Annotated in this window: 278 protein-coding genes, 11 tRNA genes, 1 other RNA gene, 3 pseudogenes and 1 riboswitch (1 of these 294 running past the window's edge); of the genes and pseudogenes, 186 read left to right on the forward strand and 107 right to left on the reverse strand. The window is 44.6% G+C overall.

Going from position 1 to position 336,285, the window contains the following annotated elements:
- A protein-coding gene (gene purL / locus MHN09_RS00550; protein ID WP_239238537.1) for a phosphoribosylformylglycinamidine synthase crosses the window boundary here: on the forward strand, window positions 1-3,480 show its 3' portion. The gene continues 408 nt to the left of window position 1, outside the view; 3,480 of the gene's 3,888 nt are visible here — the last part of the coding sequence; its start codon lies off the left edge, out of view; it ends in the stop codon at window positions 3,478-3,480.
- Between the two features lie 259 nt (window positions 3,481-3,739).
- On the forward strand, window positions 3,740-3,880 hold the full coding sequence (locus MHN09_RS00555; RefSeq protein ID WP_162889815.1) for a hypothetical protein: 141 nt from the start codon (window positions 3,740-3,742) through the stop codon (window positions 3,878-3,880).
- A 169-nt stretch (window positions 3,881-4,049) separates the two neighbouring features.
- Here MHN09_RS00555 and smrA read toward each other — a convergent pair whose 3' ends face one another.
- The 4 genes from smrA to MHN09_RS00570 form a co-directional block, all read right to left on the reverse strand.
- Complete coding sequence (gene smrA, locus MHN09_RS00560) at window positions 4,050-4,637, reverse strand: DNA endonuclease SmrA (protein ID WP_239238540.1); 588 nt, start codon at window positions 4,635-4,637, stop codon at window positions 4,050-4,052.
- A 161-nt stretch (window positions 4,638-4,798) separates the two neighbouring features.
- Window positions 4,799-4,924, reverse strand: coding sequence for a hypothetical protein (locus MHN09_RS21345; RefSeq protein ID WP_014948577.1), 126 nt, complete (start codon window positions 4,922-4,924; stop codon window positions 4,799-4,801).
- Between the two features lie 132 nt (window positions 4,925-5,056).
- Window positions 5,057-5,131: transfer RNA gene (locus tag MHN09_RS00565), tRNA-Arg, on the reverse strand.
- A 484-nt stretch (window positions 5,132-5,615) separates the two neighbouring features.
- Window positions 5,616-6,797, reverse strand: coding sequence for a flagellar assembly protein T N-terminal domain-containing protein (locus MHN09_RS00570; RefSeq protein ID WP_239238543.1), 1,182 nt, complete (start codon window positions 6,795-6,797; stop codon window positions 5,616-5,618).
- 300 nt (window positions 6,798-7,097) lie between these two features.
- Between MHN09_RS00570 and MHN09_RS00575 the strand changes: the two genes are divergently transcribed.
- Window positions 7,098-7,583: an LPP20 family lipoprotein gene (locus MHN09_RS00575; protein WP_014948587.1), complete on the forward strand. Its 486-nt coding sequence runs from the start codon at window positions 7,098-7,100 to the stop codon at window positions 7,581-7,583.
- Window positions 7,584-7,729: 146 nt separating this feature from the next.
- Here MHN09_RS00575 and flgN read toward each other — a convergent pair whose 3' ends face one another.
- The 3 genes from flgN to flgA form a co-directional block, all read right to left on the reverse strand.
- Window positions 7,730-8,161, reverse strand: a complete 432-nt coding sequence (flgN, locus tag MHN09_RS00580) for a flagellar export chaperone FlgN (protein ID WP_039234146.1) — start codon at window positions 8,159-8,161, stop codon at window positions 7,730-7,732.
- A 39-nt stretch (window positions 8,162-8,200) separates the two neighbouring features.
- A complete protein-coding gene (flgM, locus tag MHN09_RS00585; RefSeq protein WP_014948589.1) occupies window positions 8,201-8,530 on the reverse strand; it encodes a flagellar biosynthesis anti-sigma factor FlgM in 330 nt (109 codons plus the stop codon).
- Window positions 8,531-8,632: 102 nt separating this feature from the next.
- Window positions 8,633-9,349 (reverse strand): flagellar basal body P-ring formation chaperone FlgA, encoded by a 717-nt coding sequence (gene flgA / locus MHN09_RS00590; RefSeq protein WP_014948590.1) that lies wholly within the window; start codon window positions 9,347-9,349, stop codon window positions 8,633-8,635.
- Window positions 9,350-9,627: 278 nt separating this feature from the next.
- Here flgA and MHN09_RS00595 point away from each other — a divergent pair, with 278 nt between their 5' ends.
- The 13 genes from MHN09_RS00595 to flgL all read left to right on the forward strand — a co-directional run bounded on the left by MHN09_RS00595 (window position 9,628) and on the right by flgL (window position 22,526).
- Window positions 9,628-10,557 (forward strand): chemotaxis protein CheV, encoded by a 930-nt coding sequence (locus tag MHN09_RS00595; protein ID WP_239238546.1) that lies wholly within the window; start codon window positions 9,628-9,630, stop codon window positions 10,555-10,557.
- A 15-nt stretch (window positions 10,558-10,572) separates the two neighbouring features.
- Window positions 10,573-11,403 (forward strand): protein-glutamate O-methyltransferase CheR, encoded by an 831-nt coding sequence (locus MHN09_RS00600; RefSeq protein WP_239238549.1) that lies wholly within the window; start codon window positions 10,573-10,575, stop codon window positions 11,401-11,403.
- A gap of 202 nt (window positions 11,404-11,605) precedes the next feature.
- Entirely contained in the window at window positions 11,606-12,040 is a 435-nt protein-coding gene (flgB, locus tag MHN09_RS00605; protein ID WP_014948594.1) for a flagellar basal body rod protein FlgB, read from the forward strand.
- A 2-nt stretch (window positions 12,041-12,042) separates the two neighbouring features.
- Window positions 12,043-12,465, forward strand: a complete 423-nt coding sequence (gene flgC, locus MHN09_RS00610; RefSeq protein ID WP_012517627.1) for a flagellar basal body rod protein FlgC — start codon at window positions 12,043-12,045, stop codon at window positions 12,463-12,465.
- A gap of 31 nt (window positions 12,466-12,496) precedes the next feature.
- A complete protein-coding gene (flgD, locus tag MHN09_RS00615) occupies window positions 12,497-13,183 on the forward strand; it encodes a flagellar hook assembly protein FlgD (RefSeq protein ID WP_239238552.1) in 687 nt (228 codons plus the stop codon).
- A 14-nt stretch (window positions 13,184-13,197) separates the two neighbouring features.
- Complete coding sequence (flgE, locus tag MHN09_RS00620) at window positions 13,198-14,583, forward strand: flagellar hook protein FlgE (RefSeq protein ID WP_101563668.1); 1,386 nt, start codon at window positions 13,198-13,200, stop codon at window positions 14,581-14,583.
- A gap of 224 nt (window positions 14,584-14,807) precedes the next feature.
- The gene (locus tag MHN09_RS00625) at window positions 14,808-15,551 is read left to right on the forward strand and encodes a flagellar basal body rod protein FlgF (protein ID WP_014948597.1); all 744 of its coding nucleotides are present in this window, start codon (window positions 14,808-14,810) and stop codon (window positions 15,549-15,551) included.
- A 46-nt stretch (window positions 15,552-15,597) separates the two neighbouring features.
- Window positions 15,598-16,386 carry a flagellar basal-body rod protein FlgG gene (flgG, locus tag MHN09_RS00630; protein ID WP_014948598.1) on the forward strand — a complete coding sequence of 263 codons (789 nt, stop codon included), beginning with the start codon at window positions 15,598-15,600 and terminating at the stop codon, window positions 16,384-16,386.
- An 11-nt stretch (window positions 16,387-16,397) separates the two neighbouring features.
- A complete protein-coding gene (flgH, locus tag MHN09_RS00635) occupies window positions 16,398-17,078 on the forward strand; it encodes a flagellar basal body L-ring protein FlgH (RefSeq protein ID WP_014948599.1) in 681 nt (226 codons plus the stop codon).
- 22 nt (window positions 17,079-17,100) lie between these two features.
- Complete coding sequence (locus tag MHN09_RS00640) at window positions 17,101-18,213, forward strand: flagellar basal body P-ring protein FlgI (RefSeq protein ID WP_110287677.1); 1,113 nt, start codon at window positions 17,101-17,103, stop codon at window positions 18,211-18,213.
- A gap of 60 nt (window positions 18,214-18,273) precedes the next feature.
- Complete coding sequence (gene flgJ / locus MHN09_RS00645; protein ID WP_239238555.1) at window positions 18,274-19,224, forward strand: flagellar assembly peptidoglycan hydrolase FlgJ; 951 nt, start codon at window positions 18,274-18,276, stop codon at window positions 19,222-19,224.
- 28 nt (window positions 19,225-19,252) lie between these two features.
- Window positions 19,253-21,295 (forward strand): flagellar hook-associated protein FlgK, encoded by a 2,043-nt coding sequence (flgK, locus tag MHN09_RS00650; RefSeq protein WP_239238557.1) that lies wholly within the window; start codon window positions 19,253-19,255, stop codon window positions 21,293-21,295.
- A 7-nt stretch (window positions 21,296-21,302) separates the two neighbouring features.
- Complete coding sequence (flgL, locus tag MHN09_RS00655) at window positions 21,303-22,526, forward strand: flagellar hook-associated protein FlgL (protein WP_239238559.1); 1,224 nt, start codon at window positions 21,303-21,305, stop codon at window positions 22,524-22,526.
- A 125-nt stretch (window positions 22,527-22,651) separates the two neighbouring features.
- Here the strand turns inward: flgL and MHN09_RS00660 are convergent.
- A pseudogene (locus MHN09_RS00660) lies at window positions 22,652-23,429 on the reverse strand (IS5 family transposase).
- A gap of 792 nt (window positions 23,430-24,221) precedes the next feature.
- On the opposite strand from MHN09_RS00660, the gene MHN09_RS00665 reads away from it, so the two are divergent.
- The 8 genes from MHN09_RS00665 to MHN09_RS00700 all read left to right on the forward strand — a co-directional run bounded on the left by MHN09_RS00665 (window position 24,222) and on the right by MHN09_RS00700 (window position 35,053).
- On the forward strand, window positions 24,222-25,043 hold the full coding sequence (locus tag MHN09_RS00665) for a flagellin (RefSeq protein ID WP_239238561.1): 822 nt from the start codon (window positions 24,222-24,224) through the stop codon (window positions 25,041-25,043).
- Window positions 25,044-25,742: 699 nt separating this feature from the next.
- Window positions 25,743-26,567, forward strand: a complete 825-nt coding sequence (locus tag MHN09_RS00670) for a flagellin (RefSeq protein ID WP_239238563.1) — start codon at window positions 25,743-25,745, stop codon at window positions 26,565-26,567.
- A 686-nt stretch (window positions 26,568-27,253) separates the two neighbouring features.
- Entirely contained in the window at window positions 27,254-28,075 is an 822-nt protein-coding gene (locus tag MHN09_RS00675) for a flagellin (protein WP_239238565.1), read from the forward strand.
- 94 nt (window positions 28,076-28,169) lie between these two features.
- A complete protein-coding gene (locus MHN09_RS00680) occupies window positions 28,170-28,637 on the forward strand; it encodes a flagellar protein FlaG (protein WP_239238567.1) in 468 nt (155 codons plus the stop codon).
- 13 nt (window positions 28,638-28,650) lie between these two features.
- The gene (fliD, locus tag MHN09_RS00685; RefSeq protein ID WP_239238569.1) at window positions 28,651-30,084 is read left to right on the forward strand and encodes a flagellar filament capping protein FliD; all 1,434 of its coding nucleotides are present in this window, start codon (window positions 28,651-28,653) and stop codon (window positions 30,082-30,084) included.
- 14 nt (window positions 30,085-30,098) lie between these two features.
- Complete coding sequence (gene fliS / locus MHN09_RS00690) at window positions 30,099-30,530, forward strand: flagellar export chaperone FliS (protein WP_239238571.1); 432 nt, start codon at window positions 30,099-30,101, stop codon at window positions 30,528-30,530.
- A 309-nt stretch (window positions 30,531-30,839) separates the two neighbouring features.
- Complete coding sequence (locus tag MHN09_RS00695; RefSeq protein ID WP_239238574.1) at window positions 30,840-34,202, forward strand: 6-hydroxymethylpterin diphosphokinase MptE-like protein; 3,363 nt, start codon at window positions 30,840-30,842, stop codon at window positions 34,200-34,202.
- Window positions 34,203-34,678: 476 nt separating this feature from the next.
- Window positions 34,679-35,053: a hypothetical protein gene (locus MHN09_RS00700; protein WP_239238577.1), complete on the forward strand. Its 375-nt coding sequence runs from the start codon at window positions 34,679-34,681 to the stop codon at window positions 35,051-35,053.
- A 1,737-nt stretch (window positions 35,054-36,790) separates the two neighbouring features.
- Here MHN09_RS00700 and MHN09_RS00705 read toward each other — a convergent pair.
- The 9 genes from MHN09_RS00705 to pseB form a co-directional block, all read right to left on the reverse strand.
- Window positions 36,791-37,843, reverse strand: coding sequence for a putative sugar O-methyltransferase (locus MHN09_RS00705; RefSeq protein WP_239238580.1), 1,053 nt, complete (start codon window positions 37,841-37,843; stop codon window positions 36,791-36,793).
- A gap of 49 nt (window positions 37,844-37,892) precedes the next feature.
- On the reverse strand, window positions 37,893-39,413 hold the full coding sequence (locus tag MHN09_RS00710; protein ID WP_239238583.1) for a class I adenylate-forming enzyme family protein: 1,521 nt from the start codon (window positions 39,411-39,413) through the stop codon (window positions 37,893-37,895).
- Complete coding sequence (locus MHN09_RS00715) at window positions 39,413-39,667, reverse strand: acyl carrier protein (protein WP_239238586.1); 255 nt, start codon at window positions 39,665-39,667, stop codon at window positions 39,413-39,415. The genes MHN09_RS00710 and MHN09_RS00715 overlap by 1 nt, the downstream gene beginning before the upstream one ends.
- A 9-nt stretch (window positions 39,668-39,676) precedes the next feature.
- On the reverse strand, window positions 39,677-40,729 hold the full coding sequence (gene pseI, locus MHN09_RS00720) for a pseudaminic acid synthase (RefSeq protein ID WP_239238589.1): 1,053 nt from the start codon (window positions 40,727-40,729) through the stop codon (window positions 39,677-39,679).
- 1 nt (window position 40,730) lies between these two features.
- Window positions 40,731-41,870: a Gfo/Idh/MocA family oxidoreductase gene (locus MHN09_RS00725; RefSeq protein ID WP_239238592.1), complete on the reverse strand. Its 1,140-nt coding sequence runs from the start codon at window positions 41,868-41,870 to the stop codon at window positions 40,731-40,733.
- Window positions 41,867-43,429 carry a hypothetical protein gene (locus MHN09_RS00730; RefSeq protein ID WP_239238595.1) on the reverse strand — a complete coding sequence of 521 codons (1,563 nt, stop codon included), beginning with the start codon at window positions 43,427-43,429 and terminating at the stop codon, window positions 41,867-41,869. Before MHN09_RS00730 ends, MHN09_RS00725 begins: the two co-directional genes overlap by 4 nt.
- Before the next feature lies 1 nt (window position 43,430).
- Window positions 43,431-44,135 carry a pseudaminic acid cytidylyltransferase gene (gene pseF / locus MHN09_RS00735; RefSeq protein WP_239238825.1) on the reverse strand — a complete coding sequence of 235 codons (705 nt, stop codon included), beginning with the start codon at window positions 44,133-44,135 and terminating at the stop codon, window positions 43,431-43,433.
- Window positions 44,136-44,314: 179 nt separating this feature from the next.
- On the reverse strand, window positions 44,315-45,478 hold the full coding sequence (gene pseC, locus MHN09_RS00740; RefSeq protein WP_239238598.1) for a UDP-4-amino-4,6-dideoxy-N-acetyl-beta-L-altrosamine transaminase: 1,164 nt from the start codon (window positions 45,476-45,478) through the stop codon (window positions 44,315-44,317).
- Entirely contained in the window at window positions 45,475-46,476 is a 1,002-nt protein-coding gene (gene pseB, locus MHN09_RS00745) for a UDP-N-acetylglucosamine 4,6-dehydratase (inverting) (RefSeq protein ID WP_239238601.1), read from the reverse strand. Before pseB ends, pseC begins: the two co-directional genes overlap by 4 nt.
- 232 nt (window positions 46,477-46,708) lie before the next feature.
- On the opposite strand from pseB, the gene MHN09_RS00750 reads away from it, so the two are divergent.
- The 37 genes from MHN09_RS00750 (at window position 46,709) to MHN09_RS00930 (ending at window position 87,201) form a co-directional block, all read left to right on the forward strand.
- Complete coding sequence (locus tag MHN09_RS00750) at window positions 46,709-47,509, forward strand: flagellin (protein WP_239238604.1); 801 nt, start codon at window positions 46,709-46,711, stop codon at window positions 47,507-47,509.
- 163 nt (window positions 47,510-47,672) lie between these two features.
- Complete coding sequence (locus tag MHN09_RS00755) at window positions 47,673-49,136, forward strand: sigma-54 dependent transcriptional regulator (RefSeq protein WP_239238607.1); 1,464 nt, start codon at window positions 47,673-47,675, stop codon at window positions 49,134-49,136.
- Window positions 49,137-49,272: 136 nt separating this feature from the next.
- Entirely contained in the window at window positions 49,273-50,415 is a 1,143-nt protein-coding gene (locus MHN09_RS00760) for an ATP-binding protein (protein WP_239238609.1), read from the forward strand.
- Window positions 50,416-50,431: 16 nt separating this feature from the next.
- Complete coding sequence (locus MHN09_RS00765) at window positions 50,432-51,769, forward strand: sigma-54 dependent transcriptional regulator (RefSeq protein WP_039224852.1); 1,338 nt, start codon at window positions 50,432-50,434, stop codon at window positions 51,767-51,769.
- A gap of 241 nt (window positions 51,770-52,010) precedes the next feature.
- Window positions 52,011-52,346 (forward strand): flagellar hook-basal body complex protein FliE, encoded by a 336-nt coding sequence (gene fliE / locus MHN09_RS00770; RefSeq protein ID WP_014997639.1) that lies wholly within the window; start codon window positions 52,011-52,013, stop codon window positions 52,344-52,346.
- Between the two features lie 12 nt (window positions 52,347-52,358).
- On the forward strand, window positions 52,359-54,053 hold the full coding sequence (fliF, locus tag MHN09_RS00775) for a flagellar basal-body MS-ring/collar protein FliF (protein ID WP_014948631.1): 1,695 nt from the start codon (window positions 52,359-52,361) through the stop codon (window positions 54,051-54,053).
- A gap of 12 nt (window positions 54,054-54,065) precedes the next feature.
- Window positions 54,066-55,106, forward strand: coding sequence for a flagellar motor switch protein FliG (fliG, locus tag MHN09_RS00780; RefSeq protein ID WP_014975903.1), 1,041 nt, complete (start codon window positions 54,066-54,068; stop codon window positions 55,104-55,106).
- 39 nt (window positions 55,107-55,145) lie between these two features.
- A complete protein-coding gene (gene fliH / locus MHN09_RS00785; protein ID WP_239238611.1) occupies window positions 55,146-55,928 on the forward strand; it encodes a flagellar assembly protein FliH in 783 nt (260 codons plus the stop codon).
- Window positions 55,921-57,255, forward strand: coding sequence for a flagellar protein export ATPase FliI (fliI, locus tag MHN09_RS00790; protein ID WP_239238613.1), 1,335 nt, complete (start codon window positions 55,921-55,923; stop codon window positions 57,253-57,255). Before fliH ends, fliI begins: the two co-directional genes overlap by 8 nt.
- Before the next feature lie 72 nt (window positions 57,256-57,327).
- Window positions 57,328-57,774, forward strand: coding sequence for a flagellar export protein FliJ (gene fliJ / locus MHN09_RS00795; RefSeq protein WP_014948635.1), 447 nt, complete (start codon window positions 57,328-57,330; stop codon window positions 57,772-57,774).
- A 351-nt stretch (window positions 57,775-58,125) separates the two neighbouring features.
- Complete coding sequence (locus MHN09_RS00800; RefSeq protein WP_239238615.1) at window positions 58,126-60,444, forward strand: flagellar hook-length control protein FliK; 2,319 nt, start codon at window positions 58,126-58,128, stop codon at window positions 60,442-60,444.
- 227 nt (window positions 60,445-60,671) lie between these two features.
- Window positions 60,672-61,211 carry a flagellar basal body-associated protein FliL gene (gene fliL / locus MHN09_RS00805; RefSeq protein WP_014948637.1) on the forward strand — a complete coding sequence of 180 codons (540 nt, stop codon included), beginning with the start codon at window positions 60,672-60,674 and terminating at the stop codon, window positions 61,209-61,211.
- 27 nt (window positions 61,212-61,238) lie between these two features.
- Window positions 61,239-62,297 (forward strand): flagellar motor switch protein FliM, encoded by a 1,059-nt coding sequence (fliM, locus tag MHN09_RS00810; protein ID WP_014948638.1) that lies wholly within the window; start codon window positions 61,239-61,241, stop codon window positions 62,295-62,297.
- A gap of 17 nt (window positions 62,298-62,314) precedes the next feature.
- Window positions 62,315-62,722, forward strand: coding sequence for a flagellar motor switch protein FliN (gene fliN / locus MHN09_RS00815; protein ID WP_014948639.1), 408 nt, complete (start codon window positions 62,315-62,317; stop codon window positions 62,720-62,722).
- 28 nt (window positions 62,723-62,750) lie between these two features.
- A complete protein-coding gene (fliO, locus tag MHN09_RS00820) occupies window positions 62,751-63,203 on the forward strand; it encodes a flagellar biosynthetic protein FliO (RefSeq protein WP_014948640.1) in 453 nt (150 codons plus the stop codon).
- On the forward strand, window positions 63,196-63,951 hold the full coding sequence (fliP, locus tag MHN09_RS00825; RefSeq protein WP_014948641.1) for a flagellar type III secretion system pore protein FliP: 756 nt from the start codon (window positions 63,196-63,198) through the stop codon (window positions 63,949-63,951). The genes fliO and fliP overlap by 8 nt, the downstream gene beginning before the upstream one ends.
- 8 nt (window positions 63,952-63,959) lie before the next feature.
- Window positions 63,960-64,229 carry a flagellar biosynthesis protein FliQ gene (gene fliQ / locus MHN09_RS00830; protein ID WP_012517675.1) on the forward strand — a complete coding sequence of 90 codons (270 nt, stop codon included), beginning with the start codon at window positions 63,960-63,962 and terminating at the stop codon, window positions 64,227-64,229.
- A gap of 12 nt (window positions 64,230-64,241) precedes the next feature.
- Window positions 64,242-65,021, forward strand: a complete 780-nt coding sequence (gene fliR, locus MHN09_RS00835; RefSeq protein WP_239238617.1) for a flagellar biosynthetic protein FliR — start codon at window positions 64,242-64,244, stop codon at window positions 65,019-65,021.
- Between the two features lie 6 nt (window positions 65,022-65,027).
- Entirely contained in the window at window positions 65,028-66,152 is a 1,125-nt protein-coding gene (gene flhB, locus MHN09_RS00840) for a flagellar biosynthesis protein FlhB (protein WP_239238619.1), read from the forward strand.
- Window positions 66,153-66,586: 434 nt separating this feature from the next.
- A complete protein-coding gene (gene flhA, locus MHN09_RS00845) occupies window positions 66,587-68,686 on the forward strand; it encodes a flagellar biosynthesis protein FlhA (protein WP_039224872.1) in 2,100 nt (699 codons plus the stop codon).
- A 29-nt stretch (window positions 68,687-68,715) separates the two neighbouring features.
- Entirely contained in the window at window positions 68,716-70,125 is a 1,410-nt protein-coding gene (flhF, locus tag MHN09_RS00850; protein WP_014948647.1) for a flagellar biosynthesis protein FlhF, read from the forward strand.
- Between the two features lie 5 nt (window positions 70,126-70,130).
- Window positions 70,131-70,997, forward strand: a complete 867-nt coding sequence (locus MHN09_RS00855; RefSeq protein ID WP_014948648.1) for a MinD/ParA family protein — start codon at window positions 70,131-70,133, stop codon at window positions 70,995-70,997.
- Window positions 70,994-71,725, forward strand: coding sequence for an RNA polymerase sigma factor FliA (locus MHN09_RS00860; protein WP_014948649.1), 732 nt, complete (start codon window positions 70,994-70,996; stop codon window positions 71,723-71,725). Before MHN09_RS00855 ends, MHN09_RS00860 begins: the two co-directional genes overlap by 4 nt.
- Before the next feature lie 36 nt (window positions 71,726-71,761).
- The gene (gene cheY / locus MHN09_RS00865; RefSeq protein WP_012517682.1) at window positions 71,762-72,145 is read left to right on the forward strand and encodes a chemotaxis response regulator CheY; all 384 of its coding nucleotides are present in this window, start codon (window positions 71,762-71,764) and stop codon (window positions 72,143-72,145) included.
- 34 nt (window positions 72,146-72,179) lie between these two features.
- Window positions 72,180-72,935, forward strand: a complete 756-nt coding sequence (locus tag MHN09_RS00870; RefSeq protein WP_014948650.1) for a protein phosphatase CheZ — start codon at window positions 72,180-72,182, stop codon at window positions 72,933-72,935.
- A 12-nt stretch (window positions 72,936-72,947) separates the two neighbouring features.
- Window positions 72,948-75,188: a chemotaxis protein CheA gene (locus MHN09_RS00875; RefSeq protein WP_239238621.1), complete on the forward strand. Its 2,241-nt coding sequence runs from the start codon at window positions 72,948-72,950 to the stop codon at window positions 75,186-75,188.
- A 28-nt stretch (window positions 75,189-75,216) separates the two neighbouring features.
- Complete coding sequence (locus tag MHN09_RS00880; protein ID WP_014948651.1) at window positions 75,217-76,347, forward strand: chemotaxis response regulator protein-glutamate methylesterase; 1,131 nt, start codon at window positions 75,217-75,219, stop codon at window positions 76,345-76,347.
- A 28-nt stretch (window positions 76,348-76,375) separates the two neighbouring features.
- Entirely contained in the window at window positions 76,376-77,140 is a 765-nt protein-coding gene (locus MHN09_RS00885) for a ParA family protein (RefSeq protein WP_014948652.1), read from the forward strand.
- A 7-nt stretch (window positions 77,141-77,147) separates the two neighbouring features.
- Window positions 77,148-77,954 carry a chemotaxis protein CheW gene (locus tag MHN09_RS00890; RefSeq protein WP_039234257.1) on the forward strand — a complete coding sequence of 269 codons (807 nt, stop codon included), beginning with the start codon at window positions 77,148-77,150 and terminating at the stop codon, window positions 77,952-77,954.
- A gap of 17 nt (window positions 77,955-77,971) precedes the next feature.
- On the forward strand, window positions 77,972-78,463 hold the full coding sequence (locus tag MHN09_RS00895; RefSeq protein WP_014948654.1) for a chemotaxis protein CheW: 492 nt from the start codon (window positions 77,972-77,974) through the stop codon (window positions 78,461-78,463).
- Window positions 78,464-78,522: 59 nt separating this feature from the next.
- Window positions 78,523-78,957: a DUF2802 domain-containing protein gene (locus MHN09_RS00900; RefSeq protein WP_014948655.1), complete on the forward strand. Its 435-nt coding sequence runs from the start codon at window positions 78,523-78,525 to the stop codon at window positions 78,955-78,957.
- A gap of 112 nt (window positions 78,958-79,069) precedes the next feature.
- Window positions 79,070-80,008 carry a homoserine O-succinyltransferase gene (metA, locus tag MHN09_RS00905; protein ID WP_039224879.1) on the forward strand — a complete coding sequence of 313 codons (939 nt, stop codon included), beginning with the start codon at window positions 79,070-79,072 and terminating at the stop codon, window positions 80,006-80,008.
- 3 nt (window positions 80,009-80,011) lie between these two features.
- Complete coding sequence (locus MHN09_RS00910) at window positions 80,012-81,079, forward strand: homocysteine S-methyltransferase family protein (protein WP_061094485.1); 1,068 nt, start codon at window positions 80,012-80,014, stop codon at window positions 81,077-81,079.
- A gap of 9 nt (window positions 81,080-81,088) precedes the next feature.
- Complete coding sequence (gene metH / locus MHN09_RS00915) at window positions 81,089-83,713, forward strand: methionine synthase (protein WP_239238623.1); 2,625 nt, start codon at window positions 81,089-81,091, stop codon at window positions 83,711-83,713.
- Window positions 83,714-83,736: 23 nt separating this feature from the next.
- Window positions 83,737-84,327 carry a DUF938 domain-containing protein gene (locus tag MHN09_RS00920; RefSeq protein ID WP_239238626.1) on the forward strand — a complete coding sequence of 197 codons (591 nt, stop codon included), beginning with the start codon at window positions 83,737-83,739 and terminating at the stop codon, window positions 84,325-84,327.
- A 79-nt stretch (window positions 84,328-84,406) separates the two neighbouring features.
- Window positions 84,407-84,691 (forward strand): pyrimidine/purine nucleoside phosphorylase, encoded by a 285-nt coding sequence (locus MHN09_RS00925; protein ID WP_039224887.1) that lies wholly within the window; start codon window positions 84,407-84,409, stop codon window positions 84,689-84,691.
- Between the two features lie 488 nt (window positions 84,692-85,179).
- Complete coding sequence (locus tag MHN09_RS00930) at window positions 85,180-87,201, forward strand: methyl-accepting chemotaxis protein (protein WP_168463525.1); 2,022 nt, start codon at window positions 85,180-85,182, stop codon at window positions 87,199-87,201.
- A 135-nt stretch (window positions 87,202-87,336) separates the two neighbouring features.
- Here MHN09_RS00930 and MHN09_RS00935 read toward each other — a convergent pair whose 3' ends face one another.
- Window positions 87,337-88,224, reverse strand: coding sequence for a LysR family transcriptional regulator (locus tag MHN09_RS00935; protein WP_039223024.1), 888 nt, complete (start codon window positions 88,222-88,224; stop codon window positions 87,337-87,339).
- 17 nt (window positions 88,225-88,241) lie between these two features.
- Complete coding sequence (locus tag MHN09_RS00940) at window positions 88,242-89,210, reverse strand: hydrogen peroxide-inducible genes activator (RefSeq protein WP_168463526.1); 969 nt, start codon at window positions 89,208-89,210, stop codon at window positions 88,242-88,244.
- Between the two features lie 158 nt (window positions 89,211-89,368).
- Between MHN09_RS00940 and MHN09_RS00945 the strand changes: the two genes are divergently transcribed.
- From MHN09_RS00945 to betI, 4 genes are all read left to right on the forward strand, one after another.
- Window positions 89,369-90,022, forward strand: a complete 654-nt coding sequence (locus MHN09_RS00945) for a carbonic anhydrase (RefSeq protein WP_014948664.1) — start codon at window positions 89,369-89,371, stop codon at window positions 90,020-90,022.
- An 11-nt stretch (window positions 90,023-90,033) separates the two neighbouring features.
- Window positions 90,034-91,671, forward strand: coding sequence for a SulP family inorganic anion transporter (locus MHN09_RS00950; protein WP_049587661.1), 1,638 nt, complete (start codon window positions 90,034-90,036; stop codon window positions 91,669-91,671).
- A 253-nt stretch (window positions 91,672-91,924) separates the two neighbouring features.
- A complete protein-coding gene (locus tag MHN09_RS00955; RefSeq protein ID WP_168463527.1) occupies window positions 91,925-94,348 on the forward strand; it encodes a TonB-dependent receptor in 2,424 nt (807 codons plus the stop codon).
- Window positions 94,349-94,421: 73 nt separating this feature from the next.
- Window positions 94,422-94,997 carry a transcriptional regulator BetI gene (gene betI, locus MHN09_RS00960; RefSeq protein WP_269719572.1) on the forward strand — a complete coding sequence of 192 codons (576 nt, stop codon included), beginning with the start codon at window positions 94,422-94,424 and terminating at the stop codon, window positions 94,995-94,997.
- 228 nt (window positions 94,998-95,225) lie between these two features.
- Here betI and MHN09_RS00965 read toward each other — a convergent pair whose 3' ends face one another.
- Both MHN09_RS00965 and MHN09_RS00970 read right to left on the reverse strand, forming a co-directional pair.
- Window positions 95,226-97,301 (reverse strand): M13 family metallopeptidase, encoded by a 2,076-nt coding sequence (locus MHN09_RS00965; protein ID WP_049587665.1) that lies wholly within the window; start codon window positions 97,299-97,301, stop codon window positions 95,226-95,228.
- Window positions 97,291-98,616 carry a GNAT family N-acetyltransferase gene (locus tag MHN09_RS00970; protein WP_168463529.1) on the reverse strand — a complete coding sequence of 442 codons (1,326 nt, stop codon included), beginning with the start codon at window positions 98,614-98,616 and terminating at the stop codon, window positions 97,291-97,293. The genes MHN09_RS00965 and MHN09_RS00970 overlap by 11 nt, the downstream gene beginning before the upstream one ends.
- Window positions 98,617-98,734: 118 nt before the next feature.
- Here MHN09_RS00970 and MHN09_RS00975 point away from each other — a divergent pair, with 118 nt between their 5' ends.
- The 10 genes and pseudogenes from MHN09_RS00975 to MHN09_RS01020 all read left to right on the forward strand — a co-directional run bounded on the left by MHN09_RS00975 (window position 98,735) and on the right by MHN09_RS01020 (window position 107,694).
- A complete protein-coding gene (locus MHN09_RS00975; protein ID WP_101563718.1) occupies window positions 98,735-99,193 on the forward strand; it encodes a regulatory protein RecX in 459 nt (152 codons plus the stop codon).
- Between the two features lie 297 nt (window positions 99,194-99,490).
- Window positions 99,491-102,088: an alanine--tRNA ligase gene (gene alaS, locus MHN09_RS00980; protein WP_014948671.1), complete on the forward strand. Its 2,598-nt coding sequence runs from the start codon at window positions 99,491-99,493 to the stop codon at window positions 102,086-102,088.
- A gap of 134 nt (window positions 102,089-102,222) precedes the next feature.
- A complete protein-coding gene (gene csrA, locus MHN09_RS00985; RefSeq protein ID WP_012517705.1) occupies window positions 102,223-102,414 on the forward strand; it encodes a carbon storage regulator CsrA in 192 nt (63 codons plus the stop codon).
- Between the two features lie 565 nt (window positions 102,415-102,979).
- Window positions 102,980-103,071, forward strand: a tRNA-Ser gene (locus tag MHN09_RS00990).
- A gap of 37 nt (window positions 103,072-103,108) precedes the next feature.
- Window positions 103,109-103,185 (forward strand) — tRNA-Arg (locus tag MHN09_RS00995).
- 53 nt (window positions 103,186-103,238) lie between these two features.
- Window positions 103,239-103,315 (forward strand) — tRNA-Arg (locus MHN09_RS01000).
- Between the two features lie 140 nt (window positions 103,316-103,455).
- A pseudogene (locus MHN09_RS01005) lies at window positions 103,456-103,889 on the forward strand (acyl-CoA thioesterase).
- A gap of 543 nt (window positions 103,890-104,432) precedes the next feature.
- Window positions 104,433-104,720, forward strand: a complete 288-nt coding sequence (locus MHN09_RS01010) for an OadG family transporter subunit (RefSeq protein ID WP_239238629.1) — start codon at window positions 104,433-104,435, stop codon at window positions 104,718-104,720.
- 19 nt (window positions 104,721-104,739) lie between these two features.
- The gene (gene oadA / locus MHN09_RS01015; protein ID WP_239238632.1) at window positions 104,740-106,560 is read left to right on the forward strand and encodes a sodium-extruding oxaloacetate decarboxylase subunit alpha; all 1,821 of its coding nucleotides are present in this window, start codon (window positions 104,740-104,742) and stop codon (window positions 106,558-106,560) included.
- Window positions 106,561-106,563: 3 nt separating this feature from the next.
- Window positions 106,564-107,694: a sodium ion-translocating decarboxylase subunit beta gene (locus MHN09_RS01020; protein WP_014948675.1), complete on the forward strand. Its 1,131-nt coding sequence runs from the start codon at window positions 106,564-106,566 to the stop codon at window positions 107,692-107,694.
- A 171-nt stretch (window positions 107,695-107,865) separates the two neighbouring features.
- Here MHN09_RS01020 and MHN09_RS01025 read toward each other — a convergent pair whose 3' ends face one another.
- Genes MHN09_RS01025 through pspF form a run of 6 tightly spaced genes read right to left on the reverse strand, consistent with a single transcriptional unit; the run spans window position 107,866 to window position 114,462 of the window.
- Window positions 107,866-108,672 carry an ATP-binding cassette domain-containing protein gene (locus tag MHN09_RS01025; RefSeq protein ID WP_014948676.1) on the reverse strand — a complete coding sequence of 269 codons (807 nt, stop codon included), beginning with the start codon at window positions 108,670-108,672 and terminating at the stop codon, window positions 107,866-107,868.
- Window positions 108,672-109,667, reverse strand: a complete 996-nt coding sequence (locus MHN09_RS01030; protein ID WP_014978627.1) for an oligopeptide/dipeptide ABC transporter ATP-binding protein — start codon at window positions 109,665-109,667, stop codon at window positions 108,672-108,674. Before MHN09_RS01030 ends, MHN09_RS01025 begins: the two co-directional genes overlap by 1 nt.
- 1 nt (window position 109,668) lies before the next feature.
- On the reverse strand, window positions 109,669-110,562 hold the full coding sequence (locus MHN09_RS01035; protein WP_168463664.1) for an ABC transporter permease subunit: 894 nt from the start codon (window positions 110,560-110,562) through the stop codon (window positions 109,669-109,671).
- The gene (locus tag MHN09_RS01040; RefSeq protein ID WP_239238635.1) at window positions 110,549-111,517 is read right to left on the reverse strand and encodes an ABC transporter permease; all 969 of its coding nucleotides are present in this window, start codon (window positions 111,515-111,517) and stop codon (window positions 110,549-110,551) included. The genes MHN09_RS01035 and MHN09_RS01040 overlap by 14 nt, the downstream gene beginning before the upstream one ends.
- Window positions 111,518-111,576: 59 nt before the next feature.
- Window positions 111,577-113,337 (reverse strand): ABC transporter substrate-binding protein, encoded by a 1,761-nt coding sequence (locus tag MHN09_RS01045; RefSeq protein WP_239238638.1) that lies wholly within the window; start codon window positions 113,335-113,337, stop codon window positions 111,577-111,579.
- A gap of 3 nt (window positions 113,338-113,340) precedes the next feature.
- Entirely contained in the window at window positions 113,341-114,462 is a 1,122-nt protein-coding gene (gene pspF, locus MHN09_RS01050; RefSeq protein ID WP_239238641.1) for a phage shock protein operon transcriptional activator, read from the reverse strand.
- Window positions 114,463-114,684: 222 nt separating this feature from the next.
- Here pspF and pspA point away from each other — a divergent pair, with 222 nt between their 5' ends.
- The 7 genes from pspA to maiA all read left to right on the forward strand — a co-directional run bounded on the left by pspA (window position 114,685) and on the right by maiA (window position 121,139).
- On the forward strand, window positions 114,685-115,368 hold the full coding sequence (gene pspA / locus MHN09_RS01055) for a phage shock protein PspA (RefSeq protein WP_014948682.1): 684 nt from the start codon (window positions 114,685-114,687) through the stop codon (window positions 115,366-115,368).
- Window positions 115,369-115,443: 75 nt separating this feature from the next.
- The gene (gene pspB, locus MHN09_RS01060; RefSeq protein ID WP_014948683.1) at window positions 115,444-115,683 is read left to right on the forward strand and encodes an envelope stress response membrane protein PspB; all 240 of its coding nucleotides are present in this window, start codon (window positions 115,444-115,446) and stop codon (window positions 115,681-115,683) included.
- Window positions 115,680-116,126, forward strand: a complete 447-nt coding sequence (gene pspC / locus MHN09_RS01065; RefSeq protein ID WP_014948684.1) for an envelope stress response membrane protein PspC — start codon at window positions 115,680-115,682, stop codon at window positions 116,124-116,126. The genes pspB and pspC overlap by 4 nt, the downstream gene beginning before the upstream one ends.
- Before the next feature lie 202 nt (window positions 116,127-116,328).
- Window positions 116,329-117,129, forward strand: a complete 801-nt coding sequence (gene phhA / locus MHN09_RS01070) for a phenylalanine 4-monooxygenase (RefSeq protein WP_239238644.1) — start codon at window positions 116,329-116,331, stop codon at window positions 117,127-117,129.
- A gap of 216 nt (window positions 117,130-117,345) precedes the next feature.
- On the forward strand, window positions 117,346-118,902 hold the full coding sequence (gene tyrR / locus MHN09_RS01075) for a transcriptional regulator TyrR (RefSeq protein WP_239238647.1): 1,557 nt from the start codon (window positions 117,346-117,348) through the stop codon (window positions 118,900-118,902).
- Window positions 118,903-119,319: 417 nt separating this feature from the next.
- Window positions 119,320-120,330, forward strand: coding sequence for a fumarylacetoacetate hydrolase family protein (locus MHN09_RS01080; RefSeq protein WP_014948687.1), 1,011 nt, complete (start codon window positions 119,320-119,322; stop codon window positions 120,328-120,330).
- Window positions 120,331-120,485: 155 nt separating this feature from the next.
- Window positions 120,486-121,139: a maleylacetoacetate isomerase gene (gene maiA, locus MHN09_RS01085; RefSeq protein ID WP_014975930.1), complete on the forward strand. Its 654-nt coding sequence runs from the start codon at window positions 120,486-120,488 to the stop codon at window positions 121,137-121,139.
- Window positions 121,140-121,184: 45 nt separating this feature from the next.
- Here the strand turns inward: maiA and MHN09_RS01090 are convergent, their stop codons facing one another.
- On the reverse strand, window positions 121,185-121,652 hold the full coding sequence (locus tag MHN09_RS01090) for an Lrp/AsnC family transcriptional regulator (protein ID WP_014948689.1): 468 nt from the start codon (window positions 121,650-121,652) through the stop codon (window positions 121,185-121,187).
- 308 nt (window positions 121,653-121,960) lie between these two features.
- Here MHN09_RS01090 and MHN09_RS01095 point away from each other — a divergent pair, with 308 nt between their 5' ends.
- Window positions 121,961-123,019 (forward strand): Glu/Leu/Phe/Val dehydrogenase dimerization domain-containing protein, encoded by a 1,059-nt coding sequence (locus tag MHN09_RS01095; protein WP_239238650.1) that lies wholly within the window; start codon window positions 121,961-121,963, stop codon window positions 123,017-123,019.
- 86 nt (window positions 123,020-123,105) lie between these two features.
- Window positions 123,106-123,202: signal recognition particle sRNA small type (gene ffs, locus MHN09_RS01100), an RNA gene on the forward strand.
- A 15-nt stretch (window positions 123,203-123,217) separates the two neighbouring features.
- Here ffs and MHN09_RS01105 read toward each other — a convergent pair.
- Window positions 123,218-123,499: a late competence development ComFB family protein gene (locus tag MHN09_RS01105; protein WP_014948691.1), complete on the reverse strand. Its 282-nt coding sequence runs from the start codon at window positions 123,497-123,499 to the stop codon at window positions 123,218-123,220.
- A gap of 235 nt (window positions 123,500-123,734) precedes the next feature.
- Here MHN09_RS01105 and MHN09_RS01110 point away from each other — a divergent pair, with 235 nt between their 5' ends.
- The 10 genes from MHN09_RS01110 to MHN09_RS01155 all read left to right on the forward strand — a co-directional run bounded on the left by MHN09_RS01110 (window position 123,735) and on the right by MHN09_RS01155 (window position 136,398).
- Entirely contained in the window at window positions 123,735-124,823 is a 1,089-nt protein-coding gene (locus MHN09_RS01110) for a tryptophan 2,3-dioxygenase family protein (RefSeq protein ID WP_239238653.1), read from the forward strand.
- Between the two features lie 230 nt (window positions 124,824-125,053).
- Window positions 125,054-126,904 (forward strand): TonB-dependent receptor, encoded by a 1,851-nt coding sequence (locus MHN09_RS01115; RefSeq protein WP_239238828.1) that lies wholly within the window; start codon window positions 125,054-125,056, stop codon window positions 126,902-126,904.
- Between the two features lie 324 nt (window positions 126,905-127,228).
- Window positions 127,229-130,045, forward strand: a complete 2,817-nt coding sequence (locus MHN09_RS01120; RefSeq protein ID WP_239238656.1) for a TonB-dependent receptor — start codon at window positions 127,229-127,231, stop codon at window positions 130,043-130,045.
- 851 nt (window positions 130,046-130,896) lie between these two features.
- A complete protein-coding gene (locus tag MHN09_RS01125; RefSeq protein WP_239238659.1) occupies window positions 130,897-131,133 on the forward strand; it encodes a hypothetical protein in 237 nt (78 codons plus the stop codon).
- A gap of 321 nt (window positions 131,134-131,454) precedes the next feature.
- On the forward strand, window positions 131,455-132,216 hold the full coding sequence (locus tag MHN09_RS01130) for a DUF3450 domain-containing protein (RefSeq protein WP_014948702.1): 762 nt from the start codon (window positions 131,455-131,457) through the stop codon (window positions 132,214-132,216).
- Between the two features lie 6 nt (window positions 132,217-132,222).
- Window positions 132,223-133,581 carry a MotA/TolQ/ExbB proton channel family protein gene (locus MHN09_RS01135; protein ID WP_014975938.1) on the forward strand — a complete coding sequence of 453 codons (1,359 nt, stop codon included), beginning with the start codon at window positions 132,223-132,225 and terminating at the stop codon, window positions 133,579-133,581.
- Window position 133,582: 1 nt separating this feature from the next.
- The gene (locus tag MHN09_RS01140) at window positions 133,583-134,107 is read left to right on the forward strand and encodes a MotA/TolQ/ExbB proton channel family protein (protein WP_012517736.1); all 525 of its coding nucleotides are present in this window, start codon (window positions 133,583-133,585) and stop codon (window positions 134,105-134,107) included.
- 11 nt (window positions 134,108-134,118) lie between these two features.
- The gene (locus tag MHN09_RS01145) at window positions 134,119-134,517 is read left to right on the forward strand and encodes a biopolymer transporter ExbD (RefSeq protein ID WP_012517737.1); all 399 of its coding nucleotides are present in this window, start codon (window positions 134,119-134,121) and stop codon (window positions 134,515-134,517) included.
- A gap of 1 nt (window position 134,518) precedes the next feature.
- The gene (locus MHN09_RS01150) at window positions 134,519-135,130 is read left to right on the forward strand and encodes an energy transducer TonB (protein WP_014948704.1); all 612 of its coding nucleotides are present in this window, start codon (window positions 134,519-134,521) and stop codon (window positions 135,128-135,130) included.
- Window positions 135,131-135,132: 2 nt separating this feature from the next.
- The gene (locus MHN09_RS01155; protein ID WP_014975939.1) at window positions 135,133-136,398 is read left to right on the forward strand and encodes a tetratricopeptide repeat protein; all 1,266 of its coding nucleotides are present in this window, start codon (window positions 135,133-135,135) and stop codon (window positions 136,396-136,398) included.
- Between the two features lie 229 nt (window positions 136,399-136,627).
- Here the strand turns inward: MHN09_RS01155 and MHN09_RS01160 are convergent, their stop codons facing one another.
- Complete coding sequence (locus MHN09_RS01160; protein WP_239238662.1) at window positions 136,628-138,889, reverse strand: GNAT family N-acetyltransferase; 2,262 nt, start codon at window positions 138,887-138,889, stop codon at window positions 136,628-136,630.
- 59 nt (window positions 138,890-138,948) lie between these two features.
- Between MHN09_RS01160 and MHN09_RS01165 the strand changes: the two genes are divergently transcribed.
- From MHN09_RS01165 to MHN09_RS01210, 10 genes are all read left to right on the forward strand, one after another.
- Entirely contained in the window at window positions 138,949-139,374 is a 426-nt protein-coding gene (locus tag MHN09_RS01165) for a hotdog domain-containing protein (protein ID WP_187447332.1), read from the forward strand.
- A gap of 130 nt (window positions 139,375-139,504) precedes the next feature.
- A riboswitch (TPP riboswitch) is annotated at window positions 139,505-139,608 on the forward strand.
- Between the two features lie 55 nt (window positions 139,609-139,663).
- Window positions 139,664-141,754, forward strand: coding sequence for a TonB-dependent receptor (locus MHN09_RS01170; RefSeq protein ID WP_187447333.1), 2,091 nt, complete (start codon window positions 139,664-139,666; stop codon window positions 141,752-141,754).
- A gap of 17 nt (window positions 141,755-141,771) precedes the next feature.
- Window positions 141,772-142,035, forward strand: coding sequence for a hypothetical protein (locus tag MHN09_RS01175; RefSeq protein ID WP_014948708.1), 264 nt, complete (start codon window positions 141,772-141,774; stop codon window positions 142,033-142,035).
- Window positions 142,035-142,679: a nicotinamide riboside transporter PnuC gene (pnuC, locus tag MHN09_RS01180; protein WP_014975944.1), complete on the forward strand. Its 645-nt coding sequence runs from the start codon at window positions 142,035-142,037 to the stop codon at window positions 142,677-142,679. Before MHN09_RS01175 ends, pnuC begins: the two co-directional genes overlap by 1 nt.
- A complete protein-coding gene (locus MHN09_RS01185; protein ID WP_239238665.1) occupies window positions 142,636-143,487 on the forward strand; it encodes a phosphotransferase in 852 nt (283 codons plus the stop codon). Before pnuC ends, MHN09_RS01185 begins: the two co-directional genes overlap by 44 nt.
- 211 nt (window positions 143,488-143,698) lie before the next feature.
- Window positions 143,699-143,775: transfer RNA gene (locus tag MHN09_RS01190), tRNA-Trp, on the forward strand.
- Between the two features lie 293 nt (window positions 143,776-144,068).
- Entirely contained in the window at window positions 144,069-144,797 is a 729-nt protein-coding gene (locus tag MHN09_RS01195) for an alanine acetyltransferase (protein WP_187447335.1), read from the forward strand.
- 8 nt (window positions 144,798-144,805) lie between these two features.
- Window positions 144,806-145,306 carry a ribosomal protein S18-alanine N-acetyltransferase gene (rimI, locus tag MHN09_RS01200; protein WP_168532368.1) on the forward strand — a complete coding sequence of 167 codons (501 nt, stop codon included), beginning with the start codon at window positions 144,806-144,808 and terminating at the stop codon, window positions 145,304-145,306.
- 128 nt (window positions 145,307-145,434) lie between these two features.
- Complete coding sequence (locus MHN09_RS01205; RefSeq protein ID WP_014975948.1) at window positions 145,435-145,731, forward strand: hypothetical protein; 297 nt, start codon at window positions 145,435-145,437, stop codon at window positions 145,729-145,731.
- A 228-nt stretch (window positions 145,732-145,959) separates the two neighbouring features.
- Complete coding sequence (locus tag MHN09_RS01210) at window positions 145,960-146,889, forward strand: DMT family transporter (RefSeq protein ID WP_014948714.1); 930 nt, start codon at window positions 145,960-145,962, stop codon at window positions 146,887-146,889.
- 7 nt (window positions 146,890-146,896) lie between these two features.
- On the opposite strand, the gene MHN09_RS01215 is transcribed toward MHN09_RS01210, so the two are convergent.
- Window positions 146,897-147,793 (reverse strand): LysR family transcriptional regulator, encoded by an 897-nt coding sequence (locus MHN09_RS01215; RefSeq protein ID WP_014948715.1) that lies wholly within the window; start codon window positions 147,791-147,793, stop codon window positions 146,897-146,899.
- Between the two features lie 241 nt (window positions 147,794-148,034).
- Between MHN09_RS01215 and MHN09_RS01220 the strand changes: the two genes are divergently transcribed.
- On the forward strand, window positions 148,035-148,304 hold the full coding sequence (locus tag MHN09_RS01220) for a hypothetical protein (protein WP_239238668.1): 270 nt from the start codon (window positions 148,035-148,037) through the stop codon (window positions 148,302-148,304).
- 177 nt (window positions 148,305-148,481) lie between these two features.
- Here the strand turns inward: MHN09_RS01220 and MHN09_RS01225 are convergent, their stop codons facing one another.
- The 6 genes from MHN09_RS01225 to MHN09_RS01250 form a co-directional block, all read right to left on the reverse strand.
- Window positions 148,482-149,513 carry a DUF2955 domain-containing protein gene (locus MHN09_RS01225; protein ID WP_187447336.1) on the reverse strand — a complete coding sequence of 344 codons (1,032 nt, stop codon included), beginning with the start codon at window positions 149,511-149,513 and terminating at the stop codon, window positions 148,482-148,484.
- A 9-nt stretch (window positions 149,514-149,522) separates the two neighbouring features.
- Window positions 149,523-150,596 (reverse strand): HlyD family secretion protein, encoded by a 1,074-nt coding sequence (locus MHN09_RS01230; RefSeq protein ID WP_239238671.1) that lies wholly within the window; start codon window positions 150,594-150,596, stop codon window positions 149,523-149,525.
- Window positions 150,593-151,048 (reverse strand): MarR family transcriptional regulator, encoded by a 456-nt coding sequence (locus MHN09_RS01235; protein ID WP_014948722.1) that lies wholly within the window; start codon window positions 151,046-151,048, stop codon window positions 150,593-150,595. Before MHN09_RS01235 ends, MHN09_RS01230 begins: the two co-directional genes overlap by 4 nt.
- Window positions 151,049-151,268: 220 nt before the next feature.
- Complete coding sequence (gene btsR, locus MHN09_RS01240; protein ID WP_156086087.1) at window positions 151,269-151,997, reverse strand: two-component system response regulator BtsR; 729 nt, start codon at window positions 151,995-151,997, stop codon at window positions 151,269-151,271.
- A 2-nt stretch (window positions 151,998-151,999) separates the two neighbouring features.
- The gene (locus MHN09_RS01245; protein WP_014975957.1) at window positions 152,000-153,691 is read right to left on the reverse strand and encodes a sensor histidine kinase; all 1,692 of its coding nucleotides are present in this window, start codon (window positions 153,689-153,691) and stop codon (window positions 152,000-152,002) included.
- A 122-nt stretch (window positions 153,692-153,813) separates the two neighbouring features.
- Window positions 153,814-155,307, reverse strand: coding sequence for a carbon starvation protein A (locus MHN09_RS01250; RefSeq protein WP_014948725.1), 1,494 nt, complete (start codon window positions 155,305-155,307; stop codon window positions 153,814-153,816).
- Window positions 155,308-155,653: 346 nt separating this feature from the next.
- Here MHN09_RS01250 and prfC point away from each other — a divergent pair, with 346 nt between their 5' ends.
- The 4 genes from prfC to MHN09_RS01270 all read left to right on the forward strand — a co-directional run bounded on the left by prfC (window position 155,654) and on the right by MHN09_RS01270 (window position 162,040).
- Window positions 155,654-157,243 carry a peptide chain release factor 3 gene (gene prfC, locus MHN09_RS01255; RefSeq protein WP_014948726.1) on the forward strand — a complete coding sequence of 530 codons (1,590 nt, stop codon included), beginning with the start codon at window positions 155,654-155,656 and terminating at the stop codon, window positions 157,241-157,243.
- A gap of 33 nt (window positions 157,244-157,276) precedes the next feature.
- A complete protein-coding gene (gene argS / locus MHN09_RS01260; RefSeq protein ID WP_014948727.1) occupies window positions 157,277-159,007 on the forward strand; it encodes an arginine--tRNA ligase in 1,731 nt (576 codons plus the stop codon).
- Between the two features lie 288 nt (window positions 159,008-159,295).
- Window positions 159,296-159,862, forward strand: a complete 567-nt coding sequence (locus MHN09_RS01265) for an NAD(P)H-dependent oxidoreductase (RefSeq protein WP_049585779.1) — start codon at window positions 159,296-159,298, stop codon at window positions 159,860-159,862.
- A gap of 219 nt (window positions 159,863-160,081) precedes the next feature.
- Window positions 160,082-162,040, forward strand: coding sequence for a tetratricopeptide repeat-containing sulfotransferase family protein (locus MHN09_RS01270; RefSeq protein ID WP_049585781.1), 1,959 nt, complete (start codon window positions 160,082-160,084; stop codon window positions 162,038-162,040).
- A gap of 86 nt (window positions 162,041-162,126) precedes the next feature.
- On the opposite strand, the gene MHN09_RS01275 is transcribed toward MHN09_RS01270, so the two are convergent.
- From MHN09_RS01275 to MHN09_RS01285, 3 genes are all read right to left on the reverse strand, one after another.
- Window positions 162,127-162,795: a pentapeptide repeat-containing protein gene (locus MHN09_RS01275; RefSeq protein WP_014948730.1), complete on the reverse strand. Its 669-nt coding sequence runs from the start codon at window positions 162,793-162,795 to the stop codon at window positions 162,127-162,129.
- Window positions 162,796-162,860: 65 nt separating this feature from the next.
- Window positions 162,861-164,711 carry a methanol/ethanol family PQQ-dependent dehydrogenase gene (locus MHN09_RS01280; RefSeq protein WP_014948731.1) on the reverse strand — a complete coding sequence of 617 codons (1,851 nt, stop codon included), beginning with the start codon at window positions 164,709-164,711 and terminating at the stop codon, window positions 162,861-162,863.
- A gap of 243 nt (window positions 164,712-164,954) precedes the next feature.
- The gene (locus MHN09_RS01285) at window positions 164,955-165,590 is read right to left on the reverse strand and encodes a response regulator transcription factor (protein WP_049585783.1); all 636 of its coding nucleotides are present in this window, start codon (window positions 165,588-165,590) and stop codon (window positions 164,955-164,957) included.
- 414 nt (window positions 165,591-166,004) lie between these two features.
- Here MHN09_RS01285 and MHN09_RS01290 point away from each other — a divergent pair, with 414 nt between their 5' ends.
- Complete coding sequence (locus tag MHN09_RS01290) at window positions 166,005-170,540, forward strand: EAL domain-containing protein (protein ID WP_239238674.1); 4,536 nt, start codon at window positions 166,005-166,007, stop codon at window positions 170,538-170,540.
- A 42-nt stretch (window positions 170,541-170,582) separates the two neighbouring features.
- On the opposite strand, the gene MHN09_RS01295 is transcribed toward MHN09_RS01290, so the two are convergent.
- Window positions 170,583-171,839, reverse strand: coding sequence for a DUF2891 domain-containing protein (locus MHN09_RS01295; RefSeq protein ID WP_239238677.1), 1,257 nt, complete (start codon window positions 171,837-171,839; stop codon window positions 170,583-170,585).
- A 36-nt stretch (window positions 171,840-171,875) separates the two neighbouring features.
- Window positions 171,876-172,925, reverse strand: coding sequence for a PLP-dependent cysteine synthase family protein (locus MHN09_RS01300; protein WP_239238680.1), 1,050 nt, complete (start codon window positions 172,923-172,925; stop codon window positions 171,876-171,878).
- A gap of 302 nt (window positions 172,926-173,227) precedes the next feature.
- Here MHN09_RS01300 and MHN09_RS01305 point away from each other — a divergent pair, with 302 nt between their 5' ends.
- Window positions 173,228-174,442 (forward strand): endonuclease/exonuclease/phosphatase family protein, encoded by a 1,215-nt coding sequence (locus tag MHN09_RS01305; RefSeq protein ID WP_049585789.1) that lies wholly within the window; start codon window positions 173,228-173,230, stop codon window positions 174,440-174,442.
- A 102-nt stretch (window positions 174,443-174,544) separates the two neighbouring features.
- On the forward strand, window positions 174,545-177,403 hold the full coding sequence (locus tag MHN09_RS01310) for a diguanylate cyclase (RefSeq protein ID WP_342339547.1): 2,859 nt from the start codon (window positions 174,545-174,547) through the stop codon (window positions 177,401-177,403).
- Between the two features lie 61 nt (window positions 177,404-177,464).
- Here the strand turns inward: MHN09_RS01310 and MHN09_RS01315 are convergent, their stop codons facing one another.
- On the reverse strand, window positions 177,465-178,343 hold the full coding sequence (locus MHN09_RS01315) for a DUF417 family protein (protein WP_239238732.1): 879 nt from the start codon (window positions 178,341-178,343) through the stop codon (window positions 177,465-177,467).
- Window positions 178,344-178,590: 247 nt separating this feature from the next.
- Here MHN09_RS01315 and MHN09_RS01320 point away from each other — a divergent pair, with 247 nt between their 5' ends.
- The gene (locus MHN09_RS01320) at window positions 178,591-179,049 is read left to right on the forward strand and encodes a hypothetical protein (RefSeq protein ID WP_239238735.1); all 459 of its coding nucleotides are present in this window, start codon (window positions 178,591-178,593) and stop codon (window positions 179,047-179,049) included.
- A gap of 70 nt (window positions 179,050-179,119) precedes the next feature.
- Here MHN09_RS01320 and MHN09_RS01325 read toward each other — a convergent pair whose 3' ends face one another.
- Window positions 179,120-179,566, reverse strand: coding sequence for a hypothetical protein (locus MHN09_RS01325; protein WP_239238739.1), 447 nt, complete (start codon window positions 179,564-179,566; stop codon window positions 179,120-179,122).
- 202 nt (window positions 179,567-179,768) lie between these two features.
- Here MHN09_RS01325 and MHN09_RS01330 point away from each other — a divergent pair, with 202 nt between their 5' ends.
- Window positions 179,769-180,206: a DUF2177 family protein gene (locus tag MHN09_RS01330; RefSeq protein ID WP_014948742.1), complete on the forward strand. Its 438-nt coding sequence runs from the start codon at window positions 179,769-179,771 to the stop codon at window positions 180,204-180,206.
- Here MHN09_RS01330 and MHN09_RS01335 read toward each other — a convergent pair.
- Window positions 180,184-181,338, reverse strand: coding sequence for an acyl-CoA desaturase (locus tag MHN09_RS01335; RefSeq protein ID WP_239238742.1), 1,155 nt, complete (start codon window positions 181,336-181,338; stop codon window positions 180,184-180,186). The two genes, MHN09_RS01330 and MHN09_RS01335, sit on opposite strands and share 23 nt — an antisense overlap.
- The gene (locus MHN09_RS01340; protein ID WP_239238745.1) at window positions 181,335-182,393 is read right to left on the reverse strand and encodes an FAD-binding oxidoreductase; all 1,059 of its coding nucleotides are present in this window, start codon (window positions 182,391-182,393) and stop codon (window positions 181,335-181,337) included. The genes MHN09_RS01335 and MHN09_RS01340 overlap by 4 nt, the downstream gene beginning before the upstream one ends.
- 289 nt (window positions 182,394-182,682) lie before the next feature.
- Between MHN09_RS01340 and MHN09_RS01345 the strand changes: the two genes are divergently transcribed.
- On the forward strand, window positions 182,683-183,768 hold the full coding sequence (locus tag MHN09_RS01345) for an alkene reductase (RefSeq protein WP_239238748.1): 1,086 nt from the start codon (window positions 182,683-182,685) through the stop codon (window positions 183,766-183,768).
- A 226-nt stretch (window positions 183,769-183,994) separates the two neighbouring features.
- Here MHN09_RS01345 and MHN09_RS01350 read toward each other — a convergent pair whose 3' ends face one another.
- Window positions 183,995-184,312, reverse strand: a complete 318-nt coding sequence (locus MHN09_RS01350; RefSeq protein WP_239238750.1) for a hypothetical protein — start codon at window positions 184,310-184,312, stop codon at window positions 183,995-183,997.
- 212 nt (window positions 184,313-184,524) lie between these two features.
- Here MHN09_RS01350 and prfB point away from each other — a divergent pair.
- Both prfB and lysS read left to right on the forward strand, forming a co-directional pair.
- Window positions 184,525-185,623 (forward strand): peptide chain release factor 2 gene (prfB, locus tag MHN09_RS01355; RefSeq protein ID WP_101563798.1). Its coding sequence is split into 2 segments (ribosomal slippage): window positions 184,525-184,599 and window positions 184,601-185,623, totalling 1,098 coding nucleotides; the frame shifts between segments, so codons are not numbered across the junction.
- 23 nt (window positions 185,624-185,646) lie between these two features.
- Window positions 185,647-187,215, forward strand: coding sequence for a lysine--tRNA ligase (gene lysS, locus MHN09_RS01360; protein ID WP_239238752.1), 1,569 nt, complete (start codon window positions 185,647-185,649; stop codon window positions 187,213-187,215).
- Between the two features lie 40 nt (window positions 187,216-187,255).
- Here the strand turns inward: lysS and MHN09_RS01365 are convergent, their stop codons facing one another.
- From MHN09_RS01365 to MHN09_RS01375, 3 genes are all read right to left on the reverse strand, one after another.
- Window positions 187,256-188,197, reverse strand: a complete 942-nt coding sequence (locus tag MHN09_RS01365; RefSeq protein WP_239238754.1) for a 2-dehydropantoate 2-reductase — start codon at window positions 188,195-188,197, stop codon at window positions 187,256-187,258.
- Between the two features lie 92 nt (window positions 188,198-188,289).
- On the reverse strand, window positions 188,290-189,042 hold the full coding sequence (locus MHN09_RS01370) for a pseudouridine synthase (protein ID WP_239238756.1): 753 nt from the start codon (window positions 189,040-189,042) through the stop codon (window positions 188,290-188,292).
- Window positions 189,042-189,608, reverse strand: coding sequence for an Hpt domain-containing protein (locus MHN09_RS01375; protein ID WP_014948751.1), 567 nt, complete (start codon window positions 189,606-189,608; stop codon window positions 189,042-189,044). The genes MHN09_RS01370 and MHN09_RS01375 overlap by 1 nt, the downstream gene beginning before the upstream one ends.
- Window positions 189,609-189,945: 337 nt before the next feature.
- On the opposite strand from MHN09_RS01375, the gene MHN09_RS01380 reads away from it, so the two are divergent.
- From MHN09_RS01380 to MHN09_RS21350, 6 genes are all read left to right on the forward strand, one after another.
- A complete protein-coding gene (locus MHN09_RS01380; protein ID WP_239238758.1) occupies window positions 189,946-192,831 on the forward strand; it encodes a pitrilysin family protein in 2,886 nt (961 codons plus the stop codon).
- Between the two features lie 75 nt (window positions 192,832-192,906).
- Window positions 192,907-194,505: a glutamate--cysteine ligase gene (gene gshA, locus MHN09_RS01385; RefSeq protein ID WP_080986367.1), complete on the forward strand. Its 1,599-nt coding sequence runs from the start codon at window positions 192,907-192,909 to the stop codon at window positions 194,503-194,505.
- A 67-nt stretch (window positions 194,506-194,572) separates the two neighbouring features.
- A complete protein-coding gene (locus tag MHN09_RS01390; RefSeq protein ID WP_014948754.1) occupies window positions 194,573-195,211 on the forward strand; it encodes a hypothetical protein in 639 nt (212 codons plus the stop codon).
- 281 nt (window positions 195,212-195,492) lie between these two features.
- Complete coding sequence (locus MHN09_RS01395; RefSeq protein WP_150141608.1) at window positions 195,493-195,951, forward strand: hypothetical protein; 459 nt, start codon at window positions 195,493-195,495, stop codon at window positions 195,949-195,951.
- Between the two features lie 98 nt (window positions 195,952-196,049).
- Complete coding sequence (locus tag MHN09_RS01400) at window positions 196,050-196,463, forward strand: hypothetical protein (RefSeq protein WP_156078075.1); 414 nt, start codon at window positions 196,050-196,052, stop codon at window positions 196,461-196,463.
- 178 nt (window positions 196,464-196,641) lie between these two features.
- Entirely contained in the window at window positions 196,642-196,767 is a 126-nt protein-coding gene (locus MHN09_RS21350) for a hypothetical protein (protein ID WP_012517787.1), read from the forward strand.
- A 29-nt stretch (window positions 196,768-196,796) separates the two neighbouring features.
- Here MHN09_RS21350 and smrB read toward each other — a convergent pair whose 3' ends face one another.
- Window positions 196,797-197,447: an endonuclease SmrB gene (smrB, locus tag MHN09_RS01405; protein WP_014948757.1), complete on the reverse strand. Its 651-nt coding sequence runs from the start codon at window positions 197,445-197,447 to the stop codon at window positions 196,797-196,799.
- A gap of 152 nt (window positions 197,448-197,599) precedes the next feature.
- Between smrB and prmB the strand changes: the two genes are divergently transcribed.
- The 3 genes from prmB to MHN09_RS01420 all read left to right on the forward strand — a co-directional run bounded on the left by prmB (window position 197,600) and on the right by MHN09_RS01420 (window position 201,013).
- A complete protein-coding gene (gene prmB / locus MHN09_RS01410; protein ID WP_061094557.1) occupies window positions 197,600-198,535 on the forward strand; it encodes a 50S ribosomal protein L3 N(5)-glutamine methyltransferase in 936 nt (311 codons plus the stop codon).
- A gap of 9 nt (window positions 198,536-198,544) precedes the next feature.
- Window positions 198,545-199,642, forward strand: a complete 1,098-nt coding sequence (gene aroC / locus MHN09_RS01415) for a chorismate synthase (protein ID WP_156078076.1) — start codon at window positions 198,545-198,547, stop codon at window positions 199,640-199,642.
- A gap of 153 nt (window positions 199,643-199,795) precedes the next feature.
- Complete coding sequence (locus tag MHN09_RS01420) at window positions 199,796-201,013, forward strand: MFS transporter (RefSeq protein ID WP_039226533.1); 1,218 nt, start codon at window positions 199,796-199,798, stop codon at window positions 201,011-201,013.
- A 28-nt stretch (window positions 201,014-201,041) separates the two neighbouring features.
- Here the strand turns inward: MHN09_RS01420 and MHN09_RS01425 are convergent, their stop codons facing one another.
- The 4 genes from MHN09_RS01425 to sodB all read right to left on the reverse strand — a co-directional run bounded on the left by MHN09_RS01425 (window position 201,042) and on the right by sodB (window position 206,708).
- Entirely contained in the window at window positions 201,042-202,589 is a 1,548-nt protein-coding gene (locus MHN09_RS01425; RefSeq protein WP_239238759.1) for a SpoVR family protein, read from the reverse strand.
- A 1-nt stretch (window position 202,590) separates the two neighbouring features.
- On the reverse strand, window positions 202,591-203,877 hold the full coding sequence (locus MHN09_RS01430) for a YeaH/YhbH family protein (protein ID WP_014948762.1): 1,287 nt from the start codon (window positions 203,875-203,877) through the stop codon (window positions 202,591-202,593).
- 85 nt (window positions 203,878-203,962) lie between these two features.
- The gene (locus MHN09_RS01435) at window positions 203,963-205,885 is read right to left on the reverse strand and encodes a PrkA family serine protein kinase (protein ID WP_014975982.1); all 1,923 of its coding nucleotides are present in this window, start codon (window positions 205,883-205,885) and stop codon (window positions 203,963-203,965) included.
- Between the two features lie 241 nt (window positions 205,886-206,126).
- Entirely contained in the window at window positions 206,127-206,708 is a 582-nt protein-coding gene (sodB, locus tag MHN09_RS01440) for a superoxide dismutase [Fe] (RefSeq protein ID WP_014948764.1), read from the reverse strand.
- Between the two features lie 349 nt (window positions 206,709-207,057).
- Here sodB and MHN09_RS01445 point away from each other — a divergent pair, with 349 nt between their 5' ends.
- The 5 genes from MHN09_RS01445 (at window position 207,058) to MHN09_RS01465 (ending at window position 215,257) form a co-directional block, all read left to right on the forward strand.
- Window positions 207,058-207,408 carry a Grx4 family monothiol glutaredoxin gene (locus MHN09_RS01445; protein WP_014948765.1) on the forward strand — a complete coding sequence of 117 codons (351 nt, stop codon included), beginning with the start codon at window positions 207,058-207,060 and terminating at the stop codon, window positions 207,406-207,408.
- 335 nt (window positions 207,409-207,743) lie between these two features.
- Window positions 207,744-210,332: a TonB-dependent receptor gene (locus MHN09_RS01450; RefSeq protein ID WP_039226539.1), complete on the forward strand. Its 2,589-nt coding sequence runs from the start codon at window positions 207,744-207,746 to the stop codon at window positions 210,330-210,332.
- An 82-nt stretch (window positions 210,333-210,414) separates the two neighbouring features.
- On the forward strand, window positions 210,415-211,047 hold the full coding sequence (locus MHN09_RS01455; RefSeq protein WP_014948766.1) for an RNA polymerase sigma factor: 633 nt from the start codon (window positions 210,415-210,417) through the stop codon (window positions 211,045-211,047).
- Window position 211,048: 1 nt separating this feature from the next.
- Window positions 211,049-212,104 (forward strand): FecR domain-containing protein, encoded by a 1,056-nt coding sequence (locus MHN09_RS01460; protein WP_049585828.1) that lies wholly within the window; start codon window positions 211,049-211,051, stop codon window positions 212,102-212,104.
- A gap of 219 nt (window positions 212,105-212,323) precedes the next feature.
- Window positions 212,324-215,257, forward strand: coding sequence for a TonB-dependent receptor (locus MHN09_RS01465; protein ID WP_049585829.1), 2,934 nt, complete (start codon window positions 212,324-212,326; stop codon window positions 215,255-215,257).
- A 261-nt stretch (window positions 215,258-215,518) separates the two neighbouring features.
- Here the strand turns inward: MHN09_RS01465 and MHN09_RS01470 are convergent, their stop codons facing one another.
- Complete coding sequence (locus MHN09_RS01470; protein WP_014948769.1) at window positions 215,519-215,713, reverse strand: bacterioferritin-associated ferredoxin; 195 nt, start codon at window positions 215,711-215,713, stop codon at window positions 215,519-215,521.
- Window positions 215,714-215,988: 275 nt separating this feature from the next.
- On the opposite strand from MHN09_RS01470, the gene MHN09_RS01475 reads away from it, so the two are divergent.
- Entirely contained in the window at window positions 215,989-216,594 is a 606-nt protein-coding gene (locus MHN09_RS01475) for a peroxiredoxin C (protein ID WP_014948770.1), read from the forward strand.
- A 73-nt stretch (window positions 216,595-216,667) separates the two neighbouring features.
- On the opposite strand, the gene rnt is transcribed toward MHN09_RS01475, so the two are convergent.
- A complete protein-coding gene (rnt, locus tag MHN09_RS01480; protein ID WP_239238760.1) occupies window positions 216,668-217,303 on the reverse strand; it encodes a ribonuclease T in 636 nt (211 codons plus the stop codon).
- 341 nt (window positions 217,304-217,644) lie between these two features.
- Between rnt and MHN09_RS01485 the strand changes: the two genes are divergently transcribed.
- Window positions 217,645-218,517, forward strand: a complete 873-nt coding sequence (locus MHN09_RS01485; RefSeq protein ID WP_014975986.1) for an OmpA family protein — start codon at window positions 217,645-217,647, stop codon at window positions 218,515-218,517.
- Between the two features lie 37 nt (window positions 218,518-218,554).
- Here the strand turns inward: MHN09_RS01485 and glpQ are convergent, their stop codons facing one another.
- The 3 genes from glpQ to MHN09_RS01500 form a co-directional block, all read right to left on the reverse strand.
- Entirely contained in the window at window positions 218,555-219,751 is a 1,197-nt protein-coding gene (gene glpQ / locus MHN09_RS01490; protein ID WP_239238761.1) for a glycerophosphodiester phosphodiesterase, read from the reverse strand.
- Between the two features lie 132 nt (window positions 219,752-219,883).
- Window positions 219,884-220,279, reverse strand: coding sequence for a lactoylglutathione lyase (gene gloA, locus MHN09_RS01495; protein WP_014948774.1), 396 nt, complete (start codon window positions 220,277-220,279; stop codon window positions 219,884-219,886).
- A 266-nt stretch (window positions 220,280-220,545) separates the two neighbouring features.
- Window positions 220,546-221,256: an SDR family oxidoreductase gene (locus MHN09_RS01500; RefSeq protein WP_239238762.1), complete on the reverse strand. Its 711-nt coding sequence runs from the start codon at window positions 221,254-221,256 to the stop codon at window positions 220,546-220,548.
- 333 nt (window positions 221,257-221,589) lie between these two features.
- On the opposite strand from MHN09_RS01500, the gene MHN09_RS01505 reads away from it, so the two are divergent.
- Window positions 221,590-221,802: a cold-shock protein gene (locus tag MHN09_RS01505; protein ID WP_014948776.1), complete on the forward strand. Its 213-nt coding sequence runs from the start codon at window positions 221,590-221,592 to the stop codon at window positions 221,800-221,802.
- Window positions 221,803-221,970: 168 nt separating this feature from the next.
- On the forward strand, window positions 221,971-222,150 hold the full coding sequence (locus MHN09_RS01510; RefSeq protein ID WP_039233139.1) for a hypothetical protein: 180 nt from the start codon (window positions 221,971-221,973) through the stop codon (window positions 222,148-222,150).
- 195 nt (window positions 222,151-222,345) lie between these two features.
- On the opposite strand, the gene MHN09_RS01515 is transcribed toward MHN09_RS01510, so the two are convergent.
- The 10 genes from MHN09_RS01515 to MHN09_RS01560 all read right to left on the reverse strand — a co-directional run bounded on the left by MHN09_RS01515 (window position 222,346) and on the right by MHN09_RS01560 (window position 231,811).
- Entirely contained in the window at window positions 222,346-223,764 is a 1,419-nt protein-coding gene (locus MHN09_RS01515; protein ID WP_239238764.1) for a M20/M25/M40 family metallo-hydrolase, read from the reverse strand.
- A gap of 196 nt (window positions 223,765-223,960) precedes the next feature.
- Window positions 223,961-224,683 (reverse strand): endonuclease III, encoded by a 723-nt coding sequence (gene nth, locus MHN09_RS01520; RefSeq protein ID WP_049585832.1) that lies wholly within the window; start codon window positions 224,681-224,683, stop codon window positions 223,961-223,963.
- A 34-nt stretch (window positions 224,684-224,717) separates the two neighbouring features.
- The gene (locus MHN09_RS01525) at window positions 224,718-225,410 is read right to left on the reverse strand and encodes an electron transport complex subunit E (protein WP_039233136.1); all 693 of its coding nucleotides are present in this window, start codon (window positions 225,408-225,410) and stop codon (window positions 224,718-224,720) included.
- Window position 225,411: 1 nt separating this feature from the next.
- Window positions 225,412-226,296: an RnfABCDGE type electron transport complex subunit G gene (locus MHN09_RS01530; protein WP_049585834.1), complete on the reverse strand. Its 885-nt coding sequence runs from the start codon at window positions 226,294-226,296 to the stop codon at window positions 225,412-225,414.
- Window positions 226,296-227,378, reverse strand: coding sequence for an electron transport complex subunit RsxD (gene rsxD, locus MHN09_RS01535; protein ID WP_168462729.1), 1,083 nt, complete (start codon window positions 227,376-227,378; stop codon window positions 226,296-226,298). Before rsxD ends, MHN09_RS01530 begins: the two co-directional genes overlap by 1 nt.
- Entirely contained in the window at window positions 227,378-230,269 is a 2,892-nt protein-coding gene (gene rsxC, locus MHN09_RS01540; RefSeq protein WP_239238831.1) for an electron transport complex subunit RsxC, read from the reverse strand. Before rsxC ends, rsxD begins: the two co-directional genes overlap by 1 nt.
- A 5-nt stretch (window positions 230,270-230,274) precedes the next feature.
- Complete coding sequence (rsxB, locus tag MHN09_RS01545; protein ID WP_014975992.1) at window positions 230,275-230,856, reverse strand: electron transport complex subunit RsxB; 582 nt, start codon at window positions 230,854-230,856, stop codon at window positions 230,275-230,277.
- Entirely contained in the window at window positions 230,856-231,437 is a 582-nt protein-coding gene (rsxA, locus tag MHN09_RS01550; RefSeq protein WP_014975993.1) for an electron transport complex subunit RsxA, read from the reverse strand. Before rsxA ends, rsxB begins: the two co-directional genes overlap by 1 nt.
- Window positions 231,438-231,630: 193 nt before the next feature.
- Window positions 231,631-231,707 (reverse strand) — tRNA-Asn (locus tag MHN09_RS01555).
- Window positions 231,708-231,734: 27 nt separating this feature from the next.
- Window positions 231,735-231,811: transfer RNA gene (locus tag MHN09_RS01560), tRNA-Asn, on the reverse strand.
- A gap of 1,082 nt (window positions 231,812-232,893) precedes the next feature.
- Here MHN09_RS01560 and MHN09_RS01565 point away from each other — a divergent pair.
- From MHN09_RS01565 to MHN09_RS01575, 3 genes are all read left to right on the forward strand, one after another.
- The gene (locus MHN09_RS01565) at window positions 232,894-234,192 is read left to right on the forward strand and encodes an MATE family efflux transporter (protein WP_222936407.1); all 1,299 of its coding nucleotides are present in this window, start codon (window positions 232,894-232,896) and stop codon (window positions 234,190-234,192) included.
- A 96-nt stretch (window positions 234,193-234,288) separates the two neighbouring features.
- Window positions 234,289-236,304, forward strand: a complete 2,016-nt coding sequence (uvrB, locus tag MHN09_RS01570) for an excinuclease ABC subunit UvrB (RefSeq protein WP_239238767.1) — start codon at window positions 234,289-234,291, stop codon at window positions 236,302-236,304.
- 273 nt (window positions 236,305-236,577) lie between these two features.
- Window positions 236,578-237,504, forward strand: a complete 927-nt coding sequence (locus tag MHN09_RS01575) for a LysR family transcriptional regulator (protein ID WP_014948786.1) — start codon at window positions 236,578-236,580, stop codon at window positions 237,502-237,504.
- Window positions 237,505-237,600: 96 nt separating this feature from the next.
- Here the strand turns inward: MHN09_RS01575 and queC are convergent, their stop codons facing one another.
- The gene (queC, locus tag MHN09_RS01580; protein WP_014975995.1) at window positions 237,601-238,257 is read right to left on the reverse strand and encodes a 7-cyano-7-deazaguanine synthase QueC; all 657 of its coding nucleotides are present in this window, start codon (window positions 238,255-238,257) and stop codon (window positions 237,601-237,603) included.
- Between the two features lie 95 nt (window positions 238,258-238,352).
- Between queC and queE the strand changes: the two genes are divergently transcribed.
- Both queE and MHN09_RS01590 read left to right on the forward strand, forming a co-directional pair.
- Window positions 238,353-239,027 carry a 7-carboxy-7-deazaguanine synthase QueE gene (gene queE, locus MHN09_RS01585; RefSeq protein ID WP_239238834.1) on the forward strand — a complete coding sequence of 225 codons (675 nt, stop codon included), beginning with the start codon at window positions 238,353-238,355 and terminating at the stop codon, window positions 239,025-239,027.
- A 76-nt stretch (window positions 239,028-239,103) separates the two neighbouring features.
- Window positions 239,104-240,000, forward strand: coding sequence for an amino acid ABC transporter substrate-binding protein (locus MHN09_RS01590; RefSeq protein WP_014948789.1), 897 nt, complete (start codon window positions 239,104-239,106; stop codon window positions 239,998-240,000).
- A 67-nt stretch (window positions 240,001-240,067) separates the two neighbouring features.
- Here MHN09_RS01590 and asnB read toward each other — a convergent pair whose 3' ends face one another.
- Complete coding sequence (asnB, locus tag MHN09_RS01595) at window positions 240,068-241,738, reverse strand: asparagine synthase B (RefSeq protein WP_014948790.1); 1,671 nt, start codon at window positions 241,736-241,738, stop codon at window positions 240,068-240,070.
- A gap of 391 nt (window positions 241,739-242,129) precedes the next feature.
- On the reverse strand, window positions 242,130-243,797 hold the full coding sequence (locus tag MHN09_RS01600; RefSeq protein ID WP_239238770.1) for a M28 family metallopeptidase: 1,668 nt from the start codon (window positions 243,795-243,797) through the stop codon (window positions 242,130-242,132).
- Window positions 243,798-243,867: 70 nt separating this feature from the next.
- Between MHN09_RS01600 and MHN09_RS01605 the strand changes: the two genes are divergently transcribed.
- On the forward strand, window positions 243,868-244,737 hold the full coding sequence (locus tag MHN09_RS01605) for a DUF3025 domain-containing protein (RefSeq protein WP_239238773.1): 870 nt from the start codon (window positions 243,868-243,870) through the stop codon (window positions 244,735-244,737).
- Window positions 244,738-244,966: 229 nt separating this feature from the next.
- On the opposite strand, the gene MHN09_RS01610 is transcribed toward MHN09_RS01605, so the two are convergent.
- From MHN09_RS01610 to MHN09_RS01690, 17 genes are all read right to left on the reverse strand, one after another.
- Entirely contained in the window at window positions 244,967-245,671 is a 705-nt protein-coding gene (locus MHN09_RS01610) for a YIP1 family protein (protein ID WP_014948793.1), read from the reverse strand.
- A gap of 277 nt (window positions 245,672-245,948) precedes the next feature.
- Complete coding sequence (locus MHN09_RS01615) at window positions 245,949-247,673, reverse strand: SLC13 family permease (protein WP_014948794.1); 1,725 nt, start codon at window positions 247,671-247,673, stop codon at window positions 245,949-245,951.
- Window positions 247,674-247,689: 16 nt separating this feature from the next.
- Window positions 247,690-249,105, reverse strand: a complete 1,416-nt coding sequence (cysN, locus tag MHN09_RS01620; RefSeq protein WP_014948795.1) for a sulfate adenylyltransferase subunit CysN — start codon at window positions 249,103-249,105, stop codon at window positions 247,690-247,692.
- A 1-nt stretch (window position 249,106) separates the two neighbouring features.
- The gene (gene cysQ / locus MHN09_RS01625; protein WP_049585840.1) at window positions 249,107-249,898 is read right to left on the reverse strand and encodes a 3'(2'),5'-bisphosphate nucleotidase CysQ; all 792 of its coding nucleotides are present in this window, start codon (window positions 249,896-249,898) and stop codon (window positions 249,107-249,109) included.
- Complete coding sequence (gene cysC / locus MHN09_RS01630) at window positions 249,898-250,494, reverse strand: adenylyl-sulfate kinase (RefSeq protein ID WP_049585841.1); 597 nt, start codon at window positions 250,492-250,494, stop codon at window positions 249,898-249,900. The genes cysQ and cysC overlap by 1 nt, the downstream gene beginning before the upstream one ends.
- Window positions 250,494-251,408 (reverse strand): sulfate adenylyltransferase subunit CysD, encoded by a 915-nt coding sequence (gene cysD / locus MHN09_RS01635; protein ID WP_014948797.1) that lies wholly within the window; start codon window positions 251,406-251,408, stop codon window positions 250,494-250,496. The genes cysC and cysD overlap by 1 nt, the downstream gene beginning before the upstream one ends.
- 265 nt (window positions 251,409-251,673) lie before the next feature.
- Window positions 251,674-253,179: a sodium/proline symporter PutP gene (putP, locus tag MHN09_RS01640; RefSeq protein ID WP_039227233.1), complete on the reverse strand. Its 1,506-nt coding sequence runs from the start codon at window positions 253,177-253,179 to the stop codon at window positions 251,674-251,676.
- Window positions 253,180-253,295: 116 nt separating this feature from the next.
- Window positions 253,296-255,044 carry a GGDEF domain-containing protein gene (locus tag MHN09_RS01645; RefSeq protein ID WP_231515013.1) on the reverse strand — a complete coding sequence of 583 codons (1,749 nt, stop codon included), beginning with the start codon at window positions 255,042-255,044 and terminating at the stop codon, window positions 253,296-253,298.
- A gap of 429 nt (window positions 255,045-255,473) precedes the next feature.
- Window positions 255,474-256,178, reverse strand: a complete 705-nt coding sequence (locus tag MHN09_RS01650) for a DUF3379 family protein (RefSeq protein ID WP_014948800.1) — start codon at window positions 256,176-256,178, stop codon at window positions 255,474-255,476.
- A complete protein-coding gene (locus tag MHN09_RS01655; RefSeq protein ID WP_039233340.1) occupies window positions 256,171-256,728 on the reverse strand; it encodes a sigma-70 family RNA polymerase sigma factor in 558 nt (185 codons plus the stop codon). Before MHN09_RS01655 ends, MHN09_RS01650 begins: the two co-directional genes overlap by 8 nt.
- Window positions 256,729-256,844: 116 nt before the next feature.
- Window positions 256,845-258,698 (reverse strand): DUF885 domain-containing protein, encoded by a 1,854-nt coding sequence (locus MHN09_RS01660; protein WP_239238776.1) that lies wholly within the window; start codon window positions 258,696-258,698, stop codon window positions 256,845-256,847.
- A 205-nt stretch (window positions 258,699-258,903) separates the two neighbouring features.
- Window positions 258,904-260,724, reverse strand: coding sequence for a BatD family protein (locus MHN09_RS01665; RefSeq protein ID WP_239238779.1), 1,821 nt, complete (start codon window positions 260,722-260,724; stop codon window positions 258,904-258,906).
- A complete protein-coding gene (locus MHN09_RS01670) occupies window positions 260,725-262,770 on the reverse strand; it encodes a VWA domain-containing protein (RefSeq protein WP_239238782.1) in 2,046 nt (681 codons plus the stop codon). It lies immediately after the preceding gene.
- Entirely contained in the window at window positions 262,770-263,846 is a 1,077-nt protein-coding gene (locus tag MHN09_RS01675) for a VWA domain-containing protein (protein ID WP_168532696.1), read from the reverse strand. The genes MHN09_RS01670 and MHN09_RS01675 overlap by 1 nt, the downstream gene beginning before the upstream one ends.
- A complete protein-coding gene (locus MHN09_RS01680) occupies window positions 263,839-264,501 on the reverse strand; it encodes a DUF4381 domain-containing protein (protein WP_239238785.1) in 663 nt (220 codons plus the stop codon). Before MHN09_RS01680 ends, MHN09_RS01675 begins: the two co-directional genes overlap by 8 nt.
- Window positions 264,501-265,475, reverse strand: a complete 975-nt coding sequence (locus MHN09_RS01685; RefSeq protein WP_049585850.1) for a DUF58 domain-containing protein — start codon at window positions 265,473-265,475, stop codon at window positions 264,501-264,503. The genes MHN09_RS01680 and MHN09_RS01685 overlap by 1 nt, the downstream gene beginning before the upstream one ends.
- A gap of 3 nt (window positions 265,476-265,478) precedes the next feature.
- Window positions 265,479-266,435 (reverse strand): MoxR family ATPase, encoded by a 957-nt coding sequence (locus MHN09_RS01690; RefSeq protein ID WP_014948808.1) that lies wholly within the window; start codon window positions 266,433-266,435, stop codon window positions 265,479-265,481.
- Window positions 266,436-266,864: 429 nt separating this feature from the next.
- Here MHN09_RS01690 and fadI point away from each other — a divergent pair, with 429 nt between their 5' ends.
- The 3 genes from fadI (at window position 266,865) to MHN09_RS01705 (ending at window position 270,741) form a co-directional block, all read left to right on the forward strand.
- Entirely contained in the window at window positions 266,865-268,175 is a 1,311-nt protein-coding gene (gene fadI, locus MHN09_RS01695) for an acetyl-CoA C-acyltransferase FadI (protein WP_014948809.1), read from the forward strand.
- Window positions 268,176-268,194: 19 nt separating this feature from the next.
- A complete protein-coding gene (fadJ, locus tag MHN09_RS01700; protein ID WP_239238788.1) occupies window positions 268,195-270,336 on the forward strand; it encodes a fatty acid oxidation complex subunit alpha FadJ in 2,142 nt (713 codons plus the stop codon).
- A gap of 207 nt (window positions 270,337-270,543) precedes the next feature.
- Window positions 270,544-270,741, forward strand: coding sequence for a hypothetical protein (locus MHN09_RS01705; protein WP_014948811.1), 198 nt, complete (start codon window positions 270,544-270,546; stop codon window positions 270,739-270,741).
- Between the two features lie 100 nt (window positions 270,742-270,841).
- On the opposite strand, the gene MHN09_RS01710 is transcribed toward MHN09_RS01705, so the two are convergent.
- The 3 genes from MHN09_RS01710 to MHN09_RS01720 form a co-directional block, all read right to left on the reverse strand.
- Window positions 270,842-271,009: a hypothetical protein gene (locus MHN09_RS01710; protein WP_168532690.1), complete on the reverse strand. Its 168-nt coding sequence runs from the start codon at window positions 271,007-271,009 to the stop codon at window positions 270,842-270,844.
- A gap of 300 nt (window positions 271,010-271,309) precedes the next feature.
- Window positions 271,310-275,863 carry an EAL domain-containing protein gene (locus MHN09_RS01715; RefSeq protein WP_168532686.1) on the reverse strand — a complete coding sequence of 1,518 codons (4,554 nt, stop codon included), beginning with the start codon at window positions 275,861-275,863 and terminating at the stop codon, window positions 271,310-271,312.
- Between the two features lie 225 nt (window positions 275,864-276,088).
- A complete protein-coding gene (locus MHN09_RS01720; protein WP_239238791.1) occupies window positions 276,089-278,836 on the reverse strand; it encodes an insulinase family protein in 2,748 nt (915 codons plus the stop codon).
- A 171-nt stretch (window positions 278,837-279,007) separates the two neighbouring features.
- On the opposite strand from MHN09_RS01720, the gene sixA reads away from it, so the two are divergent.
- Window positions 279,008-279,523, forward strand: coding sequence for a phosphohistidine phosphatase SixA (gene sixA, locus MHN09_RS01725; RefSeq protein WP_239238793.1), 516 nt, complete (start codon window positions 279,008-279,010; stop codon window positions 279,521-279,523).
- 121 nt (window positions 279,524-279,644) lie between these two features.
- On the forward strand, window positions 279,645-279,839 hold the full coding sequence (locus MHN09_RS01730; RefSeq protein WP_239238796.1) for a hypothetical protein: 195 nt from the start codon (window positions 279,645-279,647) through the stop codon (window positions 279,837-279,839).
- A 37-nt stretch (window positions 279,840-279,876) separates the two neighbouring features.
- On the opposite strand, the gene MHN09_RS01735 is transcribed toward MHN09_RS01730, so the two are convergent.
- Both MHN09_RS01735 and ccsA read right to left on the reverse strand, forming a co-directional pair.
- Window positions 279,877-281,172, reverse strand: coding sequence for an HlyC/CorC family transporter (locus MHN09_RS01735; RefSeq protein ID WP_014948817.1), 1,296 nt, complete (start codon window positions 281,170-281,172; stop codon window positions 279,877-279,879).
- Between the two features lie 175 nt (window positions 281,173-281,347).
- Window positions 281,348-282,139 (reverse strand): cytochrome c biogenesis protein CcsA, encoded by a 792-nt coding sequence (ccsA, locus tag MHN09_RS01740; protein WP_014948818.1) that lies wholly within the window; start codon window positions 282,137-282,139, stop codon window positions 281,348-281,350.
- A gap of 298 nt (window positions 282,140-282,437) precedes the next feature.
- On the opposite strand from ccsA, the gene ffh reads away from it, so the two are divergent.
- The 7 genes from ffh to MHN09_RS01775 all read left to right on the forward strand — a co-directional run bounded on the left by ffh (window position 282,438) and on the right by MHN09_RS01775 (window position 294,206).
- Window positions 282,438-283,877 carry a signal recognition particle protein gene (gene ffh / locus MHN09_RS01745; RefSeq protein WP_014948819.1) on the forward strand — a complete coding sequence of 480 codons (1,440 nt, stop codon included), beginning with the start codon at window positions 282,438-282,440 and terminating at the stop codon, window positions 283,875-283,877.
- 188 nt (window positions 283,878-284,065) lie between these two features.
- Window positions 284,066-286,132 carry a hypothetical protein gene (locus MHN09_RS01750; protein WP_239238799.1) on the forward strand — a complete coding sequence of 689 codons (2,067 nt, stop codon included), beginning with the start codon at window positions 284,066-284,068 and terminating at the stop codon, window positions 286,130-286,132.
- A gap of 352 nt (window positions 286,133-286,484) precedes the next feature.
- Complete coding sequence (locus MHN09_RS01755; RefSeq protein ID WP_101563862.1) at window positions 286,485-290,207, forward strand: ATP-binding protein; 3,723 nt, start codon at window positions 286,485-286,487, stop codon at window positions 290,205-290,207.
- Entirely contained in the window at window positions 290,204-290,839 is a 636-nt protein-coding gene (locus tag MHN09_RS01760; protein WP_014976014.1) for a hypothetical protein, read from the forward strand. The genes MHN09_RS01755 and MHN09_RS01760 overlap by 4 nt, the downstream gene beginning before the upstream one ends.
- Window positions 290,836-292,053 carry a hypothetical protein gene (locus MHN09_RS01765; RefSeq protein ID WP_049585857.1) on the forward strand — a complete coding sequence of 406 codons (1,218 nt, stop codon included), beginning with the start codon at window positions 290,836-290,838 and terminating at the stop codon, window positions 292,051-292,053. The genes MHN09_RS01760 and MHN09_RS01765 overlap by 4 nt, the downstream gene beginning before the upstream one ends.
- A 469-nt stretch (window positions 292,054-292,522) precedes the next feature.
- Window positions 292,523-292,915, forward strand: coding sequence for a TerB family tellurite resistance protein (locus tag MHN09_RS01770; RefSeq protein ID WP_039227263.1), 393 nt, complete (start codon window positions 292,523-292,525; stop codon window positions 292,913-292,915).
- 34 nt (window positions 292,916-292,949) lie between these two features.
- The gene (locus MHN09_RS01775; protein WP_061094604.1) at window positions 292,950-294,206 is read left to right on the forward strand and encodes an alpha/beta fold hydrolase; all 1,257 of its coding nucleotides are present in this window, start codon (window positions 292,950-292,952) and stop codon (window positions 294,204-294,206) included.
- Between the two features lie 206 nt (window positions 294,207-294,412).
- Here the strand turns inward: MHN09_RS01775 and MHN09_RS01780 are convergent, their stop codons facing one another.
- The 3 genes from MHN09_RS01780 to MHN09_RS01790 form a co-directional block, all read right to left on the reverse strand.
- Window positions 294,413-297,529, reverse strand: a complete 3,117-nt coding sequence (locus MHN09_RS01780) for an efflux RND transporter permease subunit (RefSeq protein WP_239238802.1) — start codon at window positions 297,527-297,529, stop codon at window positions 294,413-294,415.
- Window positions 297,522-298,580, reverse strand: coding sequence for an efflux RND transporter periplasmic adaptor subunit (locus MHN09_RS01785; protein WP_101563870.1), 1,059 nt, complete (start codon window positions 298,578-298,580; stop codon window positions 297,522-297,524). Before MHN09_RS01785 ends, MHN09_RS01780 begins: the two co-directional genes overlap by 8 nt.
- Before the next feature lie 131 nt (window positions 298,581-298,711).
- On the reverse strand, window positions 298,712-300,520 hold the full coding sequence (locus MHN09_RS01790) for an ABC transporter transmembrane domain-containing protein (RefSeq protein ID WP_156078096.1): 1,809 nt from the start codon (window positions 300,518-300,520) through the stop codon (window positions 298,712-298,714).
- Between the two features lie 191 nt (window positions 300,521-300,711).
- On the opposite strand from MHN09_RS01790, the gene MHN09_RS01795 reads away from it, so the two are divergent.
- Window positions 300,712-301,386, forward strand: a complete 675-nt coding sequence (locus MHN09_RS01795; protein WP_239238805.1) for a DsbA family protein — start codon at window positions 300,712-300,714, stop codon at window positions 301,384-301,386.
- A gap of 25 nt (window positions 301,387-301,411) precedes the next feature.
- On the opposite strand, the gene MHN09_RS01800 is transcribed toward MHN09_RS01795, so the two are convergent.
- On the reverse strand, window positions 301,412-301,906 hold the full coding sequence (locus MHN09_RS01800; RefSeq protein ID WP_014948831.1) for a hypothetical protein: 495 nt from the start codon (window positions 301,904-301,906) through the stop codon (window positions 301,412-301,414).
- Between the two features lie 388 nt (window positions 301,907-302,294).
- Between MHN09_RS01800 and rpsP the strand changes: the two genes are divergently transcribed.
- The 5 genes from rpsP (at window position 302,295) to MHN09_RS01825 (ending at window position 304,990) form a co-directional block, all read left to right on the forward strand.
- The gene (gene rpsP / locus MHN09_RS01805; RefSeq protein ID WP_014948832.1) at window positions 302,295-302,546 is read left to right on the forward strand and encodes a 30S ribosomal protein S16; all 252 of its coding nucleotides are present in this window, start codon (window positions 302,295-302,297) and stop codon (window positions 302,544-302,546) included.
- Between the two features lie 23 nt (window positions 302,547-302,569).
- Window positions 302,570-303,091 carry a ribosome maturation factor RimM gene (gene rimM / locus MHN09_RS01810; protein ID WP_156086127.1) on the forward strand — a complete coding sequence of 174 codons (522 nt, stop codon included), beginning with the start codon at window positions 302,570-302,572 and terminating at the stop codon, window positions 303,089-303,091.
- Complete coding sequence (gene trmD / locus MHN09_RS01815; RefSeq protein ID WP_014948834.1) at window positions 303,092-303,853, forward strand: tRNA (guanosine(37)-N1)-methyltransferase TrmD; 762 nt, start codon at window positions 303,092-303,094, stop codon at window positions 303,851-303,853.
- An 18-nt stretch (window positions 303,854-303,871) separates the two neighbouring features.
- A complete protein-coding gene (gene rplS / locus MHN09_RS01820) occupies window positions 303,872-304,231 on the forward strand; it encodes a 50S ribosomal protein L19 (RefSeq protein ID WP_024015986.1) in 360 nt (119 codons plus the stop codon).
- Window positions 304,232-304,360: 129 nt separating this feature from the next.
- On the forward strand, window positions 304,361-304,990 hold the full coding sequence (locus tag MHN09_RS01825) for a trimeric intracellular cation channel family protein (RefSeq protein WP_014948836.1): 630 nt from the start codon (window positions 304,361-304,363) through the stop codon (window positions 304,988-304,990).
- Between the two features lie 97 nt (window positions 304,991-305,087).
- Here the strand turns inward: MHN09_RS01825 and MHN09_RS01830 are convergent, their stop codons facing one another.
- Window positions 305,088-305,804, reverse strand: coding sequence for an enoyl-CoA hydratase/isomerase family protein (locus MHN09_RS01830; protein WP_168532676.1), 717 nt, complete (start codon window positions 305,802-305,804; stop codon window positions 305,088-305,090).
- A gap of 429 nt (window positions 305,805-306,233) precedes the next feature.
- Here MHN09_RS01830 and MHN09_RS01835 point away from each other — a divergent pair, with 429 nt between their 5' ends.
- Together MHN09_RS01835 and tyrA are read left to right on the forward strand one after the other, a co-directional pair.
- Complete coding sequence (locus tag MHN09_RS01835) at window positions 306,234-307,322, forward strand: 3-deoxy-7-phosphoheptulonate synthase (RefSeq protein ID WP_061094609.1); 1,089 nt, start codon at window positions 306,234-306,236, stop codon at window positions 307,320-307,322.
- 75 nt (window positions 307,323-307,397) lie between these two features.
- Complete coding sequence (gene tyrA, locus MHN09_RS01840) at window positions 307,398-308,552, forward strand: bifunctional chorismate mutase/prephenate dehydrogenase (protein ID WP_014976023.1); 1,155 nt, start codon at window positions 307,398-307,400, stop codon at window positions 308,550-308,552.
- Between the two features lie 57 nt (window positions 308,553-308,609).
- Here the strand turns inward: tyrA and pheA are convergent, their stop codons facing one another.
- The 3 genes from pheA to yciH all read right to left on the reverse strand — a co-directional run bounded on the left by pheA (window position 308,610) and on the right by yciH (window position 311,343).
- On the reverse strand, window positions 308,610-309,791 hold the full coding sequence (gene pheA / locus MHN09_RS01845) for a prephenate dehydratase (protein ID WP_039227282.1): 1,182 nt from the start codon (window positions 309,789-309,791) through the stop codon (window positions 308,610-308,612).
- Between the two features lie 355 nt (window positions 309,792-310,146).
- Window positions 310,147-310,947, reverse strand: coding sequence for a response regulator (locus MHN09_RS01850; protein ID WP_014948846.1), 801 nt, complete (start codon window positions 310,945-310,947; stop codon window positions 310,147-310,149).
- 63 nt (window positions 310,948-311,010) lie between these two features.
- On the reverse strand, window positions 311,011-311,343 hold the full coding sequence (gene yciH / locus MHN09_RS01855; protein WP_014948847.1) for a stress response translation initiation inhibitor YciH: 333 nt from the start codon (window positions 311,341-311,343) through the stop codon (window positions 311,011-311,013).
- 171 nt (window positions 311,344-311,514) lie between these two features.
- Here yciH and MHN09_RS01860 point away from each other — a divergent pair, with 171 nt between their 5' ends.
- The 8 genes from MHN09_RS01860 to MHN09_RS01895 all read left to right on the forward strand — a co-directional run bounded on the left by MHN09_RS01860 (window position 311,515) and on the right by MHN09_RS01895 (window position 320,447).
- Window positions 311,515-311,820 (forward strand): STAS domain-containing protein, encoded by a 306-nt coding sequence (locus tag MHN09_RS01860; RefSeq protein ID WP_014948848.1) that lies wholly within the window; start codon window positions 311,515-311,517, stop codon window positions 311,818-311,820.
- A 43-nt stretch (window positions 311,821-311,863) separates the two neighbouring features.
- The gene (locus tag MHN09_RS01865; protein ID WP_049585867.1) at window positions 311,864-313,540 is read left to right on the forward strand and encodes a fused response regulator/phosphatase; all 1,677 of its coding nucleotides are present in this window, start codon (window positions 311,864-311,866) and stop codon (window positions 313,538-313,540) included.
- A gap of 251 nt (window positions 313,541-313,791) precedes the next feature.
- Window positions 313,792-314,232 carry a TerB family tellurite resistance protein gene (locus MHN09_RS01870; RefSeq protein WP_014948851.1) on the forward strand — a complete coding sequence of 147 codons (441 nt, stop codon included), beginning with the start codon at window positions 313,792-313,794 and terminating at the stop codon, window positions 314,230-314,232.
- A gap of 181 nt (window positions 314,233-314,413) precedes the next feature.
- A complete protein-coding gene (locus tag MHN09_RS01875) occupies window positions 314,414-316,486 on the forward strand; it encodes an EAL domain-containing protein (RefSeq protein ID WP_049585868.1) in 2,073 nt (690 codons plus the stop codon).
- A gap of 298 nt (window positions 316,487-316,784) precedes the next feature.
- Window positions 316,785-317,066, forward strand: a complete 282-nt coding sequence (locus MHN09_RS01880; RefSeq protein WP_223866688.1) for a calcium-binding protein — start codon at window positions 316,785-316,787, stop codon at window positions 317,064-317,066.
- Window positions 317,067-317,126: 60 nt separating this feature from the next.
- Complete coding sequence (locus MHN09_RS01885) at window positions 317,127-318,524, forward strand: HAMP domain-containing sensor histidine kinase (protein WP_049585869.1); 1,398 nt, start codon at window positions 317,127-317,129, stop codon at window positions 318,522-318,524.
- A 1-nt stretch (window position 318,525) separates the two neighbouring features.
- Window positions 318,526-319,110: a hypothetical protein gene (locus MHN09_RS01890; RefSeq protein ID WP_014948856.1), complete on the forward strand. Its 585-nt coding sequence runs from the start codon at window positions 318,526-318,528 to the stop codon at window positions 319,108-319,110.
- The gene (locus MHN09_RS01895; RefSeq protein ID WP_168462747.1) at window positions 319,107-320,447 is read left to right on the forward strand and encodes a sigma 54-interacting transcriptional regulator; all 1,341 of its coding nucleotides are present in this window, start codon (window positions 319,107-319,109) and stop codon (window positions 320,445-320,447) included. Before MHN09_RS01890 ends, MHN09_RS01895 begins: the two co-directional genes overlap by 4 nt.
- A gap of 86 nt (window positions 320,448-320,533) precedes the next feature.
- On the opposite strand, the gene MHN09_RS01900 is transcribed toward MHN09_RS01895, so the two are convergent.
- Window positions 320,534-321,019 (reverse strand): GAF domain-containing protein, encoded by a 486-nt coding sequence (locus MHN09_RS01900; protein WP_239238808.1) that lies wholly within the window; start codon window positions 321,017-321,019, stop codon window positions 320,534-320,536.
- Between the two features lie 129 nt (window positions 321,020-321,148).
- Window positions 321,149-322,000, reverse strand: coding sequence for a DUF72 domain-containing protein (locus MHN09_RS01905; RefSeq protein WP_239238811.1), 852 nt, complete (start codon window positions 321,998-322,000; stop codon window positions 321,149-321,151).
- A gap of 247 nt (window positions 322,001-322,247) precedes the next feature.
- Here MHN09_RS01905 and aspS point away from each other — a divergent pair, with 247 nt between their 5' ends.
- The 17 genes from aspS to MHN09_RS01990 all read left to right on the forward strand — a co-directional run bounded on the left by aspS (window position 322,248) and on the right by MHN09_RS01990 (window position 334,570).
- Window positions 322,248-324,008 (forward strand): aspartate--tRNA ligase, encoded by a 1,761-nt coding sequence (gene aspS / locus MHN09_RS01910; RefSeq protein WP_239238814.1) that lies wholly within the window; start codon window positions 322,248-322,250, stop codon window positions 324,006-324,008.
- A gap of 3 nt (window positions 324,009-324,011) precedes the next feature.
- Entirely contained in the window at window positions 324,012-324,452 is a 441-nt protein-coding gene (nudB, locus tag MHN09_RS01915) for a dihydroneopterin triphosphate diphosphatase (RefSeq protein ID WP_049585873.1), read from the forward strand.
- The gene (gene ruvC, locus MHN09_RS01920) at window positions 324,452-324,970 is read left to right on the forward strand and encodes a crossover junction endodeoxyribonuclease RuvC (RefSeq protein WP_039216777.1); all 519 of its coding nucleotides are present in this window, start codon (window positions 324,452-324,454) and stop codon (window positions 324,968-324,970) included. Before nudB ends, ruvC begins: the two co-directional genes overlap by 1 nt.
- Before the next feature lie 36 nt (window positions 324,971-325,006).
- Entirely contained in the window at window positions 325,007-325,627 is a 621-nt protein-coding gene (gene ruvA, locus MHN09_RS01925; protein WP_014948863.1) for a Holliday junction branch migration protein RuvA, read from the forward strand.
- A gap of 68 nt (window positions 325,628-325,695) precedes the next feature.
- Window positions 325,696-326,700 carry a Holliday junction branch migration DNA helicase RuvB gene (gene ruvB, locus MHN09_RS01930; RefSeq protein WP_014976035.1) on the forward strand — a complete coding sequence of 335 codons (1,005 nt, stop codon included), beginning with the start codon at window positions 325,696-325,698 and terminating at the stop codon, window positions 326,698-326,700.
- Window positions 326,701-327,286: 586 nt separating this feature from the next.
- Window positions 327,287-327,685 (forward strand): tol-pal system-associated acyl-CoA thioesterase, encoded by a 399-nt coding sequence (gene ybgC / locus MHN09_RS01935; RefSeq protein WP_049585874.1) that lies wholly within the window; start codon window positions 327,287-327,289, stop codon window positions 327,683-327,685.
- Window positions 327,675-328,364, forward strand: a complete 690-nt coding sequence (gene tolQ, locus MHN09_RS01940; protein ID WP_014948866.1) for a protein TolQ — start codon at window positions 327,675-327,677, stop codon at window positions 328,362-328,364. The genes ybgC and tolQ overlap by 11 nt, the downstream gene beginning before the upstream one ends.
- Window positions 328,365-328,393: 29 nt before the next feature.
- On the forward strand, window positions 328,394-328,813 hold the full coding sequence (gene tolR, locus MHN09_RS01945; protein WP_014948867.1) for a protein TolR: 420 nt from the start codon (window positions 328,394-328,396) through the stop codon (window positions 328,811-328,813).
- 7 nt (window positions 328,814-328,820) lie between these two features.
- Window positions 328,821-329,714, forward strand: a complete 894-nt coding sequence (gene tolA / locus MHN09_RS01950) for a cell envelope integrity protein TolA (RefSeq protein WP_049585921.1) — start codon at window positions 328,821-328,823, stop codon at window positions 329,712-329,714.
- 4 nt (window positions 329,715-329,718) lie between these two features.
- Window positions 329,719-331,074 carry a Tol-Pal system beta propeller repeat protein TolB gene (gene tolB / locus MHN09_RS01955; RefSeq protein WP_014948869.1) on the forward strand — a complete coding sequence of 452 codons (1,356 nt, stop codon included), beginning with the start codon at window positions 329,719-329,721 and terminating at the stop codon, window positions 331,072-331,074.
- A gap of 40 nt (window positions 331,075-331,114) precedes the next feature.
- On the forward strand, window positions 331,115-331,681 hold the full coding sequence (pal, locus tag MHN09_RS01960) for a peptidoglycan-associated lipoprotein Pal (RefSeq protein WP_014948870.1): 567 nt from the start codon (window positions 331,115-331,117) through the stop codon (window positions 331,679-331,681).
- Window positions 331,681-332,475, forward strand: a complete 795-nt coding sequence (ybgF, locus tag MHN09_RS01965; RefSeq protein ID WP_080986370.1) for a tol-pal system protein YbgF — start codon at window positions 331,681-331,683, stop codon at window positions 332,473-332,475. The genes pal and ybgF overlap by 1 nt, the downstream gene beginning before the upstream one ends.
- A gap of 292 nt (window positions 332,476-332,767) precedes the next feature.
- A tRNA-Lys gene (locus MHN09_RS01970) sits at window positions 332,768-332,843 on the forward strand.
- A 24-nt stretch (window positions 332,844-332,867) separates the two neighbouring features.
- Window positions 332,868-332,943 (forward strand) — tRNA-Lys (locus MHN09_RS01975).
- Between the two features lie 38 nt (window positions 332,944-332,981).
- Window positions 332,982-333,057, forward strand: a tRNA-Lys gene (locus MHN09_RS01980).
- A 244-nt stretch (window positions 333,058-333,301) separates the two neighbouring features.
- Entirely contained in the window at window positions 333,302-334,357 is a 1,056-nt protein-coding gene (gene nadA / locus MHN09_RS01985) for a quinolinate synthase NadA (RefSeq protein WP_239238817.1), read from the forward strand.
- Window positions 334,358-334,479: 122 nt separating this feature from the next.
- Window positions 334,480-334,570 (forward strand) — tRNA-Ser (locus MHN09_RS01990).
- 187 nt (window positions 334,571-334,757) lie between these two features.
- On the opposite strand, the gene MHN09_RS01995 is transcribed toward MHN09_RS01990, so the two are convergent.
- Window positions 334,758-335,192, reverse strand: coding sequence for a hypothetical protein (locus MHN09_RS01995; RefSeq protein WP_039233464.1), 435 nt, complete (start codon window positions 335,190-335,192; stop codon window positions 334,758-334,760).
- A 236-nt stretch (window positions 335,193-335,428) separates the two neighbouring features.
- Window positions 335,429-336,184: pseudogene (locus MHN09_RS02000) on the reverse strand (DUF6363 domain-containing protein); the annotation flags it as partial.
- Window positions 336,185-336,285: the final 101 nt, after the last annotated feature.

Here is a 336,285-nt window from a genome sequence, read left to right on the forward strand (position 1 = left end):
GAATCAGTGTTCACCAATACTGATGAAGCTGCGGTACTCTTTTCACATACCGAAGCCAATACTTTTACCAGTGTAGATGTATTAGGCGAAGGCAAAGACGCGCTAGTTAATGCAAATGTGTCGTTAGGCCTTGCTTTAGCTGATGATGAGATTGACTACCTGTTTGATAGCTTTACTAAGCTAGGCAGAAACCCGACTGACGTTGAACTTTATATGTTTGCGCAAGCAAACTCTGAACACTGTCGTCACAAAATTTTTAACGCTAGCTGGACCATTGACGGCGAGGACCAAGAAAAGTCGCTGTTTAAAATGATCAAAAACACCTACGAGTTGTTACCTGATCATGTGTATTCAGCTTACAAAGATAACGCAGCGGTAATGGAAGGGTGGCAAGCAGGTCGTTTCTTCCCGAACCCGCAGTCACACCAATACGAATACCATCATGAAAATATTGATATTTTGATGAAGGTAGAAACCCATAATCACCCAACGGCAATTTCACCTTTCCCAGGTGCGGCAACAGGCTCTGGTGGTGAAATCCGTGATGAAGGTGCTACTGGTCGTGGTTCAAAACCTAAAGCGGGTTTGGTTGGTTTTACCGTATCTAACTTACGTATTCCTGGTGCTGAACAGCCGTGGGAATTCGAATACGGCAAGCCACAGCGCATTGTAAGCGCCCTTGATATTATGCTTGAAGGCCCACTAGGTGGCGCAGCGTTTAACAACGAATTTGGTCGTCCTGCGCTACTGGGTTATTTCCGTACCTTTGAACAAGAAGTCAATAGCTTCAACGGTGTTGAAGTGCGCGGCTATCACAAACCTATTATGTTAGCTGGTGGTTTAGGTAATATTCGTCGCGAGCATATTGAAAAAGGCGAAATTACGGTAGGCGCTAAGCTTATTGTGCTTGGCGGCCCTGCAATGAACATTGGTCTTGGCGGCGGTGCAGCCTCATCAATGGCATCTGGCCAGTCAAACGAAGATTTAGACTTCGCTTCAGTACAGCGAGACAACCCTGAAATGGAGCGTCGCTGTCAGGAAGTGATTGATGCATGTTGGCAGCTAGGGGATAACAACCCTATTCAGTTTATCCACGATGTGGGCGCAGGTGGTCTTTCAAATGCACTGCCTGAGCTGGTTAATGACGGTGGCCGCGGCGGTAACTTTGAACTTAGAAAAGTATTGTCAGATGAGCCAGGTATGACACCTCTGGAGCTATGGTGTAACGAATCTCAAGAGCGCTATGTTTTATCTGTCGCGCCTGAAAATATGCCAGTGTTCGAAGCAATTTGTGCCCGCGAACGCGCGCCGTTTGCTGTGGTTGGTGAAGCCACTGTCGAGCAGCACCTCAACCTGAACGACAGCCAGTTTGACAACAAACCTATCGATATGCCTCTTGATGTACTTTTAGGCAAGCCGCCTAAAATGCACCGCGACGTAAGCTCGACCAAGGTTAGCTCGCCAGCGCTAAACGAGGCAGGCATTACCTTAAGTGATGCAGCAAATCGCATTTTATCTTTGCCTACCGTGGCAGAGAAAACCTTCCTTATCACCATTGGCGACCGTTCGGTTACCGGCCTTGTAAGTCGCGATCAAATGGTAGGCCCATGGCAGGTGCCAGTGGCAGATATGGCGGTTACTGCAACAGCGTTTGACACCTACCACGGTGAAGCGATGTCGATGGGTGAGCGTACGCCTGTCGCGTTACTATCGCACGGCGCGTCTGCACGTCTTGCTGTGGGTGAAGCGTTAACCAATATTGCCGCAGCAAACATCGGCGATATTAAGCGCATTAAACTGTCAGCAAACTGGATGGCAGCAGCTGGACACCCAGGTGAAGATGCGGGTCTTTATGAAGCGGTTAAAGCAGTGGGTGAGGAGCTTTGCCCAGAGCTAGGCCTAACCATTCCTGTGGGTAAAGACTCTATGTCTATGAAAACGGCATGGAATGACAACGGTGAAGATAAAGCGGTGACTTCTCCGCTGTCACTGGTTATTTCAGCGTTTGGTGCAGTAAAAGATATTCGCAAAACCCTAACGCCTCAGCTACGTACAGACAAAGGCGCAAGTCGCTTGCTGCTACTCGATTTGGGCGAAGGGAAAAATCGCTTGGGCGCGAGCTGCCTGGCACAAGTCTATACTCAGCTTGGTGATAGCCCAGCAGATGTGGTCTCTGCAACTCGCCTTAAAGCCTTCTTTGACGCAATGCAGACGTTAATTGAAAAAGGTTTGGTGTGTGCATATCACGACCGTTCAGACGGTGGCCTGTTTACCACCGTTGCTGAAATGGCCTTTGCTGGTAAAACAGGTGTAAGCATTAACCTTGATAGCCTAGTTGGAAACGACATTGCCGTATTGTTCAATGAAGAACTAGGTGGCGTAATCCAAGTGCTTGAAAGCGATATGGATGCCGTTAACGCAGTACTGACTGAATTCGGTTTAACTGAATTGACTCACGATATCGGTACGCTTAATAGCACCGACATGATTGAGTTTAGTCGCGGTGGCGTTGCTGTACTTGCAGATAGCCGCGTATCAATGCGTACAACGTGGGCACAAACCACGTTTGAAATGCAGAAACTGCGTGATAACCCTGAGTGTGCTGAACAAGAACACGCGGCAAAGCAAGATGCTGCCGACCCAGGTTTGCATGCTGCGTTGTCTTATGATGTAAACGAAGACGTAGCAGCGCCCTATATTGCCAAAGGCGTTAAGCCAAAAGTGGCGATATTAAGAGAGCAGGGCGTAAACTCGCATCTAGAAATGGCGGCTGCATTTACCCGTGCAGGCTTTGATGCTATCGATGTGCACATGAGTGACGTGTTGGCTGGTCGCATTACCCTTGAACAGTTTGCGGGCCTTGCGGCTTGTGGCGGTTTCTCTTACGGCGATGTATTAGGTGCAGGTGAAGGTTGGGCGAAATCTATATTGTTCAACAGCATGGCTCGCGACCAGTTTGAAGGCTTCTTCAACCGTAACGATACGTTCAGCTTAGGTGTGTGTAACGGCTGTCAGATGCTATCGAACCTTAAATCACTGATTCCAGGTACTGAGCATTGGCCACATTTCGTGACCAACCAGTCGGCGCGATTTGAAGCTCGTGTTGCAATGGTCGAAGTGATGGAGTCTAAGTCTGTGCTGCTTGATGGCATGGCAGGTTCGCGTATGCCTATTGCTGTGTCGCACGGTGAAGGCCAAGCTGAATTTGCCAATGACAACGCGCTGTCACAAGTAGGCGCGCAGGTGGCGATGCGTTACGTAGACAACTACGGCAAGCCAACCATGCAATATCCGGCAAACCCGAATGGTTCACCGCAGGGGATCACAGGCTTAACTTCACAGGACGGGCGAAGCACAATTATGATGCCGCACCCTGAACGTGTATTCAGAGCCGTGGCAAACTCGTGGCGTCCAGACGATTGGCAAGAAGATGGTGCGTGGATGCGTATCTTCAGAAATGCCCGTAAATTTGTTGGGTAACAAAGCACTGTTAGTTCGATAAAAACAGGGGGAAACCCCTGTTTATCTTTCGAAAAAATACTGTTTAATAAACGTTCATACCATAAATAGGTGTCAAAGCTTTGGCAAAGTGTCAAAAATCTGATTTTTGCCCTTGTCATCAGTTTGTCACTGATCTATTGTAGTGCAAGCAAGGAATGCAATTAGGTTACAGGAGTTGAGTTAGGGTTGTACCAGTGAAAGGCATGTGCCGGCTGGTTTAAATAATAAGAGACGACCGATGAATCGTTCTTCTAAAGGGTTTGGCTTAACCGGAGTGGCTGTAGCTGTAGTGCTGATGTTCGTAACTGCTGTTTTTAGCACATCTGCGAAGTCTGCCGAAGCTCCAACAACGCTAAGTGTGCAGTCTTCAGTTAAGTAGTCTGAAAGAAAAATTCTAACGCCCGTATCAAGTTGCTTGATACGGGCGTTAATCATTAGGGGACAATAAAAACCTTCAGCATATAGCGCTTCATGAGAAAGCCTAAAAGTTACACCTAAAGACAAGTCCAAAAAGGTAAAGCTGACTCAACGAGTTCTTGCCTCTCATTTTATCCTTTCTTATTTTTTTCTCTGTTAATTAATTTCTGCTGCGGATGCTTTTTCAAAAGCACATATGTAGCACCAAAGCCTCCGTGCATGGGTTGAGCCGTATGGTAGGCAATGACTTCGTCTAGTTCTCTTAGCCAATGGTTAACATAACTTTTTTTCAAAGCGGGAAAGGGTTTGCTATTTTCACCTGTTCCATGTTTTATGAGCAGTGCACGAACCCCGCGTTCGTGACTAGATTTAATGGTGCTATAAATCAGGTCTCGGCTTTGTTCTAAGGTTTTCCCTGAAAGTGTTACGTTGGCCTCTAGAGGGTATTTACCAAGGCGAAGTTTTTTAAAAACGCCGTCTTGAATACCTGGCTGCTGGAAGTGTATGAAATTATCAGGAGGTACCGGCTTTACACCTTCCATACTCAGTGGATTAGCGAGTTTTTCGCGGACGCTTAACTGCCTAGCCGCTCGTTTTTGTTTTTCAGCGAGCGCCTTTTCAGGATCGTGTAATAAAGCCTTATCATCTGAAGCGATTGGTTTTACATCTTGCATTTCTGCAAAAAACGAATCGATATCGTCGTTTTCAAATTGGCTCATATTAATCCCCGTATAAGCTACTTCTCTATCTTTTATACGCTATTTCTGCCCCGTTGGTCTATGGAGCATAACCGCTCGATATATCACCGGGCGCAACGAACAGCAGCACCGTCGATTGCAGTGTAATTATAAAGTGGGGATTAAATTCTAAAAATCATCGTTTAGTAAATGGCACCGGGTTCCGCTAAAGCTTCAATAGCATCCCACTCTTCTTCAGAAAATGGGCACTGCTCAGCTGTTTCGGCACAACTATCAGCATTATCAGGTGGGGGGAAATCGAAAGTCATAATGCTCTCCTGTTTTGAAGAGTATTACTTAAATTGGCTAAATTACAACCAAAGTATAATAAATTCTTCAATATTACAGGCGACGGTGTGTATAAGCATCTTTACTAAAAAGCAGAAACGTTGCGCAATTAATGGCGTCCCCAGCTGGAATCGAACCAACATCTAAGCCTTAGGAGGGCCTTGTTTTATCCATTAAACTATGGGGACCTAATGCGTAGGGAGTTTTATTATACGTAGTTCGGGAAAATACGAAACCCTTTGTCAACAAGGTGCAGCGCTATGAGAAGAATGTCTCTGTCATTGACGTGAAAGTAATGAGCCCGTGGCCTGGTTTTCTAATGCATATAAAAAGCCCTCGTAGATACGAGGGCTTTGGCTATGGTCAGCGTATTTTTAAATATCAAAGTGTACCGCTAGTCTCGTAAATCTAAAGAGCAGTGTATGGGGATTGTTCAATTTGATAATTTTATATGCCGCTGTTGGACAAAACAGCATGTTTTGTTGAACAAAATCCCTACGATAGTTTGGATTCTAACAAAAACGAATTGAAGTAAAAGATTATAGTTACACTTTATTCAATGCTTGAAGTAATTGATGTTCGATACATTTCCAAAGGCAATTATTTCACTTAGATGACGAAAGTACTATATAAACTGGGAACTCTAAACTGTTTAAGGCAGATCGAGAAAGACTATTTTTTTACTACAAAATCGTGTTCTTGAATGTTTGCGATAATTCCTGCACCTTCGTTTACTACCAGAGACGAATTACCGTAGGCACTACTCACTACAAATTTGCCAGGATATAGCGAGTACTGTAAGTATTTACGGCCACGGTTATCGACAATCTCTTTAGCTTGATAAAGGTATAGTTCATCTTTTTCAGAAATGCCATTGTCTCTGCCTAACGATACAGAAATTTTATCGCCGGCAACATTAATCACTCTACCTGTCATTGGCTGGCATGCAGTGGCTTCTTTTATGTCTTCAATCGCTTCTGCTATTGCCGCGTTGACGGTTTGCCCATAAAGCGACTGCCAAAATTTTGTCGAAAATTCATCTACATCTTCGAATCTGTCGAATGTCCATTCTCCTTGATTCTGATAAGACTTAGTCAACAACAGGCCTCCATTAATGCCGTCATAGACCTGAATGGTCATAGCAAAGGAGCGTCGAGAAGTACCCTCACGCCACGGTGTAAAAACCGAAGCCTCTTCCCGTGTCACGCTTAAATCATCTATCATGCCCACCAGCACAAATTGAGTATTACTTTGCGCTGAAAGCGTGCGTACATTTTGGTCAGTATATCGACTGTCAAATTTTGCAGTATGTGGCGCGATATAGATAATATCTAGGTTTTCAGTTTTATTTCGCATGGCCTGCGCTAACTGCTGGGTGAATGAAGCATCGAAATTGGGAATATTACCCTGTGTAAGCTGCGCTCTGTTACGTACCCTGAAGTGTGTAGTAGCGAAATGTTTTTGGTCATTTTGTGCGGCACACATTTTTCCTCTTGGAAAAATGTCAGCGCGAATACTTACCGTAATAACATCGCCGCTATAAACTTCATCAACCAGTTCCAGTTGTTCAACTTCGCCGGTAGAGCGAATGGTCATCTCTTCATTTTTAAGAAGACCATTTGTAAGCTTCGCGACACTATGAACTGACGCGCCTGCAAAAAGCATGGCTTGCTTAAGTGCCTCTTGGGTAGCCGCATGTCTGGCAGTTTCCTTATCACCATTTCGCACCACAGCCTGTCCTGTAGCCTCGTACCACACGGCATTTGCTTGCCCAACGAAAAATGCAAACAGGCAAATTACCGCCACGACAGCATTTAAAATAGTTACCAGCGTTGTTTTGCTAATATGTCGCACCGCACACCTCTGGAGGTTTTTGTCTAACTGCGCTATGCAAAGCGCCCGCTTTCTAAAGCGAAGTATGCGAAAAGAGTGCCAGTTGATGTGGTTTCGTCGCCATTAAATCAATCGGGCGCATATCTTGCACATATCTTGCAATGCGTATCTTGCTAAAGGTTTGTAAAAAGCGTCAGTTTAGATATGTCAAAATCTGCTACCGCGGGTATGGCGGTATCTCGTAGTTACAAGGCTGCCACCGACGAGAGCAGCGTAACTACACATTTGATTTTATTAATAATGCAATTTGGAAATGAAACTATGTGCTTGAAAAAAATACATAAATCAAAATCGCTGCTGCTGTCTTGCTTTCTTGGTTTAGCAATAAGCACTGGTGGATGCGGCATTATTGATAAACACGTTGAGTGGGAAACAATAGAACCAGAAAGCTATCCCGTGCTCAAGGCGGTGGGCTATGCGCCAATTTCTTCTCAGCATGGCGAAAGCGACAGCATGAAGCTTATAATGGCGATGAAAGCGTCAAAATTAGATGCATACCGAGAGCTCACTGAACAAGTCTATGGTCAAAAAATTGAAGGCAATCAGTCTCTGTCTCACTTGGTTATAGATAGCGAAACATTGCGAGCATCTGTAGAGGGGGTCATTAGAGGCGCTGAAGTCGTAAAAGCCTATCCGGTAGGTGAAGATACATACGTCACCGAACTCGCTTTAGATATGCAGCAGGTTTACGATATATACCTGTCGACCGCAAAACCGCGCCGAGTAAAGGATGTTAAGTATTATTAAACGTTAGCGAAAGGGGTGATTGCGCAAGCGGCTGTATCGTGAAGTCTTAAAACATGCGCAAATTCACAGAGATATAATTTACTTTTACCGGTTAAGGCTTAATGGTTAAAGCTCGCTGAGTGGGGTTTACTGAAATCGCAAAAAAATTAAGCGCTCACTCCCGACCCTAAAGTCCCGCCTTTCGGCTTTCCTTTTTTGTCATAGGTGAGCGATTCTTTGGCACGAACTTCCATCATCAAGTTACGTAAGTGTGTGAGGCGTAGCTGTCCTTGCTCTACGGCTTTTTGATTGACTTGTGTGCGGTATTTGCAATCGTCCAGAAGTTTCTTTGCATTAGCCATTAATGCTTCATCTTCTTCTGACATTGAGCCTTGATCGCTAATTGTGCGCTCAATGCTTCCATCGAGAGCCTGAATAGACGTTAACAGTGCTGTCTTTTCGTCTAATAAGTTCATTAAAGATTCTGCGTCTCGCGAACTGATAAGTTGCAATTCTTTTTCAAGCAATACGGCAAGTGAAGACAGTTGCTCCACTTGCTTTATTAGTGCTTGTGTCAATTGGCTTGCTTGTTCAGTCACGTTAGCTCTCTTCTGGTTAGTTACGATTTTTGTCGCTCACTATTTAGCGCCAAAAATCTCACCTTCTAGTTTTGCAATCTTGTTGGCAAGCACTTCAGGATTAACTTTATACTCGCCACTTTGAATCGCTCGCTTAAGGCGATCGACTTTATCTTGGTTCACAGGCGCTTCCGAACCTTTCTTCTGAACCTGGTTGAGCTGCTGAGCAGATTGCGTCAACGATACAGAATCCTGACGCGGAACTGATGCGGTTTGCGCAGCCTGTGTTGATGCCTGCTGTGGAGATTGCTGCGTTTGGTTTTGCTGCGCAACCTTTCCATTATCAACGGGTGTTTTCGGTAACCCATTGTTTATATTGTTAATTGCCATAATTAGTCCTCACTACTTTTTCGCCTCTGTAAAGTGTATCGGCCTTTTGGCTAATTTCTTTAGCTAAATTGTGAACAAAAAAGTAGATATTCGCTGCCTCGTTTATAAGTGTATCACGACTTCTTCAGGGCTTGCGACTCTTGCTATCACCGCCTTTTGGCTACTGGCATTAATTACCTTAATATTGTCACCAACAACACCGTCTTGCTGAGCGATTCCGGCTGTTTTCACTTCCATACCTGCTACCTCAGCAGTTATGGTAATTCTGTCGCCTTTGCACACAAAGCATAGCATATTTGACTGTATAGCTTGTCCGTCAGTCACTCGGCGTTTTATTCTAGCCCCAATAAGTGCTTCTAGCTCAGTAAATGCGGTATGGCGTAATCGTCTTACATCAACTTTTGCCAGAGAGAGATTCGATGATGTCAGTACGGTTCCTGGACTTATTGCGCCTTGAGTGACAACAATTTCTTTGGTACGCGTTACTTGCCCGCTGGTAAAAAGGTACCATTCATTATTTCTACAGCTCACTCTAACTGATATATACGATTGGCTCAGCGCTTCTTGCGACGCATTGTATTCGAACCCAGTTGGGCAGTCAGGAATATTTATCCTATCGTCTATCTTCACAATAGACACATCAATGCTAGTATCCTGCGTATTATCAGCAAGTTGAGTTATTAGGTATTGTTTTGCGCCTTCTTCAACCTGTTTGTGATTGGTTTGTGTCGCCAAGCAGTTCATAGAAAGCACACTGAAAACGGTCAATGACAGTAATCGTGTGAATGTAAGGCGCGTTTTGGCGTTCATATTTTTCATCATGACTTTTCGTGTTCAGTTTACAAGTTATTGACTATGCTTAATACGGCCGGTTTGCTTAGAGCAAATAAATAACAGCCAAAGTAAATCCATAAGGTTTACAAGCACGAGCGTCAACGCAGGATCATTGATTAAGTTAAGGTATAACCCCTTACTAAAGACTGAAAAATGCTATTTAGTGTCATTTTTCTGTCGTTTGACCTGCAAAAATTTAGTGATATTGTCTATCTTTATCATAAGAGGCAATGATCATGCCCAGTATTACTTAGAGGTGACCTATGTCGGGGATTTTAGATTCAGTAAACCAGCGCACGCAGCTTGTTGGGCAGAATCGCTTAGAGTTGCTGCTGTTTAGACTGAACGGCCGCCAGCGCTTTGGAATTAACGTTTTCAAAGTGCGGGAAGTGCTTCAGTGTCCTCCGCTAACAGCAATGCCGAAACTAAACCCGTTGGTTCGTGGTGTGGCGCACATCCGTGGTCAAACCATATCGGTCATTGATTTAAGTATGGCAACAGGCGGCCGTAAAATTGAAGATCTCTCTAATGCCTTTATTGTCATTGCGGAATATAACCGTTCAGTTCAGGGCTTTTTGGTGGGTGCCGTAGAGCGTATCATCAACACCAATTGGGATGCGATCATGCCGCCACCTCAAGGTACTGGCAGAGCAAGCTATTTAACGGCGGTGACTGAAGTTGAAAATGAACTTATTGAAATTCTAGACGTTGAGAAAATTTTAAATGAAATTTCTCCTTTGAATGCCGAAGTAAGTTCAGAGGTGGCAGAAGGTCTGACAACCGAAGGCCAAGAGAACAAAATTATCTTTATTGCAGATGACTCTGCGGTAGCGAGAAACCAAGTTAAAAAGGCCCTAACTTCACTAGGCTTAGAAATTGAGCTAGCTAAAAACGGTCTTGAAGCATTAAACAGGCTCAAAGAAATTGCGGAAGAGTATGGCGATGTAACGAACCGTGTAGGCGTGCTGGTCTCAGATATCGAGATGCCAGAAATGGACGGCTATACACTAACCGCCGAAATTAAGAATACGCCTGAACTTCAAAGGCTTCATGTTGTATTGCATACGTCGCTCAGTGGTGTCTTCAACCAAGCTATGGTGCAAAAAGTAGGGGCTGATGAGTTTATCGCGAAATTCCACCCCGATGAACTTGCTACCGCGGTACAAAAGTGGCTAATGGCTGAGTGCGAATAACGGAGCAAGATAGGATTGGCTAATAAAGACGTTTCGCCAGCAAGTTACCTCAAGTTTAGAGAGTTTTTGGAAAAGCAATGCGGCATAGTATTAGGTGATAATAAACAATACCTGGTGCGCAGCCGTTTAGCTTCATTACTCTATAAGCATAAATATGAGTCTGCTGACGAACTGATTGACGTAGTTGTGAAAGGATTCGACAGAACCTTACTACAGAACGTTATTGACGCAATGACCACAAACGAAACGTTGTGGTTTCGAGACAACTATCCCTTCGATCTACTTGTAAAAGAGTTGCTACCAACACTATCGGCTAAAAATCAGAAGATCCGCATTTGGAGCGCCGCATGTTCATCAGGACAAGAGCCTTATTCTATTGCGATGTCTGTACTTGAATATCAGCGCCAAAAGCCAAGTGCATTAAGAGCGGGTGTTGAGATTGTTGCTACAGATTTATCGTCAGAAATGCTGCAAAAGTGTGAGTTAGGTATTTATGACGAACTGTCCCTTGCAAGGGGATTGTCCCCTCAAAGGAGACAGGCCTTTTTCCAGCAAAATGATAGCGGGCTTATGCAGGTAAAACCCGACGTTCGCCGGATGGTAAGCTTTAGAAGTCTAAATTTACTTTCGAGCTATGCAGCACTTGGCCGCTTTGATATCGTTTTTTGCCGTAATGTTTTGATTTATTTCTCGGCCGAAGTAAAACAACGCATCCTGCAACAAATTGCCGGACAGCTGCAGCCTCAGGGTGTGCTTTTCCTTGGCGCCTCTGAATCAATCAGCGCTGCAAGTGATACCTACAGCATGGTTAAGTGCCACCCTGGCCTTTACTATCAAAAAAAATGATCTAACTTATCGGCCTGATAACTAATACTTTTTTTATGATCAGGCCGAGACTTTTGACTTACACCCTCCGTCAAAATCTCATTATGGCATTTGCCTTGCTAACTATTTCTACAAATGACAGTAAAACGGCAAGATTCGATATTTAATTGTCCGCTTACATTGTCACCACGAAACAAATTTTTAGTATGTCAGAGGTCATGTTATGGCTATTAATCTAGATAAGCTGGTTGGCTTTCATGAGTCAGCACTCACTATACGCACAGAGCGTATGGAAGTGATTTCTGGAAATCTAGCGAACGCAAACACGCCTGGTTATAAAGCGCGGGACATTGATTTTAATAAAGCAATGCAGTCGGCTATGCGAGAAGCATCTGGTGGTACAGCCAATCACGCTTCTTCAGGAATGGTGCGGACAAATGATCGCCACTTAAGCGGCAATTCTACGTCAGTAGCGGCAAACTTTGACATGCAATACCGCATCCCAACACAACCAGACACTGGCGACGGGAATACGGTTGAAGTTCAAGCGGAAAGAAATCGGTTTTTAGACAATGGATTGCGCTACCAAGCCAGCCTAGAATTTTTGAATGGAAAAATTAAAGGCATGAAAAAAGCGCTTAGCTCAGGAGGTCAGTAGTCATGAGTTTATTTAATGTAATGCAAATTTCGAGTACGGGTATGGAGGCGGAGAATGTACGTCTTAATACTACGGCAAGTAATATTGCCAACGCTAACTCGGTTAGCAGCAGCTATGACGAAACATACCGAGCTCGCCATCCAGTTTTCGCTACAGCGTTGCAAGATGCAATGCGCGACCAGTCGAAAGGTGCAGGTGTTCAAGTAAAGGGAATTGTAGAAAGTGATGCTCCTTTGCAAGTGGAGTATTCACCTAATAACCCGATGGCAGATGAAAACGGCTACATCTATAAACCTAACGTGAACATTGTGGAAGAGATGGCGAATATGATGTCAGCGTCTAAAGCGTATGAAACAAACGTGCAGGTTGCGGACACCACAAAGCGTATCTTCCGTCGCGTACTGCAGCTAGGTCAAGGGCAGTAACTTGCCGCTTGAATAATGTGAGGATTACTCAGTGAATACCATAAACAATACTGGCTTAAATACTGATCTGTATTGGCAAGAGGAAACCGTCAAAATAGCTGACGGCACCGAGCAGCAGTTAACCCAGGAAGACTTCTTCTCAATGTTAACTGAGCAGTTAGCCAACCAGGATCCCACTGCACCCGTTGATAACGATCAAATGGTAGCGCAGATGACATCATTTACGATGGCCGACGGTATTTCCCAGCTTAACGAAAAGTTTGAGTCGTTTGCAGCTTCAATGACATCGAATCAAGCGTTACAAGCCTCTAGTCTTATCGGGCAAAACGTGCTGGTTCAAGGTAACGTGGGTTATATGGCCAATGAAGGCGATGGCATTTCGGGTGTCATCGTGAATGAAAAAACAGTTCAGAATATGACGATCACTATTGAGAACCAGTTTGGTGAAGTCATAAAAACCATTGATGCAGGCACACAAAGCGCTGGCAACATTGAGTTTGAATGGGACGGCAAAGATAAGCATGGCAACCAGATGGCAGCGGGTGAATATGTTATCAGTGCCACTGGCGAATTAAATGGAGAAGGTGTTCAGCTGAATACCGCCGTTAATCGCCATGTTGGAAGTGTAAGCTTGGCTGGTAGTGGTCAAGGCGTAATTTTGAATTTGGATGGTGATGTCAGTATCAATCTTGATGACGTCATTCAAATCGGCAGTTAGTAGGAGAATCAATAATGTCTTTTAATATTGCACTGAGTGGCGTATCAGCCGCACAAAAAGATTTGGATGTAACCGCCAACAACATCGCAAACGTAAATACAGTTGGCTTTAAAGAATCTCGCGCTGAATTTGGCGATGTTTATGCGGCATCACTGCTTTCAGGTGGTAAAACTAAAGTAGGTGACGGTGTACTCACTCAAGAAGTTGCTCAGCAATTTTCTCAAGGTAGCCTTCAGTTTACCAATACCTCGCTTGATTTGGCGATCACGGGTAATGGTTTCTTTGCGACAGTACCTGAAATTACGTCTCGCGACTTCTCGTTCACACGTGCGGGTCAGTTCAAGTTAGATAGCGACAATTTCGTGGTTAACAGTAATGGTGACAACTTATTGGGTTTCCCCGTTAACTCTGATGGTACAAGTGCCTCGGTAGCACTTAGTACTACTGAGCCAGTGCGTATTCCAGACTCTTCGGGTTCTCCCGCACAAACCACAGAAGTTGACATTCGAATGAACTTGCCTGCTGGTGATGCAGCCCTAGATCCACAAGATTTTGACCCTGAAGATCCGCTTACCTACAACGCCGCAACATCGGTAACCGTTTACGATTCGTTAGGTGATAGTCACGTAATGACCTATTACTTCATAAAGGATGCGACACCGGGTGTTGATAATGAGTGGTATGTTGCTACTGCAATCGATGACACGCTAGTTGATATGACAGATTCAGCGGGTAATGACACAGACCCAGCAACAGCAGTAAATAGTGTCGGTGGTAACACTGGTAACGCCGTAACAGCATCTAAACTCATCTTCTCTCAAGGCGGTGATTTCGCTGGTATGGAAACGCCTGATGGCCTACCTACACTTGATTTCAAAATGGAAACAGAAGCGCTAGGCGCAGGTATTCTTGCTAATGGCTCAGATCCTACGCAGCAAATAAGTATAGATTTCAACCTCGATGTTAATAGCGCTACGCCTAATGAGCCGACTCAGTTCGCCTCTGCGTTCGAGGTTACATCATTAGAACAGGATGGTTTGCCTGTAGGTCGATTGACGGGTATCGATATCGGTCCTGACGGCCTGGTTCGTGCAACGTTCTCTAATGGTACGTCTGAACCTATTGTTCGTGTCGCTTTGGTTCGCTTTTCTAATGAACAAGGCCTAACTCAGGAGAGCAGTACTCAGTGGAAGGAAAGTATTCTTTCAGGTGAGGCACTAGCGGGTGAAGCAACAACCGGTACTTTCGGCGAAATTAACTCTTCGGCGCTAGAACAAGCTAACGTTAACCTTACCACTGAGCTCATCGACATGATTATCGCTCAGCGTAACTTCCAGGCAAACTCGCGTGCGCTTGAAGTGAACAACTCGCTAAACCAGACTATCCTTAACATTCGATAGTTTGCAGTAAGCTACATTAGCAGATTGCTAAGCGGCAAATTTTAGGCGCGGAAAACCGTACCTATTTGACCCGATTTAGAAAGGTCGCAACAATGCGACCTTTTTATTTTTCTATATATATCAATTTAATACCGCCCTTATTTTTCAATTGCACTAAATATCCACAGATTGGCACTGCCTTTGCAAAATCTTGTTTAAGGTTTAATCAGAGTCAAAAGTCAGTCATGGACAAACTTCTCTATATTTCAGCAAGTGGTGCCTCCCAAGACCTACTAGGAACAGGGATTAGGGCCAATAACTTGGCTAATGCACAGACAACGGGATTCAGAGCGCAGTTAGAGCAGGCAAGGTCAATGCCGGCCTACGGCGAAGGTTTGCCGACTCGCGTGTTTTCCATGACAGAGAGCCCGTCGAATAATTACGAGTCGGGTCCGATGATTAAAACAGACCGCGATTTAGACGTAGCCATTCAAGGTGATGGTTGGTTCGCTGTACAAGATCAAAATGGTCAAGAAGCTTACTCGCGTGATGGAAATTTCAAGTTAGGCGATGACGGAATTTTGACAGATATCCACGATCGCGTCGTGCTTGGTGACAATGGGCCAATATTCCTTCCTGTTCCTTTAGATAACCTCAATATCGCCGCCGATGGCACGTTGTCGATGAGACAGTTAGGTGCCCCTGCCAATGTTATTGAAGAAGTGGGGCGACTTAAATTAGTTAGTCCAAACTATGCAGACATGGAACGTGGCAATGACGGCTTATTTAGAATGGAAGATGGCTCAATAGCGCCAGCCAATGCCAACGTAAAAGTAATGTCGGGCATGCTTGAAGGTTCCAACGTTAATGCTGTTGACGAAATGGTGGACATGATAAGTCTGCAGCGTCACTACGAGCTTCAAGTCAAAATGATGAAGCAAGCAGAAGAGCTTGATACTCGCGGTAATCAGCTACTACGCATCCTGTAAAAGAATTTTTATCACCGTTGCCTTATGAGCAACGTCGGAGGTTAACATGCATCCAGCACTATGGATAAGTAAAACCGGACTAGACGCCGCACAGACCGATGTGGCAGTGGTGTCTAACAATCTAGCAAACGCATCAACAGTGGGCTTTAAAAAAGACCGCGCGGTGTTTGAAGATTTGCTGTATCAGAATATCAATCAGCCAGGCGGTCGTTCGTCTGCTGACACGGAACTACCTTCTGGGCTTATGCTTGGTTCAGGCTCGAAGGTCGTTGCTACTCAAAAAGCACACACGCAAGGTAACCTGTTAACCACTGAAAATGCTCTTGATATGTCAATTCAAGGCCGTGGTTACTTTGAAATATTGCAGCCCGACGGCACCATAGCATATTCGAGAAATGGTCAGTTTTCACTGAACGACCAAGGCCAAATTGTTACATCTGGCGCGGGCTTTTTGCTTCAGCCTGAAGTGGCTATTCCCGAAGATGCACAACAAATCACAATTTCTCAAGATGGTGAAATTAGCGTGAGCATACGGGGCCAAGCTGAACCGCAGGTACTCGGTCAGCTTAATATTTCTGACTTTGTTAACCCAACCGGATTACAACCAACCGGACAAAACCTTTATGTAGAGACAGCGTCAAGCGGTGCACCTATTCAGGGGATCCCTGGTCTGCAAGGATTGGGTTATATCTCACAAGGCACGTTGGAAACCTCTAACGTAAACGTGACCGAAGAGTTAGTAAACCTTATCGAAAGCCAGCGCTTGTATGAGATGAACTCAAAGGTTATCTCATCGGTCGACCAAATGCTTGGTCAGGTTATTCAGCAACTTTAGTAGGTAGCATCATGCGTATTTTAGGTTTATCTGCTGCACTTCTGATACTTGGCGGTTGCGCCAGTACGAACGAGCCTCCCGTTCAGGCAAACGACCCGTCGTTTGCACCGGTAGTGCCAGATTACCCGCGTGAAACGGTAGTAGAAGATGGCTCGCTTTTTCGTTCGCAGCTTGCTAACAACTTATATTCTGACGTTACCGCAAGAAGAGTCGGTGACATCATCACTGTAACGTTAAGCGAGAATACCCAAGCGAGCAAATCAGCCGACACTAGCACAGCGAAAGATTCAAACGTCAATCTAAACCCTATTACCGGGCTAGCTGGGCAAGCGATAAATATTGGCGGAGAGTCCGTACAATTGGGAATAAGTTCATCCCGAGATTTCTCCGGTGATGCCACAGCTAACCAAAGCAACAGCTTAAACGGCGCTATCTCCGTTACTGTGGTCGACGTACTTCCTAACAGCAACCTTGTTATTCGTGGCGAAAAGTGGCTAACCCTGAATCAGGGCGATGAATATATCCGTCTTACCGGCATCATTCGTCCGGCAGACATTAGTCCCGAGAATGAAATCGTGTCCACTAAGGTTGCAAATGCGCGTATCCAATATTCGGGTACGGGAAGTTTTGCGCGAGCACAAGAAAAGGGTTGGTTAACCAAGTTCTTTGATTCTGCTTGGTGGCCTCTTTAGGTTTTAGGATAGGAGAGTGAACATGCGTTTGTTTTCAGTAGTATTAGCCGTTTTCACAATGCTTTTATCTTCACAGGCAGGTGCGCAGCGCATTAAAGATGTAGCGAGTATTCAAGGCGTACGTAGTAACCAGTTAGTGGGATATGGTCTTGTTGTAGGTTTGCCTGGAACGGGTGAACAAAGCCCGTTTACCGAACAAAGTTTCAGAACCATGCTGCGTAACTTTGGTATCAGTCTTGACGCTAACACCAAGCCAAAAATAAGAAACGTGGCCGCAGTGGCGGTACACGCCGACCTGCCTGCTTTTGCAAAACCCGGACAAACCATTGATATTACGGTTTCTTCAGTTGGCGAGGCGGCCAGTCTTCAAGGCGGAACGCTGCTCCAAACGTTTCTTCGCGGTGTTGACGGTAAAGTCTACGCTGTAGCGCAAGGCAGCTTAGTCGTGAGCGGGTTTGGCGCACAAGGCGGTGATGGCTCACGCATTGTCGTTAATACGCCAACTGTAGGTAGAATTCCAAACGGTGCGATGGTAGAGCAATCTGTACCAACAGGCTTTGCCAATGGCGACACGTTAACGCTTAACCTCCATTATCCAGATTTCTCAACAGCCAAGTCGCTTGCAGATACGATCAACGAGCGCTTAGGTGCACAGCCGGAAAATGGCTATGTTATTGCTAAGCCCATTGATGCAGCGTCTGTTCGCGTGTCGGCCCCGCGAGATGTCGGTCAGCGCGTGGGCTTTTTGGCTACCTTAGAAAACTTCGAATTTACACCAGCTGATGCGCCAGCGCGTGTGGTAATAAACAGCCGCACAGGCACCATTGTCATTGGCAGTGACGTTCGCTTGTTACCAGCAGCAATTACTCACGGCGGGCTAACGGTGACCATCTCTGAAAATCAGCAAGTTTCTCAACCTAACGCGTTTGGTGAAGGGCAGACTGCTGTTACCACTCAGTCGATTGTTGATGTAGATTTGGCAGATAGCCGCATGTTTAAGTTTGAGCCAGGCGTTACCCTCGACCAGCTGGTGCGTGCGGTCAATGAAGTCGGTGCGGCGCCGGGTGATTTAATGGCAATTTTAGAAGCACTTCGTCAAGCAGGCGCTTTACGCGGTGAGCTCGTTATCATTTAAAAAAAATAAGAGCGTTTGTCAGATGTTAGCAAGAAATAAGGTCACAGCGGAATAAGCACGATGGAATCACTTGGCACGAAAAATCAGCTTGATATGGCACGTAATGTCCATGATATGGGCAGTATTAATAAAATGCGTGAAGCCATTGCGTCAGGCGATGAAACGGTATTGCAAGAGGCTGCCCAGCAGTTTGAGGCAATATTTGTGCAGATGATGCTGAAGTCTATGCGCAAAGCGCAAGACGCCCTTGCTGATGAAAATAGTCCATTTAATTCGCAACAAGTAAAATTTTATCGTGATATGCACGACCAGCAGCTTGCCACTGACTTAACCTCCGGAGGTGGTTTGGGTTTGGCTGATGTTATTGTTAAACAGTTAGGTCAAACTGAGGATAGCTATACGCCTGCCAGTGTAATCAGAAGTGACGGCGACATTTCTTCGCTTAATCGAAACCGTGAATACAAAGTCGCTGAGGCACAAAATATTGCACTTTCCTCTAACTCAATTAAAACACAATTGGCACAAAAAGATGCCATGTTTGAAAGCCCAGAACAGTTTATTGAGAGCCTTATGCCTATTGCCGAAAAAGTTGCGGCAAAGTATGGCATGGATCCAAAAGCAATAGTTTCGCAAGCGGCTGTAGAAACGGGGTGGGGAAAATTTGTTATCCACAAATCCGACGGCACTAGCTCGCACAATTTATTTGGCATAAAAGCCAACAAAGGCTGGCAAGGTGAGCAGGCAGTAGTGGATACATTAGAATTTAACAATGGGCTACCTCAAAAACAAAAAGCAGCGTTTAGGTCTTACTCGTCGGTAGAAGATGCGATGGAAGATTACGGACGTTTTATTACCACACAGCCTCGCTATAGCCATGCAGTGGAAAATGCTTCTGACGCTGCGCGTTACACAAATGCGCTTCAAGAGGCGGGCTACGCTACCGACCCTGAATATGCCAGTAAGATAATGGCTGTTTATAACAGCGAACGTCTTAGCGCGTTAATTCCGTAGTCTAGGGGCCATAGGTGAGGAGAATGCAGTGAGTTCTGTTGATTTATATTCATTAGCTACAAGTGGCGTAAATGCCAGCAGTAAACTACTGCAGACCACCAGTAACAATATCGCCAACGTCAACACGCCAGGCTACGTTCGCGAGCGCACCGAGCTTCAAAACAGTCAGGTTTTTGGTGTGGAGATTGGCAACACCGAGCGGGTAATCAACGTATTTGCACAGAACCAGTTACGTCGCGATATCACTGCAGTAGGGGAACTCGAAGCCTTTTCTAGTAAAACTACAGCAATTGATAACCTGCTAGCCAGTGAAGCGAACTCAATTTCAAAAGGGGTGAGTGAGTATTTTTCTGCGTTACAAACGGCCGCCGATGACCCAACTAATTTAGCGTCTCGTGAGCAAGTACTGAGTAAATCTGAGTCCCTGTACAACCGAATGAGGACCTTATCGGATTACATGCTAGAAAAAGAAGAAGAACTCAATTTAGAGTTCACTTCAATGGTGAACAGAGCGAATACCTTGATTGGCAATATTGGCGACTTGAACCGCAACATAGTTATCGCCAACGGCAACAATACGAGCGATCAACCAAGCGCTCTGCTCAACGAAAGAGACCAGGCCATTGACGAGCTTGCTTCTATCATGGGTATTACGGTTAAAGAAAGCACTACACAAAATGGTGCTGTAACCATTAATCTTACGTCAGGTGAGTCACTCGTTCTTGAAAACGGTGCATTTAACCTTTTTGAGTTAAGCTCTAGTGCCGATTTAACTACTAAAGAAATTAAGTTAGAAACTGACTTTGGCTCACAAACAAAGAACAATGCATCGTTACGAATTCTGGAAAGTGACCTCGGCGGCGCATTGGGTGGGTTGTTTGAGTATCGCAATGAAGTGTTAGGGCCAACAATGCGTGACGTCGGTCAACTTTCTATTGCGTTTGCAGATGCGATGAACACGCAGAATAAACTGGGTATGGATTTAGATGGTCAAATTGGTGGCAATATTTTCGATATCCCTTCGTTTAGAGGTTTAGCTTATGAAGATACCATTGGCGACTATGTTGTCACTGCGCAGCTTACCGAGGGTAAAGGTGCTGAGTTAACTGACGCCGACTACCGAATTGAGGTCATGGCAGTATCTGCAGGCGTACCAACCCAAATCAAAGTAACGCTATTAAACCCAGATGGTACGCCTAAAAAAGATGGGATGGGGCAGAATATTGTTGACCCTAGTGTTGCAGTAACAGCGGGCTTTGCAGAATTAGATGGCGGTATAGAAGTCGACTTCTCTGGAACAGATGCATATACCGTTGGTAATGAGTTCTTGATTCAGCCGACGAAAAATGTAGCGTCCAACATTGAAATGGCGACTAATCGCCCTGAAGATTTAGCCTTCGCCAATCCGGTAAGAGCCGGTGCCGATAACGCAAACTTAGGCAGCGCTAACGTAATAGATGTAACTGTTTCAAATACGGAAGTGGGGACTTCTGCTTTTGATGGAGCGGGTGGCCTTTTAAATTCAGCGCCAGCTCAAATTAACTTTACGGCCGCAGATACATACGACGTTGTAGATGGAAGCGGTAATGTTTTAGCTACAGTGACGGGCACAACTGATTTAACTAACCTCATCAGTCAAGCGGGAATAAGCCCAGATCCAGGCTTTGATTTGAGCTTGGATGGCGTGCCAAAAGCTGGGGATAGCTTTTCAATTGGCTATAATACAGATGGCTTTAACGACAATAGCAATGCGCTTAATTTAGCTGCTCTTCAAAATGAAAACAAAGTACAGGTGAGCAGCGAAGCAACCAATAGTCCAAGAACGTTTCAAGATGCCTATGCGTCTATGGTAGGGCGTATTGGTGAAGATGCATCAATGGCTAATGTCTCATTGGCTTCAGCTGAAGCGATGAAAGTTCAATCGCAAAACTGGTTTGAGTCTGTGTCTGGCGTAAGCTTAGACGAAGAAGCAGCAAACTTGATTAAGTATCAACAAAGCTATGCCGCCGCAGCGCGAATTTTGTCTACGGCGCAAGAATTATTTAATACCATTTTGCAGTCAGCAAGGTAGGTGAGTTATGCGCATATCAACGAATCAAATTTATGATCAAAACATGCGCTCGATTATGCAAAATCAGGGCGATTTGGCGAAGACTCAAGAGCAGTTAGCAACTGGTAAACGCATAATCACGCCTAGCGATGACCCTGTTGGCGCTGCGAAAGTACTGCGCTTAACCGAGGAAATTGATGAGCTAACCCAATTTCAGCGCAACAATGATCTAGTAACAGGTTCGCTCGAACAGCAGGAAGCTGTATTGACGAATATTACCAATTCAATTAACCGTGCGCGTACGCTAGTAATACAGGCAGGTAGTGGTGCTCTAGATTCTCCTGACAGAAAGGCTATTGGGGCTGAATTAGAACAGATCAAACTTGAAATATTTGATCTTATGAACACCCAAGATGCAGACGGCAATTATCTGTATGCCGGCTTTCAATCGAGTAATCAGGCGTTTGAATATAACCCAGCTGCGGGTGGGAATGCCATTACCTTTGCAGGCGATGCTGGTGTGAGCTTTGTTCAACTCTCAAATAGCTCTGAAATTCAGTCAACAAGCAATGGGTACGAAGTATTTGAAAATGTGCTTTCGCGTTTTAAATTTTCCGTCGACCCTAGTACTACAGCAACGGTTAATAATGCATCTGTAAAGCAACAGGGAACGTTTGATACCTTTTTCGACAAAAATTACGACCCCGTAAATGCGGGCAACAATGACTACCGTATAAACTTCCTAGCAACAGGTCAGGCTGAGTTAGTTAACCAAGGTACGGGGGCTATTGTCGAGTCTGTTGCTTACATTTCGGGTCAGCCATTTACGATTAAGGGAATGGAGTTTGAAGTTACGGCCGTACCTGGAGATAGCATCGATTTGTCTTTAGATGCACCCGAGAAGAAGAGCATGGCTCAGACACTGCACGAAATACAAGTAGTATTAAATGACTCATCGATTGACAGTTTTGAACTACAGGAATCAATTTCAGATGCTTTGGTTGGTTTAGATAATAGCTTAGAAAAATTGTCGCTAGAACACGCTTCAATAGGAAGCCGTTTAAACATAGCTGAAAGTATTTATGAAAGTAACTTAGATATGGAAATTGCCGCGAAAGCACAGCGTTCATCAATTCAGGATGTGGATTATGCAGAAGCATCTACTGAATTTGCGAAGCAAGAAACAGCTTTAAGTGCTGCATTAGCGACATTCCCTCAGGTAAGTAATTTATCGCTATTCAACTATATTTAAAATCGTTAATCGGTTGATGCATCAACGCCTGTAAGTGGACTTTGTTCTGCTGTGTTAACTTTGGCTCGTTGTCTATATTGCATCAGTAGGAGGCATAAAGATTGCTGTTTTCTTCTAGAGCGTGTTCATCTTTGCTGTACATATTCAACCCACATTGGTAGCCACATAATCGCAAAAGCCAGTGCCACCACGCTACGGTAGTTTCTGGCTAACTTATCATATCGAGTCGCCACGGCTCGAAACCTCTTAATTTTCAAAAAGGCATTTTCGACTAAATGGCGATAGCGATACATCGCCCAATCAATATCATCATTACCCGTTTCATTGTTGCTTTTTCTTGGGACGACATGCTTAGAGTTAGGGCTGCTGACTAAGTCTCGAAAAGTCTGATTGTCGTAGCCTTTGTCTGCAACAACTACTTCAGAATCAGGTGAAGACTCAACCAGAGATTGACCGTGACTGACATCATGGGACTGCCCCCCCTGAGAGCTCGAAGTAGACAGGTAAGCCGCCGCTATCAACAGCTAAATGTATTTTTGTTGATTCACCTCCGCGACTTTTCCCAATGGCTTATTGTGTCTGAGCTCTGACATTAGTTCCGTCTTGATAAGCCTTAACAATACTGCCATCAATAAATAACCACTGTGGGTCACTGAGCCGATCTAAAAATTTGAAAATCTCAGTCAGACCGCCCTTCTTAGACCATAAATTAAAACGCCTGAATACTGCGCTCCAATCGCCAAACTCCTTATGTAAATCTCGCCACGGAATACCTGTGCGCATACGGTACAAAATACCTTCAAGTGTCATTCGGTGTTCAGGCTTGTTGTAAATTCGACCTGTTAAATACATGATTCTCGATAGCAGTTTCCAGCTATCATCTGTTAGCATAAGTCTCGGCATTAGCGTTAGTTAGATTGTTTTTTGGCGGAATCATTATAACCGGCCCTATTGCTGTTTACTTTTCATACCACAAAGATCAACACGCTCTAGTATCCCTATTACTTGGAAATTTATATAACGCAATCAGCTTTTTCGTTTCACTGTTGAATAGTCACATTTGGGTGGAAAATTCACGAGATTCCCGGTTAATACTTCCTCTAAAAAGCTTTGAGGCACTGCCTTAACTACCAAGCAACGTTTTTCAATAGCCTAAGTAGGTCATTTTCGTTACTCCCAAGCGTTAATCTATTGTCATCACAAATAATTTATGAATCCTTAAATGCTTTGTCTTCTTGAATACACACTTTGGCTGAAACCCGGAATTATTTCTTTCCGGTAATTAAATCATCAAAAGAACATTTTTGAGCTAAAGTGAACGGTTGCTTATTGGCCATGACACAGTGGCGCCTTTCTACTTTCGTCGTGTATATTTTGGGTAAGACTCATTAAAAGTACTATGTTCAGTTGGCTTAGATTGGAACTTTTTTCTAAAAGCCTCAAGCTATTCTTTATGCTAATTCTCCCTTAAAAATCCATTAGTTATGCGGCGTTTTATCTTTACCTTACGGCAACACTTTACCGCCTATCGGCAAAATATCGTAATTTATCCTAAAGGGAATCTGTTTGATGTCGATACAAATTCTGAGAGAGCCAGTTCATCAATTACCCCTCAGGTTTTGATGACTACGTATACTAAAATTTCGGTTAGCCCGATTGCCAGCCGTCGCTGGATAAAAATGTAGGAGAGACAACATGTCTTTATTTGTCAACACCAACGTATCTTCATTGAATGCCCAGCGTCAGCTTTTTGATGTTGGAAATTCACTAAGTACTTCTTTTGAACGCCTATCTTCAGGCTTCCGCATCAACAGTGCTGCCGATGATGCTGCAGGCCTGCAAATTTCAGATCGTTTAACCTCACAAATTCAAGGGTTAGATCAGGCGAGACGAAATGCTAACGATGGTATTTCAGTTGCACAAACTGCGGAAGGTGCCTTACAAGAGACCACGAATGCACTTCAGCGTATCCGTACTCTTGCCGTTCAGGCACAAAATGGGATCAATAGCACTGCTGACAGAGTTGCCTTGAATGAAGAAGTCACCGCACTCAAAGATGAAATCACACGGATCAGCACAGATACTGAGTTTGGTGGTTTAACGATACTGAGCGGAAGTTTCAACGCTAGTTTCTTAGTTGGAGCTAATGAAAATCAAACAATTGATGTGGCAATCGGAGGAGGTACTGGTTTTAGTGCCGCTAACCTATCGTTGACAGACAATGTAACAACATCCGCTGGTGCTACTGCACTTATGACGCAGGTGGATAACGCTATCTCCAGAATAGGTTCAACAAGGGCCGAGCTTGGTGCTACTCAAAATAGATTTCAGTCTACAATCCGAAATCTTAGCAATATATCAGAGAATGTGTCTGCAGCACGTGCACAAATTAGAGATACTGATTTTGCTGTTGAGACCGCTAATTTAACCAGAAACCAGATCATTCAGCAAGCGAGCACAACCGTACTATCTCAGGCTAACCAGAGACCTCAAGCGGCGCTATCACTTCTAGGTTAATAAACCCCGTAAGTCATGCTGAGAGGTAGCGCTCTAGCAAGAAAAGGTCAGTAGTATGTACTGGCCTTTTTTCTATACATTGTAGATTATACTGATAGCCCGACATAGTCAGCCATATTAATAAGGTGTGGGTATTCGTCGCTTCTCCCCCCCCAAAAAACCACATCGACTTTAGATCCCATCCCTGTCTGAGTAATAAAGTGTATTTTTTTATAAAAAAAGTTCAAGCAATCTCACTTGTCGGACGATAACTATTACAAAGGGGAGATAAAGTTACATATTTCTTATCAAGGTTTAAAAGATAAGGTTAATGTTTATTTTTCTACTCCTTTCTATTACTTTTTTGATTTTTTAATTTTTTAAAAAAAACAAATATTTAAGGTTTTATGCTTTTCAATATAAAAACTTTTAAAGTAATTTTTTGAAAAGCCGATAAATAAAAAGAGTTGGTGATTCGCATAAAGTCTGCTAACTGGCGAGAGTGAAGCCAGGAGGTAGTGAGAGGTTTGATGTCTGAGTACACAAACTCACCAGCTAGCAAAGAGAATAATATTCTCTGTTTAGCAAGCTCTATTGGTAGTGTGCCAATAGAACGTCAGAATACTCTGACATTAACTTTTAAGCACGAATCATACCAAAAAGATTGCGCAAAATAATAATAACAATAGCGTTAATATTTTAAATAGTTAGGAGAAGAAAATGAGTTTGTTCGTAAATACTAATGTTTCGTCATTAAACGCTCAGCGTCAATTGTTTACATCAGGGAATAACTTAAGTACGGCGTTTGAAAGACTGTCATCAGGTTTTCGTATTAATAGTGCAGCAGACGATGCCGCTGGGTTACAAATTTCTGATAGACTTACTTCGCAAATACAGGGGCTGGATCAGGCACAGCGTAATGCTAATGATGGCATATCCCTCGCACAAACGGCTGAGGGCGCATTACAAGAAACTACTAACGCACTTCAACGCATTCGTACTTTGGCTATTCAAGCACAAAATGGCATTAATAATACTGCTGATAGAGTTGCTTTGAATCAGGAAGTAACTGCACTCAAAGATGAGATTACGCGGATTAGCACAGATACCGAGTTTGGTGGTTTAACGATACTAAGTGGAAGTTTCAATGCTACTTTCTTAGTCGGTGCCAATGAAAATCAGACAATTGACGTTGGTATTGGGGGAGGAAGTGGTTTTAGTGCAGCTAATCTATCGTTGACAGACGATGTTACAACATCTGCTGGTGCTAGTGCCCTTATGACGCAGGTAGATAATGCTATATCTAGAATAGGTTCAACGAGAGCTGAATTAGGCGCGGTACAAAATAGGTTTCAATCTACAATAAGAAATTTGGCTAATATTTCGGAAAACGTTTCATCTGCAAGAGCGCGTATTAGAGACACTGACTTTGCCGCAGAAACGGCAGAATTGACCCGTAATCAGATATTGCAACAAGCTACGACGACAATATTGTCTCAGGCTAATCAGCGTCCCCAAGCTGCATTATCTCTATTAGGCGGTTAATAAGGTAGACATCTAAAATAATGGAAAGAAGTTGAGAGGTCATTCCTAATTGAAAATGACGGCCATAAAGGCCGTCATCATACAAAATAGCCTACTAACATAAATCAGAAGTTTTGGTTGAGAGGCCAGTTCATCCTAATAAATATTTGTTTGTAGACTTAAACAGAATTTGCTCAATCTCCTAACTAGAGCAATTTGGCCGGGACATCATGTCTCGGTTTTTTTTATTGTTACCGAAACACCCTGCCAAAAGCAAATTTAGTTGAGCATCAACCGCTTCAAATAGAGTTTAGCAAAATACGCACCACTTCGACTTAAAATCGGTGGCGCAATATTATCTGCCCGTTCAAAAAAGCAAGTACCGATAATAGTGTAGGTATCTATAGTTGCTCTCTATAAAAAACATACGCTAGCGTAAAGCCACACCTATCAAATCTTGGATATGTTATTCGATTCATTATGAACATTCATCGCTCGTAAAAACCTTTAAAAACCAGTGAAGTAAGAGTTGATTAAAAAAATAACAAAAAAATGCTAAAGAAGTAGAGAACGGTGTCGATAACATTGTTGAGGGGTAATTCGCTTTACTTTTAAACGGGAGTTGAGACGGAGTAGTGACCGAGTCAACTCAAACTGAAAGGATTTGACAACGCGAAGTCGTATGTCAGGTCGCCAGGAGGTAATTTATGTCTTTATTTGTAAATACTAATGCGTCGTCATTGAATGCACAGCGTCAGTTATTTGACGTGAGCAACTCGTTAAGTACATCGTTCGAGCGTCTTTCGTCAGGTTTCCGTATCAACAGTGCCGCAGATGATGCAGCGGGCTTGCAGATTTCGGATAGGCTTACATCGCAAATTCAAGGTTTAGATCAAGCTCGTCGTAATGCGAATGACGGAGTTTCTGTTGTGCAAACTGCGGAAGGTGCGTTACAAGAAACCACGAATGCACTTCAGCGCATTCGTACTTTGGCTGTTCAGGCACAAAATGGAATAAATAGCACCGCTGACAGAGCAGCTTTGAACGAGGAGGTGACTGCACTTAAAGACGAAATTACGCGCATTAGCACTGATACTGATTTTGGTGGCCGCACTTTATTGAGTGGGAGCTTCAGCTCTAGCTTCTTAGTTGGTGCCAATGAAAATCAGACAATTGATGTGGCAATCGGAGGAGGTACAGGTTTTAGTGCCGCTAACCTATCGTTGACAGACGATGTAACAACATCCGCTGGTGCTACTGCACTTATGACGCAGGTGGATAATGCCATCTCTAGGATAGGTTCAACTAGGGCTGAGCTTGGTGCTACTCAAAATAGATTTCAGTCTACAATTCGAAATTTAGGAAATATTTCCGAAAATATCTCATCTGCAAGAGCGCAAATTAGAGACACCGATTTTGCATCAGAGACCGCCAACCTGACAAGAAATCAAATCATTCAGCAGGCGTCTCTTTCTGTATTAAGCCAGGCAAATCAGCGCCCGCAAGCCGCGTTATCTTTACTTGGTTAAGTTTACTTTGAGATAGTATACTTAAATATAAATGCAACGGGTGTTTACTACTATGTGGGCGCCCGTTTTGTTGTTTGAGTGAGGAGGTTAGTCGATGGATATTAAAAATATTCAAGGTGGTCAGACTACTGCTGTAGCTTTGTCGACTAGAGTTGAAGCTTCAGCTCAATTGCCACAAGTTCAGCAAAATGAAACAAGCTACAGCAATGAGCGCAGTTCAAAATCGGTTTCTGAAAGTACTGATAATCAAGGAAACGTAATACAAAATTTGTCTCAAGTTCTTCAAGATACGTCCGATATAGAGAACAGAGCAGGAAACGAAATGCAGTTGGGTGATGCAATATCGCGCGTAGAATCATTTCTACAGGGGCAAAATCGCAACTTAACGTTTTCTATAGACGAAAATACTGAACGTTCGGTGGTTACTGTATTAGACTCTGATTCTGGTGATGTAATAAGGCAAATTCCTTCAGAGGAACTGCTTGTGCTTGCAGAACGTATCCAAGAGTTACAGCAAGATGTCGGAAGCCGTGTCGGAGTATTGATAAATAATCAGGTTTAATAAGAGGTGAGTGATGTCGATAAGTTCTTTAGGTGTAGGCTCGGGCCTAGCGCTCGATGATTTAGTACGACAACTCATTTCAGCTGAGAGGCAGCCTCGAGAAAATCGTCTTAATGCGAGAGAGCAAGCTGTTGACGCGGAAATTTCGGCACTGGGGCAGATTAAGTCTAAAGTGTCTGACTTTCAAAATGCTGTTGATGAGCTTCGCAGTGGCAGCAGTTTAAATAGTCGTGAGCCAACCATAACTAATCCCTCTGACGATGATGATGTTTTGTCCGCTGATGCGTCTAACTCTGCATTACGCGGGTCGTATGAAATCGTCGTTCAGCAACTAGCCTCTGGCAGTAGAATTACAACTGATGCTGGCGCTTTTACATCAAGTTCAGATGCGCTGCTATCTTCAGGAACCGGGTCTCTTACGTTTAGTATAGGTGCTGACGATAGCTTCACAATTAACGTGGATGACACAACCACTCTTACCGAGTTTCGAGAACTGATTAACAATTCAGAGGATAATTTTGGCGTAACGGCAAACATCATTGAGACAGGTACTGGTGATGGGCCGCGTTTAGTCATATTGTCCGATAAAGTGGGTGATGGTAATAACTTGGTCATAACCAATGACAGTGGAAATGCCGAGTTAGATCGCTTATCTACCACTGGCGGAACAAACAATATCGACGTCAATAATATCCAATCTGCACAAAATGCGATTGCATTTGTTGATGGTATTGAAGTGCAAAGTGCCAGCAATGAATTTGAGAATACAATTCAAAGTGTTTCTTTTACTGTTAACGAAATCTCGCGATCGAATAGTAACGGAGATCAGCTGGCGACCAACTTGACGATTGGCTTCAATAAAGAGGGCGTTGAAGAGGATATCAAGAGTTTTATTAGCAGTTATAACTCGCTTGTTGATGAAATAGAGCGCCTGACACGTTATGGCGCTACATCTGAGGATAGTGATGGTCCACTTGCTGGTGATTCTTTATTACGAGGGTTACAGTTGAATATTAGTACGATTGTTGGTGAAGAGGTCTCTGGCTCTGAGCTAAGTAGCCTCTTTCAGTTAGGGATAGAGCTTAACGAAGATGGTAGACTTGAAATAGGAACTGAGGACTTTGGTCTTGGTTCTGGTCAAAAACGCTTAGATGAAGCCCTTGAAGACAACTTCGACGATATATCAACACTATTCAACAATGAAAACAATGGTATTGCTGTAAGGCTATACGACTTGGTAGAGCAATACTCTTCGTCTAGCGGTCTTATAAATCTCAGAGAGCGTAGTGCGCGAGATGAAAAAGACAATGTTGAAACAGCGCGAGAAGCATTAGAACTCAGAATGACAAACTTTGAACAAACCGTGCGTTCAAGGTATGTGAACCTGGATAGAACTATTTCCCAGTTGAACCAAACAGGTTCGGCGTTATTTGCAGCACTTATTTAAAGACTGGAGTTATTATGTCGTTACGTGGAATAAATGCTTATCAAAAGAATAATGTTAAGCAAGCTGTCTCAACAGCTGACCCGCATAAGTTAACACTATTACTGTTGCAAGGTGCCATGGACCGTATTGCCTATGCTAAAGGGGCTATGGAACGAAAAGACTTTGTTAATAAATCAAAATTTGTGACCAAAGCCACATCAATTGTTATCTATCTAAGAGACACCTTAGACATGGACGTTGGTGGGGAAATAGCGGAAAACCTTTTTGCGTTGTACAACTATATTGTCGAAATTGTTAATGAAGGTCATTTTAATGACGATAAAGCGAAGCTTGATGAAGCATATAGTCTATTAGAACCAATAAGGGACGCATGGATTTCTATACCTGAGAGTGCCAAACTAGAGGCATATCAACAAAAGGAATTGGCTGCATCAAATGAACGATGATCATTCGATCTGCCTCAATCACTCACTAACACCTGTTTTTCTTCGTGTAATAAACAATAGAATCGAATCGACATTAGTGTCTGAGGGTGACCAGTCTGCTTTGTTACTGAAACTAGTTGTGTTAAGACACAAGCTAGTGATTAGAGAATTGAATAAAATAACTGCTGAATTTAAACAGCAATTTGTTACCTTTGAACTAAAGAGAAATAAAAGACTTGAAGAAATAAGTTCAAGTTTGCGTAATGATGCAAAAAATGAGGTAATAAAGCTCAAAAGAGCGAAGCAAGCGGTCGAGAGATACAAATAATAATGCGTAAAGCCATCCAGCTATTCATTGAAGACGAAGAATCACAGTTAGAAAAGGAAGAGGCGCTCCTCCCGGTAGTAACAAAAAACTACACTAAAAGTTTGAAGTGCTTTCAACGTATTGTTCCATCTGTTTATCAATTGCTTGAAAATTATACATTTCAGCATAGTTCTATTTTTGCCAACAAAGATGGTGAATTAGACATCGTTGAGTCTAGCTCAGGTTCGGTATTTTATGGCAAAGATCCCAAAAAGTCGGTAGCGCAACATGTTGAACAGTTTCTGGCCGCTCCACAATCACTTGTGCTTACGCAGCCTGATGGCTCTGCAATAAGTAGCACAACCCCTTCTCACGAACAAGCCATTATTATATTTGGTATCGGGCTAGGCCAGCACATTCTAGCGCTTATGCAGTCGGCAGATATAAAACACATCATCATTTATGAGCCCAACTTAGACTTATTATTTTGCTCACTTTACACTGAGTTTTGGCCTATCATTTTTGACCTTGCAAGGAGTCAAAATGTTTCGCTTTATTTTCAAGTTCCTAACAATGGAAAGTCGCTGTTTGCAGACTTAAGTGAACTTCATAACGCATTTGGTATTAATTCGCTATGGGTTTATTTTCATTATCACAGCAGTGAATTTGATGATATTAAAGATGAACTATCTTCAAATGATTGGCGCATAGGACGAGATTTAAGACACCATATAAACGAGAAGACGTTTGAAGACTATTTACCAAAGTGGCCGCCAGTTGTAACTGACACATCATGGAGCGGTGAAAATTTAAATTATGAAGTATTCACCAATAATTTATCTGCGTTTAAAAAGTACTTCCCAGATATAGCGGAAGAGTTTGCAAATTATACCCCTATAAACTGGGAAGTTGTTGCTAATTCATCTGGCGAAGTAAATTTATTCAACCTTAAATATAAAACTTACTTGTTAGGCGACAAAAGTAAAGAAGAGTCCGAAAACATCTACACAATGTTTAAAGGCAATCCGAGTCGAGATGAATTGGTATTAAACTACTCTGGAGGAAAACTTTATCCTCATTTTCATTACCGAACAGCGGTAAGAATTCAAGACAAATTTAAGAAGGTCACTAAAGAAAGCACGATATTGCACCGTGACATTAAATCACTTCTCCTTTTCGGTGTTGGTAATGGCTACCAATTACAGCGCTTGTTAGATTCTCATGAAGTAGGCAAGTTGTTTATTTATGAGCCAAATCGAGATTTTTTTTATTCTTCATTATTTTCAATAGATTGGGCAGCTTTGCTTGAAAAAATGGATGCCAACGAGAGTAGTATTTATCTTAATGTTGGCGACGATGGCTCAAATTTAGTGGAGGACTTTCTCACCCAATTTGATAGGGCCGGTAGTTATAATTTGGCAAACATGTTTTTGTTCAAAAGTTATGATAATGATGTGCTTGAACCCACGCTGAATAACTTACGAGAAGAAATAAGACTGGTAATAGGGTTAAGTGATAACTTCGAGAATTCTCGATATATAATTTCGCACAGCAAGTGGGCAGTTGAAAACAATTTCAAGTATTTGTTAAAGAAAGAGACTGCACCTAGCGTCTTGAATGAAGTACCTGTTTTTGTTGTTGGAAACGGCCCTTCCTTGGATAATCTTATCCCTATTTTGAAAGAAGAGCATGCTAATGCGATAGTCATTAGTTGTGGCACAGCATTACAAGTACTGTATAAAAACGATATTGTGCCTGATTATCATGTTGATTTGGAGATAAATAGGTCACCTTATGATTGGTTGATAAGATTAGGTGATAACGAGTACTTAAAAAAAATTAACTTAATTAGTGGAAATGGCGTTCATCCAGACGTGATAAAATCGTATAAAAATGCCTTTTTGACCCTAAAAGAAGGAGAAGCAGCAACGCTTATTATTGAGTCCCTGTTTAGCGAACATAAATTTTCCTCGTTAAAATACTCTTATCCTACAGTATCTAACTTTGCGATTGACTGCGCGCTAGAGCTTGGTTTTAAACAAATTTATCTTTTTGGTGTCGATCTTGGGTTTGTCGACCAAAAACACCATCATTCACAACAGTCCGGTTATTACCTCGAAGATGGGAAAGAATTAATTGAATATACAAAGGTCTACAATACATCTTTAACCGTCGAAGGCAATTTTAGGCCATTAGTTAACACCAAACACGAATTTAAAATGTCCAAAACAATTATGGAGCTGGCATTAGAAAATGCCACTCATGATGTCGATGTATACAATTTAAATGACGGTGCCAAAATAAAAGGTACTATTCCGTTGGTACCTGAAAACATGTTGATTTTATCCGACAATCGAAAGAAAAAAAGAGTAATCGACTGGATAGAAAATACGGCACATCAAGTGCTGGACAACGAAGTTTTTTCTAAGCGTTTTCATCAAGAAATAAAAAACAGCGACTTACTTTACGGTTTTAGTTTGCTTGAAGAGGTTATGAGTGTACCTTTCGAGAGCAGAAATGACGCAGAGAAAGCGGTAATACAAAACAGAGAGACTATTATTGAGCTATTTGTAGATGGTAAACCAATTGTTATGTATTACTTACACGGTTCGGTAAACTACGTCAATACTATGTTAAGCAAAGCGTTGAATATGTCAAACGATGCGGAATGTCTGGAGCTGCTCAACCTAATAAGAGAGCAGTGGATGTTGTTTTTGGCTGACACTAGCGCGAGCATGGCAATTGCCCCTTACGAACTCGACTTCATATCGTGCAGCCCACTGGAGCGTGCTCAGATAAGAGTGCCTGAATACTATGTTGGGCAGAACTTAACGGCATATAGTGAGTACGCTACAACAGCATTAGAGAGCGCTGCAAAATTACTTCGCGTACAGTTCAACAAGCCTTCGCTAACCAGTAAAAAGCTTCGCGTTGAATTTTATCAAGACGACCCTGCGCTTACCCCGCGAAGTGGAGAAAAGCTGTGCTTGATTGTAACGAATCAAGGAGATTTAGATAGGTTGCTACGAGAAGACGTTGACGCCTTATTCGTTTACTTTCCTCAGTACTTCAGCCACAAGAACTACCTTTTCGAGGGCTTTGGCACTAAAGAAAACTACGCGTTTTTTATTGCATTAAATGCCGCGACATGTACCCCGTCAATCAAAGTGGTGGTGCCTAAACTCACTGAAAGAGAGTCACTTGATGTCTTGTCTGAGTACCTAGCGGAGTTTACTTGCTTGTCGTCCTTTATTTGTTATGAGTCTTATTATTATACAGCTTTTACGCGTGAGTATTTAAGTGAAGAAGAGATGGTGAGTGGTGCAGACGAACGTTTTAGGTTTCTACCTTTTGTTAGGGAAGAGAATCTGTTTTTGGTGCTTTGACTTCTGTCTTGTGCTTTACTTACGTTCACACAGAAAGCGAGCCGTGTAAGTAAGTCATTACATGTGTGATTCATAGACATAATTTCACTTTTAGTATTTGTAGATCACGCTGATAATACGATAGCTGAATGCGTTCATTTTCAGTTTCGTAATTATCGTGAACGTCTTTCTAAAGCGTTGTTTTTTCAAGGCGTTCACATACTATATCCATTGGATTTTTACTTTTGAATGAGCCGAGAGAATGTTGCCAATTGTAGTGATGTTGCCACTCGGTTAACGTTCAATTTTTGAGATCTCAAATGTCTCCAGTTTATGACCAGCCCCCAATAAAGAGATCCACAGCCTCGATAAATTTGGACATGATAAATACCATAAGAGGCGCTTATCATGAAATCAAAACGCTTTTCAGTTGAACAGATTGTATCTACTATCAAGCAACAAGAAGCAGGGGTGAGCATCGCGGAGGTATCTCAAAAATGGTGGTTGCCGAGGGCACATTTTACGCATGGAGGAAGTATGCAGGCCTTAAATCTGATCAGGTGCTTGAATTTAAGAAACTTCGAGAGGAAAACGAAAAGCTCAAACGCATTGTTTCTGATTTGACGCTCGACAAGATCAACGCAACAGGATCTAAATACGCGAAAGTGGTAGGCGTGTCGCAGCGCCATAAGGCGACACGCCATTTAATGGGATTGTATCAGACAAGCGAGCGCCGAGCCTGCCTCTTGAAAGGGTTAAGTCGAACTGTTTGTCGTTATAAGCCGCGCCGTGAGTTGAAGGGGGCGCTCAGACAGCGAGTTGTTGAAATAGCACAGTTCGAGTACGCTATTTTTACAAACGTATCCATGTGATGCTGAAACGAGAAGGCTTTCACGTTAACTAGAATCGAGTAAATCGCTTGTACTGCTTGGCAGGACTTCAGCTAAGCCCAAACGCCCCAAGCGTAACGTTAGCGAAGTGCGACGTAAACGAGACTATATAGCCAGCAGTTGCTCAAATGAAGTCTGGACAATGGACTTTGTTTCAGACCAACTGACCACGGGGAACACGCTTCGTAATCTCACTGTTGTAGCCACATTCACCAGAAATGCTTGGCAGCAAATATTGACTCTCGGCTGCGTTCTGAAAACCTCAAAGAGCGTGTATACCGCTCAGCTACAAAAAACGAAACTCTGCTTGAACTAGAACTGTTTTCTGAAACATGCGACAACAAGTATCCACAAACCGCTGAGTCATGGCAGACATATTGGCAATATCAAGACCTCGTGAAATTCACAGAGTAACTAGTGCCGTTGAGTACCTTAATAGCAACTCCTTTGATAATCTCTATTTATAAAAAGCAACTAGCTAAGGTTTCCGTACCAGCTTAATCAAATCTATTCCGGCAATGTATTTCTGGAGAAAAGGAAGAGATGTTAATTTCACTTATTAACTTTTTCCTAGACTGATCTTCGGAATATGAACTAAAGTCCTTAGCAGTGCAATAGGAGCATATACCTGTTTTTTCACTGAAGTCATACAGCGAGCGTCTCATTAGATTTAATTTTTTTGACGTATAAAGATCAAAAACACTCTGTTTTGAAATATTTCCCACACTTTCAAGATTAAGTTTATTATCGTGAAATGATTCGCAGCATGGTTGAACATTACCATCGTAAAAAATCGTGAATTCACGAAATGGTCTAGCACAAGGCGAGGTCCTCTTGCTCTTCTGAGTATTCTTCTCACCAAGTGTACCGCCTCTATTCGTGCCTTCTCTTCTCCAGTCTGGCCATTGGATTAATATTCTGACACCTTCTACCTAGAGTGAAAATGATCGGTTAGATTCAATGAAGGCGATGTCTAATTCATCATTATAGTTACTAAAGTTAAGTCTATCCAAAAGCTTAAGTAAGCGACGCTGAATCATTTTACTGTCTTGATGAACATTCGGTGAGGGGGCAATGTAATGCAAATATGATTTAAACCGCTGTGAGAAAGTTTTTTAACTAAAGGTAGTCGTAAAAAGTCACCATTTGAGTTGAATCCAATATGAGCTGCGGGTAAATAACTACGAATAATACTCATCTTATCGCCAAATTCTCGTCTAACAGCGGCTCATTGTAGAGGTTCAGTGATATTCTGTTATCATAACGAATCTCGGATAATTCTATACAGATTTTCTCGATAAGGTCCTTATCCATGTAAGACTGAGTATTTTGTCTATCAGAAAAGCTGACAGGGCAGTAATCACACTTTCGTTTACACACGTAAGATAGCTCAAGGTTTATAACCTCGACATGTCTCTTGAATAACACTTTTTTATCTATCATTCTTAAGCTACCAAAACTAATATCTCCCATTAGTTGCTTTAAGTTTTTTTCCCATTAAATCCTACCATTTGAAAATAATTCATATCTTTCCTTTATATAGTTTATTCGAGATGTTCTTTGTCTTTCAGTGAAAGAGAATAAAGACGATATTTTTCACAGAATACCGGCCTTAACACGCAAAAGGAATTTCCATTATTCTACCAATTTGAAAGTTACTAATATCAGTAGACCTTAAGGGTTCGTAGCTTGAGAAAGGAGTGAAAAGGACCATTGACCCTAACGCTTTCTCTCAAATAAAAGCAATTCAGAATGAAAACCATCTAAGGTTTTTAATCCAAAGGGCCTGACATTGCTTGAAATGGGTTCATAATTGGGCAACATTTTTTTGTAGTCTTCAGTGTAAATTGGTTCGTTAACGCCAAACCCGTGCTCTTTGATGGTTTGTTTACCCTCGCGTATATTGCGCAGCAGTACCCATTTTGTTTTGACTCTATCTACATGATTTAGATAGTTTTGTACGACTTCTGGCTCCATTTCTTGAAATGATATGAAGTTGACGAATAAGTCGATGGGTTCGTCGAGCGCCTCTATCTGCCACGCGCCAAAGACATTCAGTGGGCGATTACTTTCACCTGCATCCACAGGTGTTTCCTGTTGAAAGTAGCCACCGACATTGTCTCGGCCAAATACGTTCGATAAATAGTAGTCTGCGACGTTGAGCGTTGGCGCGATATCGAAGTCCATGTATTTCACGTTGTTATTCGTTTTCGCCAAGATCTCCCCAAGCGTGCCAAACCCACCGCCAATTTCTACAACGGTACGAAGGTTTTTAAGCGGGGTAAACTGATTTAAAAAAGCGAGTCCAAGCAGGTAGTTCAGCGCTGAGCGGCTGAACTTTTTTCCATCAAATTCGAAATGCTCTAGGGGATTTCCCACTTCACTTTCGGAAAAGTTAAGTAGGCTTTTGTCAGCTTGTGGCGAATGACTGGCAAGTAAAACGCGATAATCAGCTTCTGCTTGCTGCCTACCAATGAACATAGCGTTCAGCGTTTGCTTTTGTTTTTCAGATAGATTGATATGGTCTGCCAGTGCCTGTATTAACGCTTCGCTGGTTTGACCTAAACCATTACCAGGTTGGCCATAGGTGGGAACGAAAAAAGAAAGCGGCAGTGAAGCACGGCGAAAGTTAGCGATGCCTTCGCTGGCTAAATTTTCAAAAATTTTTTCTGAAGCTTTTGCCCAAAATTCTGTGGGTTGGTATAAAGTCGATTGTGCCTTCATATCTTCAAAGGCTTTTGCGCATGTTTTTTCGAAAATATCTCGTTCCATAATTTCCTTCTTTTAACTACTTTTAGGTAATGGTCTGCGTTACAAGCGACTATTTGCTCTCTGCGTAAAGCAAAGCTCTTAGAGGGAGGGTCCAGTCTGTATTCAGCGGCGCGTATTCTTCTCGAAGCACGTTTTTCTGTATTTTCCCGGTGGGCCCAAGCGGCAGAGAGGAAACAAAGAAGTACTTCAACGGCCTTTGAAATGGTGCAAGCTGACTATTGGCTATTTGTCTTAATGCACGTTCAGCAGTATTATTTGCTACACAAACCGCTACGACGACTTCACCTAAAAAGTCATCTGGAACACCAATTACGCTGACTTCGTCAATAACATCACAGGTGACCAATACGTCTTCAATGTCCTTTGGGTAAATATTAATACCACCCGAAATGATGATATCCTTCTTCCTCGATACGTAACTTAAAAAGCCTTCATCATCCACTTTTCCAACGTCGCCGGTTCGAAAGAAACCGTCTACAAGACTTCGCGAATAAACATCGTCTTTGCCATAGTATCCGTTAAATAAAAGTGGTGATTTGACGACGATTTCGCCAATCTCCCCTTGAACGCAATCGCTTAAGTCATCGCGAAGGATTTTTACCTCGATATCTTCACAAACAGTGCCCACGGTTGCATATTTTTTATCAGCATCTGAAGGGGAGAGGTTCGATACTATAGCAACTTCCGTTGTGCCGTAAATCTCATGAAAGTTGCAGCCCAAATGTTTAAACAAATCGCTTTTCAACTCATTGGAAATGGGCGCTGAAGACGAAACAATGGTGTTAAGAGACTGCAGTCTATTTGAATTCGAAACCAAATCATCTTTAAGCGCTTGTAGGTGAGAAGACACGGCTATCACGAAACTGACTTTGTATTTGTGCACGTCTGCGACCCAGTCTGCGGGTGTAAAGCGTCGCATATAAACGAGCGTTGCGCCCGCCGCCAATGCAACAAAAACGTGTCGTTGTCCTAATGAGTGGAAGAAAGGCGATGCACACAAAACAACATCGTCTGCCGTTAACCCGTAAAGCTGTATCGTCTGCTGTGCGCGTGCGAGTTTTGTGGCTTGATCCACCATGATGGGTTTCGGGTCACCCGTAGATCCAGATGAAAACGTGATTAAAAAATCATCGATATCAGTGTTGCCCATGTCGACACAGGCGTCTGTGGTAGTTAAGCGCACAGTGTCAACTTCATTGCTCGTCAACAGCACTTTTGCATCTATCGTACGGCAAGTTTTGACGAACTTTTCATCGCAAAAAACAGCATTCGCGTCGGCAGCGTTTACCACGGTTTTCAGCTGTTCGCGCGTTAGCTGGCAGTTGACCGGTATGAGGGTACTGTTGGTCTTGGCAAGGCAAAGAGCCCACGCGATAAGGTACGGGGCACTCTCTGACATCACCACCATACGAATGGGGTGTGAAATATCGGTTTGTAGGAGTAATGATTCACATTTTAAAGTCAGTTCAAAAAGCTCGTGATAGGTGTAACTTCGTTCATCAAAATAAAGCGCTACCTTATCTGGTTGGAGGTTTTTAATTGCCTGAATATGTGAATATAACGCCCTCATTAGCTGTCACCTCGTTTCGCATAGACTAACCTCGCTAATGGCCCGACAGTGCGAATAGACTCATCTGAAAGCTCATCGATAGAAAACTTGATTTCAAACTCACTTTCTAACGTGATAACGAGGTTTAATATAGAGAAAGAATCTAAAATGCCGCTCGCTGCGAACTCAGTGGCAGCGTCAATTGATGGCGCAGCCTCGCTCGTGTTCTCTTCTATGTATTCAACAATAAACTGGGTAATGTGACTTTGTGACATGTGCGTTCCTTAATCAATGACGTCCCAGTGAAGGCGGTCGCCAACTGTGAGCTTTGTCTTTGCTCTTCTTCCTAAAATTTGATTTTTGAACTTAGGGTCAAGGCCAAAGCCGGGTCGCACTGATTTGATGTTGTTTTCTGTAAACACCTCACCTTTTTCCATGTCGCCGGAGACGTAGAGAGAGCGTTTACCGTTTTTGTTTTTGAGTGCTTCAGGGGTCAAATCGTAGTTAACGGTTCCGATAGCTTTCTCTGCGGCTCTTATTTCACTGATCATTTGTTGAAACTCAGAAATAGTCAACGAAAAGAAACTGTCTACGGTTTCTTCTGAATTGTCGAGTTTGATGTGTTTTTCGATAACACACGCCCCTAACGCAACGCCAGCAATGCTTACACCAATGCCTACTGTATGATCAGAAAGTCCAGCCAGGCAATTAAAGGTGTCCTTTAAATTAGGTATGGTTTTTAAATTCACTTCCTCTGGAGGGGTAGGGTAAGCGGTTGTACACTTGAGTAAAACAATATCGTTACAACCGTGCAGTCTTAAATGGCTTACCGCGTTGGCGACCTCACTTAAATTGGCCAGCCCAGTCGAGACAATGACGGGCTTACCGGTTTTCGCAACCTTTTCGAGAAGGGCAAGATCGACGATTTCAGGCGATGCAATTTTATAAACCTTACAGGGGTACTGCTCAAGTTCATCGACTGAACTTTCATCGAAAACTGAACCGAATAATTCCACACCCAATTTTTGCGCTTCTTCAAACAGCGTGGGAAGCCATTCCCACGGCGTATGGGCGTACTCATAAAGTTCGTACAACGAATTGTACTTCTCCCACGCATTGGCACGAGGAATAAGAAAGTCCTCTTTTGACGACTTAAGCGTTATTGTATCCGGCCGGTAAACTTGAATTTTTATCGCGTCGGCGCCAGCGCTGTGCGCTGCTTTTAATAGTTCGATGGCGTTGTTAATATCGCCACCATGATTTCCTGAGAGTTCAGCGATGATATAGGCCTGTTGCCCTTCACCAATGTGTCTGTCTCCAATAGCTATATGTTGCATGTTATCGTTCTGCCTCTAGTGATACCCATTGCTTGCTCTCATTAGCCTTACTTGCTGCATCTAATACTGTCAGCCCTTCGTGGGCATGTGCCCAGCCAAAAACATAGGGTGATGAAAATGATTTAGTTTCTTTGAATTGCGTTAAACAATCAGCAAGGTCATTGTACAAGTTGGCAAATGCTTCGATAAAGCCAGAAGGGTGCCCCGGTTTAAACCGCTCTCTAATCTCTTCTTTGTGCTCGCAATTTCCTCTGTCGACAATGACGCGACGGCTATCAGAGTGCGCAATATGAAGGTGTTCGGGATCTTCCTGTACCCAGGTTGCACTTGCTTTGTCACCGTACAAGGTAAACTTTAAACCATTGCGATGCCCCAGCGCCGTCTTACTTACCCAAAAGTCTGCTTTTAGCCCTTCTTTATATTCCACCCAAAAATGGGCGTCATCGACGATGTTGTCAAAGATAGAGAAGTTATTGAAATCGCCCAAAACTGAAGCGGGGGTTTGCCCGGTAAGAAAGCCGCAAAGGTGATGGACGTGGACACCGAGATCGAGTAAAAGCGTTGGGATTTCACCATCTTGCAGACGCCAAGGCTGTGGATGCATTTTTTCAGGTGGTTGAATAAAGCCATCCGACGGCATTTCGATGCGCATTTTTATTAGCTTTCCAAGATCACCATCGTCGATCATTTTCTTCAGCACTCGAACCATGGGATAACCACTGTAATTAAACGTGACCCCTAAGAAGCCACCGTGTTTCTCTAAAGCCTGTTTTATTTTTAGTGACTGAGACAGGCTGGCAGCCATGGCTTTTTCGCAAATTACCGGGATATTATTCTCAAGCAGGCGGCAAACGATATCCACATGGTCTGGTGTAGGCGTCAGTACGCACATGGCATCGACTTCGCGTTTTTTTTCATCGATGTAGCGTTGCCAGTCACTGTAACACGCGTTTTGTTCTAATCCCCAAACACCTCCTGTTTCTACGGAACGGTTGAGATCTCGGCTGAAACAACCCGATGTAACCTGCCAGCGATTATCGAGTTGGCTGGCGCACCAGTGTGTGTAGCCCACCGCTGAACGGTGTGCGCCGCCAATAAAACCTAGTTTCAACGGTTTGTAATTCATACTTTTCGTTGTCATGACGATTGAACCTCTTTCGTGCAAGGCACTTTCATTACGCGCTGAAATTCATCACTGTTCGCGTGGGGGAATAAGCTTTGACAAACACTATCATAAGCATGCGTCGCGGGTATTTCTTCAAACCCAAGATACTTGTTGAGCAATTGTACAAATTTATTGTCTTTGTGAATGACTGCAATCCACGGGGTGTTGGGAAAGTTTTCTTCACAGTGTTTTAACTGCCACTGCAGTGCGACCAACGCACTTTGGAAGTTGGTTTCTTTTTCTACGACAAACCACCCCCCAATAAGAAACGTTTTGTCGTCAACCACTACGCTCTCATGCCAGATGTAAAGCTGTGGTACTTTGTTTTCGTAAAGTAAATACGAGTGGCGCTTCGTGTTAAACCACCATGTATAGTGGTCAAGCTTTGAAATTTCGCTGTGGTCAATCATGCGAATTTGATTTTTGGGGTGGTTTCTCGCCGCCAAATAGCGGTTGATGTGAGTGTCGTCAATCGTTTCGAGTTCATACCCATTGCACAATGGAATAAAGATTTTACTTATGACGTTGGTGGTAGTTTTGTCAATCTTATTATTATAAATAGCATTGTAAATTCTTTCACAGCCTAACGTATCGACGTTCACCACGGCAGTGTCGCCAAGCGCTTTAACTCTTTTATGCTGTTGGAGAAATACGCGTAAGCAGGCGGCTAATTTTGGCAGCACCCCTTCATCAAAGCTCGACATATGAAAATAGTGACCAATATCCTCAAGATCGGGTATGTCTGAGTTTTGGTTGTCTGCTATAGAAAAGGACAACATGGGTATGTTGAGTGCGCGAAGTTGATAAAGAATGCCGCCGGCGGCACCTATGTATAGATCTATGTTCTTTAGTTGTGAGAAAAGCTCGGTTTTCCCTTGAAGCACTTCTACATTGGTGCACGACTGAAGTTTCGCAATCGATATATTGTCGTGGGGCCCTACTACCAGCATGAGTATTACGTTGCTCGGCAGCATTGCAGCTAAAGTCATGACCTGAGCGGTGTTTAGAAAGTTATGACCGACCATGATACGACTATGTTGCTGTGAGGAAGGTGTGAGTTCGGCTCGCGCAGGAGCTTGTCCTGGTAAAGCAGGCACTAACGCATAAGACGGCCCTAACAAATGGACGGCATCTGGGTTGGTGAGTCCTTCGTAAGCCGAAGCGGTATTGCTACCCCGCCATTTAAAATCAATTAAAACATCGCAGTAATGCCTGCGTTTCACATCATCGAAAACCACAAGCTTTGTCAAATGCGGTGCTACTTGCTTCTCCCACGCTTCATCTATGCTGTAGTGATCAACGATAAGTGTCGCGATGTTTTCCGATTGAATAAGACTAATGACTTCATCAGCCGCTCTCGTTGTAACGATACACTGAAAATCGTCTAAGAAAGAAGCAATGTCTTGTGAGTACCAGTCAACCGCGAATAAGCAGTCAATGTTTTTATCAGCCAGAAAGCGCGCTAGATCTCTGCATCGCACAAGATGGCCTAGCCCTTTTTCTGGTAACGTTGAAACGACAAAAAGACATCGCATATCAAGCCGTTCCTTTGATGCTGTTATTGGCTCTAAACATTGCTTCTGCTCTAGCCCAGTCGTCTAACGTATCGATGTCTTGCACCAAATGTTGCGGCAAGACAATAGGCAAACTGTGATTTTCAAACATATTGAGGCCCTTTAAGAAGGCATCAGCTTTACCCCAATAAAACTGCCCTGCATCGAAAAACGCCTCTTCCAAATCTTGAGAGCGAGTATTGAAATACTCCGGGTTAAACATTTTGACGCCTTGGTTTGTTGTTTTCCTAAACGCTCGTTGAATTGGCGACGGGAAAGGGCAAATACCAAACGCATACTCTTTCTGAGGTTGTTCGATAAGTTGTTGATATGCAGCAGTAAGGACATGTGAAGACACAAAAGGCGCGGTGGCGTAAAGCGTACATACATAGTCCAGACTGCCCCAATTTGATTGAGCCCAAGTGATAGCGTGTTGAATTACTGGCAAGGTGGCGCAGTGATCATCTGACAAAGCAGCGGGCCGCATAAAAGGCGTTTGTGCGCCCATAGACCGTGCTACTTCTGCAATTTGGTCATCATCGGTGGAAACCAGCACGTGTTCAAACAAATGACTTTCTAACGCCGCTTTTATAGAATACCCAATGATAGGGGTGCCGCAAAAAGCTCTGATATTCTTTTGGGGTATACGTTTGCTGCCACCACGCGCCGGTATAATACAAATGTTAATAGGGTCACCTCAACGAGTTAGTTTCAATCTCTTCTAGCTGGAGTTTTTGCATAAAATGTCAGTTTTCGTTTCTTATCATACCGCTATATTGAAACACTTGATTCTATATCGGTATGTTCTCGCAAAACTTAACAGACGAACAAAATTGGAAGAATAAAAATGTACAATAATATATACACTTACACGCCGCTAAGCACCTCTTTTACGGTGTGAATGATGAATTGTACTTCGTTATCAGTGAGTGATGGAAACAAGGGCAGCGTAATCACTTGGCGATAATAGTCTTCTGCCTGTGGAAAGTCGCCTTTTTTGAATCCTAGGTCGGTATAAAAGGGTTGAAGATGGATCGGAATATAATGAACATGTGCAAAAACACCACGCGCGCGTAAATTCTCTATAACCTGTCGATGCGTACTTTCAGTCAGGCGTGTCGCTAATATGCAAAATAAGTGGTAACTGCTATAGCGATATTCGCTGACAGCAAGTGGTTGAATGAAATCTTCGTTTGCAAACCCCGCAGCGTATTGCTTTGCTATTGCATTTCGACGGGCAACATAGTCGTCTAATTTTTTTAACTGGCTAAGGCCAAGTGCTGCCTCGACATCATTCATGCGGTAGTTGTAACCCAGCGTTACTTGTTGGTAATACCAAGGGCCATGCGGCGACTCAGTCATTTTATCCGGATCAGATGTCACGCCGTGACTACGCGCCAAACGCATCTTTTCAGCGAATGCTTCACTGTTAGTAAGCGCCGCTCCCCCTTCAATGGTGGTGACTATTTTAACGGGATGAAAACTGAATACACAGATGTCCGAATAGGCACAGCAACCAACGGGTTTGTCTCTATAGGACGCGCCTACAGCGTGAGACGCATCTTCAATGACATAAAAATTATATTGCTTGGCTAACCTTGATATGGCTTCCATATCACAGGACTGACCTGCAAAATGAACAGGAATAAGCGCCTTAGGTAAACAGCGTTGTTTTTTAGCAAGAGATAGTTTTTCTTCCAGCTTTTTAGTGCACATGTTGCCAGTAGAGGGATCGATATCTACGAAATCTATGCTAGCACCGCAGTAAATTACGCAGTTAGCAGAAGCAACAAAGGAGTTAGGTGATGTCCATATTGTGTCGCCTTTTTTAATATCTAAGGCTAAACATGCTAAATGGAGGGCAGATGTGGCGCTGTTGACAGCCACCGCATGAGCGGCATGCGTGTAGTCAGTCAGTGCTTTTTCAAATCGCGGAACCGCAGGCCCTTGAGTCAACCAATCCGACTTCAATGTGGAGACTACCGCTTCTATGTCACTTTCATCTATGTGCTGTTTACCGTAAGGGATCATTTAATACCTTCGTTGTTGAATGAGGCTATCTCGTCTATATTTAAAAAATGGCTATTAGTATCTGAGACGTATTCAAAACCTGATTCTACATGCGTGCCGCTTTCATTGAGCGCATTTTTCGTGAAATCGTTGCTTCGGTGGAAAAATTTAATCGCGGGCGCAATGACGTAGTGATCTTCATATTCGAAGGTATGAAACGCCATGTCACCAGGGCACATCATTTCGTGGAGCTTTTCACCCGGCCTAATGCCCACGATTTTTATAGGCACACCTGGTGCCATAGCTTCGGCCAAATCGGTGATTCTAATTGATGGTATTTTAGGGACGAATATTTCGCCGCCAAGCATCCGCTCGAAATTCTTTAAAACAAAGTCTACGCCCTGTTGAAGGGTTATCCAAAAGCGGGTCATATCTGCATGTGTAACAGGAATATGGTCTGTACCTTCTGCAATGAGCTTTTTGAAAAAAGGAACAACCGAGCCACGAGAGCCTACTACATTTCCATATCTCACTACCGAAAATCGAGGCTTTCTTGAGCCCACCATATTATTAGCCGCTACAAATAGTTTGTCGGAGGCAAGTTTAGTAGCGCCGTATAGGTTTACGGGGTTAGCCGCTTTATCTGTCGACAAGGCAATAACTTTACTTACCGAGTTGTCAATAGCTGCGTTGATAACATTCTCGGCACCATCGATATTAGTTCGGATACATTCAGTGGGATTATATTCAGCAGCAGGGACTTGTTTCATAGCGGCTGCATGAATAACGTAGTCCACGCCCTGCATTGCTCGGGTAAGGCGGTCTTTGTCTCGCACATCGCCGATAAAAAAACGCATGCAAGGCGCATTGAATTTTTGCTGCATTTCAAATTGCTTCAATTCATCGCGAGAATAAATGATTAAGCGCTTTGGTTTATAGCGTGATAACAATGTTTCAGTGTACTTATGACCAAATGACCCAGTACCACCCGTTATCAAAATAGATTTGCCGTCGAACATGCTCCGCTCGCTTTTTAATGGTTGTAAATTAAATATACCATGTGTCGGCAGTATTGCCATAAACCATTAGTTTTTAAAGAGTCTCTGGTGTTAACGCTGACCAATATTAGCTCTTGATATTTGATGTTTTTCAATGAGTATATTAAACGATACGTCCGATACAAACGCTCACTCGCCTTTTGGTTGCCTATTTACTATACTGTTACAAAAGTAATTTGAGAGGATGTTGGTAATGATCAAAGTTGGTTCTGATTCTGGTAGTTTGCCACTTGGCCAGGTTCAAGAAAAGCAGAATAATCTTTTTGAGAAGTTGGCATCAGGGAAAAAAGTAAACAATGCGATGGATGATGCAGCAGCCCAGCAAATCATCGACCGATTAACTTCAGAAGTCGAAGGTAACCGCCAATCATTAAACAACGTTTACGACGGTATTTCGGTGGCGCAGGTTGCAGAGGGCGGCTTAGGCAGCATCAATGACGATGTCAACCGCATTCGTGAACTTACCTTACAGTCTGGTAATGGTGTTTTGAGCAGTGGCGATCGCCGTGCTATCCAATCTGAAATTACGCAATTACAAGAGAATATCTCCCAAACCATTGAGCAAACGAATTTTGCCGGCAAGCCGTTATTATCTGAAAATGGTTCACTCGAATTCCAATCAGGCTCAAGCGCGGGACAATCAATAAGTGTAAACACGCAAGATGTTGCTGCACAGTTGAATGATATTTTATCTATCGACGTTACGTCAGGCACTAGCATTGATGACGCCTTAAACGCGGCAGACTCTGCCATTGAAATACTAGGTAGTGCCAGGGGCGATTTAGGCGCTACGCAAAATCGTTTCGAAAGTGCAGCGCGTTCACTCACGCAAGCTAACGTAAATACCGCAGAAGCACGAAGCCGTATTCAAGATTTAGACTACGCCCAAGCGGTATCACAACAGGCATCAAATGATGTTTTAGGCCAAGCATCACTCACCGTTCAAGCGCAAGCGAATCAGCAACAAAGCCAAGTACTTTCATTATTGAGTTAGGCTATTTTCTACAGGTTTGGTTAAATTTAATCGAAAGAAGCAGGGTAACCTGCTTTTTTTATTGATATATTTCCCAAAACAGCGGTTGCGCTCCGATCTTTTGTCGTTACAATTTAGAAATGCGCTAAACTGGACATAATAACAAAGCGTTCTCGGGGAATTGATGAAGAACATTTTGCTGATTAGTGATAATCAGGAACTTATTCAAAACTTGGAAACTATCGTTACCTTCATGGGAGAATCGTGTCAGTCACGAGGCTTCAGTGAATGCGAGGGATACCTCCATGAAAGTGGCGCTGATGCCGTGCTTATCGAGCACCGTTCGTCCACTGTTGTAAGTAATCTGGTAGAGAAGTTTCCACACATACCATTTGTTGCATTGGTTGAAAGTAATACGCAAGCGTCAGCCAGCTGCAATCTAGTTAGTGTTATTGCTACACCGTTAACCTACCCTGTATTAACGCAGGCTATACATCGTTGCCAAGAATACTCAAGGCGCAAACCCGGTTTATCTCGTGCTACAGGCACAAAAACTCGATTGTTTAGAAGCCTTATTGGTAAGAGTGAGCAAATTCAAATTGTTAGGCGTTTGGTAGAGCAAGTAGCGCCGACCGACGCCACCGTATTGATATTAGGTGAGTCCGGTACGGGTAAAGAGGTAGTAGCGCGTAACGTTCACTTTTTATCTGAACGTAAAGACGGGCCATTTATTCCGGTAAACTGCGGTGCCATTCCTGGCGAACTGCTGGAAAGCGAGCTGTTTGGTCACGAAAAAGGCGCGTTTACTGGCGCAATCAGCGCGCGTAAAGGCCGTTTTGAGTTAGCGGAAGGCGGTACGTTGTTTCTGGATGAAATCGGTGATATGCCGCTTCAGATGCAGGTTAAATTATTGCGCGTGTTACAAGAGCGTACCTTCGAGCGCGTAGGCGGCAACAAGCCCCTTCAGTGTAACGTACGCATCATCGCCGCGACGCACCGCAATTTGGAAACCATGATCAGTGAAGACAAGTTCCGTGAGGACTTGTATTACCGACTCAACGTGTTCCCAATTGATAGCCCTGCACTTAGACAAAGAAAAGACGATATCCCCTTACTGCTCCAAGAGCTAAATAGTCGTATCCAAGGTGATGGGGTGGAAGGTGTGCGCTTTACCGAGCAAGCGATCGCCTCGTTAATGGAGCACGAATGGGCGGGCAACGTTCGTGAGCTGTCTAACTTGGTTGAACGCTTAACTATTCTTTATCCTGGTCAAATCGTTGATATCGCCGATTTACCTGAGAAATATCAATACGGTGATGTACAGGCTTACGAGCCTGATTATCCAGAAGAAATTCTTGAGCGTGAAGCATTCAATGCACTCTTTGCTGAAGCGGCCGCGCAAGAGCCAGAAGAAGACCTTAACGAGCAAAGCCATGAGGGTCTGAACGGAATGGTTTCTTCATCTTTACCTGAAGAAGGGGTTAATCTCAAAGAGTACCTTTCCGAGTTGGAAGTAAACCTCATTAGACAGGCGTTAGACAATCAAGATTGGGTGGTGGCTCGAGCTGCCGACAAACTTGGTATGCGCAGAACAACGCTTGTCGAGAAAATGCGGAAGTACGATATTCAACGTACTGAAGAAGCGTAATGTCAGGTAATTGACGTTGCGCTTTCCTCTATAATTTCATCCTATCTAACTGAAAAATAAGCCAATGATGAATTGGCACATCTTCTGCTTTATCTAAGTCATAGTTTAACAGCGTCTGCAATTTGACGAGGGCAATATGGCTTTTGACAGCACACCACAATCAACTGAGTACTCAACATCAAGCTATGCGTTAGATAGTATTGATAATGCGATATCTCGTGATGAATACGACCCCTCAAGCAGTGACGATATTTCGTCTTTACGGTTGCAGGCGAGTCGGCTTGAGCACTTACTTCAGGTAATGCCTGCTGGCGTTATCGTTATAGACGGTAAAGGGATCGTGCGCCAAGCCAATGAACAAGCGAAAGCACTGTTAGGTGAACCGCTGGAAGAGGAAGTGTGGCGAAGTATTATCACGCGCTCATTCAAGCCTCGCGCTGATGACGGCCATGAAGTCTCACTTGTTGACGGTCGCCGAGTGAAGCTTTCTATCACGCCATTAGAAAATGAGCCTGGGCAATTAATTGTTATTACCGACTTAACCGAAACGCGGCAGCTGCAAGCACGCGTGAGTCATATGCAGCGCCTGTCTTCTCTTGGAAAAATGGTGGCATCCCTTGCTCACCAAATTCGTACGCCTCTTTCTGCGGCCATGCTCTATGCGTCTAATTTAATGCGCAAAGGCTTGGGACAAGAAGCACAAACTCAATTTGCAAACAAGCTAACTGACAGGCTTAAAGAGCTAGAGAGTCAGGTTAACGACATGCTGCTTTTCGCTAAGTCAGGGGAAGAACAAGTGGTCAGCCAAATTAGCTTGGGAGAGTTGTTTACTTCAATTGAAGGCAGTGCCCAAACCATGACGGCTCAAGCACAGCAAACGCTAACTTTTAGCGGCTTCGATAAAAACGTATCTATTACCGGTAATCTTACAGCGCTTCAAGGCGCGTTATTAAACCTTGTTCACAACGCGAGCCAAGTTACTCCGAAAGGGGAGTGCGTGCACGTAGAAACTGCAGTGTCTGATGAACGTTTGCATGTGGCTATTATAGATAAAGGTCCTGGCGTACCGGATAAACTCAAAAACAAAATTTTTGAACCGTTTTTCACAACTAAAACTCATGGCACGGGCCTTGGTCTTGCGGTGGTTAAATCCGTCGTACACGCCCACAACGGTTTGCTTAGCGTATCAAATATGCCAGAAGGTGGGGCGTGCTTTAGTGTGTCTTTGCCGTGTGTGGTGAACGCTCAATCTTCACAAACATTGACTCATGTTGCGTAGGTCATAGGAGAGAATAATGTCTAAAACTACCATTTTAATTGTTGAAGATGACGCCGGTTTACGCGAAGCACTCCTAGACACCCTTCTGTTAGGTAACTATGAGGTTGTTGCTGCTGACTGCGCTGAAGAAGCGTTAATGGTGCTATCTTCGCGCTCCGTCGATTTAGTGGTAAGCGATATTCAAATGGGCGAAATGAGCGGCTTAACGCTACTTAAAAGTATCAAAACTAAGTACCCCAATATGCCGGTGCTATTGATGACAGCCTATGCCACTATTGATGATGCCGTGCAGGCAATGCGCGATGGCGCAACAGATTATCTATCCAAACCGTTTGCCCCAGAAGTACTGCTTAATTTAGTGGGACGCTACGCGCCGGCTCAAAAAATAGAGTCACGCACGCCTATTGTTGCTGACCCTTCAAGCTTGAAGTTACTTGAGCTTTCTCGCAAAGTCGCGAAGTCGGACGCCACTGTGATGGTAATGGGACCAAGCGGTTCTGGTAAAGAAGTGCTGTCTCGCTATATTCACGATCAGTCGCCGCGAAGTGATGCGCCATTTGTCGCCATCAACTGTGCAGCCATACCAGAGAACATGCTAGAAGCGACCTTGTTTGGTTACGAAAAAGGTGCGTTCACCGGCGCAATCCAAGCGTGCCCGGGTAAATTTGAACAAGCCCAAGACGGTACGCTGTTACTTGATGAAATAACCGAGATGGATTTGGCGCTTCAAGCTAAACTGCTACGCGTGTTACAAGAGCGCGAAGTAGAGCGTCTTGGCGGACGTAAAACCGTTAAGCTCAACGTCCGTGTAATTGCTACAAGTAACCGAGATTTGAGAAAAGCAGTGGATGCGGGAGAGTTCAGAGAAGATTTGTACTACCGCTTAAATGTATTCCCTATTGAGTGGCGCCCGCTATCGGAACGTCCGGGTGATATTGTCCCTCTCGCAGAGCATCTAGTTCAGCGTCACGCTAGTTCTCAAGGGCTGGGTACTATCAGGTTAAGCGCAGCAGCACGCAATAAGCTGTCACAATACAGCTGGCCAGGGAACGTTCGCGAACTAGAAAACGTGGTTCAACGGGCGCTTATTTTATGTGAACACAATGAAATCGACGCCAGCGATTTAATGATTGACGAAGACATGACGGCACCTGTTGAAACACTGCAAGAGCATGTTGAAGAAAATAGGTTAGGGTCTGAGCTTCGTTACCAAGAACACCAAATTATCCTCGATACATTGGTGTCGTGTAACGGCAAGCGTAAAGATGTGGCAGAAAAGCTCGGCATTAGTCCAAGAACCCTTCGTTACAAATTAGCGCGCATGCGCGAAGACGGTATTGAAGTGCCCGCATAAGGTCGCTTTCTACACTTTCGGTTTCCTCGTCCTTATCCGTCGCCTCTGTAGTAAAGAAGGCGGCGGTTTTTTGTTGCTCACACTAAGTCAAACGCCATAAATTTGGCTAACCCTCTCTCTTTTGATGTATCCTGTTGATATATATAGTTTTTTAAAGTTGGCAAGCCCTTTGCTAAATCCCCTCTATACATAAGTTATACGCCGATGTTCAGGCGGTCTCGAAAAAGCACTAGGAGTGGTTATGGACGTTAAAGCCAATAGTTTGTATCAAGAAATGCAGAACATGATTGGGCAAACTCGTCTTCAAGTTAATGAGCCTCAACAGCAGCCGCTTAGTGAAGTTAATAGCTCGGCCAGTGATTTCTCGACCATGCTTAAGAATGCGGTAGATGGTGTAAACGGCATGCAGCTTGAGTCAAAAGATGCACAGCAACGTTTTGAAATGGGCGACCCAAGTTTAAGTTTAGCGCAAGTTATGCTGACGAAAGAAAAAGCGGGCATTGCTTTTGAAGCCACTGTTCAAGTGCGTAACAAAGTACTCGAAGCCTATAAAACAATAATGAATATGCCGGTATAGGTGGAGTAGGTTATGGCTGAAGCTACAGGTACAAACCTTACGGTTCCTGATCAGAATCAAGCAGTGGACAATGAGCCAGAAAACAAATCTGGTTTTATGGACACCTTAGGCAGCGCTGACATGATGCGCCAAATGGCCCTTGTGGTCGTTTTGGTAATCTGCGTCGCCATCGCTATTTTTATTCTTATTTGGTCGCAAGAACCTGATTACCGCCCCCTTGCGAAAATGGAAACCCAAGAGCTTATTGAAACCCTCGATTATATGGATGCGAACCAAATCGACTATAAGCTTGAAGGCAATATTGTTTACGTAAGAAGTGACGAATTCCAAAACATCCGTTTAGGCATGACCCGCCAAGGGCTAACAAAGGCCTCTGATGCCGGTACCGATATCATTATGCAGGATATGGGTTTTGGTGTAAGCCAGCGTGTTGAGATGGAACGTTTAAAACACGCCCGCGAGCAACAAATCGCGGCTACCATCGAAGATATCGCAAGTATTCAAAAAGCCCGTGTCTTGCTAGCTATGCCTAAAGAGAACGTATTTGCGCGAAGAGAGAAGAAAGCGTCGGCAACCGTTGTACTAACGGCTAAGCGCGGTGCCGTTATTGCAGGTGAAGAGGTTGATGCTGTTGTCGATATCGTTGCGTCTGCAGTGCAAAACATGGAGCCGTCTAAGGTAACCGTAACAGACAGCAATGGTCGTCTGCTTAACTCAGGCTCTCAAGATTCTATGAGTGCTCGTGCCAGAAAAGAATACGAGATTGAGCGCCAGCGTGAGCAAGAGTACTTAGAAAAAATTGACGCGATATTGATTCCTGTATTGGGCATAGGTAACTACACAGCACAAGCTGACGTTACCATGGACTTTACAGCTATGGAACAAACACAGCGTAGCTACAATCCTGATTTACCTGCGGTTCGCAGTGAAATGATAATGGAAGAAAACAGCGTAGGTGGCGGTGTTGGCGGTATTCCTGGTGCACTGTCTAATCAGCCTCCGTTAGATTCTAATATTCCAGAAAATGCTGTGGGCGGCAGTCAACAAACTATGCCGGGGCGCACAGCGAAAGAATCAACACGCAACTACGAACTTGATACCACTATCAGTCATACCAAGAAACAGACCGGGGTTATTCGCAGATTAAGTGTATCTGTGGCGGTGGACTATACCCAAGTTGCGGGTGAAGACGGTGCGATGACGCCAACACCGCGTAAACAAGAAGAGATTCTCAACATACGTAGGCTTTTACAGGGCGGCATTGGCTTTGACGTTACCCGTGGTGATTCGTTAGAAGTTGTAAGCGTGCCCTTTACTCGGATGGACGCAGGGGAAATTGAAGACGCGCCTATTTGGGAGCAGCCCGGATTTCTACCAATTCTTAAGCTAGTTGTTGGTGGCTTGGTTATAATAGTGCTTATCATCTTCGTGATTCGTCCTATGCTACGTCGTCTTATTAATCCTGATGAGTCGAACGACGCCGATGAATTTGATGCAGACGAAGGCTTAGATTTAGGCGACGACACCATTAGCATGTTAACGTCTGACTTTGACGAAGGACAGGTAGGTTTTGCGCCAGATGGTTCACTCATGCTGCCTGACCTGCACAAAGATGAAGATGTACTTAAAGCCGTACGTGCCCTTGTGGCCAATGAACCTGAGTTATCAGCCCAAGTAGTGAAGGGCTGGTTAATGCAAGACGAGTAGTGAGATAAGATTATGGCTGAAGAACTTGCCAATGTTGACGAGCCGTCATACGACGTCAGTAAATTAGAAGGCGTAGAAAAAGCGGCCATCTTGCTGCTGAGTCTTTCTGAAGAAGACGCCGCCCAGATATTGAAACACTTAGAGCCCAAGCAAGTACAAAAGCTCGGTACTGAAATGGCAAAAGTGGACGATATGACGCAAACCAAAATTACGGCGGTTCATAAGCACTTTATCGAAGAAATTCAGAATTACAGTACCATTGGCTTCCAAAGCCAAGACTTTGTTAAACGTGCGCTCACAGCCGCGTTAGGTGAAGATAAGGCCGCAAACCTAATTGATCAAATCCTGATGGGAAGCGGAGCAAAAGGCCTAGACTCATTGAAGTGGATGGATTCTAAGCAAGTAGCCAGCATTATTCGCAATGAGCACCCGCAGATTCAAACTATCGTATTGTCTTATTTAGAGCCTGAACAAAGTGCTGAAATATTGGCGCAGTTCCCTGAAAAAGTGCGACTCGACTTGCTAATGCGTATAGCAAATCTAGAGGAAGTTCAGCCGGCTGCACTACAAGAGCTGAACGAAATCATGGAGAAACAGTTTGCAGGTCAAGCGGGTACACAAGCAGCCAAAATGGGCGGCTTGAAGTCTGCAGCGAACATTATGAACTACCTAGATACCGCGATAGAAGGTCAGTTGATGGATGCTATTCGCGAGCAAGACGAAGAGATGAGCCAGCAAATTCAAGACCTGATGTTTGTATTCGACAATTTAGTCGATGTAGACGACAAGGGTATTCAGGCCATACTGCGCGAAGTACAGCAAGACGCGCTGCTTAAAGCCATTAAAGGTGCTGACGAAGAGCTTAAAGACAAAATTATGCGCAATATGTCTAAGCGTGCTGCTGAAATGCTTAACGACGATTTGGAAGCGCTTGGTCCTGTGCGTATTAGTGAAGTGGAAACAGCGCAGAAAGAGATCCTTTCTGTTGCCCGTCGACTTTCTGACTCTGGCGAAATTATGCTTGGTGGTGGCGGTGGCGAAGAGTTCCTGTAGGAACGTTAACTCCGTCACTCATTGAGTCTAGGTAAAAATATGACGACCAAAAGAAGTTTCAGCGAAAACGAAGTAAACGAAGCTAAGAAATGGGATTTACCGTTCGTTGACGACCCTACTGCACCGCGAGATAACGAACCCACCAACGCGTTAAACAAACGTTCAGACTGGAAGTATGAACCACCTGAAGTTGAAGAAGAGGTTAAGCCCCCGACCGCTGAAGAAATAGAAGCTATCCGTCAGGCTGCGTATGATGAAGGCTACCAGGAAGGCAAAGAAAAAGGCTTTGAAGAAGGGAAAGCGCAAGGCCTTGAAGCAGGTTTAGCGGAAGGTAAAGAGCAAGGTCACACCGAAGGGCTTGAACAAGGGCTTGAAGAAGGCCGCCAGCAAATGACGGCACAAGCCGAAGTGTGGCAAATGCTTGCTGAAAAATTTCACGACCCACTCTCGCAAGCCAACGATGAAACCCGAGATCAATTGGTAAAACTCGCCGTTACTCTTGCAAAAGCAGTTATTAAAACAGAGGTAAGTACTAACCAACAGGTTATAATGCAGGCGTTAAGCGAAGGTATTAAAGCGCTACCAATTAATCAAGCTGACTATCAAATTCATATGAATCCTGAAGATATTGAATTGGTAAAAGCGCATTTTGGTGAAGAGGAAATGACCAAAAAAGGCTGGAATTTGGTTGAAGCACCAGCAATGGAACGCGGTGGCTGTGACATTACCACTGCGCAAAATGCCGTAGATGTGTCGATTGAACGTCGATGCCGAGACGTTATCGATAAGTTCTTATTGAACCAAGGTTTGTCTGATGACTAGCCCTTGGCATGCCCATTTTGAATCACTTACTAAACAAGTGACATCGCCACCCGTTGTTGCGGCGGGGAAATTAGTCCGGGGCATAGGGCTTACCCTTGAAGCTGTAGGTTGCCAGCTGCCGGTGGGCAGTCAATGTTTAGTGCAAACCATCGAAGGCGAAATAGAAGCTGAAGTAGTTGGCTTTGGTGATGATATTACCTATTTGATGCCCACTGAAGCGGTTCGCGGTATTGTGCCAGGGAGTCGCGTTATGCCGTTAAACCGGCAAAGCGGTTTGCCGGTAGGTATGGGACTGTTGGGTCGTGTGGTCGATGGCAACGGTCAGCCCCTTGACGGACTGGGTGAAATCAATGCCGAAGCGCGAGCTCCCACTACGCGTCCTCCTATGAACCCGCTCATTCGCCGTCCAATCAACACCCCTATGGATGTTGGCGTACGTGCCATCAATGCGTTAAATACGGTTGGCGTTGGTCAGCGTATGGGGCTTTTTGCAGGAAGTGGCGTGGGTAAAAGTGTGCTACTTGGCATGATGACCCGAGGCTGTGAAGCCGATGTGGTCGTGGTTGGGCTTGTAGGTGAGCGTGGCCGAGAAGTAAAAGAGTTTATCCACGAAATACTGACAGAAGAAGAACGCCAACGGGCGGTTGTAGTGGCAGCGCCAGCCGATACTTCGCCGCTTATGCGATTGAAAGGATGTGAAACTGCGGTAACGATTGCTGAGTACTTCCGCGACAAAGGTATGAAGGTGCTGTTGCTGATTGACTCGTTAACTCGCTATGCCATGGCGCAGCGTGAGATTGCATTAGCTGTGGGTGAGCCACCAGCCACAAAAGGTTATCCGCCTTCGGTGTTTGCTCGGCTGCCCGCACTAGTAGAACGTGCAGGTAACGGCAGCGAGCGACAGGGCTCTATAACGGCTTTTTATACGGTGCTAACCGAAGGTGACGATTTGCAAGACCCCATTGCCGACGCCGCTCGCGCTATTTTAGATGGTCACGTGGTCTTGTCGCGTGCACTTGCTGACAGCGGTCATTACCCCGCTATCGATATTGAGGCGTCAATAAGCCGTGTAATGCCCATGGTAGTGAGTGACGAGCATCAACTGATGGCGCGCCGTATTCGTCAGGTTTATTCAAACTACAAACAAAACCAAGACCTCATTTCTATTGGCGCTTATGCGAAAGGATCAGACCCGCGTATTGATCTGGCAATTCGCGCAGAGCCTGCAATCAACGCTTTATTGCAGCAAGGGATGAAACAAGTCATACCGTATGATGAGAGCTTAGAAGGCATGGCTGCACTGGCTAAAGGGCTGGGGCAAGGCTAATGTATAGCGCTGCAATGCAAGTTAGCTTGGCTATGATCCAGAAGTCATCAACTTTCCAAAAGGTATCGCATAATGTCTAAACAACTAGAACGTTTAGCTGAATTCGAGCGCGAAAAAGAGCAGCGAGAAGCCCGATACTACAAACAGGCCCAACAGAACGTTAATCAGCAAAAGCAAAAGCTAACCAGTCTTGAGCAGTACCGCATTGACTACATAAAAGGTATTCAACAAACCGGTCAAGCAGGTGTTACCGCCACCTATTATCAGCAGCATTTATCCTTCGTTGGAAAACTGGATAAAGCATGCGAACAACAGATGCAAGTGATTGCTCGTGCACAAATGGCTGCGGATCAGCGAAAGCAACTGTGGTTAAAGCAACAACAAAAAGTGAAAGCTGTTACCTTGTTGCTAGATAAGAAAAAGTTGGCAGAGCAGAAAAAAGAAGCCAGAGCTGAGCAAGCCATGATGGATGAGTTTGCTACCCAACGATTTTTCAGAGCTAAGCGCTCGCCTTTCTGATAATTAGTCGAGCCTCTGCCACTTTGGCTCAACCCTTGCAAAAACCATTTCATAATGTACTAGCGCGACGTAATTACTTTGCAATCGCTACTACGGTAAATCATCGTTTCTTTGAGTTTCATCACACAGTATCGCGTTTGAAGTTCAGCGGGGGCGACTTAAGGCCGTAGCGAAAAATCATAGCGATGCATGCTAACTAAGCAATGCTAAGTGATTGTAATTAAAGTAAGCGTTGGTGGGTTTGCGATGAAATGGCATCAAGTTTTTTGTAATAAAACGCCACTTGAATCATTCGCATCTCAATACGTCTTCTTGGTGAAAGACGATTTAAATGTAGGACGGTAGGACAATATGCAACAAGTTGCCGCACATAAAACAGACATTGCCGCATTACCATTCTCTGCTTCTGGTACGGCGAAAGCCGTTGGAACGGGTATCGGAACTCAGCAACAAGCGAACAATGAAAATAACCAAGCATTTAACCGACTTTATCAAGACGCGAAAACGACCAAGTCAGATTTTGTTTTAAACGAAAAAGAAGATCAGGTTGCTCAATCTCGAACAGCAAACCGTTCGGACAGAGCGGCTCCCCAATCTTCAGTCTCCAGTGACACGATCAAAAATGGTAAAGACCGCGATGCGGGACATACAGATTTACCTGTTCGTGACGAAGTGACAGATATTCCAGCTGAGTCTGAAGCTGCCAATCATAATGCGAATCTAGAAGAAAACGAAACGCAGGGAACACAAGAGTTTGCACAAGACTCAGCAACAACAACGCAGCCCACGACTGACGGTGAAGAAAATACCAATTTGGCCATTGATGATGCTGAAGGTGCCGTGGAGCAAAAAGGCGTAACCGACACTCAGTTTGTGATTGGCGAAGGTGGCAAAAAAGATACCGAAGCTGGCGTTATCACCTCACCTGGCACGCCAGACGGAAAGCCAAGCAAAGACGATGGCGAGCCAGACTGGATTGCCTACGTTGAGACGGTAGCCAATCGTTTTGGAAAAAGTGATGAATCTTCAGGTGAATCAGGTACCACAGAAGATAAGGGTCTCTCTGAAGCTGCAGGCGAGGCAGTTAACGTCGTATCTATAAAAGAAAGCGGAAAACTATGGAAGCTTCCGGAGGATGTGGATGCGAGCGATATGCCATCGGTCATGGCTCATCTTTTGTCGCAACTTAATAGTAACAATGATGGTGAATTAGCCATCGAATCCCTGTCGTCTGAAGCACAACAAACACTCACTGCACTAACTTCACTTCTTATTGGTGGCAACGCTAACAATCAACAGAGTGGAAGTGATAGTGAAGCAAACAATGCGTCTTCAAATGCGCAAACCGATATCAATACTAATTCAGATAAAAAAGTAAAAAATGACAATGAGCTTTCAGCATTAATTGCCAAGCTCATGCAGACTGAGCACACAGAAAATCCCGAACAAGGTCTAGCGTCAGACACTGAAGCCGCAAATGCATTAAGCGGTATGTTAGAAACGTTAAATGGGCTATCTGAAAGCGGCAAAAAATCGGCCGATGAATCGCTCGTACTAAGTCTACTAGCAGATGAACTTAACAATATTCAGGCAAAATCTCTTGATGACAATCTCGCCGAGGCTCAAGAGTTATTGGCCGAGTTAACTTCAGAGGCAGCTGTTGTCGGCAGCGTGGCGGTAAATACAGCAGCATCAAGCGACGCTAAATCAGTATCGTCTGAGGGGCTGTCAAACGTTGATAACAGCGGCGAGCAAACCAAGGTAGTTGATTCTTTTGGTGCTACAGAAATTTCAAGCGACCTGCTTTCAGCGATAAGTGAGCTATCGCCACAAAGCGCGCAAAAGGCAACAGAAGCGTTTGCAGAGCGTGTAGTCGCGGCTCTGCCTGGTGGTGCACAGCAACAAGCGGTGAAGGCTAACATTATCGCTGGCATTAACGAGTTTCAGCAACAAGTCCAGCAAGGTAGAGAGCCTGGCATTGATTTATCAACTATTGTAGCCGATGCCGCAAAAGATGCTGCGGTAAGTGCTGATGTGGTTGCTTCAATGACAGCGCGTGTAGACGGTCAAGCCAGTCAATTCTTAAATTTGATGACGCAAACTCAAGCAAGTGCTCAACACGCAATTGCTGGATTGGTCAATCCAACTGAATCGGTTATGCAGGAAAACTCTCAGCTTCGCGCTGAAGCGTCAAAAACTCAGCAGCAGTTTGAAGGTTTTGATAAAGCGGTCAATATTCATAAGAGCGACGGCCAGCAGCAGCTTAGTGAGAAAATTCGCTGGATGGTTAATGCGCGAAATACCATGGCTGAAATTCGCTTAGATCCTCCCGAGCTTGGCAGTATGCAGGTGAGAGTAAATGTGGCGGGTGACGCTGCAAGCGTGAGCTTTGTTGTGCAATCACAGCAAGCTAAAGATGCGTTGGCCGATGCTATGCCTAAGCTAAGGGATATGCTCTCAGAACAAGGTATTGAGTTAGGCGACGCCCAAGTTAGGAAAGATAATTCTTCTGGTCAAGAAAATGGCCAGCAACTTGCAGGAAACAGTCACCAAGGTCAGGGAGCTGGGGATCGTGGAGAAAATGACGGTGTAGACGACACGGATGGCATGCGGGTTATTGAGCAGTCGATTTCGCGCGCGGACAAGGGCGGCATAGACTTTTACGCTTAACCACATCCCGTATGAATTATTACCAATAGGTCGCATAGAGAGAATACGTAAACGCTGCTATGTTTTGAATGAAAGGAGTGAGCAGTAGGTGATATTAGAGGGTAATAGGAAGCGTGAAGACGCAAAAAATTACCCGTACACATATTGTTTTCCTCAAATAATGGCATTGCCATTTTTGACGGAACCTTGATAATACGTTTTTTCCGAGCATTACTGACGAGTTACACATGGCTGAAGAAGAATTACAAGTAGAAGAAGGCGGTAAAAAGAAAGGCAAAATGATGTTGATCATCATTATCGCTGTGGTTCTTTTAGGAGGCGGTGCAGCTGCCTATTTCTTATTGTTTGCAGGCGGTGATGAGCCAGCAGCCGAACAGCTTGCAGAGACTGATGCCGCCGCAGCGGCTGCGAGCGCACCAGCATCAGCAGCAGGGAAAGCTGAAATGGGCACTGCGCTTTACGTAGCGATGCCGCGACCATTTGTTTTTAACGTGCCGGGCGCAGGAAGAGACAGGTTGGTTCAGATAAAAGTGCAGTTGCTTGTGCGCGGTTCTGACAATGAAGAGCTGGCGAAGACGCATATACCGCTAATTGAAGGGACATTACTACAGGCTTTTAGTACTTCAAACGCAGACGATCTGGTTACCGAAGCCGGTAAAATTGAGCTTCGCGAGCAGGCAGTAACTGAAGTACAAAAAGCATTAAAGGACATTACGGGCAGCGATGTAGTTGAGCGCGTATTGTTCACTGGGTTTGTCATGCAGTAATGCATTGACTAAGTAAGGTAGAAGACGGTGAGTGATTTATTATCTCAAGATGAAATCGATGCCCTATTACACGGGGTAGATGATGTAGAAGAAGAAGAGGTCGGCGGCAGCGACTCTGATGCTTCTACGCTCGAGTACGACTTCTCCTCGCAAGACAGAATTGTGCGTGGGCGTATGCCTACGCTTGAAATAGTTAATGAACGTTTCGCACGTCACATGCGTGTGAGTTTGTTCAACATGATGCGACGTTCAGCTGAAGTATCGATTAACGGTATTCAGATGATCAAGTTTGGCGAATATATTCATACGTTATTTGTTCCAACGAGTTTGAACATGGTGCGTTTCCGTCCGCTTAAAGGCACGGGACTTATCACCATGGAAGCCCGCTTGGTATTTATTCTGGTAGACAACTTCTTTGGCGGTGATGGACGTTATCATGCGAAGATTGAAGGCCGGGAGTTTACGCCAACGGAGCGCCGTATTATCCAGATGCTGCTTAAAATAATCTTTGAAGATTATAAAGAAGCCTGGGCACCGGTCATGGATGTGTCGTTTGAATATTTGGACTCAGAAGTAAACCCTGCGATGGCGAACATTGTGAGCCCGACCGAGGTGGTGGTCATCAGCTCGTTCCATATCGAACTAGATGGCGGCGGTGGCGACTTCCACGTGTCCTTGCCATACTCAATGTTAGAGCCCATTCGCGAATTGCTTGATGCAGGTGTTCAAAGCGATAAAGAAGATACAGACTTACGTTGGAGTAAGGCCCTTCGCGATGAAATCATGGACGTTAAGGTGGCGTTAACTACGCATATGCTAGACGTTGATGTACCGCTTCGCGATGTGATGGAGTTTAAACCTGGCGATATCATCCCTGTGGAGATGCCAGAAACCATCACAGTATTAATTGAAGATTTACCCACATTCAGGGCTAAATTAGGTCGCAGTCGCGACAATTTGGCACTGAAAATTGTAGAGAAGATTGCAAGACCGACTTCAGTGAAGTCTGAGCTACAGTTATTAACCCGCGGTGGGCGCATTATTGATAATGACGCAGAACTGCAAGTACTCGAAGAAGACCTGTAAGGTAGAGGGGAGTTCCCATGAGTGAAGACGGTATGGACGATTGGGCAGCGGCAATGGCCGAACAAGCCGAATCTGAAGCGGAACAAGAGGCTGGCGATAACGAAGACGTACAAGTTGCTGAACTTGACGAATTAACTGACGACGCGCCGATTACGCAAGAAGAAAAGAAAAAGCTAGATACCATTCTAGATATACCTGTGACTATTTCGATGGAAGTCGGTCGTAGTCAAATAAGTATCCGAAATCTGCTACAGTTGAACCAGGGTTCTGTGGTGGAGCTGGATCGTGTTGCCGGTGAGCCACTAGATGTATTAGTTAATGGCACGTTGATTGCTCATGGAGAAGTAGTAGTGGTCAACGACAAATTCGGTATTCGATTAACGGATGTTATTAGTCAAATTGAGAGAATCAAGAAGCTCAGATAAAACTTCTTATAAAGTAAGGGGTTGCGCAATGCTGCCCCTGTTATTTAGCCAGATAGCCGTCGCGCAGTCGACCCAGTCAATCACCAATCCCACGTCGGTACTGTCAATTTTCCTTTCTTTACTTGTCGTTGTTGGCGTCATTTTCGCTCTCGCTTATGTGATGCGTCGATTTAATGTCACTGCGATGGGTGGAAATCAAATGAAAGTCGCGGCCAGCATGGTTGTTGGCACAAAAGAAAAAATTATGGTGATTCAGGTAGGTGAAGAGCAGCACCTCATTGGTGTAACCAGTCACAACATCTCTCATTTAAGCAAATTGGATAAGAATCTCGATGTGCCTGTGAAAGGTGTGAACAAAACCACAGGCGAGCAGCAAAATGGCGCCGATGCGTTTAAACAAAAGCTCGTTGCTGCCATGGCGGGAAAGCTCAATCCCAACATAGAAAAGAATAAAACAAAGGAAGAGTCGAGAGATGCGTAAGTTTGCCTGGCTACTTTTAATACTGCCCTTATTACTTCTTGTTGAGCCCGCCTATGCTCAACAGGGGATTTCTGCAGTCACGGTGACAACCAATCAAGATGGTTCTCAAGACTACACGATGACGCTTCAAGCGCTGTTTATCATGACAGCGCTAAGCCTTATTCCTGCGTTTATCATGATGATGACCTCTTTCACGCGTATTATTGTGGTGTTGTCTATTCTGCGTCAGGCGATTGGCTTACAGCAATCACCGTCAAACCAGATACTCATTGGCGTTAGTTTGTTTCTATCCATGTTTATTATGGCGCCGGTGTTTGAAGAGGTGAATGAGCGGGCTCTGCAGCCCTATCTTAACGAGCAACTCACCAGTTTAGACGCTCTTGAACAAGCCAAAGGCCCCATGCGCGCGTTTATGCTTTCGCAAACACGGGTTAAAGACTTAGAAACGTTTGTACGGATAGCCGGAGACGAAGGAAAATACGCTGACACCAATGAAGTACCGCTGACCATCCTTATTCCCGCATTTGTAACCAGTGAACTTAAAACCGCGTTTCAAATTGGTTTTATGCTATTTATTCCCTTTCTCATCATTGACTTGGTGGTAGCGTCTATATTGATGGCCATGGGTATGATGATGCTTTCACCTATGATTGTATCCTTGCCGTTTAAACTCATGCTGTTCGTGTTAGTTGATGGTTGGAACCTGATATTCGGTACGTTGGCGACCAGTTTCGGTATGGGCGTCTAGGAGGGCTTATGTCACCAGAAGTCTTTGTAGAAATACTCCGGGAAGCCATGTTCATGGTTATCGTGTTGGTATCTGCGGTTATTGTTCCAAGCTTGATCGTGGGCTTAGTCGTCGCTGTATTTCAGGCCGCTACCAGTATCAACGAACAAACCATGAGCTTCTTACCGCGCTTACTTGTTACGCTTCTCGCGTTGAGTTGGGGCGGAAACTGGTTGGTGCAACAGCTTATGGACTTTACTTTCAGAATGGTTGATATGATCCCGCAGGTTGTGGGATAGAAGGCTAAAGCTGTGGAAGTCGAACTCGCGACCATTAATCAATTTCTTGCGGACATGCTGCTGCCGTTTATGCGCATTAGCGGCTTGTTTGTGGCCATGATTGGACTTAGTGCCAAGTCAATACCACCGCAGGTGAGAGCGCTGTTAGGCGTAATGCTGACACTGATTATCATGCCGGTGGTTCCCCCGTCACCCATAGAAAATTTAGTCGATGTGGGCACATTCTTAATTGTTATTCAGCAGTTGCTAATAGGCATTGCTATTGGTTTTATATCAATGATGGTGCTCAATACCTTTGTGCTTGCTGGCCAAGTTATAGCAATGCAAACCGGTTTGGGCTTTGCGTCTATTGTTGACCCAGTCAATGGTATTAACGTGCCGGCGGTAGGCCAGTTTTATCTGATATTGGCGACTTTGTTGTTTTGGACTTTGGATGGGCATTTGTCCATGATCCAAATGATAGTCATGAGCTTTGAGGCGTTTCCCATAGGCGAAGCATGGTGGACCGGTGAACAGTTTCGCGATATTGCCCATTGGGCCGGCTGGATGTTCATATCGGCAGTGACCCTTTCCCTTGCGCCAATCGTCTCGCTGCTTATCGTGAACTTGGCGTTTGGCGTAATGACCAAAGCTGCACCACAGCTAAACATTTTTAGTATTGGTTTTTCCATTGCTCAGGTAATGGGACTACTGATTATTTGGATAACACTAGATAACTTTACTGTACACTTCGAAACCCAATGGTTTAGAGCCGAACAGTTTATGTGTGAACTATTGAATATTTGTTCGTAGGAAAAAATGGCAGATTCAAGCGAAAAAACAGAAGACCCCACGGGGAAAAAACTCGAAGATGCCCGAAAAAAAGGGCAGCTAGCCCGATCCCGTGAACTCTCTACGACCCTAGTACTTATCGTCAGTGCTTTTATGTTCTTGTTTGTGGGCGGGTGGATTGCTGAATCTTTTTTTAAACTTACTCAGAGAATGTTCATTCTCTCTCGTGACGAAACCTATGATATCACCCACATGTTTGGCGCATGGGGTGAAGCCTTTTCGGCAGTAGGTCCTGCCGTGCTGCTATACATGGTTGTGGCAATGATAGCGGGCATTTACGGCTCTATCGCCCTTGGCGGTTTTAACTTTACCTGGGAAGGTGCAAAACCTAAGGGTTCAAAAATGAGCCCTATCCAAGGCTTCAAACGCATGTTTGGCATGAACGGCTTGGTAGAGTTACTTAAGTCTATTGCGAAAGTTGTAGCCATTATCGGCATGGCAATTGGGGCGTTACTGTTCTTTGAAGATGAAGCGCTCCACCTTGATATGGAGCTTTATCCGGGAAACATCTTTCACGCACTCGACATGCTTAAGTGGGCGTTTCTTATTCTGGTGTGCGGCATGATCCCTATCGCGCTCATTGATGTGCCTTATCAAATGTATAAGCACAACAAAGAAATGAAGATGACCAAGCAAGAGGTTAAAGACGAACGGAAAAATGCGGAAGGCGACCCTATGGTTAAAGGCCGAATTCGCCGTCTGCAATATCAGGCTGCAACCAAGCGCATGATGCAGGAAGTACCACAAGCAGACGTTGTCGTGACCAACCCTACTCACTTTTCTGTTGCTATTAAATATGACGAGAAGGGGGTAAGGGCGCCGGTTGTGGTCGCGAAAGGTGCTGATGAGCTAGCGATGCACATCAGAAAAATTGCTACCGCCAACGATGTGCCGTTGATCCCTTCACCCATGTTAGCGCGAGCCATTTTCTACTCCACTGAAGTGGACGATGAAATTCCTAACGCTTTATTTATGGCGGTAGCGCAGGTGCTCGCACATGTTTATCAGTTAAAAGCGCATAGAGCAGGTAAGGGCAAACGTCCTAAGCCACTTAAACGGGATTTGCCTATCCCACCAGAGTACCGACACTAACCCAACCGCTAAATGGGTTAAAATTGACTTTGAAGGTGGGACATAGGTATGTGCCCCCAACCAGCTAGCAAATTCTCCACACGCTGTCCGTAAGTTAGGTTGTTTAGATGCATGAGCTACATGACTAAAAGTCAGCATGATGACAAGGCTGACCCAACAAAACGTTGCAACACGGTTTTGTAGTACTACCATGAATAATCCTTTTAAAACGAAGAGTAGGCCCTAGGAATAGTGACGTAATTATAAACTGTTCGTATGTCCCTCGGATACAAAATCTTAATCGCTCTATACAAGTCACTGTAGACAGTAATCACGCATGATTACAGCTCAGATTTGGATAACTTTTGCGTAAAACACAAAGCTGGCACGTTAGTTGAAAACTCACTAGAAGATTCACATAAAGCGTCAATTTTCTGATAGAGAGACACCAAGCCATGCAGTTATCCGGTTATCTTCAGCGATTCGATAAAAATCAGCTGCAAAATTTTACCAGTGGTTTAGGCGCACCCATCGTCCTTTTGGCAATTATGGGCATGGTTATATTGCCTATGCCGCCATTCTTACTGGACGTGCTGTTTAGCTTTAATATTGCGTTGTCGCTAGTCATTATCTTGGTGGCTGTACTTACCCAGCGTCCAGTAGATTTCGGCATTTTCCCCTTGGTGTTACTTATCGCTACCGTATTGAGACTAGCGCTTAACGTGGCTTCTACTCGCGTTGTCTTACTTTACGGACATGAAGGCGGCGATGCAGCAGGTAAAGTTATCGAAGCCTTCGGTGAGGTCGTGATTGGTGGTAACTACGCCGTAGGTATTGTTGTTTTCGCCATTCTTCTTATTATCAACTTCAAAGTTGTAACCGCAGGCGCAGGACGTATTTCAGAAGTAAGCGCTCGCTTTACGTTAGATGCTATGCCCGGTAAGCAAATGGCCATAGATGCTGATTTAAATGCAGGGTATATAGATCAAGATCAAGCACGTAAACGCCGTGAAGAGATTACCGCAGAAGCGGATTTCTACGGGTCGATGGACGGTGCGTCAAAATTTGTAAAGGGTGATGCGGTCGCAGGCCTTTTCATCATGCTAATTAATATTGTTGGTGGTCTTTTTATCGGCATGATTCAGCACGGGCTTTCATTCGGTAACGCTATAGAAATCTACACCATATTGACCATCGGTGATGGTTTGGTGGCGCAAATTCCTTCATTGTTACTTTCGGTCGCTACAGCCATTATCGTTACTCGTGAAAACGAGACTCAGGAAATGGGCAAAGAAATCCGCGGTCAGCTTGGTAATAATCAAGCTCTTTATATAGCCTCGGGCGTTCTATTTGTGATGGGTATCATTCCTGGGATGCCTCATATCGCATTCTTAGGGTTCTCATTCTTGATTGCAGGCTTTGCTTACTGGCAGTCGGTCCAAGAAAAGAGAAAGGCCGCAGAGCCCAAAGTGCCAGACAATGTGGTAAAAGATGAATCGGTTGCGCCTGAAGTGAAAGAGCTTGGCTGGGATGATGTTCAGCAGGTAGATACCATCGGATTGGAAGTGGGCTATCGTTTAATTCCTCTTGTCGATAAATCCCAAGGTGGCGAGTTGTTGACGCGCATTAAAGGCGTACGTAAGAAACTATCGCAAGAGCTGGGTTTCCTTATTCCGCCTGTCCACATTCGCGATAACTTGGATTTAGAGCCCAACACTTACACCATCGCTATGCTAGGCGTAACGATTGGGGATTCCATCATCAGTCACGATGAAGAACTTGCTATTAATCCAGGGCAAGTGTTCGGTAAATTAGAAGGGCGTGCCACTAAAGACCCCGCGTTTGGCTTAGACGCAGTATGGATTAAGCCCAACAAACGGGAGCATGCACAAACCCTTGGGTACACAGTTGTAGACGCTGCGACCGTTGTAGCGACCCATTTAAGCCAATTACTTTCTAACAATGCATATCAATTATTAGGGCACGAGGAAGCGCAACAACTTCTTGATATGCTTGCCAAACAGCATCCGAAACTGGTTGAAGGGTTAGTACCAGACATCCTTCCGTTAAGCACCGTCGTGAAGGTACTGCAAACCTTATTGTTTGAAGGTGTGCCTATTCGCGATATGCGTACAATCGTTCAAACACTCAGTGAGTACGGCACGCGCAGCCAAGACCCCGATGTTTTAGTGTCTGCAGTGCGTATTGCCCTTAAACGTTTAATTGTCCAAGAAATTACTCAAGGTGCAAAAGAGATACCTGTCATAACCTTGGCGCCAGAGTTGGAACAGATGTTGCACCAGTCACTTCAAGCAGGTGGCGAAGATGGCGCTGGCATAGAACCAGGTCTGGCAGACAAGCTGCAAAAATCATTGCAGCAAGCCAGTCAGCAGCAAGAGTTAGAAGGAGAGCCTGCAGTACTCCTTACCTCAGGCATGCTACGACCCGTTCTGTCTCGCTTCTTAAAATATTCGGTTGTTGGGCTTCATGTTCTGTCTTACCAAGAAGTGCCTGACGACAAACAAATAAAAATAGTCAGTTCGGTCGGTCAATAATCTGACACTGGGTGATTGGAGAGGTTGCAATGAAAATTAGACGTTTCTTCGGCAAAGATATGCGTGAGGCATTAAGCCAAGTTAAAGCTGAATTGGGCAGTGACGCTGTGATCATGTCAAATCGCAAAGTCGCTGACGGTATTGAGCTTGTCGCAGCCTACGACAAAGAACCTGAAGCGAAGTTGTTTACGCCGAAAGCGTCTCCACAAGCAGCTGCAAAAACACCTGGCCAAAAGGCAGTGCCTAGCTTGAGCGAAATCATTGGTGACGACGGTCCTGATAGCCTTAAAGCACTGCTAGAAAAGCAGCACGGTGGAAATAATGGCGTGGCGAGTCCCGCGCAACCTAACCAACCAATGACAGCGAATGCTAAGCACGCCAATGAAATTGCTTCGCACTTAGACTTCTCAGAAGCCTTTATTGACGACGTAGAAGCCCAGCAGTCTTCTCATGAACCAGTTCGTCAGAACGCTTTCCCAGAGCATCAAGCGTCAAGTATGGATGATACCTCTGTGACGCAGTCAGCGGAGCTTGCGCAAATCAAGGAAGAGTTAGCGTCTCTTCGCGATGTATTGCAATATCAAGTGGCCGACTTGATGGAAGCTAAAAACAAACGTCAAAAACCTGTTCATCAATATCTAATCACCCGTTTAACCGATATGGGGTTAAGCAACGCGTTAGCGAAACAGCTTATTAGCTATACGCCGTCACATTACAACGAACGAGATGCATGGGTATATCTTCTTAACCTATTGGCTAATCGCATAAATGTGACAGGAAACGATATACTTAGCGCACAAGGTGCTGTTGCATTAGTAGGACCAACAGGTACCGGTAAAACAACTACCGTTGCGAAACTTGCTGCCCGCTATGCGCAAAAATACGGTGCAGAGTCGGTTGCGATGATTACCATCGATACGTATAGAATTGCCGCCTATGAGCAGCTAGCGACATACGGAAAGATTATTGGCTGCACGGTGAGAAAAGCGCAGACTAGTGAAGAACTTGCGGATTTATTATTCCAACTTCGTCATAAGCGACTAGTATTGATTGATACGGCTGGATTTAGTCAAAGAGACAGTCGATTAATTAAACAAATTAAGCAGTTTGATAACGGACAAATGCCAAATGTTAAAAAATATTTGGTAGCGCAAGCAAATACGCAATATCCTGCTTTGCAGAGAATCATTCAAGCGTATGATGATATTGAACTAAGTGGCTGTATTTTCACAAAGTTAGATGAGTGCTACTCTTTAGGAGAGGTGCTTAGTGCAGCGGTTGAATACCAATTACCGGTTAGTTATGTCACCGATGGTCAAAAAGTACCTGAAGACATTAAGATTGCAGAAGCGAAATCTTTGGTTTCCGCTGCTGCAAAGCTTTATAAAAAGTACGGTTTGAATCATACTAGTGGTAACAACGCAATTAAAACAGCATAAGCAGTATGATTGACGACCAAGCGAGTAGCTTAAGAAAAATGAAGCAATCACGGTTAATCAAAGTAATCGCCGTCACCGGTGGCAAAGGTGGCGTAGGTAAAACAAACATTACATTGAACACCGCTATCGCCATGGCGAAGCAAGGTAAACGTGTAATGGTTCTCGATGCGGACCTCGGTCTTGCTAACGTAGACGTTATGTTAGGTTTGCGTGTTGAGAAAAACTTATCCCACGTGCTTTCCGGCGAATGTACACTTGATGAAGTACTAGTGACCGGTCCGCACGGAATAAAGATTGCCCCTGCCACATCAGGCACGCAGTCGATGGCAGAATTGTCGCCAACGCAACACGCTGGCCTAATTCGTGCCTTTAGTGAGCTTCGCTCGCAAATTGACGTGCTAATCGTTGATACAGCGGCAGGTATTTCAGACATGGTGTTGAGCTTTTCAAAAGCCTCACAAGACATCATGGTCGTTGTGTGTGACGAGCCTACTTCATTGACAGATGCTTATGCATTGATAAAAATTCTGAATAGAGAGCACGGTGTTTTCCGCTTCAAAGTTGTGGCTAATATGGTGCGCGACGTGCGAGAAGGCCAAGAGCTATTTAGTAAATTAAGCAAAGTGACAGGGCGTTTTTTAGATGTTGCACTAGAATTAGTGGCGACAGTACCGTTTGACGAGAACATTCGTAAAGCAGTGCGTAAACAAACAGCCATTGTCGATGCTTACCCAGGTTCACCGGCAGCCGTTGCAATAACACAGTTGGCGAGTAAAGCCTTAACATGGCCTATTCCAGCGCAGCCAGGTGGCCATTTAGAGTTTTTCATTGAACAATTAGTTGCAGAAAAAGCCGTAGGAAGTCAGCGTTGAACAGCAAGGCAGCCGCTTATCAACAACAAACCGATAAAGCGCAGTTAGTCGAAAGACATGCGCCATTGGTTAAGCGTATAGCGCATCACTTGATAGCGCGATTGCCGGCTAGTGTTCTTGTAGACGATTTAATTCAATCAGGCATGATTGGATTATTAGAAGCCGCGCGAAACTTTGACGGTTCAAAAGGAGCCAGCTTTGAAACGTTTGCCGGTATACGCATTCGCGGTGCTATGCTAGACGAAATTCGCAAAGGGGATTGGACACCGCGTTCAGTTCACCGAAATGGCCGAGCGATCACTGAAGCAATTTCGCAAGTAGAAAGCGAAACAGGCCGCGATGCTAGAGATTCTGATATTGCTGATAAGCTTAATGTAAGCTTGCAGGACTATCACCAAATGCTTAATGAAGTAAATGCCGGAAAGCTGGTAGGTATTGAAGATTTAGGTGTGTCAGAAGATGTTATTTCGACAGAGCAAAATCGAGGTAGCGACGCACCACTGGAAGATTTGATGCAAGGCGCTTTCCAAAAAGCGCTTGCCCATGCAATTACGACATTACCTGAAAGAGAAGCGATTGTACTTTCGCTGTATTATGATGAAGAGCTGAACCTAAGAGAAATTGGTGAGGTTCTTGATGTAAGTGAATCGAGAGTCAGTCAAATTCACAGTCAGGCCATGTTAAAACTCAAATCACGAATGAAGTCGTGGCAAGCTGACGAAGAATAGAAATTAATAAAAATTAACCCCTCACTGGAGGCTATTTTGGACAAAAGCATGAAAATTCTCGTGGTCGATGATTTTTCTACCATGAGACGTATCATCAAAAACCTACTTAAAGATTTGGGTTTTTCCAACATCCAGGAAGCGGATGACGGAAGTACTGCATTGCCTATGTTGCAGCAAGGTGATTTCGATTTCGTAGTTACCGATTGGAACATGCCTGGAATGCAGGGTATTGACTTGCTTCGCGCGATTAGAGCCGATGACAAGCTCAAGCACCTACCAGTACTTATGGTTACTGCTGAAGCGAAGAAAGAGCAAATTGTTGCCGCCGCGCAAGCAGGTGTTAATGGCTACGTTGTTAAGCCGTTCACTGCAGCAACACTTAAAGAAAAATTAGATAAAATATTCGAACGTTTAGGTTGATCCAGACGCTCACCAGAGAAATGAGGTTTACTGGATGTCAACGAATGTAAACGTTCCAATTTCGTTGGAAGAAGCAAAACAGCTTGTCACCTACCTTGAAGAGGGTGACAACGCTTCAGCCAATGCCCTATTAGAAGCGGCCTCAATGAAAGAAAACGTTGAGTTATTTGCTGAAGTAGGGAAACTGACGCGTCAGCTCCATGACGCGCTGAATAATTTCCAAATAGACGACCGCATTAAAAATCTCGCGACCGATGATATTCCCGATGCACAATCCCGCCTAACCTACGTAATTGAAGAAACTGAAAAAGCTGCTAATACTACTATGGATGCCGTTGAAGCGAGCATGCCTATAGCTGAAATGCTGTCGGCGCGCATCGAAAAGGTTATGCCTGAGTGGAAGAAGCTGATGAATCGCCAAATAGAGTTGGGTGAATTCAAGGCTTTATGCGCAGACTTAGACGAATTGTTGGAAGAAGGTTCGGCACAGTCAGCTAAACTTACACAGTTACTTACAGAAGTATTGATGGCTCAAGGTTATCAAGACTTAACTGGTCAGGTTATTCGCCGCGTTATCGACTTGGTTAAAGAAGTGGAAGACAGCTTAGTTAACATGCTTACCATGTTTGGTGAACGCGACGGTGCAGAACAAACTAAACCATCTAGCGTTAAGGCCGATAAGGTTGATGGTGTAGAGGCAGAAGGCCCTATCATTGATGCCGATAAGCGCGACGACGTCGTGTCAGGCCAAGATGATGTAGATGATCTTCTGTCTAGCTTAGGTTTTTAGGGGAGCGGGCGCATGTCGTTTGATGTTGACGAGGATATATTACAGGACTTTCTAGTTGAGGCTGGAGAGATACTTGAACAATTACAAGAACAGCTCGTTGATCTTGAGAACAATCCTGAAGATGCGGATTTGCTAAATGCAATTTTCCGTGGTTATCACACAGTTAAAGGGGGAGCAGGGTTCCTGTCTCTTACCGAGTTAGTAGAAATTTGTCACGGTGCGGAAAACGTCTTTGACGTAATGCGTAACGGTCAACGAACACTAACCCCTGAACTGATGGATATTATTCTGCAAGCCACAGATGTGGTGGTTGAAATGTTTGAACGAGTGAAAGCTCGGGATCCATTAGAGCCAGCAGATGCACACCTAGTAGACTTGTTACACAAACTAAGTCGCCCGGAATCTCCAGATGAGAATATTTTTGGTGAACAAAGCGCGCCGGTGTCAGAACCTGAGCCCGCGATTGAAGAGCCAGAATTAGTTGTTGAAGAGCCTACTGCACAGGCACCAAGTTCTGGTGATAGCGGCGGTATTGACGAAATCACTGAAGATGAGTTTGAAGCGCTGCTTGATGAGCTTCATGGCTCTGGGGCACCAGGACAGTCCTCAGCGGCTAAAAGCGAACCTGCAAAGGCTGCTGCACCTGCTGCCGCTAGTGATAACGACGATATCACCGACGAAGAATTTGAAGCGCTGCTCGATGATTTACATGGCAAAGGCAAGTTTGGTGGTGAAGAAGCTGCGCCAAAGGCAAATGCACCAGCTCCAGCTCCAGCACCAGTTACGCCGAGTGAAGCTGGTGATGAAGAAATCACCGATGACGAATTTGAAGCACTGCTTGACCAACTGCATGGCTCAGGGCAAGGGCCTACCAAGCAGGGAGCCGTTTCAAAGGCGCCAGAGCCTCCTGTAGATAAGGCAGCAACAGAAGCGGTTCAAAAAGCGAAACAAGCAGCGCCAGCTGCGCCAAAAGCGACGCCTGCTCCTAGCGCCGCAGCGCCAGCTAAAGCAAGCACACCTGCTGCACCAAAAGCAGCGCCTAAAAAAGATGAGAAGAAGGCGGCACCAGCTGCGCCTCCTGCTGAGACTACAGTACGTGTAGATACCAAGCGCCTTGACCAAATTATGAACATGGTGGGTGAACTCGTACTAGTGAGAAACAGGCTAATAAGCTTGGGTATCAACAGTAACGACGAAAGCATGTCCAAAGCCATTGCCAACTTAGATGTGGTAACGGGCGACTTGCAAGGTGCGGTAATGAAAACCCGCATGCAACCTATCAAGAAGGTGTTTGGTCGTTTCCCTCGCGTTGTTCGAGACCTCGCTAGAAGCTTGAAAAAAGAAATAACCCTTGAGCTTGTAGGTGAGGAAACTGATTTAGACAAAAACCTGGTTGAAGCACTGGCCGATCCACTTGTGCATTTGGTGAGAAACTCCGTCGACCATGGTATTGAAATGCCTGATGATCGTGCTGCAGCGGGTAAACCGCGCATGGGTACGGTTCAGCTATCGGCATCTCAAGAAGGCGATCATATTCTTCTAACCATCGAAGATGATGGTAAAGGAATGGATCCTGAAAAGCTTAAAGAAATTGCTATTAGTCGCGGTGTACTAGACGCAGACGCAGCTGCACGGATGTCGGATGTTGAAGCGTTTAACTTGATATTCGCGCCAGGGTTCTCAACCAAAACAGAAATTAGTGATATTTCTGGTCGCGGTGTGGGCATGGACGTGGTTAAGACTAAAATTAACCAACTTAACGGCACCGTGAACATAGATTCACAGCTAGGAAAAGGCACGCGACTGGATATCAAAGTTCCGCTAACGCTAGCCATTCTTCCGACGCTAATGATTGTTGTAGGAAAACAAACCTTTGCGTTACCATTAGGTGCGGTGAACGAAATAATAAATATGGACATCAAAAAGACCAACACGGTCGATGGCCAGCTAACAATGATAGTTCGTTCAAAAGCAATTCCGTTGTTCTTCCTTGGTGAATGGTTGATTCGAGGTCCCAAAAACATCGATAGAGAAAAGGGACACGTTGTTGTAGTGCAAATTGGTACACAACAAGTAGGATTCGTAGTAGACGCGCTAATAGGCCAAGAAGAAGTGGTTATTAAACCTCTTGATGCATTATTGCAAGGCACGCCTGGTATGGCGGGAGCCACGATTACATCAGACGGTGGAATTGCACTAATTTTAGATATTCCGAGCCTGCTTAAACGGTATGCGCGTAAACCCATCAAGTAAGGCGATGAATTAACAGGAATAATAATCCATGGTCTTTAAAGTCCTTGTCGTGGACGACTCGACTTTTTATCGTCGTCGAGTAAAAGAAATACTCGATGGCGATAGGGAACTTGAAGTTGTTGGGGAAGCGAGAAATGGGCGCGATGCACTCGAAAAAGCAGAAGCGCTTAAGCCGGATGTGATAACGATGGATGTTGAAATGCCTGTCATGGACGGCATTTCAGCTGTAAAGGCCATAATGGACAAGCGGCCTACACCTATTCTAATGTTTTCTTCGCTTACGCATCATGGTGCGCAAGCGACATTAGATGCGTTAGAAGCGGGCGCGCTCGATTTCTTACCGAAGAAATTTGAAGATATCGCGCAGGACAGAAAAGACGCATCGCGCTTGTTGTGTACAAAAGTACGCTTAATAGCGCGTCGTGGTATTGGTCTTAAGCGTCCGTCGTTTCGCTCTACAGAGGCAAGAAAGCTTCCTGATAATGCGCCAAAGCAGGCGTTTTTTAAAACATCAGGGTTGCTATCAGGGCATAAAGACGCAGCCAAACAACCAACCGTTTCGTCTGTAAGAGCGACGGGAAAGCACTACAAGTGTTTGGCAATTGGGGCTTCTACAGGCGGGCCTGTGGCGCTTCAAAAAGTGCTGTCTCCTTTACCTGCAGAGTTTCCATACCCCATTTTGCTTGTACAACACATGCCTGGAACATTTACTACGGCATTTGCACAGCGTTTAGACACAAACTGTAAGATTAGAGTAAAAGAAGCCGAGCACGGCGACATTCTAAAGCCAGGTCATGCGTATCTTGCTCCCGGTGGGAAGCAAATGTTGCTAGAAACCATAGGTGCGAATAAACGCATTGCCATTGTTGATGCAAGTGCGAGTGACAAGGTGAATTATAAGCCCAGTGTTGATCTCACTTTCAGTTCTCTGGCTAAAGCTTATGGTGGGGATGTATTAGGAATTATATTAACGGGTATGGGAGCTGACGGCAGAGAAGGATGCCGAATGCTCAAGGAAAAAGGCGCAACGATTTGGGCTCAAGACCAAGATTCCTGTGTTGTGTACGGTATGCCTCAAGCCGTAGCCGTTGCCAATATATCCAGTAAAAATATAAACATTGATGATATGAGCAGTTGCGTTCAAACCGAAATGCGATAGCAGTTTGAACAGTAATGGAACAGCAAATATGAAAGTGTGGACAGTAGCGAATCAGAAAGGTGGTGTAGGAAAGACTACCACTACGGTGAGCCTTGGCGGCTTGCTTGCACAGCAAGGCAAGCGAGTGCTCATGATTGATACTGATCCACATGCATCGCTGAGTTATTACTTCGGTATCGATGCAGAAGCGTCAAGTCATTCAGTTTACGATATTTTTATTAAGTCTAATGACATTACGGCCGATAATGTTATGGATTGTCTGTGCCCGACAAAGTTAGACAACTTATATGTGCTTCCTGCAACAATGGCGCTCGCGACCTTAGATAGAACGATGGGTAGCGAACAAGGTATGGGCTTAGTCCTAAAAAAAGCGTTGGCAAAAATCGCAGGAGAATTTGATGTTGCTATCATCGATTGCCCTCCAGTGCTTGGGGTGCTGATGGTTAACGCTCTTGCAGCGTGTGACAAGGTTATCGTGCCTACCCAAACGGAATATCTGGCGCTTAAAGGGCTAGACAGAATGATTCGTACCATGGAAATCATGGGACGTTCGTTGGACAAATCCTTTGATACTGTGATTATTCCAACTATGTTTGATAAGCGCACTAACGCGGCGCTTGCATCGCGAAAGCGCTTAATGAATGACTATGGTGAGCGCGTGTGGGAAGGAGTTATTCCCGTCGACACGCACTTCAGGGATGCAAGTTTAGTACAGCTTCCCATTTCCGCAGCGTACCCCAAAACACGTGGTGTGTCTGCGTACGAGAAACTATTAGCGGTATTGGAGAAATAACGAGAACATGAGCAAGCAATCGCCTTTTGCCCGTGAAGAAGTGATGGAGGCATACCTTGATAGCCTCCTCAAAGAGCCAGAAGCACCGGAAGATGTGACTGCGCGCACGGCAAAATTGCTCGAGCAGGCTTCTCAGCAGATGGCTGAGACGGCGCTTGCTTCTACCGTCAATGAAAGTGAGCCGCAATCGAATGAACAAGAAGCGATAGCGGAAAAGGTTACATCGTTAATTGAAACGCAAAAAGCAGAGACAATTGAAGATGAACAGCAACAGTCTCACGCAGAAACTTTAGTAGAAAATGAACAAGAAGCTGCGTTAAACCGCGCTGAAAAAACAAAAGTTCCACTAAAGGATACTCTCGGTTTTCGCTTTCAGGCGCTATTCTTTGAGGTTGCAGGGTTAACACTTGCGGTGCCTTTGACGTCGCTAGGTGGGATCCACCAAATTGAGAAGATTGGCCCTTTATTTGGAAAACCTGATTGGTTTATGGGTGTAATGTTGCACAGAGAGTCTAAACTAAGTGTTGTTGACTCTGCAAAATGGGTAATGCCAGAAAAATATGACGAAAACCTCGCACAATCGCTTAACTACCGATATCTTATAATGTTAGGGGAAAGTGCGTGGGGTCTGGCTAGTGAAAAGCTAGTCAATACGGTCAATTTGACTACCGATGATGTTAAATGGCGCGAGTCCACAGGTAAGCGTCCCTGGTTAGCAGGGATGGTTAAAGAAAAAATGTGCGCGTTAATTGACGTTGAAGAATTAATATCTATGCTTAACAAAGGCTTAGGCAGTAACGACCAGACGCCATAGTATTGGGAGCCAGGTTCATGAGCGACGAAAGAATAAATAATAACGCCACCGACAGCAACGACGAAGTCCTTCAATGGGTAACGTACCGCTTAGGTGAAGAAACTTACGGTATCAACGTGATGCAAGTTCAAGAGGTCTTGCGTTATACCGAAATAGCCCCTGTACCCGGTGCACCTGACTATGTACTTGGTATTATCAATCTGCGTGGTAACGTAGTAACGGTTATTGATACACGTGCTCGTTTCGGATTACCGCCAACAGAAATTACTGACAATACCCGTATCGTTATTATTGAGTCTGACGAGCAGGTGGTTGGTATTCTGGTGGATAGTGTCGCTGAGGTGGTTTACTTGAAATCTTCAGAGATTGACAGTGCCCCTAACGTAGGTACTGAAGAGAGTGCTAAGTTTATCCAAGGTGTAAGTAATCGCGACGGCGAACTGCTTATTCTTGTAGATCTTAATAAATTGTTAAGCGACGAAGAGTGGGATGAGCTTAGCAACATCTAAATAAATGAATAGGCGGTATTGATTATAATATTGCCTACATTTCCCCAAGGGTTATGTCCATGGATTGGCAGCTTGCTGCACCTACCTTATTAGAACTCATACTGTGTATTCTTGTAGTTATACTCATCGCCGCGATGGGTGTGCTGTATTCACACATTAAGCAGTTGCGTTCTGCATTAAGCGAAAGCGAACATGCTAACGCAGAGGCTATTGCCCGCACTGAAGCCCTTGCTAAAAATGCAAATAATCAACAAACTGAGGCGCAAGCACGCACCTTGGTGATCACTCGACACCTTCAAGAGTTAGACGAAAAGCAAACTGATATTGAAAACCAGCTTCGAGAACTCAAGCTTCAAGATCCTTCCCTACGCCTATATCAGCGTGCGGCGGACTTAGTCAAGCAAGGCGCTAGCATTGATGAAATTATTGAAGCCTGCGACATTCCTCGTGCCGAAGCTGAGATGTTGGTAATGGTGCATAAACAAAATAATTAGTATTTTTGAGCACCAGAGAAAAAAAACGTTTAGACGTCTAGACGTAAAGATGTTGACATATCGCCAGTTATAGACACAATACAGATATTGTAATTTATCACTGGAGCCCTCTATGCCAATTCGTATTCCTGAGCAGTTACCCGCGCAGAATGTACTACTAGGTGAAAATATTTTTACCATGGACATGGACAGGGCTGCCAATCAGGATATTCGTCCTCTTGAAGTCGGTATTCTTAATTTAATGCCGAACAAGATAGAAACAGAGGTACAGTTACTTCGTCTATTATCGAACACGCCACTGCAAATAAACGTGGATTTAATTCGAATTGATAATCAAGCGCCGAAGAATACCCCCCAATCGCACATGGATGCTTTCTATCACGACTTTTCAGCGGTAGCGAATAAGAAATACGATGGCCTCATTGTCACCGGTGCGCCTCTCGCGCTTATCGATTACGAGGAAGTAAAGTACTGGGAAACCATGACCACCATATTGGAGTGGGCGCAGCGTCACGTGAACTCAACCCTTTACTTGTGTTGGGCTGCCCACGCCGCCATGTATCACTTTTACGGCATTACACGAGAGCTTAGAGACGAAAAGTTTTCAGGTGTCTTTAAACACAAAGTGAATGACCCGAATAATGAGCTATTAAGGGGCTTTGATCCTTCTTTTTACGCACCACATTCCCGTTATGGGCATATTAACACCTCGTTGTATAACAGCGTCGATGGACTTAGTGTTGTTGCAGAGTCTGACGATGTAGGCGCTTATATTGTGGCGTCAGAAGATAAGCGCATGGTATTTGTAACGGGTCACCCGGAATACGATCCAGATACACTTAAAGATGAGTATTTTCGAGATATTGCCGCGGGACAAACGCCAGTAATTCCAAAAAACTATTTTGAAGGGGATGATCCAGCCAAGTCTCCTATTGTACAGTGGCGCTCACACGGTAGCCTATTGTTTACAAACTGGCTGAATTATTATGTCTATCAGACCACGCCTTACGATTTAAGTCAGCTTGCTGAAAAGTCACAGCCAAAGAGGTAGCACGTGAGCCAAAGACCAAATTCTAGCGCGCAAGCAACGCTTACAGAAGCCGCTAAAAAGCGCATCCTTATATTAGATGGCGCCATGGGCACCATGATCCAGCGCCATAAGTTAGAAGAAGAAGATTATCGCGGAACACAGTTTGCCGACTGGCACTGCGATGTTAAGGGTAACAACGATTTGCTGGTTCTTACCCAGCCCGATATCATCTATCAAATTCACTGTGATTACTTTGAAGCTGGCGCGGACATTATTGAAACGAATACGTTTAATGCTACGACTATCGCTATGGCCGATTACGATATGCAGGCTCAATCCCGTGATATTAATTTAGCTGCAGCTAAATTGGCGCGTAAAGCTGCCGATGAGTTCACAGCAAAGACACCAGACAAACCCCGTTTCGTGGCAGGTGTACTTGGCCCAACAAATCGCACTGCTTCAATTTCGCCTGACGTTAACGACCCAGGCAAACGCAATGTTACTTTTGACGAACTCGTGGAAGCGTATAGCGAGTCTACCGAAGCGCTCATTGAAGGCGGTGCAGATTTAATCATGCTCGAAACCATCTTCGATACACTTAATGCGAAAGCGGCAGCCTATGCGGTAGAGTCGGTTTTTGAAAAGCTGGGTATATTGCTGCCCGTTATGGTGTCTGGCACGATTACCGATGCCTCAGGGCGCACGCTGTCTGGTCAAACCGCGGAAGCGTTTTATTATTCCATGCGACACATCAGTCCATTCTCATTCGGCTTAAACTGTGCTCTTGGACCAGACTTACTGCGCCAATACGTAGATGAAGTTGCTACTGTTAGTGAGTGCTTAATTTCAGCGCACCCTAACGCTGGTTTACCCAACGAGTTTGGTGAATACGACATGGAAGGCCCTGAAATGGCCGAGCACATCAAAGAATGGGCGCAGTCTGGGCTAGTGAATATTGTAGGTGGCTGCTGCGGCAGTACGCCGGAACACATTCGCGATATTGCTAACGCGGTCAATGGAATTGCGCCAAGAAAAGTGCCACAGTTCGAACCCAAAATGCGTTTGTCAGGCCTAGAGCCGTTTGTACACTAGGAGGGCATTATGAGCGCAGAATTTTCTACATTTATTAATATCGGTGAGCGTACCAATGTAACAGGCTCCGCTCGCTTTAAACGACTTATTCTTGAAGGCGATTATGAAACTGCACTTGATGTCGCAAGGCAACAAGTAGAGAACGGCGCGCAGATCATCGATATCAATATGGATGAGGCCATGCTTGATTCAAAGCAGGCCATGATCACCTTTTTAAACCTGATCGCCTCTGAGCCAGATATTAGCCGAGTTCCCATTATGATCGACTCGTCTAAATGGGAGATCATCGAAGCAGGGCTTAAGTGTGTGCAGGGCAAAGCGATTGTTAACTCTATTAGCTTAAAAGAAGGGGAAGCGCTCTTCTTAAACCAAGCCAAGCTAATAAAGCGCTATGGTGCTGCAACCGTAGTTATGGCCTTTGACGAGACCGGCCAGGCCGATACACAAGCCCGCAAAGTTGAGATTTGTCAGCGTAGCTACAAGTTGCTGACAGAAGAAGTCGGCTTTCCTCCTGAAGATATTATCTTTGACCCCAATATTTTTGCTGTAGCGACAGGTATTGAAGAGCACGATAACTACGCGGTTGATTTTATTGAAGCGACCCGCGAGATACGTAAAACCTGTCCGTACACACATATTTCTGGTGGCCTTTCTAATATTTCATTCTCGTTCAGAGGGAACAATCCGGTTCGCGAAGCTATGCACTCGGTATTCCTATATCACGCTATTCGAGCGGGTATGGATATGGCTATTGTGAATGCAGGTCAGCTAGAAGTATACGACGAAATACCCGCTGAATTGCGCGATGCGGTTGAAGACGTGATTTTAAACCGCAGAAGTGATGCTACTGAACGCTTACTCGATATTGCACCGAACTATCAAGGAGACGGTAAAGCGGCCGCAAAGGAAGATTTATCCTGGCGCGAGCAAGAAGTGAATAAGCGCTTAGAGCATGCGCTTGTTAAAGGCATTACCGATTACATCATTGAAGATACTGAAGAAGCGCGTCAACAAGCTGAGCGTCCGTTACATGTTATTGAAGGGCCGTTAATGGACGGCATGAACGTAGTAGGGGATTTGTTCGGCGAAGGAAAAATGTTTCTTCCTCAGGTAGTAAAGTCGGCCCGTGTAATGAAAAAGGCGGTAGCCCATTTACAGCCATACATTGAAGAAGAAAAGTCAGACGATGCGAAAAGCAACGGTAAAATTCTATTAGCCACGGTAAAGGGCGATGTTCACGATATCGGTAAAAATATCGTAGGCGTGGTACTTCAGTGCAATAACTTTGAAGTGATTGATCTTGGCGTAATGGTGCCAGCGGCGACAATCTTACAAACCGCTAAAGATGAAAACGTTGATATGATAGGCCTGTCAGGCCTTATTACACCTTCACTAGATGAAATGGTTCACGTTGCCAAAGAAATGGAGCGTCAGGGCTTTGATATCCCGCTGCTTATTGGCGGGGCGACTACGTCTAAAGCGCACACTGCGGTAAAAATTGAACAAAACTACCATGCGCCTGTAGCCTATGTTCCAAATGCTAGTAGAGCAGTAGGCGTATGTCAGCGCCTTCTAAACAAAACGTCCCGCGAGATTTACGCGCAGGAATTGGCAAAAGAATACGATACGGTACGTGAACAGCACGCCCGTAAAAAGCCGCGCAGCAAGCCGGTGACATTAGCTCAAGCCAGAGAAAACGCTTTTAAGCCAGATTTTACGACTTTACCAGTAAAACCTGCGAACCTAGGTGTAACACCGGTAACCGCCGATTTGGCTACGCTGCGCAACTACATTGATTGGACGCCATTTTTCTTAACCTGGTCTTTGGCAGGCAAGTACCCACGTATACTTGAAGATGAGGTGGTGGGAGAGCAAGCACAGTCACTGTTTAACGACGCCAACGCCATGCTGGATAAAATTATCGAAGAGAACAGCCTTCAGGCGAAAGGCGTTATCGGCTTGTTTCCTGCCAATCGCGTTAATGACGATGTTGAAATTTATACCGATGAGTCGAGAAACCAGATTCAAGGTGTTGCCCATCACTTGCGTCAGCAAACCCTAAAAGACAAATTCGCTAATTATTGTTTAGCAGACTTTGTAGCTGAAAAGTCGAGTGGCATAAATGATTATGTGGGCGCTTTTGCCGTCACCGGCGGTATAGGTGAAGACGAGCTTGCTGATAGCTATATTCAGACTGGCGATGACTACAACGGCATTATGGTTAAAGCGGTGGCAGACAGGCTTGCCGAAGCGTTTGCGGAATATCTGCACGAGCAAGTGCGTAAGCATTACTGGGGTTACGCCGCTGACGAATCACTAAGTAACGAAGAACTTATTCGCGAAAAATACCAAGGCATTCGACCGGCACCAGGCTACGCCGCGTGTCCCGAGCATACTGAAAAGCAGCTTATTTGGGATTTATTGTCAGCAGAGCAGCATACAGGTATGAAGCTTACGGAAAGTTACGCCATGTGGCCGGGGGCGTCAGTATCGGGTTGGTATTTTGCTCACCCTGATGCCAAATACTTTGCTGTCGCCAAAATTCAAGCCGACCAAGTAGAGGATTACGCCACACGTAAAGGCTGGACCTTGGAAGAAGCTGAAAAGTGGTTGGGTCCAAACTTAAGTGATTAATGCTGATTAGGCAGGTAACGTGTATGCAAATCGAAAAGCCTTTTAGTCAGGCTTGTGAGAACAACAAGCGCGCCATTTTGAGCGTGCTTGAACGTAAATTTGCCAATTGCCGACAGGTATTAGAGATAGGGAGTGGAACAGGTCAGCACGCCGTATTTTTGGCTGAGCATTTGCCCCATCTTATTTGGCACACAAGCGACCAACCACACTATCACGAAGGCATTGCCGCGTGGCTGAGTGATTCAAATACGGGGAATGTGAAACCTCCCATTGCATTCACCGTTGGGCAAGATGACTTTCCCAACCTCGACATAGACGGCATTTTTACGGCAAACACCGCGCATATCATGCAAAAAGAAGAGGTGAAGCTACTAATGGAATCAGTAGCGTTGCACTTACCCAAAGGGGGCGTATTCTGTCAGTATGGCCCTTTTACACATAGTGGTAGGTTTACTTCTGAAAGTAACCAAGCCTTCCATACTTCGCTTTTAGCGCGTGGTTATGGTGGCTACCGCGATATCAATGAGCTTACTGCTTGGGCAGGCGAGTTAAGCTTGCAAGACATTATCGACATGCCCGCCAATAACCATATGCTTATTTGGCAAAAACGTTAAAGAAGTATCAAGGCTGCGGCACTTTGCTTTAAAAACAGTTGAAGCAAAGAAAGTCAGCACTCACATCAAAGGAGTAACTATGAGCTTTAAAGTAAACCATTATTTCGACAACAAAGTGAGCTCGATTGGGTTTGAATCTGCAAACGGCCCTTGTACCTCAGGCGTAATGTCGCCGGGTGAATACACATTTTCTACCTCTCAAAAAGAGCTGATGAAAGTGGTTGAAGGTGAGCTAGTTGTGAAGCTTCCGGGAAGTGACGAATGGCAATCTTTTGCTACAGGCAGCAGCTTTAATGTACCCGCCGATGCTTCTTTTGACGTAAAAGTGTCTACGCCTACCGCTTATCTTTGCTTTTACAGCTAATTCTTAAAAGCGTTTAATTCACTCTGTATTTGAACTTTCGTAGAATTGACTTTCAGAGGTTGTAAAATTTCTCTGTATATCTCAAAGTATTAGAAGTGCAAGCGAGCTTGGCTCACTTGCGCTTTTATACTAATAAAACTAAACCTGAAATGTGTGCGAATTATCAGGGCCTGTTGACCTTTGATGTACGAATTTTGGTCTAAATGGAAGCCTTTTAATCGCGAAACAGTCCTGCAAGCCTAGTGGGCTAAGTTAAAGGGCTGTGACAAAGAGTAAAAGGCTTCCATAACGACCCCTTCGGGCAGCGCCTTTGTGCCATCTATACTGCGTTGAATGTTTTCGACTTAGAACCACGAAACCGTCAAACATCCGCCTTGTCTAGATGGCACAAAGACCGCTGCAAAAATGTACAACAAAGGTCAAGAGGCCCTAGTGCTGGAATACACTTTTCACACGTTGTGGCGTTTAGTAAACAATGAGAAGTACAAATGAAATCCATATCACTCCAAAAAAAGTTCATGCTTATCGTTGGCGGTAGCATAGCTTTGATGTTACTCATTACGGCGTTTTTCTTAGTCAATACCGTTGCAGATAACACCCGCAGTCGCGTAGAAAAAGAGCTTAAATCCTTAGTTGCACGTGAGGCTAATGACGTTGAAGGCTTCTTCGCAACCTATGGCGGCGTTGCTAGAGCATTCCTAAGTAGTCCTTTTCTACAAGATTTTTTTACGCGCCATAACACGCGAGGGGCGCCCGAAAGCCAACTGACTCAATCCAAAGATATCTATGCCACATTTGAGGGCATCAGCAGTCAAGATCCCATTATTAAATCGGCGTTCTTTGGTTCAGCTAAGACGGGTGAATACTTCTATGAAGAGGGCCGAGTCGGCGTCGACACTTCGGGTCCTGATGCTGGCAATCCTAACGCCGGTTACTTTGCAACTAAGCGTCCGTGGTTTACTACTGCCGTAGAAAAAGGAAAGCTATATGTAACGCCTCCTGCTGTCGATTCCCAAGATGGAAGCGTATCTGCAGTAGTACAAACCCCGATATACAAAAATGGAGCGTTACTAGGCGTTGGCGGTGTCGATATTCTTATTAGCACGGTGGGTAAGGTCATAGATGCCATTCGTTATGAAGAACAAGGCACGGCGTTTTTACTCGATGAAAACCAAAACATTGTTTACTTTCCAAAACAGAGCAAAGCGTTGCCACTAAGCTCCTCTATTCGCAACTTTGACAGCGTGTTTGATAGCACTGAAGGGTTTGGCAAGTTGGCAAGTAATATAGCGGCTAATGAATCTGGTATTGTGCACGTAACCTGGAAGGGGGAAGACTATGTTGCGGTTTTTGAGCACGCTCAGTTAACTAACCCACAAATGAATTGGTCGCTGGGCATTCTTATCCCTGCAAGCATCATTGATAGCCCTATAAATAATGCAATTACTACGGCAATTATCGTCGCCTTTGTGATTATTGGATTAATAGCGCTTATTACTTATTTTGCGAGTGCTAAAGTCACTCAACCTTTGGTCGAAATGCGCAACGCAATGGCGGAAATAGCGCATGGCGACGGCGACTTAACCAAGCGTCTGGAAGTTAAGAGCAACGACGAAATCGGTGCGCTTGCCATAGAGTTTAATACCTTTACCGATAAACTAAGATCATTGCTAAAAGATACTGCCGCTAACACTAAGGCTGTTTCTGATGCAGCGGATCACCTTCGAGATGTGAGTCACGCGACTAGCAAGGAAATTAACCAAGAGCGTAGTCAGGTGGACAATGTGTCTACGGCAGTCACGCAGATGGCTGCTACCGTCGTTGAAATTTCAAAAAATGCGGCACAGTCCAGTGACGCCGCGACTAAAGCAGATGAATTGGTACAAGCCGGCAGTGAGCAAGTGCAAGATGCCATGAGGGAAATTCGCGCGCTGGCTGACGCCATCAGTCAGGGTGTTGAAGTAGTGGGCGGATTGAGCAAAGAGTCAGATAGCATCGGTGCTGTAGTCGATGTAATTAACAGCATTGCTGAACAAACTAATTTACTGGCATTAAACGCAGCCATTGAAGCGGCGAGAGCCGGTGAACAGGGGCGCGGCTTTGCCGTTGTTGCAGATGAAGTTCGCTCATTAGCAAGTCGTACACAAGAATCGACGACTGATATACGAAAAATGGTAGAGCGATTGCAGGCAATGTCTGAGCAGACCAACAGTGTTATGCAGGAAGGACAAACCCGTTCTCAATCTGGTGTCGATAAGACAGAGAAAGTGGTCGAAACGCTTAAAGACATTACCCAGTCTATAGGTTTGGTTCACGAGCAAAGTACTCACATAGCACTGGCGACCGAGCAGCAAACGGAGGTGGCGCAAGATATTAATAAGTCGCTCGTAGCTATCACTGGTTTAAGTGATAAAACTAGTCAGCATGCAGAAGAGTTAGCTGTGGAAGCTACGCAGTTAAGTGCCGTTTCTGGTGACTTAAAAGAATTGGTGGGGCAGTTTAGAATTTAGCGCCATTCATACTGTTAACCGCGCATAATGCGCAATAGTCTTTAATTAGAGCGTTTTCGCTTGCCAACATTGTTGGCAAGCGAGTTGTTTTATTCCTTAGTTTGACATAAGTTTCCGAAATAAAGTTTGGAAAACCTATGGCTTGTGCGTTTGCGAAAGGGCAATGAAATCATCTACAAACCCCAATACGTCCTGCGCTTTTCTATGACCCAAGTACAGCGTTTTTGATACGCCTTGTTCACCAAGCGACCGACAAGTCAGGAGATCGCTTTCTTTTGATTCATCAATTAACCATTTAGGTAGCGCAGTAACACCACGTCCCGCTGCTACCATTTGTAAGATGATCTCTGTGGTTTCAATCGTTTTATGTTGCCTCACTGTGCAATTGGCAGGAGTAAGAAAATGCGTGAATACGTCCAGTCGACTGAGTTCTACGGGGTAGGTGATAAGGGTCTCATTGCTTAAGTCTTTCGGTGTAACAAATGGTTTCTCTGCCAAAGGGTGGTGCTTATCCATTACCAACACTTGTTCATATTCGAACACTGGCGTGTAGGTAATGGTTTCAAGTGAAAGAGGGTCTGGCGTGAGCAATATATCAATATCGTACCCGTGAAGGGCTTGTAAACCGCCAAAAGAGAACGCTCGGCGTACATCTACATCAACATCTGGAAAGGCTTTCAAAAAAGGCGCCACTACCTTGAGCAACCATTCAAAACACGGGTAGCACTCCATCCCAATACGTAATATGCCCTGTTTACCATCGGCGAATCTGCGTAATTGGGCTTCAGTATGCTCAAACTGGGGTAAAACTCGGTGAGCTAAGCCCAATACACTCTGACCCGCCTGAGTCAGCGTGAGTCTTCTGCCGTCTTTTTTCCAAAGCGGTACGTCAAAATGGGCTTCCAACTTTTTCATTGCGTGGCTTAACGCTGACTGGGTTAGAAAAAGCGATTTTGCCGCTTCTGTCATCGTGCCTTCAGCATCTATCGCTCTTACTATTCGTAAATGTTGTCTATCAATCATAATAAATTACAACCAGTTTAACGTTTTTGAAGAGGGCTTGGGGCAGCACTGACTATAGTCACGGCGTCCGACAGGCGAGTTTCAATTATCTCTTTTATGATAATTGATATTTCTCTAAAGGTCTTTCGTCCAGGCGCAGTGTTTCTCCACGCTAATGAGTGCTGACGCTCAATAGGCATATCGGCAATCTCACACACGTGTAACGCTTCAGGCTTGTGCAACTCAGAATGAATATAAAGCCCTGGTAGGAACGTTACACCCATGCCCATTACCACCATTTGACGCAAAGTATCGAGGCTGGTGCCCTCATAATCACGCTGTAAATCTGCCCCAATCTCATCGCAAATGCGCTGCACTTGATGATGAAAGTGATGTCGGTCTTCGAGTGTTAACACTTTCTCGCCGCTTATTTCTTCTGGCTTAACATAGGCTTTTCCTGACAATTTGTGATCAGAAGGCGTGACGAATTTTAAAGGCTCTTTGAAGAGTGGTTGCGTGATCAATTGAGAGTTTTCGCCTGAAAGTGGGGAAAGAATTAGGTCATATTCACCACGCAGTAGACCGTGTTGCAGTGCGCTAGGGGCGCCTTCTCGAACATAGAAGCGCAAGCCGGGCTTCCGTTTGTGCAGATCTGGTAGCACAAAGGGAAGTAAATAAGGCCCTAGTGTTGGCGGTATCCCTAACCGGTAGGTTACAACCTCACCCTCGGACAAGTCTCGTGCAATTTCGCTGAACCGTTGAGAGGCCTGCAGCACCTCTTCCGCTGCATCAAGCAAGGCTTTACCTTGGGGAGATAACAGCGTTCCCGTGCGTGATCGTTCAAAAAGCGTTAGCCCTAAAAGGTTTTCTAGCGCACTGATCTGACTGGTCAGAGTAGGCTGACTAATTCCCAGTATTCCCGCTGCTTGCCTGAAGCTTAGGTATTTAGCCACTGCAACAAAATAGCGGATTTGGTTAATTGACGGGGTCTTTCCGTTGAATTGCATGGTGAAAATGGCTCTCTCTTACTATGCTTATGCGTAGTGTTACGTAAGCAGTGATAGTATTTAGCTATCGCGAGTTAGTATATTAAACTATTAATCTATCAGGTGAAACTGGCGTAATTACATAATCATTACAATTATTAAAAAATTGGGAGTTATATATGGATCACGTTATCTCAGGTGTTGCCAAATTCCAGAAAGAAGTTTACCCAAACAAAAAAGCTACGTTTCAAAAACTAGCTACTGGGCAGAACCCTGAAGTGCTTTTCATTACGTGCTCTGATTCACGTATCGACCCGAACTTAGTAACACAAACTGATCCGGGTGAACTATTTATCTGCCGTAATGCGGGCAACATCGTACCTCCTCACAGCAACCAAACTGGTGGCATGACAGCGTCTATTGAGTTTGCAGTTGCTGCACTGGGCGTTTCTCACATTGTTATTTGTGGCCATACTGACTGTGGTGCAATGAAAGGCGCCATCAACCCTGAAGGCTTAAGTGCGCTTCCGCATGTAAAAGAGTGGCTAGGTCATTGCCGTGTTGCAACTGAAGTTGTTAAAGAGCGCTGTGGCCATTCAGACCTTTCTATTGACGATCTAGAAGCGGTAACGAAAGAGAACGTTGTTCAGCAAATTCAGCACCTTCGTACTCACCCTGCTGTTGCTGCAAAAATTGCAACAGGTCAGGTTAAGCTTCACGGATGGGTATATAACATTGGTTCAGGTGAAGTGCTTTACTACAACACTGAGTCTGGTGAATTTGATGTAATGGACGAGTCTACTGCCGAAGCACAACTTGCTCGCGGTGAATAAGGTCTATAACGATGGTAAAAATTAACCTTTCAAACCTACGAGGCGATTTTACCGGCGGTTTAACAGCCGGTATCGTTGCTTTACCACTGGCGCTTGCACTTGGTGTCGCGTCAGGCTTAGGTCCAATGGCGGGTCTGTACGGTGCTATTGCGGTTGGCTTTTTTGCCGCACTTTTCGGTGGTACACCAGCACAGATTTCTGGTCCAACGGGGCCTATGGTTGTTGTTCTTGCAGGCTTGTTCGCAAGTCTATCGGGCGACACCAGCCTTATATTCACAGCGGTGATATTGGCCGGTATATTCCAGATTGTTTTTGGTGTCCTTGGTATTGGTCAATACATTCGCCTAGTGCCTTACCCGGTAATATCGGGCTTTATGTCGGGCATCGGTGCAATCATCATTATTCTTCAAATCGGCCGCTTACTGGGCCATGAGCCTCCAGGTGGAACAATCGGCGCATTGACATACTTGCCAACCGCGCTTGCCGATATTGATTTTGCAACCTTGGCGTTAGGCCTTGGTACCTTGGTTATTGCCTACAAATGGCCACCGCAACTAGGCAAGTATGTGCCTGGTGCACTGGCTGCACTTATCATTGGCACGCTTGTAAGTTTAGCGTTGTCTGTGCCAATTCTTGGTGATATCCCGACGGGTTTACCTAGCCTTCACCTTCCAGTATTTGACCAAAGCAAAGCACTGCTTATTCTTGAAGCCGCGTTTATTCTAGCTGTGCTGGGAGCCATCGATAGTCTACTTACATCTCTTGTTGCTGATAACATGACGCGTACCCGTCACGATAGTAACAAAGAGCTAATCGGCCAAGGTATTGGTAATACATTTGCTGGTCTTATCGGCGGTATCGCAGGTGCAGGCGCAACGATGCGTACTGTTGTAAATATCCGTAGCGGTGGTAAGTACAACATTTCAGGTATGGTACACGCACTAGTTCTTCTAGCAATTGTGTTAGGTCTTAGCCCGCTAGCAGCGCAAATTCCTCACGCAGTTCTTGCTGGTATCTTGGTTAAAGTTGGCTTAGATATCATCGACTGGAGTTACTTGAAGCGCGCTCACAAAGGCCCCCGTTGGGACTTCGGCCTCATGATTATGGTGCTTGCGCTAACGGTATTTGTAGATCTGATCACAGCAGTTGGTGTTGGCGTGGTATTCGCAGCATTAGCTTACGTTAAGCAAATCGCACAGCTGCAAATTGAAGAGCTTAAGAAAATCCCTGAGTCGTTAAACGACCCTAAAGAAAATGAGCTATTGGAATCTCTTAAAGACAAAGTATCAATCTTTAGTTTTGGCGGGCCACTAAGCTTTGGTGCGGCTGCCGATTTGGGCCACCACGTTCGTGAGCGTGTGAAACCGGGTTCTAAAGTCACCATTTTAGATTTCTCGCGCGTTCCACTTATGGATGTTTCTGCTGCGATGGCAGTTGATACAGTTACCTCAGATGCACTAGCGGCAGGTCGTCAGCTGGTTATTTGTGGTGCTAATGCAGAAGTCAATAAGGTGCTTGAGGGCGTAAACGAAGCGCACCCAGGGATCCCCAACTTTGACACGCTACACGACGCCTTGCTTTACGCAGAAAAGCAAGTAGCCGGGACTGAAAGCAAAAACACCCGTTTTCAAGCCGCAACGCAGTCGTGAAGTAATATCAAGGTAAGATAAACCTTTCCCTTTTGGCCCTCCTTAGTGAGGGCTTTTTTGTGTCTGTTAGGCAAAGATTTCTTTGCTAAATTTCTGGGGCAGTTTATAGCTGATGCGTGTTTACTTGGATGTCATTGAATAAACAAACATGGAAAATGTTTTATTAATTGATTGTTCAATTAAACTTAACGCTACTGTAACAATTCCTCCCTAGAGTAGTGAGTAAACATTACACAACTACTTTGGGAAACACATGAAAACACACAATAAACTCTCGTTAGCTGTACTTGCAGCACTTTCGTCTATGACTACACCTACAGTGGCGTGGGCAGAGGAAGCAGAGCGTGCTGACGAAGAGCGCATAGAAGAAATTACCGTTGTTGGGCGAAGCGTTTCTTACGCGAATAACGCAACAAGCGACGATATGTTTAAACAACAGGCTAATCTTAGCAGTGTGTTAGCCGCGGTTGATAACCTGCCGGGTGTGCTTATTAACGAAGGTGATACCTTTGGGGCTGATGACTGGTCAACGTCTATTGTTATTCGTGGCTTTCAAGTAAACCTAAACGAGCAGCAAATTGGCATGACGGTAAATGGCATCGCCAACGGTAACTCGAATTACGGTGGTGGCGCGAAAGCGAATCGCTATATTGATACCGAAAACGTAAAAGGCGTTGAAGTTTCTCAGGGTACGGCGGATATCGCTTCCCGTTCACACGAAGCCTTGGGCGGCACACTGAATTTCACCACCATTAACCCGTCTGCGGAGCAGGGCTTAATAACCAGTGTGACTGCGGGTTCATTTGATGCGTCAAAATATTATGTACGCTACGAAACAGGCGAAATCTTTAAAGATACTTACGCGTGGATAAGCCTTTCAAGTCAAGAAAGTTCTGACTTTATGCAGCAGGCAGCAGAGAACACCCGTGATCATTTAGCCATGAAGTTTATCTCTACCGTTAACGACGTGTCTCTTACAGGTTACCTGTCTTACGACGATACCCACGAAGATAACTACCAGCGCATATACGGGCTGGCGCAATATGAGCAAAATCCAGATTGGGACCAGTTAACTGACAAGTGGACAGGCGTGCCTTATCAAGATCAGGCGTATCGTCGAGGTTGGTCTACCCTACGCGAAAACCTTTTCGCTTATTTACAGGCTGACTTTACTATTGGCCAGGTCGATTTTATGACTAACGTGTATTATCACGACAATGAAGGACGCGGCGAATGGGTTCCACCCTATATTGTTGATATCACTGATGACGGAGCAGAAGGGCACTCAGAGCTTATTGTTGGAAATACGGTATTCGGTGGAGAGGAGCTGGGACAAATCTACTTTGTTGATAGACAAGGCAACCAGCTAAGCCCTATTGAGGGGTGTCAAAGCTCACTGACCTTCCCTTATGGTGGTGCAGGTGCAGAATATGACCCAGGCTGTCATGCGCAAGGCGCTATTCCCGTGGGCTCATATCGTCACACCCATTATGATAAAGAGCGTTTTGGCATTAATGCTGATGCTGTGTGGTACACCAAAATTGGTGATTTTGATAATACCGTACGTTTTGGTATTTGGTGGGAAGACTATGAGCGTGGCGAGTCTCGCGATTGGCATAAAATTACCAACTCGTCTATTAGCGTCGATTATGACAACGTGCCTTACTGGGTGCAGTACGACAGAACCTTCCCAGTTGATACCTTGATGTACTATGTGGAAGATGAGCTTGATCTAGGCTTTGCCCGCATTCGCGCTGGTGCCAAGAAGTTTAACGTAGATATCGAGAAAACGGACAACTTTGATTCAGCCAACAACTTAGCGGTGAATACTGACTCAGATACCTTATTCTCTGCCGGTATCGTTGCACCTTTACCCATTGAAGGAGTGGAAGTTTTCGCAGGTTACGGTGAGAACTTTGCGGCAATCAAAGATGCACAACTAGAGCGCAACGATACTGACCTTCGCTTTATAAAGCCAGAAACCGCTGACAACATTGACGTAGGTTTCCGCTACTCTTCACCTGGTTTCAATGCCAGCGTGACCTACTACAATATTGAGTTTAACGACCGTATTCAATTTACCAGTAACGAAACCTCAGAGGGTATAGACTTTCTTGAAGCAGCCGCGGGTGGATACAAAAACGTGGGCGGTATTGAGTCTAGCGGTTTTGAAATTTCAGCAGACATTATGTTAACCGAAGAGTTTTCGTTGTTCACTTCTATTACCTTAAGCGAGTCAGAATATGTTGCGACGGTAGGTAGTTCAGGTACGCAATACGATACACTTGACGATGCGCTGGCAGCCATCGCTGACCCTGAAAACCCTGAAGTGTCACTGGTAGCTATTGAAGGTAATACGGTTATCGGTACGCCTGACACTATGGCGGTAATTAGTCTTGATTGGGCACGCGATAACTACTTTGCAGGCCTGTCTACCAAGTACGTTGATAGCCGCTACCTGGATATTGATAATGCGGCACAAGTTGATGACTATATCGTTAGCGACTTCTATATTGGCGGCTTTATCGAAAACATTGGTTCAGGTGCTGAAGAGCTAGAAGTGCGTTTAACAGTAAACAACCTGTTTGATGAAGACTATGCGTCTACCATTGCACCAGGTGCATTTTGGATTGGCGCACCTCGCGCTGTTGCAGTCAACGCACGCTTAACCTTTTAATCGTGATATCATGCCTGCGGCGGCATTGTGCTGTCGCAGGTTATTTTTTAGATTTAAGGTTTGGAGTTGTAGCATGCCCAAGGTGGGAATGGAGCCAGTTCGCAAGAAGCAATTAATAGAAGCAACGCTAGAAGTGATGGCAGAAGTTGGCTATCACGGTACAACGATTAGCTTAATTAGTAGAAGAGCTGGGCTTTCTTCAGGGATAATCAGTCACTATTTTGGTGACAAGCAAGGTTTAATTGAAGCAACGATGCGCCACCTTCTCGATGCGCTAAAAATCACGCAGCGTATTGACGATCCCCTAGAGCGGATAGATTTCATTATTGAAAATAACTTTTCACAAACGCAAGGGGCGAGTTCCGCCACCAATACCTGGTTTAACTTCTGGGCGTTGTCACTACACAACGAAGGCTTGCATCGTTTGCAGTGTATTAACCACAAACGCTTAGAGCGTAATTTAGCGTTTAGTTACCGCAAGCTACTTAAACCTGAGCAGGTCAAAAACGCCGCTGCGTCTACCGCTGCATTAATTGATGGGTATTGGCTTCGTTATTCCATGGGCAGTGTGGGTAACGGTGATTTTTCAGAAGCTGTAGCCCGTTGTAAGCAATACGTTCGCGATTTAGTTGCCCAATACGGAAGATAAATAAGCAAACGGAAGTTAAACAAGTACTCGCGGCTGGCGTATAAGTACCACTGATCGAATACTGATTAGAGAAATAAAAAGGGCGGTTCGAGATAAGTCGAACCGCCCTTTTTAATTATCTACACTTTCTAAATGAGCTATGCGGACTGGTATTAGCTGGCGCCAGATACAAATCTCTATCCGGCGCGAGAAGCTAGCATGTGCTCACTAAGTGCTAAACTCAATGAGCTACCAAATTCTAACGCGTTCTTCAGGCGCAAGATAAAGTGCATCACCTGGTTTCACGTCAAACGCTTCATACCATGCATCATGGTTTCTTGGAGCTTGTGCACGATAACGACCTGGCGCGTGTGTACCTGCGCGAAGTTGATTCAACATGCTTTCTTCAGTGCGTTTTTCTTTCCACACTTGTGCCCATGCAAGGAAGAAACGCTGATCGCCTGTTAGGCCGTCAATTACCGGTGCTTCTTTGCCGTTAAGGCTAAGTTTGTAGGCGTGGTAAGCCATGGCTAGACCACCCACGTCACCAATGTTTTCACCCAAGCTGTTGCGACCATTTACGAAGTTACCTTCGATAGGCTCGTACTGGCTGTATTGCTCGGCTAGCATATCTGCTTTTTCTTCAAACGCTGCGCGGTCAGCATCGGTCCACCAGTTGCGCTGAATACCGTTTGCATCTGACTTCGAGCCTTGATCGTCAAAACCATGTCCCATTTCGTGACCAATTACCGCACCGATTGCACCGTAGTTAACTGCTGCGTCGGCGTTTGGATCAAAGAATGGTGGTTGCAAAATAGCCGCTGGGAATACAATTTCGTTAAACGAGCTATTGTAGTAGGCGTTAACGCGCTGCGGTGTCATACCCCAGCGATTGCGATCTGTTTTCTCTAGCTCACGTTCTACCGATTGGTCTTGGAAGAATGTGCGTAGGTTTCGAACATTGCCTACTAAGTCTTTGTCGCTGATGGTTACGCCGTCGAAAGACTGCCATTCGTCTGGGTAGCCAATTTTAGGGTTAAATGCCATTAGCTTTTCTTTGGCATTTACCTTGGTTTCTTCGCTCATCCAGTCTAGGTTTTCAATACGCTCACCTAGTGCTGTACGCAAGTTCTCAACCAGCTCCGCCATCTGCTCTTTTGAGCTTTCTGGGAAGTATTCGTTTACGTAAATCTTGCCGATAGCAAAACCAAGTGACTCAGTACCAGACATTTGGCTCACTGCGCGTTTCCAACGAGGACGAGGCTCTTGCTGACCGCTTAGTGTACGACCAAAGAAGTCAAAGTTGGCTAGGTAGATATCTTCAGAAAGGAAATCCGCATTGTTTGAAATAGTGTGATATTTCAAGTACGACTTCCAATCAGCGAGATCAGCTTCGTTGATAATTTTAATAACGTCTTTTACTGGCTCAGGCTGTGTAATATTTAGCTCAGGTACCTTATAACCGGTTTGAGCAAAATACGTATCCCAATCAAAGCCAGGGTACTCGTCAGACAGCTTGCTACGTTCAATCTGGTTAAGAGTAAGATCGCGGTCACGGCGTTTTTCGCGAGGCCACTGAATTTCTGCAATTTGTGTTTCAAGGGCAAGAATGTTAGCCGCTTTTTCAGCTGCGTTTTCTTCGCCTGCAAAATTTAGCATCTGCTCGATGTGCGCTACATAAGCTTCACGAATTTTAACAAAACGTTCGCTATCGCTCAGGTAGTAGTCGCGATCAGGAAGGCCTAAACCACCAACACCAACACTTAATTGGTATTCATTTGGGTCAAGGCGGTTGTACCACATACCGCCGCCAATTGGCGTGGTTGAGCCTACTAACCAGCTGTTACCAAATGCTTTGGTTAGGTCAGTTTTGTTTTCAATGCTATCGATAGACGTGAGTACGTCTTTAATTGGCTCAATACCTTTTTCGTTGATGGTATCTGTATCCATATAAGCAACGAAAAAGTCGTGAACAAGCTTCTCTTCTGCATTAAGCGAAGATTTTTCCATTAGCCCATCAATGATGTTTTTAACTTGCTCTTCACTACGCTCTGCAAGACCCGTAAACGCGCCGTAGCGAGTTTTGTCAGCGGGCAGCTCGTAGTTGTCGTACCATGTACCGCTCGCGTACATGAAGAAGTCATCACCAGGTTTTACCGCTTCATTACGAGCGGTCAAGTCTACGCCAAAAGAGCCTAGTTCCGCTTCGCCCTTCATTTCTGGCGCTTCAACATTGCTGGTTTGCTCTTGGGCTTTTTCAGGCTGACCGCAACCAGCAAGTCCCAAAGATGCCGCAATCGCTACGGCAAGAAGTTTATATTTCATCGTTTTTCTCGTTGTGATTATAAGTGTCGTCGTTAGGTGCAGTGACACTCGTTGTTTTTAAAGTAGGCACAAATTCCTTGTTAAACGGTAAAGCATTCCGTGCCTGATTAAAATAGCTTGCGATATGTGGCGTTTCTCGCTGTAAAAAGTCTGCTACAGCAGTGTGAAACGACGGATGTTGTAATTTGTGATGAGAACGGCAATAAATGGGCTCGAAGCCTCGAAGTATTTTATGTTCACCTTGGGTGCCGGGATTAAAAAGCGATAGCTTTTTCTCAATGGCGAATTCAATGCCTTCAAAATAACAGCAGGCAAAATGTAGCCCGTCTATTTCTTTCAGTGCTCCCCAGTATCTGCCATACAGTCCTGTCTCATCATAGAAAAAGAGGGCGCTGGCTACTGCTACCTCATTCTCTATTGCCGTAACTATAAGCATGTTATCGCTCATGCTCTCGACTAGCTGCTCAAAGAACGCATCGTTCAAATATCCCACGTGACCGCTTCGTTTTAAATAGGTTGCTTTGTAACACTTTGTGAAAAACTGCAGTGTCTCTGGACTAATCTCACTGCCGGTATGATGGGTGAAGCGGACGCATTGCTCGTTCAGTTTACGTCGACTTTTCTTGATATCTTTTCTTTTGCGGGAAGTAAGCGCGTTAAGAAAATCGTCGAAATCACCATAACCGTAGTTATGCCACTGAAACTGAACCGCGTATCGGGTCAGGTAGTGGTTGGGAATACTGGGTTGAACTTTGAATTGGTCATTAGGCAAATCATCGGCTAATTCACTGGCCTCAGGCTCGTCTTTACCAATAAGTTGAGCTGAGGTGCTTTCATTGGGAAATAGCCAATGAAAAGAAGATAAAGCCTCACCAAAAACGGACTCTACATGCGCTGTCAATGTATTTTCCAGTTCACTTAAAAGTGACGGAGTAAGCGCAATGTGCCCATCAGAAAGTAGTCTAGAGCCTGTTACAGGCGTGAAGGGGATGGCCGATATCCATTTAGGATAATAGTCGAGACCGTGCTGTGCATAAGCATTAGCCCATGCGTGGTCAAACACGTATTCACCGTAGCTGTGAGTTTTCAGGTAGCCGGGAATAACGAGATTAACAGCCCCATGCTGATCTTTCGCTATAGCAATATGGCAAGGCTGCCACCCAGATTCATTGCTGCACGAGCCGCTGCGTTCTAGCGCATGTAAAAATTCATAAGAAACGAAAGGACCCGATTCTTTTGCGAGGTATTGCCAGCGCTCTTTAGAGATCTGTTCAATCGAATCTATTATTGTTATGCGATAGTTGGATGCTGTCATGCAGTTTACATCATGTAGAGGTTAAGTGCGTAAAACGCTAGATAGTCGCAATGTACGAGTAATTAACGCTAAAATAACGCGGTTTCTACGTTTAATACAGAAGAGTAAGTTTACAAAAATGTCAGAGTTCGACCGAAAAATCATTACCGACGCGATTACTCGCATGCTGGCACGACGAGAGCATAGCTTTAACGAGATTATGCGAAAGTTGCAGCAGAAGGGAATAGCGAGTGATGCTTTCATGCCTATTCTGGAGGAATTCAAAGATGCTGATATCCAAAGCGATGCTAGATTTGCAGAAAGCCGAGCTCGCGCACTGTATTTAAAAGGGAAGGGACCCCGCGCAATTAAATTAGACTTACAGCAATACGGTGTAGATGAAAGTACTGCAGAACACGCAATGAGAGAGATTGACGCTGACTGGTTTGAAAGTGCTAAAAAAGTAAAAGAGAAAAAGTTTGGCGAGTTTTATGAAACCGAATTCGCATTGAGACAAAAGCAGAAACAATTTCTTCAATATCGTGGTTTTTACCAAGATCACATTGAATATGCGGTAAGCGCAAACGAAACTAGCTAAAACGGCTGGTTTACGCTCATGTTGACCGACAAATAGATGCCGTTGGCGATTCGTTTTATGAATACTGGCTATTTTCGTCTACTTAAAGTGAAATTTGAGCCTATCTTCTCCCCGTTACACTTAACAAAATTGCGTTATCCATGGTATTGTTGCGCAAATTTGTGTGCATTTTAATTATCCAGAGAATTATAGCGAGGATAAGCGTATTGCGTATTCGCAAACTGCCCCGATTATAAAGCTCATTAGAACAGGCAAATCGCACGTTTCAAAAATAGAATAAAGGAAGTTAGGTTTTCAATGACATTATCAACTGCTGACTTACGTAACAAGTTTATCGATTATTTTAAAAGCCATGGCCACCAAGCGGTGGCGAGCTCGTCACTGGTTCCGGCAGATGATCCCACACTTCTTTTTACCAACGCGGGCATGAACCAGTTTAAAGACTGTTTTTTAGGTGCGGAAAAACGCAGCTATACCCGTGCGGTATCGTCACAGCGCTGCGTTCGCGCAGGTGGTAAGCATAACGACCTTGAGAACGTAGGTTACACTGCGCGTCACCATACCTTTTTTGAAATGCTGGGTAATTTCAGCTTTGGCGATTATTTCAAAAAAGAAGCGATAGAGTTTGCGTGGAATTTCCTTACCAAAGAAATTGGTTTGCCAAAAGAAAAGCTCTTAGTCACCGTTTATTCTGAAGATGACGAAGCGTTCGACATCTGGGAAAACCATATTGGTGTTCCAAAAGAAAAGATTATTCGCATTAGTACGTCAGATAACTTCTGGTCTATGGGCGATACCGGTCCATGTGGTCCTTGTTCTGAAATCTTTTACGATCACGGTGCGCACATTTGGGGAGGTCCTCCGGGAACACCAGAAGAAGACGGCGACCGCTTTATCGAAATTTGGAACCTGGTATTTATGCAGTTTAACAAACAAGCTGACGGTACCATGGAGCCACTCCCTAAGCCTTCAATCGATACCGGTATGGGCCTAGAGCGTATTTCCGCTATCTTGCAGAACGTGCACAGCAACTACGAGATCGACCTTTTCCAAAACTTGATCAAATCAGCAGCATCAATTGTTGGAAGCGAAGATTTAGAAAATAAATCGCTACGGGTTATCGCCGATCACATTCGTTCGTGCAGCTTCTTAATTTGCGATGGCGTTATGCCATCAAATGAAGGGCGCGGATACGTATTACGTCGCATTATTCGTCGCGCTGTCCGCCACGGCTATCAGCTTGGCGCAAACGATATTTTCTTCTATAAGCTTGTAGCATCACTTGCCAAAGAAATGGGTGAAGCGTATCCAGAACTTGTAGACCAGCTACCGGTAATTGAAAAAGTACTACGTGTTGAAGAAGAGCAGTTTAGCAAAACGTTAGCCCGTGGTATGGCTATCCTAAACGATACATTAGAAACTCTAGAAGGCGACACAGTGCCGGGTGACGTAGTGTTCAAGCTTTACGACACCTATGGTTTCCCTACTGACTTAACCAATGATGTAGCACGTGAGCACGACCTTAAGATTGACGAAGAAGGTTTTGAAGCTGCTATGCAAGCACAGCGTGCCCGTGCACAGCAGGCTAGCAACTTTGGTGCAGACTACAATAGTAAACTCGCCATTGACCACACAACCTCATTTACTGGGTACACCGATGTAGAAGGCCAGGCGAATGTGGTTGAACTTATTGCCGACAATGCGTTTGTTGAGAAGCTTGAAGACGGTCAAGAAGGCGTTGTGGTATTAGACAGCACACCGTTCTACGCTGAAAGCGGTGGTCAGGCAGGTGACAAAGGTGTGCTTCGCGTGGCAAACGGTGAATTCATCGTTACAGACACCCAAAAAATGGGTAATGCGTTTGCACACAAAGGTATTGCTAAAGGTTCGGTATCTAAAGGTGATACGGCAACCGCAGCGATTGATGCAGCAAATCGTGAAGCCATTAAAAAGAACCACAGCGCAACGCATTTACTTCATGCAGCACTGCGTGAAATTTTAGGTGAGCACGTAACTCAGAAAGGTTCATTGGTTGAAGCGCCGCGCATGCGTTTTGACTTCTCGCATTTTGAGGCAGTAACGGCTGAGCAACTTGCTGAGATTGAAAGACGAGTTAACCAAGAAATACGTGCAAACCACACGTTAGCAACTGAACTAATGGATTTGGATGAAGCCAAAGCATCAGGCGCAATGGCGCTATTTGGTGAAAAGTACGACGAAAAAGTTCGCGTGGTAACCATGGGGCCATTCTCTGTTGAGCTATGTGGTGGTACTCACGTTACACGTACTGGTGATATTGGCTTGTTTAAAATTACCAGTGAAGCGGGTATTGCATCGGGCGTTCGACGTATCGAAGCAGTTACTGGCGAGCATGCACTTGAAGTCGTGCAAACCCAACAAGCGACACTGTCTTCATTGTCTGCGTTATTGAAAACAGACAGCCAAAATGTACTTGATCGCGTAGTTTCTCTACAAAATCAGACTAAAGAACTAGAAAAAGCACTCAATTCTGCGAAACAAAAACTGGCGAGTCAGCAAGGTGCTGATATGCTTAGTAATGCAGTAGAGATAAATGGCGTTAAAGTTCTTATTGCGAATTTGGAAGGTGTTGAAGCGAAGTCATTGCGTTCAATGATGGATGACATTAAAAACCGAATTGGTGAAGGGATCGTAGTATTAGGTGTGGCTAATGACGCGAAAGTGAATCTTATTGCTGGCGTTACTAAAAACCTCACTAGTAAAGTTAAAGCGGGCGAGCTAGTTAACTTTGTTGCATCACAAGTAGGTGGCAAAGGGGGCGGTCGTCCAGATATGGCACAGGCAGGCGGTGACCAGCCTGAAAACTTGGGCCAGGCGCTAGATTCGGTTAACGCTTGGTTACAAGATAAGCTATAATTATTTTTGTGTATAACAGTGAGTTTTTGAAGTGACGCAGAAACATGGAATCACTGTCGCTTCCATCGGGTCGTGCCGATGGGTTGGCAAATCTTAATGGATGATGTTCAGTATTAAGGAACAGGAGCAAGCGAATGCTTATTTTGACTCGTCGAGTTGGTGAAACGCTTATGGTTGGTGACGATGTAACCGTTACCGTACTAGGTGTAAAAGGGAATCAGGTACGTATCGGTGTGAATGCACCAAAAGAAGTTTCTGTGCACCGTGAAGAGATATACATGCGCATTCAAGCAGAAAAAGGCGGTCAGCCAGGCTCTGCAGAATAATTGCATTATACGCTTCATTGGAAAAGGTCAGCTTACGCTGGCCTTTTTTGTTTTAAGTGAGTAAATCTTATCGGGCTTTAGCGCAAGTCTATTGTTTCTGTTCTATTTCGCCAGAAATGACGTTGTGATGTCTCGCGCTAACGACCAAGTTAAGTCTCTGGGTTGTGCACAGCTTTTTTCTAGCACAATGCCTTCTGGGTGGACGATTTTTAAATCGAGACATTTACCGCTTTATTTGAGATTTTGGAGCGTTTTTAAATAACTTAAGTAAGTAATATGGATCAGCGTACTTGGTTAAGAACAAATAAATTCAAAACTTTTTGATATTATTTTTGAAAAATTGACTAAATTATTAAGGCGGGTCAGTTAAAACTGCAATGAAGCTGCGCATATTCAAATGCAAATTAACGAACATCGTTAAATAAAATTCGGTTTAATTGCTTGTATTGCGAACAAATTACTGGTTTTTTGCTCGAATCGTTTAAAATGGCAGCGGGTGAACAATTTCTTTATAAAAAAGGTTTGACTCAGGCCAATGAATCCGTAAAATGCACCCCGCAGTCAAGGAGAGGTGGGTGAGTGGCTGAAACCAGTTCCCTGCTAAGGAACCATACGCATATACGCGTATCGAGGGTTCGAATCCCTCCCTCTCCGCCATTATTTGTTGGCAGTGACGGCCAACAACAAGTTTTGCGCGTGTGTAGCTCAGCTGGATAGAGTACCTGGCTACGAACCAGGCGGTCGGAGGTTCGAATCCTTCCACACGCGCCACTTATTTTAAAGCGTCACCTTTTGAGGTAGAATTCAAAAGTACACAAGTTTACGCGTGTGTAGCTCAGCTGGATAGAGTACCTGGCTACGAACCAGGCGGTCGGAGGTTCGAATCCTTCCACACGCGCCATATTGAAAAACCCACCTTTTTAGGTGGGTTTTTCATTTCTACTCCTTTTATTTTTGTTCTCTCCACTTTCGTCTAAGCGCGCTGTTTAAAATTTAAGCTAAACTTAATGTGTTTAACAGCAGTAAAGCGCGAGGTACGCTATGGCACATCCATCTACTACTTTTCGATTTTTAGCAGAACCTACCGACGTCAACTTTGGCGGTAACGTTCACGGTGGCATGCTCTCTATAACAGCTTAATGAAATGGATTGACCAAGCAGCCTATGCCTGTGCCGCGCAGTGGTCGAAATGCTATTGCGTTACAGTTTCATCGAACGGTATTCGCTTTATAAAGCCAATAAAGGTAGGTCAACTCGTAGAAATAACCGCATCGTTGGTACACACTGGTGCGTCAAGTATGCATATCTATGTTGTGGTTAAATCGGGCGACGCCACGGAAAACACTACGTCGGTCGCAAATCGCTGTTTTATAACTTTTATGGCGGTGGACTGTGAGGGAAACCCAGTAAATGTGCCTGCTTACGTACCCGAGGATGAACGACATATGCAGTTAGATTTATACCAGTCCGCATAGATAATCACTCACTCAGCGAGAGTTAAAATGTTCGTAATCGCGGCGTGTTACCGTAGGTATAGTGGTTCTACATCAAGGTGACACAACAAAGAGTACGGACATTTTAAACTCGCCCTTTGGGAAGGTCTGGCAAGCTTCCTAGCTGCATTCTGGGAATTTGAAAGGGAACAGCCATTCCTGCATTCCCACGCTTTGCTAGGAAACTTGCCAGCGCCTTCTGAGTGGGCGATTATCTATGCGGATTGGTATTGTTGGCGATGCATGCGAAAGATTTCGCTAAACAGCTAGACAGTGACTTTACGGAAAATATAGGCTTGCATTAAGGCGTGAGTATAAATGAACGTAAACGTAGATTGCTGGCATCGGCAACGCTTATGCTAATTCCTAAAATATACTTTTGTTGCAAATTTATTAAAGAATAATGCATTAAGTTTCATTTTTGGCGGGTTTTATTCATTTTAAAGTGGTTTTTTATGCTGCTTTGTTGTGTTTTGAAAAACCACGTGATACTTATTCAGGTACAAAATAACAACAGGATTGAATATGAATTCGGGATCCGTCGCTAGCCTGCTCTTTGAAGCGGGTTCTCTTATGCTTATAGGAATGGTATTTGTTTTCTCATTCTTAGGGCTTCTTATTGTGGGTATTCATCTCATTGCCCGATTTTGTGAAGCTTTTCCCGGTGAAACAGCAGAGCCTTCAGCTCATTTAAAAGGGCCTTCAGCTAATTTGAGTCGAAACAATCAAGCGGTACAACCAGGAATAGACGGAAACGTTATCGCAGCTATTTCTGCCGCAATTCATACCCATCGCCAAAATTCTAAAAAATAAAGCCTAATCAGGAGTTACCATGTCTAAGCCTCTGGCCCTTACCGAGCTGGTTCTGCGTGATGCCCACCAATCCCTTCTTGCTACGCGCATGCGTATTGAAGATATGCTTCCCATAGCGGAAAAACTAGATAAAGCTGGCTTTTGGTCAGTTGAATCTTGGGGTGGTGCTACATTTGATGCCTGTATTCGTTATTTAGGGGAAGACCCTTGGGAGCGCATCAGAAAGCTAAAAGCAGCCATGCCTAACACGAAACAGCAAATGCTGTTGCGTGGTCAAAACCTATTGGGTTACCGCCATTATGCTGACGATGTTGTCACTCGCTTTGTAGAGCGTGCTCACGAAAGTGGCGTAGATGTATTTAGAATTTTTGATGCCATGAATGACATTAGAAATTTGAAAACCGCAATAAAAGCGACCATAGACAGTGGCGCTCACGCGCAAGGGACAATTTCTTATACGGTAAGCCCTGTGCACAATCTTAAGCTTTGGCTCGAAATGGCGAAACAGCTTGAAGACCTAGGGGTTCATTCTATCTGCGTAAAAGATATGGCTGGGCTTTTAAAACCGTACGAGTGCGAGGCATTGATTACCGGATTAAAAGAAACGGTTGATGTACCTATTGCCATGCAGTGCCATGCCACAACAGGGTTGAGTACGGCGACGTATCAAAAAGCTATCGATGCCGGCATTGATATGCTGGACACGGCTATTTCTTCAATGAGCATGACTTATGGTCATAGTGCAACTGAGACCATGGTTTCTATCGTAGAAGGTACAGAGCGCGATACGGGTATTGCACTACCCGAACTAGAAGAAATTGCCAGTTACTTCAGAGAGGTAAGAAAGAAATACAGCAAGTTCGAAGGCAGTCTCAAAGGGGTAGATGCACGTATTCTTTTGGCTCAAGTACCGGGCGGAATGCTAACCAACATGGAAAGTCAGCTTAAAGAGCAGGGCGCTGAAGATAAATTCGAAGAAGTGTTAAAAGAAATTCCACGGGTAAGGGAAGATCTTGGGTTCATTCCTCTTGTTACGCCAACCTCACAAATCGTGGGCACGCAGTCAGTGCTTAACGTACTCACCGGCGAGCGTTACAAAAGCATTACAAAAGAAACCGCAGGCGTTCTTAAAGGTGAATATGGCGCTACCGCAGCACCAGTAAACAAGGAGTTGCAGGCGCGTGTGCTTGATGGCGCAGAGCCCGTGACATGTCGCCCTGCTGACAATATTGCACCAGAGCTGGATACACTGAGTAAAGAGCTTGATGAACTGGCTGAGAAAAAGCAACTCTCGCTGTCAGACGATAAAATTGATGATGTTTTGACTTATGCCTTATTCCCGCAGATAGGCCTAAAGTTTATCGAAAACCGCGGCAACCCTGATGCGTTTGAACCTGCACCTAGCGCACAAGAGTCGCAAAGCTCGAGTGCGCCTAAGCCTGCTGAAGCCAAGTCAAGCTCACAAGGGGCTACCGCGAGTGAAACTTACGACGTAAACGTAGATGGAAGAGTGTATCGCGTAGAGGTGGCACCTTCAGGTACGCTGACGAGCGTTACACCTGCTAGTGGCTCTCAGACGCAAGCACAGCCTCAAATCAACAGCGCTGCGCCATCAGCCTCTACCGCTTCACAGTCTATCGATGCACCGCTTGCAGGTAACGTCTTTAAAGTCTTGGTGAGAAACGGCGACAGCGTGTCAGAAGGCGATGTGGTGATGATCCTTGAAGCCATGAAAATGGAGACAGAGATCCGCTCCGCATTTACAGGTACTGTTACTGACATTACCGTTGGTGAGGGCGATGCCGTAACCAGTGGTCAACCGTTAATCTTATTGGGGTAGTACATGGATAAGTTAATGGTACTTTGGGATAGTACCGCGCTTGCGCACTTTGAAGCCGGCCAGCTGATTATGATGGCAGTGGGTTTCGGCTTGTTGTACTTGGCCATTGTTAAAAAGTTTGAGCCATTGCTTTTACTGCCCATTGGTTTTGGTGCATTGCTTACTAACATCCCTATCGCTGGTTTTTCAGAAGCGGGTGGGTTGCTGCACTACATATACAAAATCGGCATAGATACAGGGGTATTTCCTCTGCTCATCTTTATGGGGGTAGGCGCAATGACTGATTTCAGTGCACTTATTGCTAACCCCAAAATGTTGTTACTTGGCGCAGCTGCGCAGTTCGGTATTTTTGCTACCTTGTTTGGCGCAATAGCGCTGAACCTTATACCTGGCTTTGAGTTTACGTTAAAGGACGCGAGCGCCATTGCTATCATAGGTGGCGCGGATGGGCCTACTGCCATTTTCCTCGCCTCACGCCTTGCGCCTGATTTGCTTGGTGCAATTGCAGTCGCTGCATACTCTTATATGGCGTTGGTACCTATTATCCAGCCACCTATCATGAAAGCGCTGACCACAAAAGAAGAGCGCGAGATAAAAATGGGTCAACTACGACCTGTGTCAAAGCGAGAGAAGATTATTTTCCCGCTTGCTGTGCTGTTTATGACTATCTTGTTTTTACCGGCCGCTACGCCGCTTGTCGGCATGTTTTGCTTCGGTAACTTAATGAAAGAGTGTGGCGTGGTAGACAGATTGAGCAAAACAGCCCAAAACGAGCTCATCAATACGGTCACTATTTTCCTTGGTTTAGCAGTAGGATCAAAGTTATCAGCGGAAGCATTCCTTACGGTCGAGACTTTAGGTATTTTGGGGCTTGGGGCTATCGCGTTTGGTATAGGCACTGCCGCAGGCGTACTCATGGCCAAGCTAATGAGTAAGCTGTCTGGTGGCAGTATAAATCCACTGATTGGCGCAGCTGGCGTCTCTGCTGTACCAATGGCAGCCAGAGTGGTGAACAAAGTTGGGCTAGAAGCTAACCCTCATAACTTCTTACTTATGCATGCAATGGGGCCTAACGTGGCTGGCGTGCTAGGTAGTGCGGTTGCCGCAGGTATTCTATTGGCTCTGGTTGGTTAGAAAGCACAAATGCATTGCTGTACAAGGGGCAATTTATTTGCCCCTTTTTTATTGCATGGCGTTTGTTCAAAAAAAGGCTTTCTAGGGTTTTCTTTTTGTGACGAGTAGAGCGTGCCAGTTCGGTACGTAAGTGCGCTTCTCAAAGAAAACAGCACCCAAACGATAAGCTCTTTATTCTCGAATTGTGTTTTGTGGCACCAGAGATTGGTATGCGGTAACGAGTTTCTTAGTGCGCGTATGCTGGGGCCACCTAAAGATAGTTTCGGTCTTGCCTTCTTCTACAATTTCACCGCCTTCCATCACAATAATCCTGTCTGCAATGTGTCGTACAATACCCAAGTTGTGACTAATAAAGATAAACGCCAAGCCAAGTTCTTGCTGAAGCTTCAATATAAGATTCACCGTTTGCGAACGAATGGAAGGGTCTAACGCTGCAAAGGGTTCATCAGCCACTAACACTTTGGGCTTTAACACAATGGCTCTGGCTAGCGCTACGCGCTGCTGCTGTCCATCAGAAAGCATATGTCGATAAAAGTAATAGTGTTCGCGCAAGAGGCCTACCTTCACCAACATATCTTCTATAATTGGTTTGCGTTCTGCTTCGCTTAGGCCTGTATTCAAACGCAATGGCTCATCCAAAATTTTTCCCACAGGAACCGATGGATTCATCGACTCGGAGCTATGCTGCAAGATCATACGAATGTCGTGGGTACGTTTTTGCTGGCTATCTTTAGACTGATATTTGGCTAAATATTTGTGTGTGTTAATTTCAATTTCACCTGCATCAGCAGGCAGTGCACCCACCAAGAGCTTAGCCAACAGGGATTTACCTGAGCGGTTTTCACCAATAATTGCAATGGTTTCACCGCGCTTTACGCTTAAGTTCACTGGACCAAGTTGAAAAACTTCAGGACGTTTTAGCCAACGTTTCCTCTCGTTATGAATAAACGTGAGATCTTTCACCTGCATGATATCCATTACAGCTTCTCCATATGTAGAGGGAAGTGACAGCTGTAATTGTGATCGTGAATTTTACGCACGGCTGGCGTTTGTACACAGGCGCGCTGTGCACGAGGGCAGCGCGGACCTAATCGGCAACCAATAGGCAAATGCTGTAGTGTGGGAATAGAACCACCAAGCGTGGGTAGCAGCGATTTCGGTGGTAAATCTTTTCTGAAGCTCGGCGCGCTGTCTAGTAATGCTTTTGTGTAAGGGTGCAGAGGGCGCTTCTTAATGTGCTTCATTCTACCTGATTCTACAGTCTGCCCTGCATACAACACCGTCATAGAGTGAGACATACTTGCAATTGCCAGTAGGTCGTGACTAACAAACAAGATCGAGAGCGAGCGGGTCTGATTCAAACGCGTGAAGAGCTTCAGAATTTGTGTTTTTGTTGTAGGTTCCATTCCCCGAGTTGGGTCATCGGCGATGAGCAATTTAGGCTGTGAAACCAGGGCCATCGCAATCATGAATTTTTGACCAATGTCAGCCGGTATTTGATGAGGAAAAGCGCTTAAATAATGCTTGTGGTGCTTTATTCCTACTTTGTGAACGGTGCTTATTGCGATCTTTTTGCGGTGTTGTGCTCGTTGCCAGAACCAGCTCCCTTCAACAAATTCATCGGGAATGCTCTCTTCCAACTGCTCGCCAAGCGTTGCCGATGGGTCTAAACTTGCCTGTGGGTTTTGGAATACGACCGCTATTTCTCGGCGCATTACCTCACGACGCTGCTGCACAGACATACTCAGCAGGTTTTCACCATTCCAACTCATGCGGTCAGCCGTTAAATTCCATTGGCTAGGAAGGGCTCCGCAAATGGCGGACACGATCAAGCTTTTGCCTGAGCCTGATTCTCCTACCAGTGCGCGAATTTCCCCGCTGCTAACTGACAGGTTAACCTTGTCCAACGCTTTAATTGCGCCATCGCTGCTCTGCATTTCCAAGGTGAGGTTTTTAATATCAAGCATTGGCATATTAATGACTCACTCTTTTTCTAAGTGCTGAACGTAAACCGTCACCCACAATGTTGATAGATAGCACCATGAAGAATATTGCCATGCCGGGGACGGCAACGTTCCACGGTGCTAGATAAGCAACATCTAGCCCATCAGCTAGAATAACGCCAAGTTCAGGAAGCGGTGACTGTGCGCCTAAATTTAGAAAACCAAGTGCAGATATGTCGATAACGGCAATAGAAAGTGCAAGCGTGCCCTGTACAACCAGCATTTCGGTCATGTTGGGTAGTATAGAATGAACAAAAAGTTGCCATCTACTGGCACCGTCCAATTTAGACGCCACTATATATTCTTTTTTCATTTCGGCGCGCACAAAACTTCTTGTGTGGTGCACAAACTGTGGAATAAGTGCAAGGGTAATTGCCCACATGCTGTTAACCAGACCGGTACCCAATATTGCAACGATAATAATCGCAATAAGTAGCGTGGGAATGGCCATAAGTGCATCGAGTAAGTGGTTGACGATACTTGAGCGAACACCTCGCAGCATGCCAGCAAAGGTCCCAAGGCTAACGCCGACTAACATGGCAAGCACAACAGTAATGAATGCGGAGCCTAGTGTGATGCGACACCCATAAATTATGCGGGTAAATAGGTCTCTACCCAACGCATCAGTACCGAAAATGTGCGATATAGAGCCATTAGCTAACCAGCTAGGCGGTATTAACAGTCCGTCGATATTTTGTTCCACGGCATCATAGGGAGTGATGATTGGTGCAAACAGCGCACACACAACAAACAATGCCAGCATAATCAGGCCAATCATGGCGATGTGGCTCGCTCTAAATGATGCCCAAGTCCGTTGCCACGGCGACGGATGGAATTCTTCGTCGTATAAACTAAACTGTGGCACGTTCGTATTTCTCTCTGCTTGGGTCAATCATTCGGTTAAACAAATCAACCAGAATCGTGAGTGTAATTACCACCGTGGATACTGCCATCATACCAATTCTAAGGGCAGGGTAATCTCGTTGATAAATAGCTTGAATCAGCCAATTACCGATCCCCGGCCAAGAAAACAAGGTTTCGACAATCATCGCGTTTGTTATTAATGTTGTAATTTGTATCGCCATTAGCGGTAATATGGGCAGTAACGCGTTACGCAGAATATGACGAAAGAATATCTGCCAACTTGAAAGGCCTCTAGATATTGCTGCAGCGATATAGGGGCGGTGTTTCACGTCTATAACAGAACGTCTTGTTATACGTATCATCGAAGCGGTGGCGATAGCACCAATGGCAAACGTAGGTAATGCTAAGTGCGATAACGCATCTTTGAAGGCTAAGGTCTTGTTTTCTACGTCAGACAATAAAATATCAATGAGAATAAAGCCTGACACGGGTTCGATGTTATAAAGCAAACTGATACGACCCGACAGCGGCGCAGCGTCTAGCTGCAAACTGAAAACCAATATAAGCAGGAGCGCAAACCAGAAAACAGGAAAAGAATAGGTCGTTATACTTGCACTATTTATTAGGTGATCAGACGTTGAATAGCTGCGAATCCCTGCATAATAACCAAGCGGTATACCAATGAATAAGGCCATCAACATGGCATAGGTTGCCAGTTCTATTGTGGCTGGCATCGCAATACCTACCTCTTCTCTCAACGGCAGGCCTGATGTAAAGCTGTATCCCCAGTCACCAGTGAGCAAATTGCCTATATAATAGAAAAACTGGACAACATAGGGCTGATCTAGTTTAAATTGCCGCTCCAATGCTGCGCGTTGAATTTCATTTTGCGGCACGAGTCCTGTTAGATTTTCAAGTGTATCGCCTGGAAAAAGATAGGCGAGTGAAAACGACATAATCGCTAACACCAAAAGCGTTAATATAAATAAAGTGCAGTATCTTACGAGGATCTGGATCACAGTGCTTTTTTTACCCCACCAAATCGTACACCGCCAAAGGGATTAATGGTCATTCCTTCTAGTTCATTCCTGTATGCCTGATAGCGGTAGGCGTGTGCGATGGGAACGAGAGGAAGGCGTTCGTATAATAATCGGTTAACTTGCCGGTATATAGCTGCGCGCTCTTCAATATCATCTGTCTGAAGGGCGTCGTTGAGTAATTTATCATAGTCTTCACTGCACCACATGGCACGATTTGTACCTGAGGGTATAGCACCACAGCTTAATAGCGGACGATAGAAGTTATCTGGGTCTCCGTTGTCGGCAGACCAACCAATTAATACTGAGTCGTGCAGACCTTCCTGAAGATGGCGTCTGAAGGTAGTCCAATCGTAACTGACAATGGTTGCTTCTACGTCTACATCACGCAAATAACGCTGAATGAGCTCGGCCATCTTTGTTGCGTTAGGATTGTAAGAGCGTTCAACAGGCATAGCCCATATCGTCATAGAAAAGCCGGCCTTAACACCGGCGTCAGCTAATAATTTGCGCGCTAGAACTGGATTGTAGGCGGTATCATCTGCGTCATTTTGAAACGCCCAGCTTGCCGCAGGCAGCAGGGTCTTAGCTCTAGTAGCACTGTCGAAATACACCGCTTCTAGCAATGTGTTCTTATCGATTGCGGCCGCTAGCGCACGTCTTACATCTGGGTTATCAAAAGGAGGGCGTTGAGTGTTAAACGCCCAAAACCCAACGTTTAGTCCTGGTTTTTCCGCTAGCGTCAGATCTTCTTTTGTCCGAATCACGTCAAGTTCAGTCTGCGCAGGAAAAGCGGTAGCGTCACATTCACCGGTCATTAATTTAGCCAGTCTTAGTGAACTTCTTGGCGTAATGTCAAATATAAGCTGCTCTACAACGGGGCGCGTTTCGTCACGGTTTTGTGCTGTACCATCTTGAACAGTATCTTCGCCACCTTGGCCATTTTCAACTTCTTGGTTGGCACTCTCTACAGTATTGCTATAGCTTAGGGCTTCATCACTCGTACGCGCATCTTCCATCTGGTCACGCCAATAGTTGTCGTGGCGCAGGAACTTAATAAAATGGTTTTTGCGATAGCTATCGAATTTAAAGGGGCCAGTACCTACCGGAAGCTCATCGATTTTGCTCGGCGTGCCGGTCTGTGCCAGCTGGTTAGCATACTCTTCTGATAACATAACGGCGAAATCGGTTGCTAGATTTGCCAAAAATGAGCTATCCCTGCGCTTAAGTGTAATTTCAACGCGGTAGCCGTTAACGCGCTCTACCGACGCGATATTTTGTGCAAGGCCTATGCTTTCAAAGTAGGGATAGCGCCCACCAGATACGTAGTGGTATGGATGGGAGCGTAGGCGCCATCTGTCTATACTGAAGATAACATCGTCGGCGTTAAAGTTTCGTGTTGGCGTGAAGTAGCGCGTATTGTGAAACCATACATCCTTTCTCAGTTGAAAAGCGTAGGTAAGACCGTCATCACTCACTAACCAGCTACTCGCCAAACTAGGCACAATGCGGCCAGACTCAGGGTCGAAATCAAGCAGTCTGTCGTAGAGTTGGTGTGAAGATGCATCTGACGTTGTACTTGATGTATCTAGCTGCGGATTGAAGGTAACTGGATTGCTTTCAGAGCAGTATATAATACCCGTATTGTAAAACGCTTGTTTGTTCTGCTTAGCACAGGATGCAACAAGAAGCGCTGTACATATACATAATGACAAACGCTTTACCAAACCATGGGACATGCTTTACGCCTCGACGCTTTCCGCGGAAGAATCTAGTAAGTTATATTTTTTGAGATAGCCTCGCAGCTGATGATACGTCAGGCTCAATTTTTCAGCAGTCTTCTTCTGATTAAACTGACTGTCAGCAAGTGCCTGTTTTATCATATCTATCTCATGTTGTTGAGAACGTTCTTTCAAATCTATGGGATATTCAACAATTTCTGGCTTTTTCACTGGTGCCAGTGGCGTAATGTCTGCACTTTCAATGCGTTCATTGGTGGCAGCGGCTTCTGAAGGGGATTGAGTAACGGGTGAGACGGGCGTATTCACTCTGTCATTGGTCTTCACTCTGCCTTTAGGGCGATAAGCTGACTCAAAGGGGTCAAGAACGATTTCATGTACGGGCAGATGAGGGTTATTTGTTCGATATACTGCACGTTCGACCACGTTCTTTAGTTCACGTATATTGCCTGGCCAGTCGTAATCAAGAAGGGTCCGCTTCGCCTTCTCTGTAAAGCCGCTGAATAATTCCATTTCCATTTCACGGGCCATATTAATAGCAAAGTTTTCTGCCAACATCATGATATCTTCCCTACGCTCGCGTAGCGGAGGAATGGTAATTACGTCAAAGGCAAGTCGGTCGAGTAAGTCTGCACGAAATTCACCTGCATCGGCAAGCGCGGGTAAGTCTTCGTTTGTTGCTGCAATAAGGCGTACGTCAGTTTTTACTGACTTGCTTCCGCCAACGCGCTCAAATTCGCCATATTCGACAACGCGCAGTAGCTTTTCCTGAATAAGGCCAGAAGTATTAGCCAGTTCATCAAGAAATAAGGTGCCGTTGTGGGCCACTTCAAAGCGACCTTCGCGGCGTTTTGAGGCACCGGTGAACGCACCTGCTTCATAACCGAATAATTCACTCTCCAATAGGCTTTCACTTAAGGCAGCACAGTTAAGCTTAATATAGTTCTGATCCCATCGCTTAGATAAGAAGTGAAGTCGCGCGGCAATAAGCTCTTTACCTGTGCCTCGCTCACCTATTACCAGCACAGGTTTATCTAGCGGTGCAATTTGTGAAATTTGCTCTAAAACTTCTAGAAAACTATTCGCTTGGCCGAGTAAATTGTCTTGCTGTCGATACCTACTCATTAAATCCCTCAAAAGTTAGTCATTTCGACCAATTAATAGTGTAGAACAAAATATATTGAGAAACGAGTATTATTTGAACTTATAAAAAGTGTATGAAAAATAGCAGGTTAGCACTGTTGTAAAGTTGGCAAGTATATTGAATACAATTAATACCAAGAGTAACCTATTTATCAAGTGTGGTGTTTTTTAAACACTTACCATTTTTAGCAAGAGGTAATTATTATGGGTATCTTCTCGCGTTTTACAGATATTGTGAATTCGAATATTAATGCGCTTTTAGATAAAGCGGAAGATCCTGAGAAAATGGTTAGATTAATCATTCAGGAAATGGAAGACACATTGGTTGAGGTGCGCTCAGCATCAGCAAAGACCTTAGCCAACAAAAAAGAAATTGTTAATCAAATTGCAAAGTATGAAAGCGATGCAAGTGACTGGGAAGCCAAAGCTGAGCTTGCTTTGAGCAAAGACAGAGAAGACTTGGCGCGTGCTGCGTTGCAGGAAAAGAAGAAGTCTGCAGAAGCTGCTGAAGCGTTAAGTAAAGAGCTGGCTATTGTTGATGAGCAAATCAGCAAACTTCAGGATGAAATTGGTCAGCTTCAAGAAAAGCTAGCGGATGCGAAGAGTCGCCAAAAAGCGATTATTATGCGCCAGAAAACCGCAAGCTCTCGTCTTGAAGTGAAAAAGACGCTCGATAGCACTAAAGTAGATAATGCGATGGGACGCTTTGAGCAATATGAGCGTAAAATCGATGACCTTGAGTCACAGGTTGAAGCTTACGATCTAGGTAAGAAAACGTTACAGGATGAGTTTGCTGAACTAGAGGCTAGCGACAAAGTTGAAGACGAACTTGCTGCGCTTAAAGCGAAAGTAAAAGGTGCAAACACAAGCACCGAAAAATCAGAATAATAAGAATAGGGTGTACCCTCCGGATGTGAAATCGGAAGGAGGGTAATTACATCAGAGTTTGTAGGAGAGATTGAGATGGATGAAGGTACGATTGCAATGTTGGTGATGCCCCTTGTGGTGTTTTCAATATTCGTTGCTCCAATTTGGCTAATATTGCACTATCGAAGCAAGAAGCAAGTGAATCAGGGATTGAGTGCAGAAGAGCACGCATCTTTGCAAGACTTAGCCGAGAAAGCCGAGAAAATGAGCGAACGCATTGAAACTCTAGAGGCCATTTTAGACAGCGAGGCACCTGAGTGGAGGAATAGAGCATGAGAAACGGTAAGCAGCTCTATCGCAACCCAGAAAATGCAAGAATTGCAGGCGTGTGCTCGGGTGTAGCTGAATATTTCGGCTTAGAAACTTGGTTAGTAAGGATTTTAGTTGTAACAGGTTTCTTCTTGTTAGCCGGACCTTTCATCTTTGTTGCATACATTGCAGCTTGGTTCATCCTCGATAAAAAACCTGTTGGGTTAAAAAATGCACCAACGCAACCTGTTTTCTCAAAAGGTAAGGGATGGACAAATCCCAACGGTGGTCAGGTAAAAAGCCCAAAAGTGGAAGTGAAAACGAAAGTTTGGCAGGCGGGCGAGCCACCAAAACAAGCGTTTCACGATATTCGCAATCGTTTTGAAAAAGCAGAAGTTCGACTTCGTAAAATGGAAACTTATGTAACGTCTCGCGAATATCAACTCAATAAAGAAATTAGCCGTCTTTAATTGGCGAGGGCGCAACAAGCAAGCTTGACTGAAGCCGCTCGTAATGAGCGGCTTTTTGTTATAAAAAACAATGCGTTTACTTTTTTTGTAAAATTCTTGTTACAGCCAAGCTGAGTCGCTCGTAAGGGCTTACACTTTTCGATATCGCGAATTTCATTAGACTGATAGACAAGTTTTTCAACTCTTATTGGTCACAGAAGTTATGCCAAAATCAACGCAATACCAGTCGAGACAATCTGACGAGAATGGCATTATCCATTGGTCAGACGAAGAGAACCAAATTTGGTCTGAACTCTATGCGAGACAAATTCCGCTGGTGAAAGAAAGAGCGTGCCAAGAATACTTGGACGGGCTTGATTTGTTGAAGTTAAATGAAAGGGAAATCCCTCAGCTACCCGATATCAACAAAGTACTGATGGAGAAAACGGGTTGGCAAACCGCTGAAGTGCCTGCGTTAATTAATTTTGGCGAATTTTTCAGATTACTGGCGAATAAGCAATTTCCTGTTGCCACCTTTATTCGCACCAGAGAAGAATTCGATTATTTGCAGGAGCCAGATATTTTCCATGAAGTTTTCGGTCATTGTCCGCTACTAACGAATCCTGCATTTGCTCATTTTACTCACACTTACGGAAAGTTAGGCCTTGCTGCCAGCAAAGAAGACCGAGTTTATCTTGCTCGCCTTTATTGGTTCACCGTAGAGTTTGGATTGGTGAGAGCCAAAGATGAATTGAAGATATACGGTGGAGGTATCTTATCTTCTCCTGGCGAGACAATATATGCGTTAGACAGCGACACACCTCTGCGTAACCCGCTCACTGCTATTGATGCATTAAGAACACCTTATCGTATCGATATTATGCAGCCTCTTTATTATATCTTACCGGAATTCGACCATCTGTTTGAATTAGCGGAAATGGATATTATGGCACTCGTAGAGGAAGCGAAGTCTTTAGGGCTATTTTCCCCACTTTTCCCACCTAAAGAGAAAAAAGCCAGTTAGCACTATTGTTAATTAAATGTGTTTTATATAGGATGCCGCATCACTGATGCGGCATCTTTTTTATTTGGTATGCGCCGCCTTTTAATCATGCTCTCTGCGCGTTCTTAAATGTGTGATTCATCGCAAATTTAACCATCTGTAACATTTATCTTGTTATCTTTTTGTAAAAGTATGATAATCTGTACATATATGTTTACAAAATAGCTATAACACCCTATGCGTCTAGAAATAAGCTGTCAGGACCGTCTTGGTATCACTCAAGATGTTTTAGATATTCTCGTTACTAAAGAAATAGATTTACGCGGTATTGAAATTGACCCTGCGGGGAAAATTTTCCTTAATTTTCCCAATATCGAATTTGCAGATTTTCAACACCTCATGCCTCAAATTCGCCGCATCGATGGTATCGACGATGTGAAGACGACGCTTTTCATGCCAGGAGAACGTGAAAAAAATCAGCTTTCCGCTATTTTAAGAACGTTGCCCGACCCTGTGTTTTCTATCGATGCCAAAGGCAATATCTTGCTATGCAATGAAGCGGTATGCGCGGGGCTAGAAATTCCGAGTAGAGAAATTGAAGGCATTGAAATTGGTGAAGTTGTGAAAGGCTTTAACTTTACTAAATGGATGGACGGTAAATCGCCTGGCCCTCAGTCTTCGAAAGTGAAGTTTATTCAACAGGATTACCTAGCCGATATGCTGCCTATTACCGTACCTGACGGCGAGCAGAATATGATCATGGCAGGTGCTGTGGTGATATTAAAATCAGAGATGCGACTAGGACAACAATTTACCGCGTTCCATCAGTCTCCCACTGATAGCTTTGACCGCTTTGTCACTCAGTCTCCGTTTATGAAGCGAGTCGTTCATGAAGCCAAGCGAATAGCTGATTTGGACGCACCTATTTTAATTTTTGGTGAAACAGGCACAGGCAAGGAAATGATTGCCAGAGCCTGTCACCAGTCTAGTCGTCGCAGTGAAGGTGCATTTTTAGCTTTAAACTGCGCGTCTTTACCTGACAGCGTGGCAGAAACCGAATTATTCGGTTATGCAGCGGGGGCATTCAATCAGCCTAATGCAAAAGTGGGGCTATTAGAGCAAGCAAAAGGCGGTACGCTTCTTCTCGATGAAATCGCTGATATGTCTTCTCAGCTTCAGGCTAAACTGCTCCGCGTTCTAGAAGACGGCGAATTTAGAAGAGTAGGGGATTCTGAGCCTGTTAAGGTAGACGTGCGATTTATTTGCACCACCTGTCGTGACTTAGGTCAGCTTGTAGAAGAAGGACGATTTAGAAAAGAATTGTACTACCGCTTAAACGTACTAAGTTTGGTTATGCCTTCTTTAAAAGACAGAAGGCAGGATATCGTTCCTCTAGCCGAGTCTTTCATCGTTCAACACAGTACCAAGTTAGGTCGCCGTCCTGCGAAACTCAGTAAATCCTGTGTTGATTTTCTGCAGCAGTACCCGTGGCCGGGTAATGTGAGACAGCTACAGAATGCGTTGTATCGCGCGTTATCACTCCTTGACGGTAAGGAGATTACCAAGGAAGACATTCAGCTTCCAAGTTGTGCGCCAAGCGTCACTTATATTGACGAAAACTTTGACGGCACATTAGACGAAGAAGTGAAAAAGTTTGAAAAGGACTTGCTTAAGCGGTTATATCCTTCTTACCCAAGTACCCGTCAATTGGCTAAAAAACTGGGATTAAGTCATACGGCAATTGCAAATAAGTTACGTGAGTACGGCATTAACAAGGCGACGGTAAAGCTTTAATTATATGGGAGCATTGACCTTTGCCATAGGGCGAGGGTCAATGTGACCAAGCATATTTGACGTCGTTTAGTAAAGTAAAAAAATGGCAAATGGTATACGCCAATTTTTTATCGTTAATGCGTTTTTGTGCCTCATAGCAATATCAATTCATCTGTTACGATAAATTTACATCGCCCACGGAGCAAGCGGGCAGGGCTATACCTGCTCAACAGAGGCTTACTAGCGTACATCCTTTCTTACAGCCAAATAAAACTTCGTCAACAGATCACTTCTCAACGCACACCAACTAGTGGCATAACTATAATCATGGAATTGTGTGTGATGCTGCCGCGTAAAAAGATATAGGTCTTTTATTCAGAACGTACCGATAAAAGACAAGAGCGCCAAGCTGATGAATAATTTTTCGAGGAAAGAACAATGAAACTAGCAACCTATAAGAATGAAACCCGAGATGGCTGCCTAATGGTAGTGTCGAAGGACCTTTCTCGAGCATGCAGTGCACAGGACATTGCGAAAACGATGCAAGACGCACTGGATAATTGGAAAGAGATCGCCCCTCAGCTACAGATGAAATACCAAGCGCTAAATGACAATGCGTGTGACAGCGTGCCGTTTGACGCATCTCGCTGTGAGTCGCCTCTGCCTAGAGCTTACCAATGGGCTGATGGAAGTGCTTACGTGAACCATGTGGAACTGGTGCGAAAGGCGCGTAATGCAGAAATGCCGGAAAGCTTTTGGACTGACCCATTGATGTATCAAGGTGGTTCCGATGACTTTATTGGACCCGAGGATGACATCATACTTCCAAGTGATGATTGGGGAATCGATTTTGAAGGGGAAGTCGCTGTTGTTACCGATGATGTTCCTATGGCGTGTACGCCTGAACAAGCTTCAGAGCGCATTCGACTTATTATGTTAGTTAACGACGTATCACTTAGAGGGTTAATCCCAGGCGAACTGGCGAAGGGGTTTGGCTTCTTCCAATCAAAACCTGCGTCTAGCTTTTCTCCGGTTGCTGTAACACCAGATGAATTAGGTGATGCGTGGAAAGATAGCAAAGTGCACTTGCCTTTGCGTTCAACCTACAATGGTGAACTATTCGGTAAGCCTGAAGCGGGTCAGGACATGACGTTTGATTTTGGTCAGCTAGTCGCGCATGCCGCCAAGAGCAGAAACCTAGGTGCAGGTGCTATCATCGGCTCGGGTACAGTGTCTAATAAACAGGGTACAGATCATGGCTCTGCCATCGCTGAAGGCGGTGTGGGTTATTCATGTATTGCAGAAGTGCGCATGATTGAGACTATTCGAGACGGCAAACCTTCTACTCCTTTCATGCAGTTTGGCGATCGTATTCGCATAGAAATGCTAGATAAAGAAGGCCACTCTGTTTTTGGCGCCATTGAACAGCAAGTTAAACCGCTTAGCTAAAATTTTAAAATGAAAAGTAGTGTGGGGTAATAACGTGGTTTACTCAGTAGGCACGTTGCTGTTTTCCCCACTATCATTATAAGGGAGAGTAGAGCGTTTAGATTCATCAAAGCCCTGCACTCCTACCAAAAACGTTTAATAGGTGTGGTAGTACCATGAGTATAAAACTTTACGGCTATTGGCGTTCGACCGCCTCTTACCGCGTGCGGATTGCGCTGAATTTGAAAGGGGTTGAGTACGAGTATGTACCTGTACATCTTGTAAACAACGGTGGCGAGCAGCATAGTAGCGAATATACGCGTCTCAATCCTGCGCACCTTGTCCCTACTTTGGTTGACGAAGACGAAGATATTATTCTGAATCAATCGTTATCAATCATCGAATATCTTGATGAACGGTATGAAGGCGAACACCAACTGGTTCCTGAACATCGAACAGAGAGAGCCAGAGTCAGAGCGCTAGCACAAGATATCGCGTGTGATATTCAGCCTTTGGGTAATCTACGTGTACTGAATGCGCTAAAAGGGAATTTTGAGGCGTCACAAGATGATGTGGCGAAGTGGGCATCTCACTGGATAACGCTGGGGTTCGACGGCATTGAAAAACGTCTTCAGACCCAAGCTGGAAAGTTCTGCTTTGATTTCGATGTTACGCTGGCTGATATTTGCTTAGTACCCCAAGTGTATAATGCGCAACGTTTTAACGTCGATATGAGTCGCTACCCTTTAATTAGTAAGATAGCGAAGAACTGTAACGAGTTAGATGCTTTTGAGCGGGCTAAGCCCGAAAATCAAATAGACGCCACTTAGACTGACGGGGGAGAGTAGAAATGTACTCTGACCCCATTTTTTGAGTTATTGGCGTTTAATCGGTAGCTCGGTGGTGTTTTTCACCTGCTTTAAGGCGAAGGTTGAGCTTAAATGATCGACAAGAGGCAGGTGAGTTAATTTCGTTTTAAGTAAGAATTCGTACTCTTCAATACTTTCCACTATCACTTTTAGTAAGTAATCTTTTTCACCGCTGGTGGTATGACACTCCACGATTTCATCGATGTTTTGTACTGCATTTTCAAAATCGGTTAGCGAGTCACCGTCATGGTTTTTCAACGTGACATAGATAAAGACCGACACACCTAAATTCAGTTTTTTGCTGTTTAGTAATGTGACTTTACCAAGAATGATGCCGTCGGCTTCCATTCGTTTGACACGTCTCCAACACGGAGTATGCGACAATCCTACACGCTGGCTTAAATCTGCCATCGACACCGTGGCGTCTTGCTGAAGTACGCGCAAAATCTCACGGTCAAATTTATCCAATTTCATTAACACTGTTTCCGTCGTTTTTATGATGTTTATTATATATCAAAAAAAATTCTAGGATAGCTGTCCTAGAAAAATTGTAATCAATTCTATTGCGTTTCAGTTTGTAAATTTCATTAACAAACTTTGCAAGGCCTGTCCTCAAAACAATCGGATACACTTGGCAGAATGTTGCTGATCTTTGCGAGGCCGATAAGTGTACCGCAAATCATCTTCAGACTCTCACATCATCCCAAATGAGCGGCGTTTCGTTTTCGTGACAGCTAGACCTTGGGTAGGCTTTAATTCATCACAGTATTAATAGGGAAAATATGTCAGTTTTTGATCACCCGGAGTTCAATAATCACGAACACGTTGCGTTTTATCATGACGAGAAGGCGGGCTTGAGCGCCATTATTGCTGTACACAATACCAATCTGGGGCCAGCACTTGGCGGTTGTCGCATGTGGCCCTACGTGAATAGTGGTGAGGCATTGACCGATGTGTTGAGACTGTCAAAGGGGATGACGTATAAAGCAGCCATGGCTAACTTGGAGCTTGGCGGCGGTAAATCTGTGATCATCGGCGACCCTCGTAAGGCTAAATCGCCAGAAATGATGAAGGCAATGGGCAAGTTTGTTGAATCATTGGGCGGCAAGTATTTCACTGCTGAAGACTCTGGTATTTCAGTAACGGACTTGCAAACTATGGCAACCGAGTCGGATTACATCGCTGGTGTTAATGCTAAATACCACTATGCGGGCGAAGTACCTGACGGAAACCCGGCTCCGTCTACAGCATACGGTGTGTTTGTGGGATTGAAGGCGACGGTAGAGTACGGCTTGAAGCGCAGCCTTGATGGCGTCAGTGTTGCTATACAAGGTATGGGGCACGTTGGCTACCGTCTTGCAAAGCATTTGCATGAGCACGGTGCTAAGCTTTATGTTGCGGATATCTATCCTGAAGGTGTTGAAAAAGCAGTATCTGAATTTGGTGCGACAGCTGTAGCGCCGGAAGAAATACTGAGCTTAGATGTGGATGTGTTAGCGCCGTGTGCGTTGGGTGCAGCCATTAACGATCTGTCATTGCCTGAAATCAAAGCCAAAGTAATTGCAGGCGCTGCAAATAACCAGCTTGCACGTGAAGATATTGGTGAATTGCTTCAACAACGCGGCATTCTGTATGCGCCAGATTACGTGATCAACGCGGGTGGCGTTATCGACATCTTCCATCAGCGTATGGAATCGAGTTCTAATGAAGCGCTTCGCGCACATATTGAGCAAATCGGCGAAACGCTAAAAGAAATTTATATCCGTGCAGAGCAAGAAGGGGCGGCGACAAACCGCGTTGCCAACCTTATTGCCGAAGAGAGATTTTCTTTAAAGGGTTGAAAACTCTCAACCAAATAGTCATAATGCGCCCCGCACTCAAGCAGGGGCGAATGACTTTGCTTTGAATGCGATTTTCTATGGTGGGCTTTTGGTCCTCCCGCAATGATACTCTGTGAACCCGGTCAGGCCTGGAAGGGAGCAGCCGCAGCAGACGACTCATGTGCCGGGATGTGGCTGGAGGCCCGCCACCCAAATTCCTTATTCGTCTTCTTTTTTAGTCTTTTCTATTTCATCTAAGTACTTGAGTGCTTTACTAATAGCATGCTCAACATTCATTTCCATTTGATTTCGTTCGCTCTGAGGCAGGTAAAACGCCATGTCTACTTCGTAGCGGATATAACGTGGTGGAACCTGATTTAAGGCAAGACAGCACAAGTCTGCTAAGTAATCAGGACTTTTTGTGGTATCGAGCCCCAGCTTACTGATTCTTTCTAAAACCAGGTGTTCATAATAGTTATGGATGTCGTCATCTAGTTTCATGTTCATTCCCCTTATAATTGTTGTTAGCGCCCTGCGTAAAAGTGCTGTGGTATGCAAATATGCTGTGCGGAAAATACAGCGCCTGTCCAATTAATTGGACACATTTTTATACAAGCTAAATGGCACAACACGAACCTTGGCTATATATCCTTATAATGTATAGCTTGTATTCTGTGGATGTCGAGTCGACGGTGATAGAATTACGAAGTTAAACAAAGCAATAAGGCAGAACGACATGAAAAAAAATATAGAGCCCTGCTACTACGGCGATTACCTACAGCTTGATAAGATTTTGGGGGCGCAGGACTTAGAGAGTGAGAAGTACGGTGACGCGGCGCACGAAGAAATGCTGTTCATTATCGTTCACCAAGTTTATGAGCTTTGGTTCAAGCAGGTTCTTCATGAATTAAATGCAGTAATTGATACGTTTAATCAAGAGACGGTTAAAGATCAGCAGCTAACACTAGTGGTGCATCGCTTACAGCGAGTCATACAAATTCAAAAGTTAATGAACGATCAAATTGCTATCATGGAAACCATGACGCCACAGCAGTTTTTGTCGTTTAGGGACTACCTGGTGCCCGCGTCGGGCTTCCAAAGTATACAGTTCAAGCGTTTAGAAATATCACTAGGCCTAAAGCGTGATTTCAGAATCGACTTTGATAAGCAAAGCTTCTACAACCGTCTGACTAATAAAGATAGAGCGTTATTGGAAACCCTTGAAAGCAAACCCAGTTTGTTTGAGCTGGTCGACAAATGGCTTTCAAGAATGCCGCTTCTAAAAACGGAAGGTTTCGATTTTTGGCAATATTATAAAGATGCGGCAGACGAAATGTTGAAAGACGACCACCATACAATTTCAACCAGTGACATGCTATCTGATACAGAGCGGCGACAAGAGCTTAAAGACTTAGAAGCAACGATGGAGAACTTTGATGCGTTGTTTGATGATACGCAGTTTGAAAAGTTAAGAGGCGAGGGCAAGTTCCGCTTGAGCCATAAAGCATTGCTTTCTGCATTATTTATAAAGCAGTACTCTGAAGAGCCTATCTTTAATCTGCCGTTTCAGCTTATTACCGCACTCACAGAGATAGACGAGCAACTCACTATATGGCGCTATCGTCACGCAATGATGGTTCAGCGCATGCTGGGCACTAAAATTGGCACTGGTGGATCGTCAGGACATCATTACCTCAAGAAAACCACTGAGTCTAACCGCATCTATTTGGACTTTTTTAACATGGCAACATTCTTATTGCCGAAAAGTGCGCTGCCTGAGTTACCTGAATCTGTGAGAAGGCGATTAGGGTTTTATTTGCAATAGTTCTTTATATTCATAAAATTTAATACAAATTAACAATTTACTTAACTTGAGGTAGGTTCAAATGCTCATCGCTCAAAATCATTAGTCTGTCGCAAGTGGTGCGTAAATTCGTTAGTTGTGGATATTTCGAGAAAGATGATGACGCATTCTAGGTAGCAAAACTTGATTGGTACGTTACAGAAAACAATATTCTAGAAATCACCGCTTTCTCGGATGAACGTTCAACGAAAATCACAACCTATGACTCAGTTGATGGCGGGAATTATACCGATGGCCGTGTAGGCTATGAAGATGAAGGTGGTTTAAACTATACAGCAAAATGGACAAGTATCATAAATGACGATTTTTCAATTTCTGCTCAATATGGGATAAACAAGCAACATAGAACAGTGCGAAGCGAATTGGATGGCAACCCTGTTGTTTACTACCGTTATGACAGCACTGCAGCGTTCGTTCCGACTAATACATGGGCTAACTTCACTGCTGAACAAGGTGATGACGAGCGTGAAGTTATTCGATTGGATGCAGACTGGTATGCGGGCGATCACTCAGTACGGTTTGGAGTTGACTATGAGAAGCTTACCTCAAATAGCAGCACTATCAATTCAGGCGGTGCTTACTATTTGTACTACGTTGACGATAGTGACCCATCGAACGAAGAAATCTATCAAGTACGTCACCGCAACTATAACGTCGGTGGTCAGTTTGATTCTAAAAACTTTGCCTTTTACATTCAAGATCAATGGCAGGTTACAGATACGCTCGTGATTAACGCAGGTCTTCGTAACGATACATTTGAAAATTTCAACGCCGATGGTGATTCTTTTGCCAAATTAGACAATCAGTGGGCCCTTCGTTTAGGTGCTGTTTGGGATGTGTTTGGTGATGGTGAGACGAAAGCATGGGCAAGCTATGGTAGATACTACTTGCCTATTGCAGCAAACACGAATATTCGTTTGGCTGGAGCGGAAACTTATACTCAAGAGTACTACGAGTTTGACGGCTTTGCCGATGAAGCTCTTGGTGTTCCAAACCTCACTGGTGCTAAAACGCAACCTAATGACGTGTTTGCAGACGGTACTGCAAAATCTCCAGATGAAATCGTAGATCAAAACTTGGACTCAATGTACTCGGATGAATTCATCGCCGGTTATCAATTCCAGTTGAATGATGAGTGGAGCATGTCAATTCAAGGTACATATCGAGAGCTTTCGACCACTATAGAAGATATGGCAATTGATGCGGCGGTTATTGAGTGGGCTGCAGCGAATGGCTACGGCGACGTAAATGATATCTGGGATGAGTTCCACCAGTATGTACTTACAAACCCTAATTCTGATATGCGTATTGGTACTACCGAGTTGCCGGGTGCTGAAGGTGAGTTAGTTTACATGGACCTATCAGCGGAAGATTTGGGCTACCCTGATTCAATTCGTAAATATGCAGCGGTAGATTTTATGTGGCAACGAGCATGGGATGGTGTGTGGATGTTAAATGCCGCCTATACATGGTCACACAGTTGGGGCAATAACGAGGGTTATGTACGTTCTGACAACGGACAGGACGATGCTGGTTTAACTACTTTATTCGATCAGCCTGGGCTTCTGGACGGAGCTTACGGTGACCTTCCAAATGACCGACGTCATCAGGTTAAATTATATGGTGCCTATGCGGTGACTGAAGATTTAACCTTAGGTGCAAATCTTCAGTTCTGGACCGGCCGTCCGATTAATGCATTCGGTTATCACCCAACTGATTTGTTTGCTCAGGCTTATGATTCAGAGTCATTCTTTGCCGGGGGAGAGCCAGCACCTCGAGGATCTCGCGGACGGACGAGTAGCTACTACTCTGTTGACGTGTCTGCATCTTATAATATTGACATCGGTGAAGATCAGACGTTAGTAGTTCGTGCAGATATCTTTAATCTCTTCAATAACGACCGAGTAACTGAGGTTAATGAGATTTATGATGATGAGAGCTCAGCTGATCCTACTAATCCAGATGTGAACCCAAATTATGGACTGCCAACTGCTTGGCAAACTCCTAGATACGTTCGTTTCAGTGTAAATTATTCATTTTAATTTATGCTGTAAAATAGCTATATAGACTGTGGGCGAGGGTACGTAATCGTATTTCTCGCCCATTTGATTTAAAAATGGAAAAAACTCTAAAAAATGGTTAATTAATGTACTTTCCCTGTTGGGTGTACGTTAATATTTACGAAGAAGTGTAAAAAATGAAAAAAAAATTGAACTTTTAACTAGCACCCGTCTGATCTCGGTTGACCGTTAGCTTGCGATGTGGTTATTATCAAAGTGAGGTTTTAGCCTTACTAATAATAATTCGTTATATAAACGATTTAAGAAACACACACTAAGAGTTTTAGTGGTCCAGGGAGACAATATATGTTTACAAATTCTAAGCTGGCTATATCAGTCAAGCTAGCGTGCGCGTTTAGTGCTGCGTCCGCTTTTTCATTTTCAGGTGCTGTTCAAGCACAAGACGAGCAATCTGCTGAAACAGTTGAAAAAATTCAGGTAACTGGTTCTCGTATTCAGCGTACCGATATTGAATCACCAGTTCCAATTACGGTAATCGGACGAAATGAAATTTTATCAATCGGTGCAATCAACGCGGCAGATGTACTAAATCAATCACCTGTTTCAATTGCTTCGAGCGATCAATCAAATAGTTCTTTTTCAACTACTGCAGTTGGTCTTAACACAACGGCTTTGCGTAATTTAGGCGAATCAAGAACCCTTGTTTTGGTCAATGGTCGTCGTTTTGTATCCGGTGTATCTCCTTCCAGTGGTTACGCAGTTGACCTTAACTCTATTCCCGCATCAATGATTGAGCGTATTGAAATTCTTAAAAGTGCTTCATCTGCAATTTATGGTTCAGACGCGGTTGCTGGGGTGGTTAACATCATCACTCGCTCAGATTTCGAAGGTGTTGAAGTAAATGTGACTAGCGGCATCTCAAGCGAGTCTGACAGAGAGAAAAATGCAATAAACATCACTGCAGGTAATTCTTGGGACTCTGGAAGCGTTACTATTGCAATGGGGTATGATGACGATAAAGGTTTAAAAGCTTCTGATAGAGATTTTTCTCGTTATGATCAAGCGGTTTTCCTAGATGAAAACGGTGATGAATATGTAGATATTCAGAATTCCTCATATCCTCCACAAGGTCGAGTTGGGTCTTACAATGCTGACGGAACACCATATGTTGGATCTGAAAATTCATTTAACCGTGCATCTTATCGTCAATTAGTAACGCCTCTTGAGCGTAAATATGTTGCGTTTAACTTTACACAAGAGTTAAATGATGACGTCCAATATTTTGCTGAAGCAAATTGGAACTCTTCAGAAACTTATGATTCTACAATTGAGCCTACACCTTTTAACGTAGAAGACGTTTTCAAACCGTCTCGTGGTGGTACAGGTGGCATTAGTATGTCAAATCCTATGCTTCCAGATTTGTTGGTACAAAACTTGATGAACGACGGTCTCACAATGGATGACAACATTCCATGGACTGTAAGACGTATGGTTGAGTTTGGAGCACGTTCAACTAATATGGAGCGCGACACCGTTCGCATAGCAACTGGACTTGATTGGAATATCGACGATAACTGGGCACTTAATACTTTTGTCAGCTGGGGTAAGACCGACCAATGGCAAGAAAATGGTGGCCAAGTTAATTTAGAACGTGCGTATCAAGCATTCAATGTAGTTGAAGATCCCGACACTGGCGAGATCGTGTGCGCAGACGAAACAGCGCGTTTGTATGGATGTGTGCCTCTAAATATCTGGGGAGAAGGTACTGTTTCTGAAGAAGCTGTTCGATATGTAAGTACTCCAGCGAAAGCAACAGGTGAAGCTGAACAGTTTATTTTTGGCGCCACTGTTGTTGGTGAGACTCCTCTAGAACTTCCTGGCGGTTTTGTTAACGTGGCAGTTGGTGTTGAGCATCGTCTAGAGAAAGGTCAATTCCAACCTGGTGATTTTGCTCAGGTAGGTGCTTCAAGCACTAACCAAGCAGATGCTACAGATGGCAGTTTTTACACAAACGATGTATTCGTAGAAACAAGCATTCCTGTTTTAGAGAACTTGATTCTAGATGCTGCAGCTCGCTATGCTGACCACGAAATAGTGGGTGGTGAAACTACGTGGAATTTAGGTGTTGAATACTCACCTATTGAAACGCTTAAGCTACGTGCTTCAGCTGCAACAGCAATACGAACTCCAAACATTGCTGATTTATTTGGTGGTAGAGGAGAAACTTTTGCAGGGGTTTCAGACCCTTGTTCTGGAATCACTGCAGAAAGCACAGGTACGATAGCAGAAAACTGTTTATCTATTCCCGAGATTTCGGCGCGAGTTGCGCGTGACGGAGAATTTGTTCTAACACAAGTCGAGTCACAAAGTACTGGCGGTACTGTCGGTGGTAATCCCGATGTTAACCCAGAAACTTCAGATAACTGGAGTGCTGGTGCAGTATGGCAAGTAATGGATGGTTTATCTCTAACCGTAGACTACTATGATATTTCGATCGAGGACGCGATAAGCACAACTTCACGTTCTACGGTAGTTAGACGCTGCTTCGAGAGCACAAATTTCGATCCAAACTGTGGTGGTGACGTTGTACGCGATGCGAATGGTGCACTTGCTGAAGTTCATAGCGGTACGAGTAACGAAAACGACATCGACACTAAAGGTTTTGACGTAGAAGTGGCGTATACCACTGAGCTAGTAGGCGGTCAGTTTGGTGTGAACTTTATCTGGAATCATACTTCAGAATACGTAGTAACTGGTATTGAATCAGGTGACGCCGTGGATTTTGCTGGCGAGGTACTATATCCAGATGATCGCGCTAATCTTAATCTATCTTATGGTTATGAAGATTGGAATTTCACATGGAGAATGCGTTACTGGGCGTCTTCAGTAGACTCTGTTGAAGGGAATAACTATAACTTCACTAACTTCGCGCCACTGGAAGAGTATAACGAATTCCCGTCAGTTATTTATCATGATGTTTCGGCTTCTTATGCAATCAGCGACGATATGAACATATCTTTGGTAGTAAGAAACGCTTTTGATAAACAACCACCTGTAGCTAACCAAAGCTCGGTCAACGGTGGTACTGGTATAAACACAGTGTCAGAAGCTTATGATGTAACAGGACGTTATATGCAAGCTAGCTTTACTGCTCGTTTCTAAGTAAAGCGTTAAGTTCTTTAGTGAAAGCAAGTCAGGCATTAGCACTTGACTTGCTTTTTTTATTTGCGAATCATTTTCAAAGAGCTTTCTTGAATCTATACTTAATTGACATCTTTAATCACGTTTTCACTTTTTCTTCGAATGAAGCTACAAAGCAAATTAAGTTTACATCTACTATGTAGTATCTTTATTCCGCTAATCATCTCTGGTACACACCTAAATAGCATCGTGGAACTACCATTCCAATGTTATTAAAGCTTGCGCAACTTTTTTCACTTGTTTATTAGATCAATAGCCAATGACAAAGCCATTGTATTACTTGTAGGATCGTTAACTCTTAATCTGCAAAATCAAATAAGCTCACTCAAACTAGATGCCAATTTTTTCGCTCTTGGACTTTTCAATGAAATTACAAAGATATTTGCTTAGAACAGGCTTTAACAAGCAAATATACTTTTTTCGAAACACAAAAATAGGTCTCTTCAGTTAACATATAATGAAGTCATCACTGTTGTTTGCTATTGCAGAAAGGTATGGTGTGCTCTAAATCTTTACGCTTGACATAAGTTGACTTCTATTGACTGAAAACTAATATTTGGCGTTCACAAACAGAAAGTGGAGAGGGGCGAAAGCATCTACGTTTAAATCAAAGTGCTATCTGAGTGCTTTGAAAAAGAAAATGAAGATGCATTAATATCAAGCGGCTCGTAAGCGCTTTAAGCAACGCTAAAAAGACCGCTCAGGATAGAGAGAGTATTCGAATAGAGCTGAATGAAAAAGTCGGAAACCTTGTCAGCGAACATCAGCAAGCATTGTACGATACTAATTTCCCCAAACTCTTGAAGACGGTTATGAATCCAAATGTGTCGTTTGAACGGAAAAAGGCTATCTTTGAAGAATACGATAAAGAATTAGAATCTCACGGTGTTAGATTATCTGATTTAATCAACGCGGCGAGAGATGCTAGTGAAGTTACGTTACTCAAAAGTAAATTAGTGTGTAATGGTTTTGTTGATATCACCTTTTCTGACGTGACTGATAAACGAGGCTTAATCGGCACGATAATTCAGGCACAAAAAAAGAAGTAATCCGACGTGTTTGTATTCGTTAACTGTGAATCTTTATGCATGACGTATTTCACAAGTTAAATTATTAACATTTCAATTGCATAAAAGGTGATTAATTGTGCGCTGAGTGTACAATTAAGCTCCACTTCTCAAGTACAAGTGCTTTGCTAACTTGACTCTACCGAGTAATCCGTGTGAACATATCACGTTCGTAGTAGTGCATTTTCATATCATTACTACATTCCTGAAACAAAATTGTGAAAGTTTTATACGCCCCTTGCCCGAATATTTTCCTATCGGCGAGGATTCAAATAAGAAATTTGGTTGGGAACTATGTCCAAAATGAGCAAGAGAACTCTTATTGCTTCTACTGTTATGGGTGCATTCGCACTAACAGGTAGCGCAGTCTCTGCAGATACGCTTGAAGATCTTCATAAAGAAGAAGCGAAAATCCACGCGGCTGCAGCGAAATCTCAAGAAAAAATCAATACGTTGTTTGAACAGTCTCAAGAACTACTTGTTGAGTATCGTCAAACAGTAGATGAGACAGAAAACCTTAAAATCTACAACGATTACATCGCAAGCCTAGTTGCAGACCAGCAACGCGGTATCGATTCATTACAACGTCAGATCGACAGCATCGAACAAACTAAGCAGGGCATCGTTCCTCTTATGTTCCGCATGATCGACAGCCTAGAGCAGTTCATCAAGTTAGACCGTCCAATTCACTTAGACGAGCGTCTACAGCGTGTTGAGCGTCTTCGCGACCTTATGGCTAACTCTAACGTAACTGTTTCAGAACAGTTCCGTCAGGTACTAGAAGCTTACCTAGTAGAAGTTGAATACGGTACTAAGATCAACTCTTACCAAGGTACTATCGACGACGCAGGCACAGAAGTTACTGTTGACTTCTTTAACCTAGGTCGTACGGCGCTAGTTGCACTTTCTCTAGACCAAACTCACGCATGGGTATGGAACAACGAAAGCCGCGCATGGGAAAAACTGGGTGACGAGTATCTGTCTTCAGTTGTTGACGCAGTTAAAATGGCTAACAACGTCATTCCTGCGGATCTGATTAAACTACCAATTAGCGCAGCGGAGTAATTGTTAATGAAACCAGTATTCAAATCTCTTTTAGCCGCTGCGACAGTTGCAGTTGCAGCAACCGGAGCGCAGGCTCAGGAAGCAAAGAGCCTGAAAGACCTTCTAGACCAGGTTCAACAGAACCGCGTTTCTGAAGCTCGCCTAGATAAGCAACGCGAAGCTGAGTTCCAATCAGCACGTGCTGACAAGCAAGCACTTCTTCGCAAAGCACAAGCAGATCTTAAAGCTGAACAAGCTCGTGGTGACCGTCTACAGAAGCAATTCTCAGACAACGAAGTTACATTAAACGAGAAAGCTGCTGAGCTAGACCAAGCTACAGGTACACTTGGTGAAATGTTCGGTGTGGTACGTCAAGCATCTTCTGAAGCTTACGGCCGTATCTCTACATCAATCGTAAGTGCACAATTCCCTGGCCGTGGTCAGTTCCTTGCTGAAATGTCAGAAGACTCTAAAGGTCTTCCAAACATTAAAGAACTTGAAGACCTATGGTTTGCTCTTCAGAAAGAAATGACTGAAGGCGGTGAAGTAGTTAAGTTCACTACAGAAGTTGTTAACCTTGACGGCGGTTCTTCACAGCAAGAAGTTGTTCGTGTTGGTACTTTCAACCTTGTTGGTGAAGCTGGTTACCTAGCGTATGACGCTGAAGCTGAAGTTGTTCAGCCTCTTGGTCGTCAACCAGATGGTCACTTTGTAGCTTCTGCTGACGAACTAATCGGCGCTAGTTCTGGTTTTGTTCCTTTCTTTGCTGACCCTTCTCAAGGTGCAATCCTTGGTCTATTGAAGCAAAAAGCGACAATGTCTGAGCGTTATCATGCTGGTGGTCCAGTTGGTTACACAATCACAATTATGCTTGCGATTGGCCTACTAATTGGTATCTACAAAATGATCACACTAACGATCACTGGTGGAAAAATGCGTTCACAGCTTAAGAACGTAAACAATCCTTCAGAAGGTAACCCACTAGGTCGTATCCTTAAAGTTTACCAAGAGAACAAGACTGCTGATGCAGAAAACCTTGAGCTTAAACTTGATGAAGCGATTCTTCGCGAGCTTCCAAAAATTGAAAGCGGCATCAACGTTATCAAGATCTTCGCAGCGATTGCTCCTCTACTAGGTCTACTAGGTACAGTACTAGGTATGATCGAGACATTCCAAACCATCACACTATTCGGTACAGGTGACCCACGTATGATGGCAGGAAGTATCTCTATGGCTCTTGTAACTACTGCTCAAGGTATTATCGCGGCTCTGCCTCTAATCCTTACTCACAGCATCGTAGCTTCTCGTAGCAAGTCAATCATCCACATTCTTGATGAGCAAACTGCGGGTATCGTAGCTGCTCACTCAGAGTCGGAGAAAGCGTAATATGAATTACCTGATTGGATTATTCGAATCGGTCAGGGACTTTATCGCTACCGGCGGTGACGTACTATACTTCGTTGCTGCCGCGCTCTTTCTCATGTGGGTTTTAATGATTGAGCGTTACTGGTATTTAACCTCGGTCTTCCCAAAGGTGAAGAAAAACATCATCGCGAATTGGGATGCCCGAGCAGATACCACATCATGGTATGCGCATAGAATCCGTGACGCGTGGATTTCTCAAGCGTCAGACGACCTTAACGCTAGAATGCTGATTATCAGAACCATTATTGCAATGTGTCCACTAATCGGTCTACTTGGAACAGTAACCGGTATGATCAGTGTTTTCGAGACAATGGCAACACAGGGCACCAGCAACGCTCGTCTAATGGCAGCTGGTATCTCTATGGCAACGATCCCGACAATGGCGGGAATGGTAGCCGCGCTATCTGGACTGTTCATCAGTTCACGTCTTGAAGCGAAAGTGAAGCTGGCAAGAGAAGGGCTAGTTGATAGCCTGCCACATCATTAGAGAGAGAGATTATGGCTCGAAAAGTCAGAACCGAGGAAGAAGATGCACAGATCGACATGACGCCCATGTTGGATATCGTGTTTATCATGCTGATCTTCTTTATCGTTACCACTGTTTTCGTTAAAGAAGCAGGGATCGAAGTCAACAAGCCAGATGCGAGCCAGGCGATTCTTCACAAAAATGCAAACATTTTCATCGCCGTAACTGAAGACGGAAATGTATGGCTAGATAAGCGTGAAGTTGCGCCGGACAGCGTAAGAGCGAATATTGAAAGACTGCTTACCGAGCAGCCTACTGACTACGTAATCATTCAAGCTGACGTAAAAGCGAAGCATGGTTTAGTAGTTGAGATTATGGATCAGGTTAAAGCCGCTGGCGTTAACCGAGTCTCGGTAGCGGCAAGGGGATAAGATGTTACGTATAATTGTATCTATACTTTTAGGTGCTGGTGTTGCATTTGCCCTTTTCGTTCTAATGGCCAAGTTGATTGAAAATTCATCTAGACCAGCAGACGAAGTACCGCCTGCACCGGTTATCGATATTGTAATGCAGGAACCAGACGACCAGACGCAGACGCGTACTCGTGTTCCACCACCACCGCCACCTCCGCCTCCACAGCCTCCTAAAATGGAGCAAGTAGAGCCGGAAACAGCGGAACCTGATGCAGATGGCTTTAGCTTAGCTATTCCAGCTATCGACACAGGTGGTGTTGGTGTAAACATCGGTGGTGTTGGTGCAATGCAGCGTGATGGTGAAGCAACACCTATCGTTCGTATCGACCCGAAATATCCGCCTGATGCAGCCCGTGACGGTCGTGAAGGTTGGGTAAGACTGTCTTTCACTATCAACGAAGTTGGTGGTGTTGAAGATATCGAAGTTATCGAAGCTGAACCTAAGCGCGTATTCGACCGTGAAGCACGTCGTGCTCTACGTAAGTGGAAATACAAGCCTAAGATCGTTGATGGCAAGCCAGTTAAGCAACCTGGCATGTTCGTACAGCTAGACTTTAAACTGGAGCAATGATCATGATGAAACGTACATTCAAAATGTCAGCCGTTGCTTTAGTGCTAGGCGCAGGTGCGGTGCTTTCAGCACCCGCTGCCCTAGCGCAGTCAGCACCTGTTGTTTGTCCTGGATATGAGAAAGGAAAAACAACGCTTGTAGGTGAGCGTACCGGTAAAAAAGTTCAGAAAGCTTTTGAGTTCTACAATGAAGACCAAGTTAATGAAGCACTAAACGTACTTTACGAAATCGACGCATCTGACGATTTCGATAGAGCTTACGTAAAGCGTTTTATTGGTAACTTACTTGCTGCGCAAGAAGGTCAAGGTGGTAAAGCTTTAGGGTATTTGGTTGAATCAGTTGAACCAAAAGTTCTAAACGACCTTGAACACTCTCAAACACTTAAATTACTAGGTGATTTGAGCATGCAGGAAGAGAAGTACACTGATGCCATTAAATGGTATAACAAGTGGATGGACTTCACGTGTAAAGAAGACGCAGACGTATATACGCGTTTGGCACAGGCTTACTTTGAATCTAAGCAACTAGCGAAGATGGTTGAGCCAGCAGACAAAGCGATTGCTTTGTATGAAGAGCCAAACAAAAACCCGTATGTATTAAAGCTAACTTCTTACTACGAGCGTAAGATGTACCCTGAAACGGTTGCTGTGGCGGAAGATCTTGTTAGAACTTTCCCTCAGGAAAAAACTTGGTGGTCACGTCTTGGCTTTTTCTACATCTTAGTTGAAGACTATAAGAAAGGTCTTTCAACGCTAGAACTTGCTTATATGCAGGGCTATCTAGAGAAAGAGTCAGAAATAAAGACGCTTGCTCAGCTTTATCAAAGTAACGGTATGCCTTACAAGGCGGCCAAGTTGCTTGAAAAGCACGTGAAAGAAGGCTTGCTAAAAAATGATGCCGATATGTTAGCAAACGTAGCTAATGCTTATCACCAGGCAAAGAACTTCAAAACAGCTGCCGACTTGTATGCACAAGCTGCTGCTAAGAGTTCAGACCCTGAGCATTATCGTAAGCAAGGTACACTTTTACTTGTAGCGGAAGACTACAAAGGCGCTATTAAAGCACTAGAGAATGCTCTAGAGCGTGGTGCTGAAGACCCTGAGAAGATTCACTTCACGTTAATGGAAGCGAACTTCTACGCAGGTAACTTCAAGTCTGCTTACAAGCACGTACAAGAAGCTAAGAAAGATCGCTCTCTACGCCGCAACGCTGCAGCGTGGGAACCTTATATCAAGGAAAAAGCGAAGAACCGCGGTATTAGTATCTAATATGTGGTTTTAGCAAAAAAGCCTCCCTTTGGGAGGCTTTTTTTTGCCCTTAATTTAGTAAGTGAGCTTTTCTCGAATGGGGTTTTATTTATAGGGCTTTAACACCAGTCCGCATAGGTCATTACCCACTCAGCTAGAATTAAAATGTTCGTAATCGCGGCTTGTTAACGCAGGTATAGTGGCTCTACGCCAAGCTGATTATTTGTACTTTCAGGCTACAGACTTTCTATTATTTGAAAGCAGGCAGAAGTGCTTCTCTTATAATAATAGTGACTTCTTTTAACCCACTTGCTTTTAGGTTTTCTTCGTTGAATGTAGAAACAAGTTGCTTCGCATTCATATCTGAATGTGCAAGTACTTTTCTGAGAAAGCGCTTCGTGTTAATGATTTCAACAAGACGCCATAGCGTATACAGTATTGTGTTATTTGGCTTGTTCAGTTGAGTATTTGCGCTTGGTGTAGGCTGAGTCTCTGCATAACGCGCAATTTTATGTAATATCGGCCAAACATCATCTAAAGTGCGTGTGCCTTGGGTAAAATGTACTAACTTTTCTACATAGATTGTCAGTATGCTAATTGGCACGTTGTCTAACTGGTTATCGAATTTAAAGCTCTCTTTTAGCGCTACCAATTCAGAAAGCAGTTTTTTTGCTCTGTTGGAATGAGGATATAACGCTAGTGCACTGGTTTCGCCACTGGCTTTATTAGGCTTTCGCCCATAGTCTACAATCTCAAATCCATTTCTTTTCCAAAAACTGTCTAACTTAAGTGTCGTTCCATAAGAAGTACAGATAGCGTCAATACTTTGCTTCTTGGCTTCATCACTAACTCTTTGTAGCAAGTAACTGCCCATACCCTTACTCTGCGCAAGCGTATCGACGGCAATACGGTTAATACGCCAATATCTAAACGTTGCTGTTTTTGCATCAGCAGACAACAGAGCAAGTCGCTGTGCACCTAAATGCCCTTTAGGACGACGCTTTCCAGACGCAATCCCCAATGCGGTATCGTTCAGGTAGTCGCTACCTTCAGCGTTTATGATTGCAGCACCTATCACGTTGTCGTTGAATTTAAGTATGGCAACAAGTACATCCGGGCTATCCATCAAGCGCATAAAATCATCGGGCGTAGTTTGATAATGGGCTAATGAAAGTAGCGACATTATTTGCTGAAGCGCCTCTTCGGAAATGCTTTTAAACGAACTTATGGAAAAATCGTAATCTATCGGTGGGTTAATACTGTTTTTGAAATTAATCTCGCCAATATTGCGCGCCGCATCTCTGTCCTCAAATAAACAAGTCGTATTGAAAAAGGCTTCAATGGGATCATGTTCGAACCATCGTAACGGCGTTGATAGTCTTAAATGGATAGCTGATGGCGGTAAACTAGGGATGAGTTTGTGAATAAAACCACTGCCTGAACCTTCATAACCCAAAAGCGTAGTACTAAGCACCCACTGCTTGTGGTTGGCTATGATCCGGTATACATCCGGGAGGGGGATTGAAGCCGCTTCATCAACAATTACAACGTCGTACTTTTCATCTTCTGTGGTATATAACAAGGCACTGTCAGGGGGCACCCATTTTACACTGCCAAACGTCGCTGCCTCATTCTTATCACCAAGGAATAGTTGGGTTTGAATGTTAGCGGTGGATGGTTGTTGTGTTCTGACACCAGCTATTTCGTACTGTTGAATACGTGAAAGCACGTTCTTCACATTATCAAAGCGTTCACTGGTTAATAGTACATTTTTACCCTGTCTGATTAGGCTTTCAATGAATATACCTAATAATGATGACTTGCCTCTGCCTCTTGGGGCGGTAATCAGCGCGTTTAGTTTATTAAGTGAGTGTGCTTGATATAAACGACTGTATGCCTGCTCTTGCTCTTCTGATTTAAATAGTGAGCCTCTATAGACGTTTGATGTTAAGCCTTCGCTAATACGGTACATAGCCGTATCTGGAAGCGTGGTTTTTTCTTCAGTGTGAAATGCCACGTAGTCGTTGTTACGCAGGTGCTTTATAAAACGTTCGAGGTATCGACTCTGTTTAAGCGTAAACCCCTCCGACAGGAACGAGACCGAAATATTGTTAACCCATTCACTCAATGCAGGGCAAATAAGTATTAAACAACCACTGCGTTTAACGATACCCGCCACTGCCATCACGTCGCCAGGTTTGAATGAATCGCGACAGTCTAATGTGGCAATGTCACATTCGCTCCCCAGCACTTGTTTGCGGTTCTTTCCCTTAAGTGTATCGCCAGCAAAATTCACAACGCTTATAGATGAAACTTCATCTACAAAGGCTTGAACGCTACGTATGGCAGCTTCACAAAAATCATCATTGCCAGATATTACAAGCATTCTCCGGTGAAGCGGGCAAGTCACGTTTGATAAGTGCGAAGCGTGAGAGCTTTTTTTGCAGCCATTTTCGCCGCTATTTTCAAAGTAGGGGGCTAATAGCCATTCGCGTAATTGAGTTAGCGCCATGAATCAGTTTTTTCGGTATAATCTAACGCTATAGTAGCGATTTATTATGAGGAATTCGAATGCGCTTTCTTTCTCGGCGTCTAGTTATGCCAAACGACCTTAATTACGCCAATTCTTTGTTCGGTGGCCGCGCGTTAGAATGGATAGACGAAGAAGCTGCAATTTGGGCTATTTGTCAGCTAGAAACTAATTGCTTGGTAACTAAGCATATTGGTGAAATTAGTTTCGAATCACCGGCTATGCAGGGTGATATCGTAGAGTTTGGTCTAGAAACTAAAGCTGTAGGCCGTACGTCTATTACCGTAAGCTGCTTGGTACGCAACAAAGCAACCAAGAAAACCATCTGTTTTGCAGACGATATCGTTTTCGTAAAGGTTGACCCTGGTACGCGTCAACCGACGGCACACGGCAAAACGTTGGAAGTTTTAAAAGCACAAACTGACGATGAAGTACGTCGCCTAAATATGAATATTGACGCTGAATAGCCCTCAGCTTTCAACGCCTTATATCATATATAAAACCTTACGTTAGCTTAACGTCTTATCTGCTTGACGGCGTGTATCGAACTGGTAGACTCCGTCGCAGAAGTTGAGTTTGCTAGTTTGAGCAGCGCAACACTATACCAAGGGGTGTCCGTTTTCGGTCTGAGATCCACATTCGTGGGAACCCTTAAACCTGATCCGGATAATACCGGCGTAGGGATGGTTCACAATATAGCCTTATCACCTGCCGTTAGACCCGGATCTTTTTTCTTAAATAAGAATAAGAGATCCCATGTATAAAACACTTTTCACACTTTCACTGCTTGCTAGTTCCGTTGCGGCCTATGCGCAACAAACCAATGTAAGTAACACTTCAGATAGCACGCCATCAGATATTGAGCGCGTCATCGTATCTGGTGATTTTCGTCAAACTACACTCGACCAGTTAAGTGCTAGCGCGACCATTTTAGATCAAGAGCGTCTTCGCAGTAGACAGCCGAGCCATATCGACAGTGTGCTAAACAGTATTCCAAACGTAAACTTTGCAGCTGGTGCGTCTCGCGGCCGCTTCGTGCAAATTCGCGGTATTGGAGAGCGTAGTCAGTTCGCCGAGCCTATCAATCCTTCTGTAAGCTTTATCGTCGATGAATTTGATTTTTCAGGCCTTGCTGCGGCAGGTCTTATTTTTGATACTAAACAACTAGAGGTATATCGCGGACCTCAGGCTACCTTATACGGCACAGGTGCATTGGCCGGAGCGGTTAAACTCTCCAGTAATGACGTGGGTAGCGACGCCCCAGACTACGTTGAAGCCCGCATTGGGAACAAAGAGAGTTACCGTATTGAAGGCGCCACTGGTGATGATATCAACACGGATTGGGGCTATCGTGTTGCGCTGGTTCATAATCGCAGTGATGGCTTTGTAGAAAATACGTTCTTAAATAGAAGCGATACCGCGAATATCGATGAAACCGCACTGCGCTTTGCCGTTGAAGGCAGCGTAGATGAGCGAACCACACTTGCACTTACTTATCGCTGGTACGATATCGATAACGGTTACGATGCATTCTCGCTAGACAATGACAACAAAACGCTGTCTGATGAACCAGGATTTGACGAACACCAAACCCACGCTGTTAGCGCGCGCTCTACAACCAATACAGCAGCGGGCGACTTTATTCTAATTGCCACCCATGCTTCTCACAATATTGCTTATGGCTACGATGAAGACTGGACATTCACAGGGTTTCACCCGTGGGGTTATACGTCTTTTGACGCCTATTTTCGTGATGTAGAAACACAGACCGGCGAGATGCGTTTCGTGTCCTCTGACAGTGCCGCACTTTTTGATGGTATGACTGACTGGACAATAGGCGTATTTTATAAAAGCACGGAAGAAAAGCTGCTACGTCAGTACACTTATTTGGATAGTGACTTTGCCAGTGAATACACGCCTACGACGACCGCTATCTATGCTCAGACTGAAAGTCGTTTGAACGAAAATTTAGTACTTGTAGCAGGGTTAAGAGTAGAAAACTACGATTTTGATTACGCTGATAACAACCAGCTTACTCGCGCGTTCGACACCACCATGGTAGGCGGGAAAATCGCGCTTCAGTATACACAGGGCGATCACTTCTATTACGGCAGTATTTCACGCGGATATAAAGGTGCAGGTTTTAACCCCGACAGCCGCGTGAATGACAATCAGCGATTCTTCGACGAAGAGTATAACTGGAACTACGAAGTAGGCGTTAAGGGCCCATTATTTACACCTGACCTAATTGCTCGCGCTGCAATTTTCTATATGGATAGAAAAGATACTCAGGTGAGCGATTTTGACGTTATCACTCGTGATGACGGTACGGCAGGGTTCGTAGATATTATTGATAATGCTGATTTAGGAACAAACAAAGGAGCCGAGCTAGAGCTTAGCTGGATTGCTAGTGATGCATGGCAGCTTGATGCAAGTGTTGGTTACCTAAGCGCTACCTTTGAAGGGTATACGCTTGCAGACGGTACTGAAGTGTCTGAGCAAAGACAGGCTCAATCACCTAAGTGGACCGCAAACCTGTATAGTGAGTACGCACTTACAGATAACATGCTTTGGCGTGTAGATGTAGATTACAAAAGCGAATACCGTTTTTCTGACGGCCATGATGTAACCTCGCCAAGTACTACGCTGGTTAATTCGGAGATTGTGGTGCTACACGGTGATTGGCAGACATCACTGTGGGTACAAAATGCGTTTGATCGTGAGTACTACACCCGTGGGTTCGGTGGTTTCAGCAACGACCCTCGCGATGAGTATGCTTTCGATGAGCCATATTACCAAATAGGTAACGGTCGTCAGTTTGGCGTTACTGTTAAGTACGCGTTTTAAAATAAAAGGAAACAGACATGCAAGTTATGGTTGAACTGTCGTTGTACCCATTGGTTAACGAATACATTCCACCTATTCAAGATTTCATTGATAGGTTAAATAGCTATAGTGATATTGCAGTTTCAACAAGTTCAACCAGCACGCAGGTTACAGGTGACTATGGTGTGGTTATGAAAGTACTTGGTGAAGAAATGCAAAGAACCCATGAAGAAGTGGGGCAAGCTATTTTCGTGGCCAAGTTCTTAAACTTCGATGCCATGCAATCTAGAAAATCATCTTAATGGCTAGCTTTTTTTCTGAGTTTACCTCACAAATTGCCGCTACTTCGCTTTTAGAGTGGGTAGCGGTTGTCCTCGCTATTGCCTATGTGCTGTTAGCCGCAAAACAGAACAGCTGGTGTTGGCTGTGCGCTTTTGTGAGTACCGCAATTTACACCTGGCTATTTTGGCAGGTGACTTTGCCATTTCAGTCTGCGCTTAACTTCTTTTATATGATAATGGCGGGATACGGTTATTATCAGTGGTCGAAAGGAGCGGAAGATGGCGATGTTAAGCCAGTGCTTCATTGGCCGTTCTGGGCTCATTTGCTCATTGTGCCGAGTATGTTATTGCTCGCTTGGGTTCTGTCTGAGGTGGCAGGCTCACAGTTCAATAGTGAGTACCTACTATTAGATGCGAGCATTAATTTATTGAGTGTAGTCACAACATTTATGGTGGCGCATAAAATCCTGCAAAACTGGGTTTATTGGTTTTTCATCAATTTAGCGTCCGCCTATTTATACCTGCAAGTGGGTTATGCATTATCTGCTTGCCTGTTCTTAGGCTATGTTGGTTTTGCGGTATTTGGGTATTACCAGTGGCTAGTACAATATAAAAAACAAGGTGAACAGGTTGGATATCATCGCCACGCTGCAAAAGGCGCTTAATCTTAGCGACAGTGCGAAAATTTCGTCACACCCTGCTGGAGCGGTAAATCACGTTTACCGCGTTCAAGAGCTCGCAGATAGTCAGTTAGCCTTGATAGCAAATAATCTTCAAAGTAGTGGGCAACTAAAGTCGGCTCATAACCCTGTCGACTTAGCGGTGAAATGGATGGGCGATGATGACTTTAGTGGGGTTAATCGTGCGCACCAATTTGCTTTGCAGCAACAGCTTTATAGGTTGGGAGTAGCGCCGCAACCTATATGGTTAAGCGATGATGAAACCATCTGGGTTGAGCAGTGGCTAGAGCACAGTGACAGTGCGACGCTTTCAATGCTTGAGCTGGCCAACACCCTCGCTCGTATTCATTCTTTGCCCATTACCGCTAGGCCATTAGATTTAGCATCAAGATGGCAGCATTATATTAATGTTGCACAGCTCGATATGAGCAGTGAGCTTTATCTAAAAGCCCAATCATTGCGGAAACAAGTAATAAAAAGTGAACAAGACGATGACGACTATGTGTTATGTCATAATGACTTGCTAACAAATCACTTATTACTGAGCGCAGATAACTCACTCAAAATTATTGATTGGGAATATGCCGCCATGGGAAACCGCTACTTCGATTTAGCAAGTTGCTGCCTTATCAATAAACTTGAAATCAATGAAAGTAGAGAGCTCGTTAAGCATTACGCCAAGCTAATGAATATCGATGAGCACGACGCGATAGCGAAATTTGATCTGCACACCGAGATTGTCGCTATCACTAATGACCTGTGGTTTGCTGCGCTTAACGCCAATAAGGTCTAATTGTCATAAACTGCTCCGCATTTAAAAGTGACGCTGCATAGAAGTCGGTTTAAAAGCGGGCAATAAGACAAAACACAGGTGATGGATAAAGCCTATTTGGTGTTATTCGATTGAAAAAACAGCGCATTGCGTGTTAATTAAGCATGCAGTGCATGGTAGTGATAAAAAGGCTTTACCTTTTTAATGTCATCCGTATAATGCACAGCGCGCTAGGGGTGTAGTTCGAATTGGTAGAACAGCGGTCTCCAAAACCGATGGTTGGGGGTTCGAGTCCCTCCACCCCTGCCACTTTCTCTTCTTGTGAACGTTTACGTTCAAATCCTAAATCGTTTCTTTGTTAAATTCTTCTTAAATTTTATTGGTTTCTGTTGCTAGTGCTTAATTTGCTGCAGCTGTTTTATTTCCTCTTATACAAAGGGCTAGGTATTCTAAATTCGCGAATAACGCTTATGAATTAGCGCTTGAGCATCAAAGAGCAAGTACAATCCAAGCAAAAGAACGCGATAGTTATTCAACCAAGCCTGCAACTTTAGTAAACTAAACAAATATAATGAACTATTCACGTTAGGTGTTTTTACGCAATGTCTCTTACTTCATATCAGCAGGCGGTTTTACAGGAAATGGGGATCCCTGTTTGGATCACCAAAGACGCCTACACTGAGCTAAAGCAGGAAGACCAAGCGAAACAAAACAACGCCAATGCAGCACAACGCAACGTCGGCAGTACAAATAGTTCATCGACACAGTTACCCTACAGCCAAAACGCGCAAACCAATAAGCCGCCTTCAAAGCCAATATCTCAAGAAGAAAAGCAATCACGGCTTGCTCAGTTGAGAGCAAATGTTGGCAGTAGCGCGAAAGATAAGGCTAAGCCTAAAGACGGCGGGGCAGCAAAACTTTCCCCACCTGGCGGGTCGCACAATGACGGGAAAGCAGGGCAAAGCGAAACAGGTGCTTCACAGTCACACAACATTTCGCCGTCTTTCGACAATGCGGTTACCTCGCAAGAGTCTTTAACAAAGTCTATTGGCGCAAAAGGGCCGGTATCGCCTGAAGGTATCCCGTTAAGTGCCGAACAGAAAGCTAAATCACAGCAATGGCTGAAGGACTTGCAGCTAGCCTGTGTTCAGTTGGGTATACCGTCACAGTGGGCTAACACCATAATGATTGGCCGTGCGCTATCGGTAACCGAAACGGCCATTGTATTGCCAGCCACACCGCTAAAACTCTCAACTGTGCAGAAACGGGAACTGTGGGCGCAGCTTATCAGCGCAGCACGCGAATTAAACCACTCCGCTAACGGCCAGTAGTCGCGTCGATGAAGTTAACAATCGTACCGCCACAAGGCTTTAACGAGCACATTGAACTTGCGCATGCTATCCATCAAGAGGCACAAGTGTCGCCTTGGAAACTAAGTACCTTCGCGGATTGTTTCACCAAACCCTATTACGGGGTGTTTGCCTTTGAAAATGACAAGATTGTTGGCTATGCCATCATGCTTGAAGTCGTTGATGAAGCTACGCTGATGGATATTGCGGTAGACAGTGGCGCAAGAGGCAAGGGGGTAGGTCGCGCTTTAGTTGATTTTGTCATTGAGACATCGGTAAAAAATGCAATGCGTGAAATGTGGCTAGAAGTGCGTGAAAGTAACCATACTGCTATTGCGCTTTATGAGAGCTCGGGGTTTCAGCATATAGAAACCCGCAAAAATTATTACACCGTAAAAAATAATGATAACGGGCATGACAAGAGTAATGGAAACAGCGCACAAAAAGAAAACGCTAAAATCATGAAGTGGACAAATCCCACCTTAGCCTAGTGTTTGTAATCCTAGGCATATACGTTTCGCGTATATCAAAGCATTATCTGAACTCAGCATACGCTTCCAGACCATAGCCGTGCGTGTTTAAATTAGAACACGTCCCCATCAATCAAGGTAGAAATAGCATGGCTAAAGTGCTCAACAAGGCTTTAATCTCATCAAAACGATTTGCTATAAATGTGGTTACCTACAAAGAGGGTCATAGCGTGTTAGAACATAATGACCCTATGGGCAGCGGGCGTTACTTTAAATTTAATGTAGTACTAAAAAAGCCGAAGCGCGGCGGTCAATTTTGGGCAGAGAAAGTCATCTTTAATCTCTTTAACCGCATTTACTTTTTTCGGCCAGATAAGTACATGCACAGCGTTAGCAAAATAGAAAAAGGGGAGCGGAAGCTGCTGTCTGTTGCATTGTACCTATAAGTCATAGTGTTTATCAGTGATTAACCACCCGTATAGCAAAGTTTCCACAAGGTTTTAAAAAGTTGACCATTTGGTCGATAAATTGGCGTCTTTGCACGGTCAGGAAGGTTTTAATCCCTTGCTAATTCACTTATATTTGCGCCCTCAAAATTCTCCGCCTACATTCAGCTTACCAGGCGGTAGAAACTTCTCTTAACGCAGTTCGTGTAATTGGATTTTTTAAAACGCATGTCTTCATCATCGGTGGCGGAAAAAGAGCAATCAAAAGGCATTAAAATGCTTTTGGTTGCGGTGTTGTGTTTAGGACTTAACTGGCCAGGCATGAAATTAGGGCTTGAGATTGTAGGGCCTGTATGGATGGTGTGCTTGCGCTTCTTGTTAAGCCTTCCCGTACTCGCGCTGTTTGTACTTATCACCAAAAAACGTTTACCGGTGCTCAATCGTAAAGATCGCTCGGTGGTGTTTGTCGTTGCCTTTTTCCAGTTTATCCTATCAATGGGGCTTATTACTGTCTCACTGCAGTTTATTCCTGCCGGCACGGCCAGTATTCTTATTTACACTACACCGCTTTGGATGCTGCTTATCGACACTCTATGGTATCGGCAACGTCCGCCTTCTAAGCGATTAATTCTAACCGGTATATCTACCATTGGCTGTGCAATGATTTTATTTGCTTCGGGACAACCGGGCGCATGGCTACCGCTCTTTGGTATGTTGCTGGCATCTGCATTGTGGGCGGTCGCTATTCGAAGAGTGTCTTTTCATAAGTGGAAGGGAAGCGTCATTGAAGCTGTCTTCTGGCAGTTTACCATCGCAGGTTTCGCCATGCTTGCTATTGCACTGATAGTTGAACCAACACCTAATTTTGGGGCTTACGATATAAGCGATTGGTTACTATTGGCGTACATTGGGCCAGTGGCAACGGGTCTCGGTTTTGGCCTCATGGTAGCGGCGGGGCCTAAATTACCCCCAGATAAAATTGTTCTTATTAGTACACTCACTCCGATAGTGGGTTATGTAAGCTCTGTGATATTGCTTAAAGAAACGCTGCTGCCTATGGTTATGGCCGGTGCAATATTGATGATAGCTGCGCTAATAGTAAATGGCCTTCCTCAAAGCACACTTAAAAAGATATTAGGTAAAGGCCACGCGAAATAAAGGTAAGTTAAAGAGTTAGTCGAGGCTGTATAAAATCTAAAAACGCAGAGATACGAGACGATACTGCACTATTTTTATAGTATACCGCTTGTACCGACTCTCTGCGGTTTGGACTGACGATATCGTCGCGAAATAGCGCTACCAGCGAGCCTGCACTGATATCTTTGTGTACCATAAAGTGAGAAAGTAACGCGATACCTTGACCTGCCAAGCACAGCTGGCGAATAGTTTCGCCGCTTGACGCACGAAGACTGTACTGCAAGTTAATATCTTGCTTGAGCGGCCATTTATTTAGACTTGGTGAGTCGCTAAAGCCAATCAGTTTGTGTTTGTTTAGCGTGCTAATTCCATCCTCACCTTCAGATATGGGATATTTTTCAAGATACTGTGGGCTTGCCACAATATGCAGCTTACTTTTTCCTAAACGTCTAGCGTGCAAGTTAGAGTCGCTTAAATCACCAATACGTATTGCGATATCGGTTTTATGTTCCAACAGGTCGATAATGCTGTCGTGACTGGTGATATCGAGTGTTATGTCAGGAAATGCTTCTCGAAATTCACCCACTAACGGCGCTAGCTGGTGGAACACAAACGGGCTCGCAGCATCAACCCGAAGCTTTCCAGAAGGAGCCCGCTTTAATAGCCGTAATGCTTCTTCACCTTTTTCTAATATATTTAGCCCGTCTCTGGCATATTGCAGGAAAAGCTCACCTTCTTCTGTTAATTCCAGCCGTCTGGTAGTGCGATTCAATAGAGTTACATCTAAGCCATCTTCAAGACGAGTAACTGCTCTACTAACTTTTGCAACCTGCTGATTGAGTAGATTGGCAGCACTGGAAAAACTACCTGTATCCACAACGGTTAGGAACGCTTCTAAATCTTCAGTTTTTGATGAGACTGGCATCGCACACCTTATATTTTCAAATATCGCAAAAGTATTTTGTCATTAGTACTGTTTTTTGCAAATAAATTTATCGTCAAACTTTACGCACTTTATTAATGGCTTTCAAAAAACGGTGTAGTTATTCGTTCTAGAAGCCATGGTGGCGTTGTTAATCAAGCCATCTCGTTAATTACTTTTCGACGCGAACGGGCCAGACTATGCGGCGTCACTTGTACCGCTTCTTGAAGCTAATGGTCACGTAGTGAGTATTCTAGGTCGTATTGAAGTGCCTGTTGATGCGCCTTTCACGCGTACTATTTCTTATCATGAGATAGCGCTAGGTGCGCTGCATGATTATGGCGATTTGTCACAGTGGCAGCGTTTGGTGAAAAACGGTGAGGCTCTACTTGAGCAAGTTGCTGCGCAAACGTTGGTTGTCGAAATACCTAACGTGTTTGAATTTGATAATTTGAACAACGCGCTGCAATTTTCAAAAGAAGACAAGCGAAAGGCAGTGGTTGCGGTTTCATAAAGCCGGAATGATTAAGGTCCTTCTCTATCCTTAGCGATCTAAAAGGCTTCCTCTGCTTGCCTAAAGGCTTCGACGATATCGTCGAAGCCTTTTTTATTGGGTCAACAGGCCCTAGAAGTAGCAAATCAACTTTTCGTCCACAAATTTTAACCAGTAAGCGTTATAACTACAGGCCTTCTAAGTAAACGTGTGGTGTCGTGTAGCCTGGAATTTGTTAAGTAGACTGTGTACGACATAAATTACGCACAGGCTAAGTGCAATAGCTACGACTACTGATGAAAAGCGATACAGCGCACTATAAATAATATCCTGTTGTGGAGAGAGTGACTGGCCGTACAAAATGCCAAATGTGGTAAGTACGCCAAAGCCAGTGCCAGCACCACCACCGCTAAGCACATGCTGGCGGCTGATGAAAAATACCAATATCCATAAGCTGAAACTTGCGAAAAACAACGTGTCACTGTAGTTGAGCAAAATGAGCTGGGCGAGCAGGGCAAGATTACATCCAATTAGCGTGCCCAGCGCTCGCTGCCAGCCACTCAATGTGGCTCCTTTCCAACACAGTGGAAAAAGAATCAATACACTTGCTGCTTGTGCTGATATCGAATCTACTAAGTCGAAGGTTTGAAATACAGCAAACGATAGCGTGGCGACAGTGGTGCATAATATGACTTCGTGGCGAATACTTGCTTTATCTTTTGCCGCTTTGGGTAAAGGCGTGCGCGGCTCCTCATCGGGAAAAACAATGTGCAAAGCGAATGCAATTATCAATGCCAACAGAATTGCACCGATGTTTGATATCACTAATGCGTAGATATCTATTCCATCGCTGCTGTAGCTGGCAAAGTGTAGCTGCAGCGAAAGTCCTACAAGGGAAAACGCACCGAATAAATACAGCGTACCTTTACTCATTTGCCAAAACAGAAAAGCGAAAGTGATGGCGATTAGCGGCGTGATCAGCAATGGATGGCTTCCGAACAAGCCGTATACCACTAAAACAGCCGCCGCCGGAAAGATAGTTGCGGCAAGAAATTGTCGAATAATGTGACCATTTAAAACGGCTACCAGTCCAAGCAACAAAATAGGGTACAAGGTAAAAAATATCGGATTAGGCCAATCCAGCGCTTTCGATATAGCAAAGCCCAACGTGGCGCCGGAGGCGATCCTAAGCATCTGCTGGACATCATTTTTACTTAGCTGTGAATCCATAATTTAAGTCTAATAAATGAAGTGCAGCAGGCTTATAAAGTGAATTTGAATGTTCGCTGCCACACTTTCAATAGGGTTGTCTGGAACTATCTGCACGGTAGCGCGAGCGCCACTGGTGAGGTGGCTTAACGATATTTCTTGTTCTTCAAGCTTAATGTGGACACGTTGGCGCTGTGCATCTCGTACCCATCGATTCGACTTTTCAACGCTTGCAAGGGTGCCGTTGGCGGCAAGTTGGCCGTCGCTTACACCAGCTTCAAATTCTTCCACTTTAGCTTCAAATACTTTACCCGGTAGTGCATCAAAAACGACGTTAGCGCGAATGCCTTCTTTTACATTGGCGAGTGATTTCTCTCGAAAATCTGCAACCACATCTAGCGTGTTATCGACAACTGAGGCAAGGGGCGTACTTTGTTTAGCATAAGTGCCTTGAGTTACCTGCATGTTTGCCATTATGCCGTCATGCGGTGCTTTAATTTTGGTATAGGCTAAGTTCAACTCTGCCCGTTTAACCGCATTTACCGCTTCTAGATATTTTAGGTTTTTGTCACCTTGCTCACCTCTTGCAACAACTTGCTGGTTTAGATCGGCTTCAAGCGCACTAATTTCAGCTTCAGCGCTTTTAAGTTGCGCGTACGCTTTGTCCACGTTTTGTTGAGATACCGCTTTAGTTTGAACTAAGGAATTGAGTCGTTGAAATTCACTGTTGCGTTCGTCGTAAACCGCCGATGCAGCCTCTATCTTTGCTCTAATCGCTTCCGCTTTCGCATCTATCTGAGCATTCTCTAACTCCACATTTGCCAAATCAATTTGCGCCTTTTCAAGGGCAATTAGGTAAGGTGTCTCATCTATAACAAATAAAACCTGCCCTTCCTTGACGGTTTGGTTATTTTTGACAAGCACCTCGTTTATCGGCCCATTTATCTGAGGAGAGATTTGCGTGACCTGATGATAGACTCTCGCCTGTGGTGTCATTGGCATGCGTATATCTGCAATAATAAAGTAGATAAAACAGATGGCAAAAGCGACTAAAGCCAGCTTTATGTACCTAGCAAATTCCTGATCTGGGGTTCGTTGACTCACTTAAGTGACTCCAATAATTTTGCGGCATTAACTTCAATTTTTTGAACACATTTAGCCATAATGCGTAACTCTTCTTCAGATACTCCTGCGTACACTTCATCTCGCAGCGCCATCAATGTACTTTCGATATCATTCATTCGACCTTTGCCCATATCTGTGAAGTAAAGTAAGCGACTTCGTTTGTCGTTAGTATCTGTAACGCGTTTGATTAACCCGGTAGTTTCGAGCTGTTTAATTGTGCGAGTTAAGCTAGGCATTTCTATTTCCAAGCTTTCAGCCACCATCTGTTGCGTACAGCCCTCACCAAGTAATGACATATGAATCATTACGCGCCATCTTGACTCTGTAAGGTCGAGATGAGCGACCGATTCAGTGACAGTTCTTCTGCACTTTTGCGCAGTGCGGGCAAAAAGCGCAATAAGTTGAAGTGGCATAGGTTCTGAAAATGACATGTAAAAACCGTTAATTTAATTAGCATGCTAACTATTTTATTTGTTTAGCATGCTAAGTAAATGGCATTGAGATGAGAAAGAGATTTTGCAAGTTGAGCGTGAATTGAACGGGGGAAGGCTCTCCATTGAGCAGGAAAATGGGGAAATTTGCCTTACGGTGCCCGAAAATCAGGCATACTCTCTCAGTCCTTTTTAAGTTAATGCAGCCTTTGTGGAGTGATTAAAGCGTTAATAACGACTTTAGCTTTTTGAGATATCGACGGCTCACGGGAACTGAATCTCCCGTCTTCATTAGAAGCGTAGCAAGGCCATTATCCAGGAGTTTAATTTCCGCAACGCATGATAACCTCACCAAGTATTGACGGTGACATCGAACAAGCGCGGTTCTCTCTTCTAAGGTTTTCAATGTGAGCTGCGTGTCTGCTTGTTGTTCTAGCGATCTAACATGTACGCCCGCCACATCGCTGTAAGCAAAATGAATATCAGATTCGGGTAGCAGTAATATGCGCTGATGACCTACGCAAGGAATATGTACTAACGTGGGGGAGGCAATAGCGTCAATGTCAGTTTGGGGCTGAGTTCTCTTTTTAAGCCTGGCAACTGTTTTATCAAGCCGCTCTGGTTCCACAGGTTTGAGCAAGTAATCAAACGCGTTATCTTCAAATGCCTGAAGGGCATACTGTTCAAATGCGGTGACCAGCACAACATAAGGCATGGTGTCTAAATCAAGCATAGCCAGCATATCGAGTCCAGAGAGCTGGGGCATTTCTATATCAAGAAATATTACATCCGGACGGTGTTGTTTAATTAATGCCAACCCCTCTATGGCGTTCGCGGCTTCCCCTAAGACATGTACTTCATTGGTTTCGTTGAGTAACTGGCAAAGCTCCTCTCTGGCGAGCGGTTCATCGTCAATAACAAGCGCGCGAAATGCTGAGTTCTTAGTCATTGTTAGCCCTGATGAGAATGATAGTGAGTGTGTGGAATGGAAAAGGACATCCGAGTGAACTGGTTAGTTCGACACTCGATCACCAGGCCTGCTCGTTGACCAAACTGATGAATAAGCCGTTTATCTACAATATCCATCCCTAAACCTGCGTGTTGTTTTTTTGTAGGTTTGTACAAGCCAGCATTATCTTCAACGAGAATGTGAATGTGGTTATCTGTTGTACATCGTACATTCAAAGTTAAATGCCCACCCTCTATTCGTTGGGCGATACCGTGTTTAACCGCGTTCTCAACCAGTGGCTGTAACGTAAAACTTGGTAGAAGCGCTGACATGGCAGCATCGTCACACTTGATGGTAACCTGTAGGCGTTCGGCAAAACGCGCCTTCTCGATTGCCAGATAAGCATTAACGTGGTCAATCTCTTCTTTTAGTGTCACCACCGCGGTGTTTTGCTTTAAGTTTATTCTAAAAAAGCGTGACAAGCTTAGCACGAGCTCTCTGGCCCTTTTGGGATCGCGACGAATAATAGCGCTAATCGTATTGAGCGCGTTAAATAGGAAATGAGGGTTGACCTGTGCATGCAGCAGCTTGATTTCAGACTGTGAGAGCAGATCTTTTTGCTGCTGATACGCGCCGTAAACAATCTGACTTGACAGTAATTGAGCGATACCTTCTGCCATTGACAGGGTAACCGTCGACATAAACTTCCGTTTGGGTTCGTAAAGCTTAATGGTACCTACCACCTCAGAGCCTGAGTGAAGTGGAATAATCAACACTGAACCCAGCGGACAACTTTTGTTTAATGTGCACTGATAAGGGCGCTCAGCGCCATCTAAATGGACTATTTTGTTATTGTTCAGTGACTCCATCGTACTTGATGACGATATGGGGGTGTTTGGTAGGTGATGATCGGCACCCGTTCCGATAAACGCCAGAATCTTTTCTTTATCAGTAATCGCTACCGCACCCACATTCGTTTCTTCATAGATAATACGTGCTACTTTTTCTGCATTAACTGGGGTGAATCCAGATGTGAGCACGCCCACTGAGCGATCTGCTATGGATAGTGCACGTCGTGAAAAAGTGGCAGAGTACTTTTCAAAAATCGTTTTTTTGTCAGATAAGATACTGATAAAAAGTGCGGCCCCCACAGAATTTGCAATGACCATAGGTGCGGCTATAGCGCTGACCAGTGCGTAAGACTTTTCAAAAGGCTCGGCAACGGTAAGCAGTATAGCCATCTGAAACAACTCTGCTATGAAGGTAATGACACCAACTTTCCATGGGTTGAAAAGATCTAGACTTTTGTTCTGGCGAACATAGTAAACGTGCATGAGGCCGCCAATAAGACCTTCCAGCGTGGTGGAAATAGCGCAGGCAACATCAGTAAAACCACCCAATGAATAACGATGGAGGCCGCCGGTCAATCCTACGGCAAACCCAACTACTGGACCGCCTAGTAATCCTCCTATAACTGCCCCAATGGCTCTGGTATTGGCAATGGCGTCGTCTATTTGCAGACCAAAATACGTGCCCAGAATACAAAAGGAAGAAAAAACTACATACACCAAGTAGCGGTGTTTGCGATGAGAAGAAATGCTGAGAATAGGAAGAAAAAGCGGTGTTTTACTCAGCATATATGCGAGCACAAGATACACACACATTTGTTGAAGTAGCGAAAGTATGAGTTCCATGCTTGCCAATATTACCGCCGGTTAAAAATGAGCCTCATTATAACCCATGTCAAAAGTACAAATTAAATAGCCGCCCTATATAAAGGGCGGCTCATCATATTACACGTGTTTAGTGTAGGTAGTTACGCGTCTACCGGTTGGGAGGGCTTTTCAACATTCACAGATGATGGCTCAAGCGGCGCTTCACCTTTCCCCTTGGAAATTCGAATGACGTAAACCGTGGTGATTAGCGATGCGATAAGCCCGATGGTTGTCGATACATTCATCGCCATACCGAAACCCAAGGTGTCGTTGTTTAGAATAAAGGTAACGCAAACGGCCGTCATAAATATTGCTGGTACCGTAGTTATCCAGTGCAGTTTATTATGTCTTAGTAAGTATGCAGACGCGGTCCACAGCATCATGACGGCTGTTGCTTGGTTGGCAAATCCGAAGTAGCGCCAAATTACGCCGAAATCGACTTGGGTAAGAATACCGCCAAGCACAAACAATGGGGCGGCCATGAACAAGCGGTTACGTATACCTTTTTGTTCAACGTTAAAGTACTCGGCCATGATAAGACGACTTGAGCGAAATGCGGTGTCGCCAGACGTAATAGGAAGAATAACCACGCCAAGAAAAGCCAGTACGCCACCAACAACACCTAAAAGACCGAATGATGAGGCATAGACAACGTTTCCAGGGCCACCATTGGTAATAGCTGCCGATAGTCCTTCTAAATTGTCGAAGTAAGAAAGGGCAATGGCACACCAGATAAGGGCAATCACACCTTCACCTATCATTGCACCAAAAAACACAAAACGTCCGTTCTTCTCGTTCTCCATACAGCGAGCCATAAGTGGGGACTGGGTGGCATGAAATCCAGAGATAGCGCCACAAGCAATAGTGATAAAGAGCGCCGGCCAAAGAGGCATATCGTTAGGATTCAAATTCGTCAGCATATCACTTGCCGTGAATTGGCTAAGTATCGAGTGCTGGTCAGAATAGCTGGCAGCGGCTAATAATCCCACCGACATGAAAATAAGAAGGGCTCCGAAAAACGGATAAAAGCGACCAATAATTTTATCTACAGGAACAATGGTAGCCAAAATATAGTAGGCAAAAATAATGGCGACCATGGTGCCAACTTCAACATGCCATGATGTCTGATCATTAACGAGGTTTGTGATCATGCCTGCGGGCGCTGAGACAAAAACTACACCTACCAGTAGAAGCAGCACAATAGCGAACAAGTTCATAAAGTGCTTAGCGCCTCGGCCCAAATAACGGCCAGATAAGCTAGGCACAGATTCGCCATTGTTGCGAACTGACAGCATGCCTGAAAAATAGTCGTGAACAGCGCCGGCAAAAATGCACCCTAATACAATCCAAAGCATGGCAGCTGGGCCATATAGTGCACCCATAATAGGACCAAATATAGGGCCTACGCCAGCAATGTTCAGAAGCTGAACGAGATACACCTTCGGTGTAGACATGGGAACAAAGTCTACGCCGTCTTTTTGGCTATGTGCAGGAGTGGGGCGTGCTGGTGTGACGCCAAATACCTTCTCAACAAAGGCGCCATATATAAAGTAGCCAGCAATAAGCGCGGCTACGCAAATTAGAAACAATATCACAGGGCGTTGTCCTTATTTTTATAAATAGGGTTTATAAAAAGGGTCTGTCACTTGTGTTGTAAACGGTGTGTACAACAATGTTTGAAATAGGTTAACGATGTGAAAGTGTGTATGCATGAAAAAAAGCAGTGAGTGGTCGCATAGCAAATTAAGCGGTAGGGAGTATGTAATTTCGCTCTACTGTTACGTGCAGTAAAATGCTAAAATCCGCGCAATTAATTACCAAGCCGTATCAAGCGTTTTATCGCAATACTGAATTTGCGCGGAAAAGCATTGCTTATCCGTTATGAAGCGCGCCTGTAAGTAATTGATTTACAGGGATAATAGATAACGAAGATAAGTATTGATGTCAGATAAGAAGCTTCTAGAAGAGATTAAAAAGCGACGTACGTTCGCAATCATATCGCACCCGGATGCGGGTAAAACCACGATTACCGAAAAAGTATTGTTATTCGGACGCGCCCTGCAAACTGCCGGTACCGTTAAAGGTAAAAAGTCAGGTCAGCATGCTAAATCTGACTGGATGGAAATGGAAAAAGAGCGTGGTATCTCGGTAACCACCTCGGTCATGCAGTTTCCATATAGTGATCACTTAGTAAACCTGCTGGATACTCCGGGGCACGAAGACTTTTCTGAAGATACCTATCGTACACTGACGGCCGTTGACTCATGCCTTATGGTTATCGACGCAGCGAAAGGTGTAGAAGACCGAACCCGTAAACTTATGGAAGTCACCCGTTTGCGCGATACGCCGATTGTGACTTTCATGAACAAGCTTGACCGTGATATTCGCGATCCTATGGAACTGCTCGATGAAGTAGAAACCGAGCTTGATATCCTGTGTGCACCAATTACTTGGCCAATTGGCTGTGGTAAGAGCTTTAAAGGTGTATATCACCTTCACCGCGACGAAACTATTTTGTATCAAAGCGGCCAGGGTCACACTATCCAAGACGTGCGCATCATCAAAGGGTTAGATAACCCTGAGTTAGATACTGCAGTAGGAAGTGACCTCGCTGAAACCTTGCGTGACGAGCTTGAGCTTGTACGCGGAGCATCTAACGAATTTGAACAAGAGCTTTTCTTGGAAGGCCAGTTAACGCCAGTATTTTTCGGTACAGCATTAGGTAACTTCGGTGTTGATCATATGCTTGACGGTTTGGTTGAGTGGGCACCTGCGCCACTTGGACGCGAAACCGAAGAGGGGACTATCGAAAGTACCGATGGTAAGTTCAGTGGCTTCGTATTTAAAATTCAGGCCAACATGGACCCGAAACACCGTGACCGCATCGCGTTTTGTCGTATTGTGTCGGGCAAGTACGAAAAAGGCATGAAAATGCGCAACAGCCGTTTAGGTAAAGATGTGCGTATTTCTGATGCATTAACCTTCTTGGCTGGTGACCGTTCATTGCTAGAAGAAGCCTATGCCGGCGATATCATCGGCTTGCACAACCACGGTACCATTCGCATAGGGGACACCTTCACGTCAGGCGATAACTACCGCTTTACGGGTATTCCAAACTTTGCGCCTGAGCTATTTAAACGCATCCGCTTGAAAGATCCGCTTAAGCAAAAGCAACTGCTGAAAGGGCTGATCCAGCTTTCTGAGGAAGGGGCGGTACAGGTGTTTAGACCGCTTGCCAACAACGATTTGATTGTGGGCGCAGTAGGTGTGCTTCAGTTTGACGTAGTTGTCGCTCGCTTGAAAGCCGAATACAACGTAGACGCGCTTTATGAGCATATTAACGTGAGCACTGCCCGCTGGGTTTACTCTGACAATGAGAAGAAGCTTGATGAATTCCGCCGTAAAGGTGAGCAAAACCTTGCACTAGATGGCGGCGATAACTTGACGTACATCGCACCTACTATGGTGAATTTACAGCTAGCGCAAGAGCGCTACCCTGATATTCAGTTCAAGAACACGCGCGAAAATTAAGCTAATAAAGATTAAACAAAGACACAATATATTATGAATATACATGCACTATTAGTTAACCGTTTCACTGAAGCTCTACAAGAAATGGGCGTAGAAAATGCGCCAGTGCCAGTTTCGCGCAGCGCTCGACCTGAATTTGGTGAATATCAGTTTAACGGCGCGATGGCGCTAGCCAAGCAGCTTAAGCAAAAGCCGCGCGATATTGCAGAGAAAATTGTTGAGACTGTAAAGCTCGACGATATTGCCAGCAAGCTAGAAGTGGCGGGCCCTGGTTTTATCAACGTTCATTTAAATGACGAATGGCTGTCTAATCAGTGTGAGTTGTCGCTAACCGACCCACGTTTAGGTATTGCTAAGTCAAAAGAACAAAACATTGTTGTTGATTACTCATCGCCTAACCTGGCCAAAGAAATGCACGTGGGCCACCTGCGTACTACTATCATCGGCGATGCTGTGGTTAAAGTGCTTGAGTTCTTGGGCCACAACGTTATTCGTCAAAATCACATGGGCGACTGGGGCACACAGTTCGGCATGTTGCTTGCGCACCTTTCAGACAAGCTACAAGATGAAGTGGCTGAAACTGCACTCTCTGATCTTGAAGACTTTTACCGCGAAGCCAAAGTACGCTTTGACGAAGAAGAAGGTTTTGCCGACCGCGCCCGTGAATACGTAGTTAAGCTGCAGGGCGGTGACGCTCAGTGTCTGGCGCTATGGGAAAAGTTCATTGACGTGTCTATTGCTCACTCAGAAGAAGTGTACGACAAGCTAAACGTAAGCCTGACCCGTAAAGATATTATGGGTGAGTCGGCTTACAACGACGATTTAGCCAACGTAATCAGTGACCTTAAAGCGAAAGGCCTTGCAGTAGAAGACCAAGGTGCGCAGGTGGTGTTTATACCTGAGCTTGCTGATAAAGAAGGTAACCCTGCGGTTTACATCGTTCAAAAGTCGGGTGGCGGCTATTTATACGCAACGACAGACCTTGCGGCAATGCGCTATCGCAGCGGCAAGTTAAACGCTGACCGTACGCTGATTCTTACCGATGCTCGCCAAGCACTGCACTTCAAGCAAACTGAAATTGTGGGCCGTAAAGCGGGCTTTATGAAAGAAGAGCAAACTTACGAGCATTGCCCATTTGGAATGATGCTAGGCAGTGACGGTAAGCCATTTAAAACGCGTACTGGTGGTACGGTTAAACTGGTCGAATTGCTTGATGAAGCCGTTGAGCGTGCGGGTAAGCTTATCGCAGAGCGCGACAACGATTTAAGTGAAGACGAGCTTAAAGAAGTCGCTCACAAGGTGGGTATTGGCGCTGTGAAATACGCTGACCTATCTAAAAACCGCACAACTGATTACATGTTTAATTGGGACTCCATGCTAAGCTTTGAAGGTAACACCGCGCCTTACCTTCAGTACGCCTATACCCGTGTGAAAAGCTTGTTCAGAAAAGCGGGTGTGGATATGGCCACCATGCCAGTAGATATCAATATTGCTGAGAAACAAGAGCACGCGCTAGCTGTATTACTTATGCAGTTTGAAGAGGTGATTGGTACAGTATCTCGTGAAGCCACGCCTCATGTACTGTGTACTTACCTCTATGATGTGGCTTCAGCATTTATGTCATTCTACGAAGCGTGCCCGATGTTAAAAGACGGTATTGAGCCAGCTGTACGCGATAGCCGTTTAGCGTTGTCAGCTCTGGTTGCCAAGACGCTAGAGCAAGGATTAACCCTACTTGGCATCGAAACACTAGAAAAAATGTAGTGTTCGCGGTACAACATACATATTGATAACAAAGAGGCTGACATTGATTGTCAGCCTTTTTTTATGCGAAACATAAGCGTCAACCCTACAACGCTCGTTAGCGCTAATCGTGATCGTTATACCAGTGGGCATAGATTATTGCGTACTCAGCGAGACTTAAAATGTTCGTAATCGCGGCGTGTAACCGCAGGTACAGTGGTATAACATTTCGATTAGAACCGATAGGGCGATAGCTTCCTATAAATCAGACAACTAGAACACTACTTAAATTAACGACAGGAAACTCAAATGACTAAGATCCTTGCATTTGCAGGTAGTACCCGTAAAGGTTCATTCAACCAAGCTATTATGAAAGTTGCCGCAGAGGGCGCACGTGAGGCTGGCGCAGAGGTTACCGTTATAGACCTCGCTGACTTTCAAATGCCGTTGTTTAATGAAGATGAGGAAGCCGAGTTTGGTATGCCTGAAAAAGCACAGGCGTTCAAAGAATTGCTAATGAGCCATGATGGTTTTCTTATTGCTTCACCAGAATACAACTCAAGCTATCCCGCACTGCTAAAGAATGCCATCGACTGGGCATCGCGCATGGGAGAAGGCGAAAAGCCATTACAAGCATATCGCGGTAAGGTGGCTGGAATTATGGCAGCGTCTGCTGGTGGGCTAGGCGGCATGCGCGTGCTGGTGGTACTGAGAATGTTACTTGAAAATCTAGGTACTATGGTGCTGCCGAACCAAAAGGCTATTGCGAAGGTAAATACGCTTATGGAAGATGGCGCAATTACGGATGAAAAGACGATTAAGCAGCTTAAAAATTTGGGTAAAGAAGCTGCCGAGCTTGCCGCCAAAGTAAAATAGCTGAAAGTAGGTAATCAAATTTGAAGCCTACTAAATAAAGACTGGCCACCTTGTAATTGCAGTATCTACACGTGGCTAGTCTTCGGTGAATGTTCGAGGTTTTAGTTTTGTGCACGGTTAGTTGAGAGTGCTTAAATTCAACTTTTAGCGTGTTACTATAGACAAATCATTACTGCAAAATCTGCTACAGACGCACATATCTCCAAAAATAAAATATTCATGAAACTTACTCAAGAAATAATAAATCAAGCAATGCAGGCGTTCGGTGCCGGTGAATTTAGCCGAGTCATATCGACGCTTTCTCCTGTCTATGAGCAGCATCCAATGGCAAAAATGGTATATGCTACGGCACTAGGAAAGGTTGCTGAATTTACTACGTCGTTTGAAATATTTGAAAGCCTTCAGTCTGATTATCCTCAAAACACTGATGTGGCGTATAATTATGGGCTATTGCTAAAAGAAGCTGAGCGGTTTGATGACGCACAAAAGCAGCTTTCAAAAGCGATAGCAATTAACCCAAACTACCACGTTGCTTTTCATGCACTTGGAAATTTAATGTCTGAGCTTGGCCGAAATGAAGAAGCACAGTTAGCATATGAAAAAGCAATAGCAAAAAATCCTAAAAATATTCAGTACGGACAAAGCCTGAGTAAGTGTCTTTATCAGCAGGAAAAATGGTCTCAGTTGGTCGCGCATATTAAAAGAGAGGATCTTCATCTAAGCGATAAACTTAGCGCTGAACTGTATACAGAAGCATGTTACAGAATTCATTCGAGAGGAGAATTAGCTAAGCAGAGTAATATGCTAAGTTCAACGTACTCAGATTCTTATTCGATCCACTATTTTTTGGCGTTGTCAGCATTGGAGTCGAAGCGTTACGTTCATGCAAAACGTCATCTTGAAAAATCACTTTCCCTCGCTGATTCATCGGATAAAGAAGAGTTACTGACATATTTAGACTATGTTTCTTGGCTACTCAATGCCACTAAAGACAACCTTGATGTCCTCAATAGAAAGTTTGAAAACACCGATAACATTCAGTTACTAGAGCTGGCCTTTAACATTAACGAAAACAGGCGTGAGTTAGCTGAAGCTGAGAAGTTTCTTGGCAAAATTCAATTAATTCAAGCTGAAGGCGACAAGGAGCAACACGAGTTAAAACGTTCGCTGTTGGCCTTCGCAAAAGGAGAGTTTGAAGAGGGGCTGCGAATTAACGAGCACTTCTTAGTAAAACAACCCAAAAGCCTTCCTCATCTTTACCAGAAGATTAGAACCCTTGAAAAGCTTAAGCGTTTTAGCGATGCCGAAGAGGTCATCAGGTTTATCGCACATAACGTGAATAACCTTCATTCCAGTAAATTCGCAGATTTGTCCTCTGGCGTCATGCTCAATGGTTTTGATGTATCACCTTCTCCTATCGTTAACACGTCAAGTAACAGCACAAACATTCTCTTTATTGTTGGATTTCCTCGTTCGGGAACGACATTGATAGAAAGTTTGTTACTTAAAAATGCGAATGTTGAGTTATTAGAAGAAACAGATGCCGTAGAAACCTTCTATAACCAGATGGTTGAACGCGAGATTGTTGACCCTGAGACGGGTGATATAAAGCGTACAAACCAAAGTGAACTAGACGCTTTGGCAAATGACTATCTTGAGCATTTAACGGCTTATTCTCCTAGTGTTGACAGCAATAAACTCATCGTAGATAAGATGCCGCTTAACTTCCCTTATTTACCTGCAATGTTGACCTTGTTTCCTAACGCAAAAGTACTTTGTTGCCTACGTAACCCGAAGGCAGTTGCGTTGAGTTGTTTACAGTTCGAGGAAATCAACTTGTACACCGTTGAGCAATTCGCTGAGGCTTATAATAAAGTCTTCACGTGCTGGGAAAAAATGGAACCAATTTTAAGGGACAGAGCAATAAGCATTAAATATGAAGATGTTGTTGCTGACCCTGAATCTTCTATAGCGTCCATATATCAGTTTTCAGGGCTGACAGAAGGGGAGACTAAGACCTTAGAAAGTAATAGTTCGCCTTTGTTCCAAACACCGAGCTACTATCAAGTTAGTCAACCAGTGTATAAGTCTTCAATGCAAAAGTATGAGAACTATCCAACGCTTTTCTCTGAATGTCCCCCTCTTTTAGATGAATGGGAGCAAAAGTGGGGATATTAAGAAAGTAAGTATGAATGGGTGTTAGCGAAGGTAATGGGCGCTGGCTATATCGAACGGCTCAATGTTTTCTTTCCACCCAATTACAGTTACCAGTTAATAGGACAGTTTATACATTCGTCCATGAAAGTGCCCTGAAATGTTGCGTAGTGGATGCGCGTGCCGGTTAGGTTTGCTCGATACAAACTTGCATCGTTCAGTTTTGCTTCCTGAATATTGGCGTTAATCAGTGAAGCACCTTCAAAGTTTGCTTTGTTCATCCAAACCCGCTCTAAGCGTGCGGCACGTAAGTTGGTGTTTACCATTGTCGCACCTGATAAACGCGCTTGGTCCAGGTTAGCACCTGAAAAGTTGGAGTTAGTGAAATCAACCCCTTGACCGAAAAGCGCCCAGCCATCTACGCCTTCTAAGTTAGCGTTGCGAACTTTTGAGCTGCGTAAATCTGCGTGTTTTAAGTTGGCGGTAGCTAAATCAGCGTGATCTAGGTTACTTTTCTTAAACGTCGCATAGCTTAAGTTGGCGTGCCTTAAATCTGTTTTGTTGAACTTAACGTTGGTGAATACTGCCCCGTGCAAATTTGCATGGCTCAAATCAGCACCGCTTAAGTCTGTATCGCTACACACTGTCTTTGGTTTTATTTCACATCCGTTGATAATTTTCACGTCATCTTCGAAATCGGGAATGGCACTGGCAGTTGCTGAATATAGGACAACTAATAATATGGGGAGTTGTTTGGTTGCTTGAAAACGTAAGCGCATGAGAGCTCCTTAATGCCGAGAGGCGTTTTCACCGCCTCTCGGTTTGGTTTGTTGCAAAGATAAAGCTATTGTTTAGCGACGTTTTGCTTTTTATTATGATTAGGAAGTTTAAATACCCAGAACGAACCACCTTGCGCGACAGGTTTGGTGAGTTCAGCCATATCTCCACCCCATAGAGGTACTGCACCACCATACCCTGACGCTAAGCCAATGTATTGCTCACCATCTTCTTCCCAGGTTATAGGGCATGAAATGATGCCCGAGCCCGTTTGGAACTTCCAAAGTTCTTCACCGGTTTCTTCGTCGAAAGCTTTGACATAGCCATCGCCCGTTCCGGTAATAATGAGTCCGCCTTTCGTCGCCAGTACCCCAGCCCACATAGGAAGTTTCTCTTTGTGTGTCCATTTAATTTCACCTGAAATGGGGTCTACGGCACGAAGTACGCCCACGTGGTCGTCATACATGCGCTTAATTCTAAAACCCTGTCCTAGGTAAGCGGCACCTTTTTTATAGGTCACTTCTTCCGTCCAGTAGTCTTCTTTCCAGTGGTTTGCGCCCATATAGAACCAGCCGGTATTCTGGCTGTAGGCCATCGGGTTCCAGTTCTTTCCGCCCAAGAATGGAGGCGATACCTCTATTGACTTTCCTCGTTTTTCACCCGGCTCAGGCAGTGGCGGGCGCTGTCCGTCTACTTCAACTGGGCGACCCGTGTCAGGGTCAATGTGTGTGGCCCACGTAATGTTATCTACAAAGGGAAATCCTCTGATGAATTCACCGTTTTGTCTGTTAACTACATAGAAAAAGCCATTTCTGTCTGCATGAGCCGTCGCTTTTATGAGCTTTCCATTATCGTAATAGTCGAATAGAACAAGTTCATTGTTGCCAGAGAAATCCCATGCGTCGTTAGGTGTATGTTGATAGAACCATTTAACCTCACCAGTGGTTGCATCTACACCCACTTGTCCGGAAGTATAAAGGTTATCCCAATCTCGCGGATCTCCACCTTTGGCGGTGCGTTTCCATGTATTCCAAGGAGCGGGGTTACCTGCACCTATGATGATAGTGTTAGTTTCAACATCGAAGCTTGCACTCTGCCATGGTGCGCCACCACCGTGGTGCCAAGCCTCAACCATTTCGCCGTTTTCATCCTTTGGCCACGTTGTCACTTCGTATGAACCACCCGTGGGTGTGCTGTCTTTTCCATTTAATCTGCCCATGTGCCCTTCAACAAATGGACGCATCCAAATCTCTTCACCGGTTTCAGGATCGCGTGCAAACAGTTTTCCTACAACACCAAACTCATCACCTGATGAACCGTGAATAAGCATGACCTTTCCTGACTTTTGGTCTTTAACAATCGTAGGTGCCCCCGTCATGGTGTAGCCTGCACGATAGTCTTCAAAGCGCTTCTTCCATTTTACTTTGCCCGTTAGCCGGTCAAGGGCAACAACGCCAGCATCCAGCGTACCGAAAAAGACTAAGTCACCATAAATTGCTGCGCCGCGATTTACCACGTCACAACACGGTCGAATCCCTTCTGGAAGGCGGTGGGCGTAGTCCCACAACTTCTTACCTGTTTTTGCCTCATAGGCGTAGATACGGGAGTAGCTACCGGTTACATAGACAATACCGTCGTACACGATTGCTTGGGACTCTTGACCCCGTTGCTTTTCATCACCAAAACTCATCACCCAAGCCGGAGATAGCATGTGTACATTTTCTTTGTTGATTTGATCAAGTCCGCTGTAACGCTGAGCTTCTGGACCCATACCATACATCAGCACGTTCTCAGGCGTCTTGGCATCATTTTCAATGTCTGCCCATGTCACGCCATCGTCCGCATATAAATGTGAACTCGTACCTAAACCAATAATTACGCTTAAGGCCAATGAAGCCTTTGAATAGAACTTAGCCATAGTTTTATTTCCACTGTTACCTTGATGTTGTGTTAACAGTATGTAACTAAGTAGAGGCCCTGATAAACGGATTCCGTCCTTCAAAATACGGGAAAAATTCCCTTAGATTGAAGTGTAATGAAAACGCTAATATATTGATTTACATGAGGTATCTTTATCATGAGACAAAGTTAGTACCAAAGGGGTATAAAAAAGATACGAAAGTACAGGGAAGTTTTCCCGACCTTGTTTAGTGGCGCTTGTTTAGCTGGCAATTTTGATATAACCCTGCTTTATGGCAAGGTGAACAAACTCGGCATTTGTCTGTAGCTCAAGTTTTCGCTTGAGCTGGGTGATAACGTTTGAGACCGTCTTTTCAGAAATGTTGAGGCTTTCAGCGACCTGTTTTCGGCAAAGCCCGTTCGCTATACCAAGGAATATATCCAACTCTCTTTGTGTCAGATCTGTTAAGTTGCCTCCGGAATGTGACAGGTTGAATGTAGCGAGCTCAATGGCAGTATTGTGTTCTAAATAACGGCGGCCTTTAATGATAGATGTCACCGCGCTTATCAGTACATCAGGTTCACTTTGTTTACTAACATACCCCATTGCCCCTAGTTTCATAGCTCTATCGATGATGGAAATATCATCGAACATGCTGAACATAAGTACTTTTGCGTGCTCCCAGCGCTGAACAATATATTCCGCTAGCGTGAGTCCGCTGGTGGCTCCTAAATTAATGTCTAAAATAATGAGGTCGAAGTGGTTCGCACGAAGTGCATTTGTGGCTTGCTGCGCATTTTTTGCATTGGTGACGACAGCGCCTTCGAGTACCGAAGATAACAGCGTAGAAAAGCCTTCTCTCACTATTGCGTGATCATCAACAAGTAAAATTTTCATAGCTGCGCTTTATTCATATCACCATAGAATGAGCATGCCACGGTAGGCGTGTGAGACGAATAGCACTTTAGTGCTCATTCATCTCACACTTTAGTAGGATATAAGTTAATTCAAACCGCGCTGTGTTTCTAAGTAGCTGGCAAAGCTGCCAAGCTAGTGGTTTAAATATCTGCAAACATTTCGCAATTTTTGTCAGCTAGTTTTAAATGGTCGTCGTAATAATAGTCAGTTGCTTGATTGTCTACCTAAAGCACAATTGTCAATTATGTGTTTTGAGCTAATATTCGAACATACTTTGAAAAAGTACTAGATAATATAAACTTTTTAGGTTCTCAATTATTGATGTCAGCGCAGACCCGGATAAATTCATTTTTCTTTTTAACTACTCACTTACCGCAGGTGACATTGCTTTTTTTGTCTTTGTTCATCCCACTCGCGGGGGCAAAAACAGTCGTTACAACGCCTTCCTTTAAAGTACTTTCTACTGAAAATGGCCTGAGTCAAAACACTATTAACGACATGCTTATCGATAGAGAAGGCCTACTGTGGATAGCCACAGAGGCTGGGCTAAATCGGTTCGACGGTAACCAAAACAAGCAATATGTGGGGCAAGACAACGAGTTTGCTGATGACGGTATTTATACATTGTTCGAGGACCAGAGCGGTGACTTGTGGGTAAGCACTTACAGTAGTGGTATTTATCGCATCGATCGGCAAACCGGCACGTCGAAAAGGTTGATTAATGTTCCTTATAAAGAACAGCCGTCTTGGTACCAATACGCTTCCCACTTTATTTCTGCGCCTAGAAATATCATATATGTTGCACTAGACCACCTTATTATCGAATTTGATCTAGTAACAGAGAAAAAAGAAATTGTTTTTGACCTTCTTTCCTCTAATAGTGAGCTTTCAAATGATGATGTTATCCGTTACACCTACTTAGCCCGCGACGTTTTATTCGTTGCCACTTCTGTAGGCCTCTATGCTAAAGATTTGCAGACTGGCGATATCAAGAAGATTGAGCATATCAGTTCAGACGATGCCAACGTAAACAATATCAACACTAAGCTGATAGTCGTTGATGAAAATAAGAAATTTTGGCTAGGTACTGTTGAGGGGCTCTATCAGTTTGAGCTTTCCGACTTAATGAGCTTTGTGAAAAACGATGAAGATATGCCGCTCCCTAAACAAGCTGTTGAGTCTTTGAATATATGGGATCTTGAGCAAATAGAAGGTTCACTCTATTACATGTCCACTGACCAGGGGCTGTATACTATTGACCTGTCTACAAATGTGTTAACACATTTATTTCAGCCGTCAGACTCACGGTTACAAATAACAGACGACGATTTGTACAAAGTGGCAATAACTTATGACGAACAGGTGTGGCTTTCCACTGGAACGTCAGGCGTTTTGCTGTGGTCGCCTCAGTCTACGCTATTTGAAAATGTCATGGGCGACGGAAAAAGCAGCGATAAATTGAGTGATAATATCGTCTATAGCTTTCATGAGGCCGATGACGAAAACCTATGGGTAGGCACTAACAATGGTCTAAATTTGTATCACTCAAATACAGGGAAAGTAGAGCAGTTTTTGGTAACCGACGATGATAAAGCCGTTATTTCTTCGGGTTCTATTTTTACGATTAGACCCGCCGAAAAAGATCGAATTTGGCTACTTACGTACGATGGTATCGTAAAATTTGATACAGTCAATAAGCGACCTGTTGATTATCCACTTGGTAGCCCGCAAGATAAATTTTTAAATTCAAGCAAGGCGTACGACTTAATCCGTATTTCGGAGAGCCATTACATCGTCGCTGCCGATGGCAAGTTTTGGAATTTTAATGACAGTAAGGGAGAGCTATCCCTTTCCGAAACGCTCTCGTCTAACCTAGATTTTGACCAGCTTTACACATTTTTACCTGACCACGGGACGCAAAGTAATTCAATACTAATATCGATGATAGGAGAGTTGTGGCGTTTTGATGCATTAACTGGAAACTTAGAGATGTTACACCAAGCGAGAAAGTCTCAATCGGAGTATGCTATTCACCCGACTGACACCGTTTTGGATGACAATGGTATTTTGTGGATTACTTATCCCGGTCATGGGTTGTATGGAATCGATTCAAAAACCAATGAGCAAAAATACTTTTTCGACACGAGTAACTTACTGCCGACTAATCTCGTTGTAAGTTTGGAGAAAGATCAAAATGGTGATATCTGGATAGGGAGTCACCAAGGAATTCTTAAACTCGATCCTAAAACCATCAAATTATCGCAATATGGTCCTACGGAAGGACTGGCTACTAACGAGTTCACTTGGGGCTCAAAATTAGGTATGAGTGATGGGAAAATAGCTTTTGGCTCGCAAAAAGGTTTCACTATTTTGCAACCAGAGCGGTTTGATGACCAAGACAAAGTGGCAAGTTCAACATTTATTACTGATGCAAGCTTACTCAGCCAGCCGCTAAAGCTTGGTATTGGCAGCATTAATGATAGCACTTTATTACTGAAGTATGACGATGTCGGCCTGACTATTCGCTATTCCGATATGCGGTTTAAGAACACGTCGACTTCTTACTATCAATATGAATTAAAGGGTGACGTTTCCGTCGTATACCCCCCTACCAAATCCACGGAAGTCACTTTCCCACAGTTAGACCCTGGTTTATACGAATTTACTGTTGGGCGAATTGATCCCGTGAGTAATGTTTTTGGGCCTCGCGCGAGCTTGAGAATTAAGGTGGCATATCCAATTTATGCATCGCCTGTGGCTTATTCTATTTATCTTCTTATATTATTTGTAATTACTTTATTTATTTATGCTCGCCGCAAGAAAAATAGCGAAGCACTTCGTGCGGCACACTCTGAAGCACTAAAGCATAAAAATAGATTGTCTATGGCGCTAACTGCAAGTAATACCAAAGTTTGGTCTTGGTATGAAGATTCGGACAAAGTTACCCAAGAGCGTATTGTAGACGACCTAGGTTACTCGGAGACGGGCACAAGACTTTCGTTCAGAGAGCACATATCCCTTGTTCATAAGCACGATATTACTGCTTTTTTAGAGCAATGGGAGAAAGTCGTTAACGGACAGTCTAGGGGTATTGATATCAGCTATCGCATGAAAGCGAAAGACGGTCATTATGAATGGTTCAGAGATGTAGGGTCTTTAGTTTTTAATAATAAAACAGGTAATAGTAAAAGGTTAGTCGGTACTTACTCTAATATAACTGAATCGGTGAATGCTGAATTCAAAGCGCGATTATTCGGTGAAGCATTTCAATATACTCGAGACTGGGTTGTCATCTTCGATAACAATTTTCAGGCTATCGTTGTTAATCAATCTTTCAAAGACGCGCTTGGCATTGACAAAGATGCAAATCTAATAGAAGAGCTCAACTTGTTGTATCGTGGCCAGAAGCAGCAGCTCGAAGAAGCGTATACGGAAATGCGTAAACTTGTTCCAAATGAGCACTGGAGTGGCGAAGCTTACATAAACAGTTTCAAGAACCAGCGCTACGCGGTGAGTATAAGAGTGACCGCAGTATCGAGTGAACGCAATGGGCAAGAAATTGATCGCTACTTGGTGATATTGTCTGATATAACGCAGCAAAAAGACGCACAAAACGCGCTTGTTCAGTTGGCAAACTATGACAATTTAACAGGTCTACCCAATCGCACTCTTCTGCTTGACCGCCTGCAGCACGCTTTCTATCAAGCTGCACCACAACAAAGCAGAATAGGATTATTCTTCATCGATTTAGACCGTTTCAAACAAGTTAACGATAGCCTTGGACACGAGGCCGGTGATGAACTCCTAGTAACGGTTAGCAAACGTCTCGAAAAGTTAATCAGAAAGTCTGACACGGTAGCGAGACTTGGCGGTGATGAGTTTGTCGTTCTTCTTGAAGGTGTTGGTAGTGTGCAGGACCTTGGTCATATTGCCAATGATATTATACAAGCATTGGGGCAACCTATTACGCTCTCCAACCAAGAGGTGAGCGTATCGGCGAGTATTGGTATTTCACTTTATCCAGATGATGCGCAACTTCCAGCAGAATTACTAAAGAATGCCGATATTGCCATGTACCATGCTAAAGAAGCCGGCAGCAATAATTTTCAGTTCTTTACCGAGCACATGAATGAGCAGGCGCGTTCAAAACTTCAATTAGAAAATAAACTGAAACACGCCTGCATCAATAAATCTTTTTCAAACTACTATCAGCCCATTGTGTGTTGCGCGACAGGTTCTATTGAAGGCTTTGAAGTATTGATGAGATGGGAAGACGGAGATGAAATGATTTCACCCGATATTTTCATTCCAGTTGCGGAAAATATTGGCATGATAGCTGAAATGACCACGCAACTTATTGAGCGAGCTTTACCCGTTCATAAGCAACTGTACGCAGATAATAGCCGCGCTTACTTATCAATCAATTTAAGCGCAAAACACCTCATAAGTGAGCATTCGTTAAGAGATATAGTGGCGCTAATGCAATCGAATGGTGTTCCACCAGAAAGTATTCGATTTGAAATTACAGAGAGCGCTTTGATGGAAGATTATGACAGTGCCATGCATGTCATAGGAGCGCTAAAATCTAAAGGGTTTATCATAGCGCTGGACGACTTTGGTACGGGTTATTCGTCATTGAAATATCTTAAGGATTTCCCGATTGACGTACTAAAAATAGATAAGAGCTTTGTTCAGGGTATTGGTCTTAACAGTGGCAATGAAGCAATTATTCTAGCGACATTACGTATGGCTGAAAGTCTGAATATCGAATGCGTGGCGGAAGGGATTGAGACATTGGAGCAGGTCGAATTCTTTCAACGCAACGGCTGCAGGTATTTGCAGGGCTTCTATTTCTCTAAACCTGTTGCCGCTGACAAGCTATCAGGCTTAATAAACGCAATGAAAACGACTGGCAAATCGCTAAACTAATAGCGACTTGCTAGCGCCGCGCTACATGTATACTCAAATATTTTATTTCAAACCGCGCTGTGTTTCTAAGTAGCTGGCAAAGCTGCCAAGCCAATGGCTGCCCATGTAGTGCATGTCACCAAACACCGCGTTGAGCCCGGCCTCACGATGTGAACTTAATGCTTTCTTAAGCACAGGTAAGCGTTTGTCACCTTCAGGCAAAGCTTGCATTATGCCTTCTATCATCCACGCTCGGCTGATGTTCAGCCCGTCTAGGTGAGCGAGTTTACCATCCGTCTTGTCAGTCACTGTAGCGGGAGCTAGCCAATTTGATGTTCTAGCTGTGAGGCTTGGAAAGAACGCTGAAAGCCATTGGCTATAGTCCTTTTTAGACATCACTCTTCGCATTAAATCAGCTTCGGCCAAACACGGTGATAAGAAATCTTGTCCCGAAGGCTCGTAGTCAAGAGGGCACTGTGTATCGTCCTGATAGTAGTCTTTCACCCTGGACGTTAACAGCGCTTCAAACTCCTTATTGCCTGCTGTTTTCGCCCAATCCAACATTAAGCCAAAAGCAAAGGCGGTTTGGCTATGCTCACCCGTTCGGATTGGGTAAGCTAATTTGGGTAACCATGCGCTTACTCTGGCTACAATTTCGTCCTCGAGAGGACGTAAAGTATCTAGCCATTTTGTTGCTTCAGGAAGGGAAGATTGACGTAGTTCAGCGGTTAGCTGCAGGAACCAAGCAAGACCATAGGGGCGTTCAAATGAGGCATTGTTTTCACGCTTAAGGCTCGTCAATTCACCTTGGATATTTTTAGGCGTGAAGCTGATGTTGAGCTTTTCAATGATCTCATCCTTATCCACTGCATCTTGCGCAGTGTTTAGCATTCTTACTAAAAGCCAATGGCCATGAACCGACGAGTGCCAGTCTAAACAACCATAAAATGAAGGGTATAGTTGATTTGGTGCCTTAACGTCATCGCCGTTATTCATCATGTGTTTCACTACATTTGGAAACTCTTGATGAATACAATGAAGCGCGAGGTTAGCAAAAACGCTTTCGTAATTGTTGTTAGGGACGTCAGCGTTGGCGGTCGCGTCTGCGGTTTGGTTAATACTAGTGTTGCTTGTGTTCGCAATTTCAACAGTCGATGTACTGGTAGCAAAGGCAGTGTGTGCAGCAAACGCTGTGGCAAATGCAACTGTACAGCTAACAACGTTTTTTATTTTGATCATAATTTTGCGCGCTTTATCAATGAGAAGTATATCGCCAATGTATAGAGATAAACGCTTTGAATAAAGTGCTGCGCGATACATAACGCCCCAGCACTTTAAACAGCAGAAACAAGCTATTTAAGCAGGTGCCCCGATGGCCTCTAGTTTGGTGGTGTATTCAGCGAAAGAGCCAATGGTCTTTTCTACCCAAACAGCATTATAGTAAGTTTCACTATACCGCTCTCCGCTGTCGCACATAAGCGTTACGATCGATCCCATTTCTCCTCGCTGCTTCATTTGTTCAGCAATACTTAATGCGCCCCATAGGTTTGTGCCGGTAGATGGGCCGGCTTTAATCCCCATGGTGTTGTTTAACCAATGCATGGTTGCAATACTGGCGGCATCGGGAACGGCAATCATGTCATCTATAACGTCATGTTGAAAAGAGGCTTCCACTTTAGGGCGTCCTATCCCTTCTATGCGGCTACCACGGGTAGCAGTAAGTGTATGATCGTTGTTTTTGAAGCTATCAAAAAACACACTGAATTCTGGATCTACCACGACAAGCTGAGAAGAGAGACCTTTGTAGCGAATGTAACGCCCTATGGTAGCTGATGTTCCACCTGTACCTGCACTCATAACCACGGTGTGTGGAATAGGGTGGGGCTCGGCTTTCATTTGCTCAAAGATACTCTCAGCAATATTGTTATTGCCTCGCCAGTCTGTAGCGCGCTCTGCGAAAAGGAACTGATCCATAAAGTAGCCATTAAGCTCGTGAGCTACTTTGGTTGCTTCGCTGTGCATTTGCGTAGGGCAATCTACAAAGTGACACTGCCCGCCATATCGCTCAATAAGCGCGATTTTACTTTGGGCGGTAGATTTAGGCATAACCGCAACAAACGGAACGCCAATCATTTTAGCAAAATAAGCTTCAGACACCGCTGTGCTTCCTGACGAGGCTTCAACCACAGTAGTTCCTTCTACAATTTTTCCATTACAGAGGGCGTACAGAAAAAGGGACCGGGCTAGACGGTGCTTTAGGCTGCCTGTTGGATGGGTGCTTTCATCTTTAAGGTAGATATCAATATCTCTAAAAGCGATCTGCTCTAATTTGATTAAGTGCGTATCAGCCGAACGTTGATAATCTGCATTGATAATATTGATCGCTTTTGAATCCCAGCTTTTCATAACTTTCTCTCATTCACCCAAAATGTGAAACGTTAAGCGTAGTTCGCTTGACGCTAGCTGTATAAAACAAAATTAGAATATCAGTTAAGAGCGAGTATTTGATTCTATTATTTTAGTATTAGTGCTTTATAGTAAAAAATATTTCTTTAATGGGTCTTATTTATGAAAATAAATTCCGTTTTTATGTAAGGGCGAGAGCATGACCATCTTGTTGATACAACGGTCTTTAATAAAACAAAAAAGTTCAGATAAGTCGCTAAAGTTGCTATCTTTGCATTTCGCTTTTACTTACAGGTAACAACATGAAAAATAGGGCGCTTCTCTGTGCAATAGCTTTTTTACCCGCATTATTTGTATCTACCCTGGCTAGCTCGCAAGAAGAGCAAATGCTTAAAGTCGCAACGTTTAATGTAAGTATGGAAGCCACTAACTACAAAGCGTTGGGTATGAAGCCAAGCGATCAGGTACTTCAACACGTTCTTTCAACGGGGGAGCATAGCCAAGTTAAAAACATTGCTGAAATTATTCAACGCGTTAACCCCGATATCTTAATGTTGAACGAATTTGACTACATTGCAGATAAGCGTAAAGGGGTAGAAGCATTTGTTAAGAACTACCTGAATGTTTCACAAGACGGCCTTGAGCCTGTGGATTACCCGTATACGTATGTGGCCACAGTCAACACAGGGGAGCCCACGAAATTCGACTTAGATAACAATGGCAAAGCAGAAGGTTTTGGTGGCGATGCATATGGTTTTGGGCTTTATCCCGGGCAATATGGTATGGCGCTTTTGTCGAAATACCCTATTGATGTTGATGGTATTCGCACCTTTCAGACGTTTAAATGGCATCACATGCCTCATCCACGGGTTCCTATTATTCCCGATGAGAGCGGAAGTACTGATAAGGGCAAGCCATGGTACGACGTAGAAGAGTGGGCCGCGCTAAGGTTGAGTTCTAAGTCTCACTGGGATGTGCCGGTGAAAGTAGCGGGCAAAACCGTACACATACTTGCTATGCATCCAACACCACCTAATTTCGATGGAAGCGAGGATCGCAACGGCAAGCGCAACTTTGACGAAATTAGGCTTATGGCAGATTATCTTTCTCCGGATAAAGGGGCCTACATTTACGATGATAATGGCGAGAAAGTCAGCCTGTCAGAGAACGCGCGTTTTGTACTTGTTGGTGATTTTAACGCGGCGGATATTGGAGATAAACATCGCGAGGGTGTAATTGAACAGTTAACTGAGCACCCGTTAGTTAATAAAGACATCATTCCAACAAGCGCAGGTGGTGCAGGCGCGTCAGGTGCAGAGTTTAGTAACCGCTTTACTGCCTATTGGGGAGCCAGAGCTGACTATGTTTTGCCATCTCGATTTGGCTTCGATGTGAACGATGCTGGCGTTTTCTGGCCTGCAAAAACCAGTGACCTATATCGATTAGTTAAAGACCGCGAAGCCAGCTCAGATCACAGGTTAGTTTGGATTAGCTTGTCTTTGACCGACGATAACTAAAAACCACAATTTTTGTGTTAGTTAATAGATAGAGGTATTATTACACTGTCTATCTAATAACGTACCGAGAAGCCATTGAAGTTTGTGTCTCGCACTTTTGTGATGTGTTTGCTGTGGGTGATACCCATAGATGGCTTTTCGGTAGAGTCTTCTCAGCTCATGCCGCTCAACCGGTATTTCCCTCAATCGTGGGGAACGAAAGACGGGCTTCCTCACAATAGTATTCACGCACTAGCACAAACGTCCAATGGGTATCTATGGGCGGGTACCTGGGAAGGTGTAGCTCGGTTTAATGGTCAGCAGTTCACTGTATTTACCCGCGGCGCGCAAACAGGATTACCAGACTCCGGCATTCGAAGCTTGTATTACAACAAGCCCCGCGACGAGCTACTGGTGGCAGGAAACCGAGGCGGTGTAACGTCGCTTATTGCCGAGCAGTGGCATGCTCAAGCGCCCCTGTCTTCAATGGTTAATCATGCATTCAGAGACAGTAATAACGTGTTATGGTTTGCGCTGGAAGACACGGGGATTGCAATGAGAACGCCTGACGGCACGCAAAAAGAATACATTGTAAATTCGAGTGCTTACCGCATAATCGAAGACGGATTTGGCGTAATCTGGTTTGCAACAAGCCAAGGGTTATTCAAATACATAAACGATAAATTTCAGCTAGCTGTACCCGACCATAACATACTCTCTGGTCCATCATTTACTCTCGCTCTTGATAGCAAAAAACGTGTTTTAGTTGGCACAGAACACGGTGTTTGGCAGCAAACAAACGGTACCTTCGCGCTACTTCACAGCTCACTTGCCGACAAATCAGTTAGTAGTATTTTGCTTGATCATCAAAATAGCATTTGGGTAGGCACCATTAATCATGGCCTCTACCGTCTAAGTGGCTTAGGCCTAGAGAAACTGGATGCGACAACAGGTCTTCCCAACAACCGCGTTTTTTCACTGCTTGAAGATTTGGAAAAAAATATCTGGATTGGCACTAATGGTGGTTTGTTTAGGCTGCGTCGTGCGCTATTTACCACATTCTCGCAAAGCCAAGGAATGAGTGGAGACTTTTTGCGAACTGTTTTGCAAACGTCTGATGGCCAACTTTTAGCAGGTGGAAGTGCTGGATTAGATATATTTTCCAATGATGCGTTTTCCAGCGCATCGCTCACTACGGGTGAAGCCTTTTCTGTACTCAGTTTGGCAGCGGTAACTGAAGAAGTAACGTTAGTTGGCACCTATACAAAAGGTGTGCTGCGATATGAAAACGACCAACTTACTCCTTACCTCAATAGACATTTAGGGTTACCGAGTAATGAAGTAAGGGCCATTCTTTTAGCGAGTGATAACAGTGTTTGGTATGCCACTGCGCAAGGTGTAGTTCAACAAACGCCAGATGGAAAGCTAATCCATTTTAATGAACAAAATGGGCTACCTGCTCATTTTTCAATGGGCTTGGCAGAAGATCGTGAAGGACGAATCTGGATTGCTACAGGGACAGGGCTCGCCTATATCCAACAGGGTATTGTGCACACAGTGTCGTTTCCTGAACATTCAGATGCGCAGCACGCGTTCAGTTTTAGCGTTGTTGAAAAGGGAACTTGGATTACAACCGATCGAGGCCTTGCGTATTTTGACAATGCTACTCAGGCACTTAGTGTAATCGAAAAGTCGCAGGGGCTTCCCGTAGATAAACTGTTTTCAATCGGTATAGATCACAACAGCGGTGTATGGCTAAGTTCAAACCAAGGGGTCATTCTCACTTCACTATCAAGTCTTAAGGAGTGTCTGACATATCCAAGTGCATTATTGGAATTTGAACATTTTAAGGAAGAAAATGGCCTGGCGAGTATTCAAATCAATGGTGGATCACAGCCATCTCAGATTGTCGATGTAGACGGAAATGTTTGGCTTCCTACTGCGAAAGGGCTCGCTACAGTGACGCCTGCAAACCTTGCCATGTTGAGTGAATTCCCTATTCCGGTAAGTATAGAGGCGGTACTACTGGACGGTGCTGACCAGCAATTTGATACGGATAAAAGGGAAGTAGACGTAACGCCGTTAACCACGCGAGTAGCGTTTCAGTATGCAGGGTTGGGTTTCGCTATGCCTTCGCGTATAGAGTATCAGGCTATGTTAGTAGGATATGACCAAGATTGGGTTAACCGTCATCAATTTAGAATGACTGAATACACTAATTTAGCACCTGGTCGTTATCAGTTTAAAGTACGTGCTCGTTACATTGGAGGCACCTGGCAAGAGATTACGTCACCATTTTCTATTCGCGTGCTCCCTAGCATTTATCAGACATTTGCTTTTAAATTCTCGGTTTTTCTTTTCTTCTGTTTTGTTATCTATGCACTTTATAAAGTACGTTTTCATCACTTGAAAAAATCAGAAATGATTTTAAAACAAAGGGTCGATGAACAAACCAGATCATTAGAATTACAAACCAAGCGGTTCGAGTTCCAAGCAACTCATGATGATCTAACCGGTATTGCAAATAGACGAGCATTCGACCGCTGGCTTGTACAATATTTTGAAGAGGCTAAAGCGAAACAATCTCCTCTATGTCTTGCCGTTATCGATATCGACCATTTCAAACAGGTAAATGATCAGTACTCTCACTTAGTAGGAGATAAAGTCATTACTGAGGTGGCCCGTATATTAAATCGCGAAGTTCCGCATTATGCTAAATGTGCAAGGTGGGGCGGCGAAGAGTTTACTGTGTTGTTACCCGAATATGACTTGATAAATGCAAGGGTAGCTATGGATCATGTTCGAAAAATCGTGGCAGCACATGATTTCAGTTTTATAGCGCAAACGCTGAAAGTCACAATCAGTATTGGTGTAGCAAGTGCAGATGGCGCGAGAGATCACGACAGAATGTTAACCCATGCCGACCAAGCACTTTACACTGCAAAAGAAAATGGCCGCAACCAAGTGACCATTTTCGAATAAACGATAAGTGGGGTAGTGGTTAATTACTACAACATCTTTAACCTGACTTTGCCGTAAAGCCTTACTGTGGTGATTGGCCCAACTGCGCTTCTTCGCGTTCTCGTGAAACTGCCTCGAACAGCGTAAAGTAAGCCACCACAGCAAGATTAGCGACAAACCAAAGGTCTTTAATAACGAACTGACCTAGGCGGTTGACGATAGTCGTGCTGTTAAAGGTATCCGGCACAGTAAACAAAAACGTTTGTGTCATCAGAAAAACCGATAAACAAGCCAGTCCGCTCGCAATGATCACCGGCTTGTTCTTAGAAAAGATGCCCGCACCCAATAGCAATGCAAAGAGGACATCAAACCCACCAATTACATTCGATGCCCCTTGAACGCTAAACACAGCATATAGCCACGACATAAACGGTGATGTTTCAACTAGCCCCACAATTGCATTAGCTTCAAACTCGAAAAACTTCATGCCTCCTATCCATAATAAGACCATGGCTACAGGAGCAAAGTTGAGGTATGTCAGTTGCCTGTGCGAAAATTTTTCGCGATAAAACAAGAATAGGAAAAGCGGTAATACTGCGAAGTACTTAATGATGCCTTGACCGCTGCCGATAATCGGGAAGCCCCCTAAATCGGCCACCCATCTCGTTGGTGATAATAACGTCAGCAATGGAATGGCAGTTACAAAAGCGGCATATAGTGTTACTGCTTTTGCTGAAACAAGGTTAAAACGTGCTGCAATGGTCATTAACGGTAGTAACAGCAATGCGATGCCAGAAAAAGCACCAAGGGCACTCTCGCTCAACACAGTGTCTAACGAGTAGAAATCAAATGTAGCGATAAGTGCATTGGGGTTTGCACCCAATAAAAATGTTAGGCCAAGAACTGCGAAGCTAAAAGTGAGCAATGCGGTGACCATGTTTTCGGTTTGGTTTAGTGTCATAAAGCGTCCGTGAATACTGCTAGTTTTGCGAAGTGTATGTAGAGACCCGTCGAGGTAGCACTAAAATTTCATAGGTTTGATAATTTATTAGGCATAGCGCAATAAGCAAATAAGGATTTATCGACAAAATAAGAACTTATCTAATAGCGGTTGTCATAAGTAGCAGCGGTCTTAATTAATTTAGGTCTTAAGTAGTGTAGGGCTTAAATAGTAGTGGTTTAGAAAGTAAAATAAATTGAGAGAAAAAATGAAACAAGCAAGCAGTAGAGCACAGAAGCGTTTTAAGATCTGGTTAATAGCAGGCGTGTGTGCAGCCTTGTCTGCTTGTGGCGCTCAGCCCCCAGAACCTATTGATGAGCCAATCGCGAGTGTTGAAGACGTCGAAAGATTAGAGCAAGTCGTTGATACCTCATTGCCTTTGGTGCAGCAGGCCTATTCCATTGAGTCCGAAAAAGTGTGCGATAAACACGGTGGTAACTGGAAGAAAGTAGGCCGACAGCAGGCGCATGCTTGTGTGCTACCAGCAAACGATGCTGATAATGCGTGTAATGACAGCAGCGAGTGCGAAGTGGCTTGTGTTACGGAGAACAATAATATGGAAGCGGGAGAAAAGGCGCGCGGCGTGTGTTTAGAAAGTACGGACTTATTCGGCTGTAGAGCCTATGTGTCTAACGGCGTTGTGGAGCATACCTTGTGTGTTGACTAAGAGGTTGTTTAGCAAACGAACGTTGAATGAAGCGCACGCCATCGGCAATGCGCTTCACAACAACGCGGGGTTAATTAACGTTGGGGAACTCGATTTTGTCCAGTTCGCTCGCCGTTTCATTGCACTCACCTAATAGGTGAAGCCTATCTTCGGTTTGGTGTGTATCTATTTCTAGAAAGCCCGTTTGGCAGTAACCGGTCTCATCCAGTTTCTCATCTAGAGATGTATAAAGTTGCTCAGTCATTCTATCGCTGCTATGTGACGAGCTTTCGCGACTTTCCTGTCCTTTGCGACCGCCACGACCACTTCGTTCGCCTCCCTGACCACGGCCGCCTTTACCGCCACCTTTGGCACCGTCACGATGCTGCATTAACGGAATGCTAAAGGCGAAGAGCTTGGTACCGTCTTGCTTGATCTTCGTTTCAAAAAATATTTCATCCATGTCTAAAGGTGGTGGCCTATGAGCGCACGCACTGACAATCAAAGAGGTCGTTATTACTAATAGTGTTTTATTCATTTTATTTAACGCTTATTTGAATCACGTCACTTTGAGATTCAAACGCCTCTTTAGTTGCAGCACCCAGTGTAAGTTTTAAGTAAAGTGTGGATTTGTTTTTTAAGGTTTAGCATTCTCGCGGTGCGCTTATTGTGCAACACTTGCGTATTCATATTTTAAATCACTTGCATCCGCAATTTGCTTATTTACAGGGATAGGTTCCATGCTTTCCAACATCATTCGCTTTGCGAAAAACATCGTCGTGTCGTTAATTGCAATCTTTGTGTGTTTTGGTGTGCTCGACTTCTTGTGGCTTGGCGTTATTGCGGATGGCTGGTATCAAAGTGAAATGGCTCCTCTGCTTAGAAGTCAATTTATCACGTGGCCTTGGGTGGTTTTTTACCTCATGTATGGATGTGTGGTGTTTGTACTTGCTGTGGTGGCGAACAGAGATAAGTCGTTACTTTATGCAGGGATCGATGGCGCGCTTCTAGGGTTGGCCAGTTATGGCGCCTACAATTTAACGGCGTACAGCATTATTGAAGGTTTTACTTTGTTTATTATGTTGATTGACTGGGCGTGGGGCACGTGCCTAACCAGCGCTAGCGCCATGGCCGGCTGGTTAGGGTTTCAACTGGTTAAGGGAAAGAGTAGCGAATAATGCGTTTTAACACGCTGGCGTATTGTTTTAAAAAGCTGCCAGTGTTGTAGTGCATGCCGTGTTCTTCGAATACGGCTTTTACCTTGGGGGCCATCTCTCGGTAGCGTCTGGCTGGGATATCTGGAAACAGGTGGTGCTCAATTTGAAAGCTTAAATGCCCAGTAAGCACGTGAAACAGGTTTCCGCCCTTTATGTTCGACGAGCCCAGCGCTTGTCGGTAGTACCATTGCCCTCGGGTTTCATTAACACAATCTTCTTGTTTAAATGTTTCCACGTCGCCAGTGAAATGGCCGCAAAAGATAATAGTAGATGTCCATAAATTGCGTAGTAAATTGGCGATAAGGTTGCCGGTAAATACCCATAAAAATAACGGCCCAGCTAACAAAGGAAATATTACATAATCTTTTACTAACTGACGTGCGCCTTTACTAAAAAAGCGTTTCTTAAGTTCATTATGGGTAACCTGATTCTTACGGTTGTCCTTCTTTTTTCCAAAAAAGACCCGCTCAGCGGCCATTTCGTGATACGACACACCCCACTGAAATAAAACACTGAGTACGATGTAAGTCGCAAACTGCCATAGGTTTTTTACACGCCATCTAAAATCGTTAGACAGGCGAAGCAAGCCGTAGCCAAAGTCTCTGTCTTTCCCAATAATATTGGTATACGTGTGATGCTCGTAATTATGAACGCGATTCCAGCTCGCACCATCGCAGGCAATATCCCACTCATAGCCTTTCGAATTAATGTGTTTGTCGTTCATCCAATCGTACTGGCCGTGCATTACGTTGTGGCCTATTTCCATATTATCGAGAATTTTTGCTGTAGCTAAACTCAATACGCCGGCAACCCAGAGCAGCGGTTGAATGAACCCCAACATTAAAAGTATCCGTCCGCTCCACTCGCAAATTCGCTGAACAAGAATAATACGTCGGATATAGGCCGCATCTTCAGCACCCACTTTTCGTTTAATGTCAGCTTTAATTTCATCAAGCTGAGCGGCAAGTAACTCGTAGTTCGGTTTCTCTTTAGTGCTCGTTGACCGAATAGCTTTGGTTTCACTTATCGGAGAATGCGCCTGTTCGATGGCTTCTTCACGGTGTTGGTTGTCTATTGCAACGCTGGTGTTCATAGTTGAATCTCCAAATCAGTAACGGCTTGTGATACACACAGCTGAATAAGTTGCTCTGCGCTATCTGAAAGCTCACCCGTGCGGGTATCTCTCACTACGCCCCGTTTCTTAACGCATTGGCATTGATGACAAATTCCCATGCCACAGCCATAAGTCACAGGTTGTTCTGCTTGCTGAAGTTGTATAAGTAGGGTTTGCTGATTGTCGACAGTTAAAGATTGGCCGTTGTGTACCAAGGAAAAGGTTTCGATTTCGGTAAGGCTGGTGTTGCTCACCACAGGAAGCGCAGCGAAGTGCTCGCTCGAAACAGGCACGTTGATCGCTTTTGCATAACTTTCAACTTGCTCGAACATGGCATGTGGACCACACACTAGCCAGTGTGCATTGGCAAAGTTACACAAATGCGCTTCTACGTCTCCGTCTTTTTGCTTGCTCAAAATATCATAGGTGAAGGGCTCACAGCGCTGACTGAACGCTGATAATTCATTGAGTAATACATGCTCGTCTGGCTTAGCAAAATAAAGTAAGTGTACCGGTGTATGGTTTAGCTGCGCGTTGTTGACGGCATCGTCAAGCATGGCAATGAAAGGAGTTATACCCGAGCCGCCCGCTATCATAAGTAGGGGCTTTTCAACCTTCGGCCAGATAAATTCCCCCATAGGGGCTGAGATATTTACCCATTGATTAGGCACACAAGAGTGAAGATAAGGTGTTAATGCGCCCTGAGCTTTAACCTTGGTTACAAGACGAATCTGCTTTTCTTTTTGTCGGGTGTTAGCACCACTCGCTATGGTAAACACGCGAGTGGTGAGCCTGCCATTAATTTCTATGGTTAATGCGATATGTTGCCCTGCAACATGCGTTGGCCAAGACCTCTCTGGTATAAGTAACACCTCGAGCATATCCGTGCTCAGTTTTTTTACGGTCACAACCCTAGCTCTGAAATACCCATCGCGCCACGCGGGTCTAACTTGCTGCATCAGCACTTCCCAGTAGCCCTTCCAAGAGGCATGGTGAAAAATGCGATCAGTGAATTTATCTAGTAATAGTCTCAATGTAGAAATCACACCTGTATTTCGTCGGAATATCTTAAATACAAAAAGGATGAAAATATTTTAGCTTACACTTGTACGCTAACTCAGCGCACAAGTGTAAGCTTAATTTTTTCTGCGTCAAGAGGAGATGCATGAAATTTGGGATAACGTCGTCGAAATACACCGGTACTTTTGTGAAAAATGCAAAAGTGCTTTGTTAAAAGTACGGGTTCTAACCCAGCTTTAGGGCCTTATATCTACCGTTATCCAAACGTGTAAATTGCAAGAATAAAGTTTAAAGGACTGTATTATGAAACTATTTGAAACCCTATCGCTGTCTGGAAAAACGCTGAACAATCGGATTGTTATGCCGCCAATGACCCGCTCCCGCTCAACACAGCCGGGAGATGTGCCCAACACCCTTATGGCTGAATATTACGCTCAGCGCGCAAGTGCAGGGCTTATTGTGAGTGAAGGCACACAAATTTCGGCACTCGGTAAGGGTTATGCGTGGACGCCGGGTATTTATACCAAGGCGCAAATCGATGGCTGGAAGTTGGTAACAGATAAAGTCCATGAAGCGGGTGGTGTGATGTTTGCGCAGCTTTGGCACGTGGGCCGCGTATCCCATCCTTCAAATACAGAGGGGCAGCAGCCAATTAGCGCATCGGCGATTCAAGCAAAAGGCGTAAAAGTATTTGTTGATGAAGGCGGCAACCCTGGCTTTGTTGAGTCGGTCATGCCCCGAGAAATGAGCATTGAAGATATAAAAGCCGTGGTGGAAGAGTATCGCGTTGCGGCGCGCAATGCCGTAGATGCCGGATTTGATGGCATTGAGTTGCATTCGGCTAATGGTTACTTGCTTAACCAGTTTATTGATTCTCAAAGTAATACAAGAACTGATGAATACGGCGGAAGTGTACAGAACCGTATTCGATTCTTGAAAGAAGTGGTGCAGGCTGTGTCTGAGGAAATTGGCGCTGATAAAGTAGGTGTACGTTTCGCGCCCCTAACAACATTAAACGGGACGGTCGACGACAATCCCGAAGAGACCTATCTTGCTATTGCTTCCATGCTTAATAGATTCAAGATTGGCTATATGCATATTGCTGAAGCCGACTGGGATGATGCGCCGCAAATGCCAATATCATTCAAGATGGCTATTCGTGAAGCCTATAGCGGTCTGCTTATTTATGCCGGAAAGTACGACACAGAGCGTGCCGAAAAAGCTTTAACTGAAGGATGGGCAGATATGATTGGTTTTGGTCGACCTTTCGTGGCGAACCCAGATTTAACCTACAGACTGGCGAATAATGTACCGCTGAATGAGCACAACCCCGATACGTTATTTGGTGGTGGTGAGAAGGGCTACACAGATTATTCTTTTGCTAAATAGCCGGAAATTCCAGCGGGTGTGTAAAAAACACTTTGCTCAGGAAAAAGGGGCAATCCATTAAAAGTGAGCATGGCTCTTTTTTTACCAGAACGAACAGCACTTAAAACATGTTGTTCGTTCTAAAGCTTACTTTCGTCAGTCAGCAGTTAGACTCATTACGTAACAGCTATACGCAGTGATGTGTTAACACCGTCGATACTCACCGAGTCATTTCTGCACGTTACGGTTAATATTTACGATTGCGATATAGCCAAGTGAAAATTCCGCTTCCCGCTATTAACATTGACGTGGCAAGCCACAATTTAGAAATGGGCGTGCCGTTGGGGCACTGCAACGCCATCGTCGCCCCGGCAAGGTTCTGGCAATCGACGAGTTGGCCCAAGGCCAATACAAAAAGACCGAGAAGTACGCCGATAACGGCATAAGACAAATTATTGAACGACATACTTTTCCTAAAAGATTTTCCAATCAATTCGCACATTAAACGCACGCGACAATAAGCAATAATGCTCCAAACTAGTGCAGCTGAAGGCTGCTTTTTCAAACATTTACTCTATTTGTATGGGCTAAGACAGCCTACCCAACAGTATGTGTGCGCCATTGAACGGTGAAAATACTCGCTTCAACGAAGGTGCTTAAAATCCATACGAAAATTAGCACAAGCTCAGTGTCGCAATATTTGCGCCAACCCCTATCAAAATTCCTTCAAATTCGGTACTATCCGCGGTCTTAAATTTTTAACGAAATAAGCGGACTATGTTTGAAATAAACCCCGTTATGAATGCGATAAAAGATATCCGCGAGCGCACTGAAGCGCTTAGGGGGTATCTTTGACTTTGATGCAAAGTCAGAGCGTTTAGAAGAAGTTAGCCGAGAGTTAGAAAGTCCTGACGTTTGGAACGAGCCAGACAGAGCGCAGGCCCTTGGCAAAGAAAAAGTGGCCTTGGAGCAAATCGTAGAGACGATCCACAAGCTCGATCAGGGAACTGAAGACGTTGAAGGTCTTGTTGAATTGGCTGTTGAAGCCGAAGATGAAGATACCTTCGTTGAGGCCCAAAGTGAGCTTGAAGGCTTAATTGAGCAGCTAGAAGTGCTTGAGTTTCGCCGCATGTTTTCTGGCCCTAACGACGAAAACGACTGTTATATTGATATTCAGTCGGGCTCTGGTGGTACAGAAGCACAAGATTGGGCCAACATGCTGCTGCGCATGTATTTGCGTTGGGGCGAAGCGCACGGTTTCAAAACGGAACTTATTGAAGTGTCGGAAGGCGAAGTCGCGGGCATTAAAAGTGCTACGCTGCGCGTTCAGGGCGAATATGCGTTTGGCTGGCTACGCACAGAAACAGGCGTACACCGCTTAGTACGTAAATCGCCGTTTGACTCGGGCAACCGCCGTCATACGTCGTTTTCATCTGCGTTTGTATATCCTGAAATTGATGACGACATCGATATTGAAATCAACCCGTCTGATTTACGTATAGACACCTATCGCGCATCGGGCGCGGGTGGCCAGCACGTAAACAGAACAGATTCAGCGGTACGTATTACCCATGAACCTACGGGCATTGTGGTGCAGTGTCAGAACGACCGCTCGCAGCACAAAAACAAAGATCAGGCGATGAAGCAGTTAAAAGCCAAACTTTATGAGTTTGAACTGCAAAAACAAAACGCTGAAAAACAAGCGATGGAAGACAGCAAGTCTGATATCGGCTGGGGAAGCCAAATACGCTCTTACGTTTTGGACGACTCTCGCATTAAAGATTTGCGCACTGGCGTGGAAACACGCAACACTCAAGCCGTGCTGGATGGCGACTTGGACAAATTTATTGAAGCCAGCCTGAAATCCGGGCTGTAAACCGAACAACGAAGTGAAAGGTTATGACTGACCAACAAACAGACGATAACAAATTGATTGCAGAGCGCCGTGCTAAGCTAAGCGCTATTCGCGAGCAGTGCCGTGCAAACGGTTTCCCAAACAGCTTCCGTCGCGAAAACTATGCGGATGAGCTTCAAGCTAAGTTCGGTGAATTCGACAAAGAAACGCTACAAGAGCAGGGGAACAAAGTAAGCATCGCTGGCCGTATTATGGCAAAGCGTGGTCCTTTCATGTTGCTTCAAGATATGACTGGCCGCATTCAGGCATACGCAGATAAAGACACGCAAAAAGCCCTTAAAGCAAAATATGGCGCACTAGATATTGGCGACATTATTGGCGTGGCGGGTGAGCTGCATAAGTCAGGTAAAGGCGACCTTTACGTGAACATGGAGCAATACGAGTTGCTAACCAAAGCACTTCGTCCATTGCCAGAAAAATTCCACGGTTTGAGTGACCAGGAAACGAAATATCGCCAGCGCTACGTTGATTTGATCACAAGTGAACAAACGCGCAAAACGTTCATGATCCGTAGCAAGATCGTAAACGGTATTCGCAATTATCTTACCGATCGTGACTACCTTGAAGTAGAAACACCGATGCTTCAGGTTATTCCTGGCGGCGCGACGGCGAAGCCGTTTGTGACTCACCACAATGCGTTAGACATCGATATGTACCTGCGTATTGCACCAGAGCTTTATCTTAAGCGCCTAGTGGTTGGTGGTTTTGAGCGTGTGTTCGAAATTAACCGTAACTTCCGTAATGAAGGCTTATCAACCCGTCACAACCCAGAGTTTACTATGCTTGAGTTCTATCAAGCGTATGCAGACTACAACGACCTGATGAACCTTACCGAAGATATGCTGCGCACGCTGGCAGAAGATATTCTTGGTACAAGCATTATCAAAAACACAACTAAAGACGCTGAAGGCAACGTAACGTCTGAAGTTGAATACGATTTTGGTAAGCCGTTTGACCGCTTAAGCATGGGCGAAGCTATTCTTAAGTATTGGCCAGAAGCTAACGAGGAAGCTATTCGCGACCCAGAGGCGAACCTTGACGCGCTTAAAGCAATGGCGAAACAGCTTCACATTAAAGAGCCTGAAGTTGACGGCATTTGGGGGGCGGGTAAGTACCTTTGCGAAATCTTCGAAGCAACCGCGGAAGAGAAGCTTATTCAACCTACGTTTATTACAGAATATCCGTGGGAAGTATCGCCGCTTGCGCGTCGTAACGACAACAACCCATTCATTACAGACCGCTTCGAGTTCTTTGTAGGTGGACGTGAATTAGCGAATGGCTTTAGCGAGCTTAACGACCCAGAAGATCAGGCGGAACGTTTTGCAAAGCAGGTTGAAGAGAAAGACGCTGGCGACGATGAAGCCATGCACTTTGACGATGACTACATCCGCGCCCTTGAATATGGCTTGCCGCCAACGGCGGGTGAAGGTATCGGGATTGACCGTCTAGCTATGCTATTTACTGATAGCTCAACAATTAAAGATGTTATCTTGTTCCCACACATGAAGCCTCAGGCGCCAAAAGACGCGCAAGAAGCGGGTGAACAAGAATAATCTTAATCCTTAAATTGCGTGATTTAGGTGCTCGGCGCTGTTAAAGCTTCAGCGCCTTAACACGCTCTACTAAAAGGGTATTCTCGGGAACGGGAATACCCTTTTTTGTTGCCATATGTACAATGTAACCGTTGATGGCGTCTATTTCTGTTTGTCTACCGTGAGCAACATCCTGATGCATACTTGAGTAGTTTTCTCCGGTCGCCTTGGCTACAGACAGCACATTTTCATGAACTGACAGTGCATCAAAATCTAGCCCGTAAGCATCCGCTACCTGAGTAAACTCATTGCAAATTGTAATACGGCTTTGTTCAAATTCAGGCTTAGCAATGTGCTTATTTTGGATATTGTGAAGCGCCGTTAGTGGGTTAATCACAGCATTAACGGAAAGCTTCGTCCACAATGCTCTTAGAATATTATTTTGGTATTGCACCGGCGGAAGTGCGTTATCTAACGTCGCAATTGCGCTGGCTAGCTGTGGCGCTATTTGTGAGAGGGCGGCCAATGTTTGAGGTGATGGCTTATCTACATTAGGCGCGCCAATTTGCGTTGCGCCAACGCCAGTATACTTAACATGAAAATCGCCGCTCGACGCGCTTACTTTTAACGCGCCATGACTGGTTGTAGCAAGAAGCAACGGATAATCGCCGCCTAGTAAATCTCTTGCGATCTCAAGTCCGCCCATACCGTTGTGAAGCAGCACAACGGTAGGTTGTTGTGTGAGATAGGGAAGCCATTGCAATAGGGCTGCTTTAAGTTGATATACTTTTAAGGGGATTATCAGCACATCACTTTTAGGTAACACGATAGGTGAAGGCTTCGCAGGTTTTAGCGCAGTGGTTTGGCCGTTTTGCCAGTGTGCGCAAGAGGGCATGGTTTTCATGTCTCTGGGGTAGCAGTCATACGGCACGCCATTTTTCTGGGCGCTTGCAGCAATCAGGCTTCCTATGGCACCGCCGCCAACTATATGTAGTTTACCCATTAGCACCTATTAAACATTCAAAGTAGCTTCTATTTTCTTATGACTATTAGCACCTATTAGGTTGGCACCTATTAGGCCGTTCGCGTTTTCCCCTAGCACGCCGGCAAAAAGCGTGCGGGCAGGGAAGGCCATGGATAAGTCTCAGGCGCATTAAGCCCGTTGTACCAAGTCTGCACATCGGCTTCGTTTATGACTTCACCTGTATCGAAAGGTGCCGTAACCGATAATTCACCAGAAGACAAAGGTAGGCGCAAATGCCATGCATGAAGATACAGCCTGTCTGATGTCTCACCCCCATAAAGTGTATCACCCAAAATAGGTGCGCCAATGCTTTTAAGCGCCACACGAATTTGATGGGTTTTCCCCGAGTGAGGCTTTACGATAAAGCCTCGTGTGCCGGGCTTAGCCGCGCTACTGAAAAACTGAGTGATAGCCGGGTTTTCTGAGGTTTTTAGCAAAATCCGCTGGCCGCCTCGACGATTTTTCATGTCGCCCATTATCGTGCCTTGTTTCTTTTTAGGCTTGTGATCGCTTAGCGCCAAGTAGTATTTGCTCACACGTCGTGATGAGAAAAGCTCGCCAATTTCTCCGGCTACAGCTGCATTTTTAGCAAGACACAAGCAGCCCGACGTGCCCGTATCTAAGCGGTGGCATAGATGCAGTTCTGTTACGGCTAACTGCTTTTTTAATCGGGTGACAATGCCGTCTATTTTTTCTGGCTCGCCGTTTTTGGCAATATTTTCTCTAACATCTGCCTCACTAATGGCATCGTGCATAGCAATACCAATAGGTTTGTTAACAATAATGAGGTCTGTATTTTCAAAGAGAACGGGGATCGGCTGCACTAGCTATTTTCTAACTCTGATATGGCTTCTTCATAGTCAAGTTCGTCTACCGCATCGATAATAGCCGAGCGCTTTTCTTGAGGTAGGGCAAGGGCATCTAGCCATTCATCCAGTTTGTCCTGGGCGATAAACTCGCTCGCTTTCAGCGCTGTCATTAACTGTTTTCGCGCTTGCTCAGCTGCTGCTCCATTCGCCGGTGCCGGGGCAGAAGCTGTGACTTCTGGCTCTTTGATCAACGCATCAACCGCAGCAATGGTTTCATCTAGTACTGCGATAAAAGCAGGGTATTGTTCAGCAACGCGTTTGTCGTTTCTAAAGCCGCTTTCTACAGGCTTGCTCGCATTGTGCAAAGCAAAAAGCCCTAGGTTTCCTGTCACGCCTTTTAGTGTGTGAACAAGAGAGTAAGCCTCATTAAAATCACCCTTAGCAACATGCGCCTGCAAGTCAGCATCAAGAGAACGGTATTCGTCCGTAAACTTACCAAGTAGGGTGAACAACAGTTTTTTGTTACCACTTAGCTGTGACATTCCAAAATCAATATCGACTACTGTTGTTGACTGATCCATGCAACTATCCTTTTTATTTCGCAACTTCTATTGGGCTATTTCTATTCCAAATGGAAACCGTTTGTCAGTTCGTTCGTACCACTTAGCGAATTCAACTGGCTAAAGCCTATTTTACAAAAGACTATGAAGTGTAAGTGTATTTCAGAAATACACAAATTAATACAATCATAGCAAAGTCGAAGCAAGTAAAGCGCTAAAAAGTCTGGTAGTCTTCGAAAATTCGCTTGCGCTATAGAGATAGCAACCTCTGTTTTCACCCAATAAGCCAAGTACCACTCAGTGAATACAGAGTGAAAAGGCAGAGTGAAGAATGTGTAGTAATTTAAAAGGAATCATCATGTCAGGAAAACTGACCCTACGTACCTTCGTTATGACCATAGGCGTCATTGCAGTAACAGCGTGTCAGCACGTACAGGAAGAGAAGACGAATAACCAACTAAACACAGTAGCTGATTCGTCGAACACCGTGTCTATTCCTTACGAAAAGTACACATTAGAAAACGGACTTACCGTCATTCTCCACGAAGACCATTCTGATCCACTGGTTCATGTTGACGTTACCTATCACGTTGGTTCTGCGCGAGAAGAGGTAGGTAAATCGGGTTTTGCTCACTTTTTTGAGCACATGATGTTTCAAGGCTCAAAACACGTTGCCGATGAGCAGCATTTTAAGGTTATTACGGAATCGGGCGGTAACTTAAACGGCACAACCAATACCGATCGCACAAACTATTTTGAAACCGTACCGGCTAACCAATTGGAGAAAGTCCTTTGGCTGGAATCTGACAGAATGGGCTATCTGTTAGAAGCCGTAGACCAAACTAAGTTTGAAAACCAAAGAGAAACGGTTAAAAACGAGCGTGCGCAGCGTGTGGACAATCAGCCGTATGGATTACGTTTCGAGCTTAATGGTGAAGCGCTATATCCTGAAGGGCATCCATACTCGTGGATGACTATCGGCTATGTAGAAGATTTAGACCGCGTTGACGTCAATGACCTAAAAGCCTTTTTTAAGCGCTGGTATGGCCCGAACAATGCGGTCCTAACTATTGGTGGCGATATCGACGTAGCCAAAACCAAAGCGTGGGTGAATAAGTACTTTGGGGAAATCCCAACAGGACCGAAAGTAGAAGAGCCTGAGCCTCAGCCAGTAACGTTAGACGAAACCCGTTATGTAACGTTAGAAGATAAAGTTCATCTTCCGCTTCTGCAAATAACTTATCCTACAGTGTATGGTCGCCATGAAGACGAAGCGCCACTGGACGTGTTGGCCGATATTTTAGGCGGTGGAAAAACCTCACTGTTTTACAAAAACCTAGTGAAAGAAGGCATGGCGGTGCAAGCCGTGGTGTCTCACCCTTGCCGCGAACTTGCCTGTGAATTTCAGCTACTCGCTTTGGCTAACCCTGCAAAAATCACCTCACTTTCTACTCTTCAGAACGTACTGAATGAAACCCTAAAAGAGTTTGAGACACGTGGTGTAACGGCAGATGATTTAGCGCGCACAAAAGGACAAATTGAAGCGCGTACGGTATTTGGTTTACAAAGTGTATCTGGCAAAGTGTCAGCCCTCGCCGCTAACGAAACCTTTTATCAAACGCCAGATTTGATTGCCGAAGATATTGCGCGCTATAACGCCGTAACTGCTGAAGACGTTATGCGTGTTTACAATAAATATATTAAAGACGCCAATAGCGTTGTATTAAGCGTGGTGCCCAAAGGGCAGGTTCAGCTTGCTGCGGCTGAGCAGACCTTTGAACGTCCGGTGAGAAATATTGAAATCGATACGGTAGATGTGTCTGATAACGAAGCCTTTTCCAGTGCCCTATCTACCAATACCGCCCCTAGCTTTGATAGAAGCGTAATGCCGAAAGCCGGTGAGGCACCGGTTGTGGAAGTTCCTGATTATTGGGAGTCTGAACTTGCTAACGGCATTGAAATACTTGGCGTAACCAGCACCGAAACGCCAACGGTAACGCTTACATTAGGTATGGATGGAGGCATGTTGCTAGACCCTGAGGGTAAAGCGGGTACGGCCTACTTAACCGCGTTACTTATGAATGAAACTACAAAGCATTACAGCAACGAAGAATTAGCCAGCGAACTTGCAAAACTGGGTAGCGCTATCCGATTTAGTACTGCAGGTAGATACTCACAAGTTTACGTCTCTACCTTAACCAAGCATTTAGATGAAACCCTAGCACTGTTAAAAGAAAAGCTGTTCAACCCTGCGTTCACTCAAGAAGATTTCAACCGCATGAAAGAGCGTGTTGTACAAGGCTTGCAGCAGCAAGCGAAAACGCCGTCTAGCTTAGCTCGCCGCGCGCGTGACCTCGTTCTTTTTGGTGAAGATAACCGCGTGAGCCTGCCGGATGAAGGCACGCTGCAAACTGTGCAGAATATCACGTTGGAAGATGTTAAAACGTTTTATGCCAATTACTATTCGCCAGATAAAGCGAGTATCGTCGTTGTTGGTAACTTACCGAAAAAAGACATGGTGAATACACTAGACTTTATTGGTCAGTGGAAGGGGAATACCTATGAATTTGCTGATTACAGCGATTTTCCCAAGTACGAAGAAAACCAAATCTTCCTAGTGGATAGCCCAGAAGCGGTTCAGTCGGTAGTATTTATTGTTGATAGAAGCTTACCTTTTGATGCGACAGGCGATCACTTTAAGTCTCGCCTTATGAACTTCCCATTAGGGGGAGCATTTAATAGCCGCATAAATCTGAACCTTCGAGAAGATAAAGGCTTCACCTATGGAGCAAATAGTGGTTTCGTTGGTGGCAAAACCCTTGGCTGGTTTGAAGCAAGTACCGACCTCACTGCTGCTAACACAGGTGAAGGTATCGCTGAAATTTTAAAAGAGATTAATCGCTACCGCACTGAAGGTGTAACCGAGGAAGAAATTGCGTTCATGCGCAATGCCTTTACGTTAAGCGACGCACTTGAATTTGAAACACCTACCAGTAAAGCGCGCTTTTTAAGGCAATTGCTTAGCTATGGTCTTGATAAAGGCTATCGTGAAGAGCAGCTTGCTATTATCAACAATATTGATAAGAAAACGATGGATACCTTGGCAAAGCAATATTTGAATCTTGATAAGATGCAAATTATTGTAGTAGGCGATAAAGCTAAAATTTTGCCTCAGTTAAACGCGCTATCGATGCCAATTATCGAGTTATCAGTAGAGAGTAACACCCGAGAAACGTTAAACTGATAGATTGATTTTTGTTGAATTTACATTATTGCCCCCCCATAACAGGGGGCTATATTGACATAACGGACCACCATTTTGACTGTAGACTCATCCCGTTTTGAAGCGCGCATTGCTGCGCTTAAGTCACCCGAATTTCTCGCTGCGCTAAAAGATATTAAGCGCGGCGTTGAGCGCGAAGCCCTTCGTATAAACCCGAACGGTACGTTGGCACAAACACCCCATCCTAAACCGCTGGGATCTGCGCTAACCCATGATTCAATCACCACAGACTTTTCTGAATCGTTGCTTGAATTCATTACGCCGCCAGAAAACAGTGCTGCCAAAACGATTTCTCAGTTAAAAGATATCCATAAATTCGTTATTGATAATATTGGTGAAGAGCAAATATGGCCGCTAAGTATGCCATGCTTTATAGATGATGAAGCGCACATTCCCATCGCCTATTTTGGTGAGTCAAATGTGGGCAAGATGAAGCGTGTGTATCGCATTGGTCTGAAAAACCGCTACGGCAGTATGATGCAGGCAATTGCCGGCGTGCATTTCAACTTTTCTCTTCCCGAAACGTTTTGGAAGCTATGGGCTGAACTGAACGGAAAAGAACATTCTCAAGAGCAGACTTCAGCCGATTATTTTGGGCTTATCCGCAACTACCGCAGGTTGTGTTGGCTTATTCCTTATTTGTACGGTGCATCCCCTGCATTATGTGGATCGTTTTTAAAAGGAAAGCAGCATGCGTTACCTTTTAAAAAGGTAGGTAAGGGCACGGTATACATGCCATACGCGACATCACTTCGCATGAGTGATTTAGGCTACACAAGTGCAGAGCAATCGTCGCTTAAGATTTGTTACAACAAGCTAGACAACTATGTCACCTTGCTGCGCGATGCGATGAATACGCCGTCATCCCGGTTCAGCCAGTTTGCTGCAGGCGAAGAGGGCAATTATCAACAGTTAAGTCGCAACATCATTCAAATTGAAAATGAACTGTACTCGCCTATACGCCCTAAGCAGCCCACTCAGTCAATGGAAAAGCCAACAGACGCTTTGGTTAGACGCGGTATCAGCTACATTGAAGTGCGCGCTCTAGATGTAAATCCATTTTCGGCAATTGGTATTTCACAGACGCAATTCGATTTCTTAGATGTTTTTTTAGTGGCGTGCTTACTAATGCCAAGTGCAGAACTTGATGAAGCGCAGCTTAAAGAAGCTAAAGAGAATATGAATAAAGTGGTGTTAGAAGGGCGAAACCCTGATTTGCTCCTGCAAAATGGCGGAGAAAATATTTCACTACCTAACTGGTGTGCCTCGCTGTTTAAGTCCTTCGAGCAAGCGGCCGAATTACTCGACTTGGCCAATGATACGTCGCGTTACACACAAGCGGTGAACCTCGAGGCTGAAAAAGTGGCGGATCCGGCGCTAACGCCGTCAGGTAAACTACTTGCTACTTTGCTAGAAAGCGACAAAGATAATGGCGTGTTGGGCTTAGAACTGGCACAAGCTTTTCAAGCTGAGATGAAGTCTTTTGAATACACGGATACGGATGCTGCTGGTTTTGCTGCCCAAGCTGACGTGTCGTTTGCTGCTCAAAAAGAAATAGAAGCTACTGATGTTAAAGACTTTGATACATTTATTCGTGATTATTTCGCTGAGGCCCCAGCAAAAAAAAATGCCTGACATAGGTCAGGCATCGAAGGGTTCCAGGGAAACACACATTTTACTAGAACATTAGTTAAGACAAGCTATGAACCAAAAGTTCAAAAAATTGGTTGTTTTTTTATCAACTCTCATCGTTCTTTTTCCGCTGTTTATCGCTGGGTGTGCAACTACGCCTCCTAAAGACATCAGTAATTTGTGCGAAATATTCTACGAAAAGGACGATTGGTATGATGCAGCTGCTGATGCCCGCGATAAATGGGGTGTGCCTATACATGTTCCAATGGCCATGATGTATCAAGAAAGTTCCTTCCGCCACGATGCGCTTCCACCGCGTGATTACGTTTTCTTCGGGCTTATTCCTTGGGGGCGTGTTAGTTCGGCTTATGGCTATTCACAAGCGAAAACACCTACCTGGTCTGACTATATGAGAGAAACAGATAACAGTGGTGCGGATCGTGATGATTTCGAGGACGCTATCGACTTTATGGGATGGTTTATTTACAAGTCGCAAAAAGTGAACGGTATTTCTAAATGGGACGCCTACGCGCAATACCTTAACTATCACGAAGGATGGGGCGGGTACAAACGCAGAAGCTATGATAGAAAGCCGTGGCTGAAGAAAGTGGCGTCAAAAGTTAAAGCGCGCTCGCTGCGCTATGCTACGCAACTTAAAACCTGCGAGGAAGATCTTCAAAAAGGTTGGTTTATGAAGCTGTTTAGCTAAATTAAAGAAGCGACGTTATCGTCGCTTTTTTTATGCGTCTATGAACGTTGATTAAAATAAGTAGAAAACTATATTGAAGAAAAAATTGAGGGATAGACGGGCGTCTATCCCTCAGCGACGCTAAGCCAAGACCGTTTTTTACCCAACGTCGAACAGGCATTTACAAGATAGTGTAAATGAGAATGATTTGCAATACCTTTTTGTAAATTAATTTTATCCTCAATATGCAACAAATTTATCTGGCCCTGATCTTGTTCTATACTTTTCGAGTGGAGCAACGTATGGATATAGACAAGTTTAGTGCGCATGGAGAGGTTCACGCTCATTTTCAAGCAGAGCAAAATATTCTACATATAGACTTAGTAGGTCCGTTTAATCTTGAGTTCATGCAAAAGTATGAGCGTGTGGTTGGCGCACAAAGAAAGAATATTGATACACCGTGTTGGGGAAGCTTAGTAAATGTGCATGGTCTAGCGCTTGCGCCCATGGAGGCTACTAACGCTGGGCAAGAAATTGTTAGTAAAGCCGTAGCATTGGGACTAATCGCCACGGCAGTGGTGCTTCATGAAACAGAAGGTGTGGCAATGCAAAAGAAGTTTTGGTCTCGTGTTTATGAATCTTCAACACTAGCATTCGAATACTTTGACGACACTGCTCAGGCAACACTGTGGTTGAGTGAAAAAGTACTTGCTTGTCTGCAGGCCCACAACGTTAATCAGTTCAATAATGCCAGACGATAGCCATAACAGCCCTAACTAGGCGAATTCGCCCTGTTAAAACTGATCTTTGCTCAGTGCTCCACTCTATCAATTGAATGAAGGCATAACAGGAGGTAGCCATGGTAGGTAGTCAGCATCAATATCGTTTTTTCAACGTCAACAATGTTCTATTCGATATTCCAAGCAATGTATACGACGATAGCGTTGTCGACGGGTGGTTTAGGAATATCGCAAGAGAGGGTCAGAAACTTGATAAGTGGGTAATTCTATCTATACCCGATAAAAGTTTAACGATTACACATACTGCCGCATCTCAACTTTGTTCACGACTTCCCTTTCTGCGAACGTATGGATGTTTGGGGTTTCTTTTGCTTGCGAACCATGTAAACGCCAAAATCTTTCAACACAGTCTTCGAGCAACACCCCCCAATTTTGATATACAAGTTAGTGAGTCGATGGAGCAGCTGTGCCGTAATGCGGAGGCGTTGCTTGGTTATGAGGGAGACCTGAACATATTCAATCGTTACAACTAAGTATGGCAAAGCCCCAATTGTGATGGCGCGACGAATATGTGGATTCGTATTAACTGTATGTTGACCTGGATCAAATAATTAGGCCGACAGCTAACGACTAGAAATCGAATTTGATCTGGATCACATCCTCTATCTAACGCCTCTTCTACTATTTACTTAGTTGAAGAGGAGATTACTTATGTTGTGGACTATGATGAAAGACCCCGTAGTATGGGGCTCACTACTCGGTATAGGCATTATTGTAGCGATGATGATGTATTACACTTATTTGTTTATGCACAACAGTGCAGATGAAGACAAATAAGTCACCATGTATGAGTGTCCAGGCGCAAATTAACGCTTGTTGTTTTGAAGCGGTATGTCGATGAGTACCAGTAGTGCTGCTTGTCCACCGTATTCGAGGGGCGCTTGATGAAATGCACGTACGTGTGGGTGCTGTACTAAGTAATGGGGCAGGGCGGCTTTTAGCACGCCCTGACCAAAACCATGCATTACACACACGCAATCTATCAGTTCTTTTCTTGCCGTGTGAATAAGTGCGGCAAGCTCGGCTTTTGCCATCTCTCGGGTAAGGCCATGTAAATCTAACGTCATTTCTGGCGAGTAGTCGCCACGGCGCAGCTGCTTCAAAATATGCGTAGACTCACCTTCTTGGCAAAAGCGCATGGGCCCTTCTTGCGGCAACGCTGCCTGGTACATATCAGAAAAGTCGAAGCTTGCCGCTAATTGCTTACTGTGTTTTAGATGTTTACCTTTTACCTGCTGTGACTTCTTAAATAACTCAACTTGCTTATCAGGCTCAACTTTATCTTGTGATAAAGGCGTCACTCCCTGCATTGCATCGGCAAATGAAAAGGTCTCTTCCTCGGTATTCGTAGACATATTTCCATTACGGGCGCCTTCCTGTCTCGCCTGACTTTTATGGCGATGAGGTTCAGAAAGTTGCTTCTTTAATGCTTTGAGTTCTTTTTTAAAGGTTTTCATCAACAACAGCTTGGGTAAATACACTCGAGTTTAACGATTCAAAACGCCTAAATTATAACGAATAGAAAGATTCGGTACGTAGTTAATTATGTGAATCGGTATGAAGTTTGGGTATGATACCAGCTTTAAAATTTTTGATGTACCCAAACGCCATGACCGATAAGTTTTACCTTGAAGAAGCCATTGAAGATCTGCATACCCTGTTAGATATGACACGATGGGCAACCAGCCGTTTTAACGATGCGGCCTTGTACTTTGGTCATGGTACTGACAATGCATGGGATGAAGCGACAAGCCTAGTTATGCAAGCCTTACATTTGCCTCATCCTATATTGGAGCAAGTTGGGGACAGCGTAATGACGTCTCGCTTAACGAAAAGCGAGCGAGAGAAGATTGCAGAGCTTGTTTTAAAGCGCGTGCAAACTCGCATGCCATTGCCTTATATCACAAACGAAGCCTGGTTCTGCGGTATGCCGTTCTACGTAGACGAGCGAGTGCTCATTCCTCGCTCTCCATTTGCTGAACTTATTCAAAAAGAGTTTGCGCCATTTGTAGAATCTACGCCTAACAGTATTCTTGATATGTGCACGGGCGGCGCGTGTATTGCTATTGCGCTTGCTCATGCATACCCAGAGGCGCAGGTAGATGCCGTTGATATCAGCACAGATGCATTGGAAGTGGCCGATATCAATATTCAGGAGCATGGTCTTAGTCACCGTGTTTATCCCATTCAGTCTAACCTGTTTTCAAGTTTAGAAGGGCAGAAATACGACCTTATCGTGTCTAATCCGCCTTATGTTGACGCAGAGGACATGGCTGACTTGCCTGAAGAGTATCACCACGAGCCTGAGCTTGCCCTTGCCGCAGGTGAAGACGGTCTGGAACTGGTTGATATCATGCTTAAAGAGGCGCCAACTTACCTTAATGACGGTGGCTGGTTATTCGTTGAAGTTGGAAATAGCGAAGTGCACATGAGCGAAAGGTTCCCTGGCTTAGAAGTCATTTGGCTTGAGTTCGAAAATGGCGGTTCAGGTATTTTCGCAATTCAGAAAAACACATTAGTACAGTATTTTAGTAGTAAGGATTAACAGTTAATTATGTCAGGTAACAGCTTCGGAAAACTTTTCACTGTAACCACGTTTGGTGAAAGCCACGGCATTGCAATTGGCGGTGTGGTAGACGGTTGCCCTCCAGGACTTGAGATCACAGAAGAAGATCTTCAGGTTGATTTAGACAGACGTAAGCCCGGCACCTCTCGTTATACTACGGCGCGAAGAGAAGACGATGAAGTACAAATTTTATCTGGCGTATTTGAAGGTAAAACTACTGGCACCAGTATTGGTTTATTGATTAAAAATAAAGATCAGCGAAGCCAAGATTACGGCAATATCAAGGACCGCTTTCGTCCAGGCCACGCTGACTATACCTACGATCAAAAGTACGGAAGCCGTGACTACCGCGGTGGTGGGCGTTCGTCTGCACGTGAAACGGCTATTCGCGTAGCTGCAGGTGGTATTGCGAAAAAGTACCTTAAAGAAGTGCACGGTATTGAGGTATTAGGCTATTTGTCTCAGCTTGGGCCGGTAACGGTAGATAAGGTTGATCACAATGTAACCAACACTAACCCGTTTTTCTGCCCTGATGAGTCTAAGCTTGACGCGCTGGACGAGTACATGCGAGACCTTAAAAAGTCAGGCGACAGCATTGGCGCGAAAGTATCGGTTGTTGCGAAGAATGTGCCTGTAGGCCTAGGCGAGCCTGTTTTCGATAGGCTAGATGCTGAAATCGCCCACGCCATGATGGGAATTAACGCAGTGAAAGGCGTGGAAATTGGTGATGGTTTTGATGTTATTAATCAAAAAGGCAGTGAACACCGCGATACGCTTACTCCCGAAGGATTCACATCTAATCATGCAGGTGGCGTGCTAGGCGGCATCTCTACCGGTCAGGATATTGAAGTACACATGGCGCTTAAGCCGACCTCAAGTATTTCGGTTCCCGGTAAAACTATCAATAAAGACAATGAGGAAATCGATATCGTCACCAAAGGTCGTCACGACCCGTGTGTGGGTATCCGTGCTGTACCTATTGCCGAAGCCATGCTGGCGCTGGTATTGATGGATCATCTGCTGCGCCACCGCGCGCAAAATGCCGGTGTGCAGTCGACCACGAAACCAATTGCGGGTCAGGCATAGCAGTTTTTTAAATCGCAAGACCGCAATGCCAAGACTGCGACGTTAACGCGGATTAAAGATACACGCAGCATGAGCGCATGTCGCGCTAATTAATTTTATCATTCGCCACTGCCGGTTCTGCGCTAGTGGCGTTTTTGCATATGGAGATGTGAATTGTCACCAAATGGCCTAAACGATGCCAACAATACTGCAGCGAGCCCAGCAAGCAGCAAAACCGGCCTCTTTATTCTTGCTATCACCTACTGGCTTTACTTCGGTCAGCTTGGCGTGCTTGTGCCTTATTTAGGTATCTTCCTTGATGGGCGGGGATTTTCTTCTGCCGAAATCGGTGAACTTTTTGCTGTTATAACGCTAGCGCGTATTTTAGGGCCAGGCCTGTGGGCTGGCGTGGCCGATAAAACGGGTAATGCCATTGGCGTAATGCGTTTAGGCTGCTTGCTCACCGTACTAACTTTCAGTTCGGTGTTTTACTTCACCAGTTTTTGGGGGCTTACGTTGGCTTTCGGGTTAATGATGATGTTCTGGACAGCGGTGTTGCCTCAACTTGAAGTTATCACGATGAACACGGTGGCGAAAACCAATGCCACGTATGGGCAGGTAAGGCTATGGGGGAGCGTTGGCTTCATTTGTTTGACGGTCGGTGTAGGAAAGGCCCTAGATATTTTTTCTACCGATACGCCAGTGCACGCCAGTATTGGCGTACTCGCGTTACTGTTCATCAGTACCTTGTTCATACGTGCGCCCAAAGAAGCTGCACCTGAAACGTCTACGGCGGGAAGTATTTGGAAATACGCCAAACAAAAACCTTTCGCCATCTTTATATTCGCTTCAGCGTGCTTGCAAATTAGCTTTGGTGCGTATTACGGATTTTTCGCACTTTACATGCGCGACCTTGATTACAGCGGCCAACAAACTGGCATCTTTATCGCGCTTGGGGTACTTGCCGAGGTGGGGATATTTCTTATTGCCCGCCGTCTGATTAGCCAGTTTGGCGTGTGGAATTTATTGTTTGTGAGCATCGCACTGACAGGGCTTCGCTGGTATGTCATGGCGGCATTCGCTGATACCTTTATGGTGATTGTGTTGAGTCAGCTTATTCATGCGTTAAGCTTTGGTTTAACGCATGCAGTATCGGTGCATTTTATCCACCAGTTCCTGCCGAAGGCGTATCAAAGCCGAGGGCAAGCGGTATACATCAGTATAGCGTTTGGATTAGGTGGCGCATTTGGCAACTACATGGCAGGGCAGCAGTGGCAGCAAGGCACTAACGCCTATGAGACGTTCGTTACCGCAGCCGTTTTTGCAGCAATAGGCGCACTGTCATTGTTACTGTGTTCCAGAAAAGAAATGGAAAGTGCAAAGGCGGCTTAAAATCTTGTTCTGAGGGCTGACCGCAGGCTTACGCCTGCGGTGCACGTTTACACTCTGATATCACGTCAATACCATCATCACCATTGTCTTGCTCTAAACGTACATCAAATTTCCACAGCCTGTGCAGGTGGCGCATAACTTCATCTTTTGAATCACCTAGCGGAATTCCTCGCTGAGGAATATAGCGAAGAGTAAGCGAACGATCGCCTCTCACATCAACGTTATGTACCTGAATGTTGGGCTCTAAATTACTCAAATTGTATTGAGCAGACAGCTTCTCTTTAATAATTTGATAACCCATTTCGTCATGAATAGCGCTCACCGCAATAAAGGGCTTGGTGGTGTCATCTTCAAGGGCGAATAACTTAAAGTCGCGAATAACTTTAGGCGATAAAAACTGACTGATAAAACTTTCGTCTTTAAAGTTTTCCATGGCGAAATGCACGGTCTCAAGCCAGTCTTTTCCCGCAATACTTGGAAGACATTTATAGTCTTCTTCAGTGGGAGACTGACACACCCGTTTAATATCCATGAACATGGAAAAGCCTAACGCATACGGATTGATGCCAGAGTAATAAGGGCTGTTGTACTCTGGCTGCATTACGACACTTGAATGACTGTGCAAAAACTCCATCATGAAGCGGTCGCTGACCAAACCCTCGTCATACATCTCATTTAGAATGTGGTAGTGCCAAAAACAGGCCCATCCTTCATTCATTACTTGGGTTTGTTTTTGCGGATAAAAATACTGCGAAACTTTCCGTACAATACGCACAATTTCACGTTGCCAAGGTTCAAGTAAAGGTGCGTTTTTTTCAATAAAATAAAGCAGGTTTTCTTGCGGTTCTTGTGGAAAACGAATTTTTTCTTTGTGTTTGCTATGCGGGCTATTTGGCAGGGTGCGCCAAAGCTCGTTCACTTGCGATTGCAGGTAGGCCTCGCGCTCTTCTTGTCTGTTTTTCTCTTCCTGTAACGAAATTTTCTGCGGGCGTTTGTATCGGTCAACGCCGTAATTCATTAGCGCGTGGCACGAGTCGAGCATATTTTCGACTTCGTCAAATCCATATTTTTGTTCGCATTTAGCAATGTAGTTTTTAGCAAATACTAGGTAGTCGATGATAGAGCTGGCATCGGTCCAGGTTTTGAATAAGTAGTTGCCTTTGAAGAATGAGTTGTGACCGTAGCACGCATGAGCCATAACGAGCGCTTGCATAGTAATGGTGTTCTCTTCCATTAAATACGCAATGCAGGGGTCAGAGTTAATGACGATTTCGTAAGCCAGCCCCATTTGTCCACGACGGTATTGTTGCTCAGTTTGAATAAACTTTTTGCCAAAGCTCCAGTGCGTGTAGTTAAGCGGCATGCCGATGCTGGCGTAAGCATCCATCATCTGCTCTGCGGTGATCACCTCAATTTGATTGGGATAGGTGTCTAACTTAAATTTTTTGGCGATGCGATCGATATGTTGCTCATACTCTTCGATAAGTGGAAACGTCCAGTCGGGCCCATCGCTTAATAAGTGGCGTTTTGATGTTTCAGGCTTGCTGTTTTCTTTTGCCATAGCGTCGGTTGTCATATTAGGCTCCTTGCTGCGCATCTTGTTCAGAGCGTTTGAATAGCTCTCTGAACACAGGATAGATGTCGGCCTGTGTTTGTATGTGCTTACATACAAAGTTGTCGTGAGTGGCGGCCACTTTCTCGTATTCTCGCCACAAACTTTGGTGCTGCCTCTCGGTTATCTCTATATAGGCATAGTAACGGGTTGCGGGTAGCAGTTTAGCGGTAAGCAAGTCACGACACTGTGGCGAGTCATCAGCCCAGTTATCGCCATCTGACGCTTGTGCTGCATAGATATTCCAGTTTCCATCGCTGTAGCGCTCGCGAACGACTTCATCCATTAGCTTCAATGCACTTGAAACAATAGTGCCGCCGGTTTCTTGAGAGTAGAAAAACTCGTGCTCGTCTACTTCCTTTGCTTGCGTGTGGTGACGAATGTACACCACGTCTACATTTTCGTAGGTTCGCGTCAAAAAGAGATACAGCAAGATATAAAACCGTTTAGCCATGTCTTTGGTGGCTTGGTCCATAGAGCCAGATACATCCATTAAGCAAAACATTACGGCTTTGCTTGAGGGAAGCGGACGCTTGTCATAGTTCTTAAAGCGCAAATCGAAAGTATCAATAAAAGGCACTCGGGCTATTTTGGCTTTAAGTGCTTCAATTTCTTCTTTTAATGCATTTATGGCTAACGTATTGTCGTGCTTGTCTTCTATAAGCAGTGCAAGTTTTTCTTCAAGCTCTCTCAGTTTCTTTCTATCACTTCCGCTTAAGGCAATACGCCTTGCCACAGAGCCTTTGAGTGAGCGAACAATATCTAAATTACTTGGCACGCCATCGGTCTGATAACCTGCGCGATAAGTTTCGTATTGGGTGACTTTATCAAATTGATTTTTCTTTAAGTTGGGAAGCGCTAAATCTTCAAAAAGTAGGTCTAAATATTCGTCTTTGGATATAGAAAATACGAACTCATCTTGGCCTTCGCCTTCATTGCTGGCGTCGCCTTCGCCTGCGCCCTTGCCACCGCCACCTGGCGGTCTATCAATTTTATCACCCGCTGTGAATTGGTCGTTGCCAGGGTGGACAATATCTCTACTGCCGCCGCGGCCGGTATGAAAAATAGGTTCAGAGATATCTCTGGCTGGAATGCTAATTTGCTCGCCAGAATCTAAATCGGTAACAGAACGTTTACCCACTGCATCAGAAACAGCGCGCTTTATCTGCTGTTTGTAACGCTTTATAAAGCGCTGGCGGTTTACCGTACTCTTACCTTTGCTGTTTAACCTTCGGTCAATAAAATGCGCCATACACACCTGCTTGTCTTGTTGTGAACTACAAATAACCGTGCTGAAGCACGCATTACACGCGCTTCAGCACCACATGCGTTTAGCGCTAAGACGCTTTACGTACGCGCAGGTACCATTCACACAGCAACCGAACTTGTTTTTGCGTATATCCCTTCTCGGTCATACGATTTACAAAGTCGTCGTGTTTTTTCTGCTCCTCTGCAGAGCCTTTGGTGTTGAAAGAAATAACCGGCAGTAAGTCTTCCGTGTTAGAGAACATTTTCTTCTCAATCACGGTGCGAAGTTTCTCGTAACTGGTCCATGCTGGGTTTTTGCCGCCGTTATTTGCACGGGCTCTCAAAACAAAGTTAACGATTTCGTTACGGAAGTCTTTCGGATTACTTATTCCTGCAGGCTTCTCTGTTTTTTCTAACTCAGCATTCAGTGACGCTCTGTCGAACAGCTGTCCGGTTTCTGGGTCGCGATACTCTTGGTCTTGGATCCAGAAATCAGCATAGGTTACATAGCGGTCAAACAGGTTTTGCCCATATTCAGAATACGATTCTAAGTAAGCCGTTTGAATCTCTTTACCAATGAATTCCACGTAGCGAGGAATGAGGTAGCCTTTCAAAAACTCCAAATACTTATCAGCGGTTTCTTGAGGGAACTGCTCCCGTTCAATTTGACGCTCCAGTACATAAAACAAATGGACTGGGTTTGCCGCCACTTCTTGATGATCGAAGTTAAAAACCCTGGAGAGAATCTTAAATGCAAAGCGGGTGGATAACCCTTCCATGCCTTCATCGACACCGGCGTAGTCGCGGTACTCTTGATAAGACTTGGCTTTCGGGTCGGTGTCTTTCAGGCTCTCGCCATCATACACGCGCATTTTAGAAAATAGACTGGAGTTCTCTGGCTCTTTCAAGCGCGATAACACAGTAAACTGCGCTAAACACTCTAGCGTGTCTGGCGCACAGGGCGCGCCGTTAAGCTCGCTGCTGTCTAGTAACTTTTTGTAGATCTTAATTTCTTCACGTACTCGCAAACAGTACGGTACTTTTACTATATAGACACGGTCTAGGAAGGCTTCGTTATTCTTATTGTTTCTAAACGATTGCCACTCAGATTCGTTTGAATGCGCAAGTATAAGCCCATCGAAGGGAAGGGCAGAGAAGCCCTCTGTTGGGTTGTAGTTACCCTCTTGTGTAGCAGTTAAAAGTGGATGCAGCACTTTAATCGGTGCTTTGAACATCTCCACAAATTCCATTAAGCCCTGATTGGCCTTACATAGTGAACCTGAATAACTGTAAGCATCAGGGTCGTTTTGTGCATATTGTTCTAAGCGGCGAATATCAACTTTACCCACCAAAGATGAAATATCTTGGTTGTTTTCATCACCGGGTTCGGTTTTAGCGATACCCACCTGGTCGAGTACTGAAGGGTAAACGCGAACCACCTTGAACTGGGTAATATCGCCATTGAATTCATGCAGGCGTTTGCGTGCCCACGGCGACATGATGGTTTTTAAGTAGCGCTTAGGAATGCCGTACTCTTTTTGTAAAATGTCGCCATCTTCTTTGACATCAAACAGACAGAATGGATGGTCGTTAACAGGCGAGCCTTTCAGCATGTAAATAGGTACGTGCTGCATCAATTCTTTAAGTCTCTCTGCCAGAGACGATTTACCGCCACCCACTGGGCCGAGCAAATAGAGAATTTGTTTCTTTTCTTCAAGACCTTGTGCGGCGTGTTTAAGGTAAGAAACGATTTGTTCTATGGCTTCTTCCATGCCATAGAATTCTGAAAAAGCTGGATAACGAGAAATAACGCGGTTTGAGAAAATGCGGCTAAGTGCCGGGTCGTTGGCAGTGTCGATTAATTCAGGCTCACCAATAGCTTGTAGCAAACGTTCTGCTGCATTTGCATAAGCGGTTTGATCCTCTTTACAAATTTCAAGGAACTCCCCAATGGTGAACTCTTCCTGTTTTCGCTCTTCATAGCGACTTTGATAGTGTTCAAAAATACCCATGAATACCCCTTAAATACGGAACCCCGTAATTTCAGCTTAGTAGGTATTTGGGAAAACGATAGTAATTATTGTGTATAGTTTTTAATCTTTTCGTCTAATGAAAAATGCAACTTTAATAAGAATTTAGTGTCACTTAATGAACAATAGTGCATAAAAAAAGCCCCGCTTGGAAGCGGGGCTTTTTATAACTGATACTTTACGCTCTTAAAAGCGCAAGGCGCTTAACGCTTCAGTCTTTGGCTTATGCAAAGTTGCTGCTTGCGAATTCCCAGTTAACCAGCGCCCAGAAATTTTCTAGGTACTTAGGACGCGCATTGCGGTAGTCTATGTAGTAAGCGTGTTCCCAAAGGTCAACAGTAAGCACTGGCGTAAGGTCGTCGCCAGAAATAGGCGTTTGCGCGTTGCTTGTGTTAACGATATCTAGGCTGCCGTCTGCAGTTTTAACTAACCACGTCCAGCTTGAACCGAAGTTGTTAACCGCTTTATCGTTAAATGCTGCTTGGAAGTCTGCAAATGAGCCCCATTTCGCGTTGATAGCTTCTGCTAGCGCGCCTGTTGGCTCACCGCCGCCATTCGGGCTTAGACAGTGCCAGTAGAACGTGTGGTTCCATACCTGCGCTGCGTTATTGAAAACACCGCCGTCAGAAGATTTGATGATTTCTTCTAGGCTTTTGTTTTCCATGTCAGTACCTTCAACTAGGCCGTTAAGCTTAGTTACATAAGTAGCGTGGTGCTTGCCATAGTGGTACTCAAGCGTTTCAGCAGAAATATGCGGTTCTAGTGCATTTTGTTCGTATGGTAATGCTGGTAATTCAAAAGCCATGACGGTCTCCATGTTGGTTTAGTATTGTAGTCTAAAGCCCACTTATCTTCGCCTGTTCAATAAGTGCATATTAATTCTATGTTCAATATACTGCTTTAGACGCTAAAGCATATCCCAAATGTGGGGATAAAGTCCTATAACTCAATGACAAAAATGTGAATTTTTTTTCAAAAGTTAAAATGTGACACTAATTTGTATTGCAATGTATGGGTAGATAACGATCCAGAGGTTGAAAAGATCAATTCAGCTATGGGTAATTAAACATAAAATTATGATACCCTTTCCCTTGATAAATCATTCATGCATTCCCATCTAACTGGGAATACACTTTTGTGCTCAGAGGAATCAAATGGATAATACTGAAAATCAATCAACGCTAGATAGAATCAAGCAGCAAATCGAAGAAAACCCAATTTTGTTGTATATGAAGGGTTCTCCTAAACTACCTAGCTGTGGCTTTTCTTCACAAGCATCGCAAGCGTTGATGTCATGTGGCGAACCATTTGCTTATGTAGATATTCTTCAAAACCCAGACATCCGCGCAGAACTACCAAAATATGCAAACTGGCCGACATTCCCGCAACTATGGGTTGAAGGTGAGCTTGTAGGCGGTTGCGATATCATTATTGAAATGTTCCAACAAAACGAGCTTCAACCGCTTATTAAAGAAACGGCTGCAAAGTACAAAGAAGCAGAGTAAATCTTGTTTCCATATACAAACCTTTAGGTTTGTAAAAAACGATTTAAAAGCCGGCTTATAGTCGGCTTTTTTTATTAAAACCCGCCAAAAATCCCGCACTTTTATTCCCGTAAAAATTATATAGACAGGTCAGAAATTAAAATCCTCTACGGAGTGAAAAAATATTTTTATTTTGTCGAAAAAGGTTTGTTTTTTAATATCTTGCGTTCTATAAAAAACACCATCTGACCGCAAATGAGTCAGTGTTGAAGGTAAAAAAATAACAACTACTCTGAGCATTTTTTTAATGTGTTTAAAACGCTGAAGGTGTCTTAGAGAAACTCCGGGAAACCACCATGAATACAACCTTGTCTTTATTGACCAAAAACGTGCGTGGCGTATTAGCCGCATCAGCTGCGTTTTCAGTAATGGCCGCTGCACCTGTTTATGCGCAAGAAGCTGAAGAGAGTGCTAAGGCCGAAGATTTTGAACAAATTGCGGTAGTTGGTTCACGTGCAGCGCCTCGCTCGGTCGCTGACTCAGCGGTGCCAATTGATATTATTTCTGACGAAGAGTTTAAGCAGCAGGGTGCCACTGATATGGTATCTATGATGCAGACTGTTGTTCCGTCTTTTAACGTAAACGACCAGCCGATCAACGATGCTTCAACGCTTGTTCGTCCTGCTAACCTTCGCGGTATGGCATCAGACCACACGCTTGTGCTTGTAAATGGTAAACGTCGTCACCGTTCTGCGGTTATCACTTTCCTTGGTGGTGGTCTTTCTGACGGTGCACAAGGTCCTGATATTTCTGTTATCCCAGCAGCGGCATTAAAGCAAGTGGAAGTACTTCGTGATGGTGCAGCAGCACAATACGGTTCTGATGCGATTGCGGGTGTAATTAACTTCGTACTTAACGATGCATCAGAAGGCGGTTCGTTTGAAGCCCGTTACGGCTCTTTCTACGAAGGCGACGGCGACATGATTCAGATGTCGGGTAACGTAGGTCTTCCTCTATCTGACAAAGGCTTTATTAACCTTTCAGCTGAATACCGTACTGCAGACGACACATCTCGAAGTGTACAGCGTGCAGACGCTGCTGCATTGATAGCGGCTGGGAACACTTTTGTAGCAGATCCTGCGCAAATTTGGGGCTCACCTGAAATCAAACACGACATCAAACTTTTCGCTAATGCAGGTATTGAGCTTTCTGCTACCTCAGAAGCTTACATGTTTGGTAACTACGCCGAGCGTGAAGTTGAAGGTGGTTTCTACTTCCGTAACCCACACAATCGTGGTGGTGTGAACGATGGTGGTACAAATGACGATGGCGAGCAACTACTGCTTGTTGGTGATTTAACCGGTGATATGTCAGGTAACTGTCCAACCGACATCGTAGTTGGTGATAACGTACTAGAGAACCCGCGTTATATTAACGAAGTTCAGAACAACCCTGACTGTTGGGCGTTCAACGAAATGTTGCCGGGTGGTTTCACACCTCGTTTCGGTGGTACGGTTACAGATATGTCACTTGTCTTTGGTACGAAAGGCGAACTTGACCACGATATCACGTATGACGTGAGCTTGAACCTGGGCCAAAACGAAGTTGACTTTGCTATTAGCAACACCATCAACCCGTCTTTAGGTCCAGAAACACCTACAGAATTTAGCCCAGGTCGCTATACGCAGTCTGAGCAAACCCTTGATATTGATTTCACTAAGCCGTTCGATGTTGGTTTATATGAACCACTATTCGTGGCAACTGGTTTCCAATATCGCAACGAAAGTTATGAGAGCTTTGCAGGTGATACTGCCTCTTATGAAATAGGTCCGCTGGCGACACAAGGCTTTGGCATTGGCTCAAATGGTTTCCCTGGCTTGGCGGCCAATAGCCAAGGTCGTGTGTCCCGCAACAACATCGCACTGTACATTGACGCAGAAGCGTATATCACTGAAAACTTCATGTTAGCCGGTGCGCTACGTTATGAAGACTTCTCTGATTTCGGTGACACAACGAAAGGTAAGATTGCTTTCCGTTGGCAAGCACTTGAGAACATCGCTTTCCGTGGTGCGTTCTCAACAGGCTTTAAAGCACCTACCCTTGGTCAAAGCAACGTGCGTAACGTAACTACCGCGTTTGGTACAGGTGGTGAACTTATTGACCGTGCAACACTGCCTCCGACAGATCCAGTGTCTCAACTTAAAGGTGGTGAGCAGTTAACGCCTGAAGAGTCAGAAAGTATCACGTTTGGTGTGGTAGCCGATTTCGATAATGGTCTATTCATTACCGCAGACTACTACAACATCGAACTGACTGACCGTATCAGTACTGCCTCTGGTATTGCGCTGACTGAAGAAGACATTGCCACGCTGCTTGAGCAAGGTATCAACGATGCGTCTAGCTTCTCTGAAATCAGCTTCTTTACTAATGACTTCGACACCACCACCGAAGGTGTAGACGTAGTAGCGAACTATTCGATGGATATGATGGGCGGTGAAACTAAGTTCTCACTCGCATATAACTGGACATCTACAGAAGTTGACCGCGCGTCGGACAATATCTCTGATTTCCGTATTCGCATGCTAGAAGATAACCTTCCAGCGGTACGTTACAGTGCAACAGCTAACCACACTAATGGCGACTGGCGCTTCCTTGCGCGAATGAACTACTACGGTAGCATCTTCGAAGATCACCTAGACTCTGCATTGCCGATTGACAAAGTAGGTTCTGAAATTACGTTCGACTTTGAAGTGGCATATAACTTCACTGAAGAGTTCACGGTAACTGTTGGTGCTAAGAACGCGTTTGATGAATACCCTGACGAAAACAACACTGATGCAGGTGGTATCACCTACGCACAGATTGCAGGTTCAGCGTATCCGACAACATCACCAATTGGTATAAACGGTGGCTTCTACTACCTAAGAGGTGTTTACACTTTTTAATAGGTAAGCAATTACCTATAAACCAAACTTTCACTTAATGTTTCAAAGTTAAGGGGGCATTAGCCCCCTTTTATTTTATTAGGTGAAAAAGAACGAAAAAGCAGGCATTATTGATGCCAATGTAAGCAAATCGAAACACACAACATTTAATATTATGACGAGAAAGTCGACAGTAGCTGAAACCTTCTTAAAATACCGCTCAAAGCTAATGCGTGCGGTAGGTTCTATTGTTGGCGCCGACGACATTGAAGACATCGTGCAAGAAGCTTTTATTAAAAGCTACGAAGCAGAGTTAAAACAAGAAATACAGTATGAGCGTACCTATATGCTCAAGACAGCGCGTAATCTAGCGCTGAACCATGTTGCGAAAGCTGAAAACAAAAATAAGCAGCAGCTCGATGACATGGATATTTTGCCTTATGAGCTTGTAGGGCACAGTTTAGAAAAAAATGTAGAAAGCAAAGAGCGTTTTATTCATTTTTGCCGAGCGACAGATACACTGTCTGCTGATGTAAAACGCGTATTTTTGCTGAAAAAAGTATATGGCATGCGACAAAAAGAGATTGCAGAGCTTGTGGGGCTAAGCGAAAGCACCGTTGAGAAGCATGTCGCCAAAGGTTTAATGATGTGCTCTAGGTACTTAGCCGAGCTGTCAAAGGACAGTGCATCCCCCCGTGCCACTGCTAACGCGACTCAGGACATAAGCCGTAGTTAACATGAATAATATTCGCCAGTTTTCAAGCAAAGAAGATATCCAAGAGCAAGCATGCTTATGGATAAGCCGTCTCGATCGCGGCTTAAACAGTGACGAAAAGACGGAGCTAGATGCTTGGTTGTCGGAAAGTAATGCGCATCGTCAAGCTTTGCTCGACGCCGCTAGCTTGTGGGACGACATGTCGGTATTAAATGAATTGAGCGGTTTATTCCCGCAGCCTACCTCACGTCAGTCGTCGAAAAAACGCAATATGCCTAAAACAGCGGTTTGGGGCATTGCGGCCACATTTTTAGTGATGGCAATTGCTGTTGGGGTAGTGGTTCAGCGCACGTGGCTAAATAGCACCCCTGAATTCGCAGCGGTAACACAAAAGGTACAAACCGGTGTTGGCGAACAGAAAAACGTGACGCTAGCCGATGGCTCTAAACTTCATCTAAATACAAACTCTGTCGTTACCGTAGATTTCTCATCAACGGCGCGCAATATCGTTTTATTGAAAGGGGAGGCACACTTTGAAGTGGCTCACGACACGTCTCGCCCGTTCTCTGTGACTGCAGGCAACAACACCGTTACCGCTGTTGGAACTGCCTTTAATATGCAATATGTGGATGATAATGCGTTTGAGTTAGTGGTTACCGACGGAAAGGTATTGGTGAAAGATCGCTTTAAGGCTTCATCCTCAAATGAATCGCTCTTCACTAAACGTCCTGTTGCTGAAGAAGGACTTCTCATGTTCGCAGGTGAAAAAGCAACAGTGCAAGGTAAAGTGGAAGGCCGTGAAAGCATGTCTCAAAATGACATTGACGACGATTTAGCGTGGCAACAAGGTATGATTGTATTTAAAGGTGAACCGCTAGAGGCCGTATTAGTTGAGATTGGGCGCTATACACCCGTTCGCTTTAACATTTCGGATGAAAGTCTGCGCAAGCGACGTGTAGCGGGCTACTTTAAGGTAGGCGATATAGACGGTTTGTTGTCAGCACTTAAGAGCAGCTTTAACATCAACTACGAGAAAGTCACAGAAACAAGTATTGAGCTTAAGCTAGCGAAAAGTTAAATATTTCTGAAAGATAGGTGCTTTCTACTATTCGTAGTTGGCATCAATTTCTTTAATGTGACAATATAATTAAAATAATAAGCACATCGATTTTATATCTTGCAATACAGCAATTTTGCGATAAGCAGGCAAACTAAAAAGGCAATAGAAAAGCTGCATGCCCTCGCGTGTTCGGCCCAATGCCTTTCGCAAAAAAGAATGTGCAAATTCTCCCGTATTTTGTCCCTCTCGGCACTACACATAGCGTCCGGCTTTTTTCTTTTCATAGCACCAGCGCCAACGCTTCATGCACAAACAGACAGCCCTTCGCAATCACCCGACCAAACCGAACCAAAATTGGGTGCTTACAACTTTTCAATACCCGCACAAAATGCTAATGAAGCGCTAACCGAACTAGCTAAACAGGCAAATACCACATTGCTTTTTCCTTTTGATTTAGCAAAAAAAGTGAAAACAAACGCATTGGAAGGTACGTTCACACTGAATGAAGCGCTGGCACAGCTTCTTGAAGGAACAGAATTGGCGGTAGTGACTGATGAAAGCGGTGCGGTAAGTATTCGTTCTCGCTCATCGTTAGTGGCGAAGGAAACACAGCCACAAGATACCGAAAAGAAAACAGACGAGGGAGGCAATGGACTTGAAAAAATTGCGGTCGTCGGTACTCGTAACTCGCCTCGAAGTGCTGTTGACTCACCAGTTCCTTTGGATGTGATTGGTTCTGAAACCCTTAACTCACAGGGAAATTCAGACGTGCTTTCTATGTTAAGCGTGATGGTTCCTTCGTTAAACGTAAACGATCAGCCCATCAACGATGCCAGTAGCCTGGTAAGGCCGGCGAACCTTAGAGGCATGTCCTCGGATCACACGCTTTTGCTGCTTAACGGAAAGCGACGCCATCGCTCTGCGGTAATCACGTTTTTAGGCGGAGGTTTATCTGACGGTGCACAAGGGCCTGATATATCGGTTATTCCTGCCTATGCGTTAAAGCAAGTCGAAGTATTGCGAGATGGTGCAGCAGCCCAGTACGGCTCAGACGCCATTGCAGGCGTGATTAACTTCGTACTTAAGGATGCTCGTGAAGGAGGGCATGTTGCGCTGAAAGTTGGCGGATACAGTGAAGGCGACGGCGAACTGTTTCAAGTGCAGTTGAATAAAGGCTTTGCTATTGGAGAAAACGGCTTTTTAAATGCAACGGCAGAGTATCGTCAGCAAAATGGCACGTCGCGCTCTGTACAGCGGATTGATGCGCAGAACTTGATTGACCAAGGGAATGTGTTCATCGCGTCACCGTCCCAAGTATGGGGAGCGCTTGATGTTAACGAAGATATTAAACTTGCGCTAAATGCAGGCGCAGACATTTCGTCTAAATCACAATTTTACAGCTTTGCCACTGCAGCAAGAAGAGAAATAAACGGTGGTTTTTACTTTCGAAATCCGCAAACCAGAGAAGGGGTGTTCAGCCGTACCGACCCAAATACAGGGGAAAGTCGTCTGATTGTAGCCGATCTCGATGGATTGGAAAGTGGAATTGCTTGCCCTTCTATAACTTTTTCCAGCAATAGCGTATTGCTGGACCCCTCGTATCAACTAATTGCAGATAACACAACGGCGCTTGGTGCCAACTGTTTTGCTTTCAATGAGTGGTTCCCTGGCGGTTTCACACCAAAATTTGGGGGTACGATAACGGATGCTTCTGTTGCGATGGGCGTTAAACATGAGTTACCTAATGGCTGGGCGATGGATGCCAGTGCGACATTGGGCTACAGTGACATTGAGTACACCATCTCAAATACAGTTAATCCATCGTTAGGGCCACAAACGCCAACGTCGTTTTCGCCCGGTGGTGTGTCGCAAGTAGAGCGAACGCTTAACTTAGATTTTAACAAACTCATTCAAACTATTTTCGACGATCCGGTTAGCATTGCCGTGGGCTTAGAATGGCGTAAAGAAACCTATTTTCAAAAGTCCGGCGACGAAGCGTCATATATTGCAGGCCCTTTCGCTCTAGAGCCGCCACTTGGGTTGAACCAAGGCTTTTCCATCGGTTCCAACGGTTTTCCGGGGTATCAGCCTCAAAGTGCTGGGCACTGGAGCAGAAGCAATTGGGCCGTGTACGCCGATTTGGAATTTTATGTTACCGAAGCATGGCAGTTTGGCGTGGCCACACGTGTAGAGCATTTCAGTGATTTCGGCTCGACATTCGATGGGAAATTGAGTACTCGCTATAAATTAAATGATATTTTTGCATTACGCGGATCTGTAAACACCGGTTTTAAGGCGCCAACAGTAGGGCAGAGTAATGTTATCAACGTAACTACCGCCTACGGTGTTAACGGTTTGGAAGACCAAGCAACGCTGCCTCCAACTGATCTTATCTCACTGCAACTAGGCGCAACTCCACTGACGCCTGAAGAATCGGTGAACTTTAGCCTTGGGCTTGTTATGCAGGCAAGCGAGAACTTTTTTGCGACGCTCGACTATTTCAATATTCGACTTTCTGATCGCATTAGTACGACATCTGCAATCCCGTTAACCGACGACGACATTAGTGCGCTTATTGCCCAAGGGCGTCCAGATGCGGCGAAATATAATGCTGCAAAGTATTTTACTAATGACTTTGACACAAAAACTCAGGGTGTTGATTTAGTTGTTAACTACAATTTTGCACTAGCTGATTGGTCAAATTCTTTACTTCTTGCCTTCAACTGGACAGACACACAAGTAGAGCGGGTTACACTTTATCCAGCGCAAGTGGGGGACGAAATACGGCTTCTACCTAATCTAACACGGGCAAGAATTCGTATGCTGGAAGATAACTTGCCTGCTCATCGGGGCAGTATCACGCTGGAGCAATCGAAAGGAAATTGGGCATTTACTTGGCGGCTTAACTATTACGGTGAGTTTTATGAAGACCATCTTGATGCGTCCGCAGGCATGGACATATACGGCAATGCGTTAACCACATTCGATGCCCAAGTTGCATGGAAAGTACTGCCTCAAACACAAGTTACCCTTGGCGCCCAAAATCTGTTTGATTCGCTGCCTAATGAAAATCCTTTTCAAGGTGAAGTTGGCGCACTCTACCCACCTACATCGCCTAGCGGTATCAATGGGGCTTTCTATTATGCAGGCATTGAGTACACCTTTAACTAGGGCATGCTTCAGCAAAGCTACGTAGTTAAATGGCACGCTGCACTCAATGAGAGTAAGGAAATGAGCCTAGCTCTGAGTTTGAAAGGACAACAACCTATCGTTTTAGGTGACGATGTGAATGTTACTTAGGTAATTAAATTAGGATATGACTTAGGCCACTTAAAGAAATAATCGTGATAATAAATATGGTGTTTTAAGTCTAGCCAAGGATGCTAAGAGCGATGACGTTGCGTGTTAAGAATACGCGGGTTGGCTAATTGCCTAGCCAACGTCTTTGAATAGGGACTCATCGACGATAGTTTGGTCAATGATCTGTTGAGCCATGTTGATGCACTTACCGCATTGTGAGCCAAGCTCTAAATGTTGACGTAACTCTCGCATATTTCCCACACCGTTTTCTTCAACCGCTGCGCGAATGCTTTTATCAGTTACCCCATAGCACATGCAAACAAACATTAAACGTACTCCAAATGAATCTGTAAATGATAATAATTGTTATTCTTTGCTTTAGCAAGTGGATAATGACAAATTTAATACAAGGTAATTGAAGAAAGACTGAACAGTGTGGGGTGATGTTAAGCGGTTATTGGTATGATCAGTAAAAAAACTCGTTGTTTAATATTGTTATTTCCATATTCGTACCTATTTTCTTTGAAAGAAATTTCTTATCAAAGTGGTTACGCAACGTAATCACTTCTATTATTACAATCCAAATATAAATGGAGAGACTCATGAGTGTATTAGTTGGCCGTCCAGCACCTGACTTTACTGCAGCAGCGGTACTTGGTAGTGGTGAAATTGTTGACACTTTCACACTAAGTGAAGCAATCAAGGGCAAGAAAGCTGTTGTATTCTTCTACCCACTAGATTTTACGTTTGTTTGCCCGTCAGAGCTTATCGCCTTTGACAAGCGTTTCGACGAGTTCAAAAAGCGTGGTGTTGAAGTGATCGGTGTTTCAATCGACTCTCAGTTCTCACACAATGCGTGGAGAAACACTCCGGTAAATCAAGGTGGTATTGGTCCGGTTAAGTACACCCTTGTTGCTGACGTTAAGCACGACATCTGCCAGGCATACGATGTTGAGCACCCAGAAGATGGCGTTGCGTTCCGTGGTTCATTCCTAATCGACGAAGAAGGTATGGTACGTCATCAGGTAATCAATGACCTTCCACTTGGCCGTAACGTTGATGAAATGCTACGCATGGTTGATGCACTAGCATTCCACCAAGAGCATGGTGAAGTTTGCCCAGCGGGTTGGACTGAAGGTAAAGCAGGTATGGATGCGTCGCCTGAAGGTGTTGCTAAGTACCTATCTGAAGAAGCAGACAAGCTATAAGCTAAACTGTTTAAAGATTATAAAAAAACAGCGCCTTTTGGCGCTGTTTTTGTTTATATCAGTTTGAATAAAACTACTCTTTATTTTCTACAGGCCATCCGCCTAGCGCTTTATAGCGATTTACCATATAGCAAAATAGCTCGGTGGTCTTTTGGGCGTCATACAGCGCACTGTGCGCTTCACTTTGGTCAAATGCGATCCCCGCTGCACGGCATGCTTTTACCAAAACCGTTTGGCCTAAGGCCAATCCAGCAAGGCTGGTGGTGTCAAATGAAACAAACGGATGGAACGGCGTGCGTTTTATATTGCAGCGTTCTATCGCGGCATTGACGAAACTCTGATCGAACGTTGCATTGTGAGCAACAATAACTGAACGTTGGCAGTCTGCATTTTTTTGCGCCTTGCGGATGCCTTTACATAAGTCTTTCATGGCTTCGCTTTCTTCAATAGCCCCTCGCAATGCACAATTAGGATCGATGCCATTAAATTCTAAGGCTGCTGGCTCTAGGTTAGCGCCCTCAAAGGGGGCAATGTGATAATGAAAAGTTTGATCAGGATGAAGTATACCGTTTTCATCCATTTTCACCGTTACCGCGGCTAATTCTAACAGGGCGTCAGTGCCTGCATTAAATCCGGCTGTTTCAACGTCGATAACAACGGGAAAGTAACCTCGAAAGCGCTGGGAGAGAAGGGGCGGGTTGGCAGACATAAACACTCTTGTAAGACTCGATTGCGTTAATTGGTTGGTGACTAAAATGCGTACCAACCTGCGAAGCATATTGCGTAAAAGAATTATCGCAAGGATACTCTCGAGTTGCCAGTTGCAATTTATAAACTGTTAAATCAGGGGGCTAGCAAAAGTACAAAACGCGAATGGTATTAAACGCTAAACTTTTCTACAATTTGGACGATAATCAAATTAAGCGTGAAAAAATCATTAGGCACATTTCTTCTTTTTGTGTGAGCTAATTTGATTCATTATGTTCGGTAATTTGTGCACGTAGTGTTGTCTTTTACCTGTGTTAGTCTGATTTTCGTTATGGTGTCGAAATGGTGTCGAAATTAAAATACATCGCTTTATTGGGGATGCTGGGGTCATTGTCTTCCCACGCTGCCATGCGGCAATATTCTGCAACCATAGAAAGCTCCAACTGGCGAATAGACAAAGACACGCGACTTCAGTGTACCTTGAACCACGAACTACCCGGTTATGGCGAAGCCATGTTCACGAGCTCAGCGTCGAAGCAGCTTAATATGGAATTTGAACTGGACATGTATTTGCTGCCAAGCAAATTTGATATGGCTGCTGTTTATTCTGTACCACCTAAATGGATGCCCGGCGTTGCGCCTAAAACCATTGCCGACATGTCTATTCGTAAACAGTACAATGGCGACCTTCCGCAGGATGCGGCTTGGACTATGTTGTCTGAATTAGAAAAAGGCTTTTGGCCCACAATCTATTACCAAGATTGGTATAACAAATACGACCAAGTAAGTGTGGCATTAAACGCTAGCAACTTCTCTGGTGTGTATCGTGAATTTGTGAAGTGTGTATCGAACTTATTGCCCTTCGGCTTTGATGACATTGCCTACACGGTATTGTCGTATCAAAACAACAGTACAGAGCTAACCAAATATTCGCAGAAGCGCTTAACCATGATAGGTGAATACTTAAAAGAAGACAGCGAGCTTGAGCTTGTGCTTCTTGATGGTTACACCGATAGCTACGGCGGTCGCTATAATAATGAGCAGTTGTCTATTCGACGTGCTAACGAAGTAAAAAGCTATTTGACTACGCTAGGTGTACCTGAAGATCGAATTCAGTTGACAGGCCACGGTGAGAAACGCCATATTGCGCCAAACGATACGCGAGAAAGCCGCGCCCAAAACAGACGCGTGGTGGTGCGACTTTCAAAATCCTAGGCGCTAATTATCGCGCCTACACTCGCTTTAAAATGCGTTAGTTTAATTTTTCTCGCCACCTTAATACCGGTACTAAATGATCGGTGAAAACACCGTCAGCACCTACCACCTTGTCTAAAACTTCCAAGACTTGTTCTGAACTCATACCTGCTGGTAGTGCATCATGTCGGTAGGTGTAGGGGTGGATTGTCAGGTTATTTTCGTGGGCGTAGGCAATCCATGCCGCGGCTTCTATTTTTCCTTGAGTCATCGCTTCATTATCGAGTAAATGGCCTAACCAAGGGCCTATGCCATCGGCATACAACGCAACCTGCTGCATGCCTTCCTGAGTGCGCAGCCAGTTATAATCTGTGTCGCTTTCGCCCCAGTCGTTTTCGCCAATCAGCATCACAACTTTGCCTTTATAGCCCAGGGTTTCACGAACGCGCTTAACTTCGTTAAAATCGAAGCATTGCAGGTAGCTATTACCGCTCTCTCCACCAAACCCGTAAGCATTCAAAGCATCTACAACGATTTTACTGGCATCAACGCCTTCTTTAATGTGAAAGGCAGGGGACTTTACTTCAGGATAAACCCCGACAGACGTTCCAAATTGGCGATTTAGCTCGCTGATTAGCTCAAAGTGTTCATTTAACGTGGCAACTTTAAAATTAGCATGTGTGCCGCGGTACCTATCTTTAAAAACTTGCTTCCCGTCACTGTTAGCGCGCTCGTGTACCCGCAGTTGTCGCAGTTCTTCAAGAGTAAAATCACGCGCGTAATAGCGGCCGTCATCGCGGTGGCGTGCAGGAAACACATCTTCTACATTGGTGACCGTTTCTAAGTGGATGTCGTGTAGCACAACGGGTATGTCGTCTTTGGTGATAACAACATCTTGCTCAATAAAATCGGGGCCCAGAGAAAAGGCGAGGGTAGCTGCTTCAAGGGTATGCTCAGGTAAATAGCCCGACGCGCCGCGATGGGCTATCACGGTAAAGTGCGTTTCAACATTTTCTTTTGTGTCAGCGTGTATTTGTCCATTCTCGTTATTTGCAGCCATGGCCGAAAACGTACTGCCAGCAGCAACTGTACCGGTAAAAGCGACAACCAACGCTGGCAGAATAGCGGCCAGTTTTGCTTTTGGCTTACTGCGCAAGCTTATATTGTGCGCTGCTCGAGGCTTCCGACATATCGCTGTTCTAGCTTGGCTTTTGTTTTTATCATTTTGCGAAAATAATAAGCGGTTACGTAGCATGTAGTATCACTCCATGTGGTTTTTATCGTTTTTCCAGAGCCGCACGTTTTTAAGTTGATAGTTTGGCGATTTAAGCGTTCAAATCGCTTTGACTACGCTGGCTGCATCTTCAGTTCTTGTTTTTGAGCCATTTCATAGCGAAATGGATTTATTTTGTATGAGTTCTATTGCATACCCATCGGGGTCGCGAACAAAAGCAATAACTGTGGAGCCGCCTTTTACTGGCCCCGGTTTACGATATACATCAGCGCCGTTTGTTTCTAAGTTTTCACAAAACTGATAGATATCATCTACCTCAATCGCAATATGACCATATGCGTTACCCTTATCGTAGGTGTTGTCGCCCCAGTTGTAGGTAAGTTCTAAGACGGTACTCTCGGTTTCATCGCCATATCCCACGAAAGCTAGCGTGTATTCATACTCTTTGTTTTCAGACTGGCGAAGAAGGCGCATGCCCATGAGTGAGGTATAAAAGTGAAGAGAGGCCTCTAAGTTTTCAACTCGAAGCATGGTGTGAAGCATTCGCATAAGAGATTCCTTTTTTGAGCCATCGGAATTACTCGATGGCACACTGCACTGTGATTGCGTGTTGGCCGTAACTTTTTGTACACATAAATACGATGAGTACTTTATTTGAGTAAACGCAAACAACACGCTTTTATGTTAATCAGGAAATGTTAACGCTTTAAGACAATATTACAATTCTAGTTAAACGTACTATACCTGCGGTAACACGCCGCGATTACGAACATTTTAAGTCTCGCTGAGTGGGTAATTATCTATGCGGACTGGTATTAATAGCCCCATAGGCCGATATTATCAATTTTAAGACGGCGAGGTTGGCTCAATAGGTAAACCACCATGTTGCCTAAGTCTTCATTTTGAATTAGGCCATCGTCCACTTTCTCTGTTTCTGCTTTCTGCGACTGTATCAGTGCAGGGTTTAGGGAATGGACGTGAATACCGTAGGGGCGAACCTCTTCTTGCAACGCTTTTCCAAGCCCCACCATCGCAAATTTTGATGCACAGTAAACGCCTGCATTGGCATAGCCGTTCAATGCCGCCTGAGAAGCGATATTGATAATGTAGCCTTCCTTGTTGTTAATCATGTGAGGCACGACCTCTTTACACATGAGAAAGGTCCCTTTTACGTTAGTATCCATTACTTCGTCCCACGCTTTCTCTGAGGTTTCCCAAATAAGGGTCTCTTTACCAAAGCCACTGTTATTAATTAGGACGTGTAGCTCGCCAAATGTATCTTTGACCTTTCTAACAAAACTGGCAACATCAGCGCTTTTCGATACATCACAAACTTGGCCAATGACATTACCTGGGAATAGGGCGTCGAACTGCTCTATAGTCTGCATGACCGCAGTTTCAGTGCGCCCACAAATGGCCACGTTCATTCCTGCTTCTAGTAGAAATTGAGCGAGAGTTTTACCTAGCCCTTTTCCGCCTCCAGTAACAATGGCTGTTTTACCTTCTAACGCATACGTGTCTGTCATAATTTAAACCTATAGCAAAAAAGCAAGGTTAACCTAGCTTTCAAGTGCCTTGAGCAAACATACGTATTCAGCTTCGCCAAAAAAATTGTAAAAAAGTTGTGTTTTGGTTAAAAAATAAACTGAAAACTAGTGGACATTGCTCGCAATTACCTGTACCTTTCGCATCGCTCTAGATATGTTATTTGCTTTACCTAATACTGCGCTGTACCTCTTTTTTAAATCCTTCAAATTGAAGTTTTATATAGATATACAACTGCTTTACTAGCTTGGAGATGTCTATAGCTATTCGGTGGTTTTCCACCATCACATCAATTTTTTTAAAAGGTTTTTATTATGTCTAATTCTGTAAACGGTACAGTTAAGTGGTTCAACGAAGAAAAAGGTTTTGGTTTCATCACTCCTGAAGCTGGCGGCAAAGACGTATTCGTACACTTCCGTTCAATTGCTTCTGACGGTTTCAAAACGTTGAAAGAAGGCCAAGAAGTTAGCTTCGAAGTTGAACAAGGCCAAAAAGGTCCTCAAGCTGCTAACGTAGTAGTTCGATAAGACCTCTATGCTTATCTAAGGTCATTTCTCTTTTCTGAAGTGACCTCAAAAAAGTGGGCTCTTTCTGAAACGCTATGTTCACGCTAGAGCCTAATTATCGTTTTTCGATTTCTTTACCCAACCTGCGAGGAATTCAAAACAAACAACATTAATAAAGAAGTATTTACTATGCAATTTCAAGATTCTATCTCTACCTTTAATAGCGCCATGTCAGGTGCGTTAATCTCAAATATCTCCATAAATAAAACAACCGTTGCTTTTAAACATGCGAATACGTATCGGCATGTAGAGCTGCCATCAAGGCAAGAGGCGAAGCGATTTGTTGCCCAGCTTATTCAAGCGCAATAAAGCCTGAGTATTTCGGACGAGGTATATTTACCAATCCACATAGATCATTGCCTACTCAGAAGGCGCTGGCAAGTTTGCTAGCGGAGCGTGGGAATGCAGAATGGGTATTAGCAGAGGCGAGGGTAAGCAGAGCACTGGTAAGCATTGGCCAGCACGAGATGCACTGACCAATGTTTGATGATTACTAACGTGTAACTACTGTTTAGCTTTTAAGTCAACGTCCGAATCGGCTAACAAGTATATACTTGCTGCGTAGGCTGCAATGTTTTGCGCAAGCTCATCGGGGTCAATTTTATCTAAGGTATCATCTGGCGTATGGTGAAGATCAAAGTAATCTCTACCGTTTTGATTTAACCTAATCGTTGGTACGCCTTTCGCTGCTAGCGGAATAATGTCAGGGCCGCCGCCAGCAATGTCTGAACCGCCACGCACTATACCTAGCGGTGATAAAATCTTCGCGATTTCATCGACTAACACAGTCGCTTCGGGATTCACATTTGACACTACTTGCCAGATAGTTTGCGCACCAAAGTCAGACTCTGTGGCCAGAACGTGATTTTCAAGGTTCTTTTCGTGTTGTTTAGCGTAAGCAAAGGCACCTAATAAGCCCACTTCCTCAGCGCCAAACATGACCACACGAATGGTGCGTTTTGGGCGCTCTGGTAAAGAAGCAATCAACGCAGCCGCTGCCGTGGTAATAGCAACGCCTGCACCGTCATCAACTGCACCCGTTCCTAAATCCCAGCTGTCTAGGTGGCCGCCAATAAGGATAATTTCTTCGGGCTTCTCACTGCCCACTAAATCCAGTATTACGTTGCCGCTGTTTACTTCGCCTTTCCATTTCGATTCAGAGTGAAGCGACAATGACAGCGGTTTACCTAAGTTATGTAAACGTCGTAAATGGTCTGCGTCAGGGTTTGAGATAGCGACTACGGGGATATCTGCCCAATTATCGCCGTCTGAGCTCATCATGCCTGAGTGAGGAAAACGATGAGAGTCAGATCCTACTGAGCGCACGACCAGCGCTTCAGCGCCGCCGCGTTGAGCATGTTGCCAACCAATTCGGCGACGTTGGTTCGCTTGACCATAGCCTGCACCTGTTTGGCTTTTTACCATGGCGTCGCCGTCTACAAATGCAATTTTGCCTTTAAGGGCACCATCTTTAACTGCGGTTAGCGCGTGAATATCTCTGAAATAAACGATGTCTGCATTGATCTCGCTTTCAGAAGGCGCTGCGCCGCCAAGGGCTGTGCCGTAAAGCGGTTGGGCATAAGGCGCCGTGAGTGAAATGTGTAGGTGGCCTCTATCCCAAAATGGCATAGTGAATTCTTCTATGCTGACTTTATCAAAACCTAGACGCTCTCCTACCACCACGCCCCAATCTCTAGCTCGTTTTTCTGCTTCAGAGCCGCCCAGGCGAGGGCCAATCTCAGTGGTTAGTGATTCAACGATGCTATAGCCTAAATCACTTTTCAGGGCTTTTTGAATTAATGCTTCCGCATTTTTCTTTTGCTTGTCAGTAATGGGGGAAGTTTCTGCAAAAACACCAAAACTGCATGCACTTACTAATGCACCAAACGCTAGCCTTCTAGCGATAGTATTCAATCGAGACATGTGTTCTCCATGGATTTATTTTTATATTTCTTTTTTTATTTGCGCGAGCAAAACTCTAACCCATCCATCATAGCCAATTTGGTAGTCCCTTTCGAGGCAAACCACAAGCGTAAGTCGTGTGTTAGTCGCAAAATTTCTTTTAAGAGAAAATAAATGGAGAATAAAAAAGGAGCCTAAGGCTCCTCTCTGAAAGTTTCTATTTACGCTTCTTCTTAAGCGCCAATTTTTGCTTCTTCTCTTGTTCTTTCAGCACTTCGTTAATAAAACTCTTTCTGCCGAACTCACGTGTGATAACACACTTGTTTAAGTCGAAACCGCGGGCAGGGCAGTATTCTCTGCCATATAGGATGATTTGCAGATGCAAATCGTTCCACCTTTCTTTTGGGAACAAGCGTTTTGCGTCACGCTCTGTCTGCTCAACACTCTTCCCGTTCGACAAACCCCAGCGATACATTAATCGGTGGATATGAGTATCTACGGGAAAAGCAGGAATGCCAAAGCCTTGAGACATAACCACAGCGGCAGTCTTGTGACCCACTGCGGGCATGGCTTCTAGCGCTTCAAAGTTTGCAGGCACTTCACCGTTGTGCTGCTTGATGATCATGTCAGACAAATGCCAAATGCCTTTGGACTTCATGGGAGATAAACCACAAGGACGGATAATGTCTTGAATTTCTTCAATACTCATCAATACCATGTCGTACGGATTATCTGCCCGAGCAAAGAGCTTTGGCGTAATTTGGTTAACGCGCTCGTCTGTACATTGCGCCGATAGCAGAACCGCAATGAGTAACGTATATGGGTCTTTATGATCTAAAAAGATAGGAATTTCCGGATAAAGGTCATCCAGTATTCGCATGATTTCTTTTACTTTTTCCTGCTTAGAAAGCGGCTTGGCCGGCTCAACTACATCATTCATTTCTAAATACTTTTTTGTTTTTGATTTTTAGCGCTTAGCTTTCAGCGGTAACGCGTACCCGTTCAGCCTTCACTGCAGGCGATGTTTGCTTAGCGGCTAACTTTGCATCAATACTGTTTTTGATAGCAATGAGAAGACCCATACCTAAAAAGGCACCAGGCGGCAGTATCGCAAGCAAAAACGGATTTTCAGTGTTGAAAAGCGTTATGGTCCAGTTCTCAGCAATTGAGCCAAACAGTCTGTCTGCACCTGCTAGCAATGTACCTGCACCCAATATCTCACGCATACCACCTAAAATGACCAGCACTGCGGTAAAACCCAGTCCCATCATGAATCCGTCGTAAGCAGAGGCGAGCGGCCCATTTTTCGACGCAAAGGCCTCTGCGCGGCCTATGATGGCGCAGTTAGTTACAATCAGCGGAATGAAAATACCTAGCGCTAAGTAAAGGTCATAGGTGTATGCATTCATTAATAGCTGAACAATGGTAACGAACGCAGCAATGATCATAACAAAAACGGGAATGCGGATTTCGTTTCTTACCACATTACGAACGAGTGAAACGGTAACGTTACTGCCAATGAGTACCAACATGGTAGCAAGGCCTAACCCGAGACCATTGATAAACGTCGCGGTAACGGCCAATAGCGGGCACAAACCTAACAGTTGTACCAGCGCAGGATTGTTCTTCCAAAGCCCTTGTAAAGACAGGTCGCGAAAATCAGTCACGTTAAAGCTCCTCTACACTATGAGGTTGAGTCTCATTCACGTTAATCGCATCAATTGTTTCAACGGAATCTGTAATTGCGCAGGTGTTAGGAGCGTTGAAAAGTGCAGATTGGTTGGCCTGTGCATAAAGCAAGGCTTCGCGTACTGCTCTTACTACTGCTCTCGGCGTGATGGTAGCGCCAGTGAACTGATCGAACTCACCACCGTCCTTTTTGACCTGCCAAGGCGCCAAATTGTCGGGTGAAAAAGGCTTGTTACTGAACGTCGTTATCCAGTTGCTAACGGCAAGCTCTATTTTATCGCCAAGGCCAGGGGTTTCTTTGTGTTCGATAACGCGTACGCCAAGCACCCTCATACTGATTCTATTAGTGTTGGGCGCAGAAATATCGGACGCATTCTCGTCTTGCTCAGATGACTTCTGAGGTGTTGAGTCAAGCTCGGACAACTCCGAGAGCGCTAACGCGGTGATATTGAGATTTTCGCTCTCACCGTCGAGCGAGTCAGTACTCGAGCTGCCTTGTGTGTTTCCACCAACGTGTGCATCCACTTTTACACCAACAACGATATCGATATCTCCACTGTATCCGTCTGGAGCAGTGGCTTCTAATACTAATGCGCTAGGTTGGCCATTTAACGTCGCACGATATATTTTGTGGGCTTTTTTGTTGCCAAGTTCAGGTGCATTGACCTCTGTGCAGTTGGCGTAAAGGGCATTGTCGTGGAATTCGCTAGGCACGACTTCATTAAGTACGCTTAGCAGTTTTTGCTGCTTTTGTTGCTCAATTTTATCTTGGGTGCCAAAAAATGTGAGTGCTATTAATGCTGTGGTAACAACGGCAAACGCACCTAACATAAGGCCGTTTTTGGCCAGGCTTTCTTTCATCATTAGTGTTTACCTCGACCTTTAACGTTTTTGCCGTACACGCGAGGACGGGTATAGTAATCAATCAAAGGCACCGCCATATTCATAATAATAACCGCAAACGCTACGGCATCAGGGTAACCACCAAAGGTACGGATTATTACCACCCAAAAGCCAATAGCTGCACCAAATATAATGCGGCCTCTTGGTGTTGTTGACGCTGAAACCGGGTCGGTGGCGATAAAGAAGGCGCCTACCATTACTGCACCGTTAAACAGGTGAAATAGCGGTGAAGCGTAGTAATCGGCGTTTGCTAAATGAAGCAGTGATGCACAAATAAACACGCTTAGCAGCATACCTCCCGGGATATGCCAGCTGATAACGCGGGTCTTCCAAAGGTAGAGGCCACCAAGTAAATACGCAAGACTCACCATTCCCCACCCAGCACCAGCAGCTTCGAATACCCCGCCATCGAAGATTGGCTTCGCTAATGATTCTGAGTATGTTACTCCTTGCGTTAGGTCGGTTTTCAATGTGTCTAACGGTGTAGCCATAGTTACACCATCGGCAATGGTTTTGAGTTGAGTGACATCGTATCCGCTTGTAGTAAAACCAGTAAATATGAGTGATACCGAATCAAAGAAACTTGGCGTAATGCCAGCGTGAGTCGCAGGAGGCAGCCATAGGCTCATAGCCGCAGGGAATGAAATAAGCAGCACCACATACGCTATCATGGCAGGGTTGAAAATATTAAAGCCAAGCCCGCCGTAAACCTGTTTAGCCACCGCAATAGCGAAGAAAACACCCGTTACTGTCATCCACCAAGGTAGGGTAGGAGGAATACTAATTGCGATAAGTAAGCCGGTTAATACTGCGCTGTAATCTGTTAATGTGCGCTCGATGGGGCGATTTCTTAAAAATAAAATCACGCCTTCAATGACCAGTGCACTCACTACTGCAATGATGGCTTGAATGAGCATTCCCCAGCCAAAAAAGAAGGATTGTGCAATCATGCCAGGGAGCATGGCATAAATAACCATGCGCATGACTTGGGCAGTATCGCGTTTAACCCGTTGGTGTGGTGAACTCGATAAACTTAACTTCATTATGATTCTTTCTCTTGTTCAGCTGCTGCTTTTTTTGCTTTAGCCTTTGCTACTGCAGCTGCAATGCGCGCTTTCTTTTCATCTTGTGCCGTCGGTTGAGAAGGCGCTTGCGTACTTGTTGCTTGACCTACACGGCTAGACGATTCGCTCTGCTCATGTGCTTTACTACTTTCCTGTTCAGCAGTATTTGATGAGGTCGCTAAATTGCCATTACTGTCTTGAGCAAGTTTCTTTGCTTTAGCCTTTGTCACTGCTGCAGCAATGCGCGCCTTTTTCTCGTCAGCTTCATTTGTCGAGGCAGCGTGGTTAGCATCAGTTTGCTCGCTTCCTTGATGTTCTTCCTGCTTAGCCGCTTTTTTGGCTTTCGCTTTCGCCACCGCAGCAGCAATGCGCGCTTTTTTTTCATCCGCTTCGCTCAAGTTGTTAGCAGGATCTGATGCGCTATCACTCTGAGCACTATTATTTTGATCGCTGACGCTCTGAAAACTGGCTTCTTCTGGCGAGTTACCGTCTTGATTCTCAATACCAGCCTCGCCATCAGGGCCAGATGCTTGCGCTTTTTGCGAAGCGGCCTTTTTAGCTTTCGCTTTCGCTACTGCCGCTGCGATCCTAGCCTGCTTTTCATCTAGCTGTTCTTTGGAGTGACTGTCTGGTTGCTCATCTAATTGAGTTGGCGCACCTTGCTCTAAAACTGACTTATCAGGCTGCCCGTCTTCGCTATTTCTAGCTGCTTTTTGCGCTTTAGCTTTTGCGATTGCCGCGGCAATACGCGCTTTTTTCTGCGCTTCAGCAGTTAGCTCTGAATTAGCTTCAGTATCGGAAAGTTCAGTATGCTTTTCGCCTTGAGAGCCCGCAGGTTTTTCTGCTGAAGATGCTTCAGACTGGCTGGCTTGCGCGGCCTTTTTGGCTTTTGCTCTAGCGATAGCGGCAGCAACTTTAGCTTTTTTCTCATCTTCTGGTGATGATGACTGGTTACTTGGCTGTTCTGTGGTTGATGGTTCGACAGCGCTTTCATCTTGCGTTTCGTTTTGAGCTTGTGCGGCCTTTTTCGCTTTTGCTCTGGCGATTGCTGCAGCAACTTTTGCCTTTTTGTCATCTTCTGGCGATGACGCCTGTTCACCTTGCTTATCCGCGCTTTCAAGTTGAGCTTCATTCTGGGCTTGTGCGGCTTTTTTCGCCTTAGCTCTGGCAATAGCTGCTGCTACCTGTGCTTTTTTATCGTCTGCCGCAGTGCTTGGTTCGTTGGTATTTGTTGTATTACTTTCATCCTTTGCGTTGGCCTGCATAGCCGCTTTCTTTGCTTTCGCACGCGCAAGCGCCGCCGCTACTTTGTCCTTGGCCTCAGTTGCGCCAGCATCAACAGCGCTATTCGCATTATCGGCTACTGCATTTTCTTCTTTGGCTTTGTTGGCGGCTAATCGTGCTTCTTTTGCTTTTCTATGTTTTTCTTCGCGCTCAAGTTTTTCGCGCTCTAAACGTTCTTTACGTGCTTCAAAACGCTGTTTAGCTTTTTCGGCCTTGTTCTTTTCATCACGCTGAATGCGTATTTCGGATTTAGCCTGGCGGTAGTAATGCACCAGTGGGATTTCACTGGGGCAAACGTAAGCACATGCGCCGCACTCTATACAGTCGAAAAGGTCGTATTCTTCGGCTTTATCGTATTCTTTTGCTTTGGCGTGCCAAAACATTTGTTGGGGGAGCAACGACGCAGGGCATGCGTCGGCGCATGCGCTACAGCGAATACAGGGGCGCTCTGCATTGTCGTCTACCAGCTCTTTTTTTGCAGGAACCAGCAAACAGTTTGTGGTTTTAACCACGGGGATCGTAGCGTCTGATAAGGTAAAGCCCATCATAGGCCCGCCCATAATCACTTTAGGTGCTTTCTGTTTTTTCGGGTTGTAGTTTGCTTCATCCAATAGATGAGAGACGGGCGTACCCAACAACGCTCTAAAATTGCTTGGTGATTCAACGGCTTCACCAGTTACGGTAACAACCCGTTCAATCAGCGGCTTGCCGTGTAAAATAGCATCTGCAATGGCATAGCAGGTACCAACGTTGAACATCATCACGCCTACGTCGGCAGGCAATCCATTTCTTGGAACTTCTCGGCCAGTCAGTACCTGAATCAGCTGTTTTTCGCCGCCGGCAGGGTATTTAGTCTCAACGCTAACAACGCGATAGTCTTTCTTATCCTGACAGGCAATATTAAGTGCTTCGAAAGCCTCTGGCTTGTTGTCTTCAACCGCAACTACAATGGCCTTCGGCCCAATAAGGTGAGTAAGAATGTCTAGACCCTGGCGTATTTGCCAGGCGTGCTCACGCATCAATCGATCATCGGAAGTAATGTAAGGCTCGCACTCAATCCCATTTAAAATAAGAAACTCAACAGGTTTAGATGTTGAGGTTTTTATATGGGTAGGGAAGCCGGCACCACCCATTCCTGAAATTCCTGCTTGGCAAATAGCTTCTATAAGCTTGTTCTTATCTATGTCGCTATAATTTGCTATTGGAGAGAGGTCGCACCATGTGTCTTTACCATCAGGACGTATCGAAATACACATTTCTGTTAGGCCGCTAGGATGCGCTACAACATGCGGAGCAATCGCAACAACCTCGCCCGAGGTTGGCGCATGAACTGGCACAGAAAAAGGCGATGAGCTTTGCGAAAGAATTTGGCCTTTCGATACGGTATCGCCAACTTCTACGCAGCAGATACCGTCTGAGCCAATGTGCTGCCTTAAAGGAACAATCAATAATTCGGGTAACGACGGTTTCTTTATTACTGATGTATTAGATAGAGATTTCTTATCGTCGGGATGTACGCCACCTGGAAATGAGTACATCTTTCCCGCTTCAAGGGTTTCTATAATTGAATCAAAACTTGGATACATCACAATTACGACACCATTTTGATGGGGATATCACCTTTAGGCGATGATTCAAAATCCCACTTCCATGTAGAAGTTGTTTGAGCAATTGGCACCATGTCGATACAGTCGACAGGGCAGGGATCTACACATAGGTCACACCCAGTACATTCATCAGTAATAACCGTGTGCATGTGTTTGGCGGCACCTAAAATGGCGTCGACAGGGCAGGCCTGAATACATTTGGTACAGCCGATACATTCGTCTTCGCGTATAAACGCGACTTTTTTAACGTCTTCTTCGCCATGAGCTGCATCAAGGGGTTTAGGTTCAACTCCCATCAAGTCTGCGAGTTTTTTAATCGTTGCCTCGCCACCAGGTGGGCACTTATTAATATCATCACCTTCAGCAATTGCCTCAGCATAAGGCTTGCAGCCCGGATATCCGCATTGGCCACACTGAGTTTGTGGTAGTACGGCATCTATTTGCTCAACAAGCGGGTCGCCCTCAACTTTAAAGCGAATGCTCGCGTAGCCCAGAACCAAGCCAAAAATAAGCGCAAGGACGCCAATGGCAACAACGGCGAATATAATTGCGGTAGATATCGTCATTACACTTTCACCAGTCCACTAAAGCCCATAAATGCTAGGGACATGAGACCAGCGGTTATCATAGCGATTGAGGCACCTTTAAAAGATACAGGTACATCAGCAGCAGCTAAACGCTCACGCATGGCCGCAAATAACACCAGTACAAGAGAGAACCCCACAGCAGCGCCAAAACCATAAATAAGACTCTGCATGAAATTATGCTGTTCGGTAAGGTTTAATAGCGCTACACCAAGCACTGCACAGTTGGTTGTGATAAGAGGAAGGAATATACCTAACAATCTATATAAGGTAGGGCTGGTTTTGTGCACGACCATTTCTGTGAACTGAACCACCACCGCGATAACAAGAATAAAGGCAAGCGTTCTAAGGTAACCGATGCCCAGTGGAGCAAGTAAATAGGTTTCCACTAGATAGCTCGATGCAGAGGCAAGGGTGAGAACAAATGTGGTGGCCATAGACATGCCCATGGCAGTTTCAAGTTTGCCAGACACACCCATAAACGGGCATAAGCCGAGAAACTTAACCAACACAAAATTGTTAACCAGTACTGTACCAATCAATAGCAGTAAAAATTCAGTCATGAATAACGCAATTCCTTCGAGGAATTTTGACGGACAATGCCCGCGAATTAAAAAGAAAAACAGATTAGGTCTATTATCCCTTTTTAGAACGGGTTTAACAACTTGATTGAATTAGGGTTATTTAATGTCTAAACGCGTTGTTTTAGGAATTAAAATAGAATGAAGTGGGTGAGGCGATTAAGAGCCAACTAAGTGGCTCCCCCTCCCCGACTCGAACGGGGGACCTGCGGATTAACAGTCCGTCGCTCTAACCAACTGAGCTAAGGGGGAATCGACACCTAAGTTGTTTGCTGAAGTTGGCTCCCCCTCCCCGACTCGAACGGGGGACCTGCGGATTAACAGTCCGTCGCTCTAACCAACTGAGCTAAGGGGGACCTGTGCTTCAACGGAGGCGAATATTAAAGACGTACTTAGGAACTGTCAACAACATAAATGAAATATTTGTGCTGACTGCGCAAAAAATAGCTTTTTACGGCTTTTATGTTCATTTTGTCGTCAATGCTGAGAAAATGATGGTTAATAACTGCACATTATTCCCTCATTGCTTATGAACAAGAGGTTGTTTTAGTAATTGATAGTTTTACCCATCTCGTTTTCTTATATATCTCACTAAAGTTAAAGGGTATAACTAAATGGAATAAAAAAGCGCTTCCATACTGGTATTATGTACAGGCTTTAATAAATCTGTAACCTGTACCTGAGGATTAAAAGGTTAGTCACCACTTACGTGCTGAGAAATTAATCGAGCACGAAATCCCGCCGAATATGGTCTGGCGTTAGTTATCCACTAAATCTGTGGATAACTATGTTGATAGCTTAGAATCGCTGTAGTTATTTACGAGATCGCGTACGTATTGATCTAATGAGGTTATGGCGTTATTGAGTGGATAATCTTTTTAATACAGTGGTTTAGGGTGTTTTTTTTGATCTTGTTTCTCGATCGGAATAGATCGGTTGAACAAAAAGTAGCTTGTGTGTTAATTCAACGAATGCCTAAATGCTATTCAATGAAATCCATCTTAATTCTCAATGCCTTACATTTTGTTAACATTTTTGTGTGTCTTTTAAACGCTCTATTTGGATAGCTAGATGCGCCCGAGACGTTTTGCCTGCATATTAAAAGTGAAACAGGATAGAAATTAAACTGTAATGAACACATACGCACGTGTTTTGATTTATTTTTACAAAAAACTCGTAGTTTTGTGGCGTAGCCAGCGAAATGGGTCATCGCACGTACTTTTGTCAAAAACATCGCTTTTCATACAACCCTCTTATGCTTTGTTTTGTTTGTCGAATACGCATAGCTAAATAGTGTTCACTCTTTTACACTAACGCGCAATTGATGAGGGGATTTTAGTTTGCCGGAGCTCAAGTGATAAAAAGTAACGCTAAACAACGTACTTCCGACTTATTGGAAGGAGATATAGGTACTACGTTAAAGCGTATGACTATTCCCATGATACTGGGTATGGTAATGATGATGAGCTTTGGACTTATCGATACCTTTTTTGTGAGCTTGTTGGGCACCGACCCTTTAGCCGCTATTAGTTTTACCTTTCCCGTTACTTTTACCGTAATAAGCCTAAACATAGGTTTAGGTATTGGTACCTCTGCAATTATAGGCAAGTTACAGGGCAGTAAAGAAATAACCAAGTCTCAACATTATGCGACGGGTTCATTAATGCTGTCCGTTTTGCTTGTGGGTGCACTAGCTGCAATTGGCTTTTTCACCATAGAGTCTGTGTTTAAGTTGCTTAATGCAACAGACAATCTAATGCCGTACATATCTGACTATATGGGGCTATGGTACTTGTCGAGCATCTTTCTTGCCATGCCGATGGTTGGCAATAGTGTGCTGCGAGCGTGTGGCGATACCCGCACACCCAGTATTGTTATGGCAGCAGGCGGCGGATTAAACGCGTTGCTTGATCCTATTTTCATTTTCGGCCTTGGGCCCATTCCGGCAATGGGAATAAAAGGTGCGGCACTCGCTACCTTTATAGCGTGGATAGTTGGTGCATTATGGATTCTTTATATTTTAGCCGTTCGTCGAAAGTTGATGTTGCCTCGACTGCTGACACTTGCCGAGCTGCGTGATAGCAGCCGTGAAATTCTCAAAATAGGACTACCTGCGGCGGGTGCGAATATGCTTACCCCTGTTGCCGGTGGCGTGATGACAGCTGTAGTTGCTGGTTACGGTGCTGAAGCGGTTGCAGCGTGGGGAGTGGGAAATAGAATGGAGTCTATTGCAAGTATTGTTGTGCTAGCACTTTCCATGACACTGCCTCCATTTATCAGTCAAAACGTTGGGGCAGGCCAAGTAGAACGGGTAAAAACGGCATATTCGCTTACATTGAAATTTGTTCTGGTTTGGCAGTTCGCCATTTTTCTTGTCATGTGGGGACTATCTAGCTGGATAGCCGTCGCCTTTGCTAATGAAGCAGAGGTAAGCGTACTAATACAGCTGTTTCTTATGATTGTACCGCTGGGTTATGGCATGCAAGGCATTATCATTCTGACTAACTCATCGTTGAATGCCATGCATCGCCCAATGACGGCATTAACGTTAAGTGTCATCCGCTTATTTGTTTTCTTCGTACCTATCAGCGTTGCGGGTAGTTTTCTATTTGAACTGAAAGGGTTATTTGCAGGAACGGTCATTGCCAATATTGCAATGGCGTGTGTTTCATTTGTTGTTTTCAAACGTGCGATTACTCAGTTTGAATCAGATAAAGAAACGTCTGAGCACAGCTAATACAAGAGCGGCTATTTAAGGCTGTGCGTTTTTAATGTTGAGTAGTTTGACCGCAAGCAAGATGTTAAGCAGTAAGCTAAAGAAAAGGTTAAGTAAATGAGTAGAGGGTTTGAGCTTCATTCTAAATACAAGCCAGCAGGCGACCAGCCAAAAGCAATAGAAGCTTTGGTGGATGGCCTAGAAAGTGGCTTGGCCGGCCAAACACTGCTTGGTGTTACGGGGTCGGGTAAAACCTTTACCATGGCTAATGTCATTAAAGAAGTGCAGAGACCAACGCTTATTCTTGCACATAACAAAACCTTAGCGGCTCAGCTTTACGGTGAGATGAAAGAGTTCTTCCCCAATAACGCCGTAGAGTACTTCGTTTCATATTACGATTATTATCAGCCAGAAGCCTACGTTCCAAGTACCGATACCTTTATTGAGAAAGACGCGTCAATCAATGATCATATTGAACAAATGCGACTGTCCGCAACTAAAGCGTTGATGGAGCGCAGAGACGTAGTCATTGTAGCGAGTGTGTCGGCTATTTATGGTTTGGGGGACCCTGAATCCTACATGAAGATGCTATTGCATCTTCGCCAGGGCGACACCATGGACCAACGTGACATTTTACGTCGCCTTGCAGAACTGCAGTACAAGCGTAACGATTTAGCGTTTGAAAGGGGTACATTTCGTGTGCGTGGCGATGTTATAGATATTTTCCCTGCGGACTCTGAAAAGCAAGCCGTAAGGGTCGAGCTTTTTGACGATGAGATAGATAAAATTAGTCTGTTCGACCCGCTAACCGGGGCTGTCGATAAGTCAGTTATTCGAGCAACGGTTTTTCCTAAAACGCACTATGTAACCCCTCGAGAGAAAATCCTCAATGCTATTGAGCATATCAAGGAAGAACTTGGCGATCGCAAAAAGCAACTTCAAGAGGCGAATAAGCTGATTGAAGAGCAGCGTATTTCACAGCGTACCCAGTTCGATATCGAAATGATGATGGAGCTTGGCTATTGTTCTGGGATCGAGAATTACTCTCGCTATCTTTCAGGAAGAGCACCGGGCGAACCACCTCCAACCTTATTGGACTATTTTCCAGCAGATGGCCTAATGTTTATCGACGAGTCTCACGTAACTGTCTCTCAAGTAGGGGCAATGTATCGCGGGGATCGCTCTAGAAAAGAGACCTTGGTGGAGTTTGGTTTCAGGCTGCCGTCGGCGTTGGACAATCGTCCGCTTAAGTTTGAAGAGTTTGAACAGATTTGCCCCCAAACCATCTATGCTTCTGCGACGCCAGGCGATTATGAATTAAAGAAAACTGACGGTGAGATAGTAGAGCAGGTTGTGCGTCCAACGGGTCTGCTAGACCCTGTTATTGAAGTACGTCCTGTAGCCACTCAGGTTGATGATGTCTTGTCTGAAATTCAAAAGCGGGTAGAGCTTGACGAACGTGTGCTTATTACTACCTTAACCAAGCGTATGGCTGAAGATTTAAGCGAGTATTTAAATGAGCACGGCGTTAAAGTTCGTTATCTGCATTCGGATATCGATACCGTAGAGCGAATTGAAATAATCCGAGACTTGCGACTGGGTAAATTCGACGTGTTGGTAGGTATTAACCTTTTACGTGAAGGTTTAGATATGCCGGAAGTGTCACTGGTGGCGATTTTAGATGCCGATAAAGAAGGCTTTTTGCGAGCCGAGCGTTCATTAATTCAGACTATTGGTAGAGCCGCGCGTCACGTGAATGGTAAAGCTATTTTGTACGCTGACAGTATTACCAAGTCGATGAAAAAAGCGATGGACGAGACTGAACGCCGTCGTGAGAAGCAAATGGCGCATAATGAGGCAAATGGTATAACGCCGATGCGACTTAACAAGCCTATTACCGATATTATGGACTTAGGCGACAGCGCGCACCCTGCGTCTGGAAAAGTCAGACTGCGCAAAGTTGAAGAGAAGAAGAAGCAACAGAAAACAGCAAGTGCTACTGAATTAATGGACCAAATCACGGAGCTTGAAAAGCAGATGTTTGAATATGCGCGTGAGCTTGAGTTTGAAAAAGCAGCATCATTGCGTGACGATATTGAAGCACTTCGAAAGCAAGTTGTTACACTCTCTTAAAAATGACGATGTGTCCCGCTAGCTGAGGCTGTATGTGGGTTCTTTCCGTATAAAACCGGATAACTCACTACAGCACTTTTCCTTTTGATGTAAGAAAATCCCCCTTTTTTCCTGTGGACAATACGACTTGACGTCAGTTTTTGGGTAGCACAAAACTCAAATTTTTAATAAAAAATGAGATGAAAAGCCGCAAAATGTCGTTGTAATAGCACAATTAGTTGAATATAGTTCTAAGTTGAGTATCGATAACTATACCTATAAACAGGTGCTAATATGCTTAATCGTCTTCAGGAGTCAGATATAAAGCTACTGCGTGTGTTTTACGCTGTAGCGAGCTGCAACGGATTTACTGCGGCAGAACCCGTGTTGCGTATGCAACGACCCAACATCAGTGCAGCCATCAAAAAACTGGAAGAACGTTTAGATTTGGTGTTATGTCATCGCGGTCGTGGTGGCTTTCAAATGACAAAAGAGGGTGAGGTGGTTTTCCAAGAAACCAAACGCATCTTTAATGCCTTCGACAACTTTGTCTTCAATCTGAAATCGCTGCATGATGACTATTCTGGTCATATCACTTTGGTCTTGATGGCTGGTCTTCCGCTTTCTATGCACTTAGCCGTAAGTAAAGCGGTTAAAAGTACAATGAAGAAGTTTGACGATATTCACGTTAATATCCAAACTCGTTTATACAATGAAGTTGAGCATGTCGCTCTATCTGGTGAGTGCCACCTCGTTGTTTCAACCTATGACATGGTCAAACCGGAATCAGTAACTTTTCATCCTGTCGGCATCAAAACTGAAGGGCGATTGTACTGTGCGCCTACACACCCTCTGGCAAAGTATCGTGATACTGATTTACCAGAAGGCGTAAAAATTGGTGATTATCCTGCCATTGGTATTTCTGGATTGTCGTCGGCAAATTACATTGAAGATGAAACCAGATTATCGATACAAACTTTCTCTGACTCATTTGATGCAGCGATGTCTGCGATTATGACCGGCGAATATGTTGGTTTGCTGCCAGACTATATGGCGAAAGAGCAGGGCGCTGCACTTGGGCTCGTGCCTATTGCAAAAGGGAGCTTATTTAAATTTAGTCACGAACTGTTTGTAATGAATGGAAAAAATACGCGATTAAACCCTGTATTACGCCACTGTATTAAAGAATTGAGCTACTTCATTTCAGAAAGTCAAAAGTAGTAGCAACAAGCACCTGCGATCACACCTCTTATTGTTTATAAACGCTTGGAATAAAGCGCTTATAAACAATAAGAGGTGTTTTTATTTCAGATTACGCTATTCGTATTCTAGAGGATCGACGGCGTTATTTTCCTTGAACGCCTCTAAGCGCTCTTCGCACGCACCGCATTTTCCGCATGCTTTTTCTCTGCCGTTGTAACAGGTCCACGTTTGGCCGTAATCCAGTCCCATTGACAGACCATCGGTCAAGATAGCGGTTTTGCTGTCGTCGATATAAGGCGTCATAATCGTAACCGGTGTATAATTCGCAATGCCGCACACATCATTCATTTTATGAACAAACTCAGGGCGGCAGTCTGGGTAAATGGCATGATCGCCAGAGTGAGCGCCATAGTATACTTCGTTAGCGTCTAAACTGACCGCGTAGCCAACGGCCAGCGATAACAAAATCATGTTGCGATTGGGCACCACGGTTTGTTTCATGCTTGGCTCTTCATAGTGGCCTTCTGGAACTTCGATATCTGAGGTTAACGCTGAACCCCCTATGAGCGTATTTATGGCGCTAATATCTACAATTTTGTGGGGAACGTTAAGCGAATTACACACGTTGGCAGCATAATCGAGTTCTTTCTTGTGGCGTTGTCCGTAGTTAAAGCTCAGTGCATGAACTTTTTTGCCTGCTTTTAGCGCCTTATGCAGCACTGTGAAGGAGTCCATGCCTCCTGAATAGATAACAACAACGTTTTCTGACATAGTTTTTCGAAGATTTAAGAAATTATGCCCGAATTTTATGTGATCCTTGGTAAAATCCCAACATACAATCGTTAAAGGGTGTCAAATTGTCTGTAATGTCCACATTAAACATCAATGAGATGTTTGAAACTATCCAGGGTGAAGGTGCTCACACTGGTATTCCCTCTATCTTTGTTCGTTTACAAGGCTGTCCTGTGGGCTGTCCATGGTGTGATACAAAACATACGTGGGAAATTAAGCCTGACTTGAGTGTGTCGCCACAAGCAGTGATCACAAAAGGCGAAGAGTCTGAAACCTATTTCATCTCCAGTGAGGAGGCTTTGCTGGCTGAGTTTAGGAAACAAGGCTATGTGGCAAAGCATGTGGTTATTACCGGCGGTGAGCCATGTATGTACGACCTACGTCCTCTGACGAGCCTACTTCACGACAACGGATACACAACACAAATAGAGACCAGCGGTACTTTTGAAGTACTTTGTGACACGCGTACGTATGTGACGGTTTCTCCTAAAATAAACATGAAAGGCGGATATGACGTCTTAGTAAGTGCGCTTGAAAGAGCGAATGAAATCAAGCACCCCATCGCAATGCAAAAGCATATTGACGAGCTTGATGCGCTGCTTACTAATGTATCGTCATTAGACGGAAAACAGGTTTGTTTACAACCAATTAGCCAGCAAAAGAGAGCCACAGAACTTGCAGTGCGTACTTGTATTGAACGTAACTGGCGGCTATCTTTACAAACACATAAATACATTGGTATTGAATAAGTGTTTGAAACGCGCCGGCTTTGTGGCAAACACGTCTTGCGCTTAAGTAATCAAATTAACAAAGGACATAAAGAAGATGCATAGCTTTAATCTGCTAAAAAAAGCCGTAATAGCGGCCGTCGCTTTGTGTTCTTTTACTGCTGCATCGATGGTTGAGGCCGCTACTTGGACAATCACTTATCCGCGTCCTATTGACGACTCAGATGCCCGTGCTCAATATCCGATAGCACTGCTTAAACTTGCGCTCGATAAAACCGGCGTAAATTATGAGCTACGCCCTTCTGATCGTATATTGCTGACGGGCAAAGCGATGCGTCAGCTACGTGAAAACAGAGAAGTTAACGTAGTATGGAGTATGACGGACAGCCAACGCGAAAAGGAATTGACCCCCATTCGTATTCCAATCGCAAAAGGGCTTATAGGTCTTCGTGTTTTCGTTATTAACGAGAATAAAAAGACGAAGTTCGATGATGTATTATCGCTGACTGACATGCGTAAACTTATACCCATTCAGGGTGAAGAGTGGCCGGACACCAAAATTCTTCAAGCCAACGGGTTTAACGTGTTTACTGTGCCTGAGTTTCGCGAAGCGTATGACATGATTAAACAAGGTAAAGGGGACTTTTTTCCTCGTTCTGTTATGGAAGTGGACGCAGAGCTGGAGGTGGAAGGTCGTCGTAACAACCTTTACCTTGAGCCTTCAATGGCGCTGTATTACCCCACCGCTATGTATTACTTTGTAAGTTCAAGTAACAAGACGTTAGCGAATCTCATTGAAACAGGCCTTAACAGAGCCATTGAAGATGGCTCTTTTGATGCGTTATTTGAATCTACGTACGCCCCAATCTTAGCGTCTTTAGGGGTTAATGAGCGTAAAATTTTCACTCTCGAAAACCCGTTATTACCCATTGAGACCCCTCTTACTAATTCTGCTTTATGGTATAAACCAAAAACAGAAGATTCAAAAGAATAAATAGACAATAAAAAACGCGGCTTAGGCCGCGTTTTTTTAATGTTAGCTCTGCTTGTACGATTGTCTATTAAGACTCGCCAGCGTGGACGCCTTTCATCGAACGGCCAGAAGGATCTGCGTTGTTTTTAAAGCTCTCATCCCACTCAAGTGCTTCTGCTGTACTACACGCAATAGATTTACCGCCTGGCACACAGCGCGCCGCACTTTCTTGAGGAAAGTAGCTCTCGAAAATAGTGCGGTAGTAGTAGCCTTCTTTGGTGTCTGGTGTGTTAACTGGGAAGCGGAATTCCGCTGTTGCAAGTTGCTGATCAGTCACTTCGTTTTCAACGAAATCGCGAATTGAATCAATCCACGAATAACCTACACCATCACCAAACTGCTCTTTTTGACGCCAAAGTACTTCTGCTGGAAGGGTTTCGCCGTTATCAAACGCTTTACGAAGGATCCACTTCTCCATTTTTCCATCTAGACACATTTTGTCTTGTGGGTTTAAACGCATAGCTACGTCAATGAAGTTCTTATCTAAGAATGGTACACGAGCTTCTACACCCCATGCTGATGTGGCTTTGTTAGCACGCGCACAGTCAAACATATGTAGACGATCAAGTTTACGTACCGTTTCTTCGTGGAATTCTTTGGCGTTTGGCGCTTTATGGAAATATAGGTAACCACCAAAAATTTCGTCAGAACCTTCACCCGATAGCACCATTTTAATGCCCATCGCTTTAATCTTGCGTGTCATTAAGTACATTGGAGTAGCGGCGCGGATCGTTGTTGTATCGTAGGTTTCCAAGTGATAGATAACATCACGGATGGCATCTAAACCTTCTTGAATGGTAAAGTGAATTTCATGGTGTACGGTGCCAATCATGTCGGCCACTTTCTTCGCTGCCTTAAGGTCAGGTGCTCCTTCAAGACCTACAGCAAAACTGTGCAGGCGAGGCCACCATGCATCTGTCTTGTCTTCGTCTTCAACGCGCTTTGCAACGTACTGCGCAGCGACAGCTGAAACCAGTGAAGAGTCCAAACCGCCCGATAGAAGTACAGCGTAGGGAACGTCAGACATCATGTGTGACTTCACAGCTTTCTCGAATGCTACACGTAGCTCTTCTAGGTTGCTGGTGTTGTCTTTTACGTTGTCGTATTCCATCCAGTCGCGTTTGTAGTACTTGGTAATTTTACCTTCTTTGCTCCACAGGTAGTGGCCAGGAGGGAACTCACTGATTGTCTTACATACGCCTGCTAACGCTTTCATTTCAGATGAAACATAGAAGTTACCGTGTTCATCGTAACCGGTATAAAGCGGAATAATACCAATATGGTCGCGGGCAATAAGGTAAGCGTCTTGTTCTTCATCGTATAGAATGAACGCAAACATACCCTCTAGTTCATCGATAAAGTCGATGCCTTTTTGCTGAAAAAGCGGAAGAATAACTTCGCAATCAGAACGGGTTTTAAATGGGTACGGCTCATCTAGATTAGCAGCAAGTTGCTTGTGGTTGTAAATCTCGCCGTTAACGGCAAGAATTTGTTTATCGTTTTGGCTGATAAGAGGCTGCGCCCCTGTATCAACGTCGACAATCGCCAATCTTTCGTGACAAAGAATGGTATTGTCATTATTCCAGATACCCGACCAGTCAGGGCCACGGTGGCGCAAAAGTTTTGATAAATCGAGGGCTTGGGTTCTGAGTTCAGACACATCGGTTTTGATATCAAGGATACCGAAAATACCACACATATAACGGATTCTCTCTGTTCACTTGTTGAAAAAAATAATAGAAGTTTTTTCTGTCGGTACTCGCGTACGAGTGGGCGATGATTTGTTGTTATTCTTATTCGCGTGCCCCTGAATGTGCCAGTCTGACAGGAAATTGCAAGTACATTATGATGAGAAAATGGAAATTCTTATTCCATTTATCCCAAAATAGCCGTTTATTAACATTTTTATCCTAATTCCATGCAAAGGTAAGCTTATGAATGCGGTAAGCAGTGCTTAATATAGAGGGAAGTGAGTTCAAATGTAGAGGGTAGTAAATTAATGCGGGTCAATAAAAAAGGGTTTCACGAAGAAACCCTTTATTAACGATAAAGAAGACGCGGCCTTCTTTGCGTTTTTACGTCAAGGTGTTTTAGTTTTGGCGCTGGAACTCGCTTGCTTCATTCCACTTCGGCCAAGCCTCTGCATTTGCAACACCTACACCCACATCAAACAGCATTTGTGTGTCTTGCACGATACCGCTTAAATCCCAATCGTCACGATACTGATCGCACACTTGGTGATAGCAGCCCGTAACAATGACATTCATACGTTTTCTGTATTTGGCTGTCTCTTCATCTGCTGGTTCATTTCCGCCTTCAGCGTACAGTGCTAGAACACCTTGCTTGGCAAAGCTGAAGTGATCTGAGCGGTAATAGTACCCAGCTTCTGGTCTGTCTTCTTGAGTCAGTGTACGACCTTGCTTAGCCGCAGCGGCTTCAAGATAGTCTTCCATTTCTGACTTACCCATGCCTACAACGGCAACGTTTTTGGTTTTACCTAATACGTTCATTGCGTCCATGTTGATATTAGCAACCGTATTTTCAATCGGAATAACAGGATTGCTTGCATAATATTTACTGCCTAACAGCCCTTGCTCTTCAGCAGTTACTACTAAAAATGATACAGAGCGTTTTGGTGCAGGCGTCAACTCTGAGTATGCTTTGGCCATGGCTAGAATAGCCGCAGTGCCCGTCGCATTATCATGAGCGCCATTATAGATTTGGTCGCCTTCTTTGCTCTCGTCTTTACCTAAATGATCCCAATGTGCCGTGTAGATAATATGCTCATCAGGAAACTCTGCGCCCGGCAGAGTCGCGATAACGTTGTTGCTCTCTGACTTTTTGAAGGTGTTGTTAACCGTAACCGATGCTTTGATATCCATTGCTTTGTTGTAAGGACCTTGCATGGCGTTTGCTTTCTCTTGGTCAAAGTCGAGCCCTGCATCAGCAAACACTTTTTTCGCCGCATCTAACGTTAACCAACCTTCAACAGCCACACGACTTGCTCCTTTGTCGGCACTTACTAGGCCGTACTGCGGACCGCTCCAGCTGTTAGCAACAACTGACCAGCCGTAAGAGGCAGGGGCTGTTTCGTGAACAATAATGGCGCCAGCAGCGCCCTGACGGCTCGCTTCTTCATATTTGTAGCTCCAACGACCGTAGTAGGTCATCGTTGTGCCTTGAAACCTACCACTTTCTGGATTTTCAAATCCCGGGTCATTAATTAGCATGACGACGGTTTTGCCTTCAACATCTAACCCTTCGTAGTCGTTCCAGTCGTACTCTGGTGCATTCACACCATAGCCAACGAAGACTAATTCTGAATCTTCAAGGGAAACTGAGCTCTGTTCTCGCTTGGAAGAGGCAACCATTTGCTCTTTATACGCGAAGTTATTGTCGCCAATAGTCATGGTCATATCTGGGTCAGCAGTAATTTCCATAAGGGCTACTTTTTGTAAAAAGCTATCCCCGTTACCCGGTTTAAGCCCCGCTTTGGTAAATTCACTAACCAAGTATTCAATGGTTTTCTTTTCGCCTTCAGTCGTCGGTAAACGGCCCTCAAACTCATCTGAAGACAGTACCTTTAATGGCTCGCGAATATCGGCGTCTGAAATATTGTTGTAAACACTGTCAAAGTTAGACGCCACAGGCATCTCTTTTTTCGCAGACTGATCTTGTGACGCGCTGTCGTTGTTAGGTGTGCAAGCACTTACGCCCAGAAGGGTAGGTACAAGCAATGGCAAAAACATTTTTTTCATTGTTAGTCTCTGTTTGCTCTACAATACTTGCTCAGTATAGAGAAAACCCCAGAGCGAACCAATAGTTGATATGCAATCAGACTCAATCCCTTTCTGTAAAGACTACTTAAAAAAACACGCAAGTTATCCTGTAACCATTCTTTTAGATGAACTCGGTTTAATGAGTCATAGTAAGTTTCCATCTCCTGATGTGCTTAATGAACTTACATCTAGATATCACAAGCAATGGACGGGGCCTGTATTTAAAGGACAGAGTCAGTTTTCAGAAGATGAACAGCGTTACTATGAAACGATTATTAGTGAAGATGGGGTTGTTCCTACCAGAGAGCAAAGCTGGCACGATCTGTTTAATGCACTAATCTGGCTGCAGTTTCCCAAAACAAAATCCTTATTAAATGAACTGCATATAAGCGATATCGAGGCGTACGGCGTAAACCCTCGCACCGCACGTCGCAATCGGATTACCCACTTTGATGAGTGTGGCGTGGTGCTGGCGATAGAAGAGCCCAGACCAAGTGGCGTTGAATCGCTAGAAGTTTTCCTACAGCAACTGGCCACCCATGAATGGGAACAGGTATTTCTAGCAAATCGAGGGCGTTGGCATGCTGAAGTAACGCCCTATGTATTTGGGCATGCGAATTTAGAAATGATGCTGAACCCGTTTATTGGGCTTACTGGAAAGTGGCTCGCGGTTTCAGTGCCTCAAGGATTTAATGAGCTCGATAAATGGCAACAACGCGCCGTACTCGACGATGCAATGTCAGCCCGAATTTCAGCACTCGATGCTTTTCAGATCACACCACTCTTAAAGCCCCTTCCTTTGTTGGGCGTGCCTTTATGGCATTCACCGCAGGATGCGAAGTTTTATCAAAATAAAGATTATTTCAGGCCGTTACGACAAGGGTCTAAGCAAACGAAACAGCTGCCGCTGTGGGTGTAATACCATATATGGTATAATGATACTTCGTGTGACGACAAAAGCGGCAATGATGCTATTCATGGGTAGTGAAAGAAATGAAAGGGTGCGTCTTTTTAAAGTAAGGCTGCGCGGCCAGTTTATAGAAACGCTGTACTAAAACACTGTAATCACAAACATTATATTCATAACTACTGTATTAATAGCACAGCGCACTTTTCGTATAGTGGGCGCGTTCCATTCGCAAGGTTAATTAGAACAAGGCGAGGGCAATCAACCAGATGCCGTAGATAACAATATAAGGTGCACTTGCAATTAATGCCGCTTTTTTAAGAGAAAAGGCGGTCCATTGAGTAATGCCTACGGTGGCTAAATAAATGCCCCAGAATAGCTCTACCCTTAACGCCTGGCCGAAAGCGTACCAAGGCGAGTCCATCGGGATATTCGCAATATACCCAAGGGACGCTGGCGATAAAATTGATGGCGCTACTTGATGGTCGCCTGCGAACAACAGCAAAGCAACACCCACTAAACCAGTAAGCACATAAGGCATTGAAAGCCACCAAGCGAAACCATACCAGTCAGTAAAGCCATACACATGGCTGTCGTCAGAACGGGTCATTAAATTCACGTACACGGCGTAAATGGCGTTTACGATAATAGGAATAAAAAAGGCACCTATAACCGATGACCAAAGCAAAGCATCCCTGGTGAAGAAGGCCTTCATTTGCTCTTCTTCTGCCGGACTCATATCCCCTTGCGCGGCAATATTCATCTGAGCGAACCATTCAATGTCAACGAAGTTTACATACAAGTACTGGGAAACAAGCGAAATTGCCATGATCAAAATAAATGGCATCCAGCTCCAATTGTTGTTTTCACCTACTGCTTTAAATACACCATTAGGCTTGAAGAAAATATCGTTACACGCTTGAAAGGGGTTCGTTACATTGTGCATCCCTTGCTCCTATTTCGTTTTTATTATTACTCTGGCTCTGGGTAAAGCCATGAGTCATTGTTAGCTTGCCAACAGGCAGGCAATAAATTGAGTTATAGATTACTGTTGGCTACAGGTGTTGTACAGCACAACATCTTGATATTTGTAAGAGAAAATGAATGTATTGAAAGGTTATAAATAAAAAAAGGGAAGCGTTCGCTTCCCTTTACGTAATACTGCTGATTGCTGCTCTATCTTTGGTGATTTTCTATGTCCTCTCAAAACGCGCCGCAAGACCTTACAAATAAGTAATATTAAGCAGTGTCAAAACTATGGTGCTATACAACAGCGAAATAGGCAGTCCAATTTTTATAAAATGCGAAAACTTATAATTCGCCGCATTATAAACAAGCAAGTTGGTTTGATAGCCGAATGGTGAAATAAAACTGGCACTTGCTGCAAATGCTACCGCTAATGCAAATGGCATTAGCGGTGCGCCAATGATTTGCACTAACCCGTAGGCAAACGGGAACATTAACGCTGCAGCAGCGTTGTTGGTAACGAACTCTGTTAAAACCAGTGTTAGCAAGTAGATGACTAACAATGCTATGAACCAGTCAGTACCCGACAACACCGGCATAAGTGCCTCGGTGGTTATATTAATAACCCCTGAATTTTCTAATGCGGTTGCCAGGCTTAGCGCGCCTACAATCACAACAATCAAATTCAACGGTAAATTTCGTTTCATTTCGCCGTTTGACGTTACCCTTACGCCAATTAGCACAGCGGCTAAAAACAGCAGACCAATAGCCAGTGAAATGACATTAGTTGCAGCCAATAACACCGTGGAAAGGAAGCCGCCAAGGGTAATCCACTCTTGCTTGTTGGTTAGTGGGCGGGCGATTTTTTGCTCTGACAAAATAAAAAAGTTTTTATTTAAATTTTGACGAGTCGCAAAGTCTGGGCCTGTGGCTAAAAGTAAGAAGTCACCTGCTTGAAGCTTTATTTCTCCTAACTTGCCTGACAGCTGCTCTCCATCGCGGCGAATGGCTACAACAGCCGCATCAAATAGGGCTCTAAAGCCAAGTTTTTTAATGGTTTGCCCAATAACTTGAGCGCGATTGGCAACAACTACCTCGGTTAAGCTCTCACGCAATACCCCATCGGTCTCAGCAAACATGCTTAGCCCCTTTATGTGGCTAAGGTTATCAAGCTTTTGAACGTTGCCAGAGAAGATCAGTTTGTCGTTTTCCAGAATGACCAGGTCAGGCCCCACAGGAGATATCAGGTTGCCATTGCGCACCACTTCTACCAAAAAGAGTTCTGGTAAGTTACGTAAATGGTTTTGTTCTACGGTTTTGCCTATGAGTTCTGAACCAGACTCCACTTCGGCTTCAACCATATACTCGTGATAGTTGTTACTCTTATTGCCAATATGAGGTAGCAAAGGAAGTAGCAAAAACATGAGTAGACCACAGCTTAAACCCGCTACGGTGCCATAAAGTGTGAAGTCAAAAAAGTTAAAGCCTGGATGCCCGTGCTCTTGCAAAAAGCTGTCTACGATCAGGTTGGTAGACGTACCGATTAAGGTGACCGTACCGCCTAAAATAGCTGCGTATGAGAGCGGGATCAGTAATCGAGAGGCAGGATGATATTGGTTTTGCTTAATTGGACCAATAAGGCTTGCCACAATAGCAGTATTGTTCAAAAGCGCAGACGATAAAAAGGTCAGTGAAAACAAGCGCCAATAGGATTGAGTAAAGTTAGCACTTACTAGTTTCCTACCTAGGCGTTTTATTAACGCTGTTTTATCAATTGCACTGCTTACCAAAAGCAACAAAACAAGGGTAATAAGACCCTTGTTTGTTAAATTTAGCAAGATGTCATCAAGAGATAACTGCTGGGTAACCAGTAAAGCTAACACTGCACCAGAAAACACAGTGGAAGGGCGCTGATTGGTAAAGATCAGCGCGCATATCGTACCGGCAAATACTGCCAGTACGATGAACTGGGTCACATCCATATTGCTCCAGTCCTGCTTAAAGTTTACTGATATCCACAGAGTTCCAATGCGGGAAGTGCTTGCGTACTAGTGCATTGAATTCAAGCTCGAACTCAGAGAAGTTTGGTGAGGTATGCTGTGCGTCACCCGCAATTTCGTCAATGATCATACCTGCACCAACGGTTCCGTTGGTCAAGCGATCTATGACGATGAATGAACCGGTAGGGCGGTTGCGCTTATACGGGTCGCAGGCAACAGGTTGAGTAAACTTAACGTCTACTACACCAATCTCGTTAAGATTTAAGTGCATGGCATCCGTTTCTTCCAACGTGTTCACATCAATTTGATTATCGATATGAGCAACTACCCCTGGCGTTGATTTAGTCGCGAACTTAAACAAGTATTGCTTGTTTGGCATTAGCGGCTCTTCAGACATCCACACGAGGTGAGTTTTAAATTGCGTGTTAAGCAGTGGCAAGTTGTCTGATTTTACAATCATATCGCCACGAGAGATGTCAATTTCATCTTCTAGCGTTAACGTTACTGCTTGAGGTACATAAGCGCGCTCTTGGTCGCCTTCAAACGTAACGACTTGCTTCACCTTTGATTTCTTACCAGAAGGAAGTGCCGTTACTTCATCACCAGGTGCAACTTGGCCAGATACCACGGTACCCGCAAAGCCGCGGAAATCTAAGTTAGGACGGTTAACGTATTGTACAGGGAAGCGAAAATCTTCTAAGTTATCGTCTTCACCAATTTCAATGTTTTCCAACATTTCCATAAGTGGCGTGCCGTCAAACCATGGTGTCTTTTCGCTCTTACCTACTACGTTGTCGCCTTCAAGTGCTGAAATAGGTACGAACTGAATGTCAGGAATATCAAGCTGCTCAGCAAACTTCAGGTAGTCTTCCTGAATTTGCTTGTACACTTCTTCTGAATAGTCCATCAAGTCCATTTTGTTGATAGCAACAATAACGTGTTTTATACCTAGAAGAGAAACCAGGAACGAGTGACGTTTCGTTTGTACCTTAACGCCGCCGCGAGCATCAACAAGAATAATAGCAAGGTCGCATGTTGACGCACCGGTTACCATGTTACGAGTGTACTGCTCGTGCCCCGGAGTATCAGCGATAATAAACTTACGCTTGTCAGTAGAGAAGTAGCGATAGGCTACGTCGATAGTAATCCCTTGCTCACGCTCAGACTGAAGACCGTCTACAAGAAGGGCAAGGTCAACTTTCTCGCCGGTAGTGCCCACTTTTTTACTGTCTTTAGTGATAGCGGCAAGTTGGTCTTCATAAATCATTTTAGAATCGTGAAGTAAGCGACCAATAAGGGTACTTTTGCCGTCGTCTACGCTACCGCAGGTAAGGAAACGTAGCATGTCTTTCTTTTCGTGTTGCTCAAGGTAAGACAGTATATCCTGTCTTAATAATTCGTTTTCGTTGTTCATGTTATGCGCTCACAAGGAAAAAGGGGTTTAACACAGACTCTTTTTGGTTGTACGTAAGAGCGTCAGCGTTGTCATCTAATGGGTTTCCAGGGTCTAGTACGGTTACGTTTGCGCCTGCCGCTAATGCGACGGCGTGCGCTGCTCCCGTATCCCATTCAGATGTTGGGCCTAATCGAGGGTAAAGATGTGCTTCGCCCTCAGCCACCAAGCAAAGCTTCAGTGAGCTACCCATCGCCACAAGCTCGGTTTCACCTTTAAGCTGTGCCAATAAATTCTGAATTTCTGGGCTTTGGTGAGAACGACTACCTACCACTTTCCACACTTCGGCACCATCGTGCTTGCGCGCAGAAATAGCGGAAAATTCGCCATTTACTTCAGTCCACGCACCTTCACCAACAATACCTACATAGCTTTTGTTTAGTGCTGGCGCGTAAACCACACCCATGGTCGGTTTACCGTTTTCGATAAGTGCAATATTTACCGTAAACTCACCGTTTTTCTTAATAAACTCTTTAGTGCCGTCTAGCGGGTCTACCAGCCAGTATGACGACCACGTTTTGCGCTCTTCCCATGAAATATCTGCTGACTCTTCAGAAAGAATCGGTAGGTTAGATTCAGCTTCAAGGGCGTCAACGATTACGTTATGTGCGGCAAGGTCAGCTTCTGTTAGCGGGCTGGTATCCTGCTTTTCATAAATGGCGAAGTCTTTCTCGTAAATGGCCATTATCTTATCGCCGGCTTCTTTGGCGATAGCTAGCACTTTCTGTGCAAGACTATTTAAAGGCTGTGTCATTACACCAATCCCTTTTCTTGAAGCAAAGCATACAATCGCTCAGCGGTTTGCTCTGCTGGTTCATCCTGATAGGTTAAGTGTACTTCTGGCGCTTCAGGTGCTTCATAGGCTGAATCAATACCTGTGAAGTCCTTAATTTCACCGCTACGCGCTTTCTTGTATAGCCCTTTCGGGTCGCGTTTTTCACACACTTCAAGAGGTGTATCGACAAACACTTCTACAAACTCTCCGTCTTCCATTAAGCTGCGGCAATAATCGCGGTCGGCTTTGAAAGGCGAGATAAAAGCGGTAAGCACAATGGTACCGGCATCGACAAAAAGTTTTGCGACTTCGCTAATGCGGCGAATGTTTTCAACGCGATCTTTATCGCTGAAACCTAAATCGCCACACAGACCGTGGCGCACGTTGTCGCCGTCAAGCAGATAGGTGTGCTTGTTCTGCTCGTGAAGCTTTTTCTCAAGCAGGTTGGCTAATGTCGATTTACCAGAGCCGCTTAAACCCGTTAGCCAGAATACACGAGGCGTTTGACCAAGCTTTTCAGAGCGGGTGGTCTTGTTTACTTCGTGTTTATGCCAAACAACGTTGTCGGTGGCCATTAGAAGTACCCTTCCATTTTCTTCTTCTCCATAGAGCCTGCGCTGTCATGGTCGATAACTCGGCCCTGACGTTCAGACGTCTTGGTAAGCAGCATTTCTTGGATAACTTCAGGTAGGGTAGCTGCTTCTGATTCTACCGCACCGGTAAGTGGGTAACAGCCAAGAGTACGGAAACGCACAGAGCGCATCTCTGGTACTTCACCTTCTTCTAGCGGCATACGGTCGTCGTCAACCATAATAAGAACGCCGTCGCGCTCAACGACAGGGCGAGGCTTAGAAAGGTAAAGTTGCGGAATATCGATGTTTTCTAGGTAGATGTATTGCCAGATATCTAGCTCAGTCCAGTTAGACATTGGGAATACACGAATGCTTTCGCCTTTATTAACCTGAGAGTTATAAATATTCCAAAGCTCTGGACGCTGGTTTTTTGGGTCCCAGCGGTGGTTGCTGTCGCGGAATGAGTAAACACGTTCTTTGGCACGTGATTTTTCCTCGTCGCGTCGAGCGCCACCAAATGCAGCATCGAACTTATATTTGTTCAGTGCTTGCTTAAGTGCTTGGGTTTTCATGATGTCAGTATGTTTTGCTGAACCGTGGCTAAATGGGCCAACGCCAGCTTCAACACCTTCTTCATTGATGTGAACAAGCAAATCAAAACCGTGTTTCTTAGCTTGTTCGTCACGGAACTTAATCATTTCACCAAACTTCCACGTGGTATCTACGTGTAATAATGGGAAAGGAATTTTGCCGGGCGCGAACGCTTTACGGGCAAGGTGAAGCAGTACAGAAGAGTCTTTTCCTACAGAGTAAAGCATAACTGGGTTTTCAAACTCAGCAGCAACCTCACGGAAAATCTGGATACTCTCGGCTTCGAGTTGTTTCAAATGCGTTACAGACGGGATACTAGCAGTCATTTTGAAGTCCGAATTTTATGTTATATACAAAAAAGTTATATATGGGTTATTTTTCTGCATAGAACGATAACATATTTAATTTCAAAAGTAGTATGCGATTTTGCTATTTAAAATAGCTATCTTATTTCAATAAATAAAACTGTCATGCAATTGAAGCATAAGCCACTTTTTTCAAGGCCTATAAAAAGAAAAAAGCCCTGTTTAGTAACATAAACAGGGCTTGTTATTCACTTTCGTTGCGAATGACTTATTTCGTATCGTTCGCTTACCTTTCAGTCAATTTGGTCTGGAAAGCGTCGAACGTATCAACCACACCTTCTCTTGGCGAGCCAGATTTACTTAAAATCATGATGGTTAAGCTAGATAAAATAAACCCAGGGACAATTTCGTACATCCAGTCACCAAGCTTTTGGCCGCCGATTTCAATAGGAAGATAAATCCACAGTAACACCGTCACTGCACCAACGATCATACCACCTAATGCAGCACGGCGAGTCATTTCACGCTTAAACAGGCTAAATAGTACAAGCGGTCCGAAGGCTGCACCAAAGCCAGCCCAAGCATTACTTACAAGCGTTAAAATGGTGCTGTCTCTATCATAAGCTAGATAGATTGCTACGAGCGCGACAACTACTACGCTGACTCGACCAGCAATAACGAGCTCGCCATCTGACGCATCACGTCTTAGGAAGGCTTGATAAAAGTCACTGGTTAGTGAACTTGAGGTTACCAACAGCTGAGAAGAAATAGTACTCATGATCGCCGCTAAAATCGCAGCGAGCAGGAAGCCACCGATGAGCGGGTGGAATAGAATTTGAGATAAGTAGATGAAGACGGTTTCTGGATCGATTTCGTTTCCGTTACCTGTTACATAGGCAAGGCCGAAAAGCCCCGTCATTAACGCACCAATAATCGACACAATCATCCAACTCATACCGATATTGCGCGCAGTTGGTATATCTTTAACAGAACGTATCGCCATAAAACGCACAATGATATGAGGCTGACCAAAATAACCTAGGCCCCATGACATCAGTGAAACAATGCCTATTACGCTTAGTGCTTCATTGGTAGACGCATCCATAAATGCATCGAAAAGCGCCGGATTAATGGTATCTAAGGCGTCAATTGACGCGCCGATTCCACCCAACTCGCTAATAACAACGGCAGGTACCATAATGAGAGATACAAACATGATGCACCCCTGAACGAAGTCGGTCATGCTTACTGCCATGAAACCGCCTACGAGGGTATAAGCTACGACGACACCCGCGGTGACGTATAAGCCGGTCTCATAAGTTAATCCAAATGATGTCTCAAAGAGCTTTCCGCCAGCTACCACACCAGAAGAGGTGTAAAGCGTAAAGAAGACAACGATAACCACAGAGGCTATAACGCGCAATAAACGCGTGTTGTCAGCGAAGCGATTTTCAAAATAGTCGGGGAGGGTAATGGAGTTATTGGCTACTTCAGTGTAAACGCGAAGGCGTGGAGCAACTAACATATAATTTGCCAGAGCACCGAGTGTCAAACCAACGGCAATCCAGCCAGCAGATAAGCCTGATACATACATTGCACCGGGTAAGCCCATGAGCATCCATCCGCTCATATCCGATGCACCTGCTGAAAGCGCGGTTACCGCGGGGCCTAGTTGGCGGCCGCCAAGCATATAGCCTTCTACGTTGGTGTCTGTCTGCCGATAAGCGAAAAGGCCTATCCCTAACATTACAACAAAATACAAACCCAACGAGATTATCGTGCCAGTAGCCATATAAATTCCCTATGTTTTTTCTTTCATGCTAACACCTATGACATAGAGTCTCTATGTCAGTCAGCGACCTTGCATGTTTTCTATACGGTAATTCGTAAATAAAGTTTGGCGAAAGGTTAAATTGGAAAAGATGCAACGCGCGCTCGACCTTCTCTTTTGGCCCTGTAGAGAAGCTCATCACACATCTTGATAATGGTGTCTAGGTTGGTTTCTCCGTTGACGTCTAACAGACCCGAAGAAAAACTCACGGAAAACATTTCTTTTGTATTGCTCCAGTGTTTCTGGCGAGAAAGCGCGAAATTCAGCTCGTCCAGAATTCGCTTAGCAGACCTTTGGTCGGAGTCGGAAAAGTAAATCAAAAACTCTTCGCCGCCATATCGGCAGAGCTTGTCTGACTTACGAATTCGGTTTTTGATAATCTGCGTAAAGGTAGTCAACACTTCATCACCGACAACGTGGCCGTATTTGTCATTAATCTTTTTAAAGTTGTCGACATCAAGTAGAGCAATACAGGACGCTTTATTGCCTTTCAGTGCTTTTTTCAAACTGTTTAGCATAGCTCGTCGCGTGAGTGCGCCAGTTAGCGAGTCACGCTCTGCCAATAAATCGCTCTGCCTTTTAGAAATCCATAGCCATAGTGCAAGAATGATGAGAATTGTGATAATCAACGCAAAAATGGTGGTTTTCATTGCTTCTTTGTCGGTAGAAAGGCCATCTTTTTCACTTCTGAGCACAGTGAGTTCTTTTTGTCGATATCGCGCTAACTCGATATCTTTCGCAATACCGTCGGTAAACGAAGAATTTGACAACTTGAATTGCTCAGTGTTTTTTTCAACAAGAAGCCTATTGTAGGTTTTCGAATGCTCATATGCTTTTTCGTAGTCACCCGAAGCATCGTAAAGCCTAGAAAGCTCCCGCTCTAACCTAAGCTTGATTTTTTCTTTAAAACCCGAATTTGGAATAGTAGCCAGAACGATATTGCGGTAACGCTGAAGGGAGTCTTGAAATTTAGCATCATCGTTCAATACCGCAGCGTAAAGTGCATCTGCGTAAGCTGAAAGCTCCTCAGTTCTTTGTTTTACCTCTGTGGTATCAAGCTGCCTGATTTGCGTCATGACTTCTTGCGCTAGCAGTTCATATCCTTCGCTTTTTTGAAACACTACTACACGAAGTCTTTGGACATACGTCAACAACTTTTCGTGCACTGACGTTACTGTGGACAAATGCTCTATTGCGTCGTTTGACATAGCCAATGCTTCTTCAAACTTATTTTGAATTAACAATGAATCGATGGCCGAGAAGTAGGCCCAAGTCTTTACCATGGTGTTGTTATCTTGCGTTTTACTTTCAATGATCTCTTTTGAGTGGAAAAATGCTCTGCTTGGAACGAAGAGTTCCAGATAAGCACCTCTCAGCCAATCATGTGCAATTACGTTTGATAACGCATTTTCTAAGCTTTTGTCTGATGAGTATCGAGGAAGGTGCGGTAACGCATATTCGATTTCATTAATTGCTTGTATTGGGTTCGCAAGGGTTAGTTCCATCGCTAACCATATGCTAGCTATAGCAGTGGCTCGTCGACTCCCAGTTTCTAGCGCTTCTCGCTGCAAACGGCGCAGTTCAGGAACAGAAAAATTTACCCTATGGTCAGAGCCTTTAAAATCATTTACCGCTCTAGCATAAATGTAATATGCCTTCGCAGCAGCGAAAAGCTCAGGCTTAATTGTCTTAAGCTCTTGCCAATGCTTATCTAATAGAGGCTCTTTAACGAAAAGTGGGATTCTCGGCGAGTCAGCATCATTCGCAGTATAAGTGGCCAACAAGTGTCTAAATATCACGCCTTCACTTTGCGTGTCATTCTGCAAACCGGCGCTCGTTAACATAGCAATGATATTCTCATTGCTCACCTCGCTAGGTGTATTCCAATGATAAATTGCCGTTGCAGCTATATGACTATAATTATCAAGTTTTTTTAGTCTAAGTGCGTTGGGAATATCTATACTTTGAGCAAAGACAGTGAAACAAGCTATTGCAGGAATCAAAAGGCAAATCATTAGCCTTGTAAAACGAAACCAAGCGCTCATTGTGATGGAGACCTCTTTACTGCGGGTAAGTGAATGAAGTGATTAACTGAAATTAAAACGGACGTTTTAACCTTTAAGTCGGAGTATAAGTTTTATTGAACAGGGTTTCATCTTAATTTTGGGCAAAAAAAATCGGCCCATAGGGGCCGACGAAGGGAAGTGCTAAAGATACGCACTTTTTTGGAACACTTTACAGTTACTTAACGTGTGTTAAGCAGAGAATTGAATCCTTTCTGACACCGCCTTTTTCATATCGCTTAAATCAGCATCTTTATCGCCAACAATCATTACATTGGCATGCTTCATTTTAATGCTCTCTCCATGGTACTGACCATCGGCAAACTCGCTTGGTACGGAGACATCTCCACGTTCAGGTACTACGAATACCGACATCTTGCCTTGTGGCGTATTCACAATCAGGTGAAGGCTTCTAACTGTGCTCAAATGGCAATAGTTTGCGACCTCTACACCGTCGAGCATTTCGCTAAAGCTGCCACCAAAGCTTGCTAGCTTTGCGTTAACCATGTTCAAATCAACAGGAAGCAACGAATGAGCGTGTTCCATTTCTGCGTACTGCATATGGGCAAGTGCTTGTCCGCCAATACTAAGCGGTTGGTGGTACCACATGGTAAGTCCGATACCTACAGTGAAAGCAACCGATGCAGCCATGGCTAAATACCAGCGACTTCTGCGTTTATAACGGGTGAATTCGTCTGCAGACTGCTGCCATATTAGCTTGCTTGCGAGATCCTCTGGTACATCGACTTTCAATGCTTGCTTTAATTGCTTATCTAACTGCTTTTGTTCATTCCAGAAACTGCGTTTACTTTCATCCGCTTTTGCCGCTTCTACAACATCACTGTCAGTCGTTTCTGGATCGGCGTAGATACGACGCCTAAATTCTAACTCATCCATTTACACGACCTCTCTGTTCATTTTGCTTCTCTAATGCCTCTTTTAGCTGATTCCTCGCTCTGAAAAGGCGAGTCATTACTGTGTTTTTGTTAAGCCCTAACTGGTTGGCGATCTCTTCGCCACTAAAACCGAAAATCAACTGGAGTATTAAGGGTTCACGATACTCCACACTCAATCCACCTAATAGTCGCTGAAGCTCTCTATCTTTCAAGTCCCCATCAGCATGCTGTGTGTCATCTTGAATATGGCAATCATCAATATCTACTGTGTCGAACTGTTTGCGTTCAAACCGACGGGCGTTTTCGCGGCGAAGAATGGTAATTAACCATGACTTTGCTGCTTTTTCATCATTTAGGGCGTCTAATGAGCGCCAAGCACGTAAAAAGGTTTCCTGAACAACATCTTCAGCAATGCTCTGGTCTTTGATAAGCCAAAATGCATAGCGGTAGATGTCGGCGTGAAATGCCTTTACTAATGCTTCATATCTTTGGTGTTTTGCTTTCATACCCGATAAGACCTGAGCATTATCAGATTTATTTCGCCCAAACATAAAAAAATCCAAAAACTTAATTTTTTCTCACTATGGCATAAAAAACGCGCCATTTCGTTAGCCGAAAGGCGCGTTTTCATTTTATTTCCAGTGATCAGAGCACCTAGTTCGAAAAGCTAGGCACGTTTTTGGGAAGTAATCCAAGCATTAATGTTTTCTTCTAAAATAGAAAGTGGGACTGGACCGTACTTCAACACCTCGTCATGGAAGTCTTTCCAATCAAACTTGTCACCAAGTTCAGCTTGGGCATGCTCTCTAAGTTCCATAATTTTAAGTTTACCAATCATATAGGCCGTAGCCTGACCTGGCATAGCAATGTAGCGCTCAATGGCTTTTTGCGCGTCGTATTCAGGGTTTGGCGTATTTTCAACAAGGTAATCTACGGCTTCTTCACGCGTCCATTTTTTCGCATGAATACCCGTATCAACCACAAGTCTGCAAGCGCGCCAAAGCTCCATGGCTAGACGACCGAAATCAGAATAAGGGTCTTTATAAAAGCCCATATCTTTTGCAAGTTCTTCGGTATATAGGCCCCAACCTTCTGTGTATGCGGTAAAGCTCAAGAATTTCTGGAATTGAGGTACACCTTCTAGCTCTTGTGCAATAGCGCGCTGCATGTGGTGACCTGGGATGCCTTCGTGATACGCCAGCGCCTCTAACTGATAAGTAGGCATTGCTTTCATGTCATAAAGGTTTGCGTAATAAATACCTGGGCGGCTGCCATCTTGCGCCGGGCTTTGATAAAACGCCTTGCCCGCAGACTGTTCGCGGAACGCTTCAACACGTTTAACAATCATTGGCGCTTCTGGAAGAATCCCAAAGTATTCAGGAATCGCCTCTCGCATGTCGTCTATGGCTGTTTTCGCCATATCAAGGTATTGCTGTCTACCTTCATCTGTTGAAGGTAGATAGAATTGCTCGTCTTCACGCATGAAAACGAAAAACTCTTGAAGGGTGCCTTCAAATTTCACTTGTTTCATAATGTCGCGCATTGCATCGTGTATGCGCTCTACATTGTCTAAGCCAATTTGATGGACTTCTTCAGCGGTTAGGTCCGTAGTGGTAAACCAGTTTAGACGATTCTGATACCATTGATCACCATTGGGTAAGCGCCACACACCATCGCCTTCAGGCGTGATTTCCCTTTGATGAGCGAGTTCTTCGATAAACTTCTCGTATGACGGCATGACTGACGTTACCAAAGCGGCTTTCGCTTCACCTAATAACGTCGTTTTTTCCGCCTCTGTAATATCCAGGCTATTTACTTTATTTTGAAAATCTTCCCAGATAGTTGAAGGTATTTCGCTAGAATCAAACGGTGCGCCGGTAATCACGTTTTTTGACGCATCAATCATTTGATCGTAGGCCCATGCAGGGGGGAATACGCCGGCTTTTTCGCGAACTTTCATTTGTTCGATAACTTGATCAAAGTACGTACGTACATTGTCTAGTCGTCCAATGTATGCCTTAGCGTCCTCTTTACTCTTTACGCTGTGAATGTTGATAAGGAAGCTAGGCACCTGTGTATGTGCGGCGCGGAACTGATGTACAATGTAACGGTGATGTCGAAATTCGTCGTTAGCTAAATCGCGCTCAATACCTAGTTTGTACAGGCGCAAGCTTAGCTGTTCCTGTTCACTTAACTGACTGGTGTCAAAACTATTAAGCTTTTCTAGTCGGTTTTTGGCGATAGCAATGCGAGCATCAGCTTCTTCGTCACTGATGTCATCCCATTTGTCATAGTCCCATTTTTTACCCAAGTAACTTTGAAATAATGGCGAACGCTTAAGATCTTCTTCAAAAGTACGTTCGAAGAACGCATTAAGGCGCTCTGATTCAGACTGCCCGGCTGGCTGTTCTGTTTTAATAGGTTCCGGCGCTGTTTTAGCGGTTTCACTTGCAGGAGAGCAAGCCGTAAGCGTGGTAATGGCCAACGCAATTGGCGTTAGCTTTACTAGTGTTTTCTTCATTATATTCCCCGTCGCGTTTAATTGATTATTTTTATGAGCTAAAGCTTCAAAGATTAATAAGCCTTAAAGAGGACAATAAGGCTCAAAGGGTCGACTGTTTCTCGAACGCAATCATTTCTGCTACGAAGCCCTTGTCACAGTGATTTAGCTAATTGCAAGGGCTTTCATTACGCAAATTCTAGTGTATTGGCAAATGAAATGCGTTTTATGAAGCAGGATATAAGGCAGATAGCGTGTTATTGTCCCCTTCACTTTTTTGCTTCCATTCGCTGCGGGCAAGCTTAGCTTCATGTGAAAGTTTATCTAAAGCTTTCATGACCTGTTTAGATTGGGTGCTAGCGTCAGCTTTATTGGCTGAAAAGCGCAGTGCATAGAGCTCATTAACACTAGCGTTGATTCCTTCAAACTGCGAAAGTTGCGCTTTACCCGAAGTTAACGCGTTTATCCACTGCTTAAGAGCAGACGTAAGTAAACGTGTGTCCTTTGCCTTTATTGCTGACATAAGGTTTTGAAACTGTGCTTTTTCATCCCACTGAGCATAAGAGTGGTGGCGCTGTACAGAGCCGGTTTTGTTAGTGATCCCAGGTCCCATAAACTGAGCCTGTTTAAGCTTTCTGTAGGTAACTAACCATCCTGTAAGCGCTATGACGAACAGCACAAGTAGTGCACCAGTTACCATCCAATTAAGCTGGGTATTTTCGTTAGTATTGAATTCACCTGAAGCGCTGTCTAATGGTTCACCCTCTTTGCTAGCACTAGCGTTAGTCTGTGGTGCAGTTGACGGTATATCGTTTTGAATATCTTCATTGCTTGCACTACTGATTGATGGAGTGTCTAATCTATTCGGAGTATTGGCATTATTTGCGCCGCTCGCTGGCGCTACCGTAATTGAACGAGCGGGAATAGTGGCATATTCAGTTTGCTGAGTAAGCGTATTAAACCAAGGGATAGTAATTTCAGGTAAGACAAAGTTACCAGGCTGCGTTGGAATGATCGCCAGCGACGTTTGGCGCTGTGAAATTAAGCTCTGGTCTTTTTCGACTGTCGTAGTATTAGATTGATCAGGGTACAGCTTAAAGTTTGGCGGATAAAACTCAGGAATATCAGGAAGCTGCTCTTCTACTACGCCCAATGCGGTTAGCGTAACAATACGGGTGACTGGTTCACCTGTTACAAAACTATCACCTTGTGGCCATTCTTCATCCACTCGCACCATTTCAGAAGGCAACCAAGGGTAATCTATCCCCTGAGGAATGGGCTTAATGTTCACCGTAATGTCGGGCCCAACCCGATTGATTTGCTGGGTGCGGTTGAAGAAGCCAAAACGTTGGTTAGTATTGGCAGCCATAACTTCGCCAGTGAAAATAGGGCCTCTTAGCGTGAATTCACCGGATGCTTGAGGTACAACGGCAAATTGACGCTCTATAATCTGATACCTTCTACCGTTTACGATATCTGTATACTGTTTATCTTCTCCTAGCTGGGTGATTTCCGCATTTTGCATTTCTGGCGCTTGTAGGCTGCCGCGCTCAATATTGCTAGAAAGAAACAGCTTAACCGTGTAAAGCAGCTGTTGATTTAAATAGGCCTCTTTCACGTCGATGTCAGTGGTAACAAAATAGTCTCGTGCGACATTACTTTGTTCTTGAACTGGTATTACTTTAACTTGAATAGGCTTGGTTGATTTACCTTCAATGGTTAATGAAGGAATGGTGAACGTGCCTTCCTTACGAGGAAATAACGTAGTGGTCCAAACGGTGGTGCGCTTGGTGTCGAAATTGACAATTGAGGTTTGGCTACTTACTGATGTTCTTCCGACCACAAAGTCTTTAAGCAGGGGAGAGCTGTCGAATGCATCTCTTTCCGCGCTGCCGTCTGCGGTAACCGTTAAGCGAATGGCTTCATCCAACATGACAGGGTTTCTATCAATGGTGGCTTCCAGCGAATTTACATCGGCATAAGCCGCCGTACTTAAGAGTAGGGTTAATAAAAAAACTATACGTGTAGACTGTAATAAGGCTCTCATCTACCAATCACTCCGGTTTGAAGGCATACGTTGACGCTGACGTTTTTGTGCTTCTAATTGCATTTTTCGTTTTAGTAGGAATGCAGGGTCGTCTGGCACGCGGCGCATTAAACTCTCCATTCGCTGCAGCTCTTCTTTTTCTGCGTCGGTAAGCTCGGCCTCTTGACCTTGCATTGCCTGTGCTTCCTGCTCTGCTTGTTGTTCGTCTTTTTGTGCTTGCGCGCTGTCACCTTGATCAGACTCTTCTTGTTCTGCATTTTGCTGCTGAGAGTCTGATGACTCGTTCCGACTGTTCATCTCGGAATCATCAGGCTGTTGTGAGTTATCTCCGCCACTTTGCTGTTCATCGTTAGCTTGGCTTTGGTCAGACTGTTGACCCTCATTATCGTCTTGCTGACCATTCTGCTCGTTTGAACCTTTCTGATTGTTCTGGTCCCCTGATTGCTGTTTGCTATTAGGGCTATCAGAGTTATCAGAGCTACCTTGGCCATTATCCTGCGAGTCACTCTGTTCGCCATCATCGCCATTTTCGTTCTGGTTTTGATCCTGATTCTGCTGTTGCTGCTGTTTCAGCAAATCCTCGACAATCTTTTTGTTGGTTCTTGCATCGTCGAAATCGGGGGCTTCTCTTAACGCCTGATCATATTTCTTAATAGCGTCTTCAAGCTTACCGAGTTTTGCCAGTGCATTGCCTTGATTGTAAAGACTCTCGGGACCAGGAATGCTTTTGAAGGCATTTAATGCACCTTCGTAGTCACCTGATTTATAAAGTGATGATGCTTTCCAAGTGTCGTCATTAAACTGATTAACGGCGTCTTTGTACTTGCCTCTTTGATAGCTGTTTAATGCTTCTTGGTCGTCATTCATAAATGGCGTTTGCCACCATGAGAGTGAATCAGGTTGATTTGCCCTCTCCTTTGCGCTTTCCGGTGCGTCTATGTCTTGTGATGTGCCAGCAATTTCTGAGGGTTGGGCACGTTGCAAAGCATGGGCGTTTTTAATCATAGAGGGGCTAAGTAAACCCACCAACACGATGAAAACTAACCCGCGTTTGAATGCAAAGGCGGCAAATGGAAGAAGTATAAGTAGCAAGTAAGGTCCAACTTCTTTCCACTGGTCTCCTTGTAAATTACTCTCTTCTTCGTTCTCTTCGCTGTCGCTTTTATCTAGTAGAGATACCGAGGCGAGGGCATCAATGTCGGCGTCGTTTGATGTAAAGGATTCAAAGCGTCCGCCGCTCGTTTTAACCACACCTTTCACTGCGCCTTCATTTAACTTGGGAATAACGATGCTGCCGGTGAAGTCTTTCAAGAGCTCGCCGCTTTGCTGGCGAATAGGCGCGCCTTCAGATGTCCCAACGGTAAGTGCATTTACTGTAAAAGGAATAGAAGCCACATACTCTTGAAGCTCTTGTTGTTGTTCTAACTCTATACCGTCAGTAATCCAGTAGATCATGCCTGAGTTATATCCGGCATTCGTGAGAAGCTCTGACGCACTCTCTATACCTAGGAGAGGGTCGCTGCCCGGAACGGGCATAATTTCCGGTGACAGGCTAGGGATTAGGGTTGTGATATTTCCTGCGTCTTCGGTTAAGGGGCTAATGACAAACGCATCGCCAGCGTAAGCAACCAAGCCCATTTCACCTTCACCAATAGCGTTGACTAGGTCTATCGCTTTATATTTAGCGCGAGTTAGCCTGTCTGGCGTCATATCGGTAGCGCGCATTGAAAGCGACATATCTATGACTATAACGTGTCCCATTTTCAACTGGTAAACCGGCTGCGGCAGGCGCTCCCATGTTGGGCCAGCGAGTGCTATCACACTTATAATCCACACAAGAGCAAGCATCCACATTGGAGGTTTTGCGCCCATTTCGTTTTTTCCAATCACCATGTATTGATATAGGTGAGAAGGGATCACAGATTGCCAGCCAGATTGCTTAGCCGTGGTTTTTCTAATTAAAAGCACAAGCAGCATCAGGGGAACGAGCGCGATAAACCATTCGGGGCGTAAAAAATGAAATTGGTTTAAGAAGTCGAATTCCATTACTTCGTCTCCCTATTTATTTGAGCTGCTTGTATTGAATCAGCTGAGTTCGGGGGTTGCTGGGACGAGTTAATTCGTCTTTGTGCGAACCAACGAAATGTTGATAAAAGAACCGTCAAGAATGCCCATAGTGCTGACAGTAATATTGCCGCACCAAGGGGATAGTAAAACAGTGCGCTCAATGGACGCATCTTACGCGTTTCACCTTCAATAGGCTCAAGCGCGTCAAGTTGTTGATAAATAGCTTGAAGTTCCTGGGCATTTCGAGCCCTAAAATATTGGCCGCCAGTGCTAGTCGCAATGTCGGTTAACATGCCTTCATCAAGTTCTTGCGATGGGTTTATTTGTCGGCTGCCGAAAAAGCTCTGGATCAGCATTTTATCTGCGCCCACACCTATAGTGTAAACCTTCACACCCTTACTAATCGCCAACTCTTTCGCCTGCTCAGGTGTAATATTCCCTGCAGTATTTTGCCCATCGGTAAGAAGAATTAATACGTTATTAGACTCTTCCCGTTCGTCAAAGCGCTTCACCGCTAAACCTATCGCATCGCCAATAGCCGTCTGTTCGCCAACCAACCCAATGACAGCTTCACTCAGAAGTGTAGAAACGGTATCTCTGTCATAGGTAAGCGGCGCTTGAACGTACGCGGTATCGGCAAATAAGATAAGGCCAATTCTGTCGCCAACGCGACGCTGAATAAATTCATAAACCACCGACTTAGTCATGGTTAAACGGTTAACTTGTCGGCCATTTAGCTGCATGTCATCTATCTTCATACTGCCAGATAAATCCACCGCTAACATCATTTCTCGACCTTCATTCGGTATGCTGACAGGCTCTCCTAACCATTGAGGGCGTGCGGCAGCCGTCACTAGCAGCAGCCATATCAAGCTACTTACCAACAGCGGTATTTTGGTTTGTTTCAACTGGGTTTGCTCTGACACATCGCCAGGTCGCAAATTAGGAACCCGCAATGCAGCCATAGGCATGTCTTGTGCTTTTTTAGAAAGCAGGCGTACGATAATAGGCAAGGGGAGTACAAAAAAGACCCACCACCAAGCAAAATTAAGCATGATGCGGCTCCTTGGCTTGTTTATCATGAGGGCTACCATCGTTTAGACCGCCATCATTCACATCGCCGTAAGCCCCCTTGTTTTTTGGCAGTTTGGCTTTTGAAAGCCAGTTTTTTACTGCCCTCTTGCAGGTTTCAAAATCACTAGGGGTGGGGGTGGCTTGATAAACATTGCTTACTAACAAACCTAAATCACTTTCAAGTTTGCTATCACTACTTTTCAATGCAGAGGTTAAGAACGCTTGCCACTGTTTACCATATAACCCAGCCACTTGCTGAGTTGGGTAATAGCTCATCGCCGTGCGTTTTAGAATTGAGTTTAACGCTACGGGCCAATTGCTTTGTTGTGCTGAAATCGATTCAAGTAAGGCTAAAGCTTGCTTACGTGCCTTATTGTGACGTATGTGAGCAGTGATCGCTTTATATAGGCAAAATAGGGCAAGTAAAAATACTGCGATTGCGACCCACCAACCCCAATCTAATGGCCAAATGTTGACCTCTGTAGGTACGTGTATATCGCGCAGTTGAGCAAGTGGGTCTTGCTGCTGAGGGGGCACTGGTATTTGATTTGCCGGCGGCATCGATTGAGCAGCTGATTTTGTGTAACTAGATAGAAAGTTTGATAAAAAATGGGTTGAAAAAATACTGCTTTGCATTAATTAAGCTCCAACCTTTGTTCTTGTTGCATACTTTGAAGCTGTTCGTCTAGGGGAAGACCCGCTGAAACACTGAATCGAGCGATATTGTTTTTGCGCAAGGTGCTATAAATCGCGCTGTTGTGTTCACTGCGCCATTTTTGATATTGCTGTTGCTCGGTATTGTCGCCTAACACCCAGCGTTGTTGGTTTCGGCCATCAGAAACGCTGACGGTTTGTAGTGAACTGGTTTGTGGCAAGGCGTGTTCTATTGGATCGTTAATTACGATAGCCCTTACTTCACAGTGTCGTGTTAAGTGACTCAAGTGTTGAATAGCTTGGGTACTTAAATGCTGAAAGTCTGACACGAGATAAACCAGGCTCCCCGGCCTTGCTAGTCGTCTTGCCCTAGCACACGCATCGGCAAAAGCTTGTTCGTCTTGGTCTTTGTCCGGCTCAGATTGCGCGCTCTGTTCGTGCAATGCCATAAGTTCATGACACACGTGCAACACGGCCTTTTTGCGAGTTAGTGGTTTAATTTCTTTGTGCTGTTGCTGATTAAATACCAGTGCGCCAACTTTATCGCCACGAGCGGCAGCAGACCAGCTTATTAATGAAGATACATGCGCGGCTTGCACCGCTTTAGTAAGCAGCTGCGTGCCAAATGCCATTGAAGGTAGGTAGTCACAGAATAGAAAAACCGGGCGCTCTCGCTCTTCCCGATACACTTTAGTGTGAGTTTTACCCGTGCGCGCAGTAACGCGCCAATCAATAGCGCGAATATCATCACCGGGCTGATAATGCCGGGCCTCATCAAACTCCATGCCTCGGCCTTTGTGCTTGGTGAGATAACTTCCAGCAAGTTTAGCTTGTGGCATACGTTTAGGCGCCAAACTAAACAGCTTAGCTAACTGCTGGTAGCGTAATAATTCTGCTGTAGACAACGAGACGCCATTACTTTGCAGCTTGTTTAGCTGCGCTTGTACATTCACCATAGCTTAAGGGACTGCGACAGTTGCAACAATCTTATCAAGTACGTCGTTAATCGTTACGCCTTCAGCCTCGGCTTGATATGACAGAATAATGCGGTGGCGAAGCACGTTGTGAACCACAGCTTGAATATCATCAGGGCCAACAAAGTCTCTGCCGCTAAGCCATGCATGAGCGCGTGCACAGCGATCTAGACTGATGGTTGCTCGGGGGCTTGTTCCCATCGCTATCCACTGGCCTAATTCAGCGTCGAAATTTGCAGGCTGACGTGTAGCCATAATCAATTGAACTAAATACTGTTCTAACTCAGGCGCCATATACAAAGACAGCGCTTCTTTACGCGACGTAAAAATGTCGTCTTGAGTTAGCGTTGGTGGCGTAACGGGTGGCTCAGAGAGAGCCTCACCTCGCGTTAAGCGCAATATTTCCAATTCTGTCTCAGCGCCAGGATAATCGATGTCCACGTGCATCAAGAATCGGTCTAGCTGTGCTTCAGGTAATGGATAAGTTCCTTCCTGCTCTAGCGGGTTTTGCGTCGCCATTACTAAAAATAGCGGAGGAAGAGGGTAGGTTTTACTGCCTACCGTAATTTGACGTTCCGCCATGGCCTCAAGCAAAGCCGATTGCACTTTTGCTGGTGCGCGGTTGATTTCGTCGGCTAGCACTAAGTTATGAAAAAGCGGCCCTTTTTGAAAAACAAACTCACCGGTTTCGGGGCGGTATATGTCTGTACCGGTTAAGTCGGCAGGCAAGAGGTCAGGGGTAAATTGTACGCGATGAAAGTCGCCGTCAATACCATTAGCAAGTGCATTTATTGCGCGTGTTTTTGCAAGCCCAGGAGGACCTTCTACCAAAAGGTGGCCGTCGGCCAAAAGAGCGATAAGAAGGCTTTTGGTTAACGCGTGCTGACCAATAATCTGCTGGTCTAAATAAGCGTGTAACTGTTGAAATTGCGCTGCTGCCATAATGCAAAATTTCCGTTTGAGTTCTCGTTATCAGAAAGTGTCATTTGAACGATAGATTTATTAAATACCTTACAAAGTGATCGCTTAGCTAAAAAGTAAATTACATATTAATTTAGATAGCTCTAGCCCGTCACAATGACACAAAACAGACTTTCATTTCCATATAAGGTTCATTCTATCTTTCTTCAAGTCGTCAAACAGTAATAAAAATGCGATATGCGGTTGGATGCAAAGCAAGCTTTTTAAATTTCGATAGCATAAAACGGTCAAAATTTGTAAACAGGGCAAACTTTAGTTTCATTTATATTGCCCTTAACCCTGCATTATTTGCTATTTTGTTCATTGTTTGTAAAAATCGGGTTTATTACAGGTCAGACCACTTTGGGGCGATAAGCTCAAACGGAAGTCGGTCATTAATTTAGGTGCATTATGGCAACAAAACAATCAGTTACTACCCGAGAGGGTGATCGCATCGCCATTGTCGCGGGGTTGCGTACTCCGTTTGCGAAAATGGCTACATATTTCCACGGTGTTCCGGCTGTTGATCTAGGTAAAATGGTCGTAAACGAACTTCTCGTTCGCCATGGTGTTCAAAAAGAATGGGTTGACCAGGTTGTCTACGGTCAAGTAGTACAAATGCCTGAAGCGCCAAACATTGCGCGCGAAATCGTGCTTGGCACGGGCATGAATATTCATACCGACGCTTACAGCGTATCTCGAGCATGTGCGACGAGCTTCCAGTCAACGGTAAACATCGCAGAAAGCATGATGGCTGGTACAGTGCAGGTAGGTATTGCTGGCGGTGCTGATTCAACGTCGGTATCACCTATTGGGGTTTCTAAGAATCTTGCGCGTGCGCTGGTTGATTTACAGAAAACCAAGACCCTTGGCCAAAAGCTAAACATCTTCAAGCGTTTAAGCTTAAAAGACCTAGCGCCTGTTCCTCCTGCGGTAGCAGAGTACTCAACAGGTCTGTCGATGGGACAAACGGCAGAGCAAATGGCGAAAACGCATCAAATTTCTCGTGAAGAGCAAGACAAGCTTGCACATCGCTCGCACAGCCTAGCCGCTGAAAGCTGGGAAGCAGGCAAGCTCTCTAGCGAAGTGATGACCGCTTATGCTGAACCTTATAAAGGTGCTCTTGAGCGCGATAACAACGTACGTTTCGATTCTAAGCTTGAAGGCTACGCGAAACTTCGCCCAGTATTCGATAAAAAGTACGGCTCGGTAACTGCGGCAAACGCTACACCGCTTACTGACGGTGCTTCTGCAGTACTTATGATGACAGAGAGCCGAGCGAAAGAGCTAGGCTACACGCCGCTAGGTTATATAAAGAGCTACGCGTTCTCGGCAATTGATGTGTGGGAAGACATGCTAATGGGGCCGTCGTACGCGACACCTATCGCGCTAGATCGCGCAGGTATGACGCTAAACGACTTAACGCTAATCGAAATGCATGAAGCGTTCGCAGCGCAAACCTTGGCAAACGTTAAAATGTTTGCAAGTGACAAGTTCGCCAAAGAGAAACTAGGCCGCGACAAAGCGACGGGCGAAATTGACATGGACAAGTTCAACGTGATGGGTAGTTCAATTGCCTACGGTCACCCTTTTGCCGCAACCGGTACACGTATGATTACGCAAATGCTTAACGAACTAAATCGCCGTGGCGGTGGTACAGGCCTTCTTACTGCATGTGCTGCGGGTGGTCTTGGTGCCGCAATGATAGTGGAGACAGAATAATATGAGTCAGGAACAAGAAATGACAAATGAAGTTCAGCCAACATCAGGCGCATTTACGTTAACCAAGCAAGATAATGGCGTTGCTATTCTTAGCATGGACGTACCTGGCGAGAGCATGAATACGCTTAAAGCTGAGTTTGGCGATGAGATATCTGCCATGCTTGATGATATTGAACGCGACAGCAGCATTAAAGGTGTGGTGTTAACAAGCGGCAAGCCAAACTCATTCGTAGCAGGTGCCGATATCACCATGCTAGCAGCGTGTAAAACCGCGGAAGATGCCACAACCATAGCCGCTGGCGGTCAGGCCATTTTCGATAGAATTGAGAACATGAAGGCTACCTTTGTTGCGGCTATTCACGGCCCAGCGTTAGGCGGTGGTTTAGAGCTAGCATTAGCGTGTCACTACCGTGTATGTACCGATTCACCTAGCACTCAGGTAGGTCTACCGGAAGTGCAGCTAGGCTTGTTGCCAGGCAGTGGTGGTACTCAGCGCCTTCCTCGCCTAATTGGCATTCAGCAAGCGATGAAAATGATGCTTACTGGGTCTCCTGCACGCGCTAAGCAAGCTAAAAAGTACGGTATTGTAGATGATGTTGTACCTCACAGTGTTTTGTTGAAGGTAGCTGAACAGTTTGCGCTTAAACGCAAACCAGAAAGGGAAGCGCCGCAAAAGAGTGTGATGGACAAAGTGTTAGAGAAGACCGGCCCGGGCCGTAACATGATGTTCAAAAAAGCGCGCGAAGCGACATTTGCCAAAACCAAAGGTAATTATCCAGCGCCAGGTTACATTATTGATGTCATCGAAACGGGCATGAACGAAGGGATGAAAGCGGGGCTTAAAGCCGAGGCTGAAGCCTTTGGTAAGCTTGTTATGACGCCGGAATCTTTCCAGTTACGTCAGATTTTCTTCGCTACGACAGAAATGAAGAAAGAAAACGGCGTTGAAGGTGTTAAACCTGAAAAAATGAAGAAAGTCGGTGTGCTTGGCGGTGGTTTAATGGGGGGTGGTATCGCCTATGTAACGTCGACCAAAGCCGGTGTACCTGTCCGTATTAAAGACGTGCGTGCTGAAGGCATTGCCAATGCAATGAAATATAGCTATGACATCTTAAACAAAAAGGTGAAGAAGCGTTTCATGCGCAATAGTGAAATGCAGAAACAGTTAGCGCTTCTTACCGGTACGCTAGATTATAGTGGCTACCAAGATGCTGATATCGTGGTTGAGGCGGTTTTTGAAGATTTAGATCTTAAACAAAAAATGGTGGCGGATATTGAAGAGAACTGCAAAGAAAGCACGATCTTCGCGTCCAATACGTCGTCTATTCCTATTACACAAATTGCAGCTAAGGCAGCACGTCCTGAAAACGTGATTGGTCTGCATTACTTCTCTCCAGTAGACAAAATGCCTTTGGCCGAAGTAATTGCTCACGATAGAACGTCTGACCAAGTCATTTCATCGACGGTTGAATTTGCTAAAAAGCAAGGCAAAACACCGGTTGTTGTTAAAGACGGTGCGGGTTTCTACGTAAACCGTATTTTGGCACCTTACATGAATGAAGCGGCAAACCTTATTCTTGACGGTGAGCCTATTGAGCATATCGATAAATCGTTGGTTAAGTTAGGTTTCCCTGTAGGTCCTGTGAAACTACTTGATGAAGTGGGCATTGACGTTGGCACCAAGATCATCCCATTCCTTGTAGAGGCGTTCGGCGAGCGCTTCACTGCGCCAAGTGCTTTCGATAAAGTACTTACAGACGGCAGAAAGGGTAAGAAAAACCAAAAAGGGTTTTATTCTTATGAAGGCAAAAAACCAGGTAAAGAAGTGGATGAATCAATCTACGAATTACTTGGGCTATCGCCTTCTGCCAAACTAAGCGAAAAAGAAGTTGCTGAACGCTGTGTATTAATGATGCTTAATGAAGCAGCGCGCTGTTTAGACGAAGGCGTTATCCGTAATGCGCGCGACGGCGACATTGGCGCTATCTTCGGTATTGGTTTCCCTCCATTCTTAGGCGGCCCGTTCCGCTATATGGATACACTGGGAATTAAACACGTTGTTGCTCGTTTAAACCATTATGCTACTGCTGTAGGTGATAAATTTGCACCTGCTGAAGTGTTAGTAAAAATGGCAGAAAACGATCAAAAGTTTTACAGCTAAGTTTATAAAATGTTAAAAGCCGGGCGTTGCCCGGTTTTTTTATGTCTAATGGGTATTTTTGCTGGTTTATTGTTCTATTTTGGGTAGAATTCCTGCGGTTAAAAAATGAACGTGTCAAATTGTTGGCGTCAATTATCAGTAAGTTAAATTGAATAATTGATGGGGACAAGTAACCCCACGTAACTAGGTCAAACAGGCGGAGGCAGTGTGATTTCACTCGTAGTATTAAGCGTTATCTTCTCTCTATATTTTTATGTAGAAGCGTTTAAATGGGGGATGAGCGCGAAAAAGTGGGCGATAGCGGGTTTTGTGTTAGGTCCAATCTTACTGCCCATGTTCTCAATCTCTCGCCATATACATTGGCGCAATGCAGTAGGGTTTAACAACCTTTATATTTCTGCGTAGTCTTTCCTAGCGGTCTGCTGAAATAAGTAAGTGGGGCGTAAAATACAGGTATAAAAAAAGAGAGCGTTGCTCTCTTTTTTTGGAAATTCTAAGGTATCTCTTAAAGACCAATACCGTAACCGCCACCACCCGTCTTAGGGCGAACTGTTTGTGGTTGAGTTACTGTCTCTTTTTGCGACTCAGGAGCTTGTTTAGCGCCTTCTTGCTTGTCGGCAGCAACTGGGGTAGCGGTAGAAAGTACTAGTGCAACTGCGTACTCTTTTAACATGTTAATTTCCTCTGATTATTTTGAACGAACAAACAAAACCGATTTTTTATATTTGTCATCGGTATCTAATACTTAGCTAAATGTGTGCCAAAAATAATATTTTTTAAAATATCCAATATAATCAAGTGGTTAGCTTTTCGCTTTGATGCGGAGGATTGTCGATGTTCACAAGCGCCATTTTAATGGCACTAAAGTCTAATAAACTAAGGTTGAATAGGCATGACTTTGCCTAAAGCTGCAATGAGCGGCATTAGGCAGGGGAAAGCACGCGCCCTATACGCAAGTAAAAGGTAAGGGCTATTAAAAGTTAGAGTGGCCAAGCAGCGTATGAAGCTTTTGATTCTCGGTGAGAAGCTTCTCGAAGCGCTCTGCATTTAATGGTCGGCTGTATAAGAAGCCTTGCAACATCTCACAATCGTAGCGACGTAAAATATCTAGCTGAGCTTCTTCTTCAACGCCTTCCGCTACAACTTTTAAGCCTAAATTGTGGGCGATATTTATAATGGCAGCCGCCATATGACGATCTACATTACTTTTTGCAATATCGTCAATAAATGCTTTGTCAATTTTTAGCGTGTTTAGCGGGAATCGCTTTAAGTAGGCTAGCGACGAGTAACCTGTACCGAAATCGTCTAGCGCTAGGTGAATACCTCTTTCGCGAAGGCGAGTCATCATTTGAAGGCCGTTTTCAGGACTTTCCATTAGCGTACCTTCAGTTATTTCGCACTCTAAATGTAGTGGTGACAAACCGATATCGCTTAAAATCTTGTTTATTCTGTCGTCTAAGTCAGGTAATTCGAACTGCTTCGCAGATATATTCACAGCTACACGACCACTAAACAAACCTTGGTTTACCCAGCGTTTGGTATCTGCACAAGCCTTTCTTAGCACTTGTTCACCAATTTCTATAATCTGGCCTGTTTGCTCTGCCAGAGGGATAAATTGCCCAGGGCTTACTATGCCCTTTTGGGGGTGCTCGAAGCGCACCAAAGCTTCCATGCTAACTAGCTTACCTGAGGCTATATCTACTTTCGGCTGGTAGTAAACCGTAAACAAGTCATCTTTAATACCTTGTCTTATAAGGTTTTCAATTTGCAGTTGCCTAACGGCGTTTTGATTCATCTCTCCGCTAAAGAACTGATAGCTGTTACCGCCATTGTTTTTAGCGAAATACATGGCTGTGTCGGCGTTTTTCAGCATTTCTTGGGGAGAAGTGCCGTCGTCAGGGAAGAATGCGATTCCAATACTGGCACCCAATACAAACTCTTGCTTATTAATGATAAAGGGGCGAGATAATGTGTCTAATAGGTTCTGTGCGTAATGCGTTACCGTGTGGATATCGGCATTGTCTTCCATTAACACACTAAATTCATCACCACCTAAACGATAGCAGGTCGCACTCTTACCCGTAATTCTCTGTAAGCGCTTTGCTATTTGTTTAATTAATATATCGCCCGTTTGGTGGCCTAAAGAATCGTTTATTTTCTTAAAGTTATCCATATCTAAACAGAGCAGAGTATGTTGTGCTCCTTTCCGCACCAAGTTCTGGTGGCTAGCTTGGAAGAACGAACGATTAGGAAGCTCTGTGAGCGGGTCAGTATTAGCTAGTTTCAATAGTTCTTTTTCAGTACTTTTTCTTGACGTGATATCACTAAATACGCCTACAAAATGGCTTATTTTTCCGTCATCGTCATGGACGGCGTCTATATTTAATTCCATTTCATAGCGCTCGCCGTTCACTCGCACACTTTCTACTTCACCTGACCAGTTACCTTTTGCTTTTAGCGTTTTCTTAATTTCTTCGGTAAACGCGTCTGGATATAGATGGAAGTGCATATAGCTTGCTAACGCTTGATCGCGGGTCTCGCCGGTGTAACCGCAATATGCATTATTTACACTTATGAATTTAAATTGGGTATTAGTTATGAATACACCTTCAGAAATATTCTCAATTGAACGCTTAAATAGATTCAGCTGCTCTTCAGCTTCTTTTAAGTGATGAATATTCTTAAGCGTACCAGTCATTCGTACCGGCTGAGCATTGTGGTCTCTTTCAACCACTTTTCCGCGGTCAAGTATCCAAATCCACTGATTCTTAAATGTCTTTGCGCGGTATGCAAGCTCGTAGAGGTCGCTATTACCTTCAAGATGGTCTCTAAGGGCAGTTTTAACACGGTTTACGTCGTTAGGATGAATGTTTGCATCGTAAGCGCCTGTAGTGCGTATATCATCTTGTGGAAAATCAAGTGTGCCCCACGTATTTGCACGGTAAACTTGGCCTCTGTATACGTCCCAATCCCACAGCTCATCTCCAGAACTCCATAGAGTCAGTTTAAGGCGTTCTTCGGACTCTTTAATGGCAAGCTGGTTTGCCTTCCTTATCTGATATTGGCGAACGATGAATGCAAAAATAGCGAATGCGACAATACAATAAAAAACAATAGCAACAGTATGAAGCCAAGGTGGTCTTGCGATTTGAACTGAAAGATTTCTGCTGTCAGACCACAACCTTCCTGGCGCTTTTGCTTGTACCTCGAAAACGTAGTTTCCAAAGCTTATATTATTAAATTGAGCAACTCTGTCGTCTCCATTATCAATCCAGTTGTCGTCAAAACCAATTAACCGATATCGGTAAACCACGTGTTGCGGGTAAACAGAGTTGAGTAAATTGAAAGATATGCTGAATCTAGACTCATTGTAATCTAGCGCAATCGACTTTTTAGTTCCTATATTTTGTGCCGATGAGAAATAACTTGTTTCGCCACTGCTTTCCCTCTGAATTACATTTGACCTATTGTTAGATACCCCAAAAACTTTTAATTCAGAAAGCTCTGGGATAAGTGTTTTCGTCAAATCATCTTTTGAGCTAGTTTTCTTACTCGTTATTATGTTGTAACCAGTCATCCCACCAAAATAGATAGTTTTTGCTGAGGATGCGAAAGCTGAGCTCTCGCCTAAAGAATTGTAGTTAAGCTCTGAATTTGGAACCGAACTTACTTCTTCAAGTTCGGGAAGTTTGATTTGGTGAACTCCCGTAGTATCTGCATACCAAATACTGTTATCGATACCTACGGATGATATTATTAGCCCAGAGTTTTCTGTACGAACTTGCCTTTTGACAAATTCAAGAGAATGCTTGTCGACCTGCAAAATTCCTTTCGAGCGAGTAGTTAACCAGTATGAGTCTGGTGTTTCGTAAACGCCGTAAACGAGTGAATCGAAACCATTGCTCTGATCTAAGTTTTTGATCAACTCCCTGTTCTTCAGCGAGTATATACTTACACCTGACTCGCTTCTCAGCCAAAGTCGATTATCATTATCTTTATAGATCGGAACTAAACGAGATGAGTCTATCTCTATTTTTATTGGCTCAACGGATGCTTTAGACGAATCATAACCAAGAGATAGTTTTACCGGTCCCTGTGTATCCTCCCAGATCCAAACTTCGTCCCCTTTGGTATAGAGAAAATCGATAAATAACCCTTCGAACACATGATCTATTAATTGAAGCTTTCCTTCCACCTGCCTCAAAACATAGATGCCATTAGAGGATGCAACCCAGAATGTACCTTTGGTATCTATTTCAACATCCCAGTAAGTTATTGAGTTCGCAAAATCAGAGAAGGTTTCTGAGAACTTTACTTCTCCGCTAGAGCTATTAATAACGCCAAGTCCTCTTTGTTGAGAAACAACATATATGTCGTTGGCGGAGTCTTCTGCAAAGCCCCATATTGAGGAGTAGTCATCCTCGGATAAGTTCGAAGAATTAAAAACAGATTTATACCTAGTTGTAGCGTAGTCTGGGTGATACCTAAATGCACCGCTCTTTATTGTCGTAACCCAGATACCACCGACTCTATCTGTTACTAGGTTCATGATTGTTGCTGTAGGCAAGCCTGTCAGCTCTTGATTGTCGTGATCAAGGTAGATGACCCTCGGCTGGAAGCTGCCATTTATCTCTGACGTTGCTGCATCACTAAATATGAATAGGCCTGCTTGAGTGCCAATCCAGATGTCGTCATCTTTCTCATAGATTGTTAGGGTATTAAGCGCTTCATCAGACTTAGAAGTGAATGCGTCTTTAAAATGTTGAAGTATTTTACCCGAAGCAGCTATGACATAGATGCCCTCATTGGTTGCCAGCCAATAGTTACCGTTGATTACTTTGATGTCGTGAAGAGAACGAACATCCAAGTTAATTCCCCATGGATTTACTTTTGTTGCGGAATAAAGTGACTCGTCAGCCTTGTCTATAAGCGAAAGCCCAAACTCATTTGAACCTAACCAGGTGCGGTTCGCTTCATCATAAATGACCTTTATAAAACTCTGCTCTTTGTGTATCTGTTTTACAACCTCAATTTGATGAGTCTCTTTCGATAACTTGTAAAGAAACTTCAGATCAGCGAATAGAATGTCACCATCGTACGATTCTCCGATGCCAGTAATAAAATCAACTTTAATTACACTATTTTCTCTATTGAAAACTTTGAAGTTGTCGCTTTCAGGTTGATACTTGGCAAGACCTGCTTGTGTTCCTACCCATAACTCGCCATGAGAATCTAAGAATAGATTTTGAGTATAACCGGACGGAAGTGAATTGTGGTCAACATCTGAAGGGTGGTATTGCTTCACCTCATAACCAGAATAGCGATTTAAACCATTGGAGGTCGCGAGCCAAATGAAACCCATGTCATCTTCCACAATGTCCAATACCGCAGTGTCAGAGAGTCCTTGCTGCTTATTTAGCTCTTTAAAATGAAGATCAGAAACCTCTATCGCCTTTGCAGAAGAAAAAAGAATTCCTGACAAAGCCAACAAAAGAAGAGAAATCGAATAAATTAGGGTTGAGCGCACCTAAACACCTTTGGCATACGCCATTTATTATTTTTTTATTTCACTGGCGGCATCCCTAACAGCCAGAATAATAAATATGCCGAATTAACTAAGCCTCTACAAGGACTTTTTAGTAATAACAAGAATGATGGTTTACTTATTGACCAACCTTGTCTGCGAATACCACTGGGTATCGGCAGATTGATTAAAATCTTAACGACCGTGGCACGTGCCTATCATGCAGCTTTAGTAGTAAGGAATTTCTTTTTTGAATTCAGAAATACTGTTAATCGTTCGTTTTTCCTGGGTGGGAATACTCTCAAATTTTCCTCGAGAGAACAGCACCAATTCCCCGCAGCGCTCTCGTTTAGCGAGTTGATGCGCGAAGTCTTGAATCTCTTCGAAACTCAAGCCTTTGATCCTTTCAGCAAGCTTTGTATTTCTATTAAACTCTAAATCTTGCGTACCCAAACTTACCCATAAACGCTGTGACTTCATCGAAAGAGTAAGGTCTCTCTCTTCTAACTGCTTAATAAGGTTTTGTTGGATAGTCGGCCAATAAAAACGATAGAACTCTATTTCATTGAGTTGCTGGAACAAAAAGGCGGTCATTGCATCTAGCAACTGCTTTGGACTGCATTGCGGGCTTTGTATATAAAATGCCATTCCGGGGTGTTGATTATGTGGCACATAGCCTGTACCGACTATGTATCCCAATTGCTGTTCTGTTCTTAACGAATTGAAGAACGGTGCTGCCAGCATCTGTTCAAGAACCATACATAATGCGGTGTCGGTGAGGCTAGGAGAAGGTGCTTGTAAATAAAGTACGACCGCTGAGTCATCGTGATTACACAACACTTCATGATAAAGACTTCCGCCTACAGGCAGCTTAGATACAGCACGAGAAAGGGGAGCTCCCCCTGCCTTTTTGCAATGGCTATGAAGCGACGTCGAAAATGCCTTTGCTTCTTCGCTTGCCCAGTTGCCATGCATAAATGCCTCTACAAAATAATGCTCAAAGGCTGCACTGCGACAGCTTAGCATCTCGTTATAAGAGATGTTTTCTATCACATCTAACAATTCAACTGGCGCTTGCGTGTTGCGTTGAATAAGAACACTTAAACGAGAGAATAAACGGTTAGTCGGCTTATTTAACAGTGAATTATGAAGGCTTTGAATTTGAAGTGCTTTGTGATGTTCAAAGGCTCTTTCGTCAGGAATAAAACCGAGAACGGCGTCAAGAAGTTGGCTTGCTAATAATGTCTGCTGATTCGTAAAACCACGGGTGTGTAGGGTAAATCCAGCTTGATGCCCATAAATCCGATAGTGAAGTCCTGCTATTTCAGCTCGGTAGTATTTAGCTTGGAGATGATCGTTAAGTGCGCCGAGCCAAATTCGCTTGGCCGCAACAGAGGTCAAAGAGTCTGAAAACTGAGCGGCGTCGAAAGAGATATAAATATCGCCTTTGGGGCTATGGAATTGTTGGTCCTGAGCGAACCAAAATCGATAGCCACCATTATCTACCAACCTATTTGGAACATTAAACCCCGTTTCAGGGAGGATAAGCGTGTATTCGCTCGCCAAATAAGGGTTGGGTGGGGGAAGACACAATTCTGGAATTTTCTTTGCGCTTTCAAGTGAATGTATTAGCGCATCGTCGATGTCTTCAACGCTATATTCAGCCTCATAAAATGCGCAAACCTGAGTGGTTTTAACATCTTTTGATATAACCTTTAAACGAAGGTTCTTGGGCGTGAAAAAGGACAGAGCATGCTCAATTATGCTTCTGTCATAACTACCAATAGTAGAGCGAAGTCTATTTAATTCGTCAGGTTCGAATATAAATTGATGCTGTGCATACTCAGTTATGATCCCAAGCGGCTTCACATTTTCTTCGTACTCTAAGGCCAGCGCGTTTAGCTGCGACTTTTCGTGAAAGCGCCACTCTTCAGTCGATGCTTCTCTAATTAATTCGATGTAGCTAAATAGTGCCTCTAACACCTGCGCTTTGTGTTTAAGGCCTTCCTGGGTAAGCTGAAAGCTCACATTAAAATCTTTAAATTTATCGCCTTCTATGCCAGAGCCCGCTATCAGGTTTAACGCCCAATCTTTTTCTTTTAAATAGGCAAGTAGGCTTCCTTCACCTTCGTCACCAATCAAATGGCTGATGTAGTTCAGCGGTTTGGTTTTGTAGTCGTTCTGTAAAGCGGGGAGGGCAAATGTCACTATCATACGTCTAGCAGATTGCAGCGGATGAATGTTGATTTGAATGCCCAGTTCATTTTCTGTGTAAAGCGAAGGCCAGTCGTCAGAGGCTAACTGTCCACTTGGCAATGTCCCAAAACACTGATTCACTAACGCCTCGAGTTGACGTTTTGGCATAGGACTGGCTATGCACAAGCGCATATTAAGCGCACAGTAATACGATTGGTGCAGTGACTTCAGGCGACGTTTAAGCTCTGAACATTCGTGTTGAGAAAAGGTATCGCAATTGCCTACAGAAAATTTTGCAAAAGGATGCTCTGGGTTACATGTCTCTTTATGAATTTGATAAAGGCGGCGAAGGTCGTCTTTTTTCTTAAACTCAAATTCAGCATGAATGTTCTTTATTTCGTTGGTTAGCGCGTCTTCTTCAAATAAGGGTTGCCTAAGCATATCTGCAAATGCAGGCAATGTTTGCGCAATAGCGTCACCGCTGCAATTGAAATGGTAATTTGTGTACTCGGTACCTGTCCACGCATTGATTGTGCCGCCGTGTTGCTCAATGAATCCATTTATAGCATTGGGTTTGGGCAAATGACGGCTACCCATAAAAAGCATGTGTTCAAGAAGATGGGCTAACCCTTGGCAATCGTTTGGGTCATAAAAGTGTCCGGCTCTTACCGCCATTGAAACAAAAGATTCACTCGCTTCTGGCGTGTGACATAACATGGCACGCAACCCATTAGGTAAAGTAACGTGATGTGCGTTTTCTAAATTTATGGTGTTGTTCACATTGTCTCGTTTTTGGTCAAGAGCACCTTACTGCTGGAGCGTCTATAAAGAGAAACTTCACAAAACGTTAAATAATGTACGAAAATTCTCACTATTCGCGGTTTAGCGCTAGGCGTAGTATCAGCTCTCTGATATCGTTAGCATACTTTCATTAATACTATGCGCAATGTTATGTCAGGTCAAAGTAGCAACGACGACATTTATCTTTTCATTATGCGTCACGGTGAAGCAGAAGCGCCCAGACTCGATGATAAAAGCAGGCAACTTACACCATTAGGTAGAGAGCAAGCCAAAACAGCAGCTTTATGGTTAAAAGACCAGTATTGCCAGAAAGGCAGTGTGGACTTAGCGCTTGTGAGCCCTTATCGTCGAGCCAAACAGACCCATGATATGGTATCGCTTGATATCATTGCGAACAAAGTTGAAAATAATGAAGATATTGTTCCGGAAGGCTCACCAAGACTGGTAAATGATTATATTGATGGACTTCTTCACGCCGCGGTCAACTCCAAAAAACCAATCAAAAAACTTCTTGTTGTTAGTCACATGCCGCTAGTTAGCTATCTCGTTGATGAATTGTGCCAGTCTTACACCACAAGTTTGTTTTCTACTGCCTCAATTGCTGTTATCAAGTACTCTTTAAAAGAGCACAAAGGCACGCTGGTAACGCATTATCAAGGACTGTAAACGCTTTGCCTCTTCTTAGCGATTAATTTCGGAAATTGAACAATTAATCGTTAAGTAAATTCCCACATGGTCGATAGACTCTTTGAGAGTGTCAAAGTTTATTCTATCGAAGGGTTGGGAAATGGACAGCAAATCTATTCCTGAGCTCCTTAAACGTTCATTGCAATCGCATATGGCGGAGGCTGATTTACGTGAAGATAAGGAGACGCAGGATATTATTGCCAAATTATCTGAATTGTCAGATAAGGTCGCTGCTGCGAAAGCTAGAGCGCTGGCAAATAGAGCACAGCGTCTAGCTAACGAATCAAAAGGTTAGCTGATAAGGCTGAAAGGAAGGTTAACCACCAAAACGCTTAGTGGTCATTATTCGACTCTTTAGGTGCGACATAGTATTCCGGCATGATTCTGACGGTTTTTATCATGCTTTCTGAAATATCTACAATTTCTAACGGATAACCCGCCAAACGCACGCTTACTTTGTTCTCAGGAATATCTTCAAGATACTCAAGTAATAAACCATTAAGGGTTTTAGGGCCTTCCGTAGGCAGGTTCCAATCCATTTCTCTGTTCAATTCTCGGACGTTGGCACTACCATCAACCAATACTGAACCATCCTGTTGTACGTGTGCTTCTTTACTGTGGTCTGGAACCATACTGGTGGTAAAGTCACCGATAATCTCTTCAAGAATATCTTCAAGAGTGACTAGACCCATAATGTCGCCATACTCATCAACAACCAGAGCAATGCGCTCTTTTTCGGCTTGAAACTTATACATCAGCGTGTGCAGCGGGGTAGATTCAGGCGTGTAGTAAATCTCACGAACTGCGCGAAGCAAGCTTGATTTAGTGAACTGGTCTTTTGATAGAAGGCGCAGGGCGTCACGCACATGCACAAAGCCTACCGCATCGTCGACACTGTCTCGGTATAATAAAACACGGGTATGTTGAGCATGGGTTAACGCTTTTTGAATTTTCTTCCAATCGTCGTTAATGTCGATAGCAAAAATTTCAGCACGTGGCACCATGATATCTTCGGCCGTTACGCTTTCTAAGTCCAAAATACTCACCAACATATCTTGGTGTCGCTTAGGGATCATGGCACCAGCTTCAAAAACCACGGTTCTTAACTCTTCTCGACTTAACGAGTCGTCACTTCCACTTGCAGGACTAATTCTTAGCAAAGCTAGAATGCCGTTTGTGATACCGTTAATCGCTGCCACAAAAGGGTACAGCAAGGTAAGTAGTGGAAGCAGAATAATGGAGCTCGGAAATGCCACTTTTTCTGGATACAGCGCAGCTAGTGTTTTCGGCGTTACTTCTGCAAAAATAAGTAGGACCAGCGTTAAGCCAAAGGTAGCAGCAAACAGCCCCCAATAGTCACCGAATAAACGAATACAAAGTATGGTTGCAAGCGAGGATGCTGCAATATTAACTAAGTTGTTTCCGATGAGAATAAGGCCGATAAGGCGATCAGGTCGTTCTAGAAGTTTAGCAACACGTATAGCTGAGCGGTTGCCTTCTCCTTGCAAATGCTTGAGTCGATAACGATTAATCGACATCATGCCAGTTTCTGAACTAGAGAAATACGCAGATAGTAATATGAGTACGCCGAGCGCGATAAACAGCGTACTCGTTGATATGTCGTCCAATTAATGGGTTCCTGTCTTAACTTAGGCTTCAAATGTATTGATTTGAGGTGCGAGTTTCAAGGGAAAATTGTTGATATGTCCCTAATTAACTAGATAACACCAAAAAGTGACAAGCGCCGCCGAGCCGCCTGAAAAGCAAGCTCGGCAGCGAGCTCAGCAATAAATACAGGGAGTTTTAAAGAAGAAATTCGCGAACTAATTTGCTACCAAAATAGGCTAGGGACAGTAGCGTCACACCCAAGACTGTCATCACAATAACTTGTCGCCCGCGCCAACCTCGAAGTTTCTGGCCTATTAAAAGAATGAGAAAAACAACGAGAGCGGCCGCTGATAGCACCGTTTTATGCGCGTAAGTTTTGTTAAACATATCTTCTAAGAAAACAAACCCGCTAATTAGTGAGACGGTTAGTAAACAAGTTCCCGCAAGCAACAGCTTGAACAAAATGTTTTCTACAAGCATTAAAGGCGGTAGTGATGAATGTAGTAGCGCAGCACCTTTTTGCTTTAACCGGTAGGTAATGTAGGACATTTGCAGTGCGTATAAGAATGCAATGACCAAAGTGCAGTAAGCAAACAATGACAAACTAATATGGATAACTAAGCCCGGCTGCAGCTCTATGTGCATGATGTACGACACGGGAATAAACTGTGAGGCGAGTACCGTAAGACTTGCAAAGCCGAAAACAACAGGAAGTAAAATAAGATTAGGAATGGCGCGGGCAAATATAAGCATGGATACTGTGATTATCCACGACACTAATGAAAGTACGTTGGTTACACTCATGTCTTGCCCAGGCGCGACAATAATAACGTTGGTGAGAAAAGCGATATGTGCAATTGCCCCAACACTAGCGATGGATAGCCCCAATCGCTTATTCGGGCCGTCTTGGTGTACGAATTTGCCAATAAGTACTGCCGCAGCTAATGCGTAGAGTAAAGCAGCAGAAATGGCGAAAAGGGTGTTCATGATGCGTCCTGTAATAGGTAGGTGACGTCTTCACCGACTGAGTCGGTATTGATACTGCAACTTGCAAGTAAATTCAACCATCTCCTTGATTTTGTTTGTTTCACACCCACTTTTAGTGTGGGTATAGGATCATGGAAGGACAATTTTTACTCCATATCGACTTCGAAATTCGTACATCAAATTTCGACAACCCTTGACGCAAAAGTTTAAAAATTTAACCGCAATTGTGGGTACGTTACCGTTCGCTTTTACGTTACAATGCGGGCATTACGTCTGAAATAAAAAGAAGTTTCATACTATGTTTGAGAATTTATCAGAACGCTTAGGCCAGACATTACGAAATGTCAGCGGTAAAGGGCGTCTTACTGAAGACAATATTAAAGAAACGCTACGCGAAGTGCGTATGGCGCTACTTGAAGCCGACGTTGCGCTACCCGTAGTAAAAGCGTTTGTTGCACAGGTAAAAGAACGTGCAGTTGGTACTGAAGTAACCAAAAGCCTCAAGCCTGGCCAAGTATTTATTAAAATCGTTCAGTCTGAACTAGAGTCGGTGATGGGGGAGGCGAACGAAAAGCTTAACCTCGCAACTCAACCTCCGGCTGTTGTGCTTATGGCGGGCTTACAAGGTGCGGGTAAAACTACGTCTGTAGGTAAACTTGCGAAATACTTAACTGAGCGCGAGAAAAAGAAAGTGATGGTAGTGAGTGCCGATGTTTATCGTCCGGCCGCTATCAAGCAGCTTGAAACCCTTGCCGGTGAAGTGAATGTCGCTTTTCACCCGTCAACGATTTTACAAAAGCCCATTGATATCGTTAACGATGCCATTGTTGAAGCGAAGAAGAATTTCTTCGATGTACTACTAGTGGATACAGCAGGTCGTTTGCATGTCGACAACGACATGATGGACGAAATTAAAGAGCTTCACGCTGCTGTTAAGCCAATTGAAACTCTGTTCGTGGTTGATGCCATGACCGGTCAGGATGCTGCGAATACGGCAAAGGCGTTTAACGACGCGCTACCGCTAACCGGTGTAATACTGACCAAAGCAGATGGTGATGCACGAGGTGGTGCTGCACTGTCGGTTCGTCACATCACGGGTAAACCTATCAAGTTTATCGGTATGGGCGAAAAGGTTGATGCACTTGAGCCTTTCCACCCTGAGCGTATTGCGTCTCGTATCTTGGGCATGGGCGACGTACTTAGCCTTATCGAAGAGGTTGAGCGTAAAGTCGATAAGTCGAAAGCGGAAAAGCTGGCCAAGAAGGTACAGAAAGGAAAAGGCTTCGACCTGCAAGACTTTAAAGATCAGCTTGAGCAAATGAAGAACATGGGCGGCATGATGGGAATGCTTGATAAGCTTCCTGGCATGGGCGGTATGTCTGATAAAATCAAAGATCAGGCAAACGACAAGCAGTTTAACCAAATGGAAGCCATCATTAATTCAATGACACCGGCCGAACGTGCGCGCCCAGATATGATTAAAGGGTCGCGTAAGCGCCGTATTGCAGCAGGCTCAGGTACGCAAATTCAAGACGTAAACCGTTTACTTAAGCAGTTTACGCAAATGCAGAAAATGATGAAGAAAATGTCTGGTGGCGGCATGAAGAAGATGATGCGTCAGATGAAAGGCATGATGCCTCCTGGTGGCGGTTTTGGAGGCCCTGGTGGACCAGGCGGCCCGGGTGGATTCGGCGGTCCTGGCGGGTTTGGCGGAGGCGGTGGCTTCCCACCACGTTAAAAGACTATCGCATTACTTAACAATGCTTAAAAACCTCAATCGCAGCAATGCATTGAGGTTTTTTTATTTTTTTTGCATCCAGTTTCACTCATCAATCGTTTGGCTTGTTGAACAGGACGTGAGCAGTACTTATCGCATCGCGCGTTTAAGTGACGTCTCTTCACGAATCAACAAGTACGGAGATGAAGATGGAATTCAATAAAACATCACAGCAAAAATTAAAACTGTCACTGTTGGCGACGGCAATGGTTCTCGCGCTAAGTGCCTGCGACGGTGACGACGGAACAGATGGTGTCGATGGGACTGATGGCGCGCCTGGCCAAGATGGTGCACCCGGTCAAGATGGAACCCCAGGCTTCGCGTCTGCGACATTCTTGGTCGCAAATAATGGCGATGACAACCGCAATACGGTTACTTCGATTGACCAAAACGCAAATGTTTTGTCTACGGTAACCACTGGAGCGAATGAGGGGATTGTATTCACGCAAAGCGGAAGCTTGGTACAAGCTGGCGACAGTGATTTACCGTTATTAAGAACGCTTTGTAATTTTGAAGCTCAAGCCGACTACATGATGAGTACAGGGCATGAGATAACGGGCGCAACTACGGGCCTTGTTAATCCGAAAGGTATTGCCTTTGCTGAAAATGCAGGTTTAGTTATGGTGGCTGACTTTAACGGTCAAAAGGTTAGCGTATTCGGTGGCCAAGCAGCAGGCAATGTTGCACCGATTGCAGAAATAATGACCTCAGCAAAACCATGGGATGTGGCCTATGACGAACAAAGCGATAGATTGTTTGTTGCACTGACCGATGGGACACTCGCGGTTTACGATAGTGTCGCTGGTTCTGATTTTGCGCCCACAGTTATGCGTTCAGTGGTGCCTTCAGATGCAGACGGAAATCAAATATCGATTAATCTGCACGGTATCGCTTACGAGCCTATGTCCAATCGTATGGTGTTATCAGACGTTGGCGATGCTGCAATTGCTGATGATGGTCAAATTTTTGTTTTAGAAAATGTCTCTACGGCTGATGGGGCTGTTGTACCAAGTAGAGTGATTGGCGGCGCATCGACCCAGCTTGGTAATCCGGTAGACATTGTTTTAACCGGTTCTGATCTTCGTGTGGCGGAAAAGTCCAATGACGCCATTTTGGTGTTCTCAAACATATTCAACGGTACTAGTGGCGACGTTGCACCAACGCTATCAACGCCTTCAGTAAAACCAGAGTCGTTGGCCGAGTTAACTCAGCTGAACGAGATGAAAGACGCATCGGACGATGGCATAACTACCATGCCTATTATGGGCCTTTCGGTATCAAGTAACCCTGCAAGCGAAGGTGCAACCACGGGGCAAGTAGCGCAATACAGCGCTGTACTTTCCAGTGAGCTAAGCACTTTTGACGCTGGTATGAGCATTGAGAGTGCCGCTTTCACGGCTAGCGGTGATGGCGTCATTACCTTCGATGATGTTGAAACCTCAACGGGTGGTTTACTCGTGATTAATCGCCTCAAAACCATGCGAGACGGTATGATGTATAGCGATAGTTTCGACCACATGATTGCGGGTAGCGATACAGGCTTGATTGCACCTAAAGGGTTAGACATTGCCTCAGAAGCAGGTGTGGTATTTGTGGCAGATGTTAACGAAGCTACTCCTGCCGTTCGCGTATTCTCGCCTTGTGCGTCAGGCAATGTTGCGCCTCTATTAACACTTGAAGCGGCCAACGGGGCGCGCCCTTGGGATGTGGATTACGACCCATCAACTGATAGCGCGTATCTGGCGTTAACTAACGGTTCGGTTGCCGTGTTTGAAGAAGTGATGAGCAAAATGGAAAGCGGTGAAACCGTAATTACGGGTGAAGATAGGCTGATTGTCCCTGCAAGTGGTGGGACAGCATTTGCCGCGCCAACCAACATCCATGGCATAGACTATGATAGCCAAAGCGATAGTTTGGTCATTTCTGATGTAGGCAGCGCAGCGGATGCTACTGACGGTAAATTGTACGTGATTCCTGGCGCAGGCAGTGCCGATGGCATAACGGATGTATCCGTCAATATTGCAGGACCGAACTCAATGTTGGGTAATCCGGTAGACTTGATGCTCAGCAATGGTCATGTATATGTTGCTGAAAAATCAAATGGCATGATCCTGCGCTTTGACAATATTCTAAATGCAGCCTCGGGTGATATTACGCCCAGCTTTAGCATGATGTATCCCGCACCAGAGTCGGTAAATGTATTGTCAGTGAAGTAAAACAGCTGATAGACAGCTTTATAGAAACCGTTCATTTCATCGCTGTTCTATGAAAGCTCAATGCTTTCGCTAAAGCGGCACGTACCTAATCAGTACGTGCCGCTTTATATTCATGTGGCGTTGTTGGGATATTCAAAAGCTTCGCCAACTTAACTTTTAAACAATAGCATGCTTTATAACCAACAAATCACCGCGCATCTGTGCAAATTCGTGAATTCATAATACACTGACGGGCTACATCGTGCGCATGTGCTCGCTTTCTTTCAGGTATGCAACTTTTACCTTATCAAAGCAGGTACAGTTTTGTGCTGTGTGAGCGTTCACGCGGCAGAGTTATTGATACAGGAACACTATGGCAGGCTTAAAACGTATTATTCTTATCGACACGCATTTACCAGGCGTGGTCGAGCTAAAGCTTGATGGACACACCAATATTTGTGGTACCAATGCGTCGGGTAAAACCACGCTTCAACGACTTATTCCCGTGTTTTACGGCGAGTACCCAAGTCGCGTGGTACCGGCAACCCGTGACAGCTTTGAACGCTGGTATTTGCCTCGTTTATCTAGCTTTATTATCTATGAATACACGCGTGCCGAAGGTGACCTTTGCCAAGCAGTATTAAGCTCAAACGGAACCGGCGTTAATTATCGTTTAATCGGCAAGCCATTTGAAATCAGTGACTACTTAATAGAGCAAAAGAACGGCAAACACGCTAGTGTAAGCAGCGCCGAGCTTGCACGTGCCATGAAGCGTAACAACATATTGGTTACGAGTTTACTTAATACGAAAGACTTCCGTGCCATCATTCAAAACGACCACGGGGTGCTTAACCAGAGTAACAATGCCCGTGAGCTATTAGGCTACGCCAAAATCTTTAGCCTTTGCGAACCGTCGAAACACATGCGCCACATTGAGAAGTTGGCTAAAGCGGTTCACTCTAAAGAAGGCAAGATGGAAACTATCAAGGCCATGATTGCCGCCATTTTAGAAGAGGATGGTGTTACGCCACCTACTTCAGGCCTAAGCCGCCACCGCGTCGATGACTGGATTAAAGAATGTCACTTAATTAAACAGTTCGACAAAATTCGCCCTGAATTTTCTAAACTCGAACAAGCTGACATGGCGCTAACCACAACAGAGCAAGTGCTTGCTAACCTTAAGCATAGCTTCGAGCTTGATAAGACCTACTTGGCTGCGCGCGTTGAAACAACAAAGAATGAACTGGATGAGAATAGCTTCCAGCGCAAACAAACGGACAGCGAGTGGGGTGATACCCGTGATCACCTAAACCAGGTAATTTCATCTGCTCGCGCTGATGTTGAGAAGTTCACCAGTGAACTTGATACGGTAGAGCGTGAATTCGATAAATGGCAAGACGAAAATATTGAGCAGCTTAAAGAAGACGTGGCAAATCTAGCGCAGTGGCAAAATGAAAAGGCCATGGCCGATAGTCGCTATGTACTGCTTACTGAAAAACACCAAGATATTGAGTCGGCCTACAACAAGCGCTTGGCTGAGCTAGGTGAAAAGCTGTCAATTACTCTAGAAGAAATGTCAGCCGCACGCCAAGAAGCCGCAGAGAATAAAGCTGAGCAGCAGCAGAGCGAGCGTGAAGCATTAAGTCGCATTCAGAGCGACTACAATAGCCAGCTAAGCGCGCTTCAGAACGATTACCAAAATAGTTTGAATGAGCTAAAAGTTGCTGAAGCTGAACTAAAAGCTTCACTAAGTAACGCAGGCTACAACGAGTTTGAACAATCTCAGCTAGATATTCTTGATGCGGCCATTAAAGAAGCATCTATCAATGAAGATGCAGCGCGCGGTGAGCTGCGACAAGCGCAGCAGGCGCACAGTAAATCAGTTGAGTTTCGCAAAGAATGTTCAAATGCGTTAGATAAAGCACGCAACGCCTTTCAACAAGAAGAAAAAGCGGTTAACAAGATTAATGCGCTTCTTTATCCTGGCGAAGGCTCGCTACTTGAGTTCTTGCGCGCCAATGTCGATGACTGGGAGTTATCCTTAGGTAAAGTTGTGCGTCCTGAGCTACTAGAGCGCACTGATTTAGCGCCTGCTATGGCAAAGGATGCACAAGGCGACAGCCATACCTTTATGGGCGTTAAGTTAGCACTTACTGAACTTGATACCCCAGACTATGCCTTTACCGAGCAAGCGCTTAAGCAGCAACTGCAAGAAGCTGAAATTCGTCAAGCCGCTGCCCTGGCTGCGCAAAACGAATGCGAACAGCGCTTGGCGAAAGCGAACGAAGATGTGCGCAACGCCGAGCTTGTGGTTACCCAAAAAGACAACGCTGTTAAGAGTGCCGAAGCCAGCCGTAAACGCGCACAGCAAGACCGCGATACGGTACTTAGCGAATATCAGCAGGCGCTTTCTGCACGTAAGCAAAAAGCCAAAACTAAGCTTGAAGCGAATCAGCAGTCGCAAAAGCAAGCGAAGGCTCAGTTTGAGCTTAGTCGTGACGAAATCAAAGATCAGCAGCGCGAAGCGGAAACCGAACACAAATTTCATTGGCAGCAGCTTATCGCTGACAGTGAAGCACGTATATCTCAGCTTGATAGCGACATGCGTAAGGCGAAAGACAATGCTGCCCAAGATCGCAAAGATATGCAGGATTGGCTAGAAAGCGAATTAAGCAATCGCGGTGTGGATGTTGATGAAATAGGTCAGCTTAAAAAGCAAATCAATAAGCTTAAAGAAGACATAACGCGCACTGAAACCCACCGTCATAAAGTAGCCGACTACGAGCGTTGGTACACTAACGTGTTTACCAAGCAAAAAGTGGTATGGCAGGAAGGCTTGTCTAAGTCGCGTAAGTTATTGGGCGAATCTGAGCGTAATTTAGCCAGCAAACAAGCAACCTATAAAGCTAACCGCGAACAGCTTCAAGAGCAGCACGGGCAGCTCGAAACTACGCTTAAAACTGCCAGTGAGCACTTGGAACAGGTTAAAACCTTAAGTAAATCTCTTGCCAAGCTTACGCTTCAGGCAGGTGATGAAACGGCTGAAATTAAGCACGACGATGTAAGTATTGGTCAGCGTATTTCAGAAGTGCAAAGCCAGCTTCAAGAGCGCGAAAACTTACTAAGCGATATTCGCGCCTATGTAGAGCGGTTCGATCAGCTTATTGCCGCGCAAGCGGGCACAGGGCTATCTGATACGTGGGAGCGCGCCCGTGAAGAGTGTGCAACGCTGAACGCCCACGGCGTGAAGAGCTTTGATCATCGCCGTATGGTGTCGCATTTGGCACAGCTTCTAAACGTGATTGTTCCGCAGAAGCTACAGGGCTTGCGTGAGCAAGGGCGTATCTTTGGTGCCGATCTTTCGCAATACTACTTTGTACTTGCCGATATCGACAAACGCATTGTGTCGCAAAGCCGCCGTATTACCCAAGAGGTCGACGGCGACCTTTCTCTTGATGGTGTATCAGACTCGGCTGTTAAAATTCGCTCACGTATTAGTGAACTTGAATTCTGGCCCGAACTTGAGCAATTCAGAAAGCTCTATGAGCACTGGATGGAAGAGGGGGCTAACGAGTTACCAGAGGAAGAGTACGGTCAAAGTATGCGCCGGGTTCTTGATATTCTTGGCCGTGCAGCGCTTACGGGCGGCATTAGCAAGCTACTTGATATCGAGCTACACCTTCGTGAGGGTAAAAGTGACCTTGTCATTCGTACTGACCGCCAGCTTAACGAGTCATCAAGCCACGGTATGGCCTACCTTATTCTGTGTAAATTCTTACTCGCTTTCACCCGTCTGCTGCGCGGCGATGCCGACGCCACAGTGCATTGGCCGATCGATGAACTAGGTACACTTCACCAAAACAACGTGAAGAAAATCTTTGAAGCGTGTCAAAACAATAACATTAGTGTAGTCGGCGCATTCCCTAACCCAGAATCGGAAGTACTGACATTGTTTGAAAACCGCTACTTGATAGATAAGGTAACCCGCCAACTGCAGGTGGTTCAGCCAAAAGCAAGCTCTATAGGGGCGCGCATTAAACAGAAAAAAGAAGCAGAAAAGAACAGTGAAGTAGCAGGTGAGGAGACATCAGCATGATGACAGAACAAGGCCGTGTACTAAGTGCACTTCTACAAGGCGCGTTTATATGTCAGGTGACCGATGAAGAGGCATGGCGTTATCTTAAATCAAGAGACAACGCTGCGCAGTTAGAACCTCATTTAGCGTTATTAAATCGTACATTATCGACCACCGCTGAGGGTGACGTATTCTTTGCCAGCTTCCTCACCATTGGTGAGAACGAGCGCAAAGTGCTTACACAGCAGTTCCAAGATACAGCATCTAACCTAGTGCCTCTGGTAGAGTGGTTATTGCTAGTTCAGCAAGCTAATGAATCTGATATGCCCATTACCATGGGTAGCGCTATTCGATTAAACGAGCTGCAAACTACCATTGAAGATACGCCCGCCTATGCTGAGCAGTTAGAGAAAATATCGCGCTATCGCATGTTTGGTTCTACCAGTGTGAATTTGGATGGTCAGCTAAAGCAGGTGTTTAAACGCTTAACTGAAATGGGTTATCTGATTAAGCCAAACCCAGATAAACAGATTTATTTGGGCACTGGCAAAATTGAACACCTTTACGAAATGCTACGTTTCATTGATGAAACCGAAGCGCTGAGTTTATCTGAGCAGGCGGAGGCCGCTATTTCGCAAGGTAGCTTGATATGAGTCAGGTGTTAATTCAGGCAGGAACTAAACTATTAAACGCATTGGGTCGTCACAGCGACCTTATCATGCAGGCGTACATTAATGGTTCAGTAAAAGAGCGCGATCACAGCCCTAAGGTATTAGACCAGCTTGTTCAACTAGGCGTATTGTGGCGCCCGGAAGCGCAAAGCGAACTGCGTTTGAAAAGCGCTGTGAGAACCCTTTTAGAGGGGAGCTTACAAGACGAGCGCAACCGGACTATCAACGCCAATATTGGTGCGTCGCTGGCAAGCCTTAAAACCCTAACTGAGCACTATAAAGAAGCCCTTCACTACAACAAGTACAATGAAGCGGCAGCCCACATGGGCGATTTAACCGAGCATGTCTATCAACTTTCAGAATCATTGAGTAATAGCGTACGTGTCATGTTTGGCCGTATTAACAATGAGTTTGGCTACGTGTCTTCGGTTGAAGCTAAAATTCGCGAAAATGAGCTAGCGCAAGGACAGGTAACCGACTTACTTGCCCAGCTTGAGTGTTTCCGCTTCGATGAGTTAAGTGAACTGGCGGGTTCTAACCGTGAACTTCGTCACTTGCTGGTGGTGTCGCTACAGCAGCGCTTTGCCAAGGCCGCACAGGAGTTATCAGTAGTACAAGCACGCTTATTAGACTTGTTAGGCCGGTTTAGAGAGTTCCAAGGCCGTACACGCTTGCTTAAAGGCTTCTTGCTACACATAGAGCAGCAGCCTGATTTTGCGCCTGGCAACTACGCCAACCTGACTAACGTACCTGTGTTGTTTAATCAATCGGACACGATTATTGCTAACGCAGCACCAGACGTGAACAACGTTGAGCATGAAGCCGATTATCAAAATATTGTGGCGTCGTTAACCCACGTACACAAACGTCAGACTAAGCACGAAGACACGAAGCCAGTCGATATTGATGTGACTGAGCAATCAACTTTGTCGCTTGAAAAAGATCCATTGCAGCAAGCGGTAGAAGCGTATTTTTGTGAAGTCATCGATTCCGGTCAGCCTAAAACGGCGCTGGATTACTTTGAAGAACAGGCTTTAGACTTTGACCCTGAAGTGTGGATTTATCAGGTGATCGGGGGGTATCAAGCCCTAAACGATGAAGATAAGCAGTTTTTTGCATTAGAATCCCACGGTAATAACGATAAAGTCTATACCGGTAATTTCTACATCAACGACATCACGTTGGGCTTGCGTTAACGTCATTTCTTAATTTTACCCATCGACTATCAAGGTAAAGTCTGGCCCACGTTTATCAAGGGTGTGCCAGGCTTTCATACAACGTCAACGGTTCAAATTTAAACGTAAGTTAACAATGTTGATTAACTTCGTTCTTTTCTTTTTCACGCTAATTTTTGCGATGTGTGACACTTGGAACCTGTCAAAAAACACCTATAATGCAATAGGTGTTTACACTTATTTAACATTGTGAACTAAAAGCTTCATCGCGGCGTAACACTATCGTCAATTCAGCGGTCTACATTATTAGCCCTCTTAAACCTTGGAACCAAGTTAAAGGTTTATAGGTCTTATCGTAGTTCAACAACGACGCGTTATTGATGCTTTGGGTGTTAAATAGCTCGGTGTAGACACAAAAAAATTATCGCTACTGCTAGGACGCAGAGCATGTTGTGGTACTGCCGCGTACAGTACGAAGAGGAAGAGTGTTATGCAATTATCAGAAGAACAAAGTTTTAACCAAGCCCTTATCAAGCTTTCAGTATTACTTTATCAAGTCGACGGAATGGTCACACTGTCGGAACAAGACTACCTGAATGCAATGGTTGAGTCTTTAGACTGGCAAAGCCCAATCTGTCGCGAAGCATTTCTAAACGACACGATATACCAAACGCGAAAGGCCATTGACACCGGCGATGCCATGACGTTTTTACGCAGTTTGAAGCACGACCTATCGTTTGATGCCGAGAAAACGTTAGAGGTTGCAATGGCGATCACGGGCGTTGATGGCGAGCGAAGCGAGGAAGAAACCGAACTTCTATCATTACTTACCCATAAATTACTCGCCAAAGCTTTAGTTTCGGGTAAAGATACACTGCAATAATCGCTTTTTATTGCCACAGACCTAAACGTTAACAATGCCAAATTTTACCGTTAAAGCAGCACACGCATGTGCTGCTTCTCTCGCGCTGTTCTTATTGAGCGGCTGCCATTCGTCGCACAGTTCTCAGTTCAGCGCCAGTGCACAGGCCTTCCCGGTTGGTGTGCAGCCTTTCGATAATTACCTAAATGAAGTTGAACGTTACTTGCTTGAACATAGGGCATTTATTTCTGACGACAAAGCACAAGAAATGTCCATGAATATGCCATTTGAATGCGGCACACAATACCGCAATATTGGCGTCTTGTTAGTTCATGGATTAGGCGATTCACCTTACTTTTTTCGTGATGTTGCCAACGCCATGTGCAGTGAGGGCATCCACGTTAGAACCATCTTGTTGCCGGGACACGGCTCAAAACCCGGAGACATGCTAAATGTTAGCTATCAGCAGTGGCAGACAGAAACTAATCATCACATACGACTATTTTCCGAAGAAGTAGACAACCTCTACATTGGTGGCTTTTCGACGGGCGCTAACTTGACCACAATAGCAAGTTTTTCGATGGCTGAAGAGCTTGATATAAAAGGGCTAATGCATTTTTCACCAGCCTTTAAATCACGCTTCTTTGTGTCGCGTTTAGCGCCTTATATTGACTCATTATTTCCCTGGCCTAATGTTGAAGAAGAAGATAACCCAAGCCGCTATAACTCCACTGCAATGCCAGGGTTCGCTGCCTATCAAGAAAGCGTAAATGTGCTTCAAGATTTATTCTCTAAATCGGAAAAAGAAAAGCGTGCGTTGAATTTACCTGTGCTTATGGTGGTGGCAGAAAAAGACAGTGTGGTTGACACAAAAAAAGTAGCTGAACAGTTTAGAGATAATTTTACTCATCCACACAAGTGCTTATTGTGGCAGGGTGAGGACGAACCCGATGTACCTGAAAATACACTCATCATGCAAACCATGAAAGTCCCGGAGCAGCGTATTAGCGCAGCCTCTCATATGAGTACACTTTTTTCAGATAAGAACCCGCTATATGGTACTGCGAGTGACTTTCGCATATGTGATAACGGTCAAGGTAGTGACGCTGAAGCGCGCTGCAAAGCCGGCGAAGAAGTGTGGTATGGGCCGTGGGGATTTGAGCCCGATAACGCTGATGAAGAGTTAGCAACTAATAAGAAAGACAAGGTGTATGCAAGGCTAACCTACAACCCTTACTTTGATAGGATGGTCGATCAACTACTCGCCTTTACAGGTAAAGCCAAAGTCAAAGCGTTCTGTAAAACCTACTAGGGCAGTAGGTTCTTAATCCATTTGAAAGCTCTAGCATCAGCCGTTTTTTAATAAAAAAACGCCCAAGCCTTAACGCGAGTAGTAACACTTGTTGTTACAACACACGTAGCTTGGGCGTCTCTCTTAATTCTCAAAGCAAACCTAGCGCACAGTAGCCGTTTAGATGCCGCTTAAATAGGCATAGCGCCTACTTAAGCGGGAAAATCCTAGGAATGCTGTGCGTTGGCTTCTTCCATTTCCTTCTCAAGCTTAGCGCTTTCGTCTGCACGTGGCTTGGTAAATCGGGCAAGTGCAAGATACAAAACCGGTGTCAGGTAAAGGGTAAATACTACGGCAATACCCAATCCACCAAATACGACCCAGCCAATAGCATTACGAGCTTCTGCGCCAGCGCCTGTGGACAGAATGAGCGGCAGGCCACCTAGGATTGTTGAAACCAGCGTCATCATAATAGGGCGTAATCGCACTCTACCAGCCTCAACGATAGCATCGTAAATATCATAACCCTTATCGCGAAGCTGGTCGGCAAATTCAATCAAAAGAATCGCGTTTTTGGCGAGAAGACCTATCAACATTACCAAGCCAATTTGCGAGTAAATATTAATGCTGGTGCCGGTTAAAAACAGGGCATAGACCGCGGCTGCAATACCAAAAGGAACGGTAAGCATAACCACAACCGCACTGTTCACACTTTCAAATTGTGCAGCCAATACAAGCAGTACAATGACAAAAGCCAACACATAGGTGAGCGCTACTTGCTTAGACGTTTCTTCATAAGTTTGTGCTTCGCCAAGAAACACAAGCCCGATACCGTTCGGTAATGATTCTGCTGCTAGATTGCGAATATTTTCCACTACATTGCTAAGCGCTACGTCTTCGGGCAATTCCATTTCCAGCTTAATTGCGCGGCGCTGTGCCTGACGCTCTAATTCAGCGGCAACACCTTCTTCACTGATGAAAGCTACGCTAGAAAGAGGCACCAAGTTTCCGTCGGTACTTTTCACATATAAGCTAGTAAGCTCAGATGGATCTAATATACTGCGATTATTAGTTTGCAGCATGATAGGGATAGATTGGTCGCCCACATTCAAATCTGCGATATCATCGCCGTTCACAGCGGCGCGCAGGGTACTTGCTATATCGGTAAGCGGCACGCCCAGTTCTTCAGCACGGCGTCTGTCAATATTTACTCTCATCTGAGGTTGGGTAGGGTCGTAGCTTATTCTCGGTCTACCTAGTTCAGGTAGTGCATCTTCAATCTGACGAGAGAACGCTTGTGAAGCTTCGAAAATGTTTTCATAAGTGTCGCCAGTTAAAGCTATTTCAAGCCCGCCGCTTTGACCGCGAAGGTTCAAACTATTGCCGCCGAAGGCACTACCTGGTGCACCAGGAATTTGCTGAAGCTTAGGGCGTATTTCATTTACTACTTCTTGCAGAGATTTGTCTCGGTCATCCCAATGCTTCAAAGGCGCTGTGATAAAGACGATGTTGGGATCCCACGAACCGACTACCGTGTAAATGGAATCTATGGTGCCGTTATCCACATAGGGAAGCAGCAGTTCTTCCATCTTTTCAGCTTGTCTGTCCATAAAGTTTAGGCCAGCACCGTCTGGACCTCGTGCAAAAATACGAATTGTGCCTCTGTCTTCGCTTGGCAGTAATTCATTATCGATATTTTGCGATAAAATATAAGCGCCACCGCCTGCTGCTAAGCTCAACACACCAACTACCCAGCCATATTTAAGCGCTTTTAATAATGACGCCTGATACAGGCGCAAACAAGCGTTGCCAAAACGGCCAAAGGTCTTGCTAAACAAATCGCTTTCTTTCGCTTCTTTCACCTTAAGTCGGGCGGTAAGTGCAGGAACCAAGGAAAGGGCAACGAAAGATGAGATTATAACAGCGCCAGCTAATACGCCTCCAAACTCCCTGAATAAAAGCCCTGCAGTAGAAGGAAGGAATGCGATGGGAATAAATACTGAGGCGAGTACTGCGGTTGTTGCTACTACTGCGAAGAATACTTCTCGTGTGCCCACCACGGCAGCCGCACGGGCACCTAGACCCATACTTCTACGACGCTGTATATTTTCAGAAACCACAATAGCGTCGTCTACTATCATACCCGTGGCCAATACAAGCGCGAGGAGGGTAAGAATATTAATGGAAAAGCCCATACCCCAAATAATAGCCAGTGCACCCGCTAGCGAAACGGGTATCGACAGGGCAGGGACGATGGTGGCACGCCATGAACCAATAAACACTAAGAGTGTGACCACGACTAACGCCACGGTCAAGCTGAGTGAGACGACCACTTCTTTAACCGAGTCGCGGATAAACTCTGCATCATCGGACGTTACTACGATATGCATATCAGTAAAACGCTTGTCGAGGTCTGCGACCATGGCCAGCACTTCATCCGAAATCTCGATCGTATTAGAGCTTGCTTGACGTATTACGCCAACGCCTATGACTGGTGTTCCATCCAAGCGAACTACGCTGGTGGTGTCGGCAGGGCCGAAGTACACACTGGCAACATCATTAATGCGAATGTCACCGCTTACAACAATGTTACCCACATCTTCTGCCGATACCGAAGTTGCATCAGCTCGCACGATTAACGCTTGTTCGGCAGATTGAATACTGCCAGCGGGTACATCAAAAGGCGCAAGCGATAGTGCATTAGCAATGTCACTCATCGATAGGCCAAAACTGGTTAATCGTAGAGGATCCACAGAAACGCGCAGCACACGCTCTCTTTCTCCATCTAACATAACGTCGGCAACGCCAGGAATGCTTAAAAACAATGGTGCTACATCGGTGTCGACACGTTCGGTGAGCGTCTCCATGTCCAAGGTATTACTTGAAATAGCAAGGCTTACGACCGCCTGAGCGTCGCTGTCGGCCCGAATGATCGATACTTGTTCGACATCTTCCGGAAGCTGTCGCTGAATTCGACTGACCGACTCACGTACTTCGTTAGCCGCGTCTTCCAAGTTAACGCCGGGGCGAAACTCAACCCGAACACGGGCCGAGTTTTCTTCACTTTGCGCATAGATGTCTTTGACGCCACTCACACGCGCAACCGCACCTTCAAGGCGACCAGTTACTTCGGCATCTACTGTTTCAGGAGATGCGCCGGGAAATTCTGCTGTAACGGTTACCTGAGGTGTATCTACATCGGGCAGTTCGCGCACTTCAAGACCGCTCAATGCAGCAAACCCAGCGATAGCAATAAGTAGATTTAGTACAACAATAAGAACCGGGCGTCGAATAGATAGCGATGGTAAGTCGCTAACTGACGAAGATAGGTTTGGATCACTCACCTTGAGGCCCTCCGGCCAGTTCGGTAGTAATCTCTTGTCCGGTACGTAAGCGTTGTACACCTTCAGAAATTAGTGTGTCACCTTCTTCAATGTCGCCCGAAACAAGGATAGTTCCTCTAAGACGCTGATGAACACTCACGTCAACACGTTTAGCCTTACCGTCTTCGGCAAGCCATATGTAAGCGCCAGTAGCTCCCCACAAAAGTGCGGCTTCTGGAATGGCAGCAAAGCGATCGCCTTCAATGCTTAAATTAACCCGAAAGCTCATGCCAGGGCGAAATTGATCAGAAGAGTTGTCGAGTAATGCTCTAGCGCGAAGCGTTCTATCTGCCTCGTTGATACGAGAATCAACCTGAGCTATTTCGGCTCTTACTAGTTTCTCTCTGTCACTCCATGGCTCAAGCGTTACGTTTGGCGCATTCAGTAAAACGGGCAATGCTGCTTCAGGCGCTCTGAAGTTAATAAAGAGTTTGCTTCTGTTATCCAGTGTAGTGATCACAGTCTGCTCGTTAATGCGATCGCCTACTTCAACGTCAGTTATGCCCACAACACCGTCAAAAGGCGCTACGATGTGTCTGTCTTGTAAATCGGCTTGAGCTTCTTCCAATGCAACTTCTGCAAGGTCACGTTGAGTGCGTGCTAAGTCCAATTCACTGACCGGTACAGCGCCTTGCTTATAGCTTGATGCTAATCGTTCTACGGTGCGCTGTGCGTCTTCCAAAGTGAGTTTGGCGCGTTTTAATGCCGTTTGCTGGCGTCTATCATCAAGACGAACAAGCACCTTTCCTTTTTCTACTGTTTGCCCAGGGACAAAGTTAATTTCTGTTACTTCATCAGCGACGGCAGGATACAACACAATTGAACGAACGGCTTCAGCACTACCTACTGCTTCCACTTTTCGCGTTTCGTTCATAAATTCAATGGGCTTGGTTACTACAAGCTTTGCTTGCCTGTCTCCCATAAACTGCGCATTTGCAGTTTGCACCATCATTAAAAAAAGAGCGCAAAGACCTGTCCATGTCTTCATTGCACCATAGAATGAATTTTTCATTTTAAACCCGTAGCGTTATTGGAACCTGTGCAGAAAAAGCTGCTGGCCCTTTATTTTTGTATTACCAAAACGTATGTTTTGTAGTCGATTGGTCGACCTCGTTGTTTGTACCGTATAGCACCACAGGCGGTTCAGCTAAGCAATTGCAGTTCGGCGTATTCCCTGTACAGGGTATCGCTTTTCATTAACGATGCATGGTCGCCGCTTCCTACGACCTGACCTTTATCCATAACTAATATGCGATCGGCGTGCTGCACCGTCGCAAGTCGGTGAGCAATCACAATGCTGGTTTTACCTACCATTAATCTATCTATCGCTTGTTGAACCATACGCTCACTCATCGCATCAAGCGCACTTGTTGCTTCATCGAGGAGTAAAATTGGGCGGTCGGCCAAAATAGCGCGAGCAATAGCAATACGTTGTTTTTGACCGCCAGAAAGTTTTACGCCTCGTTCGCCTAACTGTGTGTTGTAGCGCTCATCTAGGTTATCGATAAATTCGTGGGCAAATGCCTGCTTCGCTGCATTTATCACGGCGTCGTCACTTGCATGTGGGCTGCCGTAGCGAATATTTTCCAACACGGTATCAGCAAAGACCACGGGCTCTTGGGTAACTATCGCAATATGTTGGCGCAGAACGTCTACAGGCATTTTGTTGATAGGCGCACCATTGAACAGTATTTGTCCGGCACTTGGGTCGTAGAAGCGCATTAATAATTGAAATAGCGTTGTTTTGCCTGCGCCACTTGCTCCTACCAGAGCAAGACGTTCTCCTGCTTGAATGTTAATGTTTAAATTATCAAACAAAGGTTTGCTGTTGGGGTAAGCAAAGCTGACATTTTCCAATTCTATTTTTGGTGCCGCTTTGGAGATTATCGGTGTAGCGCTTGCTCCTTTTAATGCTGAGTACGTTGAAGAAGCAGAGGCTTCAGCTGTGTCACCATTCAAAGATCGAATAGAAGGCTCAGTGGTAAATAGCTCGTACAAACGCTCACTTGCACCAACACCTCGCTGTACTTCACCAATGACTTCGCTGATTGTGGCCACACTGCCGCCAGCCATTACGGCATAGAAAAGGAAAGCGGAGAGTTCACCTACGGTCATAGTGCCGTCTAATACTTGCCTTGCCCCCACCCAAGCAATGAAGATGATGGCCGTCATACTGATACACATGATGCAGCCAATAAGTAGTGAGCGATAGTGAATACGCTTTTTAGCTACGTCCATGGCAAGCTCTACCTTTTTAGAGAAATGCAGTCGTTCGGCATTTTCAGCGGTATAGGCCTGTACGGTCATAATTTCATGGAGACTTTCATCAATGCGTGCACCCAAGTCCGCCACTTTGTCCTGGCTTTCTTTGGCATAACGGCGCACTTGAGGCGCCAGTACCTTGATAGGAACCAGCACAGCGGGTACTGCAACAATTACACAGAAGGTAAGAAGGGGACTAGAAAACGTCATAAGTGCCAGTGCACCAACGAAAGTCACGACCGAGCGAAGGGTCATCGACAAACTCATTCCCACTACAGTCTGGATAATTGTAGTGTCGCTAGTAAATCGAGAAATGACCTCGCCAGTTCTAAGTTCCGCAAAAAATGAAGGCGGAAGAGACAGCAAGTGCGCATATACCTGGTTTCTGATATCAGCACTAACCCGCTCGCCAAGCCAAGTCATTAAGTAAAAGCGCGCATATGTTGCTAAACAGGCCACGATAGTAATGGCTAGCACTAATACTGTGGCTTTGTTTAACGTATCCGCTGCGTTTTCTATGAAGCCGCTGTCGATAGCGTACTTAATGCCTTGCCCAAGTAAAAGCCATGCAACTGCGGCCGTGAAAAGTGCTATAACTGCACCTACAACGCGCGCTTTGTAGCGAAGTAAATGTGAGCCAATCCACTGTAAGACTTGTTTGGTTGATACACTAGCGAGTGGTGTTGTCAAAATTACCTCTTCATGCGCATAACTAATTCATAGCGTTGATTTCGCTACGCTTATTAAAATTCATTATTTGGATTATACGGCAAAGCATGTACATTGGACGTAGGCAATGCGATTACAGCGGCAGTATTTACGCTGGGATGAAAGTTAACGTCGCAGAAGCAAAGCAAAATAGTTAAAACGGGAAAATAACGATGAGTGAAGCACGTACTTTGTATTATGTTCATGATCCAATGTGCAGTTGGTGTTGGGCATTCGTTCCTACTTGGGAGCAAATACAGCGTGAGTTACCCAACGACATTGAGGTTGTCTACTTGCTTGGCGGGCTCGCACCGGATAGTGATTTACCTATGCCGTTCCAAATGAAACTTACTATTGCAGGCTATTGGCAAACTATTCAAGATCGTGTGCCTGGAACACAATTCAACTATGATTTTTGGACAAAGTGTCAGCCTCGTCGTTCGACCTATCCTTCGTGTCGAGCAGTTCTTGCTGCAAAAGCGCAGGCTAGAGATAGCGATGAAGCAAAAGCATTAGAGAAGGCAATGATCAAGGCAATTCAAGAAGGGTATTACCTGAATGCGAAAAACCCGTCGGATTTTGATACCTTGATAGCATTTGCTGAAGAAATAGGGCTCGATGTCGAGCGCTTTGAAATAGCACTCAATAGTGAAAGTACAATTGAGAAATTAAACGAAGAAATGCATATGGCGCGTAGTATAGGCGCCCAAGGCTTTCCCAGCTTAATACTCAAATCAAACAAATTTGCCGAGGCAGAAGAGACAAAATCACAAGCGCTTAAAAAGCCACAGTGGCAAAACGTTCCCTACGACTATAACGACGCAAGTGTAACCCTGCGTCGTCTATAATCGTTATTGAAAAAAGCGAGTACTTTTAAACTGTGCCTTCCTTGCATTGTTCAAGGCGTAAATCTCCCACCGATTTTGGGTATTCAACACGGGTTGTAACGATGTCAGAAACAGGGACGCCAGAATCCGTTTCTTGGAGCCATACTTTCATATCGTGATGGTCACGAGATTGGTTGAGCGAGTAACGCTTGCCGCCTTCTAAGTTTACATCTAGCCTAACTATCGCCTCGCGAGTGGTACCATCAGGCAGGTCAGTGTTTACGACACTGGCTTGAACAAATAGAACATGCTCTCCCGGCTCAACATCCCGAAGAACTAACGCACCGTTAGGGCGTTGGTTAAAACACATCAACTTTACGTACTCTCGCTTATTGTCAAAGGCTTCTCCGCGGTTAGCGAAAAAGTCTATACGAGCTTCATTGGGTTGGACTTCTGCTTGTTGTGTGACCATATCTGTAGCGGATGAACACGCGAAAAGTGGAGCAATTGATGTAGCGAGTATGAGTGATGATAATTTCATTCGAATAATCCTTCTTCGTGATCCATTTACTGAAGCCTTTGATTAACAAATGCGCCAGAGAAAAACTAAAATCCAGTTAACTGCCATCCTTTAAACTGCATATGGCTTAAGTTTTTTATCCACACTAAATTCTAGTGCTACGTTAACAATACACCACCAGATGTTATTTTAAAGAAACTTACGAAAGATCATGCATGTGTATTTGCGTTCTTAGGCCATCACCTACTTACGGGAGCCATATTGAACTAAACAAAGGATAAATCAGGTTTTTACTTGCATTGAGTGGTGATATCCGTATAATTCGGCGGCCTTCTAATTGGTGTCTAATTTTTAGACGTTGGTTGAAGGCTTAAGTTAACGGTAACGCTACAACGAGTTTGAGGCATTTATGGTTACTATTCGTTTACAGCGTGGTGGCGCGAAAAAGCGTCCATTTTATCAACTAGTGGTGGCTGATAGCCGTCGTGCAAGAAACGGTCGTTTCATTGAAAACATCGGTTTCTTCAACCCAACTGCACAAGGTCAAGCGGAGCGTCTTCGCGTAGATCTAGAGCGTGTTGAATACTGGGTTGGTGTAGGCGCGAGCTTATCAGATCGCGTTTCTAGCTTGGTAAAAGAAGCGAAAAAATCTGCAGCGTAAGCTGTTATTAACTGGTGGTATAGATGAGTCTAGCGTCTGACAAAGTGATTGTTGGCAAAATTGGCGCACCGTACGGTGTTAAAGGTTGGGTCAAAATCAACAGCTATACAGAAACGCCAGAAGGTATTTTTGATTACGCGCCATGGTTTCTTGGCGATGAAAAGGAATACCAAATTGACCAGTGGCGACCGCACGGTAAAAGCCTCGTTGCAAAAATTGTGGGCGTTGATAGTCGAGATGATGCTGAGCGCATCAAAAACTTGGATATCAACATAAATGCTTCACAGCTGCCTGATTTAGGCGACGAAGGGGTTTATTGGCGTGAGCTCACCGGCATGAAAGTAGTAACAACGCAAGGTTACGACTTGGGTGTGGTGAAAGAAGTGTTTAATACAGGTGCTAACGACGTGATTCACGTTAAAGCGAATGTAGGCGATGCTTTTGGTCAAAAAGAAAGACTATTACCTTTTGTGTTCGACGAAGTCGTACAAGAGGTGGATAAGGAAGCGAAGGTCATTAAAGTTGACTGGGACCCGGAGTTTTAAGTGACACCGGAAAAGTGGTTCGGCGTTGTTAGCCTGTTTCCAGATATGTTTGCCCCTTTTACCCAACAGGGTGTTATAGGTCGAGCAGTTAAGTCTGGAACGTTATCGGTTGACACCTTCAACCCCCGTGACTTTACACATGATCGCCATCGTACAGTAGACGATCGCCCCTACGGAGGCGGACCCGGTATGCTGATGATGGTAAAACCGCTAACCGACGCAATACAAGCTGCCAAAAAAGTTGGTGGCGAAAAAAGTAAGGTGATCTACTTATCACCACAAGGGAAACCCCTTGACCAAGCAGGCGTACAGCGACTTGCAAACATTGACCGCACAATTTTAATTTGCGGTCGATATGAAGGCATCGACGAGCGAGTAATCGAAAGCCATGTAGATGAAGAAGTCTCTATTGGTGATTACGTGCTAAGCGGCGGTGAACTGCCAGCAATGGTTCTTATGGACGCGGTTGCTCGATTAGTTCCTGGCGTGTTGGGGCATAAAGCCTCAGCAGTTGAAGATTCTTTCACTGACGGTCTTTTGGATTGTCCGCACTATACGCGGCCCGAAATACTCGATGGTCAAAAGGTACCTGATGTGTTGTTAAGTGGGGACCATGAAAAAATTAGGCAGTGGCGATTGATGCAATCATTAGGTAGAACCTGGCAGCGTCGCCCTGAATTGTTAAATCACCTAGCTCTGACTGAGGAGCAGCAGCGTTTGCTTGAATTATTCCAAGCGCAACTGCAGCAAGATGACAGTTAACTAGGACGAGAGGATATGATGAGCAAAGTCAGTCAAGATATCATCAAAAAAATCGAAGAAGCACAGCTAAAGACTGATGTTCCTGCGTTTGGTCCAGGTGACACAGTAGTTGTTAAAGTTCGCGTTACCGAAGGTGACAAAGAGCGTCTTCAGGCTTATGAAGGTGTTGTTATCGCTAAACGTAACCGTGGTCTGCACTCGTCTTTTACCGTGCGTAAAATTTCTAGCGGCGAAGGCGTTGAGCGTGTGTTCCAAACACACAGCCCGGCAGTTTCTTCAATTGAAGTGAAACGTCGCGGTGCGGTTCGTCGTGCTAAGCTTTACTATCTACGTGAGCGTTCAGGTAAATCTGCACGTATCAAAGAGAAGCTTAACTAAGATTACTAATCCTTGCGTTATTGTTAACTTCGAAAAAGCCCGCTTTAAGCGGGCTTTTTTGTGCCTGAAATTCGATCCATTCAACCTGTTTTTTAATACAAACATTAAGGTTTCTTAATAGAGAGATGGATGAGTACAGAATACTTTATCGTGTTAGGCGTTGTTGGCGTCGCATTTTTTGCTGTATCGGGCGCATTACTGGGGCATGACAAAAGTATCAATGGGTTTGGCATCGTCGTTGTCGGCGTGATGACAGCCCTTGGCGGAGGTACTTTAAGAGACCTCCTATTAGGAAAACCTATTTTCTGGGTAGAAACCTCAGAGTATCTACTAGCAACCTATTCAGCTATATTCGCGACAGTCTTATTCATTCGCTATATGCCTTCTCCTTCCAATTTTTACTTTATACTTATCGACACCATAGGGCTTGCTATTTTTAATGTCATAGGCATCGAGAAAGCACTTATTAGTGGAACCGGAATGATTGTCGCCCTAACGATGGGTATGACAACCGGTATCTTCGGGGGCTTGATGCGCGATGTGGTTTGCAGAGAAGTACCTTACGTTATGCGTGGAGATGTTTACGCGAGTGCATGTTTTGCCGGTGGTCTCACTTACGCCGCCTTGTTTGCCCTAGACATCCCTTACATTTGGTGCATTTTAGGTTCTATCTCTGTAACAGTTTTAATGAGAATTGCATCGTTGCACTGGGGGGTTAAAGTCGATCTTTTTAGGAAGAGAACACCAAGGCCTAACTAACAGTGTAGAGCCCAACATCGATATGCCCATGAAAAGACTTATTAGCAAATATCGGTGAAGCGTCTTAAGTGACGCTCCACCATAGCACCTATTATTGTTATGCCATGAGTGAAAGCGATTCTATTAACGGTTTATTCTCGTTATCGATAGTGTGGATGATATGTTTATGTAGACGCTTTTTGTGTTCGCCAAAAATGCCACGCTTTTTATCAAAGGTCTTAGCGTAATTCAGCGCACCTTCCATCAAGCTTTCTTGTGTATCGTACGCCTTTTCTACCACGTGATCTTGCTCTAATTCTTTACCAGATACACGCCTTCCGGAAAGCTTCATTTCATTAAATCTGTAATACGGCATCGCTTTTTTAACAAACTCAATCATACCGGGCAGAAAGGGGATTGATAAATCTACTTCAGGGAAACAGAAGAAGCCTTTGTCTGCGCGCATAAATCTGAAGTCACAAGCGCACGCCAAAATTGCTCCGTTTCCGAAGGCGTGTCCGTTGATTGCAGCAATAACGGGAAGAGGGAAGAGAAGAAGGGTTTTAAATACCTCGTCCATATCGTGCATGAATTGCTTTATTTCTTCAGTACGGCCAGTTTTCATTGCCGGCATCAACCAATCTGTATCTATGCCTAAACTAAAGCATTTCTCGTCGTTCGATGTGATCACTAGCGCTTTGCAGTTTTCATTACTTTTGATGGTATTTAACGCTGAAAGCATCTCCTTTGCGAAGAGAGGATTGTGGCGGTTCTCTCCATTTTGCATGGTTAGAATGGCGACGTCGCCAGTGTAGGTTAGGGCTAAATTTTGCATTGTGTTCTCATTATTATTCCGTTGTCGCAATGATACAAAATCCTGACAATAAATGAGAAATTTAGCTTATTTATGTTGGTCAATTACGCCATTAAATTCGTGGAGCATTTGAAAACGTAAGGGCGGGATGTCACTATAAAGCGTTTGACTAATGAGGAAATTCGGAACAAGCCTCACTGTCGATTAAAAATTGTGCTATCCCTATGCGCTATTGCCATTCAGTCATGCTCATTCGCTTCGAATCTACCCTAGATTAAAGTATTATTCGTTATTACTTGCGCTATTACGCTTGAGTTGCTAAAAAGTCAATGACGTTAAAGAAATATAGAAAAAGCTGGTTGTACAATAAAGTTTACATGCAGATTGCACACTCTTTTGGCGTTTAATTTTCCGTTTTTTATTTGTAGTTAAGAGAGTAAGAGAGCTCCCATGATCAAGGACACCGTAAATAATGTTCACGTAAGTACCGAAGATGTACTTATAACCCCTGAAGCGCTTAGTGCTAGATTGCCTGTGTCAGACAAAGCGTTAGCGGCTATCTCTGAGTCTAGAAAGATTGTTTCAGATATCATTCATCGTCGCGACCATAGATTGCTTGTCGTGTGTGGACCATGTTCTATACACGACGTTGAAGCCGCGAAAGAGTACGCACTTAAGCTTAAAGAGCTTCATGAATCATGCAAAGACACACTATTTATCGTTATGCGTGTGTACTTCGAAAAGCCGCGTACCACAACAGGTTGGAAAGGTTTAATTAACGACCCGCATATCGACGGTACATTTGATATTGAAACCGGTCTTCGTAAGGCAAGAGAGTTGTTAATTTGGCTTGCAGAATTAGAGCTGCCTGTTGCAACAGAAGCACTGGATCCAATTAGCCCTCAATATCTTGCTGAGCTATTTAGCTGGGCTGCTATCGGTGCGCGTACCTCTGAATCGCAAACCCACCGTGAAATGGCCAGCGGCCTGTCTATGCCTGTAGGATTCAAAAATGGTACAGATGGAAGCCTAGATATTGCCATAAATGCCCTTAAATCGGCGGCATCGGGTCACCGCTTTATGGGAATCAATAAGCAAGGCCAGGTAAGTATTATCGGGACCAGCGGTAATCCAGATGGCCACATTATTTTGCGCGGTGGAAAGCAGCCTAACTACGACTCGGTTTGCGTATCAGAGTGCGAGATTGAGTTGCAGGATGCTGGTTTAACAGCGGGCTTAGTAGTAGATTGCAGCCATGCAAACTCATCGAAAGATTATCGCCGCCAGCCATTGGTTGCTCAGAACGTGGTCAATCAAATTCTAGAAGGCAATCAGTCTATCATTGGCGTTATGTTGGAAAGTCACTTGAAACCCGGTAATCAAAAAGCTGAAGGTAAAAAGCCAGAAGAACTTGAGTATGGTGTTTCAATCACAGACGGATGTATTGATTGGGAAACAACAGAGAACTTAATATCTCAAACCAGAGATAAGTTAATAACTGTGTTACCCTTACGCCAAAATAAGCGCACGGTGGCATAAATCCAAGCAACGCCTAAAGTGGCAAGAAAAATTTGCCAATAAGCCACGTGCCATTTGATTCAAGGATAAGACAGAATGGCCGATTTATCGCAGCACTTAAAAAAGTTAGATACGCTGCGTGAAGGTATCGACGAGCTGGATACCCAGCTTGTCGAATTACTCGCAAAACGCAATCAAATTACAACCCAGGTCGGTCAAATTAAGGCTGAAGCTGGTATGCCCGTTTATGTACCAGAGCGTGAAAAAGCGTTGATAGCCTCCCGCCGTGCTCAGGCAGAAGCACTTGGGGTGTCGCCCGATCTCACCGAAGACTTATTACGTCGAGTAATGCGAGAGTCTTATCACACGCAAAACAACAAATATCGCTGTGTGAAACCTGATGTCGACAACGTTGTTGTAATTGGTGGAGCAGGAGCACTTGGCCGTGTGTTTGTGAGCTTGTTCGAACGAAGTAATTACAACGTTTCAGTTGTGGAAAAAGACGACTGGGAAAGCGGTAGAGCAACATCGTTATTGAGCTGTGCTTCACTGGTTGTTGTTGCAGTGCCTATTAATCTAACCGAAGCCGTGATTAGCAAGCTTACTATGCTGCCAGAGGATTGCGTGCTTGCAGATATAACCAGTATTAAAGCTAAGCCACTTGAGGCGATGCTTGCCGCACACAATGGTCCGGTTGTTGGACTGCACCCCATGTTTGGTCCTGACGCGCCTGGCATGATTAAACAGGTAGTGGTAGTGTGCGACGGACGTGGCAGTGAGAAATACAGTTGGCTCATTGAGCAAATGCGAATTTGGGGTGCTACCATTCACGACTCCAGCGCACAAGAACATGACCAAGCCATGGCTTATATTCAGGTAATGCGTCACTTCAACACGTTTGTGTACGGGCAACACTTAAAAGGTGAAGATCCTAATCTGGAATCACTCACCATGTTTAGCTCACCTATTTATCGTTTAGAACTCGCAATGGTAGGCAGGTTATTCGCTCAGTCACCACAACTTTATGCCGATATTATTTTCAATAACCCTGATAACTTTGCACTTCTACGTCGCTTTTACGAACGTTTTGGGATTGCATTGTCATTACTTGAGAATGGCGATAAAAAAGGGTTTGTCGAACAGTTTATGAAAGTCGGCGCGTGGTTCGGAGACTATGCGAAGAAGTGCTTGGTAGACAGCAAACAGATGCTGTTAAAAGCGGACGATGGTCAGCTTTTAAGAGATAAGTAGTTTTAATAAAGCGGTTAATTGGTAAAAAGGTGAGCTTCAAAGCTCACCTTTTTCGTGTTAATCAGCCAGCGCACTCGCCGCGGCCACTTTGGTCGGGCTAATTTCTTCGCTTGGATAGCAGCCCAATACTTTGATGTAGCGGGTAATACCACGCAATGCATCAAGGGCATTTTGTACAGGGCCATCTTCTACATTGCCTTCTACATCAATGTAGAACATCTCTTCCCATGGATTACCTGGAATAGGACGCGATTCAAGCTTCGTCATATTGATGCTGTTCTCTCGTAGCACCAACAAGGCCTCTACAAGTGCACCTGGCTTTTGGATGGTAGACATAACAAGTGTTGTTTTAGCAGGAACTTGAAGTGGAACCACTACTGGGTTGCGCGCAACAACGATAAAACGGCTATGGTTTTCTTTTTGGTTTGCTAAGTTACTCTTTATTGCCATTAGGCCGTACAAGTTACCACCCGCTTCGCTGCCTATTGCGGCTACGTCATCGCGTTTAAGCTCACTAACTGTCAACATGGCAGACGAGGTGCTGTCCATGGTTTTCACTTCTACGTTCCCTAGTTCTGCTAAGAAATGGCTACACTGAGTGAACACTTGAGGGTGAGCGTAAAGCGTTTTTATTTTATCGATACTGGTGTTGGTTCCCACTAACAATGTATGGCGGATAGGGTGGGTGAGTTCACCAATAATACTAAGTTGGGTATGCTGTAGTTGGTCATACACTTCATTGATACTGCCAGACGTCGTGTTCTCAATAGGCAATACCGCGTAATCGGCTTCTGTACTTTCAACTTTGTGAATAATTTCAGCAAAGCTCTGACAGCCAATTTCCAGCAATTCGCCGGGGCGACGAGAGAAGTACTTTTGCGTTGCTAGATAAGAGTAAGAGCCCTTGTCGCCCAAGAATGCCACTCGGTTTAAGGGCAATGTACTGCCAGGGTTAGCGCGTTCAGCAAGCATAGCCTGCTGGTTTAAAACAGAGTCTTCAATAATAACGTGGAAAATTTGTGTCACATAATGAGGGTCTAAGCCGATGTTTTGGCCTTCTTTTATTAGGCGCACCAATAGCTGTTCTTCTCGCTTTTGATCTCTCACAGGAATGTGATGCTTTATTTTCGTCTCAGCCACTTCGTTGGTTAACTTTCTGCGTTCTGAGAGTAAAGTAAGTAATTCACTGTCTAAAGCGGTAATCCGCTCTCTAACAGTATCTAATGCATTGTCTGACATATCATTCCCGTGCGTATCGTATAAGAAAATTCTGCTAAAAAAAAACCTCCCAGTTGGGAGGTTTTCATGCATGTAGCCGCGCCTCCCTAGTTAAAGGATATAAACGCAAAAAAGAAAAGTGCTACGTGCATAGTATTCTGTTTCATAGGTTTGAATGTATGTTGAACGCCTATGTGTGTCAACCGATTTTTACAAATTGAATAGTTGTTTTTAATGTGGAGGACTTGAAAAAGTAATTAAAATGCGCTGTTGGCTTTATAAAAAGCCAAACGGTTAGGGCATGAAGCGTTGGCAGGTGCCGTAAATATACACCTGCCGGTGGGTAATTTGAGAACGCCGTTTAATATTTTTGCGCTTAGTTACCTAATAGTGCTGAAAGCATTTGTCTTACTTCGTTGGGCTCAAAAGGCTTATCGCATAGCGCGTTCACACCTGTTTGCTGAATATTAGCCATATGTGCGCTGTCAGCCGACTCTGACGTTACCATGATAATCGGTATATGTGTGGTTTCTGGATTAAAGCGGATAAATTCCGATAGTTCCCTGCCATCCATTTCGGGCATATTGTAGTCGGTAACCACGAGGTCAAAAGGTTCATCTTTTATATAAGTTAGCGCCATTGCGCCATTCTCAGCTTCTTTTATGCGTTGAAGCCCCATGCCTTCTAATACGCGTCGAATATGATTACGCGCTAATTTACTGTCATCAACAAGAAGTACGCGAACATCGTGTACGTCAAATAGTTCTAATTCTAGTTCATCGTGATTGATTAAATCTAAGCTTGCGTTTAACGCACGAGACAAATGAAGGGGTTCAAATGGTTTAGGAAGAATTGCCGCAACACCTGCCTGCTTAAATTCTTCTAGTTTGCTTAAACGATTTTCACTGGAAACCAACATGAAGGGGATTGTTTTAAATGCGTCGTCTTCTTTAATGAATTTAAGTAGTTCTAGTGCGGTTCCATCTTCGTAGTACATCGCGCTTACGATTAGGTCAGCACCGTGCGCTTTTACCGCTGAACGAGCTTCGGAAAGGGTACTGACGGGGTCAATTTCCTTTACGTGTTCTTTTAACAACAAAGTGGTGATGATCTTTCTTTGTGTGTCAGAAGGCTCAACTAAAATAATGTGTAGATCAGAAATTGACAGCTTTTCCATTTCAGACTCTTTTTGTTATATGTTTATGAAAAAGTGAGAGCTCGCTAGCTGGCTAGCGTTACATTAGCCCCCAGCAAGCTTAACTTTATACCCTTTATCGGTAAGTAGTGTGCGGAGCTTTTCCCTGTCATCAGTTTGTACTTCAATGACACCGTCTTTCACTGCGCCGCCGCAACCACATTTTTTCTTTAGCTCAGAGCCTAGTTTTTTCAGCTCATCAGACGCGAGGTCTAATCCCTTAATCAGAGACACCCCTTTTCCTTTGCGACCTTTAGTTTCCCTGTGAATACGAACAACGCCGTCAGAAGACACCGAACGCGCTTGCTCTTTTGGCTCAGGCTTTATTTTGCCACTTTCAGTACTATAGACCAAAAGGGCGTCTTGCCAGTCTTGCATACATACCTCAATAAATTGCGTCTTTCCATCTAAATGGCGATAAAAAAAGCATTACCATACGAAAGTTTAAGATGACTTTCATGGCGATGTGTAAAAGTTCAACTAGTATAAGAATAGCAAAGTTAAAAGCATGTGATGAAGCATTTCTGCTTACATTTTTAAGGAGCGAATATGGAAATAACGTCGAGCTATCAAAATCAAGGGAAAGTACTAGTGGTAGATGTAGGCACTAAGTTTGACTTTAGTAAGGTAGAAGACTTCAGAAACGCCTATGGCGAACTGGGCGCCGATGTCTCTCACATCACCGTAGATTTATCGCGTACTGAATACATGGATAGCTCTGCCTTAGGTATGTTGTTAAACATGCAAAAGACACTCGCTGAAAGAGAATTAACCTACAGTATCGAAAATGCCCGTCCTCAGGTTGCTAAAATCCTGAAAATATCTCGATTCGATAAAAAGTTCGACATTAAGTAAGAAAAGCAAGTCGCTAAATTAACATTTTATCGAAGAGACATACGTGAAGATCCTCATTGTTGACGACGAGGCTATCAACCGTACATTGCTTACTAACATGCTTTATAACGCAGGTTATAAAGAGTGTATCGAAGCGGTGGATGGTGTTGAAGCTATCAAAAAATTTACGCACGAAAAACCCGACTTGGTTTTGTTGGATGTTGTGATGCCTGGGCTCAGTGGTTTTGACGTTGCACCCAAAATACGCAAGCTTGCGAAAGGGCCGTATCTACCTATTCTTTTTATCACCGCTTTAGAAGATAAAGAAAGCTTAGTGAGGTGTCTGGAAGTTGGTGGGAACGACTTTGCCACAAAGCCCTTCGACCGACACATTCTAATTGCCAAAATTCGAGCCCACTTAAAAATACGTGCTTTGAGTGAACACATAGAACAGCAAAATAAAGCACTTCGTTTATTCAATCAAAGAGTGGCGAGAGAGCACGCCATTGTGGAACATATTTTTAGCCACGCTATTGTCAATCGACCCGAGGTAATGGCGCATTTCGACTGCTTCCTAAAGCCAGCTGAAACCTTTAATGGCGATCTCTTTCTATGCGAATCAAGCCCTAGTGGTGGTATTTATTTTGTGGTGGGAGATTTTACAGGTCATGGTTTGGCGTCAGCAATTGGTGCGTTGCCTGTAACCCGAGCCTTTCAAGAACTCAGCCAGCAAGGGGTATCTATTTCTGAGATTATTTCAGAATTAAATCGAATTTTAATTAAGTTTCTACCAAGTGACATGTTTATGGCCGCAGTGGTGGGCGAAATTAACGCGGGGGGCAATAGAATCAACTTATGGCAGGGTGGAATGCCGGCTGTCATTGTTCCTGCCAAAACTGATTTAGCATTGCGCTGCATTCCCTCACGTCACATGGCATTAGGGATCCTAGACGAGCATGAACTCAACACCGATTGCGATACCATTCAACTAGGATGCAATGAACAGCTTGTAATTTGTAGCGACGGGCTAATTGAGAGTACTAATCAGGAGGGAGAAATGCTTCTTGAGGAAGGCTTGGTAAGAATAGTAAAAGAGCAAATGCAGACGCATGGGAAAATAGAATCCAATTCACTTTTTCTTAAGGCAAAAGAGCATTGCGCAGCCTCTTCATTTCACGATGATGTCACGCTAGTCGTGTTTACCTCTCAACCCATTAAAACGCCCGTATCACCAAAGATGGATTTTGGATTGCCATCGGTGCATGAAGTTGCGCTTGACGCACAACATTTGAAACAGCCTGACATTCTCCAACGCGTGCTACAGCTTGCGGGGCAATGTGAGGGCATTCAAGCGGTGCGTTCGATAATTTATACCGTGTTGTCGGAACTGTTTAATAATGCGTTAGAGCATGGGATCTTGAAACTCGACTCAAAACTCAAAGCTGATAGTACAGGGTTCCATCAATATTACGAAAACCGCGAGGCTTCACTAAAAGCGCTTAGTCACGGGCGAATTAATATTAGGATAGAGTCTTTACCCCTTAAAGGTAAGGTGCTGATAGCGGTTGAAGATAGTGGTGAAGGCTTTGAGTGGAATAAGGCAAGTACGGTAGGCCGGCGTCATTCCGTTCATGACGAAAGCTTTGGGCGTGGGCTCCCTTTGCTTCACGCGCTGTGCGAACGAGTGTGGTTCGAAAATGGCGGGAGTAAAGTGATTTGCTTACTTGATACTAAAATTTAGGCGCCTTTAGAAAATATCTTTACGAGCAAAATGTTCATATTCATGTTTCTCTGAGGGCTTTTAAACTCTCACTTTACAGCTCTAGTCGCTGAGTACAGTTTACATAGACTTGCTTGCTTAGTCATCGCTGTAAATCTGTCCATCTAATCCAGCAATTAATCGAATTTAGCTTTTACCGAGTAAAAGTTTTATCGATACTCAAATTTCATTAACCGCGGGCGTTTCTGCGGTGACACAAGAAGTAGGGCCCCATGCTGAAATCATTTCTTAAACTTTTCGAAGACACGCATAAGCGCACAGAGCCAACGTATACCGTTGAATTGGCGACTGCTGCATTACTTAGTGAAATTGTAAACGCTGATAATGAAGTAACGGATAGCGAGAGAAGTGAATACGAGAAACAGCTCAGAAAGCATGTAAACATAGATGAGGAAGCGATGTCGTTGTTGCTTGAAAGAGGGCAAGAGACGGCTGACGATTCAATTGACTTAGTGCGTTTTACTCAAGTACTAAATAAACACTGCAGCGCTGATGAGAAAAGAGATGTGATAAAGAGCCTCTGGGCTATTGCATACGCGGATGAATCTTTAGCGCCTCTTGAAGAGAGTACTATTCGTCAAATAGCTGATTTATTGTACGTTCCCCATAGCCAATACATTAAAACTAAACTTGAAGTAGTTGAAAGAACATAGCGTTCATCATCACTCAGTTAGTCTTTTTTGTATTAGCTAAAAAAATGGATTCAAATTTAGCGACCTGTACCTTACTATTGTGAACAAATAATAATAAAAGCTTAGCGGTGACAGTGCTGTTTCAGAGCCTATGGCATCACTTGCTTACAACAGCTTGCAGTACTGAAGTAAGGGTAGTTGAGTGTTTAGAACGTTGAAAATCCCAATTGGGCTTGTCATTGCATTGACTATGTCGGTGCTGGCGCTCTCTGTGGTAATTGTTAATAAATTAGAACGCAACGCTTCTGTGGTGGATGTGGTTAAAGGCAATACCGCGACGTTAAGTAACGCTTTGTCGCTGCAGTTATTGGTTGTCATGGAGCGAAGTCCCGGTGATAACGCATTATTTTCCTCTCTTTTTCAACCGATAAAAGAACACGATAATCTTATTTCCGCCACGCTATATGACAACGACTATCAAGTCATTTCCACTATTCAACCTGATTCCTTAAGCCAGCTTTCCAATCAATCTGTTCCACTTGATCCTGCAGAAATTCCATTTGGTGTTACGCAATACGACAATGTTATCACTGCCCATCAAATTGTAGGTAGTAGCCTATACCCACTTGGACATGTTGTTCTTTATGTGGATATTGAAGACACCATGGCGGCAAGTTCAGCCCGCCAGCTCATTAAGCAAGTGCCTATCGTTATCGCGGTTTGGCTGCTTTGCACTGGCACTTGTGTCTTTATTTTATACCGTTTGATTTCTCCTATTGGGTCGCTGAGGCAGTTTACTCAAGAAGTATTTGAGTCAAAAGATTATGCGCTGCGCAGTTCACTTAATACATCTAATGAAATTGGACAGTTATCGAATAACATTAATAGTTTATTGGATACCATTGAAGTTGAGTTATTTATCAACTTTGAGCAAAAGCAAACATTGGTTGATCAACAAGAAACCATGTCTCGTCTGGCAAACTTCGATAGTTTAACCGGTCTTCCCAATCGACAGTTTGTTCTCGATAACTTAAGACTTGAGCTAGCCAGAGCCAAAAGAAATGATGAAGACTTACTGCTCCTGTTTTTTGATTTAGATGGGTTTAAGGGCATCAATGATTCTTTAGGACATGAAACCGGAGATCTCATTCTCATAGAGGTTGCTGACAGAGTTCAGTGTTTGCTGCGCGACGGCGATTTATTCGCGCGACTGGGAGGGGATGAGTTCTTAGTACTGCCCGATAGAGATGTGACTACTGACCAAGCGCAGAGCTTGGCAACGCGACTTATTACCGCATTTGATGAGCCTTTTGAACTGCGTGGCTTATCACTAACGGTAGGTTTAAGCGTTGGAATTGCTACGGCTTCCGATGCGGGGTACGACCTAAGCGAGCTGATGAGCAATGCAGACCTTGCAATGTATCGTTCAAAAGCGCGAGGGCGAGGCAGCTACACACTGTTTACACCTGATATGGTTGAGTCGCATAAGCGTAAACTCCACTTAGCTAACGGTATTGAGCAAGGAATCAGCAATGATGAGTTTGTTGTTTATTACCAGGTTAAAGTTAACAACGAAGGGAATGTAATAGGCGTAGAAGCGCTTATTCGTTGGCAACATCCTGAATTTGGCTTGGTCATGCCGAACGAGTTTATCCCCATTGCTGAGCAGGGCGGTAAGATCACTGCAATTACCCGTTGGGTAATTAAGCGCGTTTGTATTGATATGCCAGATTTAAAACAATGGGCCACGTCTCCGTTTAGAGCCTCAATCAATTTATCTGGGCATGATTTGCGAAGTTCGCAGCTTTTTGACTACATCTACAATACTTTCAAGCTCTATGACATCAACCCAGAAAACATTGAATTTGAAGTGACAGAAAGTGCGTATCTAGAAAACTTTACTCTTTCAAACAAGTTCTTCAGACGCATCGGAAATATGGGGTGCGCCATAGCTCTAGATGATTTTGGAACGGGTTACTCCTCGTTAAGTTACCTGACGCAAATCAATATCGACACGCTAAAAGTTGACCGACAGTTTGTAATGGAAATTCAAACTTCAGAACGAAGCCGTCTTGTGACTGGGGCAATTATTGATTTGGCGAAAAGACTGTCACTCTCGGTATGTGCTGAGGGCATAGAAAACCTTGAACAGTGGAATTATCTTAGAGAGCATGGATGTGACAATGTGCAAGGATTTATGTTTAGCAAGCCCATCCCCTTATCGGAGCTCACTTGTTCTCCCTCCCATTACAGCGATAGCAGTTTCTCTGTATAGCAAGGTATCGATAAAATCACTTTGACATACAGTGTTTCAAAGTGGTGTTTCTTTTTTGCAACATTTAACCTGTATGCTAAGTGCTTAATAGTACATTTATTTATATATGTTGCTGTTTTTAATTTGCTTTTTCTTTTTGGTCTGAAAATCGCATAAGCAGTTTGATTGCAATTATGATAGTGGTTAATTGAAGACTAGTGGTAGTATCCATGAGCTTTAATAGCAGAATAACCTGATAACACAGGGCTGGTATCAAAGCGGATTGAGAAGGATTTTAAAAGCGCGTAGCGGAGGATTCATGATGAAACGTCTCGAAAAAGTTTTCTTAGCACTTTGTGCTGTTGCTGCAGTACAAGCCATTTCAGTAGCGGACGCGTACGCAAGTCCAGCGCGCTCGTTGATGCAGGAATTAGACACAGATAAAGATGGTCTGATATCACTTAAAGAAGCGGTTCGACACACAGGTCTACTGCGTAACTTTGGGCTGATTGATGACAACGAAGATGGCAAACTTTCCGAAGCCGAATTGGCAAAAAGCAAGTTGACGCCAGGCAATGAAAAGCTCACAGCAAGTGAGTAGATAAAATAATATATTTAAGAGGGTAAGGTTCTGATAAACAAGGTTTCGTTTGGTGAACGCTTGGTACAACTTGGTTCACTAAGGCAGTTGACGCTAGGTAGTTTTGTACTGGCCCTTATCCCTCTTATAGCCTTACTTTGGCAAAGTCAAAGCGACTTAGCCAAAGTGGGTCAAATGACAACACTTGAAACACGGTTTGTTGTCGATGTTGTTAGCGACATGCAAAGACTCGATAACGCGGTCGTTGACGTAGAGCGCAGCATTCGCCAATTTGCTGTGTTGAGAAATGATAGGGTGGCATCTCTTTCTGATAACGCCATCGATCAATTTGCCGTGGCCGCTGACAATCTATGTCAGGCTCTCTCGGTACCAACTACCTGCACACGACTTTCAGAACAGCTAAATCAATTAGCCGAATATCGAGCGATTGAAGACCAGCTCTTACTTAATGCTTACCTTGCATCAGTGGGCGATAGCGTCGACCAGCTTCGCGACGATGTAGAAGCCGCTATTACTGAACGTGTCAAAGTCCAGCAAGATGATTTAAATGCCATGCAAGCAAAACAAGCTTGGTCTACGGCTATGCTTGTAAGCGTTTCGTTATTGCTAATATTGATGGGGAGTCAGCTTATTGTGAACCCCGTTAACAACTTAAAAAAGATTATAAGGATCATGGCCCACAGCGATGGTCAGCTTCCACCCCTTTCAAGACAAGCGCCAAAAGAACTGATTGATGTAGAGAAAGACTTACATTGGCTTTATGATCGACTTCAGCAGTTGGAGCATATTAGAACCGCCTTGCTGCGACACGCTGCTCACGAGCTCAAAACTCCGCTTGCCAGCATTAAAGAAGGCTGCAGCTTGTTGTCTGAAAACGTGGTGGGCGAGTTGAATAACGGTCAACGCGAAGTACTTTCGCTACTTACTGCTAGTACGCAAAGACTCAACACGCTGGTGGAAAAGTTGCTCGACTACAACCTGCTGTTGCAACAAGCTCAGCCGAAAATGGTACAAAGTGACGTTGGCAAGTTAGTTTCTGCTTGTTTAGAAGATTACGCGCTCGCCATTCAGGATAGAGAAGTGGAAGTAAAGATAACTGCGTCCGAGGTGCGTATAGACGAGGAGCTGTTTAGAAGGATACTTGATAACTTGGTGTCCAATGCAGTCGCGCATGGCGCAGTGGGAAGACCGATAAATATTAGCCTTTATAACGAAAACGATAATCTTGTACTGGATGTTGCCAATCGCGGTAAGCGTATTGCCCCAGAGTCAGTACATACTTTATTTGAACCTTTTATCCGAGGAACCGAGCCGAGAAACGACAATGTCATTGGGACGGGTTTAGGGTTATCAATTGTTGCCGATTGCGCTCGACTGATGCATGGTGATGTGCGTGTTGTAGATGTAGACTATGCCGATGTTTGCTTTAGAGTGACCATTGGGCAACAGGAAAAATAAAATGAGAATAAGTGGTTTAATTGTCGCCTTACTGGTGCTGACAGGATGTCAGAGTTTAACCAGAAACAACGACAACGCAGGTGAGCCAGAAAAGGTGACGCCTGTAGCTAAAATAGAACGTGGCCTTTGTTTATTTGTTGAGCCTCCACAGGGGTTCGAGCACAATTGCGATGCAACGTATTGGCTTAACGCGTGGATTGATGCGGCCAACCAACCTTGGTTAGAGCGTAAGCAAGCATTAAAAGCGTTAGGTGATACAGCATCTGACACACTTCACGCCTACGTTTTAACACTACCAACAGATACACCTTATCAAGACAGGTTGCGCGCGCAGCTTGCCTTAAATGATATTGCTGGAACATTTACACCCACTGCGCAAGAAGTGGTGACTGTTATTGCTGCGTCGCACAACAATCAGATTATGCAGCTTGAATCTGCCATGGTGGTGTTGGAGCAAGAAAATACTTCTCGTGGCGAGAAAGTAAAAGCACTTGAAATTGAAGCAGTTAACCTGCGCAAAAAACTAGAAGAATTGTTGCAGATTGAAGCAACACTGATGGATAAAAACAGGAGTACACAACAGTGAGCGAAAAGGCGAGTAGTAACCCTAACTTATTGTTGGTAGATGACGATAAGAGCTTATTGCGCTTATTAACCATTCGTCTGGAAGGCGAAGGTTATGAGGTGACCGCAGTGGAAGACGGTCAATCAGCGTTAAGAAAGCTTCAAAACGAAAACTACGATGTAGTATTAAGTGACTTGCGTATGCCGGGCTTAGATGGTCTGAGTTTGTTTGAAGAAATTATGGGAATTAGAAAAGATATTCCTGTAATTCTGATGACGGCTCACGGCACCATAGCTGATGCGGTAGCAGCCACTCAGCGTGGTGTATTTGGTTTTTTGCCTAAACCTGTCGATCACGACGAATTACGGGCGCTGCTGCAAAAAGCACTTAGCCAGTCTCAAGCTGCACAGCCTGGGGATTGGGCAAAGGACATCATTACCCGTTCTCCAGAAATGCTAAATGTACTAGACCAGGCGTTCCGCATAGCTCAGCGTGAAGTGTCTGTGCTTATTAGCGGCGCGAGCGGTACAGGTAAAGAATTACTTGCTAATGCCATTCATAAAGCCAGTAACCGCAGCGACAAACCATTTGTAGCTATTAACTGTGGAGCATTGCCTGAAAACTTGCTTGAGTCTGAGCTATTTGGTCATGCCAAAGGTGCGTTTACCGGTGCTGTAGCTGCTCACCCAGGTCTGTTTAGAGAAGCCGACGGCGGTACCTTGTTCTTGGATGAGATTGGCGATATGCCGATGACGCTGCAGGTAAAACTGCTGCGTGCATTACAAGAGCGTCAAATTCGCCCAGTAGGTAGTAGCAAGCACGTAGATATCGATGTGCGTATCATTTCTGCAACGCACAAAGACTTGCACAAAGAAATGGAAGAAGGCACCTTCCGCGAAGATTTATATTACCGTCTAAACGTGGTGAACCTAAAACTTCCGTCGCTGAAATCGCGAAGTGAAGATATTCCACTTCTTGCTCGCTCGCTGTTGCAGCAAAGCGCACAGCGTCATGGCGTGAATGTAAGCCAATTTTCTGATGACGCTATGCAACAGCTGGTAACCTCATCTTGGCCAGGTAACGTACGTCAACTTGTGAATGTGGTCGAGCAGTGTGTTGCGTTGACGCAAACGCCTGTTATTCCACTTCACTTAATAGAGCAGGCCTTGTCTGCCACTAAACAAAGCTGGCCAACGCTTACAGAAGCGCGCGATGCCTTTGAACAGCAATACTTGCACAAGCTTCTTAAAATGACCGACGGCAACGTAACGCGCGCGGCAGAGCTTGCTGGTAGAAATAGAACTGATATGCACAAGCTTATGAAAAAGCACGAGCTAGACGCAGCTGATTTCAGATAGACATAGTCGAGCTTAGAGAGTTATTAAACGCATCACTTTTTAGTGATGCGTTTTTGTTTTGCGATACGAAAAGCGTAGGGCTGGAGTTATGCTGGAAGGTGCTCTGAAAAAATAATGGTTTCAACTGTGCGGGCGTGGTTTTTTAAGCTTTCTATCTCAACATCTAAAAAGTCACGTGGTTCATCAAACAGTAGGCATAACGTACCCAATTCATAGCCATCTTTGTTGCGCAAGATAGCACCTGCGTAAGCTCTTATGAAAGGGCTGCCAGTAACCAGCGGGTTATTAGCGAATAGCTTATCGGCTTTAGCGTCGGGAACAATCAAGTATTCTTCTTCGGCTATCGCGTAGGTGCAAAACGAGATATTACGCGGTGTTTCGGTAGCATCCATACACTGGCGGGACTTAAACCATTGGCGATCTTCTGCAACAAGGCTTACCAAGCAGGTTTTAGCATTAAATTCTTCTTGTACAGCTTTGGTGAGCTCGTCAAGTTGTTCGCTTGGGGAAGTATCTAAAATATCTAACGATACAAGCGCAGCAATACGCGCTTTCTCATATTCATGGTTCATTGAGGTTATTTCACGATAAATAATGGTGTAGTACCAAAATAGATAAGAGCAGTAGTTTACCGCTGAATTAGAAAAACGCTATCTATTAAAAACAAAAAAACTAATCGACGCAATGCCAGTGGCTCGTCATCAAAACAGAGAATTCTGCTCTGGCTGAGATTTAATTGACAGGTTATTTAGCACGAGTGATGGAGTAGTGTTGTTATACAAATCGATAAACTGCTGCGCTAACCAGGGAGCGTCTTTGTTGTCGGGGCGGTGACAAAAAAAGTACACGTTTTTTCCTTCACTTTGCCAAATCTTCACTTTTTTCACCCAAGGCAATAAACAGCGTTGGTTGTCATCATCTATATCATTGCTTACAAAGCGCACAATGGGAGTATGGCCTGTAGCGATAACGTTAACTGGTACACGGGGCTTTTTCTCTCGCACTTCCTCTAGCATCGCACGTCTATTTGTTCCCCCTGCGTCTAAAGAGCCAGTGAAAAGCGCTCGGGTGTCCATTATGATTCTGTTCGCTCCGTGGCGAATCAAAAGTTGATTAAGCGCCTTTTCCTCATCAGCCTTTGCAAAAAACGCCAAGTGGCGCACTTCAACCGCTATGTTTAATTCTTGAGGTAACGCCGCTAAAAAGGTGTCCAAAATGGATAGCTTTTCTGGCCCAAAAGAAGCGGGCAGTTGCAGCATCATAACTCCTAGCTTTTCTTTTAACGGGCTTAATAAAGCAAGCTGTTGGGCAACCTCTTCATCACAATGCTGTAATTGATGTACATGAGTAATGTTCTGGTGAAACTTGAAAGTAAATCTGAAGTGGTCGGGTGTTGAATCGCACCATCTCGCTACAGCGTCTTGGTGGGGAAGAGAGTAAAATGTGGTATTCCCTTCAACCGTATTACACTCCTTGGCATACAGCGACAATCCATTATCAGACTTGGGATAATTAGCAAACCAGGTGCTTGGCCAATGGCTGTGTTGCCACATTGGCAATCCAATATAGAGATTTCCTTGTGATATGGCTGATTTGTGCATATTTGTCATTGGGCTTTATCAAGCATTTGTTTATACTATGCGGCCTTTAAATCATTACATTATGCATGTTGTGGGCGGGCCAGCTAATTGGCCAGCAAGTTTACGCGATTTTTGGCAAAGTCTTAAGCCCAAAAGTAAGCGGTTTTGAACGCCAATTCACTGCATGCGAAGCAAGAAAAAACATCAGGGGTCAAGGACCATGCGCACAGATTACTGTGGGAATATCGATTCATCATACATTGGACAAGAAGTTACCCTTTGCGGGTGGGTTAATAAGCGTCGCGATTTAGGCGGTGTAATTTTCATCGACTTACGCGACCGCGAAGGTATCGTACAAGTGGTGTTCGACCCAGATTTACCAGACGTGCTATCGGTAGCTAACACCTTGCGTAGCGAATTCTGTGTAAAGCTAACGGGTAAAGTGCGTGCGCGCCCTGAAGGTCAAGTAAATAAAGACATGCGCACAGGTGAGATTGAGATCCTGGGCACAGGCCTTGAAGTGATCAACAAGTCTGACGTGCTTCCACTGGACTGGAACCAAGAAAACTCCGAAGAACAGCGCCTTCGCTATCGTTATCTAGATCTTCGCCGTCCTGTAATGAGCCAACGCTTACAATTCCGTGCAAAAGTAACCGGTGCTGTACGTCGCTTCCTAGAAGAAGAAGGTTTCCTTGATATTGAAACACCTATTCTTACTAAGGCAACGCCAGAAGGTGCACGTGACTACCTAGTGCCAAGCCGCACGCACAAAGGTGAGTTCTTTGCACTTCCGCAATCGCCACAGCTTTTCAAACAGCTTCTGATGATGTCGGGTATGGACCGTTACTATCAAATCGTTAAGTGCTTCCGCGACGAAGACTTACGTGCCGACCGTCAGCCAGAATTTACCCAAATCGATATTGAGACCACGTTCTTAGATGCCAATGGCGTAATGTCTATTACCGAGCGCATGATTCGTGACTTGTTCAATAAAATGCTAAACGTTGACCTTGGCGACTTCCCGCGCATGACGTATAAAGAAGCCATGACGCGCTTTGGTAGCGACAAGCCAGACCTGCGTAACCCGCTAGAGTTAACCGACGTTGCAGACTTGCTTGCTAACGTTGACTTTAAAGTATTCAGCGGTCCAGCAAACGACCCTAAAGGTCGCGTAGCAGCTATTCGCGTACCAGGTGGGGCGTCACTTTCGCGTAAACAAATTGATGACTACACCAAATTTGTAGGTATTTACGGCGCGAAAGGCCTAGCATGGGTTAAAGTTAACGAAGCCGGTGCAGGTCTTGAAGGTCTGCAGTCGCCAATTCTTAAATTCCTAACTGAAGACATCACTAACGCCATGCTAGAGCGCACTGGCGCGCAAAGTGGCGATATACTATTGTTCGGTGCAGACAGCTACACTGTGGTAACCGAAGCAATGGGCGCACTACGTCTTAAGCTTGGTGAAGACTTTGAGCTTCTTGAAGGCGAGTGGAAGCCACTTTGGGTTGTTGACTTCCCAATGTTTGAAGAGTTTGACGGTCAGCTTCACGCTATTCACCACCCGTTTACCGCGCCACGTGGTTTAACGCCAAAAGAACTTAAAGCTAACCCAGCTGAAGCCTTATCTGACGCTTACGATATGGTATTGAACGGTGTTGAATTAGGCGGTGGTTCTGTACGTATTCACAATGAAGACATGCAGTCTACGGTATTCAACATTCTTGGCATTGACGATGAAGAAGCGAAGAACAAGTTTGGCTTCTTGCTAGACGCACTGCGCTTTGGTGCGCCGCCGCATGCAGGTCTTGCGTTTGGTCTAGACCGTCTGGTAATGCTTATGACTGGCGCGACGTCTATTCGTGATGTGATGGCATTCCCTAAAACAACCACAGCGGCATGTCCATTAACATCAGCGCCTAGCCCTGCAAATCCACAGCAGCTTGAAGAGCTAGCTATTGCAACGGTGAAAAAGCAATCGTAATTTATGGCGTATAAGAAGCCTGAATCTGCACTGGTAGTGTTGTATGACCAACACTACCGAGTGCTGCTTTTGCAACGACAAGATGACCCCACCTTTTGGCAGTCGGTAACCGGCGCGTTAGAAGAGGGGGAGTTACCCTTAGAAACAGCATATCGTGAAGTGTGTGAAGAAATTGGCATCGATGCCAAAGCGCACGGCTTTGTGGTTAACGATCACGATAAGCAAAACCAATACGAAATTCGTAGCCGCTGGCTACATCGCTATCCTCCTGGTACTGTGCACAATACAGAACACGTATTTTCCCTTCAAATAAACAGCGAATTACCCATTGTTTTGACAGAGCACTTGCAGTACGAATGGGTGTCGAAAGACGAAGCGCTAGCGCGTTTATGGTCTCCCTCTAATAAAGAAGCGGTATCTTTGTTTGTACCGAGTGTGCCTTAATGGTTATACTGGGTATAGATCCAGGTTCTCGGATCACAGGCTACGGTTTAATTGCACGCAAGCAAGGTAAACTGGTGTATTTAGCAAGCGGATGCATTCGCGTTGGAACGGCAGATTTGCCTTCTCGCCTTGCAAATATTTTTACCGGGGTTGGCGATATTATTCGTCAATATAAACCCGACCAATTTGCTATTGAGCAAGTATTTATGGCGAAAAACCCTGATTCAGCGTTAAAGCTTGGTCAGGCCAGAGGTGCCGCCATTGTGGCAGCCACCCAAGCGCAACTTCCTGTTGCTGAATACAGCGCAAGGCAAATTAAGCAGTCGGTAGTTGGAAAAGGTGGCGCAGATAAAACGCAAGTTCAGCACATGGTAAAACACCTGCTTAGCTTAAGCGGCACGCCACAGGCCGATGCTGCCGATGCACTAGCCGTTGCCTTGTGTCATGCACATACCGAACAGAGCCTGATAAACATGGCAGGGCAAGCCCGAAAAACCGTTCGTGGTCGTTTGCGCTAATACTGCTCGAAGCTCACGCTTTTACAGAGATAATTCATGATTGGACGAATTCGCGGTACGTTGGCTGAGAAACAGCCTCCAGAAATTCTTGTAGATGTAGCCGGTGTTGGCTACGAAATTCACATGCCTATGACCAGTTTCTACCAGCTTCCCGCGGTGGGTGAAGAAGTGGTGGTGTACACACACTTTGTGGTTCGTGAAGACGCCCAATTGCTGTTTGGTTTTGCTGATAAAATGGAAAGAGGGCTTTTCCGAGAATTGATCAAAGCCAATGGTGTAGGTCCAAAGTTAGGCCTTGCTATTTTATCTGGAATGTCGGCAAGCCAGTTCTTGGCAAGTGTACAAAATGAAGATGTTTCTGCGCTCGTCAGCTTACCGGGTATAGGTAAGAAAACCGCAGAGCGTTTAGTGGTAGAGCTTAAAGACCGCCTAGCAAAATTTGGCAAGGCGCAGAGTATTGCTGTACCGCCCCCAAGTGGCGACTTGTTATCCACCAACACTATTGTTGCTGTAAACGACGCTCGGGAAGAAGCGCAAAGCGCGCTTATTGCACTGGGCTATAAACCTGCTCAAGCGAGCAAACTAGTCGACAGCGTATATAAAGAGGGCATGGAAAGCGAAGCCCTTATTCGCGAATCATTAAAAGCGGCCATATAATGGCGCTCAACGAAGACAGCGGTTCTTAGTCTGCCTGTCTTCACGTCACCGTTTAAAGTAGAACTATCATGATTGAAGCCGACAGACTGATTACGCCTGAAGCCAGCACCGAAGACGAGGTCATCGACCGCGCCATTCGCCCTAAAATGCTGGAAGACTATACGGGGCAGCCTCACGTATGTGAGCAAATGGAAATTTTTATTCAAGCTGCGCGTAATCGCGACGATGCGCTAGACCATCTACTTATTTTCGGTCCGCCAGGACTGGGTAAAACCACGCTTGCGAACATTGTGGCAAATGAAATGGGCGTGAACATTAAAACCACGTCAGGCCCTGTGCTTGAGAAAGCTGGCGACTTGGCTGCACTGCTTACCAACCTTGAGCGCAATGATGTATTGTTCATAGACGAAATACATCGCTTAAGCCCAGTGGTAGAGGAAATTCTTTATCCTGCCATGGAAGACTATCAGCTAGATATTATGATAGGCGAGGGGCCGGCCGCCCGTTCAATTAAGCTAGACCTTCCTCCTTTTACGCTGGTAGGCGCTACCACCCGCGCAGGCTCGCTAACGTCGCCATTACGCGACCGTTTCGGCATTGTTCAACGATTAGAGTTTTACAACGTAAAAGACCTCACCAGTATTGTGGCAAGAAGCGCGAGCTATCTGAATTTAGACATGAACGATGAAGGTGCGCAAGAAGTGGCTCGTCGTTCACGTGGCACACCGCGTATTGCTAATCGTTTGTTACGACGTGTTCGAGACTACGCAGAAATTAAAGCAGACGGCACGGTGGGGGCCGATACGGCAGCGAAGGCACTGGATATGCTTGACGTTGATAAAGAAGGTTTCGATTACATGGATCGTAAATTGCTTACTGCTATTATCGAAAAGTTTGATGGTGGGCCAGTAGGCTTAGACAATTTGGCAGCAGCCATTGGTGAGGAAAAAGAAACCATAGAAGACGTGATTGAACCCTTCCTTATTCAGCAGGGCTTTTTACAGCGCACGCCTCGAGGCCGTATTGTGTCGCAGCGCGCTTATCTTCATTTTGGCTTCGCTCCGTCTGAATAATTTACCGTCCCTTTGTAAGAAGGTACAGATTCGTTTTAAAGGCCTAGCAGGATTGCTGGGCTTTTTTTGGCAACACAGAAAATACAGAAGCCGTTTCAAACGCTACAAGTAAATGCTCGTATGGGGCAAGCTGTAAGTTCAGAGCATTGAGATTGGATGGCGAATTATTGCATAGCGCAAGTTAAGCATGGGCCGCCAATATTTTGGTTTGTACAGATGCTAAATTACAGGCAAAAAAAAGCCCGCTCATTGAGCGGGCTAAAACAACAAGTGTTGAAGGAAATAAATCCAGGGAACTCATGTCTAACAGGAGAATAACTCTTGCATGACCGTGCTAAGCACCATCACGCTCTGTACGACTGATGCTGTGCATTATAGGGAGAGCAGAAAAAACTACAATTGAGTAAAATTGTTGTTTTGAATTAGAAAAACTAATGTGTTAACTGGGTGTTTAATATTGGTTTACTTTTGATTAAATGTTAGCTTTGGTGGGGCTTGTGGAGTGTTTTTGTTCTGCATTTTGTCGCGCTAATTAGTTATTTTAACTCCGCTTTGGATTATTAAATTTTTGGGTGAAGGAATAGTTATGCATTTACATCAGGTAAGAGTGTATTACGAAGATACCGATGCAGGCGGTATCGTCTATTATGCGAATTACCTAAAGTTTATGGAGCGAGCCCGTACAGAGTGGCTTCGCGAGCTAGGTTTTGAACAAGACACGCTGATGGAACAATCCATCGCTTTCGTCGTCAAACACGTTGAAATGCATAACTATGCGCCTGCACGGTTCAATCAACTGTTGAGTATTGAAACTCGCGTTGTAGAATTGAAAGGCGCTAGTATGACGTTTCAACAAATTATTAAAAATGCACAAGGCGTTACATTGGTATCGGGAGATATCAAGGTTGCCTGCGTCGATTTGGCCGTTATGAAGCCAAAAAGATTACCACGTACTTTGTTAGGGGAAATTTCGCGTGTCATCTGATCTCACTTTTATTGGCTTGTTTTTACAAGCGAGTTTTATTGTTCAACTAGTTATGCTTTTGTTGCTAAGCGTGTCGATAGCGTCGTGGACGTTTATCTTCCAACGCAGCAAAGCTTTGTCGGCGGCTCGCAACGAAATGCGTCAGTTTGAAGATAAGTTCTGGTCAGGCGCTGACCTTAACCGTCTTTATCAAGAGCTTTCTGCCAGAACTAACTTAACAGGCATGGGCAGCATCTTTTGCTCAGGCTTTAAAGAGTTTGTTCGTCTGCGCAAGTCTAACACCGCTACCAACGGCATAGTTGATGGTACATACCGTGCCATGCGCGTTTCTATGTCTCGCCAAGTCGAAGAATTAGAAAGCCGTTTACCCTTTTTAGCCACGGCGGGCTCAATTAGTCCTTACATCGGTCTATTCGGAACTGTGTGGGGGATCATGAATGCCTTCATCGCATTAGGTGAAGTGCAGCAAGCTACCCTTGCTATGGTAGCGCCGGGTATTGCAGAAGCACTTATTGCAACTGCTATCGGCCTGTTTGCTGCTATCCCTGCGGTTATTGCCTACAACCGTTTCAGCCATCAGGTTGAGAAGCTTGAAAATAGCTACGGCAACTTCATGGAAGAGTTCTCTGCAATCCTTCATCGCCAAGCCGTTGCTGCGCAAGCACAACAACAAGCCTAAGCGTTTACATTCCAAACGGAGGACTTGTTATGTATGTAAGAAAACGCCGTAGGCCGGTATCAGAGATAAACGTAGTGCCCTACATCGACGTGATGTTGGTGTTGCTTATTATCTTTATGGTAACGGCGCCGCTTATTTCTCAAGGGGTAAAGGTAGATTTGCCTAAAGCAAGTGCCAACCCGATAGAGCAAGAAGATACACCACCGATTATTGCGTCAGTGGATGTTAAAGGTCGCTACTTCCTTAATGTAGGCGAAGACCAGGAATCGCCAATTAGCGAAGAAGAGCTTGGCGCTATTGTAAAAGCACAATTGACCAAAGAGCCCAATACGCCCGTAGTGGTAAAAGGCGATGGACAAGTAGCGTATAACGAAGTGATACAGCTAATGGTGTTATTACAGCAGGCGGGTGTGCCTTCAGTAGGGTTAATGACGGATCCGGTTGAGTAATATAGATATGTCGAAACCTGAAGTGTCGAAAAGCACGTCAACCGCTAGCCACTCAAACAACGCGAGTAACGGTGTAAGTGGTGATAAAAAGAACGGCAAAAGTGCCAAGCAAGCCAACAGTATAAGCCCAGAACAAGTAGGCTTGTACAAGTCCATTGGTTTGCATCTTTTTATTGCTACGCTGTTGCTAATTAGCGTCAGTTTCTCTCCTGACCCGTTGCCAAGTATGCCGTCGAATGCGCCTGTGATAGAAGCGACGTTTATTGATGCGCAAGCGATTGCGGATCAAAAAAGGGAGCAGGCACAAGCTGAAGCTCAAGCGAGAGCCGAAGAGCAAGAAAGGCAAAGAAAAGCAGAAGCCGCGGCAGAGAAAAAACGCCAGCAGCAGCTAGCAGCCAAGCGTGCGAAAGAGAAGCGTGAAGCAGAAGCGGCTGAAGCGAAACGTCAGAAAGACTTAGAGCGCTTAGCGGCGCAGAAGGAACAAGAGCGTAAGGAGCGCGAAGCAAAAGCGAAAGCTGAGGCTGAGCGAAAGAAAAAAGAAGCAGCTGAACGCGCTGAAATGGAAAGGATCATGCAAGAGCAGCTTGCAAAAGAACAAGCTGCTCAGCAAGAACGTAGGCGAAAACAGGTACTTACTGAAGTAGAGCGTTATACCGCGCTTATTCAGCAAACCATAAAGCGCAATTTGTATTCGGACGACAGCTATCAAGGCAAAACCTGTCGATTGAATATTCGGTTAGCAACGACAGGGTTTGTTACGAGTATTCGTGTACTCGGCGGCAATGATGCGCTGTGTAGAGCGGCAGAAAGCGCGGTTCGCAGGGCCGAAAAGTTACCGGTATCTGATGCGCCAGACGTTTACGAGCAGTTAAAAGACATTACTTTAAAAGTGGAATTATAGTGGTATGAAAAAACTAGGTTTATGGATAGCGCTTATTACGATGGCATTCAGTGCCAAAGTGTTTGCATCCTTAGAAATTGTGATAACCGAGGGCGTAGATAGTGCACGTCCAATCGGGGTTGTGCCATTTAAATGGAAAGGTCAGGGCAGCATGCCTGGCGATATTTCTAAAGTGGTGATGGCCGACTTAATGCGTAGTGGTAAGTTTAATCCGGTATCTGTCGACAAAATGCCACAGTATCCGGAGACAGCGGAACAAGTGTCTTTCACTGCATGGGCAACCTTAGGTGTGGACACGGTTTTAGTAGGAAGTATTGAGCCACAAGGAGGCGACCGTTACCTTGTATCCTATGAGTTGATTGATGTACTTAAAGGGCAAGTTGACAATGGGCAAGCTAAAGTACTCAAAGACGGCAATTTGGTATCGAGTAATGATCACGTACTAGCTGCCCGTCAGGCAGTGATCAACGGTCGAGATTTTCGCCAGTATGCGCATCGAATTAGCGACATTGTGTATGAAAAATTGACCGGTGTTCGCGGTGCATTTTTAACGAAAATTGCTTACGTCATTGTTCGCGACCGTGACACGGTTGAAAAACCTTACCAATTAGTCATTGCAGACTACGATGGTGAGAACGAAACACGCTTGTTGTCTTCGCCAGAGCCGCTTATGTCGCCAGTGTGGTCGCCTGATGGCGAGAAGCTTGCCTACGTTAGTTTTGAAAATCGTAGACCGCAAATATTCATTCAGAATATCTACACCAGCGAGCGTACGCGCATTACTGATTTCCCTGGAATAAATAGTAGCCCGGTGTTTTCACCAGATGGCAAGCAACTTGCAATGGTTTTATCGAAAGATGGAAACCCTGAACTCTATGTGATGGACTTAGCGACAAAAAATCTTCGCCGAGTAACACGAAATAGAGCGATTGATACGGAGCCCGCGTGGCTACCAGACGGCAGTGGGTTAATATTTAGCTCGGAACGGGGTGGTAAACCCCAGATATATAGCGTAAATTTAAATTCTGGGAAAGTAAGGCGAGTTACCTTTGTAGGTGAACAGAACCTTGGCGGTACGATTTCCCCAGACGGCAAGCAAATGATTATGGTAAACCAAACTAATGGGAACTATCACATTGCGAAGCAGTCTTTGGATGGTGGATCACCTCAAGTACTGACACGGACGTACTTAGATGAATCACCAAGCGTAGCGCCGAATGGAAGCATGATTATATACAGCACCCTTCACGAGGGAACCCAAGTGTTGTCACTGGTTTCTTTAGATGGGCGTTTTAAAGCTAGGTTACCAGCAGCCAATGGGCAAGTTAAGTCGCCAAGTTGGTCACCATTTTTGTTCTAACAATTTAACGACTAAACAATAAAATTTAAGGATTAGTAGGATGCAAATGAATAAAGTGATGAAGAGCTTCATTATCGCATTGCCAGTAGTGACAATGATGGCATGTTCTTCAGGCCCTAGCGAAGAAGAATTGGCAGCAGAGCGTAACCGCCTTGCACAAGAACAAGCGGCTGCAGAAGCGGAAGCACGTGAAGCAGAAGCACAGCGCGTTAAAGCAGAAGCTGCACAGCGTATGAAGCGTCAGGAAGAAATGGTTCAGCAAGAAATGGAAGCGCTGAAGAACGAACAAACCGTTTACTTTGACTTTGACCGCTCAAGCATCAAGCCAGAGTTCCAGCGTATTCTAGACAAGCACGCGGCGTTCTTGGTGAAAAACCCAAGCACTAAAGTGACTATTGAAGGTCACACTGACAGCCGTGGTACGCCTGAGTACAACATCGCGCTAGGCGAACGTCGTGCACAGTCTGTTGAAACTTACCTACTTAATGCTGGCGTAAGCAGCAGCCAAGTAACAGTAGTTTCATACGGCGAAGAAAAACCAGCAGTGATGGGTTCTACTGAGTATGCATTTGCTCAAAACCGTCGCGGAGTGGTTGTTTACCGCTAATGACTATTCTAACGAATAAGACATTAAAAATGGGCGTCACTTTATGTGCCGCCCTTGCTGTTTCTACCGCATTTGCGCAAGCGCCTGTGGTAGACGCCAATGGCGGCAGTGAATTAGAGCAGCGTATTGTTGTACTAGAGCGTATTGTTAAGAGCCGAACCGAAATGCAACACAGGCTTCAAACGCAGCTAGACAATATGCAAATGGAAGTCGACCAGCTGCGTGGTGCGGTTGAAGTTAATACCAATGAACTTCAAAAAGTACTTGAGCGTCAGCGTGAGCTTTATCTTGAAATAGATAAACGGGTGGAAGCACTTAAGCAAAGCGGCGCGCTACAAGGTAGTGCCATGCCTAGTGCAGGTGTTGATTCGGGCTCTGTGAGCTCTCCAACAGCATCTACACCAACGCAAGTACCGCAAGCAGGTGAAGATGAAGCCTACGAAAATGCGGTGAATTTGATCCTTAAGTCTCGTGAGTACGACAAAGCCATTCCTGCGTTTCAATCGTTCATTTCACGCTTTCCCAACAGTGGTTACGCACCAAATGCGCACTATTGGTTAGGGCAACTGTTGTTTAATAAGCAACAGTGGAGCGAAGCAAGTGAACAATTTAATATTGTAGCTAATCGCTTTACCGATTCTTCCAAGCGTCCTGATGCCTTATTAAAACTAGGTGTCATTGCTGAGCGAACGGGAGACAGTTCAACAGCACGTCAGCTGTTCCAACAAGTTGTAAATGATTACCCTGATTCTTCGGCAAAACGCCTCGCTGAATCTCGGTTAAATAACTTGTAATGAACAAAGCCTCTTTTAAAGAGGCTTTTTTATGAGTTAGAGAAAAGTCTTTTTCAAAAAATTCCATTTAGAGTGCATAAAACTTCTGCGCCAAATTTCACTGTATTTCGTAGAAACCTGACTAAACTCAATTAGTACTGGTATAAATACTCAGCGATTTGTTTTCATTTTGACCGTTTAGTCGTAATTTGACAGAAAAATGAAAATAAAAGGACGTTATGGGTTGCGTCGAATAAAAATCTGAGTATTATATGCCGCCGTTGCCAAGACACAGGCAACAACAGGAAAGAAAGGGTCGTTAGCTCAGTTGGTAGAGCAGTTGACTTTTAATCAATTGGTCGCTGGTTCGAATCCAGCACGACCCACCACTTTCTCTCCTAGCATCAAATGATGGGTCGTTAGCTCAGTTGGTAGAGCAGTTGACTTTTAATCAATTGGTCGCTGGTTCGAATCCAGCACGACCCACCATCATTTGAATTGCTAAACTTATCTGTGTGTCACTTGATGGGTCGTTAGCTCAGTTGGTAGAGCAGTTGACTTTTAATCAATTGGTCGCTGGTTCGAATCCAGCACGACCCACCATCAAGTCTCAAACTCAAATATTCCTTTTTTAAATAATCTCCTCAGTAAAAAACACCAATGCTTATTGCGTTTTAAAACGCTACTCGTCTCATTTGCACTTTGATCTGGTTTACCTAACCCCATGTAGTAGAACAGGTAAGCATAACTACGACTATTTAATTACCCTTATGTTGATTAGGTAGTGTGTAATTTTTATGACAGTTGGGTATAATCCGCACCCTTGTCGCAACAGAGATGTAGGTTAATGTCAGTAGCATTTCGAGTGGATCAGGTAGAGTACCCGTTCCCAGCAAAACCACAGCCATTGTCAGAAGCACGTAAAGCTGAATTAAAGGCTGAGATCAAAGCTTTACTTAAAGCCCGTAACGCTGTGCTTGTCGCACACTATTACACCGACCATGAAATTCAGGCACTCGCTGAAGAGACTGGTGGCTGCGTGGCAGACTCATTGGAAATGGCGCGCTTCGGAAGAGATGCACAAGAACAAACCTTAATTGTTGCTGGCGTTCGCTTCATGGGCGAAACGGCAAAAATTCTTAGCCCTGAAAAAACCGTACTAATGCCAACGCTTGAAGCGACGTGTTCACTTGATATTGGTTGCCCGGTAAAAGAGTTTAGCGAATTCTGTGATCAGCACCCTGACCACACTGTAGTGGTTTACGCAAATACATCAGCGGCAGTAAAAGCGCGCGCTGACTGGGTAGTAACGTCAAGCATCGCGCTTGAAATCGTTGAGCACTTAGACAGCCAGGGCAAGAAAATCATTTGGGGCCCTGACCGACACTTAGGCTCGTACATTGCCAAGCAAACCGGTGCCGACATGCTAATGTGGCAGGGCGAGTGTATCGTTCACGACGAGTTCTCTGCACAGAAACTAGCAGACATGAAAGCACTGTATCCAAGCGCAGCAGTTCTGGTTCACCCTGAATCACCCGCAAGTGTGGTAGAGATGGCAGATGCAGTTGGCTCAACCAGTCAGCTAATAAAAGCCTCGCAAACCATGGATAACGACACCTTTATTGTTGCTACCGATAAAGGCATCTTTTACAAGATGCAACAACTTACTCCAGAGAAGACGTTTATAGAGGCTCCAACGGGCGGTAACGGCGCTACGTGTAAAAGCTGTGCTCACTGCCCTTGGATGGCAATGAACGGCTTAGAAGCGATTAAGGCGTCTTTAACGGGCGAAACTGATGGGCATGAAATCTTTGTTGATGATGAATTGCGTAAAGGTGCACTCATTCCACTTGATCGCATGCTTAACTTCTCAGCCGAGTTAAAAGCGAAAGGCGGGCTATAAGCGCACGTTTTATAAGCACTTGCTGAATATTTTCCAGCAAGTTCTTGATTAAGCGCGCGGCTTTACCTACTATACGCGCGCTCAAGGGTTTTCGTCGTTGAAATCTTCTTGATACAAAATTTGGAGAGATGGCTGAGTGGCTGAAGGCGCACGCCTGGAAAGTGTGTATACGTTTATAGCGTATCGAGGGTTCGAATCCCTCTCTCTCCGCCAAATACTGAGAACCGGCTTTAGGCCGGTTTTTTTGTGCCTACCGATCAGCGCTGGATGATGCGCGGATACTTTTCGCTTACGTAAAAAGAAACCCGCTATGAAGCGGGTTTCTTTTTAAACGCGATTGTTGCGACGCTGGTATGCTAAAGCTAATGGCTTTTCATCTGTGATGTCGCGCCGCTGCTAATTACTTCGCAACCTGCTGGTGAAGCTTGATTAGGTCAGGAAGCTTTTTCGCGTAAATCGCTTTCTTTGTACCTGGGTGAAGTAATTGGCTCACGAACGTGCGTAGGAAGCCAAGTACAAACGTTTGAACGCGATCAGCGTCTGCATCACTTGGGTTAGCAATAAGCTTTTCTGTCTCCGCTTGTACTTTGTGTACAATCGGGTCCATGGTGTCTTTTCCAGAAACTAGGTCATTACCAGTCACAACGCCTTTGCCAAGCAAGTCTCTAACTGCTGAGTATAAATCAGCAGAAACAGCGTTAGACTGTCCCCAGTTCGCAATGTTGAATTCTTCAGCAATCTTATCTAGATCAGCAGTTGGGTCGTTCGACTTCAATAGGCTGTCGATAAGTTTATGGGCTTCAGTTTGTTTTACGGGTGTTGATAATTCTGACATGGTTACATTTAAAGATTATGTGGGTGAGCGCGTTATAAATATTCTGCCAGACAATGTCAACCCGTTTGCCGCCAATAGAGGCAAGAACGGGAGAGGAGCTTACTAAGTCATGATGTAAACATGGCGAACAAAGCACCGAAATAGCACCGAAATAACACAGAAATATTACTGAAAGAGTAGCAAAATAGAGAAAAGGCACCTGCTGCCAAGCACCCTTTATCAAATGAGTAAACGGGCTACGCGGAGATCCTATTCTCTTTGTCTACTTTATCTATTTTGCCTGTTCGACGTGCTGGGAAAGGCAACTTAATTGGACGTTTACCATTTAATGCAGCATGTTCTGATTTCACACTATAATTAGCGCTGTCTTTACTATGCATGCCCTTGGGTGTATCAGTTACATCGAAAAGCGGAGCAACAGGCTGTCTGTTTTCCTCTAGCTGGTAAGCAATGACTTTGTTTTCGGTTTCTAAAAAGGCACTTCCAGCTTGCTTACCAAGCTTATAATCATGACGAAGTTGTGCGTCTGTACTACCTAACAATTTACTTTGAAGCTTATCTGACGCAAAAATTTGAATAACCTCTACGCCTTCTGGCGGGTTTTCAATAAATGCCAGTTCTTTTTGATACGCTTGTTCGTGCTGCAGCAGATAGTCGATGGTCTTTGGGCACGTGCCCGTTGCGCACATTACCGCGCTTAACCTTTGTAGCCAAGGCGACTGTACTTGAAAGCCTCTATCTACGGTGCGAATAACTACGATTTTCGTCGCGCCGCGTTTGTATGCTTCGGTAACAGGCAACGGTGCAGCCAAGCCACCGTCTAAAAAGAAATCGGTATTGGCTGCCTTTTTTGTCTCGACATCAATGTGCAGCGGTACGCCCTGTTTGTAAAGTAAAGGGAGGGCGCTCGAAGCCTTGATAAGATCGACCCAGTCGTGAGTACTTTTCATAGGATCGAGAAAATACGCCTGTCTGTCTCTGGAATTTGTGGCAGCCCGAATTCAACTGCGAAGTGCGACACTCGTCAATATCAAGCAGCCAATGCCATTTCTTTAAATACAATCGCTGGCTGCTTGAAGCCTAAACACTTTCT

This window comes from Alteromonas sp. MmMcT2-5 (genome assembly GCF_022348315.1).
GTDB lineage: Bacteria > Pseudomonadota > Gammaproteobacteria > Enterobacterales > Alteromonadaceae > Alteromonas > Alteromonas macleodii.

Coding starts and splice junctions, on each gene's coding strand:
- flhA (WP_039224872.1), top strand. CDS start 66,587: ATGCAGTTATCCGGTTATCTTCAGCGATTCGATAAAAATCAGCTGCAA.
- MHN09_RS01470 (WP_014948769.1), bottom strand. CDS start 215,713: ATGTTTGTTTGCATGTGCTATGGGGTAACTGATAAAAGCATTCGCGCA.
- MHN09_RS01600 (WP_239238770.1), bottom strand. CDS start 243,797: ATGAAAAAAATGTTTTTGCCATTGCTTGTACCTACCCTTCTGGGCGTA.
- MHN09_RS01395 (WP_150141608.1), top strand. CDS start 195,493: ATGGATATAGACAAGTTTAGTGCGCATGGAGAGGTTCACGCTCATTTT.
- pal (WP_014948870.1), top strand. CDS start 331,115: ATGCAAATGAATAAAGTGATGAAGAGCTTCATTATCGCATTGCCAGTA.
- MHN09_RS00695 (WP_239238574.1), top strand. CDS start 30,840: ATGCGTAAAGCCATCCAGCTATTCATTGAAGACGAAGAATCACAGTTA.
- flgL (WP_239238559.1), top strand. CDS start 21,303: ATGCGCATATCAACGAATCAAATTTATGATCAAAACATGCGCTCGATT.
- MHN09_RS00575 (WP_014948587.1), top strand. CDS start 7,098: ATGTGCTTGAAAAAAATACATAAATCAAAATCGCTGCTGCTGTCTTGC.
- MHN09_RS01685 (WP_049585850.1), bottom strand. CDS start 265,475: ATGGTGAATGTACAAGCGCAGCTAAACAAGCTGCAAAGTAATGGCGTC.
- MHN09_RS01830 (WP_168532676.1), bottom strand. CDS start 305,804: ATGCAAAATTTAGCCCTAACCTACACTGGCGACGTCGCCATTCTAACC.
- MHN09_RS01765 (WP_049585857.1), top strand. CDS start 290,836: ATGAGTCAGGTGTTAATTCAGGCAGGAACTAAACTATTAAACGCATTG.
- tolR (WP_014948867.1), top strand. CDS start 328,394: ATGTATGTAAGAAAACGCCGTAGGCCGGTATCAGAGATAAACGTAGTG.
- MHN09_RS01265 (WP_049585779.1), top strand. CDS start 159,296: ATGACTAAGATCCTTGCATTTGCAGGTAGTACCCGTAAAGGTTCATTC.
- flgG (WP_014948598.1), top strand. CDS start 15,598: ATGCATCCAGCACTATGGATAAGTAAAACCGGACTAGACGCCGCACAG.
- nudB (WP_049585873.1), top strand. CDS start 324,012: ATGGCGTATAAGAAGCCTGAATCTGCACTGGTAGTGTTGTATGACCAA.
- MHN09_RS00885 (WP_014948652.1), top strand. CDS start 76,376: ATGAAAGTGTGGACAGTAGCGAATCAGAAAGGTGGTGTAGGAAAGACT.
- MHN09_RS00925 (WP_039224887.1), top strand. CDS start 84,407: ATGAGCTTTAAAGTAAACCATTATTTCGACAACAAAGTGAGCTCGATT.
- smrB (WP_014948757.1), bottom strand. CDS start 197,447: ATGAAAACCTTTAAAAAAGAACTCAAAGCATTAAAGAAGCAACTTTCT.
- MHN09_RS01610 (WP_014948793.1), bottom strand. CDS start 245,671: ATGCACAATGTAACGAACCCCTTTCAAGCGTGTAACGATATTTTCTTC.
- MHN09_RS01755 (WP_101563862.1), top strand. CDS start 286,485: ATGGCAGGCTTAAAACGTATTATTCTTATCGACACGCATTTACCAGGC.
- pspC (WP_014948684.1), top strand. CDS start 115,680: ATGAGAAACGGTAAGCAGCTCTATCGCAACCCAGAAAATGCAAGAATT.
- MHN09_RS01850 (WP_014948846.1), bottom strand. CDS start 310,947: ATGGAAAAGCTGTCAATTTCTGATCTACACATTATTTTAGTTGAGCCT.
- MHN09_RS00940 (WP_168463526.1), bottom strand. CDS start 89,210: ATGCAATTCAACGGAAAGACCCCGTCAATTAACCAAATCCGCTATTTT.
- MHN09_RS01890 (WP_014948856.1), top strand. CDS start 318,526: ATGAGAATAAGTGGTTTAATTGTCGCCTTACTGGTGCTGACAGGATGT.
- rnt (WP_239238760.1), bottom strand. CDS start 217,303: ATGTCTGCCAACCCGCCCCTTCTCTCCCAGCGCTTTCGAGGTTACTTT.
- MHN09_RS00870 (WP_014948650.1), top strand. CDS start 72,180: ATGTCAACGAATGTAAACGTTCCAATTTCGTTGGAAGAAGCAAAACAG.
- MHN09_RS01110 (WP_239238653.1), top strand. CDS start 123,735: ATGAAAAAAAATATAGAGCCCTGCTACTACGGCGATTACCTACAGCTT.
- MHN09_RS01825 (WP_014948836.1), top strand. CDS start 304,361: ATGAGTACAGAATACTTTATCGTGTTAGGCGTTGTTGGCGTCGCATTT.
- MHN09_RS01135 (WP_014975938.1), top strand. CDS start 132,223: ATGAAACCAGTATTCAAATCTCTTTTAGCCGCTGCGACAGTTGCAGTT.
- MHN09_RS01425 (WP_239238759.1), bottom strand. CDS start 202,589: ATGACAACCGACGCTATGGCAAAAGAAAACAGCAAGCCTGAAACATCA.
- MHN09_RS01660 (WP_239238776.1), bottom strand. CDS start 258,698: ATGAAGAAAACACTAGTAAAGCTAACGCCAATTGCGTTGGCCATTACC.
- MHN09_RS01315 (WP_239238732.1), bottom strand. CDS start 178,343: ATGACACTAAACCAAACCGAAAACATGGTCACCGCATTGCTCACTTTT.
- MHN09_RS01730 (WP_239238796.1), top strand. CDS start 279,645: ATGGACAGCAAATCTATTCCTGAGCTCCTTAAACGTTCATTGCAATCG.
- MHN09_RS00855 (WP_014948648.1), top strand. CDS start 70,131: ATGATTGACGACCAAGCGAGTAGCTTAAGAAAAATGAAGCAATCACGG.
- MHN09_RS00730 (WP_239238595.1), bottom strand. CDS start 43,429: ATGCGATGTCTTTTTGTCGTTTCAACGTTACCAGAAAAAGGGCTAGGC.
- MHN09_RS01800 (WP_014948831.1), bottom strand. CDS start 301,906: ATGAAATTATCATCACTCATACTCGCTACATCAATTGCTCCACTTTTC.
- gloA (WP_014948774.1), bottom strand. CDS start 220,279: ATGCGAATGCTTCACACCATGCTTCGAGTTGAAAACTTAGAGGCCTCT.
- MHN09_RS00595 (WP_239238546.1), top strand. CDS start 9,628: ATGTCGGGGATTTTAGATTCAGTAAACCAGCGCACGCAGCTTGTTGGG.
- ruvC (WP_039216777.1), top strand. CDS start 324,452: ATGGTTATACTGGGTATAGATCCAGGTTCTCGGATCACAGGCTACGGT.
- MHN09_RS01155 (WP_014975939.1), top strand. CDS start 135,133: ATGATGAAACGTACATTCAAAATGTCAGCCGTTGCTTTAGTGCTAGGC.
- MHN09_RS01880 (WP_223866688.1), top strand. CDS start 316,785: ATGATGAAACGTCTCGAAAAAGTTTTCTTAGCACTTTGTGCTGTTGCT.
- MHN09_RS01320 (WP_239238735.1), top strand. CDS start 178,591: ATGAAACAAGCAAGCAGTAGAGCACAGAAGCGTTTTAAGATCTGGTTA.
- fliG (WP_014975903.1), top strand. CDS start 54,066: ATGGCTGAAGAACTTGCCAATGTTGACGAGCCGTCATACGACGTCAGT.
- MHN09_RS01670 (WP_239238782.1), bottom strand. CDS start 262,770: ATGGAATTCGACTTCTTAAACCAATTTCATTTTTTACGCCCCGAATGG.
- MHN09_RS01655 (WP_039233340.1), bottom strand. CDS start 256,728: ATGTTTGGGCGAAATAAATCTGATAATGCTCAGGTCTTATCGGGTATG.
- MHN09_RS01505 (WP_014948776.1), top strand. CDS start 221,590: ATGTCTAATTCTGTAAACGGTACAGTTAAGTGGTTCAACGAAGAAAAA.
- queC (WP_014975995.1), bottom strand. CDS start 238,257: ATGTCAGAAAACGTTGTTGTTATCTATTCAGGAGGCATGGACTCCTTC.
- MHN09_RS01565 (WP_222936407.1), top strand. CDS start 232,894: ATGATACTGGGTATGGTAATGATGATGAGCTTTGGACTTATCGATACC.
- MHN09_RS00800 (WP_239238615.1), top strand. CDS start 58,126: ATGCAACAAGTTGCCGCACATAAAACAGACATTGCCGCATTACCATTC.
- fliL (WP_014948637.1), top strand. CDS start 60,672: ATGGCTGAAGAAGAATTACAAGTAGAAGAAGGCGGTAAAAAGAAAGGC.
- MHN09_RS00955 (WP_168463527.1), top strand. CDS start 91,925: ATGAAAACACACAATAAACTCTCGTTAGCTGTACTTGCAGCACTTTCG.
- MHN09_RS01030 (WP_014978627.1), bottom strand. CDS start 109,667: ATGCCAATGCTTGATATTAAAAACCTCACCTTGGAAATGCAGAGCAGC.
- MHN09_RS01375 (WP_014948751.1), bottom strand. CDS start 189,608: ATGGATCAGTCAACAACAGTAGTCGATATTGATTTTGGAATGTCACAG.
- rsxA (WP_014975993.1), bottom strand. CDS start 231,437: ATGACTGAATTTTTACTGCTATTGATTGGTACAGTACTGGTTAACAAT.
- MHN09_RS00950 (WP_049587661.1), top strand. CDS start 90,034: ATGGTAAAAATTAACCTTTCAAACCTACGAGGCGATTTTACCGGCGGT.
- MHN09_RS01605 (WP_239238773.1), top strand. CDS start 243,868: ATGCAATCAGACTCAATCCCTTTCTGTAAAGACTACTTAAAAAAACAC.
- MHN09_RS00895 (WP_014948654.1), top strand. CDS start 77,972: ATGAGCGACGAAAGAATAAATAATAACGCCACCGACAGCAACGACGAA.
- MHN09_RS01105 (WP_014948691.1), bottom strand. CDS start 123,499: ATGAAACTAGATGACGACATCCATAACTATTATGAACACCTGGTTTTA.
- MHN09_RS01140 (WP_012517736.1), top strand. CDS start 133,583: ATGAATTACCTGATTGGATTATTCGAATCGGTCAGGGACTTTATCGCT.
- rplS (WP_024015986.1), top strand. CDS start 303,872: ATGAGCAAAGTCAGTCAAGATATCATCAAAAAAATCGAAGAAGCACAG.
- MHN09_RS01870 (WP_014948851.1), top strand. CDS start 313,792: ATGCTGAAATCATTTCTTAAACTTTTCGAAGACACGCATAAGCGCACA.
- MHN09_RS00890 (WP_039234257.1), top strand. CDS start 77,148: ATGAGCAAGCAATCGCCTTTTGCCCGTGAAGAAGTGATGGAGGCATAC.
- MHN09_RS01160 (WP_239238662.1), bottom strand. CDS start 138,889: ATGGCGCTAACTCAATTACGCGAATGGCTATTAGCCCCCTACTTTGAA.
- fliP (WP_014948641.1), top strand. CDS start 63,196: ATGCGTAAGTTTGCCTGGCTACTTTTAATACTGCCCTTATTACTTCTT.
- fliJ (WP_014948635.1), top strand. CDS start 57,328: ATGTCTAAACAACTAGAACGTTTAGCTGAATTCGAGCGCGAAAAAGAG.
- MHN09_RS01165 (WP_187447332.1), top strand. CDS start 138,949: ATGCGCTTTCTTTCTCGGCGTCTAGTTATGCCAAACGACCTTAATTAC.
- ruvB (WP_014976035.1), top strand. CDS start 325,696: ATGATTGAAGCCGACAGACTGATTACGCCTGAAGCCAGCACCGAAGAC.
- MHN09_RS00680 (WP_239238567.1), top strand. CDS start 28,170: ATGGATATTAAAAATATTCAAGGTGGTCAGACTACTGCTGTAGCTTTG.
- cysN (WP_014948795.1), bottom strand. CDS start 249,105: ATGAACAACGAAAACGAATTATTAAGACAGGATATACTGTCTTACCTT.
- MHN09_RS01460 (WP_049585828.1), top strand. CDS start 211,049: ATGAATAATATTCGCCAGTTTTCAAGCAAAGAAGATATCCAAGAGCAA.
- MHN09_RS01515 (WP_239238764.1), bottom strand. CDS start 223,764: ATGTCTCGATTGAATACTATCGCTAGAAGGCTAGCGTTTGGTGCATTA.
- csrA (WP_012517705.1), top strand. CDS start 102,223: ATGCTTATTTTGACTCGTCGAGTTGGTGAAACGCTTATGGTTGGTGAC.
- argS (WP_014948727.1), top strand. CDS start 157,277: ATGAATATACATGCACTATTAGTTAACCGTTTCACTGAAGCTCTACAA.
- MHN09_RS01080 (WP_014948687.1), top strand. CDS start 119,320: ATGAAACTAGCAACCTATAAGAATGAAACCCGAGATGGCTGCCTAATG.
- MHN09_RS00765 (WP_039224852.1), top strand. CDS start 50,432: ATGTCTAAAACTACCATTTTAATTGTTGAAGATGACGCCGGTTTACGC.
- MHN09_RS01575 (WP_014948786.1), top strand. CDS start 236,578: ATGCTTAATCGTCTTCAGGAGTCAGATATAAAGCTACTGCGTGTGTTT.
- MHN09_RS00975 (WP_101563718.1), top strand. CDS start 98,735: ATGTCAGAGTTCGACCGAAAAATCATTACCGACGCGATTACTCGCATG.
- MHN09_RS01665 (WP_239238779.1), bottom strand. CDS start 260,724: ATGAGAGCCTTATTACAGTCTACACGTATAGTTTTTTTATTAACCCTA.
- MHN09_RS00665 (WP_239238561.1), top strand. CDS start 24,222: ATGTCTTTATTTGTCAACACCAACGTATCTTCATTGAATGCCCAGCGT.
- MHN09_RS01400 (WP_156078075.1), top strand. CDS start 196,050: ATGGTAGGTAGTCAGCATCAATATCGTTTTTTCAACGTCAACAATGTT.
- MHN09_RS01775 (WP_061094604.1), top strand. CDS start 292,950: ATGCCAAATTTTACCGTTAAAGCAGCACACGCATGTGCTGCTTCTCTC.
- MHN09_RS01010 (WP_239238629.1), top strand. CDS start 104,433: ATGAATTCGGGATCCGTCGCTAGCCTGCTCTTTGAAGCGGGTTCTCTT.
- nadA (WP_239238817.1), top strand. CDS start 333,302: ATGTCAGTAGCATTTCGAGTGGATCAGGTAGAGTACCCGTTCCCAGCA.
- cysC (WP_049585841.1), bottom strand. CDS start 250,494: ATGGCCACCGACAACGTTGTTTGGCATAAACACGAAGTAAACAAGACC.
- MHN09_RS00640 (WP_110287677.1), top strand. CDS start 17,101: ATGCGTTTGTTTTCAGTAGTATTAGCCGTTTTCACAATGCTTTTATCT.
- MHN09_RS01615 (WP_014948794.1), bottom strand. CDS start 247,673: ATGGATGTGACCCAGTTCATCGTACTGGCAGTATTTGCCGGTACGATA.
- MHN09_RS01785 (WP_101563870.1), bottom strand. CDS start 298,580: ATGAAAAATTCATTCTATGGTGCAATGAAGACATGGACAGGTCTTTGC.
- MHN09_RS00755 (WP_239238607.1), top strand. CDS start 47,673: ATGAAGAACATTTTGCTGATTAGTGATAATCAGGAACTTATTCAAAAC.
- MHN09_RS01175 (WP_014948708.1), top strand. CDS start 141,772: ATGCAAGTTATGGTTGAACTGTCGTTGTACCCATTGGTTAACGAATAC.
- MHN09_RS01750 (WP_239238799.1), top strand. CDS start 284,066: ATGGAATTCAATAAAACATCACAGCAAAAATTAAAACTGTCACTGTTG.
- MHN09_RS00670 (WP_239238563.1), top strand. CDS start 25,743: ATGAGTTTGTTCGTAAATACTAATGTTTCGTCATTAAACGCTCAGCGT.
- queE (WP_239238834.1), top strand. CDS start 238,353: ATGTCCACATTAAACATCAATGAGATGTTTGAAACTATCCAGGGTGAA.
- MHN09_RS01650 (WP_014948800.1), bottom strand. CDS start 256,178: ATGGATGAGTTAGAATTTAGGCGTCGTATCTACGCCGATCCAGAAACG.
- MHN09_RS01450 (WP_039226539.1), top strand. CDS start 207,744: ATGAATACAACCTTGTCTTTATTGACCAAAAACGTGCGTGGCGTATTA.
- pheA (WP_039227282.1), bottom strand. CDS start 309,791: ATGTCAGACAATGCATTAGATACTGTTAGAGAGCGGATTACCGCTTTA.
- MHN09_RS01710 (WP_168532690.1), bottom strand. CDS start 271,009: ATGTTAAAAGAGTACGCAGTTGCACTAGTACTTTCTACCGCTACCCCA.
- MHN09_RS00710 (WP_239238583.1), bottom strand. CDS start 39,413: ATGAGGGCGTTATATTCACATATTCAGGCAATTAAAAACCTCCAACCA.
- MHN09_RS00725 (WP_239238592.1), bottom strand. CDS start 41,870: ATGACAACGAAAAGTATGAATTACAAACCGTTGAAACTAGGTTTTATT.
- flhB (WP_239238619.1), top strand. CDS start 65,028: ATGGCAGATTCAAGCGAAAAAACAGAAGACCCCACGGGGAAAAAACTC.
- MHN09_RS01025 (WP_014948676.1), bottom strand. CDS start 108,672: ATGGATATCATGCAGGTGAAAGATCTCACGTTTATTCATAACGAGAGG.
- MHN09_RS01325 (WP_239238739.1), bottom strand. CDS start 179,566: ATGAATAAAACACTATTAGTAATAACGACCTCTTTGATTGTCAGTGCG.
- MHN09_RS01045 (WP_239238638.1), bottom strand. CDS start 113,337: ATGTCCCATGGTTTGGTAAAGCGTTTGTCATTATGTATATGTACAGCG.
- pspF (WP_239238641.1), bottom strand. CDS start 114,462: ATGAGTAGGTATCGACAGCAAGACAATTTACTCGGCCAAGCGAATAGT.
- MHN09_RS01205 (WP_014975948.1), top strand. CDS start 145,435: ATGGCTAAAGTGCTCAACAAGGCTTTAATCTCATCAAAACGATTTGCT.
- MHN09_RS01795 (WP_239238805.1), top strand. CDS start 300,712: ATGAGTGAAGCACGTACTTTGTATTATGTTCATGATCCAATGTGCAGT.
- aroC (WP_156078076.1), top strand. CDS start 198,545: ATGTCAGGTAACAGCTTCGGAAAACTTTTCACTGTAACCACGTTTGGT.
- flgE (WP_101563668.1), top strand. CDS start 13,198: ATGTCTTTTAATATTGCACTGAGTGGCGTATCAGCCGCACAAAAAGAT.
- MHN09_RS00555 (WP_162889815.1), top strand. CDS start 3,740: ATGAATCGTTCTTCTAAAGGGTTTGGCTTAACCGGAGTGGCTGTAGCT.
- MHN09_RS21345 (WP_014948577.1), bottom strand. CDS start 4,924: ATGACTTTCGATTTCCCCCCACCTGATAATGCTGATAGTTGTGCCGAA.
- MHN09_RS01170 (WP_187447333.1), top strand. CDS start 139,664: ATGTATAAAACACTTTTCACACTTTCACTGCTTGCTAGTTCCGTTGCG.
- cysQ (WP_049585840.1), bottom strand. CDS start 249,898: ATGACACAGCCTTTAAATAGTCTTGCACAGAAAGTGCTAGCTATCGCC.
- tolB (WP_014948869.1), top strand. CDS start 329,719: ATGAAAAAACTAGGTTTATGGATAGCGCTTATTACGATGGCATTCAGT.
- smrA (WP_239238540.1), bottom strand. CDS start 4,637: ATGAGCCAATTTGAAAACGACGATATCGATTCGTTTTTTGCAGAAATG.
- MHN09_RS01860 (WP_014948848.1), top strand. CDS start 311,515: ATGGAAATAACGTCGAGCTATCAAAATCAAGGGAAAGTACTAGTGGTA.
- MHN09_RS01150 (WP_014948704.1), top strand. CDS start 134,519: ATGTTACGTATAATTGTATCTATACTTTTAGGTGCTGGTGTTGCATTT.
- MHN09_RS00930 (WP_168463525.1), top strand. CDS start 85,180: ATGAAATCCATATCACTCCAAAAAAAGTTCATGCTTATCGTTGGCGGT.
- btsR (WP_156086087.1), bottom strand. CDS start 151,997: ATGACTAAGAACTCAGCATTTCGCGCGCTTGTTATTGACGATGAACCG.
- MHN09_RS01430 (WP_014948762.1), bottom strand. CDS start 203,877: ATGGCGCATTTTATTGACCGAAGGTTAAACAGCAAAGGTAAGAGTACG.
- tyrR (WP_239238647.1), top strand. CDS start 117,346: ATGCGTCTAGAAATAAGCTGTCAGGACCGTCTTGGTATCACTCAAGAT.
- MHN09_RS01675 (WP_168532696.1), bottom strand. CDS start 263,846: ATGCTTAATTTTGCTTGGTGGTGGGTCTTTTTTGTACTCCCCTTGCCT.
- MHN09_RS01345 (WP_239238748.1), top strand. CDS start 182,683: ATGAAACTATTTGAAACCCTATCGCTGTCTGGAAAAACGCTGAACAAT.
- MHN09_RS00675 (WP_239238565.1), top strand. CDS start 27,254: ATGTCTTTATTTGTAAATACTAATGCGTCGTCATTGAATGCACAGCGT.
- MHN09_RS01275 (WP_014948730.1), bottom strand. CDS start 162,795: ATGCGCTTACGTTTTCAAGCAACCAAACAACTCCCCATATTATTAGTT.
- MHN09_RS01225 (WP_187447336.1), bottom strand. CDS start 149,513: ATGGATTCACAGCTAAGTAAAAATGATGTCCAGCAGATGCTTAGGATC.
- nth (WP_049585832.1), bottom strand. CDS start 224,683: ATGAATGATGTAGTTGAGCCGGCCAAGCCGCTTTCTAAGCAGGAAAAA.
- pseC (WP_239238598.1), bottom strand. CDS start 45,478: ATGATCCCTTACGGTAAACAGCACATAGATGAAAGTGACATAGAAGCG.
- MHN09_RS01900 (WP_239238808.1), bottom strand. CDS start 321,019: ATGAACCATGAATATGAGAAAGCGCGTATTGCTGCGCTTGTATCGTTA.
- MHN09_RS01095 (WP_239238650.1), top strand. CDS start 121,961: ATGTCAGTTTTTGATCACCCGGAGTTCAATAATCACGAACACGTTGCG.
- oadA (WP_239238632.1), top strand. CDS start 104,740: ATGTCTAAGCCTCTGGCCCTTACCGAGCTGGTTCTGCGTGATGCCCAC.
- MHN09_RS00700 (WP_239238577.1), top strand. CDS start 34,679: ATGGTGGTTGCCGAGGGCACATTTTACGCATGGAGGAAGTATGCAGGC.
- prfC (WP_014948726.1), top strand. CDS start 155,654: ATGTCAGATAAGAAGCTTCTAGAAGAGATTAAAAAGCGACGTACGTTC.
- ccsA (WP_014948818.1), bottom strand. CDS start 282,139: ATGAACACCCTTTTCGCCATTTCTGCTGCTTTACTCTACGCATTAGCT.
- pspB (WP_014948683.1), top strand. CDS start 115,444: ATGGATGAAGGTACGATTGCAATGTTGGTGATGCCCCTTGTGGTGTTT.
- MHN09_RS01590 (WP_014948789.1), top strand. CDS start 239,104: ATGCATAGCTTTAATCTGCTAAAAAAAGCCGTAATAGCGGCCGTCGCT.
- MHN09_RS01305 (WP_049585789.1), top strand. CDS start 173,228: ATGAAAAATAGGGCGCTTCTCTGTGCAATAGCTTTTTTACCCGCATTA.
- MHN09_RS01270 (WP_049585781.1), top strand. CDS start 160,082: ATGAAACTTACTCAAGAAATAATAAATCAAGCAATGCAGGCGTTCGGT.
- glpQ (WP_239238761.1), bottom strand. CDS start 219,751: ATGCTACGTAACCGCTTATTATTTTCGCAAAATGATAAAAACAAAAGC.
- ffh (WP_014948819.1), top strand. CDS start 282,438: ATGTTTGAGAATTTATCAGAACGCTTAGGCCAGACATTACGAAATGTC.
- fliH (WP_239238611.1), top strand. CDS start 55,146: ATGACGACCAAAAGAAGTTTCAGCGAAAACGAAGTAAACGAAGCTAAG.
- MHN09_RS01380 (WP_239238758.1), top strand. CDS start 189,946: ATGTCAGGAAAACTGACCCTACGTACCTTCGTTATGACCATAGGCGTC.
- MHN09_RS01330 (WP_014948742.1), top strand. CDS start 179,769: ATGCTTTCCAACATCATTCGCTTTGCGAAAAACATCGTCGTGTCGTTA.
- cysD (WP_014948797.1), bottom strand. CDS start 251,408: ATGACTGCTAGTATCCCGTCTGTAACGCATTTGAAACAACTCGAAGCC.
- flgM (WP_014948589.1), bottom strand. CDS start 8,530: ATGGCAATTAACAATATAAACAATGGGTTACCGAAAACACCCGTTGAT.
- betI (WP_269719572.1), top strand. CDS start 94,422: ATGCCCAAGGTGGGAATGGAGCCAGTTCGCAAGAAGCAATTAATAGAA.
- MHN09_RS01300 (WP_239238680.1), bottom strand. CDS start 172,925: ATGAAAAGCTGGGATTCAAAAGCGATCAATATTATCAATGCAGATTAT.
- ruvA (WP_014948863.1), top strand. CDS start 325,007: ATGATTGGACGAATTCGCGGTACGTTGGCTGAGAAACAGCCTCCAGAA.
- ybgC (WP_049585874.1), top strand. CDS start 327,287: ATGCATTTACATCAGGTAAGAGTGTATTACGAAGATACCGATGCAGGC.
- lysS (WP_239238752.1), top strand. CDS start 185,647: ATGACTGACCAACAAACAGACGATAACAAATTGATTGCAGAGCGCCGT.
- metH (WP_239238623.1), top strand. CDS start 81,089: ATGAGCGCAGAATTTTCTACATTTATTAATATCGGTGAGCGTACCAAT.
- flgJ (WP_239238555.1), top strand. CDS start 18,274: ATGGAATCACTTGGCACGAAAAATCAGCTTGATATGGCACGTAATGTC.
- MHN09_RS00705 (WP_239238580.1), bottom strand. CDS start 37,843: ATGGAACGAGATATTTTCGAAAAAACATGCGCAAAAGCCTTTGAAGAT.
- uvrB (WP_239238767.1), top strand. CDS start 234,289: ATGAGTAGAGGGTTTGAGCTTCATTCTAAATACAAGCCAGCAGGCGAC.
- MHN09_RS01235 (WP_014948722.1), bottom strand. CDS start 151,048: ATGTCATTTTCAGAACCTATGCCACTTCAACTTATTGCGCTTTTTGCC.
- fadI (WP_014948809.1), top strand. CDS start 266,865: ATGGCAACAAAACAATCAGTTACTACCCGAGAGGGTGATCGCATCGCC.
- alaS (WP_014948671.1), top strand. CDS start 99,491: ATGACATTATCAACTGCTGACTTACGTAACAAGTTTATCGATTATTTT.
- MHN09_RS00715 (WP_239238586.1), bottom strand. CDS start 39,667: ATGTCACAAAGTCACATTACCCAGTTTATTGTTGAATACATAGAAGAG.
- MHN09_RS00750 (WP_239238604.1), top strand. CDS start 46,709: ATGATCAAAGTTGGTTCTGATTCTGGTAGTTTGCCACTTGGCCAGGTT.
- MHN09_RS01905 (WP_239238811.1), bottom strand. CDS start 322,000: ATGTGGCAACACAGCCATTGGCCAAGCACCTGGTTTGCTAATTATCCC.
- MHN09_RS01130 (WP_014948702.1), top strand. CDS start 131,455: ATGAGCAAGAGAACTCTTATTGCTTCTACTGTTATGGGTGCATTCGCA.
- tolA (WP_049585921.1), top strand. CDS start 328,821: ATGTCGAAACCTGAAGTGTCGAAAAGCACGTCAACCGCTAGCCACTCA.
- rimM (WP_156086127.1), top strand. CDS start 302,570: ATGAGTCTAGCGTCTGACAAAGTGATTGTTGGCAAAATTGGCGCACCG.
- sodB (WP_014948764.1), bottom strand. CDS start 206,708: ATGGCTTTTGAATTACCAGCATTACCATACGAACAAAATGCACTAGAA.
- MHN09_RS01020 (WP_014948675.1), top strand. CDS start 106,564: ATGGATAAGTTAATGGTACTTTGGGATAGTACCGCGCTTGCGCACTTT.
- flhF (WP_014948647.1), top strand. CDS start 68,716: ATGAAAATTAGACGTTTCTTCGGCAAAGATATGCGTGAGGCATTAAGC.
- MHN09_RS00935 (WP_039223024.1), bottom strand. CDS start 88,224: ATGATTGATAGACAACATTTACGAATAGTAAGAGCGATAGATGCTGAA.
- fadJ (WP_239238788.1), top strand. CDS start 268,195: ATGACAAATGAAGTTCAGCCAACATCAGGCGCATTTACGTTAACCAAG.
- MHN09_RS01530 (WP_049585834.1), bottom strand. CDS start 226,296: ATGATGAAAGAAAGCCTGGCCAAAAACGGCCTTATGTTAGGTGCGTTT.
- MHN09_RS00945 (WP_014948664.1), top strand. CDS start 89,369: ATGGATCACGTTATCTCAGGTGTTGCCAAATTCCAGAAAGAAGTTTAC.
- prmB (WP_061094557.1), top strand. CDS start 197,600: ATGACCGATAAGTTTTACCTTGAAGAAGCCATTGAAGATCTGCATACC.
- MHN09_RS01510 (WP_039233139.1), top strand. CDS start 221,971: ATGCAATTTCAAGATTCTATCTCTACCTTTAATAGCGCCATGTCAGGT.
- MHN09_RS01435 (WP_014975982.1), bottom strand. CDS start 205,885: ATGGGTATTTTTGAACACTATCAAAGTCGCTATGAAGAGCGAAAACAG.
- MHN09_RS01995 (WP_039233464.1), bottom strand. CDS start 335,192: ATGTCAGAATTATCAACACCCGTAAAACAAACTGAAGCCCATAAACTT.
- MHN09_RS01835 (WP_061094609.1), top strand. CDS start 306,234: ATGATCAAGGACACCGTAAATAATGTTCACGTAAGTACCGAAGATGTA.
- pseI (WP_239238589.1), bottom strand. CDS start 40,729: ATGCAACATATAGCTATTGGAGACAGACACATTGGTGAAGGGCAACAG.
- sixA (WP_239238793.1), top strand. CDS start 279,008: ATGTCAGGTCAAAGTAGCAACGACGACATTTATCTTTTCATTATGCGT.
- pseB (WP_239238601.1), bottom strand. CDS start 46,476: ATGTTCGACGGCAAATCTATTTTGATAACGGGTGGTACTGGGTCATTT.
- MHN09_RS01310 (WP_342339547.1), top strand. CDS start 174,545: ATGTGTTTGCTGTGGGTGATACCCATAGATGGCTTTTCGGTAGAGTCT.
- rsxB (WP_014975992.1), bottom strand. CDS start 230,856: ATGACGATATCTACCGCAATTATATTCGCCGTTGTTGCCATTGGCGTC.
- MHN09_RS01245 (WP_014975957.1), bottom strand. CDS start 153,691: ATGGAACTCATACTTTCGCTACTTCAACAAATGTGTGTGTATCTTGTG.
- MHN09_RS01285 (WP_049585783.1), bottom strand. CDS start 165,590: ATGAAAATTTTACTTGTTGATGATCACGCAATAGTGAGAGAAGGCTTT.
- fliO (WP_014948640.1), top strand. CDS start 62,751: ATGCTGCCCCTGTTATTTAGCCAGATAGCCGTCGCGCAGTCGACCCAG.
- MHN09_RS01690 (WP_014948808.1), bottom strand. CDS start 266,435: ATGGCAGCAGCGCAATTTCAACAGTTACACGCTTATTTAGACCAGCAG.
- MHN09_RS01295 (WP_239238677.1), bottom strand. CDS start 171,839: ATGTATCGCGCAGCACTTTATTCAAAGCGTTTATCTCTATACATTGGC.
- MHN09_RS01760 (WP_014976014.1), top strand. CDS start 290,204: ATGATGACAGAACAAGGCCGTGTACTAAGTGCACTTCTACAAGGCGCG.
- fliF (WP_014948631.1), top strand. CDS start 52,359: ATGGCTGAAGCTACAGGTACAAACCTTACGGTTCCTGATCAGAATCAA.
- MHN09_RS01215 (WP_014948715.1), bottom strand. CDS start 147,793: ATGCCAGTCTCATCAAAAACTGAAGATTTAGAAGCGTTCCTAACCGTT.
- MHN09_RS01125 (WP_239238659.1), top strand. CDS start 130,897: ATGAATCCAAATGTGTCGTTTGAACGGAAAAAGGCTATCTTTGAAGAA.
- flgH (WP_014948599.1), top strand. CDS start 16,398: ATGCGTATTTTAGGTTTATCTGCTGCACTTCTGATACTTGGCGGTTGC.
- pspA (WP_014948682.1), top strand. CDS start 114,685: ATGGGTATCTTCTCGCGTTTTACAGATATTGTGAATTCGAATATTAAT.
- MHN09_RS01500 (WP_239238762.1), bottom strand. CDS start 221,256: ATGACAGACACGTATGCGTTAGAAGGTAAAACAGCCATTGTTACTGGA.
- fliE (WP_014997639.1), top strand. CDS start 52,011: ATGGACGTTAAAGCCAATAGTTTGTATCAAGAAATGCAGAACATGATT.
- rsxD (WP_168462729.1), bottom strand. CDS start 227,378: ATGAAGTTAAGTTTATCGAGTTCACCACACCAACGGGTTAAACGCGAT.
- aspS (WP_239238814.1), top strand. CDS start 322,248: ATGCGCACAGATTACTGTGGGAATATCGATTCATCATACATTGGACAA.
- MHN09_RS00900 (WP_014948655.1), top strand. CDS start 78,523: ATGGATTGGCAGCTTGCTGCACCTACCTTATTAGAACTCATACTGTGT.
- fliQ (WP_012517675.1), top strand. CDS start 63,960: ATGTCACCAGAAGTCTTTGTAGAAATACTCCGGGAAGCCATGTTCATG.
- MHN09_RS01145 (WP_012517737.1), top strand. CDS start 134,119: ATGGCTCGAAAAGTCAGAACCGAGGAAGAAGATGCACAGATCGACATG.
- MHN09_RS01195 (WP_187447335.1), top strand. CDS start 144,069: ATGTCTCTTACTTCATATCAGCAGGCGGTTTTACAGGAAATGGGGATC.
- MHN09_RS01485 (WP_014975986.1), top strand. CDS start 217,645: ATGGTGTCGAAATTAAAATACATCGCTTTATTGGGGATGCTGGGGTCA.
- rpsP (WP_014948832.1), top strand. CDS start 302,295: ATGGTTACTATTCGTTTACAGCGTGGTGGCGCGAAAAAGCGTCCATTT.
- MHN09_RS01120 (WP_239238656.1), top strand. CDS start 127,229: ATGTTTACAAATTCTAAGCTGGCTATATCAGTCAAGCTAGCGTGCGCG.
- flgA (WP_014948590.1), bottom strand. CDS start 9,349: ATGAAAAATATGAACGCCAAAACGCGCCTTACATTCACACGATTACTG.
- MHN09_RS00875 (WP_239238621.1), top strand. CDS start 72,948: ATGTCGTTTGATGTTGACGAGGATATATTACAGGACTTTCTAGTTGAG.
- fliD (WP_239238569.1), top strand. CDS start 28,651: ATGTCGATAAGTTCTTTAGGTGTAGGCTCGGGCCTAGCGCTCGATGAT.
- fliI (WP_239238613.1), top strand. CDS start 55,921: ATGACTAGCCCTTGGCATGCCCATTTTGAATCACTTACTAAACAAGTG.
- tyrA (WP_014976023.1), top strand. CDS start 307,398: ATGGCCGATTTATCGCAGCACTTAAAAAAGTTAGATACGCTGCGTGAA.
- MHN09_RS00880 (WP_014948651.1), top strand. CDS start 75,217: ATGGTCTTTAAAGTCCTTGTCGTGGACGACTCGACTTTTTATCGTCGT.
- MHN09_RS01090 (WP_014948689.1), bottom strand. CDS start 121,652: ATGAAATTGGATAAATTTGACCGTGAGATTTTGCGCGTACTTCAGCAA.
- MHN09_RS01475 (WP_014948770.1), top strand. CDS start 215,989: ATGAGTGTATTAGTTGGCCGTCCAGCACCTGACTTTACTGCAGCAGCG.
- MHN09_RS01365 (WP_239238754.1), bottom strand. CDS start 188,197: ATGGGTAAACTACATATAGTTGGCGGCGGTGCCATAGGAAGCCTGATT.
- maiA (WP_014975930.1), top strand. CDS start 120,486: ATGAGTATAAAACTTTACGGCTATTGGCGTTCGACCGCCTCTTACCGC.
- MHN09_RS01680 (WP_239238785.1), bottom strand. CDS start 264,501: ATGCAAAGCAGTATTTTTTCAACCCATTTTTTATCAAACTTTCTATCT.
- MHN09_RS00970 (WP_168463529.1), bottom strand. CDS start 98,616: ATGACAGCATCCAACTATCGCATAACAATAATAGATTCGATTGAACAG.
- yciH (WP_014948847.1), bottom strand. CDS start 311,343: ATGCAAGACTGGCAAGACGCCCTTTTGGTCTATAGTACTGAAAGTGGC.
- rimI (WP_168532368.1), top strand. CDS start 144,806: ATGAAGTTAACAATCGTACCGCCACAAGGCTTTAACGAGCACATTGAA.
- MHN09_RS01040 (WP_239238635.1), bottom strand. CDS start 111,517: ATGTCGTTTTCACTCGCCTATCTTTTTCCAGGCGATACACTTGAAAAT.
- fliS (WP_239238571.1), top strand. CDS start 30,099: ATGTCGTTACGTGGAATAAATGCTTATCAAAAGAATAATGTTAAGCAA.
- asnB (WP_014948790.1), bottom strand. CDS start 241,738: ATGTGTGGTATTTTCGGTATCCTTGATATCAAAACCGATGTGTCTGAA.
- MHN09_RS01445 (WP_014948765.1), top strand. CDS start 207,058: ATGGATAATACTGAAAATCAATCAACGCTAGATAGAATCAAGCAGCAA.
- MHN09_RS21350 (WP_012517787.1), top strand. CDS start 196,642: ATGTTGTGGACTATGATGAAAGACCCCGTAGTATGGGGCTCACTACTC.
- MHN09_RS00625 (WP_014948597.1), top strand. CDS start 14,808: ATGGACAAACTTCTCTATATTTCAGCAAGTGGTGCCTCCCAAGACCTA.
- MHN09_RS01280 (WP_014948731.1), bottom strand. CDS start 164,711: ATGGCTAAGTTCTATTCAAAGGCTTCATTGGCCTTAAGCGTAATTATT.
- MHN09_RS00965 (WP_049587665.1), bottom strand. CDS start 97,301: ATGAAATATAAACTTCTTGCCGTAGCGATTGCGGCATCTTTGGGACTT.
- putP (WP_039227233.1), bottom strand. CDS start 253,179: ATGGCTACTGGCACGATAATCTCGTTGGGTTTGTATTTTGTTGTAATG.
- pnuC (WP_014975944.1), top strand. CDS start 142,035: ATGGCTAGCTTTTTTTCTGAGTTTACCTCACAAATTGCCGCTACTTCG.
- MHN09_RS00760 (WP_239238609.1), top strand. CDS start 49,273: ATGGCTTTTGACAGCACACCACAATCAACTGAGTACTCAACATCAAGC.
- rsxC (WP_239238831.1), bottom strand. CDS start 230,269: ATGTATCCAAGTTTTGATTCAATTATAGAAACCCTTGAAGCGGGAAAG.
- MHN09_RS00920 (WP_239238626.1), top strand. CDS start 83,737: ATGCAAATCGAAAAGCCTTTTAGTCAGGCTTGTGAGAACAACAAGCGC.
- fliN (WP_014948639.1), top strand. CDS start 62,315: ATGAGTGAAGACGGTATGGACGATTGGGCAGCGGCAATGGCCGAACAA.
- MHN09_RS01390 (WP_014948754.1), top strand. CDS start 194,573: ATGAACCAAAAGTTCAAAAAATTGGTTGTTTTTTTATCAACTCTCATC.
- ybgF (WP_080986370.1), top strand. CDS start 331,681: ATGACTATTCTAACGAATAAGACATTAAAAATGGGCGTCACTTTATGT.
- metA (WP_039224879.1), top strand. CDS start 79,070: ATGCCAATTCGTATTCCTGAGCAGTTACCCGCGCAGAATGTACTACTA.
- MHN09_RS01770 (WP_039227263.1), top strand. CDS start 292,523: ATGCAATTATCAGAAGAACAAAGTTTTAACCAAGCCCTTATCAAGCTT.
- MHN09_RS01210 (WP_014948714.1), top strand. CDS start 145,960: ATGTCTTCATCATCGGTGGCGGAAAAAGAGCAATCAAAAGGCATTAAA.
- MHN09_RS01335 (WP_239238742.1), bottom strand. CDS start 181,338: ATGAACACCAGCGTTGCAATAGACAACCAACACCGTGAAGAAGCCATC.
- flgB (WP_014948594.1), top strand. CDS start 11,606: ATGGCTATTAATCTAGATAAGCTGGTTGGCTTTCATGAGTCAGCACTC.
- phhA (WP_239238644.1), top strand. CDS start 116,329: ATGCCAAAATCAACGCAATACCAGTCGAGACAATCTGACGAGAATGGC.
- flgC (WP_012517627.1), top strand. CDS start 12,043: ATGAGTTTATTTAATGTAATGCAAATTTCGAGTACGGGTATGGAGGCG.